Below are 461,373 nucleotides of genomic sequence, written 5' to 3' on the forward strand. Positions count from 1 at the left end.
GCAATGGCAAATGCACGTTATGCTGCTGAACAAACAAATGAGCGTTTTGATGATGCTGATTTGATTGTTACCGCCGCATACGTTGATGAAGGTCCTACGATGAAGCGCATTCAACCACGCGCTCAGGGCCGTGCGAACCGTATTTTGAAGCGAACAAGCCACATCACCGTTATCGTCGGTGACGAGAAGAAGGGAGCCTGATTGTGGGACAGAAAGTAAACCCGACCGGTTTCCGTCTCGGTATCACCACCGAACATCGGTCGAAGTGGTTCGCTGACTCCACCAAGGAAGGTCAGCGCTACCGCGATTACATTGAAGAAGACATCAAGATTCGTCGCAAGGTAGAAAACGATCTTGAACGCGCGGGTATTTCCCGTGTGAACATCGAGCGTCGTACTGAGCGCGTCGTCATTGACATTCACACTGCTCGTCCGGGCATTGTTATTGGTCGCCGTGGCGCCGAAGCTGATCGTCTTCGCCAGGACCTCGAGAAGCTGACTGGCAAGGCCGTTCAGCTCAACATTCTCGAAGTCAAGAACCCAGAAGCTGATGCACAGCTTGTCGCTCAGGGTATTGCTGAGCAGCTAGCAGCACGCGTCTCTTTCCGTCGCGCTATGCGTAAGGGCATTCAGTCCGCACAGCGTGCAGGCGCTAAGGGTATCCGTGTTCAGTGCTCAGGTCGTCTTGGCGGCGCCGAAATGTCGCGGGCAGAATTCTACCGTGAAGGTCGAGTTCCACTGCACACCTTGCGCGCCAACATCGACTACGGTTTCTACGAGGCACGCACCACCTTCGGTCGCATTGGCGTGAAGGTATGGATTTACCGCGGTGACGTCACCGACGCCGAATACTACCGTTCACTTGCTGAAGCCCCACGTGGTCGTGGTGGACGTGGTGGCGAACGTCGTGGTCGTCGTGGCGATCGTCCAAACCGTGGTGCACGTTCGAACCAGTCTGCTGAGCAGAAGGCTGCTCCAGCAACTGAAGCTCCGGCAACTGAGCCGGCAAAGACCCAGGAAACGGAGGCCTGAGTTTCATGCTCATTCCCCGCCGCACAAAGTACCGCAAGCAGCATCGTCCGACTCGCTCGGGCATGTCTAAGGGCGGAAACCAGATTGCATTCGGTGAATACGGTATCCAGGCACTGGAGCCGGCATATGTTACCAACCGTCAGATTGAAGCAGCTCGTATTGCTATGACACGTCATGTTAAGCGTGGTGGTAAGGTATGGATTAATATCTTCCCAGATCGCCCGCTTACCAAGAAGGCTCTCGGTCTTCGTATGGGTTCCGGTAAGGGCCCAGTCGAGACTTGGGTTGCTAATGTGAAGCCAGGGCGCATCATGTTCGAACTTGCTGGCGTGCCAGAGAACCTAGCTCGCGAAGCAATGGAGCGTGCAATGCACAAGCTCCCAATGAAGACCCGTTTTGTTACCCGTGAGGATGGTGAATGATGGCTAAGGGCATCAGCACTGAAGAGCTAGACAAGCTCACTGAAGTTGAGCTCGCCGAGCGTCTGAAGGAAGCGAAGGAAGAACTCTTTAATCTTCGTTTCTCAGCCGTGACCCACCGTCTGGAAGATTCCGGTCGTCTGAAGGAAGTGCGTCGCAATATTGCCCGCATTTACACAATTGCCCGCGAGCGTGAGCTCGGAATTCGCACCGCTCCGACGGCTAAGAAGTGAGGTCCCACATGAGCGAGCAAGAAAAGTTGACTGATACCACAGTGCGTAACCATCGCAAAGTGCGCCGTGGTTATGTAGTATCTGACAAGATGGACAAGACCGTTGTGGTCGAGGTCGAAGACCGTCGTAAGCATCCGCTTTACGGCAAAGTCATGACCCGTACCAAGCGCGTCAAGGCCCATGATGAATCTAACGAGGTCCAGGTTGGCGATCTCGTACGTATCATGGAAACCCGACCGTTGTCTGCGACCAAGCATTTCCGCGTGGTCGAGATTATCGAGAAGGCAAAGTGATGTATCCCGGGCGGCAACGCCCGGGAAAGCAAACCATCCGTTCGGCAAGGCTCGTTAAACGAGAACCGGCACGACGACAGGAGAAATGTAAATGATCCAGCAGGAGTCGCGGCTTAAGATCGCCGACAACACCGGTGCTAAGGAAATCCTCTGCATCCGCGTGCTTGGCGGTTCTGGCAAGCGCTACGCCGGAATTGGCGACACGATTGTCGCCACCGTCAAGGATGCTATTCCTGGCGGAAATGTAAAGAAGGGCGACGTCGTCAAGGCGGTCGTCGTCCGCGCAAAGAAGAGCACTCGTCGCGCTGACGGCTCATATATTCGTTTCGACGAAAATGCAGCTGTCATCCTGAAGAACGAGAACGAGCCACGTGGTACCCGTATCTTCGGCCCCGTTGCTCGTGAGCTTCGTGATAAGAAGTTCATGCGTATCGTTTCATTGGCACCGGAGGTGATCTGAGAAATGGCGAAGATCAAGAAGGGTGACCTAGTTCAAGTAATCGCCGGACGTGACAAGGGCATGCAGGGAACAGTTCTTTCTGTTATCCCAGCTGAAGACCGTGTCATCGTCGAAGGCGTTGCCAGGGTTAAGAAGCACACCAAGGTTGGTCGTACTGACCGCGGTGCTGCTACTGGTGGCATTGAAACCGTCGAAGCTCCTATTCACATCTCGAACGTGGCCCTCGTTGGTCCAGATAAGAAGCCAATTCGCGTTGGCTTCCGTGAGGTTGAAGTAGAGCGTGACGGTCGTAAGAAGATCATGCGTGAACGTATCGGACGTCGCGGTGGAAAGGAAATCGAACTGTGAGCGAGAAGATTACTCCGCGTTTGAAGACTAAGTACGCTGACGAAATTCGTTCTAAGATGAACGATGAGTTCAAGTATGCAAATATCCATCAAATTCCTGGACTCGAGAAGATCGTAGTCAATATGGGCGTTGGTGATGCGGCTCGTGACTCTAAGGTATTGGAAGGCGCTATCGCTGATATCACCGCTATTACCGGTCAGAAGCCACAGATCAACCGAGCTCGTAAGTCTATCGCTCAGTTCAAGCTTCGTGAAGGACAGGCAATTGGTTGTCATGTAACTATGCGTGGCGACCGTATGTGGGAGTTCTTAGATCGTCTTCTCGCAACCGCATTGCCACGTATCCGCGACTTCCGCGGCCTTTCGTCAAAGCAGTTTGATGGACATGGTAACTACACATTCGGTTTGACTGAACAGTCCGTATTCCACGAGATTGATCAGGATAAGATCGATCGCGTTCGTGGTATGGATATCACCGTTGTGACAACCGCAAAGACTGACGACGAGGGACGTGCATTGTTGCGTCACCTTGGATTCCCGTTCAAGGAGGACTGACAAGAATGGCAAAGACCTCATTAAAGGTAAAGGCTGCACGCAAGCCTAAGTTCGCCGTCCGCGCTTACACACGGTGTCAGCGTTGCGGCCGTCCACACTCGGTATACCGCAAGTTCGGCTTGTGCCGTATCTGCTTGCGCGAGATGGCTCACCGTGGTGAACTGCCCGGTGTTACGAAGTCCAGCTGGTAAGAATCTACGTCGCAGGTCTTAATAGGAAACCGCGACGAGAAAGGGCAAAAGCCCGATGTCTATGACAGACCCAATTGCAGATATGCTCACGCGTCTGCGCAACGCCAATTCGGCGTTCCATGAGTCGGTTTCGATGCCGTACTCGAAGATGAAGGCAAATATCGCTAACATCCTTCAGCGTGAGGGTTACATCGCCGACTATATTGTCGAAGATGCCAAGGTGGGCAAGACGCTCACTCTGAACTTGAAGTTCGGTCCAAACCGCGAGCGTTCGCTTGCTGGCTTGCGCCGTATTTCAAAGCCGGGTCTTCGCGTTTACGCGAAGTCCACCAATCTTCCTCAGGTTCTCGGCGGACTCGGCGTAGCGATTTTGTCTACGTCTTCAGGTCTGCTAACTGATCGTGAGGCCAAGGACAAGGGCGTAGGTGGGGAAGTCCTCGCCTACATCTGGTAAGGAAGGAGTTATACAATGTCTCGTATTGGTAAGCTCCCAATTGCTATCCCTGCTGGCGTCGAGGTCATGATCGACGGCGATGTTGTCACCGTAAAAGGCCCTAAGGGAGAATTGGTTCACAACGTTCCAGCTCCTATCACCGTTGAGATTGAGGAGAACGCTGTTGTCGTTCGTCGCCCAAATGACGAGCGAGTATCTCGTTCACTCCATGGTCTCACTCGGACGCTGATCGCTAACAACATCCTTGGTGTAACTGAAGGTTTTACTAAGGCTCTCGAAATCGTGGGTACTGGATACCGTGTTGTCGCTAAGGGCAAGGATCTCGAATTCTCGCTCGGTTACTCCCACACCATCTTTGTTGAGGCTCCAGAAGGTATCTCTTTTGCTGTCGAAGCTCCAACAAAGTTCTCGATTAGCGGTATCAACAAGCAACAAGTCGGCGAGATGGCAGCTCGCATTCGCAAGCTTCGCAAGCCTGAGCCTTACAAGGGTAAGGGTATTCGCTATGCTGGTGAACACGTTCGCCGTAAGGCCGGAAAGGCTGGTAAGTGATGGCTGTTACTCCAAAGGGCAAGGGCAAGTTCGTTTCACGTACTCGCCGTCATATCCGACTACGCAAGCGTATTACCGGTACTTCCGAACGTCCACGTTTGGTTGTTACTCGGTCAAATCGTCACATGGTTGCGCAGGTTATCGACGATACTGTGGGCAAGACACTCGTGTCTGCGTCCACTCTTGAAGTTGATTTGCGCGCCTCATCCGATTCCAAGGTTCACAAAGCACACGTCGTCGGCGAGCTCGTCGGCAAGCGTGCACTTGAGGCCGGCATCTCCGCCGTCGTGTTTGATCGCGGTGGTAACAAGTATCATGGTCGTGTCGCTGCAGTTGCAGAAGGCGCCCGTGAAGCTGGTTTGACCCTGTAAATTGGCAAAACGAGAGGAAATTCTTATGGCTGCACAGCAGCGAGGACGAGCCGCTGGCTCGGAGAACGACGGCTCGCGCAACGAGCGTAATAACCGTCGTGATGATCGCCGTGGCGATCGTCGAACCGATCGTCGCGCCGAAGATCGAAACGCTTACATTGAGCGCGTCGTGACGATTAACCGCGTCGCTAAGACCGTTAAAGGTGGACGTCGCATGTCCTTCACTGCACTTGTTGTGGTTGGAGACGGCAACGGCACTGTAGGTGTTGGCTACGGCAAGGCAAAGGAAGTACCTGCTGCAATTGCTAAGGGTACCGAGGAAGCAAAGAAGAACTTCTTCAAGGTTCCGCTCATTGGCACTACCATTCCACATTTGGTCCAAGCCCGTGACGCTGCTGGCGTCGTGTTGCTCCGTCCAGCATCTGCTGGTACTGGTGTTATCGCAGGCGGTCCAGTTCGTGCAATTATGGAGTGTGCCGGAATCCATGACGTTCTTTCAAAGTCGCTCGGATCATCCAATGCCATTAACATTGTGCGTGGAACTATCGCAGCATTGAAGCAACTCGAACAGCCTGAGGCTGTCGCGGCTCGCCGTGGCTTGCCACTTGATGATGTTGCTCCTAAGTCAATGTTACTCAAGCGCACAGAACATGAAGCCAAGGAACGCGAAGACGCTGAGCTCGAAGCACAACGTGCCGAGAACGAAGCTGCCGCTGCAGGAGTTGGTGCATGATGAAACTCAAGATTACTCAGACCAAAGGTCTCGTAGGAACTAAGCAGAATCAAAAAGATACGGTTCGGTCGCTTGGTTTGCACAAGATCCACCAGTCAGTTATTCGCGAAGATACCCCGGTTGTCCGCGGTATGATTCGTACGGTAGCTCACTTGGTTACTGTGGAGGAGGTTGCCTGATGGCTGACGTTCTAAAGATTCATGATCTTCGCCCAGCACCCGGCGCCAACAAAGCTCGCACTCGTGTGGGCCGTGGTGAAGGTTCAAAGGGTAAGACTGCTGGTCGTGGTACTAAAGGTACTAAGGCACGTTACCAGGTTAAAGCTGGTTTCGAAGGTGGACAGATGCCTATGCATATGCGTCTTCCTAAGCTCCGTGGTTTCAAGAACCCGGCTCGCATCGAATACCAAGTTGTTAACTTGAACAAGCTTGAGTCGCTTTTCCCAGAAGGCGGAACCGTTACCGTCGATGATCTCGTAGCTAAGGGCGCAGTTCGTGCTAACAAGCTCGTTAAGATTCTCGGTACTGGTGAAATTAACGTTAAAGTTAACGTTACTGTCGATGCTTGGTCTGCTTCTGCAAAAGAAAAGATCGAAGCTGCTGGTGGCTCACTAGAACAGCGATGAGCTAAACTCATTCATTAAAGACGGGTTCATAACTAATGAAGTGGTTATGGACCCGTCTTTTACATGTAAAATGTCTCAAACATTACTCATTTAAGGCTGTATTTGATTGCGTGTTTACAGGTATAGTTGTCACAGTACGTGTGTTTGGTACACATGCCACGCACAGTAGCTTTTGTTAGCTACACAATGACATAACGCCGACTCTGGTCGGCATCACGCGCCCGGCCCCGGCCGGTTCCAACATCGGAGGAACTTCCTTGCTACACGCACTGATCTCAGCCTTCCGTACCCCAGACTTGCGAGCTAAGCTCCTCTTCACTGTGATGATCATGGTGATTTACCGTCTCGGTACTTTTATTCCAGCACCTTTTGTTTCATATAAGAATGTGACCAAATGTCTTGACGAAGCTGGTAGCGAAGGATTACTTACATTAATCAATATGTTCTCGGGCGGAGCAATGCTCAAGCTTGCGGTATTTGCGCTCGGAATCATGCCCTACATTACGGCATCGATTATCGTTCAATTGATGAAAGTAGTGATTCCTCGGTTTGAAGAACTGTCGAAGGAAGGCCAAACTGGACAGGCTAAGCTGACTGAATATACTCGCTATCTCACGATCTTTTTGGCGATTCTGCAGTCTTCAGTTACAGTCTCCGTAGCCAATGGAGCACTGTTCCAGAACTGCACTGTCGATCCGATCCCAGAACCTTCTGCAGTTAAATTTATTATTGCAATTTTGGCAATGACGGCAGGAACCGGTTTGATCATGTGGATGGCTGAGCTGATTACCGAGCGTGGTGTTGGAAACGGTATGTCTTTGCTTATTTTCACCGGTATCGCGGCTAACTTCCCGGCAATGCTTGGCAATATTAGCCAATCTAACCATGGCTGGTTTGGTGTGCTTATCGTACTCGGTATGTTCTTAGCAATCACGGTGGTTGTTGTTTTCGTAGAACAGTCCCAGCGTCGTATCCCAGTTCAATACGCAAAGCGCGTGGTTGGCCGTCGTACCTATGGTGGTACATCGACGTACATCCCGCTTAAACTTAATATGGCGAATGTTATTCCAGTCATCTTTGCGTCATCGATTTTGTCGATGCCTACGATGTTTGCTCAGTTCTCAACAGCTCAGGAGGGTTGGGCTGCTTGGGTGCGTACCTACTTTGCGCCCCACTCGTTCTGGTACTTGGTTGTTTACTTCTTCCTAATCCTGTTCTTCGCGTTCTTCTACACGTCGATTACTTTTGATCCTGAAGAAGTCGCAGACAATATGAAACGTTACGGTGGATTTGTGCCTGGTATCCGTGCAGGCCAGCCAACTGCAGATTATCTGCGGTACGTCATCAACCGTATAACTTGGGTTGGTGCCCTGTATTTGGCCATTGTTGCGCTTATTCCACAGATCGTCTTTACCCAAATGGGTTTGACGACGTTCAGCTTTGGCGGAACGTCAATCATCATCCTCGTTGGTGTTGGACTACAGACTGTTAAAGACATTGATGCCCAACTCCAGCAACGTCACTATGAAGGATTCCTACGATGAGTTTTCGTTTGATTCTTACTGGAGCTCCGGGAGCAGGCAAAGGGACCCAGGCCGGTGCAGTTTCCGAAGCGCTCGGTATTCCAGCTATTTCGACTGGTGAAATCTTCCGTGCTGAAATCGCTAACAAATCAGATATTGGTCTGGAAGCACAGCGCTACATTAGTGCAGGAAATTTGGTTCCGGATACAGTTACCAATGAAATAGTTCGCCGACGCTTGGCGCAACCCGATACAGTTAATGGTTTCTTGTTGGACGGTTATCCACGTACTCTCGAGCAGATCGAAGCACTCGACTCTATGCTGGCAGAAAACGATCAGAGCATGGATGCAATGATTGTTATTGCTATTCCAGATGAAGAAGTCGAAGGCCGGTTGCTTAAGCGTGCGGAGATTGAGGGACGCGCTGATGATACGCCTGAGGTAATTGCACATCGTGTAGCCGTTTACCACGAAGCTACCGAACCGATTATTGAAGCATATCGCAAGCGTGGCAAACTGGTCACTATTGATGGTATAGGTACCATCGAAGAAGTACGTTCACGAATCGTCGCCGGTGTTAAGGAAAGTCTAGGCATCAACTGATTGTTCTAAGTAAACTGCTAGCTACATTGTGGCTAGCAGTTTACTTATATTTGCTTTACAAGATCGAAGGAAACTGCCGTGGAAAATAAAATCCAATATAAAACTAATGAACAAATTGTTAAGATGCGTACCGCGGGGCTGGTTGTTGCGCAAATTCACGCCGCATTGCGTGCAGCTGTTAAACCAGGGGTGACGACGGCGGACATGGACCGAGTTGCACTGAATGTTTTGATTAGAAACGGTGCGCGTTCTAACTTTTTTGGGTACTACGATTATCCGGGCCAAATTTGTACTTCTGTTAATGATGAAATCGTGCATGGTATTCCTGGTTCGCGAGTACTTGCGCCAGGAGACTTGGTTTCTTTCGATTGTGGTGCGGTTGTTGATGGTTGGCACGCGGATGCATGTATTAGTGTTGTGGTTCCGGGCGGCGATCCGCACGTCACTGCAGCACGTGAAGAATTAAGTGCTATCACTCGGGAATCCATGTGGGTCGGTATTGCCGCAATGGCAACAGGTAAACGAGTAGGTGATATCGGTGATGCTATCGATGATTATGTGGAGTCTCTAGATGGTGAACTTCGTCCGGATATTGTTCTTGACTATACTGGCCATGGAATAGGTGATGCCATGCATCAAGATCCTGAAGTTCTCAACTATTCTATTGATGGGCGTACCCCTAAGCTAAAGCCAGGAATGGTGCTGTGTATCGAGCCGATGCTCACCGCGGGCTATCAGGATAATCATACGCTTGCAGACGAGTGGACCGTTGTTACCGACGACGGAAAAGACGCTTGTCATTGGGAACATATGATTGCCCTTCATAAGGGCGGAATCTGGGTGTTGACAGAACCTGACGGGGGAGCGGCTGAACTAGAACGCTTCGGAATTAAGATCGCGCCGCTGGCCTAATTTTGCAATTTTGCCTGGTCTTTGGTTTCGGCGTGACGAGATGCACGTTAAAACACCTATCGCTTCGCTCTACAAATCACGTATTATAGAGCGTTGGTGCCTTGTATCTATCAGTTGGTGGATCAGACATCAAACTACGGTCGCAACCGCGATCGTAGAATCGAATCGAAGTTAGCGGGAGTAATGGCGAAAAAAGAAGGCGTCATTGAAATTGAAGGTGTTGTCGTTGAAGCACTGCCAAATGCAATGTTTCGCGTAGAACTAGATAACGGGCACGTAGTGCTCGGGCACATCTCAGGGAAGATGCGTCAGCACTACATCAAGATCCTTCCGGAGGACCGTGTGGTTGTTGAGCTTACGCCCTACGACTTAACACGTGGTCGTATCGTATATCGCCACAAGTAACCCCCGTTAATAACACGTAGCTTAAACGTTGCGTTAACCGACAAAGAAAGCTAGAGACTATGAAGGTCAAGCCAAGCGTTAAGCGCATTTGCGATAACTGCAAGGTTATTCGTCGGCACGGTCGAGTCATGGTTATCTGTGACAACCCACGCCATAAGCAGCGTCAGGGCTAAGTCCTACGCATTGAACAGGCATTGTCAGCGCACCGCGCATTCTTTTGGTCCGAAGGCCAAAACCCGATCGGGACGGCAATGCTCCACACCTTCGGAATGAACATATAGGAGCCACACACATGGCACGTCTATCTGGTGTCGATCTCCCTCGTGAGAAGCGAGTAGAGATTGCACTCACCTACATTTTCGGCATTGGTCACACCCGTGCGCTAGAGTCCCTCGCCGCTACTGGCGTTAATCCGGACACTCGTGTTAAGGATCTGACTGAAGATGATCTCGTCAAGCTGAAGAACCACATCGACGAAAACTACAAGGTCGAAGGTGATCTCCGTCGTGAGATTCAGGCTGACATTCGTCGCAAGATTGAGATTGGTTCTTACCAAGGTCTCCGTCACCGCCGAGGCCTTCCGGTTCACGGTCAGCGTACCAAGACAAACGCTCGTACTCGTAAGGGTCCAAAGCGTACCGTTGCAGGTAAGAAGAAGTAAGTAGTTCCACCTTCGGGTGTGAATCGACGATAATTTTCAGGAGATTTTAACAAATGCCACCAAAGACTCAGCGTCGTCCGCGCCGCACAATGCGAAAGAACGTATTAACTGGCCAGGCGCATATTAAGTCCACGTTTAACAACACGATCGTGTCGATCACCGACCCTAATGGCGAAGTTATTGCCCAGACATCCTCTGGCATGGTTGGCTTCAAGGGCTCGCGTAAATCTACTCCATACGCTGCACAGCTTGCTGCAGAAAATGCTGCACGTCGCGCAATGGAAGCAGGTATGAAGAAGGTTGATGTTTTCGTCAAGGGTCCAGGCTCTGGTCGTGAAACTGCTATTCGTTCCCTGACAGCTTCCGGTCTTGAAGTTACCTCAATTTCTGATGTAACTCCTCAAGCACACAACGGCTGCCGTCCTCCCAAGCGCCGTCGCGTTTGATCAGTAAGGGGGTTCGTCCCCTTTCCTCGGTGACATACTTACGCAAGTGTGTCACATGTAATCGCCGGCATATGCCGGCTGGTGGATGTCATATAGTGGGCATCCGGTGAAAGGAAACTATAGTGATCATTGAACAGCGTCCTACGCTAACCGAAGATAAGCTTTCGGATACCCGTTCGCGGTTCACGCTTAACCCGCTTGAGCCAGGTTTCGGCTACACACTCGGTAACTCGCTTCGTCGTACACTGCTATCGTCCATTCCAGGCGCTGCCGTGACGTCGATTCATATCGATGGTGTGCTTCATGAGTTTTCAACCATTGAGGGCGTTAAAGAAGATGTCGCCCAGATCATTTTGAACCTCAAAGATCTGGTTGTTACTTCGGAAAATGACGAGCCAGTGCAGATGTATCTGCGCAAGGCTGGTCCAGGGGAAGTAACTGCGGCAGATATTACGCCACCAGCTGGAGTTGAAATTCATAACCCAGAGCTGCTTATCGCAACGTTGAATGAAAAGGGCAAGCTCGAGATTGATCTGACTGTTGAACGTGGCCGTGGCTATGTTTCAGCACAGCAGAACAACTCGCCAGACTACGAAATTGGTCGTATCCCAGTTGACTCGATCTATTCACCAGTCGTGAAGGTTTCGTACAAGGTGGAAGCTACTCGTGTTGGTCAGCGTACCGACTTCGACAAACTGATCGTCGACGTCGAGACAAAGCCGTCCATGGCGCCTCGTGATGCTTTTGCTTCAGCAGGTAAGACTCTCGTTGAACTGTTTGGTTTGACAGCTGAGTTGAACCAGGAAGTCGAAGGCCTCGAGTTGAAGGAAGCTCCTGTTGTTGAACAGCAGTCTTCTGATTTGCAACGACCAATTACCATTCTTAACCTACCGGCACGTTCGCAGAATTGCTTGCAGCGTGAAGGTATCCATACAATCGGTGAGCTGGTGCTTCGTTCTGAGGCTGACCTGCTTGATATTCGTAACTTTGGTGCGAAGTCGATTGAAGACGTTAAGGATGAGCTGGCAAAGCTTGACTTGCGTCTAAAGGATTCACCGGCTGGTTTCATGTCCGGCTTCGGTGATGAAACGTACGGAATGCACTTCAGTGACGAAACGCAGGCCTGAAGGTCAGCGGAACAAGATAATTTTTAGGAGAAATCATGCCACGTCCCGCTAAGGGTCCACGCTTGGGTGGTAGCCCAGCGCACGAGCGTCTCATCATTGCAAACCTCTGCAAGTCGCTCATTCACAATGAATCGGTCGTAACAACCGAGGCTAAGGCCAAGCGTGTTCGTCCACATATCGAAAAGCTCATCACCAAGGCTAAGAAGGGCGATACTCACAATCGTCGTCTTGCACTGAAGGTTTTGGGCTCGCGCGAAACTGCATACATTCTTTTTGAAGAGCTTGCACCAAAGTTCGCGAACCGTGAGGGTGGATACACTCGCATTGTTAAGCTTCCAAACCGCAAGGGTGACAACGCCCCAATGGCCGAAATCTCGCTCGTTCTCGAGCCAGTTTCACCAAAGCAGGCTGTTGTTAAGGAAGCTGAGAAGGCTGCTGAAAAGGCTGCTGACGAAGCCCCAGTTGCTGAAGCTGAAGAAGTCGAAGCTGCTGAAGAAAAGTGATGACGTTGTTCTGGCTTTTGGGCTCGTGCTCAAAGTCGGAATAGCAGATTAACTGCTTATAGGTTGTGGCGGATTGAGTAATCAATCCGCCACAACCTATTATTTAGTTTTAGTGGCTGTGAAAGTTTAGGGAGTATAGCGAGGTAGTTACTAGCGTTGTTACGCTATTAGTCGCAAGCGCCGCGCGTGATATGCGGGACGTATTGCCAGGTTGCGCTACCGCCTCGTGCGCCTGCTTCATAATCTAAGAAAGTAGCCCCACGCTCGCTAAGAGATGCCCGCACCTGGTCAGTAAGTTTGAGCGCATTACCGCCACCGATGTAAAGCGTATCCCACCGGTACATAGGCCACAGAGCGTCAATTACTTGGCTGATGTGGTGTGACCATTGCGCTGAGTCGGTGTCTGGAAGGTTGATAGCGCCGACGACGTCGTCGAACGTTCCTCCAATCGGGCTTGGGGCGTGAGACACTTCTATGTGTTCCGTAAGTCTGCCATTAACAGCAAAGGCAATGCCTAAACCAGTACCTAAGGTAAGAATAAGCTCGCTACCATGTCCCTGAATTGTTGCTGCGGCCGCAACTATGGCGTCGTTGACAACGAGCGTAGGTAGATGGCAGGCGTTCTCAACAAGTTTCTGGATATCAGCGTTTTTCCACGCCTCTTGCAATTGTGGATCCACGTTCCCGCCCGGCCCAGCAGGACGAATGTAATGCGGGGTATGGATGACGATGCCGTCGCGCACGATTCCGGGCATGCCGATAGTAACTCGCTGGCATGTGACGGCATGGCGCTGTGCATGCTCAATCACGGTTTCTATCATCAATTGCGGGGTGAACGGGTAGTCGACAACATCAACAAAATATGTGCCGAGATGGTTGCCCTGGCGATCTAATACGGCAGATTTAACTCGTGAGCCACCAAAATCTAGACTCAGCGTGTCAAATCCCGAGTTGGGATCATGGGGCTGAATATGGGATCCTGCAGTCATGACTTCGACGCTATCGCAAAATGCGCGCTTACGCATAGATCTAAGCTACGACGGTAACCACTTTCACGGTTGGGCGGCACAACCAGGCCTAAGAACAGTACAAAACGAGCTGGAACAGGTCTTGTCGGTGATTTTTAGGCATCCGGTGATGGTAACAGTGGCCGGGCGTACAGACGCAGGGGTGCATGCCCGTCATCAGGTGGTTCACTGTGATGTTTCCCGAGCAGCTTGGGACACCCTTCCAGGGCGCTCCTCGCGGACCGCAGCAGAGTCATTAGTTATGCGTGCTAACTCGATGCTTTCACGTGCCGCTGCGTCCGTATTGCCATGGGCGCCACGCGGATATAGTGACGTCGTTATTCATAAGGCTGCCGAGGTGCCACCGGAATTTGATGCCCGGTTCTCGGCTCTGTGGCGTGAGTATTCGTACCGAATCGCAGATGGAGTTGCCGCGTGGGATCCACAACGCCGGGATGTTTTGTGGCTGACGGATCGGTTAGACATTGCGGCGATGAATCGGGCTGCAGTGGGGTTGCTTGGGGAACATGACTTTTTGTCATTCTGTAAGCCACGTGAAGGAGCTTCAACGGTGCGCACGTTGTTCGAGTTGGATTTCGAACGCCATGGCGATTTAGTTGTGGGGCGGGCGCGTGCTGATGCGTTTTGTCATTCGCAGGTGCGCACGTTGATGGGGACGCTGATTGAGGTTGGGCGGGGTGCTCGCGAAGAGCGTTGGCCACAAGTGCGGTTGGAGGAGCGGTCTCGGGATGGCAACGTGATCGTTGCACCGCCACACCCGTTAACGCTGGAATCTGTGGGATATCCAGTGCCTAGCGAGTATGGTCGCCAAGCTTCTTTGGCGCGCCGTTTTCGGGGATGAATGTCGACGACGGTGTGTGGCTGGACAAACTGTTGAGATGAATCGCACCACAGCACGAGCGTTTCCTTTGACCGGAGTAGAAAATCACAGTAGAGTTTCTTAATGCTGTGCATGTTGTATGAAGATGCAATCCCACTCGTCTCATAACAGTGCCAGCAACGTTAACTTGACCATTGGATAGGTTAGCTACTTTTCGGCATAAGCCATTGCCCAAGTAGTTAATAGAGCTATCCGCGATTAAAGAAACGAAGGCTACGCAAGTGCGCACGTATTCACCGAAGCCCGGAGACGTCGAGAAGAAGTGGTATGTCATTGACGCCACCGACGTCGTCCTTGGCCGTCTGGCATCTCAAGTTGCCATCCTGCTCCGTGGGAAGCACAAGCCCAACTTCGCTCCACATGCTGACACCGGCGATTTCGTCGTGATCATCAACGCTGAGAAGGTCGCTCTGACCGGTTCGAAGCGCGAGCAGAAGATTGCTTACCGTCACTCAGGTCAGCCGGGTGGCTTGACCGCTACGTCCTATACCGAACTCTTGGCTGAAAACCCAGAGAAGGCTGTCATGAAGGCTGTTGCCGGCATGTTGCCAAAGAACACATTGGGACGTCAGCAGCTTTCCAAGCTCAAGGTATACCGTGGGGCAGAGCACCCACATGCTGCTCAGCAGCCGGAAGCCTTTGAGCTTACGCAGGTTGCACAGTAACCCCTGTCCGGAAAAAATTTAAGGAGAACCGTGGCTGAGACCACTGAAACCGTAGAACTTGAGGAAACCCCGAGTTCATACACCTCTGAGACCGAGGCTCCCAAGACCGGCCAGGGTGCATCCCTGACCGCACCAGGCGCAGGCCTGGGTCGTCGTAAGGAAGCAGTTGCTCGTGTCCGTCTCGTCCCAGGTACCGGCACGTGGAAGATCAACGGCCGTACTCTAGAGGACTACTTCCCAAACAAGTTGCATCAGCAGCTTGTCAATTCACCATTCGTTCTACTTGATATCGAAGGTCGCTTCGATGTTATCGCCCGCATCAACGGTGGCGGAACCTCCGGGCAAGCCGGTGCGCTTCGTCTCGGTGTTGCCCGCGCATTGAACGAAATCGATCGTGATGCTAACCGTCCAGCTTTGAAGAAGGCTGGCTTCCTAGCCCGTGATGCTCGTGCAGTCGAGCGTAAGAAGGCTGGTTTGAAGAAGGCACGTAAGGCTTCGCAGTTCTCCAAGCGCTGATTCGTTCAGTATTGGAAAACCAGTATGGTCCTGCCACGTTTGTGGTGGGGCCATACTTGTATGTTGTCGCAATTTTCAGTAGTACAAGTTCTTTGTGTGATGTGACATGGCAGAAATACACTGGCTGATATCTCCCGTGTACTGAGGGCAATGTACTAGGCTTAAATAGTTGTCAGTGCAATTAGAGGAGAGATGATGGCACGTCTATTTGGAACCGACGGTGTTCGCGGGTTAGCTAATCGAGAGATCACCGCGCCGTTCGCGCTTCAACTTGGTGAGGCTGCGGCACGGGTGTTAGCACAAAATGTTTCGGGTCATCGGCCAAAAGCGATTGTGGGTCGCGATACGCGCCAGTCATCGGGAATGCTGAGCCACGCAGTGGCGGCTGGACTATCGTCCGCGGGCGTCGACGTCGAACACGTTCGTGAGATTCCGACTCCTGGTATCGCCTATTTGACTGCCGCTCGTGATTACGATTTGGGCGTCATGATTTCTGCTTCGCACAATGCGATGCCAGATAACGGTATTAAGTTTATTTCGGGCGATGGGTTCAAACTTGATGATGCTATCGAGGATGAAATCGAAGCTGTGCTCGGCCAGGAATGGGATCGTCCGATTGGCGCTGGCGTTGGTTATATGCGCGAGAATGCGATTGTTTCGGATCAGGTTTATATTGATCATTTGGTTCGTTGCGGTGCGGACCTATCTGGTTTGCGGATAATCTTAGACTGTGCAAACGGTGCGGCGTCGAATGTTGCGCCAGCGGCGTTGCAAGAATTGGGTGCGGACGTTTCGGTTATTAACGCCTCTCCAGATGGTAAGAATATCAACCGTAACGCGGGATCGACTCACCCGGAGCAGCTCCAAGCAATGGTTGTGGCTTCGGAAGCTGATTTCGGTTTTGCCTTCGACGGCGATGCGGATCGCTGTCTAGCGGTTAATGCGCAAGGAAAGATCGTCGACGGCGATCATATTATGGGTCTGCTTGCGGTTTCATTAAAGGCGCAGGGGCTACTGGCCGGTAACACGCTTGTTGCTACGGTTATGTCTAATCTGGGTTTGACCTTGGCGATGCGCGAAGCCGATATTAATTTGGTGGCAACCAAGGTGGGCGATCGCTACGTGCTTGAAGAGATGCTTGCCCACGGATACATGCTTGGTGGCGAACAATCAGGTCACGTCATTAACTTGCATCATGCGACTACTGGTGACGGCACGCTAACGGCTATCTTGGTTGCTTCGGAGATGGCTCGCCGTGGTGGAACTCTGGCTGACGCAGTTTCGTTCATTACTCGGTTGCCGCAGACTCTTATCAATGTGCCGAATGTTGATAAGACGCGTACCTCCGAAGTGATGGATGTGGTAGCAGTGGCAGAGAAGGAGCTCGGCGATACCGGACGGGTATTGTTGCGTGCTTCTGGAACAGAGCCGCTTGTGCGTGTGATGGTTGAAGCACCAACTCAGGAACAAGCTGATTCGGTTGCACAGCGTCTTGCTGACGTTGTTGCGCAGCGTCTGGCATTGTAAAAGCGTGAAAACGATGTGGGCCAGTACTCGCTGTACTGGCCCACTTGCTTATTACGATTCACGATTTTATCGCGGTTCACGTTAGAGTTTTCGAATCTGTATCTGTTCTATCGCATGGTCTGGTCCTTTTGTCAGAATGACCGTGGCGCGGTTCTTGGTGGGGGCAATATTGTGCCGGAGGTTAGGTAAGTTGATAGCTCCCCAGATTTGCCGGGCAGTTTCGCGAGCCTGCGTATCGGTCATGCTGGCATAGTTACGGAAGTAGGAGGCTTCGTTGGTGAATGCGGTTGATCGCAGTGACAAGAATCGGTCGATGTACCAGCGTTCGAGAGCTTCTTCCGGGGCATCAACGTATATGGTGAAGTCGAAGAAGTCGGAGACGGCTGAGAACTCGTGTGCAGCTATGCCTGAGGCGGGTTGGAGAACATTGAGGCCTTCAACGATAAGAATGTCTGGCTGATCGACGACGATACGCTCACCTGGGACGATATCGTAGGTAACATGGTCATACACGGGGGCGCTAACATTGCGCCGGCCAGATTTAACAGCAGCTAAAAATTCTAGCAGGGCCCGCCGGTCGTACGACTCTGGAAAACCTTTTCGGGTCAGGATACGCCGTTCATCTAGCACCGCGTTCGGGAGCAAAAAACCGTCAGTGGTTACAAGGTTAACTTTTGGGGTCTCGGGCGAACGACTGAGCAACTCGCGAAGTAGCCGCGCGACGGTCGATTTTCCAGCAGAAACAGATCCAGCGATTCCCACGATCCACGGAACACGCAAATCTTCGAAGCCTAAGAAGTTTTTCGATTCATGAAAAAGTCGTCCAGTATTACGCGCGTACATGTGCATGAGTGCTGTTAACGGACGGTAGATAGCATCGACTTCGTCAACCGTAATCGGATCACCTAATGCCGCGAGTTGGGCTAGGTCGCGTTGTGTTAATGGTAACTCGACGCTCTGGGCAAGTTTCGCCCAATCATGGCGATTAAATGTGACGAACGCGGAAAAATCGGTGTTGTGCATGGTTAAATTGTGGCAATAATAGGCCGATAACACCAACTTGACGCCAAGTTGTCTGACAGGTTGAGTGACTTTAGGGGGACATCACCTTGTATTGTTAATCAACATGTGTGGAATTGTTGGATATATTGGTGCCCATGCGTCATTCGCGTCGCAAGAAGTTGTCCTTAATGGTCTAGAGCGGTTGGAATATCGCGGATATGATTCGGCTGGTATTGCGGTCCCGTCGTCGGATCGCATCGCCGTGCGCAAACGTGCCGGTCGTGTAGCCCAGCTCCGAGCCGAATTAGCAGAGCGTCCGTTAGAGCCGGGAACAGCGGCAATCGGGCACACCCGGTGGGCGACCCATGGCGTGCCCTCAGACCGTAACTCTCATCCGCACGTATCAGCTGATAGCCAGGTTGCGATAGTTCACAACGGGATTATCGAAAATGCGCCGCAGCTGCGTGAAGAACTGCACGCTGCCGGTATCGAATTTCGTTCCGACACCGATTCGGAGACTATTGCGCACTTGCTAGGTCAAGCAGTAAGCCGGCACGGTGATTTAACCCGCGCGATGCGTGAGGTCGTCGCTCGACTAGAAGGATCGTTCGCCGTCGTAGCAACGTATGCTGGACAGCCGGACCGGTTGGTTGGTGCGCGCCGTAATTCGCCTCTCGTTGTTGGTTTAGGGCAGGACGAAAACTTTTTTGGATCCGACGTCGTTGCTTTCGTCGGTCATACGCGCCGTGCGTTAGCCGTGGGGCAGGACCAGATCGTGACGCTCACTGCGCACAGCGCTGAGATCACCGATTTTGCGGGCGCTCCAGTAGCGGCGGACAGTTTCGAGGTTGATTGGAACCTTGACATGGCACTACATGACGGATACCCCACGTTTATGGACAAGGAGATTCACGAACAGCCAGCTGCCGTTGCGGAAACACTTCGTGGACGTACGACTCCTAATGGAAATTTACAGCTCGATGAGTTGCGGATTGAAGAATATGAGCTTCGCGCAATCGATAAAATTATTGTGGTTGCGTGCGGTACAGCGGCTTACGCCGGACATGTAGCAAAATATGCGATCGAGCATTGGTGCCGTATCCCGGTCGAAGTTGAGCTAGCCCACGAGTTCCGCTATCGAGACCCGATCGTCACGTCAAAGACGTTGATTGTGGCTATCTCACAGTCAGGCGAAACGATGGATACCTTGATGGCTATCCGCCATGCGTCGGAGCAGGGTGCTCGTGTCCTGTCGATCGTTAATACCTATGGCTCGACGATTGCCCGTGAATCTGACGCCGTGCTTTACACCCATGCCGGTCCGGAAATCGCCGTCGCCTCAACGAAGGCCTTCACCGCGCAGATTACGGCAGCATATTTGCTGGGACTGTATTTGGCTCAGCTACGTGGAAACAAATTTACCGATGAGGTAGCTGGCTATCTAGCTGAGTTGGCGTTGATGCCACAGCGAATGGAATTTGTGTTGGCGCAAGAAGATAAGATCCGGCAATTGGCCCGTACCATGGCCGACGTCGAATCGGTTTTGTTCCTAGGACGGCACGTTGGCTTCCCGATTGCGCTTGAAGGCGCGTTGAAGCTCAAAGAGTTGGCGTATATTCACGCCGAAGGTTTTGCTGCTGGGGAGCTTAAGCACGGGCCGATCGCTCTGGTTGAGGAAGACTTGCCGGTTTTTGTTATTGCGCCGACGCCGCGTCGTCCATTGCTGCACTCGAAAGTTATTTCGAATCTGCATGAGGTTATCGCCCGGGGCGCCCGAACGATTGTGATCGCCGAAGAAAACGATACTGCAGTTGACGATCATGCCCTCGCGGTTATCAGAGTTCCGCATTCGACGCCAACGTTGATGATGCCACTAGTAACGATTATCCCGTTGCAAATCTTTGCTTGCGAGCTGGCCACCGTGAAGGGGCACGACGTCGACAAGCCACGCAACCTCGCTAAGTCAGTAACCGTTGAGTAACATGTGAGTTATGGAAACACACTCGGTAACGGACCGCGATATTCACGCTTGGTGGCCGATTCCTGCCCCGGCTGGACATAAATATACCCGTGGCGTTTTAGGCGTGGTTACTGGTTCACGTCAGTATCCTGGATCGGCTTTGCTGGGTGTAGGCGCGGCCTTGGCATGCGGGCCGGGAATGGTGCGCTATTTGGGCGATAGCCCGCTTGTTGTGCCGCGTTACCCAGAGGTAGTTACGGCGCCAGGGCAGGTTCAGGCTTGGCTAGCTGGCTCAGGTATGGTTCCGGACTCGAGTGATTTTTCACTGGTCCATCACGCATTGGCATCCGGTTTACCTGTTGTTCTCGACGCCGGAGCCCTCACGTTGGCTTATCAAGGCCAGGTATCGCCGGTGACAGTTTTGACACCGCATCCAGGGGAGCTGGCGCAGTTGTTGCGCGCTCGCGGGCCCGACGTGACGCGCACCGTCGTCGAACGTCATCTTGTTGATTATGCGCATCTTGCTGCTCAAGAAACTGGAGCGGTCGTGGCAGCTACGGCTGCTATAGATGTGATAGCACAGCCGGATGGGTATGTGTATATTCAAGAAGGTGCGACCCCGTGGCGCGGGACTGCCGGTGCTGGTGATGTCTATGCCGGAATCGTTGGCGCGCTTTTGGCTTTGTGGGAAGCAACTGGACGTAGCAGTGTGAGTGCGGGTTGGATCGCGGCAGCAGCTGCGCATCTTCACGGGCGTGCCGCAAATCTCGCTGCCCGAGCTCACGATGGAGTTGGCTACCCGATTAAGGCGAGTAACATTAGTGATGCGCTAGGTGAAATAATCTGGCAGGTATTGAATTCGTAAGGTGAAACTATGACGAACAAGGCTCCGGCACGTGCCTTAATATCGCGTCGCGCATTTGAACAAAACGTTGCGGTAGTTCGGCATCATACGACGTCAAAGCTGATGGCTATCGTGAAAGCTAACGGCTACGGTCATGGTGTTGAACTGATTGCACAGTGGGCGTGGGAAGCCGGAATTGATTGGCTTGGGTTGGCACAGCTGAATGAAGCGTTAGCGTTGCGCCAGACTCATACCCATGGCCATATTTTGGCGTGGATTTTTGCTCCCGGTTCTGATTTTCAACGGGCTATTGAACAAAATATTGATCTCTCTGTGGGGGCGACGTGGGCCATTGATGAAATAGCCGCAGCAGCACGTGCCTGTGGTCGGCCAGCACGAATTCATATTAAGGTCGATACTGGTATGACCCGCGGTGGGTTTGACCTTGATCAGTTGCCTTCAGTATTTGCTCGGGTAAAGGCGTTAGCTGCTGAGGGCATTGTTGACATTATTGGTTTGTGGTCCCACTTGGCATGCGCCGATGATCCACGTTCGGATGCGGCTACCACCGAACAAGTTGAATGTTTCGAAGCAGCCCGTGAATATGCCCGTCAAGCGGGTGTGACGATCCCGTTGTGTCATTTAGCTGCTTCATCTGGGATTTTGTGGCATCCCCAAACCCACTACGATATGGTTCGGCCGGGAATTGTCCTTTACGGGTTGAGTCCTAATCCACAATGCGCTACGGCAAGCGATCTGGGCCTCGAACCGTTGATGACGTTGGAAGCTGACGTCATTTTGACGAGGGAAGTTCCAAGTGGGGTCGGAGTCTCGTATGGGCATACGCATATTACGGACCAGCCTACACGATTGGCAGTTGTTCCGGTGGGATACGCAGATGGTATTTCTCGGCATGCGTCGAACACACTTTCAGTTACGCTAAATGGTGATCAGGCTCCTATTCGCGGAGTGGTGTGTATGGACCAATTCGTCGTCGAAGCTCCAACTGCTCAAGCAGGAGATACCGCAGTTCTTTTTGGTCCGCATAAGCATGGATATTTGACTGCAGACGACTGGGCTGAAAAGACCGATACAATTAACTACGAAATCTTTTGTAACCTGGGTCCGCGTATCCCACGGATCCCAGTGGACTAACGTATATCTGACTAACACCTGAATTGAATGAGAGAACACGGTTATGATTCTGTCGATGAACGCCCCAACGGTTGCCGATATTCAGCGCATCGGTGCGGTGATTGCACAGCAGGCACAACCTGGAGATCTAGTTATGCTCACTGGTCCATTAGGGGCAGGTAAAACGACGATGACGCAGGGCATCGCGCGCGGTCTTGGCATTACTGAAGCAGTTTCCTCGCCAACTTTCGCGATTGCTCAGGTCTATCATGGGCAACGGTTAGATCTGGTTCATGTTGATGCTTATCGATTGAACTCTATTGAAGAAGTAGACGCATTGGACCTTGATTCTTCGCTCGAAGAATCGTTGACTGTAGTTGAATGGGGAACAGGCAAAGCAGAGGTACTTTCTGACGAACGTATCGAAGTGTTTATCCAGCGGCCGCAAGGATCAGACGCCGGATTAGAACCAGAAGATCTGTTCGCGGACGCGCCACGTGTTCTCAAAATCCAAGCATATGGAGAGCGCGGTGTTTCACTGCAACAGCGTCTGGCTGATGAAATTCCAGAGGCTTCGTGGGAAAACACGGCCGAGTAATGAGAACCTATCGTACCCTTGGCTCATGGGTGGTTGCTTTTGTTTTCGTCGTCGGAATCATATGCGGACTGCCCAGCATGGCGTCTGCAACGTCAGATCGTAGCTCGCCAATAGTACCCAGCGAGCCAACTGCGGAAGAACAAGAGTGGTTTACGACTATCGGTACCGACCTCATGCGAGCCAAAGCCAGCGAAACGTTCGGTGAAGATCTCGGTGCTGATCCGGAACTACTGAGCTTAGGCACTGCACATCATGTCTTTGAACTCAGGCAAGATAGAGAATCGATCCGTAAACCCGAGACTGCGTTTGAAGAATCAACCATGTGGTTGGCGCCGGTCTATAAAGACACTAATGCTGTGGGAGCGCTTATTACGGAAGGTAACGGGGTTGCGCGACGTGCAAACACGAAAGTCGTGGCGGATCCTCGGTTAGCTACTGAAGCTGCTGCATGGCCCAATGATACGGCGAGTATTCTAGTATATGACGCGCAGCTCAAGGCTTGGTTTGTTTTCCGCGACGGCATGATTGAGCCTGGCGATAGCGTCGGATCTGGTTATGTTCTTGGAAGTATCGCGTTCGATATGTTCATGGAGCATCGCAAGGATTTTATTAATGCCGATGTCACAGCCACGGAAATTCCAGCAAAAAGCTTAAGTCCAAGCGTAGAAAATACACAGATGACTCTCGCCAAGATCATCATCGTTTCCGCAATACTTAGTGGCTTGGCGATATTTTCGGTTGCATGGTTGCGCTGGGATCAAAATCGAAAACAACAGGGGAGCAGGGAGCCGGAATCTGCGACCGAGCAGGTACATACGCCGAGTAAGAATAGGTGGGATCCATTCGCTAAAGCACGGCTTCTCATTCATCCCCAAAAACAATCTGCAGACAATATTTACGAAGGACAAAAATGACGACATATCTCACGATTGATACGAGTGCTACTGTCAATGTTGGTGTTGCTGATTGGCAGCTGGGAGTAGCAAGCCGGGTGGCATTTGAATCGTCTTCGGAAAAGCGCCATCATGCAGAATTGCTAGCGCCCATGGTGAAGTCGGTTTTGGCTACCGCACAGATTGACCGGCCGGACGCCATCATTGTTGGTACCGGTCCGGGAGCGTTTACTGGTTTGCGTGCTGGTTTAGTCACTGCTCGAGTGCTTGCACGAACATGGGATGTGCCGATGTACGGATTGTCTTCGTTAGATATTATGGCATTAGCAGCCGTGGATCAGGGAGCGCAAGAAATTTTGTCCATGATTGATGCGCGTCGTAAAGAAGTATTTGTTGCGACTTTTAGAGCGATGGGTGGCGACGACGTCGACGTACTTACTGCACCAGATATTCGCAAGCCGGATGAGCTAGTAGATGAACTAGGGAAGACTCCAGCTGTGGTGGCAGTCGCCGAGTCTGAGTTGTACGCCCATATCGGAGGTAAACGCGTCAATGTTAGTTTTGAGCCAACGGTGATGGTTCGCTTACTGCATTCGCGAATGGCACGAATTGAAGCTGGGGAATCCCTCTCATTGAATACTGAGCCGCAGTATTTGCGCCGGCCAGACGTGCATGGTGGGGCACACGCCCAGCCGGCGGCCAAGGGCAATCCCTATAGTGCAAACTGATTATGCGTGACTGATTAATGAATTCTTGTTTTCAGCCCAATGACGCATTCCCATCAACAATTGCTGGGTTTGATTTGCGTCGTGCGCCAGTTTCTTGGGCGGGACGAATAGCAGATTTTGATCACCAGACTTTTGCACGTGATGCCTGGCCAAGTAAGGTTTGGGAAGACGAATTATCCGCTAGCTATCGAACGTATCTGGTGCTATCTGAGCCTCCCGGTCCGCTACAGTCGCTGGGGTCGATTGTTGGCGTTGGGGGAGTGGCGTATGTTGATGATGCAGAGATCCTCACTATTGCTGTTTCTCCTCGCTATCAGCGGCGAGGCATCGGAAGTCGGTTGCTAGAAATCTTGCTAGATATCGCAGCTTGCCACGGCGCCCGGCGGGTGTTTCTCGAAGTGCGAAGCAAAGACGAAGGCGTGCAGAAAATGTATGCGAAAGCCGGCTTCCAAGAGATGAGCAGGCGCAAGCACTACTACTCGGATGATGATGCAGTAGTTATGCTTCGCGAAACGTAATTTCGTGCTTAAAGAGTTGCATATATATTTACGTCACTTTTTGGTTGTGTGTCGATAGTCCTTTGTGTTGGTATCTCGCGGAAAATTCGATGCCAGTAGGAGATAGTATGCGTAGCTGGTATCCTCATCTGGGATTTTTGCTACTTAAGACCCGACTTTTGACGGATTGTTTTGCTATCTTCGAGACGTGGCTAAATCAACATCTGTAGAAATTAGAGGTCGCAAGACCACAGTGGCACTTAAAGTGCTCATGGCTGTGACCGGCTTGTTTATTGTTCTCTTCCTACTCTTCCATGCATTCGGAAACTTTAAGATGTTCCTGGGCGCAGAAGAGTACAACCATTACGCAGACTGGCTCAAGCATGGTCTGCTCTACCCGATCCTGCCAAAGTTATGGGCATTGTGGATCTTCCGGTTAACTTTGCTGTTCTGCATTGTGGCTCATATGTACGCGGCTATTAAGCTGTGGAAGCGTGGTACGCAAGCTCGTGGACGCGAAAAGTACAAGGTGAATTCCGGTTCTAAGGTTGGCGTAAAGTACTCCTACACTGCTGCTACCATGCGTTTTGGTGGAGTCATTATTGCCCTGTTCGTTATCTTCCATATCTTGCAGTACACCGTTCTTGCTCTCCAGCCTGGCGGTGAATACTCAGCGCACGATCCGTATCACAACATGATTTATGGATTCTCGGTCTGGTGGGTATGGCTAATTTACTTCATCGCTCTCGGTTCGATTGCCCTCCATGTCTCGCACGGCGTGTGGTCAGCTCTCGCAACATTGGGTCTGAATACTCGTCGTCGTGAGCATGCTTTCAAAATCATCGCCATCATTGTAGGTTTGGCTATTTTGGTTGGTTTCATGACGCCACCAACTGCCATTCTGCTTGGCTTCATCGCTGCTTAAGGGGTATGAGATCATGACTGAAACTTTGATCGAAGGCCTGTACCGCGCAGGCGAACCAATCGCGGATACCAAAGCGCCAACTGGCCCAATTGGGGATAAGTGGGAACAACGCAAGTTTAATGCACGGCTTGTGAACCCAGCTAACCGTCGCAAGCTGAACGTCATTGTCGTCGGCACCGGTCTTGCCGGTGGTGCTGGCGCTGCTTCGCTCGGTGAAATGGGATATAACGTCAAGGCGTTCTTCTACCAGGATTCAGCTCGTCGAGCACACTCGATTGCTGCTCAGGGCGGAATTAACGCGGCGAAGAACTATAAGAACGATAACGATTCGACCTATCGTTTGTTCTACGACACCATCAAGGGCGGCGACTACCGCTCCCGTGAGACCAACGTGTATCGACTGGCTGAAGTCTCGGCTAACATTATCGATCAGTGTGTGGCTCAAGGCGTTCCGTTTGCTCGTGAATACGGTGGTTTACTTGATAACCGCTCGTTCGGAGGCGTTCAGGTTTCACGTACGTTCTACGCGCGTGGCCAAACAGGTCAGCAGCTGTTGATTGGTGCGTACCAAGCGTTGATGCGCCAGGTCAAGGCAGGTACCGTTGAGGCCTTCCCGCGCCATGAAATGGTTGAATTGATCGTCATTGACGGTCGTGCTCGCGGTATTGTCGCTCGTGACATGGTCACTGGCGAAATCGAAACCCACTTGGCTGATGCTGTTGTGCTGGGTACTGGCGGTTATGGAAACGTCTTCTTCTTGTCCACTAACGCGATGGGATGTAACGCAACTGCTATTTGGCGTGCACACCGCAAGGGTGCCTACTTCGGCAATCCGTGCTTCACCCAGATTCACCCAACCTGTATTCCGCAGCATGGTTCTTCGCAGTCTAAGCTCACCTTGATGTCTGAGTCGTTGCGTAACGATGGCCGTATTTGGGTACCGAAGAAGGCTGAGGATTGCAAGAAGGATCCACGCGATATTCCAGAAGAAGATCGCGATTACTACCTCGAGCGTATCTACCCAGCGTTCGGAAACCTTGTTCCTCGAGACATTGCTTCGCGTCAGGCAAAGAATATGTGTGACGAAGGCCGTGGCGTTGGTCCAGAAATCGACGGCGTGGCACGTGGTGTTTACCTCGACTTCTCGGATGCTATTAACCGTATGGGCAAGGATGTTGTTTCTGCTAAGTACGGCAACTTGTTTGATATGTACAAGCAGATTACTGGTGACGATCCATACGAAGTACCAATGCGCATTTATCCTGCAGTCCACTACACTATGGGTGGTTTGTGGGTAGATTACGATCTGCAGTCATCGATCCCAGGTCTGTTTGTTACGGGCGAGGCTAACTTCTCTGACCACGGTGCAAACCGGTTGGGCGCGTCCGCGCTCATGCAGGGTCTTGCTGACGGTTACTTTGTACTCCCGAACACTATTAACGATTACTTGGCTGATGGTCCGTTTGAGAAGATCAGCGAAGATCATCCAGAGGTAGTTAAGGTACGTCAAGAAGTCGAAAAGCAGATCGAATTCTTTGTTAACAACAAGGGCACCCGATCAGTTGATTCCTTCCATAAAGAACTTGGCCATATCATGTGGGAATACTGTGGTATGGAGCGTAGCGAGGAAGGCCTAAAGAAAGCTATCGGTATGATTCGAGAGCTACGTAAGGACTTCTGGCAGAACGTTCGCGTTCCAGGCGATCCAGATGAGTTGAACCAGTCTTTGGAGAAGGCCGGCCGTGTCGCTGACTTCTTCGAACTAGGTGAGCTTATGTGTATCGATGCTCTCCATCGTCGGGAATCCTGTGGTGGTCATTTCCGCGCTGAATCCCAGACCGAGGAAGGCGAAGCACTTCGTGATGACGTTAACTTCGCTTATGTCGCCGCCTGGGAGTGGGGTGGAGAAGACGGAGCACCAATTCTCCACAAAGAAGATCTGAAGTACGAATTCGTCGAGATGAAGCAGCGGAGCTACAAGTGAAAATCAATCTTGAATTTTGGCGGCAAGACGGCCGTGGCGATCAGGGTCATTTCGATACCCATACCCTCGCCGATGTCGATGAGACAGCATCTTTCTTGGAGATGCTTGATCAACTAAACGAAGAACTCTTTGCCAAGGGCGAAGAGCCAGTTGCATTCGATTCTGACTGCCGTGAAGGTATCTGTGGACAATGTGGCATCGTTATTAACGGCGACCCGCACGGCCCATTGGTGACAACCACCTGTCAGCTTCATATGCGTTCCTTCAAGGACGGTGACACCATCACTATTGAGCCTTGGCGTTCTACTGCGTTCCCGGTCCTCAAGGATTTGGTTGTAGATCGTTCTGCGTTGGATCGCATTGTGCAAGCTGGTGGATACATCTCCGTTAACACCGGTGCGGCCCCAGATGCACACGCAGTACCAGTTCCTAAAGACCATGCAGATCGTGCTTTCGAAGCCGCTGCTTGTATCGGATGTGGTGCGTGTGTAGCAGCCTGCCCGAACGGTTCCGCAATGCTATTTACCTCGGCAAAGGTTATGCACCTTGGTCTGCTTCCACAGGGACAGCCAGAGCGTCTCGATCGTGTTGTGAAGATGTTGGCTCAGCACGATTCTGAAGGCTTTGGTGGATGCACCAACGTTGGCGCATGTGCAGCTGCCTGCCCGAAAGAAGTGCCGCTTGAGCTTATTTCGATGCTCAACCGTGACTTGATGAAGTCAATGGCACACGGTCGCTGATAGTTAGCTATGACGGGAGGGTCGCAACGCTAGTTGCGCCCCTCCCGTCGTCGTCGGCACAACATGTCCCGAATGTAACAAAGCTCGCCTGAACAACCGTTACCGAATCAACTAAACTAGACGTTGTGAATGAACTGATTTTAGGTATTGAAACATCGTGTGATGAGACCGGAATTGCGCTCGTGCGTGATGGGGAGCTCCTGGCAGACGTAACGGCAACCTCAATGGATGAATATGCGCGTTACGGCGGCATCATCCCCGAAATTGCTTCCCGGGCCCATCTGGAACAATTTGTGCCTACTTTGGATGCGGCACTTGAGAAAGCCGGAGTAGCTTTAGAGGACGTCGATGCTATCGCGGCGACTGCTGGTCCAGGCCTTGTCGGTTCTTTAACGGTCGGTGTTTCAGCTGCAAAATCGCTTGCTTTAGCTTTAGGCAAACCGTTCTACGGGGTGAACCATATTATCGGGCATATCGCTGTTGATCAGCTTGTTCATGGTCCGTTCCCAGAGCGCTTCATTGGTTTAGCTGTTTCTGGTGGACATTCGCATCTTCTTGATATTCGTAATATTGCCACCGACGTCGTCGAACTAGGTGGAACACTTGACGACGCTGCCGGTGAAGCATTTGACAAAGTGGGTCGTCTGTTGGGATTGCCGTACCCCGGTGGTCCGCACATCGATCGGTTGTCCAAGCAAGGTGATCGGAACGCCATCCGGTTCCCGCGTGGTCTGAGCCGGGTCAAGGATAAGGATGTGCACGCCTACGATTATTCGTTCTCTGGCTTAAAGACTGCGGTCGCTCGGCATATCGAGGGCTTGGAAGCGCGTGGTGAGGAAGTGCCGAAGGCAGATATCGCCGCTGGTTTTTCCGAAGCAGTCACTGATGTTCTTTCGCGCAAAGCGTTCGAAGCATGTAAACGCAACAACTGTGACACGCTCGTTATTGGTGGCGGTTTTTCGGCGAACTCGCGTCTGCGCGAACTAGCGCAGGAACGAGCCGAAGAATACGGCGTCACAGTGCGAATCCCACCGATCCGTTACTGTACTGACAACGGCGCAATGATCGCTGCCTTGGGATGGGAGATGGTCCGTAACGGTGTAGAACCGTCACCACTCAATATCACGGTAGACAGCGGTCTAGCCCGCGAAACGACGATTATTCACTGATCGACGTCGAGCTGTTGCTCGTTACTTTCCAGACGCTGGTCGGTGCGTTCAGTGACGATAACTCGGTGCTGTCCGGCGACTGGGGTAGCGATAAGTGTTGCTTGCCCGCTGTGAAGCGGATTTAGTTTCAATTTCTTACGCCATGTGCTCGGATCTAGCTCCGTCCCGCGTTTTTTGATTTCTACGATTCCGATCTCGTGAGCGGCAAGGTAGGCTCGGACTTTCTTGGTATCCAACGGTAACACGTCGCGGATAGCAAATGTTGTGACCAGTGGTGACTCGATAAGGTCGGCGCCGGTAAGGTATGCGATGTTGTGCGAAACTGGTGCAATATTGCGGTCTTCACACAGCCGAGCAATGCCACCAGAGCGAATAACTGCGGGATCTGGCTCATAGATATAGTCGCCAAGAGTCACTGGCGGGACGGTTGGTGATTCCGACGACGTCGTCTCGCTACCAGAATCAAAAACTACGGTGTGACTGCCACGGATGATGCGAGCGCTACGCCCTGGCTGTAGTGCGGCTGAACCGAGCCAGATCACTGCTTCGAGCAGATCGCCGTCGACGCTCGTCCATTCCACGCAGGCGTTGTCGGGTAGCGCGGCATAATCAATGCCGGGAGCAACTTTAATGCCAGCTGCCGGGAACTGTTCGGCAAGACGAAGCGCGGTAGACAATGGGGGAGCCCACTGTTCTGGGTCTGCGATACGTTTACCATTGCTACGACGTGCCGGATCGAGCCACAGCGCATCGGCACTGAAACTTTGTAGGTCCAGTTCACGTCCATCTGCATGAATGACGCGGGCTTCGGGGAATGCGGAAAGATTGAATGTCGCTGCTTGTGCGGCGTCAGCATCGTTTTCCACGGACGTTACCTGTAATCCGAGCCCAGCGAATGCCATCGAATCAGCTCCAATGCCACATCCCAGATCGATGATGTGGTGGATGTGGGCGTTGCGGAAATGTTGGGCATGATGCGCTGCCACTGGAAGCCGAGTGGCTTGCTCCACGCCGTCGCTGGTGAAAATCATTGTTTGTGCAAACGAACCGAATTTTGCGGTGGCTTTTGCGCGTAGCCGGTTTTGGGTGAGGGCGGCCGCAACAAGGTCTGCATGATAGCCGCTTTTGCGTAATTGAGAGGTGAGAGCGAAAACGTCTTGGACTTCGTAAGGTGGAAGCTCGGCGAGAAGACGTTGTCCATCTGGGGTTAGAAGTAGTGGAATCATGCTCATGCCTCTATCGTCTCATGGACAACCGCATTCGCGCATAGCGATTTACTGGCACTCCTTTTGACCGAGTGCTAGTGTGCGCTTTACTCTTGTTAATGGACGTGGAAATCCACGTAGTGCTCGGTTTCGTACACCGCGACGGCGAAACCAGGCAGAAAGCTAGTATTTTCGAGCAAAAGAAGGGGGAGTCGGATGTCCGTCTCCATCAAACCGCTGGACGATCGTATCGTCATCAAGCAGGTTGAAGCAGAAGAAACAACCGCTTCTGGTCTGGTCTTGGTAGATTCTGCCAAGGAAAAGCCACAAGAGGGCGAAGTTATTGCAGTAGGTCCAGGTCGCGTTGACGACAATGGCAACCGGGTTGCCATGGAAGTCAAGGTTGGCGATCTTGTCATTTACTCCAAGTACGGTGGTACCGAAGTCAAGTATGGTGCTGAAGAGTTCTTGATTCTTTCGCAGCGTGACGTCTTAGCAGTTGTCACCCACTGATTAAGATACTGAAAATGTCCCGCGGGCGTGATGCTCGCGGGACATTTTTAATGCCCGTTGTATCAGAACTAGGCTACGTTTCTAGGTAGTTCGGCCGTAGTTTTTAGGCGGTACGGCCGTGGCGCTTGGCGGAAATAATTCGGTTGCGTTCTTCTTCCGAAAGCCCGCCCCATACGCCGTATGGTTCGTGATTTACTAATGCGTATTCACGGCATTCGTCAATGACTGGGCAGGTTTGGCAGATTCGCTTGGCGCGTTCGATACGACGACGGCGTGGACCGCCACGTTCTCCTTCGGGGTGGAAGAAGAATTCGGGGTCCATGTTGTTACAGCTACCGAGTGCTTGCCAGTCCCAGAAGTCTACGAGAGCTCCAGATACATCCTTGATTCGGGCGACCACTAATGTCACGTCCTGTTCATTCTTGCAATTTTCAACTTTATCTACGTTACCAATGAGGCTGGATGTAAAACAAGGGGTTTTATGCGATTTAGTGCCGGGTATAGTGTGGCGTTGATTGCATTGACATGAGAATAGAGTGCTGTCATTGAGTGAATCAGTAAATAGTGATGTGTCGCAATGCGGTCGGGGTTTTCGTGCAGTAGGCAGAACGCGTAAACTTAGAGAATGGTTGACAATCCTTTCGCCTTAATGGGCTTAACGTATGATGATGTTCTTCTTCTCCCTGAGGAAACGGATGTAGTTCCGTCTGAGGTTGACACTACTTCCTATGTGACTCGGGATATTAAACTGAGAGTTCCACTTATCTCAGCAGCTATGGATACAGTGACTGGTTCGCGCATGGCGATTGCTATGGCGCGACTCGGCGGTCTCGGTATTCTTCATCGCAATTCATCTATTGAGGATCAAGCTGCTCAGGTGGCAGAGGTTAAGGCTACCCCAGTTATGCTTGACTGGGATGAAGATACGTCAAAAGCAACAATTGATGAACAGGGCCGGCTTCGGGTCGGTGCTGCGATTGGATATTGGGGTGACGCGTGGGAGCGTGCGGTGGCACTCGCACAAGCAGGCGTGGATATTTTGGTTGTCGATACTGCCAATGGTGCCGCAAAACTTGCATTGGAACAGATCCGCCGAATTAAAGCAGATCCGCAATTTGCTCATGTTCAAATAATCGGCGGAAACATTGCTACTACTGAAGGCGCTCAAGCATTGATTGATGCTGGTGTGGACGCAGTCAAAGTTGGTGTTGGTCCAGGTTCGATTTGTACCACTCGTATTGTTGCTGGTGTTGGCGTACCACAGCTTACTGCCGTGCAACTAGCGGCGCAGGCGTGTGGACCCGCTGGCATTCCGTTGATCGCTGATGGCGGTCTGCAGTATTCCGGTGATGTTGGTAAGGCGATTGTTGCGGGTGCATCTACCGTGATGCTCGGATCGCTGTTTGCTGGAACGGATGAATCGCCAGGCGAGGTAGTCCAGGTTGATGGTCGTCGGTTCAAGGCGTATCGCGGAATGGGATCACTAGGTGCAATGAGCTCGCGTGGTCGTATTTCTTATTCTAAGGATCGCTACTTCCAGGCCGATGTGAAATCTGATGAGAAAATTGTCCCAGAGGGCATCGAAGGCTCAGTACCGGCCAAAGGCCCCGTTGCTTCTGTGGCTTATCAGCTCATCGGTGGCCTCCATCAAACAATGTTCTATATTGGAGCTCACAACATTTCAGAAATGCGACGCGGTCGTTTTGTTCAGATCACTGCTGCTGGTTTACACGAGTCACATCCACACGATGTGCAGAATATTGCTGCAGCACCGAACTATAGTGTGAAATAACTATCGTGAGAGTGGGGCGGTTGTCAGTGAATGGCAGCCGCCCCACTTTTTAGTTGACTAATAAATGATTTTGTCAATACTGTTTGGTGTGATTAAGCCGGGAGTGTATTCTCTAGTTTTGCCTTGAATCAGGGACTATAGTCTTAAGTGCTGTTTTGTATAACTTAACCTTTAAGAAAGAGGGAAACGATGTCTTTGATTAATACTCAGGCTGCCGAATGGGCTGGTTCCGCATACCACAATGGTAGCTTCGTTGAGCTGTCAAGCGAGGACCACAAGGGTCAGTGGGCAATCCTATTCTTCTACCCAGCTGACTTCACTTTTGTGTGCCCAACTGAGCTTGAAGATATGGCTGAGCACTATGCTCAGTTCCAAGAAATGGGCGTGAAGGTTTACTCCTTCTCGACCGATAAGCACTTCTCGCACAAGGCGTGGCATGAGTCTTCAGAGCGTATCGGCAAGATTGAGTTCCCAATGGTCGGTGACCCAACCTGCGAAATCGCTGAGGCATTCGATACGCTTCGTCCGGGCCAGGGCGCAGCTGACCGTTCCACCATCGTTATCGATCCAGATGGTGTCATCCAGTATGTCGAAACTACCTCTGAGGGCGTTGGCCGTAATGCAGAAGAGCTTCTTCGCAAGGTCAAGGCTGCTCAGTATGTCTACAACCACCCAGGTGAGGTTTGCCCAGCAAAGTGGGAAGAAGGCGAAGAAACGCTAGCTCCATCGTTTGATCTTGCAGGAAAGCTCTGATGTTTCTCGATTCTAATACGATCGCTCAGCTTAACGGGCTGGTAACAAACATCAAGGTCCCGATCCGGTTTGAAGCGTCACTTGATGATTCAAAGCGCTCGGGGCAGATGCGGGAAATGCTCAATCAGGTTGCCGAGTTATCGCCCTTGATTGAGTTTGTTGAGGTGGCGAACGAGCGCACGCCGTCGTTCGCTATCGCACGAGTTGATTCGGATGTGTCAGTTCGTATCGCGGGTCTGCCTATGGGCGAGGAGTTCTCAAGCTTTGTGCTTGCTCTAGTCCAGGTTGGCGGACACCCTGTTCGCGAAGATGAAGACCTGATTCAGTCGATTAAAGAGTTGACTGAACCACACGAGTTCGTAACCTACATGTCGTTAACGTGCCAGAACTGTCCAGCAGTTGTCCAAGCGCTCAACGCTATGGCGGTTATTAATCCACTGATTAAGCACACGGCTGTTGAAGGCGGTGCTTTCCAGGATGAAATCAACGAGCGTGGCATCAAGGCCGTTCCGGCAGTGTACATGGATGGCGAGCCTTTTGGTCAAGGCCGGATGAGCTTGGCAGAAATTGTTGCCAAACTTGATTCTAATTCTGGTACCAAGCGGGCTGAGAAGCTCAACGCGGTTGATCCGTTCGACATGTTGATCGTCGGTGGCGGACCTGCAGGTGCTTCGGCAGCTGTCTATGCGGCGCGTAAGGGATTGCGCGTTGGCGTAGCTACGGCAAATGTTGGCGGTCAAGTTTTGGATACCGCGTCAATTGAGAACTTGACTGTTCTCAACAAGATTGGCGGTACCGAGCTTGGCAGTGAACTCAACCAGTCGATGGCTCATTACGGGGTAGAGATCATGTCTGGTCTCAACGCGGTAGCGTTGCATGACAAAGACGAGAATTCTTTGTTTGCCGTTGATTTCGACGGCGATGTGACTCTCCGTGCTAAGTCTATTGTGCTAGCAACTGGTGCGCGGTACCGCACTACCGGTGTCCCGGGCGAAGCTGAATACCGCAATAACGGTGTGAGCTTCTGTCCGCATTGCGACGGTCCGTTATTCAAGGACAAGCCAGTAGCGGTTATTGGCGGTGGAAACTCTGCTATTGAAGCTGCTATTGATCTTGCCGGGATTTGTACCCATGTAACGGTGATCGAAATGATGCCAGAGCTTAAGGCAGATGAAGTTCTGTTGGATAAGCTAGCTTCATTGTCTAATACCACGGTTGTTACTTCAGCAGCACTGCAGTCTGTTGAGGGCGACGGGACGGATATGACTGGTGTGACTTACCGTGATTCGGCTGGGGAAACCCATGCAGTTGAAGCAAACGGTATGTTTGTTCAGATCGGACTGATCCCGAACGCAGAATGGTTGGATGGAACGCTCGATCTTAACCGTGGCGCAGTAGTCATTGACGGCAAGAATGCCACGTCGATGCCTGGTGTGTATGCTGCGGGAGACGTTACCGATATTCCATACAAGCAAGTCTTGATTGCATTAGGTGCAGGAGCGAATGCGTCGTTGGGTGCGTTTGATTATCTGATTCGCCATTGATATTCAGACTAGATTGCTTCCTATGGCAGGCTAGTGAGGCTCGGCTACAATGTGTAGCCGAGCCTCACTGCATTCCGTATGAAGCCGTCTCACGTTATTTGGTAACTGGCCAGGGAAGTGGGCCAGCGATGTGTTGCCCATGACGGCTGGCCATGTATTGCTGGAATTCGGTATATGTTTGCTGTTGTAGAGTCATCAGGTGCGCGAGGGAATCCTCGGCTAGTTCCGGGTAGCGGCGTAACATTGCGCCGAGAACACGTAACGTTGCTAAGACATCAGCTTCAGCGTTGTGGAAGGAATCATCCGCAGCAACACCGTAATGGTTAGCTAAGTTCTCGAGCCGGCGTTTTCCGCGACGGTAGCGATCGACTGTGCGATCTAGAATGTACGGATCTATTACTGGGCCAACTTCGTGTCCCAATCGCTCTGCCATAGTTGTTAGACCATGACGCTCAAGTTCGCATTCCATCAGCGTCAGATCATAAGCAGCATTAAACGCCACAATAGGATGCCCAGCAGTCATATGGTTGCACAGAAGATCCGCTACATCATTAAGAACTTTTGCCACCGGTTCACCTTCCCGGCGTGCTTGTTCAGTAGAGATACCATGAACATTTTGAGCCTGCAAAGGAATCTCTACTCCCGGATCAGCTAGCCAATAATGCCGAGTGACCCCTGCTGAGTCAACAATGACCACTGAGGCAGTGACTAACCGTTCGGCAGTAGGATCCACACCAGTTGTTTCGGTATCAAACCCAACCATTGGTTGCGATGTCCACATTGTATTCTCCAAATCATATGTTTCAGTTGTTACTGCCCATCATACTGAGTAGGTCCGACATACTTTTAAGTCAGCTAGTAATCATCTCCATCAGCACGGATGCTGGTAGTCTTAGATACGTGGCAGAAATTGAGATTGGCCGCGGAAAACGCGCCCGAGTAGGTTATTCATTCGACGATATTTCCATTGTTCCTTCGCGGCGAACTCGCGATGCGAATGATGTATCGGTTTCTTGGCAACTAGATGCCAATCTTTTAGACATCCCCGTTATGAGTGCTCCAATGGATTCGGTAACGTCTCCTCAAACTGCAATTGCACTTGGAAAACTAGGCGGGGTAGGGGTTCTTGACCTTGAAGGTTTATGGACTCGCTATGAAGATCCGCAACCGCATTTCGATGCGATCGCAAATGCTGAACCGAATTACGTTACTAAACTGATGCAACGTATTTATCGCGAGCCAGTTAAGCCAGAGCTGATCCGCGCACGCCTTGATGAGATCCGCAGTGCCGGCGTCGTCGTCGCGGGAGCACTCTCCCCACAACGTACCCAAGAGCACTGGCGTACCGTCGTCGACGCTGGGGTAGATCTGTTCATTATTCGCGGAACCGTGGTTTCCGCAGAACACGTTTCCTCGAATCGGGAACCATTGAACCTGAAACGTTTCATCTACGAACTCGACGTTCCAGTGATCGTCGGTGGAGTCGCGTCTTATACCGCAGCTTTGCACCTGATGCGCACCGGAGCAGCCGGAGTTTTGGCCGGGTTTGGCGGCGGCGCAACCAGCGCGAACGTTCGAACCGCAGGAACGACAGTCCCGATGGCATCAACAGTTGCCGACGTCGCAGCCGCTCGTCGCGAATATATGGACGAAACTGGTGGACGCTATGTTCACGTCATCGCCGATGGTCAGGTTTCGCATTCTGGCGACTTGGTGAAAGCCATTGCGTGTGGTGCCGACGGCGTTATGCTCGGTACCGCACTTGCTCGCGCGGACGAAGCCCCTGGACAAGGATTCCACTGGGGCGGGGAAGCCTACCATGCTCGGTTACCGCGTGGTGAACGAGTCCACGTCGGTACCGCCGGCCCACTCGAGAAACTGTTATTCGGTCCGGCTACGGATGCCAAAGGTACCACTAATCTTATTGGTGCACTGCGTCACTCAATGGCTATGACTGGATACTCGGATGTTAAAGAATTCCAACGAGTAGAAATCACTGCTCGCGCGTAAGAAAACCAACGGTGGACGAATGCCCTACATAGGGCAATAGTTCCCGCGTTAAAATGTCAAATGTCGCGCCAACAAGGGCGCTAAACAAGGAGGTTGACATGACCGAATACCGCATCGAACACGACACAATGGGTGAAGTGCGAGTGCCGGTTGATGCTTTGTACCGTGCGCAGACACAGCGTGCAGTTGAGAACTTCCCAATTTCGGGTAAGACTCTCACACCAGCACACGTACATGCATTAGCAGAAATTAAGCGTGCCGCAGCTCTAGCTAACCTGGAGCTTGGCACACTCGACGAACAGCGTTCTGCCGCTATCGTTGCTGCAGCTGACGAAGTCATTGCAGGAAAGCATGATGATCAGTACCCAATTGACGTGTTCCAGACCGGTTCGGGTACGTCGTCGAACATGAACACCAATGAAGTGTTGTCTACTATCGCAACGAAGGCTTCGGGTATCGAAGTTCATCCAAACGATCACGTCAACTGCTCGCAGTCTTCTAACGACGTATTCCCATCGTCAATCCACATTGCTGCAGTTCAGGCAATCAATACCCACCTGTTGCCAAAGCTCGATGTACTTGCTACCTCGCTGGAAGGCAAGGCAGTAGAGTTCAAGAAGATCGTGAAGTCGGGACGCACCCACTTGATGGATGCCACCCCAATCACCTTGGGCCAAGAATTCTCCGGCTACGCTGCACAAGTTCGTCTTGGCATCGAACGCGTCAAGGACGCCTTGCCGCGTCTAGCCGAGCTTCCACTTGGTGGTACCGCTGTTGGTACTGGTATCAATACGCCTGCTGGTTTCTCGGCCCGCGTGATTGAGCTTATTGCCGAGCACACCGGTCAGCCATTCGTTGAGGCAGCTAACCACTTCGAAGCACAGGCTGCACAGGATTCTCTCGTAGAGACGTCCGGTGCATTGCGTACCATCGCAGTTTCCTTCGTTAAGATTGCCAACGATCTGCGCTGGATGAGCTCTGGTCCGCGTACTGGTCTGGGCGAAATCCACCTCCCAGATCTCCAACCAGGCTCGTCAATCATGCCAGGTAAGGTTAACCCAGTTGTTCCAGAAGCAACAGTCCAGGTAGCTGCCCAGGTTATTGGTAACGATGCAACCATTGCATTTGCTGGTGCACAAGGCAACTTCGATCTGCTCGTGATGCTTCCAGTTATGGCTCAGAACTTGCTCGAGTCCATCGAAATTTTGGGCAACGTCGCAGAAACTTTGGCTAAGCGTACGGTTGACGGCATCATTGCCAACGAAGACCGTTGCTTGCAACTAGCTGAGTCTTCGCCGTCGATTGTGACCCCGTTGAACCGTCACATTGGGTACGAGCACGCTGCAAAGATTGCAAAGCATTCGGTAAAGAACAACATGACAATCAAGGAAGCTGTTCTTGACCTCGGCTTCGTTGAGCGTGGTGAAATTGATGAAGAGACACTTAATAAGGCTCTCGACGTCACCACAATGGTGGGCGAATTCTAAGACTAGAATTTCGCAAGCTAAAACTGGGGTGCTCCAAGTATGGAGTGCCCCAGTTTTTTGCATATATTGCAGAATTAGTCAGAAAAATAAGTAAATATTACACGATTTTGCAGGTTTGAGTTCATTGCCGTGAAAATCGAACTACAAGATTTGTTTAATGAAATAATGACAGCTGTAGGAACGCATAATTGTTGTTTTACAAGAGATATGCGTTGATACTTGCACATCAATGGCGATGTGTGAAGCACTATTAAACGCAAGGGAGCGTGACATATGAAACACCGTTCGTCGTGGAGTTCTGCCTGTGCACTACTTACAGCAGCGTTTGTTTCTGCCGGTACTCTGACTCCGGCATTCGGTGAAGAACGAGTGGCGTATGACTATACGCCACTAAACCAAACTCAAATGAAAGCGGTAACAACCGATTCAGTGGCTACTAATGAAGGTAGTAACGGGCCGATAAATCTCGTCCTGGATAATAATAAAGACACTTATTGGCATACAGCATACGGTAACGGAAGAGTAGACCCATTGCCGCATTCTTTTGTCATAGATCTCGGACAAGATGTTCTGAATCTTGGCCAGGTGACGCTGACTCCACGCCAGTCCTCAAATGGCTCAGGGCGGGTAGGTAAATATAGTATTGAAACATCTGTTGATCCTAGGTGTAGTGCTGAGGCGACTGTTGCGAGCGCTGAGTTCCAGGAGGCTACGAGTGGTCAGCAGGAAGCTGGTCAGGCATATGATCCGGCAAACCTTGTTAATCTGGTTGTCAATTTTGATCCGCGTCCGGCCCGGTGTGTTCGAGTAATTTACAATTCGTCATGGGGCGGGAATAGTCAACCGGAAAACGTTGCTACGTTGGCTGAATTCAATGCTGCGACGGCTGTAAAGAGTTCCGAACAGCCGGCACCTGAACCACCTACTCCTACGCCGGAAGATAAACCTGAAAAGCCTGGAATTGTCACAGTCGATTCATATGATACGCAGACGTGGCGTAACCCTTCAGACACCCCAGCGTGGCCATTCCTAGATAAAGACGGGCAATTCCGCTATTTACATGCGGCTGCATTGTATGGAGAAAAGCAGGCGCGCCACTGGCAGTTTTTTACTGGGCCGAATATGGATCGTATGAACGCTGATAGTGAACTTAACTCTGCTGGAACCAATGCAGATACTACGCTTTTGTGTAACACCAGCCCAACTGGTCGAGAATCGTCATTTGCGCCTTCGCGCAATCATTATTCTCAACGAAACTTTTGCGATTTGATTAATGTATGGGTTGATCCGGATACTGGTGATTGGTACGGCTTAATCCATAACGAGTTCACTCCGCAGCCTTTTGCCGATGGCCTCCATTTTGATTCGATTGACTATGCGGTCTCTCATGATCAGGGAAAGCATTGGGCAATACCGGGTCATGCTATAACCTCTCCATATAGTACTGTTCGTGGAGATGACCAAGCTTTCCCGGAGCAAACGTACTATTACGGTGACGGCGATCCGCGTTTGTATGTAGATTACAGCTCTGGCTACTTCTATGTTTTTTATGGTTCGCGTGTTGTCAATAAGCGAGGGTCTTGGGTGACATTCCATGAGCATGTTGCGCGCGCCCCGATTTCTGGGAAGATGAAGACTGGTACATGGCAAAAATGGTACAACGGCACGTGGAAGGAGCCTGGAGTAGGTGGTAAAGAATCGAACATGGTTCCCGTTTCTGATGGAAACCCGAACGGTTACACTCCAGTAGAAAAAGAATATAATCCAAATAACCGGGGCACTGCGCAACAGCAAGTCGCCACGGGACTTATGCCGGATACTTCTCCGTTGTTTGTTATGGACGTTACCTACAACGCCTATTTAGGTCTATACATTGCCCAACCTCAGCATAAAGACCAATCTGGAAGAGCTTCGCAAGAGTACTATGCGACAGACAATCTTGCTACCCAGAAATGGGTGAAGATAGGTGACACTGGTAAAGCTTATTACAGTGCTTCTTGGTATCGCTGGTTCCTTGATTCGGCAAATAAAACGAATAGTTCTATAGTCGGAAAGAACTTCCGTGCATACTGTTCATTCGGATGTAAAGATAATCGGGTTGCGGACCTGATCAACCTGTCTGTCGAAGTGGAAAAACCATATAAGCCGATCGACACCTCTAAGGTTTACACTATTGCCAATGGCAGTGGCCAAATGCTCAAGGTATCGTCAGATAACGCGTCTTTAACTACCGGATCTAAAGCAGAAGAGAACAATGGTACTTGGGTGTTTAAGGATCTCGACGACGGATCGTACATGATTCTTTCCGCATCTGGGAAGGCAATTGGAGTGGACTCGTCCAGCAATGATGGGCGGGCGTGGGATGCGCCAATAAAACTGAGTACCGCTGACCCTAAAGATGTTGGACAGCAGTGGTTTGCTATCCCGTTAGTTGATCAAATTAGTGGTGAAAAAACTGCGACATTACGGCTTGTTAATCGTTACAGCGGTTTGACGCTGGCGATGGGAGATAGCTCGGTAGCAACGGCTCCGCAACGCTCATGGGACCAAGATACAGGTGGCGTTACCCGTTACATGAAAGTTAACGATCAAGCCTTGACTTTAAGCGAATTTATTAAGGAAGAGCCGGAGCCTGCGCCTCAGCCGGAGCCGGAGCCTGCGCCTCAGCCGGAGCCTGAGCCTGCGCCTCAGCCGGAGCCTGCTCCTCAGCCGGAGCCGGAGCCTGCTCCTCAGCCGGAGCCTGAGCCTGCGCCTCAGCCGGAGCCGGAGCCTGCTCCTCAGCCGGAGCCGGAGCCTGCTCCTCAGTTAACGCTGGATAATGTGAATGTAAAGCAAGGAGAGAAGCTGACACTAAGAATAGAGGGCCTAAAGGCTGATGAAATTGTTAATATCGCAGTTCATTCTGATCTGATGCAATTAGGTACTCTCAAGGCTGAGAAAGATGGTACTGCTACATTTACATGGAGTGTTCCGAAAAACTTTAAGCCGGGTACACATCATTTCGAAGTTAAGCGTGCAGAAGACGTAGAATCTCTCTCGATAGCGTTTATAGTCCGAGACCGTGGTACTTTGATCCCTACCGTGCCTCAGCCAATTGCTCAGCGCCAAGAGGAAAAGACAGCTGATGGCCGGAACGGCTTAGCACATACTGGCATTTCGATTGCTGGACTGCTAGCTGTCAGTGTCGGCCTAACAGGCGCAGGGATAGCGATAGGACGCAAGAAAGAATCATACGCCTGATTAGAATGGAGCTCGTTAAATAAGCTGTGGGGGTCACGTTTGTGAACGTGACCCCCACGGATCTTTTTGTGTTTTGTGGCTAGTTAGCGTGACGACGGCGTGCGATCGTTGCGCCTGTGAGTGTTGAGATGAGTGCTAATCCTGCTAGGCCAGTAAGGCTGATACCGGTTTTTGCTAGGCCGGTTGATGGTGTTTCTACTGGCTTTGGTGTTTGTGGCTTAGCGTTTGGTTGTGCTGGTGTGAGCTCGAGGGCTGGAATAGTGTGTTTTCCAGGCTTGAGCGGTGTTAACGGGTAGGTTGTTTCTGGATCAGCTTCGATTACCTTGATCTTCACTGCAACTTTTTCGGTCTTACCATCGAGGTGAGTAACTACTACATGGAAAACATAGTCTTTAAGTTCAACATACTCAGATGGTTTGACTGTGATGGTACCGGTCTTTTCGTCAACCATAACCCAGCTTGGCATGTCTGCACCCTTAGCGAAGGTGACTGCGCGTGGTAGGGCGCGTTCCTTGCCGAACAAGGTAGCAGTAAGGTCAACGCTGGCTGACTTTAGTTGCTGGACTGTTGTATCAGCATACGACAGCTTCCACAACTGAGACTTTAGTTCTGGGGCGTTGTCTGCCTTGGTGATAGTGATCTTGACTGGGACGGTTGTGACTTCGCCGTCGAGGTGGGTGACAGCAACTGTGAATTCGTAGTCTTGTGCTGCAACGTATTCGTCTGGGTTGGCGGTTACTTCACCGGTCTTTGGATCTACTGTGATCCAGCTTGGCATGTCTGCACCCTTAGCGAAGGTGACTGCGCGTGGTAGGGCGCGTTCCTTGCCGAACAAGGTAGCAGTAAGGTCAACGCTGGCTGACTTTAGTTGCTGGACTGTTGTATCAGCATACGACAGCTTCCACAACTGAGACTTTAGTTCTGGGGCGTTGTCTGCCTTGGTGATAGTGATCTTGACTGGGACGGTTGTGACTTCGCCGTCGAGGTGGGTGACAGCAACTGTGAATTCGTAGTCTTGTGCTGCAACGTATTCGTCTGGGTTGGCGGTTACTTCACCGGTCTTTGGATCTACTGTGATCCAGCTTGGCATGTCTGCACCCTTAGCGAAGGTGACTGCGCGTGGTAGGGCGCGTTCCTTACCGAACAAGGTAGCAGTAAGGTCAACGCTGGCTGACTTTAGTTGCTGGACTGTTGTATCAGCATACGACAGCTTCCACAACTGAGACTTTAGTTCTGGGGCGTTGTCTGCCTTGGTGATAGTGATGTTAACTGGGTATAGTCCGGTTGAACCATCAAGGTGGGTAATGAGGATTTGGAATGTGTAGTTTCGTGGTTCGGTATACTCGTCAGGGGTGATTGTGAGTGTTCCGGTGTTTTTGTTGATCTTTACCCAGCTAGGTACGTCTTCGCTTGGTGCGAAGGTTACTGCACGTGGTAGGGCGCGTTCCTTGCCGAATAGTGTCGCTTTTACTGAGAGATCGATGTGTTCGCGTTGTTCTAATGTGAGGTCTGGATACGAAATATCCCACAACTGAGACTCAAGCTCTGGAGTAAGCTTTTCCGTAACTATGAAAGAAGCTGTTGCAGACTCTTTACTTCCGTCAGCATAAGTGATTTCAACATTGATATTGTGCTTTCCGAGTTGAGCATCAATGTCAATTGGTCCGAGACGGAGATATCCAGGATTTATCACCTCAGCACCGAATGGGGTTGTTTTTAAGCTTAATGAGAAATCTCCACTGGGCACTTTGATTAGCGGAACACCGTTTTTAGGCTTAAACATTACACGCGGAAGAACGAGCTCAGAAGCTCCTTGCTCTATTGAAGAGAATGAATCAGGAGTGTTTGGTTCTTCTAGAAATAGTGGCTCGTACAAGGACGCATCAGTTGGTATTTCAGGTAATGAATCCTTACTATCCATCAAATTGGCGAAGGATAGTTCAAGAGAACGCCCTACATGTACATTAGATAGCTCCGCAGTTTTAGCTTTTTTACCAGAGAAACTATATAGGTCCCGGTCGGAAATTTCAGGGCCGTAACCTTGATCTTTTCCGACATAGACATAGAAATTAATAGTTTTATCATCGCCAAGTGGCGTAAGGGAAATAGTTTTTGTGTCTTTGGAAATTGCCTGGTCTTTTTTAGTCTTCTTATCAACTGACCATTGATAAACGCGCACCATGTCTTTAAATGTTGGTCGGTTTGATGGTAGTGAATCGAAATCGAAGGTAACTTCGAGAGAAGCTTTTTGTTTAGCTGTCTCCTCTGCGTGGGCTGATATGGGCTGGCTGAAGACGAAACTCAATCCAACGAATGCTAGGGAGAAAGCTAGTAAAGCTGCTCCTCCGCGCTTCAAGGTAGTTCTTGTCATTAATGCTCCTAAATGGAATGCGATAAATTAAACGAATGCGGAAAGATGTTTGGATAGAACGATCTTTCTTATTTAAGAATATCGAAGAACGTAGTGCAGATTGAAATATGTGACTTATATCTTTGCCATAGGTTGTGGGGGTCACGTTCTTAAACGTGACCCCCACGGATCTTTTTGTGTTTTGTGGCTAGTTAGCGTGACGACGGCGTGCGATCGTTGCGCCTGTGAGTGTTGAGATGAGTGCTAATCCTGCTAGGCCAGTAAGGCTGATACCGGTTTTTGCTAGGCCAGTTGATGGTGTTTCTACTGGCTTTGGTGCTTGTGGCTTAGCGTTTGGTTGTGCTGGTGTGAGCTCGAGGGCTGGAATAGTGTGTTTTCCAGGCTTGAGCGGTGTTAACGGGTAGGTTGTTTCTGGATCCGCTTCGATTACCTTGATCTTCACTGCAACTTTTTCGGTCTTACCATCGAGGTGAGTAACTACTACATGGAAAACATAGTCTTTAAGCTCAACATACTCAGATGGTTTGACTGTGATGGTACCGGTCTTTTCGTCAACCATAACCCAGCTTGGCATGTCTGCACCCTTAGCGAAGGTGACTGCGCGTGGTAGGGCGCGTTCCTTGCCGAACAAGGTAGCAGTAAGGTCAACGCTGGCTGACTTTAGTTGCTGGACTGTTGTATCAGCATACGACAGCTTCCACAACTGAGACTTTAGTTCTGGGGCGTTGTCTGCCTTGGTGATAGTGATCTTAACTGGGACGGTCGTAACTTCGCCGTCGAGGTGGGTAACAACAACTGTGAATTCGTAGTCTTGTGCTGCAACGTATTCGTCTGGGTTGGCGGTTACTTCACCGGTCTTTGGATCTACTGTGATCCAGCTTGGCATGTCTGCACCCTTAGCGAAGGTGACTGCGCGTGGTAGGGCGCGTTCCTTGCCGAACAAGGTAGCAGTAAGGTCAACGCTGGCTGACTTTAGTTGCTGGACTGTTGTGTCAGCATACGACAGCTTCCACAACTGAGACTTTAGTTCTGGGGCGTTGTCTGCCTTGGTGATAGTGATCTTAACTGGGACGGTCGTGACTTCGCCGTTGAGGTGGGTGACAGCAACTGTGAAAGTGTGGTCTTGTGCTGCAACGTATTCGTCTGGGGTGGCGGTTACTTTACCGGTCTTTGGATCTACTGTGATCCAGCTTGGCATGTCGGTACCGGGGGTGAAAGTAATGCCAGCTGGCAGTGAGCTTTTCTTGCCGAACAAGCTAGCAGTTACATTAACGCTCTGGCTTTCGTTCTGAGCAACAGTGAGTTTATTGTATGAGAACTTCCAGGCAGTTGTATCGAGATCGCCAGCTGGTGCCTTAGTGACAGTGATCGTCACTGGGGCTAAAGTAACTGTATCGTCGAGGTGAGTAACAACCATTTTGAAAGTGTAGTCTTGTGCGGCTACAAATTCGTCTGGCTTGGCTGTTACAGTACCGGTCTTAGAATCTACTGTGACCCATTTGTGTGTGTTCTCGCCTGTGGAGAAGGTGATGTCGTGGGGTAGTGAGGTTTTCTTACCGAATAGGCTAGCAGTTACATCAACGCTCTGGGTTTCGTTTTGAGTAACAGTGAGCTTGTCGTAAGAGAACCTCCAGGCAGCTGAGGGAGAAGCAGAGCTTTCTTCTTGAGGGGTAATAATGACAATGGCATCGCCTTGGGCGATGAGATTGCCTTTGTAGGTTGCCTTGACATGAAGCTTGTATGTTCCGGTCTGAGCATCAATAGCTGGCGCAACAGTTATCTCTCCGGTGGTCGGATTAATTTTAATGGCTGAATGAGGTGCTGACGTGAGAGAGAACATACTTCCTTGTGGCATATTGACAAGAAGATTCTCGAGCTTAGCGTTAGCAGTAACGGTTACTGTTTTTCCTTGCTCCACTGAGATGGGGTGAGGACCATAGATGAGCTCCATAATCTTAGCGGCTACGATGGGAAAATTAATGCCAACAGTGTCAAAAGTTCCGTCTTTATAAGTCACTTTGATAGAAACGGTATGAGTTCCTTGCGTAATCGTGTAGTCAGGATGAATGGTAACTATGCCATTGGTGTCAATAGTAGCATTTAAACCATTTGTATTGGAAATAATCTCAAATTTTGCTACTCCGTTTGCTGGAGAAGTAAGCTCAACGCCGTTCAAGGAAACGAATTTTGGAGCGGGAAGAGAGAATGTTTGTCCTTGTTCAACTTCGCTAGGGACGTCAAAAGTAGGCGTATAAATAGCATTATCGGCCAATGGTCGTGGAAGATGTTGTGCATCTTTGTGTAGATTATCGTATGTAACGTTGTAAGAACTGCCGGGGGTGGCGTTTATGTCGTCGGTTTGCGCTAGCTCTCCATTGCTGAAACGGTTCCAGACGTCGATGTTAGAGCCTTTAAAATTACCAATATATACTATGAAGTTTACAGTGGTTTCTGCCCCGAGAGGCTTGATAGTCACGTATTTTTTATCTTTTGAGATACGCTGAGCTGAGGTTGTAAAATTTCCCGAATTTTCCCACTGGTAAACCCAGACGTGATCGGCAAAGTTGCCTTTGCCTGCTAGTGAATCAAAATCAAAATTGACGGTCACGCTTTGAGCTTGGGCATTTTCTTCTGCGTGAGCGAAGCGCGTGGTGAGCAAACCACCACTTAATGCTACAAGCATAAGAACAAGAGCTAAAACAAAAGCCCATACTTGCTGAAGTTTCTTAGTGATCATACGCATTTCCTATGTGTACTTACCAGAACCTATGCAAAATATTTCAGGCTCTGGATAGCTGATATATCAGAATTAGTATAAACGGAAGTGGAAAGTAGTTCCAGAAAAATGAAAAGACTTTCAGTGGGTTAGAGCACATAAGTGGGTTAATTGTCGAAAAAACATAGTCTAGTGGTAATTAAAAGAAGTCTAATAAAAAGTGAGCGGTTCTCTATCAGAGGAAGAACCGCTCACTTTGTCATTAATTGCACGCTTATCGGGTATTTGTCACCCGATACACGTTGGTTTCGCGTAGCTCAAAACCGGCTCGTTGATACAACCGGTTAGCTGCCTCGCGCGATGGGCGAGAGGTCAGATCAACCGTCTTTGCACCTCGTTTCTTCGCCAACTCAATAGCGGTAGTAACTAGTGACGCGCCAACGCCCTTGCCGCGGGCTGCCTCATCAACAACCACGTCTTCCACCCAGGCGCGCCACCCGGTTGGAATCTCGAATGTGACAAGCGTCAGCATACCGAGAATCGGTGCTTCGCCAGCTTCGCCAGCGCCGTCGTCGCCCCGGAAAACCAGCAAATCAACGCAGTCCTGTGCCAAAAAGCCCTCGATTTGTTCGCCGTTCATTGGCTTAGCCGAACGCGAAAGCTGACCAATCAACCGGCCGAATGCGGCTTCTAGCTCTGGGGTGACGTCAGTGACGAGATCTACTGCCATTTTCAGATCACTTCCATAGCTTGCTGAGCAATCGAGAGCTCTTCGTTGGTTGGAACAACAAGCACGGTAACTGCCGAATCTGGAGTCGAAATTACGCGCGGTTCCTTCGAGCGAACCATGTTCTTATCGGCGTCGTACTTGACGCCGAATGGTGCCAACCGATCGAGCAGCATCTTGCGGGTCTCCCACGAATTTTCGCCCACGCCAGCGGTGAAGGTGAGCACATCCAAGCCACCCATCACTGCGGTGTAAGAGCCAACGTACTTCAGTAACCGGTGAATGTAGACTTCGAGTGCTTCGATTGCGTTCTCGTTGCCCTCATGAGCCATCTCCCAAACCGAGCGCATATCGTTCGAACCGGTCAGGCCCTTCAAGCCTGACTGCTTGTTGAACAGGGTGTCGAGTTCGTCGATGGACATACCAGCCTGACGAGCAAGATGGAATACCGCTGCTGGATCAATGTCACCAGTACGAGTACCCATGACTAGACCTTCGAGTGGGGTCAAGCCCATCGAGGTGTCTACAGCTTCACCGTTTACTACGGCCGAAACTGAGGCACCGTTACCCAAGTGCAAAACGATCTGCTTGAGATCGTCGCGGCCCAGCATCTCCGTCACTTTACGAGAGATAAACTGGTGGGAGGTGCCGTGTGCGCCATAACGGCGAATTTGATACTTTTCGGCAACTTCACGGTCAATAGCGTAGGTGGCGGCTTCGGCTGGCAAGTGCTGGAAGAACGCAGTATCGAAAACGGCGACGTTTGGCACGTCGAATAGTTCACGCGCAACCTTGATACCCTTCAAGTGGGCTGGGTTGTGGAGTGGTCCAAGCGGAATGAGCTCTTCGATCAAACCTTCCACGCGATCATCAATGACGGCAGCCTTATCGAAGTGCTTTCCGCCTTGAACGACGCGGTGGCCAACTGCCTTGATTCCGGCTTCGTCAAGGTTCGGGCCAACTTCGTTGAACAACCGGATAACTTCACGCAAGCCAACACCGTGGTCTGGCACTGGCTCGTTGATGTCAGTTGTGGTGCCGTTGTAGTTGTGCTCGATGTGACCTTCTGGTTCGCCAATACGCTCAACAAGGCCAGAAGCGATGGATTCGCCGGTTTCTGGATTCACGAGCTGATATTTAATTGACGAGGAACCAGAGTTGATAACAAGAACTGTCATTGTTCGTTTCTTACTTTCTATGACGGAGTTTGATGAATGCCGACGGCGGTGTGCGCGTCAGTTCTGAGCTTGGATTGCGGTGATAGCAACAGTGTTGACGATGTCTTCAACAAGTGCACCGCGGGACAAATCGTTGACCGGCTTATTCAGACCCTGCAAAACTGGGCCCACGGCAACTGCGCCGGCCGAACGCTGGACAGCCTTGTAACCGATGTTGCCGGCGTTGAGCGTTGGGAAGACGAACACGTTCGCCTTACCGGCAACCGGGGAGTCAGGCAGCTTGGTTTGTGCAACGTGAGCGTCAACCGCAGCGTCATACTGGATGGGGCCCTCGAGTGCCAGCTCTGGAGCCATTTCACGTGCGATAGCAGTTGCTTCGACGACGGCGTCCACGTCTGGACCCTTGCCAGAAGTGCCGGTGGAGTAGGAGAGCATAGCAACGCGCGGATCGACGCCGAATGCCTTCGCGGTTTCCGCAGAGGAGACCGCAATACCGGCGAGCTCTTGTGGGCTCGGGTTAGTGTTGACTGCACAATCGCCGTAAACATAGACGCGGTCTTCCATGAGCATCAGGAAGCAGGACGAAACGAGCGCCGCACCTGGCTTAGTCTTAATGATTTGGAAGGACGGAACGATGGTGTGAGCGGTGGTGTGGATCGCGCCGGAAACCATGCCATCGGCGTCGTTCATGTGAACCATCATGGTGCCGAAGTAGGACAGATCCTTAACCTTCTCGCGAGCCTGCTCGATCGTCACGCCCTTCTTGGCGCGCAGGCGAGCAAATTCTTGGGCGTACTTTTCGTTCAGTTCTGGATCGTCAACTGAAACAATGCGTGCCTTGGATACGTCAACGCCGAGTTCGGCAGCGTGTGCGTGGATCTGATCGGCGTCGCCAATCAAAATAATGTCAGCAACTTCGCGAGCTAGGAGTTCATCAGCGGCACGCAAAATGCGTGGGTCGGTAGCTTCGGGGAGCACGATTCGCTTGCGGTCGGCGCGGGCGCGGGAAATCAGCCATGACTGGAAGGATAGTGGGGTGACGACGTCGGAACCCTGCTCCATCGCAGCGATCAAAGCGTTACGGCCAGCTTCGGATAGTTCGATTGCTTCGCCGTCGGCAAAAACGATCGCGTTGTCGATACCAGCTTCAGCTACGATGTCCGAATCAGCGTTGGTGACAACGATGCCCGAAATTGGGGCGTGCTCGTGGGTGAATTCGTTGGCAGACAGCGAGACGATTGTGGCAAGCTGATCAGCCGAACGCAGCGCGCCCGAAACTGCGAACATAATGGTGGTGGACAAGTTTGCTGCTGCGCGACCAATGCGGGCAAGCACACCCGGGTTGAGCGGATCGCCGTCGAGCAAACCAAGAATAAGAACAGCATCGAATTGTTGTGCGTAATCGGTGTAGCGCTTGACGACGTCGGTCATTGCGGCTTCTTCGTCATCCACGTATGCTTGGCGGGTAGCACCCCAGGCAAGCTGAAGGTCATCCTCGCGGCCAAGAAGGCTCAAGGCTTCTTGGAACTGAATGTCTTGTTCGACCGGGCCGTTAGTAAAAGCACGGAATACTCCTACTGACGAGTATGTTTTTTGTAGCTCAGCAACGAGCGTACGAACGAGTGCTTGAGTTCCAACATTTCCTTCGGCTGCGGTGAAGTACAGACTGTGAGTCACGTCGGGTCCTTTCAACGTCTTTGGTGTAACGTCTTTATTTTGTCACGGTTTTAGGACTTTCGGGTAAAGGAGAACATAGTTGCGTACCCCTCGTTCTGTTCGACGCGCGCGCCATCGGGTAGCAGTGCGCCCAGCTTTGCGGGGCGGAATCAACGCTACGCCGGTCACCTTAGAGCCCGGTTCGTGGCGAACTATCGGCGAATGGATAGTGACGCGCTTCGGTGACCTTGGGCTGGTGTTGCTTGATGCGGGGGACGTTTTGGCCGACGGGGGACGTGAGATATCTCGCGCCGAACCTTATGTTTCGGGGATGCGGGTATGGATTTTTCGTCCCGTTCCAGACGAGCCAGATTCACCGATTGAGTTGAGTGTGGTTGCTGACGAAGAGCGGTTCATTGTGGTGGATAAACCTCACGGTATGGCGACGATTCCGCGCGGTTCCCATGTGGCGCACACGGTTACGGTGGCAGCCCGCCGGCAGTTTAACGACGACGATCTGGTATGTGCTCACCGGTTGGATGCCGAAACTGCCGGGTTGGTGTTGCTCACTCGCGAACCCCGGTGGCGCAAACCGTACCAGACCTTGTTTGAACGCCGGGTTGTAGGGAAGACGTATTGTGCGATCACCCGCGATATTCCCGGGTTCGATACCTGGGAAACCGTGGAACTGCGGTTAGAGCGCGGATATCGGCCGCTGGCCACCGACGTCGTTCCTGGTGAACCGAACTCGGTGACGCAGATGCGAATCGTGGCGCGCGCCGACGGGCTAGCTCAATGGGAGCTTATTCCGCACACCGGGAAAACTCATCAGTTGCGGGTCACATTAGAACATGTGGGTGCGCCGATTTTAGGCGATCCGCTTTATCCGCGGCTGTTCACGAAAGAAGAGGAAGCCGCGCGGGCATATCCACTGCAACTTCACGCCCGGGAACTGAGTTTCGTGGACCCAGTGGACGGAGTGGAACGAGTGTTTACTAGTTCGGCACGGTTGGCGCAGGCGATTGTTTGATGGGTTTTAAGTTGTTCGGGAATGTCGAACAACTGCCATCGACGGCAAACAATGTTCTGTATGTTCACTAATCTGTTTTGTGGATCGAGTATTTGACTCCGAGACCAATCGTCAAGAGCAAGATTCCGATAATGGGATTGGTGAATGCTTGAAATTGGGTGCCGAGGAATTGCATTATCGCACCGATAAACATTCCGGATTGATCTGCCTCTAAGCCCCACAAAAAGAGATAAGGACCCAGTATCGAAAAGAGAAGGTAAGCAATCAGGAAAGCGAGGCCTGCTCGCACAAGGTATTGGCCAAACCGTTGAGCATTAAAAGTGTTATTCATGGTTCCTCCCTTTTCTTATATCTTAATCATGTTTGACGGGGGGCAAGCAGTTTATCCCAACGTTCGACCAACACCGCTCCGCCGCTGATCTATGGCTGCCAACCGCCAGCCGTATCACCAAGAGAGATATCACAGGCTCGATATGTGGGAGAACATAGCGTGGGTGGGTGCTCATTCGCTAGTCTAGAGGGTATGAATACAACTGATCTTCGCCCAGTGATCGTCGTTGATAACGGCGCCCAATACGCTCAACTTATCGCTCGCCGTGTGCGCGAAGCCGGATACTTCTCCCAGCTCGTCCCACACTCCATGTCTACCGCCGACCTGCTAGCTAAGCAGCCTACAGCTATCGTGCTTTCTGGTGGACCATCGAGCGTCTACGAGCCAGGCTCGCCAAACCTCGATCCAGCAATCTTGGAAGCTGGCGTACCAGTGTTCGGTATCTGCTACGGCTTCCAGCAGATGGCTCAAGCATTGGGCGGAAAAGTTGATAAAACTGGCTTGCGTGAATACGGCGCAACGCAGGCGACCGTCGTCGATAGTGGCGTTATTCTTGGCGAAAACGCAACCGAAAACGTGTGGATGAGCCACGGGGATGCAGTTACGCAAGCCCCGGCAGGTTTCGTTGTGACCGCGACGACGCCGGGTGCACCAGTTGCCGCGTTTGAAAACCCCGAGGCGAAGATGTTCGGCGTGCAGTGGCATCCAGAAGTCAAGCATTCTGAGCACGGCCAAGACATGCTCGTGCGCTTCTTGCGTGACGGCGCTGGTCTCGAGCCAAACTGGGATTCGGGATCGATTATTGAAGATCAGATCGAGAAGATTCGTGCCCAGGTTGGCGATAAGCATGCGATTTGTGCGCTCTCTGGCGGCGTGGATTCTTCGGTTGCGGCAGCTCTCGTGCACCGCGCAATCGGCGACCAGCTCACCTGCGTGTTCGTCGATCACGGTTTGCTACGTAAGGGCGAAGCCGAGCAGGTTATTGAAGATTACGCTGAAGCTCGCGGTATGAAGATCGTGGCTGTGGATGAATCTGAGCGATTCTTGAACGCGCTCGCGGGTGTGCGCGATCCAGAAGAAAAGCGCAAGATTATTGGCCGGGAGTTTATTCGGTCTTTTGAGGCTGCGCAGCAGAAGCTGTTAGCTGAGGCGCCTGAAGGCGTGGAGTTCGCGTTCTTAGTTCAGGGAACCTTGTATCCAGACGTTGTTGAGTCTGGTGGGGGAGACGGTACTGCGAATATTAAGTCCCACCACAATGTCGGCGGTCTGCCAGAAGACATCGAGTTCGAGCTGATTGAGCCGTTGCGTGACTTGTTTAAGGACGAGGTGCGCGCGATTGGTTTGGAGCTGGGCTTGTCTGAGAAGCTGGTGTGGCGTCAGCCGTTCCCAGGGCCAGGCCTTGGTATCCGTATCGTTGGCGATGTGACTTTCGAGCGTTTAGAGACCTTGCGTGCAGCGGATGCGATTGTGCGTGAAGAGCTCAGCGCGGCCGGTATGGATCGTGAGATCTGGCAGTGCCCAGTGGTATTGCTAGCTGACGTTCGTTCCGTTGGTGTGCAGGGCGACGGCCGTACCTACGGTCACCCGATCGTGCTGCGCCCAGTTTCGTCTGAAGATGCGATGACGGCGGACTGGACCCGCGTGCCATACGACGTGCTGGCTAAGATCTCCAACCGCATCACCAACGAGGTTGCTGATGTTAACCGCGTGATGCTCGACTGCACCTCGAAGCCGCCGGCCACGATTGAGTGGGAGTAGGCAACTTCTAGTTTTAGCAAGGCCCCGCAGAATTTTTCTGCGGGGCCTCACTAATTCATGGGTTAAAGGCTAAAAGGATGAAATAAAGTTTGGTCAGCTCCAAAGGTAGCTGGACCTAAATTCTCAGTATCTCGGACAGAACTAATTAGTTTTAAATTTAAAACCGATCTGTTCGCCTTTAACTTTGAGATTCGCTATTATCACCTGTTCAATTAGTTGAGGGTTAAAACCGTCAAAATGCCCACTTCCAGTGATGGATACCCCAAATAGCTCAAAACGGCGGAAATGCGGATTTTTTTCATCTATACCTGCAATATATCTAATGTAAAAGTGGCTTTTAAAATCACAGTGATTAATTTTCAAGCTATCACCGATCTGAAGCGAATCAAGGTGAGCTTCTTTCTTGTCTAACACTGTGCACTTATGGAGTTCAAGGGCTCTCCCATACGATGAGGCATTAAATGAGATATCGCCATGGAAGTTGCAACCACTAAAGATCGCACTATCGCAAAAAGTAGCATTATCAAACAACACTTTCCCACTAAACTCCGTTTCATTAAACAGTGGAGTCCAAAACCACTTACTGCGTCGAAAATCTACTGAACCTTTGAAACGTGTTGTCCCCGGATAGTTATCCACTTCGTCGCTTGCAACGAACCCCCAATTTATCGATTTAGAGGTACTTTCCCCGACCTCGTTCCCAAAGTGCGCACCTCTGAAGTTAGCTTTTTTGGCAAAATTAACGTTGCCTTCAAAACTAGGATTACTGAAATGAGCATGCTCAAAAATTGCTCGATCTTCAAAGCTGGCGCCGTTAAGGTTAATGATATTAAACTGCGCATGACTTGCGTATACTGAATGACGAAATTTAGCTCGAAACAATGTAAGTTCATTTTTAAATTCACATTTTTCTATATTGACGCTGCAATGAAAGATAGTGTCTTGCATCGAGAATCGGAGGTTTCTCCAATCAGCCAGTTTTTCATTTCCTTGAGTTCGTTCCGCAATCAGTGTGATGACGCGTTCCTGAGCGATACCAAGAGCTCTTTCTGGAAAATCAGTAGAATGTCCATCATTAATCCCGTCGTCAGAAGGGAGATGTAAGCCTGCTCCTAGCAGTCCTGCTAGTCTTAGGAAGGTCGTTAACATGTCGACTATGCGCTGGTTTAATACCTCAACCTCACTCTCAGTCAAGGTTCCATTTTCCCTTTCTCGCTTAAATTCATCTACGAATTCATCAGAAAGTGCAGCGAGTGCATTTAATCCTGCAATTTTATGATCAATTGAATCCTCACCAAGTAAATCAAGACTTTTATTGATACGCTCTTCTCTGCGCCGTTGCCGCACGTAGCGATCCTGTTGCAAAGCGAGAATCTCTGATCGATTTTCTTCTCGGAGTTTTCTTTCCGTTTCTGCTTTATTAGTCACAATTCCGACAGTGGCAGATAGTATAGTTCCGACACCTAACGATAATACAACTCCGGAATTAAGGGACTCGGCTCCTTTTCGAATCTTCCAATCAAGCGGACTGGAAAAATCAATATAGTTAAAGAGCCAGCCAAGCAATAAGAAAGTGGCCATTATCATTATGGTGACAAATCCAAGCCATCTAAAAATTTTCGTTCCTATAGTCAGTTTATTCTTCCATTCCGTATTCACCTTACGCACCTGCTTCCTGTAGACGTGAATGCGCAAATATGCTGACCTAACTATCACATACCGCTAAAGTAGATATATTTTAACATTACCGGAACTGTTGGCGAGTGGGGTAAAAGCTCAATAGCTCACTGCGTGTCAAAGCACGTCGGCGAGGCTAATGAAGAGTATTTTCCTGTTGATTGTTAGGTTTGGTATGTTAGAGTGACAACAGAAATTGTTGTGAATATGAGCTGATTTGGGTATACAGATCGTACGCGAATTAATATCTCAATTCGCTCTAAATAAAGCATCCTGCATCTTGTTCCGATTCTCTATAGTAAAAGGGTAAGTTTATCTCTTTTGTCAAGCCTAGGTGGCTAGTTTGACGGGTCGGGTTTTGTGGAAAGTCTCGTCTCGGATCATGGTGAAGATGACTGCTATAGGTTTGTGTGCGAGTGCGATGATGGCTTGGTTGTGGCGTTGTCCAGCCAGGCATTTCTTGTCGTAGTAGCGTCGTGAGGTCGGATTTGATCGCAGGGAGGCAAAAGCGGAGAGGAACAGGGCTCGTTTGAGGCGTTTGTTGTCCGTGTGGGACATGGTTTCAGATTTCATTGATGTTCCTGATTGACGAGTTGCGGGTGTTAGTCATGGCATATGAGGCAAGGTGTGTGGCAGAAGCAAATTCTTTACCTGCTAGTTCGTCCGGTGATGACAGTACTGGTCCTGATCCCAACTCCTGGCATGGAGGTGAGGACCGAGTAAAGAGGGTGGTCACTCACCAGTGCCTCGATCTGGGTTTTTGATGGTGGCTCGTTGGCGGTAGAGTTTATTGAGCGTTGTTGCAAGGTGTGGGATAACAATAGTGGTTGCGTTCGTACCGGTCACGGTCACTGTTTGTGTGGCTAGAGCGTCACGGGTTTCGTCTGCCCAAGCTTGCCGATACCGAGCTGGGTATTTCTTTAGTATTGCTACTAATACGAGCATGGCCAGCTTTCTTGAATTGGTCTGGCACTGGCCAGGTTTGTAGCATGGCTAGCAGTTGCTTGATGGTCTAGGCGTGGTCCGATTACGCGTTGCATACCGGGGGTGAATCTGAGTAAACAAGCCCCGGATACGGTTCCTGGTCTGGGGGATGTGTTGGGCGAGATCACCTTATCCGGTGAGCATCCCTAGCTCGGCTTCATCTTCATCAACCGTACGAAGAGCGCGCAGTGTGTGGGGCATCGCGTGAGTTGCTTGAGCGATGATGAACGCATCGCTCTGGTTGGTTTTAGCGTTTCCTGGGTATAGATCCGCGATCGGTCGCATCGTCAAACCAGGTAAGTACGCGACCTGTATCCCCAATTGCTTGGGCCACTGCCACAGCCAGCGCGCCGAATTGTTGCTGGCTGATCGACAACAATAAGTATTGGGCCAAAGCTGGCAAGCTCATCATAAATCTGTCGTAGTTATTTCTTCATCATTGGGGAAGCGAATGTGAATAGACCAGATTGCCACTGCCGTTAACGGCGGTTGTCCAGTGATCAGTCTTGCCCTGCGTCGATGCCAAGCCAGATATCGAAATTCTCCGGTGTCGCTGCCTGTCTGGCTTTCAAGAATAAAACCAGTTAACTAGTTTTTAGCTTTCGCGGGTAAACACATCCGTCTTACACCCACGCCTGCGACAGGCATCATATTCCAGTGCCACGCCCCTGATGAGCAATCACCAGTGCGTCTGTCCGATCCCGGTGACACCCTGGATCGTTGAAATTGACAGGGGCAGACAATCATGCTGGGATCGTCCAGCCAACAACCCCATCATCGCGCAACTGCCAGCTTCAGGGCTTATCAAAACAGTAACGGGGAATGGGTCGATGGTGAAAAAGTTTAGTAGCCACACTCGAGAACGCATTGTTCGTAAGCTTGATAAGGCTTGAGAACTTAAAGAAGACGGGGCGAGTACGGCTCGGGTTCTGACCTTACTTGGAATTAGTGAAGGCTCACTACACTGGTGGTAAGCTACTTACGGTTCGATGAGTAAGAGTGAGGCTAAAGAGTTAAAGTGTTTGAGTGAAGAGACCTCACGTTTCAAGTGTCTTTTAGGTCAGGCAGAGCTGGAAAAAGCGGCGGGGGAGGAATTGTCGTAAGGTAACTTTCCCCCAGCTCGCTACCCCGATGTGGTATGGTATCTGGTCGAGCTGGGCTAGTGCTAATGATTGGTTTGCCTGATTGTTGGGCTCTCACGCAGCGCTTACCAGCGTGCCAGAGCAGGTGATGACAAGCCTGATAGGTACGTGTTTTTTAGCGAGTGGATGTATGAGTTTGCTAAGGATCACCGCCGGTGGGGACATCGGCGCACTTGGGTTACAGCGCTAGCACAAGGGTATGGGGCGTGGCGGGAAACATTTCGTCGCTTATAGCGCGAGGAAGGCCTACGTGTGTTACCAAGGAAGAAACGTCAGAGTTTAACAGGTAAAGATCATCGCGAGGTGCTACCTGGTCAATACCCCAAAGCTGTGTGGGCTCTGGACTTCCAGTTCGATTCAGGCCCGGCATGGGAAGATGATCAAGATTTGCAACATCATCGATGAATATACCCGTGAACATGTTGCCTTTAGCGTCGATCACAAGTTTGATACTGTCTCAGCTATTGAGCTACTTGGCCTAGCATCACTCGAACATGGTGGCAGACCTCGGGCGATCCTGATGGATAACGGACCTGAATTCATCTCTCAAGCCTTACATGAATGGGCTGGTGAGGATGAAACGATTCAAGCGTTTATTCCAGCCGGTCAGCCTTGGCATAACGAGTTTGTTGAATCGTTTCATAACCGGATGCGAGATGAATTACTTGAAGGTAACAGCATCGAGAACCTAGAACACGCTCACACGTTGGTGGTTCACTGGTTACGACACCACAATAACTTCTATCCACATTCCACGCTGGGCTACCTCAGCCCACGACAATACGCGGAACAATGGAAACAAGAAAACACGGTCAACACTTAAACCAACTGGACCAAAAAACTAGGCCACGCCATTCTCCATAAATCTTTTCTAGTTTTCGAAGAGTTCTTTCCTGTCTTCAAATGGCATATCATTTAAATCTGGAACATTGGAGCCAATAACTTTTATTGGTCCTGAGCTAGACATCACATATCCAGGATCTCCCTTTAACTCGATAAGTTTAAATTTACTCTCACAAGATTTACAATAGAGGTCAGATAAATTATGTGGAGGATTCCAGTGATTAATTCTACCGCACATACAAGGTAATTCTATGGTTTGTTTAGATTTTATCAACCCTTCCTTTATGACGAAAGCGTACTTGTTATTTCTCGTCTTCACATGTTCAATAAGTTCTTTAACGTAGTTTTCTATTGTAGCAGTCATTCTTTTGCTACTCTTAACGCAGAAAATTTGTTCTAACATTTTTGAAATAGCACTCATATATATTTTGGCGAAAAATATTACCAGCGTTTCAATAATCTCATATTTCAACTCATTAAAATTTTCTGTGCTTAATAAGTATGGCCCTAAAACACTTCCAAAAACGATGTCTAGTTGCTCTGAGCTTGAAAATAATGTTGAAATATAGCCAATATGTGTAAATTCTGAAGAAAACTTAAATAAATTCTTCAAGTCTTTTATAAAATCTTGTTCTGATGATAATCCAAGTTCATCAAAGATAAAATCTAACTTTTGACCAAATGTATTTTTGGAGCATTTTGTAATATCTGATTCATGTCCTTTCACTCTCTGCTTATAATTCAATTTATCAAATTCGGCTAAAGCTTGGGTAATTTCCTCATTAAATAGTGACTGGCGGATTGATTTAGTTGCGTACAATTCAAAACTTTTTAATGATGTTAACACATGGAAATTTAATTCTTTTACATCTAATAGGATCATTTGATAGGCATCAGATACCAAGCTATCAAGAGTTTGTCTGGTAACTGTAACTAATTCGTTGTAATCAATAAATTGTTTTTTCAACAAATGAACATTATTGTTTTCGATTTCAGCCATATCGTCAACTTTTGAAATTTCAGAGAATTTCTTTAATATCTCAATATCATTTAGCAAAATTCTGGGTATTATGTCTAGAAAATAAAATTTTGAATTGTGCTGGTTTTTAAATTCATCGCTTACATTATCCGCACTCTCTATCTCTTTTTCTATTTCTTTTTCCAAAATGACTATCTTATTTACAAAGATATCTAGAAGTTTGCTAACATATTTAATGTTATTGTATAATACCTCGTAATTATTTAAAGCAGCTGAATTTCTTTTTTCAGATAAATTAGTTGAAATACTCTTTATTATATCTTTCTCGCTCATGAAATTATTTTATCCTTTCCAAATAGACTATAATTTGATTATATTTTATAGTAATAAAATTTGAATTATAAGATTACAATCATTCGTTGCTAGGTGTTGCTTTTTGGTCCAGTTGGTTTAAGTGTTGACCGTGTTTTCTTGTTTCCATTGTTCCGCGTATTGTCGTGGGCTGAGGTAGCCCAGCGTGGAATGTGGATAGAAGTTATTGTGGTGTCGTAACCAGTGAACCACCAACGTGTGAGCGTGTTCTAGGTTCTCGATGCTGTTACCTTCAAGTAATTCATCTCGCATCCGGTTATGAAACGATTCAACAAACTCGTTATGCCAAGGCTGACCGGCTGGAATAAACGCTTGAATCGTTTCATCCTCACCAGCCCATTCATGTAAGGCTTGAGAGATGAATTCAGGTCCGTTATCCATCAGGATCGCCCGAGGTCTGCCACCATGTTCGAGTGATGCTAGGCCAAGTAGCTCAATAGCTGAGACAGTATCAAACTTGTGATCGACGCTAAAGGCAACATGTTCACGGGTATATTCATCGATGATGTTGCAAATCTTGATCATCTTCCCATGCCGGGCCTGAATCGAACTGGAAGTCCAGAGCCCACACAGCTTTGGGGTATTGACCAGGTAGCACCTCGCGATGATCTTTACCTGTTAAACTCTGACGTTTCTTCCTTGGTAACACACGTAGGCCTTCCTCGCGCTATAAGCGACGAAATGTTTCCCGCCACGCCCCATACCCTTGTGCTAGCGCTGTAACCCAAGTGCGCCGATGTCCCCACCGGCGGTGATCCTTAGCAAACTCATACATCCACTCGCTAAAAAACACGTACCTATCAGGCTTGTCATCACCTGCTCTGGCATGCTGGTAAGCGCTGCGTGAGAGCCCAACAATCAGGCAAACCAATCATTAGCACTAGCCCAGCTCGACCAGATACCATACCACATCGGGGTAGCGAGCTGGGGGAAAGTTACCTTACGACAATTCCTCCCCCGCCGCTTTTTCCAGCTCTGCCTGACCTAAAAGACACTTGAAACGTGAGGTCTCTTCACTCAAACACTTTAACTCTTTAGCCTCACTCTTACTCATCGAACCGTAAGTAGCTTACCACCAGTGTAGTGAGCCTTCACTAATTCCAAGTAAGGTCAGAACCCGAGCCGTACTCGCCCCGTCTTCTTTAAGTTCTCAAGCCTTATCAAGCTTACGAACAATGCGTTCTCGAGTGTGGCTACTAAACTTTTTCACCATCGACCCATTCCCCCTATCTACAGGAAAGGTATCAACAAACAACACTCGAGTCATCTGGACCTAAAAACTTAGGGCACTCCATGCTCAACTAAGCGTGTGTAAATCTCCCACTACAACATAAGCAGACCTTTTGCATACTATATAAAGCTGTTGGAAGTTTCCCGATGTGCCGTGCATCTCTCGCAGGGCTAGCTAAACTCCGTGACAATACGCGAAAAAATGAGAAGAGAAAACGCGGTTAACACTTACGCAACGGGTTCAAAATCCTAAGCAACTCCAACATTATACCGATGGTCTAAAGCCCTTAGCAAACACGAGCTCAACTTTTCGCACATCATATATTAATTCCATAATATAAATAATCCAAGCGAAATTTTCTACACAGAGCTTCGCGAAATCCATCAGAGAAATCTTCTCCACACGCGTTTTACCTTTATGTTTATCATAAAAAGAAATTATTTGATCAACATAATCTATTTCATCACTACAATGCTGAATCGCATTCCTAACTCTATTATTTATATTATTTAACGGTTTGCTAAAAGGTTCATCATCGGATATGAAAATATCTATCTTTCGATATTTACTATTAATCGTCTGTAAATCGCTATCGAAGTCTTTACTCTTTAAACATTTCGAGTAATCTTTTCTCTTAACAATATTATTTAGTGCAATAACCAGATCTAGAGCGTCTAATAACCACTCATAACTGCTAACGTACAGTTGTTTTAAATCACGATAAAAGGCTGTAGATATGCCATATTTATCTTGATCTATCTCTCTATATTTATTAGTTTTCATTAATAGAACTACAGGGGATAGTTGAGAAAGAGCTTCAATGAAATCTCTTACTAGTGAATATGATCGATTTTCAAGTTCATTTAATGTTGATTCATATTTGGAATAATAGTTTAAAAGCTGTTTTTTATCCAAAGAACTATTGATTCTTTCAGATATCTTAATATATTCTCTTAAGGCGTTATTTTCTAGTAGAATCGTAATTCCTGAAGAAATAAAATTTTGATGAAGAACCATAACTCCATCCAGTAAATTATCAACCTTTCGAATTGGAGTATAGTTTGAAATATTTTGAAGTAGTTTTTGAGTTTCGTTCAAGAAATACTTCTTATTGCCGTTTCGTAGAAGTTTATTAATCCGTATAAAATCGTCAAAAAGACCGTTTTGTGCACTCTCCTTTAATCTCGTAATCTGGTTGGATACGGTCAGAAATTCATCTTTCCCAAGTTTCATTACAGTGTTTATGAAGGGGTCAAATCCATGGGGAGGGATGATTGAATCTCTTAGGTACATTTTCCTGACAGGTAGGCCTGCTGATAACTCAACACACCACAAAGGGAGGTCTGGAGCATCTCCAAGATTTGAGGCGTTCTTCACTATAAGATCTTTATTTTTAGACGGATTGAATTCCAGATATATTTCAGTTGAACACTCAGGACAGTTAACTATAAAAGAGATTGCATTTTCCTCTACTTGTATTCGTATATTTATTTTTTCATTACATGTTCGACAACTGATATATGCATTATGGAGCATAAAACCCTCCCTAAAGTGAAATCTTTTATGTTATTGTATTTTATGTAGGTCGCTTATTGTAGCGGTCTGGGGTAAATATGTAAGATGAAATGGTCTGGGGTTGCTTCCTAGGCGTTTACTCTGTTTTCTATTGTTGTTGCCAGTATTTGTTCTTGATCTCGACTGGTGTGTGATAGTTGAGTGCTTGGTGTAGGCGTTTAGTATTCCATCAATTCACCCACCCAAAGGTAGCGATCTCAACCTCGAGAACATCAGCTCACCGGCGAGTATGAATGATTTCATTCTTATATGAACCATTAACGTTTTGGGCTAAAGCATTATCGTAACTATCACCCATGCTTCTGTGTAGATTCCATAATTCCCGCATCTACTAAATTCTGATGATCGGCCAGTGGCACATAGTGCGAACCGTGATCTCAGTGGTGAACCAGCCCAGCAGTTGATTTTGCATTTCAGATTGCGTGCTTGAGTGCCTGTAACGGCAAAGCTTTACGCACGCATAGAATCTGCTAACACTCAACCAGCAATACGACGAGAAAACACGTCGGTAACAAACGCCGTATAAACAACGCCCCTACTAGTTCGCACATAAGTAATATTAGCAACCCATAGCTGGTTCGGGGCAGTAGCATTAAAGTGGCTCTTCGCGTTTTAGCGGGGTGAAACGTTGTTACTCGGTGGGTTTACAGGCCTAGTATCAAGTGAAGTGTCCCGGGTTTTGTTCCTAGGCATGTGCCTTGATTTCTATTATTTCACGGTCCGTGTTGCCGGTCCAAAATTCCTCCTCAGTCTCGACCGGCGTACGGTAGCTCAGGCTCTGGTCAAGCCGTGACTCGTTTGACCACGAGACCCATTCAAACGCCGTTATTTCAACACCCAGCCACGCTCCGCCCACGACCACCTATGAATCAGCTCATTCTCATAAGAACCGTTAACGTTCTCAGCCAAAGCATTGTCATAGGAATCGCCAACCGTCCCTGTAGACGCAGTAATTCCATGCTCAGCAAGACGCTCATTGTAAACAATGGCCACATCTTGTGAGCCATGGTCTGAATGATGAATCAGCCCCGTTGTTTTCTTCGCGCGTACAATCGCCTGATTGCGTGCCTGCAACGGTAACGCTTTACGTTCGCATCGAATCAGATAACGCCCATCCAACAATCCGTTGGGAGAACACATCGGTCACAAAAGCGGTGTAGACAAACCCCTTACGAGTACGGACAAAGGTAATGTCACCCCACCCACAACCGATTCGGCCCTGGAGCTCGAAATTCACGTCGCACTAAGTCCAGGCGAGTATCTCACCCCTGAGACTTGCAAGTTGTCACAGGGGATCGCCCCTTACCTTTGCCACTGACTCCAGCAAGACGCATTAAACGAGCGGTTTGCTCACGACCAATATCAATCCCCTCACGACGCAACGCATGCCACATCTTACGAATTCCGTAGACACTGTAGTTACCTTCATGAACCTCAACGATGTGCTCTATCAAAGCAGCGTCGCGAAGGCTACGGACACTTATGCCACGGGATTGTGATTGACGGTATCCACGAGAAGTGATGAAACCACCAACACGGTCGGCGTTTAACGTCTTGCAAATGAAACACGACAGGCAAACGATTCCCATACCCATCAATGAACCGAATCAGTTCCGATGTTTCGGGTCGAGTTCTGCCGCGATAAAAAGACGACGCAGATTATCTGGACTCGTTAGTGTAGCGAAGCTCTAGGTTTTCATGGCGTAGCCGTGCATTTTCGACTTCCAAGTCTTCTGGCATGCGTTCAAGAACGCACCCATTCACGGCGAGCTATCTGCGTCCATTGCCGAGCAGTGTGCCACGAAACACCTAGTTTCGGTGCCACAATCTTACATGCTTCTTGCATCGAAACATTCTCCGCCAAAATACGGTCTTTTACCAAGCAAACGACGCGATCCCTCGCATCCTGATCAAATTTCTTTGGTATAGTACAGACTATGCCCATCTGCTCAAACAGAACAAAACCCAGTATGCTTCAGTTATCGAATGTCTCGTTAGATATCTAAATACTTTGCCGGGTTATTTAAAAGGTCATGGAAAGCTAGGTAGGCTCCACCTGTGACAGCTGCTAGGCGTCCTTCTTTAGATTTTTCTATGACGGGTAATGACCAACGCGCTGAGAGTAATCGATTCTTGATCTCATCCAATGCGTAGTGCCGTAAATCATCGATTAACTCCGCCAGTGTTCCTCCCACGATGACGTGATCCACATCAGTGATGTTTATGATGGTTGTCAGGGCTTTGCCAAGGGCACGCCCGGCAGTTTCGATTGCGGCACGGGCTGTAGGATCAGTAGCACTAGCTTCACGTATAGTCTGCATCGTGACTGTTTGAGAAAAACCTGCGAGTCGAGAAAGTGCACCCCGTCCTAAGTATTGTTCGAGGCATCCAGTTGATCCGCATGGGCATTTTGGCCCAGCGGGGTCCACACACACGTGACCGAATTCTCCGGCCCAGCCATGTAATCCAGATATCTGCTTGTGGTCGAGCATTAAAGCGCCACCTACGCCAAATTCGCCGGAGATGTAGAGAAAGTTCTTGTTTTCAGAAGGTTTTCCAGGGCGAGAATAGGTACTGGCTACTGCGGCGGTGTTGGCTTCATTGAGTATCTGGAAATTATCCATTCCTTGGCAGAATTCCATCTGGTTACAAAGTGATATTTCCGCCCAATTAAGGTTAGGTGCGCGCAGAATCAGCTTACGGTTCGTATCGACCAAACCAGGAACTGCAATCGTGGCTCCTACCAGTTGAGTGTGTGCGTTGCAGTAGCTATCGGTAAGTTGAATAAGTCGCTGGTCTAGTTTCTTTAGAACCGTTTGCGGATCGATACCTGCTAGATTCTTTTCTTCGATGATTTCCGTTAACGTTTCACCATTGAGATCTACCATGCGAATGGCTATGTACCTCACGTTGATTTCGATTCCGATCCCTACGAACCGGCGCGCTACCAAACGCAGTGGCACAGCAGGGCGACCTGGAGTTGAGGCTGTCGAGGCCGGCATTTCTTCGATAACACGGCCAGAAATTAATTGATCCACGAGTTTTGAGGCAGTCGAACGTGTACAGCCCACGGACGTGGCGACTTCAGCTCGGGATAGTGGCTTTGGAGATTGCAAAATAGCGAGTAATGCTGAGTGTAGATTGGATTCTCGAGCACTGCGGGGACCAGCTGCTAGCGGTGGCTGTGAAGAATTGATGTATGGGGACAACTCCAATCTGGTGAACCTCCTGACTCAATTTTGCCATATTAAATGATTTACTATAGCAGACATTTGTTGACAACATAGCACATTAGTGGTTGACAACATAGTGTTGCTGATTTAGTTTATCTTCTAAACTAACAGTTTATTAAGGAGTAAGTCGCCATGAATTTTCCATATGTTGCTGGAGTTGATTCCTCCACGCAGTCGTGCAAGGTAATAGTGTGGGATCCACAAACGCAATCCGTTATTCGGCAGGGTTCAGCGCCACATCCCCAAGGGACTGAAGTTGACCCGGAAGCCTGGTGGCAGGCGTTTTTGCAAGCGTCAAAAGAGGCCGGTGGCTTGTCAGATGTTGCCGCATTGTCAGTTGGTGCTCAGCAGCACGGTATGATCACTTTAGATGCTTCGGGTGGGGTAATTCGCCCTGCGTTGTTGTGGAACGATACTCGCAGTGCATCTGCAGCTAAACAGTTGATCGATGAGCTTGGCAAAAAGCGCTGGATCGAATCGACTGGGTCAATGCCGGTAGCGTCGTTAACTGTAACGAAATTGCGTTGGTTAGCTGATGAAGAGCCGGAAGCGGTGAAAAAACTGGCTGCAGTTTGCTTACCCCATGATTATCTGAGTTGGCGTATTATGGGCAGTCGCGATATTGCAGATATTTATACAGACCGCTCAGATGCTTCGGGCACTGGATATTTCGATCTTCATGATGGCGGTTATTGCCGTGACCTGTTAGCTCACGCGCTTAGGGTAGAAAATGAGCGCGTGCAAGGCTTAGTTTTGCCCAAAGTGATTGCGCCGTTCGAAGCTGCTGCGACGGTAAAGCGAGATATTCCTGAGATCGGTTTCCGCGCGGGGACTCTTCTTGGTCCAGGTTGTGGTGATAATGCTGGTGCAGCTTTAGGGATTGGTTTAGGGCCTCGAGAAGCAGCGTTGTCCATCGGGACTTCAGGAGTCGTTTCTGTCGTAAGTGATCATCCGGTAGTTGACCTGGAAGGTGGCGTAAACGGTTTTATGGATGCGAGTGGAAATTGGTTATCTCTTGTCTCTACATTAAATGGAGCTCGGATTTTATCATCAACTGCTGAACTACTGGGAGTAGATTTTGCTGATTTTGATGCACTCGCATTATCGGTGACTGATTCACTAGGGTTAGCAATGACTCCCTATTTTGAAGGCGAACGCACTCCAAATTTACCAGAGGCTAAAGCGTGTTTGACCTCCATGACTTTGGACAACTGGAAGCCGCAATACTTAGCTCGGGCGGCGGTTGAAAGTTTGTGCCTACTAATGGCTAACGCCTTAGCGACGATAACGCGTTGTGGGATCGGAGTTGACCGTATTTATCTCATCGGTGGCGGAGCTAAGTCGAAAGCGGTTCGAGAAATTATAGGCGAGTACATGGATGTGAAAGTGGCGGTTCCCAAGCCGGCTGAATACGTTGCCCTGGGTGCTGCGCGTCAAGCAAGTGCAATCTTGTAACTTTTAAAATTCGCTTGACAGAGATTTATAAACATATTAGTTTAGAGTCTAAACAAAAGTTTCTCAAAGGGGAGGAATGATTTTTATGCGACAGCCAACTAAAGAAGATAAGTTTTCATTTGGATTATGGACAGTGGGTTGGACAGCAGTCGATCCGTTTGGTTCAGCTACACGACCTGCCCTAGATCCTTGGGAGTATGCGAGTAAACTTGCTGAACTCGGGGCGTGGGGGATTACTTTCCATGACAACGACGTATTTGACTTTGAAGCTAGCCAAGTAGAGCGTGCCAAACGAGTCCAAAATCTTAAAGCAGCCGCAGATGAGTCTGATCTGGTCATTGAAATGGTCACCACGAACACTTTCACTCATCCCGTTTTTAAAGACGGGGCACTGACGAACAATGATCGTGATATTCGCCGGTTCGGACTGCGCAAGATCCTGCGCAACGTGGATTTAGCAGCTCAAATGGGTGCAAGTACTTTCGTTATGTGGGGAGGGCGTGAAGGCGCAGAATATGACTCATCTAAGGATTTATATTCAGCACTCGAACGGTACAAAGAGGGTATAGACACTATTGCTGAATACATAAAGCAACAAGGATATGACCTGAAAATCGGTTTGGAACCGAAGCCAAATGAGCCGCGAGGCGACATTTTCCTACCTACAATAGGTCACGCTTTAGCGCTGATTGCTCAGTTAGACAACGGCGAAATAGTGGGTCTGAACCCTGAAACCGGACATGAGCAGATGGCCAACCTGAATTACACGCATGGTTTAGCGCAAGCTTTACATGCCAACAAACTTTTCCATATTGACCTCAATGGGCAGTCGGGAATCAAATATGACCAAGATAAAGCCTTTGGGCACGGAGATTTAGCTTCGGCATTCTTCACAGTAGACCTCCTGGTAAACGGTTTCCCCAATGGTGGTCCGCGTTATGAGGGTGCACGACATTTCGATTATAAACCCTCGCGAACTGAAGGGATGGAAGGAGTATGGGAAAGCGCTCGTGCCAATATGGAAATGTTTTTGATGTTAGAAGAAAAAGCCAAAGCATTTCGTGCCGATCCTAAAGTTCAGGAATTACTCAAAGCTGCCTCGATCGACCAGCTTGGCGAGCCAACTAGAGCGCCAGGAGAGACCATAGCTGATCTATTGGCGGAACCAGATCGGGATCTCAATGAACTAGCTGGCCGTGAATACCATTTTGTTGAACTATATCAGCAGGCTATGCGGCACTTAGTTGGATAACCAGATTTGAGAGAAGGCAAGCCATGAAATTCACTGATGGATATTGGCGTAAACTACCTGGCCTAGAGGTTCACCACCCACGCGAAATTCAAAGCATAGTCGCAATTCCTGATGGATTTAGAGCCTATGCTCCAACGCGTCACCTAAACTTTACCGGGGCAGAACTAGATCTAGTAATGCTTACCGTAAGTGTGCGCGGAGTTAGTGAAGGAATTATCAAAGTCACTCTCGAATACCATCAAGGTGACAAAGAGCAAAATCCAAACTTCAACTATATACCTAACAAAGCAAAGACGGACGTAACCATTGGAGAATGTAATGCTGAGCTGAAAATAGGTTCTCTGAGCGCCCGAATCCAGGGTAAAGATACTTATAAATTATCGTTTTTACACGATGGAGAAGAAATAACATCAGCTATTGTAAAATCCACGGGTATCGTATTTGCTCCAGATGAGAAAAGGTACATCCATGAACAGCTAACGCTGCAACCTGGGGAAACAATCTATGGATTAGGTGAACGATTCGGGGCATTTGTTAAAAATGGCCAAAAAGTAGAAATGTGGAATGAAGATGGAGGTACGGCTAGCGAACTTGCATACAAGAATATCCCGTTCTATCTTTCCTCTGCCGGATATGGAGTAATCGTTAATCATCCGGAAAAAGTATCGTATGAGATCGCATCCGAAGTCAATTCACGAGTGCAATTCTCGGTTCCCGGAAATAAATTAGAGTATTTCATTATTGCTGGGCCTACGCCCAAGGAAGCCTTGAGCCGTTATACGCACTTTGTTGGGTTGCCACCGCGAGTTCCGCAGTGGTCATACGGGTTGTGGATGTCGACGTCGTTCAAAACCGATTATTCTGAGACGTCGGTGAATCAACTTCTGGACGAATTCGAAGAAAATGATATTCCAGTTTCAGTTTTACACTTCGATTGCTATTGGATGCGTCCTTCGCATTGGTGTGACTTCATTTGGGATCCGGAAAAATTCCCGGATCCTGCACGAATGCTTGAGAGACTACATCAGCGCGGCATAAAAGTTTGTGTTTGGATAAATCCCTATATCGCGCAACAATCCTATCTATTTGCTGAAGGGAAAGAAAAAGGTTATTTACTAAAGGACCTTCATGGAAATGTGCGGCAATGGGACCATTGGCAATCTGGTATGGCGTGGGTAGATTTCACCAATCCACAAGCGTGCGATTGGTGGAAATCTAAACTTCGAGACTTATTAAAGCAGGGCGTAGATGCTTTCAAAACTGACTTTGGAGAGCGCGTCCCCACCGACGTCGTCTGGCATGATGGATCCGATCCGGAAAAGATGCATAACTACTATGCAAAACTTTATAACCAAAATGTCTATGAGGTAATTGCCGAAGAAAAAAGTGAAGAAGAAGCTCTAGTGTTTGCGCGCTCTGCTACTTTGGGATCGCAGAGCTATCCCGTGCATTGGGGAGGCGATAGCGAGCCAACATTTGTGTCTATGGCTGAAACTCTGCGGGGTGGACTTTCACTTGCTATGAGTGGTTTCGGGTATTGGAGTCACGATATGGGAGGTTTCGAGGGCCGGCCAGATAGCGATGTTTTCACCCGTTGGTATCCCTTTGGAATGTTTTCGAGCCACTCCCGCCTCCACGGCTCTGACTCATATCGCACTCCGTGGCTCTATGGAGAAACCGCTACTAAAGTCGCTCGACGGTTTACGCATCTAAAGAACCGGCTTTTACCCTACATACTCAATACGCAACAACAAGTTGTGGAAAACGGTATACCTTTTATGCGACCTATGCTTTTAGAGTACCCCGAAGATATGGGCTCACGATACGTTGATACCCAATACTTCTTTGGCGACAAGATTTTGGTAGCTCCGGTATTTTCACGAAAAGGTGAAGTTCATGTTTATTTACCTGTTGGAGGGTGGACGAACATACTCGATGGTCAACGGATTCCACAAGCTGGCTGGGTGAAGCAGATTCACTCCGAGGAGAGCTTACCTCTGTTGGTAAAAGATGGCAGCGTAATCCCTCTTGGAAAAACCTCACGGACTATTAACTACGATCCCACTGACAATCCTATTTTACTGGTCGTAGGAGCATCACAGAGCGAGGATCAGCAGTATTCGGTTTCTATAGCTGGTGAAGAAAAAGTTTCATTTGATATTGAACTTGATTCCGGATCAGTGTCCATAAAAAATCGCGGGGAGAAGGTTCCATTTCGGGTTTTAATTATGGATAAGCAGCCAATTCTACGTATTTCACAAGGAAGTGTCATCGACGAGACCTGGGTCCCTGAGTTAGGAGCCGCTGTTGCAGTATTGCCAGATAAAGACGCACAAAAGATAGAGATTTATTTTGATCGGCTGTCTTCACTTTGATAACAGAACTAACAACATCTTTAGGAGAAAAATTATGAGAGCGAAAAAGTTTCTCAACAGAAGTATAGCTATTGCTACGCTGGGTGCATTACCACTACTAGGATTAAGCTCTTGCTCAGCTGATACCGCTAGCGAAAATAGCAGTGATACGGCAGGTGAGCAGACAATTTTACTGTGGGACTATCTAGGGCAAGATACTCCCAATGACGCTATGACGGCAGCTATCGAAAAATTCGAACAAACTCATGCCGGGGTTAAAGTCGAACGTAAGTCTTTCGCCTATGGAGATCTGTCGAAGTCTATTGTGCAGGCTGGTATTAGTGGGGAAGTCCCTGATATTGCAATTTTTGACAATGTTGATACCCAAAACTTCGCGTCCTTAGGTTTGCTGGAAGATATTACTGAAGAAACAAAGGATATGAAAGCGGACTTTTTTGAAGGGCCGTGGTCTTCTGGGCAGCAAGAGGGAAAGACGTATTCCCTGCCACTGAACTCCAATAATCTAGCGCTCTTCTACAATAAAGATCTGCTCGATAAAGCTGGAGTATCAGTTCCAACTACTTGGGAAGAACTCGCGGATAGTGCCCGCGCAACTGCAACCGATGGCAACTTCGGCCTCGCTATTTCCGCAGTGAAAAATGAACAGGGCACATTCCAAGTCCTACCGTTTGTGTGGCAAACTGGCGGTGACTTGGATAATTATGCCCAATCTGGAGCCGAAGCGTTAGGCTATCTCGCTGATCTAATTGATACCGGGGCAATGTCAGCAGCAGTAGCTAATTACTCACAAGAAGATGCACGTACCCAGTTCATTACAGGCAAGACTGCCATGATGTTTAACGGCCCGTGGGAGATTCCCAACGTGAGTAAAGATGCTGATTTTAACTGGGGAATCGCTCCACTACCGGCAGGAAAAGTTGCTGCTACTGGTTTAGGTGGCGAAAATATTGGTGTATTTGCAGGAGCTAAAAATAAGTCTGGCGCAACAGAACTATTGAAGTTCCTCTCCGGTTCGGAAGGCTCAAAGATATATTGCGATATATCCGGGCAGCTCTCTTCTCGGAAAGATTTGGCTGGCAAACTTCAATTGTCTTCTGATGAGAAAATGCAAGTGTTCGAAAAGCAATTAGAAGTGGCGAAAGCTCGAGCTTATGGCGGTAAATATAACGAAATTTCTACTGCTGTTCAGCTCTCTATTCAAGAAGCTCTCACAGGTGCTAAGACACCGGAACAAGCCGCTAAAACAGCTGCCGATACTCTAGCCCCACTCTTGCCAAAGAAGTGATAACCCATGGCAGATACCACGAGTATAGCTGCTAGAAAACTAAGCTCCCAGCGCCGAGTGTATTCGCGAGAGCGGGCGACTCGGCGCTTGGGGCTAGCAATGGCGGCACCGGCGATAACATACATTCTCGTTTTCTTGGCTTTTCCGCTACTTTATAATGTGTTTTTGAGTCTGGTGGATGCCAATGGAGCGAAGCTAGTATCGGGTGATCTGAGTTTTAATTCCTTTGCAAACTACTCATACACGTTGTCTGATCCAGGTTTTTGGAACAGTCTAATTTTGTCACTGATTTTCACGAGTGTTTGCCTTGTCCTGCAATACATTGCAGGATTTGCGCTCGCGTTATATTTTCAACGACCTTTTCCTGGAAACGGAATTATCCGCGCGATTTTGTTAGTGGGATGGATTCTTCCCCCAGTTGTTACTGGAACAATTTTTAAGTGGTTATTCGATTCTGATTATGGTCTACTCAACTATATTTTGGAGTCCCTACATCTCATTTCAGAACCAGTGCAGTGGCTAACTACCGGGCCGACAGCCATGGCTGCAGTTATTATTGCTAACCTCTGGGTCGGGATTCCCTTCAACATGCTTTTGCTTCTCTCGGGACTACATACAATTGACCAAACCCTCTATGAAGCAGCTCAAGTTGATGGTGCTAATTCCTGGCAACAATTTTGGAAAATAACTTTTCCAATAATGAAACCAGTGACTATATCTGTCCTGCTCCTTGGAGTTATCAACACCTATAAAGTTTTCGATTTGATCTACACCATGACTAAAGGTGGGCCGGTGGACTCCACTACGACCTTGCCGGTCTACACGTATTTGAAAACATTCCAAGTATTCCAATTTGGTTATGGTGCGGCGGCTTCGGTTTTGACTTTGCTCTTGCCATTGGGATTGTCATGGTTCTACGTGCGAAGTCTTCGGAAGGAACAATAAAGATGCCTGGTATGACGAAAAGTAAGAATACAAATAGCCTCACTCAACGCCGTCAGCGGCGGCTCTATGTGAAATCGGTGGTTGCTTGGATAATTGCTATTGTCTATCTATTTCCCGTCTACTGGATGATCAATACTTCCTTAAAGACGTCGAAAGACATGTTTAGTGATCCTCCGCAGCTTATCCCGAGTAATCTGTATACAGGATCCTATACGGCAATGTTTACTGATAGCTTTGGTATTTTCCAAGCGTTGCTCAATTCGTTATTCATCGCATTGTCGGTGCTAGTGCTGACGTTGTTTATTGCGATTCCTGCTTCGTACGCGGTTGCACGTATGCGCGATAAAGTCACTACCACGATGATGGTTATGCTCACCGTGGTTCAATTACTCCCAGCGATCGCAATATCGGTACCCATGTTCGTGATGTTCCGCCAAGTGTCCTTAACAAATACTTTCATTTCCATCATTTTGGCAGATATCGCAGTCACTTTACCTTTTGCAGTTATTTTATTGCGTCCGTACTTCGCGCAATTTCCTTATGATGTCGAAGAAGCTGCGAAACTTGACGGATTATCAACCCTGCAAACTATTGTGCGGATTGTGATTCCAACAATACGCCCGGGTGTCATTATGATTGGTTCGTTTGCTTTCCTCATGGCATGGGGAGAATTCACGTTTGCCCTGACGTTACTGACAGACCAAAACATCCAACCTCTTACGGTGGCATTGAATAGGTTGATTGGACAGTATGGAACGAATTGGAATGACCTTATGGCGGTGGCGACTTTGATTGCATTGCCAGTTTTACTGGTATTCATAGCCCTGCAGCGCTACATAGTGGGAGGTCTGGCTGGAGGAGCCACCAAAGGCTGAGCGTTAAGAATTAATATCTGGCTGACTTCTGTTCTGTTTCTGGAGCTATTTGTTCGTAGCGTTTAGGGCCGGCTTGTCACGCTTTACTTCCCAACTGAGAGTAGCGACATCTACTGCGTGTTAATGGTTGTAGTTTTGCCTGGCAGTAAAGACGGCGGTTTCCATGAAATATTGGTGGAAAATGCTTATGTTGGTCAATTGTTTATAGAGTTTCTTCAGTTGCATTGACATCGGTAGAGCTATCCTCGTGGGATTGCAGCAATTGATTGATTCGCATTTCTTTCTCGACTATAAACCTTTTATTGTAAAAGACGTCTGCGAACTCTAAAACAGTATTCATTTGAGCGGTGTCGTACAAAGAACCAAACACGCTGCCAATGACAGGGATAGATTTTCCGATTGTTTTTTGCGTAAGGCTCCTGCCGATTTGTTCGAATACGCCTTTGAATAAGCTATTTTCTAAACCCTTTTTACCAGCATTTTCTAAGGCTTTTTTAGCTGCCGTATTGGCCAATGCGCGCATTTGCGTGGCTAGTAGACTAGCTCCACCTCGTGCTGCCATTTCTGTCCAGGTCTTTTTCGCTGTTTGTTTCACGGCTGATAATTCTGCGAAAACCATGAACTTGCTAATTGTGCTCGTCAGCCCATCTGTCCCTTGTTGGTTAGGGTTGAGTGCATTCATAAATACTTCACTGGCGATGACGAGTTCTGTTGCGTCATTTTTAACGTCATAGCCATAATGCATGGCAATCGATTGGACGCCGCGATAATAAATGAAGGTGCTTAGTACAAGGTTGAATGGTAATCCAGCGAAGCCGAAATAGCCTGTTACACCACCTTCGATGAGAGCTAATGCTAAACCGCTAGTTTTATATGAAGAAACTACTTCTGCTATATCGTAAGAGCGTGCTAGGCAGATTGCCTTCAGATCTGTTATTTCATTATCTGCTATTTTTTCGTTGACGTTATTGATAATACTGGTTTCACTTATGGAGTATTTTGCAACTGTTTTTGTGACAACATCGAAGCCGTTCGTTATTACTTCGAGAGCAGAAGCGAAAAGATCTTGCTCGGAGATGGTCGCTTTTACGGAGGATCCGAAATCCAATAGTTGCTGCGGTGTGTATTCGTAAATTAGGTCGCCGAGCTGATTTAACGTGGAGGGCGCAACTAGCTTTTCGTAGCGCTCAGATAGTAGTTCTAGTGAACGTGTTTCCTTCGCATCAATTATTAGAGTAGGAACTTTATACGCCATATTGCCCAAAGCTTTCTCCTTATTCACCTACGTTGTTGGAATCTGTGGAAATGATACCAACCATATTCTCTAGTGTGGGTTGTTGTTAGTGTTTCCCTGATGTTTCCATATGTAAACATCAGGACGGGCGGTAGTTGCGTGGGGTGGATAGTGCAGCTCTGATCGTGAGTTAAAAGCGAAGATTTAGCAGCGAGAGTGCGCAGGGATATTATTTGCTATACTGGCTTCGTTTACAACACGTAAACGAAACCAGTATTAGGTGGTGTGTGTGATAGAGCTTGAAAATCTAGCAATGTCGCAGTGGGGTATGTTCACTACCGCACAAGCTCAACAATTGGGAGTTCGGCGTAACCAAATTTCTCGACTGCGTGATGCGGGGCGTATAGAAGGGCTATCGTATGGCGTCTACCAGTACGCGTCTGGTAACCAAACCTCGCATGCTGATGTTAAAGCTGCGTGGCTCTCCGTCTTTCCGAAGGAGTCAGCCTATGAGCGACTGGAGAAGCCATCCTTTGATGCGGTTATTTCTGGAAGAACTGCAGCCTATATGCATGGTATTGGGGATTTTCATGCTTCTCCGTATACGTTCACGCTGTCCGTGCGCAAACAAACCACACGTGATGATATCCGTTATTTTCGTCAGGAGATTGATTCGAAAGATATTATTCTGGTCGAGCACGTGCCAGTGACCACTCTGGAACGAACTATTTATGATCTTATCCGGCTCGGTGAAGATCCTGACCTGATCGCAAACATGATTGCTGATGCTGCTCGCAATGATTATAGATTCGATCACGAACGCCTCGCTTACCTGCTGAAACCGCTGGCAAAGAAGCATGGATATGCAACAGGTGATGGGGAAGCCTTTGCGCGCGACTTGTTCGCGCGCAACGCTGCTGAACCGCAGTTTGATCAAGGAATATCAAATCTTCTGCGTTCGATGAAAGTGATCGCAGAAGCTGGAAAAGCCGTGCAACTCAACTCGGAAAGTCTACATTCTTTGATGCAAAGTGTCATCATCTTTTCGGCAGCTATAGAAGCGGCTCAGAAAAGCTATGCGCCAACGAAAGAGCAAATGAGAGTAATAGGGGATTGTTTGATCCAGGTAGCCGACGCTGTTCGCCTGTACCAAATGAAACTGACGGGGGAGACAAGAAAGAAGGACGACGATGACTGAACGTCGTTATCGCACTGCTCGTGCGCTTGAGCTCGCTGTTAAAGAGAGCGCGAAAAAATCTTCCCAGAATACGAACCACGCCCTAGAAGGATACTATACGGGGAGGTTTCTAGAAAGAATCTTTAGTGAAGACCCGCCAGCGTTTATTCTCAAAGGTGGACGAGGGATGCTTGCTCGTACGATTGACGCGAGATATACGCGCGATACCGACGTCGTCTATAGCGGGCAGGATCTCGAGGAAGCTCTTAGTGAGCTAGAACGGATCGCAAGAATTGACCTTGACGATTATCTCGAATATATCGTTGAGCCCGCAAAGCCGATTGCCAGTAATCAAGAATATCGTGACGGTTATCGAGTAAAAATTTCTGTACTTCTTGGTAAAACAAAGAGACTCAATGCGTTGTCAATTGATCTCGTAGTTGATCGTATCCCGGTTGAAGAAACAGATGCTATTGAACCGGCAAATCGATTGCACATAGAAGGAATTCCAGTTTTTAAGTATCGCGTTTATCCAGTAGTGCATGCTGTAGCAGATAAAGTGTGCGCAACGATGCAACGCTATGAGGGTGGCCGAGTCTCTAGTCGGGTTAGAGATCTTGTAGATCTTATTATTTATCTGCGGAATGAAAAAATTGATGGAGATGCGCTTGCAAGACGGATAGCATCAGAAGCTCGGATTCGGCGACTTGGAACTCTTGAATCTTTTCATGTTCCTGAGCTTTGGTTCAACGAGTACTCGGGAAACTTCCGAAAGATTGCCAAAGAAGTAAAGATTCCGGCTCAGCTGCAAGATATTGCGACCGCTGAAGAGCTAGTAAAAACCTGTATTGATCCGGCTCTGGCAGGAGAAACAGTTGGTTTAGTGTGGGACCCTACGGCATTGCAGTGGGTGGAAAAGGGTAGCGATTCTGAAAATAGTCCTTCTTTGGATTTAGGACGAGGCTTCTGATCTCTAATAGAGAAGGAATTAAATGGGCTTACCGAAGTTTAGCTGGACGCGAGTATTCTCAACGACAGGTGTGTCCTTCCTTGTGTTTGTGTTCGTTGTCCTCACCATAAAATAAAGGTAATTCTTTAGGAACACGACAACAGAGTAAACTGTTTGTCTTAACGCGAGAAGAACTGATGTTACTCTAGCTTGACGTCCTCATCTCCTAGCAACTTTACAAGTCTCTCATAGATTGCGTTGCATCCGCTGATGTTCCGTTGAAAGTCGCTGATTGCTTCGGCGGTTGCAGACGACCTTTTTTGATTTTTGCGGTGTATTCCGGATTGTTTTCGTGGTTGTTCCGTATACTAAGCCATTGTATATGACCGGGGTCTAATGGGCGCGATCCATGCGGCAAACAATAGTTGCTGATATATTTCTTGAGCTCGTTCTTCGCCAAAGAACTCTTCTAAGAAGCCCAGCAGTTTTGCGTAGTTGAATTCTGGAAACTTATGTGAAGCGTCCCGTAGTGCATCTGCGATCAGCGAAAGATCTTCGTCGTCAGCTACAAGATCGGAAACAGTACGTTCAGGTCGCGTTACTAGTAGGCCGTGAATAAACATAACTTCATCGCGCTGAATAATTCGGCGAGCGAAACTGGCACTCGGGTTTCGTGAGTTAATTCGTCGAGGTGCATAGACCCGATACGGTGACAGGTGAAAATCTCTAATCTCTAGCAGAGACGAGCCGGTAGCCCCGCCTGCAGTAACACCATCCCAGTTGCTAGGTTGTATGCGTTCATGAGTAAATTTTTCTGGGGCGGTAAGTTTCCACAATGCCACCAGCTCATCTGTATAGGAAGCGCCAGAGCATCTGTAAAAGTGTCTCCCGATTCTGCCAGATACGCTATCGATTCGACGTGGTTATTTCTTTTTACGTTTCAATTGCAAGGTAGGAACCTACAATTGGGCACCTTTAGCTATCGTGCTACCATGATTGAATGAAAAAGGCTTCATCGTGGCAATACGTTAGTTTCCGGCGCTTGCTTGGATCGACGCTGGCGAATGATGTTGCTCAGTCGATAGCGTATATTGTTGTCCCGCTAACGGTGTTGGCGAATGGGGCAAGTGCGTCAACCGCAGGTCTTGTTACAGCCATTGTGGCGGCAACCGGAATCCTGAGTCAGATCTTTAGCGGAGTTATCGCAGACCGGTTTAACTCGGGCAAACTCATCCGGGTTAGCTCCTTAATCCAAATGAGTTGCTGGGTGAGCGTGGCTCTGTTATAGAGCACAGGGCATAATACTTCTGTTGCGACCGCTGGTTTAGCTTCTGTTGCGGCGGCTTTTGCTTCGATAACTGTGCCATCTGAGCACTCCATTATTCAAAAAATTCTGCCTCAGGGACTCTATACTCAAGCTAATGGGGTGACTCAAGGGCGAGAGGCTGTCGCTAATCTACTTGGTGGTCCTTTTGCTGGTCTGGTTTTCGCTGGCAGTCATGTGGCTACATATATTGTTCAGTCTGTATGTCACTTGTTCGCTGCTGTGATAGTCCCGCCGGTTAAGTTGCGACCAGCTGAAGGTAGTACTAGTGCTAACACAATGTTCGATGAGCTAAAAAGTGGTTTCCGCTTTGTTTGGAATGACTCATCTTTGCGTGCTATTGTCACGACCGCTTCGATTATCAATCTCCCATTAGCAATGATGCCAATCATTATGATTAGTTATTTTGAGAAAAGTAGCTATTCGTCAACGCTTATTGGTTTCTATATGAGCACGATGGGGTTGGGGATTTTTCTCGGCTCTTTTGTGGCGGGAAAAATTTTGGATAGGCTCAAGCGATTGTCGTTGGCGCAGCAACGATAATCGCTTTAACTTTGAGTATGTTTGCGACAGCTTGTGTGTATGGGAATTTTGTTTTTAGTTGCGTAGTGTTTTTTGCTGGCGGGCTTCTGCTTCCGGCATTTAATTCCTTAATTGCGTCATACACGATGACGGTTACGCCAGAACATCTGATTGGGCGAGTGGTAGCAGCATCGGGTGTTCCTGGAATGATACTTATGCCCTTGGGAAGCTATTTGGGCGGACTTATGCTAGATAGTTTCGGAATTTTCATCGCGTTATCGTGTGCCTCGTTAATTGCGGGAATATCAGTGGTTCCGCTCTTTTCGTCGCCCGAGTTTGTCCGAATGCGGCATATTGTTGAGCCGTCAGGTGACACATAGCTAGACCCCGCCGCCACCAAAAACATACCCTAATGATATGACTACCTCGCAAACCGCCCTGCAACAGATCGATTCGCGCCCGCTTACGCGCCATCAAAAGTCGTTGATTGCCTTGGTGGTTGCCGGCAACATTTCGGAGTTTTTCGACATGTTCCTCATAGGTTTCGTCGTCGCTGTCCTCACTAGACCGTGGCATTTGACCGGTTTCGAGGCGGGCACGATCCTGGCTTGTTCCGGGCTAGGTACCGTGATCGGCGCGGTCATGTGGGGCCGGTTGGCAGACAAAATCGGCCGCAAACGTGCCTTTTTCTGGTGCGTTCTCATGTTTACGATGTTCACGCTGGCCTCGGTTTTTACTCCCGAGCGCGGCTGGATCATGCTCGCTGTGCTGCGCGTATTGGTGGGCATGGGCGTGGGCGGTCTCAACATCGTCTCGATCTCGTACCTGCAGGAGTTCGTTCCGGCAAAACAGCGCGGTTTGCTGGCTGGCCTGGCGTCGGTCTTTATCCCGGCAGGACTGTTTTTAGGCGCTTTAGCACAACAGATTTTTCACGACCACTGGCGTGCCCTCATCGCCTTAGGCGCGCTACCGATTTTTCTCCTTTTCTGGTTACGCAAGGTCCCAGAATCTCCGCGTTATCTGCTCTCCCAGGGGAGAACCGCTGAAGCCTCCCAGGCGTTGGCGTGGGCGCTGGAACTTCCAGCTTCCCACGTGGGTACGCTACCGCCGTCGTCGAAACCTCACCGCGCATCCTACGCCCAAGTTTTCCGCCGGCATCGGCGCTCGCTCACAATCGTAGCGCTCGGAACCTTCAGTTTCATTCTCGGTTCGGCGACGATTCAGTCGTGGGGCCAAACGTTGCTTCATGACGGATACGGATTATCGACGACGACGGTGGCCTCGCTCTTCATGCTGGTATCCTTCGCCGACTTGCTCGGGCGGTTGGCGGCTGCCTGGGTCGCAGACCGAATCGGGCGGCGCTGGACGCTACTAGCCTGTGGAACTGTGGGTGCGATCGGCTCATTAATCGTGGCCTGGTCAGCCTTTGCTGGCACTGCCGGTTCGTGGATCTTGTTCTTCAGTGGAGTCATCATCGCAATGGGGTTCGGCGACGGCGCTTTCGGAATCTTGAACGCGTTTGGGGCAGAACAGTTCCCGAACGAAGTACGTGCCACTGGCCTAGGCCTTGGCTACGGTATCGGCGCCTCGGCCAAAATAATCGGTCCGATGTTGATGGGATTGCTGATTGGCGGGAGCGCCGTGCGGCCAACGGTCACGCTCAACGCAGTTGTTCCAGCTTTTATCGTGTTCGCAATTTTGCTCCTTGCTGGCGGAGTTATCTACATGTTTGCGGAAGAAACGAACGGTCGGTCGTTGGATGCTCTGTGAGAATCTGGAAGCAGTTCCGGGTAGTCAGTACACTTTGCGAAACGCGACGGTGGGTTGCAATAGTAGGTTTAAGGGAATACCGGAATATTGAAAATATCCTCTAATTGTAGTTCTTTGCCATAGTGCTGTGACCGTTTTGTGGTCAAGTAGACGCATTTTGAAGAAAGTCTTGTGGGGGTCGGGGAAACTCTATACTATTAATAACTAAGGTTAGCCTAACCTTAGTTATATTTTCTAAAAACTTCACTAAAAGGAGTTAACAATGCTATTAAGGCTACGCAAGTCGAGCCGAACCGTGATGCGTTCTGGCTTAGCTATAGCTACGGCCGGTGTGTTGCTATTCGGCACCAGTATTTCTTCAGCGTATGCTTCCGATATCAGTGCGGAGAGAAATGCTAAGAATGTGGTGACGGCGTCATCCGTAGACCATCTGCAAGCTGCCAAAAATGTTCGCATTACTGTCGATGGCAAAAAGATCAATGTCACCTGGGAACGCCCCGACGCTTTTCGCGGCGAATTCAAAGTTTCTTTAATGAAGGGAGAAAAAACCCTCATCGTTAGGAATACCCTTAGTACCCAGGTTGAATTCGGGCCAGATTATCTGGAAGTAGGGCAAAGCTATCATGTGACTATCGCATCTCTTGATCAGTTTAATGTCGATGCTATACCTGGCACTGACGTGGATTCAGGCGTTATCAAGATAGAAAATGACAATACAACGGAGCCGATTGAGCCACCAAACGATGGCGGTACGACTCCTGGTGATGACAATCCTGGTTCAGGCAACCCGCCAGTCGTAAGTGTGCCGAGTGCTCCCATTAATTTAAGTGCGCGGTTAGTTAAAGGCGATACTACCGCCATCGAGGCGTTCTGGTTTGAACCTTCTGAAGGTAAGCCTTTCACTAATTATGAGCTGACGTTAGTCGGTACTGATGGAACTGAAAAAACAGCTCAAGTAGACATGACAGGTTCATTCAACGAATACTATAAGTTCCCAGATTTAACTCCCGGAATTAGCTATCAGGTCAAAGTGCGAGCAGAAAATGCCGCTGGCTGGGGTCCATGGACAGAGCTCTCTAAGCCAGTTGTCGTTCCAGCTGACCAAGAAGCGTTTAAGATGCAGGTCGATAAAGATGGCTTTGGTGTATTCGTGCATCCAAATGGGCATGTAGCGACTGTAAGCTGGGCACCAACAGGTAACGAACCGGAACACGCGGCATACCTAGTTCGCATTGAGTGTGCTAAGCCAAAAGCTTGTGGTGCACACTTCAAGAGTCGCGTTAAGCAGTTTGGTGTACACAAAGGCGATAGTCATTGGAAGCTCGCTGACCTTCCAGAGGGCGTTTTTGTGGCTCAGCTTCAGCTTATTAATGGTGATAAATCCTCTGAAATTATAACCTCAGACGCTTTCACGGTTGGTACTCCACTAGATGTTCCGTTGCCGAAGCTTAACGTCACTCCTGTTAAGGATATTGACCCAGCAAAGTCTAATAAATTCACTGTTTCTGGTACCGGATATTTAGGCGACGGAGCTGCGCAAGGCGTCTATGTTGTTATCACTGAGTTGCCAGTATGGACTCCTGGTACTGCCCCCGACCCGAACCGTGTGAAAGACTTCGTCCATGCAAGTTGGATAAGGCCCAATGAAATGATGGCCGGTAGGTTTACTACCTCGTTCGAGATTCCAGCTAATGTTTTCGAACCTGGCAAACACTACTTTGTTGGTACGATGGCTGCGCACGCACTCTCGCTTACTGATCGTTCCTTGGATCAGTATGTCAATATAACTCTAAAGGATCAGGTAGATCCTGCTCCGCAGCCTGATCCTGATCCTCAGCCGCAACCTGATCCTGCTCCTCAGCCTCAGCCTCAGCCGCAACCTGATCCTGCTCCTCAGCCTCAGCCTCAGCCGCAACCTGATCCTGCTCCTCAGCCGCAACCTCAGCCGCAACCTGATCCTGCTCCTCAGCCTCAGCCTCAGCCGCAACCTGATCCTGCTCCTCAGCCTCAACCGCAACCGCGGCCTCAGCCTCAGCCTCAGCCGCAACCTCAGCCGCAACCTGATCCTGCTCCTCAGCCTCAGCCTCAGCCGCAACCTGATCCTGCTCCTCAGCCTCAGCCTCAGCCTCAGCCGCAACCGCAACCGCAACCGCGGCCTCAGCCGAGCCCAGACAATATCCATCAGGGTAATCAACTCGCAAAAACTGGTGCTGACGTTATAGTCATGGCCATGTTGAGTATGACTATGTTGACAGCCGGTGTTGCTACACGCCGATACCGCAAGATTCATAACTGAATCTGCAGTTAAAATGAGACTGTATCAGTAGCGTGAAGTGGCTAGGAATTTAGACGTTCCTAGCCACTTCTGTCTGTTTTAGTTAGGCATAGGGCGCGCAGGGGATTCTGATGAGAATAGGCTCGGATGCTATCCCTGATTCAGCAAGTTGCTCAAACCCAGAATACGGTAGCGCCCTTGGTGTGCATACAGTTTGCATTTTTGGCCGAAAATGAGCGACCCATCGGCTAAATGCGCGAATATGCAAACTCTATGCACAGATAGCATCTTATTCACCCGCTCACAAAGCGACTTTCAGTGGAATTAGTCCACTTTCATCGGAATTAGTCAAATATTGCGCTCGCACGAAGTTGTGCCGGTGAGAGCCCATTGACCCACAGGTTATCAAGGACAGTACTTATATTTTGCTCTATGCCAAGGGAATTAAAACCTGTGTGTACTGTCTCTGGATGCGCTCGTGTGTAAGAAAGTGCTTTATCTCGCCATTGATCTATCTGCGGTGAGCTAGCAGGAACATTCGCTAAATCAACAAATTCTCGGGCTAACGTGATTATCTCGTCGTCAATATTGGTGACTTCTTTCCTTCCTAAGCGGAGGATCGCCTGCCATTGTTCTGGCGCCAAGGTAATTTCTAAGAATTGTAAGATCCGGCCACTACGATAGGCCATTTCTGCTGGGTAGCCCTGCTCGATGAGTGTATTGAGCATATCGCTGATATCGGGTGAATAGAGTGGCAGATCTGCGTCATGGGTACGCATGTTTTTCAGCTGTTGTAAGACGGCCAATTTTTCTTGGGCCTCGGCAATACGCGCCTTGAGGCGTTGTTCGGCGAGGTCCCATGGTTGCGATGTTTGGCTATCGGCTAAGACGGCAGCAATGTCATCCAAGGTCAGTCCAGATTCTTGCAGGAATTTGATGGTTGCTACTCGCAGGAGGTGTTCTGCGGTATAGATTCGCCAGCCGTTGGTGTCGCGGCCGATTGCGGTGAGCAGTCCACGATCTTCATAGAGTCGCAAGGCTTTGCGGGAGGCGCCGGTTAATTTAGTCAGTTGCTGGGAGTAGAGGATCATCTTGAGCTACTTAGGGTGGTCTAGGATGTTGGCTGGGAAGTGTTGTGGGCGATATTGAGTGCATGACTTTGTTTAGACATGAGCGCCCACGCGGTAGTGACGGCGAATCCGCCGGCTAGCACTAGTCTAACTGTCGTTAGTCCGCTATAGGTGTAGAGCACTGTGGCCAGTGCGAATCCGAGTGGGTAAACCGCAAGGATAAGAGTGAGGATAATTCCCATGACTGATCCGCGTTTTCCTTCGGGGAGGGATTCCATAATGGCGATTGTGGCACTGGCGTTGATGATCGCGAAGGCAATGCCGAGGAAAAATGCGCCATTTATAACTGCTGACAAGTCCCATAAACTCAGCATCATTAGTGCGCCGATGAAACTGAGGAAAGTAGCACTCAGAAATAGGGTGGAGTGGGTGATTTTTTTGGCTAGCAGCCCGTAGACGATTCCGCCGACCATCATGCCTCCTCCCATGGCTGTGAGAATCCAGGCGATGTACTGTCGCTGATTAAGCAGTGTGAAATGTGTGGGCAGGACGAAGCTTTGGGTGACCGTGTAGAGGACGTTGATTCCAATCGCAAACGTGATGGCGAAACGCAAGAGCGGAGTTTTGCGGATTAAGGTGATGGAAGTTGTTATGTGGCCGATGAAGTTATGTGTTTGTGTTGTGCTTTCGTATTCGCCGATATCGTAGGGGATAAGTGCAGTAGTGAAAGCGGCTAGGAGGGAACAGATTCCAGTGGCTAGGAGCGCCCAGGATGGGTTGGGCATTATGAGGAATACTCCAGCGAGTGCCGGGCCGATGATGAGCGCGCCTCCTTGTAACGTTTGGAAGTATCCGGTGATAGTTTCATATTTTATCGACGACGACGTGGCCACCTGCGGGCCGAGAGCTTGCCGAGCGGTTTGTCCGGGGACGTCGGCGAATGCTCCGAGGATTCCGAGGGTGATGAACCATAGTGCACTGGTTAGTCCGATCCAGTCGATAACGAAGAGGGTAAAGACGGAGAGTGTGGATAGGAGATCGGCGGTGAGGCTGAGAGTTCGGCGGTTGATTCGGTCTGCTAGTGCTCCGCCTAGAAATCCGGCACATACTTGTGCGCTGGTGGTGGCTACGGCGATGATTCCTGCCCAGGTCGGTGAACCGAGCCGGATGATGATAAGTACGGGCAAGATTACTGTGATGAGGGAGTTGCCGAGGATAGATAGTGCGTTTGAGGCGAGGTAGGCGACGGCATACCAGGTTCGTTGAGGGAGTGCGGAGTTGTGTTGCTCGAGCGAATATTGTTTCGTCATATTCTCACCCTAAAATATGGTCCTAGGGGACAGGGCAACTCTTGGCACAGTGGTCACCCAATTTATTGTGTTTGTCTGCTATCGAGCTATCCTCGTATAATCGATTAATCGCACCCACATTGTCCTAGTTGAAGGCGTACTTAATGCGACGATTTTGGGGGTTCTGAGTTGCGGTCAGTGACCGGATATCGTCCTTGGCTAACCTACACAGTTGTGGAAGCCTATACTGGCGCGATAACCTCTTTCGCTGTTACGCTCTTCGCTTATGAACTATCTGGATCAGTAACGGCTGCTGGCGGCTTGGGAACCCTGAGCTCGGCCATAAGCTATGGATTAGCGATGTTTGGTGGAGTTTTTGTTGATTCGTATGATCGACGCCGACTGATGGCTATCCGTGTCAGTTTAAGCCTGCTTATATGGGGGACAATGAGTGTGCTGGCGATAACCGGTGTGCTCAGCTTTCTCATATTTAGTGTTTTAGTGTGTTCGGCAACAGTTGTTAGTGGGCTACTGGGATTATCTGGTGAATCTGCGTTGTGGTCTTTAGTGAGCGGAGAAAATTATGTAACGGCAGCAGGATTTCGCTGGATATTAAAGTCGCGGCAAATGACAGCGCTTACCGCGTTAGCGGTGGTCGTTAACGTGGGCATATTTTTATTGATGTCTTCTGTTACGTTAATGCTCTTAGCGAATGGGACTGATACTACAGTGATCGGTTTTGTTGTTACGGCACAGGCCGCTGGTGTGGTGCTTGGGTCCCCAATAGCTGCGCACTTGACGAAGACGATCCCTGCTGGGCGCTTATTGCTGGTCACCTCGCATCAGTGTTGTTTTTGTTGCCCATTGTCTTTAGCCAGAACCTCGTGTTAATCGGGGTGTGCTATTTCTTGTGGGGCTTGTGTGTACCGGTGGCTTTGACGTCCGTGATTGCCGGTAGCAAGGTTGATGCTGGTTGGGGAGTGTGGGCGATCGCCAGCGGAGTTGTGTGCGCTATGCTGGGTTTATCCATCCTGTTCATTGAACGTTCCCTCTTAGCTATCCCGCGGCCTGCTGACTGGCCTAGTGAAGTTCCGAACTAAAGTATTCGTCAGCCGCGCTGATCAACGCGAAAATGTGCTGATTTTGCCCACAGATCTGGGGTAGTTCCGTGTGTACAGCAAAATGTGTGGGAGGTGTCCTTTAGGCTGGAAGTGTTATGAGTACTAATGATGCGTTTGTTTCAGCAATGGATCGGTTAAAGTCGAAGATCGCTACGGCTCAGGAGTCGCCGGCGGTTGGTTCGGTTGCGCCTAGGTTATCTCGGATGGATGACGACGGCGCTCGTGGGCGCGATGATGCGCGCGTGAAAGAACTGTTAGCAGGTCTTAATCCCCAGCAACATCAGGCAGTTGTCCATACTGGTGGGCATTTGCTGGTGGTCGCTGGGGCCGGTTCTGGTAAAACCCGGGTGTTGACTACCCGTATTGCCTATCTCATTGCTACTGGTCGGGTGCGTCCACACGAAATTTTGGCGATTACCTTTACGAATAAGGCCGCTAAAGAAATGCGCGAACGGCTAGAATCGTTGCTTGGATCTACCGCGCAACGCATGTGGATTTCTACGTTCCATTCGGCATGTGTACGCATTTTGCGTACGGAACATCAGGCTTTGGGGATGCGGTCATCGTTTACGATTTATGATGCGGCAGATTCTGCCCGGCTGATGAAGATTGTAGCGCAAGAGGAAAACATTGATATCAAGGCTTTCCCGCCGAAAACACTGAGTCGGAAAATCTCTGATCTGAAAAATGCGATGGTTACGGTTGGGCAGGCGAAAGAACAAGCTGCAGATCGTGACGATCAGATGATTGCTGATGCCTACGCTGGATATCAGCGCCGGTTACGGGCCGCTAACGCGGTAGATTTCGATGATTTGATTATGCTGACGGTGGGTTTGCTGCGTGATAATCCAGCGATCGCAGAACATTATCGGCGGCGTTTCCGGCACGTATTAGTAGACGAATACCAGGATACGAATACAGCTCAGTATCAGTTGGTGCGTGAACTCGTTGGTGAAGAAACTGATCAGCCACATGGTGAATTAACTGTTGTTGGCGATGCGGACCAGTCTATATACGCTTTCCGTGGTGCAACGATTCGCAATATCGAAGATTTCGAGCAAGATTTTCCGAACGCTACAACGGTTGTACTGGAACAGAACTATCGCTCCACCCAAAATATTTTGACGGCCGCTAATTCACTCATTGCTAATAATAAAGGGCGGCGGCCAAAGAAATTATGGACTGCTGAAGGCGACGGCCCGAAGCTTGTTGGTTATGTAGCGGATGCAGAATCGGACGAGTCAGCTTTCGTCGTCGAAGAAATCGATCAAGTACGCACCAAGCACGGCTATAAATATGGTGATATCGCTGTGTTCTACCGGGCTAACGCGCAATCACGTGCCATTGAAGAAATGTTTGTGCGCTCGGGTATTCCGTATAAGGTTGTTGGCGGTACTCGGTTCTATGAGCGTAAAGAGATTAAGGATGCGTTAGCGTATTTGCATGCGGTAGCGAATCCGGATGATACAGTGTCGATTCGCCGAATCTTGAACGAACCGAAACGTGGTTTGGGGGCAAAAGCCGAATCGGCTGTCGCCATGCATGCCGAAAAATACCGGATATCGTTTGGGCAGGCGCTCCACGATGTGGCCTATCCAGAACAAGCTGTTGAAGCTGGACGCAGTGCAGTGGAAGGCTTGCAGGCACGTGCCCGTAACGCCATGAGCGCATTTGTTAGCATGTTGGAAACCGCGCGGGCCCAAGCTGATGCCGGTGAGGCTCCAGCTGACATCTTAGATACATTAATGGACGCCTCTGGATATTTGGATACTCTTCAAAAATCGAAGGATCCGCAAGATGAAGTACGGGTAGAAAACCTTGCTGAACTCCACGCGGTAGCGTCTGATTTCCGTGTACGGAATGAAGAGGGCTCCCTTGCTGATTTCTTGGATCAGATCTCGTTAGTGGCCGATTCGGATCAAATTCCAGATGAGGATAGCGAAAACGAAGGCGAAGTCGTCCTCATGACGATCCACACCGCGAAAGGGCTAGAATTCCCAGTAGTTTTTGCAACTGGATTTGAAGATGGAACATTCCCGCATATTCGTGCTTTGGCATCTGCAACGGAACTAGCTGAAGAACGCCGGTTAGCTTATGTGGCGTTAACTCGTGCTCGGCAGCGCCTATATATCACGCGGGCTGCCACCCGTTCCCAGTGGGGTGCTCCGCAAGAACTACCGCCTTCACGATTCTTAGATGAGATTCCGGATGAGGTGATCGACTGGCGGCGTGTGGCGTCTGCAATGGACACAGTTCGCAGTTCTTCTTGGGGGAGTGCGCGCGATAGTTGGGGTGCGAAGCGTAACAACTGGAGCAGCGTGAATGATGATGATTTCGCTCCTGTTATTGGGAGCGGAAGCGGGAAGTTCACCCCCGGGAAAATTCTTGAAACTGAGCCAGAACCCGTTCAGCCTTCCAATCCAGATCCTGACATTAGCGGAGGGATCAACGTTGGTGATAAAGTTCGTCACGCAAAATTTGGTACTGGCAAAGTGATCTCGTTTGAAGGAAGCGGAAAATCCACAGTAGCCAAAGTTCGGTTCGATAGTGGGGCAGTCAAGCGCCTCATGCTTCGTTTTGCACCGTTAGAAAAGATCTGAAACTATGACTGATTCACCTTATTCGTTACGCTCACAACGTCCAGTCCGCACTACGGCTTCTGCAAAGCATCCCGGGCGGCGTGAAACTTTCCGTTCGCGTTCCCGCGGTCAGCAGGCGTTCAATGATCAGGGCGGATATATCGCTGGACTAGATGGCCTGCGTGCTTTTGCTGTGCTATCAGTCATTCTTTACCATGTGTTTCCGGGAGTTGTGCAAGGTGGATTCCTGGGAGTAGACGTATTCTTCGTTATCTCCGGTTTTTTGATCACCACGCTTCTGCTACGTGAAGACCGTGCAAACAACTACATCAATCTGCGGAACTTTTGGGTGCGGCGAGCTCGTCGTCTTATCCCAGCGTTAATTACGTTAATCATTACAGTCGTACCAACTGCCTGGGCCATCAATTCAGATCTGTTAGTCGGCATTGGGCGGCAAATATTAGGTGCGCTAACTTTTTCTACCAATTGGCTCGAAATCGTTCATGGATCGAGCTACTTTGATGCGACCGCGCCATTGCTTTTTAAGAACTTCTGGTCATTAGCTATCGAAGAACAATTCTATTTACTGTGGCCAATTATTATGCTCGCCATTTTGGCCTTGGTGAGCAGGCTACGTACCCGAATCGCGATATCCGGTTCGGTGATGCTTTTTTCTGCGTTCCTCATGATGTTCCTCTACACGGGGGACAACTACACGCGTCTCTATTACGGCACTGATACGCATATTTTTGGGCTTTGCGCTGGTATTACGCTTGCATTTCTATGGGCAGATCGCGATCAGCGTATTTTTGAGTCGAAACACTGGCAATCCTTCCACGCTCTCTTGGGATGGGGTGGCCTAGCAATACTGAGTGTTTGTGTTTTTGTTATGCCGGAAACTGGCCCATGGGCCTATCGAGGCGGCATGCTTTTCGCTTCGCTAGCTACCACACTAGTAATCGCTGAGATGCTTTACCCGCGCTCCCTTCTCGCACGAATCGGCGAGCTACCGGTACTACGATGGTTTGGTACGCGGTCTTATGGCTTGTATTTGTGGCACTGGCCTATTTTAGTACTCGTTGCAGCTGCTTACCCGGTAGCGATAGGGAGTTCAGCTCGTCTAGCGCGATCCGCAGTAGCTATCGCGATCACTATGCTTATCGTTGAAACCTCATATCGTTTCATTGAAACACCAGTTCGTCGTCGTGGCTACCGTCAGATCATTGCATTTTTACGAACCAAGCTACCTCACAACCGCGTCTACACAGCGCTAGCTTTCATTGTCTTGCTACTAACCGGCACGACTATTGCGGCAACATTCTTTGCGCCAGAAAAAACCAGCACCCAGATTATGATTGAACAGGGTAGCCAAGAATCAGGTGCTGAATTAGCAGAAACCGGTGGCTCGCATTCTGACGCTCAAGCAGGTGACAACGGGCCGCGTCCTAACCGTCCCACTGAGCTTTCAAAAGATCTTGATACCACGATTCCGAACACCTACGAAGTTACGGTCATTGGTGACTCGATGGTGTCGGCCTCCCGTACCGGTCTTCTGCACGCTATGCCGGGCGTTAACGCACTTGGTGAGCCCTCAACGCAGTGGTCCGGTGCAAGCAAGATGATCCAAGCAGCAGAAGATAACAGCCAGCTCGGCCGCGTCGTCGTTCTCGATTTCGGGACAAATGGTGGCGTAAGCCAGCCAGACCTCGTTCGAGACGCGATAGAACAACTCGGCGAAAAGCGAATGGTCTTCTTGGTTAACATTTATTCCCCATCAACATTCGTAGCGGAATCAAATAAGACCCTAGCGAAAATTGCAGATGAATACCCAAATGTTCAGCTAATAGATTGGCACGGATTAGCGTCAAAAGAGCCAGACCTATTACAGGTAGATGACACCCACACGTCAATCGACGGCGCTAATGCATATGGCAGACTCATCAAGGATGCCATTACTGCTGGAGCTACTGAGTTCTCGGATAAACAAGGAATAGAACCAGGTGCCGGCTGGGCTACTGAACCGCCAGCTGAGCCATCAGCGCAATCCGAAGATACCGAGAAATAAATAACGGTTAGTAGTTTCCACAATGAGGCGAAAACAGGTAGGCTGAATAACAAGTCTCGATGTTGAGACACCGGTGTAACAGGACGACCACAACGGAAGGATACTCCGTGGATCTATACGAATACCAAGCTCGCGAACTCTTCGCCAAGCATGACGTTCCAGTGCTACCTGGAATCGTGATATCTGCCCCTGAAGAAGCACCACAAGCTGCACATACCTTGCTGGAACAAACTGACCTTCTTGTTGTCAAAGCGCAGGTGAAAACTGGCGGGCGCGGCAAAGCCGGGGGAGTGAAGCTAGCTCGCACACCACAAGAAGCTGAAGAAAAAGCCCGAGCTATTTTAGGTATGGATATTAAAGGTCATACAGTTCATCAGGTCTTCATCGCCGCTGGTTCTGATATTGCTGAAGAATACTATTTCTCGATATTGCTTGACCGCTCCGAACGCCGATATCTTGCTATGTGTTCCAAAGAAGGCGGAATGGATATTGAACAACTCGCCGTGGAACGCCCAGAAGCACTTGCTAAAATACCGGTAGACCCCAATGAGGGTATAACCGTGGAAAAAGCACGTGAAATTGTTGCCGCTGCGGGATTTACACCAGCTGAACACGATGTGTTGATACCAGTGATCTTGAAACTTTGGGAGACCTTCACCCAGGAAGACGCAACATTGGTTGAAGTCAACCCGCTTGTCAAAACCCCACAAGGGAAGATTATCGCTCTTGACGGCAAAGTTTCGTTAGACGACAACGCCCGGATCCGTCACCCCGAACATGCCGGCTATATTGACAAGAAAACTGAAAACCCGCTCGAAGCTAAAGCTAAAGCTCTCGGATTAAACTACGTTAAGTTAGACGGCGGTCAGGTTGGTGTTATTGGCAATGGTGCTGGCCTAGTCATGTCCACTCTTGATGTGGTTGCCTACGCTGGAGAACAATACGGAGTAGGCCCAGCTAACTTCCTTGATATTGGTGGAGGAGCAAATGCGGAAGTCATGGCTCATGGTCTGGACGTCATTCTTAACGATCCTGATGTCCGTTCCGTATTTGTCAACGTCTTTGGCGGAATCACCGCGTGTGACGAAGTCGCAAACGGCATTGTGCGCGCACTTGAAACACTCGGTGACGCCGCGAATAAACCAATCGTTGTTCGCTTAGACGGAAATAAAGTAGCTGAAGGTCGCCAGATTCTATCCCAGGCAAACCACCGGCTTGTTACCCTCGAAGAAACAATGGACGGAGCTGCAGCCAAGGCCGCTCAGCTCGCTGGAAAGTGAGAACTTATTATGGCTATCTTCCTCAATAAAGAATCCACCGTTATCGTCCAGGGCATGACCGGCTCAGAGGGACAAAAACACACTCGCCGGATGCTTAGCGCTGCCACCAAAATTGTGGCTGGAACCAATCCTCGTAAAGCCGGAACCAGCGTGGAATTTGACGTCAAACCAATCGGCATCGATGCAGACAAGCGTCAAGCTGGTACCGTATCGATTCCAGTTTACGGCACTGTAGCAGAAGCTAAAGAAGCAACAGGAGCAAACACCTCGGTTATCTTCGTGCCCCCGGCCTTCACCAAAGCGGCAGTTATTGAAGCTGTCGATGCTGGATTGGACCTCGTCGTCGTCATCACTGAAGGTGTGCCGGTCAAAGACAGTGCTGAATTTGTACAGTATGCCCTAGACAAGGGCGTTCGCCTCATCGGACCAAACTGCCCTGGTATCATCACCCCAGGTCAATCAAATGTTGGCATTACACCACCAGATATCACTGGCCCAGGCAAAATCGGTCTGGTGTCAAAATCTGGAACCTTAACCTACCAGTTAATGTTTGAACTAGCGGACATCGGATTTACCACCTGCCTAGGTATCGGCGGAGACCCGGTCATCGGCACCACTCACATTGATGCTCTTAAAGCCTTTGAAGCTGACCCGGAAACCGAGCTGATCGTCATGATTGGTGAAATCGGTGGCGACGCAGAAGAGCGTGCAGCTGCCTACATCAAAGACAACGTGACCAAGCCGGTTGTTGGATATGTAGCTGGCTTTACTGCGCCCGAAGGTAAAACAATGGGCCATGCCGGAGCTATCGTTTCCGGTTCGGCAGGAACTGCGATGGCAAAGAAAGAAGCCCTTGAAGCTGTAGGTGTCAAGGTAGGCAAAACCCCAACTGAAACAGCGAAGATAGCCCGAGCTATCTTGAATAACTAACTGGACGCTTACAGTTTTACTTGAGTTTGTTGTCTGCGACTAAATCGTAAGCAACACACCATGTCAATACCGTGCTTTCAAGACCATTACGCGTAACGATGGGAACTAATGAATACTCACATTGATCTTTCGCGCTACTGGTACATTTTCCGTGGTGGTATTGCTGCGCCATTTTTCTCGTGGTTCGGTGTTTTCCTTGTCGTCATGGTGTTCTATACGCTCAATGCGTCTGCCCAGATGATGGGAGACATCGTCTGGCAAAGTGCGGCATTTTTTGCCACTGGCTGGTGGACCACGATCTTCGGTGGGGCTGTTTCAGTTGGTGGCGCATCGCTAACGCTCATGCCGTTGCTCCTGACCGGCGTGGTTATGTATGCCTCGTATCAGAGCTGGCGCGGTCGAGATCTGGAAACATGGTTTGATGTGCTCGCTGCCGCGTTGAGCTGGCCGGCTGTAATTGCGGTGCTGTCACTTGCTGGCCGCGCGCCGGGGGACTGGTGGTTTGCGCTAATCGGCTCCTTTATCTTAGCTGGACTAACGGCGATGTGGAGCGCCCGCGAAACACTCCTGTATTGCCTTCCATGGTGGTCGTATGTGGATCGCGCATGGAAATATGCTAGGTGGTTAAGCTTCTTCATGCTGGGAGCTGCATGTGGCGTCACCCTATTGTTTATCCTGATAAGAATTGGAACTATCAGCGAGATCCACGGTTATTATTTGACCGGAGTTACCGGCACTATTGGACTGATACTACTTCAGCTGGTGTATTTTCCGGCACTCGTGGTGTGGTTCTTTTCTTGGCTAGTTGGAGCGGGATTCGCAGTAGGCACGGGAACAAACTTTTCGATATTCGGCGTCGAATCGGGTCCGTTGCCAGCCATCCCTGTTTTTGGGGCGTTACCTGCACCAGGCGAGAAAATGCTGTGGCTATTCATCGTCTTAGTCGTTCTCGCATGTCTATCCGGGGTAGTCGTGGCTCGTAAGTTGGTTCCGACGACGACGCTATCTACTCAACTGGTTGATGCAACGTTAGCGGTTGTACTGAGCGCTTTGGTTGTTTCGATTATGTCTTTTATGGCTCTGGGAGCTATCGGCCCGGGACGGATGGCAGAAACTGGCCCTGTTCCGGCGTTGACGGCTGCCTTCACGCTCATGTCGATTGGTTTGCCGTTCCTTTTGGGTGTTGGTCTTTCTCATCCGACAACGCTAGGCTTTGTTAAGGAACATGTTCGTCGGGATACTACAAAGCCGGTGTTGCCTGATGAAGCCGCTGAATCATCGGCAGAAAAAGGGGAGGTGTCGCATGACTGAGCATCGTGTACCCTCGGTGTTTTTCTTCGTGCTCCTAGCATTATGGATCGTGGCAGTCATCATATTGTCATACGTCTGGGGTGTTCAACCTGCAATGTACACCTTCGCTGGAAGCTTAGCGGTGCTGGCGTTTGCACGGCTTGTTTTGCCTGCAGGCATGATCCCGCAGGTACGTTCGCGTTGGTTCGACGTCGTCACGCTTCTCACGCTGGCACTGGTGCTCGCATATCTCGCCAATTGGGGAGATACCCCGGCAGTGGTGTAGCTAGTTTGCTGGCTACGGATCCGTGGTCAGATACGAAATCGGTGCTCCGCAGAGCACCGATTTCGTTAGTAAACAGCGTTATTGAATAATCGCTAGATCTTCGAGCGGTCCATCGTAAGTCGGATCCGAAACTACGTAAACAACGTGCTTGAGTGGCAACCACCACGGATCAAGCTGGGTTCGTGATTCGAGATCGATTAAATCTCCAATATGGGATAGTGGCATTGCTTGGATAACTCCGCCAACCATACCAATATGGAACGAACGTGCGTTCTTAGCGTGCGTACGCAACTCGTCGTCGAGAATATTGATCGCCGTATTGACGATACGAGCGGCCATCGTCCGGTCAAACGGGGACGGATTTCCACCCTGCTGTGCGTGTCCAATAACTGAAGTACGCACATCAAACAGGTTGTGACCTTCTTCTTCAAAAATCCGGCTCAAGAAATCTGTGGTGTAATACTGCGAGGCGTCTTCATTACGTACGACCAAATACAAGTGACGACCCTGCTCAAACGCATAAACCATGCGCTGAGTATCTTGGGCGAGTTGTGGCAACGTGATGCCAGTTTCTGCCAGATAGACTTGCTCCGCACCTGAAGAAATTGCGGAGAACAACGCCAAATATCCGGTGTTGCGTCCCATCGTCTCGGCAACGAAACAGCGCTGCGAGGCCGATGCAGAGGTTCGAATTTTGTCGAGTATCTCCACATTCGTGTTCAATGCGGTGTCGGCACCGATCGAGTGTTCCGAACCGGGCAGATTGTTGTCGATCGATGCTGGCACACACACGATCGGAATGTTGAAGCCAGGATACCGGTCTTTCTCTTGTCCCATATCGAAAGCCATCTTGTATCCGGCGAAGCCACCGATAACGATCAGCGCATCGAGCTCCGCGTTTTCGATAGCCCGGGAGAGTGCATAGTACTGGTCCACACCGGGGATCGTGCGGCGGGTGCCCAATCCGGCGCCTCCGTCTTCAGCCCAGCCTTCGACGTCGCCCCATTCGAGCTTCCGGATATGGCCTTCGAGCAAACCTGGGAAGCCGCCCTCGATGCCAATCATCGTGTATCCGCGGTCAATTCCAAGTTTGACAGCAGCGCGAGCAGCCGGGTTCATTCCTGGCGCAAGTCCGCCGGCGTGAATAATACCAACGCGCGGTGATTTGGCAGAGTTATTGCAGGTTTTGCATGTGGGGGAGGACATGGCTTCAAAAATGTCGATCATTTCGCGGAATCCAGACCCGCGTGAGTCAATAGCGGCCTCCCAGTTCCCTTCTTTAAGGTAGGCCTTCACCTTTCGAGTGTTCGCAACGGCTTCCATCATCGGCATGCGCACAATTCGGTTACGCTTGGTGCCAATAATCGTTGGCTCGGTATCTGGACCAGCATTGACCATGTCGAGTGCTGCTGTATAGCCGAGCAGGGTAGGCATCCAGCGGTCATACGCGGATGGTTGGCCGCCGCGCTGGACGTGCCCCAGGGATGTAATGCGAGCATCTTCGCCAAGACGATCTTTGATGACGGATGCGACTTGTGTAGCGGTGATCGGGTTACCGGCGCGATCGAGAGCTCCTTCAGCGAGGATAATGAGCGAGTCACGCCGACCGCGTTCACGCCCCGTACGGAGCTTGGTGGTCATTTCTTCTTCCCAGCCGTCTTCTGGTGGAAGTTCTGGAATGAAGACGTAGTCGCAACCGCCAGCAATAGCGGACATGAGGGCCAAATATCCGCAGGCTCGTCCCATCACTTCAATGATGAAGGTACGCTGGTGGGAGGCTGCTGTAGCTGCGATGGCGTCGATCGCTTCAATAATGCGGTGTAATGCAGAATCGGTGCCGATTGTCATGTCGGTACCAACTAGGTCGTTGTCAATCGAGCCAACGACTCCGGCGATACGTAAGTGTCGGTGTTCTTCGCCGGCTTCGGGGCTCACCTCGCCTTCGGTGACGAGTTCGTTGAGGAGTTCGGGCCAAAATTCGCGTAGTTCATCGGCTCCGGATAGAGTTCCATCACCGCCGACGACGACGAGACGGTCGATTCCGCGCTGTACTAAATTACGAACGACTTTCTTTAGTCCGGAGCGCTCGCGGAATTCGTCTGAGCGAGCGGTGCCGATCGCTGTTCCGCCTTTGGAAAGAATGTTCGATACCGATGACCATGACAGCTCTTGGATGAAGTCGCCGCCCTCAATGGCTCCTTTCCATCCTTCGTGGAGTGCGAACGGGATAGCGCCAGCATGGAGGGCTGTTCGTACGACGGCACGTACGACGGCGTTCATGCCTTGTGCGTCACCTCCAGAGGTCAAGATTCCAATTTTTGGGCGCTGTGCGCGTTCTTCATCGCTGAGCATCGTTGCAGGTTCCAGCATAATTTTCTCCTTAACGCAGGAAGAATGTGTTGTCCATATCCCATCTTGCCACATTTAGGTTAAGAATCTTCCACACTTTGGGATGTATTCGGTTTTATGTGGGAGGTACGTTCTACAATAGTAGGTACGAGGCTTGGAGGAAAGTGTGTTTCGACGTCGTGGTGTAGCGGTTGCAGTCAGTGCTTTGCTGGCGCTTGTAGGAGTTGGTATTTCGGGATGTTCCAACGGTCAGCCGGAAGGCTATACCCATTATGACGCTGGCTCCCATAAAATCCGGATTAACGGCGTAGAGTATCCCCTTGAGCTACCGGGTCGGGCGGATCTGAAAGTCGAAGGTTCGTCAGTCATTCCTTCGGACCTTGGAGTTGACGCAGCAGTTCGTGGGTCGGATGCTTCTCGTGAAGGTATATTTCGAGCCCATGATGGTAATGAACAATTTTATTTCTTGTTAACTGACCGATTCGCTAATGGAGATTCCTCTAATGATGATGGCGGGTTAGGCGATGATCGTCTAGTTTCTGGATATGATCCCACGAATGAGGGTTTTTACCTTGGTGGTGATCTACGCGGTATCATCGATCATCTGGATTACATTCAGGGGCTTGGGACCACAGCTATCTGGATCTCGCCACCGATGAAGAATAAGCCCGTTCAAGGTAAACCAGGTGAAGAATCAGCTGGATATCACGGATACTGGGTAACAGATTTTACTGCGATCGATCCGCACTTTGGTACCATGAAAGACTTTACTGAGCTGATTGATAAAGCCCATGATCGTGGGCTGAAAGTCTATATGGACATTATTACCAACCACACTGCGGATGTTATTTCGTATAAGGAAGATTCCCAGAAATACGTCCCTACCACTGTTAAGCCGTATCTTAACAAGGCAGGGAAACCGGTCAATCTTTTTGAGGTTGCTGGCAAAGAAGATTTTCCTGCGATTGATCCGAAGTCATTTCCCTATACTCCGGTAGCAGGTAAGGAAAAGAAGGTTCCTAGCTGGTTAAATAACGTCAATCTTTACCATAACCGTGGGGATTCAACTTTTACTGGCGAATCCATAACCATGGGGGATTTTTTTGGCCTCGATGATTTGATGACTGAGAATCCGGAAGTTGTGCGCGGTATGGAAGATATCTATCAAAAATGGTTAGCCACCGGTGTTGACGGGTTCCGTATTGACACGGTTAAGCACGTGAACATGGATTTTTGGAAGGAATGGACTCAGGCTATTAAGCGTAAGACTGATGAAAATTTCTTCATGTTCGGCGAAGTCTATGACACTGATGTGCCAACGTTATCCCAGTACGTACGAGAAACCGATATGGACGCTGTTCTCGACTTCCCATTTCAAAAAGCGATAGTTGGTTATGTTAATGGTGGTAAAGCGCAAGGCTTGGCAGACATGTTTGCACAAGATTCGCGATATGTCACTGAGCGCGCAACTGCGTTAGATTTGCCGACCTTTCTGGGAAACCATGACATGGGACGGATCGGGTCAATGGTGCAGGGTGATAAAGTAGCTTCCTCTGTTTTTGCGCACGGACTGATGTTTACCATGCGTGGTCAACCAGTTGTTTATTATGGTGATGAACAAGAATTCGCCGGTAAGGACGGCGACAAAGCTGCGCGTCAGCCGTTGTTTGCTACTGAAGTGCCGGGCTATCAAGAACAACCGTTGCTCGATGGTAGTGAGTTCGGTAAAAATGCTCATATGGATAAGGATAACCCGCTTTATAAGGCGATCGCGAAGCTTTCGAAATATCGCAAGGAGTATCCGGGGCTATCGAATGGCGCTCAAATTGAGCTACTTAACGATGGCAATACCTACGCATTTTCACGTATTGATCCGGATGAAGGTGTCGAATACGTGGTTGTAGCAAACTCTGCTTCGCAGCCAGTTCAAGCGAAAATTCCAGTTTTAACAACAACTTCGGACTGGTCTCTTGTGATGGAGGTGGCAGACGGGACGGTTTCGGCGCCAGCAAATACGCCAACTCCAACTGCTTCTAGTTCTGGTGGTACTACTGAACTGACAGTGGACGTGCCGAGCCAGGGGATTAAGGTCTTTAAAGCAGGAAAGAAACTTGAACGGGGAAGTGGAATTACGCGATTGACTGGCGTGAAAACGGCAGATTCAGCTATCGAACTAACTGCCCATACGCAAGAACATCGGTACGCTAACACAACTTTTTTCTATCGCATTGTTGGTAGCGGAAAATGGTTCCCATTGGGATCTGTTGCCGGACCGAACCCAAAGATTTATCACAATCTTCAGGGGATGAAAGATGGAACTTTGCTGGAGTATCGTGCCATCACTGACGGTGGTCGCGGTGAATCTTTCACCTACCTAGTGGGTGGTCCGGATCCTACTTCCGGAAAATGAGCTGTAAATCGGATTCAAAGAATATACGAAGAAAAGCTAGACTAAGAATTTGTTGATTGTTGTGTTGCTCCATCGGCAGCACACATGTAATGGAGGAGAAACCATGCCAAGCCCAATAGATGCAACCCAAACCCCTGCGTGGCATAAGCTCACGGATATTCATAACAATCTTACCGTGGACTTCCGCGCATGGTTCGAACAGGATGCGGAGCGCACTGAAAAGTTTAGTCTCAGCGCTGGAGATCTATTTGTTGATCTTTCGAAGTCGGTTATGACTGATGAGATGAAAACCGCGTTGGAAGAACTAGCGGCGGAAGTTAACCTGGCTGAACGCCGGGATGCAATGTTTAGCGGTGAGCGCATCAACATTACGGAAAATCGCTCGGTTCTTCACTCTGCCTTGCGTCGGCCGAAGACGGATTCGCTCACTGTCGAGGGCCAAGATGTAGTTGGTGATGTCCATAGCGTCCTTGAGCGGGTTTATGCATTCGCTAACAAGGTTCGTTCTGGTCAGTGGAAGGGAATCACCGGTAAGACCATCAAGACTGTAGTTAATATCGGTATTGGTGGATCCGATCTCGGTCCTGTCATGGCATACGAAGCTCTCAAGCCGTTTAAAGCAGAAAACATCGAGTGCCGTTTTATCTCTAACATCGATCCTACCGATGCTGGCGAAAAGCTATCCGGACTTGACCCAGAAACAACACTATTTATTGTTGCTTCTAAGACCTTCACAACTTTGGAGACGTTGACCAATGCGCGTATCGCACGTGCTTGGTTGCTACGGTCGCTTGAAGAACAAGGAGCACCAACAGATGGGGCAGTGGCAAAGCACTTCGTAGCAGTCTCTACCGCACTTGATAAGGTTGCTGAATTTGGTATCGATCCAGAAAACGCATTCGGTTTCTGGAACTGGGTAGGTGGACGCTACTCAGTGGATTCCGCTGTTGGAACATCTTTAGCTATCGCGATCGGTCCAGATAACTTTGCTGATTTCTTAGCTGGTTTCAACAAGATGGATGAGCATTTCCAAAACACGCCATTCTCGCGTAACGTTCCAGTCCTCATGGGAATGTTGAATGTTTTCTATGTCAACTTTATGAATGCTGCTACTCACGCAGTTCTCCCATATTCACAGTTCTTGCATCGCTTCCCGGCATACTTGCAGCAGCTCACCATGGAATCGAATGGTAAACGCGTGCGTTGGGATGGTACCCCTGTTACCTCTAAGACCGGTGAAGTCTTCTGGGGCGAACCAGGAACGAACGGTCAGCATGCCTTCTACCAGTTGATTCACCAAGGCACACAGCTTATCCCGGCTGATTTTATTGCCTTTGCAAACCCAACATATGCATTCAAGGATGGCGATGCTGATCAGCACGAACTATTCCTTGGTAACTTCTTTGGTCAAACGAAGGCACTTGCTTTCGGCAAGACTGCTGATGAAGTTCGCGCAGAAGGAACCCCAGAAGAAATCGTATCTGCACGCGTGTTCGAAGGAAACAAGCCGACTGCTTCAATTATGGCTCCAGAGCTGACCCCGTCCGTCCTCGGGCAACTCATTGCATTATACGAGCACATCACCTTTGTTCAAGGAATCGTCTGGGGAATTGACTCCTTTGACCAGTGGGGCGTTGAGCTCGGCAAGCAGATGGCCAAGGCGCTCACGAATGCAGTTAGTGGGGACAAGGCCGCGCTTGCTGCTGAAGATCAATCTACTCGCGCACTCATCGAATACTATCGTGCACATCGCACTAAGTAACTAGAGCAATAGCTTATATAAGTGATGGGTGAGCCACTGGCTCACCCATCACTTATATAATTCGCGACCGCAATTGCTTAGCTATTTGGCTCAATCTTCCATAGAACTCGTGCATAACTGCGACTTGCCCAATAAATAATGATTCCGCAACCAACAATGCAAGCTAGCAGGGTACCAAAGAACCAGCCTGGCGTCTGCCATGCCATAGTTTGACTTGGCATGATAATAACCAGCAGTGGCACAAAAGTAGACGCCATAACCACAGCGTTGAGCATTTCTGCTCGAAAATCATCCTCCCACCGTGCAGTAGCATCATCTCTAGCAGAAATCGGGATAGATGCATAGCGAGCAGCCAGGTATATTCCTGCTGGAATAGCCATATTGGTTACAGCAAGGAGAATAATGAAGAGGGTTTTTGCTGCTAACGCTGGCCAAACATAGATGAGCCCCACGGTTTGAGAAATTAGTGAGAACGTGATGTATCCGATCAATGCCCATACCGGGACGTAATCGAGCAAACGTGGCTGCACATTGCATGAAAGATGCCGTAAGACGGTAGCGTCAGTGTCTGGATATGGTCTTCCAGTAAAATCAGCCATATCTGCATGGAACCGAAGCCAAAGCACGATTGTGTAGCCTGCAATTAGGCTAAGCATGAATGATAAAGGAGAGAAAACGTTCGTCAAACCTAAAAATGCTAGTTGGACAATAGATACAAAAATCATCGCTATTTTCAGCTGAGGCCGGATCCTTTTCTCTCTGCGATTGATCCGTGCAATGAACTCGGAGGTTGGCGCTGGTAGCGGAATAGCTCCGCGTGGAGTGAATGAGCTACGCCGGGTTTCCATGCGGTCAGTCATTTTGGGAAAAGTTATAACAGCGTAAGCCAGTGCACATCCTGTAATAATCCACAGAAAGTCAATTATATGTAGCCCCCCCAATCTGCATGACGCTCCTCAATTGCTCCAGCTTCGTCCTAAATTACGTTGATTTTATCACTAAAAACTGGCCAATTTATGAGTAAAAAATTTGCCAGATATATCAATATATTCGCCACATTTAATAAGTGCGGGACTAAAAGCCACCCAGAATAACTCGTTGGCAAGGTACTCTTAGAGGTGGTGTGAGAATTCATCTCGCTCAATGACAACCTGGCGTCATGTTCCGGGAAAAGGGACAGCGCCTCAGAATATAGGAGTTGACTACATGGCTGAGCTTCGTACTCCGGTTACCGTCACCGTTACTGGCGCTGCAGGAAATATCGGATATGCACTACTGTTCCGTATTGCATCAGGTGCACTACTTGGACCTAACGTTCCAGTTCGCTTGAACCTCCTCGAGATTCCACAGGGCCTCAAGGCGGCAGAAGGAACCGCAATGGAATTGAACGATTCCGCATTCCCATTGCTCGAGTCCGTGAACATCTTCGACGATGCCAACAAGGCTTTCGAAGGTACCAACGTCGGTCTCCTCGTTGGTGCACGTCCACGTACCAAGGGTATGGAGCGCGCTGACCTCCTTGCTGCAAACGGTGGTATCTTCGGCCCACAGGGCAAGGCAATCAACGACCACGCAGCTGACGATGTTCGCATCCTCGTCGTTGGAAACCCAGCAAACACCAACGCACTCATCGCTGCTCACAACGCACCAGATGTACCAAACGAGCGCTTCACCGCTATGATGCGCCTAGATCACAACCGTGCAATCTCCCAGCTTGCAGAGAAGACCGGCGCAAAGGTCTCCGACATCAAGAAGATGACCGTGTGGGGTAACCACTCCGCAGATCAGCACCCAGATGTCTCTTGGGCAACCGTTGCTGGTAAGCCAGCAACCGAGCTCGTTGACGAAGCATGGTTGGCTGACTACTTCGTGCCAACCGTTGCTAAGCGCGGTGCAGCTATCATCGAAGCTCGCGGTGCTTCCTCAGCAGCTTCGGCAGCTTCGGCAGCAATTGACCACGTTTACAACTGGGTCAACGGCACCCCTGAAGGTGACTGGGTTACCCCAGGTATCTGGTCCGATGGCTCCCACTATGGTGTTCCAGAAGGTCTTATCTTCGGCTTCCCAGCAGTCTCCGAAGGTGGCGAATGGAAGGTTGTCGAAGGCCTCGAGCTTTCCGAGACCACCAAGGCTGGCATCGAGCGCAACGTTAAGGCTCTCCAAGAAGAAGCTGACGCAGTGCGCGAACTCGGCTTAATCTGAGTCTAGTTTTTAGCTAAAGGCGGGGGCTACGGCCCCCGCCTTTTGTGTTACCATCCGAAAGATGTCGGCTAAACTCGGCAATAGCGCAAATCTCGGCCGTATAACGCTAGGTTTGCGCTATTGCCGAGTTTTGCGCACGCCCCGAATAGGAGAAACTATGAAATGCCCATGTGATTCTGGCAAGACCTATGCTGATTGCTGTGAACCCCTCCATGACGGTGTGCGCTTGGCGGGTTGCCCAGAAGAATTGATGCGTGCCCGGTATAGTGCGTACGCTCTTGGCCGGGACGATTTTGTTTTTACCTCATGGCATCCAAAAACCCGCCCACCGGATGTTTCCACTGATGGAATCCGATGGACGGGCTTGGACGTTATTGAAGCAATAAACGACCAGGTTGAATTTATTGCATCGTATGTTGATGAGACATCAGGAGAGCAAGGCACTCTTCACGAACGATCAGTTTTCGTTGTTCGGGTCGGTAGGTGGCTCTACCTCGAGCCACTCAGTCTGACTAGCTGAAGGTGAGGTTTCGAAATTTTGCGCAGCCCGGTAATCCTCGGTAGTGCCGGAATAATGGGTGCCTTCACCGCTCTGCACGGTGTGCGCAGACATATCGGTTGCTTCAGCCGATCGCCGAGCCGGGACCAGCGCAGCAATAGTACAAGCGCCGGCAAATATAAGAAGCAAAACGACGATCAGTGTGGATGTATCTATTTGCGCGCTAGTTCCTTGCAAGATAGCAATAATGCCGCAAAGTGATGTAACGATTCCCCACAAGAATGTTCCGATTTTCATTGAAGTCTCCTAGTTCTCTGATTGGGCAGGGGCTATTTCTAATGCAGGCGTATCAGAATTGATGGGGATTCCACGCTGGCGTGCAATAAACGTCACCGCATCTTGGCCATTGAGCGTTTCAGACAGGCGTACATCACCAACTGCATAGGTAATAGTGATACGTCGGGCAGATTTGGGGTCTTGTTGAGCTGCCGGGCTCGTAATTGTTATATGAGACTTTGGTGTGGAAGAACGGTTGATCACCGTCTCGTTGGGAATGACGTACCATTCGTCGGGCTCAATCGGGGTGTCGGGTTGTGGATCTCCAAATCTGTCACCATTGCGCTCTGAGTGGATTTCTGGTGTTGGCGTGATATAAGTTTCTCCGTTGTGATCGTGTACTTTCCATCCTCCCATGTCGTCCATTGTGATAGTTCCGGTCAGAGTGATGTCAAGAATGACTGGATCGTTGCGATCTAAGACGTATTTCGAGTCAGTGAACACTGCACTGATGCTACTTTTATCGGTCAAGTGAGTGGTGCTGTGCTTGTGGTGATCTATAACTCCGGCGGAACCAGTTCGATCTGTTTCAGCGAAGAACTTGAGCTTGTCATTGTCCATGATGGCTTGGGGAATAAGGAAGGATATGGGGATAAGTGTAACGACTGGAAAAACCAGGAGCGTTGCGATGAAGCTGAGCCAGGTGCTTCTCTTTCCACGGACTCCTGCCAAAATAATGCTGACTCCGAGGATTGTGAGAGGTATGCCCAGGGCGAGTAAAACTGACGAGATTGTTCGGGGAGTGACGAGCAGGGTGACAGCTGCGGCGCTGGCGCTTAACGCGAGGGTAATGAGAATAAATGCTCCAGAGACTGCGGGAGTGCGGGGGCGTAGTTGAGGGCGTGGTTGTGGCTCTGTTTTTTGTTCGAACGACGACGGCGTAGCGATCGATGCGTCAGCAGCCTGGTCATGTGCGGCGAAAGAATGTGCTGGGACAGTAGCTGGATGGGTGTCGTGCTTCTTCCGCAAAATGATGACAACCGTCATCATAATGACTGCCACGATAAGTAGAGATCCAGTGAACCGAGAATAGAACAGCCAGTGCTGATGGGCCAGCTCTTCGAAGAAGACCCATATTCCTATGACGAGCATAGCGAGGCTCGCAGCGAATCCTCCGGAGAGCCGACCCTCGACGACTTCTTCGAGCTCGATGCGGTTGTCTGGATCGTGTGGCAAAAGCAACCAGGCAAGGCCATAAGCGATAATACCAATGCCAGCGAAAAATGCCAGAATGATTGCTGCTAGTCGAAGCAAGATAGGAGAGATATCCCAGCGGTGAGATAGTCCGGCGCAGATACCACCGAGGTATCCGTCGTCCGTCCGCCGTATCGGTTGGGCGGTTAACCGTTCGAAAATGTTCATATTTTCATCGTGACAGATGAAACGTTCATCGGCTATCAGGTGGCACCCTGATTTGCCCCTGATTTTAGACGTCAGGGTAAAAATGCGGTGGAGGCGTGTGGAATGATAGATGCTATGACGATGAACAAAAACTATTCACACCTACGGGCACCAGGGGTGATCGAGCGTCCGCCACTAGTCCGTCGCTCGCCGCGTGTTGTTGCCGGAGTTGCGCGTGGACTAAGTGTTCATTTGGGCGGATCTGTCGTTGCATGGCGGTGGACATTTGTTTTGGCTATCCCATTCTTTGGCGCAGGTCTCTTTGCGTACATGATCCTGGCAGTGCTGATGCCAAAAGACCCTGGTTTATCCGGGTATCAACGCCGGCTTGCGCCAAAATTGGAGTTAGAACAGAAGATAGATAACCCGGCGCGTAAGCCACTGATTCTCACTGCTCTCATTTTGTTAGCAAGCGCAATTGGTATCGTGCTTGTCAGTAGCGGGTATGGTAGTAATCTCATTCCGTTTTTGATCGTTTTGGCCGGCGCGGGCATTGCATGGTCACACCCGATAAGTAGCGATTCCGCTCCGATTGGATGGACAATTACCGGTGCGCTTATTGCAGTGAGTGGAGCTTTGACGCTCACCAGTACGCAGTACGGTTTTTATCAAACTGTGGCGAGTCTCGGTGTGGGGCTAGCTGTTCTTATTGCTCTGGCCGTGGTGATAGTTCCAGTTTTGTTGCATAACCGAACTCAGCTGCAAGATATTTATGTACAGCGAATTCGGGAAGCTGAACGCGCAGATATCGCTGCGCATTTGCACGATTCAGTGCTTCAAACGCTGGCATTGATTCGTTCTCGAGCGGATTCGCCAGATGAGGTTGCGAGTCTGGCGCGAGCACAGGAGCGAGATTTACGTCGCTACTTGTATTCTGATCGGGCTGATGCCGGAACGTCTGTTGCCGACGACATCTCGCGCATCGCGGCAGACATAGATCAGCGGTTCCATACCGAGATAGATGTGGTTATTACCGGAGATGCGGTACCTAGTGCCCGCACGCATGCGTTGCTCGGTGCCAGCAGAGAAGCTTTGACTAATGCTGCCAAACATGCGCCAGGAAAAATATCGCTATTTGCTCAGCTCGGCGAAGAGGTATGCGAGGTGTTTGTGCGTGATCGCGGTCCAGGATTCGATGTGGATTCTATTCCAGCGGATCGCGCAGGCATCAGAGACTCGATTCGGGGACGCATTGCTAAGGTGAATGGAGAAGTTGAGATCCGTTCACCGTTACCCAGTGGAGGTTCAGAAATAAGAATGCGGGTTGTCAAAGAGGATAAGTCATGAGTCTGTCTGTTTTTATTGTTGATGATCACAGCCTAGTTCGTGCCGGAGTGCGAGCACAACTGGAACAGTTTTCCCAAATCGAATATGTCGGTGAAGCAGATTCGGTTGATAGTGCCGTAACATTATTAGCTGGTATGGCAGGTGAGTCCGTTCCCGACGTCGTGTTGTTGGACGTTCATCTGCCCGGCGGGCATGGTGGTGGTGGAGCTGAGGTCGCTCGGCGCGTTTTGCAAGCTGGGGTAGCTACTCGGTTTCTGGCGTTGTCGGTTTCTGACGCGGCGGAGGACGTTGTGGCTGTTATTCGTGCTGGCGCTCGCGGCTACGTGACGAAGGCCGTCAGTGCAGAAGAACTCGTGGAAGCAATAACGCGGGTAGCGGCTGGCGATGCTGCATTCTCCCCGCGGCTAGCAGGTTTCGTTCTCGATGCCTTTGGCGCGCAAGCAGCAGATGTAGCCGAACGTAACGAAGAATTAGATCGACTTTCACAACGTGAGCAAGAAGTCATGCGGTTAATCGCTCGTGGCTATACCTATCGGGAGACCGCCGCCGAATTATTCATCTCTATCAAAACCGTGGAAACTCACGTCTCGGCAGTGCTACGCAAACTTCAGCTGTCAAACCGTTATGAACTATCTCGATGGGCGGCGGCTCGGGGGATCGACTAATAGTTTCACTCTAGGAGTGTTTATAATGGTACTTTGGTACTGAAATGTGTTGAAAGCAACATTCTAGATCCACGATTTCCTTATTAAGCCTATTTATTATTTTATATAGAAATAGTCGCGAAAGTGTAGAGGTGATGTTATGGAAAGCTCAGTAAAAGATGGGGAAGTCACGTCAAAAAGCGTAGGGTATTTTGATCTAACTAGGAAAAAGAATGCGAAACGCGAGAAAGGGGCTGCTTCTGAAAAAGAACAACCATGGTGGCGGTACCTTCTTATCGATTTTGGGTTTGCAGCTATCTCTTCTTTCTCTTTTCTGCTGCCACTGCTGTTAGCGTATTTCAATTTTATTCCTAAAACTGGAGTAGCTTCTCCTGCTAAATTATTACACAATATTAATACTTACTTCTTAGATGAAGGGAACTGTGGTTCCTTCAGTACAAATATTCCCTTATTTTTCAATGTTTTAGCGGCGGTGGGGGTTGCGGCAACAGTTGCATTGTCGAACGCTAGTGAGAGAATAGAACTGATCGTAAATAACAATAGTATTCAGAAATCCAGTAGCGAAAGTGATGTAAAAGGTAAAATTTCTAATCTAAAATATTACCAAGCCCTGCAACTATTCTTATTCTTATTTCGTGTTATTATTCTATTCTCGCTAGCTGTTCTTTGTATTCGAGGACAATACGCTCTTATAATCGGGGTTTCATTATTTTATGCTTTTATCTTTATTCAGTCCCGAATGGTTGGCCGATATATTGTTAGTTTACCAAGGCCCTTGTATGAAGCTAAAGTTTGGGAACGTGCGCAGAAGAGCGTGGCTCTTGCCTGTGGTAACAATACAGAAAGCCGAAAAGCTAGAAGAAAATATGAAATCTTGCGGTGGATTCAGCGCTCTTTAACTATTTTATTTTCGATTCTTATACCGGTCTTATTGTGGAAGGGTGGAGGAGGGACTCTTGCAGTATCAGTAGGAGTTGGGTTTCTATTGATCGATTTCTTTCTGCACTATTTCAGACGTGACTCGATTCCTGCGATGGGAAATAGAGCCGATAGTTTGATGACTATTATTCTGTTTAGTAGTGCTGCTAATATTAGTATAGTACTTGTCTCCTTGAGCGCGATACGGTATATTTCCTTAAGTACTTTTCTTAGTATATTGCTATATATAATTATGATTGTGTGTCCAGTTTCGATTGCAGCCATTGATATCACGTTGGCATGGCAGGCTGAACGTGGTAAGAATTATTCTTACTATCTTGGAAAAGCTCTAATCGAAGTGCACAAGGCGCAGGTTGAGCGGAGAAACACACGACAAAACTCAGAACGACGGGGATGGTACAAAAGGTTAAGCTCTCCCCGACCGACGGTGTATAAGATTGATAATCCAGAGGGATATTTTCCGTTAGAAGAATCTATAGACAAGAAGACAAAGAAAACGTCTTATACTCTCCCCGTTATGAAAACTTATGAATCTAAACAGTTTCCCGGCTACTTTGTTCTAAATGTATGGGATTATTTTTGGACTGAGGGGAAAAAGGGAATATGCGAAGAGCTTTGTCATAGAGCTAGTTTGAAACTCAGTTGGCTACGACGAAAAATCAACTGTCTTACAAGAAACGAGAACTCATCGCAGTCTCTTGTAGACTAAAACAATGACACGCGACGAAGAACTGTACCAGCGTATGCTTAACGGTGAACTGTACAAGCCAGAGGGTACACAATTTCAAGAGATCCACAGTCATGCGATGGTCTGCCAAGACGAGTTTAATGCGTTGCCGTCGGCCGATTGGGATGCACACTATGCAGTGCTCACGCGGTGGCTTGGCCGTGTCGGTGACGGTGTTATTGTGCGGGCGCCGTTGCGTGTTGACTATGGAAAACACGTGACGATTGGTGATGGCACGTTCGTCAATTATGACTGTATTTTTCTCGACGTCGCCCCGATTGCTATTGGCAAGAACTGCCAGATCGCGCCACGCGTTCAGCTGCTAACTGCGTGGCACCCACTTGAACCTACCTTGCGTAGTGAAGGCTGGGAGGGTGGTAGCCCTATCGTCGTCGGAAACAATGTTTGGCTGGGTGCTGGAGTGATGGTTCTTCCCGGCGTCAGTATCGGAGATAATAGTGTCATCGGTGCCGGATCGGTTGTCACTAGGGATATTCCGGCCAACACAGTAGCGGTTGGTAGCCCCGCCCACGTAGTGAAAGAACTACCAACCGACGTCAGTGCAAGAGACGTGATTCCGTCACATCTGCTCGATTAACAGCCATAACGCGTTATCCAAATACGACTGTGCGTAGCCCCTGATGAAGCACGCGATGTTCGGCATGCCAGCGTACTGCTCGGGACAGAACCTGACGTTCCACTTCGGCTCCCATAGCCTGCAATTCATGAACATCGTGGGCATGCGAAACACGCACCACATCCTGCTCAATAATTGGGCCTTCGTCAAGGTCTGCCGTTACATAGTGCGCGGTAGCGCCGATGAGCTTAACGCCACGTGCGTGTGCCTGGGCATATGGCCGAGCGCCTTTAAAAGAAGGCAAGAACGAATGATGGATATTAATGATCCGGCCAGATAAGGTGCGGCAGATATCATCGGATAAAATTTGCATGTATCGTGCCAGTACAACAAGTTCGGCGTCGTAATCGTCAACCAGTTTGAGCAACTCAGCTTCTGCCTGTGCTTTTGTATCTTTGGTAACAGGAATGTGTATGAATGGAACGCCATAAAATTCAGCGAGAGGACGTAATGTCTCGTGATTGGAGACGACGGCGGCGACGTCGATCGGGATCCGGCCTTCTCGTTGTTTGGCGAGCAAATCACTCAAACAGTGTGGATCTTTAGAACACATAATGATGGTTCGCATGGGGCTTGCGTCAGATATGGTGTAGTCCATATCAAAACGGGCTGCTAATGCGGCGAATGCGGCGTCGATTGTGGAACGACCACCGGGAACATCTGCTTGAAGACGGATATAAAAACGGTTTTGGCTTGCGTCTCGATATTGCTGTGACTGTGTGACATTCGCGCCGACTTGAGTCAATAGACCAGTTACTGCATAAACGATGCCTGGTTGATCTGGGCATGACAATGTGAATACGAGTGAATGAGACGTAAGTGTTGAATTTTCCATAAGAACATTTTAATCGTTTTGGTCACGAGGTGGGAATGGGCGTCCTAGAATGCAGACGATTTCAAAAAGTGTGGGAGGGTGAGCGTAGAATGAAATCGTATTGTTTTTGAAAGTCCCCAAGGAGGCTGGAAGTGACAGATTCTTTCAATCTTTCGCTTGCTGAATTAGATCCTGAGATTGCTCAGGTTTTAGATGATGAGCTGGGTCGCCAACGTGCTACGTTGGAAATGATTGCATCGGAGAATTTTGTGCCGCGGGCTATACTTCAAGCCCAAGGCTCAGTTTTGACGAATAAGTATGCGGAAGGCTATCCCGGTCGTCGCTATTACGGCGGTTGTGAGTTTGTCGACGTCGCGGAAAATCTGGCGATTGAGCGGGCTAAGTCCTTGTTCGGCGCGGCTTACGCCAACGTTCAACCCCATGCCGGAGCGCAGGCCAACGCAGCTATTTATCATGCGTTGTTGAACCATGGCGACACCATTATGGGATTGTCATTGGCACACGGGGGTCACTTGACTCATGGTATGAAGATTAACTTTTCTGGGAAGAACTTCAACGTTGTCTCTTATGGTGTAGATCCAGAAACATACCTGATTGATATGGATGAGGTTCGTCGGCTCGCCCGTGAACACAAGCCGAAGATGATTATTGCTGGTTGGTCGGCTTACTCACGCCATGTAGATTTTGCTGCATTCCGCGAGATTGCCGATGAGGTTGGCGCATACCTGTGGGTAGATATGGCGCATTTCGCCGGTTTGGTTGCGGCTGGATTGCATCCAAGCCCAGTTCCGTATGCTGACGTGGTGACGACGACGATCCACAAGACCATTGGTGGGCCGCGCTCAGGTATGATTCTTTCCCGTGATGAATCACTAGGCAAGAAACTTAATTCGGCGGTATTCCCTGGGCAACAGGGTGGTCCGCTGATGCACGTGATCGCCGCAAAGGCGATTGCGCTGAAGATTGCAGCAACTGCAGAGTTCAAGGACCGGCAAGAGCGTACATTGCGTGGTGCAAAGATTCTGGCGCAACGGCTCATCCAGCCAGATGTTACTGCTAAGGGAGTATCAGTTTTAACAGGTGGTACTGATGTCCATTTGGTGCTGGTAGACCTGCGTAACCATGAGCTCAACGGGCAAGAAGCTGAGGATTTGTTGCATGAGATTGGTATTACGGTCAACCGTAATGCTATTCCATTCGATCCACGTCCACCGGCTGTCACATCTGGTTTACGAATTGGTACGCCGGCGTTGGCTACCCGCGGTTTTGGCGATGAAGAGTTTGCTGAAGTCGCTGATATTATTGCTGTTGCCTTGCGCGATGGGCGCAACGCAGACGTCGCTAATTTGCGAGATCGGGTCAGTGCTTTGACCGATCGCTTCCCGTTGTATCCAGACTTGGATCAGACTCACTGAGAGGAACACGCACATGACAATTCCGGTAAAAATGGATGGTCGAGCGACACTTGCACAGATCAAGACGGAGCTGAAAGAAAAGATTGCACACCTGGATCGCGCTCCTGGATTAGCGACTGTTTTGGTCGGTCAGGATCCAGGATCGATGATGTATGTGAACATGAAGCATCGTGACTGCGCTGAAGTGGGTATCGAATCAATCCGTATTGATATGCCGGAAGAGTCAACTACTGCGGAAGTTTTGGCACAGGTGCGGAAGTTGAATGAGGATCCAGCATGTAGCGGATTTATTGTTCAGCTTCCGTTGCCGCGCCATATTGATACCCAAGCTGTATTGGAGGCAATCGAGCCGACTAAGGACATTGACGGATTACACCCAGTCAATATTGGGCGACTAGCAAACGGAATTCCCGCGCCTATCGCGTGTACCCCAATGGGAATCGTGGAATTAGGCCGCCGGTACGGTGTTGAGTGGTCCGGTGCCAATGTCTGTATTGTTGGACGTGGCACAACGGTGGGTAAGCCACTGGCTATTTTGCTCACGTCACGCAGTATCAACGCGACTGTAGACGCTTGCCACTCGGCTACCAAAGATCTGGCAGAGCATACTCGGCGTGCTGACGTAATCATTGCAGCAGCTGGAGTAGCGCATATGATCACCCCAGAGATGGTTCGTCCAGGTGCGGCGGTGTTCGACGTCGGTGTATCGCGGGTGACGGATCCAGAAACTGGAAAGTCGCGGATGATGGGGGACGTCGATCCAGCAGTTTTCGAGCATGCCGGCTGGTATTCGCCTAATCCGGGCGGTGTTGGTCCGATGACTCGCGCTATGCTCTTGTCGAACGTTGTGAAAGCAGGCGCGAAAAATTCCTGACTTTCCCCGTAAAATTAATCATGACTGATTAATTGGAAGGGGAGTCATGCTCATAGCAACCTGTAACGTCAACGGTATTCGTGCCGCGGTGCGCAAAGGAATACAAGAGTGGATCACAACAACTGCGCCTGATGTGTTGTTGTTACAGGAGGTTCGAGCTCCCGAAGAACTTGTTCCGAGCCTCGTTGGCGAAAACTATCGCGTGTACCAACAGGCGTGCGATATTAAAGGACGCGCTGGGGTAGCAGTTGCTGTTAAAAATGGCTATGCGGTTAGCCGGGTGAGTATTGGTTTGGGTGCTGACCTGCCAGAGTCAGACCCGGGAGCTGACGCGCGTACATTCTGGGATCGCCCGGCAGAACCTGGAGTAGATACTGGCCGTTGGGTCGAGGTCGATATTCCACAACTGGGCACCACATTCGTGTCTGCCTATTTGCATTCTGGCACCGCAACAGACGAAGCCAAGATGGCGGCTAAATACTCCCATTTAGATCGGGTTTCTACACGACTTGTTCAGCTTCAACAGAACCGTCCCGCAGATGTTCCCCACGTCTTAGTAACAGGTGATTTCAACATTGTTCATACCGAACTAGATATTACGAATTGGCGGTCGAATCATAATAAAACGTCGGGCGTACTCGACCCAGAAATCGCTTATTTGGATAAGTGGATGAATGAGTTCGGCTATGTTGATGTGCAGCGTTCTCTTATCGGTGATGAGCAGGCCGAATATACCTGGTGGTCGCAGCGTGGCAAAGCGTTTGATAATAATGTCGGCTGGCGTATTGATTACCATTTGGCGTCTGCGCAGTTAGCATCTGTTGCACAATCTGTACGGATTGACCGTGCGTCGTCGTATGATCAGCGTTGGTCTGATCATGCGCCGTTGCTCATCGACTACGAGGTGAATAACGCATGAGCTCTCTCGAAGTTAGCCCAAAGCCAGGTCTTATGGATCGACTTAATAAAGTTATTGAATGGGTATTTGAGCTGCGACTAGTCCGCGCCTACGGTCGCTATAGTTGGGCCCGCGGATACTTGTTGTCAGGCGGGATTGCCTATGCGGCTTTATTCGCCATTGCCGGTGCTTTGACCATTGCGTTTACCGTATTCTTTTATACGCTGGGTGGTAATGAGCAACTCCAACAGACCCTTTTTGATACGGTAAATGCGTCGCTTCCTGGAATTTTGGATGTGGATGGGAGCGGATCAGGTCTGTTAGATCCGGAAGATCTCATCATTGATAATCCGGTTAATTGGGCTTCAGCTATTTCGCTACTTGTGCTGTTATGGTCAGCAGCTTCGTTAATGACTGCATTGCGGATCGCTATTTTAGGAATGTTTGGGATTACCTACTTGCCGCGTCCCTTTGTGAAAGCAAAACTGCTTGATCTGTCAGGTTTTTTGATGATCGGGATCGGCGCGCTTGCAACAGTTGCATTGGTTACGGTATCTACTCAGTTCTCTACTACTGTGCTCGACTGGCTTGGAATACCAGGATCGGTTGGTTCATACCTTATCCAAGGTGGAACGTTTGTTATTGCGTTGCTTGTTGACACAGTAATTTTCATGTTTTTGTTCAGCGTGATGTCGGGTGCTCATCCGCCGTTGAAAGATCTTATTAAAGGATCGTTAGTGGCTGGGCTTGCGTCGTCAATATTGCGCTTATTGGGAACGACGGTGGTCTCGTCAGTTTCCGAGAATGCATTGCTCGCGCCGTTCGCGGCTATCGTAACGCTCCTCGTCTGGGTTAATTTATTGGCTCAGGTGACGTTGGTGGCAGCTGCTTTTGTAGCTAATCCGCCCGCTCCTGGTGAACCAACTAAGTCGCAACTTGAGCATGCTGAGGAGTACCCAAATTATGTGACACAAACCGTCGAGAAAACTTTGGACTGGAATTACGATCCGATGACGGGCGTGATTGCGCCGCGTCCGGTCGATGAAACAGATGAACAGGTTGCGCCACCGTGGACTGGTATGCGAGCGGCATGGATGAAACGACGTATTGCCCGTGCCGAGGAAAAAGTTGTGACTGCACAGGTACACTTGGATGAAGAACGTGAAGCTTATGTGAAGGCGGCATGGCGCTCATATAAGAAGCAGTCAGTTCCGACGACTTCAGCCGAGCATGCGCGAGCCGATCCGCATGACGTTGGGCAGCGACTGGCGCAGCGCATAGATGAAGACTAAGACGTGGTGAGAAGATGAATGAGTTACATGCGATTATTCCTGCTGGTGGCGCTGGAACCCGACTCTGGCCGATTTCGCGAGCACGTTCGCCAAAGTTTTTGAAAGATTTAACTGGGAGTGGAAAAAGTCTGCTTCAACAGACTGTAGCCAGGTTATCGCCGTTGGCGAATAGCAACATCATGATTGTCACTGGCGGAGCCCATATGCCGGCGGTGGTACGGCAACTGCCAGAATTAGCTGACGAGCAGTTTATTGCAGAACCTTCGCCCCGGGATTCGATGGCGGCTATTGGTCTCGCGGCAGCGATTATTCGGCAACGGCATGGAAATGTGATCGTGGGTTCGTTTGCTGCTGACCATCTGATTGCTGAACCGGAGGCATTCGAAACAGCTGTTTGGACAGCTATGGATGCGGCGACGCGCGGTTACGTTGTAACAATTGGGATTACCCCTGATTCCCCGGCAACAGGTTTTGGGTATATTCGCGCTGCCAATCCGGTTACCGATGTTCGTGGGGCGTTTGACGTTAGTGAGTTCTTAGAAAAACCGGATGTGGACACAGCGCAGGCGTATGTTGCTAGTGGGCAGTATTTTTGGAATGCGGGTATGTTCGTTGCCCAAGCGGATGTGTTGCTCGGTGCCTTAGCTACGTATCAGCCGGAGCTACATGCCGGTATCGAAGCGATAGCGCAAGCATGGGATACTGGTAATCGTAGCCAGGTGCTAGATCACGTGTGGCCATCGCTTACTAAGATTGCTATCGACCATGCCATTGCGGAACCACTAGCAGCCGACGGGGGAGTAGCGGTTGTTCCAGCTCAGATGGGTTGGACTGACGTGGGTGATTTTGCTGCTGTCAGTGAGGTTTTACGACGGCGAGCGGACGATGCGTCGTCGTCGATAGTAATCCCCGGTAGCGGTGAGCAAGTCCAGCCTGTGTTCACCGTTAAAGCATCACGTGCAACAATTTTTACCCATGACCGTCCGATAGCCGTGATTGGTGTTGATGACGTCGTTGTGGTTGACACTGCAGATGCTGTTCTTGTCGTGTCGGCGCACGGAGCTCAGGATGTGAAGAACGTTGTTGATCAGATTCGCGCCGAGGGGGTCACTAGTCTTCTTTGATTCTGCCGATATCGGTTTGACAGGTAAGATTGATCGTCTCATAAAATGATATGGAATATTGTCATTTAGTTCATACTGTGGAATTCATGTGCTGTAATGATGCGATATAAAAGGTTTTATGTAACGATTTGATTACGAAATTATCGAAAAGTGACTTGGAACATCTTTATGGGTGGCATATATATCTTTTCGAGCCTATTCTTAGTAGATGAACAGTTTTGGTCAATAGATGGACCCTTACTGAAAACTAGATCAGGAGAAACTAGTGAAGAAATTCAAGTCTTTTATTGCAGTTGCCGCCGCATCTGCATTGGCGCTTTCAGCATGTTCCGGCACTGAAGGTAAGCAGTCTGCAGATAACGGCAGTAGTTTTAAGGCGTGCTTGGTGTCCGATGCTGGTGGTTGGGACGATAAGTCCTTCAATGAGTCCGCATATGACGGTTTGAAAGAAGCAGAAAAAGAATTTGGCGTTTCGGTCAACACAGCAGAATCCAAGGGTGACTCCGACTTCGGTCCAAACACCCAGACCATGATTGACGATGGTTGTTCCCTCGTTATTGGCGTCGGCTTCATGCTTGCTCCAGCCATTATGAAGGCTGCCGAAGAAAACCCAGATCTCCACTTCGGCCTTATTGATTCCGGCTTCGCTGATGCTGATGGTAACCCAGTCGAATTGGCAAATGGACGTGCACTTCTCTTCAACACTCAAGAAGCTGCATATCTAGCTGGTTACGTTGCCGCAGGTGCTACCAAGTCGGGCACTGTTGCTACCTTCGGTGGTCTCCAGATTCCTTCCGTAACAATCTTTATGGATGGTTTTGTTGATGGTGTTAAGGCATACAACGAAGCTAAGGGTACCTCGGTCAAGGTTCTTGGCTGGGACAAGGACGCCCAGAACGGCTCCTTCACTAACTCCTTCGATGATCAGTCACTCGGTAAGTCCCAGGCGCAGCAGTTCATCGAGCAGGGTGCGGACATCATCATGCCGGTTGCTGGTCCAGTTGGTCTTGGCGCTGCTGCAGCCGCAAAGGAAGCTGGCAACATCCGCATTATCGGTGTTGACTCCGATTGGTACGTTTCCACACCTGACTACAAGGAGATCGTTATCACCTCGGTCATGAAGGGCATCGGTGAATCTGTTAAGGCTGCTATTGACGGTGCAAAGGATGGAAAGTTTGAAACCACACCTTACGTAGGTACCTTGAAGAACAAGGGTGTTTCCCTAGCTCCGTTCCACGAGTTTGATTCTCAGCTCTCGGACGAATTGAAGTCCGAAGTTAAGGATCTCGAAGCTAAGATTTCTTCTGGCGAACTTAAGATTGAGTCGCCAGCGGCTAACTGATTCTTAGTAATTTAGCTGGTATGACGAACTAAAGATAGAGAGTGGGTCCTTATTCTTTTATAGAGTAAGGTCCCACTTTCTATTTAATGAGATGAATATAGTTCAATTTCCTTGCGTCAGTAAAAGTACTGACAACAGGGTATGATTATTGATACACAAAACTCAGAATTACTAGATACTGAGGAACGAAAGGGGTTCAGCGTGAAGCTGGAGCTAAGGGGCATTACAAAGAGGTTTGGCCCTCTTGTAGCGAATGATCATATTGATCTCGTAGTCGAAGAAGGACACATCCACGCTCTTCTTGGTGAAAATGGAGCAGGTAAATCAACACTAATGAACGTGTTGTATGGCTTATATGATCCAGACGAGGGCGATATTCTGCTCGACGGTAAACAAGTCAAGTTTAATGGTCCAGGTGATGCAGTTGCTGCGGGAATCGGTATGGTGCATCAGCACTTCATGTTGATTCCAGTATTCACTGTAGCTGAATCCGTTGCGTTAGGTTATGAGCCAGCTGGTGCTGGTGGCATCATTGATATTAAGAAAGCACGCCAAACAGTTATTGATGTTTCGAAACGCTTCGGTTTCGATTTGGACCCGGATGCTTATATTGAGGATTTGCCCGTAGGTGCACAGCAACGAGTCGAGATTGTTAAGGCACTGTCGCGCGATGCTAAGATCTTGATTCTCGATGAGCCAACTGCGGTCCTTACTCCGCAAGAAACTGACGAATTGATGACTATTATGAAGCAGCTAGCTGCCGCCGGGACATCGATCGTCTTCATTACGCACAAACTCCGCGAAGTGCGAGCAGTAGCGGATGATATTACCGTTATTCGACGGGGCGCTGTGGTAGGAACTGCCAGTCCGACGTCGTCAGAGGCTGAACTGGCAACGAAGATGGTTGGTCGTCCAGTTATGCTACAGCTTGAAAAAGAAGCACCAAAGTTAGGCGAAGTGGGACTAGAGTTCAAAGATGTTTCGCTACTCAATGACGCCGGTGCTCATGTACTCGACCACGTGTCATTCGACGTGCGCCGCGGAGAAGTATTAGCAGTAGCTGGTGTTCAAGGAAATGGACAGACAGAACTAGCCGAGGCGGTTCTGGGGCTGCAAGAGCCAGCGCAAGGAACCATTACGCTAGATGGCAACGAAATTCAAGGACACAGCGTCCGGGCAAATATCGATGCGGGTATTGGATTCATTCCTGAAGACCGCTCTAAAGACGGAATGATTGCGTCGTTCTCAATCGCTGAAAATCTCATTCTCGATCAGTATCTCAATAAACCGTATGCAAGCGGTGTTGCACTACATCCGAACGTAGTAGCCACAAATGCTAATGAAAAGGTTGAAGAATTCGATATTCGTATCACCCGAATTAGCGATCCAATTTCTACACTGTCCGGTGGTAACGCCCAAAAGGTAGTTGTTGCTCGAGAACTCTCACGAGACCTTCGACTCCTAGTTGCAAGCCAACCAACTCGTGGAGTCGACGTTGGATCAATCGAATTTATTCATCGCCGAATCATTGAAGCGCGTGACGCAAGCACGCCGGTTCTCCTTATCTCATCAGAACTTGATGAGGTAGTTGCACTGGCAGATCGCATTGCAGTGATGTATCGCGGAAAAATTATCGGTATTGTGCCAGCTGATACACCGCGTGATGCTCTCGGCTTGATGATGGCGGGTGTCCCACAGGAGGAAGCTTTGGCTTCAGCTGCTAAAGCATCTGTAACGAAAGGTGCGAAATAATGAGTAATAAAAAAACTACCTCAATTACTGGTGATAAATGGATAGCAGCTTTCTTCCATACAGCGCCTCGGTCTGGATGGCTTGTTGGAATTATTGCAGTGCTTATTGCATTCGCACTCGGAGCTCTCCTTATTCTCATCACTGGCGCCTCAGTGTTTGACGCTTATGTAGCGATGTTCAAAGGGTCAATCTTTAATGCTTCAGCCCTTAACCGTGGCCTGTCCTATGCATTGCGCCCGGCGATGGATTCGTTGTTCTTCGCAACACCACTCATTTTGGCTGGACTTGGCTTGGGCTTCGGTTTCCGCGCTGGTTTGTTCAACATCGGTGGTGCTGGACAAATTGTGTTCGGTGCGCTTGCCGCAATTTGGGTGTCCTTTAGCCTCAACCTGCCATACGGTCTCCATCTCCTTGTCGCTTTGATCGCGGCTGCGATCGCCGGCGGTCTTTATGCTGGTATCGCAGGATTTTTAAAGGCTAAAACTGGTGCAAATGAAGTCATCGTGACGATCATGTTGAACTCTATTGCCGGGCTTGCGTTAACATATGTGTTGTCGTTGGATTCGTGGCACCAACCCGGGCAAAATAACCCGGTAACCCCGGTTGCATCCCATACTGCTGCATTGCCGGGATTACTGCCTTCCCCTTCGAAGATCCACCTAGGATTGATTATCGCCATTGTTGCGGTGTTCGTATATTGGTGGTTGCTTGAGCGCTCAACATTTGGTTTTGAAGTACGCGCAGTTGGTGCTAATCCACACGCAGCTCGCACTGCGGGTATGTCGATTGCTAAAGTCACTACGCTAACAATGGTGACATCAGGAATCTTTACCGGGTTAGCTGGTGCAAATGAAGCTCTAGGAACCATGTACCAAGCAAATCAAGGTGTTACCTCTGGAATTGCCGGAACAGTTGGTTTCGATGCTATTACAGTTGCTTTGCTGGGGCGTAACAAGCCGATGGGGATATTTTTCTCTGGTCTCTTGTTTGGTGCTTTTAAAGCGGGTGGCTATTCAATGCAGGCACAGGGTGTGCCGATTGATATGGTACTGATTCTTGAATCAGTCATTGTTTTGTTTATTGCAGCACCGGCACTTATCCGTTGGATGTTCCGTTTACCAAAGCCAGATGGAAAAGGTATGCGCGAGTATGCTGCTTCGTTGAGTAGCCCAGAACCGACGCGTAAGGCTGTTGCTATCAATGTTTCGGCGTCGGAGAATTCTGCTTCAGATGACTCGCCTACTAATGGAAAGGAGGCGCAAGAATAATGGAAAACCGTGGTTCTCAACAGTTATCAGCTCCACAAGTAGAAATCCCAGAGGCGCTCAATAACGAAGTCATTGGTAAAATCTCGTGGAAGTTCCCTATTACATATGGGCTTGCAACTCTACTTGCACTCTTTTTTGCATTGAACGCTAGCGGTAATGCCCGGCTTCGTCTAAATGACCGTGCATCTTCCGTTGATATCCCAGATATTATGGTGCCGGCAGTTGTAACGCTATGGGTCTTCTTAATACTCATCACAGTTGCTACGATATGGTCAGTAGTGTCGACTCTCAGCCACGGAAAGTACGGCAAAACCGGACGAATTCTTGACGTTATTTCAACTATTGTTGTCGCTGTTTTAACAGTGTTTGGCTTCCTCGTCTTTGCTGGCGCTGGCTCGGCTGGAGCGATTACACTCACGTCAACGCTGGGCATTACTGTCGCTATCTCCACTCCGCTCATCTTCGGTGCCCTATCTGGTGTAGTGTGCGAACATGTAGGAGTTGTCAATATTGCGATTGAAGGACAGCTGTTGGTTGGTGCATTCGTTGGCGTCATGGCAGCATCATTCTTCAAAACTCCATATGTAGGTCTACTAGCTGCGCCGCTTGCAGGTGCCCTTGTTGGTTCCTTACTAGCTTTGTTCTCAGTTAAGTATGGTGTAGACCAAATCATTGTCGGCGTTGTCCTCAACGTATTGTGCCTTGGCTTGACCACGTTCTTCTATGGAACGCTCATGTCAGATAATGCGGAAGTTCTCAACACAAACCAATATTCATTGCCAACAATCCGTATCCCACTCTTAGCAGAGATTCCAATTGTCGGTCCGATGCTCTTTGATCAGACAATTTTGGTCTACATTATGTATATTGCAGTTGCGATGCTAACTGTCTTCCTTTACCGGTCACGTTGGGGATTGCGGATGCGCGCATGTGGTGAGCATCCACGCGCTGCCGATACCGTCGGCATTAACGTCAATCGCACGCGTATTCGGAATACGATCTTCGGATCAGCAATTGCCGGCCTAGGTGGAGCGTTCTTCACGATCGGCCAGGGACTGGCATTCACAGATAACATGTCGGCCGGAAACGGATATATTGCGTTAGCCGCGATGATCCTCGGAAAGTGGCACCCTGTTGGGGCGCTCGGAGCTGCAGGAATGTTCGGCTTCGCAAAGGCTGTTGCACTGTTGATGCCGAATTTGCACGGTGGAATTCCGTCGCAGCTAGTCAATATGATTCCTTACATCATTACCGTTATTGCCGTGGCTGGCTTCGTCGGCAAGTCACGACCGCCAGCAGCAGAAAACATTCCTTACATTAAGTAAACAATTTGTGGATCGGTGGGCCGGCTTTGCCGGCTCACCGCTCGTTTCAGATGAAAGAAGTCGAAATGCCAGAAATCAACTGGGAAGAACTAAAAGAGCTTGCCATCGAAGCTATGAAGACCGCGTACGCGCCATACTCGGGCTATCCAGTCGGCGCAGCAGCTTTGGTAGATGATGGTCGTCTTGTATCAGGTTGCAACGTCGAAAACGCATCAACCGGGCTTGGTACATGTGCAGAAAACGGTCTAGTCTCGATGCTTCACCGCACCGGTGGTGGACGTCTGGTGGCATTTTACTGCGTCAACGGTAACGAAGACGTTATCGTGCCGTGTGGGCGCTGCCGCCAGTTGCTGTACGAACATGGCGGGCCAAATTTGCTTGTCACAATGCCAACCGGAATTATGCGGATGGACGAGGTGCTACCGCAAGGCTTCACACCGGCGGATCTTGCCCAAGTAGAGTCGAGCCTAATCAAGATTGATACCCCGTACGCGTTACGCGAATCCGAAGATACGAAATAGATACAGGAGCAGTTATGGCTGAAAAATTTGATGTAGTTGATATCATTCGCGCGAAGCGGGATAAGTCGAAGCTATCGAAAGAAGAAATCGATTGGACCATCGATGCCTACACTCGTGGCGTCATAGGCGATGAACAGATGGCAGCATTGGCCATGGCAATCTTCCTTAACGGTATGGATCGGGAAGAAATTGCCCAATGGACACACGCCATGATTGAGTCGGGCGAACGGATGGACTTCTCTGGTCTCGGACGTATCACCGCTGACAAGCACTCAACTGGAGGCGTAGGCGACAAGATCACGTTGCCACTTGCTCCATTAGTAGCTGTTTATGGAGTTGCAGTTCCGCAGCTGTCAGGACGCGGTCTAGGACACACTGGTGGCACTCTCGATAAACTCGAAGCAATTCCTGGGTGGCGAGCTGCTCTGTCCAATGAAGAAATCATGCACCAACTCGGACTTGAGGGCCCGGGCGCTGTGATTTGCGCGGCTGGATCCGGACTAGCACCAGCTGATAAGAAGCTGTATGCACTGCGTGACATTACCTCAACAGTTGATTGTATTCCGCTCATCGCCTCATCGATTATGTCGAAGAAGATTGCCGAAGGAACACATTCCCTAGTCCTTGATGTCAAGGTTGGCTCTGGCGCATTCATGAAGGATCTTGCCAAGGCTCAAGAACTAGCCCGGACTATGGTTGATCTGGGAACCGATGCGGGAGTGAAGACCACTGCCTTGCTGACAGATATGTCGACACCACTTGGTATGAAGATTGGTAACGGTCTTGAAGTCGAAGAATCTGTTGAAGTTCTTGCAGGCGGTGGCCCATCCGACGTCGTCGAACTGACCCTAGCGTTGGCTCGCGAAATGTTGACTGCAGCAGGCCAGCCTGATGCAGATATCGAAGCTGCGCTTAAGGATGGTCGTGCAATGGATGTATGGCGCAAGATGATCCGAGCACAAGGCGGAGATCCTGATGCGGCGATGCCGGTCGCTAAGCATACGCAGGACGTCGTGGCAGAAGCGGACGGTGTGCTTTCTACTCTCGATGCGCTCTCTGTTGGCGTAGCATCGTGGCGTCTTGGCGCAGGACGTGCATTTAAGGAAGAACCAGTTCAATTGGCAGCTGGAATTGAACTATTCGCCAAGCCAGGCGACATGGTGAAGAAGGGCCAAAAGCTCATGACTCTCCACACTGATGATGAGTCGCGAATTGAGCGTGCGCTGGCTTCTCTCGACGGCGGAATCGTTATCGGTGGCGAATATCAGCCACAAGAATCTGTCGTTTTAGACCGTATTTCATAGCTAAAAATAGAAGATCAAGGGCAATAGCCTTTGCAGAGAAAAGGAGAAATCGTGGCAACACGTGAAGAAGTAGCAGGCATCGTAGATCATACTTTGCTGAAGCCAGAAGCAACCATGGATGACGTTAAGAAGCTTATCGATGATGCAAAGAAACTGGGCACATACTCAGTTTGCGTCTCGCCTTCGATGCTTCCACTTCCAGAAGAAATCGAGATGGGTGACGTTAAACTTGCCGTCGTCTGCGGTTTCCCATCTGGCGCAGTCGCCTCTGAAATCAAAGCCGCTGAAGCTGCTCGTGCAGTAGCAGCAGGCGCAGACGAAGTCGATATGGTTATCAACGTTGGCTTAGCAAAGGAAGGCGCTTGGGAAGAGCTCGAATACGACATCGCCGTCGTTCGTGACGCTATCCCATATGCGGTACTCAAGGTCATTATCGAATCGGCTGCATTGACGGATGAAGAAATCGAAAAGACCTGTGAAGCTGCAATGAACGCTGGTGCAGATTTCGTGAAGACGTCCACCGGCTTCCACCCAGCTGGCGGAGCTTCAGTCCATGCCATTGAGATCATGAAGAAGACCGTGGGCGACGAACTAGAGATTAAGGCGTCTGGCGGTATTCATGATGGTGCATTCGCATTGGAGCTTATGAAGGCTGGCGCAACTCGACTCGGTCTATCAGGTACCCAGAAGGTTCTCGATACTCTCCCAGAGTGAGAAAGAGTAGCCTCATAGTATAGCAGAAATAGCGCAAAGTCAGGCGGAAGTCTGGATTTGCGCTATTTCTACATTTGTTGTGATTACCGGTGTTATATAACTGTGCGGGCTAACCAGAGTTTCTTCTGACTAGCCCGCACCCAGTTATCCGAAACAATCAGTCAAGTTTGAGAACGTCGCCCATTTCAGCCTTGAATCGGGTGAGTCGCTCCGAAGCGAGAGTGCGCACCTCGTTAATATCGCGGCCTTCGAGTGGCACGATAACTTCGAGGTAGCACTTAACCTTTGGCTCGGTACCTGATGGACGCACAATCGCCCGATCACCGTCTTCAGTGCGTAGAACCATCGCATTCGTGGGTGGCAACTGATCGGTGCCGTTGGATAGGTCGACGACGGAGGACACAGCAGATCCCAGCAATACCTTTGGCGGGTTGCTGCGAACCTTGTCCATGGTAGCTGGGATAATCGACAAATCATCGACACGAATGGTCACTGGGGCAGTGAGGTATAGTGCACCAATATTGGTAGCAATTCGGTCGAGTTCGTCACGCAAACCCTTGTTTTGGGTTTTGAGTGTGGCGGCGGTTTGTGCAATAAGTAGACCGGCAGACAGGCCATCCTTATCCTTAACGTGTTCTGGATCAACACAGAAACCAATAGCTTCTTCGTAACCGAAGCTGATGTTGTGTGCTCGTGAAATCCACTTAAATCCGGTCAACGTTGCTTCATAATCGAGTCCATGATGATGCGCAATCTGTTCGAGCAGTTGTGAAGATACGATCGAGTTAGCGAGGGTACCGTTGCCACCTTCTGCTTCGATGCGGGCAGCTACCTGTTCTCCTAGGAGAGAGCCGATTTCATCGCCGGAAAGCTGGGTCCACTCACCGTTGATCGGCACAGCTGCCGAAGCACGGTCAGCATCTGGGTCAGAGGCGATAACTAGATCTGCATTCTCTTTCTTGGCGAGTGCGATAGCTAGGTCAAGCGCACCAGGTTCTTCTGGGTTCGGGAAAGAAACTGTGGGGAAGTCTGGATCTGGAGTATTTTGTTCGGCTACTTCGACGACGTCCTTGAATCCGGCGTCTGTTAGGACACGACGCATAACTTCCGCGCCTACACCATGCATTGCGGTGTAGACGATCTTGACATCGCGTGGGGTGTCAGGGGAGATCGTTGCAACGGTTGTAGAAACGTAGGTATCGATAAACTCTTCATCAATGACACCCCAGCCTGATTCGGCTAGCTTGATTTCATCCGCAGCCGGAGCAGACTTAATATATGCAGCAATTTCTGAATCAACCGGCGGCACAATTTGAGAACCGCGACCGTTTTCGTCGATTGCGCGTCCGCCGGTGTAGACTTTGTAGCCGTTATCTTGTGCTGGGTTGTGCGATGCGGTGACCATAACGCCGGCGTCAGCATCGAAGTGACGCACTGCGAATGCGAGAACCGGAGTGGGAAGTGCTCGTGGCATAATCTTTGCGCGCATGCCTGCAGCCGTCACGATTGCTGCGGTATCAGCAGCGAAGTCTGCAGAGTTGTAGCGGGCATCGTATCCGATGACGACGAGAGCGTCATCGCCGACCTTTTCTTTCAACCATGCGGTTAATCCGTAAGCGGCACGGCGTACGACGGCGCGGTTCATGCGGTGTGGTCCACCCGCCATGCAGCCACGCAAACCAGCTGTGCCGAACTCCAAGAATCCTTGGAAACGATCAGTAAGCTCAGCCTCGGCTACTTTATCGCCGCCTTGAGCTTTGCTCAGTAACTCAGCAACTTCAGCGGCAGTGTTTTTATCAGGATCGTGAGCAATCCATTCTTCTACTTCGGTAACGTTATACGACATGTTTCTCCTTCAATCAGTGTTCATCAATCGTGCGTCAGAGCACGGTTGTAGAAATGCGTTCAATAATGTCAGCTAGTAATTGCGAAATACGTGGACCAGCTGCAGCGCCAGCTTCAAGCACTTCTTTGTGGTTAAGTTTGGTTGGTGCAAATCCGGCAGCGTGATTGGTGACTAACGAAATGCCAAGAACTTCGATGTCGGCTTCAGCTGCTGCGATAGCTTCAAGCGCGGTAGACATTCCGACGAGATCTCCGCCAAGAATCCGCGCCATCTTGACTTCAGCTGGAGTTTCGTAATGTGGTCCAGGAAATTGAGTATAGACACCTTCTGGCAAGCTCGGATCAACTTCGTGTGCAATAGTGCGCAGTCGCTGTGAATAGGCATCTGTTAAATCAACGAAGTGTGCCCCTTCAATTGGGGAAGTGCCAGTAAGATTGATGTGATCCTTGATCAACACCGCAGTTCCGGCTCCCCATTCGGAGACTGTTGAGCCACAGCCGTTAGTTAAGATACAAACTTTAACTCCAGCGGCGGCAGCGGTACGCACACCATGTGCAACTGCGCGGACGCCTTTTCCTTCGTAATAGTGAGTACGGGCCCCTAGCACAAGGGCATGATGACCTGACTTGAGTTTGATTGACGTGATCTTTCCGCCATGTCCCGCAACTGCAGCGGCGTGGAAGCCAGGAATATCTTGAGCATCAATCTCAGCAACGACATCTCCAATGAGTTGGGCTGCGCCGCCCCACCCAGAGCCGAGAGTTAATGCAATATCATGGTGTGATACGCCGGTCTTTTCCGCAATGACTTTTGCTGCTTTATTGGCTAGGTCTTGCGGTGAAATTTCAGTATTTTCCATAAGTAAATACTACCAAAAACCAGCAGTCATTAGGGTAGTAACCATCGCCGTCGTCACATAAAATGGGAAGCTGTGATGTTACGATTGTGACCAAAAGGATATATCTCTTATGACTGTTAACCACTCAGAACTCTGCGACAAAGAAGTGGGTAGATCAGATATGATTCAAAAAATCCTCGCTGATTTTGACTCAAGTGAAACTGTATTCGAAAATTCAGATCGGGAAGTGGCAGTGTTCGGATCAGCCCGGTTATCTTCGGAAAGCCCCTACTATCAGGTTGCGCGAGAGCTCGGACGGAACTTAGCTCAGCATGACATTTCTGTTGTGACAGGTGGTGGACCTGGAATTATGGAGGCAGCAAATCGCGGTGCTCACGAAGCAAACGGAACCTCTATCGGGCTAGGAATTGAAATACCTTACGAAGTAACTTTGAATGACTATGTTGATCGGGGAATGACGTTCCATTATTTTTTCACCCGGAAAGTGATGTGCACCAAAAACGTAACTGGATTCGCTGTTTTTCCAGGAGGGTTTGGCACTCTTGATGAGATGTTTGAGATTCTAACGCTTGAACAAAACCGCAAGTTACCGAATTACCCCATCGTTTTAGTGGGCGTATCGTATTGGGCCGGACTCATCGAATGGCTACGAGGTTCGATGTTTAGTGAGGGGCTAATTTCTCCGGATTGTTTGAAATTGTTGAGGATAGTGGATACTGCTGACGATGCAGTGAAGGTCTTTACTCCTTGACAGTATTGATGGACCATTTTTGCTAGAAAAAAGGAAAAATAGACTAGACTGTTAGGTAACAGCCGATCTGGCTTACGAGAGGAGTTCTCATGGCTGCGATGAAACCCCGAACAGGTGATGGTCCTTTAGAAACAGAGCGTTCAAATCACGGAACGATTTTACGGATACCACTTGAGGGCGGTGGACGCATGGTACTTGAGCTTCATGATGAAGAACTACATGAGCTTTACGCCGTCGTCCAACAGGCAGTAGCGGAACGCGACTAACATGAGTGTTTTGTGGGGGCACCAAGATTTGTTCTTAGCGCCCCCACTTTTAGAGTTAGGTTTATGATACCTAAAAGATAAATACTAGCGTTTAACCGCTACCAGCAAGCCGTCTCCGATGGGGACGAGGGAGCTGGTCAGCTCAGCAGACTCCTGGATAGTCTTGCCAAGGTTACGCATTGCTACTGTCTGTTCATCGCGTCGTGCAGGATCGGCAACCCGGTCGTGGTAGAGCGCATGGGCGACGACGAGGATGCCGCCCACACGTAGCATTCGTAGCGCTTCGCTCACATCGCCTTCCGCTTCTAAGATATCGCCATCGACTAGAACGAGATCATAGGAGTTTGGGGCTAGACGTGGAAGAATGTCTGCGCTTCGGCCATTGATCAGACGATAACGCCCAGATCTGATTCCAGTATGCGCAAAGCTCTGCCGTGCTAGATTCTGAGCCTCTGAATCAGTATCAATACTGGTTAATTGCGAGTCTTGTGAACTGGCCAAGAAATATAAACCGCTCACGCCGGTTCCGGTACCAATGTCTGCAATTGTTTTGACACCATTGACGGATACTAGCATGGACAAAAACTGACCAGTCGCTGGGCTTATTGGATCAATGCCTAGTTCCGCAGATTGATGACGTGCTTGGATAATAAAATCATCATCGGTCGCAAACGATTCGGCATACAACCAGGATTGGGCTTTTTCGATGCTCATTTATCTGCTTTCTTCCTATGCGGGGGATACGCCGAGGGATTTTCCAGACAGACCACGAGCACGATGACCAAGAGTTGATGCGATAGCATCGATGGCGTCACGAGCAGGTGAAACCTTATCTTGAGCTGTTAGTGGTACTCCGGCATCGCCACCTTCACGCAGTGTTTGCTCGAGTGGAATCTGGCCCAACAGTGGAACTTTGTAACCGAGAATATACGACAGCTCATCCGCTACTTTTTGGCCACCGCCAGAGCCGAAGATATCCATCTTGCTACCATCAGGCATCGCGAGGAAAGACATGTTTTCGATGACGCCGACTACTCGCTGTTCCGTCTGCTTTGCCATCATGCCAGCGCGTTCTGCAACGTCAGCCGCAGCAATTTGAGGCGTTGTAACAAGAACGATTTCAGCTTGTGGAATCAACTGTGCTACCGACAGGGCGATATCGCCTGTCCCCGGCGGCAGATCGATGAGAAGTACATCGAGATCGCCCCAGTAAACATCGGAGAAGAACTGCTCTAGTGCCCGGTGAAGCATCGGTCCGCGCCACACAACTGGAATATTTTCTTCCATGAACATACCGATTGAGATGGTCTTTACATCATGCGCAACCGGTGGAATGATCATCTTGTCCACCACCTGTGGCGGTGAATCAACGCCCATCATCTGTGGAATAGAAAAACCGTAAATATCTGCATCAACGACGCCAACCTTCAAACCTTGACGTTGCATAGCAGTTGCCAAGTTAACCGTCATTGAGGATTTGCCTACGCCGCCTTTGCCAGAAGAAATGGCGTACACGCGAGTGAGGCATCCTGGTTCGCTGAATGGGTTGTGGCGCTCGGGTGCGCCACCGCGCAGCGTCTTCTGTAGTTGAGCTTTTTGTTCATCAGTCATAACGCCCATTGTTACGCTGACGCTGGTCACGCCTTCAACACGAGAAACTGCTTCAGTCACATCGATTGTGAGCTTATCGCGCAGGGGGCATCCAGCCGTCGTAAGATTAATTCCAACAGTTACCTGACCGTCGTCGGTAATGTCCACCGATCCGACCATCCCTATCTCTGTGATAGGACGACGGATTTCGGGATCATACACTGTTGCCAGTGCTTTATCGATTAAGTCTCGAGAAATAGTCATAGGTTCTAGTCTACCTTCTTTTGCGAGGATTCATCAGCTGCCAAAAATACTGCAAGTTGAGCTTCAAGCTGGGCAATTCTGGTATTTTTTTCTTGTAATTCGGCTTGTAACTCATCGTTGGATTCACGATAAATTTCAAGTTGATCACGGATTTCCGAACGCACGAAGTCGCGGGTGGCGATGTCATTCATTGCCAACCTAAGCGAGGCAATTTCGCGAGTAATGTACTCCGTGTCTGCCAGATTTCGTTCCGCGGTAAACCGATCTTGTTGCGCTGTGACGCGGTCACGATCATCCTGGCGGTTTTGTGCCAACAAAATGAGGGGAGCCGCGTAGGACGCCTGTAACGAGAGCATCAGCGTCAGAGCAGTAAATCCAAGTTCGGCCGAATCGAAGCGTAATGAATCAGGCCCCCAGGTATTCCAGATAAGCCAAATAGCAACGAATATTGTGAGGTAGACAAGGAACTGCGGAGTTCCCGAAAAGCGGGCGATACGTTCCGAGACAACTCCTACCGCATCTGAATCCCAGCGCGCTTTCTTAATTCGGCGTGAGCGCTTATCTGATGGTTCATCAAAATTTGCCATTAGTCTACCTCCTCTTCTTCGTCATGGTTGTGTTGAGCATCAACAGCCTCATCCAGTTCGGCTTCATCTGCTTCTCGCCAATCATCTGGGAGCAGATGATCGAGCACGTCGTCGACGGAAACTGCGCCAACGAGCATATCGTCGACGACGACGGGCAGTGCTGTCAGGTTGTATGTTGCTAATAGACGCGTGATTGTTCCAATACCGTCCTCGGGGGACAGCGTCTCTATATGATCGATAATGCCACCGATCATATTCGATGGCGGTTCGCGTAACGCCCGTTGTAAATGAACAACACCCAAATATCGCCCGGTGGGTGATTCGTGAGGTGGACGGGTCACAAACATGACTGAGGCGAGGGCCGGTGCTAATTCAGGTCGACGGGCCTGAGCAAGGGCCATCGCCACCGAGGCGTCTGGTGGCAAAATAATCGGATCGGTAGTCATCAAACCACCAGCGGATCGTTCAGAATAACTCATCAGGCGACGCACATCGCGAGCTTCTTCTGGCTCCATACGCTCGAGGAGCGCCTCGGCTTGTGCGACCGGAAGTTCGTTAACCAAGTCGGCGGCGTCGTCGGGCTGCATAACCTCAAGAACGTCAGCAGCACGATCGACGTCGAGAGATTCCATAATCGCAACGCGATCGTCGTCACCTAATTCTTCCAATACATCAGCAAGACGTTCGTCCGGTAATTCGCGTGCCACTGCCAGCAAGCGATCTTCTGGCAAGTCGCGCAAAATATCGGCAACATCTGGTGCTTTGAGCCCAGAAATCTGTGCCAGCAGGGCAGTGGCGCCTTGGCTAGAAACTCTGCTAGCTAAACCACGAACGGCAGAAGTTGGGATAAGCAGGGTGTTACCGGCGTCTTTCGCACCACGTCCCATACGAATGTAGAGAGTGGTCACGCGCCATTCACGAGCGCGAGTTTGCTCGATGGCAAGATCTTCAATTTCTGCTGGTTCACCAGATTCGATCACGGTGACTTGCCGATCGAGTAGTTCACCAACAGCCATCGTTTCAACCGGGCGCTGTGTGAAACGTCGCATATTCACTAGACCGGTAGTAATGACCTGTCCGTTTTCCATTGATGTCACTCGGGTAAGTGGCACGAATACTCGGCGTTTTCCAGCAACATCAACAGTTAGCCCCACTGCGAGCGGGGCGCCCCGTAATCGGAAAACCACGACGACGTCACTAACCTTACCTACTCGATCACCGATGGGATCGAAAACGTCAGCTCCAGCGAGGCGTCCCACAAAAACGCGGGATGGACCATGAGTGCCCATTTTTCACTCTCCTTTATTCGTCGTGGCGGGCGCACCCGCTCTAATGATCAAATGCTAGCTTTGATTAGTTACTTTGTTAGCCGAGCCATCCATGCTTCGACGTCCTCAATAGTGCGTGGAATACGCTCAGAAAGGCGGATTGCTCCGTTAGCAGTGATGACGACGTCGTCTTCAATACGAACTCCGATGCCACGGAATTCTTCTGGCACCTTGAGATCGTCTTCGCGGAAGTACAAGCCTGGTTCGATTGTGAAAACCATGCCCTCTTCAAGAACTGCGTCTTGGTAAAGCTCGCGTTTTGCTTGTGCGCAATCATGAACATCAAGGCCAAGATGATGAGATGTTCCGTGCGGCATCCAGCGGCGATGATGCTGGTTTTCTGGTTTGAGTGATTCCTCAGCAGACACTGGAAGAATACCCCATTCTTCTAAGTGACGAGCAATGACGCTCATAGCAGCGGTATGTACATCACGGAATCGAACGCCAGGTTGCGAAGCTACTTCAAGGGCATAGTTGCACGCTTCAAGCACAGCTTCGTACACCTTTCGCTGCGTCGGCGAGAACTTTCCAGAAACTGGGAGGGTTCGAGTGATATCTGCTGTGTAGAGAGAATCAACTTCGGCTCCGGCATCGATGAGCATAAGCGTGCCGTCAACAAGTGGGCCATCGTTCTTGATCCAGTGCAGGGTATTCGCGTGATTAGCGGCTGCGGCAATTGTGTCGTATCCAAGGCCGTTTCCTTCTTCGCGTGCCTTAGCGAAGAATGCGCCTTCAACCACGCGCTCACCGCGCCAATGTGTGCGAGCCCGCGGGAACGATGCAACGATGTTATCGAAGCCAGAATGAGTGACATCGATAGCCTTTTGGATCTCGCTGATTTCGAATTCATCCTTAATAAGGCGTAGTTCCGAAGCGGTTTCTGCTAGTTGCTCATTCATTTCGGTCGCATCAGAAAGGAGCCCGTTCTCCTGCCGTAACTGTTCAACCAGCGACTCAATGCTGACATCTGATCTTGGCATCACTCGGATGCTAATCTCGCCAAGGTCTTTTGCCAGGGCGTCGCGCAATGAGTCGATATGCGCCACTCGTAAACCGGTTAGCGTGGACATCTCTTCAGCAGACAGACGTGCCCCAACCCAAAACTCGCCATGACGCGAATCAGCATAAAATTCTTCTGATGAGCGTGATGCGCGGGGATGGAAATACAAAGTCGCATCGTGGGTAGCTTCATCCGTGCAGTTTTCTGCTGCGCGAGGTTCCAGAACGAGAACTGCTCCTGGCTCGTCTTCGCCACCCAAACCAGTTAAGTGTGCGAAAGCAGAATGAGCTCGGAAACGATAGTCAGTATCGTTGGAGCGTACTTGCAGATCTCCGGCGGGGAAGACTAGACGTTCACCGATAAAGTGAGAGCCGAGCTTGTAATGACGCGCTGGCAGATAATCGGCGGCAGCTGCACGCTGCGGACCTGCCGGGCGAGCACCCCAGTCCTCACCGATAAACGAACGGAACGCGTCACTTTTTGGACGTTGCGTGCGGTTATGCGCACGCTCTTCTAAAGATTGTTTTTCTTCACTCATGTAACCCATTATCCCACTTAATGGCAGGGGATTCTAACCCCTAGTTGGAGGTGTGAGTATATCGCGGTGGAGCCCATGAGTAATATGGAATGCATGAAGATAGATCTGCACGCCCACTCCACTGCATCTGATGGAACTGATTCGCCTAGTCAACTGGTACTGCAAGCATACGCGGCCGGACTCGCCGTCGTCGGAATCACCGATCACGATACTGTTGACGGATGGAACAGTGCTGCGGCAGCAGCTACCGAAACCGGCGTCCGGCTAGTCCGCGGTATGGAGCTGACGGCAACGTGCCATGGAGCACGAGTGCATATTCTCGGCTACTTATTCGATCCGGAAAACGAAGCTGTGCGAAACCATATTTATACCGTGCAAGCCTCACGTGAAAATCGAGCCCGAGAAATAACTGAACGGTTGGCAGTAGACTTTCCAATCACATTTGATGACGTTCTTGCTCAAGCAGCCCCAGATGCTGTTCTTGGCCGGCCACACATTGCCGATGCACTGGTAAAACTTGGCATCATTGCCAATCGGTCAGAAGCGTTTGAACAGATTCTGAGTTCTTCTTCGCCCTACTATGTTAGTCAGTATGCTCCAGAAGCAGTTGACGTTGTCCAATTTATCCAGCAGGCAGGTGGAAAAACGGTGTGGGCGCACCCATGGGCACGAGCACGCGGGAAGGTTGCCCCAGATTCTGCTTTTGCAGAATTAGCTGAAGCAGGCCTGTTCGGAGTTGAAGTAGATCACCGTGACAATCCTGCCGATACACGGCCGGCGTTGGCTGATATTGTTAAGAGGTGTGGGCTTGCACGGTTCGGATCATCGGATTATCACGGTACTGGAAAACCAAACAAGCTCGGGGAAAATACTACATCTGAAGATGTGTACTATCAGCTTATCGACGGGACTTTTGCGGAGGTTATCTAGTGTCATTCGATACGTCGTTGTTTGTCTCGGCATTCGCAACACTCATTGTGATTATTGATCCTCCAGGTAACTTGCCGATTTTTTTGGCTTTAACGTCCAAAGCGTCAGAGCGTAACCGTCGTCGGATCGCATTCCAGTCTAATTTTATCGCTGGAATTTTGTTGCTGCTCTTCGGTTTCTTTGGTTTTGCGATGTTTAATGCGCTGGGTATTTCCGCGCCGGCATTGCAACTATCAGGTGGGCTATTGTTGCTTCTTATTGCGCTTCAACTTCTGACGGGACAAGAAGAGGACCCCGGCGAGTCCGACGGCGATCTTCACGTGGCGATGGTTCCTTTAGGTATGCCGTTGTTGGCAGGTCCCGGGTCTATTGTTGCATTCATGCTGCTTATTGATGACGCTGGGCATGACTGGGCTCGTATCATTACCACAGTTCTTGGCTTAGTGACTGTTTTGGGTATCTCGTGGCTGACAATGCGCTTTGCTAACCCAATTCTTAAATTGTTGGGTGAATCCGGAATTATGTTGCTCACCCGTTTGTCTGGCATGCTTTTGGCTGCTATCGCTGCGCAGCTGATGATTAACGGCATCGTGGCAATTGTCAATACGCATTTTTTGAGTTGAACTAAGCGCGTTTATGAAAGAAGCCGGCGAGAGAGTTTCTCGCCGGCTTTTCTATGCATTTTTTGGTATGTCACGTGCTCAGTCTGTAGATTTGCGGATACGACGACGCTGGCGTGGCTTGCGCTCGCGTGTTTCATGAGAATCAGAAGAGCGCTTCGAATGTTGACGGCTGTGTGATCCGTGCTTGTCATGGTGGTCACGCGAATCGTTATGGCGTCGTCCACGACCGGCGTTCTTGCCCGTTTCGCCGAGGTCTTCGAGCTTTTCAGCCGCTAGACCTTCCCGGACGCGTTGCTCTTTTGGCAACCGACCAGTGACTTCGGTAGGAATGTCAAGATCGGTATAAAGATGGTCTGACGTGTGGTAGGTTTCTACTGGTTCTGGCATTCCTAAGGAGAGCATCTTATTGATGACTGACCACTTTGGGGTATCTTCCCAGTCTACGAATGTGATTGCAGTGCCCGAATGGCCTGCTCGACCCGTCCGTCCGATCCGGTGGATATACGTTTTTTCGTCTTCCGGAGTCTGGTAGTTGATCACGTGGGTAACGTTATCGACGTCGATACCGCGTGCTGCGACATCGGTGGCAACAAGAACATCAATCTTGCCATGACGGAAGGCGCGCAACGCTTGTTCACGAGCTCCTTGTCCGAGATCGCCGTGCATTGCCCCGGTAGCAAAACCTCGAGCAGCGAGATCTTCGGTTACTCGTGAGGCAGCCCGCTTAGTCCGGGTGAAAATAATGGTCAAACCGCGTCCGCGTGCCTGCAGGATTCGGGAAAGAACCTCAATCTTATTCATTGCATGGGTGCGGTAGACGACTTGGCGTACAGATTTAACGGTAGTGGAATCGTCGTCGTGGGCTTGCGCGCGGACGTGAGTAGCATGCGTCATATACCGACGTGCCATCGCTACCACTGGTCCTGGCATCGTTGCAGAGAAGAGCATCGTGTGCCGGTTGGGTGGTGTTGCGCTTAAAATATTTTCAACATCTTCAAGGAACCCTAAATCGAGCATTTCGTCTGCTTCGTCGAGAACGACGGTGCGGACGGCGTGGAGGTTGAGGGTCTTGTGCTTCATCAAATCGATTAATCGTCCCGGAGTTCCGACGACGATCTCGGCACCCTTTTCAAGCTCTTTAACTTGCGGTTCATATGCGCGACCACCGTAGACTTCAACAACTCGTATCGCTCGTTTTGCGGCGGCTGCACGCAGATCTTGTGCCACCTGTTTAGCCAACTCGCGAGTAGGAACGACGACGAGACCTTGTGGTGCCCCAGGATGTTCGAGTGAGTCGAACCCTTCTTCGCTAGGGCCTACACAGCGTTGGATCATTGGGATGCCGAAGCCGAGTGTCTTGCCAGTTCCGGTTTTCGCTTGGCCGATAATATCGGATCCCTTAAGCGCTACTGGCAGAGTGAGGGCTTGGATAGGGAAGGGATGAGTAATGCCTTTTTCCGCGAGAGCTTCAGCGATTGGAGCAGATACTCCGTAATCGGCAAAAGTCTTTTGATCAAGGTTAAGATCTTTTCCAGCTGCTTCGATATCTGCTGCTGGTTCTGTATTAGTTGGAACGGATGCTTTTGATGTATCCGCGATTCCTGACGTTTGAGTCATACCTATGCTTTCTATATTCGGCTTCTGTTTGATTTTTACGCAAACCCGAAGCCGACGCGCCGTTGTGGCGCTCCTGATACCTGGACGTAACCTAAGGCATCTGCTGGTACGAACACAGTTTCATTATCTGAGCTTGTCAGTACAAGTGGCTTGTGGTTTGTTAACACATCAGTCACGAGTGCATTGAGCTCTTCAGTGGCCATATCTACACTAATGTTCACCGCAGCGGTAACGTCGCGGATTCCGATTGTAATATCCAAGGTTTGTCCTTTCTTTCCACATGACATCCTACCTTTCCTGTCAAGGACTTTCACCTAAGTCGGGAAGAGAATCGCGTAGGGCGTAGTTTTGCTGCGTTAACGACCCTAATTAACTCTCTAAGATACGGAAGTCTTGACGGACTTATTGCGGTGTACCCCAAAATATGTGGGAGGCGAAAGATAACATTAGAGAAGGTCGAATTCTTGATATTCCAGTAGAGAAGGTTACTTATGCAAAGCTTAGTAGTTGATTCTTCGCATGATGCGGTAATTAACGCGTGCCGAGATGCTTGTAACTCTCATCATGCCGGGCGAGCATTCTCTGTTTTAGGTGCTCCGGGAACCGGGAAAACAACGGTTCTGCAGCGCTGTGTAAGAGCGGTCTTGGACACAAAGCCTGATGCTCGAATAGCAGTTCTTTCACCTGATCGGCGTGCCGCAGGAGAACTACGCAACGATATCGTGAAGCAATTTTCGGCCTTAACTGAAAACGTCAGAGTGCGTTCGGTAACTGCTTTTGCTTTTTCTATTGTTTCGGAATACGCCCAAGCGATTGGCCGCAAAGAGCCTGAGCTACTATCGGGACCGGATCAAGACGCCGTCATTCGAGACGTCATTGACATAGCCACTCGTTATTACGCGGATGATGGAGCCTTAGGAACCGTGCAGCCCGAGATCGCAAAGCTCGAAGCTTTTCGCCGTGAATATAGAGATCTGCTGACGCGTTCTGCAGAACTAGGCATAACAGCACAACGCCTGCGCCAGCTTAGCCAAGAAAACGATAATATCTCCTGGGCTATCGGAGCAGACTTGATGGATGAGTATGAAAAAGCGCTAGCTGTCCAAGCTGGTAGTGGCCGCGGGAATCCAGATCGTACTGATCACGCCCGGATAGTCACGCAAGCAGCAGCACTACTGCAACAATGGGATATAGACCCAGACGGAATAATACAGCGCAAGCGCCCGGTATGGGACTGGGTGATTATTGACGATATCTCGAACTGTACCCTAGCACTTCGTCACCTACTAAGGGTTTTACAAGAATATGGAACACGAATCTTGGTGTTTGGCGATCCAGATGTTGGAGTACAGGGATACAGAGGCGGTATTCCAGCCCTCCAGACTCTACTCGAGCGGTCCTCTGCGCAGCGCGGTTTAGGTGCGCAGCGGTTCGTATTAGAGCACCATTATCGTGGCGGTGGTGATACTACACTGATAACTAAAAAGCTGACTGGGGCTATTCACGTCTCTGGTTCCGGAGTGCAACGTAAAGCGGATTATGAGGGGGCTACTCCGTGTCAGATAACTGGTCACATTCTTCTCAGTGAACATGACGAGATTGCTTATCTTGCAACCAAAATACGACACTTGCATGTCGATCAAGGAGTGCCGTATTCGCATATGGCTGTTATTACGCGCTCGCGGTCTAGCCATAGCAGTTTGCGGCAGGCATTTTTAGATTACGGTGTTCCTGTTCAACCGCTACCAACAACTACACCGTTGCGTTTTAATCCCGTTGTAGCTGACTTGCTTTTGCTCATTGAACAGGTGATTGATGCGAGCAGTACTGATCTCTCGGTAGAAGGCATTCGGCGGCTACTAACCGGTCCACTTTTTGGGCTGACTTCTGTTGAGCTTTCTTCCATCCTTGGACAAATGCATGGCTGGGAGATAGCAGCTGGCGGTCATCGCACGGGCGATCGACTGCTGCTATCAGTGTATGATTCTGATCCGATTTCTCCAGCCGCGCGTATCCCCGAATTGGATCCAGCGCGCTCAGCTATCGCCAAAATTCGTGAAGCACTACGTCATACATATACGGCAGAAGAAATCTTGTGGGTTGCATGGGAAAGCATCGGCAAAGCCGAATACTGGCGTGATCTTGTTTTGAACGGTTCCGAAGGAGCTGACCAAGCAAATCGTTATCTTGATGCAGTGATTCAGCTCTTTCGGATAGCACAACGATTAGCTGATCGAGATCCTGCTAACGCTGGGATTACAGATCTATTGCGGGTGTTACAAGAACAAGAAGTGCCGGAAGACTCAATTGCACGGACATCTTCGTATGAAGGCATTATGCTGACAACTCCGAATGCAACTATAGGGCGGACGTGGAATCATGTTTTTATTTCACAACTCAACGATGGAGTATGGCCTAATCTTCGGTTACGAAACCCATTGACGCGAGTACCGGAGCTTGTTTCAGCAATCGTTGGTAGCGAGCTTGCGGGGCGCTCTGTACCTGCAAAACAACGGGTAGAAGATGTCGTCGACGACGAGTTGCGGATGCTTTTGTATGCAGTGTCGCGTGCAACTGACGGGATCGAAATAACCTGTGTGAATGGTGAGGATACGTTACCGTCTCGGTTTATGTCTTGGCTTTTCCCGGATAACTCGCCGTTGTTGATGCGACATGAGAAAGCTACTATTGCGCTAGACAAAGCGACTTTTGTTGGACAACTCCGCCAGGCTGTTCGGCGTGATAACTCAGAGTTAGCGGATCAAGCTCACGAATACTTGGATCGCTTAAGTGACCTATTCGGCCACCATACGACGAACCGAATTTGGGTTGACGAAATCGAATACAGTTCCCTCGAATCCAGCGACACTACAGTACGAATTTCCCCGTCAGCAGTAGAAAATATTCTGTCATGTCCACTCCGTGGTGTATTGGATTCGGCTCACGGGCAAAATCTCGCCAACTCGGTATTAGCTCAAGTCGGAACGCTTATTCATCAAATCGCTGAAGAAACCGTGACGCCAGATAAAGATAGCATGACTGAACGGTTCGAAGAAATGTGGGAATCACAAGACTTTGGAACAGAGTTAGAAGCCCAACAACTCCATACACGGGCCTTAACTATGGTGGATAAACTCTATGCTTATTTGGTGCAACACCCGAGCAAAGCCTTGCGCGAATTATATGCCAGAGTGGAGCGTGATGATTTAGTCGTATCGGGCAAGATCGATAGGTTGGAGTTCCTTGATGCCGACGGGCAAGAAGTTCGAGTGGTTGATTTCAAGACTGGTAAAGCTAAACCTCCGAAAGATGAAAGTGACAAAGTTCCGCAGTTACTTATATATCAGTGGCTGGTAGAACAAGGTGGTCTAGTAATGCCTGAGGGATTAGCTACTCCAACAATAAGCCGTGGTGCCCAGCTAGTTCATATTGGTACACCAACTAAGAATTATGGACTGACAGAACAAAATGAATTAGATGATGAACAGCGCAACGCTATTGAACAAATGATTGAACAAGTAGCCCAGACACAACGATCACAGTCTCTTGCTGCTCTCCCAAGCCAAGAGTGCCGTATATGTACTTATAAAACGATGTGCCCGGCGCAGGAGGGGAAACGTATTTTTTCATGACTAGTTACGAACAATTTATTGAAACGGATCAGTTCCCACCAACTGAAGAACAAAAGGCAGTTATTACTTCAACTCATCGGGCGACTTTGGTGATTGCAGGAGCCGGATCAGGCAAAACGGCAACTATGGCGAATCGAATTGCTTGGCTGCTAGCCTCCGGTCAAGCTCAGCCGCAAGACATTCTTGGACTTACTTTTACACGGAAAGCTGCTGGTGAATTAGCTGACCGTGTAAATCGGAAGATTGCTGAAATATCGGCGCGAGGGTTGTTCAAGCATGAGCCAACAGAAAACGACGTTGCTAGTGAAGTTGTGGGCCCAGATGCTGAATCTCGCGTGAGGGAGACAATCAACCGTGAAGCTTCGCGCACGCACGCCTACTTCGAACGCCCAACAATCAGCACGTATAATGCATTTGCCTCAAATATTGCGACTTCTTATGCGATGCTTATTGGTGAAGACCCAGGTGCCCGATTGATGAACGAAGCTGAGCGTTATCAGCTGATGTTTGACATTGTTGCACACAGCGCCATAGATGATGCGCTTGCGGACAAATCTATTGATAGCCTAACCGATGCAGCTTTGAGTTTGGCTGCTGGACTTATCGATAATGATGTCACTGTTGACGAGGCCCATCGGTTCCTTGAAGAAGAAGCGCAAGCAGTCGACGAAGTTCTCTCGCCGCGGCTATCGCCTAAGTCGGCTCCCGATAAGGGGTCTATGGAGCGTGTCCAATACGATCGAGCAAAAACTGCCTTCACTCGTAAATCAATAGTAAAAAGTCTGGAAGCTCGGGTACATCTTCTAGAATGTGTGCGGCTTTATCAAGAACAAAAAAAGAGCCTAGGGCTGATTGAATTTGCAGATCAGGTTTCGTGGGCTACTCGTATTTTGGAAAATGTTCCGGAAGTAAGGACAACACTTGCCACGAAGTTTTCCGTCGTATTGTTAGACGAGTACCAAGACACGTCGGTCAATCAGGCGCGCTTCTTGCACGCTGCTTTCGGACAAGCGCAGTCGGTTACTGCAGTGGGAGATCCTAACCAAGCAATTTACGGATGGCGTGGGGCATCTGCAAATGCCTTTTCCGATTTCATCCGTGATTATGAAGTCCCGCAATCAGCTCGCTTATCCTTATCGCAAGCTTTTCGTAATGCCACCACAATTCTGGATGCAGCCAATCGTATAACTCAAGGAAAGCTTTCTTATGAAGGGCTTTCTATAAAGAGTTTACGGCCACGTTCCGGAGCTCCAGCAGGTGAAGTAACGCGGATACATCGGCATTACGCTCGTGATACCTACAAGGCGCTAGCGCAACGTTTATCCGTTGAACTAAAGAAAAAACATGATGGACGTTTTCCAACCGCAGCGGTGCTGGTACGGAACCACAGCTTTGAAAATGACGTTATTGCCGCGCTCGAAGAATATGATGTCCCGTTCGAGGTTATCGGAGGACAGTCAAGCATTGTTCGGCCAGAAATTCGTGCCGTTCGTGCCTTGCTGACCGTTGCAGAGGATTCTCAACGGAATGATCAGCTCATGTATTTGTTCAATTTCTTTGGTATAGGAATAGCTGATATACGAGTCTTTTCTGATTATGCTGTAGAGCATACGCGTCAAGAACAAGATTTCCTGCTGAACCATATTTCGGCCAAGTCCAGTACAGATATCGATACCCGCTCACTGCGTGAACAACTAGGTAGACCGAACGTGAGCTTAGTGTCTGAGCTTCTTGCGGGTAATGAAATCAGCAATATGAGCGCTGAAGCTCAGCAACGAATCGAGCATATCCGCTCTTTAGTTGTTTCTATACAACAAGAACGTCAGCGCGGTATAGAACATCTAGTGTCAAGTGCCATTAAAAAATTAGACCTACCAATTTATGCTGCTACGCGAGTAAAAGGTTCGGCGAGCATACAAGCAGCACTAGCGAGTTTCGTGAAGCTAGCTGGAACTTACGCCAATAATAATCCGTTGGCTCGTATTGGTGGCTTCTTGTCGTGGATCGATGCGATAGAAAGCCATGAACACAGTGGAGAACTGTCGACTGCTGCTGATGCGTCAGTTGGATATGAGATTGAGCCTAGCGCCGGCGTCGTCCAAATCCTCACGGTTAATGCTGCTAAAGGTTTAGAGTGGGATATTGTTGCTATTCCGGAACTGGTAAACAAGCGATTTGATTACCAGAAGAATCGGTATCCTTTCTGGCATAAACAGCTCGGTATGTTTCCTTTTCCGCTACGTGCCGATAAGGAGCATATTCCACATTTTAGTGTCCAAGATTATTTGGATATTGATGATGCACAAATGCGCAAGTGCCAAGCTTTAGTAGATTACGGCTTCTATGATAAAAGTATTCGTTCCTACGCTGGCGATGAAGAACGTCGTCTCGCCTACGTTGCTGTCACACGACCCCGTACGATTTTGATGTTGTTAACCTATGATTTCAAAGATCCAGCAGACGCGCTCAAACAATACCAGTCTGTCATGAAAGATACTGAGGACAGCACTGACACAAGTATCGAGCCAGGTAATCAATCAGATAGTGAACCGATATTTTTCGTCAATACATTCATTTCAGATTTGGAAGGTAGCACTCAGCAGGACGAACACTATCAAGAACCGTTTGTGTCGCTTGAAGAAGTAAGTCACTGGGGACAAACTCAGGGATTCTCTATCGAAGATAGTGACGCATTATCGCATGGAGAAGAATCAGCAGAATTCATATGGCCTGATAGCGTGGACCGATCCGTCGAGGCACGATCAGGAGGATATCCATTTGCTGACATAGATATCGAGCCCATCTTAGAAATGTGGAAAGCTACGTATGAACGACTTCGTCAGGAATATATGCAGGATGGTCTAGGTAACCGCGTGGAAAGAAACTATCTCACTGCCTCTGACGTCGTGTCTCTGATGAACAATGCGGATCAATTCTATCGTGATCAGCGCCGGCCAATTCCGCAACCTTCAACCCGTGCTAGCAGGACAGGTACCAGTGTTCATGCTGCCATCGCAGCACATTTCAACGCCCCATTAACGCTAGATATTGACTCTGTATTAGACGTCAGTCAGATGCCAATTGATATAGATACAGATCTGTCAGAGATAGATGTCGAATTGTTCCGTACGCGTTTCGAGAAATCGCGTTTTGCAAGTCTGCCGCCGCTAGCTATCGAGCAAGCACTCGAAGTTTATGTGGCTGGTTTTCCAGTGCGGTGTGTAATAGACGCAGTTTTTGACACCTCTGATGATCCGCATTCCAAACCAGTCACTATCGTTGACTGGAAAACTGGCAAACGTCCAGCACTGGAACAGCTTCATTCGCGTGAGCTACAGCTAGGTCTCTACCGACTTGCTTGGGCAAAGTCGCACAACATTGACTTAGCTAATATTGATGCGTGTTTCTATTACCTAGGAGAAAAAGATCCTTCTCGCAGAGAGGTCCATGCTGGTGAACTGAGCGAAAAAGATATCGAGCAGGCGATTGCGCAAGCACTCATAGCGGGGCAGGGTGCTATAGAATAGCTGCGCTTTCGTCGTCGTCCCCAGTATGGAAACCAGCTTCAGAGGCATCCTCGATAGGTAGATCAGTATCTACGCTGTCCACTTCCCATACTGGGCCAGGCGCGAGATCAGGATCGGCGGATATCTCTTCTGCTAGTTCATTCATCATTTCTTTAGCTTCGTGAATGATGGAGTGATCAGAATTCCGGACACCAAACATAAGCCAACGGGCGAGTGCAATCTCACTCAACAGTACTGTCCGAGTGAAGAAATGTTCGTCGAGATCATCCGCAAGGGAATTACGGTAAGATTCTACGATTGCATCAAACAACGATTCGTCGATGCCAGACATGAGTAATGCAAAGTCATAGGCCGGATCGCCCACGTGTGCTTCTCCGAAACCGAGAACACAACTGACATGATCCTCGGACCATAAGATGTTGTCTGGCGCAATATCGCCGTGAACAACGCGGGGAGTGAAAGACCATAACTCAGTATTTTCTACGGCGTTTTCCCAACGACGGTTCAATATCGCAGGAACAGATCCGGTAGCATTTGCATCGGTCAGTTCAGTGAGTAGCCGCTTCCGAACAGTTTCAGAATCGTATGCCGGCATCCCAGCATCAGTAATGGTTGCGGGGTCTAGCTGATGAATTGTCGCTAAAGTTCGCCCTAACTCATGTGCCTGGTCGATTGTTAGGCTATCAAAATCGAATGTTTTCCCCAACGGCTGGGGATAAACAATTGCTCTGCCGTTAGTGAGGGGCGCGAATCCAGCCGGGCGCATAACATCAAACGGTAATTGGCCCTGGCGTAAGCGGTCCACTAACACAGGAGACAGTCCAGCCTCAGCTTCAATCACGGTGGAAGCGTGAGAATTTCGAGGAACCTTCACAACCCAATGTTTGCCGCGTGAATCTAGAACTCCTCCGAAGATGAAATCTGGAGAAGATGAGTATGGTCCACGAATAGATACAGCATTCAACCCGTCTACTGCGACGACGGCGAGGGCAGCTAAATGATAAGGCGACATTTTCATACTTCCACGGTATCTATTTTTCTTGTACTATTCCCAACCCACACGCCTCTTACCACAAAAGTCACGAGTAGCGTTTCAGTTATCCACACCTGTGGATAACGAGCAAAAGCGATAAAAACATTTAGGTAGATTAGTAATAGGAAAACCGCGATAGGGGAAAGTATGGACGATTCGTTACGGCCTCAGAGATGGCTTGATGAACGCGTGCGTGAGCTTGTCCGATCAACCGGTATCGACCCGCAGGAAGATTTGGGAGGGTTGGACAAGCTTATTGAACAAGCCTGCAGTGAATATGAGGCACTTGCTATCGAGGGGATAGTGCCACCACTTACCCAATCTCGGCGTGTTATTCAACAATTGCGTGATGACATTGGGGGATTCGGTCCTATCCAGCGGTTAATTGACGATCGTGACGTTGAAGAAATTTGGATTAATGAACCCGGTAAAGTGTTTGCAGCGCGTGGCGGGCGCAGTGAGTTAACAACTATTGTGCTTACTGATCAGCAGGTTCGCGACTTGGTCGAACGAATGCTACGAGCCTCAGGTAGACGGTTGGACTTGTCGAGCCCATTTGTAGATGCCGCATTGCATACTGGAGAACGACTTCATGTAGTTATCCCGGATATTACTCGTGCCCATTGGTCAGTAAATATTCGCAAGTATGTGATTAGGCCGAGAAGATTACATGAACTGGTGAGCTTGGGCGTTTTAACAGCTTCGGCAGCGCAGTTTCTCGATGCGGCAGTTGATATCGGCCTAAACGTTTTGGTTTCAGGCGCAACTCAAGCTGGCAAGACGACGTTTCTTGGGGCTCTTTTAGGTGGAATTAACGCGAATGAACGGATAGTTACTGCCGAAGAAGTCTTTGAACTTAATCTTTCGCATCGTGATGTTGTGGCGATGCAGACCCGACCGCCTAATATAGAAGATCGGGGTGAAATCACGTTGCGGAGGCTCGTCAAGGAAGCTCTTCGTATGCGTCCAGAGCGTATTGTCATTGGTGAAGTGCGCCAAGCGGAAGCATTTGATTTGCTTATTGCGCTGAATTCCGGCATTCCGGGAGCGTGCACGCTTCATGCCAATTCCGCACGCGAAGCAGTGTCAAAAATGTGTGCGTTACCATTACTGGCGGGCGATAATGTTACAAGCAATTTTGTTGTGCCAACAGTCGCGCGGTCGATTGATCTAGTTGTCCATTTACATCGCGACCGACGTGGTGTCCGTAAAGTCCGTGAAATTCTTGGTGTCACTGGGCGGGTAGAAGGCGCAACCGTAGAAACTTCCCATATTTTTATTGATGAGGGGTCAGGGCTTAGGTACACCAATGGCGATATCCCGGGGCTGGACCGTTTTGCGGCAGCCAACTATGATGTGATGGAGCTGCTAGGAGTCCGCTCATGGGATTTATAGTTGGCGCGGTGATAGGCCTTGGCTTTTGTATTGTTGTTCAGTCATGGCGCAATCCGCATCCGCTCGTTCTTTCACGGTCGATCGTGATGGCATGTGGTGGGGCGGCCCTAGGGAGCATTGTCGGAATCGCCGTTTTCCCAGTCATTCCTATTGTTGTTTGCTGCGCGTTAATCGGCGCTGTGGCTCCGTATCTAGTAAAACAGGCACGGATCAAACGGCGTGATACGCTCCGCCGTGAGTCATGGCCCGATGTTCTTGACGACGTCGTTTCTTCTCTCCGAGCGGGTCTATCTATTTCGCAGTCGTTAGCCGTGGTAGGACAACGTGGGCCAGAGCTTATGCGCGAGCCGTTCGTTCGATGCGCTCGTCACTTGAGAGCGCACGGCCGGATAGGCGGAGCATTGGACGAATTAAAAGAGGAGTTTCAAGATCCGATGGCCGATCGAGTTATCGAAGCTATGAGGCTGTCGCACGAACTGGGCGGCAGGGATCTGGCCGCGTTGCTGAGCCAACTGGCAAGTACCGTGCGTGAGGATAATAGGGCTCGCGGTGAATTACTGGCACGCCAATCGTGGACCGTCAATGGTGCTCGATTAGCAGCTGTGGCACCGTGGCTTCTCTTGGCCATCTTTGCCACACGTCCGGGAACTATAGAATCCTTCAGTTCTCCAGCTGGGATAGCAGTGCTGTGCGTGGGCGTGATTGCAACGGTTGTAGCGTACGTTTTGATGCTCAAGCTCGGCGAGTTGTCTCCGGATGTAAGGATTTTCATTTCTTCACATCTCAAAGAGGAGTCGGTAGCATGATTGGATACGGAATATTGGGAATGGTGATCGGTGCCGGCTGTTTCAGTATTGTGATCGGACTCTTTACCCCGCGCAGGTCTCTTGCTTCACGAATCATGAATCACGTTGCTACTCGAGACCAATACCGTAAACGAGTATCTTTAACAGCTCAGATTGTGCCGTTGCTCGTTCGCAGCGTGGAATCGTTAGGATCTTCGCGGGCGTCTGTAGCCCGCAGGTTAGCAATTATCGGGGAACAAAAAGTTGCTGATTTCCGACTTGTTCAAGCTCAGTGGGCAGGGGGTGGGTTAGTGCTCGGAGCATTGCTTGGAGCGTTGAGTATAAGCCGAGGATTCTCTCCGTTGATGGTTATAGCTTTAGCGATTTTTGGAGCAGTTTGTGGCGCTTTATGGGCTGATTCTCGGTTAACAGCGACGGCGCAAGCAACTTCCCGCATGCTCACTCGCCAACTTCCTGACGTTATCGAGCTCATTGCACTTGCCGTGTCTGCTGGAGAAGCTGTTAGACCAGCTTTGGAACGAGTCGTTAGATTAGGGCAAGGACCATTAATCGAGCATTTACATATCACGTTATCCCAGGTTCATGCCGGTTCGCCGCTGTCTCAGTCATTAACTGATCTAGCGATCCGAACCAATAATCGTAATGTTTCTCGTTTCGCTGATTCGTTGATTAGTGCGATGGAACAAGGTGGCGGACTCGCACAGACATTGCATAATCAAGCTCGTGATGCTCGTGATGCCTCGCGTCGCGAGTTACTTGAAGAAGGTGGAAAAGCCGAAATATCGATGATGATACCGGTAGTTTTCCTTATTTTGCCGATCACTGTTCTCTTTACGATTTTCCCTGCACTGCAGCACCTGAATTTTGGATAACACGATAAGAAAGGACTAATAAATGTTCATCTCAAGATTGAAGATTCGAGAACATATTGTTTTCGCCGGTACGAAGTGGCATGCGAGAGAACGTGGCGATGTTCCCGGTTGGGTAATGATAACGCTCATGACGGCGGCGCTGGTGGTTTTACTATGGTCAGTAGTAGGACCGGCTTTGACCTCGCTTTTTGAAAACGCTATTAGCCGAATCACCGAAATATCGTGACCGTGCGGCGAGTGGAATCCGGTAACGCCGTCGTCGGCTTTGCTGCAACTGTTGGTCTACTGATGCTTGTCACAGTAACTGTGATGAGCCTAGGGTTGACGTGGTATGCGCGTGAAGTAATGAACGATTCTGTTGCTATCGGCGCTCGAATTGCAGGGCTGAATGGTGCTACAGAAACCGTTGCGCGTGACCGTACGGCAGAACTAATAACGACGACGTTGCCGGATTCCTTTGCTGACGACATTTCAGTTAGGTATGGCTCTCGATGGGTCGAGGTTACTGCGCGTGCTCCGGCTCCAGTTTTAGGTTTAATACTGCCAGTATCTATCGAGGTGAAGGCGCGTGCTCCGATTGAGTAGAAATCGATATCAAACGCTTGGCGGGGACGACCTCAAGAAAGAAAGTGGTAATGTCCTTGTTGAATTCGTTGGCATCATCATTGTGATAATCGGTCCGGCGCTTATTCTCTTGATGGGACTAGGAACCGTTATGGGGGCACAATTTGGTGTTGAAGCTGCCGCGCGTGACTCAGTGCGGGAACTTGTGCGTTGCTCAGGCAGCGACTGCCAGGAACAGGCGCAACTCCAGGCACGCGCTATTTGGGAAAGTCGTGGACACAGTGAAAATATAGATGTGATTGTTTCATGTTCGGCGTTCCCTTGCCACTTGCCAGGAACAACCATTAGCGTCACCGTTGCTACTCGAATAGAGATACCTAGCATGGGTTACGAGGTACCAGTTAGTGCTAGCTATTCAATGACAGTAGACTCTTTTCGGAGTTTCCATGGATAACCGCGAAGAAGGCAATCTTCTTGTTCTCGGATTGGGAATATGGATGTTCGTCATGATGCTTGTCCTTATTATTGGGGCAAGTGTGCATCTGCACAATGAACGTAAAGATCTTCTGGCTCATGCAGATGCGAGCGCGCTGGCACTTGTGAATGAGATATCAAATAATCAGTACTATACCGGACAAGCTATTTCATACGATGAGCAAGAAATAGTCACGCAAGCACGTGCGCGCGTTGCGTCGACGGCTGATAAAGTGTCTCATCCAACGGGAGTTGTCGGCGACAACGTCGTCATTACCTTGTGTCGTACCGTGGAAGTACCATTCGTGCCACGGATCCTGTCTATGTTCCAGAGTGTGGAAATGTGTGCAACTTCGTCTGCTCGGCTGCGAATAGAAGTGGAATAATAGCGTAGACTTAACTCGTGGCAATTGATTATCAAGCTGAAATTGAAGAACTCCGCCGATCCTTTTCGCAAATCGAGGCGGTGACGGATGTGAGCGCCTTGAAGGCGCAGATCGCAGATTTGACTGAGAAATCGGGTGCTCCAGATTTGTGGGATGATCCGGAACAGGCGCAAGCAGTGACATCGAAACTTTCTCACGCGCAATCTGAACTTGACCGAGTAGCGAGAATGAGAGAACGGATTGCAGATCTCGGAACTCTCTACGAGATGGCCCTTGAAGAATCTGAAACAGATCCGGACATGGGTGCTGAGCTGCTGAGTGAAGTTGACAGCGAGCTCGAACGAGTGCGTTCTGATTTATCTGAGCTAGAAATCAAAACATTGCTATCAGGTGAATATGATGAGCGTGATGCAGTGGTAACAATACGTTCTGGCGCCGGTGGCGTGGATGCGGCTGATTGGGCACAGATGCTCCAGCGAATGTACTTGCGCTGGGCAGAACGCCATGGTTACGCAACAAAAGTCCTTGATACTTCCTATGCTGAAGAGGCTGGAATCAAATCGACGACGTTCGAAGTTTCCGCACCTTATGCTTTTGGTACGCTCACTGTGGAAGCTGGTACGCATCGTTTAGTGCGCATTTCGCCATTTGATAATCAGGGCCGTCGCCAAACGTCATTCGCGGCCGTAGAAGTTATTCCGCTAATTGAGACAACTGACCATATCGATATTCCAGAAAGCGAACTAAAGATTGACGTTTTCCGGTCTTCCGGGCCAGGTGGACAGTCGGTGAATACTACTGATTCTGCAGTCCGAATGACTCACATCCCAACAGGAATTGTTGTGTCGATGCAGGATGAGAAATCCCAGATCCAAAATCGTGCAGCTGCGTTGCGTGTGTTGCAATCTCGATTGCTTGCTCGCCGTCACGAAGAAGAAGCTGCCATCAAGAAGGAACTTGCTGGCGATGTGAAAGGCGCGTGGGGAGACCAAATGCGCTCGTATGTTCTTCACCCTTATCAAATGGTTAAGGATCTACGAACGGGCCATGAGGTTGGAAATACTGAAGCAGTTTTCGATGGCGATATTGATGGTTTTATCGACGCCGGTATTCGTTGGCGTCACGGACAAATGTTCCCGACCGGATAAGAATCGCTTGTTTTTGATGTAAACGACAGTGTTTTCTTTCAAATTCGGCGCGTCATATATGTGACGCGCCGAAATCATTATTAGGGTAGTGTCAGTATGTACCCGAAGTAGATTGTGCTTAGTTCATGATTACGTTTGAAAACGTTACGAAAATTTACGCTCGTGGGGCGGCTCCAGCATTGGACCAAGTCAGCCTTAATATCGAGCGCGGCGATTTTGTCTTTCTTGTTGGAGCCTCGGGTTCCGGCAAATCAACCATGCTCAGTCTGATTTTGGCTGAGGAACGCCCAACATCAGGCAGAATTCATGTGCTAGGTAAAGACTTGTCTGGTGTCTCTTCTCGTAGGGTGCCGTTGCTGCGTCGAAAAATTGGCACGGTCTTCCAGGATTTCCGGTTACTTACCGATAAAAATGTGTTTGATAACGTCGCTTTGGCAATGAAAGTTATTGGGCGTCCTCGCCATGCCATCATGAAAGAAGTTCCACAGGTTCTTGAACTTGTGGGTCTTGATGGAAAAGAAAAACGTGGAATGCATGAACTGTCTGGCGGTGAAAAACAGCGGGTAGCGATTGCTCGTGCGATGGTCAATCGGCCAGAAATTTTGTTAGCTGACGAACCAACCGGAAATCTCGATCACAATACTGCGCTGGGAATTATGCGATTGTTGGATCGGATTAACCGACAGGGGACAACCGTTGTGATGGCAACCCACGATCAAGAGATCGTTAATCAGTTGCGCAAACGTGTTGTGGAATTAGTTGATGGACAGCTGACGCGTGATCAAGAGCGCGGCCAATATGGAGGTGCTCGCTGATGCGGATCGGATTTATTTTTTCCCAAGTCTGGAAGGGCTTGCGTAAAAACACCTCGATGATGGCTTCGGTTATTTTGGTAACGTTCGTTTCGTTGCTCTTTGTGGGGGCAGCGATTTTGTTCCAAACCCAAATAGAGTCGGCAAAAAATGACTGGTATGACAAAGTTGAAGTGTCTGTCTTTATGTGTCCACCACAGTCAACAAGTGCTGCGTGCGCCGGCGGCGAAGCTAGCCAATCGCAAATCGACGAGTTGCGCGATTACTTGGAGAATGGGGAAGTTGCTAAGCACATTGAACAAATTTACTTCGAAACTAAAGAAGACGCTTATAAGGCATTCAAAGAACAACTCAAGGGTACGACGTGGGCAGATACGATTGATGCTGAATTGATGCAGTCTTCATTCCGGTTAAAGCTATCAAATCCAAATGAAGATGATATTGCCGTGGTTTCCGAAATGCTTTCTGGACGTTCGGGTGTTGAATCTGTCATTGATCAACGTCAACAGCTCAAGCCGCTGTTCAATATGCTTAATCGTTTCACTCTTATCTCAACGATTCTTGCGGTTATTATGATAATCGTATCGGTGCTTCTGATTCCGGCGACGATACGCCTTTCTGCAATGTTCCGGCGCAATGAAACTGAGATTATGCGTTATGTGGGAGCATCGAATGCGTTTATTCAGGCTCCATTCATAATCGAAGGTATTATTTCTTCTCTTATCGGTGCGATTCTTGCAGTTGGCGGGCTGTATGTTGCCGTCCAATTCTTCGTCCAGCAGTGGTTCGCAGATTCTTGGCTCAAAGTGGTCTCCGGTTATGATGTCCTGATGCTGGCACCGTGGTTGTTGCTCGCTGCAATAGCAATATCCTCGATTGCTTCGTTCTTTGCCCTACGTCGTTACACCAAGGTGTGATCATGAATTTTAAACGTCGGTCTATCGCAGTTATTTCTGCGCTAAGCATTTCTCTCGCCGCTGTATCGTTGCCTGCGTGGGCAGATGAGCGACAGGATTTGGTCAATCAGCAAGAGCAAAATTCTGGCAAGATGAAAGAGATACGTTCATCGCTAGAAGGAATTGACGTTGACCTTCAAGATGCTTTTTTGGCACTAGAAAAAACACGCGCGGAGTTGCCTGATGCTGAGGCTGAGTTGGCTTCAGCACAGCGAGAGCTAGCAGTTGCCGAGCGTCAGGCGCAAGCGAATGCTGCCTTACTTTCGTCTGCTCAAAATGAGCTGACTGGAATTACCGGAGAGCTATCCGACTCTTCCGATGAAGCCAGCAAAACTAGACAGACACTAGCCGAGATAGCCCGAGCAACATATCGTGGTGAAACAATGCCGAGTGCGATTGACCTCGTCGTCGGTTCTACATCGGCAGAAGAATTTACCAATGCCTATCGCGTTAATGCGGCTGTAACTCGTACTCAGAGTGCAGCCTTGACTGAGCTCTCGCAGTCGGTGGCTCAGTCAAAGAATCGGCAATCGCGCCAACAAGCGGTGGAAAAGCGGGTAACAGAGCTAAAAGCGGAATCCGATGCCATCGTCGTGACTCGAGACAAAGCTCGTGGCGAAGCTGAAAGCCGCAAGACAGATCTAGTCAAACTAGAATCATCGATTACTGCGCAGACACAAGATCTTGAGAAAAGAAAACAAGATTTCGAATCTTCGTTAGCTGAAATCGAGAGTCAACAGCAAGCTACTTCGGTGCGGATTGCCGCAATTGATGAGGAAAATCGCAGGGCCGAAGAAGAACGTCGACGGCAACAAGCCGCGGCAGCTGCTGCCAATACACCAGCACCTGCACCAGCATCAACTGGATCTGGTTGGTTGAACCCGCCAATCCCGCATCCGCTTATCGTTACTTCGCCGTGGGGAATGCGTGTGTATCCGTTAGGGAATTATACTGCGATGCATTATGGTGTAGATTTGGCGTCGGCATGTGGTAACCCGCAGTATGCCGCAGCAGACGGTACGATTACTAATATTGTGTACCATCCGCTTGGTGGCAATATGATTTATGTGAATCATGGCTATCGTGATGGTGCTTCCTGGGTTACGCGACATTTACACATGTCAGTGGTTAGTGTTTCCGTTGGACAACATGTTTCCCAAGGTCAGGTTGTAGGCTTAACGGGTGCGACTGGTCGTGTCACAGGATGTCACGCACACTTTGAAGTATGGAAGAATGGCGTCACCCTTAACCCGATGACGTTGCCAGGTTTTTAAGACAAAGGAGAATAATGATGGCGAAGAAAACTAGCGCTACGAAAAACTCCGGCAAGTCTAGCCAGGCGGAAAAAGCGAAGGCCGTAGCGGACGCAAAACAGGTTATTGCCCGGAACAAGAAAGCACGTCACGATTATTTCATCGATGATGTTTTCGAAGCAGGACTTGTGTTGTCGGGGACTGAAGTGAAGGCACTGCGCCTTGGACGAGCATCGTTATCCGAAGCATGGATTGAGATTGACCGTAGCGGCGAAGCTTGGGTTGTCGGTATGAATATCCCGGTCTATGCGATGGGATCTTGGACTAACCATCAACCAACCGCTAAGCGCAAGCTTCTTCTCCACTCACACGAGTTGCGGGAGCTGGGCGTTAAAGTCAAAGCCAAGGGGACAACGATTGTTCCGCTCGAGCTGTACTTTTTACGAGGTCGTGCCAAGCTAGAAATCGCTCTGGCTCATGGTAAGCAAGAATGGGATAAGCGTGAGACATTGCGCCGGCGGCAAGATGAACGAGATGCACAGCGCGCGATGAGTGAGGCGCGCCGTAAGCAACGTCGATAAGAAGTCAAGCGTGCATACAGTGTGCAAAATGATGCTCATGTCATCTGTTTTTTAGTATTAGGGTTCGTTTTTGCAAACTCTGTGCACACAGTTAGCCGTGCACTGGCTAGTTTCTGTTCTTTCATAAGCGAAACTTGTATCTTCGGCTGTCTAAATATGGTAAGTGTTGGTATATGAAGTCATGGTTAATTGATATGGACGGCGTGCTCGTGCACGAAGGTAAAGCGTTGCCGGGTGCGGCTGAGTTTTTGGGACGTTTGCAGGAAAAAGAAATCCCGCATTTGATCTTGACGAATAACTCAATTTTCACCGAACGTGATTTGGCAGAGCGGTTGAAAACCTCTGGGCTGGATGTCCCAGAAGACCATATTTGGACCTCTGCCTTGGCTACGGCTGGGTTCTTGGCGAAGCAGTCGGATTCGCGTCGGGCCTACGTGGTGGGCGAAGCTGGTTTGACTACTGCTTTGTATGAGCAGGGTTTTATTATGACCGATTCGAAGCCGGAGTTCGTGGTGTTGGGTGAGACGCGTACCTATTCGTTCGATGCGATCACGAAGGCGATTCGTCTTATCCAAGATGGCGCACGGTTTATTGCGACTAACCCCGATAGCACTGGCCCGTCAGCTGATGGAGATATTCCGGCAACTGGGGCAGTAGCTGCGTTGATTGAAAAAGCGACGGGTCGTTCGCCATTCTTCGTCGGCAAGCCCAATCCGGTGATGTTGCGTAATGGTTTGAATAAGATCGGTGCACATTCGGAGTCGACTGCTATTGTGGGTGACCGTATGGACACGGATGTGTTGGCTGGTGTTGAAACCGGTTTGCAGACACACTTGGTGCTGACTGGATCGACGAAAAAGTCCGACATTGAGAAGTTCCCGTTCCGGCCGGATTTTGTTCACGATTCCATCGCGAACGTAGTAGAACTAGTGTGACGGGCAGTTAGCGGTTTGATGTGGGTCAGCTCCCGCTGGACGACGTCGGTTGCGTGCGCTACACTGACAAGACAGTATGTTTCGTAGCTAGGTTGTATGAAGACTTGCATCGTAGCTGCGAAGTGACAACTGAATAGGGGATGATCGGTTTCGACGGTAGTGATTACCGAAGGGAAGCGGGTAGAGGATGCACAGTTATCTCTTTAACGATCTGTGCGAAAAAATAACTGCCAACAAGCAGAAGTCTGATTTCGCCCTCGCCGCCTGAGCGAGCGCATTAACTAAGAAATCCGTCAGACTCACGTTGCTTTCGCGTGAGAACTCTGGCGTCGCTTTTGAAAGCCACTGGCACTAACGGTTCGCTATTAGCTGTTAGGCGACTCCCAAGTAGCTAGGTTCGTCAGCAACATGTCTGTTAGAGTGCTGGAGCCAAAAATAACGATGAACAGACTGCACCCGGAGAAGCCTTGGGTTCCTCATTATCGGACGGGAGTTCAATTCTCCCCATCTCCACCATTAAGACGCTCATTTTAATACAGAAATTTGGGCACGGGATAAACCCCTTGAGGGTCGTGTTTTCTTTGGAAATACGCGGCTTTCAAGGGGTTTTCTTTTCCTGCGGTATGGCATTACTCGGGGTAGCTAATGGCTGATAGGCCGTGAAAACTGAAATCAGGGGAGTTCTTGATCCAAACTAACGTTAGTCGCTAAAAAGAATGTAATAATTGAGTCGAATTTTCCGGGGGGGGGGACTTTACTCATTAACCCAGGTCTTACTAGTTAGGAGTCTTTATTGTGCTCATAACTATTTTAGTTCTTAAAGGAAAAATCCATAGGCACGGTTGATCTTGACTAGCTCCGCAAAATAACCATCACCTAAAATGAGATCAGTGAGGAAACTTATGTTTCCATACTTAGCCAAAGCTATCAGTGCTGAACTTTTTGTCAAATTAGTAGAGATAATTTTTATGCGGATGATCAGGCAAGTGAAGTGATAAGGAGTTTAAAAGAGGCAACTGTGGAACTCATCGGCTATGCCATTGAAGACGAAAGATCCAAGTTATCACCAGTGAGGATGGTGCAAAGCTTATTTACAATCCCTTTCATGCCCGCCATTTGAACAGTAAGTGCATGCAGTTTTAGTTGTACTGTGTCCAAGTTTTTCCTGGCAGTTACCAGCCTCAATTGGTGGAGTCGTAAGGTCTAAAAGAATGATCTGAACCTGTGGAAAGTAGAAGTCACTGAAGACGTTACCGATATTAAGAGTATAACGATTATCACTTGGTGCACGAAAGTCTATGAACCTACTACCGTCAAGGGGTAAGCGGGAAGATGGGAAACTAACCCATGACCGTTAATATTGCTGAAGAAAATTCCCTTTGGGAGGCATATCGTAACTGTTACCATTGTCAGATACGAGTACATGTTGTTTTGTTTACTAGCGTGGCTCACAAGAATGCAATCCATTGTGACGGACTGGAGCAGCGGATGAAAATTTTCTTACTGGTGGAGATACGAACCAGATGTCTATACAGGGTATCTGGATCGTTATTTTGCTGAACAACTAAGGTGTCTGGTTTTATGTTCATCCAGAGAACAAGCTAGGGGTGCTTATGGAGGATCTGCTCAAGCTCTCCTCCTGTCTGACGGACTTGGCGCATGATCACTTCGTCGTAAGATCATTTTAGAAGAGCTGGGGCTGGGTTGGGAAAGAGATTGAGTAACAGTCCCTGCTGAGTCTACATATGCCCGCCTACTCTACGGGATATCTTCCCTAGGGTTTTGGCAGTCGAGGATCTAGCTCGCCTTACTTGGCCTCATCGAACGCCACCATTAAATGAATGGAATTGGCGCCCCAGAAGTAAAATATTTATTCGTTATATGATCCCTTATAAGTAATAGTTTCTTTAGCAAATACGCCTGGTGAAACCCTAATTGAGTAGAATTCTATAAGCTCCACGATTTTCTCCGCAAGAAGTTCCCATGTCAAGATGTTTCTAATCTTGGCAGATCGCGTGTTAGGTCGTTTGTGCTCTCGGAGTAGCTGTAAACTATCGTCCATGGCTTGACGAATTAAAGCCGGATCGACGCCCAAGGCATCCGCAAGCCAAATCAGGGCGGCAGGATTATTTAAGTTACCGTAAGTTCTTTTTGCAGAGAGTTCCGGTTTGTCTACTGTATAGCCACCTTTATACATCCCGCCTTTGCATGTACGGGAAAAGAACCATTCTATCAAGTGTTCTCTTTGTGATTCCCACCAGTGGTCATCTGGCTGTGGATCTCGGGCCTCATATTCGTCAGACAAAGGTAAATGGGCAGGCAGACGAAACATTAGCGTTGCCATAGCTAGATTGGAAATTTCTGGAAGTTCTATTTTACTCATAGCAACATCATATCGCTTAGAATGCTTCCTGAAAGTTAGATACCTCTTTGATGTTTTATGACGATGCATCTTTGATTTTAACCGTTAATGTATTCTATGAGATACAACCATCGGAAGCAGCATGTAGAGTATATGCAGCCAAGGATGCATTGGGGAATTTTCTATTCTGGGAGAAGTACGTGGACAGGGAAGAAATCGAAGATATTTTTACCGCTGTAAAAATTGAAGGAATTCAATTCGCAGATCTGTTAAACGCTGAAATAACAGATAGAATTATGGTTAGTAAAGCGGGTGGTTACCTGGGGCAGTCGCTAGAGACTATTTTGCGCACTAAAATTTACGATCTGAAAAATAATACACAGGAGATCCTAGGCGCTTCCGGTGTTGACCATAAGAAACCTTTATGCTTTTGGGCGTTTCGAAAAAACGGCAAAAACAGCGTAGAACAAATCCGCAAGCACTTTGAGTCGTCGTCGGCAAAATCCAAAACGAGATGGGTAATTTTACCTATTACGAATTCAAGCGGAAAAGAAAGGGAATTAGATTTAGATCTCGAAGTGCGACTGGGGGATGATCTCGAGGCGAGATGTGCTGAGATAAAAGAATTGAAAGATGAGTTAGTAAATAATAAGGAAAAATCGCAGGGTGATAAGAATTGCCCACTTATTGCTCAAAAGGTTCAAGGAAAGCCATATCCTGAAAAGATGTTCCCAGAACTAAGTGATGGCGACGGTTATGCATTTGTTGTATCTGGGCTATGGAAGACCAATGAAAGTTTCAAAAAAGTGAAAGTACATAAAGACAGTTGGAAACAAGGTTATTTTCAGTATGTTTTCCGGCTTTGGAAAGAGTATGAGTCGGTCACCAAAAGTGGGGAAAGTACGCCTGGAGAATATTCTGTAGTAGGTAATAATACTAATGTTTTACTTCAGCGAAAGTGCGAGAAATCCAGTAATAATGTAAAAAAGAAATCCTGTATTGATGTAAAAGATATTTTTGATTATGCGCACGATAGTGATGGAGTGCCATGTTTGGTTGCGCAGATTGAATATCCATATGTCGTTGAACTGACAGTTTAGTTAACCAACGTCCCTCATATCGAACCCCTTAAAGGGTAGGGCGTGAGGGGCTTTTTCTTTGCTCGTCAACAACCGTTCCCACGTCATCTGATCGCCGTTCTCATAAAACCACGACGCAATCGTGACGCCATCGGATCCTAGCCAGATGCTGTCGATGAAGTATTCGAGCAACATGTCGCGCGTTTCGGGGTCGCGGTACTTGCTATTGCAGGTATCGGTACAGCAGTAGGTATCACTGCCTACAACGCTAATACCAAGAAGATGATTGCTGATGCAGCCACGTCGTACGCTCAAGCATACAAGCAGTTAGCTAAAGCCCAGGCTGAAGCAACTGACGCTATCGATGCAGCGCAGGCTGATGACCCAGCTCTTGCTGATTTCCTGACCCCAGCAGATGCGCAGGAGGGCACAGAGTCAACCATCGGCGACGGTGCTGTTGAGGCAGTGGAGATAGCTCAAGAAGCTAACCCGTTGCCTGCTGACAAGACGGTAAGTCCAACTGATCGAGCAAGCCCTCAGAAGGCTCAAACCAAGGCTGACGACATGACAGACGGCGCCAAGGTAATCGTTGATAACACCACTGTTCTCAACGATGCAATGGCTGTGTATAAAGCACAGAAAGCTCTAACTGACACAGTAACTGCTCGTGACACAGCGCTCAAGGCTGCTGATGATGCAGTGACAGCCGCTCAGAACAACGAGGGCTACACTGAGGGCTTTGCCGCTAGTGAGCAAGGACAGTCGCTTATCACCGCAGTAACCGATGCTAAGACAGCACTGACCGACCTTGATAGTAAAGATACGCTCACGCTTGGTAAGTCCGTGGCTGATGATGCTAAGCCTGTTGCAGAAAAGGTCAGCAAGCTGACCGAAGCAACGGCAAAGCTAAACGATGCTACCAACGCTCTCAACGACGCTCGTACAGCTCACGAAGCGGCCAAGCAGGCAGAAGCCGAAGCCGCTGCTGCCAATAGTTACAGCCCGCCGGCACGTTCTTACTCACGTGGTGGATCGAGTTACACATCTCTTGCACCTGCTCCGGCACCTGCTCCATCAGCACCAGCCGGTAACGGTGGTACCATGACATTACAAGAAATGTTTAATGCAATTGGTGATCCAGACGGCTACAACAATTTCCTTAAGTGTGAAGCAGACCCCAACTCATGTAGTTAAAACTAGCAATCACTCGTAACTACCCTCATCGCGCAACAACGATGAGGGTAGTTGCTTTCTTCATGCACCAAGAAAAACAACCACATGAAGAAGAAAGACAGCACCCATGCCAACCACAACGCAAACAACGAAGAGCATCTGGGTTAACGGTGTAGAATACACCTACGTCAACATGGAAGACGTACAACGCGTCGCCCAGAGCTACGAGTACATCGCTTTCGATGGCTGCCATAAGATCTACATCTTCAATGACGACGTTGCATCATACTTTAATAACAACGGCTACACAATCGACATTCTCACCCCACTGAAGTGCCCCGGGTTTTGTTCCTAGGCACGTGCCTTGATTTCTATTATTTCATGGCCGGTGTTGCCGTTCCAAAACTCCTGTTCAACCTCAGCCGGTGTACGGTAGCCCAAGCTCTGGTCAAGCCGTGACTCGTTCGGCCACGAAACCCATTCAAACGCCCGCGATTTCAACATCCAACCACGCCCCGCCCACGACCGCCTATGAATCAGCTCATTCTTGAAATGAACCGTTGACGTTCTCAGCCAAAGCATTGTCATAGGAATCGCCAACCGTCCCTGTCGAGGTAAGTAATCCCATGCTCGGCAAGACACTCATTGTAAACAATGGACACATACTGCGAGCCGCGGGTCGCAATGATGAATCAGCCCAGTTGTTTTCTTCGCACATACGATCGCCTGATTGAGCGCCTGCAACGGCAACACTTTACGTTCGCATTGAACCGACCAGCGCCCACCTGACAAATCCGTCCGGAGTGAACACATCGGTTATAAGAGCGGTGTAGACAAACCCCTTACGGGTACGGACATAGGAAATGTCACCCCACCCACAACCGATTCGGCCTCGAAGCTCGAAATTCACGTTTCACCAAGTCCGGGCGAGTATCTAGCCCCCGAGGTTTGCGAGTTGTCACAGGCAAGCGGCCCTTACCTTTACCACTAACTCCAGCAAGGCGCATCAAACGAGCGGTTTGCTCACGACCAATATCGATCCCCTCACGGCGCAACGCGTGCCACATCTTACGAATCCCGTAGACATTGTAGTTACTTTCATGAACCTCAACGATATGCTCTATCAGAGCAGCATCACGCAGGCTACGAGCACTCACACCACGGGATTTTGATTGACGATAGCCACGAGAAGTGATGAAACCACCAACACGGTGAGTGTTTAACGTCTTGCAGATGAACTGAGTAGAGAAACGATTGCGATACTCATCAATGAACCGAATCATTTACCAATGTTTCGGGGTCGAGTTCCGACGCGAAAAAAGCCGACGCTGCTTTCAACAACTCATTAGTATCGCGAAGCTCCTGATTTTCACGGCGTAGCCTCGCATTTTCGACTTCCAAGTCCTCCGGCAAGCGTTCAAGAACGCGTCCTTCACGACGAGCTACCTGAGTCCATTGCCGAGCAGTGTGCCAAGAAACACCTAGTTTCGGTGCCACAATCTTGCACGCTTCTTGCAAGGAAACATTCTCCGCCACAATACGGTCTTCTACCAAGCGGACGACGCGATCCTTCGCATCCTGATCAAATTTCTTTGGCATAGTCCAGATTATCCCATCTACTCAAACGGAACAAAACCTGGGGCACTTCATACGCTAGTTTAATCGACCTATATATGCTTATTCCCGTTGTTGTATTCGTGCTGATTGTATCCAGAACAATAGCTATTACTGTGCGGACACATAAATTAGATGTAGATCGATCCGTGAAGATTGAAACCCATCCAATTCTCGCGAAGCTCAACAGCTATTTTGCACGAGCGAGAACCTAGCCCGTATTGGGGTTCTTGATAGCCTTACCCGTGATGGGAGTAGTTTATGCGATATTGCTGTTGCTCGGACAAGGACCGCATGCACTTATCAGGGCTTTTACGGACACTAGTGAATGGACTTTATCGCAACAAATTTCGTCACCGAATGTATTCTATGATGAGCACTATCTTTGTACAGTGGCAGCTGGTGGTCACAAGAAACTTGTAAAACCAATGCGGGGAGGAATCCGGCACGGACACCCAGTAATAGTGAATCGGCAATTGCTCGTAGCCAATGCTTTTGAACAAGTAATCTCTGACCGGCTACCTCGCACGCATCGAGCGATTCGCCATTTTTATGACCGGTATGGCTTTGATCTAGCTAAGCGCATAAGAACAAAATGGGTGGCAGATATTGTTTGGGTATTGATGAAGCCCTTGGAATGGGGTTTTCTATCTGTTATTTACCTGTGCGTTCGCCACCCCGAAGACCTCATTGCCATGCAATACACGGGCATTCACTACCATGAGCTCTCTGATTTAGATGGTTAATTAATGCATTTCAATGTTGGAATGAGCTGCACAAATGCGTTGACGCTCTTGATGGTTACCGGCAGATACGAGGTACATGAGGAGCAGAGCTTTATTGTCGGTCAGTCCGGCATCTACTTGTTATAGTGTAGACATGGGTGTAAAAAATAGAAGGTGGCCGACCTTTGTAATATTTGGGATCTATGTCGGCCTACTAACGTGGCTTATTCTGTTTAAATTCGCTACTAGTCTTGACGAAATTCCCCAGATGCGCAACCTGAATTTGGTCCCGTTCAGTGAATCGATGGTGGTTAACGGCAACATCAGTTTTGACGAGATTATCTACAATCTTCTGGTGTTTATCCCGTTCGGAATGTACATGCGTATTTTCCTTACACGTCACCACTGGATCATTCAAGTCCTGCCGGCGCTTATCCTCAGCTTTACGTATGAAATGCTCCAGTATGTGTTTGCAATTGGTGGTAGTGATATTACTGATGTTATTACTAATACTGCTGGCGGATTCATCGGAGTTGGTTTGTGCGCAGCGCTGATGAAATGGAAACCAGCAAGTTACGGCAAAATTCTTGACTGGACTGGTTTTGCCTTAGAAGTTATCTTCCTTGCGCTTCTAGGCTTGCTTCTCATAGCAAACGCCTAAGACGGTTACTGGGGTTAATTTTGCGCTACTATATTAGATCCTAACGGCTGGTAACAAGCGTCTTTCATGCGGTTGTCATGAATGTTCAGGCCATAGTAGTGAGGTTGATTGATATTAAGGTAAATTCTGCTGAAAGCTACTTTAGTCAACTATGGGACTTTAATACGAGTGTAAGAAGCTATAATGACTGGTAATAATTCGTAACAGTTATTCGATGGAGAAGAATATTATGGCGTCATCACTTACCCTTTCTTCCTGGCCGGAACTTCGGATTGATGAATGGGAAGATACCCGCGATACCTTGCACATGTGGACGCAGATTATTGGCAAGATTCGTATGCAGTATGCGCCACTCGTTAATCATTGGTGGCAGGTCACGTTGTATGTATCGCCGGTTGGTTTGACGACGTCGTCGATCCCTTTTCGCGGCGACGTGTTCGATATCGAGTTCGATTTTATTAGCCATGAAATTCGTTTCCGTCGTAGCAACGGACTGCAAGCGAAGTTTGCGTTGGAAGCGATGACGGTAGCTGACTTTTACACAAAGGTGCAACAGTCCATGGCAGACATTGACGTTCCTATGGACATTAGTGTTATCCCTAATGAGGTTGATCCAGCAATTCCATTTCCGGAGGATACTGTTCATAAGAGTTATGACAAGGACGCTGTTCACCGTTTCTGGTTGCAGCTATCAAAGGTCCATATTGCGTTGGATAGTTTCCGTGCAGGGTTCTTGGGTAAGGTAAGCCCGGTGCATTTCTTCTGGGGATCATTCGATATGGCGTGTACTCGTTTCGTGGATGAGCCTGCTCCGCAGCATCCGGGTGGTGTTCCAAACTGTGCTGACTGGGTGATGGTGGAAGGCTATTCGCATCATCTAACGAGCGCTGGTTTCTGGCCTGGAGGGGAGGGCGAAGGCATGTTCTATTCCTACGCATATCCTGCTCCAGATGGCTACGCTCGCCAAAAGATTGAACCTGCTGAAGCTTATTACAGTGAAGAATTGTATGAGTATGTTCTGCCTTATGAGGCGGTCCGTAAGTCGGACAATCCGGAAGAGATGGTTCGCCAGTTCTTGGAGAGCACATACGCTTTGGCTGCTGACCTGGACGGTTGGGATCGAGAAAAGTTGGACGCTGACCCAGACCGCCTAGCCACCTATATGAATGAGTAGTTTTCGCAGACAATTTAAGCCTATGTCGCTATCGGCATTCGGCACTAGATAGAATACAAAAAGTTTATACAGTATTGGAGTGCTTCCATGATTTCAGTAACCACACCCTCGATCGAGGGACACAGCATTATTCGCTACCATGGCATCGTCTTTGGTGAAGTCATCCAAGGCGTTAACGCGATAAAGGATATCAGCGCCGGGTTGACAAACTTCTTTGGTGGCCGGTCCGGTTCATATGAAGAAGAAATCCTACGCAGCCGAGAAGCCGCAATCCAAGAAATGGAAAACCGTGCCGCTGCACTTGGTGCAAACGCGGTCGTCGGTGTAGATATTGACTACGAAGTACTTGGAGCCGGAAACAACATGCTGATGGTTACTGCTTCTGGTACCGCCGTCTACATCGACTAACGTTGGCAAAACGATCACAACCACTAATAGCATTTGATGCTGGTACACCAGCACCAAGTATTATCAGTACTAGATCTCAGTCAGGTCTACGTCAGCAAACGGGTCGCCGGGATCCTGCATTCCGTTGACCATGAACTGGACACGCTGGGCAACTGAGACAGCATGATCTCCGAATCGTTCTAAATATCGGCCCAACAGAATAATGTCGATAATTTCTTGTCGCGTTAGATCGAGTTCGTCATCGAGCACATACTCGAACGTCTTCTCGTGCAGATCATCGAGATAGTCATCTTCTTCTTCAATCGCATTGGCAAACTGCAAATCGCGTGTTTCGAGGAGACGCACCATGTTTTCGCTCATAGCACCAGCGTGTTCCGTCATCTGCACCAGTACGCCAAGTGCCGTATCTGGTAGTACAACATGTGGATAGCGACTGCGCGCAACATAAGCAATATGCCGAGCTAGGTCTCCCATTTGCTCTAAAATTGCTGATAGTCGCAGCGCGGAAACTACCACGCGCAAGTCTGAGGCAACCGGAGCTTGGCGTGCCAGGATAGACACACCCATCTCATCAATCGATCGCTCTAACAAATCTATCTTCCGATCGGCGTCGATAACTTTTTCGGCTTTGGCAAGATTGGCATCACGCATTGCGATACTTGCGCGATTCATAGCCTTCGCTACGGCTTTTGCTTCAAGCACAATCGTGTCATTGAGACGGTTCATTTGTTGATGGAAGAGTTCGCGCACCTGGGCTCCTTGGAAGTCGTTTAGGCAGAATACAGCCGTAAACAAGGATGATCTTGTTTCGTCTGCCGTTACGCTCAGTAAAGCACAGTCATGTTAATTCTGAGCGTCGCAAAGGTTAACAACAGGTGACAAAACATCGCTTGGTTCGAACTTCGTGTTCTCTTACCATTAGGGTGGAGATATGCACGAGGCTTTATCGTTCGGGCTCGGACTCGTTCTAGGTGCTGTCATCATTGGCGGTATCTGGTTGACCGAGCGTCGTATTCGCCGCCATCGCGATGACAAAGAGTTGCAGTCTGCCAAGCTGGCGATGCACGAGCAGGTCAGACTTATTCTCGACACGTTACCGCAGTCCTATATTGTGGTCGATCGTAACCATAGAGTTGTGCGTTCGTCTGCGTTAGCTACTGCTTTTGGATTGGTTCACGGGCTAGTTCTGCGTCCGGAACTCGATGCCATAGTTGGTGATGTTTTTGCTAGCGGTCAGACCCGCGATACTGAATTTGATATGGCTAACCGGCGCTCACGGCATGCGGTTGCGCGACGGATCTGGGTGCGAGTAGCTCGCGCGTCAGTTGACAAAGTCGTTGTCCTTTTTGAAGATCAGACCGAAAAAATTCGGCTAGAAAACACCCGGAGAGATTTCGTTGCGAATGTTTCGCATGAACTAAAAACTCCGATTGGCGGTATCAAGTTGCTCGCCGAAACGATTAGTAACGTCAGTGACGACGTCGAACAAGTGCGGCGGTTTGCGCAAGCGTTAGAAACCGAATCCGATCGACTATCACAACTTGTGCAAGAGATTATTCAGCTCTCGCGGTTGCAAGAATCCGATGCGCTGATCGATCCGCAGATTGTCAGTATCGACGCCGTCGTCGCCGAAGCTCTCAAGCGAACCCAACTAGAAGCTGACGCACGACAGATTGACCTGGTATCCGGCGAAGAATCAGGGCTCACTGTTGTAGGGGATTTCCTTCTCCTCGTCACCGCGGTACGAAACTTACTCGATAACGCGGTGCGCTATTCCAACCCGCATTCCCGCGTATCAGTTGTTGTTTCGGGGACAAACACTGAGGTGCACATTGCGGTTATCGACGCCGGAGTGGGAATCTCAGACGAAGCAAAAACACGGGTGTTTGAGCGTTTTTACCGCGGCGATGAGGCGCGCTCGCGCGAAACCGGGGGAACTGGTTTGGGGCTGAGCATTGTGAAACACGTAGTGAATGATCACGGGGGACAGGTGAAACTCTGGAGCGAATTAGGGCATGGTTCAACGTTCACGCTCGTGTTGCCGCGGGCAGATGCGAGCGCGGCTGGCATGACCATACCGGGAGGAGAAAACCGATGACAACAATTCTGGTTGTTGATGATGAACATACGTTACGCGAAACATTGGCGTTCAATCTGCGACGCGAAGAGTTCGACGTCGTTGAAGCTGCTGATGGTCAACAAGCGTTAGATATCTTCGCTACTCATGCCATCGATCTGGTGTTGCTTGACGTCATGTTGCCGCAGATGAACGGAACTGAGGTGTGCCGAAAGATCCGCAAGACCTCATCGGTTCCGATTATTATGGTCAGCGCCAAGGACTCCGAAATAGATAAAGTCGTTGGGCTGGAAATCGGCGCCGATGATTACATCACGAAGCCGTATTCTTATCGAGAATTATTGGCTCGGGTACGTGCTTTGCTCCGGCGCGTGGTACCAGCGATTGACGACGATGGCGCAGCCCACGTCCTCACCGTCGGTCCAGTGACGTTAGATTCGCATTCCCACGTGGTCAGTGTCAACGGATCCGAAGTAGCAATGCCGCTGCGTGAATTCGAACTGCTGGAATTCCTGATGGAAAATGCAGGGCGAGTATTAACCCGGAGCCAGATTTTTGACCGAATTTGGGGTGCCGGCTATATCGGGGATTCAAAGACGCTTGACGTACATATTAAACGGTTACGATCCAAGATCGAGCAGGTCCCAGCTGAGCCGCAATTGCTTGTGACCGTGCGCGGTTTGGGCTACAAATTTGTGGCTAAATAATACTCACTAAGTGTTCACCAAGTGTTAACCCAATAGCGGTTGGGTGGTTACATTCGCCCACTACATTGAATTGTAGATGAGGGATCAGTCCTCATAAGACAATCAAAGGACACATACCGTGAACACATCTCAACGATTGAAGTTAGTCGCCGCCGTATGCGCTGGAGTGCTTAGCTTAGCGGCTTGTACAACTACTGATACCAGCTCGACGACGGGCAATGATTCGCCGTCGTCTACCACGATTAATGGTTCGGGCGCATCGTCACAAGTTAACGCGCAACAAGCCTGGCGTGATCATTTCACAACCACATCGGGAACAGTGGTGAACTACGATCCAACCGGATCAGGAACCGGCCGGAAACAGTTCATTGCCGGCCAGGTTGCATATGCGGGAACCGATTCGATTCTTGATGCAGAAGAAGTCGAGAAGGCAACTGCGCGTTGCGGTAGCGAACCACTGGAATTGCCACTGTATATTTCCCCGATTGCGGTGGCTTTTAACCTCGATGGCGTTGAGTCACTCAATCTGACAGCGAGTACTATTGCCCAGATTTTCGACGGGAAAATCTCTAGCTGGAATGACTCGCGCATCGCCCGGTTAAATCCCGGAGTCTCGCTTCCAGACCTAGCTATTATTCCGGTTAATCGTGCCGATGATTCGGGAACAACGGAAAACTTCCAACATTATTTGATCGAATCTGCCGGTGGGGACTGGCCGTACGAAGCATCGGATACTTGGCCACGTACTGGCACCCAATCGGCGGAAAAGACGTCCGGCGTCGTCAATCTTGTAACCTCAACACCGGGTGCTATTACCTATGCAGATGCGTCTCAAATTGGTGATCTTGGGACGGCAAATGTTGATGTTGCCGGTGAATTCTTACCTTATTCACCGCAAGCTGCAGCGAAAATTGTTGACGGGTCCGCGCCAACAGCTGATGCGTCGGAACGGCGTATAACTGTTGATCTTAAGCGCGATGGCTCCATTGCTGGCGCTTATCCAATCGTGATGGTTTCATACCTGCTGGCATGTACTGATTATGAGCAGGCTCAAACCGGCCATGACGTCAAAGATTTCTTGACCTATGTTGCTTCAGCAGAAGGACAGGATACTGCCGCAGCCTCGAATGGCGGAAACGCTCCTATCTCGGATGAGTTGAGAGAAAAAGTCATGGCAGCTATCGGGCTTATTAACGACTAAATCGGTCTGCCAATGCCAGCTGGTGTTACGTAAAAAGAACGGAACCTGAGTGGAAAACAAACTGATAACTCGTTCGACGATTCCGGACCAGTATGATCGCCGTCCACATGCCGTGTGGTCTCCGGTCGCTCGCGGTTCTCGGGTAGATACAGTCTTTCGATGGATGTCTAGCGGTGCCGGCGCAATGATTCTTGTGCTGCTTGCTGCAGTAGCGATCTTTTTGCTACTCTCATCGAAAAACGCGCTGTTTGCTTCGGCCGAAACAATTATCGACAACGTCGAATTTACCCGCGGGAAAAATTTCTGGCAGTTTGCCGCGGGTGCTCTGTTTGGCACGTTGCTGGCTTCGATTATTGCGCTAATCATTGCCGTTCCATTCGCGGTGTGCATTGCGCTTTTCATCTCGCACTACGCGCCCCGAAAACTGGCGGTGCTGTTCGGATCAGTTATCGACTTGCTGGCTGCGATCCCATCTGTCGTATTCGGCTTGTGGGGGATGTGGACGCTAGAGCCATTGCTTCGCCCGGTTTTTACCTCAATAGCGACGGCGTTGACACCGGTTTTGGAGTTCATCTCCGGTAGGAAAGAAACAATCGATGGCGAAACTGTGTGGCAAGGTGGACTGCCGGGGTTTTCTGCGCTTGCACAGAATTTTGACTGGTGGCCCCTACAGCCTGATGCGCTCGTTTTTGTTCCGCCCGCACGAAACATCATGATGGGCGGGGTTATTTTGGCAGTGATGATTTTGCCAATTATTACCTCGCTGTGCCGAGAGGTTTTCCTACAATCCCCACGGTTACTCGAAGAGGCATCCTTGGCCTTGGGTGCCACCCGCTACGAGATGATCAAAATGGTGGTGTTGCCACACGGGCGTTCCGGTATCGTTTCTGCCACGATGCTTGGTTTCGGCAGAGCATTGGGTGAAACCATGGCGCTATTGATGGTGTTGTCTCCTGGGTTGATGATCAATTTCAAAATTTTCCAGCCCGGCCAACACTCGACGATCGCTTCGCAGATTGCGTTGCGGTTCCCGGAATCTTCGGGACTGTCCTCGGACTTCCTAGTAGCGTTGGGTTTTATCCTCTTCGTCATCACATTCGTGGTGAACTTCGTTGCCCGAGCCATCGTCAACCGTTATGCCGACTTCTCTGGAGCTAACGCATGAGCCAAATGTTATCTACGCCGACGTCGTCGTCCTTCATCTCGCGCCCCCAACGATACCTCCCGCACTGGTTTAACTATCTAGCTGGTGGGGTAGCAGTAGCCGCTGGGCTATTGATATTCGTCGTTGGCCAAAAAGAACCGAACATCGTTGCAGGTGGGTTGCTATCCGCTCTCATCTTCTTGATTATTTCAGGGATATGCGGGTTTGCCGTCGAAGGCGTCCGGTATGGGAAGAACCGGTTGGCAAGCAATGTGATCGTGGGTGCGTTCGTCATGGCTGTCATTCCGCTGATTTCGCTACTTTACACCGTAATCATTCGCGGCTGGAGCCGGATGGTTCAAGCCGGGTTTTTCACCCAGACGACGTTTGGATCTTCTCAAGCTGATGCGGTGGTTGGGGCAGGGCACGCAATAGTTGGTACGTTATTCATCACGGCCACTGCCGCAGCGATTTCGGTACCCTTTGGTGTGCTCACCGCTATCTATTTGGTGGAATACGGCCGGGGTGTATTTGCCAAGATCATTACGTTCTTGGTGGATGTCATGACCGGGATTCCGTCGATCGTCGCCGGTCTTTTTGCTGCTGCACTGATTCCGCTAGTCAATCTGCAGGTGTTTGGGCATGTCGAATTTAAATCAGGTTTCATGGGGGCAATCGCGCTTGTTGTGCTGATGACGCCGTTAGTAGTCCGCAATACCCAAGAAATGCTGCAACTAGTTCCCAACGAGCTACGCGAAGCGTCGTATGCGCTGGGTGTTTCGAAAGCAGCAACTATTCTTCGCGTGGTCCTGCGAACAGGAGTATCCGGTATCGTATCCGGAATCGTCATTGCCACTGCCCGGATCATTGGAGAATCGGCTCCGCTGTTGATTACTGCTGGAACCACTGATTCCTACAACCTCAATATGTTCACTGGTCAGATGCTGACGTTGCCGGTCTACGTTTACAACGAATACACCAAAGGTCACCACGTGACGGCGTGGGCAGGAGCATTGATCTTGATCGGAATCGTGCTCATTTTAAATCTTTTTGCTCGCTGGATAGCGCGGCGTTTTGCGCCCGCAGGAAACAGATGAAGGGACACATCATGAATGATGGAATCAAAGTAACTGACCTCAATATTTTTTATGGTGATTTTCTTGCTGTCGAAAACGTCAACGTGGAGATAGAGGCGCGTTCGATAACCGCCTTGATTGGCCCGTCTGGATGCGGCAAATCAACGTTTTTGCGGTCCCTGAATCGGATGCATGAAGTGATTCCTGGAGCACACACGAACGGATCTGTCATAATCGACGGGGCAGATATTTATGCGCCCGGGGTAGATCCGGTACGCGTGCGTGAGCACGTAGGTATGGTTTTTCAGCGTCCTAACCCGTTCCCAACGATGTCTATCCAAGATAACGTGCTTGCCGGTTTGCGGTTGAATAACCGTCGTATGGCGAAAAGCGAGGCTGCCGAGATTGTTGAAACCTCGCTACGCGGCGCAAATCTCTGGGAAGAAGTAAAGGATCGCCTGGAACGTCCTGGGTCCTCACTGTCAGGCGGACAGCAGCAACGGTTGTGTATCGCACGCGCTATTGCGGTCAAGCCTAAAGTGTTGTTAATGGATGAACCGTGTTCTGCGCTTGACCCGATTTCTACGCTGGCTATCGAAGATCTCATGCAAGAGCTCCAAAAGGACTACACGATCGTGATTGTGACGCACAATATGCAGCAAGCTGCCCGAGTTTCTCAAAAGACCGGATTTTTCAATATTGAGGGGACGGGAAAACCGGGGCATCTGGTGGAATATGACGATACTGAACGTATTTTTGCCAACCCGGCTAACAAACAGACCGAAGATTACGTCTCTGGCCGCTTTGGGTGAGGAACAGTTAGGAGTGGCGGTGATGGGCGACGACAGCAACTAGGCTTGATGAAGCACACAGTGTCCAAGTAAAGCACAAGAATATCAGTGCGCTTGTGCCGATGGTTCCTGCGATTGATGATAGGACTGAACCTTGCAAGATAGGGAGCTCGGAGAGCGTTGTCTCGCCCAGTGACATAGTGCCGACTGGGAAGGTCAGTGCCCACCAGCCGGGTGAGAACGGAATAGTGTTCCGTACTGCTCGCCAGGTTTGATGGATAGCAAATGCGAGCATTGGTACGCCGAGGATCATCATGATAATCGCATAGATAATTGCGGTTGTTGTGGCATATGGGTGAATACTGATTCTGAGGAATAGACCGGATGAACCTGAAATGGCTACTGCGGCAGCAGTTGACTGTCCAACAATACCCAATGGAATCCACGCACTTATTGCATCTTTAAGTGGTAGTGATTGGAAGCGCTTAACTGACCCGTATGCGAGTGCGAAGATGATCAACCCATGGACGAGAGCAATGATAAAACACAAAAATGAGAGCGTTAGCATGAAGAACTGCAGTCCAACTGATTCGTACTCTCGTAAGAGTATTGCTCCAGTAGTTGCAGAAACCATCGGACCGACTACGGCTAATCCCCAAATCGGGGTTGGTTGGCCTAAGTGGCGGAAAAGTGCGTGAGCTAGGAATGAAAAGTTTGTGACGAGCCCAATAAATGTGCCGATCCACCATAAAAAGGTATCACCGATAATTGCGAATGTGCTCAATCCCCAGCGGGGGCCAATTGCCAACAGGGCCGCGCCGATAGCTAGGTAGCCCATCGAGACGCTTCCCCAAGCAGGGTCTACCACTGGTAGCAGACGGATGTGGGTATTTCCGTGGAATGTTTTCCATACCCATCGAGTAATGTACGTCGCAGTGAACATGACCAGCAAAATAGCGCCGATTAATAGCAAGCCAGTAGCGAGAGGGAGGAACCAAGGATGATCGTCGGCTTTTCGGCCGATGAGATTTGCGAGGATTGCGGTTCCCATTACTGATGAAAACCATGCTGGCCCCATGGGAGGAATAATAAGTTCGCGTTGAGAATTCACTGTTGTAATTTTCCGCTCCTCGGCTTCGAAATTCCACTAAGGGATTATCGGATAGGTCATAGCTGTTCCTGATTGGGAAGAAGGAACATAAGTGGTATTGGCGTAGCAGGGTAACCGATTGAATAATAAAGAATAGTATTCACTGTTAGGGTGTGCTAACCTAATTCCGAACGTCATTCAGTATGAAAGGTTTGTTATGTCTAACCAAGAATTGCCAGAACTACGCACTCGTTCCACATCAGGCACAAATGCTCAAAAAATTGTTTACACCGGCGTGTTCACAGCTATCTATTTCGTTGTTTTCTTCGCCATCGGCATGCTGGGGTTCTTTGGCCCACAATTCATGTTCGTGAGCGCACCATTAGCACTTCTAATCGAAGGTACAGTGATCGTTTTGATGTTGAATAAAATCCGGTCATTTGGCGCTTTAACTATTTTGGGCATCATCATTGGCTTATTAATGATGCTCACTGGCCATGCGTGGACAACCTTAGCATTCACTGTTGTTGCATCTTTCCTTGCGGATCTTGTTGCCAAGTCAGGCAATTACACCGATGAAAAGAAGAACATCTTTGCTTATACGGTTCTCCAGCAGTGGTATATCGGTGCCTGGTTGCCGATTTTCTACGCTGCAGATGCCTATTTTGCTGACATCGCTGTCCAAATGGGGCAAGAATATGCCGATCATATGCAGGCAATTTTCACTCCAAATATCATCATTATCTTCACCATCGTGAACTTCTTCGTCGCCCTTATCGGCGGCTGGGTAGGAACAAAAATTCTGCGGAAAAATTTCGCCAAAGCTGGCATCGCCTAAAAAGTGAGATGACGTTGAACGCTGTGAACGTACCGGATCAGATGTGTACCTCGTGGAAACCGATTCGCTATTTTAAAAATGATCCGCGCACAACTCTGCTAGTCGTTTTAGCCATAAACATCACCGTCATTGGTGGAGCTAGCGCTCCTGTTTTACTCATGGCAACTGCCATAGTCGGAATTCTTTTTGCTTCGGTTGGGACGCTTAAAGGTGTTATCAGGTTCGTGGCTTTAGAGAGTGGATTTCTTCTGTTCACCTACTACGGTGCGTCGTTAGGAACTAACGGATTTGTTGCCTTCTTGATAGGTATCAGCTTTTGGATGTCTCGTTTTATCTTGACTGCAACGATAGGTATTTATGCTATCTACTCCATCAGCACGTCTGAACTGGGGGCGGCACTGCGTGCACTATATTTGCCGGCAAGCTTTGTTTCGGCGATCCTCGTGATGCTACGTTTCATTCCAACAATACTTGCCGAGTTCAAAGCCATCCAAGAAGCAATGAAACTGCGTGGAATAAACCTTGTAGGTGCAGACGTCATTCGTCACCCAACACAAACGGTGCAATATTTAATTGTTCCGTTGCTGGCAGGAGTCGTCCGAATCGCAGACGATCTCACTGCCTCGGCAGTGATCCGAGGCCTAGGGTCTAACGAGCGGCCACTGCCGTTATACGCAACTCGATTTCGGCCAGCAGATGCACTTATTTTATTCGTCACTATGAGCTATGTTCTGATGCGGTTTTGGAATCCAACTGGTGAAGAACTACTCGGTTTTGCCCATATTCCAGGATTGATACGATGACTAAGCACGCTAACGGGGAAGTTAATTTTGATGACGTTTGCTTTGCCTACCCGGCTCCGCAAGGGCAGCAACCGTCGTTCGTCTTCCAACATGTGAACCTCCATATACCAGCGGGAAGTTGCACTCTATTTTGCGGACCGTCAGGAAGCGGAAAATCCACTGCGTTGAAAATGATCAACGGCCTCATCCCGCAGCTCCAGCCAGGGCATATGGGTGGAAGCGTGACGGTTAGTGGACATAAAGTGGACGACGTCGATCTGACAGATATCGGAAAAACAAGCGCCACTGTGTTCCAAAATCCCCGGACACAGTTTTTTACCGGACACGTTCTGGCTGAAATTGCATATGCAGGTGAAAACTACCGTGTGCCGTCGGAACAACTGTGGGATAGATGCATCGATGCTGCACAAGAAACTGGCACCTATCATTTGTTGGAACGAAGCTTGCATACGTTGTCTGGCGGGCAGCTTCAGTCTGTAGCCCAAGCGAGCGGTTTAGCCGCCATGGTTCCGGTTTTGCTTTTTGACGAACCGACGTCGAACCTAAGCCCGGAAGCGATTGATAATTTTTCGACTGTGCTCCGCCGTCAAAAAGCGGCTGGAAAAACCATTATTATTGCTGAACACCGGTTATATTTTCTGCGCGATCTCGTGGACCAAGTGGTCTATTTTAACCCTGGTTCTGATCCGGAAATTATTGATGGACCAACGTTTTTTGCTTTCGACGACGCCGAACGCCGTCGTCGTGGATTGCGTGTTTTGGATCTGCCTCAAAGTACTGGGATTCCATATATCGAAGCTGTCAGCCAGCGAGTTAACCAACCGCCGATCACCGCTGGGGTATCGTTGCGCAATCTCAACTTTTCTTACCCGGGCCATGAGGTTTTGCATGATTTTAGTGTTGATCTTCCCGCCGGCAAAATAACGGCGTTAACTGGCGCTAACGGTGCCGGAAAAACAACGTTAGCGCGGTTGCTGTGTGGGCTACTTAAACCGCAATCTGGCACAATCTATGTCGATGGGAAAGCGCGTTCGCCTCGGGCGTTGTCGTCACTTAGCTCCATTGTTATGCAAGATGTCCATCGGCAGCTCTTTGCCGATAGTGTCATGAGAGAAGTGACGTTAGGGACTGATGCCGACGTCGAAGTGGAGAACTTACTAGAACAACTGGGGTTGCTATCGTCCCAACACCGTCACCCTTTAAGTCTATCTGGTGGTCAAAAACAGCGTCTTGTTATTGCGGCTGCGCTAGCAACTAAACGGCGTCTTGTCATTTTCGATGAGCCAACATCGGGTGTTGACTACCGTCAGCTCCAAGCAATTAGTTCACTTTTTCGTCAGCTTGCTGATTGCGGGCACATCATTGTGGTTATTACCCATGACAAAGAACTTCTAGCCTCGTGCGCCGATCGGATCCTTCATCTGGCCCCTTTCACGCACCCCACTACGTCAAAACTCAACCTTACGGAAGAATGTTATGAACGATAATCCCGAAATTACCAATAAAGAAAAAGATAAAGCAGGACGGGTAGCTTTTAAAGATCTCCTGAAACCGATATCTGGACGCATCCTGCTGGCCCGGATACTTGCCGTGACCTCAGCGCTACTTTCGGTTGGCCCATACATTGTTTTGGTACAGCTCTCTGGCATACTTTTAGAAGCATGGCAGCGCAGCACTAGCCCGGATCCAGAAAAAGTAAGAAACGCCTTGATGCTCCTCATCTGGCTTTTCCTAACAAGACTCTTCCTATATGTCTTGGCATTAGCCGTCACACATTTTGCTGATATGCATCTGCGCCGAATCTTACAAGATCAGATTGCCGAACGTATCGCGCGCGCACCATTATCGTGGTTTACCAAAACTAACTCTGGTTTAGTGCGTAAAGCTATCCAAGACGATACTGCCGATGTTCACACCGTGGTTGCACACGCTCCAGTTGATAACACTGTGGCTATTATTAGTCCTATTGCGCTGTTGGCTTACGCGTTCTATCTTAACTGGTTATTGGGCTTTATCGCCATTGCCACGATCCCGTTCTACTTTGGTGCGATGGCATACATGATGCGAGATATGGGCGAAAAAACTGCTGAGATGGATACTCGGCTAGGCTATGTTTCGGCAACGATGGTTGAGTTTATTACCGGCATTGCGGTAGTAAAGGCTTTTGGACGTACCGGCAAAGCCCATGAGCGTTACCGGTGTGCTACCGAAGAGTTCCATCGTTTTTATTTGGCTTGGTGCGGTCCGTTACTACGGATGTCGGCATTAGCATATTCGGCGATTTCAACTTCTGTTTTGCTTCTAACGAATCTCGGATTGGGGGCGTTGGCTGTTTATTATGGCTATGCTCGGGCTACCGACGTCATCCCCACAGCGATTATTGCATTGATGATTCCGCAGTCCATCGAAGTTTTAGCTAATATGACGTGGTCAATTCAGATGGCTGGCGCGGCTGCGTTGCGTATTCAAAATATATTAAATATCCCGCAGATCTCCCAATCGTCTGATCTCCAAGGGGTCGATCGTGACACAACCGTGCCAGAAGAAGTCGTTTTCGACCATGTATCGTTTAGCTATGGTGATAATCTCGCCGTTGACGATGTCTCATTGACGCTCAAGCCAGGAAGCGTCACCGCACTTATTGGTCCGTCAGGTGGCGGAAAGTCGACGTTGGCAACTCTGTTAGCTCGGTTCTCTGACCCGGACAGCGGAGCAATTTCGATTGGTGGGACAGATATTAGGCAATGGCCAGATACGCAACTGTACCGATACGTCAGTTTTGTTTTGCAAGATCCGCAAATACTTCGGCTGTCGATTCGCGATAATGTGCGGTTGGGATGCCCGCAGGCGGACGATGAAGCAATCTGGCAGGCCCTGCAAGATGCTCAGATTGCTGATGAGATTGCCGCTTTGCCTCGTGGCTTGGACACTGTTTACGGAGTTGACACCTATCTGTCCGGCGGGCAATGTCAACGATTATCTATCGCCCGTGCCTTGTTGATTGATGCCCCAATTCTTATTTTGGATGAAGCAACTGCATTTACTGATCCGGAATCTGAAGCACTTATTCAAACAGCTTTAACTCGCCTTATCAAAGCTCGGAAAGGTGGAAGAACAGTTCTTGCAATTGCCCATCGTCCGGCATCGGTACAGGGAGTGGATCAAGTAGCGATTTTAGAACAAGGACGGTTGAGCGCAGTGGGCACGCCAGATGAAGTGAATGAACATCCTCTCTATGCAGCTCTGTGGGAAGGAACGAACGCATGAAAACGGTATCACGAGGGATTACCCAACAGATATTTCGATTGTTAAGCTCTCAAGGTCAAAAACAGCTTCGATCCGTATTTATCCTTGCTGCTATTTCTGGCGTCATTCGTGGTCTGGCTCTGTCTGCTTTCTTACCTGCAGCCACTGCGCTGGTAAAGAATGAGAATGTGTGGGGCTTGTCTATCGTCGGTTGGCTCTGTGTTTTGCTCTGTTTGGGAATAACATCGGCAATCTTAGAGTATGTACTTGCGATGGCAAACTATTCGGTAGCTTTGGATTCCATGGTGAGTTTGCATAAGCAAATAGGTGATCAAGTGGCTCGGCTGCCACTTGGCTATTTCACCTCCGAGACTGCCGGCAAGTTTTCCCGGTTGGTTTCGAAACAGATGCTGATGCTCGGTGAGTCGTTCGCCCACTTTTTAGCTCCGATGATCATGAACACGTTTACTATGCTTGTGCTTCTAGTCGGATGCTGGATCTGGTCGCCGTCGATGGGCATGCTTTTAACGATAAGCGTCCCGGTCATGTTATTAGCAGTTTGGGCATCCCAACGGTGTAAAGAACATGATGACAAGTTAACCACCCCGCCGTCGCAAGAGCTATCGGCACGGCTGGTGGAATTTGCTCAAAACCAACCAATTTTGCGAGCTTGTGGGCAGGCGAGTTCGTTCGAGCCGCTCATTTCAGCAACAAAGGCGACCGAAAAGGCGGGCATTCGTGGCCTGTGGTGGGGTGTGTTAGGAAATGTCATTGTTGGTACTGCAACGCAGTTCGTTGCAGTGTTCGCGATGATCATTGCCGTCAGCGTTACTTTTGGCTTTAGCGATCCGATTGCAACCATTGTGTTTATTGGAATTATGCTTCGCTTCACTACCATGTTGTCTGAGATTGGTTCGTTAGGGATGGCACTAGAAGGATCGAGGCCGCTGTTATCACAGATTGACGAGCTACTTGATGAGCCGGTTTTAACTGACCCAATTTCGCCAAAGTCAGTTGAACGTCCAGGGGCAGTAGAGCTACAAGACGTGCATTTTGGCTATACTCCGGAGGCATCCGTACTCAATGGTGTCAGCATCCAGTTTGCACCTCAATCGTTCACTGCTATCGTAGGCCCTTCTGGTTGTGGAAAAACAACAGTAGCGCGTCTTATTGCGCGATTCTATGAAGTTGAACAAGGCTCAGTTCTCGTTGGCGGCGTTCCAGTGAAAGAACAACGTGTAGCGGATCTCATGGAGCAAATCGCTTGGGTATTCCAAGATGTTTACCTCTACGATGACACTCTTGAAGCAAATATTAGAGTTGGCAATCCGAACGCCACTGAGGAACAGATTCGCCATGCAGCGGACCTGGCCGGGGTAACAGAGATCGTTAAACGGCTGCCTGATGGCTGGAACACAAAAGTTGGTGAAGGCGGACGTGCATTGTCTGGTGGTGAGCGCCAGCGGGTATCGATTGCTCGGGCTATCGTCAAAGACGCACCGATTGTTTTGTTTGACGAGGCGACTAGTGCTTTAGATCCGGCAAATGAGAATCATGTTGTTCAGTCGCTGAATTATTTGCGTGAGCGGGCTACACTTATCGTTATTGCACATAAGTTATCTACAATCCAAACAGCAGATCAGATTGTAGTCTTAGATTCTCGCGGACGAGTTGCTCAACAAGGTACGCACCAAGAACTTCTTGAAAAAGACGGAACGTATCGGGAGTTTTGGGAGCTTCGTCAAGCAGCTAAAGGATGGTCGTTGACATAATGCGTATGCGCCTGGGGCATAAAACTGGTCCAAAACCGAAGTTCACCGCAGAACAAGTGATCGATGCAGTGCTACGAATTGGTTTAGACAAGTTCACTATGTCCCAGGTGGCACACGAAGTTGGGGTAGGCGCTCCTAGCCTGTATCGCCTCTATAATTCTCGTGACGATCTGGTCGCGGCTTGTTTAGAGGAGATTGCTCGACGTCGCCCTTGGGTAGCCCCGCAATCAAGTTGCCCAGACATGTTTCGGGCGTGGGCGCGATACTGCTGGGACTTGTGCGAAGCGTTTCCAGGATTTGCTCTCACGCTTTACACATATCCATTTCCACAAGTGAATTTTATGAAATCAGTGCCGTCAATAGTTGAGGATTTTACCGCTGCTGGACTGTCTAAAGACATAGTTCTATTCGCACTAGATTTCATTGGTGACACTGCTATCACAATTCATTTGGGAGTAAGTGCCTATCGGGTTGATCCTCAAGACACCGAGCGGCAAGCGCTTGTTCGACGTAACCTTGAGTTATCCAATCAACAATTGGGGACCGATCTGTCAGCACTGCTTTATAGTGCCGACACATACCGGGACTTGGTTGAGCCAAAAATTGAATTTATCATCGCGGCTTTGCAAGCCGGAATACGGCCTCCTGCGCATGGCTTTGGTCAGTTAACATAGGGCCGTAATTAACTAGTAGAGATAAAACCATGTTGAAAAGTGAATTACGTATACTTCTATTTACCGTCTTATTGGCTTTCATGGGGCAAATGATTCTTAACCCCATACTTGCTCCGTTAGCGCGAAAACTTGGATTAGCCGAATGGCATATCGGGGCAGCTATCTCTACAGCAGCAATCATGTTCGCGCTTTTTGCTGGAGTCTGGGGAAGGGCCTCACTGCGGTGGGGGACTCGCCGAGTACTACTTTTGTCGATGCTTCTTGGTTTTATAGCTCTAGCATTGTTTGCATATGTATCTCATATTGGGCTCTCTGGTTACAGAACCACAGGTGTGCTGGTGATACTTATTTTACTTACCCGAGGTGTACTTTATGGTAGCGCAATAGCTGCTGTAGCTCCATCGTCACAAACATATATTGTCACGCATACGGTTACTGAATCTGAACGAATCAAAGGTGTTGGCGCGTTAGGTGCCTCGCAGGGGATCGCATCGATTCTCGGAGCAATAATTGGCGGAGCTTTAGCTGCCTACGGCGGTATTATGCTGCCTTTAGTAGTTATGCCGGTGATGATGGTTGCAGGGATTTGTGTTTTATTGCTATTTTTTCATCCCTCTAGCGAATCTTATCGGGTGGATAAACCTGCAGCTGTCCATTACCGGGACCCGCGGGTTTTTCCGTTCCTTAGCGTTGGGCTGTTAAATTACATTTCGTTTGCTAGCGTGGGGACGATCTTCGGATTTCTCCTTCAAGATGGTCTCCAACTCCAGCCGAGTTATTCAGCTGGGCTGATTGCGCTCTGCATGGCGGTGATGGGAGTCGCGATGATTCTCGGACAGGCCGTGGTAGCTCCGCTGTCTAAATGGAAGCCGGCAGTGTTGTTACGTCGCGGTACGCTGATGCTGTGTTTGGGTGTCGCATGTTTAATGCTCCCGGCACATTTAGGATCGTATTTGGTGGCGTGCACTGGTGTGGGAGTCGGAATGGGGCTGGCGTTGACTGGATATAATGCTGGTCCCACTGCGTTGGTGGAGCATCATGAGCAAGGTGGATTAGCAGGTATTCTTAATGCTAATGGGGGAATCGCTTATGCGGTGGCTCCGATTGGATCTACCGCCTTGTACAGTTGGAACCATACTAGTCCGCTTATTGTGTGTATCGGGATATGTGCTATCTCGACATTGTGGTGTTATTTTCACCCGGCTTTACGACGGGCAGCTGTAGATTCAATCTGAAACCTGTAACGCACAGCCTTCGTTGCCTGTTGACTATCTATCGTTGTGCGTCGTCTAATTCGGCTGGTGAACGATAGGAAGCAAGCCCATATCAATAGTAAAGTTAGCCGATGTTTAATCCGAGAAAAACGGCAAACTAGCATAACAGCTACATGGCGTCCCTTAACAAGATAGGATGCCAGTAATAGAAGATTTCTATGTGAGTATAAAGTGCAGTTGAGTGGTTGTGAATACATTTCAAAAGACAACTGGCCAAATTGCGAAGAAAACTTGGGGAGTCTTCGTTGTGGCCGTCAGTATTATTTTCAGTCTCCTCATCTCGATTGTGGGGACAGCACAGGCCACTCAACGGCCCTTTCCACAATATGACCTATCTTTCGAATGGATCCATGGCAAGGCTGATCCGCAGTGGAAACCGGGTGATCCGGGGGATGGGTGTTTGCGTGAAGCTAATCCGCAAGTCACCCATATATCAACGTTTGGCTTCCGCACGGTTATTAATCCGTGCGATGGTGTGCGAACCACCATGCGCTGGTATTACACCGGGGATCAAACAGTTGGCGAAAATACCGCGCCTACTAAACAGTTTCGTCTTGGAGTGACTTGGCAGTATACGCGTCGCGACTCGAACGATCCATATTTTTGGAAGCCAGTGGAGAATATGTTGCTCGACGGCAAGCCAATCGATACCGCGCTTTATGATCCAGCTGATCAAGAATCCGTCGTCGTAAAGAAAGCTGACGGCACGTGGAGTCATATCCCGGATCGTCCAACCGGATTCTTCGAACCAAAGCACATTGTTTTTGACGATGTGTTTGAGTTCGACGAAGAACACACATTTGTGTGGGATGCCTACCTACCAGTTTTTGGTGACTATGGGGCATGACAATTGGGACCGGTTCAACCGGAGATACTGAGGGAGGCTCTATTGGTGCGAAAGCTAATGGTCTTCACGTGTCAATCCCTGCCTACGCTGATTTCCGATATGTTCTCGATTCTGAGTATCGCCAAGCATTAGGTATTACCGATACTGAATCAGATGGGCAACCGATTAAGCTGCCGCATCGCCCGTTAGCTAGTTGGTCTGGCGAATTAGCGGGGTCAACATACACAACAATTGCGTGTTTGGAAGATTCGTCCCAGTTCCTTTCGCCGGTGCTTGCTTCCTAGAAAACAGCCGAAATATATCCTGAACTGCCTAAGAAGTATCCAAATATTGCAGCAAGTACTGATGAAGTACAGGTAGCAGACGGCTCTGGTAGCTATGGGTTGGGTCGCTGGCCGTACGAATTTTCGTTACGCCAGCCAGGCACCTGGGCTTCGGCGTCGGGCCTGCGTCCGATGAATTACGATAGCGCTGCTGGACAGTTCCTGGATTATGGGGATAAGAATCTTCCATACAAGCCAACGTTTGAATCGGTGAAGAAGGAGATTCCGGGATACACTTACGTGGATAACGATCTCCCAGTAGAAGAAAAAGGCGTTTTTGATTCCATGGGGTCTGGCGGTATTCCGCTCTTCAAGCCTGCGCCGAACATCAAATTGTCTTACCACAAGCAGGTTGGATATGAAACGCAACATCTTTATTTCACGTATAAAAAGAATCCCGGTACGTTCCGAGTTGAGAAGACTAATCCTGACGGTGTGCCGATTGCGGGCGCGAAATTCGCGTTATATAAGGTTGTCGATAATACGCCAAGTGCATGTGGGGTAGTAACTGAGGTCCCAACTGACGTCGAAGACATCAAAGTCTGTGACGCAACTGATCCGCAAGCCTGTGCAGAACTCACAGCACAACAGGTAGTTTTGGACGATTTCGAGACTAGTGACGGGACGTTCGTGACTGGCGTTGACGGCACGTACATGCCAGCTGGTGAGCCGTCATTGGAGCCAGGACGATACGTTGTTAAAGAACTCAGCATGCCCGAGCCCTACCTTATTTCGCGCCAATACACAGTATTCGAGATACCTATCCAAGCGGGAAAGAACGACGCCGGAGAACTTGTTTCGATGACTGTGCCTGGTGTAGCGAAGGCGGTCAACCATCCAGATTACGTTAATGTTCTCGTGACGAAAGTTTGGGATGACGGCGATGACGTAGACGGTTTACGTCCGTTGAAGATTAGTGTGGAATTGTTGGCTGATGGTATGCCGACTGGGAAGCATGTTGAGCTCAATGCGGACAATAACTGGTCTGCTCAATTTACGGATCTACCACGGACGAAAGATGGCCGGGCGATCGTTTACTCGGTTGCTGAGGAAGTAGTTGAAGGCTATCAGGTAACAGTTAGTGGCGATGCGCAGACTGGATTTGTGCTAACTAACAGCCATAAACCGGTTGTGCCTCCGACTCCGCCGGTTGTGCCTGGGCCCGGGGGCGATTTAGCAAGAACGGGTATTAGTCTTCCTGCTGGTATGGTCTTCATGGCATTGGCTAGTGGCGTAGTAGGAGCATTCCTCACGTACCGAAGAACGATCTCCAAATAGAAACAGTGGGGAGTACATCATGGTAATGTACTCCCCACTGCTATTTCTAATGAGGATTATGAGTGCTGCTTATACCTGAATAAGCCTCCCACTGTAATGAACAATAAGGCGAAACCTACAAGAATCAATCCAGTAAAACCTGTTTTTGCCAAGCTTGCTGATTGAGCAGGAAGTGCAATCGGTGCGTGTGGCTTCTCTTTCTGATCGTGATGGGTCTGATCTTGATGCTGCTGTTGTCCTTGTTGGTCCTGCTCTTGAGGCTTCTGCTCCGGTGTGTGATCTGTTTGCGGTAAGGCAGGAGTAAGCTTTAGAGCTGGAGTAACCTTTTTAGCTGGTTTGAGTGGGAATAGTGGGAAGGTGGTTTGGGGATCAGCTTCGATTACTGTGATCCTAACCGGGATATTTTTGTGTGTACCATCTGTGTACACAGCAGTCACAGTAAAGCTATAGTCACGTAACTCGACATACTCATCCGGATGGACGGTAATTGTTCCAGATCGTGGATCGACGTCAAGCCAACTCGGCATCTGTGCTCCAGCGTTGAATATAATATCCTTTGGCATACCGCGGTTCTTGCCAAATAATGTTGCAATAACATCGAGTTTTTGAGTTTCTCGCTGTTTGAGTGTTAAGTCTGGATAAGATAGCGTCCAAGCAGAAGAATCAGGCTGGGAGCTATTTGTTGGAAGAACAGTAATATGCACTGGCAATTTAGTTGCTATACGCATCCGGATGCGTCGCGATCACCGTGAAAGTGTATTTTTGTACAGCGGTGTATTCGTTGGGGGCAGCCGTGATCGTTCCAGTTGTCGGATCGATTTGTACCCAATCTGGTGTGCTGGGATCAGTAGCATACGTGATGCCGCGGGGCACTCCACGATCTTTGCCGAATAAAGTTGCCGTCAATGTACCCTTGAAAGTTTCTCGCTGTTTGACTTCCATGTCTGGATACAATAACTCCCAGGCATGTGTCTCAGTCTGTGCTGTAGGTGGTATCCCATTGTGCCCATGCCTCATTATCTTTGAGATAGAAGTAGGCAGAATAGTTGCCGCGTAATGCTAAAGGAGTGGCCGCTATTACGGTATAGCGTCCATCGCTTAGCCCACTGGGCAGCGAGATGACGGTATCTAGGGAACCATCGTTAGTGGTTGTTGCAGGGGTGCTCATGACTACTGATCCTGACGGATCGAGAACTTTTATCGTGATGGTACTGTTCTTAGTAAAAGCATTGTCACTGGATAGTTCATCGTTGCGATATGAAGAGACGCGAATGTTTCGAACTGTTGCGTCGGCTTTAGATACTTTAATGCCGTATGCTGGCTTTGATGTGAGAAGCGAACGGTAGTCAAGTTGGTATTTATTCGTTGTTCCGACTGCAAAAATAGTAAAACTCGTGGCTTTTTCGTTGAGCGGGATCCAGATAGTGGTATCTACGTGACCGCTGTTGTTAGCTGTGATATGTCCAATGCTGGTTCTTTCTGAAGAATCATCGAAGGTAACAAAAAGTTCGACGTCTTCACCTGGAGCAAAAGGTTCAGCTTTGGTGCCGTCGGTGAGAAGCAACTGCTGATGCGATGGATATGATGAGATACGCACACGATCGCCAGGCCGTGGAATGAGGTAGTTTAATGGCTCCCCTGCAAAAGTGACGGGCAAGTTGGCACGGGTCAAGGTGATATCGCGTGATTGCGTGCTGTAGACCTTGTGGCCGTCAAGTGATCGGCACTGCGCTTCGATTGTGTAGACGCCAGTTGGCCACTGGGAAGCATTCACACTTTCAGTGCGTGAAGAACGTCGAAGTTGCGCCTTATTGCCATTGAATAGTATGGAAACATTGACTGTTTTGCGGTTCGTTACAGAGCAACCAGAAACGTTCCAAGATAAGGTGCGTCCAGTTAGCGACTCAGTGAACTCAGCTACGTCGATTGCCATTTCATTATCTGGTGTAGATTCTGGTTCTGGTGTTGGCTGATCTGGTTGCGAAGCTGATACGACGATAGATTTAGTAAGAGTAGTTGGCACAAGCCATTCAGGGGAACATGTAGCGCGTATTGTGTATGTTCCAGCTGGCTGATCTTTAAGAGTTAACTCGCTGAGGCTATCTATATTTATTGGAGTATTATCACGCGTGAGCGTGAGCGTCGCTGGAGAAGGAGCGCGGCATCCTGTTGTGTGCCATGCTAGTTTTGCATCAACGCCCTCGCCAACTTTATCGAAATAAAGTGTGAACGGTTCATCGTCTTGTGGTTTATTTTCCGGGGGTTTGGGGCTTTGCGGTAGTGGGCTGACCTTCAGCTCCATAGATTTTTTAACCGGTGCCAACCACTGGCTGTAGTTGCATACCGCGTCAAGGTGGTAAGTACCGGCATCGTTAGTCTCTAATTGCAATCGAGTTTGACCATTGAGGGGAATGTTAGCGCCATCTTTAGTCATTGTGTATGTGACGGTTGCAGTTTCACCGGTAACTGGGATGCAGTTGGTGTGCGACCATTGTAGATGGCGTTGCGAGCCGTCTGTGATTTCTTCAAAAGAAATATTGAATCCTTCTTGCTGACCGGCTGCTGATGAGGGGATTGCAGTTGCTGGAATGATAAGTGCGCTCAGGCAAAGACTGCCTATTGCTAGCGCGGTAACGAGTTTAAAAAGTTTCATAAACGTCCTATCGAACTAATAAAAGTATCGCGTAATTTAGGGTACCCTAATAATTTTTCTGTTGCGCTAGCTCAAAGTCCTAAGAGGGGAGGGTATATATGCATCTCGCGTTGTGGGACGGGTCTATTTCACGATATGAGAACTTGTGTTGAATTCTGGATTTTTGGTTCGCAACATCGATAGAGTTTCTTAGTGAAATTCTTAAACAATACTGTGCCCACTTTTGATCTCACTTACGACGATGTCTTCATGGTTCCGTCCCGTTCCTCGGTCGGATCCCGGAGCAACGTCAATCTAGCAACCAGCGATGGGTCGGGAACCACAATCCCGCTCGTGGTTGCAAATATGACGGCTATTGCAGGCAAGCGCATGGCGGAAACAGTCGCCCGTCGGGGCGGTCTGGTCATTATTCCGCAAGATATCCCAACCAATATTGTTATTGACACAATTGCAGCTGTTAAGTCTCGTCATCTGGTTTATGACACCCCCGTCGTTGTCAAACCACACCACACTTGCGGATATGCGCTGGGATTAATTCCGAAGCGTGCGCACGGAGCTGCCGTCGTCGTCGATCCTGAAACCAACGTACCGGTTGGCTTAGTCGTAGAAAAAGACTTAACCGGCGTTGATCGGTTCACCCAAGTTCGTGACGTCATGTCCACTGAACTTTTCACCCTGCCAGCTGGTATCGATCCACGCGAAGCATACGAGATTCTCAAGTCCCATCATCATCAACTAGCGCCAGTTGTTGACGACGACGGCGCTTTACTCGGCGTTCTAACCCGCGCCGGAGCAGTGCGTGCCACCATCTATAAGCCAGCAGTTGACGCCCACGGCCACCTGCGTATCGGTGCTGCTATTGGAATGAACGGCGATCCAGTTGGTAAAGCACAACAGCTTGTGGCGGGTGGGGTAGACCTCCTCGTTGTTGATACTGCCCACGGGTACCAAGACAAAATGCTCGAAACCGTGCGTGCGGTCCGGGCCATTTTGCCTGCCGGATTCCCGCTTGTTGCCGGAAACGTGGTAGCCGCAGACGGTGTTCGGGACTTGGTTGAGGCCGGGGCATCTATTGTGAAAGTGGGTGTGGGGCCAGGTGCGATGTGCACCACCCGTATGCAGACCGGCGTTGGACGGCCGCAGTTCTCTGCAGTTCTCGAATGTGCTGCAGAAGCGAAGAAACTCGGTGCACATGTGTGGGCCGACGGCGGAGTCCGCCACCCGCGCGACGTTGCCCTCGCACTCGCGGCCGGTGCATCCAACGTCATGGTGGGTTCCTGGTTTGCCGGAACATACGAATCGCCTGGTGACGTCAACTACGATGCCAATGGTCGAGCTTACAAAGAATCCTTCGGCATGGCATCTAAGCGCGCGGTGCGCAACCGCACTGCCCGTGAATCAGCTTTCGATCGAGCACGCAAGGCGCTGTTCGAAGAAGGTATTTCGGTTGCTCGCATGTTCATCGATCCAGAACGTCCCGGAGTAGAAGACCTGATTGACCAGATCATCTCTGGTGTTCGTTCCTCCTTCACCTACGCTGGTTCGCAAAATATTGCGGAGTTTGCCCAGCGCGCAATCGTTGGTATTCAGTCATCGTCGGGCTATCGCGAAGGCGCGCCAGTACCGACGTCGTGGTAACAATCTGTGGTCTGAGAGAAAGAATTATTATGTTCAAGAAAGAAAATTCTGGTTCGTGTGCGGCTATCGTCGGAGCTAACTGGGGAGACGAAGGCAAAGGCCGAATGGTTGACCTGTTGGCTGCCGATTACGACGTCGTTGTGCGTTACCAAGGTGGCGGAAACGCTGGACACACCGTCGTCAACGATTACGGAACGTTCGCATTGCACCTGTTGCCGTCAGGTATCTTTAACGACGGCGTGCTCAACATCCTCGGTAACGGAGTGGCTCTGAACGCAGAACAGCTGTTTACCGAAATCGATACGATTGCCCAGCAAGGTGTATCGGTGAGCCCAGAAAACTTGGTGGTTTCGGAACGCGCATCGCTACTTTTACCGTGGCATTGGGAACTAGACACGCTAGAGGAAATGCGACTAGCTGATAAGCAGTACGGTTCTACTCGCCAAGGCATTGCACCATTCTACTCCGATAAATTCCAAAAGAAGACGATTCTAGCCGGTGAATTGCGTGATCCAGAACGGCTCCGCCAACATGTCGCGGACCTTCTTGAATGGAAGAACCTCACGCTTACCAAGGTTTACGGGGCGCCAGAGGCGAAACTGGACGACGTCATGGAATGGATCGACACCTGGGCGATGCGTCTCGTGCCATACTTGGCCGACACCGCTGACGTGCTATCGCAGGCAAAGAAGGACGGCAAGCGTATCTTGTTCGAAGCTCAGCTTGGCGCCTTACGCGATATCGATTTTGGTATTCACCCATTTACGACGTCGTCAAACACCATTGCGGCATACGCTCCAGTTGGTGCCGGACTGCCGAGTTTGCAACTCGATCGAGTGACGGCTGTGGTCAAGGCGTATTCCACGTGTGTTGGAGCCGGTCCATTCACGTGTGAATGGTTCGGTGAAAAGGCTGATAAATTGCGGGATGCTGGTGGTGAGTATGGCGCCACCACCGGACGGCCGCGCCGGGTTGGTCCACTCGATCTGGTTGCCACCCGCTACGGAATCCAGATGCAAGGAGCCACTGAGATCGCGCTGACGAAAATGGATGTTCTCTCTGACATGGATGAAATTCCAGTTTGTATCGCATACGACACTCCAAGCGGAAAGACTGAAAGCTTCCCGTTCCCAGCCGAGCTCGACGCTGCTAAGCCAGTGGAAATCAAGCTACCAGGTTGGAAGAGCGACATCAGTGGCTGCCGCACGTGGGATGAGCTTCCAGAACAGGCACGTGCCTACGTGGAGTTCATTGAAGAGAGTATTGGATGCCATATTCGGTATGTGAGTGTGGGCGCGCAGCGCGAAGCCTATATTGTTCGATAGATAACCTTCGGCTGGCTGTGGCAGCCGTGGAGCTTCCACGGCCAGATCTATAATTATTTCTAGTTGCACTACTTATCCCAGAAAAGAGCAGTCCTCGTGGATCATTCAGCCAAGAATCGCTATGTCAATCCGCTAACGACCCGCTACGCGTCAGATTTCATGGTCGAGCAGTTCTCTCAACGAACTCGTATCGAAACCTGGCGAAAGCTGTGGGTGTCGTTAGCTCGTGCACAGCACGAACTGGGGTTGCCGATTTCGAGCGAACAGGTTGCTCAACTCCGCGATCACGTTGCGGATATCGATTGGGATGTGGTGGCCGCTCGCGAAGCACAGGTCCGCCACGACGTGATGGCGCACGTCTTCGCTTTTGGCCAGGTTGCACCAGATGCCGCCGGTATTATCCATCTGGGGGCTACCAGCTGCTACGTGACTGATAACGGGGATCTAGTCATATATCGTGATGCATTGTTACATGTGCGACGTTCTTTGTGTACTGTCATTGCTAATTTGGCGCAGTTTGCCCAACAGTATCGAGCTATGCCAACGCTGGGATACACGCATTATCAGCCTGCCCAGCTGGTGACGGTTGGCAAACGCGCTACCTTGTGGATGCAGGATTTCATGGCAGATCTTGAAGAGCTCGACTTCGTGATTTCGTCTGTTCGTTTCCTTGGTTGTCGGGGAACCACCGGAACGGAAGCAAGCTTCATGGAGCTGTTCGACGGCGATGAGGAACGTATCGATCAGATGAACTCGCGGATTGCGAAAGATTTCGGATTCGATCGACTTTTCGATGTTGCTGGACAAACCTATCCGCGTAAATTCGATTCGCGGATCATGAATTGCTTGTCGTCGATCGCGCAAAGCGCATACCGTATGGCGCAAGATATTCGCTTGCTACAACACGATCGCCAAGTTGAAGAACCGTTCGAGGCTCAGCAAATCGGTTCGAGTGCGATGCCGTACAAGCGCAATCCGATGCGTACCGAGCGCATTTGTTCCTTGGCACGTTACGTGATGTCTGACGTTGCCAACCCCACGATGACGGCGGCCACTCAGTGGTTTGAACGAACCCTTGATGATTCAGCAAACCGTCGCATCTCGATGCCGGAAGGCTTCTTGGCGACCGACGCAATTTTGCGCCTGTGTATGAATGTGACGTTTAATCTGCATGTGAACGACCAGATCATTGCAAAGTCGGTGCGTGACTATTTGCCATTTATTGCTACCGAAAATATTTTGATGGAAGCAGTTAAGCGTGGCGGTGATCGGCAAGAATTACACGAATTGATTCGCGAAGAATCCCATCGCGCGACCGCCTTGATGAAGGCTGGCGAACCGTTTGATCTTCTGGGTGCGCTTGCCACGCATGCCGAGTTCAATATGACCGAAGAGGAACTGAACGCAGTGCTCGATCCGGCTGCGTTTATTGGACGCTGTCCACAGCAGGTTGATAACTATTTGGTTAGTGTGCGTCAAGCGATTGGGGAGTGCCAGCCAAGCGATCAGCTGCTAGCGGTTTAGTCTGATGGTAGAGGTAGCTCTACTAAAAAAGTAGAAGCCGGGCTATTTCAACTCGAGTGTGAATGCATCATAATCGAGTTATGAATAAAAAGTCGAGGATACAACAATGGCTAAGGATTCCTGCATTACTGTTAGCTACAGTGTTGTTATGTTCAGGATGCTCAACGTTTGAGGCGCTCACTCGCTACTATGCACGGGACAAAATCCACTGTCAGCTGACATATCCCGATATTCAGCATTTTTCGTGTGGTGATATAACCTATGCCATCACCGCCCAGCGAGCAGAAGACGAGCAAGTCGGGGACTGGATCGGATATATCCGTCAACTCGTTGTTGTCGATAAAACTGGCAAGGTAGTGGCCTACCAAGATGCAACCACCATGTACGACTCAGATCTTGCGGTAGATGGCGAGCAAAAGCAGCCAGGTAACCATACAGTACAATTTTTCAACGTCTACCGGGACCACGGCGAATCCACGGCACTACTCGTCGATATTGGAAATCAACGTTACCGCGCAGTTGACGAACGTCAGCTTGATCCAGGGAGTGAACTCTATACTCCGCAACCTCTTGCGCAAGATGCGTCCAGTGATAGCCACGAGGCATCCCTCCGCCTCGATCCGGAAAATGCTTACGTATTCTATGCTTACGGGCAACGTTATGCGGTCACGAATGAAAAACTCGGCGACCGCCAACTGGGAGAACTGATCGGTGGAATAGACGATATCGTTGTGTTCGACGTCGAGACTGCCCGTCCACTATCTAAAAAGCAGCTTGCTGAAATTGACTGGCTGGGAGCACAATCGGACAAAGAGCGTGATGTGTGGAATTACGGAGAAGTGTCTCGCATACAGGGCAGCGATCCAGATCAAGAGTTAGCGGTTGAAATCAACGGTAGTTACCGACTAGCACGGCGCATAGAATGAGACATCGTTTTTAGATGAAATGAGTGTGTAAGTGTAGAGTCTCAGCGATGATTCGGGCGATCTTTTCGTTGGAAATTTCGGGGTTTGACCGGATGAGTGCAGCCAAGCCAGTGAGCAGAATGTAGAGAGTTTCATTGATATGGGAAATACTGATAGAGTGCCGCTTCTCGTAGTCTTGGACTGTTGTTTCGCTAATATAGAGTGCAATTCTGCGGGCCGCTCGGTCAATGAAGACAAGATACAACTGAGCATTTGCGTCATGCGCTAGGCTCGTGGCAAAAGGACCGTCCTCATGGAGAATTTTACGCATCAGCACGGTGGCTTCGTCTAAGGCTTTCTCAATATTTCCTGGCTCGCGAGCGTTGTTCCATTCCTCGAGTTCTTCGAGGAATTCATCAATCACGTAGTCAAGAAGCGCTTCTACCACTTCTTCCTTAGTTGCGAAATAATGGTAAAAAAGCGACCGAGTGATATCAGCCTCGGCGGTGATAGCCGACACGGTGATCTTTGAGGCACCATCTCGAATAATGACTCGATGCGTGGCATCGAGAATCGACTTGCGGGTTTGCATACTGCGTGCTTGCTTGACCATTTTTATCACTCTCCTTAGCCAGAATAGGAATTATATGGAATAAAAGTCAACATCAGACTATCAGTTTACAAATCAATTAAACATTTTTAACAGATCTCTATTGTTCACAACGCTGTCAAATTGTTAGTCTGGAACTGTTTGCTTTGAGATCTAATCGATGGAGATATGATATGCGTAAACATTTATCCCGCCCGTTGTGTGGTGCAGGCTTAGCGGTAGCGTTAGTTCTTGCGCCGACGTCAGCTTGGGCAGATGAGGCAACGAATACTACTAGTGTAGATAACAGTGAAGTTGTCACCCTAGACCTTTACAACTTAACCGATATCCACGGACATATTGAAAAGGTCGCCAAAACTGATAAAAAGACTAAGCGGGAAAAAGTCAGTGAATCTGGTATTGCGGCAGTGCAATGCTATTTGCGAGATGCTTATAAAACCAATCCGAAGTCTACTTTGACGCTCTTAGGGGATAATATCGGTGCATCACCGTATACCTCCGGGTCGCAAAAAGATAATCCAACGATTGCAGCTCTCAACGAACTGCCGGTTATTGGGTCAACTATTGGTAACCACGAATTGGACCTTGGTCAACCAGTTTTCAAACAACGAGTGGATGGAAGTAATACAAAAGAATTTGTTCAGGTTGGTTTCCCGTATTTGGGCGCCAATGTGAAGGGAATGGGATCTTACAAAGTCGACGGAAAAGATACCCCGTATTTGAAAGATTATGCTGTGACTGAGCTCGACGGAGTGAAAGTCGCGTTCATCGGTGCGATTGCACAAGATGTGCCTTTTAAACTCAGCCCAGATACTACTAAAGGATTAACCTTCGAAGACCCTATTGCTGAGCTGGGAGATCTGGCTAAGGAACTTAAAGACGGCGGCAAGGCTCAGATTGTCGTTGCAATGCTTGACGACGATGTCAAGAACAACTACCCGAAGATGCCTGCCGAAATTGACGTATTGATGGGTGGAGATACCCACGTCCCGTATGAATTCGATAAGGTTGACTCCGTAGTTAAACTCGATTCGGTTAATCCGCTACTTGCTGGAATCTCTTCCGGATCATATACCGATAACCTCGGATTGGTACGGGTAGAGTTTGACAAAAAAGCCAACAAAGTAGTTAAAGCAGATTCAATCTTGATTCCAGCTCAGGACGTTGTGGACAAGAGTGATCCTGATTGCCTCGAAAATGCATCAGCAGCAAAAGTCGTTAAAGCTGCCCAAGACGCAGCTAAAGAAGCTGGCAAAGTTGAGATCGTTTCGGGCGTAAAAACACAGTGGAATCGTGGCGTGTTCTTAGAGCCCGGAAAAGAACAGCCTGAGCCAGGGTCGAACCGCGGTGTCGAGTCGACTCTGGGGAACCTCGTAGCTGATTCGATTCTTGACCAAGTAACGATCGATGGGACAACTCCGGTTGATTTTGGCGTCGTCAATGCTGGTGGATTGCGGGCCGATCTTGTTCCAACCAACGGTGTGCTCACATACGCCGATACATATAAGGCGCTGCCATTCTCCAACGAACTAGGTTATGCGCCTATGACGGGTAAGCAGTTCAAGCAGGCACTTGAAAATCAGTGGAAAACTAATTTGAATTCACAAAACTCCCGTCCGATGCTGCGGTTGGGAACGTCGTCGAACCTCACGTACACCTACGATGCAACAAAGCCTGCCGGCGAGCGGATTACGTCGATTTTGCTGAACGGACAGCCAATGGACATGGACAAGACCTATAACGTTGGCTCTATGACATTTGTTTTGCAAGGTGGCGACGGCTATTTTGAGAAGGGCTTGCCGGTAAAGACATTCGGCGAACTCGATCGCGACGGTTTCAACAAGTATTTGAAGAAGATCACCGGACCGAAGCTCACCGCCGCCACACTTAAGCGTGGAGTTGGTATTACACTGCCAACAGAAGTTATTCCTGAAGGTGTTGATATCACCATTCCGCTGCGGGGACTATCATTCACTGAAGGTAATGGAATGACCAAACAGGCAACTGTTACTGTTGGGGCGGCATCACAAACAATCGCCGTCGATAACACGCTTCTTGAGCCGAATGCTGAAAAAGAAACATCAGTAATCACCACTGACGGTGCCGGACAAGCTTCCGTCACATTGTCTACTGCAGGTATCTGTCAGGCAACTACCGGAGTTGTAGACATGCCAGTTGCAGTAGCTACTGACTTTGGAACTGTTGTGACTAAAGAAGCTGGTTTAACAGTCAAAGTTGATTGCGGTAAGAATGCACAATCAGACACGGCAGGAAAGACTCCGCAGGATCCAAAGGGTGGAAAGAAGCCCGGATCAGATACGTCGAAGACTTCTAAGCTGGCAAAGACTGGTTTTGCAGGTGCGCAGATAGCCGGACTGGCAGCACTGATGTTGCTTGCTGGTGGCGTTCTTATCGGTGCGAAACATCGCCGGTCAATGAACTGACAGCAAGCTCAATTTAAGAGCCAAGCCGCACCGAATAAACCTTCGGTGCGGCTTGGTTCATTTTAATAGTTATAACCGTAACAATTTACGCAACGATTACTGTGCGTAAATCGAGTAGAGTAGTGCATTGATTGGAATATCTAAGTAGGGGAGAAAGAGTGTCTCAACATCGAGTAGTTGTTATCGGATCAGGATTCGGCGGCTTATTTGCAACCAAAGCCTTACGCAAGGCTCATGTGGACGTCACGATGATATCTCGTACGACTCACCACTTGTTCCAACCCTTGCTGTATCAAGTAGCAACCGGTATTTTGTCACCAGGTGAAATCGCTCCAACTACTCGTGAAATCCTCTCCAAACAACGTAATGCGCAGGTGCTTTTGGGCCTCGTTGAAGACATAGACGTTGATGCTCAAGAAGTTGTATGGCGTTACCACAACCGTGAAGTGCGCACCGGTTACGATTCGCTCATTGTAGCTGCTGGGGCCGATCAGTCTTATTTTGGCAATGACCAGTTTTCTCGCTATGCTCCAGGCCTGAAAACGATTGACGATGCACTAGAAATTCGCGCCCGTATCCTAGGCGCTTTCGAAATAGCAGAGCTAGAAGATGATCCGCAAAAGCGCCAGGATATTCTGACGTTCGTCGTCGTCGGCGCAGGACCAACCGGCGTTGAAGTTGCCGGACAGATTCGCGAACTCGCCTCCAAGACCCTTAAAAAAGAATTCCGTAACTTTGATCCACGTGATGCTCGCGTGATCCTTGTTGATGGAGCAGATCATCCATTGCCGCCATTCGGCGAAAGTCTTGGTAAGCGCACACGTAAAGCACTCGAAAAGCTTGGCATTGACGTTCTGATGGGACAGATGGTTGTCGGAATGACTGACCGTACTGTGACATTGCGTGATCGAGAAGGTAACGAACAAACAATCAATTCGATCTGCAAGGTGTGGTCAGCTGGCGTCCAAGGATCACCGTTGGGTAAGAAGCTACAAGAACGCACCGGAGTTGAGCTTGATCGTGCCGGGCGCGTGCGGGTCAATCCAGACTTGACGATTCCGGGCCATCCTGAGATTTTTGTTGTCGGTGACATGATGTCACTCGATGGCGTTCCTGGGGTAGCCCAAGGTGCAATCCAGCCAGGGCGCTTTGCTGCTCAAGCAATTATCGACCGGCTTGCTGGAAAGCCTACTGCAGAGAAATTCGAATACAACGACAAAGGGTCCATGGCCACAATCGCCAAATCCAAAGCAGTCGTCAAAATTGGCAAACTAGAATTCGATGGTTTTATTGCCTGGCTAGCCTGGTGCGTCCTCCATATTTTGACGCTCTCCGGATTCAAGACACGTTTTTCGACGTTGATGCGGTGGGCGATTAGCTATTTGTCCAATGCTCGTTCCGCGCGTTCGACGACGAACCAACAACTCGTTGGGCGGCTCGCGCTAAAGGCACTCGGAGACCATGCTTCTGGACATCTGATTTTGGGTGACGTCGATCCAGAACCGTTAGCTAAGATTGCTGAGAAAGCATCCCGTCAGCAGCTTGACGATAACAACGCCAATAGCTAAGCGAAAATATTGGGAGAGCTCCTGAGACTTCGATAGTTCTCCCGAACATTATGCGGACATTACTTGGAACAATAGATTCCGGGTGATGTCCGTTTTCGTTATTTGATGAAGACGTATTAGATGCGTCGTCTAAAAAGATAACTGAAAAGCGGTTTTTAGGTGAACGAGCGCACACATCGGGGGTACATTATGATTGTAATAAATCCGAAAGTGAGCCAACATGAATGAATCAATCTACAAAGCCGTAGATAAACTCATCGATTATTCACGCAAACACCTAGCGTTAGATCCTCGAAATGAAGATTATGTTCGTAACCTTATTTTTGCGATCTTTAGCCTTGATGGTTACCGTCCTACCGGGGAAACATGTACCGATGATAAGCCTGACAAAGTGATCGCAGATTTTACACACGCATGCGTGGAAGCAGGATTAATCTCCGAACAAGACGAAAATGCCTTAGCAGACCGCGTTATGGGAATCCTGTCCTTGCGTCCCGCTGAAATAGATGACCGCTACCAAGCCATGGCAGCGGAACACGGCGGAATGACGGCGATGCGCTGGTTCTATGACTACTGCGTGGCAAACCATTACGTCAAACGCGCAGTTTTAGATAGGAATCCACGCTTTGACATCGGGAAACTCACTATCACCATCAATTTAGCGAAACCTGAATTTCGAGATCCGAAGAAAGCGGCAACTGGTAACTCGGTAGCCGGTGGCTATCCGCAATGTGTTATCTGCCATGAGAATGAAGGATTTGTGGGGCGGCAAAAGGCAACTTTACGTACCGTTCCACTGCACTTAGACGGGCAAGAATGGTTCTGGCAGTTCTCTCCCTATGGGTATTTTGATCAGCACGGAATTGCAGTGAATACTGAGCACACCCCGATGCATATCGATCACCGAACTTTTTATCGCCTGATGGATTTTGTGGATCAATTCCCGCAGTACTTTATTGGTTGTAACGCCACGTTGCCGCGCATCGGGGGCTCTGTTCTGGGACACGACCACTACCAGGGAGGTGGGGAAGTACTACCGATGCAAAAGGCATCAGCAACTGCTACGTTCACGCTAGCGGATGAGCCCGACGTCGTCGTTGAAATCGTCGATTGGTTCTCAACGGTTGTGCGCGTTGTGGGCCGTGACCGAGATGCAGTGGCGCGTGTTAGCGCACGGATATCTGATGCTTGGGAGAGCTTTTCGGAACCGGAAATCGGTATCATTCCGCGCGATCAAGACGGTATCCATTCTGGCGTGTCCCCAACGTGTAGTGTGACTGACCGTGGCTATGAGATGAGCATTATTTTCCGGTCGAACATCACCAGTGAAGAATTCCCGGCAGGCGTGTTCCATGCGCATCCAGAATTCTTCGCTATTAAACAGGAATCTATTGGGCTTATCGAAGCTCAAGGCCTCTTTATCCTGCCTGCTCGATTACAGCGACAGCTTGGCATCTTGGCAGACGCGATTGAAAATGGGCATGAGCTTCCAGCGGAGATAGCAGAGTTCTCGCTTGTTGATTCGGAAGTTCGTGCTACGTTGCAAGGTAGCCAAGAACGCTCAGCTATCGATGCTGCGATTCGCGAAGAGCTGGGCAGTATCTGTGAACGCATCTTGACCAACACGGCTGTATTCAAAGAAGAGCAGAGACTTGTATCGTTCCTAGAAAACCTCGGTATGGTCAAGCTATAAATGGGCAGAATAACAATTTTAAGGAGCTAATATGACAACGGTTTTGGTTGCCGGCGGAGCTGGTTTCATTGGAACTCACACCACAGTTGAACTCTTGAATAAAGGGTACGATGTGGTGTGCGTGGATAATTTTTCAAATTCTTCGCCAGAAGCGATTAAGCGAGTTCAAGCGATAACGGGTAAGAGCCTGCGGTTCTATGATGCTGACGTTCGCGATGCGAATGCGCTCAACGAAGTGTTTACCGAAAACAAGATTGATTGGGTCATTCATTTTGCTGGGTTCAAGGCAGTCGGCGAATCAGTTGAAAAACCGCTCGAATACTATGACAACAACATCGGCGGTGCGTTGTGCTTGCTACAGACCATGCGCGAACACGGAGTGAAGAAGTTCGTCTTTTCGAGTTCCGCAACCGTCTATGGCGAGACAACTGATTTGCCATTGACGGAAGAATCTCCGGCAGGTCTTGCCACTAACCCATACGGATACACTAAGGTATTCGAAGAGCAGATTTTGCGCGATCTATACAAGTCTGATCCGTCATGGACAGTTGTTATTTTGCGCTACTTCAACCCGGTGGGCGCTCATGAAAGTGGTTTGATAGGTGAAGACCCCAAGGGTATTCCAGCGAACTTAACGCCATACGTAGCGAAGGTAGCAGTTGGAGAATTGGACCGGGTACGAGTATTTGGTGACGATTACGATACCCCAGACGGCACGGGCGTTCGCGACTACATCCACGTTGTTGATCTTGCACGCGGTCACGTTGCCGCTACTGACAATATTTCTGAGCCAGGCGTTTACGTCTATAATTTGGGCACGGGACATGGCTATTCGGTGCTCGATGTTATTAAGGCATACGAGCGTGCTGCAGGTAAGGAAATCCCATATGAAGTAGTGCCACGACGTGCTGGTGACGTCGCTGCAAATTATGCAGATCCATCAAAGGCCCGCAGAGAATTGCACTGGGAAGCCACTCATACCATTGAAGATATGGCAGAATCCTCGATGCGTTGGCAGACGGCTAATCCGCAAGGTTACCGCTGAGTCTAATAAAACTGCCGCACCAGATAATCGGTGCGGCAGTTTTATACGGTTGTGCTCATTTTGAGTTGTTGCACTAAAGGCGGCTAGCTCCTGAGCTGGCATTCGCAATAAGGAATGCTGGTTCGGGGAATCCTCGAGCAATGCTGGTTTCGCGGATGCCTTCGATCGCTTGTGCCATATTGGCCGAGTCGATGAGTGCGATAGCTGATCCACCAAAACCGCCACCGGTCATGCGAGCACCGAGCGCTCCATATTCCAGAGCAGTATCGACGACGCAGTCGAGCTCGGGGCACGACACGTTGAAATCGTCGCGTAGCGACCGGTGCGATTCGTAGAAAAGCTGGCCAAGCTTCACGTAGTCACGCTCAGCAAGGGCAGCAACGGCTTGGGTGACTCGCTCGTTCTCGCTGACAACATGGCGTGCCCGTTGTTGTAGTAGTGGCGGTAATGATTCAAGCTGATCGAGTCGGGCTTCTCGTAGGGAGTTCAATCCGAGAAGGTCTGCAGCCTGATCACATTCTAGGCGTCGGTTGCCATATTGGCCGTCAGCTAAAGAGTGTTTTGCTCGGGTATCAATAACGAGGATGTGGAGATCATCGTCATTGAACGTTGCATCGATTAGTGTCTTCGTATTGGCATCGAAATCGATAAGAACAGCTTTGCCGTCCGCACCGAAGACAGACACAGTCTGATCCATTCCGCCCGTTGGTGCTTGAGCAACTTCATTTTCCGCCTGAATGCAGGCCTGCACGATACTGTCTTTGTCAGTTTCGGAAAGAGCAAATGCGCTCGCGCATTCGATTGCTGCGGAGGACGATAAGCCGGCACCCAGCGGAACACATGAAGCAAAAGCGGCATCGAATCCATGATCTATTCCTAGTGCCCATGCCGGACCAGCCGCATAGTTTACCCATGAGTTAGGCATTCCTGGCTTGATATCGGCTAGGTTTCCCTCCCAGAGTGCCCCTTGATCTGAAATGAGGCGTACCTGCGAATTATTGCGCGGGGTTAACGCAATGAAAGTGCGGTGTGGCAACGCAATAGGCAGGCATAGACCATTGTTGTAATCAGTGTGCTCGCCGATGAGATTGACCCGACCAGGAGCGCTAGCGAAAACAGTTGGCTCAGTATCGAACGTAGCATGAAAGAGTTGGCGAACTCTGGCAGTCCCGTCATCTGTGGACCATGCTGTGTTGAGTTGTGTTGACATCGTTGTCTCCATCATACGAATGTGTACGCTTCTGAACACGCAACGAATAGTACGAGCGCGCAGTGCATTGTTAATCTAATTCAGCCCGGGTCACTTCGTCAACTGCGTTAACACCCTCGAGACTGGCTAACCGTTCGTGAAGAGTGTGACGGGGATAGGGGCCGTCGAATTTCATGACGGCTCGCATACCAGTGCCATTTTCAGTTTCGATCACCGATGTTGAATTCACCATGACTTTGTATCCTAAGCTGGTGGCGACTACGAGGATACGGCGCATGACTCCTAGACCAGCCTCATATTCGACGACGGTGCGGTCTAAGTGGTGGGTGCTGGGAATTTTGTTAGCTAGTGGGCCAATAGCGAAGATAAGCAGGTAGTGGATAATGAGCGTAGCAACGGCTAGAAGTGACATGCCAGCACCACAGGCGACGCCAATTGCTGCCGAGATCCAGATCGTTGCAGCGGTGGTGAGCCCTTTAACCGTATCGTTATTGACAAAAATAACGCCTGCGCCAAGGAAGCCAACTCCGGAAACGATTTGAGCAGCTAGACGAGAAGGATCAAGTGGGACAGTTGTAGAAGAAAATCCGTGAATTGATACGAGGGTAAAGAGACAGGCACCCATGCCAACGAGCACATGTGTTTTCACGCCGGCATCTTTATTGTGATAGTAGCGTTCAACGCCAAGAAGGAAACACAAAACAGTGGTGATTAGCAGACTTACTGCGCCGGTCATAAAATCTTCTACACTTAGTACGTTCCACATATTTTTAGCTTTCCTCGGAGCGGTTACTTCCTATCTACACATTATAGTGTGCCTTTAATGTAGGTTAGGAAGATTAGAGTCACTGAGCTAACATGATCCGGTTGATCAAGTCTGCTACCCGGCCGGCAATATCATCTCGAATGATTCGGACTTGATCCAATGATTGATTAGCAGGGTCTGATACGTCCCAGTCTTCGTAATGTTTTCCCGGATAGATTGGGCAAGTTTCACCGCACCCCATGGTAATCACCCAATCGGCCTGTTCTAGGACATCATTAGATAGCAGTGCCGGTTTTTGATGAACACTCAGACCGATTTCTGCAAGCGCCGTGACCGTTTGTGGATGAACTTCATCAGCTGGGGTAGTTCCTGCTGAGAGCACAGTTACGCGTGGGTCTTGACTCGCTATTGCGGCAGCCATTTGCGAACGTCCAGCATTTTGTTTGCATGCGAATAGAATGGCGGGGCGGGACATGGATTCTTCTTCCTGGCTAGACATAAACAATATTAAACAAGTAACCGATTGCCATGATTCCAATCATGACGGTGACAAAGTAGAGAACAAGAAGGCATGGTTTCATCACCCGTCGAAGCATTATTGCTTCGGGAACCGATAATGCTATTGCTCCCATCATAAAAGACATGACGGTTCCCAGTGGGATGCCCTTTGTCCACAGTGCTTGACCGATTGGGACGACTGCACCACCGTTGGCATACAGCGGGGTACCCAAGATAGTTGCTAGAGGAACTGCAAAGAGATTATCTGCCGTAACATAATCAGCAAAGTAATGAGCTGGCACCCAGCCATGGATGACAGAGCCGAGGGCGACGCCAAAAATAATCCAGGGCCAGACTTTGCCAACTATGCTTTTTACTTCACCCCATGCTGCCGTGCGCCGTTGCGCTAGTGAAGGAGTTTGCGTTGCCATTCGCAACAGTCCCACCGGCGTCGTCAAAACGAAATCTTCCACCCATTTTTCTAGTGGCAAGAATGACGCGACCCAGCCAAGAAACATAGATAAAAGAACCGCAGTTAATACGTAGGCTAACGCGACGTCCCACCCAAACTCGATACCAATAAGCACCGCTGCTGTTTCGCTAATAAGGGGTGAAGAAACCAAGAAGGTTAAGGCAATTGGTATGGGGACGCGAGCAGAGATGAAACCGACGAACAACGGGATTGAAGAGCATGAACAGAACGGGGTAACGGCGCCTAAGACAGCGGCGAGGAAAAGGCCAAGGAAAAGTCCACGAGCTGCTAGGAAGTCACGGATTTTGTCCATGTTGGTGCTTGCGCGCAGGAAGCTGAGCGCAAAAATGATTGCTATGAGAAGGGCAAAAATTTTGATGGTGTCGACAAGGAAGAAAGTAAGGACGTCGTAGATAGGTGAATTCATGCGCTTTGGTCAGTGGTCGGAGCAGACATGGGCAGACAGTTGTGGAGACGATCGAGGATGCCAGGAGCTAGCTGGTAAAAGACACGGCGCCCCCGGCGTTCACTGACAACAAGTCCGGCATCTCGCAAAATGCGAAGATGATAGGACAAGAGGTTGTCTGGGATAGGAGGGGCGGTTTGGAGGTTGCATACGCATTTGCCACCAGCACTTAAACGATGGAAAATATCGAGCCGAATCGGATCGGCAAGGGCTCCAAATAATGCGCTTCCTTCGGCAATTTCGGTTGCAGTTTTGTTAGCATCCATCAATACCTCAAATTATTTTGAATCAATACTTCTTGAAATGGTAATGCATTAGAAGCAAGTTGTCTAATAATCGACAACTACCAATGAATGAACCGCAGAAGACTGGATGTGACTCAGAGCAATGTGAATGTCTCACAATGTGAACGATATGTCACGAAGACGGGTGCCAAGTTGGGCATCTTTTAGTCAGATCCCTATTCTTAAAGTTATTGAGCCATATCTGGAACATAGTTTGGAGACGAGAGGGGGCGCGATGACAGCGAACAAGCGCACTGTATTGATCGCGAGCTTAGCTTTATTCGCCATGTTTTTCGGCGCTGGAAACCTTATCGTCCCGGTGATGATAGGTGCACATGCCGGTGTTAACTCATGGAGCGCAGCCCTCGGATTCGTCTCAACCGGAGTTCTGTTACCCGTGTTGTCAATGGTGGCGATGTCAACCAAGCGTTCACATGAAAAGCGCTTAGCTGATCGACTCGGCGCTCGGCTTGGTCTAGTCATTACTACCTTGATTTTCCTTTTCACCGGCATGGTGTACGCGATTCCGCGTGTGGGTGCGGTCAGCTACGAGATGGCTATCGGTCCCTTCATGCCGACGGCGAACCCGTGGGCCAGCACAATAGCTTTATTTGTCTATTCAGCGTTGTTCTTTGCCGTTGCATCCCTTTTAGTGCTACGGCCTGCCATGGTTATGAAAGGGGTGGGAGCCTGGCTGACCCCAGCTCTTCTTATCCTCCTATTCATAGTGATCGCCGGGGCTTGGACACTTCCAGTGGTAGATATAAAACCAGATCCGAACTATGCTCATGCGCCTATAACAGAAGGCTTTATCCAGGGCTATTTCACGATGGATGCGCTCGCGGCATTAATGTTCGGTGGCGTAGTGATCGGTAGCTTGAAAGCTGCAGGTTTGTCAAAACAGCAGGTTCATCGCGGAACTGCGGTAGCCGGACTGCTAGCCGGCATATTTCTCACCATTGTTTATGTTGGTTTAGTGCGAGTTGGCCAGGTAGGAACAGGCGAGAACGGAGCTACACTTACCGCGCATGTTACTCGGGAATTGTTTGGTCCAGTTGGCCAAGGGGTGTTCGGGCTAATCGTTATTTTGGCTTGTTTTACTACTGCTATCGGTTTGTTGGACGCATCAGTTGAGTATTTCCACGATCTGATCCCTGCAATTACGCGCTCTCAGTGGCTACTCATTGCTGCCGTGGTCTCCTTTTCTCTCACCAATTTAGGGCTGACGCGCATTCTTGCTATTGTGGCACCTGCGAATCAGTTCCTATATCCACTCGTCATGGTTCTGGTGATCGTGTCACTGGTGGATTTGCTGGTATCTGCACAGCTGTATTTCGCTTATCGCATTCCAGCGTGGACTACTGCTGTTTTAGCTCTGTTAGAAGCTTTATACACAACGGAGGTCAAGTTTTTTGCGCCGTTACGCTATCTGCTCGACTCGTTCCCTGCCGGGCATCTGCAAATGGCATGGGTGGTTCCGGCGGCGGCTACATTACTTATCGGAATTGGCCTAGACTGGCAACGACTTACCAAGGGGCGTTAAGCCCCCGCCTCCGTTAGCTAGATATTTTTATCTGGCGTCGTCGTTATTGCGTCAATTGTTAGGTCTTTATTATGTTTTCTCACTCAACTAAATCAATCATATTTGCTGGTTTTGCACTATTTGCAATGTTCTTTGGGGCTGGAAATCTGATCCTTCCGGCAATGATCGGGGTAGAAGCAGGTGGCTACGCCTACCCAGCTGTCTTTGGCTTTGTACTGACCGGTGCAGTGCTAACTGTAGCCGGAATGATAGCTGCCGGTTCGCTTAATCCTGGAGAAACCCGTCTAGCTGACCGAGTAGGTCCGCGTTTTGGCCTTATCTTTACCACAGTATTGTTCGTTGCCACTGCGATGCTCTACCCAACTCCGCGAGTAGCCGCAGTCAGCTTTGAAATGGCGGCAGTGCCGATAGTGGGTTCCGGTCATCTCCAGCTGTTTTTCTATACTGTGGTTTTCTTCGGAATCTGCTATGTCTTGGTTCGCCAGCCAGCAAAAATTATTGAGCGCATCGGTGGATTCTTAACTCCGGTTCTCATCGTATTGTTGATTGTGCTCGTTGTAGCTTCCTATACCTTGCCAGATTTAAACCACGAACCGATCGAGCGTTATGTGCATGCTCCCATCGCAAATGGACTTATCGAAGGCTATTTCACGATGGATTCCTTAGCGACGCTCATGTATGGACCGGTGATCGTAGGAGCTTTAGCTGCGGCTGGTTTTTCGGGAGCTAAACTTCGCCGAGGAATGGCCGGGGCATCGATCCTCGCAGGATCATTATTGGCAGCTTGCTACATCGGGTTAGTTCACTTGGGAGCGGTTGGCAATGGTGCCAACGGTGCCGTTGTTGTTACGTCGGTTTCCCATGAACTGTTCGGGCGTACTGGGCAGCTTGTTTTCGGACTGATTATCTTCCTTGCATGTTTGACGACGGCGTTGGGCTTGCTGGCATCGTCGTCGGACTACTTCCACAAGCTGTTCCCGAAGATCTCGCAACATACTTGGTTATTAATTCACTTGGCGGTTGTTTTTCCGCTGTCTAATCTTGGCCTGGAAACAATTTTGTCGCTGGTTGCACCACTGAACCAACTTCTGTACCCAATCACGATTTCCATCATCGTGGTTGCCTTGCTTGACATGGCCCTGCCGAAGTCTCGTACATTGGTGTGGTCATACCGGCTAGGAACATACACCGCCGTGGTGCTGGCAATTCCCGAAGCTCTCAACTCAACTGGGATACGTGCTTTTGCACCGCTTCGTACCGTACTAGACCTATTCCCGATGGGGCACCTGCAGATGGCGTGGGTTGTTCCCACATTATTAGCAATTATTATTGGCTTGCTTTACGATCTTGCAGGTGATCGGGCGCGCCGCACAGTGGAGGCATAATGACGCCGAATCGGCTAATCCTCGTCACTAGTTTGGCATTATTTGCCATGTTCTTCGGCGCCGGAAATCTTATCATTCCGGTGATGATTGGAGTTGACGCGGGACATCTTTCGTGGATAGCTGCGATCGGTTTCATCTGTTCTGGGGTCCTGCTTCCGGCGATGTCCATGGTGGCGTTAGCATCCAAACGCAAGGAAGAGAAACGGTTAGCTGATCGGCTCGGAGCGCCGATAGGCCTGGTGTTAACAACTGCGATTTTCTTATCCTGCGGAATGATCTACGGTATTCCACGAGTAGGCGCCGTCAGCTTCGAATTTGCGGTGGCTCCATTGGTGAATGATTCACAGTGGGCGTTAGCGATTTATCTCTTTGTCTTTTTCGCCGTCGCTTATACGTTGGCTCGGCGGCCAGCGAAAATGGTTCGTCACATCGGGATGGTGCTGACCCCGACCTTGCTCGTTTTGCTAGCGGCCCTAGTGATTGCATCATTTACCGTGCCGGTGATCAACACAGAAGCCTCACCGCAGTTTTCATCATCGCCAGTTGCCGGTGGTTTTATCCAGGGCTATTTCACGATGGATGCATTAGCTGCACTTGTTTTCGGCGGAGTTATTGTGGCATCGTTTGCAGCCGCAGGACACGCCGATCGGCAGTTGCAAAAATCTACAGCACTAGCCGGGGTTACTGCGGGGTTACTGCTATCTGTGGTCTATCTTGGGTTGATTCGCGTTGGACTAGTAGGCTCTGGATCTAACGGTGCTGAAGTGATTTCCGGTGTTGCTCATCAAATTTTTGGACGCTCGGGCCAAATGCTTTTTGGCGCCATTGTTGTGCTGGCGTGTTTGACGACGACGTTGGGTCTCATCGCGGCTTTTGTGCATTACTTCCATGAGTTGGTGCCGAATGTGTCGGCGCACGCTTGGCTAGTCATATGCGTCTCGGTCTCATTCGCATTGGCGAATTTGGGATTGGAACGGATTTTAGCGGTAGTCGCGCCACTTAATCAGTTGTTGTATCCCATGGTCATTTGTCTGATCGTGGTGTCTCTAGTTGATCTTGTTGTGCCGATCCGATTGTTGTGGAGTTACCGTGCACCGGCCTGGATTGCGGGAGTACTCGCAGTAGTTGAAGCTCTCTATACAACAGGGATTTCGCTGTTTATGCCAGTGCGTGAGTGGCTTAATCTTCTCCCTATGGGACAATTACACATGGCGTGGGTAGTGCCAGCACTTGTTGGTTTGTTTGTCGGGGTTGGCATGGACTATGCCAACCGTAATGGGCACAGTAATCGTGCCAACCCCGGCGATAAATTTGTTACAGCGTAGCGGCGACGTTGAGAGCTGCCTGACGGGCATCACCAATAATATCTATGACTGGTTTGACGCCAAGTTTCGTGATGGTGTTGAGCATTGGTGCTCCCATATGTCCAGTGATTACGACGTCGACATTGTGTTCTCGCATAAAGCGCACGATTCGACCGTGATGGGTTCCTTCTGGCCCTTGACCGTGAAGCGCATCCCAGCCAACTTCGTACTCGTCCCAGGAAACGATAGTGTTGTCAGTAATCGTAGCAACTGCCATGGTATGAGCTTTGCCCAGTCCGCTTCCTACGTGTGTTCCGTTGATGTTAATTGCAATATGAAGGTCTGTTGTACGTATCATGGCTCTCATTATAGGCGTGAGTGTTGACAGAAGCGCGCCAATCATTTGAAAATTAAAACATGCAGATTTCCAGGTTCTCTATAACAAACGCCAGCTCGTGGGCGCAAACCTGTATGTTTTCTGTCATTTGTTGTGGCTAATTAATAACCGCATTCTATTTTCTTCATCTGTTTTAAGTGTTCACGTTGTCCCCGTGTTAAGAAAGAGATCTATGTCTATCACCAAACGAGCTAGTTCCCTTATCGTTGCTGCCTTAGCACTTGTTGCATGTTCTACATCGGCATCAGCTCCTTCTGGGAAACTGTTGGACGAAACGCGGCAGGCGCGAACCATTATGGTTGGCACTGAAGGCACATACCGTCCGTATTCGTATACTGATGAGAAGGGGAATCTCACTGGTATCGAAATTGATATCATGAAACTTCTTGCCCACGATCTTGGGGCGGAAGTTAATTTTACGGTGGCTCCGTGGGATGGATTGATCGCCGGGGTTGACGCAGGAAAGTATCCGGTTGTCATTAATAATCTGGCGGTATCATCGGAACGTCAGGCAAAATATGATTTCTCCCAACCTTATACTCGTGATGTGGGGCGTTTTGCGGTTCGGCAGGATTCCCCATTAGTATCGATCACTGACCTCGCTCATCACAAAGCGGCGCAAAGTACCACCTCGAACCTAGGAATGCTGGCGCGGGATAAGTTCAACTTGGACATTCTTCCTGTTGATGGTTTTGCCCAGGCAATAGACCTCGTTGCTGCTGGCCGTGCTGACACAACGCTCAATTCGTTAGTGACATTTAAGCTCTACCAAGAGAGTAATCCGGATGCTTCGATCCGTCTGTTAGATGGTGAAGTTGAAACCCCAGGATGCTGCTCGATCTTGGTTAAGAAGGGTGAGGATGCATTTGTGACTGCCTTGAATGATGCTATCGAGAAGCGTCTTGAAGACGGCTCGATTGCTGAGATTACCAAGAAATACGTCGGTGAGGATATTTCAGCACGCCCCCAGGTGAAGGCAAAATGAGCAACGCTATCGATTTATGGATTCAATCATTCCCGACGCTATTTGCAGCTACAGTGACGGTCACTATCCCGCTGGCTGTTATATCATTTATTATTGCTCTCATGCTCGGAGCGATGGTAGCAGTTGTACGTTTTGAACGCGTGGTCGTGCTAGCCCAATTAGGGGCCATTTATGTGTGGATTTTCCGTGGCACACCGTTGCTCGTTCAACTTTTTATTGTCTTTTACGGATTACCACGTGCTGGAATTGTCCTCGATGCGTGGCCGGTCGCCATCATGACGCTAGGCCTGAACGCTGGCGCATATACTGCTGAGGCGTTGCGGTCCGGTCTAAAATCTGTTCCGCATGGACAGTGGGAAGCTGGGCAGTCGTTAAATCTGTCGCATCGTCAAATCTTGTGGTCGATTGTGGCACCGCAGGCGTTCCGAATTGCTATTCCGCCGCTTTCTTCAGATTTCATTGACTTGGTGAAGGGAACATCTCTGGTTTCTTCGATTACCCTTGTCGATGTTTTCTTACGAAGCCAACAATTGGCTGCGGTAACGTTTGAGCCGTTACTGTTGTATGTGGAAGTGGCATTTATTTATCTTGTCATTAATTCTGCGCTTACTGCGGGTCAGCATTGGCTTGAGCGGCGCACATCTAAGTACGTGGAGGCACGCTGATGATGCGAGTCGATTCGTTAACAAAACGTTTCGTATCAAAAGATGGGGACGACGTCGTTGCGCTCAACGCAGTGAGTGTCGATTTTGATCCGCAACAGACAACCGTTATCTTAGGCCCCTCTGGTTCTGGTAAATCGACGTTGTTACGTACCTTGAACGTGCTAGAAACGCCAGATGCTGGAACACTGACGGTGAGTGACCGCACTGTTGATTTTTCGGGGGCAGTGACGGCGGAAGACAAGCGTGCGATTCGTCGTCATTCCGCAATGGTATTCCAAGACTTTCAGCTGTTTTCTCATTTGCGGGTTATCGATAATGTTGCGCTAGGACCAATAAAAGCGCTGGGCTTAGACAAGTCTCAGGCCCATGACCGGGCACGAAAACTATTAGCGCAGGTAGGCCTTGCTGGCCGTGAGGATTCGTATCCCTACCAGCTTTCTGGCGGACAAAAACAGCGAGTGGCCATTGCACGTGCATTGGCTATGGAACCGGAGTTCTTATTGTGTGATGAGCCAACATCGGCACTCGATCCGGAGTTGGCTGCGGAAGTCCGCCGGGTACTTGCCGAGGTTGCTCGCGGCAATACTGCCTTAATTATGGTGACTCATGATTTGGCGTTCGCTCGCAATATTGCTGACCGAATTATTTTCCTAGCAGATGGAGCAATTGAATTTGACGGCTCAGCGGACGAGTTTTTTGTAACTACGCAAGAACGGATCGTCCAGTTCCGGCACGTGTTCGATTCCTAATCGTGGAATTTAGCTATATGTATGGGAGGTAGTGAATGCGCTACCTCCCATACTGCTATCTATCGTAGCGAAAGGTGGTTGTGTAGCGATCGGATACCGAGCCAAGCAGCAAGAGCTGCGAGGGCGGTAGAAGAGAAGATGATTCCCATCCCAATGATCGATGGTTGGCTTCCCGCGTTAACTGCATCGATAAAATCGGTGAGCATTATCTGCCAGGTAAATGTTCCATCTGATAATTTGATACTCCCTGGAATGAGTAGCATGGCAGGCAAGCTTGTTACTTGATAGAGGATGTAGTAGACGACTAAGCCAATTGCTGGCGCAGTAAAACCGTGCCGGATGTATTTATCTTGTGCGCAGTAGCTTATTGTTCCAGCTACGCCGATGATGACGTTGATACAGTTCAGCAACATTGCAATAAGCCCGATGATTATCAACGCCGAAGGCGTTGCAGAAATAAGATCGTATGCTGAGTTCAGAGAATCTCTGAGAGACATCTTGATCTGCCAACCATTTGCGATGACATAGATCAATATGCTGATTGCGCTCACAATCAAGGAGACGATTAGTGTACATAAAGCATAGAGAACTTTTGCCCAAAACAGCTGTGCGGCTGTGGCTGGTATTTGGTGCGTAAAGTACCCGGTATCGGTGTACATTGATGTCCAGTAATGTACTGCAACCATAAGTAAAGTCAGCGTCGGAGCTGCGATGGCACCAATAAAAATGACGAGTTGAGCAACTGTGCTGATGGCTGGTATTCCGGTAGCGGTGATACCTAGTGAAACGAGGGCACTGAGCAGGACGATTCCTAGTAAAGACACAATCTTCCGGCTTTGATCTAGATGCTCTTGATAGAAAAGTTTGGACATCATAGTAAGGTTCCTTTCCGGCAGATCTGATCAAGTGACATGTTGTATTGTTCGCGAAGGTCGTCGATCAGGTCGTAACAGACAAGCTTTCCGTTGTTGAGGATCACGACGTCGTCGAGAATCGGTTCGACGTCGGCAACGAGATGTGTTGAGATGAAGAGGAGAGCGTCGTCGTCAAAGTTGCGCAAAATTCCTTCCAGAATAGTGGCGCGAGTGGCTGGATCAACTCCAGAGATGGGCTCGTCGAGTAAATATACGTGAGCTTTACGGGCCATAACCAGCGATATCTGGACTTTTTCTCCCATGCCTTTAGACATTTCTTTCAATGTTCGATTGAACGGTAGCTGAAAGAACTCCATCATGTCGTGAGCTTTGTGCGCATCGAAATCAGCGAAGAACCGCTGATAGAGATCGATGGCTTGGGGGATTGTCAGTGTCTGGTTGAGAAAGCCTGTTGCTGGGAGAAAAGCAACGTGAGGCTTTGTGTGTATTCCGGGTTTGTGTCCGTTGATTGTTACGCTTCCGTCCCAGTCAGAAAGGACGCCTGCCAGTATTTTAAAAAGAGTTGTTTTTCCAGAACCATTGTTTCCAATCAGGCCGGTTATTTTGCCTCCAGTCAGATCTAACGATAGATCGTTGATTGCGCGGTTACGGCCAAATTTTTTGGTCACGTGGGATATCTGGATCAGCGGATTGCTATGCTCCATAGTGTCCTCCTGTTACGACGACGAGCTAGCCCAGCGCTCACGTATCAATGCCACTGTTTCGTCAAGTGACAAGCCCAGTGCGCTAACGGCATCGATATGGGCGTCTGTTGCTTGAGACGCTAGATCCTGCTGGGTGTCATTGATAAGTGCTCGGTCGGTGGTAACGAATCGGCCTTGGGTGCGTTCGGCAACCGTGAGACCAGATGCGTCAAGCTGACTGAGTGCTCGTTGGATGGTATTCGGGTTGACCCCGGTAGTGAGCGCAAGTTCGCGCACGCTAGGGATTTTGGATCCAGCAGTCCATTCACCAGTCACAATATTGCGACTGAATGTCTCAACAAGCTGGATCCAGATGGGGCGGGAGTCGTCGACTGACATAGCCACCTCTCTGTATTGCTGTATTAATACAGTAATACACTCTCATGTATCGGGAGCTGTGTCAACCTCTTAGTGCACTAAAGCTCTAGCCCAGAAAGTGTGGGCATTCTGGGCTAGAGCTTTATGGAGCGGAATGGAGTACGTTACTAAGCCCGACGTTTCCTGACGATAAGTGTTCCGGCGCTGACTAGAGCTGCTGCTAGCCCGGTAACTACTAATAGATTAAATGGGATACCGGTTTTAGCTAGTTGTTGTGGAGAACGCTTACTCACAGCCTGTTTATCTTGCTTATCGCTCGATAATAGCTCATGGCGTGAATGTGATTGCGGCTTGTTGTTTGATTGCTGCTGATTTGGCTGTTGTTGTGGTTGTGCAGCAGGTGGTGCTGTTGGAAAACGCAGCTGAGCCCAAACGAGCCGATGATCACTGGTAGGGAATGGGTAAAGGCCGGTTAGTCGGAACAACGCATCATCTCGTTTTGGCCAAAAAACATGCGCTTCTTCGACGGTTGTTCCCGCATTTGGCAGAACATAATCTACGCGCAAATTTCCTGGATGACCGTTATCGTTAAAATCTGCCGTGTCATATTTTGGATCGCTCCTGTGGGATATGTTCACTCCAGCCTGGAGAGCTGACTCAGTTGCGCCGCCATCAGAAGTTGGTTGGGTGTCGACAATTCGTGGGTTATCGAGAAGCTGTGCGATAGCTCCCGGCCACGAATTTCCATCATATGGATCGGAGTTGTGGTCCCCAAGAATAACAAAGTTGGCATCTAAATCAAGGCCTCCATGCACGCCGTTATCGTCGTACAGGTAATCTGCTTTTCCAGAAACATAGTCTGCCCACATGCGAATCTCATCAAAATTGCGACGAGAGTTACGGCGCTCGGGGCCTTTCCCATCTATCGGTGGAGTAGGGTGATCGGCCAAAACGTGAATTGTTGTTCCATCAACATCAACTGGGATATCAGCGTGCGTTTTTGACGATAAGGGGAACTTCGATAAAACCTCATCGCTGTACCACGATGTCCCGTCCTCATTTTCTGGAAGAAGTGCGTGTGGCATGTCTTTCCACAAAAAGTGCTGGAATGTTCTAACTTGTTCGGTCTTGATAGGGTACTTTGAGTACACAACTAGACCGTATTGCCCAGGAAACTTTCCATATCCCCAACCATCGTCAGGATCGTCAGTCTTGCCGTTGTTGTTGAGATCGTAACCGCTTGACACGCCGGTATTGACTGGACCAGTCCATGCATATGGATACTGTACCGGGATAGATCCATTTATCGAAACTTCTAAGTAGTTCTCTCTAAAAAGATTCACTGCGCGATGATCAGCGTCATAGTCAAATTCATTAATTAAAATGATGTCCGGGTTAACGTGTTGTATAGTTTCGGCAGCATTATTGGCTTGCTGATTACCTGGTGTAGCGAGGTCTTGCAGTAGTTCTCCTGCGCTATCGCGGTTCAAACTTGCATTGAACGTCGCAATTTTTAGGCTGTGCGTCGCATCTTCGGCAGCACTAGCTGGGGACGCTGAAAGAGACAAGGCTAATGCACTGACGGATGCGGTTATCAGGCGATGTTTTTTCATCTTTATCCTTTATTTAGGTGGTATTAATGAGTAGGTTTGGTGACCCACGCATGCACTTTCTCGTCAGAAATAGTGACAAGGACTAGTACTACGAGTGCAATCATTGCAAGTCTGCCACCTTCTATTCTTGGGGAAGTAGTGGCAACAAAGAGTAAAGAAAAGCTGAGTGTCGCCGAGTATCCCATAAGGATCAGCCACGCCCATCGTTTGCGTCGGAATGTGCACAAGAGAACGGGAATTAAAGCGCATGCAATGGCTATCTCGCTCCATGAGATTGAGTTGTTGTCGTAGGCCATTAGTGCCGCGTTTGTGAATAATAGTGTGACAAGCACTGTAGAGAACCAGAGCGGGGTCGGCGGAATGGAATGTGAATGCGGTAGTTGCGGGGCTGGGGTATATCGGGCGCGTTGCGCAGCTCCCGAGACATCGACTATCGGTAGGTGGCCGTCTGTTTCTACAAGATCGCCGCCACCGTTCCATGATTGGTAGGCAGCGGAAAAATTCTCGACGACGTCGACAGTGTTTTCCGGATCTGTAAAGCGTAGCGTGTTAATGACGTAGTCTCGCTCAGCGTCTATGTCGGCATCTATTTTGTGTGTTACTTGCAGGGTGAAAACATTTATTCCAACTGCTCGGTCATAGGTTGCTGCAGCAACCCACGACACCTTCTGCCCGCCAGGTAGCTGCCAACCCTCTGGAACGTGCCAGAAGCGGATGTGATGGCGTTTGGTAGCGTTGCCACCAACTTCTTGTTGGAAAGCGAAAGTCTGCTTTCTGCCAAATAGTCTCAGGTCTGAGACGGGAGCAGAAGGATATGGCTGGCGCCGAAGAGTGGAGATAATCATGCGAATTCCAGACCTAATCTTGAGGGGATCGGCTTCAACCCAACCAGCTTGAGATAGCGCAGATTTGAGGTCATCTACATCGCCGTTAAAAGCCAAGTTAATAGGATCTCCCAAAACGCCGTCGTTCGTACGGGTGCGGCCGATGAAGTAATCCGGAACGTACAGGTATGTAAATATTTGGTGAAGGCGCGGCAGAACCAAGTAAGTAAGTCCTGCCCAAAAAACAATGAGGTTAATCAACCATGAACCTTGACGGATGCGAAATGCGATGAGGATGATGAGCCAAGCTGCACATAAAAGTGCGAAAACAAAGAATACGCCACCAAGTATTTGGCTAACGGACCGCTGTGTACTGGTAGCTGATTGAATATCGCGTGACGAATAGACCGGGGCTGTAGTGGGTATCGGGTAGCGGTGCGGTGAATTCATCGGCGTGTCCTCTCGTAACAAGTGGTCTCCATATTAATCCGTATTTGTTATCTACGTGATGAGGTGTACAGAAAGTTTGAGGGAGCGAACTTGTAAGGTTCGACTAACCGAAACTAAAATAATGGGTATGACAATTAAGAAGTTCACGCGCATTATTCCAGCACTCGTGGCGAGTTGCGCGCTCGCACTAGCCGGGTGTTCATCCTCCGAAAAGCCAGCGACTGAAGACAAGTCAACGGCTTCATCAGCTGAAGAGTCAACATCCGATAAGCCGGTTGTTTTGACCACGTTCACTGTTATTGCGGATATGGCAAGCCAAGTTGTCGGTGACAAAATGACCGTTCTGTCTATCACTGAACCAGATGCTGAGATTCATGATTACCAGCCAACGCCTGCTGATATTAAGAAGGCAGAAGGTGCTGACGTTATTTTGAACAACGGTCTTGGTCTTGAGCGTTGGTTCGAACGGTTCGTTGCTGATGTTAAGGCACCACACTTCGATCTCTCGGAAGGTGTCGAACCAATCGCCATTGAAGAAGGCGAATACGAAGGCAAGCCAAATCCACACGCATGGATGTCTCCAGACGCTGGTCAGATTTACGTAGATAATATCGTCAAAGCTGTGTCCTCGATCGATAAAGAAAATGCGGATTTCTACAAAGCTAATGGTGAAAAGTACAAGAAAGAAATCGCTGGCGTGAAGGAAAAGATGGAATCCGAACTCAAGTCGATTCCAACCGAACATCGTGCGCTCGTGACCTGTGAAGGTGCTTTCTCTTACCTTGCTCGCGATATGAAACTGACCGAAAAGTACCTGTGGGGTGTTAACGCAGAAGGTGCACTAACCCCGCAGCGTATGAGCGATGTCGAAAACTTTGTGAAGGATTCCAAGGTTCCAGCTATTTTCTGTGAATCAACTGTTGACAATAAGATGAAGCCAGTTGTGGAAGCAACCGGTACACCATTTGGTGGAGTTCTCTATGTTGATTCCCTTTCTGAAGCAGATGGCGACGTTCCAACCTACCTCGATTTGCTTCGCTATGACGCTGAAACAATCACCAAGGGCCTCACTGGCAAGGTGAAGTGAGGCGTAGCGCTTAAGCCACATTTCAGTGGCCGGAACGTGAGTGCCAGATCTCGCGTTTCGGCCACTGATTTTTGTTGATGATTCTAGGCAAACTCAACAAACTTCGGCATGGCAAAGTGTTCGGCTTTGCCACAAGGAATCCTAAACCTTGAGTGCGCTAAACTTGGAAGCGTTGTCGGCAAGAAGTCGAGGAGGGAATTGGTTATGAAGACAAAATTAGATCCGCAATCATCGGTGCTCGATGTCCGTGATCTGCACGTGTCATATGGGGACGTACATGCGCTTACTGGAGTTGATTTCGCTATCGGTAGTGGAAAAATTTGCGCGATTGTAGGGATGAATGGTTCTGGAAAGTCCACGTTTTTCAAATCAATTATGGGTCTGGTGAATTATCAACAGGGCACTATCACTATCGCTCATTCCTCCTCGCTTATTGCACGTAAAGCCGGCAAAGTTGGATACGTTCCGCAAAATGAAGAGATTGATACTCGCTTTCCCCTCTCTGTCTATGATGTTGTTATGATGGGTCGCTACGGGCTTATGGGGCCGCGACGCAAGCCTCTAGACGCAGATAAGACGGCGGTCGCAAACGCCCTTGACGTTGTTGGCCTTACCGGACTGGAGAATCGCCCTATCGGTGCGTTATCGGGTGGACAGCGGAAACGTGTATTTGTTGCTCGAGCTGTGGCTCAAGGCGCCGAACTGATGCTTCTCGATGAACCATTTGCTGGTGTCGATTTCACATCTGCAGCGGTTATCACTGAATTACTTCAACGGTTAGCAGATCGCGGTACTACGTTGCTTGTCTCTACCCATGATCTGTCAACAATTCCGGACTTTGCTGACGAAGTTGCGCTTCTTAATCGGCAAATAGTGGGCCGTGGGGATCCACAAGAAACGTTGCGTACCGATAATCTTCGTCGTGCGTTCACTGCGCCGGCGGGCTACTACACCGAGAAGGAGGCAACGAAATGAATTGGCTATGGTTTTATAACACCTTCATCGAAATGTGGACCCACACATTCATGGTTCGTGGATTTGCGGTGACGCTCCTAGCTGCTTCTGTGTGTGCGTTACTCTCGTGTTGGCTAGTCCTAGTGGGATGGTCGTTGATGGGCGATGCACTTTCGCACGCAGTCGTTCCCGGAATCGTCTTGGCATACATTCTGGGCGCCCCTTTTTCCATTGGAGCATTCATTGCTGCCCTCATCTGCGTGGCATTAATTGCGGTAATTCGCAACGGCTCAGGTCTAAAAGAAGATACGGTGATGGGCGTTGTATTTACGACGATGCTTGCCCTCGGCCTTGTTCTCATTTCCGTATTCCCCAGCCACATTAACCTCCAGCACGTCATTTTTGGCGATTTGCTTGGAATAACACACGCTGACTTGCTCCAAGTGGTTGTGCTTGCACCGCTGGCAGCAGCGATCGTGATTATCAAGCGCAAAGATCTAACGCTATTCGCATTCGACCCAGTGCACGCAAGTGCTATCGGACTATCAACCAAACGGCTCTCCGCCTTGTTGTTGACGTGTCTTGCCATGACAGTTGTGGTGGCTATGCAGGCAGTAGGCGCTATTTTGATTGTGGCTTTGTTGATTATCCCCGGAGCAATTGCCTTCCTTATGACTGAGTCTTTCAATCGAATGTTATGGATCGCGCCATTAATGTCTGCATTGAGTGTGACAGTAGGGATTTACGCCTCATACTGGTACAACATGGCTTCAGGAGCAACAGTTGTGCTGGTTCATGGAATTGTTTTTGCTATTGTTTATATTTTCTCATCGCGCGGTTTAGATATTACGCGGCGTGTGGGCAATCTTAGGGCTTCCCGTTCCATTCAGAAATAAAATCGACGACGAACGAGCGCATGCGTTCGTTTCGTAGCTCACCGATGCGTTGAGCCACTGGAGTGTTAAGAGAGTCAGTGAGCCGGAAGAGCTTTTCGTAAAAGTGATTGATAACAGTGTTGTGCACACGATACTGAGTCTCGTCATTGAGATCTCGCGGTGGACGCGCTGGATCGTAGAGCGGATCGCCGAATTTTCCGCCATAATAGAACGCGCGGGCGATTCCTATTGCACCGATAGCATCGAGACGATCTGCGTCTTGGACAATCTGGCCATTGATATTTAATGGTTGGTGAGCAGTCAGATTTTTAGCGAATGACATGTGGTCGATAATCTCGAAGATCTCGGCTATTTGGCTATCGCTCAGCTGTTGACTATGTAGAAAATCGGTGAGGTCCTGACGTGCACGCGCCGGATCAGAAACGACTTTCGGATCGATCATGTCATGAACGTATGCACTCATCAGAATAACATCGGTATCAACCGGCTCGTCGGTATCAGCGATAATGCGCTGGCACAGGCTGACAACACGGTCAATGTGATCCATGCCGTGACCGGAGCTGTCTTGTTGATAGACGCGAGCAACACTGGAACGAACAGTGTCCCAGTTAATGTTAGACATAATCTTCCTTAATCGTGTAGTAAATCAAACGAACGGGTTCCAGAATCTGCCGCCGTTAACCCGGTTCAGCCATATCGTGAGTAGCACAAGTGCAACGCTTCCTATAACGATGAGCCAGTCTTCTGATTTCATCTGCCGGCGTGCCCACCATGTTCGCCCTTTTCTGCTGCCAAACCCGCGCAGTTCCATTGCTGCTGAGGTGGTTTCGATTCGGTCGAGCGACCCAAAGAGCAGCGGCATAAGAACTGCAAGCAGGTTCTTTGCGCGTACCCGCATCGGAGCCTTGTGTGAGACATCTAAACCGCGGGCCTGCTGGGCGGTAGATATTGTTTCATAGTCACGTTGTACATCTGGAATATAGCGCAAGGCGAGTGAAATAGAATAAGCGAACCGGTAAGGAATACCGAGTGCGTTGAGTGAAGCGGCACATTCTGGCGGTGGAGTAGTGGTGATGAACAAGAGAACGCCGGGCAACACTGCAAAGTACTTCAAGGTCACAAGGCTTTGATAATAGAGTTGCTCCCAGGTCAAAACCCATCGCCCAGAACCCGTCAGAATAATATGTTCAGTGCCAAACAGCGATACGCCATATCGAGGCGCGAACACAAAAATCAGGAGATTATTGAGCACCATAAAAGTGCCAATAATAATGAGGACAACTTTCAGATCACGTAACCGGATCCGCGATACTGTCCACAGCACGATGGACATGAGTGATAGCCCGATGAGGAGCCGGGCATCAAAGGTCAACATAGCTGAAACCACCAGCGCAATAACGAGCACAAGTTTTGCGGTCCCGGTGAGTCGGTGTAGCCAGCTAGGGCGGTCAATGTATCCGAGAACTGCTTTAGCCACGCGCTGTGCCTCCTGTTTCTGCCGTGTCATGGGGATGCGGCATACGCCGGCGAGCTATCCGGTCAACGTTGACAAATGCTTGTGCCAGCGCGCTAGCATCGTCATATCCAACTAGCTGTGATAGCCCGTAAAGACCGGTGGTAACAATATCTGCTTTCCTAGCGATATCAGAATCAGTGAGGACATGAGCAGGTGCGTCGTCGGCGATGATTTTACCGTCAGCCATTGCAACAACGCGTGAGGTGTATTCCAACGCTACGTGCATATCGTGGGTAATAAGAATAACAGTTGTACCACGGGTATTGAGGTCACTCAAGAAGTCCATGAATTCGGTGTAGTGGGCGAAGTCTTGTCCAGCAGTAGGTTCGTCAAGTATTAGGACGTCGGGCTTTATCACTAAAATGGCAGCAATGGTGACACGCTTCTTTTGACCATGGCTTAGAGCCGAAATAGGCCAGTTGCGGTATGGCCACAACCCACAAATCTTTAAGACGTCGTTGCGGCGTTGTTCGCATTCGCTGTCAATTATTCCGGCAGCGCGTAAGCCAAGTTCCACTTCTTCAATAATCGTTGGCCGGGACAGCATATGGCCAGGTTCTTGCAGGACGAAGCCAACATGCCGGCCACGTTCTGCGATCGTCCAGCTGGTGCTATCTGCACCGGCTATCATAACTCGCCCCGAATCAACTGGTAAGAATCCGCAGATGGCTTTGGCTAGAGTGGATTTTCCAGCTCCGTTAGAGCCAACAATTGCCATCATCGATCCGCGCTGGATCTGAGTTGAGATATGCGACAGCACCTGGTTAGGGGAGTCATCTCCCGGGTAGGACACCGATACGTCTGTTACCGCGAGTGCCGGTGTTTCGTCCCAGACCGGCTGAGGCGCGGCAGTTGAGTTGCGGGTGGCCCATTCTCGGATGGCGTGGACGTCGTCGTCGCTCAGCTTAAGTGTCCCTAACGACGCCGGATGCATGTCTGGACGGACCTGCACCCCAGCATATTTCAATGCCGAAATATGTAAAGGCGGCCGTATCCCGTGTTCTTCTAACAACGACGTAGAAAGAAGCTCATCTGGAGTAGCGATGGTGACGATTCGGCCTCCATCCATTAAAACAATCCGATCAACTGGCCGATGCAGAACATCTTCGAGGCGATGTTCCACAATCACAATCGTCTTGCCATGCATCGTGTTGAGATCGTTGATTAAATCGATACTGGAGCGGCCCGAAGCCGGGTCAAGCATGGCTAATGGTTCATCGAACAACAGAATATCGACGTCGTCAACTAGAACGCCAGCCATCGCCACACGCTGTTTTTGGCCACCAGACAATTCGTGCGGTGCATGGTCGAGGAAATCTTCCATCCCCACAATCCGAGCGGTTTCTAGGACGCGATCGGGCATCTGATGGGTCGGAATTTCTTGGTTTTCAAGGGAGAAGGCGATATCGTCGGCAACCGTCAAGCCAACGAACTGACCGGTGGTATCTTGTAAAACAGTACCGACTCGTTGCGAAATTTTTACCAGCGGTACCGTGCGCGGGTCTAGCCCAGCAACGGAAATATCGCCAGTGACGGTGCCGGAAAAATAATGCGGGATGAGCCCGTTCATCAACCGTAAAAGAGTAGACTTTCCTGACCCAGATGCTCCCACGATCGCGATCTTTTCGCCTGGGAAAAGATCGAGCGATATATCAGCTAACGTGGGCTCTTTTTGTGCGCGGTATTGAAACGATACATTGCGCAACGAAATAAGCGGCTGGATCAGGAAAGTCATTATCCGTCTTTTCTTATGCTTCGGTGCTCAAAGAACCAGTCTGAGTGCGGGTCTTTGAATAAGCGATCAAGATGAGCGTACCGATAACACAGGTGGTAATCGAGTTGGAGACAAACGCAGTTGCACCCTGCAAGAACACCTTGTTAGCTGGCTCAGCATAAATGAGAATATCGCCTAGTGGAGCAACCAATGCCCAGGCTAGTACATTGGCAATAACTGCGCCGATATTGAAGCGAACAATTGTTTTGGTAGGGAATAAGCCTTCGTAGACGGTGTTGCCGAGCATGATAGCTCCGATAATTAGTCCGACGACGGCGGAGGAAATTTCCCACGATGCCCAGATGCCATAGCCGGTAGCGTCGATCAGCACATGGCCGATGCCGCCGATGAGTGCGCCGGCGACCGGGCCAAACAAGACCGCGAAAACAGCGAGAACTGCGTACTGCAACGCGATAGCAACGTTAGGAATAGGGGTTGGGATCGCCGCGAAGCGGCCCAGAACGAAGAACAGAGCTGCACCGATACCGATAGCAACAACCTGCACCACAGGTGACATTTTCTTAGACATACTTATCCTTTCGTGTCCCTTATATATCATAAGGGGCTAGTGATACCTGCCAGGATGTACCGGTACCGATATTGAATGCGTGAGCATAGGACCCACGGTTGATGGCAATGGCCATTCGATCGAGCGAGTTGACGTAGAGGAGAGAGTCGCCAACTTCTACCGAGGCGAACGATGGCACGTACACCATGTGGTTGGAGTGAACCTGACGACCTTGGTTAAAGACGCGCAACTTAAAACGTTGGTTGAAACCGTCTGCCATTTCTAGGAATAATGTGCGTGGAATGGATGTCCACAGTGAGCCGTAACGGACATCATGAGCTTCGATGATTCCGCGGATCTCGCCGTCGGCAAACACGGGCTCTTCGTAATCCAGGGCGACGAGAGCATCGAGGGGAACCCGTGGTCCGACGTCGTCAAACGAAATAATCCCGGCTGCTAAACGCGCGCCGGTAAAAGCATAAATATCGCGACCATGGAACGTATAAGAGGCCTCGGAACCGGCGCGGCGGTTTACTGTCTCGTCAATCGTACGAATCTCAGTGATCCCGAAAATTGCGTTGACGTGGGTAAGGGTTCCGTTGTTCGGTGTCACAATATAGTGGCCGGTTTTGGTTTTGGCGACGACGGAGAGTCGGTCCGAACCGACGCCCGGATCAACCACAGAAACGAACACGGTGTCCGCCGGCCAGTAGTCGATAGTTTGGGCTAAGCGATATGAGCCTTCCCAAATATCGTATGGTGGAATATTGTGGGTGAGGTTATAGATGTGAAGGTTTGGGCTGGTAGCGACGGCCACGCCATACATGGCACTGACTGCGCCGTCGTCAAGACCGAAATCTGACTGCAAAACAAGGTTGTCCATACAAACAATTATCGCTGTAAACCACTGAAACTGCAGGCGGTCTTAGCATACGAAATATGGCGTCTCACTCATCGCTAAGCTCAGAGCGCGACAACTATTCGTAACCAGCCTGCGCTCGCGTATAGTATGTGTTGAATAGTTGCGGTTACAGGCCGTCCTAGCACAAATGTTGAAGGTAACACAATGACTGAGAACTCTCGCTTTGAATTGAATAAACAGCTCGCACAGATGCTTAAAGGTGGCGTTATTATGGACGTTACGAATGCTGAGCAGGCCCGGATTGCGGAAGAAGCAGGCGCTAGTGCGGTGATGGCTCTCGAACGCATCCCAGCAGATATTCGTGCAGCTGGTGGTGTTTCTCGAATGAGTGATCCGCGGTTGATTAAAGAAATTCAGAATGCGGTCTCGATTCCAGTCATGGCAAAGGTCCGTATTGGACATTTCGTTGAGGCCCAGATTTTGCAGGCGCTGGAGATCGATTATATCGATGAGTCTGAAGTTCTTTCGCCGGCAGATAACGTCTTCCACATTAACAAGACTGATTTTGATGTGCCGTTCGTGTGTGGTGCGAAGGATTTGGGTGAAGCGCTACGCCGTATTGCTGAGGGCGCGTCGATGATTCGTACCAAGGGTGAGCCAGGAACTGGTGATGTGGTACAGGCGGTTACCCATATGCGCCTGATTCAGTCCCAGATGCGTAAGGTCCAGAGCTTGCGCGCCGATGAACTGTTTGAAGAGGCTAAGCAACTGGCAGTCCCGGTAGAGCTTTTGCGTTACGTGCATGAGAATGGCAAGTTGCCGGTCGTGAATTTTGCTGCTGGCGGTGTAGCGACGCCGGCTGATGCGGCATTGATGATGCAGCTCGGCGCTGAAGGCGTGTTCGTCGGTTCGGGTATCTTCAAGTCGGGCGATCCGGCTAAGCGCGCGCAGGCGATTGTTAAGTCAGTGACCAATTTCGAAGATGCCAAGCTGATTGCTGAACTTTCCGAAGATCTCGGTGAGGCCATGGTTGGCATCAACGAGTCGGAAATCGATCTGCTCATGGCTGAGCGCGGCAAGTGACATTGAAGGAATCCAGAAAATAATGGCAAAAACTGTTGGTGTACTAGCTGTCCAAGGTGCATTTATTGAGCATCGCCGGCGTTTAGAGCAGCTTGGAATAACGGCTGTGGAATTGCGCAATGGGGAGGACGCTCGCCGCGATCTTGACGGTCTTGTATTGCCAGGTGGCGAGAGCACAGTACAAAGTAAACTTTTGCGCGAGCTTGATATGTTCGATCCGCTTATGCAGAAGTTGGCCGATGGTTTGCCAGTGTTTGGTACCTGTGCTGGGCTAATTCTTTTAGCCCAGCAGGTTGCCAATGGTCCAGTTGCTGGGGCAGAGCATGCGGCACCGACGTCGTCCCACGTTGCGGTAGCTGGGTTTTCTACTATGCCAGTAACCGTTGTTCGCAATGCGTATGGACGCCAGCTCGGCAGTTTCCATATCGCTGACGGGCAGTTCTTCGAGGGAGAACCTAGTGTTGCCGGCGAGGATCCGGCCCAGATCCCGATGACGTTCATTCGAGCCCCACATATTGCTGAGCTGGGTGACGGTGTTGACGTACTGGCGGCATTGCCAGATGGTGCTCCGGTGGCAGTTACCTATCGCAACCAAATTGGTGCGACCTTCCATCCGGAGCTCGACGACGATATGAGTATCTACAATACGTTTGCGCGGATGCTCTAAGGAGCTATTGCATTTTAGTTTGAATAGATTGAATCGCATCGGCCTATCGAAAAGATTTCAATTGTAATCGTTGTGTCTTCAACGAATGCCAATATGCGGTACGAGCCGACGCGATAGCGCCATTCTCCAGATCTATTAGCTGTCAGCCCTTTGCCGAAAGCACGTGGATCGCTACATCCTTCAAGGTGGTTCTTTATCCATGTTGCGAGTATTTTTGCATCGAAGCGATCCATCTTTTTAAGCTGTTTACGTGCTCGTGTAGTGAGAAATACTCGATACGTATGTGGCGAGGTACTCATCTCCAGGAAAGTTCTTCTAAAACCTCGTCGATAGTAAAGCGCTCGCCAGTGTCATGAGCAAGAGCATGATGTAATTCGTCGAGATCATAGGAATCTTCAATTTTTTCCAGAATTGCTTGGCGGGCAAAATCGGATATTGTTAATCCTTCAAATTTGGCAAATTTCCGGATCAGTTCGGCATCGCTGTCATTCATACGTAGCGTCATTGTGGGCATAGGTACTCCTCAGATCCTTATGATGAATACAATGTATTCATCATAAGGATCTGAGGCAAACAAGCCAAAAGAATTAGCCTATGACTCAGGGGAAAAGATGTCCTCAATCCTTTGATTGAATACACGAGCAATATCGAAAGCAAGTGGAAGTGATGGGTCGAAGTGTCCTTTTTCGATAGAGATAATCGTTTGACGGCTCACGCTTAGTTGTTGTGCGAGATATTCCTGAGACCAGCCGTTTTCTTTGCGTAGCTTCGGGAGCGAATTCTTCATTGTAGTGTTCGCTTGCGGTTGATGACATAACTGATTACGTAGGCGCACACGCCAAGGATAAAGAAGATGACAAAGCAGATGCTAATAGCGTTTTGGTGGTAAAAAGCGGCGATTGCTGAGCCCCAGCTACTACCAATGAGCATAGTGAAGAATCCAGCTGATACGGCCCTAGCATGCCAGGTGTTTTCAATGCTCGCTTCTGGTTTTGCGATGGCGCCAGCAATGGTTGTGCGATCGACGATGAGAACCCAGATAAGCCCAGTAAACAGAAAGCCGGTCATTGCCGAGAATATGGCGGCATACAGCCATACATGGTCCGTGTCGGAACGTAAATAGGCCGAGATTATCCCAACAACTGTTCCCACTAACAGGCCTAGCGGCAGAGCAATGACCAGTGCAGGCAGTCGCTTACGTTTGGTGTATCCCCATATAGATATGTGAGGTTGTGACATAGTTGATTCCTTTCCCTTATGTAAAGCAGACTTTACATGCGAGAGGAAATAGTGTCAAGTATGTTTGACATATGGTGGAAGCATTCTCTTGTCACTATCGTTGCGGTAATAATTGTTTTTGCTGATGCGTTCCTTTTTCGCAAGCATGAAGAGGGGCGATGAAAATAAAGTTTGGGCAAACTTTGACGGACGGCATAAAGAGGTGAGCTACGGCTAAAATGAGCTGATTAGCTTGGTCTTTCCCGCTCACAGATCGGCACACGTGCGGTAGTGATTTATCCCTGACTTAACCAGTTCCGGCAGTTAATTATCAAAGTTCATTTACTTTTTGTAACCGAATAATCACGTACAAGGAGGTAGAGGAAGCAAAGAGCGATAAGTCCCGCTCTTGATGTGGAATCATTTCTGATAATTAGGATTCCCAATGAACTTGTAATATAAACGACCGCGTAAATGATAGCTATGGGTTGATGGCCAATTTGTTTTTTGATGATATATGCACCAAGCCATATGAGTATCAAGGTTTCGGCAATAATCGGAAATGAAAATATATCCGTGAACGTCAAGTTATATGCAAAGAACACTAGCATATGCGTCCAGAATAATTCCGGAAATCCTTCTTTTAAAAAGGTAATGAGATTGCTGAGCAAAAGTTATCGTCCTTCGATCTCTACACGCAGTGGAGGGATTCCCCATTGGGAATAGAAAGTAATTCCTTTCCCTTGGTGGATCGCCCCAACTACCCTAAGCGCGACATTGGTAAAGAATGACCCTCCAAGGACAGCTGTAGCAATTCCAGCTACCGTTCCAAGAGGACCTGCAATTGAAGTAACTAGTGGCCAAACGGTAGCCACTGCTGCTGGTCCACCTTCTGCAGCTGTAGCAAGGAAAGCGAAGGTGCCTGTCTTGAGGTCATAATTTGAAATATGGAACAGTCTCGCTCGATTAGCAGTAGCCGTTTCATTTCTTTGTGTGATGTTAACAGATCGCACGGCTCCATCTGCGAACGAGTGAAGAAGTTGAATCTCAGATGGGGTAAACCCATACTTTTCAATCAGCACCTTATCCGGAACCACAATCTTGAATTTTCCGCCAGCAACGATGGATTTTTGAATGCTGAGCTTGAGTTAGCGATCTTTTGAGCGAGTTCCAACGCGTCTTTTTCAGTCAGCGAAATACCATTAGGGTTTGGCTCATTAACTTTAACAATTGGCGATGTTGCAACCGGAAATTCATTATTGAATTGTCCAGCAATCCCTACACTCCCTAGTGCAAGAGATCCACTGACGATCATAGCCAAAAACGTTTTATTCATCTATGTAAACTCTCCCGTCTACACTATTGATCTGAATAATATAACTCTAGTCCTGCAATAGTATCGCTGTAAATGGCAATTTCCATTTTTATTTAGGATTATTTTTAGGAGTTTGGATTTGAAGTGTCTTGAGTTCTTAGCTCTAGGTGACTTGAGTACTGTCTATTGATACCCTGTGTGTGGCTAGGGAGAATGGATAAATGGTGCAAACGTTTAGTAAGCCCCTCCAGCGTCCTAAAATATTTCGTAGCCCACTCAAATTCCGCGAATTCGGGTCATGTTTGCATGCCACAATTTTTCCAAGTAATTCGCAAATCCAGTCGGCACACTGGATTGTTTGATGTAAATGGCTGTCAAACTTCATTGGAGATTCTTACAGATATGATGCGTCCTGATCTGAAAACATAAAAGAGGTAGCTCTCGGATAGACTTCTATATTGGGTTGAAAATTATCGCATATTGTTTGCGGGAATTATAAACCCATCTAAACCAAAAACAGGATGGGTTTTATAACGGGAATGAGATCGGCTCGCATAGGAGCCATTATGGCCAAATTCAACAAAATAGCCGATGTGCACAATAGATACCATCCTATAAAACACGAAAGTGTTGTTAGCGTCATCCCAGTCGTTCGTTAAGAGTCAACGAAATTAACTGAGATGCTTGTTCGCTGTTCGCATCTTCGATATGCTTACGTTATGGAAAAAATGGAGAATTTGGAAAACAACACTAACGCCCTGGAAATGCAGTCACGGAAAGACGGTCGCGTGAGTAATCTGTGGCTCTTCCTTGGCATGGGGGTCGGCGCGATCCTCGGGCTAGCAGCTTATGTTCAGCACTGGATTAGCTAGATATCAGTAGCCGATTTCCATACAAAAGACAGATAAGCAAAGCATGGGTCATGCTCAATGATGAGTCTTACCCAGGCTTCACTATGTATTCTTCAGATTGTTGAGCTTGGCTGTGTACTCGCTCGATCGGCCGGATCATCAGGAATACTAATCTTCCACGTGATAATCGGTTTTCCAGTTGGCTGCGCTGATCCGTCGGCTGGTTCAATCGTAACGAAGACGTCGTCGCCATCTTCTGGCATGGCATCAATAAACGAGAATGGGCCAGTTTTGTTCGGTTCGTACATTCCAGCTTTGCGGATGTTACCAGCGTGGCGTACCCACACCGCTAAGCTCTGACCTGCGGGAGCTTGTAATTCTACCGGCATCGTTACCGCGGCCATCTCCATATCGTGTGACCAGGTCAAAGTCACCACGTGACCATCTGGCATCGTGTCAGCAACCCGTACCACATCTTGGGCTTGATTGAGTTGCGCATAATGACTGGTGTATTCCATCGAATCCATGACGCTCCAACGGCCGACACCAACTCCGGCAGCTACCAGTACCACGGCCGCCGCCATCTGGGAAACTGCACGCACAACTCGCAGTTTTCGTGGCTTGAGTTCGACGACGTTACCATCGGTCGTTGTTGACTCCGGTGATCGTGATTCTTGTGGCAGGTGGGCAATCGTCTCCAACAAATGCTCGCGCACGGCAGGAGAAGGGGCAACAGGTGTCAAACTCGTGCCTAGTGTCCCCGCAATATCGTCGGGGAAGGTGAGATCGTCGTCGCTCATCGTTCCTGCTCCATAAATCTTTTCATTTTAGCTAATCCGTCTCTGATCCGAGTTTTTACTGTTCCAAGTGGAACACGTTGATGGTTGGCAATTTCACGGTGTGTTAATCCGGTGAAAAACGCAAGTTTGATAGTGGAAGAATGCGGTTCACCTACGAAGTCAAGCATCCGGCGAACCTGTTCCGATTCGAGGCGTTGTTCCACGCTTTCAAGCGTGTGATCGTAGTCGATATCGGTTGCCACATAGGCAGTGTCGCGCTCGCGGCTGGCCTGAGAAGACCGCACTCGATCTATCGCCCGCCGGCGCGCAAGTGTTACCAGCCACCCGCGGGCTGTGCCGCGGGCGCTGGCGAACTGTGGCGCTTTTTGCCACACTTCTAAAAACACTTCCTGTAACACTTCTTCCGATTGGGAGTGGTCACGCAAAATCTGGCGGATCAGCGCCAAAACCTTGCCACTCCAACGATCGTAGAAAGTCGCGAAAGCTTGGCGGTCGCCGTCAGCGATGCGTCCGAGCAGGACATCGTCAAGATCTGATGGTTCAGGTATCACGGCTTTATCGTACGGGGTTTGAGCCAAGATTGTCACTGCGTCTCACCCGAAAGTGAACGAGTACAATTCCACACCTGGTGAGACAGTGAGTTCTACTATTCCTGAAGACCCCGGGGTAGTGCTGACAATTTCTTGAGCGTTAGGCACGCCAGAGATCTTCATGGTTGATTCTTTCCCATCGTTATTCCACGTGATAGTTCCTTCGCCAGAAGCTACCAAGTAGACGTGTGCGCCACGCCAAGAAAGACGCAACTTACCGTCAGCACTAACTGGAGTAATCGATTGCGGGCTAACCTTCCAGGTTCCGTTCAGCGCAAAGGTATCTGGCTTGAGTGACTCTGGAAAAGAGGCGTCGATGGTGCCGTTCGATAATGATCCGCCAGCGTAGCGTTCGGCACGCGCAGAACCGAGATATGTTTCGGGAGTACGCGGAGCGCGAGCCGAAGCGTCGTCATCGGCATCAGAGAAAATTGGCTCGGGAAGGGTGACGTTCGGGTTGGCTTCACGCAAGAGGTCACGGATATGACGTTCGGTGGTTGCCTCGCCGCCTTCGCCATATTTGATTGCGCGTAGCTGGCCGGTTGCGTCAGCAAGGTAATGGGCTGGCCAGTAGTGGTTGTCAAAGTTTTGCCAGGTTACAAGATTTGAATCGACAGCAATCGGGTAAGTGATACCAAGTTTATCTCCACCAGCTTTAACATTCTCTGGAACTTTTTCGAAGGCGTACTCTGGTGAATGAACACCAATGACCTGCAGACCGGAATCCTTATAAGTTTCGTAGAGTTTTTCGATTCCAGGAATTGAACGCTGGCAGTTGATGCACGAGTAGGCCCAAAAATCGACGAGGGTAACTTTCTTCGCGCGGTCTGCTTCGGTCAGTGGCTGATTATCGGGAGTGTTGTACCAGGCGACTGCGCCACTGATTTCGGGGAGTTGACCACAGTTGGCGAGTTCCGTTGCACCGTCGACGCAAGGACCCGACTGCTGGGTGGGGTAAAGCGACTCAGTGCTCTTTTGTAACGATGACGTCCAGTCCGGTAGTGCGCGTTGAATCTTAGCCGGAACATCGAAAACAATGCCTAGGGCTAGACCGATCATGGCAATACCGGCGATGCTACGGATAAGTTGTTGCCGAGTGCGGAAGGTGCTAATACGTTCGGTGAGTTTTTGTCCTGAGAGGGCAAAGAAGAGGAGCGGAATTGCGGTTCCGATACCGAAGGACACTGCGAGAGCAACGGTGTCAGCACCGATCTTTCCGGTTGTTCCGGCGACTGAGACAGCAGCTAGCACTGGTCCAGCACATGGAACGTAGGCGGCTCCAAGGACAACCCCGAGCCAGAAACCATTTGACGATGTAGAGTTTCCGGTTTTAGCGAAACGTGAGAATGGCTTTTCGAGCAGTTCCATGAGCCGGGGCACGAGCATCGCGATACCAATAAGCAGGAGCATAACAACGCCGGCCCAGCGGATAAAATCTTGCGGAAGATTTAAGAGCGTGAGCAGAGCTGAGCCAAACAGGGTAAAGGTGGTAAAACTGAGTACCAATCCACCGACGACGGCGTAGGGACGCCATTTGGAGACTGGCTTCATAGCCTTAGCAGTTACGCTTGAAGTAGCTGAAGCACTATTGAGGGAAATAAGATTTCCGGACAATAATCCGGGAGCTGTGCTCGACTTGGTTGTTTGTGCTCCTTGAGCGCCGGATAGGAATATGACGGGGAGTACCGGCAAAATACAGGGTGATATTCCGGTGATAAATCCGCCAAGGAGACCGATTAATACTAGAGACATAATGTGAAGTCCTTTCATCAAGTTCTATGAGTAGTTCGCAGCGGTAGCGATTTTGGATTGTTTTCGTTGCAGATTTACTATGTGGGTCAGGTCACCTAAACTAATCCAATCCGTATGGTCACTGGCGTCGAACTAGTTATGAAAGATCACTGAGGCATCCGCCTCGCAATATAAGGAGAACTTTATGAATATTCGTCGAATCACCGCTGGTGCTGTTGTTGGTTTACTGTCTGTCGCCGGTCTTGCCGCTTGCAATTCTGATGCTGATAATAAAATGGATGACGGCAAGATGGATGATAAGCAGATGTCAGAAACCAAGATGGAAAACGACAAGATGTCGGATGACAAAATGAGTGACGACAAGATGAGCGATGACAAGATGTCTGATGGCGAGAAGATGTCGGATGACAAAATGAGTGACGACAAGATGAGCGATGACAAGATGTCTGATGGTGAGAAGATGTCGGATGACAAAATGAGTGACGACAAAATGTCAGACGATAAGATGAGCGACGATAAGAAGTAAGTCGCTACGTAACGCTGTCATACATAAGGCGAGAGCCTCCAGTTCGGAGAGGCTCTCGCCTTATTTTGTAGTCAATTGCTATCGAGAAGTGTTAAGGATTTCGCGCCCACGTGCCACGAGAGGAGCGATGGCTGTTCGATCGGTATGGTCGTACCCCTCGGCGATATGATCGGCGACTGCAACCGCCCACTCGCCACGGCTACGATACTTTTGGATACGTTTAGCAAAGGTCTTTAGTAGCCCTTTTTCGATTGGGTTTAAGCCTTCGTATCGTACCCCACCTTCTAGATAGAAGTAGGCATAGTCGCCGCGGGCAAGCTCAACTCGGTTAAACGTCCGTGACGCAGATCGATAATCGCGATCTGGGTGTTGCGGTGTTCCACCATTTGCCCACACGATTGTTTTCTTCGATGTCGCTATTCCAGCTTGTTTAATGAGTTTACGGAACTTACTGAATTTACGAATGACTCCCATCCGGACACCAGCTCCGTAAACAATAAGATCATAGCTAGCTAGTTTTATTTGGCCCTGCTTGATAAGCGGAATGAGTTCTTCGATTTGGTAAAGGTCTGCATCTAAATCCTCAGCAATCCACTGGGCGTAGGTGCGGGCGAATCCGGTAACAGTGGAGTAGATGACTATCGTTCGTTTCATTTTTGCGACACTTTCACGTTTGGTGTTTGCTTTTTATGGCGATTAGCTTATGTTGACGTAGCTAATCGTAGTTGAAACTTAGCGACAGTTGGAAGTTAGGAGGGGCTTGGTAGCTATCGCGTAAAATGCGCCGTGATAGTTCCGGCCTGCGGATCTAAGGTAACTTCACCCCCGTATGGCAGAACAGCTTGCGGGCGCGTATGCCCAAAAGGGGCACCAATAACTACGAGTAAATCCTCACGATATGCTCCCACATGTGACAGTACATATTCCAGATAAGTTAAGCGTCGCGACTCTCGCACCTCATACGGTGCTGGAGCATCGCGGTCATCAACAACGGGCTGGGCAAACATTAATCCGGCAGCTGCACTTAAATATCCGCGTTCGCCAAAAGCCCGGATCCAGCGGCCAACATAATCTGGTGGCGGCATAATCTCCGATGTTTCTAGCAACAGGATTTTACCTTCTAGCTCATCCGCAGCAGGCAACCGTCCAGCCATAGCCAGTTGATCGAGTACCTCAAAGCAACCGCCCCACGTCGCCCCGCGGACTATTTGTTCACTGCCGATAAACTCCACTGGCATCGCGGGCTCGCGGATAACTCCATCGGTGAGTGCTCGCGGATCAGACCAGTCCACCCCATAATCTTCAGACTCGGTGACTGCCGGTAGAACGACGTCGTCGCCAAACAAGGCTCCACGCAACGTCATGAGGTGTATCGGATCGATGCCAGGCCCAGAGCCAAGATGTACTTGAGTGGCGCCGCCGTGGAAACTAGCCACCCCATTTCGCCATAGCCAATTCAAGATATTTGTATTATCGGAATAGCCGAAAAATGGTTTCGGATCGCGGCGAATAACCTCGGAGTTAAGAAGTGAGGTTAACTGAATCTGATCATCCCCGCCGACGGTCGTAAAAATCGCTCGAATATCTGGATCTGCAAAAGCGGTGTTAACGTCAGCTGCGCGCTCGGCAAGAGAAGCGCCCATAACGGTAGTAGTAGGAAAATCAACAGGAACTAGTTCGAGTTCAGTCTCTATCCGGCGCTTTGCTTGCTCGTGGATTTCGGGAAAATACGCGGGAGCTGCCCACGCGGGCGAAAGCAGCGCGACCTTATCGCCGGGATGAACAAGTGAAGGAACATGGAACGTTGATAGTTGAGTCATGTTTTTAGTCTAGCCCGTGAAGAAAGTGGCTTGTAAGATATGACTATGAATGATTTTTCTGCTCTGATCCAAGCTCGTCATACCGTCCGCGATTTCACTGATGCTCAGTTATCAGAGGAGACTGTGGCGCAGATCCTCGAAGATACGAGGTATGCGCCAAGCTGGTCAAACACTCGGGGGTATCGTATCGCGCTGGCAACCGGCGAGACGCGAGAAAAACTAGTTGCGGCTTATCTGCGCGAGTTTGATGCAATGGCTGTAGCGCAGAAGTCAAAAACTGCTCCCGATTGCGATGGGGATTACGATATCTTTGCCCGTTATCCAGATGAACTGCGTGCTCGCCAAGTTGAGGTAGGAATAGGGCTCTATCAGCATTTGGGGATTACTCGTGAGGATCGAGCTGGGCGAAACGCTCAGATGCGGAGAAACTTCGAAGCTTTCGGTGCGCCGGTGGTCGGGCTGGTGTTCATTCACCGTGATTTCTTGCCCTATTCGGCACTTGATGCCGGGCTCATGTTGCAAACGTTGTTTTTATCTGCCAGTGCCCATGGAATCGATTCGTGTCCGCTGGGAGTTCTAGCCGGGTGGCGCCGGCCAGCGAACGAGGTTTTCAACGTGCCAGCTGATTACGCGTTGGTGACCGGTTTCGCCCTAGGATATGGGACGGATGCGCCGATTAATGGTTTCCGTGCGGCGCACCCATCCGTGACTCTTATCGAGCCTAAGTAAATTACTTCTGAATACCGTATTCCGGTTCTGCTCGCTTAACCAGACGCATCACAGCCATTGTGATGGGGGAGAAGATGAGCTCAACGGCAGTCTTGTAGGTGAAGCCGACGAAGAGGTAGTTCAGGAACGTTGAAACGTCTGGAATTTCTAAGACTTGCGCGGCGATAGAGCAGAAGACGAGTGTATCGACGAATTCGCCGACGACGGTCGAAGCAGCCATTCGGCCAAACAGTAGCTTTTCGCCGGAGCGTTTCTTCATCTGAACCATTGTGAATGCGTTGGAAAGCTGACCGGCGAGGAAGCCAAGAAGAGAAGCAACAACGATTTGCCACACCGGTCCAAGGGTGCGAACCAATGCTTCTTGGCCGTCGTAGAAGTCAGCTCCTGGTAGCGCAATCATGATCCAGTAGCACAGAGCAGCAAAGATGGAGAGCGAGAAGGTAATGATGACGGCGCGTCGGGATGCTTTCCAGCCATAAACTTCGGAAACGACGTCGCCAATGATGTAGGCAAATGGGAACAGGAAGAATCCGCCGTCGGTAAGAATAGGGCCAAAGATAACCGGCTTAGAAGCTCCAATGTTAGACAGTATGAGAACAACAGCCATGATGGCAACAAAGATTGGGTAGAGTCCGGTTCCAGTTGGAGCGAATTTTGCTTTCTGGGCAGTCATGAATATTCCTATACGCTAAAAATGATACGGAAAATGAAGTACATCGACGCTCTCACTACCTCTACGGCGCGTACTCGCTTGCTGCCCCAAGCGGTGTACCGTGAAGTATTTTGCCAGAACCGTGCTGAGTGTGCACCAATTTGTTGTGCTATGTGCTGAAAATTATGCTTCAGTGCCGCTTAATCGGGCTAATTCAGCGATGGCGTCATTCTCGGTAAAGCCAAAGGCATGCAGTTCAACTAGGTAGCGTTGGGTTAGACGGGTGAGGTGATGGGCGAGCTCGTCGTCGTTACTTTTCCTTCCATTAACGACGGTTCCTTTACTTCGTGCGGTGGTGATATATCCTGCGTCAGATAGGGAAGTGTAGGTACGCATAACAGTGCCCGGGGCAATCCCGAGATCGCGGGCGAGCGCGCGTACAGTAGGTAATTGGCTACCCGGGGAGAGTTTTCCAGAGAGTATCGCGCCGGTAATTTGGTTCGTTAGTTGCTCGTGCGCCGGGATAGAGAGTGTTGGGTCAATGGTTAGCTCTACGCTCATCGATCAACGCCGATCCCCGGATTGAACTGACGTGCCAAGGCAATAACAAAAATAACGATATTAGCGATTGTTGCGACGCTGTGAATAGCAGCCAAAATAATCAATAGTGCTGAACTGGGTAGCGCACTGGTGTTTATAAAGACAGTAGGGCGCAGGAATAATGCGGCAAACATATAATGAGCTCCACGTACTGATAAACCAAGCGCCGAGGCTGACGCAGCTGCGGTTAATCCGAAAATGAGTTCATTAATTGAACGACGGCGGACAATGTTATCGAGGCTAACCAGCTCGGCATCCGATGAATTGCGTGGACGTAAAATAACAACCCACATAATAGCTGCGGTGAGTAAAGTCGCTAATAACAATGCGACGACGACGCCGAGAGCGGGCGCTACCGGCGCGTAGTACACGGTTCCTTGATTATCGGGCACTACTGGAACAAAAGGGTAAAGTACAGTGAGCATAAGTAATATGAGTGGAGCGCTCACGAGCAGTATTTTAGGAAGATGGCCCGTGTATTGGGTAAGAGTACGGCGCTCGAGACCGCTATGTCCAGGTACGTGAGCGGCTCTGAAAGTAAATCCGTGGATGATGAGCGTGAGTATGGAAATACAAGCGTAGACAATGAACGGCGCTGCATAGTACAGATATGCATTTCTCATGTTGAGTAGCAGTATGAGGGTTGCTGGAATGCCCACGACTAGACCTGCGATGCGTCCGATAGTAAGTCCGCGGATTGTTACCTGTAGCTTGGGGGCATAGGGAAGACGGTTGAGAAAAAGCTTGCGATGTGGAGTATGAATGTACCATGCTCCAAGGGTGATGAGCGGAATAGCTATCAGGCAGACTTGCACAATTGCGCCTAACAGCAGCAGAGATACGGCCGATCCAGTGTGTGGAACATTCATAGTGGCAGCACTTCCTTGTTATATGTGATTGATACAAGAATTGTATGTTCATCACTCATCTTGTGTCAATCATTTGCCACAAGGTGGGTAGCGTAAAATTTATGCGACATGTAGATGGTTGCGTGTATTCTCACGTCTTGAAAAGATAGCTGTGTCAATAAACGTGCGCGTAAGAGATAGAGACGCTATTGTTAGTTTTATGAATCGTGGATGTCTCATCGTCACTCTTGGAACGCCGGCTTCGCCGAATCCAGAAGATATTAAAGAGTTTTTACGCCGATTCTTATCTGATCCATCAGTAGTTGATATGCCACGATGGCTGTGGAAGCCAATCTTGAACAATATTGTGTTGCGGGTACGTCCGAGGAAAATCGAGCCAGTTTACCGCAGTGTATGGATGCCACAGGGCTCACCCCTCATTGTACATACTCAAGCCCAGGCTCGTCATACTGTGCAACAGCTACCACACATCAAAGTGGGGTATGCGACCACTTATATGACACCAGATATTGAAACCGCAATTCGGACGCTCGCAGTTGATGAACTCGTCGTTATACCCCTATACCCGCAATATGCTCCGTCAACAGTTGCCGAAATATGGCGCCAACTTGACCGCATCGAACATCAAGACTGGGCGCCTCGTATTCTTCGGGCTGATCCGTGGAATCTCAATACTGAATATATTCGCTGGTACGCACACCAAATCCAGCATCATATCCAGCACTCGCATCAGTCGTTCGATAAGATTATCTTTTCCTATCACGGCGTACCACAACGCGTTGTTCACGAGCCAGATCAATACCGCCAGCAGTGCGAACAAACCACCGCAGCGATCATGAATCACATAGCCGGGGTGGATTGGGAAATAACCTATCAGTCGAAATTCGGTCCAGGCGCCTGGCTACAACCAGCAACTATTGATCGTATGGCACAGTTGCCGAGTGAAGGGATACATCGCATTCTTGTTGTTACTCCTGGATTTTTTGCTTCCTGTATTGAAACTTTGGACGAAATTGACGTGCTTAATCGGCAAACCTATATCGATGCTGGCGGCACGGAATTCACTCTGATCCCGCCGCCAAATTCTGATAAGGCTGGCGGAAAAATATTAGCTAGCGTCTACCACGCTACGGTCGAGCAAAATCTCCTACACTGAAACCTATGAACATCCCGCGGCTGACGATCGTCCTTGCACTCGCATTGCTTCTTGCACTCGCGACCATAACGTTATTAGCTATCAGCTGGCGCCGATGCAAACAGGTAAATGCTCAGCTCCGCGCTGATATCGCTTCGCGCAAAGAACGTCCCGCAATTATTTCTCATGAAATTCGCACGCCGCTGGCACTGATTAACGGAGCGGCAGAGCTGCTAGCTGAAGGCCTAGCTGGCCCATTGACTGATCAGCAGCGAACGTTCGTCACCACAATTACCGAAAATACAACCCAAGTTATCAACATTTCGGAAAACTTCCTCATCGATGCTCGGCTCAACTCTGCACTGCCACTAGAACGCGAAAACGTAGACGTGCGCGCAATAGTCGCACAGACAGCGCGTCACATGCGGCGAATCACCAACGTTCCGATCCATGTGGATGCCGCTGGCGGGCTTCTTCCGATATGGGCAGATCCCGGGCTCATTCGGCAACTCGTGTGGAATCTAGTCAATAATGCCACCCGTCATGCCGGGCCGAATGCTACCGTTACCGTTCGGGTCCGAAACGCCGAGGGCGGCGGAGCGTTACTGATTGTTTCTGACGACGGCGAGGGAATCTCAGTGGAAGATCAAGAACATATGTTTGACGCTTTCCGCACCGGGTCTTCTCGCCGTCCTGGTACTGGAATCGGTATGATGGTAGCTCAACATATCGTTCAGGCTCATGGTGGAACGATCTTAGTGGATTCGCTATCGATGCATGGCACTGCTATACATGTCATACTGCCATCGGGGTTTAAGGAGGAACAATGAAACCATGTGCGCTCGTCGTCGACGATGAAACGCAAATGGTTTCAATCGTAACGTTTGCGCTAGAAACGCAGGATTTTGTTTGTGACAGCGCGACGACGCCGGTTGTGGCTTGGGAGCTATTGCAACACAATCACTATGATCTAGTCGTACTTGATGTACTGATGCCTCGAGGATCCGGAATCGATATTACCCGGCGAATGCGCGCCGCTGGAATGATGACTCCGATCATTTTACTGACTGCACTCGGACAAGAATCTGACCGTATTGCCGGCTTAGAAGCAGGTGCAGACGACTACGTCACGAAACCTTTCAGCCCTCGCGAACTGGCTTTGCGTGCGCAAGCCATCGTCCGCCGGCTGGCACAACATAGTGACAAAGATGAACAACTATATGGGCCAGTTCGTGTTGACAATCGCACGAATCGTGCGTGGTTTAACGGTATTTTGGTAACGGAGAGTCAAGCTGAAGTTGCGCTTTTAGGGGCGTTGGCGAAACATGCGAACGACGTCGTTACCACCCGGGATTTAGTCACAGCAGCGTGGGGTCCGAACACTGGGGCAGGGGGGCCGGGAAATGGTGAAAACAACTATTTACCGGCTTCGTAAACACCTCGAGGCAGTGGGGATCGATCCCGGCTGCATCCGTAGTCATCGTGGGCTAGGATATTCGCTCACAATCTGATTGGTAACAGCGTGTTACCAAGTGTGACCCTAGTGACCATCGGTGTTACTTCGTTGTCTCTACGATGGGCTTATCAGAGTCATCAATGAAGATCCTCGGAGGTCAACCATGTCCATGCAATCGGGACCGCTTAGCTTTTTAGCAGCGCCACCTAAAGCAAAACCTCTCCCACCGGAAAAAATTAAATCTGTTTATACCCGGATGCGGCTACAAGTATTCATGGGTATTTTCCTGGGTTACGCCGGTTTTTACCTTATCCGAAACAACGTCTCACTAGTAGCTGCGATTCTGCAAGAAAACGATCTGATGAACACCGTTGGCATCGGAATTGTTTCTAACGCAGTGCTCTTCTCCTATGGACTATCGAAATTCTTTATGGCGATGCTATCGGACCGGTCGAACGCGAAATACTTCCTTCCACTCGGTCTAGCATTGTCCGCAGTCATGAATCTCTTGATTGCTTTCGTACCAGTTCTATCCGCTTCAGTCACCCTGTTTGCGACAGTTATGTTTATTAACGGCTGGTTCCAAGGTATGGGCTGGCCTCCATCAGGTCGCGTTCTCGTGCACTGGTTCTCCACCAAAGAGCGTGGCTGGAAGACCTCGATCTGGAACTGTGCGCACAACGTCGGTGGCGCTGGCGTAGGTCTCATCGCAGCGTGGGCACTTGGGCACTTCGCATCGTCCAAGGCTGACTGGACACCTGCATTCTGGGCACCAGCAATTGTTGCTCTAGTCATTGCAGCAATCGCGTTCGTACTGATTTATGACCGTCCAGAAGCAGTTGGCTTGCCAACTATTGAAGAATACCGCGACGATCCGGCCAAGGTTGAAATCGTTGACACCGAAGGTCTGACCTGGAAAGACATGCTCTTCAAGCATGTTCTCACCAACCGTGTTATTGTTCTGCTTGCGATTACAAACGTGTTTGTCTACACCCTGCGTTATGGCGTATTGAACTGGATTCCAGTTTACTTAACCCAAGAAATTCACGGCGTTAATATCAAAGAAGGCATCATTGGATTTGCTATCTACGAAGGCGCCGGCATCATTGGAACTGTTTTGTGCGGTTGGGTTTCGGACAAGGTGTTTAAGGGCTGGCGCGCCGGAGCAGGCTTATTGTTCTTAGGCGGCGTTGGCATTGCTATTGCTCTTTACTGGTTGATTCCAAACACTGCTCCGCTATGGATCTTCTACATCCTTATTGGTGTTATCGGTGGCTTGATCTATGGACCGGTTATGCTTATTGGTCTGCAAGCAATTGACCTCTCGCCACGTAATGTTGCTGGAACTGCCGCCGGATTTACTGGGCTTTTTGGTTACCTCCTCGGTGCAACACTTGCCTCGTCTGGTGTTGGTATCCTCATCCACTACTTCGGTTGGGATGTCACCTTCGCGGTACTCCTCGGTGTGGTCGTTTTGTCCTTGATTCTCATGTGGATCGTCGGTAAAGACGAGCGTCGTTTGATGGCAGAACATCAAGCTCGTGAAGACGCACGAAATAACTGATCACTTTTCTCTCAGTAACTAGGGGTCTGCCATTCGCGCAGGCCCCTAGTTTCTTATACTAATTACTATGAGATCGTTATGGATGAGAAGAATGACGCCACGGATCATTGCTGGGGTCATTGTTTTTGTGATGGGTATCATCGGCATAACTCTTATTCATAATTTTGATCCGCACGTGATGGTACTGTGCTCGAATAATGAAAGAACCTGCGAAAATCTGGTTAACGACTACGTTAAGTACAGCGGATTAGACGCTCAAATGGTTCGTATGCCAACGTCTGAGGCACTGGCATACGTTCGCTCGGGAGGTCAAAAGTCAGAATTTGATGTGTGGATAGGTGGCCCTGCGGAAGCTTATATTTTGGCTGATCGTGACGGCTTGCTTGAACCTCATCAGCTTGATACCTATGCGATCCCGTCAACGATGTTAACCGATACTTGGGTGGGAACGTATGGGGGAGTTCTCGCGTTTTGTGCGCGGGCGAATGTTGCTGCTCCGCACACGTGGGATGAACTCGCGCACTACTCGGGTCGTATCGCTTTGCCGTTGCCGTTTTCGTCTGGCACAGCAGCCACTATGCTCAGTGTTCAAGAAGGTCGTGGGGCAGATAGCACCTATTTGTCTCAGTTGCATTCGAAGACGACGACGTACACTGCTTCCGGAACCGTTCCGGCACACCTTGTCGGTATCGGACGTGCTGATGTCGCGGTAACATTTGAAGCCTACTGTCCTGCAGACCCAGGGAATCCGCACGCTCCACAACTGATTATTCCGGCAGATGGCACTGGATATGAGGTAGGAGCTGGAGCTGTGCTGGCAAACGGACGCACCACAGCCGGACGGGATTTTCTTCGCTACATAATTTCGGCTCGTGGGCAGGAAGTTTTAGTAGATTCTGAGCAGCAAAATCCGATCTCTACTGAGCTGGATAATAACCTTTATACCCGATTAGCAAAACTCGATGTGCCAGTGTTTACTACAGAGCTAGAGCACAGCGCTAATATCAGACACTCACTAGTGAGTAGTTTTGCTGAAAACGTTATGTACCCCCATGGCGTTGCTGGTCCGCTTATCAGATCCACATGGATTAGCCTCATTAGTTCAGTGTGTGCCGCACTAGTAGGAGCATTGCTTGCCTTGTTGTATCGCATAAGTAGCCGATACCGGTTAGCAGTTATTTCCGGTGCGAGCATACCTATTTTGTTTCCGTCGCTTGCGATTGCATCTGCATTAACTGTTGGTCCGATCCCGATTGCCCCATACGGATCGCTCGTTCTGATACTGACATTTGCTTTGTATGCGACGCCGGTAGCATTTCTTGTGTGTGTTGTTTTTACCTCAGATCTTGGAACTGAGCATGTGATGGCCGCAGCTAATGCAGGTGCTGATCCTCGTTCTGCTCTCCGCTCACTTTATCTGCCGCGGTTAGTTACAAGCGGTTGCATCAGCGTTGTGGCGACTTCTTTGTGGCTCATATCAGATAATTCTGCTGGTGCAGTATATGGAGGACGCGATCACCTCTTTATCGACATGGTACTTGGTGCAGTGAGCTCAAACATTTATGTTTATACGACCTTGGCAGTATGCCTTCTCATTGCTATCAGTGGTGGCATCGTAGCTTGGTATGTGGGTAAGCGGAATCAATCTGTAGCGCGTGAACAAATTGAGAGTGAATATTCAGCGCGGGCTGGTGCATTTATCGATCGTTATTTCAGACGTCAGCGCCGCTGGCTATATGTGGTAGGTGCCGGTTGGCTTGCCATCGTGTGCTACATCGTGATTGTTATGTTGTTATCGTCAGATTTTGCCACTGTGCCAGGAGACGTTTTGTCTCGTATTGGGATGAAACTATGGCTGAGTTTTACTGTGACTCTTGTTGCCGTGTTAATTGGGGTAGCATTAGCTATCCACGAATGGAAAAATTTACCGTTAGTTCGTGGCTCGCTAGTATGCCTCTTGCTGAGCGCGCCGATAGCCATCGGACTCCTCCTCACTCTGCTATTCCGGCGCTCTTTCCACATTGATGGAGTTATGGTATTCCCGGCGTTGGTGGGAGGGTATTCGTTAGGTAACGGAACCATCGCAGTGATGATTGCGTATCTGGCACTCGCGGTTCCACTAGCGTATTTCTTCGCTGTGATGATGACAAAACGCATGACTTCGATCGCGCGTATCGCTCGTGACATTGGAGCCGTGCGGTTGCGGATATTGTCGTTAGTTCTATGGCAGATGAAGGGGCGCCTGGTAGCTTTGGTTGTTATTGTGTTCGGCCTGACGCTGACGCAAACTGCAACGCTAGCGTTTGTTCAGCCAGCTTATTTAGTTGTGTCATCAACAAATCTAGTTAATTTGGCTGAGCGGGGAGAGCTCGGCGAAGTGTTTGCAACATCGTTAGTGACCGGTGGTATCGGAGCACTACTTATCATAAGTGGTGGCTGGGTACTGGCTGTGTCTCGTCGTCGAGAAATGAGGAAAAGCAATGAGCTTAGACATTGATTGTTTAACTGTTCCGGGAGCCTTAGACCGGGTGTCTTTCTCAGTTGCCGACGGCGAAATTGTCGCTATTATTGGCCCGTCTGGTTCTGGGAAAACAACTTTGCTCCACACGATTGCAGGTTTTGTTTCTAGCAGTGGTGGAACTATGCACATTGACGACGACGACATCACATCTCGTCCGGTTCAACAACGCTCTACTGGCGTCATGTTTGAGCGGCCAACATTGTTTGACATGACGGTTGAACAAAATATTGAGTTTGCGCTCGATGATGCACGCCAGAGCGAGAAACAACGCCACGATTTGGTGTCTATTGTGATGTCATCTTTGAATATTTCTGGACTGGCGCAGCGGCATCCCGCCACGCTATCTGGTGGGCAAGCTCAGCGGGTAGCTCTGGCTCGTACGTTGGTACGCCGACCACGAGTCTTGCTTCTCGATGAGCCACTAGCTCATATTGAATCTGCTATTAGGGAAGATATTCATCGCGAGCTTATAAGCCAAGTTCATCGCTTAGGGTTATCGCTTCTGTATGTCACCCATGATATTACCGATGCCTGTTTGGTCGCGGATCGGATTATAGTGCTGGATGAAGGCCGGGTAGTTCAACAAGGCACTCCGGGAGAGTTGTTCTTGCGTCCGCAAACCCGTGAGGTAGCACGGCTTATGGGAGTAGCCAATATTTTGTCTGCGCACCAAACCGGCGCATTAATACCAGCGGATGTTATTGCCGGACAAGGTGATTTTGTTGCTGTCGTACCAACGCAGATTGCTCTCAACGGCACCGATGATAAGAACGTGGTGAACTCAGCCGGGCAAATTATTGGGTGTGTATTTGCACGTTCGCACTATGTGGTGCAAGTCGAGACTGAGATTGGCACGTTGGTAGTGTGGACACAGCAAGCTTGGCGTATTGGTGAGCACTGCAGCGTCGTCGTCACATATGCGTGGGCGTTCGCTGATACTGAACGAAATACTAAAAAATTAAAATAAAATGATAAAACGTGGCACAATGGCGTCATGCCACAAACATATGATCCAAGCGCCGATGGTGTCGCAGTAGAAATAATCACTTCGCGAGAGGTCCCGTTAGGCGGACTACGTGCCATGACGGTTTATCGGACACTGCCACAACGCCAACGATCGTTGATAGGGGCATGGTGTTTCATCGATCAGTATGGGCCAGATAATGTTACCAATACTGGCGGTATGGATGTTGCACCACATCCCCATACCGGGTTGCAAACAGTCTCATGGCTATTTGAAGGGGCTATCACCCATCATGACTCGGGTGGTAATCATGCCGTTGTTCTGCCTGGTGAAGCGAACTTTATGACCGCCGGTTACGGTATCTGTCACTCGGAAGTTTCCACCCAAGACACCACTGTTTTGCATGGCGTCCAGTTATGGGTGGCGCTACCAGAAGAAGCACGTCACGGTGAACGCAGATTTGATCATTATGTGCCACCGGTAGTCAAACTCTATGGCGGGCAAGTCCGCGTTTTTGTGGGAACACTTGCGGGCTCTGATTCACCGGTTCCAACGTTTACGCCGCTTGTCGGGGCAGAGGTTGTAGTAGAGCCTCATGCAACTCTCACTCTTGATGTTAATCCAGCTTTCGAACACGGTTTGCTGGTTGATAGCGGAGATATTGATTTGGACGGAACTGCAGTGGCACGCACTGAACTCGCTTACACCGGAATCGGTAATTCTCGCTTACATATCCGAAACTCTGCAGATACACCGGGACGACTGCTACTCATTGGCGGGGAGCCATTCACGGAGCAGGTAGTCATGTGGTGGAATTTTTTGGCACGAGATTCAGCTGAGCTAGGCGAAATGCGACAAGCCTGGGAAAACGAAAGTGAACGTTTCGGGAAAACGCTGGGCTATATCGGCCATGATCCAACCGGGTTAGTACGTATACCGGCACCGGTGTTACCGGATGTCGTGATCCGCCCACGCCTCAATCCGGAACCATATGCGCGTCCAAGCACAAGAATTTAAGCTAACGCAACGACGGCTAAAAGAACACTACAGGAAGGAACTTCCATGGCTGAACAACGAACTGATAAAAACGGAACTCCGGTACAGATCTTAGCGGGAAATAATCTTTACGCAATCCGTTATGACGAATCTGAGGTAGCGGGTTTTACCCAATATGTTGATAACGGCGATGAGCGCATCTTCTTCCATACCGAAGTACGGCCAGAACTTGAAGGGCGCGGTTTGGCTGGGAACCTGGTTGATGTTGCGCTTCACGAAACAGATGCGGCTGGTAAAACGATTGTGGCGATGTGCCCGATGGTACGTCATTGGGTCGCAAAGCACGGTGATGGCCTAAAGTGGCGCGGTGCCACAGTGGATGATCAACAAGTTGTTATGAAAACCTTCTGAGAATTATTCATGCAGTGATAAGGATGTGGCCCCGGAAAACCGGGGCCACATCCTTACTCGGGTTTAATCTGGACGATTAGCGAGCAGAGTACTTGCGACGGTACGTTACTGCGCCGATGCCACCCAGAACGAGCATGAGTGAAATCAACGAGACTGGCAGTGTACCTTCAGCACCCGTTGCTGCGAGGCCGGCTGCTGCCAAATCGTTTGCGTCCGGAGTACATGGCTTGCCATTGGCATCGAGCCACACTGTTTTCGAACCAGCAGCACCAATGGTTGGGCCGAGGTCAAAGTGTCCATCAGTAATGCCTGAGCCGGAGCCAACATTGATATTCAGCGTAGTATTACCGGTAAACGTTTGCCCACTTGCGGTAGTTGAGGTCATGGTTAAACCAACCGTGTAGTGTCCTGGCTGAGTGAATACCCAATTTGGATGAACGTGAGTACCAGTGTTCAGTGTTACTGTCCCATGTCCGCTACCACCTTGAGCTGAGAACCACTTTTGACCGAGTGCGCCAAAGTTGCCAGAAGTGAAAACTTCCATGGCACCAGGACCGGAGAACGAAGAGAGTGAGAAGGTTGTCTTCGTTACTTTATTCGAGGAGAGCGAAGGATGCTGGGTATTAAGACCAAGCCACGGAACCCCGTGGATCTGAGAGGAAGAAATCATCCACACAGAGCTTCCGGCTGGCACATTACCAACTTGCACTGGAATAGTTGACTTTCCAGCGTTACCAATTGCAAATTGGACTGTCGTCGGATCTAGCCAAGTGCCTGGGGCTGTGCGGTCATCTTTAACACGTGGCAATACTGTTTTAGCTCCATTACCACCGATTTCCTTCGGGAAACATTTGGCGACAGGCGGGGCCTTAACAGCTCCGCGGTTTGCCGCAGGATCTTGAAGTGTATTGATACCGCCATTAGTGGAACTGTCGCCAGTATTGGAGCTATCTTCAGACTTTTTCGACTCGGCGTTATCAGGAGTTTCTTGTTTTTTCTCTTCCGTTCCGACGATCCACGTGTAGGTTGCAGTATTCGAAACAACCTTTTCGCCACCAGCTTCTGGCGTGCCAGAAGCCCGCACTGTCATGGTGTACTTGCCAGGCTTTTCAAATAACCAGTTAGCGTGTGTGTGTGCAGGGAATGGTTGATGAATCATGGATCCGGCAGTCAACTTGAGTTCGTTTGAGGTGAGTGCTGGTCGTATACCGCCACCCAATTCTCCATTGCGGAATAAGAAAACATTTCCGGGACCTTGCACGTCAACAAATTCGATATCGATATCTTTAAATGCTGGTGCGACACCCATCGTATCCCAACCGGGGAAGAGAACATTACTTTGGTTTTCGCCACTTTCAGCTAAGAAGTAGCCGCTCTTGGGAAGTGATTTTTGGAGTTTCGCAGGAATGTCCATGAGTGTTTGATCCTGTACACGCAGGATGAAGCTCTCTGCCTTACGCAAAATTCCAGACCCGGTGATGTCTTCTTTAGCTTCTAGTACTAATGCTCCCTCTTTATTTGAAACATTGAAAAGATCAATGTGGCCGTGGTCTAAGGCCACTAAACCATCTTCAGAAGGAGCGGGCTCGTTTGGAACATCTGGTGAAGTCTCGTCAGTAGATTCTGAATTGTTGTCGGGAGCTGGTGTAGGATTTCCTTTTGGCTGGTCGTTTTCGTCGAGTTGCGCGTACCAAGTATAAGTAGCAACATGTGACTCAAATGGCTTGCCATCCTTTTTGCCCACAACCTTTACTGTCATTTTGTACTGGCCGGGTTCGGTGAATAACCAAGTGAAGTGCTTATGTCCGAGTGGTTCTATAGCGATTTCAGAACCAGAATCTAAAATGAACGAGCCATCTTTAAGATCAGGTTCCGCGATTCCTTCAGCTAGGCTCGAATGGAAAGCTGCAACTTTACCATTAGTTGGAGCTTGTATGTCTGTGAAGTGTAAAACTAGATCAGAGTATCCAGCCTTGGTGTAGTCGTTGCTAGCCCACCCTGGGTATAGCATGCTACGTGCCTTATGGTTTGGTGAAACATATCCATGCTTAAGATCGTTTGGTAAATTGGTCCACTTGAGGTTTTCTGTGAACCAATCGCGTCCCATCACTAAAATCGCAGAATCTGCTGGTCGCAGGACGGAGCGGCCAGTGATATCTTCTTTCATTTGAAGATTAAGCGATCCATCTTTATTCGTATTCACATAGAACACGTCAAGGTGTCCACCTCGAAAAAGAAGAGCACCATTATTTTGATTATCGCTATCTGAATTATTTTGATCAGGCTTAGATTCAGGCTCCTGTTCTTTCGGTGCTGGGTCATCGGTACGTAAGGTGATGGTGAAAGGCTCGATGGCTGTATTATTATCATCTTCCCCGTTAATATATCCAGTGACCTTGATTTTGTATGTTCCAGGCTTAGTGGTTAGCCAGATTGTGTCTGACAGATCCTCAAACGTAAAACCATAAGAGTCATCTAGGGTGAATCGAGTTTCGTTATTTGGGTTTTTCAGCGCCGGGAGGTATTTACTGTCGTCATTAAGTTCATCAAGAGTTAAAGCGACCTTGCCTTCACCTGATTCTTGCTTAAAAAACAGTGTGGCTGTGGATGAGTCAGTTTCCGGTTTAGTTTTGTCGGCAACAGACCAGCCTAATTCGGAAGACTTCCAGATATCGGTCCGCTCTATTGGTTCGCCAAGTTCTTGGGAAATGATCTCGCTGGGAACTCGAGTGTCCTCTTGGTGTGTTGTTTTTTCAATGAATATTTCAGACTGATTTGGAATTGCTGTTATGTTAGATGCTCGAAGCTCAGCTTTTACCCCGTTTTCTGCGGTATTTGTAAGAGCTAAAGTTGCGTATTTTTGAAACGTGGTAATTGTATCGTCTGCATGAGCTATGGGTGCCATGGTAGTCAATGCCAAGGCGCTAACGACAGCTGTCGTTAGCATCTTTAATTTTTTGAGTTTCATTCATAACTTTCTGGTCGAATGCTTACATGCATTTTTTATGGAAGAGAGTCCAACCGTAAATCTGCACTATCAAACCCAACTCTATTGGGAATGATAACTATTCTCAAGTAGTTAAGACGTGTTATCGTGTATTGCACAATGCACGGTAGACTGGCAGTTATGTCTACAGAATTACAGCGCACAATTATCACGTCTTTGGGAGTCAAACCCACGATCGACCCTACTGAGGAAGTCCGAACTCGAGTCGATTTTCTTTGTGACTATGTTCGAGCTACACATACAAGTGGATTCGTTTTGGGGATTTCTGGCGGCGTGGACTCTACTTTGGGTGGGCGACTCGCTCAACTAGCCGCCGAGAAGCTCCGCAGTGAAGGCTATGAGGCTCGATTCATCGCGGTACGTTTGCCATACGGAGTACAGGCTGATGAAAAAGATGCAACGGGCGCAGTGGAATGGATCAATCCAGACCAAGCCGTCACGATTAATATACAAACGGCTACCGATGCGATGGTAGCCGCCTATAGCGATGGAATGGCTGCAACAATTACCGACTTTAATAAAGGCAATGTTAAAGCACGGATGCGGATGATCGCGCAATTCGCTATCGCTGGCGACGAACGCTTATTGGTTATTGGCACTGATCACGCGGCTGAGAATATCACTGGATTCTTCACAAAATTCGGTGATGGTGCAGCCGATATTCTGCCACTTGCTGGTTTGAACAAACGGCAAGTTCGCTCACTTGCTCAGTATCTGGGAGCGCCAGAGTACCTATGGCGTAAAACTCCAACAGCAGATCTACTTGACGGTAATCCTGGACGCACCGATGAAGATGAACTTGGTATGAGTTACGAGCATATTGACGACTATCTCGAAGGTAAAGAGATACCGACGCCGATCGCTAACAAGCTTGAACAACGCTGGGTGCGAGCGCAGCACAAACGAGTTATGCCGGTGCAACCAAGTGATACATGGTGGCGAGAGAACTAAATTCTCTCTTTTGACTATTGCTCAGACATTGCGTGCTCCAATTGTGGAGTGCGCAATGTCTTATAAACTGACCAAATAATCGCGATCAACGGAATTGCAATAACTGCGCCCATAAGCCCGCCAGCAAATCCGCCCGCTGCCACGCCGATAGCTACGCCAACAGGGTGTACAGAGACCTTCTTTCCCATAATAAGAGGCTGCAAAAGGTGACCTTCAATTTGGCCAATAGCAGCGATACCAACACCGACAATGATGAACATTGTTAAACCGTCAGTAGCTAAGCCAACAAACATTGCTACCAGCATCGCGGTAGGTGCTCCGACGAGTGGAATAAAGGTTCCAAGCATGACAAGTACTGCCAACGGAGCAGCAAGCGGAAGATCCAAAATCCATAAGAAAATGAAAGAGAGACCGCCGTTAGTGACGGCGATAATCACTGTTCCGGCGGCATATCCAGAGAACGCTGACCAGCCGGCAAGGGCACCTTTATTGACGCGTTCGCGTTTGTGCTGTGGCACTAAATCTAGGAACCACTGCCACATGGATTCTCCTGATGCCAGCAGAAATACCGTAATAAAAATTGCTAGCGCGATCACTGTGACAATAATTGCTAGCTGACTAGCATTAGACAAAACAGTTTGGGCGATCGAACCAGCGTGATCTTGCGCGTAACGCGTGCCTTGTTGAAGCGCATCAGAGACGACGTCGAGCAGTTGCGATCGATGAACCTTGAATGGTAGCGATCCATCGGTGAGCATGGTGACGATATTATCGACGCCATTTGTGAACTGCCGGGCGAGGGCGTTCCACTGATTGATGACTGAAAAAACAATATATGTTACTAGACCACCAATTACTGCGAATCCGCTAATGACCGCAACTGCAGTTGCCAGTGCACGCGGTATGAATTTTTCCAACCAATTAACGATTGGGAGTAATACGGCGGTTAAAACGCAAGCAAGAAAGACACCGAGGAAGACTTGATAGACCATTCCCAATAAATACACTACTGCCGCAATAACGAGCCCAATTCCGATCAGTGACCAGGCACCAAGGCCGTATTTAACCAATGAATGTGGAATACCGGAGGAGCGGGGAGCGGGCTGACCAACGATGGTACTCCACGTTTGCTTTTCTACCGGCAGTTGAGGTTGAGAATGCGCTTCTGTCCGTTTCCTCATTAGCTACTCCTAAATACTGAGCTGACCTACGAACGCTCATCTAATAAAACTATAGCGAATGTCTGAATGAAACTTTAGGCCATGCTACAGGTACTTGCTCTTCGCCTCATAGTAGAGGAGAATGAAAGGGAAATCACAAAATCAGCAATGAAGCAGGTGCTCATGAAAAAGTTGATCAATGACCCGAGGAACGTCGTCACAGATGCCTTGCGAGGAATGTCAGTCGCGCACACACAGCTACGGATAGATCAGGATAAGCGCATCATATTTCGTGCTAGCGCGTCGCAGAAGAAAGTCGCGCTAGTATCTGGCGGTGGTTCTGGACACGAACCATTGCATGGCGGATTTGTTGGGACGGGGATGTTAGACGCTGCTGTAGCGGGAGAGATTTTTACATCTCCCACCCCAGACCAAGTTAGTGCTGCTATTGCGGGCGTCGATGGTGGTCAAGGCGTCCTGCTTATTATCAAAAACTATACTGGTGATGTTTTAAACTTTGAAATGGCTGCCGAACTTGCCCAAGCTGAAGGCGTGCAGGTGGAGAGCGTCGTCGTCAACGATGACGTTGCGGTAGAAGATTCTTCCTTTACTGCAGGACGGCGCGGCGTTGGACTGACCGTTTTACTCGAAAAGATCGCGGGAGCTGCGGCAGAAGAAGGACAAGGTCTGCAACAGGTTACCCAGATAGCACAGCAGGTGATTGAGAATGGTCGCTCAATGGGAGTTGCACTATCATCCGTCACACTACCCGCCGTAGGAAAACCATCCTTTGATCTGCCCGATGACGAAATCGAAATGGGAGTGGGCATCCATGGCGAACCTGGACGCCATCGCATCGGAATGAAAGACGCCCATGGGATCGCATCCGATCTAGTAGAGGCAATCCTCGCGGACCTTGATTTTACGGATTCGCCAGTGATAGCCATGCTCAATGGCATGGGCGCTACTCCGCTGATCGAACTCTATGTTATGTACGGGGAAGTAGAACGGTTGCTGGCCGAACGCGGGGTACGGGTGGTTCGCAACCTCGTCGGCAATTACATCACGTCACTGGACATGGCTGGATGCTCGTTAACTTTGCTTCGCGCCGACGACGAACTGCTCCGCCTCTGGGACGCCCCCGTGGCGACTCCGGCTTTGACACGAGGAGAAGCTACTGCTGCAACGTCGTCGTTTGAACGTCCTAAGACTCCGGCAACGATGAAGGGTAAGCCGGAAGTGTTCATGAAGGATGAGGCTCGTCAAGCCGAGCATGCATCTGGCAACGGCATTAGTATTGGGATGATGAAACGCTGGATTGGTATCGCAGCCGAGATTATCAATGACAACCAAGAGCAGCTCACCGAACTTGATGCGACCATTGGTGATGCGGACCATGGCACAAATATTTCGCGCGGAATGACGCAAGCATATGCGACACTTGAAAAATCTCAGCCTGACTCTTTTACAGAGATTGGTAAGACAGTTGGGATGTCATTGGTCTCGAGCGTGGGCGGAGCTTCTGGTCCACTTTATGGCACATTCTTCCTCCGTTTCGGGCAAGAAACTGCAGGTATAGAAGAACTCGATGTGCCCACGTTAGCAGCTGCATTCCGAGCCGGTGTTGACGGGGTTCGCGCTCGCGGAAAAGCCGAGGCCGGCGAGAAAACTATGCTCGATGTTCTTATGCCAGTAGCAGACGTCCTCGAAGCATATTCGGACGCTCAGTTGCACGATGCGATTAGTGCTGCTCGGCAGGCGGCATTCACTGGCAGAGACGAAACTGTGGATATGGTAGCGAAGAAAGGGCGAGCATCTTACCTAGGCGAACGATCGATAGGGCATATGGATCCGGGTGCAGCCTCAGCAGCACTGATCGTTGATGCCCTTGCCTCGGCAGTAGAGGAGCACCGATGAGCGTAGGCATAGTTCTGGTTTCGCACTCGGTTCAACTGGCGCAAGCGACCGTTGAGCTGATTGGTCAAATGCAGTCAGATAAGCCTGCAACCGTGGCTATTGCTGCCGGTAGCGCTGACGGCGGATTCGGCACGGATACCATGGCTATTATGAACGCCATCGAAGAAGCACAATCGGGTAATGGCGTTGTTGTGTTAACTGATCTGGGATCCGCAATTTTGTCCACAGATATGGCGTTGGAATTCCTTGGCTATCCAGATGACGTTGTGATGGTAGGCGCGCCGTTTGTAGAAGGCGCACTTGCTGCAACAATAACGGCGTCTAATGGTGGTGCTTTAGCTGACGTTGCTCAACAAGCACGAACAGCGTTAGACGCTAAACGACGTCATATCGACGGCGAACCTGCCAGTGGAATCGGCGTCGTTCCCCAACAGCCTTCCGCCGATACTATTTTCCATCAGCTTCGGGTTGTCAATGCGGCTGGCTTACACGCCCGTCCAGCTGCTCGCGTCGCACACCTTGCGAGCCAATATGATGCAGAGATAACTGTTATTTATCAAGGTGAACACGCTGCAGCCACATCTGCGATGGCATTAGCTGGATTAGGAACACAAGCAGGAGATCTTATTGAACTTCAAGCTAGTGGTCGCCAAGCATCGGAGGCACTAGTTGCGCTCACCGCGCTGATCGAATCTGGTTTTGGTGAAGACTAGATAAATGGGGGGGGCGACGGCGCTAACGACTAGCGTCGTCGTCCTTATTACTCTCCCTCGGCAAGCCTCCTTGCTTGACGGCTATCTCAAAGGTTTGCTGGAATCCCCTGCGCCACGTACCATACCCGTGATTACCAGGAATGATACGTGAGTCAACGTCCATCCCAGCTTTTTTGGCGAGACCAGATAGTAGACGCTGGGCAGTGCGTGCCCGAACGTCGGCATCGCCGCTTAAAAAGACAGCAGTAATCCCGGAAAATCGTGAGTCGTTGTCTGCGATAGCACGCTCAAAAATATCCTTAGGGTTGATCTTTTGGAAGGCGTCTTCATCGCCATGAAAAAGGGTGTTGACAGTTTCTTCATGCGTGGTGAGCATAGGCTCTTCGTAGCCGGAGAGGTTAATGAATGCTCCATATGATGTAGGCGCATTGGTCACGACTTGGAGCGAACACGTACCGCCGTAGCTGAGGCCAGCAAGAGTCCAATGCGATTGATCTGGATCTACTCGCAGTCGCTCTTTTATGAGTTGCGGGACATCGTGGCCCAGATATGTCTGCATTTTGATTTCGGGCCCATCAACACAGGCTGGATCCCCTGACCATGACCCGGTGGCATCAACAGAAACAAGAATAGGTGAAATGCCGTCGTGATCGCGTTGATAATGATCGGCGGGAATAGCTGCGTCTCCAACCGCGAACCAGCGTTGTGGCGAGCCCGGATTTCCATGGAGGAGGACGACGACGGGAAGGTCTAGCTCTGGATGTGTCCAGTAGGCTGGGGGAATATACGCCCATGCGTCACGGGCGTTAAGCCCTGAATCTGTTCCTTTTAATGGAATAGTGACTAGCGCTCCAACATCTCGAAAGCGATTTTGTGGTGGTTTGGTGCGGGATAGGAAGTCGTTATACGACATTTCTACGGTGATGTTACGCGGAAAAAACGACCCTATTGAGGCGTATTCTTCGTAGGTTAAGTTAGCGACGAGGTACGTGTTGGCGCTGGCAAAGACAGTAATAATAGCTAAAAGGAAACGGCGTCCGTGTACCGTGAACATGCCGATCAACGCCGTGACCGCAGCGAAAAGAGCAATAAATATTTCCCACGGTACCAGCCCTGGGAACGGAGCAGGCCAAACGATAAAGTAAAACCAACTTGCGCTAGCTATGACTAGACCCGCGACAAGTGCCACTAATCCACCTAAACGTGAGCCATTGCTCGTCTTTTTTAGCGTGAGAAGGCACACGGCAATAATAAATAAAACTGTCACAACGTAAATGATTATTGCTGGAACCATGCCAACGAGCACCAGGCGATCAAGAAAGTCCATAGTCGAATCATCTCAAAGTTTATTGATAAAATTGAATAGTACCACGCAAAAATTACTGTGGCGCTTAGCGCTTTTTGAAAGGTCCAGCTGTGACTGCTCTGTTGCTTGAATCCCCATTATTAACCATTTTTGTTGTTGTTGCCTTAGGCACGATAGTTGGGGCTATACCGTTTGGTCCGTTACGCCTCGGTGCAGCCGGTGCGCTTTTCGTCGGACTGGCGATTGGAAATGCCGTGCCGGACATCGCTGATTCAATGGGGATGATTCAGAGTCTCGGACTGGCGCTTTTTGTCTACACGGTAGGTTTGAGCGCAGGACAAACGTTCTTCGCTGATCTTGTGCGGCAGTCTAAGTTGATGATCGCGTCGATCGGAGTGCTTCTCGTGGGGGCTGCTGTGACGGTGGCTGGGGGAATACTCCTGGGCTTTGACTCGGATTTCTCGGTCGGTATTTTCGCTGGTGCGACGACGAATACTCCTGCTCTTGCTGCGGCTTCAGCAGCTACTGGTACTGAAGCGCCAGCAGTTGGATATTCATTGGCATATCCGATGGGCGTTATTTTCGGAATTGTTTTTGTTGCTTTAATCGTTGGACGGAACTGGACCGGTAAAAACGACACTGAATCGTTAGCAGGAAAACATTTGTCAGCTGTTACTGCCAACGTTGAACAGAAACTGGAAATTCGTCGAGTTCCGGGTTGGCAAGAAGAGCGTATCCGGATGTCTTACTTGCGTCGTGGTGACGATCAGCGAGTGGTTAGTCCGGGCGAAGTTTTATTGCCAGGGGATCGTGTGGTCGTCGTTGGTTTGCCTGACGACGTCGAATGCGCAGTTGGTGTTATCGGCTCTGTAGTTGATGAACATTTGGCTGATGACCGCTCTATTGTTGGATTCCGTAGTTTCGTTGTCTCGCATAAGGCGCTTGCTGGTCGATCAATTGCTTCGCTGAATTTGCCTGCTCAGTTTGGGGCAATGATCACCCGAGTGCACCGCGGCGATGTTGAATTGCTAGCTTCGGATGATCTGCGGTTAGAACTTGGTGATCGTATAGCTGTTGTTTATCCGCGTTCGGAAGAAAAGGCTATCGAAAAGTATTTTGGTAATTCTCAACGTAAGATTTCCGAGGTTGACGCTATCGGAATGGGACTTGGTCTCGCTGTTGGTTTGCTGGTTGGAATGGTTGCCATTTCATTGCCGGGCGGAACAACGTTCAGCTTGGGTGCAGCCGCTGGTCCATTGTTGGTCGGTATGGTCTTGGGTAATTTGCAACGGACGGGCCCGTTGGTGTGGCAGTTGCCGTTGTCAGCTAATCTAACGATACGTCAGCTCGGTTTGCTACTTTTCTTAGCAGCAGTAGGAATCGCATCAGGTCCGGCATTTGCGGATACAGCATTTACGGCTCAAGGTGTTAAAGCTGGTTTGCTTGGTGCTGGTATCGCCATATTAGTGGTGGGGATGACAGCGATTGCGGGTCGATTGCTGGGACTGTCAGCTCCCCGTACTGCCGGTGCTATGGCCGGTATCCTCGGGCAGCCTGCTATCTTGGCGTTCGCGTCGTCGAAGGTGCATGACGAACGAATCGAAAGTGGCTATGCGGCGATTTTTGCACTGGGAATGATTGCGAAGATTATTTTTGTTTCGCTTATTCTCTTATTCTGACTGCGTCCTGAAGGCAAAGATGTGGCGTTACAGATGTGACAGATGTGATATTTGGAGTCAAAAGTTAGTGACTTAATCTATGTTTTTAGCGAAACACGCCTAGAAATTCGAGTTTTTAGCTGATTTTCCGCTAGATTTCTAGGTAGCGGCTAAAAAGCCCGTTCGAACAACTTCGATTTGGAGGAAGAACTATGTCCCTCAACCGTACAGAGCTTATTGCCAAGATTGCTGAAGAAGCTGGCATCACCAAGACTGACGCTGATAAGGCTATGTCTGCACTACAGTCCGTTCTCGTTGATTCCCTTGCCAAGGGCGAAGCAGTGAAGATTACCGGTCTCATGTCCGTTGAGCGTACCGAGCGTGCAGAGCGCAAGGGCCGCAACCCACGTACCGGCGAAGAAATCAAGATCCCAGCCGGTTACGGCGTCAAGATCTCTGCTGGTTCAACCTTGAAGAAGGCTGTTGCTAAGTGATCTAGTCGTTCTAGACGTAAAATCAGGGCAGCATCACATTGATACTGCCCTGATTTTATGCTCGGCGTATGACGTCACATGCTAGGCCAATAACGTTACCCGATGCCTACGTTAAACTAGATGTATGTCTATTTCAGATCCGAATGCTCGTCCTTCTGAGCCTGGTCAGCCACAAGCACCAAGCCTGAATCCATCGTCAACTACTGCTGTTCTTGAACATACCGAAGAACAAAAAGCACCGGGCGATGATGAACGGTTCGCTCATTACGTTCGCAAAGATCGTATTGTGCAATCAGCTGTTGAAGGTGGCCCAGTGGTGGCCTTGTGTGGGAAAGTGTGGACACCTGTGCGTAACCCAGATAAGTACCCGCTGTGTCCTACATGCAAAGCAATCTATGAGCAGATGGGGAATATGGGCAATAGTTGGCCGTTCGGTCCCAATGTTCCAGGTAAGGGAGGATCAGGCAACGGCGCTGGGGGCGAACAATGAGTTCTGAGCTGAAAGGCTCAGCACACACGCCACAAACTGCGTCTGTTTCGGCAGCTGAAAATCTTCCTCCGGTATTCCCGCGTCGTGCGGCGTGGGGTACTGCGGGGTCTTTGCGTGCCTGGCAGGCGGCAGCGCTAGAGCAGTTTATGGCAACTATGCCACAGGATTTTCTGGCCGTGGCTACTCCAGGTGCTGGAAAAACGACCTTCGCTCTTCGCGTTGCCACGGAGCTGATGGCCCGCCGCGAGGTCAATGAAATCGTTGTGGTCGCACCAACTGAGCATTTGAAATACCAGTGGGCGGAAGCTGGCGCCCGAGTAGGCTTACAGCTAGACCCGGATTTTTCGAACTCGAATATCGGTTTAGGTTCGTCGTTTAACGGTGCCTGCGTGACGTACGCACAGGTGGCCCGTGCGCCGATGTTCCATCGCCAGCGTATTGCCTCGCGAAAAACGCTAGTTATTTTGGACGAGGTGCACCACGGTGGCGATAATCTTTCATGGGGTGACGCTATCCGGGTGGCATTTTCGGTAGCGAAGCATCGGCTAAGCCTTACTGGAACACCGTTCCGTTCGGATACGTCGGCTATCCCATTCGTGACCTATGAGCCTGATGGTGACGGCGTTTATCGCTCAAAGGCAGACTACACCTATGGTTATGCCGAAGCCTTACGTGATTTCGTGGTCCGTCCAGTCATGTTTATGTCTTATACCGGCAATATGCAGTGGCAAACCAAGCATGGCGAAGTGATGGAAGCAACGCTTGGCGAACCCCTCACAAAAGATCTGATCGCGCAAGCTTGGCGCACGGCTCTGGACCCGAGCGGTGAATGGATTCAAGCTGTGCTTAAAGCAGCCGATGAACGGTTAAACGTCGTTCGGCGAAGCGTTCCCGACGCTGGTGGCCTAGTAATCGCGACCGATCACAAAACCGCGAAAGCATACGCTGGACTTCTAGATAAAATCACTGGCGAAAAAACTACTGTGGTGCTCTCGGATGACAACACTGCCTCAGATAAAATCGCCCAGTTTTCTGCCGGTACCAGCCGATGGATGGTGGCGGTACGCATGGTATCTGAGGGAGTGGACGTTCCACGCTTGTGCGTAGGAGTATATGCAACGTCTGCTTCGACGCCACTCTTTTTCGCCCAGGCAATTGGCCGTTTCGTGCGTTCTCGCAAGCGTGGCGAGACAGCGTCGGTATTTTTACCATCGGTGCCTCGGCTACTGGGGCTCGCCGGGGAGCTGGAAGCCCAACGAGACCATGCGCTGAATAAACCGTCATCTGACGAAGAGCAACAAGGCTGGGATGACGAATCCTTGGCAGAAGCTAACCGTGAAGAGAAAGCTTCTGATGATTTGGAAGGCCCCGGGTATCGGGCACTTTCGGCGGCAGCTACCTTCGATAAGGTCGTCTTTGACGGCGACGATTTCGGCTCGTGGGCAGAAGTCGGCTCGGATGAGGAAGCTGATTTCTTGGGCATTCCGGGGTTGCTGGAGCCCGACGACGTTGCCACCTTGTTGCGCCAACATCAGCATGATCAACAAAGTAAAGCCGCTAAGCGTCCCGCATCTGGTACGGCTCCGGTGATGAATTCGCGTCGTCGTCGGGAAAAACGGCAAGAATTATCAAAAATCGTGTCAGCATATTCGGCGAAAACTGGGAGAGCACACGCTCTTATCCACACTGATCTGCGCAATGCGTGTGGTGGGCCAGAAGTAGCTCGTGCCTCGCTGGAACAGATCGAGGCACGTATCGCTCAGTTGCAGCGCTGGTTTGTTGGGCGTAAATAAATAATTGGGTGGGTAGCTGATACTACCCACCCAATTATTTGGTATGTGTAAATTATCGAATATCGACGAATTCGGTCCGAATACCAGGCTCACCTTCGGACAGACGCCATGCGTTGTATGGCAGTGCAGCGCGAGAAGAACGATGACGTTCGGCGGCTCGGCCCAACGCAGTAGCGTTCATATATTCATCTTGAATATCGCCACCAGACACCAAGATAACTTGAAGTGGGCGAGCACCTTGTTCCTTAAGGTAAGCAATTCCGTCTTCGAAATCATCGACAGTGACGATTAATTCTGCAGTGGCTCGGCCGGTGACATCGTACTTGCGGCCAGCAACCTTTAGTCCACCACGAGAGGTCTTAGACTCAGACCGCTTACTGACTCCAATCCAGGTATCTGTTTCTTCGTCCTTGCGCGCCACTAACTTATACACGAGCTGCGCTGTAGGATGACCAGACCCCGTCACAAGCTTTGTGCCGACGCCGTAGGCGTCCACCGGAGCAGCGTTCAATGCCGCAATAGCGTACTCGTCCAAGTCTGAGGTGACGGTGATCTTCGTCGTCGTTGCACCTAATTCGTCTAGTTGAGCACGAACTTGGAACGCTTGGGCAACCAAATCACCAGAATCGATACGAACCGCGCCGAGCTCGCCGCCAGCTGCGCGTGCTGCCGCAACTGCCTTCTCTACGCCGTCGTGAATGTTGTAGGTGTCCACAAGCAATGTAGTGTTCGGACCAAGAGTGCGGATCTGAGCCGCAAACGCCTCATCTTCGGAATCATGAAGCAAAGTAAACGAGTGCGCTGCCGTGCCAATCGTCGAAATGCCGTACCGGCGTCCAGCTTCCAGATCAGAAGTTCCCACGAAACCCCCAATAACCGCTGCACGGGCTGCCGCAACTGCGCTGTATTCATGGGTGCGGCGTGCCCCCATCTCTAAGCATGGGCGATCGTGTGCCGCAATCGTCACTCGCGAGGCCGCCGTCGCCACCGCTGAATCATAATTCAAGATCGACAAAACGAGAGTTTCCAGTACAACACACTCTGCAAAAGTGCCGACTACCGTAAGTAACGGCGAGTACGGGAAGTAACATTCACCTTCGGCATACCCATAAATATCTCCAGTAAAACGCCAGTTCTTCAAAAACTCCAAGGTGCGCTCGCCAACAACATGGGCATCACGCAAGTAGGCAATTTCGTCGTCGTCAAACGTGAAATCTTGCAGAGCTTCTAAAATACGTCCCGTGCCCGCGACTACACCGTAACGCCGTGAACCGGGGAGACGGCGGCCAAATACTTCGAAGACGCACGGTAATTCAGCGCGCCCAGTTTCGAAAGCTGACTCGATCATTGTCAGCTCATACATATCCGTTAGCAGAGCGGTACTCAAAGAATGTTTCATAGTTTAACCGTAGGCGGGAATGGACAAAAAATCTACCAAACAAGCTGTGTTTTCGCCCTCTGGACTAATCGCGTAGACTAGAAACGTGACTAATTCTGTTCCTGAAACTCACAGTGCACCCGCTGAGCATGGTTTGCCTGAAGCTCAGTGGCGCACTGTTGTCCATAATGATCCCGTTAACCTGATGACCTATGTCCAGTGGGTTTTCGAAACTTATTTTGGGATGACACCAACCGTAGCGCGTGCTCGGATGCTAACGGTTCATCGAGAGGGACGGGCAGTGGTTGCTAGTGGCGGGCGTGAATCGATGGAACGCCATGTTCAGGCGCTCCACGGATATGGCCTGCGAGCAACCTTAGAACAGGAGGACTGATGCGCGCATTTTTGGCGGTACGCGGGGGATATGAGGCCCAACTAGATGACGAAGAGCGGGCCATGATGATGGGGCTGGCATCGGACGTTGTGGTGATTCTTGGGTCGCACGTTGATCGCGAACTGGATCGCCGGCAACGAATTGCCGAGGATCCATTTGCGGCTTTCGAAGATCAGTTCACAGCTATCGAAAAACGGGTAGAAGACGACGGCGATGAAAACCTGTTTACGGTTCCTGATTTGCCGATGGATGATGCGTTAGAACGGCTACTGCCGGATATGAGTGAAGACCCCGAACTAGCCGCTGAGCTTCGGGCTATTACCGAAGAGAGCGTGGCTGCAACGAAGATCGATCATCTAGTGTCAATGTATGAGACGTTGTCTGCTATCCCAGAAGGCATTATGGATGTCACGATTACGAATGATGCGGCACCTGCGTGGTTGGCGGCAATGAACGATATTCGGTTGGTGTTGTCGATGCGGCTAGAGATCGCTGACGACGACGATGCGGCACGTATCTATGAGCGGGCTGGGGTTTTCACCGGGACGAGTTCGCGTGACACATCTGGCTTACCGCCGATAGAAACTCAAGAAGATATGATGGCTGTGCTTTATGCCATGGTGACCTGGTGGCAAGAGTCACTGATAAGCGCAGTTCGCCATAAGTCGCTTCGCGGGTAAAATTGACAGTATGAATAGTGCACGCAATGACGCCCCGATTGGGGTCTTCGATTCCGGGGTCGGGGGCCTGACTGTTGCGCGCGCCATTATTGATCAGCTCCCGAACGAATCAGTGACCTATATTGGTGATACAGCTAATTGCCCGTATGGCCCGCGCCCGATTGCGCAAGTGCGTGAACTAGCGTTGAATGTGATGGATCATCTGGTTGCAACCGGCGTAAAAATGCTGGTGATTGCATGTAATACTGCATCGTCAGCAGTTTTGCATGACGCTCGGGAGCGGTACACCGTTCAACAGGGAATCCCGGTTGTTGAAGTGATCCGTCCCGCGGCGCGAGCAGCAGTCCGCGCCACTCGTAATGGAAAAGTTGGCGTGATTGCTACCCAAGCGACGATCCGATCTGGGGCTTATGAGGATGCGTTTGCGGCTGTTCCTGATCTGCAGATAACCTCCGCTGTGGCCCCACGATTCGTAGAATTTGCAGAAGCAGGTATAACTACCGGTGCTGATCTGATGAATACCGCCAGAGACTATTTAGCACCAATCAAAGTAGCCGGCGTGGACACATTGGTTCTTGGATGTACGCACTATCCGTTCCTTTCTGGTGCTATTGGTTACGTGATGGGCGAGGATGTTCTGCTGGTTTCATCTGCTGATGAGACTGCGAAAGATGTCTATCGGGGACTGACTGAATCAGATCTGTTACGTGCCCCAAGTTCAGAAAAGCCGATTTATCAGTTTAATGTGACCGGCGCTGATGATTCATTCCGGGTCTTGGCTCGCCGGTTCTTAGGCCCAAAGGTATCTCATGTTTCGCATGTTGACATTCCATCTGCTCACCCTAATCCCGCCTCTTGAGGAGACGCTTTAAGTGAAACTCACAATTATTGGTTGCTCTGGTTCGATGTCTGGCAAAGATTCGCCGGCGTCGTCGTATTTACTCCAAGCCGAAGGCAAAGATGAGTCAGGACTGCAACGAACGTTCTCGATCGTGCTTGATTTTGGGCCAGGAGCGATGGGACGGTTGTTGCGCTATGTTGATCCCGCGATGATAGATGCAATGTTCTTTTCGCATCTTCATGCTGATCATTGTGCAGACATGGTAGGTATGCAGGTATACCGACGCTGGTATCCCGAGGGTGCATTGCCACAGATACCGGTATATTCTCCTGGCGATGGGGCCGCGCGAGTTCGGGGACTGTCAGCTGATGATCCGGCTGAAACCTATGAAACTGAATTCGATTTTCACGCCGTTGGGCCGGGAAATATTGTTCATGTTGGTCCGTTCAGCGTTGAATTCTTCGCCGCCTATCACACGGTACCAGCCTTATCGTTACGGATTACCGGACCTTCTGAAGACCCGGACCTGGGCCGACCGGCCGTTCTCACCTTTACTGGAGACACCGATACCTGCGACAGCGTTATCGACGCCGAACGCGACGCCGATCTTGTTCTTTCTGAAGCAGCGTTCGAAGAAGGGCGTGATACGGTTCGCGGAGTGCACCTAACGGGTGTGCGAGCTGGACAGATGGCAGCTGAAGCCGGTGCGAAGCGTTTGGTACTCACGCATCTGCAACCATGGACGAATCCTAGGAAGAATGCGGCAGACGCGCGCAGTGTTTTCGACGGCGATGTTCACGTGGCTAGTGCTGGGGATGTCTACACCCTCTAGCCCAAGGTAAGCCAAGTAGTTGAGTAGCTAGTGAGGCCTGGCCAGTAAAGCTAGGCCTCACTAGTGTCAGAGCCGTATGTCGGGTGTTTGAGTAGTTTTATGTCCATGAGTGAGAGATGCATGTGACAAGATCTGCGGACTTGATTCCGGTTGCAAGTCCAACACAAAATACACATCCTCCACCAAATGTGGCGGCGCATGCTGCACCGCATACAAAAGCGATCGTGCCAGCTACCCAGCTGTTGATGTGTAGTCTACCCAAACAGTCGTTCAGCTTATTCCAATCAAGGCCAGCTAAAGTGATCTCAGTTGTATTTTGAGCTTCAGTTTCGGATGGTAATTCGATATTTTTATTGTGGATTAGTTCGTTGTCAGCCCAAGATTTTACATTGGCATTATGTGCGTCCTTGATTGTTGTATATATTTCAGTAGTGTGGATCTCATCTTGTTCGAAATAAAAAACTACACGATTAACTGCGAGAAGATCTTCTGGTCCGCTTAACGGAACTGAGATCAGTCGAGTGTTTTTGTAGCTAAAAGCATCCGCTCTATCCCAGTCTAGTGATTCTAGGGAGTTTGGCATGTAGTTTAACATTTTTGCTTGGACTGTGAGGGAGGATGATTCGTCTTCTGGAAGTCTGCGGAGGTCAGATGCTATCGACATTGCTTCATGTCCTGCGGATATAGAAGAAAGTGGACTGTCGAGATTCACCATTGGTAACGTTTCGATGAGCTTAGAGCTCTCAACATTAGTATTAGTTTTAGCTGTTACTGCACTGGTACCTATACTTGAAATTCCTTCTTGAATGTTTGCCGTGGAACTGCGCGTTTGAGCTTGTACTGGACGATCAGATTCTAGATAGGGGGGGGGAGACAAGAAAGGACGCTAAGATACCGGCTAAGACGGCCGCGGCGACAATAATATATAGTTTAGTGCGGGACATAATATGAGATATTTTCGCTACAGCGTAGGTGAGGGCAAGTGTCATAAAGACTAGTGCGATAATGCTGAAGGAAGCTGCATATCTATGGAATTTTTCCATCGTAGCGAGATATGAGGCGACTGTACTCAAACCTAGGAGAGTAATTACAACAATTTTACTGCGGACAATGCTTGATTTTTCGTGATGTATAGACTTCATTTTTCCTCCTATAAAGTTAACTGGGTCACATTAAATATATCATATTTCCTCAAAGCTAACTAGGTAATATTGCCGGATTTATGGAATTGGGTGTGAAATACTTTTGATATGCGACAGCGGGTTTGGCTGATAATCCTGAATAATCAGCACTTCGAACTCCGGCAGACATTCGAGCTATTTATGGTGTGGTAACTGAAGAGGAAGACGATAAAGCAGATGTTCCAGATGGGAAGCTATTCCGTACCCGACCAGTGCAAGTGATCACCACATCTCAGAAAGTCATACATACGGGTTTTCGGCCGGAACAGAAAATAATGGCGGGTCTAGAATCAATGTTGCAGAAATTAGCGCGCTTGTCTGAGTCGTATGTTATCTCCCATATTGATCAAAAAGACCCCGTACTGCAAACAGTTCATCGAGGTGGATAATGATTGTTCGACGATTTTATGGGTTCTTGCCCAAGCAGAATTGTTTTCCGGTGGGACTGCGATGGAACGTCGAGAATTAGAACACCACGTAAAGAAATCGACTCCTACGATCAGCCGTCACATTAAGCATCTTGCAGAAGAAGGATGGGTAGAAGTGGTGTCTCAACGTCCCGTCACTATGAGGCTGTCCGACGAGGGTATGTCTCGGCTCGGCCTGCGGTAGTCTGCGGACCGATACGTACCCGGGTAGACTAATTCCATGACTACTTTTTCTCGCGCCGACGGTCGCTCAACCGATGAACTTCGCCCAGTAAAAATTACCCGTAATTTCCTTGATGCTGGCGAAGGCTCTGTCCTTGTCGAATTTGGTAACACCAAAGTGCTGTGTGTTGCGTCCTTTACTGAAGGTGTTCCGCGGTGGCGCAAAGATTCTGGGGAAGGCTGGGTAACTGGAGAATATGCCATGTTGCCACGTGCAACCTCCACCCGTAACCAGCGCGAGTCAGTCAAAGGAAAAGTCTCGGGCCGTACTCAAGAAATTTCCCGCCTAGTCGGACGTGCCTTGCGTGCCGTCGTTGATATGAGTGCCCTGGGAGAGAACACAATTGTGCTTGACTGTGACGTTTTGCAGGCCGACGGCGGAACCCGTACCGCATCTATTACTGGCGCTTACGTTGCACTGGCAGACGCAGTTGCGTGGGGGATCGCACAGGGACACATTAAGCCGCGTGCCGGTAAGCCGGTGCTGAAGGACTCGGTGGCAGCAATTTCAGTCGGCATTATCGACGGCGTGCCATGTCTTGATCTGCCCTACGAGGAAGACGTACGTGCAGAGACAGATATGAACGTTGTGATGACTGGTTCTGGAAAATTCGTTGAAGTCCAAGGTACTGCCGAGGGTGAACCATTTGATCGCACTGAACTGGGAGTCTTGCTTGATTTAGCAACAAAGGGTTGTCAGGAGCTCACTGCCAAGCAAACTGCGGTTCTAACGGAGAAATAACGACGATGGGAACTCAACCGCGTCTTATTCTTGCTACCCGAAACGCCCATAAAGTTGGTGAATTGCGGGATATTCTGGCTTCTTTTTTGCCCGGGATCGATTTAACTACAATCCATTCGGCTGCTGATCTCGATGTGCCCGAACCGGTAGAAGATGCTGTAACATTTGCTGGCAATGCGCTGATTAAAGCTCGGCAAATTGCCCAAGCAACCGGCATCCCGGCAGTCGCCGACGATTCCGGAATCTGCGTGGACGTTCTCGGCGGTGCGCCAGGAGTTTTCTCGGCACGCTGGAGCGGTCAACACGGTAACGATCAGGCCAACTTGGATTTGTTACTCGCTCAGTTAAGCGATGTGTTGCCCGAATATCGGTCTGCTCATTTTGCGTGTGCTGCTGCGCTGGTAATGCCAGACGGTCAAGAATTTGTTCGCGAGGGTCGCATGGCCGGAACGCTACGCTATGAAGCTGTAGGTGCAGGCGGTTTTGGATACGATCCGATCTTCCAGCCAGACGGTTACGACGTCACTGCAGCTGAACTAACGCCCGCGCAAAAGAACAGTATCTCGCATCGCGGCCGGGCATTCGCAGAGCTTGGTCCGATCATCGCACGCCACGTTTTTCAGTGAGCCTATTCGATTCCAAGATGGGCGAGTGCTCGCTTAATCAGTGGTAGATGAGTGGAAACGATTTCTGACTGTAACGATGTAGTGAGGAGATCGCGTGGTGGAAACCAAGTGATCTCCAACGCATCGGCACTGGCAGAACAATCTCCAGCCACCGGAATAATATACGCAAGTGAAACTGCGTGTTGACGTGGATCGTGCCAACCTTCGCCTGGAGTAGGGAAGTACTCGCCAATAGTGAACGGCGTCAAACATGCCGGAAGCTGTGGCAATGCCATAAGTCCAAGATCTTTGTCAATATGACGAATAATGGCGTCCCGGATAGATTCGTGGAACAACACCCGGCCGGAGATAATCGATCGAGTGATACCAACGTCTTTGGCAGATAAGAGTAGACCGATTGCTTCGATACGTCCGGCGTCATCGATGCGTACTGGAATAATGTCTACGTAAAGCATCGGCACTTTGTTTCGGACAAACTCGAGTTCTTCCGGCGAAAGCCATGGTCCCATATCATCAGAAGCAATTTCACTCATACTTTGATTGTGCCAGTTTGAAGACGGGCTGTGGCCGATGTTGTGCCGCTGGTGAACACGGTAGGATAAAGAAGAGAAATTATTCGACGACGGCGAACGTGCGTCGTTGGCGTACTGTGGAGGTAAATATGCGTGCGTTTGAACGTCCCATGATGATTGTGTCTTTAGTCTTTATCGGAGTTATGGTTGTGCTTGGGTGGTACACGATCATTGCTGCTCACGGCAACACCACTGGTCTTCTTATCGGAGCTTTAGCCTCGATTATGGTTGGAGTGGGAGCTTGGGGGTGGCGTCGCGATTCGATGAACTTGTGTGCAACCGCAGCGTTAGGTGCTGGTTTACTTTTTCCTACGCCCTTTGGCCTCATTCCAATGATCTTCGGCTTCATCCTTTTTACGCTCATAGTCTCACTGGACCTGCTTGCTACGTTCTCGGGCGAGTAGGGTAGAAGTGAAGCTAGGAACGTTTTAAGGAGAACATCATGGCACGTTTAGAAGTAGGACAGAAGGCTCCAGATTTTACTCTCGATACACTCGGCGGTGGAAAAGTATCACTGTCGGAAGAGCTATCCAAGGCAGATAAAGGCGTGATCGTCTACTTCTATCCGCGGGCTATGACACCCGGTTGTACCACCCAAGCATGTGACTTCCGAGATTCAGAGAACTCGTTGAAGAGCGCAGGCTATTCGGTGATCGGGGTGTCGCCAGACAAAGTTGAGTCGCTAGAAAAGTTCACAACTAAGAAGAATTTGAATTTTCCGTTAGCTTCGGATCCATCGAAGGAAGTTCTCGAAGCTTGGGGAGCCTATGGTGAAAAGAAAAACTATGGCCGTATTCTTCGTGGTGTGATTCGCTCTACTGTTGTGGTTGCCAAAGATGGTACAGTTTCACACGCTTTTTACAACGTGAAGGCAACGGGACATGTTGCACGTGTCCGCCGGGAACTGGGAATCGACGAGTGACGTCAGAAACCTGTGATGTGATCTACGTCAGCATTACTGATACGATTTTGAGTCCAGCAGATCAGTTATGTATGCTAGACCGGTAACGATCTTTATGGTTACATCACGCGCGAGTGGCGGAATTGGCAGACGCGCCAGATTTAGGTTCTGGTGCCTTCGGGTGTGAGGGTTCAAGTCCCTCCTCGCGCACTTTTAAAACGTTGATGTATCAACGATATGCTATTGATTTCCAAAAACTAGGACACGGTCCAGTGCGTATCGTGGTCTTATACCGCTTGCACTTCAACCATGACAGCGTTGTTCGGGAAAATATGCTTGGACCGTATTCCCCAGGCTGCTAAGACTTGTCCGGGAACTAGCGTGCCCTCGTCGTTCCACCATTGTGGTGCTGGCCGGCCGGCGACGTCGGAATCCCCGTATCTTTTCGCACCACCAAATGGTCGAACACGGTATATTAAATCCGAACGCAAACCAGGTAACGATACTGGGCGAATAGGGTAGTCTGCTGAGCTTGCAAGCTGGCAGATAGTAAATAAGCCATAGGTTTTGTCTTGAGATACCACGCCGTCAACGCGGACGGCTGGATCGATTGTGTCGCCGTGGACACTCTGCATCGGCTCAGTAATCGCTTTCTTATGTAGCGTAACCCATTCGCCACTAAGCCATCGATCTAGGTCACTTAATTGAGTTAGATCTAGTTCAAAGCCAAAGCCGTAGGGGAACGCAACAGCAGTGCGGGTAGTCAACGTTGTTGTTCGGCCGGTTTGGTGCGATGGCGAAGCCGAAATGTGAGCACCCAGCATCTCGGGTGGCAGGAGCAACGAGGTGTAACGTTGAATGTCGGCGCGTTCGATTGGATCTGTGCAATCGGATGTCCACACCGAATGCGTGAGTTCACTAATCTGCAAGTCAACGCGACCACCGCCAGAAGCACAATTTTCGATTGCTAGCTCAGGGAACTTTTCATGTAGCTGGCGAACCAGTTGGTAGTACGCCAAAGTTTGATCATGGACGGCTGGACGTCCAGTATAAGGCGAGATGGCCTCAGTAATGAAACGATTGTGATCCCATTTGATGTAGTCGATACCCACCTGCTCAATGAGCGCGGAAATATGATCAAGAATGTAGGCGAAGGCTTGCGGATTCGCCAAATCGAGAACGTATTCGTGGCGTCCGGGCAACGGTAGACGATCGTTGCTTGGCCGGAGAATCCAATCGGCATGTGCACGAGCTAGATCAGAATTGAGGGATATCATCTCTGGTTCGAACCAAAGACCGAATTCCATTCCGTTAGCATGGACGTGATCCGCTAGCGGAGCAAGACCATCTGGCCACACGCCATAGTCGACTTCCCAATCGCCGAGCGCAGCGAAGTCATCGTGGCGGCCTCTAAACCAGCCGTCGTCAACGACAAAGCGTTCTATCCCCATATCCGCTGCCATGCTGGCAAGACTGGTCAACGTCTGTGGCTTTTGCCGAAAATAGACTGCTTCCCAAGTGTTTAGTGTGATTGGCCGTCGAGTGCCAGTTCGGAAATTTGCATGAGCGAGGCGCAGATGGTGGTGGAATCGTGATGATAGCTCAGTTAAGCCCTCTCCCCAGGAACCAATGAGTCGGGGAGAGGTGTAGCTTTCGCCGGGGTTAAGCTCGATCTCTCCCGGATAAAGTAGCTCTTCGCCACCGAGTATCCCATGCGTATAAGCGGTTCGTTCGGCAAAGTGTCCGGTATTGCCGCTCCATGCGGTATGCACGCCGTAAACAGTGCCGTGGGTGAAGTCGAATCCGGGAATCCCGGCGCAGAAAAGGAAGCCGGAGGAGAAGCCGGGCCGGCCGATCCAGGATTCTTGTGAGAAAAAGCCTTGCTCGAAGTTGTGCCGTTGCGGAGCACGCTCACGTAGATGATGTCCGGTAAAAGTTAATAGTTCGCGTGCTGTGGACGGAACTGGGAATGCCAGCCGCAGGCGGTTGACTCCGAGCATACTGTTTCCTACGTTGGTGATTGTCGCTTGTTGAACCAGTAGGCCACTGCTATCAATACTTAGCGTGACGCTTAGTTCGACGTCGTCGCCCTCTGCGGTAAAAGTGTATGAGGAGTCCGTGGACTCATGGTTTGTTACTCGAAAGTCAGGAAAGAGGACTTTGCCGTCTCGGGTGAGGGTAAGCATGGGGGTGCCGGACCAGCCTTGGGACTGCAATGGCATCAGCGATGCATATTCTGCTTGATCGATGCCGGCGTTAATCAGTTGGGCGGCTTGCGAGAAGAAAAGGGATGAATGCACTTGTGCATCGAAGTCGCGTCCCCAGTATGTGATTGTGGGCAACGTGGGAGTTTGGGATATGACGACGGCGGTGCGAGGTGCCTCGATAGGCGCTTCGGTTCCGGTTGGCAGTGGCTGGTGTAGCACAATGTCATTACTAGTGGCATTCATCGTCATCACTCCAAGTAGCTATTGTCATGTTTCCAGCGGTTAATAGGGGAGTATCTAAGCATACTCAACCGCAGGACTATCAGTTACATATGGCAGATATGAAAAGGCTACCACTATTTTTACTGATGGATAACCAGAGAAGAATAAAAGTGTTGATTTAACGGGGATTTTATTAAAACCTCTTGCTATGGAACCGATACCATGTATCATATTTCTATGGACGCGAAATCTTCGTACCGTTCCATAAGGTTTAAGATCATACCCTTCAAGGAGGAAGGCATGAATCGCAAGAAGATGTGGAAAAGTACCACAGTAGTGGCTATGGTTGCGGCGTTGTCTCTCGCAGGTTGCGCAAATAATCCAACAGCAACTAGTTCTGATGTGGCTGATACAACCGCTACCGATTACTGGCCGGCAGCAACGAATAAGCTCGATGGAACAGAACTTACTATCTGGGCTGCTCAGACATCGAACAAGATTCCGGCTAAAGTAGCCGAAGAATTTGAAAAGGCCACTGGTGCCAAAGTCAAGATTGAAACTATCCCAGATAATTACGAGTCCAATGTCCAGACGAAAGTAACAACAGGGGACACCCCGGATCTGTTGCTCTGGCAGCCAACATCGTCAGCTTTGGCTGGTTTTGTTGCGCAAGATAAATTGCAGGTACTCGACAATGCGCCTTTCCTTTCTAACTATAATAAAGGAATTTCGGAAGCTGGCGGGGAAATCGATGGAAAGCGGTATGCTGTTCTCATCTCTTCGCCGGACGTAGAAGGTATCTACTACAACAAGGAAGTCTTTGAAAAGGCTGGCATCACTGAGATGCCACAGAACTGGAAAGAATTCATTGCTGATGCGGAAAAGATTCGCGATGCTAACATTCCAGGAGTCGAGTCACCATTGTTTGAGATGGCTGGTGACCAGTGGGGCACTCAGTGGGCGGTAAACGTCCAACTTGCTGATGCTGCTAAGGACGGTCTATGGGATCGGATCAATGAGAACAAGGATTCGTTCGAAGGCCCTGACATTCTCGGAGCTATCAAGGAATATCAACGCATGTTTGACGATGGCTTGTACAACAAGGATGCTGGATCGGCAAAGTTTGACGAGCAGACATCGGCTTTGTGGGAAGGCAAGACCGCCATGATCATCCAAGCTAACGGTGCTTTTGGAGCAATCCAAGCCCTTGCAGGTAATGATAAGCAGGCTCTAGATCAGAAGATCGGTTTCTTCCCGATTTCCAAACAAAGCACCATGGGTACTTCCATTCCGCAACAAACTGGTGGCGTGGTTGCATTCAAGACTGGAGATGACAAGCGCGAAGCCGCAGCTCGTCAATTCCTCAATTTCTGGATGTCAGATGGATATGAGGCTTTTGTTAAGGATCAAAACATTGTCTCAGTACTTTCCACGGTAGAGACTCCAGATTCGGTCCCACAGGCTTTGATCGATTCGGCAAAGTCCCTTGAGAATGCTCAAGGATCGATGCAGTCGCTGGCAGTTGCAAATCCGGATCTGTACCTCAACTTGGCCAACATGGTCAATGGAACTGTAACAGCCGAGGAAGCAGCTAAAGCAACTCAGGATCAGTTTGCTCAGTTAGCTAAGGCTCAAGGAGTTAAGGGCTTCTAATAAATAATTCTCCTCTCCATTGGAAACCCATGTGCGGGGACAGTGCCCTAGCGCTGTCCCCGCACATAAATTAAAGACACTTATATTGATCGCATCGAGGTTGCTATGAATCGGCACAAACGCAGTTACCCGCTGTATTATCTGGTTCCTGCCGGAATCATCCTGACTATGTTTTTTATCGTGCCAACGATAATGAATTTTGCATACGCATTCACTAATTGGTCAGCTTTTAACAAGACAATTGAATTCAACGGCCTTGATAATATTTACGAGCTTTTTGCATCAGGTACCCTGCTTGCCGATATACGCGTAACGATTGTTTACGCGGTTCTTGTTGCGATTTTCCAAAATATTTTTGGCCTTGGACTGGCAGTATTATTCGAAGACGATACCCGGCTCAACCGCTTCGGCCGCACCCTATTCTTCATTCCAGTGATTATGTCTGCGCTAGCTGCCGGCTACATCTGGCAGGCGCTATTGAAAACAGATGGCGTGTTTAACCAGATTTTGTCGTTCTTCCTCGGACACGACGTCGCAATTCAGTGGCTAGGATCTCCGCGTTGGACAATCGTTTTAGTTGCTGCTGTTCATGCGTGGAAATGGATGGGCTTTTCGATGCTCACCTACTTAGCCGGATTGAAAACCATTGATTCTCAAGTTATTGAGGCCGCTACTATCGACGGCGCCTCGCGCACCCAAATTTTCTGGAAAATTAAGTTCCCGTTACTTGCTCCGGCCTTAACTTTCAATATTGCTACAGCTCTTCTTGGATCAATGAACTCGTTCGATATTGTTCAGGCAATGACTGCCGGTGGGCCCGGTGGCTCTACCGAAGTCCTCAACCTGTTTATCTGGCGAACATTCGGAAAAGGTCTCTATGCACAGTCAACTACGATGAGTTTTGTTTTGTTCGTCCTTGTTACTGTGATTGCTATTCCAGTTATTACATACTTGCGTAAACGAGAGGATAAGGTACTGTGAACACGTCGTCAATCATTCATAAGCGAAGCTGGGCACAACGTATCCGACATGCTGTCCTTGTTTTCGTCGTCATCGCCGTTCTCTTAGCGATCCCATTTTGGGTTGCCTTCGTAACTGCAGGAAAAAGCCAGGCAGAGGCAGTTACTCCGAATTTATCTTTACCATCTAGTTGGCAGTTATTCGAAAATTTCGTAGCTGTTATGACTGAAGGAAAGATGCTCAAAGCTTTCCTCGGATCCGTTATCGTTACGGTTCCATCAGTTGTCATCGCATTATTATTTGGGTCGATGGCCGCCTGGATTTTTGCTCGTAAAACTTCACGCGCAAACGCTATCTTGTACACGATATTCATTTCGGGTCTGATATTGCCGCCATCGGTAGTGACAATGATGCTACTGCTTAAAATCTTAGGCTTGGCAGGTACTGCGATCGGTATGATCGGGGTCTATACCGGAATCTATCTATCCATCGTGATTTTCTTTATCACTGGTTTTGTCCGCACTATCCCCTACTCGCTGGAGGAAGCCGCTCGAATCGACGGGGCTGGACCAACGCAGATCTTCTTTAAAGTTATCTTCCCATTGCTCATGCCTACGTTAGCATCAGCAACAATCCTGGTTGTGCTCTACATCTGGAACGATGTGTTCTACGCTCTTTTCATTCTGTCCGGCAAGCTCGATACCTTGCCCCTTAACCTGTACAACGTTGCGAGCGCAGGTTTGTACTTGAATAACTGGCATTACATATTTGCCTACATTATCCTTATGTCCATTCCATTGTTGGTCATCTTCGTTGTTGGTCAACGTAAGATTATTTCCGGTATTACCGGAGGCGCGGTTAAGTAATTGAAGGAGGTAGGTGTGGCTGGCAAAAATTCTCATCCTGTTATCAAAGATGTTGCTGCTTGCGCAGGAGTGTCGGTCTCGACCGTCTCCCGTTTTCTCAACAATTCGCCACGGCTGAGTGAAGAGAGCAAGGAGAAGATCGCGCGCGCAATAGAATTGTTGGGATACCGACCCAGCAGTATCGCGCGGGGGTTGGTTAATTCACGGATAAAAACGATTGCGATTTTATCGACGAACACAACGTTGCTTGGCTCTGCAGTGGCAATTGAAGGTATTGAAGACGAAGCACGTTCTCAAGACTATTCTGTGATGATCACGCGTCTCGACGGCGATACCCCGGAAGATTTGAAACGTTCTGTAGACTTGGTTCTAGACCTCAACCCGAGCGGAATTGTTCTGCTCAAGTATGACGATAGAGCGGAAATTGCCCGTCGCCTTATTCCAGAAAATGTTCCGCTTGTTGTTATCGGTGGCACACCAGAAACGATGATCGATCAAGTCTCATTAAACGAATATGAAGGTGGTCGAGAAATCACTGAATATTTGCTAGGCCTGGGCCATCCCACAGTCCATCATTTACGTATTCCGATTCGTTCCGAAGGTAATAGTCGTACTGATGGTTGGGAAGCAGCGCTCAAAGCACGCGGAGTTCCTGTTCCACAGATGCTAGAAACGACGTGGCGTCCACAAGATGCAAGAGCTATCGGGGAAAAATTGGCGGCAGACAAGTCTGTTTCTGCTATTTTTGCGGGTAACGATGAAATTGCCATGGGGGTTATCCGGGGACTTACTGATCATGGTGTTCGCGTGCCAGAAGACGTGTCAGTTGTTGGCTTCGATGACCATATGCTTGCCCAAATCTGGAAGCCTGGAATCACCACGATGCGCCAGAATTTTGCGCAAGCCGGACGGGAAGCTGTTAAAGCTCTGTTGGATCGGTTGCAAAAGCCAGACGTTCCGAGCCGCACGATTTCAGTGCCAGGTACGTTAGTGCGCCGGGAATCAGTCACACCGTATCAACCTCGGTGACAGCTATTGCTCGGCTGATAATAGGCATATCTTTCTTTTCTCCCTAGATGCTGGCATGTGACCTCGATGGCAACGGGGGATGAATCTTATAGGCGTCCACCACCTCCTATTTGCATAGTGTCACATATGGTGTCATAATGGCACTATGAACGACACCAAAGAATCCCGGTTGGCGGCACTGCATACACAAGCATGTGCCACATTAGAGGCGCAATTGCGTGCCACAACCACACTAGCTTCGTCTGAAGTTCAGCACGCAGTCCCGCTACTAGTTCGTGCGCTTGGCCCAGCTATGGCAACAATCCAGCACGATCTGGTGCTTGAGATGATCGAAGAACTCAATGGTTCTGGAATTACTTCGGGCTTATATGTGAAAACAACGAGTGATGGACAAGAGCTGGCGGTTGAACATCCGTCTGTACTTATGCCAGATGCCGATGATGGCACAAACGTTCGTATCACCTTACGGCTACCAGGAAACATTCGAGATGCAATAAATGCCGAAATCGCCGATTCGGCAACCTCGCTGAACTCATGGCTGGTGGCAGCCGCCCGTGAAAAGCTTGCTCGCCAGCAAACAGATCATCGCTCAAAACATAAAGTTACCGGTTGGTCCATATCCTAAAAGGAGAAGAAAATGCCTACATCCACCGATATTGATATCAAGCTTTATACCTACAGCCTATCCATTAAACATGACCCGCAACTGGTTGAACCGACCATCGAGATGTCTGAGGCCATGACAGATGTCGCATACGATATCAGCGCAAACCGGATTTACATCAGTCAAGCTCAGCCACCGTCAAAGATATTTGGAATTCGCGCTTTTGACCGTTCCTTATCAGGCACGATTACGTTAACCTTGCCTGCCACAACAGCACACGGGAAAATCAAACTTGGATCTGGTGGGCTTGTCAGTGAGATAGATTTTTCCGATATTAGTGTGAAACTAGGTGCCGGAAATATTCAGTTGCCTTCCCTCACCAATGCCGAAATTAAAACAGGTGCAGGCGATATCCACATCGCCCAAGGAGAACATATTGCCGTAAAAACTGGCTGTGGAAACATAACAGTTGACCAGCTACATTCGCAACAGTCCTCCGACTGTAAAACCGGCGTGGGAAGAATTAACGTCGGTCACCTTCACGGTTCGCTCAATGCTTCGTCTATTGAACTAAAAAGTGGGTCCGGAAATATTTTGGTAGGAATCGTTCCAGAAACTGCCATCTATCTCGATCTGCAATCCGGACTGGGTGAAGTCAATAGTGATCTAAGTGAAGCCTCGCAACCTTTAGAAACAAGTCAACGCGTCAAACTCGAAGTAAAAACTGGAATCGGGAGGATTGACGTGCAACGCTCACAAGGATAATAGATCGAGGGCTTTTTCTAGCCGCTCGAGTTTTCCAGTTAGTTCGCCCGAGTATGCTGGCCGAATATCTGCTTTGATAACCAGCGAAACTCGTGAACCGAACGGCATGACTGCTACAGTTGCTCGTTTGACGACGTCGAATACCTCATCCCATTCACCCTCGATCTCAGTAAACATACTTGAGGTGTGATTGGGCAAACCCGAATCACGGACAACTTTAACCGCAGCGGCTACTGCGTCGTGCACTGAGCCATCTGAGCGACCAGTGCCAGATGGAGCAACTGAAAATGCAACAATCATGACAAAGAATCCCTAAAACCGATCAAAATATCAAACTAGCAATGTAAACTTTTAGCATAATCGCCTTTAACAGGGCGTATTATTCCCCCAGAGCATAATATGGCTGTCATTTGAGGAGTCTCATGATTTTTCCACGTTTTATAAGCAAACATAAGTTTGTTTCTGCGGTGGCTGCTTTGGCTATCATCGGGGGAGCGAGCACGTTAGTGGATGATCCAAAATCTGGACAAGAACAAGGCAGTAGTGAACCGGTCACGGCTGAGGTCGTAAAGGTTATGAGCAGCGACAGTGTCTTAGTTTCTCTCGGTTCGGGTGTAGAACAAACTATTCGCTTAGCCGGCATACGAGTCCCCAATGATACTCCTGATGCATATGAGTGTTTAGGCGATGAAGCTAGGCAGCTCCTCGAAAAACTAGCACCAGTTGGAACACCTATTGCGGTAAAAAAGAACGCTAGCCAACCGGATGAATCAAAATATTGGTTAGCAGATATCGTTGTAAATAATGAATTAGTCAGCGAACAGATTGTTCGTTCGGGTCTTGCAGTATTGTCTCTATCTGACGAAGATGAAGCATATCGTAAACAGCTAGAAAACGCAGTGGAAGATGCGAAAAGTTCTCATGTAGGTGTTTACGATCCAACTGTGCAATGCCTACCACAGATTGTACTGGCAGATAATGAGACTATGTTTGGCCAAGTTGACTCACTTTTAAATGGCTCATATACGATCGCAGATCTTGATTCCATGATAGAGCAAATCCAACAACGCGATGAAAAATCGAACCAATATATCGGTTTGATTCAACGTAGCGAAACATTCTCGTATGTAGCCTTTCATGATGAGTATTTTGATCGCCTTCAGAAATCGCAGAAGAAATTAGAGGACTATCAACAGCGACTAGCTCAGTTACGCGAAGAAGAAAAGGCAAAAGAACAGCAAGCTGAGGAAGTCCGACAGGCTCAGGAGGCTCGGCAAGCTGAGGAAGCTCGTCTGCAACAAGAGAAGCAAAACCAGCAACAAAGTAGTCCTTCTGCTCCAGTCAATCAGCCGTCGAGTGGCCCATATTTTGGTAGTTGTAAGGAAGCAAAAGCTGCTGGGGCAGCACCGCTGTACTTAGGTTCTCCTGGTTATAGGTCCGATCTTGACCGCGATGGTGATGGCGTAGCATGTGAACGTTAAGCGAGGTTTCATTGCTGGAAACTAGCATTTAGCGAGCTAAGAATCGCTAACAATTCTTGGCGTAGTGGCCGTGCCTTCGTTGCCAATTCGCGTTGGCGTTCTATATATTCAGCCTTGCCATTGGCCGTTTCTATCGGAATTGCTGTTAGACCTAAAGATGAACAGTCATATGGCGAGGCGGCCATATCGATGGTGCGAGCTTCCATAGCTAGATCGAACGCTTGGATCGTCAATTCACCCGGAATAATCGGTCCGAGCTGGATGCATGTGCGCAGAAGATCCATGGACACATGGATACAGCCTGGTTGCTCGTTTTCAAACACCGTCTCATAAGTAGGCTGGACTCGATTGAAGCCAACTGCAGCCGGCATAAAGAATCTAAACGCATCGAAATGCGTGCATCGAATATGCGCTTGCTCGACCAGATGATTTGTTTGTTCCACGCCAAGACGCAAGGGGAGAGGATGTCGAGTTTCGTCAGCTTGGTAGACCATTGCCCATTCGTGCCAGCCTAGGCATCCGAAGGTTGCTTCGCGGGTGAGTAGGATTTTGTGGAGTCGGGTGAGGTGTCTGATTCCGTGGGCTCGGTGGTCGAGAAATTCGTTGCTGACGACGACGATATCGCCCTCGTCAGTCTGCTTCACCTCGTGCCAGGGTAAGGATGCGTGGTGGAGCCACCAGGCCAATGGGTCCTCAAGCCTGGTACTGGCCGGGTTCCACGGTTTTGGTTCGCTGGTTCCTAGTGAAACTGGCGGTTTGAGTAACGCGTAGGGTTCGCCGTCGCCGGCAAAGCCGGGATGCCACACTGCTAACCGTCCCGGTCGCATCGGATAATACTCCCAGAGGAAATCTTCTAACGGATTTTTCTCACCAAGTTGGCGGCGCCGAACACGTCCCTGAGAACGCTTCTGAGCGGCATAAAAGTGATCTAGCGCACGGGGCCACCAAATGTCTGAAGAAAGAACATGCATAGATCTATTTTGGCATAGTCTTAAGGTATGAAAATTGCACGTTTATCAATGTCACAAGGCCCACGTTTCGCCGTCGTCGATGAAGAAACCGGCAACTATCAAATTATTGCAGGTGACCCGATGTACTCGGGCATCGAGCCAACCGGGGAAATCGTTGCTGCGGAAGAGGCAAATCTCGTTTCGCCAATTATCCCACGATCGAAAGTCGTCGGTTTGGGTGCTACCTACTATCAAGAAGGCCAGCCAGAACCAGATATTACGAAGGCCCCGGTAACATTCTTGAAGCCCAATACCGCCGTCGTCGGACCAAATGTGCCTATTGCAGAACCGAGCTTTGCGACAGACCTTCACCACGAGGCAGAACTGGCCATCATTATTTCGCGCTTGTGTAAAGATGTCCCAGAAGATCGCGTCGCTGAAGTTATCTTTGGTTACACCGTTGCTAACGATGTGACTGATGTTTCTACCGCGAAAACTGATCCACAGTGGGCCCGTGCGAAAGGCTTTGATACCTCGTGTCCAATCGGACCGGTCATCGTGACCGACCTCGACACCTCTGATTTAACTATTCGCCTGACGATCAACGGCGAAGTTGTTCAAGAAGGATCGACGTCGGCGATGGCCTACACAATCCCACAAATCGTTTCTTACGTCTCATCTTGCTTCACGTTGCTACCGGGCGACATCATCCTCACTGGCGCAGTAGCTCCCGGAATCCCCGGCGGGCCAGGAGCCGAGGTCGAGGCGTATGTTGAGGGCATTGGCACACTACGCAACCCGGTTGTGGCAGACTAACGCGAAACGGCGGTAAACTTTACTTATCATGACTACATCAATTCCAGCGGATAAGATCCGCGTACGTTTTTGTCCTTCACCCACCGGCACCCCGCACGTTGGAATGGTGCGTACCTGCCTATTTAACTGGGCATATGCACGCCATGTTGGTGGCACATTCGTTTTCCGTATCGAAGATACGGATGCGGCACGTGACTCGGAAGAGTCGTATCAGCAGATTCTTGATTCTCTTAACTGGCTCGGTTTGGACTGGGATGAGGGAATCGAAGTTGGTGGCCCGCACCCGCCATATCGTCAGTCTCAGCGTATGGATATTTACGCCGATGTGGCCAAGAAGTTGCTCGAAGGCGGCTACGCATACGAGTCGTTCTCGACGCCAGATGAAGTTGAGGAGCGTCACAAGGCTAAGGGTGAAGATCCTAAGCTCGGCTATGACGGTTTCGATCGTGATCTGAGTGAAGAGCAGAAGGCTGCTTATCGAGCCGAGGGCCGGCAGCCAGTATTGCGTATGCGGATGCCTGATGAAGACATCACGTTTACCGACTTGGTGCGCGGTGAGATCACGTTCAAGTCTGGAGCAGTGCCAGACTATGTGATTATGCGTGGAAACGGTCAGCCACTGTACACCTTGACGAACCCGGTTGACGATGCCCTGATGGAGATTACCCACGTGCTCCGAGGTGAGGATTTGCTGTCCTCGACTCCGCGTCAGATTATTTTGTACCGCGCACTTGTTGAGCTCGGTATCGCGAAGTACACTCCGCATTTTGGTCACTTGCCATACGTGATGGGTGAGGGTAATAAGAAGCTATCGAAACGTGACCCTGAGTCGAACCTTTTGCTTCACCGTGAACGTGGCATGATTCCGGAAGGTTTGTTGAACTATCTCGGTCTACTCGGCTGGTCGATTGCGCCAGACAACGATTTATTTACTAAGGACGAATTGGTTAAAGCCTTCGATATCGAGGATGTCAATCCAAACCCGGCACGTTTTGATGATAAGAAGTGTGTGGCGATTAATGCTGAGCACATTCGTCGCCTTGACCCAGCTGATTTGCGTAACCGGTTGGTTCCTTACCTGCATAAGGCTGGGGTTTTGGGTGTGGAACGATTTGAGGATGCCGACGCTGAAACTCAGCGCCTCCTCGATGGGGCAGCTCCACTAGCTCAGACCCGTATCCAGTTGCTGGGTGAAGCGGCTGCGTTGATGGGCTTCTTGTTCCGTGGTGCCGATGAGATCGAGTACAACGAAAAAGCTGTAGGTAAGCTGCGTGATACTGCACCAGCAGTTCTTGAAGCGGCTATTGAGGCGTTTAGTGCAATTGATGCTGACGCATTTACTGTTGAGGGCGTAAAAGCTGCTGTAGATGAGAAGATCGTGGCAGGTATGGAGATTAAGCCACGCTTCGCGTTCGCTCCGCTGTTCGTTGCTATGACAGGAACGAATGTCTCATTGCCCGTTGTCGATTCGATTGTGCTGTTGGGCAAGGAAGAGACACTCAAGCGTCTGAGGCGGTTCCGGTCCACGCTCTCATAGAGTCATTGTTGTCCTTTTAAAATATAACAAGCCAGGGTGGAATAGTCATGTTCCTCCCTGGCTTGTTCCACACATGCTCGCATGCGAGCGTGATAACGCTCACGGGCCAGTGATTTGCGTATCGGTGCATCGATGCGTAAACTAAATATTCGTTGCAGACCGAAAGGTTGCACACCAAACTTTGGGGTATGGTGTAATTGGCAGCACGAGTGATTCTGGTTCATTTAGTCTAGGTTCGAGTCCTGGTACCCCAGCGAAACATCAAGAAATTGATGTGTCCTTGCCCCGTTCGTCTAGCGGCCTAGGACGTCGCCCTCTCACGGCGGTAACACCGGTTCAAATCCGGTACGGGGTACCATAACTTACGTACAACTGATATTCGTCAGTGGTGCTGTGGGTTAGCAGCGTCTGATGAAAACATCAGGTAGGCCCCGTTCGTCTAGCGGCCTAGGACGTCGCCCTCTCACGGCGGTAACACCGGTTCAAATCCGGTACGGGGTACGGATAAGTCCGAGCAATATTTGCTCGGACTTTTTGCGTAAGTAGGGTAATAACGTACCGAATCCTGAGATTTTGCGCCAAAAAGAAGTTTTCAGGCTCTTCGGATTTTGGTGGGGTTAGGGGTAGATTGTGTTGAGGAGTCGCTAGTTGGGTTTGCCTGCGTAGAGGAGGCATCTGGTGTGGTAGTTGGTGAAGTTGGTAAATCCGTAGCCGGTTCTTTTGATGCGTTTGATGAGGTTGTTCATGGCTTCGGTGATCGAGTTCGATGGGCGGGCGTGGTGGTAGGCCAGGATCTGGTTATACCAGTTTTTGAGTGTTCGGCTAAGTTGTTGGATTTCTTGGGGCATGAAGTCTTGGCTAGTGTGGTTGATGAGTTCATCAAGCATGGTTTGAGTGGTGGTGATGTCGGGTGTAGAAATTTCGTAGGCGTGTCTTTGACACGGTAAGCGATAGCGACTTCACCATAGGGGTCTCCTAGGCGTAAGAGTGATTCGATCCGATGTTGTGTTTTATCGGTGAGTTTTTCTTGTCCGTAGACAAGTTGGCGTCTTATACGGTAAAGCGGGTCGGTTTTTCGTCCGCGGTGTCCAAGTGTTTGTTGTTGAACACGCCGGCGTACACGATCAAGGGCTCGGTTAGCTAATGTGATGACGTGGAAGTGGTCAGCAACTTGGGTAGCGTGTGGTGTGATCACGTTGAAAACAGCCCGGTAGGTCGGGCTCATATCGAGTGTGGCATAGCTGATTTTTTGTTTCCAATAGGTAGGGAAGCGGTGAAGGAAACGGGCAACCTCAACATAGCTACGGCTTGGAATAATATCAATGGTCTGGTGGTTGGCTACATCGCATAGCGTGGTCACATATTGGGTAGGGCGTTTGTTCAGACGAACGAAACTTGTCTCGTCAAGACCCAATCGCACTAGTTTGAAATAAACGTTTACGATCAGCATCAAGTAAGGCCTGCCCGTAGATAGTCACGGAGTGGTTAATCGTGTGCCAATCACAGCCCAGATCGCCAGCGACTTCACTTATTGTTCGTCCCATTCCTACTTGCCTGGTCGCCCATTTAGCTGCCCTGGTCGTTAACCGACAATGTCTACTAGCAATGCGTTTGTCATGGCTAGTCCATGAACCCATAGCACAATCATTGCTAGGACAATACCAGCGGTGTTTACGCCAGATCAGACCCATGGGGCGTCCATAAACGGGCAGATCGATATAAGGAACTCGTGGTCTATCCTTGACTCGTGCCCGTACCTTGCATCGCAGACATAGCACGGTATCAAGATCTTGCTCGATCTCGATTGATTGGTGTGGTCCGTGACGATGATAAGCCACAGGCACAACATCTTTTAAAATCAGCAAACGAGCCACGATTACGTTAGGAACAGAACTGGTGAAGATAGTTTCAGGTTTTTGCTCACGCTCTAAGCATGAACTATCTTCACCACTTTCACATCCTCACACCCCGCCAAAATCCGAAGAGCCAGTTTTCACTTGACTCGCGGGGGGGGGGTGCTACTCTCATCTTGGAATGCAGAGTATCATACTTAGAAGGATGGATAATATGTCGGGAAATATTCAAAATGCGACTGATTTTCAATTGGCTCCTGGAGAACAAGCTGTATATGGAGATAAGTTTTTGACTTCCCTCTTCACTCCCTATATGCCGACTCAACTAATGTGTTCGACCACACGTTTCGTTTATAAGGCTCCCAATGCGATCTTGGGTCTTATCCCGCTTGGTGGGGATCAATCTATTATGCCAATTGCTAATATCGCTGCAGTAAATACTTCACAAAAGCTATATATCGGTCGCGCATTCGCAGGGGGATTAGCTTTTATCATTGGACTTGCTAGTCTATCGGCACCAGCTTTTGGTGCGCTACTGATGTTATTCGGGGCAACGTTGCTTCTTACCTGCTTCCCTGCAGTACTCCAAGTTCAAAATCCTGCAGGCGGAAAAGTTGAAATTGCTGTTTCGTTTGTCGATCAAGCGAAACTCAAAAAGTTTGCCACAGAGCTTCAAAACCGAGTATTTGCGGATCAAGCTCAGGTGCGTCATGATCAAGCTCAGGACATGCGCGCTCAGCAAGCAATGCTTGCTCAACTGACATTACAACAGCAGATGATGGCTAACCAAAACGCACAAAATCTCGCACAGCAAAATCAGCAGAATCCGCCAGCGCCGCAGATGTGATCTGAAAGTTTGAAACGCCCTTAGTTAGGCAACCTTTGTAGCCGTAACTAAGTGGCTCTTCGGATTTTGGCGGGGTGTGAGGATGTGAAAGTGGTGAAGATAGTTCATGCTTAGAGCGTGAGCAAAAACCTGAAACTATCTTCACCAGTTCTGTTCCTAACGTAATCGTGGCTCGTTTGCTGATTTTAAAAGATGTTGTGCCTGTGGCTTATCATCGTCACGGACCACACCAATCAATCGAGATCGAGCAAGATCTTGATACCGTGCTATGTCTGCGATGCAAGGTACGGGCACGAGTCAAGGATAGACCACGAGTTCCTTATATCGATCTGCCCGTTTATGGACGCCCCATGGGTCTGATCTGGCGTAAACACCGCTGGTATTGTCCTAGCAATGATTGTGCTATGGGTTCATGGACTAGCCATGACAAACGCATTGCTAGTAGACATTGTCGGTTAACGACCAGGGCAGCTAAATGGGCGACCAGGCAAGTAGGAATGGGACGAACAATAAGTGAAGTCGCTGGCGATCTGGGCTGTGATTGGCACACGATTAACCACTCCGTGACTATCTACGGGCAGGCCTTACTTGATGCTGATCGTAAACGTTTATTTCAAACTAGTGCGATTGGGTCTTGACGAGACAAGTTTCGTTCGTCTGAACAAACGCCCTACCCAATATGTGACCACGCTATGCGATGTAGCCAACCACCAGACCATTGATATTATTCCAAGCCGTAGCTATGTTGAGGTTGCCCGTTTCCTTCACCGCTTCCCTACCTATTGGAAACAAAAAATCAGCTATGCCACACTCGATATGAGCCCGACCTACCGGGCTGTTTTCAACGTGATCACACCACACGCTACCCAAGTTGCTGACCACTTCCACGTCATCACATTAGCTAACCGAGCCCTTGATCGTGTACGCCGGCGTGTTCAACAACAAACACTTGGACACCGCGGACGAAAAACCGACCCGCTTTACCGTATAAGACGCCAACTTGTCTACGGACAAGAAAAACTCACCGATAAAACACAACATCGGATCGAATCACTCTTACGCCTAGGAGACCCCTATGGTGAAGTCGCTATCGCTTACCGTGTCAAAGACACGCCTACGAAATTTCTACACCCGACATCACCACCACTCAAACCATGCTTGATGAACTCATCAACCACACTAGCCAAGACTTCATGCCCCAAGAAATCCAACAACTTAGCCGAACACTCAAAAACTGGTATAACCAGATCCTGGCCTACCACCACGCCCGCCCATCGAACTCGATCACCGAAGCCATGAACAACCTCATCAAACGCATCAAAAGAACCGGCTACGGATTTACCAACTTCACCAACTACCACACCAGATGCCTCCTCTACGCAGGCAAACCCAACTAGCGACTCCTCAACACAATCTACCCCTAACCCCACCAAAATCCGAAGAGCCGTTTTTGCAACGATTCCGTGTGCGCCGGTGCGTTAACTTTGTCAACTGCACGTTGTTATATGAAACTTGTCCGATATTCAGTGTTCGTTTAATGATCTATGATACGATTAAGTTGATATGTACGAATAATAGCATCTAAAGGACTATATTAGCTGTCAAACCTTAAAGGATGCTGAATATTTTCAACTTTATTTATGTTGACACTTTGGCTTGTGCTGTCAATGTTTTAGGGTCATTATTAAGTCATGGCACGAGTCATAGATTCTGAGGGGGATCGAAGAATTAGTGATTCGCCCAAAAATACATAAGTATATAGATGCACTTGAGACCTGCGCTTTCGTGTATCTCTAAGTAGGAAAGATAGAGCAATGAAAAAGACAATTATTGCATTCTTAGTTCTTCTTCTCAGCGTTGCTGTACCAGCAAGTAGTGCGACTGCAGCAACTAACGCGCAAGATACACCTCCGGCTAATAGTCGAGCTATTTACGCTATTGCACATCGAGTTTTAACTACGCAAAGTGTAGATGATGCAATTGCTGTTGGAGCCAACGCTATGGAAATCGATTTCACCGCGTGGCGGCGAGGCTGGTGGGCCGATCATGACGGGCTACCAACAAGTGCCGGTGACCGTGCAGAAACTATTTTGAAGCACATCGCTGATAAGCGCAAAGAAGGTGCGAATATTTCATTCGTCTGGTTCGATATCAAGAATCCAGATCATTGCCCAAATCAAAGTAGCGTCTGCTCAATTACCGCATTACGGGACTTGTCGCGGAAGTACCTTGAACCTGCGGGTGTGCGCGCTCTTTATGGATTCTACAAGACTGTAGGCGGTGTAGGCTGGAACACAATCATCAACGACTTGCACGATAGTGAAGCTGTTGCGTTGTCCGGTCCAACGGACAACGTTCTGAGTGACTTCTCCAAAGCCGGAGACAAGATCCTTACTAAGCAAAAGATTGCGGATTACGGATACTACAATATCAACCAAGGATTTGGCACGTGCGAATCTTACGCCAATACAACATGTGATCAGCTTCGGAAATCAAGCGAAGCCCGCGCTCGTGGCGCACTAGGTAAGACATTTGGTTGGACAATTGCTACTGGACAAGACTGGAACGTTGATGCTCTTCTGGGTAAGGCTCACGTAGATGGTATGATATTCGGCTTCAAGGCAACGTACTTCTATCGTCACCCGAATACCATTAACGCCTTTAACTCCATCAAGAACTGGGTAGATAAGCACTCTGCTACTCATCACATGGCAACTAATGCAGACCGTCCGTGGTAGGCATTAATTGAAATTAAATGAGGGCTCCGGCAGATTTTCTGCCGGAGCCCTCATGATGTTTACTCAGCTAAGCCACGCCGTTCCAGGAGAGCTTCCGGACGCGGCTCACGTCCACGGATGTCCTTAAAGGACTCCATAGGCGGACGAGAAGAACCACGCGATAAGAGTTTTTCACGTAACTCCATCCCAGCTTCACGAGTGAAGCCGCCATTGGTCTTTTCCCGGAACCATTGCTCGATATCTGCAACTAAAACCTCGGCCCACATATACGAGTAATAGCCGGCATCATATCCACCACCAAAGGTATGTGTGAAATAGGTTGATCGATACCGCGGAGGAACTAACGGACAAGAAATGCCAAACTTTTCTAACGCGGATTCTTCAAACGCTGCCACATCACTTGGAATCTCATCAACACCGAGTAAATGCCAAGCCTGATCCACCAGTGCCGCCTTTGTGAACTCAGTAGTTGCAAAAGCTTGACCAAACGTCTTGGAAGCGGACAAGGCCTCCACGAGTTCGGACGGCATGATTTCCCCGGTCTTATAGTGGCGTGCATAGTTAGCCAAGACCTCTGGGTGGTAAGCCCACATTTCGTTCAATTGCGAAGGGAACTCAACAAAATCGCGCGGCACATTCGTCCCTGCTGAGGACCGATACCGGGTCTGCGTGAGTAATCCATGAAGAGCGTGGCCAAATTCGTGGAAAACAGTTTCAACGTTGTCCCAGGTTAATAAACATAACTCGCCGTCGGCAGGTTCTGGGAAATTGCAGTTGTTGAGAATGACGGGTTTGGTCCCATCAATCTCGCATCCGGCAATCACCGAATGCATCCATGCGCCGCCCTTTTTGCCAGGGCGACGGAAAAAGTCCGCTTGGAAAAGACCAAGTGTGGTGCCGTCCTCATCTTTTACTTCCCAAGTTTTCATTGACGGAACGTAACCAGCAAGGTCTGGCCGAGGCTCAAATGAGATACCGTAGAGTCGGTTTGCGGCGAAGAATATGCCGTTTTCAACCACATTCGTTAGCTCAAGATACGGCATAATTTTGGCTTCCTCAACGCCTTGCTGAGCGCGTAACTGCTCCGCATAGAAAGTCCAGTCACCGGCTTCAATGCCATCAGCATCTGGATCTTTTTCAGCCAACTCAACCAAGTTTTCGTAGTCACGGTCAACCGCTGCGACAGCCTTATGTGCAACGGATGTTAACAGATTGAGAACCGCATCTGAATCTCCAGCCATTTCGCGCGCTGCAACAACCTGGGCATGGCTTTCGTAGCCAAGCAAAGCAGCCCGTTCTGCGCGAAGTTTGGCAATCTTTAACACGAGCTCACGAGTATCCGATTCTGCATGCTCTCCGAAACCGCGGGTCAGCGACGCGGCGAGGATATCGCGACGAGTCTGGGGAACACGTATCTCAGTTTGAATCGGCTGATTTGAAAAATTCGCTAGCTCAATACGATAAGAGCCATCGTCAGTGCGCAAGCCAGCTAACTTATCGTCATCTAGCCCAGCTAATTGATCCGGATCATCTGTTATATAAGCCGCGTCAGACATCGCGCGTGTAGCACGCTTGACATATTCGATCTGTAGCCCAGAAAGCTCCGCATCAATAGCGCGCAACCGGTCGGCGTCGTCGTCGGAAAGTTCGATTCCGCTCGAACGGAATGTCTTCAACTCTTTTTCAACCCAATATTGGGTTTCGACATCAGCATCGGATACATCAAGCGCTTGAATACGCTGATAAATCCGCTTATCGAGTGAGTAAGCGTTCTCATGTTCGGAAAGCTTTGGGCCGATCTGTGCCTCAATATCATTGAGCTCATCCGTCCCCAGCGAAGAGAATAAGGTAAAGGCGACGGACAAAACACGATCAAATTCTTCGCCTGCATGCTCGATGGCTTCAACCGTGTTTTCGACCGTTGGTGGGTTTGGATCGGTAGCGATCTTTTCCCACGCCGCACGTTGGCGTGCCATAACCTGTTCGACGGCGGGCATGATGTGCTCCGGCTTAATATCAGCCCAGCGTGGCAATTGATATGGTAATAATGATTTTTCGAGTAATGGGTTTTCTGTCATAGTTGTAGTTTACCGTGCTTGCGTTAAAGAGTGCGTTCTCTTTCGCGGTAAACCACGGTCTTTAGCTGAGCAGACTAATCAGTGGCTTCGCAACGTCGCTCCACCGCCACTTGTGATCGACCCAGTCTCTACCCGCATCACCCATCCGGCGCGCTTCGTCGGGGTTCTCAAGGAAATAGCTAACAGCCGAAACAACTGCATTGACAGAACTACCGTTGACTACCAGGCCGGTCTCTTTATCTATTACTGCCTCGGGCGCGCCGCCGGAATCTCCGGCAACTACCGGTAGCCCAGCAGCATATGCTTCGAGATAGACGATCCCGAGTCCTTCGATATCTAAGCCGCCGCCGCGGGTACGGCATGGCATGGCAAAAATATCTCCCAGTGAATAATGAGCGGGAAGTTCTTCGTATGGTACTTCACCAGTGAAAATGATGTCAGTTTGTGCAGGCGATTGACTGGCAAGTTGCCGTAACTTTTTCTCGTAAGGTCCTTTACCGACGATCACAAGCTTTGTTCCCGGGAATCGGCTTGTCACCTGATGCCATCCTTTTATGAGAATGTCTTGTCCTTTTCGTGGCACGAGTCGAGAAATACATACGACGACGGGGGCGTGCTGACCGATTCCATAGCGGCGTCGCAAATCTGCCCGGGCTTGCCGGTCAAAGGCAAACATCTCCGGATCGATAGCCCCATGAAGTTGCATAATATCGGTGTCCCCGATGAATGGAGCTAGCCGGTGTAGCGTTGCATTAGTCAGGTAGGTGACGACGTCGGCATCTGTAAAAACTTTCCGAAGCATTTGACGAGAGCCCGGAAGCATAGACCAGCCGATCTCATGCCCATGGGTAGTGGCAATAACCTTATCAGCTCCAGCTGCATGTGCTGCATTAGCAAGCAATCCGAGCGGAGCGGCTGCGCCAAACCAAACATTTTTAACGTCCTGCTGGTGGATAAGACTAGTCATGGTACGGCTAACGTCCGGCGAAGGAAGCATAGTCGTCCCAGGATAGCGCACGACTGCGTACGGCTGTTGCTCGTCGTAGTCCAGCGCGGACTGCATCCCTGTTGGCGGAGTGGAGGCGTAAACCACGAGTTGAGTCGGGTCAAGTTGCGAGACGAAACCTTCAAGGAACGTTTGAATACCACCAGCTCGTGGTGGGAAATCGTTGGTAACAAGAAGTGTTTTGCGCATCGTATCACCCTAGGTTGTTGGTTCAGAGCGTTTGATAAGGTCGGTTAGTCGATTAGCGGCAGCGACGACGGCGGCTGCATAGTGGCGTCCCGGCTGGCGCCCCATTCGTTCGACTGGTCCAGAAATAGAAATTGCAGCGATAACTTGTCCATTGGCACCTCGCACTGGAGCCGAAATTGAGGCGACGCCGGGTTCATGTTCGCCCAATGATTGGGCCCAGCCACGACGTCGGACAGCTGATAACACGGTAGCGGTGAATTGTGCACCGTATAGTCCACGGTGTAACCGGTCCGGCTCGTCCCAGGCTAGAAGGACTTGGGCAACAGATCCTGCTTGCATAGAGAATGCTGAACCTACTGGAATGGAATCACGAAGGCCAGTAGTACGTTCTGCTGAAGCAACGCACACGTTTTGATCACCTTGGCGGCGATAGAGTTGAGCTGATTCGCCAGTGTGGTCGCGTAAGGCAATTAATATCGGATTCGCGGCAGTTAACAGGCGATCGTCGCCAGCGCGCGAGGACAATTCAGCTAGTCGCGGTCCTAAAATAAACCGACCCTGAGTATCTCGACTTGCGAGACGATGAAATTCGAGAGCGACTGCGAGCCGGTGCGCAGTAGGGCGCGCTAAATGTGTAGCTGAGACAAGTTGTGCTAATGTTAGTGGGCCTTGCTCGAGCGCTTGAAGAACTAATGCGGCTTTGTCGAGTACTCCGACCCCGCTACCTTGGGAATTGTCCATAAGTCCATCTTGCCATTCCATATTGTGAGACGCAACCCGTTTGGGGTTCTTGGTCTACGAAGAAAGACATCTTATGCGGTGCGTCGTATGCCTAGTCGAATAGAATGACAATTCGGGGTATTCTTGTTTCGTGGATTGGACGGAACAATGAATAGACTTCACTCCACATTACCGAACTCGTACAACACGTCCGGAGAAGAGAACACATGTCAGGCGTTTTGAAAGTCACTGGTGGACAGCCACTTCACGGTACTATCGCAGTACGCGGAGCAAAAAACTTTGTCTCCAAAGCAATGGTGGCGGCTCTACTTACTGAAGAGACATCTGTTCTGCGCAACGTTCCATTGATCCGTGACGTTGATGTTGTTTCTGATCTTCTTCGGTTACACGGTGCCGATGTTGATTACGATCAAGACGCTGGGATAGTCACCATTACTCCGGGCAAGATCCACTTGCCAGATGACCCGGCGCAGATGGACCTTCTAGCTGGCTCATCGCGCATCCCCATTCTTTTCTGTGGACCGTTATTACATTCACTTGGTGAAGCATTCATTCCAGACCTCGGCGGCTGTCATATTGGAGACCGACCAGTTGATTTTCACCTACAAGTATTAGAAGACTTCGGTGCAATTCGTGACGAACAGGAGTTTGGTCTCCACTTAACAGCTCCTCGTGGACTTAAAGCCCGCAAAGTGACATTGCCGTATCCGTCAGTCGGAGCTACTGAACAAACGTTGTTAGCGGCCGTGCGAGCCGAAGGAATCACCGAGTTGCGTGGTGCTGCCGTAGAACCAGAAATCATGGACTTGATTTCCGTATTGCAAAAGATGGGTGCGCTCATCACAGTATCTACCGATCGTACGATCGTTGTTGAAGGAGTACGCCAGCTCCACGGATACAACCATTTTGCAATCGCAGATCGAATCGAAGCGGGATCTTGGGCCTGTGCTGCGCTAGCTACCGGCGGGGATATCATGATTAACGGGGCGCAACAAGAACCGATGATGAGCTTCCTCAACGTATACCGTAAAGTTGGAGGACAATTTGACGTGACTGATGAGGGCATTCGTTTTTGGCACCCTGGCGGGGAACTGAACTCGATTCCTATTGAAACAGATGTCCACCCAGGTTTTATGACTGACTGGCAACAGCCTCTCGTCGTCGCTCTTACACAAGCTAACGGAGTCTCGATCGTTCACGAAACAGTGTACGAAAATCGATTCGGCTTTGTGAAAGCACTAAACAAGATGGGTGCTCATATCCAAGTTTATCGAGAGTGTCTGGGCGGAAAACAGTGCCGGTTCGGTACTGAAAATTATTATCACTCCGCTGTGATCATGGGACCAACTCCGTTGACTGCTGCGGACATCGCCGTTCCTGATTTGCGCGGTGGGTTCTCCCATCTTATTGCAGCTTTAGCGGCTGAAGGAACCTCGCACGTTCAAGGGATTGACCTAATTAATCGAGGCTACGAACACTTCATGACCAAGTTGCGTACTCTGCACGCAAACGTTGAACGAGTTTCGTAAAGCATATAGGCAAAACCACCGTGAAAGTTCCCGAAGCACAACCGTTCTTGCGCTTTATCGCTCCTATCATCATCAAGTTAAATAACGTCGTGCAGAATCTGACGATCACTGGACTGCACCATATTCCGCACGATGGTCCCGCGATAGTGATTGCAAATCATACAGTCCATGCAGACTCGCTTATTCTCGGTGAAGCAATCATTAAATCAGGTAGAGCACCGCATTTCGTTGCTGGATCAGATTTTTTCGCAGTTCCTGGAGTGGCTTTCATACTTCGCGGAGTCAACGCAATTAAGGTGACACGAGGAACTTCTGCTGCTAAAGATTCGCTTGATGGAATCCGCGATATTCTCGACGCCGGTGGAATCGTTCTGCTCTTTCCAGAAGGCGGTCTCACTCACGATCCGCAGCTGTGGCCAATGCGCGGAAAAACGGGACTTGCGAGGTTAATGGCAACGCATCCAGACGTTCCAATTATTCCTTGTGCGCATTGGGGAAATGAACGCCTATTGAACCCGTGGAATTATGCCATCGATTGGAAACATATGGGACGGCATACGCGTACCCACGTCGTTTTTGGTCCCGCACTAAACCTATCGGTCAGCGAGGATCCCGATTACGCTGAACTTACGGCAGTTACTGGAAAAATAATTGATCATTTGGAGCACATGCTGGTGCCATTGCGCCAAGCAAACCCGTTAGATTTCACAGTACAGCAACGCGAACGACGCTGGGATTGCCGGCTTGATGGTGACCCATTGAACGATGACTATGAACTTAATCGGGCCTTGCGCCAGGCACGGAAAAATCGTCGTCGGCGTAGGTGGAGAAAGATAACGGCACGCTGACAACAACTCCTATCTGAGCAAAGCCCTGAGGTAACATTATTCTCATGTCGAATTCAAAGATCCGCGTCGCAATTATCTATGGTGGCGCATCAGGTGAGCATTCCATTTCTATTGCTACTGCAGGCGCTGTCATGCGAGCCTTAGATCCGGAACGTTATGAGGTTGTACCGATAGCTATTACCCGCGATGGTACGTGGGTTCCAGGGGCGACTGATCCATCGAAGCTGACGCTTGATGCGGGCCTTCTTGAAGTTGAGAAAGCTCCAGAAGCTGTCACGATTCCTGCCGGAGACGGGAAACAATCGCTAGTTGCCTATAATCGTGAACACGCCAGCAACCTCGAACTTCTCGGCAACGTGGATGTTGTCTTTCCGCTACTGCACGGGCCCTTTGGAGAAGACGGAACAATTCAGGGGCTCCTTGAACTAGCTGGTATTCCATATGTTGGATGTGGCGTGTTCGCATCTGCAGCCGGAATGGACAAGCACTACATGAAGGTAGTCTTGGAGGCGGCCGGACTGCCGGTAGCACCTTACGTTGTTGCCACAGCTCGTCAGTGGCGCGATGAGCGTGAGGCAGTTCTTGCCAAGGTTGCTCAATTACAGTTCCCGGTCTATGTCAAGCCTGCACGAGCTGGATCTTCGCTCGGTATTACGCGTGTTAGCACGCTTGAGGATGTCTCGGAAGCTGTGGCGCAGGCTCAAATACATGATCCTAAGGTACTGATTGAGCAGGGCGTTGACGGACGTGAGATCGAATGTGCCGTCCTAGGCGGACGTAATGATTCGACCCCGCGCGCTTCCGTTGTTGGTGAAGTCCTTGTAGACCTTCCTGACGATGGCTTCTACGACTTTGAGCATAAATACTTGGAGACAGCCAATTTGAGACTATCTATCCCGGCTCAAGTCCCGCCAGAGATTTCAGATAAAATCCGTGATCAGGCGGTTAAAACTTTCGATGCGTTTGGTTGCGAAGGAATGTCTCGCGTCGATTTCTTCTTGACGCCTGAAGGTAAAACCTACGTCATCGAAATCAACACGATTCCAGGTTTCACACCGTTCTCAATGTATCCAGTTCTATGGGAGCACACTGGGCTCCCATATTCTCAGTTGCTTGATGAATTGATTGGTTTAGCATTGGAACGCCCAACAGGGCTTCGTTAAGGCAAGCGTGCTCGTTAAAGATCTCAACGAAAAAGAACTGCTTGCTCGGTTCGTTCCGCTATTGCCGCAGGCTACTTGCGTTGTAGTAGGCAACGGTGATGATTCTGCGGTGTTGCATATCGGCGGGGATACAACTGTCTCCACCGATATGCTCGTAGAAAATAGACATTTTCGGTGTGATTGGTCCACCGGATTTGATGTAGGTTATCGGGCGGCACAACAAAATATCGCCGATGCTCTTGCAATGGGAGCCACGCCAGTATCACTTGTTGTTGGGCTCGGGCTACCACCTACTACTGAGGTGACCTGGGTCGAAGACCTCGCTCGTGGTTTTGCTCAAGCCTGCCAGCCTTGGGAAGTAGGTGTTGACGGTGGTGACCTTGTTTCGGCGTCGGAGATAACTATCGGAGTCACCGTTATTGGTGATCTCCAAGGACGCAAGCCACTGCGCAGGGATAATGCGTTACCTGGTCAGAAAGTTATCTTTACCGGGAATCTTGGCCATGCTGCAGCTGGATATGAGTTACTCAAACACGGGTACACGCGCACAGACTCAGATGACTATTTGGCATCCTTAATCGATGATTTTTTACGGCCGAAGCCGCCGATCGGGGCAGTGATGTCAGCGGTTAATGCTCACACCCTATACGCTGGGATAGATGTTTCAGATGGGCTAGTAAAAGACATCGGACGAGTGGCACAGTCTAGTCGGGTTTGGATCAATCTTGATGGTGTACAGCTTAATAAGCTTCTTGGACGACTAGGACGGGCGGCCGGACGCCTGGAGACTGACCGACGCTTGTGGGCGTTGGCCGGAGGAGAAGATCATGGCTTTGTTGCTACTATTGACTCAGCCACCGTTATTCCGGATGGATTTAGTGTTATTGGGCAGGTTATGGGACCTGATGAGTATGGCCGAGTTACGCTTGACCAGCTTCCGCTTGATCCTGATCAGATCGGTTGGGACCATTTCCGGTCTGCATAGTTTAATGGCCGTTGTCCTTGACGATATGTGGTTTATGATATAAAAATATCCCTCGATGAATCGAGGGATATTTAAGCTTGGTTCGATCACACGTTACGAGTGACCTTGCCGGCCTTCAGGCACGAGGTGCACACGTTCAGACGCTTAGGGGCACCCTTAACGAGAGCACGAACACGCTGAATGTTCGGGTTCCAACGGCGGGAAGTACGCACGTGGGAGTGCGAAACACTCTTACCGAAGCTCGGGCCCTTGCCGCAGACTTCACATACAGACGCCACGGTTCTCTCCTTCATTAAAAGACGAATAGACGCTTTCGCGCCTCTACCAAAATTGGCAACTTCAAAAGTGTATCTAATTATCGGCGCAGAATCCAAGTTGTAAACACGGAGTTAAGCGTGCTGTTCGCCACGCTTTGTGCTGTAACTGAACCCTGTTGACCGCAGATTCACTTAGTGTCACTAATTCTACTAAACTTTTCAGTAGTAGTACAAGATATCGAGATCGGAGAAGATGGTGAAACGTGGACTCCATGCCACAGTCGCATTGTGAATCTCCCCAGGCGGTTGCACTAGCTGCTGACGCTTGGACAGCTTTATCGCGCCCTTTGGACCGCATCGTCGGTGCGCGCAGTGCGCATGCGTTAGAAAAGCTTGGTCTTGAAACGGTTGAAGACCTCGTGAACTATGTGCCTTTTCGTGTGGCTAAACGCGGTGAGCTTTTGCCGATTGAGCAAGTTTCAGAAGATGAATCGGTTACGGTTGTTGCCCGAGTAACTGAGGTTTCCGAGCGGCCAATGAATAACCGCCATGGTTTTATTCTCAACGTCACTATTTCCGATGGCGAACATGACCTCGATTTGGCGTTCTTTGCAAAGAGCAAGCGCCCATTGGCTTTTCATAAGTCCCGGTTGTTGCCGGGAACGCTAGCAACGTTTTCCGGAACTATCTCGTCCTATCGCGGGCGGTTACAATTGGCGCATCCTGAGTATGAAATAGTCGATGACGAAGAAGGCGTTGACGAAAAGCGAGTGGCACGCCCAATCCCGATTTATCATGCGGCCGCAAAAATTCCTTCTTGGCAGATCGAACGCGCCGTTAACACGATCTTCGGAACCTTGTCTGAGCAAGATATTCCTGATCCGTTACCTCGTCAATATCGGGACCAGCATAAGTTATCTTCGCGTTATGCCGCATTGAAAGCCATTCACCAACCGGGTTCCGTTGACGAATGGCTGGAAGCAAAGCGCAGACTAGCGCATGAAGAAGCATTTGTTTTGCAGGCTGCCTTGGCACAGCACGCTACAGAAGTTGGCAAGACATCTGCTCCAGTATGCGTATGGCGTGACGACGGCGTGGCAGCTGCGTTCGATACTCGGCTCCCGTTTTCGCTTACTGATTCACAGGTTGATGTTGGTCATGAAATCAGTCAAGCGTTGGGATCTGCACTCCCGATGCGCAGGCTTCTTCAGGGCGATGTTGGTTCTGGGAAAACAATTGTGGCGTTGCGAGCGATGCTTCAGGTAGTTGACGCGGGCTATCAGGCAGTGCTGATTGCGCCTACGGAGGTGCTGGCTCAGCAACATTGGGATACGATCACGTCCATGCTGGGAGACCTAGGCACTGCGGGCCAATTAGGAGCTGCAGAAAATGCTATTGCTGTAGATATTTTGACTGGATCGTTAAGCAGTGCGCAACGACGTCGGACTCTTGCTCGATTAGCTTCTGGTCAGCCCGGAGTGATTGTAGGGACGCATGCATTACTAAGTGAGAGCGTGCAAATACCCCGCCGTGGTTTAGTAGTTGTTGATGAGCAGCATCGTTTTGGGGTAGATCAGCGCGATAGATTAGCGCGTGGGGCACACCTGCTGGTCATGACCGCCACACCTATTCCGCGAACTATCGCGATGACGGTTTTTGGTGACCTTGATGTCATGGTGTTAGCCAATCGGGAACGCAATGCGGTTACTACTAATGTTGTTCCGGCGTATAACGACCGCTGGATGGCACGCGTGTGGCAACGCGCTGGTGAAGAAGTCGCGACAGGCGGCCGAGTTTTCGTGGTTTGTCCGCGTATTTCACCGAGCGAATCAGAAGAAGACTCTGACCTTGTTGATCAACAGCTCGACATGATGGAACGGCCACCGATGTCTGATGTTGAAACTTTGAGTGCACGGCTTCGGGCTTTGCCTACGCTACGTGAAGTCAGCATCGGTGTGTTACATGGTCAGCTGACGCCAGCAGAGAAAACAGCTGCTATGGATGACTTTATTGCGGGACGAATTCAATTGCTGGTTTCGACAACTGTTATCGAAGTTGGCGTTGATGTTGCCGATGCGACGCTAATGATTATTATGGATGCCGATCGTTTTGGTCTATCTCAGCTTCATCAGCTCAGAGGCCGGGTAGGGCGTGGTGATAAACCCGGATTGTGTTTGGCAGTTACTGGTGCTGCGGACGGCTCTCTTGCCGCATCGCGGGTTGAAGCCTTTGCTTCGACGACGGATGGGTTCGAGCTGGCTGAGGCTGATGTTGCGTTGCGCTCAGTTGGAGATGTGCTAGGTGCGAGCCAGTCGGGCTCACGTAGCTCGCTTCGTTTTGTGTCGGTGGTCAAGGATAAACTGATTATCGAACAAGCAAGGCAAGGTGCGCGTGACGTGATAAGTAATGATTCAACTTTGGCAGAACATCGCGCACTAGCAGTAGCAATCTCTGATATCAATGCACGAAGCAGAGAATACTTGGAAAAAAGTTAAGGGAGAAGAAACGTGAGCAAAATTGTTGCCGGCAGTGCCGGTGGGCGTGCCCTTAAAGTGCCGAAGTCTGGCACTAGGCCTACGTCATCATTAGTTCGTGAAGCATTATTTTCCCATCTCGAGCATCGTGATTTCATCGACGAGTGCGATGTGCTTGACTTGTTCGCAGGTTCTGGGGCTTTGGCATTAGAAGCGCTCTCTCGTGGTGCTTGCCGGGCGCTGGGAGTCGATAACTCAGAAGAAGCGATCCGGATAATGAACACTAATGCGCGAAATACTGGACTGCCATTGCAAGCCATTAAAGCCAATGTGCTCACGTATGTCAGCCAGCCAGGAACAGACGGTCCATTCGATGTTATTTTCCTTGATCCGCCGTATGCTTTTTCAGACGAACAGTTAGCTGCTGTCATTAAAGAACTGCCGCGGCATCTGAAACCGGACGGTCTCGTCGTCGTCGAACGCGCGAAACGTAACAATGAGCCGGTCTGGCCCTCCCAGTTGCACGCTGAGCGCGAACGAACATGGGGCGATACCCGAGTATGGACGGCACAAATGGGTGTTGAGGACGTAGAGTAGCATCATGAGTTGTGCAATTTGCCCAGGATCATTTGACCCAATTACTCGGGGACATGTTGATGTCATCGAAAGAGCTCATCGCATGTTTGATGAGGTTGTGGTAGTAGTTGCCCGAAATTCGGCTAAATCGTACCTATTTTCTGACGAGGAACGCCTAGACCTTGCTCAAGAAGCGGTCAAGCACATACCACATGTTCGCGTTGAACTAGTTGACGGTCTGATCGCTGACTATGCGAAAAAGATCCATGCAAACGCAATAGTTAAAGGAGTTCGTGGGTCAGCAGATTACGATTCAGAACTTCCAATGTCCCTACTAAATCGGCATTTATCCGGCGTTGAAACAGTTTTTGTTATGGGGGAGCCGAGTCTTGCACATATTGCGTCCTCGTTCGTGAAAGAATTAGCACGGTATGGTGGACCATATGAAGATTTGGTACCGGCCAATGTTGCTCAAGCATTAAAAGAAAAGGTGGAATCATGAGTGATCAGGGAGAGTCCTTACTCGAAATTTTAGACGAGCTTTACGATATCGTCGTCAACGCAAAGAATATGCCACTCTCTGCTTCAGTTCTTATTAATCGTGCCGAGGCTATTGATCTTCTCGATACTGCGCGTGATATTGTGCCGGATCAGATTAAGCAGGCAGATTCGGTGCTGTCTCAAGCCGGTCGGGTTTCTGACCAAGCCCGAGAAGATGCGGATATTGTGTTGCGTCACGCACAAGAAGAAGCCGATTCTATTTTGGCAGAGGCGCGGGAACAAGCATCCCGTTTAGTCGCCCAGGATCAGATCACCATCGCGGCTAAATCTCAAGCTACCCGTATAGTTGATGAGGCTCATCAAAAGGCAAGCCAACTCATCCAAGGTGCTAATGAGTACTCCGAACAGACATTAGGCGAGCTAGCAAATCAGCTTGCCCATTTACAAAACCAGATTGCGGCGGGGCAGGGCGTTTTAGCCCAGCGTCGAGCTCAAGAACAGTAGGCGTTAATACGTGAAAAAGAAAGAAAATTCGATAGATTTACGGTCTCCATACGTGGTTTCAGTGTCCGATGTGGTTTCCGGATCACCTAAACAACTAGATCTACGCTTGCCGGTGCCGGAAGAATGTGGCGTCGGGCTTATCGGAATACCATCAGGCTCAGATATCGACGTCACAGTGTCTATGCAGTCTGTTTCGGAGGGCATTTTCGTTCAAGGACAGATTTCTGCTACTGCAGTCGGTAACTGCGCGCGTTGTGCTACCGAATTCACCAAGCATATGAATGAGCCAATGGCTGAACTCGTTTTTTGGCCAGAACGGCGCGAAGCGCTCGCCAGTGAAGGCGATGACGAAATCGAAGATATGCCAATAATCGAAGATATGCATATTGATCTAGAGCCAATAATCAGGGACGCCATTGTTCTTGCGCTCCCATTCACGCCGCTATGCGCTCCCGATTGCGAGGGTCTGTGCCAAGAGTGTGGCGAACCATGGAAGGACCTGCCAGCAGATCACCGTCACGAATTCCTGAACCCGGCATTTTCTGCCCTTGATGCGTTAGCAGAGCAGATGAGGAATAACTGATGCATGAACACGATCGCAGTCGCCTGATAGAGTCGTGGGGCGCATCGATTCCCTCAGATCTGTTGACCTTGGCTTTAACACATCGGTCTTGGGCATATGAGCATGATAGTGGCCATAACGAACGGCTAGAGTTTCTTGGCGATTCTATTTTGGGTGCCGTCGTTTCGGAACAGATTTTCCATGACTATCCAGATAAGTCCGAAGGAGAGCTGTCTAAAATTAAATCAGCCGCTGTTTCTGAACGTGCGCTCGCGGATATAGCTCGAGAGCTGAACATCGGGGCTTATATTCGGCTCGGCAAAGGCGAAGAACAATCCGGCGGACGCAACAAGGATTCAATTCTTTCTGACACGGTGGAAGCTCTGATCGCTGCTACATACGAAGCGTGCGGACTAGACGTTGTAATTCCGGTAGTTCGGCAACACCTAAAAGAAAAAATTTTGCAGGCTACTCGCATGGGCCCGGCATTGGACTGGCGTACTGCGATGGAAGAAAAAGCCCGGGAACTGGGATTCGTAGGTGATCTTTCCTATCAGATCACAGGAGAAGGGCCTGACCATGCAAAGGTCTATACTGCGAGAGCCTATATTGCTGATACTGAATGGGGGCGCGGCCAAGCAACATCCCGAAAGGCTGCCAAACTCGTTGCGTGTGAAGATGCCTACCACCGTCTGGTTGCTAACACTGCATATTAGGTGAGACATGCCAGAGCTACCAGAGGTCGAGACAATAAGGCAAGGGCTATTGCCTTACGTGCTTGATAAAACGGTGAAGTCAGTTCATGTTTTGCACCCGCGAGTGGCACGGATGTCTCCGGTTGGTCTAGATCCGTTAGTAGGGCAAACATTCGTGTCTGTTGCCAGACGCGGCAAGTACCTATGGCTTAATACTGAGGTTGGCGCACTGGTTGCGCACTTAGGAATGTCAGGTCAGTTCCGGATCAATAGTCCATCTCCGCACGTGCGGGCAACTCTTGATTTTACTGATGGGTCAAGTATTGATTTTGTTGATCAACGTACGTTCGGGCACCTGTATCCAGATACATTACTACCTACACCTGATGGCGGTCCCGGCGGGCACGGCAGTAAGCTGGCGATGATTCCCGCAAGTGTAGCTCATATTGGCCGAGATCTTTTGGATCCCTTATGCGATCTGACGGCTGTTGCTAAGCGCGTTAAATCTGGACGAACTGAAATCAAACGTGCGCTCCTGAACCAAAGCATTGCCTCGGGTATCGGGAATATTTATGCCGATGAAGCCCTATGGGAAGCAAAAACACATCCGCAGAAGAAAACGTCGGCGATGACGCAACGAAATATCGAATACGTTTATGCTCAGGCCCGCGAAGTTATGGAACGTGCGCTAGCCGTTGGTGGAACATCGTTTGATGCGCTTTATGTCAATGTGAATGGCGAATCAGGATATTTCGATCGTTCGTTGAATGCGTATGGAAAAACAGGGTTGCCGTGCCGGCGGTGCGGAACGAGTATTCAACGTATCGTTTTTATGAACCGTTCTTCGCATTTATGCCCGGCATGTCAGCGTCGTTCAAGGTAAACTAGATACCGTGAGTGAAGAAAATACCCCAGTTAGTGTCATGATTATCGACGATCACGAAGTGGTGCGTCGTGGTATTGCCGAAGTTGTGGATCGGGCAAACGGTCTACAGGTTATTGCTGAGGCGGGTTCCGTAGCGGAAGCTATCCGCCGTGCTGAACTTATGATTCCACAGGTGGCGTTGGTTGATTTGCGTCTGCCAGACGGTACCGGGATAGATATTATCCGCGAATTGCGTGAGCGTGTGCCGCAAGTTAAATGCGTTGTTTTAACGTCGTTTGATGACGACGACGCTCTTGCTGAAGCCCTCGATGCAGGTGCCAAAGCATATTTGCTTAAGTCGGTGCGTGGAGCTGAAATTACCGATGTTATTAAAGCAGTTGCTGATGGTCGTGTGCTACTAGATGAACGTACCGTGACTCGGCGACGTGCCGATCACGATGACCCAACTGCAGATCTGACCCCGTCAGAGCGTAAGGTCCTTCAATTAATCGGAGATGGCCTATCGAACCGGGAAATTGGTGAAAAACTTGGTGTCGCTGAAAAGACTGTCAAGAACCACATCACATCACTGCTATCGAAGATGGGAATGCAACGTCGTACTCAGGTAGCTGCGTGGGTTGCCGGGCAACGAGCAGCCGGGTGGCGCAACGCAAGTAACTGACCAAAATTTGTTTGAGTGGGCTAGTACAAGCTATCTGTGCTAGCCCACTCAAGTCTTAGACGAGGGGAGCTTCCCAAGCAACATGAGTGCCAGGAGCACTCTCACGATTAGAAATTGTAAAGGTGCCGTGATGGCGTCGAGCTCGGGCAGCAAGGTTGGATAAACCAGAGCGTCGGCCCAAGGATTGGGTGACACCACGCCCGTCGTCAATTACTTCGATTCGGACCTGTTGTGGAGTGACCGACAGCTGCACTGTTACGGACGATGCGTGCGCATGGCGTGCAGCATTAGATAAGCCTTCGCGTACAACGGCGACGACGTCATCGGCAATATCTGAACCTACCGCATCGTCAATCAACGTAAACGTGTGCTCGTCAGATGTCGCCTCACCATTCCAACTGATAATAAGAGAAGGCGCGAAATCAAGAGTCTGAAGGGCAGCCTTCGTTTCCTGCTGAAGCCGCTCCACTAAAGCTACTGAGGCGGAATCATCACGCAAAGATTGAACGATAACACGTATCTGCCGAACGGATTCGTCAATAGAGGAGATTGCCTGATCTAGCGCGGTGCTTACTTCGTCGGCGTACCCTTTACTGATGAGGTCTTCTTTTACTGCGGTTATATGCATTCCGGATGCAAAAAGTTGCTGAATGGCAAGATCGTGGAGATCACGACCAATCCGGGAGCGTTCGTCAAGCTCTGAGGCAAGTTCTTCATTGAGGCGTGCTTCGGCGAGTTCCAGTGCAATAGCAGCCTGTTTGGCAGCATTTTCTGCCATAGCCAGATCATGAAGATTGAACTCCACTCCGCCAACTGAGCGTAGCAGAAGAATAACTCCAGTTCCGGCGGATTTTGAGGCAAGCGGAGCATATAACGCAGGACCGTAGTTACGCAATTGTGAAACACGAACCGTCCGCAGGCGCTGCATCGAATCAACGACAAGTCCAGCCTGCTCATTAACAACGGTCATAGCCCGGCCTGCCGGCGGGAAAGCGATGCCGAGGAGTTCTTCTGCCCCGTCTCCATCAACAATTTCGGATACCCAGGTGTCCTGGATTGATGGCAGAACCATGATAGCCGCATCAGCCTGAGCAGCTATTCGCATCTCATGCACGATGACCTGCAAAGCTTCATCTTCGCCAGATCCTTCAAGCAGAGAAGCCACAATATTTTGCGATGCAGTAAGCCAACGTGCCCGATTTTGAGATCGAGCAAACATCTGAGAATTTTGTGCTGCGATCGCAGCGGCTTGTGCCAAAATCTCCATTTGCGCACCGTCATCGTCGGTAAAACCGCCGGGCTTGTCAGCCAAATAGAGCCGTCCCCATACCTGTTCTTTCACCGAAACAGCGACTCCCAGATAGTTTTTCATTACCGGATGTCCTTTTGGATATCCGTAGCGATGCAAATAAGATGCCAGATCGTTAACAATCAGCCATCCTTTGACAGGGGTTTCGGCAAAAACGCCATGACCGCGCGGTGGCCGACCAACCTGCTGGGCAGCTTGCGGATCCATTCCAGATTGGATAAATTCCATGGTTTCGCCATGCGAGTCCAACACAGCTAAGGCAGCATAGTGGGCTCCAGTTAACTGACGCGCTGAGTCAACGAAGTGTTGATAAGCTGCCTCGCGCTCTAATTGACCAGTTAACTGTAAAGCATGGGAGACAACAGCAGTGAGACGATTTGAATCCATCGTTTACCCTTCTTGGCTAACTGACCACGCATATCGCGGGTTTCGATCAAGTAATTCGGCGTGTGTTCCCTCATCAACGATGGTTGCCCGCCCAGCACCGTCGTCGTCCAACATGATTATGTGGTCGGCAGCGTCCAAGGGGGACAGGCGATGGGTGACCAAAACGATAGTCTTTTCGTCATCTGCCGTGGAAAGGATATCTCGAATTAATGCGTCTGCTGTGGCCGGATCTAGGTGTTCTCCAGGCTCGTCGAGCAACAGAATTGATGCCGGTGAAGCTAACGCACGCGCCAATAACAGACGCCGGCGTTCACCGCCAGAAATGGTTGTCGCGTTAGCACCGAGCTCAGTATCTACTCCATCAGGTAGGTCCTGTAGCCATGAACTTAGACCCGCACGTTTCAGGAGCTTCAGCGCCTCATCTGAGGAAACATCAGCTCGAGACACACGTAGATTTTCCACAATACTTGTATCAAAAATGTGGGCGTCTTCGGCTGTAAAGCTAATGTGCTGAGATAAACTCGTGCGCGCAATATCGGACACTGCGTAGGAATCTAAGGTGACACTTCCGCTATGCGGGGCAATAAGGCCTGCCAGCGAAGACAACAAAGTTGATTTGCCAATACCGGATGGCCCAACGATTGCCAGCTTTTTTCCAGGAGAAATGCTCAGCGATATCGGTGTGGTTACATCTGGTCCGCCAGGCCAGCCAGCAACCAAGTCAGTCGCGATTAGCGGTGCTTGTGCAGATAACTCTGGCGTGAGCGTTGCTGCTGGAGACTCATCAGCTTGATCAATGATCGTCATGATTCGTTCAGCTGCTGCACCCGATCGCGTAAGTTGAATGAACGCACGCGGCAGTCGTGCAGTTGTCTCAAAAGCGGAGAGCGGAGTGAGAACACAAACCACGGCATTCACCTCGCTCAAGGTACCATTGCTGATTTGTGTTCCGCCAACGAGCAATGCGCCAAGAATCGCCACTGCCAAAGCCAGCATATCTATGACAGAGGCAAAGGCTGTAAAGCGAGCCGCCGAATCGCGGTTGCGCCACATGGTTTCTTCGATGCTTTGCTGACTAGCCGCAGTAGCGTTGAGCATGCCAGATACGCGCAATGTCGAAGCGTTTTCCAGCAAGAAAAGAGCTTGTTCGTTGAGCTTAGCACGAGTGTCAATATTAGCTTGTTCAGCTATTTTGGCGCCTATCATTGCACACAGTGGACCAACGAAGCCGCTGAAAAATAGTGCGATCGCAACGATCAATGCGATCAGGGGGGAGAGGAAACCCAGAATCCCCAGCGTTAATAGTGAGATGAGGCCAGCAACTGCAACAGGGAGCAACGATTGCACAACGACTAAGCCCACTTCATCGACGTCAGCATTGGTTCGGGTGAGTAGATCGCCGCGGTTGAGCGAGGTGACAACATCAGTGGAGGAGTTAGCGAGTTGACGGTAAATATGGGTACGTAGTTTCGCCATGCCATGCAAAGCTACCCAGTGGGAGGCGATACGTTCCAAATAGCGGAAAATCGCTTTGCCGATTCCGAATGCGCGCACACCTACCGAAGCGACGCTCAAATCTAAAACCGGGGGTAGCTGTGCGGCGCGGGCAATCATCCAGGCGGCGGTAGCACCCAAACCAACGGATGAGCCGATCGCGCCAGAGCCTGCTAAAACGGACCAGGTGAAGCGTTTCTTGTCAACGTCAAGTAGCGCTATTGCACGTTTGAGAGCTTGACGTTCATGGCGTGGAAAAGGATGAATCACAATGCCTCCCGAGTGATCTGGCTACGTGAGGTGACGTCGATCAGATTGTCTGCTAACTCGCTCATAGCAGCACGATGAGCAATAACAATGACGGTATGACCACGCCCGCGAAGCTCGTGAATAACAGCAGAAACATTCTCTTCCGAGATAGCATCCAAATGAGCCGACGGCTCATCGAGAATAACTATCTGGGATGCTGATATCAGAGCCTTGGTTAGTGCTAGTCGTTGGCGTTGTCCGACGGATAAACCGGTCCCGCCTTGGCCGATATGAGTGTTCCAGCCTGCGGGAAGAGCGTTGACGACGTCGAGAAATCCGGTCATGCTTGCCGCATATTGCACTGCTGGTAGCTGGGGGTCTGCTCCCAAGTTATCGGCGATTGTCCCAGGGACTAAGGCTGGCCGTTGTGGAACCCAGGTAATGTGTGACCACCATTGTTGCCGATCAATATCAGACAGCGGAATATCACCTAAGAGGACGCGGCCAGATGAGGGAGGAATAAGGCCAAGGAGAACGTTGATCGTCGTCGTCTTTCCAGATCCGGACGCTCCTCGAATAACGGTGACTGTCCCCGGCTCGATAGTAGCCGTTAACGACGACGGCGCAACGGTTGCGCGTTTAGGAGCAAGGACGGAAACGTCGTCGAAACGAATCGGAGTAGTGGACATAGGCGGTACTGGCTGTCGCCCAGAGTGAGTATAAGGTTCATTTTCAAGGATTTTAAAAGCTCGTTCCGCTGCTGCTACGCCGTTAGCAGAGGCGTGGAATTGAGTGCCAACTTCGCGTAACGGACGCAGGACTTCTGGAGTGAGCATAATGACGAGGAGGCCTTCGAACAACAACACATTCCCAGTGACCATGCGTAATCCAACCGAGACGGCAACAAGCGCAGTCGTAAGTGTTGTGATGAATTCGAGTGCGGCTCCGGATAAAAATGCAACATACAAGGTATTCATTGTGCGCTGGGCAAAAGATAACCCGAGATCGTCGACTCGCTTAGTAGGACCTTGTTCCCGGCCCACGCCTTTTAAGGTAGCTAAGCCACCCAGTAGATCGAGAAGCTGACTGCCTAGGCGTTCCATCGATCGGAGTCGTTTAGCCGAGTACGATGCTGTCATCTTGCCGATGAGGATCATGAATAGCGGAATGAGAGGCAGGCATAGCACGATCATCAGTGCGCTGAGGAAATCCACGTAAGCAACGACGACGAGTAGTAGCGGGGTGGCAGTGGCGGTTAGAAAAAGTTCTGGGAGGAAATGTACAAAATAATCTTCTAAGTCGTCTAAACCGCGTGTTGTCAGCGTGACGACTTCGTTAGTATTTCCTCGGGCAAGCCAACGGTCACCAAGATCTCCTGCGTGGCGTAAAACTCGTAACCGCAGCTGGCTAATAACACGTACTGCGGAACGATGACCGATAGCTCCCTGGACGTAAACAACGATTGCTCGGGCTATAAAAACCGTGGCAAGAAGTATCACTAGCTTGGATAATTCAGGAAGGTCTGCCTGATGGTAAAAAAGTGGCGAGATGATAGCTGCAATCAGGTATGTTTGAGCACCAATGAGAAGGGTCATACCAAGACCGAGGGCTACGAGTAGCACAAGATAGCTACGAGTTGCCTGGGCGTAGCGCATAAGGCGGGGATCAAAAGGTTTCACAATATCCTAATCCTACGAGAATAACCTATGACTTTAGTCTACCGTGCTAAAGCTCGGATATGTTCGCTGAGTGTGTTTAGTGCTCATAATTCATGTATTGTGGAATAGGTCATAACAACGATGTGTGACTCTTGCTTATAAGGAGAGATTTATGCAAACGAAGAAGTTATTTGCATTAGTTACAGTTGGAGCTTTGCTTGTTACGAGTTTGGCAAGTTGTTCATCAAGCAGTGATGACGCGGATGCAAAGGGCTCTGTGTACTTCTTAAATTGGAAGCCGGAAGCGGAGCAGACATACCAAAAGATTGCCAAAGAGTATGAGAAGGAAACCGGTGTGAAGGTCAAGGTTGCAACCTCGGCTTCTGGCGGTTACGAGCAGACCTTAAAGACTGAGATTACCAAGTCTGATGCGCCAACGCTGTTCCAAGTTAATGGTCCAGTTGGCCTTAAGACGTGGTCGAAATACGCCGAGGATATTTCGGATGCTCCATTCACTAAGATGCTCAAGGACGAAAACCTTGCACTCAAAGGCGATGACGGCAAGACGTATGGAGTTCCGCTAGCCATCGAAGGTTACGGCATCATCTACAACCAGGAAATCATGGATAAGTATTTCGCATTGAGTGATTCGAAAGCCATGAACATGGATGAAATTAAGAATTTTGCTGTTCTTAAGGACGTCGTAGAAGACATGCAAGCGCGCCGCGGTGAACTAGGTATTGATGGTGTCTTCGCATCTACGTCTCTTGCACAGGGCGAAGATTGGCGCTGGCAAACGCATTTGTCAAACATCCCGATGTTCTACGAGTACCAGAAAGATAAGACAACCGATACCGACGCTGCTAAATTCACTTTCAACAAGGAATTTAAGAACATCTTCGACCTATACCTTAACAACTCAACTGTGAACAAGGAACTAACTCCTACTAAGACTGTCACAGACTCCATGGCTGAGTTCGCTGAGGGTAAAGCTGCCATGGTTCAAAACGGCAACTGGGCTTGGAGCCAGATCAAGGACGTAGCAGGCAACACGGTAAAGGAAGAAAATATTAAGTTCCTGCCTATCTACACCGGTCATGAAGGTGAAGACAAGCAAGGACTTGCTGTTGGTACTGAGGCATTTATGGCAATTAATGCGAAGGCATCTGAGGCAGACAAGAAAGCAACAATTGATTTCGTTAACTGGCTGTTCACATCGCAGACCGGAAAGAAATTCGTTGTTGAAGATCTCGGATTCAATGCTCCATTCACATCATTTACCGAGACTGAAGTTCCAAATGATCCGCTAGCGAAGCAGATCGCACAGTACACCGCTAATGAAGATCTGTACGCAGTGCCATGGGTATTCACCACTTACCCATCGCAGAAGTTCAAGGATGATTTCGGTCAGGCATTGGCTCAATACGCAACAGGTAATCAAAGCTGGGATGACGTAGTTAAGACCTTTACTGAGGGCTGGAAGGCAGAGAAGAAGTAATAGCTGACTGATCTATGCGCTTGTGGGAGGAGCTTTGGTTCCTCCCACAAGAAAGAGAGGATATGATGCGTTCACTTAAAAAGTATTTTCCAATATTTGTTCTTCCAACCTTAATCGCCTTTTCGATCGCTTTCTTTGTTCCCTTTATCCTTGGATTCGGCTTGTCGTTCACTGATTTCACGACGCTGACTGATTGGGAATTTAACGGAATACAGAACTATATAGAAGTTTTTGACGAGCGAAGTGGTTTCACGTCAGCCTTTATATTCACTACCATGGTTGCGGCGGTGTCTATCTTGACGGTCAATGTCATAGCCTTCTGGGTAGCATGGCTTCTGACACGTAAGCTACGCGGAACCAATTTTTTCCGAACAATATTTTTTATGCCTAATCTGATAGGCGGTATTGTTCTCGGATACACCTGGCAGGTACTAATTAACTCTATTCTGGCTAAATACGGTACAACAATTGTCACGAATTGGACGTACGGCTACTGGGGTCTCATCATTTTGCTCAACTGGCAGCTCATCGGATACATGATGATCATCTATATTGCTGGTTTACAAAATGTTCCGCCAGAACTCATCGAATCAGCAGAGCTTGATGGAGCAGGGCGTTGGGCTACGTTGCGTCATGTCACTATTCCTATGGTGATGCCTGCGATCACTATCTGCTTGTTCTTGACCCTAGCTAATACATTCAAAATGTATGACCAAAACTTGGCATTAACTGCAGGTGCTCCACAAAGCAAAACTGAAATGGTCGCGCTCAACATCGTTAATTCGATGTTCTACCGCGTCGGAGAAGAAGGCGTCGCTCAAGCTAAAGCAGTCATTTTTGTTGTAGTTGTTGTCGTACTTGCTATGGCACAACTCCGGACAACTCGTCGGCGGGAGGTAGAGGCATGAGAAGCTCACTTTTGGGGAAAATCCTCATATATGCTGTATTGATTTTTTTGACGATTGTCTTCATCGGTCCATTGCTCTTCATCGTCATTAACTCGTTTAAGGCAAAGTTTGCCATTTCTGGAGATCCATTCTCCATTCCTACTGGAGCTGACTTTGTCGGCTTGGCCAACTATTCAACTGGTCTTGCATTGTCTGGCACAGCCTCGGCGATACTATGGTCCTTTATTATCACTATTTCGTCAGTAGCAGTAATCGTGTTCTTCTCCTCGATGACTGCTTACTACATTGTTCGAGTTAAAGCATGGTGGACCACCGCGCTGTATTTCATCTTTGTTTTTTCAATGGTGATTCCCTTTCAGATGGTCATGTTTCCGACGGTAAAAATTGCTGATTCGCTATCGTTAGCTAATCCGGCAGGAATGGTTGTCCTGTACTTAGGATTTGGTGCTGGGCTGAGTGTATTCATGTTCGTTGGCTTTATTAAAGCAATACCAATGGAGATAGAGGAGGCTGCATCGATTGATGGCTGTAACCCTCTGCAGGTCTACTTCAAGATTGTGCTTCCCATGTTAAAGCCGACCTCCATCACAGTTGCAATTCTCAATGCTATGTGGGTATGGAATGACTTCCTTTTACCTTCCTTAGTTCTAGGCCCGTCCAGTGAATACCGGACTATTCCGATTGTCGTTCAGTTCCTTGTTGGGTCTAATGGCAATCGAGATATGGGCGCATTGATGGCTATGCTTGTTCTGGCTATCGTCCCTATCGTTATATTCTATGTTTTCGCACAGAAATACATCATTGAGGGCGTCGCTGCTGGAGCTGTAAAAGGCTAACCAGACACTCCTAAACGGCACTGGGTACACTGGTATCTAGTGCCGTTTATATATAAGGGAAGAAAGACGTGAACCCTAATTCTGCTATCTACCGTGTACTGGATGCGCTGGCAAATTTGATTATCATTAATCTTTTGATCATTATCTGCAGTTTGCCTTTAATCACCGTTGGGTTTGCGTTACGTGCAGGTTATCAGGGCATAGCTGACATCAGTAATGACAGTGATGCTCGGATCGTACGTACTTTTATTGCTCGGCTCCGTCGTCGTTGGGATGCTACGACGACCTGGGGCATCATTTTGGTGATTGCCATCGTTCTATCCGTGTTCGAATGGTTCGTACTAGGGCAAGGCGTTGTATTGCAATCTGATCAGCTTTCGGTAGCTGTATTATTCATAATGAAAGCAGGGATTTTATGCGGGGTTCTTATTTTATGTTCGTTAACGTTGAGTATATATTCGCTCCCATTGCCAGCTAATGAAAAAATTGGGCTAATCGATATGCTGACGCAGGCTTTGATTAAGATTGCTCACTGCCCAGCTAGGAGTATCGTTGCTGTTGCGATTGCATGGGCACCTGTGCTTTTACTTTTTGCTGTGCCAACACAGTGGGGCGCAGTCGTCGGCTATTACCTATTAGTAGGCTTCGCTCTGCCGGGCTATGTTTTTGTGTTACCAGTGTCTCAGGAGTAACTGGTATAAGTTGTGTCAAGCATAGAGTTGCGGGGAACGACATTAATGCCGTTCCCCGCAACTAGCTAAGAGGTGCGATCGTTACATCGCAGAATCAAATTCACGAATCTTCGTTGGGTGTAGACCTGCTGGCTCATCTGAAATCGAATCGACGCTCAGCCGGCGTGAGAACGAAATATATGACCAGATGGTATAGACGGCAACAATCGGAACGAAAATGGCTGCTGCGATAGTCATAACTGTGTGGGTAGCTGATGTGGCAGAAGCCTGAACCAGTGTCAATCCATAAGCATCGTCAATATAAGATTTGAGTGCGAATGGAACAGTCGTCGTAAAGATAAATACAACCGCACATGCGACTCCAGCCATGTTGGCAAAGAATCCAGCTTTTTCTTGACCCTTAAGAGTAAAGAATGTGGAAGCCAACAAACCGATAGCAGCGAGTGCTAGTGGGATAATTGCGTATCCGGTAGTAGAGTACGCAAAGAACGCCCACAATGCCCACACTGCGGTAAGACCGGTAGAAACAAGCGAGGTCTTCTTTGCCAACGCCTTCGCACGATTAGAGAAATCACCTGAAGTCTTGAGTGCTAACCAGAGTGCACCATGCGTCAAGAACAATGAGACGACCACGAGGCCAGCTGCAATTGTAAATGGTGTGAATAGCGAGAAGAAGCCACCAGTCAAGAAGTGCTGGTTGCCTTGAGCTAGGGCAGCATCAATTTGGGTTGGATCTGCTGGTACGAAAGTGGAGGGGTCACCAGCAACTCCATAGGTACCAACCTGAATTGCCATACCTTGGACTAGGTTACCGAAAGCGACTCCCCAGACAAGTGCGACTAGCCATGCTGAGCCAAAGTGGATGTAATCCCATGCGGTGCGCCATGCGTCAGAGTTGATCTTTCCGCGCCATTCAATAGCTGAAATACGCAGGATAAGAAGTACCAAGACCAAAACGAGGGCAATGTACATACCGGAGAACATGGTTGCATACCATTCCGGGAACGCCGCAAAGGTAGCTCCGCCTGCAGTGAGCAGGAATACCTCGTTACCGTCCCAGTGTGGGCCAATAGTATTGAGCTGAAGACGTCGTTCCTTTTCGTTGCGTGGCAAGATCCGAAGTAACATACCAGTTCCGAAGCCGAAGCCTTCGAGAGTAACGTAGCCGATCCACAAGACGATGATGAGGATGAACCACAGAATTTGTAGGAATGAAAGATCCATGAGTATGTGTCCTTTCCTCAGTAGCCGAAGCTGAGCTTGGTTTCCGAATTAGTGTGGTCGAATTGTTGTGCGATGTTCTTAGTTGTATTGATACCTTCACGAACGTAGCGCTTGATCAATACGTACCAAACAACACCAAGAGCAGCATAGAGCAAAGTGAAGATGGTTAGTGAGATAAGGACCTCAGCTGGTACGACACTTTGAGAAACGCCGAAGTTAGTGAGCTGCTTGACCATTTCGCTTGGTGCTAGTTGATCTGCGAGCTGCATGTTTGGATAAACAACCCATGGCTGACGCCCCATTTCAGTAAGGATCCATCCGAAGATAGAAGCAAGATATGGGAATGGAATCGTCCAGAGGAAGAGCTTTGCTGCACCACCTGAACGGATAATCCGATCGCCACGCAACATCCACAGGCCAATAATAGCCAGTAGGATAGAAGCGAAGCCAAGTGACATCATGATTCGGAACGAATAAAAAGCAATAAATGGGTTTGGAAGATAGTTCACGTCGGTGCCGAATTCGCTACCAAATCTTTGGGTGAACTGCTCTTGGATTTCTTTTGCGCCAGTCAATTGGGATTCTGGGCCGGAGAAGTGGTTAGTGACCATGAAGGACTCGAGACCCGGAATAGGGAGGGTAACGATGTTATCTGCTTTAAGCTCAGTGCCGGTCATTAGCAAGGCTAATGGTGCGTTTTGCTCATTCTCAGCGATGCCCATAGCGGCGATCATCTTAGTGGGTTGCGCTTCGTAAATGTGCTGTCCCATAAAGTGGCCAGTCGTTACTGCGAGTATCCCTGCAATAGCAAGGACTTTCAGGCCGAATCGTGCAGCTGGCTTCCACAGTTCGATAGCTTCTTGCTCATTCTTGTTCTTAACGTTACGAACCATCCACCAGATGGAAACGCCGGTCACCAAAGCACCTGCAACCATCAAAGATGCGCTGATGGTGTGAGCAAACGCGTAGAGAGTAGTAGTTGAGAAGACGACTTCAAGGAATCCGCCGATGCCGTCAAGTTCAGCGCGACCGCTCTGCGGATTGACAACTGCGCCAACTGGATTCTGCATGAACGAATTTGCTGCCAAGATGAAGAGTGCAGAAATGTTCGTTCCCAAAGCAACAAGCCAAATCGAGACAGTGTGGGCCTTCGGGGAAACTCGTCCGCGTCCAAAGATCCATACTCCGAGGAATACCGACTCAAGAAAGAACGCTAAGAGCGCTTCGAATGCTAGTGGGGCACCGAAGATATCGCCAACATATCGAGAGTACTCAGACCACGTCATTCCGAACTGGAACTCTTGAACGATACCAGTAGCGACACCTAGTGCGAAGTTAATTAGAAGTATTTTTCCAAAGAATTCGGACAGCTTGAGCCATTTAGTGTCTCCTGACCGAAGCCATTTAGTTTGTAAGTATGCGACTAGTGGAGATAGGCCGATCGTCAACGGGACCAGTATGAAGTGATATACCGTTGTAATGCCGAACTGCCACCGCGCAAGGTCGAGGACATCCACCTTTTTCACCTTCCGTGCGACCTAGATTTTGATAATTTCCGGATAGGCCTTTAAGCCTAATCTGATATGTCTATACGTGCTGTAGTTGACAGCAATGTGATAGAGACACATCAGTTCCTTAATGTAATCATGTCTCATTTGGCGACAATATGCCAGTTCATTTGAGAAAATCAGTAGAGTAATTTTAGGAATTCTGTCCTAATGCGCATATGCGCAAGTTTATTGAAGTTTCCGGCAGGAATGGGTAATAGGGCCCCTACTTAAACGACGTCCGGATTATCGGGGGTGTTTCTATGAGAGGAAACGTGTAGACTATACCTAGGTTGTTGTGCATCTAGCAGCCGAAGTTATTCAAGTGCGCCGCTTAAGCGTTGCTGCCGGGATGGCTGACCACAGAGACTTGCACAGGTGAAGCTGTGATTAATGCTAAGCATGCTCGAGATGCACGAGCGTGAAATAGGGGGTATCCGATGGCCGATGAAGCCATGGATGTTGTTGTACCTGAGGGTAAAAAGAATCAGCGCACGCGTGTGCGCAAAACATCTGTAAAAAAGACTCATGCTAAGGAAGAGGTTAACGAGTCAGTTGCGCAGTCGCTTGCAGAACTGTCGCAAAAACCGCGGAAAAAAGTGGTTAAAGCAACGGATCCGACGTCAATAATTTTCTCGGCAGGAACGTCCGAACCAGCGTCAGTGGTTCCCGATATTGTTGTTTCGACGCCGATGACGTCACTTCTGTTTCAAGAGCCAGATGTGACTCGAGCTGTGCGCGCTCGTCGCAAGCTCAAAGAGGAACAAGCAGAGACCTCTGATGCTGATGTAGAAGCAGTGGACAAGGCACATGCTTCTGCAGATGAGAGCATCCCGAATGAATCGACACGCAAACGCCGTCGTGGCACTCGAGGTGGTCGACGTTCCACCGATGGTGAAGAAGAGCGTCAAAATCCGGTTTCCGAAGCAGATGAAAATGTATCTGGCTCTGAGACCACTGGGCAACGGAATAGTAAAAAGAACAAGCCAGCATTAGAGCCTGAAGATGACGCAACTGTATTGGATGAGCCAGCTGTTCGACGTCGTCGGCGTCGCCGTTCTACCGAATCAGTAGCCGATGAGGTTACTGCTCCAAAAGGCTCGACACGCTTAGAAGCGAAACGTCAGCGTCGTAAAGAAGGTCGTGATGGCGGACGCCGTCGACCAACAATCACTGAATCCGAGTATCTAGCTCGCAGAGAATCCGTCGATCGAGAAATGCTCATTCGTGAACGTGATGGGCTCAACCAAATTGCAGTTATTGAAGATGGTGTTTTAGTTGAACACTATGTTGCTCGCCACACCCAGTCGTCAATGGTTGGAAATGTGTATCTTGGCCGTGTTCAAAACGTTTTGCCATCGATGGAAGCTGCTTTCGTCGATATTGGGAAAGGCCGCAATGCGGTGCTTTATGCTGGCGAAGTTAATTGGGACGCTACCGGGCTTGAAGGTAAGCCACGTAAAATTGAGCAGGCGCTGAAATCTGGTGATCCGGTACTCGTCCAGGTCACTAAGGATCCAATCGGACATAAGGGTGCTCGCTTGACTGCACAGATCACGTTAGCTGGTCGCCATCTAGTTTTGGTTCCTGGTGGAGCGATGACTGGTATCTCGAGAAAGTTGCCAGATCGGGAACGGACACGACTTAAGAAGATTCTTCGGGAAGTTGTGTCGGAAGAGCACGGCGTCATTGTGCGTACTGCCGCCGAAGGTGCGACAGAAGAGCAGCTCAAGCAAGATGTTGAACGTCTGATGAAATCATGGGCGGATATCGAAGCTAAGTCAAAGTCATCAAAGAATGCCCCAACCCTGCTGAAAGGCGAACCAGAACTCGCTGTCCGGGTTGTGCGAGATATTTTCAATGAAGATTTCCGATCCCTGCGGATTTCTGGTGACAACGCATGGGAGACTATCTCCCATTATGTGCAAGAGTTATCGCCAGAGCTGGTTGAGCGTCTGGATAAGTGGGAGTCTGATCGGGATATATTCCAAGAAAATCGCGTTGATGAGCAGCTGCAGAAAGCATTTGACCGCAAAGTATTTTTACCTTCGGGTGGTTCGCTCGTTATTGATCGTACCGAAGCAATGACGGTTATTGACGTTAACACCGGTAAGTTTACTGGAACTGGTGGCTCGTTGGAAGAAACGGTTACGCGCAACAATTTAGAGGCTGCCGAAGAAATAGTTCGCCAATTGCGCCTGCGTGACATCGGCGGCATCATCGTGGTCGATTTTATTGATATGGTTTTGGAAGCAAATCGAGACCTTGTGCTACGCCGTTTAATTGAGTGTCTCGGACGGGATCGTACGCGCCATCAGGTCGCTGAAGTAACCTCTTTAGGGCTCGTGCAGATGACTCGTAAGCGTGTTGGGCAGGGCCTAGTTGAGGCGTTCTCTACTACTTGCGAATGCTGTGAGGGGCGTGGATATATCAGCCATGATCATCCGGTTGAAAAAGATGAAGAAATTCATATTTCGCAACGTTCTGGAAAGAAGGAAACGAAGAACGACGTCGCTGCGCCAGTTGAAGCCGATCCAAAGCATGAAGAGGTGAAAGCGGCCCTTGCAACAATTGCCGCTGCCGCAACGACAAAGCATGAAGATGGCGGAACCGATAACAGTGAGAGCGATTCGGAGCAGTCGCCAGTGAAGCGGGGACGTCCGCGTAAGAACGCTGATGCCAAGAAGTCCAAAAAATCTACCTCGGGTAATCGGAGTAAGAAAAAAGCCGATATAGTGAAAGTCGGAAATGTTGACGTGAATACGGTTGAGCAACGCAGTGAGTCTAAAGCTGATACAAAAGTTGACGTGAAAAAGGCGAAAAAGCGTGTGACGTCATCAGGTACGATAACGCCAAATAGTAGCAGATCGTCTGCTATCATGAGTTTCCCAGTGAAGAAATGAGCTGGGGGAAACTGCAATTGTGGTCTGAATCGCTCGAGTTGAACTTGTGTCTAATCGCGTGTTTCAGTATTGTTAATTGCTGGCGCACTTTATTGCGCTAAAATTTTCAGGGCATCCGATCCCGGATGCATCAGTTTCGACAGAGATGAGCAGAACGTGGTTTACGCGATTGTCAAGGTAGGCGGCCGCCAGGAAAAGGTGTCTGTCGGTTCCGTCGTCGTTGTGGACAAGATTGCAGGCGAAGCTGGCGACAAGGTCGAGCTTGAGCCGATCATGCTCGTCGACGGTGACAAGATCACCTCAGCAGCGGATGGCATCAAGGCCAAGGTCAGCGCCGAAATTGTTCGCGATGAGAAGGGTCCGAAGATCTCAATCATCAAGTACAAGAACAAGACAGGTTACCGGAAGCGTCAAGGCCATCGCCAAAAGCTTACCCGTGTTAAGATCACCGATATTAAGTGATTGATTAACTTACCGTCCAACGAGCTGTTATAAAGAAGAAGGTCTAGACATGGCACATAAGAAGGGCGCTAGCTCTACTAGTAACGGTCGCGACTCTAACGCAAAGCGCCTCGGCGTTAAGCGTTTCGGTGGCGAGTTTGTTAACGCAGGCGAGATCCTCGTGCGTCAGCGCGGCACTCACTTCCACCCGGGTGCCAACGTTGGCCGCGGTAAGGATGACACGCTGTTCGCACTTGAGACTGGTCACGTTGAGTTTGGCACTCGTCGTGATCGCAAGGTCGTGAACATCGTCGCGGCTCAGGCCTGATTGGCACGAGTCCTATACGACATACTCGAGAGGGTGGAGGGCGTAAGCTCTCCACCCTCTCGTGCATTATTTCAATTATTTTAAGGAAACCACATGGCAAGCTTTATTGATCGAGTCGTCCTCCATCTGGAAGCCGGTAAAGGCGGCAACGGTGCGGCATCTGTACGCCGTGAAAAATTCAAGCCTCTTGGCGGGCCAGACGGAGCGAACGGCGGCCATGGTGGTGACATTATTTTTAAAGTTGATCCACAAGAGACCACTCTGTTAGCTCTTCACCACACCCCGCACCTGAAGGCAACCAATGGAAAGCCTGGTGCTGGAGATCTTCGGCATGGTAAGCGGGGAGATGACCTTGTTATCCTCGTTCCAAACGGCACAGTCGTTAAGGATTTTGATGGCAACATTTTAGCTGATATGACTGGCACTGATGTCGAGGTTATCATCGCAGAAGGTGGACAAGGTGGGCTCGGAAATGCGGCACTTGCGTCTCCGAAACGTAAAGCTCCTGGTTTTGCGCTCCTCGGCGAAGACGGTGAAGCGCGAGACGTTGTCCTTGAGTTAAAATCGGTTGCGGATGTAGCGTTGGTCGGTTTTCCGTCAGCTGGTAAATCTTCATTGATCGCAGCAATGTCGGCTGCACGGCCAAAAATCGCAGATTACCCCTTCACTACACTTGTTCCTAATCTGGGAGTAGTTGAGGCTGGCGATATACGTTTCACTATGGCAGATGTTCCTGGCCTGATTCCAGGGGCGTCTGAAGGTAAGGGCTTGGGGCACGAATTTTTGCGCCATATTGAACGGTGTGCTGCTATCGTGCATGTTGTAGATTGCGCAACTCTTGAGCCTGGCCGTGATCCAATCAGCGACTTGGAAACAATCGAAGCTGAACTTTCTGCATATGCCGATTCTATTCCGCCTATTGAAGGGCGCGTCCCATTGATGGAACGTCCTCGTATCGTCGTCTTAAACAAAATCGATGTACCAGATGCTCATGAGCTTGCAGATTTCGTAACTGAAGAGCTCAAGAGCAGAGGTTTTGCGGTATTCGCAGTTTCTGCAGCCACTCGTTTAGGACTGCGTGAACTAGGGTTTGCTCTGGGCGCGATTGTCGAGCATTTGCGGTCGCAAGAGTCGGCAGTGGAGGATACTCGACCAGTTATTCGTCCGTTGGACAAGAAAGAAGACTCGACGTTTACGATCACTCCTCGGAAACGCGGAGATCAGGTCTTCTATCAGATTCGCGGTAACAAACCTGAACGTTGGGTTCGTCAGACTGATTTCTCTAACGACGAAGCTGTTGGATACCTTGCCGACCGGTTAAATAACCTTGGTGTTGAAAAGCAACTAATGAAAGAGGGTGCCCGGGCTGGTGATATGGTCGTTATTGGTTCGGAAGAAGACGGAATGATCTTTGATTGGGAGCCAACAATGGCTACTGGAGCTGAATTGCTTAGTCCGCGCGGTACGGATATTCGTCTTGACGAGACGGCACGTCCAACTCGCCGAGAACGTAAGAGTCAGTACCACGAGATGATGGATGCAAAGGAAGCCGCACGTCGTGAGTTGTGGATGGAGCGTCAGGCTGGGGTGTGGACTGATCCAGACAGTGCAGCAGTTGCTGACGAATAAAGAACAATTTTGTAAGCGACTTGGCTAAACAAGGCACCTCATGCGCTATGTGTGTCAATTCACGCGGTGGTGTAGCTTGTTGGTTTTTAGGCGTAATATCAGTGTTTAGTATCTTAGAGGCTAACAAGGATCTATCGGAATTGAATGGTAATCGTCATAGCACCTTGCTTAGATAGTCAATAAAGGGTAAATTCCTAATCAATATCCGAGGGAACACCATACGTTCGCTTGATTGTGATACAAGTAGCTCTGCTGGGCTGCGTGAATTTTACTAGGACTTGCCATGACAATCGATATAAACGTGAGCCAACAAGCTATTCAGCACGTGTCTGCCCGAAGTTCCGATGTAGTATATGGTAAGCATATGACCTCTGCTTGGCTGGGTATTGATCTGTCTATGCTAGGTGCACAGAGCTTTATTCATCCACTTGTGCCTGAGAAAGAACCTTTCCACTATCCGAAAATGATGGCAGCCACTCGTGCTGCTGCTAATGGGGGTCTTGATTTCGTGGCTCTTTCGGCGGAGTTTTGTGCAGATGGCATGAGACCGCATGCAACATTGGATGCAGTGAATGTAGCGGCCCAATTGCGGGGAGTCGATGGAGCTGGGATTATTGCTGAAGTATTGGCCGAGCCCACTCTCATTCGTCAAGCTATCGATACTTTTGCTGTTGATGGAGCGGGCTGGGTCTCGCTTGCAGTGCGCATTCCACCAGTAATTGATTCAGAGCAATTAATAGCGGCATTTCGGGAGATTGAGCTAGCCGGCATCGGGCTAGTTGTTAATGTTAAGTCGACTGATTTAACATCAGACATTGTTCGAGTGGTTGCAAAGTATGCGAACATGGTGCGTCTTCAAGTGCCAGATCCGCATGTAGCGCGTGGTTTGCGGTACAAGATTCGCGCGATGGCTAACAGTATTGGCAGAGATGTTCCCATAGTTGTGGATCTGGGGGTAGTAATATCGGCGACCTCGAGCGCAGCAAATGAACGAGCACTCTTAGTCTCAGCTATTAACGGTGAAGAACTATTTAGTGATATTCCCAAGGTATGTGGGACTGTCTACGATGTAGCTGACGCAATTGAACGATGGGTGGGGCTAGGCGCAGCTGATGGTGTGGTAGTCCATCCGGCATCGTTGCCTACTGACTTAGCTTCGCTTATTCGAGGAGTAGTTCCGTTATTGAGTGGCCGTGCAGGAGTGAAAGTGAAACAACAGTCTTTGGTGTAATAGTGAAAGGCCTATAGCTAAGCGGACACGAAAGATCAAACTTTGTGTCCGCTTAGCTATGCCATGCGAAATTTACTGAGCTTCTTCAGACGTTGCCTCGTTAATCTTCGCACGAACTTCGTCCATGTCAAGCTCTCCGGCTTGCTTGAGAAGTGCTTGAAGCTGATCGCGCGACAGAGCACCAGCGCCCTCATATAGGCGGATACCATCGCGGAAAACCATCACGGTTGGAATAGACATAACCTGGAAAGCTTGAGCAAGCTCAGTTTGTTCCTCGGTATTGACCTTTCCAAATGTGATCTCAGGATGTTGCTCAGAAACAGCTTCGAAGGTCGGTCCGAACATGCGACATGGTCCACACCACTCTGCCCAGAAATCAAGTACGGTAATTCCACTATTCACATGGTCTTTAAAGTTGTCTGCAGTAATTTCAACGGTAGCCATCTAGAGGCCTTTCTCTTCGGTTTATCTAACCTGATTGTTTGACACCAAGAATAACGCATATAGCTTCCAGTTATTCCATGGCATGAGTCTTTTCGTTTTCAGCTGATTTGTCTCATGGTGACGTTGCTCTAGTGGATATCTCAGAAGAACAATCTCCGATAAAATGATTGGCATGACGAGAACTGATACCCAGATGAGGAACGGCCAGAGCGGTCAAGCATCGTACCAACCTCGCCGGATTGGCATTATGGGTGGAACGTTTGATCCCATTCATCATGGTCACTTGGTTGCTGCCTCAGAAGCTCAACATGTTTTTGATCTTGACGAGGTGGTATTTGTCCCGGCGGCAGATAATCCATTCAAAACAGATCGGCATATTTCGCTGGGAGAACATCGGTACCTAATGACGGTGATTGCCACGGCGTCTAACCCTCGGTTTTCGGTTTCTCGTGTCGATATTGATCGCGGCGGGAAAACATACACAATTGATACGTTGCGTGACATCCGTCTGGCATATCCTCACGATGAGCTCTTTTTCATTACTGGGGCAGATGTGCTGCCACAAATTTTGCAGTGGAAAGATTCTGATGAGCTATGGAAACTGGCCCATTTTGTAGGAGTTAGTCGACCAGGACATCAGTTGGATATGTCTGGTCTGCCGGAAGATGGAGTCTCGTTGCTTGAAATTCCTGCTATGGCAATATCGTCAACTGACATCAGAAATCGTGTAAAAGCCGGCATACCGGCGTGGTATTTGGTTCCCGATGGGGTAGTTCAGTACATCTACAAGTATCATTTATATAGACCAGAAGAAGCGCAGACAATTTCCATTGCTTCGATTGCAGGGGATTGCCAAGATGGATCAGGGGCTCGAAGCTACTGTAGGGAAGGAGCGGATAGGCATGAGTGATACTCCGCGCATGAGTCGCCGGCAAATGAGAGAGCAGGGTAAGTTAGCCGTTCGCCCTGCTGACGGAATTGACGTCAGTGAAACGACTGAGCTCCGTCTACGTCGACCTTCCCGCAAAGAGCTTCGTGAAGCTCGAAAAGGTGAGACGGGGACGCTCCCAGCAGTTTCTGATGCTGAGGAAAAGAATTCTCAACCAGAGCGTCTATCGGTTTTTGATAGGTTCGAAGTCGCTCAGCAAGATGAGGCTGAATCTACTACGAACGTAGTTCGTGACGAGACAGTCGAACCTGAAGAAAAGCGGGAAGTATCGCTAGAGGAAGTTGCGCCTGAGGATCTAGAATCTGATACTGATGATTCGATCGAGGACTCAGATGAAACTACGATGCGCGAACGTTTATTGTCGATGACTCGTCGTAACCACACGGAGGAGAATCAAGAAGTCGTAAATGGCGATATTTCGAGAACTTCTGTGATGCCTGAAGGGGCGGACCTGGACGACGACGAACTCAGTCAGCTTGTTGCTCCGGAAAAAGTCGACGATGAGTCTTTGGAAAAGAATAGCTCAGATTTGGTTTCAGATTCTGATGAAGCTATGTCTTATTATGAGGACGATGACGATAGTGTTAGTCCAAGAAGAACCATTCTTAATTACATCCTTCTTATATTGATTGCAACTTTAGTTGGAATTCTTGTAGGACTAGTCATAAATTCGTTCTTCTTCAGTGCTTCTCCAGCTTTCGAGCAAGAGGCTACCCTTCTACAGCAGTTCTTGTTGTAATTTATTTCGTTCAAACAATTTATAAAGGATTTTCGTGACCGCAACACAAGAAGCAATTGACCTAACGATCGTAGCCGCTCGAGCTGCTGCTGATGTTAAGGCGACTTCCATTACTGCTATTGACGTAGCTGATCGTCTCGCACTTACAGATACTTTTTTAGTAGTGTCTGGGTCAACAGAACGCCAGGTGCGTGCTATTGTTGATTCTGTAGAAGAAGCTCTGCATAAAGCTGGATGTAAGCGCCAACGCCGAGAGGGTATGGAAGGTGAAGCTCACTGGGTCTTACTGGACTTCGGCATTATTATGGTCCATGTTCAGCAAGATGAAGACCGTGAGTTCTATGCGCTTGAAAAACTCTGGGCAGACTGCCCGGCCGTCGAATTGCCAAATGATATTCAAGCTTCTGAAGCAGCGCAAGAATCTACACTCGCTGCTTATTTCTCTGGCGGTATTGAAAACGCCACTGGAGTGAATGCTACGTCGTCGGAATCTGACTGATAGTTGAATTCATGCCAGTCAAACGAATCATTCTTCTGCGGCACGGACAGACTAATAATAATTCTGAGGCTCGCATACAAGGTACTCAAAACACGCCATTGAATTCTGTTGGGCGTGCGCAAGCAGTGGCTGTTGCACAGCAGTTGTCAGAACTTGGCATCACGCGCATCATCGCTTCTGATCTTGAGCGCGCCTATGACACTGCGTTGGCAGTGGGTAAGCGTATAGGTTTGCCTGTCCAAGTCGATAGCCGTTTGCGCGAACGTGGGTATGGTGATTGGGAAGGGAGAACTTCCGCAGAAATACAAGCTAGTTATCCGGTTGACTGGAAACGCTGGCGTGCTGGTCAAGAGCCCGGTGTTGCTGGCGTCCAAACTCGGCGCGATAACGGTGAACAAGTGGCGCAGGCAATTAACGATCACATTGTGGCATTGGCTGACGATCCGAATGAGCACACGTTGCTTTTTACTAGCCACGGATCTGCGTTGGTCAACGGCGTTATGGTACTTATGGGGCAAGATCCATCTATTTGGAATATGCTTCAAGGTTTAGATAACTGCCATTGGGCAGAGTTACTACCAAGACATGGTGCCACTCCGCCTTGGCGGGTAAAGTCTTGGAATCGATTCCTTGTTGAAACCAGCACATAACCGAGTGGAGTGAGTTGTTTCACTAGGTTTTGAGGCTTTGTTATTTTGCTTTTCCATCTTCAAATATGTAATATTAATGAGGTCTTACGGGGCATTGGCGCAGTTGGTAGCGCGCTTCCATGGCATGGAAGAGGTCAGGGGTTCGAATCCCCTATGCTCCACCATCAACCGGTCGGGAGTTCTCGGCCGGTTTTTATGTGGTCTGGAACGCACCTATGCGTTACCGTAAATTTCACATATCGGGCATTTATTTTTGCGATAAAAAATGTTGCTAACTTGTGATGTTTGAAAGCTTTATGTCATTTACTATCCGTCCAGTGCGTAACATGTGTAGTGCGCTTTTAGTCCGGATGTTCGAAAATGTGTGTGATAAAAGTGACGTAAAGATAGATAATGTCTAATTTTCATTGTTATTAAATTGTTTTCTAAGAAGGCGACATCGTTATTTTGACCTGTCTCACACTGCCATTTTGGCACTAGTCGATTTTTTGTCAACTAATCATTGGGTGCACAATCTTCTTGTGGCCAGCAAATGTGGGTCACGTCATAAAGTAATAGATCAATGAAGACAGGGGCAAGACCATGACACGGAGAATTCTTGCAACAGTGGCAGGCACGGCAATACTTGCGGGTACGCTTATGCCAATCTCAGCTTTTGGGCTAGAAAATCCAGCGACGCCGGAGTCGCTGAAAACACCAGTCGTCGCAAATCTGACTGTAGATGACGCGAAACCGTCGTCGTCGGTGAATAACGAAAAAGATGCACCAGCGCCAGTAGCTACAGACGCAACTGGAGAAAAAGCAAAGCAGGAAACACCGTTAAAGAAGTCAGCGGCTACGCAGACTGACGGTGCGACTACTCAGACTTCTAACACGCGTGAGATCGATAAGTATGTTCGTTCGCTGCAGTATGATCCCGTCGGAGTGCTTGCCGTTCAAGGGGAGCATGTAGAAAATGTCCCGGTGACGAGCGAATCGTACAAGAATGGAACGTACACAGTTTTCAAGCATGAAAAGAAGTCGTTCAATAATCTTCGTGGCGACTTGTCCGTCATTGAAGCAAACAATGCCGCGATTTACCCGGGTGCGTTGGTTAAAGCCAACGAGAATCTGTCTAAGGGAAGTCCAACCGCCGTCGGCATCGAACGAGCACCACAGGTCATCAGCGTCGATCTTCCGGGCTTAGTTGACGGAAAGAACCGAAAGACAATCGACCAGCCAAACAAAAGTACTGTTGAACAAGGAGTTAATGAATTACTGCAGGGATGGACAAACCTACATGCTACCTATCCAAATCATGCAGCTAAGATCTCTTACGACGAATCCATGGTGAACTCGAAAGAGCAACTGGAAGCAAAGTTTGGTCTAGGATTCGAAAAGGTAGCGAATAAGCTCGATGTCAATTTTGAAGCAATTCATAAGCATGAACATCAAGCAGCTATCGCTTCGTTCAAGCAGATCTTCTTTACTGTTTCCACCGATACGCCCAATAATCCGCACGATTTATTCGGTAAAGATGTGACAAAGCAGGACCTTATTGATCGGAACATCGATGATAAGAACCCACTCGGCTACGTATCGAATGTCAGCTACGGCCGGCAGATTTTCGTCAAGCTGGAAACCGACTCGACCGATAATGAAGTCAAGGCAGCGTTCAACGCAGTGTTCAAGGGAAGCTTCGGCAACGGCAAAGCTGATGCCGAAGCAAAGTACAAGAAGATATTGAATCAGACTCGAGCAACGGTTTACATCCTTGGTGGTAGCGCCAAGAGCGGGGTGGAAGTCGCAACTGGAAACATCGATGATTTGAAGCGAATCATCAAGGAAGAAAGCACCTACTCCACAGGCGTTCCGGCCGTTCCAGTTTCTTACACGGTGAACTTCCTTAAGGACAACCAGCGCGCAGTGGTGAAGAATACGGGGGACTACATCGAAACCACCGCTACCACCTACAACTCTGGCTTCATTACCTTGCGTCACAAGGGAGGCTATGTCGCGAAAGTTGACCTGACCTGGGATGAGATCAGCTACGACGATAAGGGCGTAGAGCATGTCAAGCCATTCAAGTGGCATGGGACTTGGAAGGCACGCACTCGTGGATTCCGCGAGCGCATCCAAATTCCACCGAACGCCCGCAACGTCCACCTCATTGCTGGTGAAGCAACTGGCTTAGCGTGGGATCCGTGGTGGACCATCATCGACGAGAAGAATATTCCGATCGTCAAGGATAGAGAGATTGTTCTTCGTGGCACGACATTGAACCCATGGTTCAAGAATATTGTTCATGAGTAAACCCCGAACTCTATGGCGATAGCTGCTGAGGCCCTTCTGGATGAGATGTTCAGAAGGGCCTCAGTGTGCGGTAGACACTGGATAGCACTGGCTGAGTACCCGTTGCATAGTGCGGTATTCCTGTGGTGTCACAGAAAGATGCCAGTTAACTTTTACTCGTAGCTGTTGCTGGATGTAGGAGCAGTGAAAGCTGGCATCGGCGGGCAGCCACTGTGCTGCGTTTGCGGCGCCCTTGTCTTGATTTTGTTGCCCGTCTACTGCTAGGAGATTCGTAGGATCGTTGGCGAAGAGTTCCCGCTGGTGTGGTGGCCAGGTCCAGGCTCCAGATCGCCACGCATCGCCGAGCGCGACGACGTGATCTATTTGAACCAGTGCTGACGTTTCTTTTCCGCGGATAAAATATATCGTTTGTCCGGTATATGGTTCATCGAGTTTTCCTTCGACGACGACGCAGTTGTGGGTGCCTGATTTAAAAACGGGATCTGTGATGTCGCGGGCTAGAATGTCGTTTCGAGTATCGCAACCGTTATGGTCAATATCTGCCCACGGCTGGCCAAATTCGCTCCGGCGGTACGTGGGAGTTGAAGCATGTTCATTTCGAATGGTTAAGGAAGATAGGAGCTGCTGATTTTCAGGGTTCGGTATGAGGTACGACGGCGGAGTGGACAGTGGGCCGCGCCAATCGTCTGGTCCTATCTTCCAGCCGAACCGCTGTTCTAAGCCTGCTATGTCTGGTCCCAGACCAGGTAGTGCCAGCCAAGCACAGAGGAAGGCGGATAGAGCGTAGAGGATTCTATCAAGGCGGTGGCGGTTCATATTTTTATGATTGCATAGTAGACGATAGCTGATTTTTTCTTATCCACAAGGGACTGGTTTTCCACAACGGTAGTGATTCTCGACGTCGTCTGCTCACTAAGCGAGTAACTCGCTGACCAACGGAACGAGAAGTGTCCATGAACGCTGGAGTTGGGCCAAACGTTCCTCTCCGGTCGTGGTGAGGTGATAGACCTTACGGTTAGTACTCTCGTGGGCAAGGGAGGATCTATATCAAGCATTTAGCAATTGCGCTATCAACATAGCATAGGGCACTGCGCACAGTTAAGCAGTGTCAAGGGAGGGACGCGCGGATAGGCCCTAGATCGTTATTTTCGCAAAGTTGGCTGAACATATGCGTAGATTACAATAATTACAACGATAGAGATCGAAATAATAAAAGGTATGAGTGGATTCCAACCGTAGAGTGCGGTGGAAGCTGCTGGGGCAATCGCATAAGCGATCCCATTATTTGCATTAATGAGTCCCGCAACAGCACCTTGCTCGCTTGTGCTTGTCTGCAAAGTTGGGCCGGTATTATATCCGGGCATCGCGAATCCCATTCCTAGGCCGACCAAGACGCAAGCTATCCCCAATAATAGGTGTGAGCTGGTAGGCCACATGCATGCAACTCCAAGTAGTAGTACTATCAATCCCGTTCGAAATAGTTTGGCGGCACCCCATCGTGTTTTTGGTGCGATGACAGCCTGGGTAATGATCATTGTTACGCCCATAATTGTTAGGTAGACAGCGGTAACTGCTGCGGTGGCATCGGATGCAAGCAGGAACCTATCTTGAACGGTGAACCCGAAGATTGTTGCTATTGAGGAAAATACAATGAATAATAGTAGCCCGCTAATGAGCCATGGGCGTACCCGAGGGTCGCGAAATTGAATATGTTTGGGTTTTTCGATGAGTTTTGCCGCAACTTGCGGTTTGAATTTAACAATCAATACGATGACGGAGCTCAGCATAACTACCGGCATGACAACTAATGGGAGCATGAGGCCACCAATTGCCGCTAACAGGCCGCCCATGATACCGCCAACGATAGAAGCCATGCCGTATGCTGCTCCAATCATTCCAGTTGCTTTTACTCGGCCCGCTTCCGAGGCAGTATGCGTGACAAGATGAGTTTGGGCGGTAGGGGACACGGCAGAAATTCCAGCGCCGTATATTAAGCCACGCGTTACCATGACGCCGATAACAAGGCCAGGCCCTGCAAGAATTTTGTTCATGCCTAGATAAGAGAGTATTCCGAAGACTGTCAATGAAGTGATAGCGATCAACATTCCGGTCACGATGACTCGTTTGACACCTAGGCGTTGAGAGGTGCGGCCCCAATAAGAACTCATGACGGCTAAAACTATGGCTGCAAATGAGATAGTGAGGCCAATGTGCCATTCTTGTAAGCCCATTTCGCGCGACAGTGGTGCAATGATGGGATTGAGTAACATCTGTCCCAAAAATGCCAAGAATACTGTTGTTGTTACCAGTTTGGCTTGTGCAGAGGAAGGAATAGTCTCGGTTTTATTACGGGATTTGCTTGGGGTTTTCATATTTCTCACTTCCATCTAGAACACTGTTCTACATTGGCAAGTTTAATGACGGGCTGTAACGCTGTCAATAGTGAGGTACGGTGTAGATATGGGGAAAACAACCGCGCGCAGAGTAGGTCTAAACAAGGAAATCATCCTTGAGAAAGCTATTGATTTATCACAATCCAAAGGCATTGAAGGCTGGTCAATACGCGATATTGCTAGAGAGTTAGATGTGGTGCCCTCGGTTATCTACCATTACTATCCACATAAGGAAGCGCTATGTGATTCGGTTGTGGATCGGGTGTGCGCCGATATTGAACTTCCCGCCGAGGATCTTGATTGGAAGGCGTGGTTTAAAGCAGTTGCCCAAGTTATTCGCCCCGTGCTGTTGCGTTACTATGGCATTACTGATCGGTTTGCGCGCGGAAAGTTCACGACACAGTTCTTACCTGTCATAGACATCGCATACGAAAAGCTCATTGAGGCTGGTTTTGGAGATAAAGCCGAGTTGGCGTATGTGATCATTACAAACTCAGTTATCCACACAATTGGGGCTCGCAACCTGCGTTCTGTGCACCAGACGGGGGAGCGCCATGACCTGGATGCAATGTTGGAACGTTTTAAACCGATGATGAAAGATTCTGTGGGGCTGAGCATGGTGGTAGCTAACTATCTCGGTCCACTTTCGGATCCGGAGCGCGAAGAGGAACTCTCACAGAAATACTATGATTTGACAATCGCTAGTGTCCTCGAAGGTGTGGAAAGCGTCCTGTTGCCGCAAGCGAGTAATAGCAGTGATGCGCAGTCTTAGCCGCTATGGGTAAGTGTGGATCGTTCCGGCGACGTCGTGCGGTGGTCCTGACGTGATAGGGGATACACCCGTTCATCGGAGTAGCGATTAGCAGTTATCGGCGAAAAACTGCTACGATATTTGGAGCGGGGCATTGGCGCAGTTGGTAGCGCGTTTCGTTCGCAATGAAAAGGTCAGGGGTTCGAATCCCCTATGCTCCACCATTAGTACTCAACTTTTGATACATGGAATTGAGTACGGACAGAACCCTTTGGGCTACGCGTTTTGCCTAGTAATTCGCGGGATTCGAGGGGTTTTGTTTGTCTGTTGGTACTGTGTGGGCAGGTGCAGTTGATGGTTGCGCGGGCCGAAAATCAAAATCAGGGGAATTCTTGGGCCGGAAGCGAGAGCATGCATCAAATAGTAGGGGCATGCGTCAAAGGGTATAACGTAAGCGTCGAATAGTATATGCGGGTAGGTATGCAGATACCGATTTTTGAAGTGCCCCGGGTTTTGTTCCTAGGCACGTGCCTTGATTTCTATTATTTTCTTGGGCCGGTGTTGCCGTTCCAAAATTCTTGTTCAACCTCAGCCGGTGTACGGTAGCCCAAGCTCTGGTCAAGCCGTGACTCGTTCCACCACGAAACCCATTCAAACGCCCGCGATTTCTACATCAACCACGTCCCATCCATGACCGCCTATGAATCAGCTCATTCTTGAAATGAACCGTTGACGTTCTCAGCCAAAGCATTGTCATAGGAATCGCCAACCGTCCCTGTCGAGGTAAGTAATCCCATGCTCGGCAAGACGCTCATTGTAAACAATGGACACATATTGTGAGCCGCGGGTTGCAATGGTGAATCAGCCCAGTTGTTTTCTTCGCACATACGATCGCCTGATTGAGCGCCTGCAACAGCAACGCTTTACGTTCGCATTGAACCGACCAGCGCCCACCCGATAAATCCGTCCGGAGTGAACACATCGGTTATAAGAGCGGTGTAGAGAATACCCCTTACGGGTACGGACATAGGAAATGTCACCCCACCCACAATTGATTCGGTCCGAGGGCTCGACATTCACGTTTCACCAAGTCTAGGCGAGTATCTAGCCCTTGAGGTTTGCGAGTTGTCACAGGCAAGCGGCCCTTACCTTTACCACTAACTCCCTCCAAGGCGCATCAAACGAGCGGTTTGCTCACGACCAATATCTTTTCTCCTCACGGCGCAACGCGTGCCACATCTTAACCAGTCCCGTAGACATTGTAGTTACTTTCATGAACCTCAACGATATGCTCTATCAGAGCAGCATCACGCAGGCTACGAGCACTCACACCACGGGATTTTGATTGACGATAGCCACGAGAAGTGATGAAACCACCAACACGGTGAGTGTTTAACGTCTTGCAGATGAACTCGACAGAGAAACGATTTCGATACTCATCAATGAACCGAATCATTTCCGACGTTTCGGGTCGAGTTCCGACGCGAAAAAAGCCGACGCTGCTTATCTGAACTCATTAGTATCGCGAAGCTCCTGATTTTCACGGCGTAGCCTCGCATTTTCGACTTCCAAGTCCTGTGGGCAAGCGTTCAAGAACGCGTCCTTCACGACGAGCTACCTGAGTCCATTGCCGAGCAGTGTGCCAAGAAACACCTAGTTTCGGTGCCACAATCTTGCACGCTTCTTGCAAGGAAACATTCTCCGCCACAATACGGTCTTCTACCAAGCGGACGACGCGATCCTTCGCATCCTGATCAAATTTCTTTGGCATAGTCCAGATTATCCCATCTACTCAAACGGAACAAAACCCGGGGCACTTCACTAGTTAGTGTTAATTGTATCTGGGCATTTAAGGTATGCGAGTGTTATTTTCCTTCGGGGCAGGGGAAGTTTCGCTAGTGTTGAGTAAGCTGAATATATCTTTCGTTTATGGCAGCGCGACAGGGTTTAACGATGACGAGTTTGTGGGCGCGTGACATGTGTTCCATGGCAGAATAGTGCGTTAGCAGTAGGTTGCAATCGCCTTCTTCGCATCGGTCGACACCCAGCTCGACTCGAATAAATCTGATACCAAGTAGTTAACTCCACTGCATGATGTAAGTGGGCGTTCCAAGCTCGTCAGCGGCGTGATACTGAAATTGTAGACAGGCATACCTGCTTCGTCGGCCAAGGGAGGCGGTATCCTATGGGGGTCTTTAAGTTTTTCCTGAACGTTGATATTGAGTGAACTCTACCGTATGAGAATTTTGGAATTACGTTACTTTGCTTTAAGAGTTAGGGTTGCGTCCATTAAAAGTTGACTATATTGTGACTATATAAATCATGAAAGTTGGAAGAAAAATGAAATAAGAACCTATATTCAGGATCGCGTTCGACTCGCCAGAGCGGATTCGTGCGAGAGATGTCCAAATGGCCGCTGTTGCTTTCTTGGAAACTCGAACTGTGTTTATTGCGGGCGCGCTTGAAACTTCGGATCGCGCGGTAATGGTTACCTATGATTTACCGTCAGAAGGTCGCTGGACCATGATTAAGACGGAAACGAATCTGTCAGACCAAGTCTGGAAGTCGTGGATTATGAGTGTGGATCAAGATGGCCGGTTTATTGATGAGCCGAGCCGCCCCAATCGGTCGATGCAGTTTTCTCAGGTTGCGATGAGTCATGATAGTAAGAGACTGGGTTTCTTTGATGGTGAGGTTCGCCCAGGTGAATCGATCCTGAAACAATTCACCATTGAAAGTCCATCACGACGTTTCTATATGTCTCATGGAAAACGTGCTAATCCAAATGCGTTGCCGAGTGAAGCGGAAATTTTGAACGAAATTGAATATGGATACGATCTGGACCCTGCTTATGAAATCTTCGTACCTGTCGAAATTCGATTCTGAATGCGGTAGCTCGCATCAATATCACTTTACACCACCTTCTGACCTTCTTGATAGTGAAGTGGGTCGTTTTTATAAGGATGTTGATTGGGAAAATGTACATTCTCAAAGGGCTGTTGATCTGAGTAAGGATGATGTTGAATGTGTGATAATAGGGGGTGGTTTGTCTGCGATCACTCTTGCGGCGTATATGTTCCACAGCAACATCCAATTTTTGCTGGTTGATCCGCATGCGACATTAGCCGAAAGGTTTCGTAAGCAGGTTGAATCGACGTCACAGCGTGTGATACGTTCGCCTTATGAGCACTACGTTGGATGTCAGAAAGTCTACGATTATTCCCTCCTGGACTTCGCGAAATTGCATTATTCAAGACTCTCAAAACGTGAAAAGGAGCAGGTTCTATTGGCGACAGCAGGGCATAGAAGTGTGGTTCCTGTTGACTTGTTTCTTGCGCACGTTCTAATGCAAATTAAGACACATAAGCTTAACGAGTGTCATGTGAGAGATCGAGTGGTTAACTACCGACGAAATGAAGAGGGTTTCGACGTGGAGCTCGAGTCGGGGAAAGTGTTGAGTTGCTCTTATGTTGTTAATGCTGTAGGAGAAGAGATCAGAAGAATTCAATGTCAAGACCCTCGGATTGTTGAATGGGACTCTGGCAGGATAGCAGGAATTTCTTCTCGAAACGTGCTGGTAGTCGGAGCGGGCCAGACTGCCGCGACTGTCACCGAAGCTTTGGTGGGCAATGGTTGCGCAGTCGACATTGCGTTTCCAGATAGTCGATTTTTCTTTCGATGTGTGGACTCCACTCCTCATTTTTTCCGACCCGCGGGGAGGGTTGAGGCAATGAAAGACTGGAATAATATCTTATTCCCACCCAGTGCAATGGTGGAATATGAGGAGCGCTTTGCGAATTATGAGCGGTCAGGGTTGATTAATCTTATTCCAAACGCCTTTTTGAGTGTTAATGATCAACTTCATCCGCATATTTCTGTGGATGGAGAAAGTCTGGATTTAAGTAAATATGATTTCATTGTTCCTTGTCTTGGGCTTCAAATGAATGAGGATGTGCCGCTTGGGGCACTGCGAGGTATAGATTCATCCATCGGTGAGCGAGAATATGTCATTGGTGCAAATGCAAAAGGCGCTATTGGTCCGGTTGCGAGAAACATTGACGGTCATCGTGTTATTGCGGAGCGTATCACTCGATCAATTTTAAGCTGGAAATGTGGCTTGGGTTATGAATAAAGATTTGCGGTACGAGAACCTTGTTAAAGATCTTTGGACTCCGCTTAATTTGCCTTTCGAAGAGCGAGTACTTTTAAGTACTAGCCGTTTTAAAATCGCCTTGGCACTCAAACACGGGGAAGGGTGTCGAGAAGATGCAATTTCCCACCTTGGTGTCCACCTTTTGGTGGCGGAAATTGATGAGCATGACTCCAGGAAAATAAATCTCAACGAGCTTATTGAATTTGAACAACATATTTATGGCGAAACGCTACGGAAGCTAAAGAACTGGCCGCCACGAGGGCGGTACCATTATGATATCTATAGGTTGGTTTGTGAAGAACTTTCCGTTTCTATGCCTGTTTCATGCGGTCTTTGCTTGCGTGCCGCTGCTCTAATGATGCCTTTGAGGTGAAAGTATTGAATCCGGAGAACGTGCTTTATCGTAAGTTATACACTACGATGCTCATTAATTTGATCGGCGATGCTATTGCCCAGCTCGCGCTTCCGTTAGCTTTTCTTTACGCTACTGGTTCGATCGTATTGGCATCAACTCTTGCTACTGCTACTTTAACGACACAGTTATTCCTCACTTTACCGCTGGCAGCGATCGCTGATCGGTTACCGCGCAGGAAGATTGTTTTTGCAGGCTATCTCGTTGAAGGTGCGTGTTTGACAGCGCTGGGATGGCTATTGTTGGGCGGTGTTGTGAATCTTGCGATCATAGTGCTTATAGGTGTTATTCGTGGCGCGGTAAGTGAATTAGGCTCAGCTGCAAGTGCGGGCTATGTTCCTCAGGTTTTGGGACGCGAGTCCATGCTGAAATTTAACTCTCGAGTCGAGACGATAGAGGGAGTTGCCGCAATCGGCGGACCATCGATTTCAGGTGGTTTGGTAGGGATTCTTGGCGGAGCATATGCGATGTTTGTGCCTGCCATATTGTCATTCCTCAATGGTGCTATTTATTCGCGGCTTCCAGATAAACCAACGCTGCGTAAAGATGGGAACGAAAAGAAATTCTCGCTTCGTGTTATCGCTCATGATGTGTGTGAAGGTATTGGCTATGTGGTCAAGAGTCGTACACTTGCCGCAATGATGGCGGTACAGTTCGCATTGGGAGCAACAACTGCGGGCTATGCGTATGGTGTTGTGGTTCATCTCGATGTCAATTTGGATCTCACCCCGTGGCAGGTTGGTTTCACGATGGCTGCTTCTGGTGTCGGGGGAATTATTGCTTCTCTAGTTCTCGAGCGTTTTGTTCCGTTGAAGAATTATCGTTCTGTTCTTCTGCTTTCTCTCATGGGTGTCGGGGTTATTCTTGGCACGTACTGGCTTGTTAACTCGGTAGCGTTAGCGTCGGCCGGTTTATTTTTCCTAGATTTCTGCTGGGTTGGCTTGTTTATTTATTCGGGTACATTGAGTCAGTATGTGACCGATGACGAGCATCTTTCGCGTGTGGATTCCATCGGTGGCCTGGTCTTTTTAGGTGCCTCATCTATTTCTGCTCTGCTCGCGGGTTTACTGATCGTCGATGGCCATGTTGCGACGTATCTTGTTGTTTTGTCCCTGACTGTTATTCCGGCGCTCGTGTCTTTAGTGTTCGTCAAACATGACCAGTAACTGATTCAGATTCGTTAGGGGATGGACAGGGCATCTGTTTAAAACAGCCAGCTTTGTAGCACATAGGGTGTTCTCTAGTGCTTGCGTTGTCTACAGGCTCTTAGAATCGTGTAAGCATTATTGTTTTATGTGACGACGACGGAGATACAACTAGCATTCGCCACCGGCCGGAAAATAGGCATCGTTCACAAAAATTTCTTCGGTGACCCAAATTGTCTGTAGTAGCGTATTGCTAACCTAAAACATGTCCATCGAGGCGTATACTCCGAAGGCTTCTCGATATCGATCAAGTAGGCTCGGTGCTCGACCACCGCATCAATAAGGGGATCGTAATGGCCAGGGCATAGGTGAGTACGGCGGCCCCCATTGTTCCCTCGGATGACACGACATAAACGTCAACCGTGCTGGTGAGATAGTTATGTTATCTATTTTATACCGGGACAATGATGAGAGGAGCTGGAGTTATTCTGTGAATGAAATTTAGTAATTCTCGGAAAATAGTAATGCAGTCGAGCTCATATCTGCTAAGATGGATGCGTGCATCACGGCATATCGTTTCAAATGCGCACTTTACCCATATTCGATTAGTGTTAGCTCTTCCGAAGAAGGAAGTGAGACTAAAATGAAGCGATCTATATCTACAGGCTTGGCCACGATCGTAATGGTGATGGGAGCCGCATTGACTGCATCTGCACTTAGCTACGCCGGATCGAAATATGGTCAGTACACCTACACCTCCGGATCATTTATCTCGATCAGGGACAACGCTGGAGATCGAAAGTTTCCCGCTGTTAACTACAAGTATGACGGAGGAACGAAGCAGGACGGTTTAGCAAATAAAAGTGGTTACGGCACAACAGTAACTAAGTATGCTCCTAGTAAAATTACTGCTATTCAGCCATGCCTGTCTCGCTCTGCGCCTTTTCCGATGGGCTGTGGCGACTGGATTTACTAGTAATCGGAGTGTGAATGTCGTATCAACACCTTATTCAGCGGTTCAATGCAGGGCTCACGGCATTCTTCGTCGTCATGTGTATTTTCGCCCTAGTGGCGATTCCTGCTGAGCTTTGCTTATCGAGTGGATAATACTTTTATTGATTCTCGTCTTGTAGGGGTGTTGGAGCTTGAACCTCTGAGTGATGATGCTGAATTGCCTGCTGGGCTAACGCAATGGCTCGAGCCGGGTCATATCGCGGTGTCTCGGGCTGCGGAGCAGTATTCGGATATTTTGGAGAGCCAGTTTGGACCAATTCAGAGTGTCATTGACGACGCGGTGATTCTGGACGGTGAAGTTGTCGTCTATTATCGGCCGAGCAATGGAAAAGCTTTTATCGATTTAGCCAGGGACGAAGATGGAGTGTACTTCTCCTCAGGCTTCGCCAAAAACGCTCATGAAGGTGCACTCTTTGGGGATGTGAACTACGAGCAATGGTCACAGTACCTGTTACCGGTGACTTTTTTAGTTTTTGCCGTACATCTTGTGTTGTTCACAGTTTTATTGGTGATTTTGGGGCTACATGCAACCCTTGCGGTGCTGTGTAGCCTCATGACGAATCTCGTGGTGAAAAGACGAAGTATAGATCTGCGAACCAGTGTATTTTTTCGCTGGGTGATCAATCATCCCTATGAAGCTTCACGGACGGGTGCTTTCGCAGGAAGTTTCGTCGCTATTGGAGTGATTCTCGTGGCCCTGTTTGGAATTATTGCTGGAGCTCAAATTCCCCCGCCTAGACCTCCGGACGGATTCCAGATTGTCAAGACATCACTGAATTGCTCTGGAGACTACGCAACCTGTTTAGATGACGCAGCATCGACTATTGCATCGCAGGATCCTGCACTAGCCGTTTACGTGGCGGCTTATGGTCAAGGTGTTGCAGAAATAAGTGCAGGGCAGGTGGATTCAACCACTCTCCACGACTACGTTCAACACACATTAATTCCTGGATATGGTACGCAAGTCGATAAAATCTCTTTAGAATCTCGATGGGCGTGGATTTACACGATTTCTGAGCAAGATGAAGATCTGCTATCACAGATCCAAGGAATCGATTTCGATACCGCCATTATTCCTCTATCCATTGTTGATGGAGAGAGCGGCCGTGCGATCGCACAGATATATAGACAGCAAGCAACATGGTTAACACTTTTTACCACGCTTGGTTTTGTTTACGCGATGACATCAGTATGGATGCAGTACGCGCGGGAAACGAGTACCCATGCAAAGGAGTTCGCATCCATCGCATCTTTGACTGGCAAATCTAACGTGATTGCACGAACTGTCACGATGCGTCACGCAACAGTAAATATTGTGACGGGAATAGCCTCACTTGGCATAGGAATCTTCCTCGCGAGCCAGTTCTTTTTCACATTTGGCGGATTCTTCCCATGGGGATTCATAGTTAGTATGGGAGTCATCTACCTACTTTTTATCCTTACCCAAACAATTCTCATGTACGTCCTCATTAAGAAGGAAGCCACTAGCTGGCTACCAGGAAAGAGCTGAAAATGAGCATCCTACAATGTCACAACCTGTCATGTGGTTACACGACTCCCTTGTTTACCTCGTTCAACCTTGAGATCGACGCCGGTGAGACGGTAGCGATCATGGGTCGTTCGGGCGTCGGAAAAACCACCCTCTTGACGACAATCCTAGGCATGAACCGACCACTGGAAGGTAGCGTCCTCGTTGACGGAACGAATGTTCACCGACTCAAATTCGATCAACTGGCACGTCTCCGTTCCACAACAATTGGTACCGTCTTTCAAAACGGTGAACTTATGAGCGGCTACACCGCACTTGATAATGTTATGTTGCCGCGTCTGCTCTGGGACAAAAACGATCCAACCGCTCGCGACGAAGCGGCGTGGCTATTGCGAGAATTGGATGTCGAAGAAACCCGAATGGCAGAGCAGCTATCTGGAGGGGAACGCCAACGTACTGCGCTGGCACGCGCCCTCATCAATAATCCACAGCTGATACTGGCAGATGAACCCACTGGCGCACTCGACACTGAGTTACGCGAAGAAGCCATGGACTTGCTACTAAGCCAGATATACCAACGCAAGTGTGGACTTATGCTCGTCACACATGATCCCACCGTCGCCGCAAAAGTGGATCGGACCGTTACCTTAGTCCGCTAGCAGAGATAGGTTTTCACATTTGTGGGCTTCAAAGAGGTATTTCCGAGTGGTCAAGACCGTCTATCATTCGATTTGCGTGTAAGGTGCTCAAGTTAGTTTTGGTCTTTCTTGAAGTGTCGATCCGGAGTCGCGCTAACCCGGCGCTGATGAAATGGATGTACCTGACTGATGCCGACAAGCAGGGGGCTTTGAATTCCTATCGGTCACGCAAACTCTACTGTATTCAGCGTTTGCAAAGCCTTGATGATATGTTTTGGCTTGCTGATTATTTTGGTACCAGGGTGAACGACGCCGTCGACAATATCATTTAGCGTCAAGAAATCCGATATAAGACGATTTCGCAGACCAGATTGATAATTGATAATACTCCCACGCGATACCGCTGGATATTGCACGGCCAACGGTTTATCCATCGTGGAGTGGTGGCAATAGCGAGGGAATCCCGTAAGCTAAACTGGTTTGCTCTGCCTAGGGGCAGTCTGGTTATGTCAGAGAAGTGTGGAGAGAGTGGAAATACTGCGCGCTAGGCAGTTAGATATGTTTCGTCGTCATCTGTCATCAGCGATTAACTTGTTGGTCAACGGAACGAGAAGCTTCCATGAGTGACGAAGTTCTGCTAATCGTTCTTCACCAGATGTAGTGAGATGGTAGACCTTACGTCCAGGTCCGCCGTCACCTTCTGTCCAGACAGGTGTACAGTATCCGTCGGATTCTAGCCGAGCTAAGACAGGGTAGAGGTGGGCACCTTTAACTCGATCAAATCCGCGTTCTGCTAAGCGTAACGACAAGCTGTACCCATGCCCAGGCTCGTGGTGTAGTTCAGCTAGTAAAAGCATTGGTAGTAGGCCGCGTTGGAAATCGGCGAATTGAGTCACGATAATCTCCATTGTTTACGGGCAGCTTGCCAATCGTGCCAGCATGAAAAGGTGGATATGGAGAACAATACGCTACCGCAAATTCCAACCAGCAGGATAAACCAGTGGCCTGCAAAACTTTCACCAATTATCCTCGCGATTACCCAACTAAACAGAGCTAAGAGGGAAACCGCAAGAAGCGCTAGTTGTCCCAGTATCTCATTGCGTTTTGCATGGATGACAGCACGATGATTATTACATGCTAATTCGTAGGCGAACTGGTGTGCGGCCCCGAATTCTTCCTCGGCCAAGACTGGTTCGGAGGATGTGCTTTTTATAGAAAGATGGTATCCCAGTTCCGGTAGCGTGGTGTTAATGAGTGATGAATTGTATTGATAGCTCATACGCAGTATCCCTTCGAGTTCGCTCAACCAGATGCGGTTCAGTTCGTTAGTGTGATCGCCTTGGTGAAGTTCCCACATTCTGAGCGCGCCTTGATGTGCCCGCCGAGCATCTTGCTTTTTGCTAAAGACGTTGACGGCAATGCCGAGTGTGACACCTAGTGTCGCAGCCAACAGGGTAGGTATCGAGCCGTAAGAACTATCTAATGTTTGTCTGTCCCAAATATGAAGTGGTAGGCCTAAGGCTAGGGCCACCGAGGCGAGCAGCGGAGTGGCGGCTAGTAAAGACCGAAGAAGACCACGGCGATAATAGGTTATCCGGAACACGACGAAAGTTGCTACTGTCAGCGAGACGTAAGTGAGAAATATTAGTGTGTTCGCTGAGAGACTGATCTGCCAGCTGAAGTCACCTTGTATCCACTCGGAAATGGGAATCCCTATTGAGAATCCTGTGATCAGGGTGCCAACAAAGCTCAGAGTGTTCCACACAGTCACTTCTTGTGCTTGTGGAGCTTTTTGGAAAGGATATTTGGCTAGGTACTGGGCCACTGCTTCGTCGATAGTTATCCAGTCATCAGAATGCTGAGGATCGAGACTCAGTTGCTGGAGTAATTCTAGCTGGCGATCTGCCTCTGCTTGTGCTGTATCGAGGCTAACGCTATGGTCTGCCAACGCTCGTCGGTATTCATCTGTCCACTGCCTTTGGTATTCGGAAAGTGCATCGGTGTTGCTCATAGTTGCCCGCCTCCATAATTAGATGCTGTCAAAAATAGAGTAGCAGGTATTTGCGTCTAGTGTAAATATATACTAGTGAACTGTCATGAGGTGAGAATTATATAGCCGTAGACGATTTCGTATCCGCCCGCGATAATACGCCCATGCTGGTGCGAACAAGCCGAAATACGTCCATCGAGACGCATTCGCCACCGGCCACTCAACTACCGATCTCACAGCTCAGCTGATCCTACCGATAGGGTTCTATCCATTGCGATTTCGTGGGGCAGAGGTTTTTTATCCGATGATGTATTAGGGTGTATATAGGTGAAATTTGAATAAACTTTGAAAGTGCGGTCAGTGTCGTGGGTGAGGTTCTCCAACTTTTATGGACTAGGCAGTCCTTCTTCTTCGATCTAATTCTCCAACACCTGCTGATTTGCTCCATCTCTATTGTGATGGCGTGCATCATTGGAATCAGCTTCGGTGTTGGTGCAGCGGAGCGTAAACAAGCCAGCGGAATAGTGATGGGCACAGCGAATTTCGTTTACACCATCCCGTCGATTTCGATGCTCGGCTTCCTTATACCATTGTCTGGAATTGGTAATACCACCGCCATTATTGCATTGACTATTTACGGTCTACTTCCAATGGTTCGAGCAACCTACACCGGTCTAACGAACGTAGATCCATTGCTTGTCGAAGCCGCCCGTGGAATGGGTTCGACTCCTCGGCAGTTGCTATGGAAAATTAAAATGCCGTTAGCTCTGCCCGTGATCATTTCAGGATTGAGGAATATGGTTGTTATGACCATAGCGCTCGCGGGTATCGCCTCATTTGTTGGAGCTGGTGGTCTTGGTGTGGCGATCTACCGTGGAATTACCCTCAATAATACTGCGATGACGGTGGCGGGCAGTTTACTTATCGCTATCTTAGCCCTCGCCTCAGACGCTTTAATTGGTGTGTTTGCGAAACTTCTCGCGCCAGGTGCTAAGCGCAACCGCTTTGCCGTCGGTGCTCTGGGCACCACGTTCGTAGCTGCTCTTCTTGTGCCGCTCGTTGTCGTAGCTTTTCAAGCAAGTGGGACTACTATTCACATCGCAACTAAGCCGATGACTGAGCAGTACATCATGGGCGAGATCATGAAACAAAAGATTGAGGCTGAGACTGACCTGAAGGTGCAAGTCACCCAGGGTGTTGGCGGTGGAACCTCCAATATCCAACCCGGTATGGAAAAGGGAGATTTTGATATCTATCCCGAATACACCGGAACTGGATGGGCTGCAGTGTTAAAGAACGATGGAAACTATTCTCAAACTGATTTCTCGCAGCTAAACCAGCAGTACCAAAGCGATTATGACATGGAGTGGATCACTTCATATGGGTTCCAAAATACCTACGGAATAGCTGTTCCCGATGAACTCGCCAAGCAGTACAACCTGAAAACTATTGCCGATCTTGCACCGATCGCCGACCAGTTAGTGTTCGGGGCAGAACCTGATTTCTTTGAGCGGCTCGACGGATACAAAGGCTTGACCTCGGCATACCGAATCGAATTCGCTAGTACAAAAGATATCGATGTTGGTTTGAAGTACGATGCTATGAAGAGCCGGCAGATTCAGGCGATGCCAATTTTCACCACCGACGGTCAATTGGCTGGTTCTGGTCTCACCGTATTGCACGATAATCTCGGTTACTACCCAGCCTATGATTGCATGAACGTTGTTCGCAGCGAGATCTTGCGTCAGTATCCGCAAGTGCGTGAGATTCTCGAGAGCCTCGATGGGACGATCGACGAAGAAACCATGATTTCCATGAACTCACGGGTTGAGAACGAAGGCGCTACCCCTGCTGAGGTAGCAGCCGACTTCCTCGCCCAGTTAGAGCAGACGAAAGGTGCCGCAAAATGACAGCGCAGCCATCCAATGAAGGCAACGAAATCATCATTAGCTTCGACGATGTAAAAAAATCATACGGCGATAAAACCATCATCGAATCGCTGTCCCTTACTGTGAAGCGAGGGGAGTTCTTAACGATTCTAGGTGAATCGGGCAGTGGCAAATCTACGCTTTTGAAAATGATTAACGGGCTTGTCACCCCTGATAGTGGCACTATCATGGTGGCTGGTACCAAGGTTGCAACTCCGGCTCCAGATACTACTGAACTGGTTAAATTGCGTCGCCGTATCGGATACGCAGTCCAAGGTTCGATACTTTTCCCGCACCTGAGCGTAGCTCAGAATATCGGTTATGTTCCAAAGATTTCCGGCGCATCAAAAGAAGAAATCAAAGCTGACATCGAGCGTGCCTCGAAGATTGCCGGTCTCGATGCAGAGTTATTGGATCGCATGCCTGATCAGCTTTCTGGTGGACAAGCGCAGCGAGTCGGGATTGCTCGATCAATTGCAGGGCGTCCGGAGCTTTTGCTTATGGACGAGCCGTTCGGAGCAGTCGATGAGATCACCCGCCGAGCTTTACAAGACGAGATTGTGGACATTGTTCAACGTGAAGGCCTGACTTGCTTGTTCGTCACCCACGATACGACAGAAGCGCTCAAGCTGGGTTCGAAGGTGTTGGTATTGAAAGACGGTGACATCGAACAGTACGACACTCCGGACCAGATCGCTAACCATGGAGCAACTGAGTACGTGCGCACGCTGATTAACCATCAGCCTGCCTGAATCAGTTTTCCTTCCGGTCCTGGCGGCGGGTACGCTGAATCCGGCTCGGACGTAACCCTTCTGGATGCTTCATCAACCAGCGAGATCCGAACGACGATTCGTTTTCGATAGTAGACAGCGCAGCACGCTGTTGCTTATGGATCAGGCGTACTAGGTCGCGTTGGGTTACCCAGCCTGCGATTGTTTCGTCGTCGTTGACGACGACGACGGCGGAGGCGTTGTTGTCGATCAGTGACGAAAGGACCTGGGTCGGGAGCATCTCGGGCGTGATATGGGTATGGTCCAGATCGATGGCGGACAGCGGCGTATCTGGCGAGATTCCCTCGGTCGATACGTGCGCCCAGATCAACGCGGTGAAACAACCAACGTATTTTCCGTCGTCGTCAGTAACTGGTATCCGTGTTCCGCGTGTGCGGACTAAGACGTGGTTTGCTTCGCGAATCGTTGCCGAAGTAGTGACCGTAGCAGGTACCGGCGTCATGAGCTTTGCGGCTGGGACGCGCCCAACCAATGTGTGGTCAACAGGATCGTCGAGAATGTCGCCGCGCCGAATAAGTTTGGTTGTGTAAATCGTCTTACGTGTTAAGAACCGGCTGATGGCGGTAGCAACCACCACAGCTAGCATCATCGGCATGATCAATGAATACTGGCCGGTCATTTCGATAATGATGAGAACGCCAGTCATGGGGGCGCGGGCAGCGCCAGCAAATGCCGCTCCCATTCCGATGACACCGAAAACTGAGGCGGAAGTGCTAGTCAGTGGAGCAATTGCTTGGCCGAATGCAGAACCTACCATCGCACCAATGAAAAGAGTTGGGGCGAAAACACCGCCAGAACCACCAATGCCGATGGTGGTTGCGGTGAAAATTGCGCGCATGAGTGCCAAAAGGAGTAAGAATCCGATAGCGTATTTACCTTCGAGCGCATCGAGCTGAATCGGATATCCTGAGCCATACATTTCTGGCAAGAAATAGAGCATGACGCCGATTGCGATACCGCCAATTCCGGGGCGAGCCCACTCTGGCAGGTGGTAGACGGCGTCGATTAAGTCTTCTACCGCATAGAGAATCTTCGAAAAACCTAGCCCAGCTAGTGCCGCAATGAATCCAACCAGAATAATCAAGATAAAGTCGATGCTATTTCCTACCCGCAAAACGTAGGGGATTGCTACTACTGGTACGTCTTCTAAGAAAATGTGCCCGACCAGCGAGGAAGCAACAGCTGAGATCACGCACATACCGAATGTCTCGGCAGTGAAGTTAATGAGAATGAGTTCCAAGGCAAAAACTGCGCCGGCTAGGGGAGCATTGAATGTTGCCGCGATACCAGCGGCTGACCCGCAACCAACAAAGAGGATAACCTGACGGGTGGTCAGATGTAACTTATTGGCGATTGAGGATCCCAACGCAGCCCCAACTTGGACGATTGGGCCTTCACGGCCAACTGAGCCACCGCCGCCTAAAGTTAATGCCGACGCAATAATTTTTACTACGGCAACAGCGCCCGGAATTTTTCCGCCCTTCCGTTTCACCGCGAGCATGACCTCTGGAATGCCATGACCGCGTGCTGAAGGAGCCCATTTCGTGATCATCGGACCATATATGAATCCGGAGATAACGGGAGCGAGGATAACGAACCATGTACCCCAACCTAAATAGCCGTGGCCAGCACCCGCATGTGCGGAATAGTCTGAGTAGCCGGTCATGAGATAGGTCCAGCCCTCGATACAGTAGTGGAATACTACCGAGGCTAAGCCGACGACGGCGCCGATTACCGCCGCGATGATAGCGAGCGTTGAACGATGGGAGCCCAGGATTTTCGTAAAAGACTTCATGCTGTCAGGTAAGCTTTCCGGTGCTGTTAAAAGACGGGGTTTAATCATGTTTAGGATACACCGAGTTACCGCATTCTTCCGGCTTGGAACTACGCAGGAGATTACCAGAAAGCTGTTGAGAGCAAAGGGTTTTCCGCAACAGCGTGCGGGATATAGATCTCGTGCGCATTATTAGGCATGAGCGACGGAACACAAAACGTAACTAAAGTCCGTTGGGCACTGATAAACGGACGACGACGGACCAAAGCTCCTAACGTATCAGAACGAGGGGTACAGCTGGGTGTTTAGACGACTTGGAACACTAGTTGCGCTATCTCTTAGGTAACGACAGGGGTTTGGTTTGCAGTTATTGCAGAGATTTTTATATGTGCGGATTTTCTTAATAGCCCACTCATAGTGAGAGCTTGTAGCAGACACTGTGTAAGAGCCCAAAGACGTGGTGCCGGTAAAAGAAAAATACTTTTTGTTAAATAATTCCTCGTTGCTCAAGGTGTGTACTCTTGCCAGAACGTCGTCATGTGTGGTTTTCAAAAGTGCGAGTGCCTCACGGTAGGTAGTATTTTGGTGTTTTTCCTTGAACTCTTCGTTCAATCCGGCATAATTATTCCAGGTGTATGGGGAGGGGAGGAACGTGTGTTTTTCTCCAGCCATGTTAGCGTCTACCCACTCCAACCATAATCGCTGCCATTCGTAGAGATGAACGATGATGTCTTTGCAATTCTTGTCACGTTGCCAGTGGGCTTCTGATCCGTTATCTGCGAAGACGAGCGGAAAATCAGTTACACAACATGTGGGTGGTATTGATTCCAAGATTCCTAGCAACTTTTCGAATTGTATGTTGTTAGCGGTAATCAGTTCGTTTTGAGTTTGAGGTCTAGCCATAGCGACAATTTTAAGTGAGGGATGGAAGGTTAGTCCGGCATTCGCTAAAAACAGGGGCGGGTAGTCGATGCAGAGTACATGCGGTCATGATTGCATGGCATGGTTATGTGATAAATGATTGACACATAAAATTCTGTGTCATATATTTGTTACATAATTATTGGTTGTCCAATTCACCTTAGAGCGAGGTCAAAATGGCTATTGGTATCCTTTGTTCATTGATAGCGCTTTCTTTATTAATAGCGTTTATCTCATCAGCGTTTATTCACCATGGGAATGTGATGCAGGAAGCTGCGCTAAGACGATCTTATCAATGGTTGCAGAAGTTAGAGTTTGGGCTTGCGATCGGTTTAGGAATTTTAGTTGCGCTAGCGTTTCCTTCACTCCAGTTCGTAGCATCTTTTGACACGGCCAGAAACGGGGTAGTCATGATGCTGGCTCCGTTAACGGGAGTGATCGTTTCGCTATTGGTTCTAGCAATTTTCGAGTTGGTCCTTGCTTATTATGCGCCACGGAATCCTAACTTGGTTACTGCTTCGTTAGTGGTGCGTTCTACCCATAAGCAAGTACCTGGTCAAATTAAAAGATTGCTGTTAGTTTGGTTAATCCTGACCGCGTTGTTGAGTGTAGCCGGTTTATTGCTGGGCGGTGCTGATGGGCAAACACTTGCTCGTGACTTCCCAGATGGGACCGCAGTTGCACGCGGACCATTCCCTGGCTGGAAATATGTAGTTCCTGCAGTGATTGGCATTTTCTTAGTTGTAGTTTTTTACTATGGCGTTATTTATTTGATCGCTCATCGTCCGCGACTAGCCGAGCTAACTCCAGAAGAAGATGTGTTGTACCGTAATAAGTTAGCTAGGCGCATGGCGGCATTGGTGCAACTTGTACTAGCTCTAACTCCGGCAGGCTTTCTTGTGTTTGGCGGGTTTGCGATAGGCGGCGTTTACCGTGAAAATGGTTTAATCGGCTGGGGCTTAGTTGGCTTAGGTGTAGTGATTGGGTTAGTAGCCTTTATGGTTCCGGTAGTAGTGGAGCTTAAAAGTTCTACGGTTAAGGGGAGGTAGCCATGGAATCTGAACCTCACATAATTGTGATTGACAACAGTCAAAATGCTTTACCGCCTTATAAACAGATTCGCTCGCAGGTAGCATCGATGATTGTGGCAGGGCATCTGTCTTCAGGGCATGTGCTACCAACTATTCGCGATTTGGCTCGTGACTTACGATTAGCTCCAGGAACTATCACGCGTGCTTATAAAGAGCTGGAAGCTGAAGGATTGGTCGTGATGGCTGGTCGACGTGGCACGATGGTAGCTGAAACAATCCCTGAAAATATAAGAGTGCCAGACGAAATAGACCAGAAAGCGCGCGATATTATAGAGGTTGCAAAAGAGCTGGATTTTCCTATTGAGCGGTTAGCTGCACACTTGCGGTTGTTGGCTAGACAAACGTAAGTTAACTTTTGAGCTCTAGATGAGTAGTTGTTCGCGTTGGGACTCAGCATTTCGAGTTGGGGAATTGTGTGTCTTTGACCGTCGATGGAGTTAACAAAGGAACAGGGCATTAACCACGGTTGATTTTCGTTGCCAATCGATGTCATTGCAAGGATAGAACCAGCTAGGCCACGAAGCATTGACCCGGTAATATAAAACACGACATTAGGGGAGGCAAGAGCGCTAGTAAAAGCTCCAATGATGACGAATACGGTTGCGCCCATTAAAGCTTTGAGCATGAAGATCCTTAGCCATAATAGGCAAAATCAGCTGATTCAAGTAAGCCTGCATCCCGCCAATCGGTCCAAGAATAATGACGGCTAATGCAAATAGTCCAGAGGTATTTCTTTTCATAACCAGGCTTCTAGCAATGCGGAAGAGGGCTGAGATTGAACTTCTCAGAGTCGTTGCCTTGTTCCTGAGCAATGTGCTGTGCGATAAGCTCGCGTGCAGCGTTCGTCGCGTCGTCGATCGAGTCAAACAAATAGCCTGGAGACGCGAGCGAAGCAATCACACCCACATTTTGTGCAGCCCGGACGTGCTCAGGGCGTAAGCCCTTGATCATCGTTGTGATACCGCGTTCGTTAAGTTCGATAAGTACTTCGGCAAGGTGCTTAGCGCCAGAAGCATCCAAAATACCAACGTGAGACATAGATAAGATAACCACCTCAACTGATTGAGGAACCTTAGATAACTCAGTAACAATGCGCTCGGCGGCGCCAAAGAACATCGAACCATCAAGACGGAAATAGACGATTCGTTCGTCGTTCTTCATTTTCTCACCTGGTAACGTCAATTGAACAACGCCAGATAACCGCGATAGCTGGTACATCGCCCACAGAATAGCGATAACGACGCCGAACGCGATAGCCGCAACGAGATCGAAAACTATAGTGACGAATGCCGTTGCCCAGAAGACAAGCCGATCTCCTCGAGTTGAGCCGGTAACTTGGCGAATCGTTGCGAAAGATACCATGCGCACTGCGGTAACAAACAAGACCCCAGCTAAGGCAGATAAAGGGATATGGCTAACTAAACCAGCTGCGAAGTAAACAATACCGGTGAGGAGAATTGAGTGAGTAATCGCAGATAACCGGCTAGTTGCTCCAGATTTCACATTAACAGCGGTACGTGCGATAGCTCCGGTTGCTGGCATACCCCCAAACATTCCAGACCCGATAGATGCCAATCCTTGGCCCACCAGTTCGCGGTCAGGAGCATAAGAACCTTGACCTGGCATTCCAGCAGCCACACGCGCCGAAAGTAATGATTCGATGGCAGCCAAAAGGGCAACTGCGCACGCGGCTGGTGCAAGCTCTATGAGCAGATCCAAACGAACCAGTGGCAGTCGGGGCGCAGGTAGCGAATCTGGTAGGGTGCCGATCGTCGGTACGTTAAAGTCTCCGATGTAGGCGATCAGAGAGACGACGATGACTGCTACTAAAGAAGCGGGGAACGTCGGAGAGATCCGCGAAGAACCGATAATGATAAGCATCGTCATCCCAACAATTCCGAGAGTAAACAATGATACTGCCCAGTCGGCGTCAACGACGGCGAGAAAAGCGCCGCGAAGTGATTTGACACCGGCTGGAATTTTTGTGCCCATCGCCAGAGGTACTTGTTGTAAGGCGATGAGCGTAGCGATGCCTAAAGTGAAACCTTCGACCACGGACCAGGGAATAAGCGAAATAGCGCGGCCGAGCCCTAACAGACCCAGAGCTAAAACTATGCCGCCAGCCATCAGGGAAAGAAGCATGATGGAATTTGCGCCATGTTCGGCAACAATCGGAGCCAAAATGACAACCATGGCACCGGTTGGCCCAGAAACTTGAACATGTGATCCACCGAAGATCGCAGCAATCAGCCCAGCTACGATTGCGGTGACAAGTCCGGCAGCTGCTCCCACTCCAGAGGAAACTCCGAATGCGAGGGCGAGGGGTAGTGCGACAATACCAACGGTTATTCCGGCGATAATATCTTGTTTGATACTCGGGTGGAGGTAGTCATCTTTCGTAGGTAGCAGAGAATGTAAATGTCGAATGACGGTAGAAAAACGCAACGAAAGATCACGACCTTTGGGAGTGAATGACACGGGTGTTTCAAGGCGCGACGAAGCTACATAAAATAATGTGGAAACACTGAGAAAGATACGACCACTGCGTACGCCTTTAATCACTTTCATTATCCAAAAAAATATTGAAAAACTCAATTAGCAAGATAGTGATATTGACACTGTAAATCTGTTTGTGCACGGCGGATATCGTGAAAATTCTTTAGTTAGTCATTCCAATGGGGAGACTGAGAAACGCCCGGATAATGGTATCGGTCCTTTTTGAGAAAAACCAACAAACTACTTTCGGCAGAGTATCTTGTGCTTATGCCATGTGCTGGTTTGTTCTTTTGGTCGTGGTTCTCACCAATGAACACGTATTAGTGTTCTCTTTTCTGACGATTGCCGATGCACCTGACGAAGGCAATACATCGGTTAGTCAATAACCGCATCCTGCGACTACTTCTTCTTTGTGGGTAAAATTCCGCCGCCCCACAATGCCATACCGATTAATGCTGGTTGGAAGAACAACCGTGCTAACCGCTTGCCGTCAGTATCTAGCCCGAATGCGTCGATACCTTCGACGTACTGACCAATATTTCCCGGGAAAATTGCTGCATAAAATGCTGCTAACGCAACTCCGGTAACTTGCCGATGCTTAGGTAAGAGAAGGAGCGACAACCCGAGTCCGATTTCTGCGACGCCTGAGCCTAGAACGACGAGATCGTCGTCGACGGGAACCCAAGACGGTACTTGAGCTTGAAATTCCTCCCGCGCAAAAGTCATGTGAGAGATTCCAGCGAAGGACATGAACGAGCCAAGGACAATGCGCGTTGCAGTTTGCGATCTTCTCACCCATGGGCTGTTATGCTGAGTGGCTGGACCTGATAGTAGTGTTGATAGTTTCATGATGTCGTTCCCTTCTGATAGGCGGCTCACCTCAACCCTATCGGAAAAGACCATGAGGCCGTGGACAAGTTACGCCGCGGGCGAGTTATGCTGTGGGTGAGCTACACCGTCGTCGAATTACTATCGTCAACCGGGTGGAAATACACGAATTTGTATCCGCCAATGGAGCCCCAGGTGATAAACGTTAAGGCCGTGAAGATCGGCCACGTCGTCGAAACCATTCGCGGATGTTCGAGCATAGCTCGATAACGCTGGCCACCAAACTCAACCAGTGGTTCCATACCGCCACTGAGGATAAACAAATCTGGTTGTTCGCGTTGCTTATAGGCAATGAGCTCATTCGTGAAATCCGTCGCCGACATAATCGGATGGTTCGGTTCGAAAAACAGTAGCGTACGCGGAAGCGAGAACAACGTACTCAGACGAGTGTTAGCTCGCGATACCTTTAGGTTCATCACCATGAGATACCCGATCCACGCCAATACGTAGGCAGAAGCGAGCAGAACCAGAAAACCGAGCACAGCAGACCATGTTGTCCACCAGTGCAAAATCCATCCAACGATAGCGCCAGCAGCCATCATCACCAGCGCATGCACCGTGGTAACACGTAGCAAGGACCATGGCCGATTAGCTACTGCCAGATAGCCAGCAACCCCGATAGCGCCCAATCCGGCATACCCGAATCGTTCTACGAGCAGCGCCGTAACGTCGTCGTCAAATTGTTGTAAAAAGCTAGAAACTCCAGGGGTATAAGGCTGGCCAAAGACCAACGCGAACCCAAGCTCACCTAGTGCGCCGATTCCTATCGCGCAAAGGCTACCGATCAATACATGTGCCACCTGATTTTTGACGGACATTTTCACATACCTATCTTTCGTTTGAAAGCGGATAACTGCCGGCGCGAAACATATAAACGCGTACCATCTTTCAACACAACGCTCAGCGTGCCGTTCAATGAAAGATCGAGTTTAGCGATGGCTGAAATATTGACGATCTCAGAGTGAGAGATGCGAGCAAACTCAGTTGTTGGCAGGGTATTCTCCAGTTCATATAAACGCATCTTCACCACGAAATCAGAGGTGAGAGTATGCACCCACACCGCCTTATTTTGGGTGTAGAACGCCAAACAATCAGAAGTATCGAGCAAGTGCACCTCATTGTTCTCCCACGCCAAGATATGGCGCCCCTGCGCAACTGAACTCGCTGCCAAGTGCTCAATGGCTCGTACTGTATCGTCAATAACTGGGGTTGTGACATCAACACAGCCTTCGTCTAGACTCCGATCAATAGTGAGGGAAAACTTCATGACCTCTCGTTTCCTGCAGTTATACAGTGCTTTCGTCTAGCACCATTAAAACTCAAGGTCAGCTGACGAAGATACTTGGCGTAAGTATTTGGTCATTTTTTGATGCTAAGTGGTACGGCTAGTGCCATGGGCATAACTGGCAACTGTATGCCTGTAGCAATAGACTCAGCAATATGGACCACTCACCGTTTTTGTTATCTGGAACGCAAGATGCGAGCCAGCGTCCGTACATTCGTTTTATTCTCAGCAGAGGGGCTGGGAAGGGTAATGCGCATGCTTTGGCTCAAGCAATTCGTTCCTGCTACCCGCACGCAACTCACTCCGAACTGGGTGGGGATCGGCGCCAAGCTGGCAGGGTAACAATCTCGTTGACCCGCGGGCCGGACCATGTCCAAAAACTTGCTGCTGAATGGAACGAGTTTTGGGGCGACAAAGGAGTTTGCTACGTAGCCGGTGGCGACGGATCCGTGAACGAAGTTGTTCAGGCGCTGGCCGGTAAAGATTGCGCGTTCGGTGTGATCCCGATGGGGACCGGTAACGATTTTGCTCGTAGTTTGTACGGCGAAGATGTTGGTTATCGTGACGCATTGTCTCTTATTTCGGCAACGAAGAACGTGGAGTTTTCCCCGATCGACGTGTTGCAGGTCAATGACCTGTACTGTGCAAACGTGTTTTCGCTCGGATATGATACCGAAGTTCTTCGTGAGGCGATGCGTGTGCAGCGGCGTTTCCGGGCTTTAGGGAGCTCAGCTTATGGGCTTGGCGTAGCGCGTACGTTGTGGCGCGAAAAGTCAGTGCCATTGGCGTTTTCGTACCATGATATAGCTGGTGAACACCATCAAATCGAACAAGCATGTACCGTTTTTGTGGTAGGTAACGGGCGCATGTATGGGGGTGGTTATCAGCCGTTGCCAGATGCACTTTTAGACGATGCACACGCTGATTTCTTGTATTCCGACAGTTTGTCATTACTTGGAATTGGGCGTCTTTTAGCTAAATATCGGGATGGATCGCATACCGAGAGCCCGGTTGCACATATGGATGAGATTGTCGATCTACATGTGGAGCGGATCGACGGTGAGTCCCTGCTATGGAACATTGATGGGCTTATTTATGAAAGCGACGCCGTGGATATTAAGAACATTCCTAGTGCCGTGACGCTTGCTCGATTAGTGCCAGGGGTGCAAGAATGACCGCTGTTCGTACCTCGGCTTTAGTCTTCTGCGGCGGTTTGGCTGGGGTGTTCTTGCGCTGGTCTCTTATTCAGGTTTTTCCGATGTCAGGATCGTGGGCTGTCTATCTGATTAACGCCTTTGGTAGTTTTTTGCTTGGTTGCCTTTACGGATACAGTGAGCGGTACACCGGGGCGTGGTTGACGACGGCGGAGGGCCGGCTTTTCTTTGGAACTGGCCTGCTAGGTGGGTTTACGACGTATTCTACATTTGCGGTAGACGTTGTCCAGATAGGCGAAACGGCCCCGATAGCTGGCCTTATTTTTGCTAGTAGCCAGTTAATCCTAGGCGCCGGCTTAGCGCTATGTGGGCTGTGGCTGGGAAACCGGAGGCGGCACGTATGATTGCTCTAATTGCTATTGCCGGTGGATTGGGTGCAGTGGCACGTTACTGGACAGATACCTGGCTCAAGCGACTGGGGTTTAGCGGGTTGTGGTCAACTGCAGTGATCAATGTTATTGGCGCGGTTTTCCTTGGCGCGATTATTTCTGGTGGCTTTGGAGCGCTGATATCAGCCGTCCTTGGTGCTGGATTTTGCGGTGGATTTACAACTTTTAGTACCGCGAGTGTGGAAACAGGGCGGTTGCTGCTTGCTAGGCGAGCAGGATACGCGGTCGGTTACATGGTAGCCATGTGTGTCTTAAGTGTTTGCAGTGTATTTTTAGGAACACTTTTAGGGGATCTGTTCCGTTAATTTTGCACTCCAATGCAATTATGTACTAGAGTGCAGTTATGAGTGAATGTACCCGACGAGAATCAAAACGCCAAGAAACCGCAGACAGCATCGTTCGATCTGCCATTGCTTTGGTGACTAAAGCTGAATCCATTGATTCGGTTTCTATTGACGATATCGCGCAAGAAGCAGGCATATCGCGACGTACATTCTTCAATCATTTCCCTACAAAAATTACAGTGCTGCTCGAGCCTTTATTCGTCTACCGCTCGCGCTATATTGCTCATGTCCTCAATGCGTCGATGAGTATTACTGCATGGCGAGCAGTTGCTCAAGCAGTAGCTAAGACAATTGCGGACTGTGATGATCTTGATTTGGTAGCGCGCTCCGAATGGATTCTTACCCGATTGGTCCACTCTTCATCGGCTCCGGCGGATATTCCGCATCGGTCTGCCTATGAAGCCCATAACAATGCCTTGCGGATAAATCTTCAACAACGGCTTAACCAAGACGATCCAATTGCAGTGGAATTGCTTAGCGGAATCGGTGACCAAGTACTTCGGCTTGCTCTGGTAGCTGTGCGAGAAAACGACAATAAGGACCCACGCCAAGCCGCCCAAGAAGCGGTTACTCACTCATTTGAGCTTTTGGCAACAAATAATTTTGGCCTCTGAAGGAGACATGACACCGTGGATAAAACACATAAACTCATCCTCGCCATTCTTATCTTTGGTGTCTCACTTATAGTTTTAGACGGTACGATTGTTGCCGTTTCACTGCCGGTTATTATTGCAGATCTGGGACTGTCCTTGACGCAGGCGCAATGGGTGTCATCGTTGTACACAGTTGTTTTTGCCGCGCTTCTACTGCCATCTGGTGTATTGGGTGATCGTTACAGTCATCGGCGTATGTTCATTTCCGGCTTAGTAATCTTCGGTGCTGCCTCCGCCATTGCATCATTCGCTACCGGGGCACCGGTGCTGCTTATGGCACGCGCTCTACAAGGACTTGGCGGCGCATTCGTTCTGCCAGCAACCTTGTCTATCATTAATGAAACATTCCGAAAGAATAATAGAGTAGCGGCCTTCGGAATTTGGGGAGCTGCCATGGCGACAATGGCTGCCCTCGGGCCTCTTGTGGGCGGCTGGATTACCTCTGAATTTTCATGGCCCTGGGTTTTCTTGGTGAATGTGCCTCTTGTCCTATGCGCAGTGCCAATTGCGTTACGTATATTACCCCGCGCCGATAAGCCTTCTCGGCAACGCCTACCACTACTTTCTACCGTCATGTCCGCGCTTTCATTTGCGGCGATTGTTTTTGGTCTAATTGAGGGAACTGCCTACGGTTGGTGGACTCCAAAGCAAGGACTTTCACTAGGAAGCTGGGAATTGAATCCACCCATTTCTGTTTCCGCTCTTGTCTTGATCTTTGGCATGCTGCTCCTTATTACCTTCGTTGGGCGTGAACTTTACAAGGTGCGAAACTCTCGAGATGTTCTTGTAGATCCGCAGTTATTTACCATCCCGTCGTTTGCGTTAGGGAATATCACTGCGGCTGCAGTAGCTGCCGGTGAATTCGGCGTGCTATTTGGGCTACCTCTGTTCTTAGTAAACGTTTGTGGACTCTCAACGATGGAAACGGGATGGGTACTTGCTGCGCTGGCCTGTGGTGGAATTATTTCTGGTGGTCTAGCACGTTTTATTTCGCAACGTATTGGCCCAGAGCGAACCGTTATCGTAGGTTTAGTCCTCGAAGTGTTAGGGATCATCGGCGTCGTCGTTTTGCTTGACCCGGCAATACATATGTGGATGCTAGTAGCTTTGCTAGCTATGTACGGTTGCGGCATGGGCTTAGCGTCTGCGCAACTTACATCTGTTGTTCTCGCACACATTCCAGTGAAAATTTCTGGCATGGGATCAGCTATTCAATCGACATTCCGCCAGGTTGGTTCAGCAACGGGAGTGGCCCTAGCGGGCTCCGCTCTGGCAGTCGCTATCAACCGTGATATGCCGACCCGGCTTGTCGATGCAGGTCTGCCGCATGATCTAGCAGTAAAGTTCTCCGATGCAACAGCTTCATCAGTCGGTGGCGCCATGAGTGGTTTGTCTGATGGGAACCCGCAGCTACTATCTGTGCTTCACGATGGGTACACCGTTGGTCAGGCAGTAGCCATGGGCTCATGCGGAGTATTCCTCGTTATCGGACTATTCTGTTCCATTGCGTTGTATCAAATTGCTCGGCGATAGTGGTTTCGATGCATGAAGCAATGGAGCAGGTTCGCCGGCGAAAATCGGAAATACGTGAGGAACTTGCATTACCGAAAACCACGCTTGAAGAAATACGATACGGTTACCTTCGAAAACGTTTGTGGTGGAACGACGGCGGACCGCACGTTTCGCGGATATCCATAGACGTTGGGCCAGATAATGTAGACGTCAGTTTGTATGGAGCTAACTATTCGTCAACTCAAGCCATTGTGTATGCGCATGGCGGTGGCTGGATAGTCGGCCATAGTCAAAGTCACGATCGTCTCTTACGCGCCCTGAGCCACGAATGTCGCTGTCCGATATATTCAGTGAATTACTCCCTCGCGCCAGAATCAAAATATCCAGTGCAAATACAAGAAACCGCAGCGGTCATAAACCATGTAGCAATGTGTATGCCACATATTTTCCTGATGGGGGACAGCTGTGGAGCAACACTAATGATGCAGACATGTCATGCGCTCAGCGGCGACGTCGTCGTCGATAATCTCGAACCGAACCTCACAAGCAGGTCTAAAATAGCTGGACTAGCCCTATTTTATGGTGCCTACGGACTAACGGATTCTGCTTCTTTGCGCCAGTTTTCGAGCATGGAAGGGATGTCTCGTGCGGATTTGCGTAGCTATGAACAGGCGATACTTTCTGAAGATGGCAATCGAAACGTTCTGAACCTAGTGGATATTCCAGCACAAAGCTATCCACCGAGCTATCTTGTGGCGGCAGAATTTGATCCGTTGCGTGACGATTCGCGTGCTCTGGCTGACAAGATTGATAGGACTTCCGGCAACGTCGTTTACGACGAAATTCTGGGAGTAGAACACGAATTTATGCAGTACGGACGAATACTTCCCCAGGTAGATGAGGTTATAAAAAATGTGGCGCACTGGCTTAATGCCAATACGCCACAAAACAAGTAAAAGCTACTTGCGCCCGTAACGGCGGTTGAACTTCTCAACCTGACCCGCGGTGTCAAGAATACGACGTTGACCGGTGTAGAACGGATGTGAAGCATTGGAAACTTCGATATCGATCACTGGGTACGTATTGCCGTCTTCCCACTCAATTGTATTTTCTGACGTCAGCGTAGAACGTGTAAGAAACGTATAGTTAGCAGAACGATCGCGGAATACTACCGGGTGATAATCGGGGTGAATGCCCTTCTTCATGAAATCCTCCTTAAAGATTGTAACGATGACACTTTACCCTTATCGATAACCTTTCTCAATTATAAGTGTCTCATTTAATGGAATGTGATAGGTGTTATTAACACAGAACTCTAGTACTGTGATGTAATCAAAACTTAGCGTTAGTTAAAACTTGACCACGAAAGGAGACGTCCATGATTGAGGTATATCCATTTTTAACCTTAGTTCCGCCACTTATTGCGATTGTACTGGTGATCTGGACGAAGAAGGTTATCCTCTCGTTGCTAGCTGGAATCATCACGGCAGCGTTCTTTGCATCAGACGGTATGCCATTTGCCACTGTCCAACTATTGTGGTCAACTTTTTTGGGTCTTTTTTGGAATGCCGATCAAGGTGAACTAAACTCCTACTACATCTTGATCCTCCTTTTCCTCGTTGTCTTGGGGATCATTACGTCTCTGGTTTTAATGGCTGGCGGTACATACGCATTTTCTACCTGGACGGCGCAACGAATCCGGACTGGGCGAGGCGCTCAAACTCTCGCTGCTGGATTGGGAACCGCGATATTTGTTGATGATTATTTCAACGCGTTGGCAGTTGGGCAAGTTGCTCGTCCAGTTACCGATCAACATCGAATTTCGCGTGCCAAGCTAGCCTACTTAATTGATTCGTCCTCAGCACCGGTTGCAGTCTTAGCGCCTTTTTCTTCCTGGGGAGCATCCATTATCGGAATCATGGCGCCGATCGTTGCCACTGTGGGTATCAATGTGTCGGATGCGGGAGCCTTTATCCGTTCTGCTGGAATGAACTATTATGCAATCGCGGCGATAGTACTGTTGTGGTTGGCCGTCGGTTTAGACCTCAACATTGGATCCATGCGAAAAGAGGAACGTCGTGCACGGAGTACTGGCGAAGTGTACGATCCGGCTTCTCCAGTTCCTGGGCAGCTAGCTGATAATCTTCCGCAGTGCGAGCCTGGCGCACGTAGAGCTCTTATAGTTCCATTTGTTTTTCTCGTTATGGGTGTGCTTGGAGGCATCGGCTACACCGGATATCTGGCAGGTGGCTCGTGGGGATTGCTCAGTATCTTGGCCAATACAAACGTAGCTTTATCCCTCAATGTCGGCGGTCTTAGCGGCCTAGTAGCTGCGATCTATTATTATTTCCGTTACACTCATCGCAACGCACATTTTACTGGACGCACTTTTGTCACCGGAATTGTTGAAGGCGTAAAGTCTATGCTTCCAGCTATTGAAATACTGCTCTGTGCTTGGGTACTCGGTGGTCTTATCTCAGTATTGGGCACTGGAGAATACTTGGGATCTATAGTCGTCTCTGCCCATCTACCAGCATTATGGCTAGCCCCAATTATTTTCATTGTAGCTGGCGCAATGGCATTCGCTACTGGGACATCATGGGGATCATTCGGTATTCTCCTACCGATTGCCGGTGATATTTTGAATTCAGTTCCAGGCGGTTCTGGAGCACTATTAGCAGCTTTCGGCGCGGTACTTGCTGGTGCAGTATGGGGGGATCACTGTTCACCGATTTCAGATACGACGATCCTATCGTCCACCGGTGCTGGTTGTAACCATATTGTGCATGTAACTACACAGCTACCATACGCATTGCTTGGGGCGATATCTGCTTTCCTCGGCTACATTGGATTGGCTATTACTGGTTCGGGTATTATCGGTTTGATCGTCACATTGCTCATACTTTCGGCATGTGTAACCTGTATTCGCCTTTATTTACCACTTGATAGTGAGAAAACAACCGTTTAGTCCGCATGCTAGGTAACAATTGCCGGTATAGTGAAAGTTGCTTACTAGGTGTTAACGAGAATAGGAAGAGTTCTAATGTCAGAGAACAATGAGAATCTTAACCCAACCGAGCCGGATCGGCCGGCAGTCCCGCAAGAGCCGCAACAGCCGGAGGCTCCGCAGGCTCCAGCTGTTCCGCAGCAGGGATATGTTCCGCCGCAGCCGGAGGCTCCGCAGGCTCCAGCTGTTCCACAGCAGGGATACGTTCCACCGCAGCCGAACATGGGACAGCCAGCTGTTCCACAGCAGGGATATGTTCCGCCGCAGGCTTATCCGCAAGGCTATGCACAACAGCCAGCCCAGCCAAGCCCAGTTATTCTTGCACTCAAAGATATTCCTCGGGTCTTTGGACACATCTGGCACGGCCGGACTAGCGATACATTCGCAACTATTTTCCAGCAGCGCTTATTCGCTCTAGTGACCTTCGGCATTTATATTCTTACTGCTGGAATCTTGGGCGCTACTTCGCTGGCAAGATCCAATTTTGGACCGTTCGCTGAAGGCGATTACTACGGGATAATGATGGGGATCTTGGATCATCACTACAGCTACTTTTCGCTCAATTTCGGTCAGTGGTTCTATGCATTGATCTTGTTCTTAGTAACTAGTGTCTTGGCTATTTCCATGCGCGCCCTTGCTATTATGCTGACACTGAAAGTACGCGGATTGACTGTCCAGTTTATGCGTGCACTAACGCTCTACACAGTCGCATGCATTCCAGCGTTGATGTTCCTGCCAATCGTGTTCATTATTGTTCTTCTGCCGGCATCTGGCTTTACTGCATTCTTAACCCTGGTTGTCGCGATCATGATTATCATCGCTTCTATCGTTGGCGAACTGTTGCTTTACGTTGGCATCAACCGTGAAGGCCGGATGGCTAAATCGCCGGCAGTTCCATATGCCAGCCTGACAACCGCTGCGTTGATCATCTCGTTTATTTTGAATGTGCTTATTATGCGGAGCTTCTAAGCGCTCTCATTCAGATGTGTGCCCGGTACCAGCCACCGGGCACACATCTTTTAATCTCACATTGTGGTGTATTGAGCACCACAGTGTGGGAATGAGTTTTGCTCTGCGGATGTCTGCTTGCTACAGTTACCTCAGCCCAAAAAGAAAAACCACTGGAAGGAGAAGAAGTGGCAGCACGCAATACCCGCCTACGTCGCTCTTTCTGTTGGTTATGTGATTCTTCGTGGATCCCAACTTCTTCGTGGAAACCGGGAATTATTTTTCCCGTTATTCGTTATTTATTGCTATTGAAGCCTTGGTTTTTTACCAAGGCTTTTTTATTACCCTAGGGAACTAGTGAAAGGCATAGTTATGGCAAACATTGCCGCAACGCTCACTCAATTTGAGCGGTATGCACGTGATAATAATTGTCCCGAGTTGCTTAGCCTCGTTGACACAATTCATCGAGCACAAGATAGCGGCGAAATTTCCGCCAATGTCGCAGTGTTCCCAGGTTTCTGCGATGTTCATGTCCATCTGCGAGAGCCCGGCCAAAGCTATAAAGAAACAATTGCTACCGGAACTAGGGCATCGGCACGTGGCGGCTTTACTACCGTTGGTGCTATGCCAAACCTTGATCCGGTGCCAGATAGCTTGACGACCTTAGCACGTGAGCAGGAGCTCATTAACCGTGACGCCGTTATTGAAACTCTTCCCTATGCGTCAGTCACAAAGGGAGAAGCTGGCACTGAGTTAGCCGACATAAGTGATCTTGCACCACACGTAATTGGGTTTTCCGACGACGGTCATGGTGTCGACAATTCAGATCTTATGAAAGATGCGTTGCGCTTGTTAGCACAAGCGGGCAGCATCGTTGCTGTTCATGCTGAAGATGGCGAACTTCGGCCAGCGAATTCCTGTATCAACGACGGCCCATACGCTGCGGAGCATAATCTGATCGGCATTCCTAAAACAGCGGAATATCTGCAAATTGCACGAGATATTCAGATGTTACGCGAGCTAAAAGAAGAAGGCTACTTACCGGCTTATCATGTCTGCCATATTTCGTGCGGCGAATCAGCGGATGTGATCCGCCAAGCTAAAGCAGAAGGCCTGAATGTCACCTGCGAAACTGCCATGCACTATCTGCTGGCTGACGAATCAATGCTGATCGACGATGGCCGATTCAAGATGAATCCGCCGTTGCGTCAGCCAGCTGATCGAGCTGCGTTAATCGAGGCATTGACCGATGGCACAGTTGATCTGATTGCAACCGATCATGCTCCGCATTCGGCTGAAGAGAAAGGCCGTGGTTTGGCGCATTCAGCATTTGGGGTTGTCGGGATTGAGATTTCATTCCCGCTTTTTTATAGCTACTTTGTTAAAACTGGCCACGTGACCTTGGAACGGGCTATCGAACTATTCACTACGGCTGGCCGGGAGCGCTTCAATGTTGCTCAGCGCTCCAGCGATTTCACCATCTGGGATTTGGATGCAACCTACACCATTGACCCACACGACTTTATTTCGCTCGGCAAGGCCACGCCGTTTACCGGCTGGGAAGTTTCGGGACGTTGCCTAGCGACTATCTATGACAACGCGATTGTCTACACCACCCACGAGCTGTAAAACGATTAACGACGACGACCACGGAGAACAACAATGCCAAAGAACAACACCGTCAAAACTGTACTTATTATTGGATCTGGCCCGATTGTGATCGGTCAGGCTGCCGAATTTGATTATGCTGGAACCCAAGCCTGCTTAGCTTTGAAAGAAGAAGGCTACCGAGTTATTCTGGTCAATTCTAATCCAGCAACAATCATGACTGATTCGGAAATCGCGGATCGTGTGTACATGGAACCGTTAACTCTCGAATACGTTGCCAAGATTATTCGCAAGGAACGCCCAGATGCTATTGTTCCAGGAATCGGTGGCCAGACTGGTTTGAACCTTGCCATGCAGTTGGAAAAGAAGGGGATTCTAGCGGAATGCGGAGTTCAGCTTTTGGGAACTCCATCTCAGTCAATCGAACGTGCCGAAGACCGTGAGCAGTTTAAAGAGCTGTGTGAATCCATCGGCGAGCCTGTGATTGCTTCCGAGATCGCTTATTCAATCGACGAAGCGAAGGCTGCAGCTAAACGCATCGGTTACCCGGTCGTTTTGCGCCCCGCATTTACCCTTGGTGGTACGGGTGGCGGTTTTGCCCATAATGAGCCTGAACTCATCGATATGATGCAGAATGCGCTCCAGCTTTCCCCGGTCCGTCAGGTCTTGATCGAGAAGTCTATTCTGGGCTATAAGGAAATCGAATTTGAAGTGATGCGTGACTGTGCGGATAACACAATCTGCATCTGCTCGATGGAAAATATTGATCCGGTGGGCGTGCATACCGGGGATTCCGTCGTCGTCGCACCGGCACTCTCACTAAGCGACGCCGATTTAACGATGCTGAAAGAATCCGCATTCAAACTGATTCGTGCTTTGAAAATCGAAGGTGGCTGCAACGTCCAATTCGCAGTCAATCCGACCTCGAGCGAATACTTCCTCATTGAAGTTAATCCACGAGTGTCACGGTCGTCTGCCTTGGCATCCAAGGCTTCGGGGTATCCGATTGCGCGAGTGACAGCGAAAGTCGCACTCGGTCTGACTCTTGACGAGATTCCGGTGGCTGGAACATTTGCTAGCAAAGATCCAGTCCTCGATTATTTAGTGGCAAAGTTCCCGCGCTTCCCGTTCGATAAGTTCACTGATGCACCTAACCTCTTAGGCACGCAGATGAAAGCTACTGGCGAGGTGATGGGAATTGGTTCGAACCTAGAAGAATGTTTGCTTAAGTCGGTACGGTCTTTAGAGATCGGCGTCGACCATTTCTTTATGCCAATGTTTGCCCAGATGTCCGACGACGACTTGTGGGCCTACGTGACGCAGTTCCGTTCCGATACGATGTTTGCGATCGTTGAATTACTGCGCCGTGGCGCAAGTATTGACGAGCTTCATCGGGCCACGATGGTCACCCCGCTGTTCCTCGAATCATTCGCATCGATCGTTGCGATGGAAAACAGGTTACGGGAGAATATTTCTGACGACGACGTTTTGCGCGAAGCAAAACAGATGGGATTTGCGGACACAGTGATTGCTCGGCTGTGGGACACCACCGAGCATGAGGTGAGCTCGCGCCGGCATGATGCGGGAATTGTTCCGGCATTCCGCATGGTTGATACGCTGAAGTCTGGCGCGTATGTGCCATACTTCTACTCATCTTTCTCAGGCCACAACGAATCGCAACTAACCGATCGTAAAAAGGTTATTGTGCTGGGAGCTGGACCAATCCGAATCGGTCAAGGAGTGGAATTTGACTATTCCTCGGTACATGCGATTAAGACGATTCGAGAAGCCGGATACGAAGCGATCATCATCAACGACAATCCCGAAACCGTCTCTACCGATTACACGACGGCCGATAAGCTCTACTTTGAGCCGCTAACGCCAGAAGACGTGATGAACATTGTGGAATTTGAACAGCCTATCGGTGTGATCACGTCATTAGGTGGACAGACCGCGATTAACCTTGCTGGACCGCTGGCCGAGCGCGGAGTGAACTTGTTGGGTACGTCCTTGGCTGCGATTAACCGGGCCGAGGATCGCGATGAGTTTGAACGATTACTTTCGGAACTAAACATCCCGCAGGCACCCGGCAAAGCTGTGACCAACGTTGAAGACGGTCTTGCAGTGGCTCATCAGGTTGGCTACCCAGTGTTGGTTCGTCCGTCGTTCGTCCTGGGTGGGCGCGCGATGCGGATTGTTGGCTCGGACCAGCAATTGCGTCACTACCTGTCACAAGGATTGAATATCGACGTCGATCGACCGGTACTGGTTGATAAATATATCTCTGGAAAAGAACTCGAAGTTGACGCGATTTGTGATGGGCGTGATGTGTTTGTTGCCGGAATCATGGAGCTGGTGGAGCACACCGGTGTCCACTCTGGGGATTCAATCTCGGTCTACCCAACGTTCTCGGTCTCCGGTAAGGTCAAAGGACAGATCTTAAAGTATACGAAGGCACTGGGATTGGCGATTGGGATCACCGGATTGTTCAACGTCCAATTCATCGTGGACGAGAACGACAAGGTCTATATTATTGAGGTTAATCCACGGTCCTCGCGTACTGTCCCGTTCTTGTCGAAAGTCACGGGGTTTGCACTGCCAGCTATCGCTACTCGAGCGATTATGGGCGAGTCACTTAAAGAACAAGGAATCTTCGACCTCTATCCGGAAGAACGCGATCGCTTCTTCGTCAAGGCTCCAGTTTTCTCGTTTAACAAGATCAAAGGCTTGGATGCCTACCTTTCCCCAGAAATGAAGTCGACCGGTGAAGCGATCGGGTACGACGACGATCTGAACCGTGCTCTCTATAAGGCCTTGCAAGCTGCTGGAATGAATCTTCTCAACTACGGAACTGTGCTGGCGACTATTGACGATAAAGATAAGGAGCGTGCGCTCGGTCTTATCCGCAGGTTCTATAATCTTGGTTTCAATATTGCGGCTACTGCGGGTACCGCCCGATACTTGAAAGAAAACGGTATTCGTACCCATGCGATGAGTAAGATCTCAGAAGGCTCAACTGAGATCATCGATGCGATCGAAGCGCAACATCTGTCCTACATTATTAATACGCAAGGCGTTGAAGAATCATCCCAAAAGTCCGATGGGGCACAGATCCGAGCGAAGGCATCAGAGTTTTCGGTTACCTTATTGACCTCACTCGACACAGTGAACGTGTTGCTTGATGTGCTCGAAGAAATTACCTTGAACGTTTCGACGATCGATGCGCCGCGCCGCCAAGGAGCCTGATTAATGACAAACATCAAGGTTCACGCATGCGTAATTGAGAATACTGCGCTGACAGAAACAATTTATCGGTTGCGGCTACGATGCGAATCGTTTGCACCTGCGCAGCCGGGGCAATTCGTAAATGTCACAATTCCGGGATTCTTCTTGCGCCGGCCGTTAGCCATTGCTGACGTGGTATATGAGCACGACGGCGGCGCCACCTTAACACTGATAGTTGCCCAGGTAGGCGCTGGAACTCAGGCACTTGCCAGTGTCACACCCGGCACAATGATCGACGTTCTCGGCCCGCTCGGACACGGTTTTGACGTGGACGGGGCGGGATCAAACCCGGTTCTTGTTGGTGGCGGATCAGGGATTCCGCCGCTCTATTTCGCCGCGAAGTACGCAGTTGCACGTGGATACAGGCCGCACGTTCTGCTGGGGTTTCGCACGGCACATGACGTGTATGCCGAACAAGATTTCCGCGAACTTGGCTGTGACGTTTCGGTAGCTACCGAAGACGGGTCATACGGGGTAGCTGGTTTTGTGACTGCCGCTATGCCCGATGATGCGTCGCACGTCTTAGCCTGCGGACCAGAGGGGATGTTACGTTCCGTCGTCGCGCGCTCGCGCGGGCGTGTTCAGGTCAGTCTGGAAGCACATATGGGATGCGGCTTTGGTGCCTGCTTAGGCTGCACTGTACAGACTGTCCGCGGCTTGGAACGCGTATGCGTGGAAGGCCCAGTCTTTGACAGTACGGATGTGATTTTTGATGGGGAGGTAGCACGATGACGAATCGACTCGCGGTTGATTTATGTGGAATCACTATCGACAACCCCATCATTGGTGCTTCGGGCACGTTCGGATTCGGTTCCGAGTTTGCTCGCCTGTGGGACATTAATCAGTTGGGGACGTTCTCGTTTAAGGGGACGACGGCGCAGCCACGCTCGGGAAACGCTCAACCGCGGGTGGCGGAAGCACCAGGCGGGATGCTCAACGCTATCGGGCTAGCAAATCCTGGCGTGGACGCAGTTATTTCCCATGAACTGCCGCAGATGCGCACGTATTTCCATAAACCAGTGATGGCAAACGTCGCTGGATTTTCGCTCGCGGAATACGAGCAGGTCACAGCGGCGCTGGATGCACAAGAAAACGTTGGCTGGTTAGAAGTCAATATTTCCTGCCCTAACGTTCACGACGGCGGCAAGACATTTGCCGACTCGCCCGAATCGGCGGCTCAAGTGTGTCAAGCAATCAAAGAGGTAACAACAAAACCTGTCATCATGAAGCTATCGCCAAATAGCGGGGCAGTAGTGCATATTGCTCAAGCCTGCCAGGATGCCGGTGCTGATGCGCTCAGCTTGATTAACACCTTCGTCGGGATGCGGCTGAACCTACGCACTGGACAGCCTATTCTTGCTAACCGCACCGGCGGGGTATCAGGCCCGGGAGTATTCCCGATGGCTTTAAGAATGGTGTGGGATGTAACCCACGCCGTCGATATCCCCGTGATTGGAATCGGTGGAATTACCAGCGCTCGCGATGTCATCGAAATGATGCATGCTGGTGCCACTGCCGTCCAAGTAGGCACCGCTAACCTCGTCAATCCCTACGCCTGCTTAGAAATAATTCAGCAGTTACCAGTTGAAATGGACCGATACGGGATACAAACCCTAGCCTCACTCACTCACCACCGAAAGGACTCATAACATGACACGAGACGTTATCGTCGCTTGTGACTTCGATTCCGCCCACACTCTCACCACGTTCTTGGACTTGTTTGAAGATGACAAACCATTCGTCAAAATTGGCATGGAGATGTTCTATGCCGGTGGACCACAGATCGTCCGGGAAGTGAAAAACCGCGGACATAAAATATTCCTCGACCTCAAACTCCACGACATTCCGCAAACAGTTCGTAAAACAATGCGGGTGCTGTCTCAGCTCGACGTCGATATGACAAACCTCCATTGCGCTGGCGGAAGCACCATGATGAAAGCCGCCATTGAGGGCCTCACCCGCTCAGATGGAACCCGGCCACTCCTGATCGGCGTAACTCAACTAACATCGACCAGCCAAGAGATGCTTGAAGATGAACTCCTCATCTCGCAACCTATGCCTGACGTTGTTGCTAGCTACGCAGCCAACGCACAACACAGTGGTCTCGACGGCGTCGTATGTTCACCATTAGAAGCCCAGCCAGTACACGAGAAACTGGGGAAGTCGTTCCTCACAGTCACCCCGGGTATTCGGTTTGTGGACAGTGCCGCGGATGATCAACGGCGAATCACTACCCCACACCAAGCCTATGAACTAGGAGCCGACATGATTGTTGTTGGCCGCCCAATCACCCAAGCTACTGACCCAGTGGCTGCATATACCCGTTGTGTTAAGGAGTTTACTCGATGAATACCGCCCAAACCGTCGCTCAGGCGTTGCTTGACATTCAAGCAGTCTTCTTGCGTCCAGATGATCCATTCACTTGGGCCTCCGGAATTAAAAGTCCTATCTATACCGATAACCGATTGATTCTTACCGCTCCACAACAACGAAACATCGTCGAAGATGCGCTCGCACAACGAATCCGCGAAGCATTCCCCGATGCCGAAGTCCTCATGGGCACAGCAACCGCCGGTATCGCGCATGCTGCGCTCGCGGCAGATCGGCTAGGTATTCCGATGGGGTACGTGCGTTCTTCGGCAAAAGACCATGGACGCACTAACCGGATTGAAGGACGATTAGAACCGGGGGCCAACGTCGTCGTCGTTGAAGATCTGATCTCAACCGGCGGTTCCGTGATCGAAACGGTTCGTGCGTTGCAAGACGCTGGTGCGAATGTGCTCGGGATCGTCGCCATCTTTAGCTATGGAATGCAGGCAGCACAAACAGCGATGCAGGAAGCCAATATCGAGCTGACCACCTTGACGAACTTCGACAGTGCGATTGAATTAGCCGAAAAAATCGGCCTAATTTCCAGTGCAGATCTGCCGCGCTTGCGAGCTTTCCGAGATAATCCACGTGATGAGTCGTGGCTGACGAAGGCGGAATAAATCATGCAAAGCGTTATCGACATAAATGACCTGACGGTTTCTGAGATCGACGAGCTACTTGCCACTGCCCATGACATGATCGAACATCCCCAAACATACGCTCATGCGGCAGCAGGAAAGATCCTTGCAACACTGTTTTATGAGCCGTCAACGCGCACCCGGCTCAGCTTCGAAGCCGCGATGTATGGTTTGGGAGGACAAGTGCTCTCTGTTCCCTCCGCCAGCCATTCCTCAGCATCCAAGGGTGAAACAATCTCAGATACCTTATCTGTGATATCGAATTATGCAGATATCGTTGCGATGCGTCATCCGCATGACGGAGCCGCTCTAGTAGCATCGAACGCGGCGAGCAGGCCGGTCATCAATGCTGGCGACGGTGGTCATTTCCATCCCACGCAAACATTAGCTGACCTGTTAACTATCGAACGTTCCTTTGGCCGATTGGAAGGGCTAACTATCGTAGCAGTTGGGGACTTGCTCTACGGCCGTACGGTTCATTCGTTGCTCCATGCCATGATGCGTTATCCAAACAACACGTTTATTATGGTTAGCCCGCATGAGCTAAAACTTCCTGCTGACTTCCTTGCTCATGTGCGTAGCCAAGGAGTGGATATCCGGGAAACAACATCGTTGGCTGATGCATTGCCGCAGGCCGACGTTGTCTACATGACGCGCGTCCAACAAGAACGCTTCGCCAACCGAGATGACTATGAGCGTCTCAAGGGAGCTTACGTTTTAACTGCTGGCATGATGGAGAATGCGTCGCCGGATTGTATCGTTATGCATCCATTGCCGCGAGTCGGTGAAATCTCGTCCGAAGTTGATAGCGATCCGAGAGCAAGATATTTTGAGCAAACGTACAATGGAAAAATGATGCGGATGGCACTCATCCACCATCTGCTTCAAGCGGCTGACACTAACCAAGAACGCGAGCAACGGGAAGAGTTTGTACACTCGATTCCGGCGGAAACTGCAGTATGTCCAAACTCGCGGTGTATTACCCATTTTGAGCGTGACATAGTCCCGCGGTTGTATCCAGATACGCAGCAATGTGTTTACTGTGACTATATCGCACCTAATCTGTAATAGTTTCAGCCATGATTCTCGTTTAAAATTGAGATCATGGCTGAAACTTATCGCATTCCGCGTTCTTCACTAATTCTTATCACAACTCAGGTCAGCGCCTTGTGGCTGGTAGCTGGTCTCGTTTTGCGCTATATAGTGCCAGGGTTTGTGCGGTTTGTTGATTACGCGTTCTCCTTCGTCGCATTGCCTGGTTATCCAAGTCTTTTTATTACCTTGCTGATGGTTATTTTGACTTCAGGGATGCTTCGTGGGCAACGCGCGGCTTTGGTGTTCTACCTTGTTGTCGTCCAGTTACCAAACCTCATTGGCGGTATCGAAGAATATCTCTTCTTCTCGGATGAGCTTTTTTCGTTATCGCCAGCTGCAATAGTAGCAGTAACAACTAATATGCTTTTTGCATTGCTATATATATGCATAGGTATCTGGTCAATCAAAGAATTCCCAATGCGAGTTCGCGGGCGATGGGCACTTTCGCTCCTCATTCTTGTTACTGGACTTGCACTATCCACATTAATAGCCTGGGCTATGTTGACCTATCAGCATGTTCCAACCGCAGAGGGCCCACTTTCTACTGCAGTTGACATTGCTTTCGGTATATCACCAAATGATCCTGCAGAACTAGCGCATTATCGTATCCCGCATGCGATCCGAATTGTCTCTGGTGTCATCTCGGCAATGGGTCTATTTATTGGGCTCATGGTGCTCTTGAAATCAGCGAAAGTCCCATCTGTTAGTGCAACAGAGCATATGACGATTCGGCGACTGCTACTTGACCCACCATCAACTGACTCGTTGGGTTATTTCGCTACCCGCTATGATCGGAATATGGTACTCTCGCCTGACGGGCGAGCAGCCGTAACCTACCGTGTAGTAAACGGTGTGTGTTTGGCCGCCGGCGACCCTATCGGTGATCCACAATCATGGAAAGCAGCAGTCACAACTTGGCGTGACTATGCCCGCAAACATTCGTGGGTTGTGGCTGCAGTTTCTGTGTCTGAAGCCGGTGCTAAAGCGTATAAAGTAGCCAGTTTAAACGCTTTCCCGTTGGGCGACGAAACCATTATTGATGTGGCAGATTTCCATCTCAAAGATCTTCCTGATGTGCGCCGGGCGTTGAGCGCACCGCGCCGTGCCGGGTACTCAGTTAAAGTTCGTCGTCAGCACACAATCCCGGCTGAGGAGCTGACTCAGCTTGCCTTGCTCGCTGACAAGTGGCGGGTTGGCGATGAACGCGGATTTACAATGGCATCGGAGCGAGTCGGTGATCCACGCGACTGGCGCAATGTTATCGTCAGCGCTCATGATAGCAGCGGAAACCCGATTGGTTTGTTGACATTTGCTCCATGGGGTTTGCACGGTTTATCGCTCGATGTTATGCGCAGATCTCCAGATGCTGTTTCCGGAGTAACTGAGTTTATGGTGGCCTCGTTGGCCCAGGAATCAGCGAACATGGGGATCGAACAGATTTCGCTGAATTTCGTTGTCATGCGCGAGACAATTGAGCGAGGAGCCAAGGTAGGCGCTAGTATACGTCAACGCTTCGCCATGAAATTCTTGATGTTCACGTCTCGCTGGTGGCAGATCTATTCGTTGTATCGCTCAAATGTCAAGTATCGGCCACGCTGGCAGACTAGATATTTATGCATAGACAATGCTTTTTTCACCGCGCGTACTTTGCTAGCGTATGCGACCGCGGAAGGCTTCTTGCCCTCACTATCACGATATTTCCCACCGGTTGGAGAGCCCAACGACATAATCGAGCTGGAAAAGTCGCTCATCAATCGGCCAGTCCCAGAACCACGGGTTTCCGAGCAACGCGGTGTACGACGTCGGAAACTTGCACAGTTTGAAGCCGCTGGCGGCGTCGGATACCCGGTTGGAGTTCCGCGGACCCACTCAGTTAAAGACGTCGTTGAGGCTGGCAAGAGCCCTGAGGGGGCGATATCTCTAACTGGTCGCATCTGTCATATCCGCGATTTTGGGGGAGTGGTTTTTGCTGACCTTGTAGAAGAACATGCTACTATCCAAATCCTATTTGAACGTACTGCCGGAGCTAGCTGGCGAGATTTTAGATCTTTCGTCAATCGTGGTGATTTGATTTCGGTGACCGGTGTTCTTGGTACATCTCGAAACGGTACTGCATCCTTACTGGCCCAGTCGTGGACAATGGCGGCTAAATCTCTGGTGCCACTACCGCAGACCCCACTAGTAAACCCTCATTTGCGCGCTAAAATGCGGCATATTGATTATGCTCTTAATGCTCGTTCCTACCAGCTGTTTGAAGCCCGATCTAAAGTAGTCGCGTTCGTGCGCCAATCTCTCTATTCTCAAGGATACTTAGAAGCTGAGACGCCGATTCTTCAGGCAATTCACGGTGGCGCAAACGCCCGTCCGTTCCATACCCACATCCGTGCTTATGATCAGCATCTGACACTTCGTATTGCGCCAGAACTCTACCTCAAGCGGCTCGTTATCGCAGGTATGCCAAAGGTCTTTGAAATAGGAAGAAACTTCCGCAACGAAGGAGTCGATGCTACGCATAATCCCGAATTTACCTCGCTGGAAGCCTATGAAGCCTACGGTGATTGGGATTCTATGCGAGTATTAACCGAAAACTTGTTTAGAGGCGCTGCAGAAGCAATTTACGGTAAAGCAGAAATAACTTCCCAAGATGGCACCGTTCTGGATCTGAGTAAACCATGGCCGGTCATTTCCGTATTCGATGCGGTTTCACAGGCTGTTGGCTGCACCATCATTCCTGGAAGTGATATCAGTGACTATGCGGAGCTAGCGCAACGCTACGAAGTCGACGCTGAGACAGTCGGCCAACTCGTAACAGAACTATATGATGAACTTATCGAGCCGACGACGGTTTTCCCGACCTTTTATACTGGTTTTCCAGTAGAAACTTCACCATTGACGATGGCGGATCCAAACAATCCGCATATAGCTCAGCGTTGGGATTTGGTTGGACTGGGTATGGAACTCGGAACAGCATATACCGAGTTGTCTCATCCACTAGAACAACGCTCCCGGTTTGTGCAGCAATCATTGCTTGCCGCAGGTGGAGATCCCGAGGCCATGGAAGTAGATGAACCTTTCTTAGAGGCCTTAGAGTTTGGGATGCCACCTACCGGAGGACTTGGGATCGGTGTAGATCGAATGGTTATGTTCCTGACGGGTACAAGTATCCGCGAGATTTTGGCTTTCCCTTTCGTCAAACCTGAGAAATGAAAGGTAATACGAGCTCTGGGTTGGTGAGTGGAAAAAGATGGTTTTCGCCCCACAACATAACCAATTTTGCGTCTAACATTGACGCGAGCGTGCGCTGCTCCATCAAGAACCGGGTTTGCCTTCCATTCCCTGCGCCAACTATCACATGAGTGCGAATATGGGGTGCCACTGTGCTTGCTGTCAGTAATTGGGAAACTCGCGTTTCTAATGTGCTCGCGTAGTTCCACTGGTGAGCTAAGAATTGTCTGTTCTGTTTTCCTCGATATCGCCGGTTTAATATTGAGTTGTCAAAAAAGGGCGCTAAGGAGAGAGGTAATAAACGGGTAGCAATATTTGCCAGTGGGTTGTTAATTGTGTACTCGGCGTTATCTCGAGGAAAGGTGGGATCTAGAAGTACTAGACGGCAGACGTTTTGTGGAAAGAGCAAAGCCCATTCTAACGCCATCAGTCCGCCTAGGGAGTGTCCAATAAGAGTGATGGGTTCGCCGTCGTAATAAAAATTATTCGCGTCGCTACATGAAGAAATCCAAGGAAAGCACCAAGTATCGACCACACGGGCAATCGGGAATCGAGCTTCGTAAAACTCAGGAGCTAAGGCTAACCCGGGAACGATGATATTCATAAGGTCTCAGTATAATACCTGCAGTCGCCAGAATAAGACAAGCGAAGAATACTTGGAATCGTTGTAAGTAGCCAATTGGCACGACAGTAAAATCTAGCACGGCGATAAGAAGTGTTAAGCAGATGTAGATAATCGAGATAGCTATTAAAACTAGACGGTAGCGAGGAGCTATTCTTTTAGTGATAGCCAAGACTGTAGCGATTGCGGCAATAAGTAGGAGACTACCACTGACAATTGAGGATGCTACTAGGTGTGCCGTAAGGCCTGTCTTTTCACAAAAATCCAGTGATTCTGCACATTTGAGTGGAAAAATAACATCAAAAAAGGTTGCTATTGCAAATACGCTGTAACAAGTTGCTACAAAGGTTTGTGTCCGTGACCATGAACGTTTGAAATCTGCTAAGCATATGAGGCCGGCTAAAGCTAAAGTTGCCGTCAGTAGGTCTGATGTTGCAAAGATAAGACGGTAAGGGCTATCGAGCGCAAAATATTCAGACAAATAACTCAACCGCGGATCAAGTGGAAAACCAAAGATGGCTTCCAAAATAAAAGATGCATACATGATCCCGCTAATCACGCATAACCATATGCCAAGTTTGAATACTCGTGATGAAGGAGAGATAGCAACCACCCGCAATCGGTTATTTCGTTAATCATGGACTGATTAAGCTTATCAGGTTAGCAATCTATTATGGCTAAAGATACCAATTACTACCACTCGTCGTATATCTTTATGAACTTTTTACGATTTTTAGTGAGATATAGGGAACACGGTGTTCACATAATGGGAACGGTAAGAAAATCATAAAGAAATGGAGTAATTATTTAGTTGATCTTAAATATCTAAGGAGATGTGATGGGAAGGTTTTTACAATCTAGTGCATTTGCCGCGTCGCTGGCTCTCAGTCTGGGTCTTGCACCGTTGGCAGTTGCCAGTCCAGCACCCGATAGCAACCATACGGGTGGCATGTCACTGACTGAAATGGATCGGCTGATTAAGAAGCGTGGCGAGCGTTCCTCGCAACAAGTACGTGTACTTGTTATGCTCAAAAATCAGCCTACGTCTTTTTCTGACTCGAGTGAACAGCACAATAAAGGGCAACAGAGCGAACTTATTGAAAAGTGGACTAATAAGTATCATCTCGAAGTAGGACGTCAGCTCGGCTTCCTTGTCAATGGATTTGCGGCGACAATGCCAGCAAATAAAATACCAGCGTTGCAGCAAGAGCCCGAAGTAGCATCTGTGAAACGCGAACGAACATTTGAAAAGCTAGAGCATAACGCTCGGAAAATGCAAGGCGTCGTCACCGCTCACGAGAGGCACGGTCTCGATGGAGCTGGAACAGTGGTGTCGATTATCGATTCCGGTATCGATCCGCGGCATAAGGATTTGCAATTAAGCGAGGATGAATGCAAAAACGCTAAATTATCGCCAGATACAACGCATAATGGGCTCTTCACATGCAAAGTTCCAGCTGGTTACAATTTCGCTGATGATAACTATGAAATTATTGATACGAACGAAAGCGAACACGGACAGCACGTTTCAGGAATCGTAGCAGCTAACGGATCTGCCCGAGATGACGTCAAGACTCCCGACGTCGTCGCAAATAACTCTTTCGATGGTGTAGCTCCCAAAGCGCAGCTGCTGGCCATGAAGGTATTTCCAAATAACCCGAAGGCACGCGCAAATGATTCCGATATTATTGCCGCGATCGAAGCATCGGTGAAGCTCAAAGCTGACATTATCAATATGTCATTGGGATCACCTAACGGAAACCGTAATGCTTCCGACGGCGTTTACCGAGCTATCGAAAAAGCGCGAGAAGCTGGGACTCTGGTGGTTGTAGCTGCCGGAAACGAAGGGAAGAACTTCTCGCCAAACGGCGAAACTGACAACGTTTTGCACCAACTCGATGATGCTACCCTTGGCTCGCCTGCAGCTGATACCGGGGCTTTCGCAGTCGCTTCTATCGATAACCAAGTCCAGGTAGTTCCGGTTGCTACGTGGAAAGCTGGTGAAAGTGGAACAGAAACAGACTTACCGCACAAGAGCGCTACCGGAAAACCTGATGGGCGGCTCTATGAGCTAGTTGACCTTGGTTACGGTCAAGATTCTGACTTCACGGCGGAGAAAAAATCTGCGCTCGAAGGCAAGTTTGCGTTGATTCAGCGTGGTAAAGAGCGATTCTCAGACATGTTTCGACGCTCATTCGATGCCAAAGCAAAAGGCGTTTTGGTCTACAACGATAAGGCGCGTGGAGATGAGTTTATCGGTATGGGTGGCGTTGAAACGTATACGCAGTTCTCCGCATCTACGTACCATTCAGTAGGGGCTGAGCTCGCTGAAAAACTTCGTAACGGGAAAGTCTTCGTGAAATTTACTGACGATCGCAAACTGACGGATTTTGCGGGCAAGAAGGCATTGCGTCCGTCGTCGTTCACGTCGTGGGGCCCAACACCAACGTTAGATTTTGCACCGCATATTTCTGGTGTTGGTGGCGAAGTTTACTCTACCCAGAACGATAATCGATATGTATCAATGTCTGGTACTTCGATGGCAGCACCGAACGTAGCTGGGCTATCGGCACTCATGTGGCAATACTATGGAAAGAATTTCCCGGAGTTAACTGGAACTGAGCGAATAGATCGTATTCGTGCCTCACTTATGAATACTGCTGAGATTCCAACCAATGAGGAAAAAATTCCGTACGCTCCACGCCAAGTGGGTGCTGGTCTGGCTCGCGTTGACCAAGCTACCGAAAGTCCGGTGATTGCAACTGTTAACGGCCAGCCATATGTCTCGCTCAAACAGGTTCATGGTGCTACGTCATTCACCGTAACCTTGCATAATTATGGTGACAAAGCTGCAACCTACTCAGTGCCTGAACAGCAAGTTATCAATGAAGTCGAAGGCGAAAAGGGCGCAGCCAAAACTGTAGTATCGCAGGAGAAGTTGACCTCGAAGACGACGACGGTGACGGTTCCAGCCGGTAGCGAAGCGAACGTAACTTTTACTCTGGTTCCAGAGCAAGGAAAATCACACTACATTGAAGGATGGGCACAGCTGAATGGAACTCATGTTCCAAATATTGCTATTCCATATCTTGGGTTCGTCGGCGATTGGAATGCTGAGAAAATTATCGAAGAACCTGACACCGAATGGGGAGAGCCAGTCGAGCGCAATATCTACACGGGACTAGCAACTCTACGTGAAGATCTCATTACGCCTATTGGTCTTCTTAACGATATTTCGCAGGAATCTGAGGATGAGCGGGATTTGACACTCTGGATGTCTCCGAATGGCGACCAAATGCAAGACGTCATATTCCCGCAGTTACTTGTTCGCCGTAACGCATCAGATGTTGAATACGAGATTGTGTCAGAAGATGGAAAAATACATCAAACAACGGGTAAACAACAGGATTTGCGTCGTTTGACGCTCAAGAATTTCATGGATCCGCAATTGTCGGATGATGATGTTGTTGAAAACGCCAGTGCTTATGCATTTGATGGCAAGATTTACGATGCACAAAATGTTAAGTACACGAATGTGCCTGACGGAAAATACGTTTTCCAAGTTAAGGCTCGAGTCTCTCCGGAATATGATTGGCAAGTGACGAAGATGCCATTTGGTATCGATACAACGTCACCAACCATTACATTTAAGAAGTACGACGAGGCTGACGGATTTGTATACTTCACTGTGAAGGATACTGGCTCAGGCGTTCAAGTTGCTCCGGTTGTAGACACAGATTCAGAGACTAATCTGGTTGCCGAACGGGTGAACGATTCAGATACGGAATTCCGTATTAAAGTTTCACCGGGGACAACACACGTATTAGTGACTGCAGGCGATATGGCTGCTAATATCACCAGCGCCTCATACATTTTGGATCCGGTAGCAAAGCTTAGTGTATCGTTTGCTCGTGACATGAATGCTCATCCAGTTGGGCCGATCAAACCTTACGTTACGATGCTAGGCGAACCAGAAGGTGCAAAGCTCATTGTTGACGGATACGTGTCTGACGACGTCGATCACGTTACGATCAACGGACAACCAGCTGAGCTAGAAGATCGCAATTTTTATGAATACGTGCCACTGACTCCTGGGAAAAATAACATCACTGTGGTGGCATACAATGCTACCGGATTGGAGGTTAGCAAACTAGATTTGACTCCGTTCTACGATAATGAGCCACCGAAATTGGTAGTTAATAGGCCTGCGCCGATTGAAGGCAATATCGTAACTGTGCGTGGCACTATTACCGATAGTAATAAGGATGCTCAGTTGTCGGTGCTGGTCAATGGAGAGTTGGCGGATTTGAAAGCCGATGGCACGTTTGAATCTGAGATTGAGGTATCAGACGAGCTTCAAACAGTTGCTGTTGTCGGTAGTGACGGTGCACAGCGTGTTTCACAAGTAGTGCCGATTAAAGGACGCAGTGCTGATGTGCCTCCGGCACCGCCATTGCCAGGTGGTCCAGCTATTCCGCCGCCGCCACCATTGCCAGGCGATGGATTTATCTCCAGCGCAGCGCTGCCAACTATTAGCAACGCGCAGTGTGCTCCAGAGTTAGCAATCTGTGCTGTCCCAACGGACACCAAAGATTATGACCGGGAAAACAAGGTATTCACTGTGCGCGGCACCCTTAACGCCAGCACGATTGCCAAGTTCCAGCTGGTACCAACAGGACGAGCTGGAGATAACAAGGTGATAGAACCTAAGCCTTTGGAAGCTGAGATCAATGCTGAAACAGGCGAGTTTAGTCTCCAGGTGCCAGCGTCAACTGGCCAAAGCGATTTCCGGCTGGAACTCTATGTTCCTGGTGAAAAAGCAGATAATCCAGTACTGACTAAGAGCCAATCATTTAAGTTATTGATCGATGTTAATGTTCCGGAAATCCATATTGATCAACCAATAACACTGGGCGGATCAATTTTCACTCAGCATGATGAAGTTGTGTTTACCGGAAACGTGTCCGACGACGGTTGGGGATATAAGTTCCTGATTAATAAGGACACCGTCGAACAACGCGAAAATAACTCTGGACTTGGAGCGGAATCCAATGAACGAGAGTTCACCTATCCAGTTAAGGTGAAGGACGGCGATAAGATTCTCGTTACGGTGATTGATAGCTTCGGTAACCAGATCCTGGGTGTTTATCCAGTTGTCGTTGATAAAGACAAGCCAACTGTTGATGCAACGTATGCTGACAATAAGCTTATGGAGAGCACAGTTGTTGGCGATGATACACCGATAAATGTCACAGCTAACGACACCCACCTCCGGAGTCTGAAAGTCAAGCTCGATAGTATTGATGGAACTGAGGTACTGAACGAAGAAGCTCATGCAGATATTGATGTAACTGAGCGAAACGTTGAGGATCTTATGGCCGATGTACGTGAGATTCGTGAGACCGCACTCGAACGTCTGGAAGCTGCAGGAATTAGCAAACGCGTTGATGCTAACTCAGATAGTGATGTGGCTGACGCGGACACTGCGCAAAAACAACCAACTGTTGAAAATCAGGTATTTGTCAGTGGCAGCCAGACAACGGTGAAAACCCGAGATCTCGCTATTCCGATCGACACTGAAAAACTGTCTGCAGGTCTGTATACCATGACGATTTTGGCCGATGACCTTGCTGGGAACCAAACTGCGCAAGCAGTGACTTTCGCAGTGGATAGGTTGCCACAAATTGTCGGACCAGATGCTGTTGATGTGGAGCTAACCAAGGAACAGCTACGCGATAATGACAGCGCTGCTAAGGTTATCTTTGCTAATTTCAGCATCACTGATGACGGTTCTGCTGATTTTGCAGGTGACGGTTCCGGAGTTGGAGAAGCTCATCTTCTCATCGACCCGGCTACTGTTCTTATGCCCGGAAAAAATACAGTTTTGGTTCGTGCAGTCCAGCCTAATGGCCTTGAATCTCACAAACTTATTACTGTTAATATCTCGGTAAAAGAAGATTCACAACCTGAGCAGAAGCCTCAACCCGATACCCAAGAGGGCAGCGGTAGTAATGGCGGCACTACTCCGCAAGATCCGATGGTCGTGCCTGGTACCGGGTCTGGCCCAGTGTTTGGCACATTGGCCGCTGGTAGCCATACGCCATCGCATAGCGTTGGACTGGCAGCAACAGGCTCTTATGCGGGAACCCTGGCGCTACTTGCTAGTTTGACTATTGCTGGTGGTATGGTCCTCAACCGTAGAGCACGTATGAGCTGATACTAAAGGCTGATACTACGAAGCAGTGCGGAAGAACTCGACGTTCTTCCGCACTGCTTCTAGCTATAGTGCGCTCGCGCCGATAACATATTGAGTATGCGTATTTTGTTGACTGGTTTTGAGCCGTTTGGTGACGATAGTGAAAATGCGAGTTGGGAAGCTGTTAAGCGCTTGCCCATGTTGCTAAACGATGACGACAGTAAAATTGAGATCATAACTCGCAAACTGCCAGTTGTTTTTGCCACTGCTCCGGTTCAGTTACGCCAGTTCATTGCGGATGTTAATCCTGACATTCTCATTGCAGTCGGGGAGGCCGGACTACGAGACCTTATTTCAGTAGAAATGATTGCAAAGAACTGTGCCGATGCTCGAATCCCTGATAATGACGGTTACCAGCCGCATGGCGAACCGCTTGATGATGGGGAAGCAGAATGGCGAACTAGGCTACCAGCTAAAGAGATTGTGACGGCACTGTGTCAAGCTGGATTACCAGCAGTGGAATCGTACGATGCTGGGCTGTATTTGTGTAATGCAGTATTCCGCGCAGCGTTGCGACTTTTTGACGGTCCAGCGGGTTTTATTCACGTTCCCGCGGTACGGCAGGCTGGGCAAGCCAGCGTCGGGTCTGAAACAGATTCTTATCGTTCCCAAACGACTACGCTGGACACACACGTATGGACTGTTCCGCAGCTTACTGATGCCCTGAGCGTGGTCTGCCAGATCGCAGCGGCTGATTCAGCCCGCGCTTAGCGGGTACTGCGAGGCGTATAGCGATCAGTCGACGTCGTAGCATCGACGGTCTGTAACGCCTCTGTCCGATCGTCCCAGTTCTTCACTAGCTGTTTGGTAGCCTCAAATTCAGCAGTAATAGTTGGGTTCTCGGTATACGTCAGTGCAGAAACGATGACTGCGAAGATTAAGTTTGCTAGGAATCCTGGCACGATTTCGTAGAGGTCGAAGATACCGCCGGATAGGTTGCTCCAAAGCACGACGACGACGGATCCAACAACCATACCGCTGAGCGCTCCTGAGGTAGTGAGCTTACGCCAGAAGAGAGAAAGTAAGACGACTGGCCCGAAAGCGCCGCCGAACCCAGCCCACGCAAAAGCTACCAGTTCCAAGATAGTATCTGACGGCGAAATAGCGAGTAGTGCTGCGATGATAGAGATTAGAATGACGCCTGCACGGGACAGCATCACGCCGTGTTTTTCGGATAGTTTTTGGTGAACAAATACCGAATAGATATCTTCCACGAGGGCCGAAGAAGACACAAGTAACTGGGAGGAAATCGTGGACATGATGGCTGCTAAAATAGCAGCGAGCATAAACCCGGCAATGAGTGGATGAAACAAGATCTGGCCCATATAGATAAAGACTTGTTCCGGATTATCCAGGAGGCCTTCGCCAGATTGTTGTGCATAAGCAACGCCTACTAGAGCAGTGCCCATAGCTCCTAGGATTGACAAAACCATCCACCCGATTCCAATTCGTCGTGCAGCTTTGGCCTCAGCGGGCTTCCGTAATGCCATGAAGCGAACAATAATATGCGGTTGCCCGAAGTATCCAAGACCCCATGCTAGCGCAGAGAATATTCCAATAATTCCGGCGAAGGTAACTGTTGTGTCACCGATTAATGATTGCCAGTTAGAGTTAAGTAGTTGCGCCGACTCGATAGCGGCGGATGGTCCGTCAACGACGACTAGACCCATGATTGGAACGAAGACGAGGGCAAGAAGCATCATGACCCCTTGAACAAGATCGGTCCATGAAACCGCCAGGAATCCGCCTAATATCGTGTAAATAATTGTTACGGTTGCAACAAGTAACATTCCGCTGAGGTAGGAGGTCCCGAATGCAGCATGAAAAAATACGCCACCAGCAACCATGCCGGAAGAAACATAGAAGGTGAAGAAAAAGAGGATGACTAGGCCTGAAACGATGCGTAATGAATGGGTAGAATCTCGTAGTCGTGAATCCAAGAATGATGGAACTGTGATCGAGTTATTTGATACTTCGGTGTATGAACGTAACCGAGGCGCAACGAATTTCCAATTTAGCCAAGCGCCTACAGTAAGCCCGATAGCTATCCATGATTCGACCAGGCCGTTTGCGTAGAGCGCTCCGGGCAACCCCATAAGTAGCCAGCCAGACATATCTGATGCGCCGGCCGACAGTGCGGCTACTGCTGGGTTTAGTTGGCGTCCACCAAGCATGTAGTCATCTACCGAATCATTCTTACGGTATGCCCACAGGCCAATTCCAATCATTGCTAGCAGGTATAGAGCCATTGATATGGTTTGGAAAACTTGATCAGTCATAATTCACGTCCAAAGATTGCTTGTCCTCTTAACAGTACAGGAGCGAGCTTGTTGTTGTAAGTGACGTTTCAAACTCTCGTCATGAAGATATGTCACACGGTATGATGTCACATAACACGAGTACCGTTTTGTGTACCGATAGTGAAGGGGCCCGCTATGAAACCAGAAATCAACGGCGAGATTAGCCTTGCCAATGTTGCGAACCAAGCTATTATTCAGGCGCGCAGGTGGGCAGATCGCGCTGCTAGTTTGCCCACTGATCGTGCTGGAAAACTGTTATCTGACGTGCTGGCTTCAAATGATGGTTTAGACTTCACCATTGATTTTGTTGACAAGGTTATCCGACCTGAAGACAAACGTGTAGCAGCTAGAAATCTCCAGAAGCTTTCGGCACAAAAGATTGATTTCTTACCTGCATACTTATCGTTACCGGCAAGTGCTGGTGGTAAGCTTGCCACTATTGCTCCGCACGTCGTTGTTGGTGCTGCATTTCGTATTTTTCGTTTGCTCGTTGGTGACTTAGTTCTCGATACTAGCCCGAAAAAGCTTGGGTCGGCGATCAAGGCTATGCGAAAAGATGGCTCCCGGCTCAATCTCAATTTGCTTGGCGAAGCCGTTCTGGGGAAGAACGAAGCTAGCCGTCGGCTTAACGCGGTGATGGACTTATTGGATCACGACGACGTTGATTACGTCTCGATCAAGGTTTCGGCAGTCTTGGGCGTACACAATCCGTGGGGCTATGACGTAGCTGTGCACGAGGCGGTGCACGGGCTTTATCCGCTTTATGAAAAAGCGTTAAGGCTAAAGAAATTCATTAATTTGGATATGGAAGAGTATCACGATCTTCACTTAACGATCGATGTATTCAAAAATCTTCTTGAACTTCCAGAATTTCAGCGTCTCGAAGCAGGGATTGTGCTCCAGGCCTATTTGCCCGATGCGTTACCAGCTATGGTAGATCTCCAACAGTGGGCTGCCAACCGAGTGTCCCAGGGCGGTGCGCCAATTAAAGTACGGTTGGTTAAAGGCGCGAATCTGCCGATGGAACGAGTCGATGCGATTATGCATGGCTGGGAGCTAGCTACGCAGCCTTCTAAAGAAGCAGCTGACGCGAACTACTTGCGGATGCTCGAATATGCCTTGCGTCCCGAGCATGTGGCGAACGTAAAAATAGGAATTGCCGGGCATAATATGTTTTCTCTTGGGTTTGCCTATGCACTGATAGAAGCACGCGGGATAAGCTCCGGTTACGAAGTGGAAATGCTTCGCGGGATGGCTCCGAACCAGGCTGCCGCAGTTCGGGAGGATATCGGACATATTTTGTTCTATGTGCCGGTTGTTGACCCTTCCGAATTCGACGTCGCTATCTCCTATCTAGTGCGTCGTCTTGAAGAATCGGCTGCTCCCGAAAACTTCATGTCAAGCGTTTTTGAATTCCCGCATAGCGATGTGGTGTTTAATCGTGAACGGGATCGTTATATTACTGCACTGTATGGTGCTTTTCCAGAACTATCGCAACAATTTGCGCAGGCATCGCTGATAGCATCTCGTGATGTGCCGCAGTTGTCATATGGGCCCAACCGTATCCAAGATAGAAGGAACGACGACGTCGTCGTCCAAAACTCGTTTACAAATAGCGCAGATTCGGACCCCTCGTTACCAGCAAACGTGGAATGGGCGGATCAGATTTTCGCCAACATTTCAACAACCGCTCTGGGACAAGAACTAGCTAATTCGGCACAGGTACATACCACGGATGAGGTACGTGAACGTATTTGCCAAGCCCGAGCATCGGCATCGTACTGGGCAGGATTGCCTGCCCTTGAGCGCGCTAAAATTTTGCGCAACGCAGCAGTTATTCTCGGTCAGCGGCGTGGCGAATTGATGACGGTGGCAGCAGCCGAATGCGGCAAAGTACTGGGCGAAGGCGACGTTGAAGTATCAGAAGCAATAGACTTTTGTAACTATTATGCCCAGTTAGCCGAGGAATTGGATCAATTGGCCGGAGTAGACGTAGTACCGGCACAAGTCACGGCCGCTATTCCGCCGTGGAATTTTCCGATTGCTATCGCAACAGGCTCAGTCGTGGCTCCACTTGCAACTGGTTCCGCCGTCGTCTTTAAACCGGCAGAACAAGCCCGTCGGACCGGGGCTTATGTTGCGCAAGCATTGTGGGATGCTGGAGTGCCACGAGACGTCCTGCAACTTGTCGATATTGACCCGAGTGATTTGCCAGAAGCTGGACGTGCTTTAGTAACGGAAACTGATCAGACAGTATTCACTGGATCGTCACAAACCGCCCAGCTCTTCCGCTCCTGGCAGGCAGATCTGCGTCTATTCGGTGAAACATCAGGGAAGAACGCCATTATTGTGACTGAGCAGGCTGATATCGACTTAGCGGCTAAGGACATCGTCACGTCAGCGTTTGGCCATGCGGGACAAAAATGTTCGGCATGTTCACTTGTCATACTGGTTGGTACGATGGCCGAATCCAAACGTCTCCTGACTCAGATTGTCGATGCCGCTCGGTCATTGGTTGTGGCTTATCCGCAAATGCCAGCCGCTCAAATGGGGCCTGTTATTGAGCCAGTATGCGGGAAACTTGAGCAAGGATTGACAAAATTAGGGCATGGTGAGCACTGGATTTTGGCGCCACGCCAACTCGATGATACACGCAAATTATGGAGCCCCGGAATTAGAATCGGTGTACAACGCGGTTCAGAATTCCATCAGACCGAGTACTTCGGTCCGGTATTGGGAATTATGTTTGCCGAAAATCTTGATGAAGCGATCGATATTCAAAACGATGTGGAATATGGGCTAACCGGCGGAATCCACACCCTAGACAGTGACGAGATTGCACACTGGTTAAACCGTGTTGAAGTCGGTAACGCTTACATTAATCGGGGAATTACTGGCGCAATTGTTCGTCGGCAACCGTTCGGGGGTTGGAAACGATCCTCAGTTGGTACTGGATCAAAAGCTGGCGGACCTAATCATCTACTCGGTTTAGTTCGAGCAGAACGAAATAATCGAGCTTTGATGGAAAATAGTCGCGATCTTCCGGCAGTAGAAGGTAACGATCTGTTGATCCGTCTTCACGAGTTACAATCTGCTATCGAACCGCATCGGCATAAGATCTTCCGTGCGGCGATTCAGAGTACGAACGAGGCGTTATCATCTTTCTACTTGCCTGCTCACGATGTTTCTGGGCTGGGCGTGGAAAAGAACATTCTGCGGCATAAGCCTACGTGTGTAGACGTGCGCCTTGAGGATCGAGAGAACTGGGATCTGGCGATCGTAAATATCGTTGGGGCAGTAAGTGCTGGGGCAGACGTGACTGTGTCTGTTGCCGGAGAGCTTCCTGGCTCTTTTGCAGTACTCCTATATCAGCATGGTGTTGACGTTACTGTAGAATCCCATGCCGCTTGGCTTTCCCGAATTTCGGACGCACCTGCTTTCCCGTCTCGCATCCGTTATATCGGTGACGCACCCGAAGAGGTCGCTCAAGCTGTTGGCGGCTCAATTGATGTCGCTATTTTTGCCGACCCGATAACAGGGCAGGGCCGTGTTGATCTGCGTCCGTTCTTCTTAGAACAAGCTATCGCAGCAACTAACCATAGATTCGGCGACAAAACGAAGATCCTTGACGGTGTCTTGTAAAAGGTGTGGTGGCAGAAATGGATTCTGCCACCACAACTAGATAGAAAACAGTGTTCTCTGCCTTCAGTTAGAACGCTGGGACGATCTCTCCGTTTGGATATGACTCGCGGATGAAATCTGCAACCTTTGGATCGTGAAGGAGCTTTTCAAGTTTAGCGATTGCTTCTGCTTTCGCGGAGTCCTTCTTCCACGCAAGGATATTTGCATACGGGTTATCTTCGCCCGATTCGATTGCGATGGCATCGGTTGCCGGGTTTAACCCATGATCTAGTGCGAAGTTACCGTTAATTACAGCAATGTCAACATCAGGTAGCTGCACTGGAATAATGGCCGGATCTGCTTCGATGAGTGTGTAGTTGTGCGGATTCTTGGCAAGGTCGTGAATCGTAGGGTTGTCTCTGTTCTTGAGCTCGAAAAGCCCAAGTTTCTCGAGGAGTTTCAGTGCTCGTGCTTGGTTAGACGGATCATTGTTAACCAAGATTGTTGCTTTGTCTGCTAGCTCTTTGAGATCAGTAATCTTTTCCGAAAAAACAGCATAAGGTTCGATCTGGATGCCTTTGCCGTGCTCAAATGCGTAACCCTTTTCGCTGACTTCGGTGTCAAAGTACGGTAGATGCTGGAAGAAGTTGGCATCGAGTTCGTCCTCATCCAGAGCAACATTTGGCTGGATGTAGTCGGTGTACTCCTTGATGTCGATTTCGATCCCTTCAGCTGATGCTAGATTCTCGTTGACGAATTTTAGGATGTCAGCATGTGGTACTGGTGAAGCTCCAACTTTGACAACAGTTTTGCCGTTATCGTCCGAAGAACTCGATTGATTGTCCGATCCGGTAGCACATGACGTTAAGGCAAGAAGCGTTGCACAGGTAAGACTGACGATTTTAAGAAGTTTCATTGTTTTTCCTTTGGCTTTTAGGCATGGATTTTAGTAACCCATGGCCGACTAATCGTTGGGTGCCAAGGCTAGGTTTCCCGGCTGGTTGCGCCTTAGCGGTGATCAACCAACCGGCTCAACATATCACCCACCCACTGCACGATTTGAACCATAATAAGGATGACGACGACGGCGATGATGACGACGTCGAAATGATGCCGGGTATATCCGTGGTTGATAGCGAGTGCGCCAAGACCGCCGCCACCGACGATGGAGGACATCGCCGAATATCCGATAACGGTAATAGTCAAAATCGTAATTGACTGAATAATTGCAGGCAGAGCTTCGCGTACTAAGACGCCAGACATAATGCCAACTGGTGACGCGCCAGCCATTTGTGCTGCTTCAACTTTTCCTTGTGAAACTGCAAGAACGTTGGATTCGACTAAACGAGCGAAATACGGAACAGCAGATACGATGAGAGCGACTGTGAACGCGGGCCATCCCACTGTTGAGAGCCAAGGAACATCGATCAAACGAATTGCGTATAGTACGATAACAGCCAAAATAATGAACGGTATTGCTCGGCCGATATTCACGCTAGCACCTAATAGCTTATGAGTATAGCGATGTGGTATCAGCCCATCTTTACGGGTTTCAGCCAGTATTACGCCCAATGGCAGGCCAAGTAGCACGGTTACGATTGTGCCGACGCCGACCATGTAGAGTGTTTCGACAATAGCAGGTAATAGCTGCTCTTGCACCACTGGTCGGTTGAACCATGTGCCTTCTTCGTGCCGTGAAGCGGTAGTTATGACAGTGATAAGGGTAGCTAAGTTCAACATCATGCCTCACGCACCTGTGCGAATACTGTTGTTTTGTTGAATTTGGTAGCGCATACGTCGCCGGTGCCGATAGGAACTGTTAACGCTAAGCGACCAACCTGAACATCTCCGACTGATTCGAATGTCCCTGCGGCAATATCTGCCCCTAGTTCGGCTACTTTGCTTAATACTTGCGATCCAGTTGGTTTACCTGGCTGAGAAGTGAAATAGAGGTCAATAACGTCATTGAGTTCGCTAATGTCATGATCGAGCTCCGGTAGTGGAATGAGCTTCTTGGCCAGAACTGACATTGGATCTTGCAGAATTTCTCGAATGTGGCCACTTTCTTGGATTTTGCCAGCATCAAGAAGGGTAACGGAGTCACAAATTTTCCGTACGACAGACATTTCGTGGGTAATAACGACGACGGTTACTCCCGTTTGGTCCCGAACATTTTTCAACAACTCTAAAATCGAATCAGTAGTTTCTGCATCAAGTGCTGACGTCGGTTCATCAGCTAGGAGAACAGCTGGTTTATCAGCTAGCGCACGAGCGATTCCAACGCGCTGACGTTGACCACCAGATAGCTGAGAAGGATAGGACGACGCACGATCTTGCAAGTTAACTAGGCGTAGTAGCTCGGTGACCCGGGCATCAATGTCTTTAGTTGGCATCTTTGCAATACGCAGGGGATAAGCGATGTTCTCGTAGGTGGTGCGCGATTCAAATAAGTTAGCGCCTTGGAACACCATTCCGATGCGCCGGCGTGCAGCGCGCAATTCGTGCGAACGTAGCTGAGTGAGGTCTTGTCCATCAACCAAAATAGATCCAGCCGTTGGACGTTCGAGAGCGGTCAGGCACCGGATAAGGGTGGATTTTCCAGCGCCTGATTCGCCGACGATTCCATGAATGGTGTTGTCAGCAATGGTTAATGACAGATCTTGTAATGCATGAACAACTGAGCTACCTTTACGTGGGTATATTTTTGACACGTTTTGAAGTTCGATCATACATTCCTCCATCGCTCTCGGCAGTAGCACCCACCTGATTTGGGTTGCTGCAGCTTCGTCGAGCCGAGTCTCTTAGCTGCTCTTGATGAACAGTTTAAGGCTTCCACGTTCGCAATGGAAAAGCAACCTATTCCAACATATGAGAATAGTGTGAATAAGCGACCGATGCGACTGCGAAAGTATGTGGGAGGCAGATGTCACTATAAAACTATGAATCAGATATATCAGCCGGCAATCCGTCGAAGTAAACATCAGTGGGTAATGGTGTTCCCGTTGCCACAATCAGTTAACGAGAATCCTCAAGAAAATGAGGCAGAAAAAGTATTGCCTCCAACGCAGCGCGAAGGAGGCAATACCCATGAAATAGATTGAAGTCTCAGCAGTGAGCGGCAGCGATCGCTAACGAAAGTGCCTTCTGGAAGTTGTTCTCGCGTTCTTCTGCAGTCATGTCCGTTCCAGGAACTGTGATGTGATCAGAGATGGTCAAAACAGCGAGTGCCTGACGGTCATATTGAGCGGCGAGACCGTAAAGCGCACCGGCTTCCATCTCGGCGCCTAAACAGCCGATCTTTCCTAGAGCTTCGTTATCGGCTGGGTCTACGCCGTAGAAACGGTCGCGTGACACGATTGGGCCGACGACGACGTGCTCATCATCTCCGGCGGCGTCAGCAGCAGCTCGTACAAGCTCATATGATGCGACGGCCGAGAAATGGGTGTTAGGTGTCAGGAATGTATTCATAACGCCTTCATAGTGAGCGCCGTTTGCAATAACAACGTCGCCTACCTTGACCTTGGGGGACAAGCCGCCGGCGGTGCCAACTCGGATAATGCGCTGGACATCGTAATGCATGAATAGCTCATTGACATAGATAGACAATGATGGCTGTCCCATTCCAGATGCCATGATTGAGAGTGGTTTACCGTTTACTTCGCCAGTAAAGCCAACGATTCCGCGTACATCTGTCACGAGTTTTGCGTCGGGCATAAGCATCTGTGCCATACGGGTTGCACGTTTTGGATCTCCTGGCATGAGAACTGCTGGTGCAAAGTCACCTTTTTCTGCACCAATATGTGGGGTTGCCATGAAATGTCCCTTCTGTAAGTAGATAAAAGAGCTGTGTGCTCGTTATACCTCTATAATCTCATATTTAGCGTCATGAAAGTATCTTAGTTTTTAACACCAGGTAGAAGTTGGCGCACTCGTGCATACAAATATTCACGTTTTTGCGCCCGGCGCTCGTGTGGCGATTGATGCTGGGCGATGGCCACGTCGAACTCTTTCCAATGCTTCTCGCGTAATTCTAGGAAGTCTTGTGGTGCACCGCCAGGACGGTCCTCCATAGTTGCGAGGTAAGGATAAAGATCGTGTCCACGCAGATATAAAACGATGGCGTTTATTGCTGCCACAAGCGGCACACTGAAAAGGGCACCAACGATTCCGGCTACCGACGACCCACCAGCCACAATGAGAACAATTGCAAGTGGATGTATGTTCAAGGCATTACCCTGCAAAATTGGTTGCAGTAGATTACCTTCAATCTGCTGGACAGCCAAAATGCCAATCATCATCAACATTGCCATAAAGAGCGACTGGGTATTGACAAGAACAATAAGTACCGCGACAAATCCCGATAAGAACGCGCCAACCACCGGGATAAAGGCCGCTAGAAAGACGATTACACCAATCGGGAATGCTAAGCCCAGTGGGGTATCGAGGATTATGGCAATAACAGAAATACCGATAGCGTCGACGAGAGCTACCGTGGCTTGGGTGCGCGTGTAATTGCCGATCATCACCCATGCTCTGATGCCAGCTTCATTTGCCGGATTTTGGTAATGCAACGGGAGGAGACGAACCATCCAATGCCATAGCCGTCGGCCGTCTTTCAAGAAGAAGAACAAAGTGAATAGAACGAGGATAAATCCAGTTAGGAGAGAGGAAACCGTTGAACCAACAGCTACGACCCCTCCGAGGATCTGGCTGGAATTATTTGTAATTGTGCTTTGTAACGAGTTCCATGCGTCATTAATCTGGTCACCAATATCGGGTAAAGCAGTTGACACTTGTTCTATGAGGGTATTAATTCCGGCATATATCTGATCGGAGACTTCGGAGAAGCCGGATATGATTCCAATGCTCGAGCCCCAGATGAGCAATCCGACGAAGGCTACGAGTAGAAGTAACGTCGTCGTCGCGGCCAGAGCTGACGGAAACTTTAGACGCTTGGTGAGCCCGGAGGACACCGGCTCTAAAATAACAGCCAGCAGCAACGCAACCATTGTCGAAATAATAATCGTGTAAAAATGTAGCCCCAGCCATCCAAGTGCGGCTAGAACGACAGCTACCACGATGAGCCGCCACGACCAAGCGGCGGCAGTAACTAATGGTTGAGGTACAGAATATGCCGGTTTATCGTCCACCTGGCGTGCTTGCATAAAAGACTCCTTACATGCGTAGAATATCTTTAGCCTACCAACTGCAGTCACTGAGACGGCTAGGCGTTACGGAAAATATGCTCTGGAGAAATATGACACACTACGCGCTGTTGGCTTTTGATCTTGACGATACATTAGCGCCTTCGAAGTCGCCGTTGCCCAAACCGATGGCCTGTGCGCTGAAACGCCTATTGGATGTCAGTGAGGTGTGTGTGATTTCAGGTGGCCAATTTGAACAGTTCTCATCGCAACTTTTAGCGAATCTTGATGCTAATAATGAGCAATTAGCAAAACTGCATCTGATGCCAACCTGCGGAACTCGCTATTTACGTTTTTCTGAAGGACAGTGGTCTTCTGTGTATGCACGTGATCTGACCGACGACGAACGAGCACGAGCACTGGCATCGCTTGAACGGCGTGCGAAAGAGCTCGGGCTGTGGGAGGAAAAGACGTGGGGACCAATTCTCGAAGACCGCGGTTCTCAGATCACCTTCTCAGCGTTAGGGCAACAAGCTCCGGTTGATGCCAAAAAGGCATGGGATCCGGATCGCACTAAGAAAGAATTATTGCGGGCCGCAGTGGCTAAAGACCTTCCAGATCTAGAGGTTCGCTCCGGCGGGTCTACATCCGTTGATATTACTCGGTCGGGGGTAGACAAAGCATACGGCATTGCCGAGTTATCGAAGCAAACAGGAATCTCAATTAACGATATGCTGTTTATCGGAGATCGCCTTGATGAAGGCGGCAACGATTTCCCAGTTCTTCGATTGGGGATTGATACCCATCCAGTTGGTGGCTGGGAAGATACAGTTGAGTTTGTTAATGACTACGTTGACGCGCATGCAAGGGGATAGCTGTGAAGAACCAAATATCTGAGATCAGTGAACACGATATTGATGAACGAATAGCTAAGTTTGTATGCTATCCGTCGGAACGGCAGGTCGCCGGCGGCGCAGAACGCGGTTTCGCTTGGTTGATGACGGTCTGTGGCGCTATCGGCATGTGGGCGTCGATGTCCCTGATCATTGCTGAGAAACAAAAGCTCATGCATCCCGAAGGAGTGCTGCCGTGCGATATTAATCCGCTTGTCGGTTGCGGAAAATGGGTAGGCATGTGGCAGAACGAAGTGTTTTTTGGTGTCACTAACTCGGTATTTGGCCTCGCATTTTTTGCAGGTATTACTGCTCTAGGCTTTGTGTTAGTGGCCGACGGGCGATTTGCTCGATGGCTGTGGCAAGCACTTTCAGCAGCATTGGCTCTTGGTATTGTCTGGGTAGTGTGGTTCATGTACCAGAGTTTGGTAGTAGAGAACTCGATGTGCCCATACTGCGTGGTAACTTGGTTTACCACTATTATGCTTTTCGTCCACGTCACTGCGCGTAGTGCACAAGCCGGCCATTTCGGGGACAAGTTTGCCGACGCCGGGCGAGCATACGCTCGCAATAGATGGATCGGCGTCGGCCTGAGCTACGGACTCGTCATTGTTCTAGTGGTTGTTTTCTTCTGGGATCAATTGCCACTATTCTTTGTCTGAATATGGATTACAGCGAATCCATATATTCGGGTACGTGATCGCCGTAGCCTAGATCGACGAGGCTGTTGCGAAGCGTCATCATTGCCTCAGTAATTTCAGATGCAGGTGCTGGGCCTACCTCGTGTAGGTTAGCTGCACTTTCCGCGTCTGCTGGGATGACATGGATGTGAGTATGAGGGACTTCAAATCCTAAAATAGTTACCACAGAGCGTTCCACGTCAAAAGCGCGCTCTTGAGCTGTAGCGATAATTTGTGCAACATTCATTGCGTGCGCGAACACACGGGGTTCGACGTCGTTAAATTTTGCTACTTCTTCGCGCGGAACCACCATAACGTGGCCTGGGCGTGCAGGCTCGATAGTCGCCATAACAACGACATCCTCATCAGCCCAAACAAATTTTCCCGGAATCTCACCAGCGATAATTTTTGTAAAAACACTACTCATGCTTCTAGTTTACATCCATAAGACGTTTGGTGGATCACACGAACGTCATATAAAGAATAGTGGTTGCCTGCGTTACCATTGGTATTACTAGTTTTGGGTAACATACTAAGGAGAATCATGTCGGCACCAGATAGCTTTCCATACCGCTACACTGCCGAACTTGCCAACACGATCGAAGCGTCGTGGCAAGACCGGTGGGAAAGTGACGAAACATTTAATGCGCCAAATCCAGTTGGCGAGCTTGCGGGAGCTGGAAAGCTAGCTGACGAAACGTATTTCTTGCTTGATATGTTCCCGTACCCATCTGGCAAAGGACTCCACGTCGGGCACCCACTTGGCTTTATCGCAACCGATTGTTTAGCGCGTTATCACCGTATGCAGGGCAAGAATGTGCTCTACACGATGGGATTTGATGCGTTTGGTTTGCCAGCAGAGCAATATGCAGTCCAGACCGGACAGCATCCGCGCATTACCACCGAGCAAAACATTGACAATATGCGTTCACAGTTACGGCGTTTGGGAATGTCGCACGAAAAGCGTCGGTCAGTTGCAACCACTGACACGATCTTTGTGGGATGGACGCAATGGATCTTCTCTCAGATCTTTAATTCATGGTATGACGAACAAGTTCCTGGTCGTGAGCCTGGGACAACAGGACGGGCGCGGCCAATCGCCGAACTCATCGCTGGTTATAAAGATGGTTCGATCCCAACTCCGGATGGCGCTCCATGGGCAGACATGACTGCGGAACAACGCCGTAACGCTGTTGACAGCCGACGCTTGGCGTACATCGATTATGCGCCGGTCAACTGGGCACCAGGATTGGGAACCGTGTTAGCGAATGAAGAAGTAACGGCAGACGGCCGGTCTGAGCGTGGCAACTATCCAGTTTTCAAGCGCAAGCTTCGGCAGTGGATGATGCGAATTACCGCCTATTCTGATCGTTTAGCTGCGGACCTAGATAAAGTTGATTGGCCAGAAAAAGTCCGGTCAATGCAACGTAACTGGATCGGAAAATCTCACGGTGCGCACGTAGACTTCACTGCGCATGGCGCCGACGGCGATCATACGCTCACAGTGTTCACTACCCGTCCAGATACCTTGTTTGGTGCGACATTTATGGTAGTTTCGCCGGAACACCCGATGCTGAACGCGGAAGCAATCCCAGGGCAATGGCCAGCTGAGACCCGCACCGAATGGACTGGCGGTGCTGCGGATCCAATGACTGCGGTGAAAGACTATCAGCGTGCTGCTTCGCGAAAGTCTGATAAGGAGCGCGCCGACGTCGAAAAAACCAAAACCGGTGTGTTTACAGGTATTTTTGCTACCAACCCAGTTAATGGTGATCTTATCCCGGTATTCACTGCAGATTACGTGATGATGGGATACGGTACGGGCGCTATTATGGCGGTCCCATCAGGAGATCAGCGTGACTTTGATTTTGCGCGTACCTACAATGTTTCGATTATCCCAACGATTGAAACACCAGCTGATTTTGATGGTGAATCAGCGTGGACTGAAGACGGGCCAATTATTAACTCTGCTAATGATGAAATCTCGCTGAACGGCTTAGACAAAGACGCAGGTAAAGCGAAGATGACAGCATGGCTAGAGGAAAAAGGAGTAGGCAAGGCCGCTATTACCTACCGTCTACGCGATTGGTTATTCTCCCGGCAGCGTTACTGGGGCGAACCATTCCCGATCGTTTATGATGAAGAGGGTAACGCACACTCCCTGCCAGATTCGATGCTCCCAGTTGAACTGCCAGACACGCCAGACTATTCGCCTCGGTCGTTTGATCCAGAGGATGCTGATTCAGAACCAGAACCGCCGTTGGGCCGCTTGACCGATTGGGTCAATGTTGAGCTCGACCTGGGTGATGGCTTGAAGAAGTACACCCGTGAAACAAACACTATGCCGAATTGGGCTGGTTCATGCTGGTACGAACTGCGCTATATTGACCCGCTCAACACTCAGCAATTCATTGCGCCGGAAAATGAAGCGTACTGGATGGGACCGCAGGAAGGAAAGCCTGCCGGTGGTACCGATCTGTATATCGGTGGTGTTGAGCACGCGGTTTTGCACCTGCTCTATGCCCGGTTCTGGCACAAGGTTCTGTTTGATCTCGGATATTTGAGCTCAAGCGAGCCATTCCACAAGCTCTTCAACCAAGGCTATGTACAGGCATATGCGTACACCGATTCACGTGGACAGTATGTTCCAGCTGATGAAGTCGTTGAAGTTCCAGCTAGCGATGGATCTGGTGAAGTAACGTTCGAATGGAACGGACAGCCAGTAAACCGCGAATACGGCAAGATGGGCAAGTCGCTAAAGAATATTGTCACTCCAGATGATATGGCAGAGCAGTATGGTGCCGATACATTCCGTGTCTACGAGATGTCCATGGGGCCGCTTGATGCTGATCGGCCATGGGAAACTCGTGCCGTCGTCGGCGCACAACGATTCTTGCAACGGTTGTGGCGAAATATCGTTGATGAACAAACCGGCGAGTTGGTTATTGTCGATGAACCGACGGACCATGAAACTGCGAAAGTCATGGCTCGAACAATTAATGACGTACGGGCAGAATTTGAAGCGATGCGAATTAACACTGCTATTGCGCGAATCATCGTTTTGAACAACCATGTTACTGGTAAGCCTGTTACTCGAGAGGTGGCAGAGACACTTACATTGCTGGTTTCTCCAGTTGCGCCACACATTGCGGAGGAACTGTGGAAGCGGTTGGGACACGCAGATTCGATCGCTTATGCTCCGTTCCCGCAGGTTACTGATGAATCTTTGCTGGTTGACGACACCGTGACATGCGTCGTGCAAGTTAAAGGTAAAGTCCGTGATCGGCTTGAGGTCCCGACCAATATCTCCGATGCGGATCTAGAGGCATTGGCATTGGCATCAGATAAGATAAGCCAGTATCTTGACGGCGCACCGCGCAAAGTTATTATCCGGGCTCCGAAATTAGTCAACATCGTTCCGTGAGCAAAAACGTGGTAGAGGCCAATCCCTCTACCACGTTTTTCTCTGTGTAAACAGAGGGCTTGATTGGAAAATGACGTCACTTCCAAGCAAAATGCAGAGAATAACGAATAGGGTTATCTTTTTATACTGAAAAGATAGTAAACTATTACGAAAACCAATACCCGTAATGGTGCGGATATATAATTACTAGTGGAAAGCGAGTGGCTGTGGTGTCAATGGCTGGTACAACGATCGAAGCAACCGATTTTGATGGGTTGCCGGCGTGGAGACTCACGTCCGCTACTGGAGCAACAGCAGTGGTTGCTGAGCGGGGCGCAACGCTATTATCGTGGGAGCCTCGTCCGGGGTTTAACATTGTTGATGGATATGAAACCCGTGCGGAAATGGAAGACGGACGCGATGCTCGTTCAAAAGTTATGGCACCTTGGCCAGGGCGACTAACTGGTTCTTCGTACGTTTTCGACGGCGAAACATACACTGTTAATGAGCTACCGGAAGGCGCTGCACATGGCTTGGTAGGAGAAGCGGATTTTACCGCAACCAACACTGAGGGCGCTCTGACATTAACCTATACGTTCCCGGGTTCTGCTGGATATCCGTGGACGTTCGAGCTTTCTGTTATTTTTTCGCTCGATGCAGGCGCCGATGGTGAAGAACACTTGACTGTATCATTTGATGCTCGCCACGACTATCCACATGGCATCCCATTCGCAATCGGTTGGCATCCCTACCTGCATTTCCCAGGCTCACGGGCCTCAAATATGTCCCTGACGATTCCAGCGCGGACCCGCATTGTATTCGACTCGCATCTTGTGCCACGCCCTGGCGAGGCCGCTTATGCCGGGATTAAGGCGCCATATCAACTTGATTTCCTCGGCTCCACGGTACTTGACACCTCTTTCCGTGGTCTCATCCCAGATGAAAATGGCGTCGTGACAACAGTTCTTCGTGATCCATCAACCAATTCTCGCATCGATATCGTGCAGGAACCTGCCGAGGCACCGCTTGTCCATATCTACACCGCAGATGGCGCATTGCGTAATGTTCGTGGCTCGATAGCTGTTGAACCACTCTCGCATGTAGCAGACGCTTTCAACCGTCCTGATGCGGCAGGTTCGATCGTTCTCGCTCCTGGAACGTCGCGTACATTAACTGTCACACTGACGTATCACAAGTAAGTCAATACCATTCGTATACTGTTGCGGGGCACTCCATGTAAGGAGTGCCCCGCAATGCTGTATAACTTGGCTCTTAGAAAATCAGCGACGCCGATTGCCGAATAATCCGCGAGTGATCTCTTTTGCTAACGTCCGGCCAGCAGATTTTACGATGGAATCAAGCATAGACTCTTGGCGCTTTCGTTGTCGTAGGATTTCTTTCTGTGCTTGTCTCAATTCATAGTCGCGCTGTTTTTGCGCAGCTTTTTCTTCTGCAGCTACTTGCTTCGCTAGCTCCCGCACAAGTTTTTCCTGTTCTTTCTTCGCTTCTTCTTGAGTACGCAGATTAATCTCAGCAGCCTGTTCAGCTGCAATACGTGCTTGGAGGAGCTCGTAGGCTGATTCTGGATCCACTGGAGTTTGATATTTTCCCCGTGTTGTTGATTGTTCGATAGTCTGTGTGAAAGTCTTATCAGAAGCAACGCCCATTGACGCAGCTGGTGCCCAAATTCTAGTAGGAGTAACGGGAGTTGGCCGTCCGTGATCATCTAGCAATGTAACAATTGCTTCTCCGGTGCCTAAACTCGGTAGTACGGTTTCAAGGTCAATAGGGGACACCGGAAAAGTCTTCACGGTTTCCCGCAACTTCTTCATATCATTCGGGGTGTGGGCGCGCAGTGCGTGTTGTATCTTGGCGCCAAGCTGTCCGAGTACGTCGTCTGGTAAATCCTTTGGTGTTTGAGTAACGAAGAAAATTCCTACTCCCTTCGATCGAATGAGCCGCACCGTTTGCACAACGAGGTCTACGAATTGTGCCGAAGCATCGTTAAATAGCAAGTGTGCTTCGTCGAAGAAGAAGACGAGTTTAGGTAGATCTGCGTCACCGCGTTCGGGTAATGTCTCGAATAATTCGGCCAGCAGCCACATAACAAACGTTGAAAATAGCGCTGGCCGAGACTGCACATCCGGCAGTTCGAGAGCAGAGATTATGCCGTATCCTTCTGGCGTATGCCGGATTAGATCCGCAACATCAAAAGCGGGTTCACCAAAGAATTCCTCTGCGCCTTGGGCTTGGAGCTCGCTAACTTTTCGGAGAATAACCCCGGCTGTGGCACGGGCAATTCCACCAATATCAAGGAGCTCGTCCTTGCCTTCATCGCTTGTTAGGTATGAGACCACTGCACGTAAATCTTGAAGATCGATTAACGCTAAGCGTTCTTGATCAGCCCAATGGAAGATTAAGGAGAGAGCAGATTCTTGAGTATCGTTCAGGCCGAGTACTTTCGCGAAAAGAAGCGGGCCGAAATCTGAAACCGTCGTACGAATGGGAATACCTTTCCCATGACCGCCAAGACTGTAGAACTCGGTAGGAAAACTTTGTGCTTCCCAGGGTTGTCCTTGTTCTGCGATCCGGGCATCTAGTTTTTCAGTATTTGTGCCAAGTTCCGCGAGGCCACTCAAATCTCCTTTGATGTCCGTCAGGAAAACAGGAACACCTGCACGCGAGAGACCTTCGGCAATAAGCTGTAGCGTCCGGGTCTTTCCTGTTCCCGTTGCGCCTGTTATAAGACCATGCCGGTTAAGCATTCCAATAGGGATATTGACAGTCACGCCCGGCATAGGATGATTTCCAGAAAGGTATGCGCCAAGCGTAAAAGAACTGGATTCGAAACTATATCCGGTTTTCACAGTGTTCTGATAGCTGAGAGATTCTGCTTGGGCAGCTTCTAATGCTGCTTGTGCGGCGGCTGCCTGGGCTGCTTTTGCTTGTGCTTGGGCAGCTAATGCTTGTGCTTTCAAACGCGCGAGTTCTGCTTGAGTGGTCATAGAGCCTATGTTACTTCACGCCTCCCAAAGATCAGCTATGTCAGTGTTTAATCCACAGTGTTGTGTACTTTGATTGTTTTCCACCACTTTTTGTGTCTGAATATTTACGACGGCGATCGGTACGATACTCATGAATATGAAAACACCACCGCCCAAACGTCGTCATGGATCCCAAACAGGTAGCTTACGCCGTAGCCCGCACACCAGAATTGGATATGCCAACATACAACGTGAAAGCGCCGGAACTACTCGCGCTACTAGTGAGCGTCTAGAACAGCTAACTGCGGCAGCATTGTCAATGGGAGCTGGTCGTGATATCGCCGCCATGGGCGATACTGGAAAAAACATAAGAATGAAGTGGAGTTCAGATGCGGCACGGATCGTTGCCATCGTCGTCGTCCTAATAACACTAGTAGTTGTCACAACTACTCTTATCCAGTCCTCAGAAAAGGGACACGCAGAGGTGCCTCGCCCAATACCTCAAGAATCTTCACAGCCAACAGAAACCGCTGAACCGGAAAAACAACCAGCTAGCAACGAGAAAGACCAAAATATTGTTGTGTACGTTTCTGGTGCCGTAAACAAACCAGGCATTGTTTCTCTTGGAGCTCAGGCTCGAGTGAACGAGGCTGTTGAAGCAGCTGGGGGAGCTCTAGAGAACGCAGATCTAACTAGAATTAATCTTGCCGCTACCGTTACAGATGCAGAACACATTCATGTCCCGAAAGTGGGAGAGGAAGCAAGGGAACAAGAGGCAACTGTATCAGAACAACAAAACAGAGATCCGAAAGTCGATATCAACACGGCAGATAGCACAACTTTACAATCAGTGCCCGGAATAGGACCTGCTACGGCCCAGGCAATTGTGAAATGGCGGCAAGAACATGGGAAATTCGCGCACCTCGAACAACTAACTGAAGTGCCTGGAATCGGTCTGAAAACTCTCGAGCGCCTCCAAGAGTATATCCGCATAGGATAACTGATGAGAGCCCATGATTGTCGCTTGTTAATTCCGGCGCTCTCTATGTGGATCGCCGCTACTATTCCAATAGAAGGCCAACCATATGTACTTGGTATAGCACTTGTTACCTTACTGGTGTCACTGGTGCTAAGTAAATATCCATCGAGTATCGTCCCGTCTATGGTGATAGCAAGTGTGTGCACTCTGTGCACCTGCGCAACAACATATTCTTACGCACTTGCGCCATCGCATCAGCTAATCGATAAGGCTATATCAGGTAATATGACAATCCGCGTATCCGGCATTATCAAATCTTATCCCATTAGCAAAAATGGTGGTTGTGACTTCATCCTAACTACTTCTTCAGTAGTCGTATCTGGGACGACATACCAGTACCGATACCGTCTACACGCACACGTTGCCACGTCTTCGTGCCCGAATAGATTTGACGCTATCCAAACTCGCGGACACCTTCAACAAAACAACTATGCCGAACGCAGTGACGCCCAGCTACAAGCGCATGCCATAACTGTGACCTACCCGGCCAACGGCTGGAATCACTATGTTAATCGGGTACATGATGCCCTGATGGATTATGCCCATTCCACCGTTAACCATCATGATTCTCTGATACCAGGTATTGCCGTCGGAGATGATTCTCGATTGCCGTCAGATATGAAAAGAGACATGCGCAATCTCGGACTATCTCATTTGACGGCGGTATCTGGTTCACATATTTCATTAATGATCGGGCTGGTTTTGCTCGTAATAGGAAAACGTCAACCACTACTTACCGGCACTACGGCCGCGCTCGCGGTATATCTACTAACTACGCTAGTATCGCCAGAGCCGTCTGTCAGCAGAGCTGTAATAATGGGAATGCTCTTCTGCTTAGGACTTGGGCAAAGATATACGGCCAGCGCAATGCCTTTATTGTCAATTACGGTAATGGCAGTATCACTCTTACAACCAAGCCTTGTTAGAAGTCTCGGATTTCAGCTTTCCGTTGTGGCAGTAGCAGCAATCGTGATTGGAAGCGGATACATTCATTCAATTTTAAGTGCTTTAATCCCGCCGTTCCTTGCTGACGCGATCGGAATCCCATTTTTAGCCGGTGTGGCTACTGCACCGTTGCTCGTAACTATTCAAGATTCTCTATCAGTCTGGACGATACTTGCTAACGCTCTTATCGCGCCTGTGGTTGCACCACTGACAATTTTAGGTCTAGCAGGTGGCCTATTAGCGCCAATAATGCCGATAGTTGGCACTGTCCTTTTCTCCTGTGCTGGAATATGCACTTGGTGGATGAACATTGTTGTTCACATGTTTCCAAGCGTAGAATATTCGCCTATAGTCACAGTAGTAATAAACGCTGTCGCTCTGGGTATTATTATTTTTCTATTACTCAGATATCGGCCAAGCGATCAACGCAGTTTAGGCAGGGGATAACGCATGACATGGGATCAGATACGACTGGCGCCAGTGCTTCTCATACAGTCTGCCGAACCGGTATATGCCGATCGTGCGGTAGCACTTATCAAGCGGCAAGCGCGAGAAATTGACCTAAACACTGATGTGATTGAAATTGACGCAAATTCATACAGCGGAGGCTACCTCAGTGCAGTCGCTTCACCCTCCTTATTTGGCGAGCGGCGGTTAATTTTGATCCGGCAATTAGAAACTCTAACGAATGCACTGCAAGAAGACTTACTGACATATCTGCAGTTCCCGGAACCTGACGTAGTTCTCGTACTGCAGCATAATGGTGGAGCGCGTGGTAAAAAAATACTTCAAACATTAGCTAAAAACAACGTGCCAACAACTAAAATTGCGGCTGTGAAGACCCAGCGGGATAAAGTTCAGGCAGTCACTGCAGATATCCGGGCAGCTGGCCGAAAGATGACTCCAGAGGCCATCGGTGCGCTGATCGAAGCAGTCGGATCTGATGTACGGGAATTGTTAGCTGCTGTTCAACAACTGCTAGCTGATGTCGATGGTCTAATTACTGAAGAAAATATCCACACGTATTTCTCTGGACGTATCGAAGCTAAAGGATTCACCGTGGCGGACGCATTGATCGCTGGGAACGTAGGAGAAGCTGTGAAGTTAGCTCGGCACGCCCTAGCTACTGGTGCTACCCACACTGCGATATTGGGCGCTATTTCTGCAAAGTTGCGCACAATGGCACATATTCTAGGGCAACGCTCAGGAACAATTGACACCAAAGTATCTATCGTTCCATGGATGGCAGACCGAGCAAAACGAGACTTGCGTGGGTGGACGGCACCCGGTCTAGCCGCAGCAATTTCAGCGATAGCCCGGGCTGACGCAGATGTTAAAGGTGGCTCACGAGATCCTGGTTACGCACTTGAACGCGGAATTTTGGATGTGGGACGTGCACGTAAGATTCGCGCGTGAAATAAGCTGATATACATATAAACGGTGGCTGGACAAAATATGTCCAGCCACCGCTATTTCCTTGCGTTAGAACGCGAAGATACTACTTGCCGAGTTTAGCTACCTGAACGGCGAGCTTCGACTTACGGTTAGCAGCCTGGTTCTTGTGGATAATACCCTTAGAAACAGCCTTATCCAGCTTGCGGCTGGTGACCTTGAGGGCGTCGGTTGCAACTTCCACATCGCCAGTGGCGATAGCTTCGCGAGTCTTACGAACGAGCGTCTTAAGCTCGGACTTGTAAGCCTGGTTACGGACACGGCGCTTCTCGTTGGTCTTGATGCGCTTCTTTTGGGACTTGATGTTTGCCACGTGAATCTCTTTCATTTCTCGTGAATGCTGGCTGGCAGACACGAAAGGAATACGGTCGGTGAGGGATTGCCTGATCCGGACTGTAAGGCGTGGGGACACCCGTGGTTATGAATCGAGGCCGGACTCATTACCCGACCAGGTAAATAAAGTCCAAGCGTTAGTCTATCAGGTCAAGTGTTGTTCGACGACGACGATAGCGTGTAACCCATCACTTATGAGTGCAGATACTTCTTAATTTCAGCGATGACGCGGACAAAAATACGGCGCTCCAACTGGCCGCCAGTGCGGCGTACCTGATTGATATGAACGATCATAAGCCGGTTGAGTCTGACCTCTGACGGACGACGACGAGCATCCCAATTCCCGGAACCGATATCCATCCAGTATCGGCCCCAACGGGCCTCGTCTTGGGCATCACGGTCGTGATCCTTTGATGTTGTTTGGGCAAATACCACATGATCACTGCCGTGCGCGGCTACGACCAGAACCGGACGGTCTTTACCTCGCCCATCATTCTCCTCGTATGGAACCCATGTCCACACTACTTCGCCTGGATCAGGAATAGCATCCTTGACTGGATGATAAGAAAAATCTGGTTCTCCTAGAGTTGTGACGTCATAGACGATAGCTTGATCGCGCGGGCCAGGAAGCCCTAACGAAGGCGTGCTGGTCTGATCTGTTACAACACGTTTGCCAACATCAAGAAGTATCTTCGCTATCGTTCGCCACATCTTCACGATTGATCAGTCCTCTGCGTCGGCGTCGTCGTCAGCAAATAGAAGCTCAGTGAGCTCGACGTGAACGCGATTGATTGATGGAACATCTTGGAGAGTTAGCGGCTCACTTGCGGAGGTTTCCAAAATCAATGTTCCAGCGCCAACGAGACGATCTAGGATGCCCTGGTCGTAGGCAACATTTGAGATCCGGGAGAGCGGAATATCGTGGCCGGACTTCGAAAAAATTCCAGACCGGGTAATAATTCGACGATTCGTGATGGTGTAGGTAGCTGTAGACCACCGCAACCACGGAACAACCCACACAACGATAGCTGCAAAACCAGCGAATCCGATGACAACCCATGTCGACCATGGACGCAACGACGCTGGTAAAAAGTAGATCAATAACATCGCGATGATAGCGATGAATACTAGCCCGCATCCGTGCCAGAACAATGTTTTAGGATGCTCACGCATATGACGGACGACGTGTTCATCGCGTCCGAGTAATCTTTCCGGAAAAGCCATACTAGTGATTCTGCCATATCTTACGAGTATCTCTAATAATCACAGCCAGATAATGAGAGAAACAACGAACGTAAAAATTCCAACTGGAATAGCTACGATACTGAGAATCGCGCTCAGTAGAATGATACGTACGTCGTATTTTAAATAAGGGGCATTCTCAACGCCACCAGCCCCGGCAATGGCGGCTCGCTGAGCAGCTTCGATTCGCGGGAAGAAAACATTTCGTTTATGTGCAGCGGCGGCTTGGGCGTCACGTCGGCGTTGGCTAGCGCGAACGCGCGCTACTTCGTCGTCGAAGGTGTGTGTATTAGCATCAACGTAGGTCCCGTCCGGATTAATGATTGTCACGTCATCGGAACCAGCGAGCGACTGCGTCATTTTATCTATCGACGAATCAACCGCTTGCGCTAATCGAAATCGCAGTACGCCAAAAGTGGCGACCGCAACGGCAAAAATAACCGATATGATAAACGGCCACCACGAGACAACTGACTCAGCTGTGCGACCAGCAGCCCAACCCATGGCTAGCGCAAGAGCCGTGACGATGCCCGAGGCAACAACCACGATTTTGCCAGGGAAACGAACGATGCGTTCGATAATCGGAAGTAGATACTGTAACGAACCTGCGGTGATACTCATAACCTAAGTGTGCCACTTAGAGCGCAAGGTTGCTGACCGCTGGTATCGTTAAATCGACTATATGAAAAGGAGAACACGTGCCTGTATCAACTGCCGCTGAGCTCAAAGCTATCGAGCCCGCCGCCACTGATCCATCGCGGATCCGAAATTTTTGCATCATTGCGCATATCGACCATGGGAAATCGACCTTGGCTGACCGGATGTTGCAATTAACAGGTGTGGTAGCCGAACGCGATATGCGTGCGCAATACCTCGATCGCATGGATATTGAGCGCGAACGCGGTATTACGATTAAATCTCAGGCAGTGCGTATGCCATGGTCGGTTGATAAGAGTGCTTACGCGCTGAATATGATCGATACGCCGGGACACGTTGACTTTTCGTATGAGGTTTCCCGATCCCTTGCCGCATGTGAGGGTGCGATTTTGCTTGTCGACGCAGCACAAGGCATCGAGGCGCAGACGCTCGCTAACCTCTACATGGCGATGGAAAACGATCTGGTTATTATTCCAGTGTTGAACAAGATCGACTTGCCAGCTGCAAATCCAGATAAGTATGCAGCCGAGATCGGTGCACTCCTTGGCGTCGATCCGGACAGTGTGATTCGGGTATCTGGAAAAACTGGTCAAGGCGTCGATGAACTCCTCGATCGGATTGTCCTAGAAGTGCCATCGCCGGTTGGTAACCCGGATGCGCCTACGCGTGCCATGATTTTTGATTCGGTCTACGATTCATACCGTGGCGTGGTGACCTACGTTCGCGTTGTTGATGGACAACTCGAGCCGCGTCAGCGGGTATCGATGATGGCCACGAATACTACGCACGAGTTACTTGAGATTGGCGTCATATCGCCAGAGCCGATGCCATCTAAGGGCCTGGGCGTGGGTGAGGTCGGCTACCTCATCACTGGTGTGAAAGACGTTCGCCAGTCGCGTGTGGGTGATACCGTTACAGACTTGCGCAAGCCCGCCGATGAAGCATTGGCCGGATATCGCGATCCGAAACCGATGGTGTTCTCTGGTATTTACCCTATTGATGGTTCGGATTATCCAGCATTGCGTGACGCGCTAGAAAAGCTTAAGCTCAACGACGCCGCATTGACGTATGAACCAGAAAACTCGGTGGCCCTCGGTTTTGGTTTCCGATGTGGCTTCTTGGGACTGTTACATTTGGAAATTGTCCGGGAACGACTCGAACGCGAGTTTGATCTTGATCTTATTGCTACCGCGCCATCAGTTATCTACCGAGTAGTGACGGATGCTGGCGAAGAGCATATAGTGGCTAACCCGTCGGAGTTTCCTGACGGCAAGATTAAGGCGATTTATGAACCGTTGGTAGAAGCCACGATTTTGACGCCGAAGGACTATGTTGGTTCAGTCATGGAATTGTGTCAGCAACGCCGTGGAATTATGGGCGGGATGGATTACCTGTCCGAAGACCGCGTCGAGTTACACTACAAGTTGCCGTTAGCTGAGATCGTGACTGATTTCTTCGATCAGCTCAAGTCCCGGACTAAGGGTTATGCGTCCCTTGACTACAAGGAAGAGGGGGAGCAGACTGCTGATTTGGTTAAGGTCAATATCTTGCTCAACGGCGAGACAGTGGATGCTTTTTCCGCTATTGTTCACCGCGATGCCGCCTACCATTACGGTGTTGAGATGACCGCTAAGCTCAAGGCGCTGATTCCGCGTCAGCAGTTCGAAATTCCGGTGCAGGCTGCGATTGGTACGCGTGTTATTGCGCGTGAAACGATTAAGGCGTTGCGCAAGGATATGTTGGCGAAGTGCTATGGCGGTGACGTTACTCGTAAGCGTAAGTTGCTTGAGAAGCAGAAGGCCGGTAAGAAGCGAATGAAGTCGATTGGCCGAGTTGACGTTCCACAAGAAGCGTTTGTGGCAGCGTTGGCTTCAGACATGCCGGAGGCGAAGAAAAAGTGACGACGACGAACGAGCCCACTGAACGTAACAAGAACTACGGACGCATTATCTCCTTTACCCGGCGTGGATCGCGGTTAGGGGATAAGTTTGAAAAAGTTATGGCCGAATATGGCCCGCATTATGTGATTGACTATCCGGCCGGTGAAGCCCAGACGACGATTGCTGACGATGCGTTTATTGATCTGGTAGACGCCTTTGGTCGAGTTGCGCCGCTTGTGGTGGAGATCGGACCAGGCTCTGGCGAACAGCTTATTTCTCAGGCGAAGGCGCATCCGGAGCGGAATTTTCTTGCATTAGAAGCATGGGCACCTGGTGTGGCACGGTGTGTGAACGCTGCCATGCGCGAAGGTGTGGAGAACGTTCGCGTGATGGAAGCTGATGCTGCTCAGACATTGCCGATTATTTTCCGCACCGACGTTGAGGTTCCTAATCCGCGGGCTGTGGAAGTGTGGACGTTCTTTCCCGATCCGTGGCGTAAGACCCGCCATCACAAGCGCCGGATTGTTAATGATGCGTTTACTCGTACCATTGCTGGCGTGTTGGCTGACGACGGTATCTGGCGTATGGCCACCGATTGGGATAACTACGCCTGGCAGATGCGTGACGTTATTGAGCGCAGTGAATGCCTGACGAATCTGCATCCAGGGGAGAATCCTGATCCGAACGACGAAGGCGATTTCGTTGGCGGATTTGCGCCACGGTGGACCGGGCGAATCATGACCCGCTTCGAACAGCGCGGTATTGATGCCGGCCGCACAATTCATGATGTGTGTGCTACGCCGTCGTCGGAAGCACAGACTATAACATTGCCGTGATCGGGGTATCACCTAAACCAGCCCGCACACTATCGTTGTCTAACGCAGACGTTAGTGAGGGGTTTGGCGCATACGTTCATATCCCGTTTTGCCGGGTGCGTTGCGGGTACTGCGATTTCAATACCTATACCAATACTGATTTTGGTGCGGGGGCTTCGGTTAGCGATTACCATGAGTCTTTGGTTCGAGAAATCAAAAGCTCGGCACAGTACCTGACTGGCCATGAAGAAAGACCCGCATTGACGTCCATCTTTTTTGGTGGTGGTACACCAACCATGCTCAATGCGAGCCAACTCGTTGCAGTGCTAGATAAGCTGCGTGAGCAGTTCGGCGTCGTCGATGGCGCTGAAATCACAACCGAAGCTAACCCGGAAACGGTGGATCGTCAGGCCCTACAAATCTTAAAAGATGGTGGATTCACCCGCGTATCTTTCGGTATGCAAAGTGCCGTTCCGCATGTGCTGGCCACGTTAGAACGACAGCACACCCCGGGACAAGTAACCAAGGTGACGCACTGGGCACGTGAGGTCGGGTTAGAGTTTTCCGTGGACTTGATCTACGGTGCGCCAGGGGAGAGCCGAGCAGATTGGCAGGCGTCTCTTGATACCGCGATTGCACTAGAGCCTGGGCATATTTCAGCCTACGGACTAACGATTGAACCAGGTACTGCGATGGGCCGGCAGGTGCGGCGCGGTGAATTGCCAGATACTGATCCAGATGAGCAGGCGGCAAAATATGAAATGGCTGCGGCGACGTTGAGCGCAGCAGGCTATTCCTGGTATGAGGTATCGAACTGGGCTAAGCCTGGGAAGCACTCTCGGCATAATTTGGCGTATTGGCGTAATACTAACTGGTGGGGTTACGGCCCGGGTGCGCATAGCCATATCAACGGTACGCGGTTTTGGAATGTGAAACATCCAGGAGCATATGCGCAACATCTTCTGGCAGGAAATTTGCCGGTTGCTGATGTGGAGCATCTCACGGATACTGAACGGCGTGAAGAAACAATTATGCTGGGCGTGCGGCTGTCTGAAGGGATTGCTGTTCCTGAAGGGACGCAACCACGTGTGATTGCCGGCCTTATTGCTGATGAGCTTATAGACCCGGCTACTGCGCTGGGTGGGCGGATTGTATTGACTTTACGCGGGCGATTACTGGCGGATACTGTTATTCGCGCCTTGTGGTGAACTATTGCTACCATCCTTTTGTCTGACACCGCTGCAGTAAATTGTTACGGAATTCGGTACTATAAATGTAACCAAAATGGTACTATAAATGTAACCAAGAAAAGTTTGGGGATCGTCTAGTACTGAAGTGTGAGGTGAGAATGCCTGAACCGATCATAAAAAACCGGATCGCAGAGTTTCGAAAACAACAAGGACTTTCACAGCATCGGTTGGCTAAAGCAGTCGGATTAAAACGGCGCTCCATTATGGCCTACGAAAATAACACGATCAGCCCGACGCTGGAAACTGCCTACAAAATATCTGCTGTGCTCGAACAAAAATTTACTGACGTCTTTTTAGTTGAATAGGAAGCAAAAATGGGATTATTTACTACCAATAGCCGGGATATCGCGCGACAAGTCAAGGAAAGCTTTGGTGATACAGATTCATATCTAGTTGTGCTCAAACATAACTCGGTTCCTAAAGGTCTACTCAAACTTCTGTTATCCGTCATGTATTTCGTCGTGGATTCTTCGCGAGAATTCATCCTATATTTTGATGAAAAAGGTGTCCATGAAAAAGAATTTGGATTCAGCGATGGTACCCAGTTCCTGTTAATCCCGTGGCATGAAATCGACGAATTTTCTGTCGAAGAACACCGGAATAAATCAATTATTCGCCTTACTCATCTAGGTAAGGAATATAGCTACGAGGTGCACTATTCAGGGAATGTCACGATGGGCAATCAGGAGCGCTTACAAAAACTTGTTGCCAAGAGCTGGCATAAGATCAAGTAGAGTTTTGGCGGCTTCTTTACCGCGCGGTTCGATAGAACAACGAGTCACAGATTCATCGAACCTTCATTTGCACAACAGCAACGTGTTGCTATTTTGCGAATAGAAAGTCACGGGTAGCTGTTGAGGATTATGAAACGGTGTTGATGATATGCCCGTTTTCTAGATAGATTATTGCATCCACATCGGTGAGTGTTTGCGGGCGGTGGGTAATGATGATGACTGTGGTGCCTGCAGGGCGCTGGCGTAGCACGTCTTCGTAAATCGCAGCCTCGGCATTTGCGTCTACTGCAGCCGTTGGCTCATCGAGAATCCACACCGGTGCGCCCGATAGAAAGGTTCGCGCTAAGGCAAGGCGTTGCCATTGCCCGCCAGAAAGCCCACTTCCATCCCATTGCGGTCCTAATTGTGCGTTGATTCCATCTGGCAATTGCTGAATAAAATCCCAGGCACGGGCACGTATTAACGCGTCTTGGATGGCGTCATCGCTTTCCTTGCCTGCCGGATCAACAAAATCCCGCACCGTTAATTCCAGCTTGGTGAAATCTTGGAAAACCATAGATGTAGAGGCTTGTCGATCAGAGGTTGCACTCGATTGCGCATGTGGGCCATGCACGGTAACGGTGCCGGTATCTGGTTCGAGCAATCCGGCAAGCAGCTTAACCAAGGTCGTTTTTCCACAGCCATTTTCACCAAGAAATGCCACGACGCTTCCGGGCTCAATGCTCAAGTTAATGTCCTGCAAAGCTGTGGTAGTTCCAGTTGGATACGTAAAAGACCCATGCGAAACTTCGATACCTACTGGGCCAGCAATAACTTGGCCAGCTCGAGGTTTCGTCAGTAACTCAGTGAGATCTTTGTATGCCTTTATCAGCGGAACAGAAGCCATGAGCTCACCAAAAGCCGAACCAACACTGCGAGTTACCGATAGGCCAGAGAGCATTCCGAGCATTGCTGCAACGACATCGTTCACCGTCGAATCTGATCGCAGAACAATGAAAAGTGCGCTAAACATCAACGCAAACACAGCTATATTTGCCACAAACGATAGCCGTATCGATGCCTGCGGCACCCGATTCCATAACTTCGCATACTGACCATGCTGGCTATTGAGCTCTGCAGGGATACCGAAGGAGCCCGGATTTGCCGCCATCTCCGTGGACGACGGCGTGAAATCTTGGAGTTGCTCAAGGTAATCAATGCGCCGAGTGACCGGGCCAGCCTCTTGCTAAACATCGTTTTCCACATGAGCTAACTTCGAGTAAATCAGCAGGTCAGGGAGTAAAGCAGCAATAACAAGTAGTGCGGCCCACGGATTGATCGACCATAACGATGCACCCAGAAGAATCATCGCGATAATCGAACTCACAACCGTGATCGTCGAGGTGGCCTGCCAAGCCACATTGAAAGGGGTGGCCTCACGGGTAGCGCGAACCTTGCTCATGAACGCATTGTCGATGGTTTGAGCAGGGGTGAGATGCTCTACCGAGGCAGAAAATTCCGCGCCATAATGTGCACGCAAATCCATCTGCAAAATCCGGTTAATACTACTCGACAAGCTCGACGCTAACCCGAGAAGGGTGGCAGATGCTGCAATAACGAGACAAATGAAAAGCTGTGAACGCTGATTATCGAGAGCGATCTGGTCACCAGCCCAGCGTACCGACCACACCTGGAGCGAGGGGATAGCCATCATGACTAAGCATGCGAACCATGCACCAGCTGTCAGGGCAGGGAAAACTCGAAACGCATCGCGCGTAGCCCACCAGCTACTTTGAATAGCGTCGCGTAATGGGTTAATTTTCTGATCCATAAGTTATTCGATTCCTCGGCGGCACATATGCCTTAATAATGTCAACTGACAGAATTATATCGATCGATAATCATTTGTCATCGTGTTCTGACGAGAATGCCGATGTCATACGGCAGAAAGTCATCTGAGTATTTCTGCTGAAATTTACAGAAAGCCTTTTCATAATCGATTTTTTTACGTAGGATTAACTTCAACATCAGTATGAGCGATCACCGCCGATTGCTTTTCTGGACGGAAAACTGCAGGATAACGAGCTTGCGGTTACAAGGAGTTTTCAATGAAGCAAACTAAATCTCGGATGTCAAAGTCGATCGTGGCTGTTCTATCAACGGCTGTTCTCTTCTGCGCCACACTAGTTGCGATACCTGCGTATGCTGCACCAGTATCAGTTATTGTCACCGGGAATTTTTTATCTCAAAAAACAAACTGTGATAATTGGGCAAAAGAGTGTCCCGATACTGAAATGGAAAACAGTGTCGAACAACCCGAAGTCTATCAGAAGACGCTCACTGTCCCCGCAGGATCATGGGAATACAAAATCAAAGCCGATGAAAACTGGTATTCCAATGTGGGCAACAGTAATATGGCTATCTCTGTTGAAACAGATACCGAAGTCACCTTTCAGCTCGATACCCGGACCGGGCACGTTGGGTTGAAACTAGATCGCCCAGAAAAACCCTACTCATCTGACGACGATGCGCTGATTCAGACGCCTGTTCGTAACGGAACAGGTGAAAACTTCTATTTCGTGCTTACTGATCGTTTTAATAACGGAAATATCGAAAACGACAAGGCCGGCTTGGGCGATGACCGAATGAAATCCGGCTTCGATCCAACTGATAAGGCCTTCTATCACGGCGGTGACATTGCAGGGTTACGTGCAAAACTCGATTACATTCAAGATATGGGGATGACTTCTCTGTGGTTAACTCCGTCGTTCAAAAATCAGCCAGTACAAGGTACTGGTAAAGATGCAAGCGCGGGATACCACGGCTACTGGATTACGGACTTCACCCAAATTGATCCTCACCTTGGTACAAATGATGAGCTCAAAGCGCTTATTGATGACGCGCATGCCCGAGGTATCAAGGTGTATTTCGACATTATCGTCAACCATACCGCTGATCTGGTCCAATTCGAGGGATTCGAAAACAATGGAAATGTTCCATACAAGTCCATCGCGCAATTCCCATATAAAGATGCTCAAGGAAATGTTTTCGATATTACTGAACATGCTGGAAAATCAACTTTCCCGCAGTTAGATGCACATACTTCCTTCCCTTACATCCCTAAACGAGTAGGAAATATCGTTCCAGACGAACTTAGTGATGTGACGCTGTACCATAATCGTGGAAACGGGACATGGGAAAGCGGTGGAGAAGACTTCACTTTTGGAGACTTCTACACGCTCGATGACCTCATGACTGAAAATCCCAAAGTCGTTACTGCGATGACGGATATATATTCAACATGGGCCAATTTTGGTGTTGATGGATTCCGTATTGATACGGCTAAGCACGTCAATTTCCCATTCTGGAAGCAATGGACGAAGAGCATTAAAGACAATGCTACGAACGAGAAATTCTTCATGTTCGGCGAAGTCTATAACTTTGACGCGCAAGACTTAGCGCCTTACGCACGTAATACCGATATGGATGCAACCCTTGACTTTGGATGGCAAAATTCGGCATTAGACTACCTCAAAGGCGGAAGCGCACAAAGGTTAAGTGGAATATATGCGGCTGACGATCTCTACACCACACCTCATTCGGCGGCTGAAGATATGCCAACCTTCCTTGGTAATCACGATATGGGACGTATTGGTTTCCTACTCCGAGGAAAAGATAATGTTCTACAGCGCGAAATTCTTGGCCATGAGCTTATGTTCCTTACTCGTGGACAACCTGTTGTGTACTACGGAGACGAACAAGGATTTGTTGGCAGTGGGGCAGATAAAGATGCCCGTCAATCGTTATTTGCTACGAAAGTGACGGAATACCAGAATCAACAACTTGTTGATGGAACAATGCTCGGGCAGGGCGATCACTATAATCAATCAGCTCCGGTGTACACAAAAATCAAAAATGTTGCCAAGCTTCGCAAAGACTATCCTGCATTAAATGGTGGTGCGCAAGTGGAGCTGTACGCAGATCAAGGTCCGGGCATATATGCATTTGCTCGGGTAGATCGCACCGAGAAAATTGAGCATATAGTTGCGGTAAATAACACCAACGAAAACAAGACGGCTTCTTTCCCAACACTGACTAGCAACGCTCACTACGAAGCTCTTTATGGGACGCAAACCCCGGTGGATTCTTCCGATAAAGTTGAAATCACGGTTCCCGCCTTTGGCGCAGTTGTTTATCGCGCCAATAAAACAATCGATGGCGTCGATAATTCTGATATGACTCTGACACCAGAAAAACTGCAATCAGTGCAGGCAAAACCTCGCGCACTGGATGGACAGCCAACAGTGACATCTGCACTAGCTGAAGTTAAAGCAAATGTGGCTGCTCACCGTTGGACGGAAACTTCTTTCGCATGGCGTGTGATTGGTGAAGACCAATGGCATAATTTGGGAGTCGCAACGGGTGATAAACCACGTGTCTTCCATGATGTTGATGGTATCAAGCCAGGTACCCTCGTCGAATATCGCGCGGTGAGCGTTGATGCGACTGGAGAAAAAGTAGCTACTAGTTCGTATGCTTCTGTCAATTTAGATCAGAGTGAGATCGGGGCAGTAGAAGACAACCCGCTTGCTAACCGGGTCTTTATCCCAGGAACTCACAATGTCGCAATGGGTTGTTCTGGTATCTGGAAGCAGGACTGCCCACAAGCCGAACTCAAGCTTGACCCAGCATCAGGCTGGTACACGGCATCATACAATTTACCTGCGGGTGAATATGACTATAAAGTCTCGTTAAATGGTAAATGGGACGAATCGTATGGAGAAAAGGGCGGTGTACGCGGTGTTTCCTCAGTAGAAGGCGGACAAAACTCTCATTATAGTCTTGGCTCTGATCAAAAGGTGACGTTCTTCTACAACCCAGATACACACGAGTTCTATAACACCGCCCAGCGTTCTAGCTGGACATTGCCCGGTTCGTTTAACAAAGCATTAGGATGTACCGGTGGTGTTAACGGCGGCGACTGGGATCCGGCCTGTCTCGTCACTTTGATGGCAGATCCGGAAAATGACGGTGTTTTCATCTATGAAACACTCGCCATACCGGCAGGTGACTATGAGGTTAAAGCAGTTGAAAACTTCAACTGGAATAATACCAATATTGGATGCCCTGGACATCAGAACGATAACTGTCCGTTCACTGCGCAAGAAAACAAAATGACTCGTTTTACGTTGGATACGAAGAATAAGACGCTGACTATCTCTGCGGTGGATCCAACGAAATATATCGAGTACCAAACCCACTGGTTAAGCCCCGACACTTTTGCCTGGCCAACCCAACTCGGCAATGACGGTACCTGGGAGTTGTACTGGGCATCTAACGGCGGCATCAAGTTCGATGATGGTATATCCGGTTTTGAAGGGCATGTTGCTCTTACTAAAGACACGCGTGGTTTGTCCACAGAGCTGAAGAAGATGGATCCGCAGCTTCGCGATTACACTGCGTTGCATCCGGAGAAACCCATCGAGAATATCGAAAAAGTGTTAACTGGTCAGCTCGTAGTTGTTTACAAGAATCCTCGCGGGGTTCCGCTTTACGCCGGTGGCGTCCAAATACCGCGAGTTCTGGATGCACTTTATGCTGACAGTGCAGCCAAACGCTCGCAAGGAGTTTCTTTTGACGACGGCGTTCCGTCGCTCGCCCTTTGGGCGCCAACTGCGAAGACAGTAAAGTTACGGCTCTTTGACGAACCAGGGAAGAACGGCGTCGTCGAAGATAAGTTCACCGAACACACGATGACTCGTCAGGATGACGGAACGTGGACTATCACAGGCAAAGCTGAGTGGAAGAACCGTCCTTATCAGTATGACGTCGAAGTCTATGTTCCCGAAATCGCGACTGTATCAAGTCAGCCCGATCAAAAGGCCAAGGCAGAAACAATTCAGCACAACATCGTCACCGATCCTAACTCAGTGGCCTTAGCTGTCAACTCTACCCACTCGGTGATCGCTGATTTAACGGACAAGGCATTTGTACCCGAGGGCTGGCCAGGTCAGGCACCAAAGCTCGATAATTTTGCTCAGCATGCGATTTATGAATTAAATGTTCGAGATTTTTCGATTGCTGATCAGACCGTTCCTGCAGAAAAGCGCGGAACTTATGCTGCATTCGCTGAACAAAATTCAGATGGAATGAAACACCTCAAACAGCTTTCTGCAGCTGGCATGAACACGATCCATCTGTTGCCAACTAATGACATTGGTTCTATTCCAGAGTTGCGCGCTGATCAAAAAGTGCCTTCTGTGCCGGAAACGGGAGCAGACCATGCCGAACAGCAAGCAGCCGTGATGAAGGTTGCCGAAGAAGATGGCTTCAACTGGGGCTATGACCCGTATCATTACGCAGCACCTGAAGGATCATATGCCACGGCAGAAAATCAATACGGTGGCAAACGGACCATGGAGTACCGGCAGATGGTAGCCGGGCTACACCAAGCTGGCTATCAAGTAATCCTGGATCAGGTATACAACCACACGTATTCATCGGCACAGTACGATAAATCGACGTTTGATCGCGTCGTTCCAGGCTATTACTACCGTTTAGATATGAAGGGGACGACGCTGAATACGCCGTGTTGTTCCGAGGTCGCTACCGAACACAAGATGGCCGAAGACCATATGATTGACTCGATTGTTACCTGGGCGAAAGCCTATAAGGTTGACGGTTTCCGCTTCGATCTGATGGGTTTCCATTCTCGCGACACTATGGAAAAGGTTCGCAGTGCTTTGGACGAACTCACTGTTGAAAAGGACGGCATCGACGGCAAGAAGATGTACCTGTATGGTGAGGGCTGGAACTTTGGTTCGGTTGCCAATGATGCTCGCTTCAAGCAGGCCCGCCAGGGCAATCTCGATGGCACAGGAATCGGGTCATTTAATGATCGGTTGCGTGATGGCGTCCACGGCCATGGTGATAACAAGTTCGAACAAGGCTTCGGAAATGGATTAGCAACTGCGCCGAACTCGCATAGTACTGGTGATCAAGCTGCCTACGACAAACTCAAGCAAAAGACGGATCTGATCCGGCTTGGTTTGGCAGGTAACTTGCGAGACTATGAGTTCTACACGTCCGATGGAAAGTGGACGCGTGGCGACCATATCGATTACGCTGGACAGCCGGCAGGTTTTGCGTCTGAACCGTATGAATCTGTGAACTATGTCGATGCGCACGATAATGAGACGTTGTATGACTTAAACGTCTTTGGCCTTCCACAAGATACCTCGATGTCAGATCGAGTACGGATGAATACACTGTCATTGGCGACGGTGGCTTTGGGCCAGTCGCCAATGTTCTGGCACGGCGGAACTGACATTTTGCGCTCTAAATCGTTGGATCGTAATTCCTATAATTCTGGTGACTACTTCAACCAGATTGATTGGAGTTTGCAGACCAACAACTTTGGTATCGGATTGCCGCCAGAACGCGACAATAAAACACAGTGGGACAATATGGCACCATTGCTTCGGAAAACATCGCTGAAACCTGACAAAGCGGCAATGCAATCAGCGAGTGTACAAGCACAAGAACTGCTGAAGCTACGCTCCTCATCGCCATTGTTTACGTTGGGATCTGCTGATTTAATCAAAGAACGCGTGACATTCCCGGATGCTGGATCTTGGGCTGAACCGGGGATGATTATGATGCGAATTAGTGATCCACTGCCAGCAAAAGAACCTGCTCCTATTACAGCAATACGGCATCTAGTTCGGGCTGCAGGAGTAGTAAATATCCCATCTGCTATAGATATTGATCCAGAAATTTCAGATGTCCTCGTGGTCTTCAATGCCACACCAGAAACAAAGGAAAAGTTAATCAATGAATTGAAAGGAATCGATTATCAGCTCTCGGATGTGCAAGCTAATGGCGCTGATGATGTTGTTAAAGCAACGACCTGGAATAAGACCGAAGGTAAAATCTCGATTCCTGCCCGCTCGGTTGTTGTATTAGTGGATAAGCAAGAAAAGATCGCTGACACAGTTGCACCAATTGTTAGCGTCGATCCGGTCAATGTCAGTTTGAATGTTGGTGCAGCTGCTCCGTCACTTTTGGACGGTATTTCTGCCACTGACGACGTTGATGGCGTTCTTGACCCAAGCGTTATCGTGACGAAGGTGGAGAAGGTTGATAACGACGTCGTCACACTGGTTGACAAGATATCTACGGACACTCCAGCCAAATACAAAGTAACATACACGGTCCGTGATCAAGCGGGGAACGAATCACAACCAGTAACTCGTACCTATACAGTTGTCAGCCAATTACAGACAGAAGATACCGAATCTCCGGTTCTTAGTGTGCAGCCAGCTGACGTGAATCTGACCGTAGGGGATGCGCTTCCCTCCAAGGAACAGTTACTAGACGGAGTTAGTGCAACCGATAACATTGACGACGATCTAACGATCGATGCGCAGTTGCAAGCCGGTGCCACAACGGATAAACCCGGTAAGTTTACTGTGACCTACACCGTGACTGATAAGGCCGGCAATACCGTAACTGCGCAGCGTGTTTACCACGTTGTGGATCATGCGGTGGATCCCGAGCCGCAGCCAGATCCGCAACCCGATCCGCAACCCGAGCCGCAGCCAGATCCGCAACCCGATCCGCAACCCGAGCCGCAGCCGGATCCGCAGCCGCAGCCAGATCCGCAGCCCGATGCGCAACCAGGAGACCAAACTGACAACCAACCGCAGCTTCAGCCATCAGATCCAATAGTTATGCAGCATCAAGCAAGCGAACTATCACGGACTGGTGTTCAAGCTATCTGGCTAGGTCTTGTAGCTCTAGCACTACTTGGTGTGGGTATGCCAATGGCGTGGAACCGTCGAAACCGAGCCTAAGTAGGCGACTCATAACTCTGTCGAGACGGACCTAGTAAGTAGCAAATGATGTTACTGCTGGGTTCGTCTCGATTAGTAATTTCGGCGTCGTATATTCACCAATGGCATGAGACATTGAGAAAGCGAAAATTAATGGGCTATTGTGAAAGCAGCTAACTTGTTAATAGGTAGAAAGTTGTTCACATGGGCGCGTATGTAATGCCAGGAATTACTATTTTATTTTTTGCTCTTATTGTTGGTGGGATCGCTTATGTTATCTCCGGGTCTCGGCATCAAGGCGCATGGGATGATGAAGCGAAAGTCACCGCTACGATGAAGAAAAATGGTTGGAAGGTTCGCCCACAAGTCGATGATGCTACTGCTTTTTTGCTTGGTTCAGATACGCCAGGGGAGATGTGGCCAGTTGAATCGGGTGAAAACGGTGTGCAAGGCATATCTCATGGCAGTTGGAAAGCGGTAACTATCCAATCTCCTAGTGGCGATCAGCTCTATATTTCGTACGCTCTAGCTCAACGTTCTGATGGCACGGTTGCGGATTTGGCCGAAGCAATTGTTGAAAGACAGAATGGTCTTTTCGAGGTCCAGACGTCAATTGGGCGTGCGCCAGAATATCTCACTGAATCAGTACGGTCAGCGATTAACGAATGGGAATCGCCCGATAGTGTTTACTTTAACGGTGAGCACCTTGTGGCTGTTTTCCCAACGACCCACGGCCAAGCAGACATCCTCGAGCGGGTAGTGGCGTACGTGAACAAACTAGAGGCAGTGATTCAGGCACTGCCTCGGAGTGCCTGGCAGTAACCTTATTCGCACAAAATCTCGCCATACAGCACGGTAACCCCATATACGAGCACACCGTTGCGTGTGGCGAGATTTTTTACGTCAATCTACTTTCCGGCAGTAACAAAATCGATCAGTTCTTCCATTCTGCCCAAAAGAGCTGGCTCGAGATCCGTGTAGGTGTTCACCGAATCAAGGATACGCTTCCAGCCTAGTCCGATGTCTTCCGCGGTATCATGGGCCCACCCCAGCCTGGCAAGCGTTCCGATTTTAATGTCTTCACCACGCGGAACAACTGGCCACGCTTTTATCCCAATAGCGCGAGGTTTTACTGCTTGCCATACATCAACATATGGATGTCCCAAAACGAGAACGCCAGGTTTACGCATTGCAGCTTCGGCAATCCGCGATTCTTTTGATCCAGGAACAAGGTGGTCGAGAAGTACGCCGGCACGGATCTCATCCGACGGATTAAAAACATTGAGTACATCAAGCAAGTGATCGGCTCCAAAAAGTTCTTCAATCATGATGCCTTCGTAAGCCAAGTCTTCACCCCAGATTTTTGATACCAGCTCAGCATCATGTTTGCCTTCAACCCAGATACGCGAAGGCCGAGCAACTCGAGCTTTATGAGCCACATGTAAGGAGCCCGAAGCAGTTAGTGTCTTTCCGGCAACTGTACGCACATCGTCGGCGCGTCCGGCAACGAGCTTGGCTACAGGAGGTTTCAGGTCAACGGCTACGCCTTCAAACCAAAAGCCCTTTCCTAATTCAAACGAACGGCGATTTCCTCGGCGATCTTCTAGCTCCATCTGCCATTGACCGGTAATTTTCCCAACCCGGACGACTTCACCTACGTATCCGGTGGTCACATCTTCGAGGACCATCCCGACCTCCACTGGGAGCGGCCGGGCAGCTTTGCGTGTGTGCATACCAGAAGCTAAAACATCAGAGCCATAACGATCAAAAGTCATGCAAGTAGATTAAAACGTCGATAGCAAAATCAACGATCCGCCACGCCAACGAATGCAAAATGTGAATCACACAAGATCTTTAGGCTGACTATAAGGAGTTATCTGCGAATCCACGAAGCGTTTTATCAGTGTCTGAATTTCTGGCCAGATATGTGACTCGGGCGCAGACAGAGTAGCGTGCACGGTTCCTGGATAAAAGTGGAGTTCGGCTTCCGTACCAACATCTACGAGTCCAGTGGCGAGCGCAATTCCTTCGTCGCGGAGCGGATCAACTGGGTTCACGACGACGACGGTCGGCGGATATGGAGCCGAGGGCTTAGGAAAAGGTAAAGCTGCGACGCCATCGCCCACGGTAGCAGCCCACGCATGGGTCGCTGCTCGTCGGGTCCAAAATGGGCCGTGTTCATGAGTGATGAATGATTCGTAAGACATTGATGGGTCAATGCACGGTTCAAACAGAATAACTCCAGCTACTAGTGAGCGAAGTGTACAACCAACGGCATATGCGAGCCCGCCACCAGCAGAATCTCCATGAACAAAAATTGGCGCATCATATTTCTTGATAGCCCATTGCGTCACAGCTATGCAGTCATCCCAAGCTGCTGGCAGCGGATATTCAGGTGCAAGTCGGTATTCGGGAGCAATGACGATAGCTTGCAAGAGCTCACAGAGCTGAGCATTTTTCGTGTCGTCCTGTTGTGCTTTTCCAGCAACATAGCCACCGCCATGGATACTTACCATAACAAGTCGAGGTGGCGTATTTGCGGGCAAAGAGCGTGGTGTAAATATGCGAACTTCCACTCCGTTTGCGTTGGCAACTGTTGGTGGGGGCGTCACCGTCGGTAACGGTCGCGCCGACCGCAATGTCGGAAGATCCCAAGTCGTTTGTTCCGGTAAATAATCCAAGTGGGACAGTACATCGTGGCGAATGAAAAAATGCATATGTTGATGGTAGCACCGCTGAAACGTTCTCCTATCGTGAAATCGGCGACCCGCCACGCCTATCGTTGTGAAAGTGCACCACAAGCCACGTAGAATTAGCACTCGGAATAGATGAGTGCAAAAGCTCGTTCACTGTTCACCGGTACAGGAAAATATGAGGAGGTGGCATATGTCAGATGAACGCCGGAAAATTGTATTAAATGCAATTGTGCGTGACTATGTTGCCACTCGGGAACCAGTTGGCTCCAAGGGTATAGTGGAGCGGCATAAGCTCAGCGTTTCTCCAGCAACTGTGCGTCACGATATGTCTCATCTAGAAGAAGCTGGTCTTATTGTCCAGCCGCACACGTCCGCCGGGCGTGTGCCGACTGATGCAGGATATCGCGAGTTCGTTGATTCAATCCACGAGATTAAGCCGCTTACGATAGCCGAACGCCGCGCAATCGAAAAAGTTCTCACTTCTGCTCAGGACCTCGATGAAATTCTGGCGCGGGCAACGCGGGCTTTGGCAAAGATTACTGGCCAAGTTGCGGTTATCCAGTATCCATCATTGCGACGTACTGCCTTGCGGCACATCGAGCTCATTTTGCTCGGGCAAGCTCATGTTTTGCTTGTTATTATCACTGACGAAGGTCGGGTAGAAGAACGAACACTGGTTGCTGATCGTGCGTTAGACGCGGATGACGTTGCCAGCGTGCGTAATTGCATCAACGCGCAGTGCGCTGGAAAACAGCTAAGCGAGCTTGATGATGCGATGGCGAAAGTTGCCGACGACGTTCCGGTAGCTCTTGCCGAGCTTGCGCAAACAGTGGGACACGCAGTTATGCACACGCTGGCAGCAGATTCGGAAGAGCATGTTGTTGTGGCCGGGCGGAAAAACCTGGCGCAGTATGATGCTGATTTCAATGGAACTATGTCTGATATGCTTGACGTTCTTGAAGAACAAGTTGTGTTGATGCGAATGCTGACGCACATGGACGATGGCATGGCCGTACATATTGGAAAAGAGAATACTGAGGTTGAATTGGATAATGCTTCTGTTGTCTCAACGTCATATTCTGGAACTAACCAGTCTTCGGTGGCTCGCCTAGGTATTATTGGGCCGACACGAATGGACTACCACCGTACTATGTCGGGTGTGCAGGCCGTAGCCTCATATCTATCTCATATACTCAGCGGGACACATGAATCTCGATAAGATAAGTTTGCAATCTGACACTAACGAAGAAGGAACACGTGGCTGATTATTACAACACTTTAGGGGTGGACCGTAACGCGACTCCCGAGGAAATCAAGAAAGCTTACCGTAAGCTTGCCCGCAAGCTCCATCCAGATGTTGCTGGTCCGGAGGGCGCAGAAAAGTTTAAAGAAGTCTCTGAAGCCTACGATGTGTTGTCGAACAAAGAAAAGCGCCAAATGTATGATCTTGGTGGTGCTGACGCAGTGCGTAACGGCGGCGGATTTGGCGGTGGCGGTGGAGGCTTCGGCTTCGGCGGCGGACTAGATGATATTTTTAGTACGTTCTTCGGTGGTGGCGCAGCCGAACGTGGGCCGGCGTCGCGTGTCCGCCGTGGCGCAGACTCGTTGGTCGGCCTCAGCCTGTCGTTGAAAGAAGTCGTGTTTGGCGCGGAGAAGAAAATTAGCATCGATGCGTTGACCGAGTGTTCAACCTGCCATGGGCAGATGACTGCGCCTGGTACGGATCCTGTAACGTGTTCGCAATGCCATGGTTCTGGATCGGTACAACGGGTATCGAATTCTATTTTGGGTCAGATGGTGTCGGTTGTTGCCTGTCCACAGTGTCAAGGCTACGGCACGATTATTTCGACGCCTTGTCCAGAGTGTGCTGGCGAAGGACGAGTACGGTCTCATCGTTCTGTAACGGTGAATATCCCAGCCGGTGTGGAAAACGGGATGCGGATCCGGATGCAGGGGCGTGGTGACGCAGGAATTGCGGGTGGCCCAGCAGGCGATCTGTTCTTAGAAGTTGATATTGCCGAGGATCCGAATTTCATGCGTGACGGTGATAATTTGGTTGGCTTTATCGACGTGCCAATGACCTCCGCGGCGTTGGGAACAACGTTCGACGTCGAAACATTTGATGGCCCACACACCGTCAAGATTGAACCAGGTATGCAGGCGGGAGATATTTTAACATTGTCTGGTTTGGGTGTTGGGCGGCTCAATCGCGGAACACGTGGTGATTTGAAGCTACATATTTCGGTAACTACCCCAACACATCTCGACGACGAACAACGTGCGTTGCTCGAACAGCTTGCGTCGCTGCGTGGTGAAGAACGTCAAGCCAAGCCAGTTACTGCGGGAGAGTCGGTCTTTTCTAAGATACGCGACAAGTTTACTGGTCGTTCCTCATGACTCGGCCGGTATATGTAGACCCAGATATTAAGGATGCTGCGGAGGACAGCACTGTCATTCTGAGTGGCGATGAAGCGCGGCACGCAGTGACCGTGCGACGCACAAAAGTGGGCGAGCAGATCGACGTCGTTAACGGTTGTGGATACCGGGCAACTATCTCGGTGACGGCAACATCGAAAACCCAGTTGTCTGGAACTGTTGAACACAGTGCACAAGAACCGGCCCATAAACCTCATATCACGTTAGTGCAGGCGCTAGCTAAAGGCGGTCGGGATGAACAGGCGATAGAAACCGCAACCGAATATGGTGCCGATAGTTTCATTCCGTGGCAAGCAGATCGCAGCATTGTCTCATGGTCGCAAGATACTAAAGCGGCTAAGGGACAGGCTCGTTGGCAGGCAACTGCCAAGGCGGCGGCCAAACAATCCCGGCGGTCGTGGATTCCGAAAGTCGGAAACGTCGTATCAAGTAAACAGCTGGTATCGCACATCGTAGCGGAAGTTGAACGGGGAACTGCGGTATATGTGTGTCATGAATCTGCAACTGAGCCGCTTCGCAATCAACGTTTTGATAGCGAGCGCGTCATGTTCATCGTTGGGCCAGAAGGCGGAATTACGGATGATGAGCTTAACCAATTCGTAAATGCTGGTGCGATGAGCGTTTTATTAGGCGAACATGTGTTACGTTCCGCAACTGCGGGACCATGGGCGATCGCTGTTATCCGTGCAAACGCGTAGAATGGAAGAGATGATTACTTCACACACTGTCACTGTTCCAGACCGTATTCCGATGATCAACATTCTCGGCCAACGTGATGAGGTACTTCGGGTCCTTGAACGTGGTTTAGCTCCTGCACAGCTGTATGTGCGCGGTCAAGAAATTCGGATCTCGGGTTCAGAATCAGCAGTTGATATCGCGCGTAATCTCATTAGCGAATTGGTCTCTGTTGCCGCGTCGGGACAGCATCTGACCACGGAATCAGTTGAGCGTGCGTTGAAGCTGATGACGGACGGGTTGAACCGGCCGATCGATATGATGACCACTGATATTTTGACCAATCGTGGGAAAACTATTCGGCCGAAAACGCTCGGACAAAAAGCGTATGTTGATGCGATTGATGAGAATACGGTTGTTTTCGGTATTGGCCCAGCTGGTACGGGAAAAACCTATCTAGCTATGGCAAAAGCTGTGGTTGCACTGCAAAAGAACCAAGTTAAGCGGATTATTATGACTCGTCCGGTGGTTGAAGCTGGCGAATCACTAGGTTACTTACCAGGTTCTCTCAATGACAAAATCGATCCGTACATGCGACCGCTGTATGACGCGCTTTATGACATGATCGATCCGGAAGCGATTCCGAAACTGTTGGCAGCCGGAACTATTGAAGTAGCGCCGCTGGCTTATATGCGTGGGCGCACGCTCAATGATGCTTTCGTTATTTTGGATGAGGCGCAAAATACGACTCCAGAACAGATGAAAATGTTTTTAACCCGGCTTGGTTTTAATTCGAAGATCGTTGTTACCGGTGATCTTACCCAAGTGGATCTGCCGCGTAATGCCAAGTCAGGTCTTGGTTTAGTTCGTCGTATTTTACGCGATGTGGAGCATATCAAATTTATTGAACTTGGTGCTGGCGACGTAGTTCGACACCGGTTAGTGGCCGATATTATCGACGCCTATGCACGCTATGCAGGGGAGGATATCCATGATTGAGGTCAATGACGAATCCGGCTTTGAGCCAGCTCCAGATTTAGAAGAGATTTCTGAGCTAGCCACATGGGTTCTTGACGATCTGCGGGTCCATCCGCAAGCCGATCTGTCGATCGTGATGATTGCTGAAGAAGCAATGTCGGCATTGCACGTTGAGTGGATGGACCTTGAAGGCCCGACTGATGTGATGTCGTTCCCGATGGACGAGTTGCGACCAACGCCGCTCGGCGAAGAGCCACGCCCAGGCATGCTCGGGGATATTGCAATCTGTCCGCAGGTGGCCGCCCGGCAAGCGTTAGCTGCCGGCCACAACACCATGGAAGAGATTCTTTTGCTAACGACGCACGGGATCCTACATCTACTGGGTTATGACCACGCGGAGCCAGAAAAAAAGAAAGAGATGTTTGATCTGCAACGTCGGCTATTACTAACATTTTTAGCTCGTCGTCCGCGTGATCCGCGTGATCCGAATGCCACGATCGATGATATTGCTCCGACGGTGGACTGATACCTGTGTCTGAAATTTCTGCTGTCCCGTTGCCGATCCTTATCGGTATCGCAATCACGTGTGCGCTATTGGCCGCTGGTGGGGCATTAATGTTGTCTGCGCTATCGCGAATTACCCATGCACAGGTGGAAGATGCGGAGCAAGAAGGCTATTCTGGTCCGTTCGTATCGCGAATTGTAACGCATAGGCTTGCTGCTATAACAGCGGTTACGGCGGTACGTTCAGGTATTCTGGTGCTTCTTGGTGCAACCTTGATGGTGCTTGTAGGCCTGGTTGTCCATAATTTGGTGCTGAATCTAGTTGGCGTCGTCGTAGCGATGATGCTGACCTTAGGGCTGACCAACATCATCATTCCGCCTACTCTCGGATTTAAATACCCGGTCCGCTCAGTACGATTCGGCGGTCATCTTTTATGGTGGTTAACAAAAGTCGGTAGCCTTTTTGTTACGCGCCGCGAAACCGATGATGAGGCAAAGGATTCTGAAGACGATCAGCGAAACTATATGGTGGAACGGGTATCGGAGTCAGAAGCATTAGAAGACGAAGAACGAGAAATCGTGCGTTCGGTTTTCGAACTATCGGAAACACTTGTGCGCGAAGTGATGGTTCCGCGTCCTGACATGGTGACGATCGGTTCTCTCGAATCTCTTGACAATGCTATTTCGCTCTTTAATCGTTCTGGATACTCGCGGGTGCCAGTCATTTCTGAGTCCAATGAAGACGTCGTCGGTGTCCTATATCTTAAGGATGTGGTTCGCCGCGTCCATCGTAAATTATCACGAGATGATCTGAATGTTGCGGACGTCATGCGTGAGCCGGTTTTTATTCCCGAAACGAAAATGGCAGACGATTTATTACGTGAGATGCGTAGCGAAGCAAAACATATTGCTTTAGCCGTTGACGAATACGGTGGAATCGCTGGTCTGGTGACGATCGAAGATCTCTTAGAAGAAATCGTCGGTGACATGGTTGACGAACATGACCATGCAGAACCTGAAGTTGAGCAAATTTCTGCTGGGGTTTACCGTGTTCCAGCCCGTCTTCCAGCAGATGAGCTAGGGGAGCTTTTCACTATTCGTATTGACGACGACGACGTCGAAACTGCTGGTGGGCTGTTAACAAAAGCGTTAGGGCGAATACCGATCGTAGGCTCTGAAGCCCACGCTTATGGAATTATTATGAAAGCTGATAGATTTGAAGGCCGACGAAAGCGGTTGCAGACCATTATCGCTTATCGCGAGACAACAGAAGAGGATGGAACCCATGAATGATCAGATGATTCACGACTGGCCAGAAGATTATCGTGCTGGATTTATTTCCATCGTCGGGCGGCCTAATGCGGGCAAATCTACGCTGACTAATGCGTTGGTAGGAACAAAAATTGTTATTACTGCAAACCAGCCGGAGACGACTCGCCGCGTTGTACGGGGAATCGTCCAGCGTGACAACGGACAGCTAATTTTGGTGGATACACCTGGCTTGCACCGGCCGCGAACGCTTTTAGGTGAGCGTCTCAACGATATGGTTCGAGATTCGCTAGAAGGCGTCGATGCTGCATTGATGTGTTTACCAGCTGATGAAAAAGTTGGTCCAGGGGATCGCTATCTTCTCCGGGAACTAGCTAAAGCGCAGGTTCCTATTTTTGCTGCTGTAACCAAAGTAGATAAAGTTTCGCGGGAAGATCTCGCTCATAAGCTTATTGAGGTTAGCCAACTACACGACTTTGCCGAAATCGTTCCGGTTAGTGCCGTGGCCGGGGAACAAGTAGATCTGGTAGGTGATGTGTTGTTATCGCACATGCCAGTGTCACCACCGTTATATCCGCGAGATGCTATTACCGACGAATCCGATGAGGCAATGATCGCGGAATTCATTCGGGAAGCTGCGCTTACCGATGTGCGTGATGAATTGCCACATTCTATCGCCGTCGTCGTCGAAGAAATGATTGAACGCGAGCCGCGACCGGGGGTTAAAAAGCAACCGCTGCTAGACATTCACGCACATATTTTTGTTGAACGACCTTCCCAAAAAGGAATTATTATCGGGCGTGGTGGACAGCGGTTACGAAAAGTTGGTCAAGAAGCACGAGCCAACATTGAACGCCTGCTAGGCCGGCGTGTTTTCTTGGACCTTCATGTTAAAGTCGCCAAAGACTGGCAACGAGATCCAAAACAGCTAGGTCGCTTAGGATTCTGATTCGCCGTGAAAACGTATCGCGATGATGCCATCGTTTTGCGTACCCACGATATCGGTGAGGCCGACCGAGTTATTACGATGCTCTCGCGCAATCATGGGAAAATCCGTGCTGTAGCAAAAGGAGTACGAAAAACCGGTTCCCGGTTTGGTGCCAGAGTGGAACCCTTTTCCCACATTGACGTACAAATATATCGAGGGAAAACGCTTGATACTATTTCTCAGGTTGATTCGATTGCACAGTATGGGCGTACTATCGGGCGTAATTATGATGCCTACACGGCAGCATCGGCTTTGGTGGAATTGGCAGATTATATTAACGACGACGATGTGCCGGATACTCGGCTTTTTGTTTTGCTTTTTGGTGCATTGCACGCGGTTGCGTCGAATATGCATCCACCCGAGCTCGTTGTGTACTCGTTTATCTTGCGGGCTATGACGATTGCTGGCTGGGGATTTTCGATTAATGAATGTGCCACGTGCGGAACTATGGGGCCCCATTCAGCGTTAAATATTGCGGCTGGCGGTGCGGTGTGTGATAACTGCCGACCAGTCGGATCAGCAACACCATCAGTCGAAACCTGGCAACTATTATTTGCTCTGGTTGTGGGAGATTGGGCGGTGGCCGATACGTCGTCGTCATCTGCTCGAAAAGCAACTGGAGCAATAGTCGCAGCCTACGCACAATGGCATTTAGAAAAACACATGAAGTCGTTACGTCTTCTTACCGTACACTAGGACATTATGGAACGTATCAATCCTATGCCACATGAGCCACTTGCCCCGCCCGCTGGAAAAGTACAACCACCAGTGTTACCTGCTGATGCTATTCCACGTCACATCGCCATTGTCATGGATGGCAATGGTAGATGGGCGAATGCGCGTAATCTGCCGCGCACTGACGGCCACAAAGCTGGCGAAGTGGCACTCATGGATGTTCTAGCCGGGGCGATAGAAATAGGCGTTGAGGTCGTATCGGTTTATGCTTTTTCGACCGAGAATTGGCGCCGATCACCCAGCGAAATCGCATTCTTGATGAAGTATTCTCGCGACGTGATCCACCGCCGTCGTCACGAGCTCGATGATTGGGGAGTGAAAATCGTATGGTCGGGCCGGCTTCCACGGCTATGGAGCTCTGTGATTCGTGAGCTCCAAGAGGCACAGCGATTAACGCGTTATAACTCAACCTTGACCTTAAACTTTTGCTGTAACTACGGTGGGCGCGCGGAGATTACTGATGCCGTAGTTGAGATTGCACGAGCTGCGGCCGCCGGTGATCTAAACCCACGTAAGATCACAGAAGCCACAATTGCGAATTCGCTGTATCAGCCAGCACTACCAGATGTGGATCTGTTTATCCGCTCGGGAGGTGAGCAGCGCACCTCGAACTTCATGTTATGGCAGGCGTCTTACGCAGAGATGATGTTTATTGATGAGCCATGGCCGGAATTCGATCGGAGTGCACTGTGGCGGTGCATTTCGGATTATGCACATCGCCAACGTAGATTCGGTGGGGCAGTTGACCAGATCGCGCCGGAAAACTAGCAAGTTAGAAGAATGCGACTAGCAATCCGATTCCGTATGTGCCCCACATTGCTAGGTTGCCCCAAACAATATTTCGCATAGTTGCTTGCTTTATCGGTGCACCGCCTAACCAAGCTGAAACTGCGCCAGTGATCGCTAGTGCAACGCTTACCGATATTACTGTCAGACCGATTGCCCAGCCACTGGGAGAAAAGATCATCGCGATAAAGGGGATGAGCGCACCAAGCACAAACGAGATCATGGATGCCCAGGCCGCATGCCAAGGGTTCGTCAGATCGTTAGCATCGATACCGTATTCGTATTGAGTCAACGCATGGACCGGATCTTTTTTCGTTAGTTCCTCAGACATTTTCCATGCCAGTGGTTTTGATATGCCTCGACCCGCGATTAGGCTTGCTAGCCGTTGCTGTGCACCGTATGGATCCCGGCGAAAGAAATTCCGTTGGGCCAAGACAGCAGCTTTTTCGGTATCACGTTGAGTGGACACCGAGACGTATTCGCCGGCGGCCATCGACAGTGCACCTGCGACCATGCCAGCAACACCCGCAGCAAAGAGGGCGTGGCTGTCTACCGCAGCTCCGGATACACCCATAACTATGCCAGCGGTGGAGACAATACCATCGTTAGCGCCAAGGACTCCGGCGCGAAGCCAGTTGAGCTTGGAATTCAAAACAGTTGTTGTTTGAGCTGCGGGAGTGAACGAAAGATTCGCGGGTGCGTTCGTCTTAATGTCGCAGTTGCAGGAATGATGATCAAAAGTTAGAGTCATTTTCTGCTCCCTTCGTCTCTAACATTCGTATATCCATACTCTATCTAACGCAAAAGCATTGGTATAGCAAGGTTAGGCGGGCCTTGGGACGGTAGTCCTAACCTTTTGTGTCGGTGAGGTATCACGTCTAGACTTAGACGCATCGAGATTCCCTACTAGAAGGTTGGACGCTTGTGAACTCTGCACGCCGCTACCTGATCCTGACAACTTTTCAGCATCCTGGACCTGTTGCTGGAGTACTTAAACTTCGAGGCATCTCGGCTACAGTGGTCCCCACGGATTCAGGGGCTGCGATTGTTCGTGATATTCCGGTGAAAAGCTTTGATGACTGGGACATTAGTGAGCTTCTAGGGTCGAGCGATGATACTGCAGCTGTGTCGGATTCCGCGGATATTTCAGATCAGCCTAGCGAGGTGGCGGCTGCTTTGTCGCAGCTGTCCGAATATGGTGTTATTTTGTTGACTGCGGATTTAGGAGACGACGTCGGCACGGAAGTTGGCACATCTGGGCTAGTGTCTGCAGTACGTTATCTATCCGGGCAACGAGACGAAGAAATTCCAGGTGGACTCATTCTTAATGTGTTAGATCCCTTGATTGAATCCCTATTGTTGGGGCAAAAAGATCCTGCGGACGTTCCTGGCGCGATTAGTGAGATGACGTCCGAAGAGGTAGAACAGATTTTCCGCGAGATTAACGGTGACGAGGAGAGCGATCGTGCCTGATATCGCCTCGTTACTTGCGCCGAATCCGTTTTCTAACGACGACGGGTCGGTTCCACCTGAACTTGCCAAAGCTTTTACTTTGTCAGTGGCTGATGGACGAGCAGAAGCTGTTGTCGCATCGTTAACGCGCGTGTTGCTACCGGTGGTTCCACATGAGCATCCGGGGCTCGATGAGTCTGGTCGCGTAAAAGAACATCAGTCTTATTCAGCGCAACCGTTGGCGGGTGATGGTTCTCTGGTTACTGCCGAGCTAGCTGGACAACGGCCAGCGGTGGTTGTTTTCTCAGGCATCGATGCGCTTAGACAATGGCACAAGGGAGCGCGCCCGGTACCGGCAACTGTTGAGTCAGTTGCTATTGCCAGTCTAAAACAGCAAACGGGTCTGATGGTTCTGGATCCTGGTTCGACCACCGAAACTTGGCTGGGACGTACGGCGGTTATAGCGTTAGCCAGCGGCGGACGCTGGTTGGCGCCCTGGAATGATGAAAGAATTAACGACTGTGTCGCGACGGTTGCTCGAGAGGTTGCCTCTGGCATTGTTCATATGAGTATCGAGCCCGGACCAGCTGGTTTTTGTATTGTGGATATTGGTTTCCCTGCTGATTCGCAGATGTCTGATGTTATGCGGGTGGCAACATACGTAAGTGAAGCGTTAGAAAGTGATCCTTATGTGCGTGCTCGGCTCGATGTTGTTGAGATAAGACCTCGCATATGTTGAAACGTGCGCAAGATCACCACATAATTTGACTGTAGAGGTGAATGTTTTTGGGATCTGGTGCCGAAAGCTGGTAGTATTAGGGAATGACCGACCGGCATATGCCGGAACGCAAGCGGAGAATATCCCACCTGGGTCCCGTTAGGGGCCGGGTCACGAGAATACGGCAAAGTACCGTATGCCCTCTGGACTCCGTGCGCGTCGCACGTCGAAGTTAAGTTAAGAGGAGCAATTATCAACGAGCCAAGAATCAACGATCGAATCAATGTCGCCGAAGTACGTCTAGTAGGCCCAGCCGGAGAGCAGGTCGGTGTAGTACGTGTTGAGGATGCACTGCGACTCGCTCAGGAAGCGAACCTCGATCTTGTTGAAGTGGCAGCTAACGCGAACCCGCCCGTGGCCAAACTTATGGACTACGGAAAGTTCAAGTATGAAGCCGCACAGAAGGCACGCGAGTCACGTCGCAATCAAGCCAATACGCAATTAAAAGAAATGCGCCTCGGTCTTAAGATCGATCAGCATGACTATGAGACCAAGTTGAAGCGAATTATTAAGTTCCTCAACGGGGGAGACAAAGTCAAGATCCAATTGCGCTTCCGGGGGCGTGAGCAATCCCGTCCAGAAGTAGGCATGAGACTCATGGAACGTCTAGCCGCAGATACTGCAGAAGACGCAGTCGTTGAGTCAGCGCCGCGTATTGATGGTCGCTCCATGGTGATGGTGCTTGCACCAACACGCCGTAAGTCAGAGGCTAAGTCGGACCAGCGTCGTCGTCGTGAAGCTGAACGTGAGAACCGTCGTGCTGAAGAAGCTCGGCGCGCTCAAAAGAATGCTGAACGAGTTGCTTCGAAAAACGAAGCTCCTGCTGAAGACTGATTGACTTAATTTAAGACAAGCTGACACGAACCGCTTCTGTAAAAAGAAGCCAGAACAGAACGCTGCCATAGGCAGCATTGAGGGAAGTAAAATGCCAAAAATGAAAACGCACTCCGGTGCAAAGAAGCGTTTCCGTAAGACGGGATCTGGCAAGTTGATGCGTGAGCAGGCTGGTAAGCGCCACCTTCTCGAGCACAAGTCGTCTCGTCGTACTCGCCGTCTATCCTCGGATCAGCCGGTAGCACGGGCAGACGTCAAGCAGGTCAAATCATTGCTCGGCATCTGAGCTAGCTCGCACTAAAGGAGATATAAGAACATGGCACGTGTAAAGAACGCCGTTAATTCCAAGAAGAAGCGTCGCACTGTACTTGAGCGGGCTTCTGGCTACCGTGGTCAGCGCTCCCGCTTGTACCGTAAGGCTAAGGAACAAGTCACTCACTCATTCGTATACAACTACCGTGACCGTAAGGTCCGGAAGAATGAGTTCCGTAAGCTGTGGATCGCTCGTATCAACGCTGGTGCTCGCGCCAATGGTATGACGTACAACCGTTTCATGCAGGGTCTCAAGCTCGCTGGTATTGAGCTTGATCGCCGTATGCTTGCTGAAATGGCAGTTAATGATCCAGCTGCATTCGCATCCGTTGTTGAAGCTGCTCGTAAAGCACTTCCTGCCGATGTTAATGCTCCAGTTGCCTGATTTTAGGTAAATTTAGCTCTGATGACGCTCCCGCTCGGTTAGTTGAGTGGGAGCGTCATCGTATTAGTAAAATATTAGGAGTATTCATGCCGCGAACACCGATGATGACACTTTCTGGTCAGCTTAAGAAAGCGCTTGGTTTATCTCGGCGTAAAGCGCGTATCGAGTACGAGCAAGCGCTCGTTGAAGGTCCGCAGGCTGTTCGCGAAGCATTGGCAGAGATGCCAAATCAAGTTCGCGACGTCTATGTCACTGAACCTGCCCTGGAACGTTATCCAGATATTGACGAGTTACTCATACACGTTGACCCGTATACTCACGTGCTTCCATGCGAGCTAAGTGAACAGCATGCTCCAAATGCACAAGGAATTTTTGCAGTAATTTCAATTCCTGATGAGGAAGAACTTGATGTTGTGTTCGCCCGTAGCCAGTTATTGGTATGCATGGTGGAGGGATCTGATCCAGGAAACGTTGGGACTATCATTCGATCCGCTGATGCAGCCGGCGCTGGCGGCGTTATTCTTGGGAGTGGTTCTGTGGACGCTACAAATCCTAAAGTGTTGCGCTCTACCGCTGGTTCTTATTTCCATCTCCCTATCATCGAAGATGAGGACGTTTCTCAGGTAGTTGATCGAGCTAAGCTAGCAGATTTCCAAGTCCTTATTGCAGATGGTGATGGGGAATATGACTTAGCAACGCTGTCAGATCAGGCTTTACTTTCTTCTCAAGAACATAATCCGCTAGCGGATATCGATTTACGTAGACCTACCTTGTGGTTAGTTGGAAACGAAGCACGCGGGTTTACTCCCCAGCAATTGGCATGGGCAGACGCGCGGGTTCGTATACCTATGTGGGGGAAGTCAGAATCACTTAACGTAGCTATGGCCACGGGACTTTGTCTGTATGCTTCAGCGCAAGCACAAAATCGAAATACTGCTTGTTGAACCTGAAGGAACTGTCGCGTTATAAGCTTTTCCGATCCTGATTCCTGTTACGATGAAGACACCTGCATAGCAACAGGGGAAGTCCGGTTCTCGTCGGGATGCCAGCGCGAAATGTTATCAGATCGTTATCTAAAAAGGTCGGTCTGTGTTGCATGATATGTGATAAACATCTACGATAAATTTGTCGGACAACATACGAGCTTCCAGGTGACGGTTGCTCTTATGCTCAATGGAGAGGAAAGTATATGTCTGTCAAGAAGACGCGTATCGTGGCAACGCTTGCCGCAACAGCTTTGGTACTTAGTGCCTGTGGTGGCAACACTGAAGCAAAGAGCACCGATGATGGTGCACAGTCCAAAGGTCCATCTGGTGTTCTCAACGCTGGTGTAGCCTACGAAACAACGAACTGGAGCCCAATCCACGCTGGATCGGCCCTTGCTAATGGAGTTAACTGGCATATTCTCGAAGGTCTCTATGACTTCAATATGGCTGACTATTCCACACACGAAGCACTCGCTGCAGGGGAGCCAAAGGAAGTTGGCGAACTTACATACGAGATCTCGTTACGCGACGGTGCAAAGTTCTCTGATGGAACCGACGTCAAAGCAGATGACGTCGTCAAGTCATATGAGCGCAACTCAAATGAAGGTGGACTTTACACCCCATTCTTCAGCGCAATTAAGAGCGTAACCGCCAAGGACGATTCCACCATTACCATTGAACTGAACTACCCATTTGCAAAGCTCAAGGAACGCTTGGCCTTAGTCAAGGTCGTTCCAGCTAGCATGAGCGATGACGATCTCAAGACAATGCCAATTGGTACTGGCCCATACAAGTTTGAGTCGGCACCAAAGGAAGGTACTCCTATTACTGCGGTAGTGAATGAGCACTACAACGGCAAGAATCCAGCCAAGCTCGAGAAGATCGTCTGGAACCCACAAAAGGACGACAGTCAGCGTCTATCGGCTGCCTTGGGCGGTACCACCGACGTTATGGAAGCTGTTCCAGCTGCCACGATCGATCAGCTCCAAGCTGCAGGGTGGGAAGTCAAGGAAGTTGAAGGGTACAACAACCCATTCTTGATGTTCAATACCACTAAAGCCCCATTCGATAAGCCAGAGGTTCGCCAAGCAATTCACCGTGCGATTGACATTCAGCGACTCATTGATTCCTCACTTGACGGCAAAGCTGTAGCAGCTACCTCCTTCTTGCCAGAAGTGAACCCATCATATAAGAAGCCAGCAACCGACCTCAGCTATTCTATCGAAGATGCAAAGAAGCTTTTGGCTGACGCCGGTGTTTCTGATCTCGAGATGACCTTGCTGACCACTGATCACCCATGGGTTGCTAACTTGGCTCCTCAGATTAAGGAAGATCTTGAAAAGGTTGGAATTAAGGTCAACATTGAGTCCAAGGCTTCTGCTGCGCTCTACGCTGATAATGCTGATGTGGAGAACCCAACCTACGACGTCATCTTGGCTCCAGGAGATCCGTCCGTATTCGGTAACGATCCAGCTATTTTCTTCTCATGGTGGTACGGCGACAATGCATGGATGCACAAGCGTTCTAACTTCGCTAACTCGGATAAGGAAACTTACGACAAGATCCAATCTTTGATGGCCGAAGCCGATTCGCTTGATGGTGCTGAAGCTAAAGCAAAGTGGGGAGAAATCCAGGATATTGTTGCTGAAAAAGCGCCAATCTTCCCATTGTTCCACCGTTCGATGATTACTGCCTACAACCCTGCTGCACTTGATGGTGTTGACTCCATTGCAACAACCGGTTTGTATCTCCTCGGTGCATCCCATAAGTAAGTCAGACAGCTGAATTAAACGATTGAGGGGCGGATGCGAACACCCGCATCCGCCCCTTCCATCACTCAACGTAGTCATAAGGAATAGATCGAATGAATAATCTACTTAGACTCATCGGGCGCCGTCTGATTGCCTTGCCAGTAATGGTTATAGGCGTGACAGTCCTAGTCTTTCTCATTATGGCACTTTCGCCTATTGATCCGGCGTACAGCACGCTGGGCGAAAATGCTACCCCTTCCGAACTTGAAGCTTTCCGCGAGCAACAGGGGCTGAACGAACCGCTCCTCGTTCGCCTAGGCCTATACATATTTAACCTTTTCCAAGGAGATCTGGGCGTCTATGGTGTTGGCGTATCCAACACTGTTTCATCCCTCATTGGACAAGCATTGCCAGTCACTTTGCAACTAACGTTCTTCGGTCTGATTCTGGCTGTGATCTTCTCATTCCCGCTTGGCGTTCTCGCAGCAATCTATCGAGACCGTTGGCCAGATCAACTTATTCGCGTTCTATCCGTTATCTGCATTGGAACGCCATCCTTCTGGCTCGCTGTTCTGCTCGTTCTTGCATTTATCGGTAAACTTCCAGTTTCTGGTGCGTTACCACCAATGTTTGAGGACTTTGGCGGGTGGTTCTTACGAATGCTACTACCAGCGGTAGCACTGGCTATTCCAGTTATCGGCCAAATGACTCGCGTAGTTCGAACCTCGATGGTAGAAGAACTTGACCGAGATTATGTACGTACCGCGTTGGGTGCTGGCATTCCAAAGTCAGTTGTTATTGGCCGCAATGTTCTACGCAATGCATTGATTACGCCAGTTACTGTTCTTGGTTTGCGAGTCGGCTATCTGATGGGTGGCGCCGTCGTCATCGAAATCATTTTTGCGATCAATGGTATGGGACAAGTCCTGATCAAGGGCATCCAGAACAACTGGGTTAACCTCGTTCAAGGTGGTGCTCTGGTCGTAGCAATTGCATTCATTATTGTCAATATCATCGTGGATATGCTTTATTTGCTGATTAACCCACGTATTAGGTCGGTGTGATCATGGGAAAGAAAGAAAAGCTAACTAAAGTTACTCAGCCAGGGGCACGTTTCTCCCGTATCCGAAACATGAGTGTTGGTGCGCGGATTGCTCTCGGCGTTCTCTTCCTCATTGCGGTTATTTCTCTTCTCGCACCACTACTAGCGCCATATTCGCCAGAAGCTATCTACGATAAATGGGCAGCACCGAGTGCAGATCACTTGTTTGGCACCGACCACGTCGGCCGTGATATTCTCAGCCGGCTCCTATATGGCGGTCGTTTCTCACTGATTATTGGTTTGTGTTCCACCGCTATTGCACTGTTCTTTGGGGCAATTATTGGCTCGATCGCTGCAGTTGTGCGTAAGTCAATCTCCGAAGTCATTATGCGTATCTTGGACATCATTATGGCAGTGCCAGGTATCGCAATGGCAGCGGTAACTGTCCTTGTGTTCTCGGCGCGTTTCAGCTCGGATAACCTCGTTGGAATTCTACTCGTTATTATCTGTTCGATTGCATTCGTTTACACGCCACAGTTGGCACGTATCGTTCGCGCAAATGTGATGAGCGCATACGGCGAAGACTACGTTCGCGCAGTTATCGTCTCTGGTGCTCGTGCACCGTGGATCTTGGTTAAGCACGTGATGCGTAATACCGCTGCTCCAGTACTCGTTTTCGCTACGGTGCTAGTTGCAGACGCAATCATTCTAGAAGCGTCATTGACCTTCATCGGTTCGGGGCTACAATCAGCTATGGTCCCAACATGGGGCAATGTGCTATCTGACGCTTCAGCAAATATTTCGGTCATGCTAGGTAAATGGTGGACAGCGTTCTTCCCAGGCGTTTTGATCATGATCACTGTGCTGTGTCTTAATATTTTGTCTGAAGGTATTACGGATGCGATGGTAGCTGCACCAAAGGGCGTTTCCGTTGCACAGGTCGATGCTTCGTCTAAGCGTGAAGCAGATAAGCTCCTTCTCGACCCACGCAAGGCGTATGCTGAGCAAGCAGCTTCCTTGCAGGCCCGCATCGATGCTCTCCAAGAAGTCGAGTCGAAGCGACATGATCGGTTCGTTTCTGATCCTTCGATCACCCCGCTGCTAGAAGTTAAGAACTTCTCGATTAAGTTCCCGCGACATGGAGATGTTAACGTCGTCGATAATGTTTCGTTTACTGTATCGCCAGGCGAAACAATGGGGCTTGTTGGAGAATCTGGTTGCGGTAAGTCGATTACTGCTCTATCAATTATGGGTTTGATTGATCCCCGCGCTGAGCTATCCGGTGAGCTTTTGTACAAAGGCGAGAACTTGCTAAAGATGGGCGCCAAGGAACGGCAGCAACTTCTAGGTCATGAAATGGCAATGATCTATCAAGATGCACTGAGCTCACTTAATCCGGCGATGTTGATTAAGTCTCAGATGAAGCAGCTAACTTCGCGCGGCGGTACCCGCAGTGCTGAAGAGCTCCTTGAGCTCGTTGGCCTCGATCCGAAGCGTACCTTGGAGTCGTATCCTCATGAGCTTTCGGGAGGACAACGCCAGCGTGTTTTGATCGCAATGGCATTGACTCGTGACCCGAAGCTCGTGATTGCCGACGAACCAACTACAGCTCTTGACGTGACTGTTCAAAAGCAAGTAATTGCGTTGTTGAATGATCTGCGTGAGAAGCTCGGTTTCGCTATGATCTTCGTATCACACGATTTAGCGTTGGTTGCTGAAGTTGCTCACTCCATTACAGTGATGTACGCGGGTCAGGTTATTGAGCAGGCTCCTACCTCAGAACTGTTGCTTCACCCGACGCACGAATATACACGTGGATTGCTGGGCGCTGTGCTCTCCATCGAATCTGGATCAGGACGTTTGCACCAGGTTCCGGGTACAGTCCCGTCACCAAAGGACTTCCCAACTGGAGATCGCTTTGCACCTCGTTCTTCTCATCCAGATTATGGTTTGGATATCCGCCCTGTCTTGACAGAAGTCGGACCGAGACATTACTACGCAGCACTGCCGCCGCGTCCGGAACAAACCAACGACAATTCGAAGGTAGGTGAACAGCTGTGACTTCTCAAGATACGCCAATTATCGAACTCAAGGATGTTAAAGTTACGTTCTCAACGCGAACTGGCTCACTTTTTAAGCCAAACAAAATTCAAGCTGTACGCGGCGTGAACATGAAAGTAATGCCTGGTCAGACGCTTGGAATTGTTGGTGAATCTGGTTGTGGCAAGTCTACGACTGCAAACGTTATGTGTGGTTTACAGAAAGCTTCTGCAGGGCACGTATTCTTTAACGGCGAGGAAGTGACGAAGCGTACAGCTGATGCACGACGTCGAATCGGTGAAGTGGTGTCGGTTGTCTTCCAAGACCCTGCCACCGCATTGAATCCTCGTATGGTTATCCATGATCAGCTTGCGGATCCAATGCGCGTCCACAAGATGGGGACGGAAGCTGAACGAGAGAAGCGCGTGAGCGATTTGATTTCCATGGTTGGACTGCCTGAATCTGCGCTAGATGCGCTCCCAGGTCAGCTTTCTGGTGGTCAACGGCAGCGTGTTGCTATTGCCCGTGCGCTAGCTCTGAAACCAAAAGCAATTATTGCGGACGAGCCTACTTCGGCACTCGATGTTTCAGTTCGTGCTCAGATTCTGAATCTACTTACTGATCTGAAGCGAGATTTAAACCTAGCAATGGTGTTTATTTCTCATGACATTCAAACTGTGCGATACGTGTCAGACCGCATCGCAGTCATGAATAAAGGCTTGGTTGTTGAAGAAGGGCCAGCAGCTGAACTTTTGGCCGATCCTAAAGACCCATATACTCGGAAACTTTTGGGCGCAGCTCCGTCATTGCTACACCCAACTATTTAAGGAAAAGATGATGACAGAATTTCGTGGAGTTATTCCTCCGGTAGTTGTTGCAGAACACGAAGATGGTTCGTTCGATGCTGAGTCTTATCAGCGTGGACTGGACCGAATGATCCAAGCGGGTGTTCACGGTATCTTCGCGCTTGGTTCTTCCGGTGAAGGAGCGTTTGCAACTCCTGCGCGTCGTGAAGAAATTTTACGGGCTACCAATGAGGTAGTAGCTGGGCGAGTTCCAGTGTTGGCCGGCGTGATTGATACCCAAACTGATCGAGTAATCGAGCACATCAAGCAGGCAGAAGCAATCGGCGTTGATGGAATTGTTGCCACTGCTCCATTCTATGCTCTTGGTGGAATGCCACAGATTGAGCGCCATTTCCGGCAGCTTCATGATGCTACTGAGCTTCCGATCTTCGCGTACGATATTCCAGTATGCGTTCACGTGAAGCTCCCACCAGCATTACTTATGAAGCTCGGACAAGATGGTGTAATTACTGGCGTGAAGGATTCGTCAGGGGACGATGTCTCTTTCCGTTTCTTACTCCAAGATAATGAGCGAGCAGGACATCCGTTGTCACTACTGACAGGACACGAGGTTGTTGTCGATGGCGCATACCTCGGTGGCGCAGATGGTTCGGTTCCAGGCCTCGCTAACGTTGATCCTACTGGCTATGTCCGGCAGTGGAACGCATACGTAGCAGGGGATTGGGAAACAGTTCGTAAGGAACAAGACCGACTTGCAGATTTGATGCGCATCGTCATGGTTCCGTCCTCAACTACTGGTTTTGGAGCTGGCGTTGGGTCTTTCAAGACCGCTTTGAAAGTTCTCGGTATCTTCGAGTCAAACCAGATGCCAGAGCCTGTTTCTAAGCTGCTTCCAGCGGAAGAAGAAGGTATTGCGCAAGTCCTGCGTCAAGTTGGACTGCTAGATTGAGTTTGAGTTTAATCATAGCTTTCTGAATAGTTGTGGCTGGGAACTTTCGTTCTCAGCCACAACTCATAGGTCTGTTATCGATTACTGTGCGTCATCAAGACGGTCGCTAGCTTCTTCAACCTTGTCGCTAACCCGGTTAGCGACATTTCCAAGTTTATCTGAAGCTGTTTCGCTAGCTTGTTCAACTTTGCGGTCAGCTTTTTCAGCCAATGAGTCATCTTTTCCAAGCGCGTCTTGGACCTTGTGTTTAGTATTGCGAACGACGTCGGTGACGTTCTCGCCAGCATCGCGCATGCCATCAACAACACTGCTCTTGACATCTGTCAATTTAGCTTTTGCTTCGGATGAAGACACCGATTCTTTCGCAGTGTCTAGAAATTCCTTTGCTGAATCGGTTGCTTTTTCGAATAGATTCTTTTCCTCAGCCATGGCGGCCTCCTAGAGTTGACGTCGTATATTATGTCCTAGTCTAGTAAGTTCCGTGCTACGTTGCGTTTTTTAGGTCTATTTTAAGCTCATGGCGAGGATTTCGTGACGAATAATATGTGTTCTGTCTTAAGAAGTTGTGTGATTGACGCTCTACAATAGTAGGTGTCACAGGTTTACGATGAAAGGCCATTATGGAACCGCTGAGTCCGATGGATGAAGCTGGGATTGCTGCAGCTATTGCCGCTGCGAAGGAAGCATTCTCACTTGCGGAATCTCTCGAAGAACTAAAGGAAGCTAGAATCGCTCATAGTGGCGATAATGCTCCACTAACAACCGCAAATATGCAGATTAAGTCGCTCGATAAGTCTGACCGTCCAGTCGCTGGAAAGCTTATGGGAGCTGCTCGTAAAGAAGTTCAGACAGCTTTGGCGCAAGCTACAGAGCGTATTGAAGCTGCTGTAGAAGCTCGAATGCTTGTTGAGGAGACTGTCGATGTTACCGTGCCGGTTAGGCGTGCTCCTAGCGGTGCCCGTCATCCTTTGCCTGCACTGATGGAAGATATATCTGATCTTTTCCTTGGAATGGGATGGCAGATTGTTGAAGGCCCAGAGTTGGAGCATGAGTGGTTTAATTTTGATGCGTTAAACTTTGGTCCAGATCATCCCGCACGGCAGATGCAAGATACATTCTATGTTAAAGGCAGTGCATATGCAGGCGTCGATGCTGATGTAGCAGAGCAGCCAGGTCTTGTCCTTCGCACGCACACTTCGCCGGTTCAATCGCATGCCATGTTAGAGCGCGGAGTGCCGCTGTACATTGTTTGCCCAGGAAAGGTGTTCCGTACTGATGCGCTTGATGCTACACATACGCCTGTATTCCATCAGATAGAAGGATTGGCAGTTGACAAGGGCTTGACGATGGAGCATTTAAAGGGAACGTTGGATCACTTTGCTCGTAATCTATTCGGTCCTGAAGCAAAAACTCGGTTGCGCCCATCGTACTTCCCGTTTACAGAGCCGTCTGCTGAAATGGATCTATGGTTCCCACAGAAAAAGGGCGGAGCCGGATGGATTGAATGGGGTGGTTGCGGCATGGTCAATCCGGAAGTGCTCCGTAACGCAGGTATTGATCCTGATGAATACACCGGTTTCGCATTTGGAATGGGTATTGAGCGTACGCTGATGCTCCGTAACGCAATTGCAGATATGCGCGACATGGTTGAGGGCGATGTACGTTTTTCGCAGCAATTCGGCACAACTGGAAGGGGAAACTGATGCCACTTATTCCTATTGATTGGCTCGCCAGTCACGTCGAAGTTCCTTCCGATCTTACTGCAGCTCAGCTGGCTGCTGACCTAGTTAAGGTCGGGTTGGAAGAGGAAGAAATTCATAAGCCAGACGTTTCCGGCCCTATTGTCGTTGGAAAGGTTCTTACGCTTGTTAAGGAGCCCCAGAAGAACGGCAAACTTATTAACTATTGTCGAGTCGATGTTGGTCAGCATAACGATGCCCCAGGTGAAGGGAAAGAGCCAGTAGATTTCCCATCTCGTGGAATCATTTGTGGCGCACACAATTTCGTCGAGGGTGACTATGTTGTTGTCTCTTTACCTGGCGCAGTATTGCCTGGTGACTTTGCAATCGCATCGCGTAAAACATATGGACATATTTCGGACGGCATGATTTGTTCTTCTCCCGAACTCGGTTTAGGTGAAGACCAAGGCGGAATTATCGTGCTAGCGCATTCCGCTGAAGAAGCGACTAAGGCTGGTTTACCCAAGATTGGTGAAGATATCCTTCCATTCTTGGGCTTAGCGAATGAAACCTTGGAAATTAATGTCACGCCGGATCGCGGCTATTGTTTCTCTATGCGCGGAGTCGCACGCGAGTACGCGCACTCTACCGGTGCCAAATTCACAGATCCAGGATTAGCTCAGAACCTTGCTACGGACCCACTTGCAGTGAATAACAATGGGTTTGACGTAGTTGTTGATGACCGAAATCCAATCCATGGTAAGCCAGGTGCTGATCGGTTTGTTACTCGAATTGTCCGTGGCGTCAATCCGAATGCTGAATCGCCAAAATGGATGAAGGATCGATTGACTGCCGCTGGCATGCGACCGATATCGTTACCAGTTGATGCTACTAACTACGTGATGTTGGATTTGGGGCAGCCGTTACATGCATATGATGCAGCGAAAGTTGTTGCACCATTGGTGGTACGACGTGCTGAGAATGGCGAAAAGCTGATCACTCTTGATGGTGTCGAACGTGCATTAGACCCTGAGGACCTCGTAATCGCAGATTCAACTGGTGGAGTTGGTGCACGCGTGGTTGGTCTGGCAGGAACAATGGGAGGCCTTGAAACTGAAGTCAGTAAGGAAACGTCTGATATCTTAATCGAAGCAGCTCATTTCGATCCGATTTCAGTTGCTCGCATGGCTCGTCGTCATCGTTTGCCATCTGAAGCTTCGAAGCGTTTCGAGCGGGGTGTAGACCCAACGATTGCTGCGATTGCTGTCCAGATGGTAGCAGAGATCCTCGTAGATTTCGGTGGTGGCGTTATCGATGACGACGGATTTGACCTTAACAATGTTCCTTCCGTTGATTCGATTCCATTTGCGGTTTCCGAAGTGAAACGATTAACTGGCCTGGATGTTCCTCGTGATGAAATTATCCGGATTCTTACTGAGATTGGATGCGAAGTCGATAGCGATTCGGAAGAGCTTTTAGTTACTCCTGCTCCGTGGCGACCCGATTTAGTTGGGCCGGCTCACTTTGTCGAAGAAATTGCTCGACTGATTGGCTATGATGAGATTGCTTCTGTTCTGCCAACGCCTACTGGTGGCTCCGGTCTAACGCACAAGCAACGTCAACAGCGCGATATTATTCGTGCTTTAGCTGAGCAAGGCTGGACGCAGGTTTTGTCGTATCCGTTTGTCTCGGCGGCAACTTTTGATAAGCAACTATTTGCAGCAGATGATTCACGTCGTGAAGCAATTGTCTTGGCAAATCCGCTTCAGGATGAGGCACCGTATATGCGTACTTCGGTCCTTGACTCTTTGCTTGAAACTGCGAAATTGAATGTAGCACGGTCAAATCCGGCAGTTGCAATTTTCGAGTCATCCATTGTGACACGTCCGCATGATCTTGTTCCTGCAGAAAATCCGGGAACAGGACAGCGTCCAACTAAGGATCAGTTAGCAGCGTTGTCGCAGGCTATGCCAAGCCAACCACACCATATCGGCGGCGTAGCTACTCCAGTTGCTACCCAAGCGACTGCAGGTTTCCCTGCGGTTGTGTGGGACTGGCGAGATGCATTGAACGCTGTTGAGGTGATTGTACGTACGCTCGGTGCGCACGTAGCCTTCGCGCAAGTTGAGCAGGCCCCGCTTCATCCTGGACGTGGTGCACAAGCTAGCGTTGACGGAACAGTTATTGGTTACGCTGGCGAACTGGCACCAAAGGTTTGTCAGGCCTTTGATCTGCCAAAGCGGTCAATAGCATTCGAAGTAGATGTAGACGCTCTTCTTCATGCTGTTGATATGAAGCCTCTAGCAATCAAGCCCGTAAGTTCTTTCCCAGCCGCCAAGGAAGACATTGCTTTGGTAGTTGATCAAGATCTTCCAGCAGCTGAGGTAGAAGAAGTTGTTCGCGCTGCCGCTGGAGAGATTCTCGAAGAAGTTCGTCTCTTTGATGTCTACACTGGTGACCAGCTCCCTGAAGGGAAGAAGTCATTAGCATTTGCGTTGCGTCTGCGCGGCACGGATCATACTTTGACCGCTGAAGATGCAGCCGGCGTACGTAACCGCATTCTCAAGAAGACAGGGAAGAAGTTCGGCGCCCAGCTACGAGGGTAAAACCTCAAAGCGCGACTTATTTCCAGTTCTTGCTAGCGTGTGGAGAGTCTGTCTTTGACTCCCCACACGCTAGACTGCTTCTATGGAAGTTGCAACAACTGTTTTAATTACCGGAGCATCACGCGGAATTGGCTCATACATCGCTCGTGGTCTAGCTCGTTCAGGGCGGACCCTATTACTCACTGCTCGGACCCATGAAGCGCTATATGATACTGCGAAAGCATGTAACGCGCGTGGTGCAGATGTTGTTGCTTTGGGAGCTGATCTAGGTGCTCCTAGTGATATAGACCGCGTATTGTCAACAATTCTCAATTATCCAGTGGATTTACTTATCAACAATGCTGGCGTCATGGAAGAGGAAGCTCTGCCGTGGGACACAGATCCACAGGTATGGTGGAATACCTTGGAGGTCAATCTGCGCGCGCCTTATTTGCTTGCGCACGCGTTGATTCCGCCGATGCTCTCTCGTGGTGGCGGACGGATTATCGATTTGTCTTCTGGGGCTGCAGTGCAGGATTCGGCAATGGCGTCGGCGTATTACGTGTCGAAAACAGCATTGCTCAGATTTGCTGGTTCGCTCCACGAGGCGGGTTATTCTCAGGGATTACGGGTTTTCTCGGTTGCCCCTGGCGTAGTGCGGACTGACATGACAGTTAACCGTGCAATGCATGAGGGCCGGACACAATGGAACGATCCACGTGAGGTGGTTGAAATAATCACGGCTATTGCAGACGGGGAACTAGATGGAATATCCGGAACACAGGTGCGTGCTGGAACTGATTCAATAGCTGAGCTAAGGATGCGGAGCAAACTAGGGGCCGGGGCTTCCGAGCGAAAATTGCGCTTAACTCCATGGGAAATTTAGTGACGTTACCCTAAATAACCATATTTTTCTTACGGGCGAGATTCAGCGGTTTGTATAATTATACGGTAAAGCGAATTTAAGCAAGGTGTGTTATGTCTGGACTCTTACCACGTTACGATCAGAGCATGATGGCAGCGTACGGCTTACCGCCGTTAGTTCTTACTCGTGGTGACGGTGTCACTGTGTGGGACTCAGAGGGGCGAAGCTATCTTGACCTTGATTCGGGTGGTGGCGTGACGTCGCTGGGGCACAATCATCCGCAATTGCGAGCTGTGCTGGCTGACCAAGCTGAAAAGATTCTGCATGTGTCTAACGCTTACGCCACCGAACCACAAGTCGCGTTAGCGGAGCGTTTGCAACAGTGTTTGTCTGATGAGGGCTATCTTGGCCCAACTGCGCGTGTTTTCTTTTCGAACTCCGGCTCGGAAGCTATGGAATCTGCGCTGAAGCTAGCGCGGTTACACAAACCTGGCGGACGTATCTTAACGCTCAATCGTTCATATCACGGCCGTACTATGGGGGCCCTATCGCTCGCCGATGAAGCCTACCGGGCTCCGTTTGAGCCATTACTTTCTGGCGTCTACGTCGCTGACGATGCAACTGATTTAGAACAAGCCTTCGACGACGACGTCGCAGCGTGCGTCATTGATGTACATCATGGGCGGTCCATCGAAAGACTTAATGACGCTGAACTGGGTCGTGTCCGTGATTTATGCGATCGCTATGGCGCGTTGCTTATCCTTGATGAATCTTTGTCCGGTGTGGGACGCACTGGACGGTGGTTCGCACATACTCCGCGAGTTGTGGCTGACGTGATTACGCTCGCGCGAGGACTAGGTGGGGGCGTTCCTATCGGCGTTACAATCGGATTCCAAACCGCTGGAAGGTTGGTCCAACGTGGGTTAGAAGCTTCTGCTACTGGCGGAAGCCCGTTGGCGACTGCAGCTGGTTTAGCAGTTTTGAATCTTATTGAGCCGTTAATGCCACAGGTCACACTAACCGGAGCATGGCTTAAGACTAAGCTAACAGAGCAAGGTTATGACGTTCAGGGCGAAGGCCTCATGCTTGCAGTTAATGTGCCGGATGCGGAAAACTGTGAACACTATTTAAGAGCGCAGGGTTTCCTCGTTACTGCAACGAACAGTGAACAAATTCGGCTGCTGCCACCTTTAATCATTACCCGTGACGATCTTGTACCTTTTGTTGAGGCCATGGGAGAAATGAAAGGGAAACTGTGAAGCCATCTATTCCAACTACACGTGCGGCACGTCAAGCGATGATTGTTGCCGTCGTTGAACATTCCGCGATATCGTCGCAAGGAGAGCTACAACAAATTCTTAAAGACAAGGGTATTGCTGTCACACAAGCGACGCTCTCTCGCGACCTTGAAGAGTTGCGCGCTTTCAAGGAACACAACTCAGCTGGGCAGCGAGTGTACCGTATTCCCGGTGTAACCGACCTTGCTGAGTCAGATAATGGTGTGCGTGCACAGCTGAAACGGTGGGCACGCGAATTACTTGTCAGCGCGCAAGAAGCCGAAAACCAGATTGTGTTACGTACTCCTCCGGGCGCAGCTCAGCTTCTGGCTTCGTCATTGGACCGCGCTGTAATCGATGGCGTTCTCGGATGTATCGCGGGAGATGATACGGTTCTCGTGATCACGTCGTCGGTTGACCGTGCCGCTATTTTGAAAAATGAACTCTTGGAATTAGCACATTCACGACCCGGAGTAGAAAACGCCTGATGGATAACACTATTGAGACACAACTTAGCCACCGTTCGATCCGCGAATTCACGGATCGGGAAGTCGCCGCAGATACTTTGGCTACGCTATTCGAGGTCGCTATGCGAACTTCGACCTCTCGTGGATTCCAGCATGCTGGGCTTATCCGTATCCGCGACAGCAAGATTAAAGAGGCCCTGGCTTGCATTGGGAATCAGCCATATATTGCGCGTGCTCCAGAATTGATTGTCGCCGTTGCTGATACACGACGAAGCGTACGTATTTTAGAAGAAAAAGGTGCCGACCCAACACCTGCTAAATCAATGGATGCTTTCCGTGAGGGATTTACCGACGCAGTATTGATGTTGCAAAATATGTCAGTTGCAGCAGAATCCATGGGCCTTGGTGCTACGCTGTTAGGGTCGATTCTCAACAACATTCCGGAGCTGATTAAGACGTTAAAACTTCCGCAGTTTACGTTTCCAGTCTTGGGTATTATGCTCGGTTATCCGGCGCAAGAGCCGCAGCTTAAGCCGCGTATTCCAGCCCGACTTCGAGTAATGGAGGACGTTTATCAAGAGCCCGATTCTTGGATTGATACGTTGACTGGGTACGACAAGCAGATGACCACCTATTACGATACTCGTGACATGAATCAGCGCTCAGATACGTTCACCGATCAAGTCGTCCGGAAACTGCAAACAACGCCAGTCAAAGATGCTTTTTTCGAGTACGTAATTGCTCAAGGATTTGGTTCACGTCTGAAATAGACCAAGGAACTTATAATTCTTGTGGAGACCAAGCGCAATCTTCGTGCTCTGCTTCCAACTCAAGAACTCGTGTCTCGGTAGGGTCAATTTGATCTGTTGGCTTTTCTTCCCACTGTTGAGAAATCGTATCCCATGCCGGTTCGACGTCGGCTTCGTCGTCGTCTTCAATTTCGGCAACGACTTCGGCAGAAACTTCACGATGCTGTTCAAGTGAGTCCACGTTTGATTCTTCTAAAGCGGCGATTAACGCGTTTTGATGCTTGCGTGTAAATACCCGGGTAACATCCCACTTAACCCGTAACAAACGTCGAATTCGAGCACGAAGTTTGTCTTCGTGACGGATGTCTTCGCGTCGAGTGAACCATGCATATACCAAGATGGACATCATAATGATGCCGAAGTATCCAACGATAGGATAGAGCGTCGCAACAAGGGTTTGGAAACCGACGAACGATAGCCCGAACCCCATGATTGCCAATACAGTGATGGCTGGCAAGAAAAGGCTGGGGCGCGATGCTGTTACTCGTTTGGCTAGTGCGTAGTATAGACCGATTGCAGTATTGAAAATCATCCCATAGATAATCACGGCCATTGCGATTCCTGCGACTGGATGAATTTGGTTTACGAGTTCCAGCATGGGCATTGGAGCTTCTTTGACCTTATCTATCTGAGAGAATATCGCCAGTACCGCAATAACTAAAATGACCCCAAAAATACCTCCGCCGAGTAGCCCACCATAGCCAGCGGCACGGGTATTGAGTAGGTTGCCTCCCATCACAAGAGCCATTGAAATGGCAAGGGCCATAGACATGCTGACGTAGCTAAGAGTAGAAATCGTAATCGATGGGACGGCAGGCGTAAGAGTAGTAGCAACTGGCTCTAGAGCATTAATAGATAAAGTCGCGCCGGTGAATGCATGAATTGATGCCATAATGATGAATATCAAGATAAATGGCGTAATTAGGCCAATAACTTGTGTTACTCTATCGACGTCGAGCATCCCGGCACAGATGACTAAACCCACCATAACTAAGGATCCAACCCACGGAGGGAGTCCATATTGTTGTTGAAAGTTAGCGCCAGCTCCCGCAATCATGACGAAGCCCATTGTGAATAGTGTTAAAACTGTGAAAACATCAAGCGCCCTAGAGACTATAGGATGGGACACCTCGTCGAAAACTGCTGAATGCTCTTTTGCTCGAAAATACGAGCCTAATTGCAACACTATGTATCCAGATATGGCGAACAATACTGCGGCAACCAATGCGCTCCATACACCGGGTAGTCCAAATGCAATAAAGAACTGGAGTAGCTCTTGGCCAGAAGCAAATCCGGCCCCGATGATTAATCCGATAAAGGCCATTGCCATAACTATTGTTTGTCTTAACACGCCATTCACTCTTCGCCTTCAATTATCAATTATTCAACAATTTATTTTACCCGTTTGCTGAGGTTCATGGGTGGAGCCGATAGCGATGGGAGCTGTTACACATTCCGTAGCCCACACATTGGGAGTCAGAGTTGGAGAGATGATGTTGCTTAGGGCAAAATAGCCTCATAAGTGTGTATACACCTTAGAACGATCGAAAGGAAAATCCTTGGCTGACATCCTTGATGAACTCCAGTGGCGTGGGCTTATTGCCCAGCATTCGGATATTGATGAGCTTCGCAAAGCTCTGAACGAAGGATCGATTTCGTTCTATTGTGGTTTTGATCCAACTGCAGCTTCGCTTCACCATGGACACCTCGTAGCAGTAAAAATGATGCGTCATTTGCAGATGGCAGGCCATCGGCCGATTGTTTTAGTTGGTGGCGCCACCGGCCTGATTGGCGATCCACGCCCAAAGGGTGAGCGCTCGTTAAATACTCGCGAAACTGTTGCACAATGGACCCAAGCCTTACGAGACCAACTTGAGTCACTCCTCGATTTCGAGGGGCCAAATGCTGCGATTACGGTCAATAATCTTGACTGGACGCAGGGGATGAACACGATTGATTTCTTGCGTGACCTCGGCAAGCATTTCCGGATGGGGACGATGCTCTCGAAAGACATTGTTGCCCGTCGTTTACAGTCTGATGAAGGTATCTCATTTACCGAGTTCTCTTACCAGATTTTGCAAGCAAATGATTATCTCGAACTTTACCGTCGTTACGGATGCACACTCGAACTTGGAGGAAACGACCAGTGGGGTAACATCGTCGGCGGAATGGACCTCATCCGTAAGGTCGAAGGTACCAACGTTCATGTGCTGACTAATCAGCTGATTACAAAGTCTGATGGGACGAAGTTTGGAAAGACTGAAGGGGGAGCGGTCTGGCTCAATCCTCAGATGCTTAGCCCCTACAAGTTCTACCAGTTCTGGCTCAACACGGCAGATGCCGATGTTATCCGCATGTTGAAAGTCTTTACTTTCCTTTCGCGCGAAGAAATCGAAAAATTGGAAGTCGAAGTTGCTGAGCGGCCACATGCCCGTCAAGCACAGCGTGTTTTGGCTGATGAAGTGACAACGTGGGTTCACGGGGCGGAGGCTACTGCTCGTGTCAAGGACGCTTCTTCGGTCCTATTCGGAAAGAAGGACCCACAAGAGGTGGATGCGGATACGTTACGCGATGCAGTCGCTGAGCTTCCGTCAGTCGAGGCGTCTCTGGGAACGAGTGTACAAGACGTTTTAGTGAGCCTTGGCTTTGAGAAGGGTCGCGGGGCCGCCCGTCGAACTATCGCTTCAGGTGGCGTAGCTATCAACAATGTCAAAATTACTGATGAAGAGCGCGCTCTTGAAGCAAGCGATGTCCTTGGAAGCAGCCTGATTCTGGTTCGTAAGGGACGGAAGAATATGGCAGTGATTCGCCTTATCTGACACACTCTAAGTTAGCTTGGATGGACTAATTTAGGCGTTCTAGCGGTATGTGAGTTACTCGAATGTGAGAGAAGTTGTGGGAGGTACTCCTGTTGAGTACCTCCCACAACTATGTCTGAACTATAGACAACTAGGACGAGTGCACGAATGCCACAGCAACTATCGCCGTCGTGTTTGCAGATTTACATCCCATTGTGGATCGCTCTTAACACCTTTAGCATCGAGCAGTGGATCGACTGCCACCGGAGTTCGCAGCTTTGGATAACGTTTATCGTTCTTACCCCACCACGGTAAATGCGTGATAAACCCAGTTGTTGCAGGTGGCAGTAATGAATCAGGTTCAAATCCGAGCTCTTGCGGGGTCTCCTTGATAAGGTCGCACATCCAGTATTTATCTTCTTCGCTACAGTGCTCTTTGACGATTGTGCGGTAAGCACCAAAGTCTTGGAATAGGCCTGTTGTGTATGGCTGACGGCGTTTGACGATAACAACGTATACGCAGTAAACAAAGAGCGCGATATTAGCGATAAGGGCAAGTAATGAGCAGACAATATTTGCTGTTGGATTCATGGTAGCGAAGTTGTTTTGCGCCGGAGAAATGAGTAACTCCGGAATAACGTTATTCATTGCGATCCAGAACATGAGTGTATAGCACCTAAACCACAGCCATTGCCCTTTCGCCCACAAAAATGCTGGGACAGTTGCTGCCAGAAGGAGAGCGAATGTGCAATACCAGGTGTAATCGGCGAGCGCATTGTAGAGAAATGCGTGATTCCACAGATCGTAGGCGATAACCCATGGCCAAATCATATCTGCCCAAATCAGCCCTTTGACTTTTTGCTCTTTACGCGTAGAGACAGTTATTTTTGCCCAACCTGTCATCGTTATGATGTTGAGTAAGCCTGCAGCTGCCGAAGCGAGGTTCCACCAGCCTCCGATAGTGCGGAATCCGGTTTCTGGATCGATTCCAACGTTTGTATCGGCAAAGTTCTGTGCTACTTCCTGATACCATTCATCAGAATGTAGCGCAGCTGTGGTGTTGCGGGTTTCTGGTAAGCCTTCGATCATATCTAGGGCATGGGAATCGTTGACTTCCTTGAGACATTGCCAGTCAGCGGCGCAAGAATTATAGGATTCGGTATTAAAGTAGATCGCCACATCGCGAATATTAGCTTCCATAATGTTAGTTGCTACGCCTAGCCATGAAACGAAACCGATAAGCATAATATTGCGATGGAATTTATGCGGATTGTTGCGTCCGAGCCATACGAGATAGCCATTGAGGATAGAAACACTGACCATGATCATATATTTGCCCACTGGGAACCAGCCAACAAGTGGGACGGCATGGTAAGCGACGTATGGAATCAGTAGTACACCTCCAACCATCCACATAGCAAAACATGTCCATAGCCATCGTCGGTTAATCTCGGCTACTGCAACTTGTGCAATAAATACGACGATGAGCATTATCCATAACCGGGGAGTGCCTAGTTCCCACAGACCAAGGAATGTCGTCATTGAGCATTCTCCTCAGAGTGATTGTGCCTTTAGTAAAATAGCATAGACCTCAATCTCCTCCTGAGAGTGGGATTTAAGTCACATTGTAATGGGTTTTGATACAATATAGTTAAGTTATCGTGGCACAAAGAAGTGTCCAACCGAAACTGACAAAGGCGTGAGTAATGAAAAAGAGTTCTCCACTGAAATTTTGTAAGAAAGCTATGAAGGTTGGAGGAGTGCTAGGCGTTGGTACGTTCGGTTTTCTCTATGCCTACAGCCAGATGCACGGCAAGGCAACACAAGAAGAACAAGAATTTCGTTATCCTGCAGACGACTTAATCGATGCGAACTACGATAACGGCTATTCGTCAACGTATGCAATCGACATCGATGCCCCGGCATACGCGGTATATCGCTACCTTAAGCAACTCGGGTGTAACCGAACTGGTTCCTTCTCCTCGGAATTCCTTGAGCGCACCTTTGCCCGCCTACCTTTCTTTAACTCTTATGAGATCCAGGAAGAATTCCAAGTTGAGGATGCGATTGCGCCTGGTGATGTCGCAGCCTTCGATTATCACGGTATGACGATGGAGTGGACTGATATTGTACCAGGTAAATATTTGGTGTCATGGACTGATACCAAAATGCCGCCGGTTGCGCCTGGATCGTATGCGTTCCGCTTCCCAGGAATGAAACATTTCGCTGCAGCATGGTGCTTCTATCTTGTCCCGCTCAAAGGTGAGCGATGTCGCTTAATCAATCATTGGCGCATTGGGTATGAAGACGACAATTTGTTTAACAAAATTGTTAACTGGCTCAATATCGAACTTGTTGGCGGATGTATGACGAACATGCAAAACGCTTACCTCAAACGTGTTGCAGAGTTCCGGAAGAAGCCCCAGCTCAGTGGTCGGATTATGCGTGGTCTTCTTGGTGGTCGGTTCTTCGGTTCGCAAACTCCGGCTGGTCGGTGGGATGGAACACCATTGTTCGAAGAAACAGAGACTCAGTGGATGCGGTTTGGCCGTCGTAACCCGGCAGTTGCTGAGATCAGACCTCCGGTGACCGATAATCCACACTGGCCACCGTCGGGCCCGGGAACACCGTGGGATGGTCGCCTAGACGAAGACTACTACGTCGACTGGGAAGAGCCCGAGTTCTCATGGGATGAGCAGATTCGTCAGAAGAACGAGAAAACATATCTGCATGGATGGGGAAAGAAGCATTGAGCACAATGACGGTAGGTGGTTAACCGCCACCTACCGTCATCTGTTCAATACTAGAGAAAGGATTCGTTTCTATGTCTAGTTTATTTACGATTGTGCCTCCGGATTACCCGACCCTATTTTTCTTCGAAGTTGGCGAGTGGTACGACTATCTTGCGCTTATTGTGACAACGGTTGCACTGGCAGTAGGAGCCTGGCTGATTATCCGTTATAAGTGGGCAATTGTGTTGTTCTTTATTATTTTGCCAATTACACTTGGAATCTTCTGGTGGCCATATTCAACCGCAGGGACGACGACGGCGGGCTGGTTCCCCGTCGTTAAGCATTATTCGGCCTTACTGGGTTCGCTTTCACTTGTCGGAATTCAACTTGTGCCACGTCTGCGTAATAACCGTTGGTATCTTTTATTCCCGCCAATTTTGCTTGCCGGAAATATTTTAGAGGCCGTTGTACGCGACATCCAAGGATATTGGGTTCAAGGAATTGACCCCTATCAAGGTGGAATGGTCAACTGGGGCGGATCGTGGAATATTATGAACGCGATCGCAGGTGTTCTCAACCTGCTAGCAATTTCCGGCTGGCTCGGAATCTTTGTATCGAAGAACCGTGATAGGACGGTCATTTGGGGTGACCTCACAATTTGGTGGATCATCGGTTACGATCTATGGAATTTTGCGTTCGTTTACAACTGTATCTCTGACCATGCATGGTATTCAGCTGTCGCACTATTGGCTTCATGTACCGTACCAGCATTTATGAAGATGGGACGCGGGGCATGGATTCAATATCGTTCATACACATTGACTTTGTGGACCGGGTTCGTTCTTACCGTTCCGACGTTCACCAATGCCTCTATATTTGAACATCAGTCTTCCCACAACGGAACTGCACTGTTCCTTGTGTCGTTAGCTGCACTCGTATGCAATGCAGGTGTTTTCCTCTATCATATTTATTTCTGTGTCTCTCGTCGTCGTAATCCGGCACGCCAAGAGGTCTATTTTGACACTGCAGAGTACCAGAAACTGATAGCAACCCATGCCACTGTAGAAACTCAAGCCCAGATCCAGGACCGGGTTTTTAGAACAACGGGCAAACGTCAACTCTAAAGCTGATGTTGAATTAGTTAGGCACAATTGTTACGGGGGTGAAAAGTGTTCGCCCCCGTAACAATTGCGCGCGAAACGCGGCCAGTTGTTATACCAGGGCGAATCGCCTAGTATAAGTTATTTTACTCTAAGTTAAAAGTTAAGGCTCCCAACTGCAGCACCGTTCGTACGTAGCGTAGCGATGATGGAATAAATCTGATCGGTACCAAAATGCTACGTCTACTGGATTTCCCCGGCAGGGGGTTCAGATCGTGCTTGTGTATGAAAGATCAACGAAAAGCTGCTGACCATGTGAAAAATTTCGCGGGAGTTAAAAGTTTACTTAACTCGATTGAGCGCTCATCATTGGGCAAGTATGACCTCCACCCGCAAGGTCTTAAGGGCTTAAAAACCAGGGAAAACGACTGATCTTTTGATACTGAACTACGTTCCAGATGGAGGCCGCTGACAATTTGCTTGTGTGCTGGTTTCTATCACGGCGATTCCGCTGGGTATAAAATCATAGTCTGACTCCCAGATAGGCGATCGACAGCCTCCGATAGACTGGCAAGAGTTTTCCGACTGAATTTGAATCGGTATGTCAATGGGTGCAGAGTAACGATGCTCTCAGGATGAAAACAACGCGGTGAATACACCAGTTCTTATCGTGTTTTTGCACCTAGTGGAATACTTCTTGGTGGGGTGATGGCGGTTGTATTCTCCGGAGCTGCGCTATGAGCCGAAATATCGCCCTTGCTTTCTGAAGATTTGGTTATTTCGTGATGGAAGAAAAGGACCTGTCCGAACCCAAGGCTAGTTCGCAACTTTATCCAGATGAGTTTTTAACCGTTGCCGATTTTGACGAACATCGCGCTGAGCCGTGTATATCACCGGTAACGCTAAGGATCTGTGTACACTACCGTCGGCAATGACAAGCGTGTTTTGCAAAGCCTAAATCGGTTGGGGCATCCGTTGACTGGAATGAGCTGAACAATATCGGTCCTCTTCACGAATCTTAATCAAGAGGCAGGAAGATTAAATTAATGATGAATATCAGGTTCGCTCGGGTTTTGAAACATGTCAAAGCGGTGTTGATAGTATCTCCAACACAGAAAATCGGCACGTTTGACTTTATCTTTCGAACGTGAAACTTTAACTGTTGATCTGCGGCTTTAATACTGCTGCAGTTTCTTTATAGGTTGATACTTGACCTCGGGAGCGTATCTCTCTACTTAAGTTTTGACCACCGGAGTGTTCAAAACTTCGGATAAGGAGAATACGATTGAGGCGAGGAGAATTATGCGTGGTTACTTGACTCAAGAGGGGAAAACGTAAACAGAAATCTCGCTCCAAATTGCTATTTAATGACATGATGCGGGCGGGAAGGGCGTGGCCGTCTACCGAATTCAAAAAGCTACTTTCATTAAATGAAATCATTTACAGTTGATTCGATTTCACACACTGAACACTGAGAGATCGCTTCGTAGCCTATGGCTTCTCTAAACAACAATGAAGCGATCAGAGTTGATCGAGGGGCTGTCGAACTAATTGTCTGTGCCAGCGTTGCGAACAGGTGAAACCAGCGTGAGTGGGGCTCCTCTTGAGTAGCCAAAACGGAAATAGTATGACACGTGGCACAATTTAATTTTTACGGCGCTTGTAGAAAGCGTGTTAAAGCCGATAACCGTCTTCGCAGTGAAAAGTTCAAATCGGACCCCGAGGGACTTAAGTCTCCCAAATATTTCGTCCTGTAGATCACCGGATGTCGAAGTGTAGTTTCAAAGTGTCGACGCTATCGCGCGTCAGATAACGCGGTCTCGCATCAAGTGGTGTATCGATCGCCATTCTATGTAAGTTAAGATTATAGGAGGGAAGTATGCTGTCCTGGCTAGCTACTCCGCCTGCGGCGCCACGGCTGCTTCGGGAAGAGATTGCCCGGAAATATCCACGCTATCGTTTTCAAGTGTTCATGGGAATTTTTCTTGGATATGCAGGTTCTTATCTGATTCGGAATAATATTTCCACAATCGCTCCGCTCTTACTCGATGAAGGTTGATAGATCGATAAGCCGGCTATCGGAATCATTGCGAATGCTGTGCTCATTAGTTACGGATTATCAAAGTTTTTTAGCGCCATGGTTTCTGATCGGTCTAATGCTCGTTATTTCTTGCCTTTAGGCCTATCGCTTTCGGCGGTCATGAACTTAGTAGTAGCAACAGTGCCGTGGGTATCGGCAAGTGTTGGCGTGTTTGCCACCGTTATGTTCATCAACGGCTGGTTCCAAGGGATGGGCTATCCGCCTTGTGGTCGAGTTGTTGTCCAGTGGTTTAGTGCGAATGAACGGGGTTGGAAGGGATCGTTATGGAACACCTCGCATAATCTAGGGGCAGGTGCACTTCCGTTCCTCGTCGCCTTAGGGCTCTATTTAACGGAAAACAATTGGCGTGCAGCGTTCTGGGTGCCTGCAGTTGTTGCATTAGTTGTTGCTATTATTGCATTTGTGTTGATTCGTGACAATCCTACAGCGGTCGGACTTCCGCCCATCGATGAATATCGGAACGACCCGCCGAAGGTGACAGTCGACTCGCGCTCCGGACAAGCTGTGTCAACCAAAGCCCTTGTGTTTAAGCATATTTTGACGAATAAAATTATCCTTTTGCTTGCTATAGGAAATGTTTTCGTCTATGCATTGCGTTACGGGGTGCTGAATTGGGTGACAACCTACCTATCGGAAGTTCATAATATGTCAATTACGAGTGGACTGATTAGTTTTGGTGCATTCGAGATTGCTGGATTCATTGGAACTATTCTCTGTGGCTGGACGTCTGATAAAATCTTTAACGGCAATCGTAGTGCCTCGATTATACTTTTCACTATTGGAGCCGGACTTTCTATTGCGAGATATTGGCTCATGCCGGTCGGTACACCGTTCGCAATAATGGTGACCTTGGTTGCGCTGATCGGTGGTTTCATCTATGGTCCAGTCGGACTAATTGGACTGCAGGCGCTTGATCTTTCTCCTGCAAATATTGCTGGAACTGCTGCCGGATTTACCGGATTATTTGGCTATCTTCTAGGTGCCACACTCGCATCTACAGGTGTAGGTTATCTCATCCATTTTGCTGGATGGAATGTCACGTTTATCGTGTTTCGTGCCTTTGCAATTCTCATTGTCCTCATTTTCCTTATTGTCAAGAGGGATGAAAATGCAATGTTGGAGCGGCGCCGTCAACAATGATATTTCGCGAGTTAGTTGACCGGTATTCAAAATAATCCGGGAAAGCTAAACGCTTCCAGTGCTTCACAATTACTCATGGGGCTGTATCAGTAGTCTTTTAGGAGTGGTCGGGAATTTCTTTGGATGTTCCCGACCACTTTTGTTTACGTTGCGGGTGGCTAGGCGGTGGTATGGGCTGGATGTGTGGGCTAGTTGTTGGTGTTTTCTTTTTCTTGTTCTGCTTTGGTGTTGTGGTGGTGGACTTTTCTGAGGTTGTGTCCTGGGGTGATCCACCGGAATTCTGTGGTGACTTTTCGTTTACCTCGTAGTGTGAACCTTGTGAAGTGATAGTTATGTTTAATGTCGCCAAAAACGGTCTCAACATCGACAGCTCGTTGTTTACGAAGACGTTTACCGCTATTGGTGCGTAGATCTGTGGTGGCTTTGTCTTTGTAGGCTTTCTTGGTGGGATTGACAGCGATGATTTTACAGAATCCGGGTTGTTTTGAGTTTGTGCATCTGATTTGACGGGGCTTTCTTGACACGACAGGCACTGGTATATTCGAGTGCTTGTCGTATATCCAAGGTCGCTTGTTTCATGTTGAGTGCGTTGATATGTCAGTGTCTGGTGGTTAGGGCATTGATATGTGTCGGTGTTGTGATCATAGGGCCAGTTCGCGCTCCGGAATGAGGCATCGCGCCATTTCTTAATTTTTCATTAGCCGGTAGAACTCGGCGTGTTTAACTAATGCCCGTACGTTGTGCTGGTCAAGGTAAGCATAGTTTTGTTCTGAACCGTATCCAGTATTAGCAATAATCGTTGTGGGCAAGGCACCAAGCTGGGATTTCAGGTGCTCGAAATGTTCAATAGCGCAGGGTAGTATCGCTAGGACGTTGATGGATCGTGGCGTCGATAATATATTGCCCGGAGGTACCAACTTCGATGTTGTAGGCAGCTTTGAGCTGACCATTTCCCATGTGGTCATCTTTCATTGGCATGAACGTGGCATCGGTATTTGTTTTTGGATACGATCCGCGCGGGCCAGCGATGCGTTCTTTAGTCTCGTATTCGCTAAGTTTTAGGCCCCATTGTTTTTCCACAAGACGTTTTGTCTTTTTCAGGGCCCGATCTTTTGGGTGAGTAGTCAAATGCTCATTAATACGAGCTACTGCTTGGTCCATCACCACCGAGTCGATCTCAGTTGGTGTTGGTAGAAATCCTCATCAGCGTTAAGCTCATCGATCGCGGCTAGGTGAGCATGGATTTTTCTTGGAGCTTGCTCTTATACCGTGCTATAGATTTCGACCATACGAAGGAGTACTTATTAGCGTTGGCTTCGATCTTTGTTCCGTCAAGGAAATAGGTCGATAAGTCAATATATCCACGTTGAGCTAAAACCATGATTGTTTGGGTGAAAATTTTCTTCAAACACTGGCTCGATACGCGAAGAACGGAAACCGGTTAATCGTGTTATGCGAAATCGGTGCCAGCCCAGTGAGCCACATGGCGTGTAAATCTTGCCTAGTGGCCTTAGCGATGTCTGGGGAAGAGTAGATGCCACTGGCATAGCTGTATAAGACGACCTTGAGCATCATCACCAGGTCTCATATGCAGGCGCTGCGCCTTGCGGGATGCAACCGATCCAGTAAATCACGATCGACGTGATCGACTAGCTGATCAATGACTCGGACAAGACCATCAGGGGCGATCAAGTCACAAACATCTGGGGGTAGCAACAATGATTGATGCTACATCACGGGCTTAAAACGATGGTCCACATTAACCTCCTCCACTACCCTAATTTCACCTTAAAACCCCGAAATATCAACGAAAACAACGGTAGGAAACATGCCCATAAACAACAAAAAGACGAGGGACGAATCCCGGAAAATCCGAAATCCATCCCTCGTCAATCACAAGACTTTTGATACAGCCCCATTTCCGGATACATCTTATTTCGCCAGGTTTAAATATAAGCCACTTCAGTAGAAAGACTTGAATTCGCTTAAGTAGCTAGATCGGTGAAGGCGATGTCTTTGAATCACAGCATGAGATAGCGACTGAAAAACTAGTAGCAACAGTGGCGTTTGCACGATGGCGGTCAAGGCTTTTGCTGTTTCCGCGTCTAATTGTGTTAAGAAGTGTGTAGGAAGTCTAGGACAGGTGAAGTTGTAAAGGATTGATGATAGTCGCTATAGACCTGGGTCTTGCTGGCAGTTAAAGTTTGGTAAGTTATCGGGGCTATGACTGTTAACAACCAAAATCCTCAAAAAGATATATCAACAATTTGGCTAGGCTGACTGTTTGATGAACGCTTCTTCGGAGGCGACTGTAAAACAATACATGTGCCCGGGTCGCATAGTTAGAGTTCGTAGATAAAGTTGACCAATTTTGTGTATGCCTCAAAGTTAAAGGATGATTGAGCTGCAATGGTCTGCCTCGAAAACTAGTTAAGATGCCGGAATTCGTACATCAAATAGACCGTCGTTACGGACGTAGCCCGTCGTCGTCTTTACAGTGGATTTGGTTCGGTCCGCTATAGTCTCGGTTAAAGTAAATGTGCAACTGTGTCAATTGATTGATGTTGTTGTTACTGAGCGATTTGGGAAATCGAGTTCGTCTGCAGCGTCTTTGAACACAATTATCGAAATGTTGCGCTAGAAATTTTCGCTAACTTCCTGACGTTGATCCCACAGGGCTCATGTGGAAACAACATAGAAAATCATGGAAAGAACGAATTCGAGTGTACCGTCGGACCATCACGCAAGACTCTAATCGACGATGGCCCATATGGGACGACGTCTAGGAGCTCTCTTATCCAATTTGATTCTTAGCTTTCTCCGAAAAGTCTTTCAAGGCGTGTATCTGGGATGAGCCAGATGAGAGCAATAGCGGCATAGATGATATAAGACACGGCAGGTATGAAAACTGCGGTGGTTGTAGCAATCAAATAGGCAATAATTGAAATTCTCCCTTTTAGATCACGATCCCATTCCAGCGATCCTGAATCGTCATGACTCAAACGTCGAACGATGTCGCGTTGGAGGAAATGGTACGTCACCGAGCACATGAATAGAATGACGCCATAGAACATGGCCGGCATGGGCGCAAAAGGATGAGTTCCTACCCATTCTGTGACCACCGGGATGAGTGTTATCCAAAAAAGCCAGTGTAAATTCTTTAACAAAGTGGATCCAGAAATAGTTTTTGAAACACCAGCTAAGTGGTGATGGTTGGCCCAGTATATTCCGACGTATATGTAGCTGAGAGCATACGCCAGCAATGTGGGAGCGGTTAAATATAAGCTTGATATATCGAGGTCGACTGGTAACTCAAGTTTGAGGACCATGATGGTAATGACGATGGCGAGGACACCATCACTAAAGGCTTCCATTCGTTGACTGGTCACTGGGTCCCCCATCTCTGTCGAAACGTGTTTCCATAATAATAATAGCCGCATTGAAGAGAGATAGGTTAATGCTTTTATATATACGCTTCTAAGGTCAGATCATTGTTTCGAGCTATGTGATAGGGGTTACGTTGGTTTGGTTTGACGTGGGGGTGGTTGGTGGGTAAAGTATTTATCTGTTGCGAGGCGCTGGTCTGGTTTTCTGGTCTGGTTGTTTTCGCTGGTTTTCCTTCTTGCTTGATTCATTGTTGTGGTGTGTCTTGTGGGTGTGGGTGTGTTGTTTGATATCTCAATAGTGTGTCAGCTTTTTATTTTGATCATATTTTTTGATGGCAGATGGTGGGCTGGTCTTTTGGGCTGGTTTGTTGTTTGTTGTTGTTTTTATTTTGGATGAGCTAGTTTTGGTTTGTCTGTTTTTAGAGTCTGTTTTTCGGGCTTTTCGAACGTGTATTGATTGGATGCCCTTTTTGTGGGGTGTTTGGTTTTTGTTTGGAGAGTTTGATCCTGGCTCAGGACGAACGCTGGCGGCGTGCTTAACACATGCAAGTCGAACGATGAAGCCCTAGCTTGCTGGGGTGGATTAGTGGCGAACGGGTGAGTAATACGTGAGTAACCTGCCCCCTTCTTCGGGATAAGCCTTGGAAACGGGGTCTAATACTGGATATTCTGCTTCTGCCGCATGGTGGGGGGTTGGAAAGGTTTTTCTGGTGGGGGATGGGCTCACGGCCTATCAGCTTGTTGGTGGGGTGATGGCCTACCAAGGCGTCGACGGGTAGCCGGCCTGAGAGGGTGACCGGCCACATTGGGACTGAGATACGGCCCAGACTCCTACGGGAGGCAGCAGTGGGGAATATTGCACAATGGACGAAAGTCTGATGCAGCGACGCCGCGTGGGGGATGAAGGCTTTCGGGTTGTAAACTCCTTTTAGCACTGAACAAGGCGAAAGTTGAGGGTAGGTGTTGAATAAGCGCCGGCTAACTACGTGCCAGCAGCCGCGGTAATACGTAGGGCGCGAGCGTTGTCCGGAATTATTGGGCGTAAAGAGCTCGTAGGCGGTTTGTCGCGTCTGCTGTGAAAGACCGGGGCTTAACTCCGGGGCTGCAGTGGGTACGGGCAGACTAGAGTGCGGTAGGGGTAACTGGAATTCCTGGTGTAGCGGTGGAATGCGCAGATATCAGGAGGAACACCGATGGCGAAGGCAGGTTACTGGGCCGTTACTGACGCTGAGGAGCGAAAGCATGGGGAGCGAACAGGATTAGATACCCTGGTAGTCCATGCCGTAAACGTTGGGCACTAGGTGTGGGGCCTATTTCCATGGGTTCTGTACCGTAGCTAACGCATTAAGTGCCCCGCCTGGGGAGTACGGCCGCAAGGCTAAAACTCAAAGGAATTGACGGGGGCCCGCACAAGCGGCGGAGCATGCGGATTAATTCGATGCAACGCGAAGAACCTTACCAAGGCTTGACATACACTGCGACATGCTAGAGATAGTGTGGCCTTCGGGGTGGTGTACAGGTGGTGCATGGTTGTCGTCAGCTCGTGTCGTGAGATGTTGGGTTAAGTCCCGCAACGAGCGCAACCCTTGTCTTGTGTTGCCAGCACGTTATGGTGGGGACTCACGAGAGACTGCCGGGGTTAACTCGGAGGAAGGTGGGGATGACGTCAAATCATCATGCCCCTTATGTCTTGGGCTTCACGCATGCTACAATGGCTGGTACAGAGGGTTGCGAGCCTGTGAGGGTGAGCGAATCCCTTAAAGCCAGTCTCAGTTCGGATTGGGGTCTGCAACTCGACCCCATGAAGTCGGAGTCGCTAGTAATCGCAGATCAGCAACGCTGCGGTGAATACGTTCCCGGGCCTTGTACACACCGCCCGTCACGTCACGAAAGTTGGTAACACCCGAAGCCCGTGGCCTAACCTTTTTGGGGGGAGCGGTCGAAGGTGGGATTGGCGATTGGGACGAAGTCGTAACAAGGTAGCCGTACCGGAAGGTGCGGCTGGATCACCTCCTTTCTAAGGAGCTGCCTACATGCCCGTGTTTAATGTTTTGTTTTTTGT

430 protein-coding genes, 6 tRNA genes, 1 rRNA gene, 1 other RNA gene, 6 pseudogenes and 1 riboswitch (1 of these 445 cut by a window edge) are annotated in these 461,373 nt (G+C 49.5%); of the genes and pseudogenes, 305 read left to right on the forward strand and 139 right to left on the reverse strand.

Translation table 11 applies throughout. The features are described 5' to 3' along the window. The 24 genes from rplV to rplQ all read left to right on the forward strand — a co-directional run. Positions 1-201: the 3' portion of a 50S ribosomal protein L22 gene (gene rplV / locus BLT51_RS04235; RefSeq protein WP_091280260.1), read on the forward strand. 159 nt of this gene lie to the left of the window's left edge; the window shows 201 of its 360 coding nt (coding positions 160-360); the start codon falls outside the window, past its left edge; its stop codon occupies positions 199-201. Between the two features lie 2 nt (positions 202-203). After that, a complete protein-coding gene (rpsC, locus tag BLT51_RS04240) occupies positions 204-1,031 on the forward strand; it encodes a 30S ribosomal protein S3 (RefSeq protein WP_091280263.1) in 828 nt (275 codons plus the stop codon). 5 nt (positions 1,032-1,036) lie between these two features. Further along, complete coding sequence (gene rplP / locus BLT51_RS04245; RefSeq protein ID WP_091280264.1) at positions 1,037-1,453, forward strand: 50S ribosomal protein L16; 417 nt, start codon at positions 1,037-1,039, stop codon at positions 1,451-1,453. Further along, on the forward strand, positions 1,450-1,683 hold the full coding sequence (gene rpmC, locus BLT51_RS04250; protein WP_091280267.1) for a 50S ribosomal protein L29: 234 nt from the start codon (positions 1,450-1,452) through the stop codon (positions 1,681-1,683). Before rplP ends, rpmC begins: the two co-directional genes overlap by 4 nt. A gap of 8 nt (positions 1,684-1,691) precedes the next feature. Beyond that, complete coding sequence (gene rpsQ / locus BLT51_RS04255) at positions 1,692-1,976, forward strand: 30S ribosomal protein S17 (protein ID WP_091280268.1); 285 nt, start codon at positions 1,692-1,694, stop codon at positions 1,974-1,976. 91 nt (positions 1,977-2,067) lie between these two features. Next, positions 2,068-2,436 (forward strand): 50S ribosomal protein L14, encoded by a 369-nt coding sequence (gene rplN / locus BLT51_RS04260; RefSeq protein ID WP_013170571.1) that lies wholly within the window; start codon positions 2,068-2,070, stop codon positions 2,434-2,436. Positions 2,437-2,439: 3 nt separating this feature from the next. Then, positions 2,440-2,784, forward strand: coding sequence for a 50S ribosomal protein L24 (rplX, locus tag BLT51_RS04265; RefSeq protein WP_091280270.1), 345 nt, complete (start codon positions 2,440-2,442; stop codon positions 2,782-2,784). 8 nt (positions 2,785-2,792) lie between these two features. Beyond that, complete coding sequence (gene rplE / locus BLT51_RS04270) at positions 2,793-3,338, forward strand: 50S ribosomal protein L5 (RefSeq protein WP_091282563.1); 546 nt, start codon at positions 2,793-2,795, stop codon at positions 3,336-3,338. 5 nt (positions 3,339-3,343) lie between these two features. Next, entirely contained in the window at positions 3,344-3,529 is a 186-nt protein-coding gene (locus BLT51_RS04275; RefSeq protein WP_091280272.1) for a type Z 30S ribosomal protein S14, read from the forward strand. Between the two features lie 55 nt (positions 3,530-3,584). Beyond that, entirely contained in the window at positions 3,585-3,983 is a 399-nt protein-coding gene (rpsH, locus tag BLT51_RS04280; RefSeq protein ID WP_091280273.1) for a 30S ribosomal protein S8, read from the forward strand. A 15-nt stretch (positions 3,984-3,998) separates the two neighbouring features. After that, entirely contained in the window at positions 3,999-4,535 is a 537-nt protein-coding gene (gene rplF, locus BLT51_RS04285; RefSeq protein WP_091280276.1) for a 50S ribosomal protein L6, read from the forward strand. Then, positions 4,535-4,906 carry a 50S ribosomal protein L18 gene (gene rplR / locus BLT51_RS04290; protein ID WP_091280279.1) on the forward strand — a complete coding sequence of 124 codons (372 nt, stop codon included), beginning with the start codon at positions 4,535-4,537 and terminating at the stop codon, positions 4,904-4,906. The genes rplF and rplR overlap by 1 nt, the downstream gene beginning before the upstream one ends. A gap of 25 nt (positions 4,907-4,931) precedes the next feature. Beyond that, entirely contained in the window at positions 4,932-5,639 is a 708-nt protein-coding gene (rpsE, locus tag BLT51_RS04295; protein ID WP_091280281.1) for a 30S ribosomal protein S5, read from the forward strand. Beyond that, entirely contained in the window at positions 5,636-5,818 is a 183-nt protein-coding gene (gene rpmD / locus BLT51_RS04300; protein WP_091280283.1) for a 50S ribosomal protein L30, read from the forward strand. Before rpsE ends, rpmD begins: the two co-directional genes overlap by 4 nt. After that, positions 5,818-6,264 (forward strand): 50S ribosomal protein L15, encoded by a 447-nt coding sequence (gene rplO / locus BLT51_RS04305; RefSeq protein WP_091280285.1) that lies wholly within the window; start codon positions 5,818-5,820, stop codon positions 6,262-6,264. The genes rpmD and rplO overlap by 1 nt, the downstream gene beginning before the upstream one ends. 257 nt (positions 6,265-6,521) lie before the next feature. After that, positions 6,522-7,808, forward strand: a complete 1,287-nt coding sequence (gene secY, locus BLT51_RS04310) for a preprotein translocase subunit SecY (RefSeq protein WP_091280288.1) — start codon at positions 6,522-6,524, stop codon at positions 7,806-7,808. After that, positions 7,805-8,389, forward strand: coding sequence for an adenylate kinase (locus BLT51_RS04315; protein ID WP_091280290.1), 585 nt, complete (start codon positions 7,805-7,807; stop codon positions 8,387-8,389). The genes secY and BLT51_RS04315 overlap by 4 nt, the downstream gene beginning before the upstream one ends. A gap of 78 nt (positions 8,390-8,467) precedes the next feature. After that, entirely contained in the window at positions 8,468-9,301 is an 834-nt protein-coding gene (gene map, locus BLT51_RS04320; protein ID WP_091280293.1) for a type I methionyl aminopeptidase, read from the forward strand. Between the two features lie 183 nt (positions 9,302-9,484). Beyond that, positions 9,485-9,706 carry a translation initiation factor IF-1 gene (gene infA / locus BLT51_RS04325; protein WP_013170545.1) on the forward strand — a complete coding sequence of 74 codons (222 nt, stop codon included), beginning with the start codon at positions 9,485-9,487 and terminating at the stop codon, positions 9,704-9,706. Between the two features lie 59 nt (positions 9,707-9,765). Beyond that, complete coding sequence (gene rpmJ, locus BLT51_RS04330; RefSeq protein WP_013170544.1) at positions 9,766-9,879, forward strand: 50S ribosomal protein L36; 114 nt, start codon at positions 9,766-9,768, stop codon at positions 9,877-9,879. A 119-nt stretch (positions 9,880-9,998) separates the two neighbouring features. Continuing rightward, entirely contained in the window at positions 9,999-10,367 is a 369-nt protein-coding gene (gene rpsM / locus BLT51_RS04335) for a 30S ribosomal protein S13 (RefSeq protein ID WP_091280295.1), read from the forward strand. A gap of 53 nt (positions 10,368-10,420) precedes the next feature. Beyond that, entirely contained in the window at positions 10,421-10,813 is a 393-nt protein-coding gene (gene rpsK, locus BLT51_RS04340) for a 30S ribosomal protein S11 (RefSeq protein ID WP_091280297.1), read from the forward strand. Positions 10,814-10,935: 122 nt separating this feature from the next. After that, complete coding sequence (locus BLT51_RS04345; protein WP_091280300.1) at positions 10,936-11,940, forward strand: DNA-directed RNA polymerase subunit alpha; 1,005 nt, start codon at positions 10,936-10,938, stop codon at positions 11,938-11,940. Positions 11,941-11,975: 35 nt separating this feature from the next. After that, positions 11,976-12,443 (forward strand): 50S ribosomal protein L17, encoded by a 468-nt coding sequence (rplQ, locus tag BLT51_RS04350; RefSeq protein WP_091280304.1) that lies wholly within the window; start codon positions 11,976-11,978, stop codon positions 12,441-12,443. A gap of 167 nt (positions 12,444-12,610) precedes the next feature. Here the strand turns inward: rplQ and BLT51_RS04355 are convergent, their stop codons facing one another. After that, positions 12,611-13,468 carry an ROK family protein gene (locus BLT51_RS04355; protein WP_091282565.1) on the reverse strand — a complete coding sequence of 286 codons (858 nt, stop codon included), beginning with the start codon at positions 13,466-13,468 and terminating at the stop codon, positions 12,611-12,613. On the opposite strand from BLT51_RS04355, the gene truA reads away from it, so the two are divergent. The 4 genes from truA to glmM all read left to right on the forward strand — a co-directional run bounded on the left by truA (position 13,431) and on the right by glmM (position 17,059). Next, on the forward strand, positions 13,431-14,312 hold the full coding sequence (gene truA / locus BLT51_RS04360) for a tRNA pseudouridine(38-40) synthase TruA (protein WP_091280307.1): 882 nt from the start codon (positions 13,431-13,433) through the stop codon (positions 14,310-14,312). The genes BLT51_RS04355 and truA overlap by 38 nt on opposite strands. A 260-nt stretch (positions 14,313-14,572) precedes the next feature. Beyond that, complete coding sequence (gene rplM / locus BLT51_RS04365; protein WP_091280310.1) at positions 14,573-15,016, forward strand: 50S ribosomal protein L13; 444 nt, start codon at positions 14,573-14,575, stop codon at positions 15,014-15,016. A 30-nt stretch (positions 15,017-15,046) separates the two neighbouring features. Continuing rightward, positions 15,047-15,532, forward strand: a complete 486-nt coding sequence (gene rpsI / locus BLT51_RS04370; RefSeq protein WP_091280313.1) for a 30S ribosomal protein S9 — start codon at positions 15,047-15,049, stop codon at positions 15,530-15,532. Between the two features lie 195 nt (positions 15,533-15,727). Then, positions 15,728-17,059 (forward strand): phosphoglucosamine mutase, encoded by a 1,332-nt coding sequence (glmM, locus tag BLT51_RS04375; protein ID WP_091280316.1) that lies wholly within the window; start codon positions 15,728-15,730, stop codon positions 17,057-17,059. Between the two features lie 81 nt (positions 17,060-17,140). Here the strand turns inward: glmM and coaA are convergent, their stop codons facing one another. Then, a complete protein-coding gene (gene coaA, locus BLT51_RS04380; RefSeq protein WP_091280318.1) occupies positions 17,141-18,082 on the reverse strand; it encodes a type I pantothenate kinase in 942 nt (313 codons plus the stop codon). Positions 18,083-18,185: 103 nt separating this feature from the next. Here coaA and glmS point away from each other — a divergent pair, with 103 nt between their 5' ends. The 11 genes from glmS to tsaD all read left to right on the forward strand — a co-directional run bounded on the left by glmS (position 18,186) and on the right by tsaD (position 29,533). Beyond that, positions 18,186-20,042 (forward strand): glutamine--fructose-6-phosphate transaminase (isomerizing), encoded by a 1,857-nt coding sequence (gene glmS, locus BLT51_RS04385; protein ID WP_091280320.1) that lies wholly within the window; start codon positions 18,186-18,188, stop codon positions 20,040-20,042. Positions 20,043-20,052: 10 nt separating this feature from the next. After that, positions 20,053-20,886, forward strand: coding sequence for an ADP-dependent NAD(P)H-hydrate dehydratase (locus tag BLT51_RS04390; protein WP_091280323.1), 834 nt, complete (start codon positions 20,053-20,055; stop codon positions 20,884-20,886). 9 nt (positions 20,887-20,895) lie between these two features. Then, on the forward strand, positions 20,896-22,020 hold the full coding sequence (gene alr / locus BLT51_RS04395) for an alanine racemase (RefSeq protein ID WP_091280325.1): 1,125 nt from the start codon (positions 20,896-20,898) through the stop codon (positions 22,018-22,020). 55 nt (positions 22,021-22,075) lie between these two features. Further along, on the forward strand, positions 22,076-22,597 hold the full coding sequence (gene tsaE, locus BLT51_RS04400; RefSeq protein ID WP_231943898.1) for a tRNA (adenosine(37)-N6)-threonylcarbamoyltransferase complex ATPase subunit type 1 TsaE: 522 nt from the start codon (positions 22,076-22,078) through the stop codon (positions 22,595-22,597). After that, positions 22,597-23,511 carry a hypothetical protein gene (locus BLT51_RS04405; RefSeq protein WP_091280330.1) on the forward strand — a complete coding sequence of 305 codons (915 nt, stop codon included), beginning with the start codon at positions 22,597-22,599 and terminating at the stop codon, positions 23,509-23,511. Before tsaE ends, BLT51_RS04405 begins: the two co-directional genes overlap by 1 nt. Continuing rightward, complete coding sequence (gene tsaB / locus BLT51_RS04410) at positions 23,508-24,218, forward strand: tRNA (adenosine(37)-N6)-threonylcarbamoyltransferase complex dimerization subunit type 1 TsaB (protein WP_091280332.1); 711 nt, start codon at positions 23,508-23,510, stop codon at positions 24,216-24,218. Before BLT51_RS04405 ends, tsaB begins: the two co-directional genes overlap by 4 nt. 17 nt (positions 24,219-24,235) lie before the next feature. Continuing rightward, positions 24,236-24,736, forward strand: a complete 501-nt coding sequence (gene rimI / locus BLT51_RS04415) for a ribosomal protein S18-alanine N-acetyltransferase (RefSeq protein ID WP_091280335.1) — start codon at positions 24,236-24,238, stop codon at positions 24,734-24,736. A gap of 187 nt (positions 24,737-24,923) precedes the next feature. After that, a complete protein-coding gene (locus BLT51_RS04420) occupies positions 24,924-25,640 on the forward strand; it encodes a succinate dehydrogenase cytochrome b subunit (RefSeq protein WP_157672895.1) in 717 nt (238 codons plus the stop codon). 13 nt (positions 25,641-25,653) lie between these two features. Then, on the forward strand, positions 25,654-27,624 hold the full coding sequence (locus BLT51_RS04425; RefSeq protein ID WP_091280339.1) for a fumarate reductase/succinate dehydrogenase flavoprotein subunit: 1,971 nt from the start codon (positions 25,654-25,656) through the stop codon (positions 27,622-27,624). Continuing rightward, on the forward strand, positions 27,621-28,364 hold the full coding sequence (locus tag BLT51_RS04430; protein ID WP_091280342.1) for a succinate dehydrogenase/fumarate reductase iron-sulfur subunit: 744 nt from the start codon (positions 27,621-27,623) through the stop codon (positions 28,362-28,364). The genes BLT51_RS04425 and BLT51_RS04430 overlap by 4 nt, the downstream gene beginning before the upstream one ends. Before the next feature lie 125 nt (positions 28,365-28,489). Beyond that, complete coding sequence (gene tsaD / locus BLT51_RS04435; RefSeq protein WP_091280343.1) at positions 28,490-29,533, forward strand: tRNA (adenosine(37)-N6)-threonylcarbamoyltransferase complex transferase subunit TsaD; 1,044 nt, start codon at positions 28,490-28,492, stop codon at positions 29,531-29,533. Here the strand turns inward: tsaD and BLT51_RS04440 are convergent. After that, positions 29,527-30,759, reverse strand: a complete 1,233-nt coding sequence (locus BLT51_RS04440; RefSeq protein ID WP_231943899.1) for a class I SAM-dependent methyltransferase — start codon at positions 30,757-30,759, stop codon at positions 29,527-29,529. The genes tsaD and BLT51_RS04440 overlap by 7 nt on opposite strands. A 195-nt stretch (positions 30,760-30,954) precedes the next feature. On the opposite strand from BLT51_RS04440, the gene groES reads away from it, so the two are divergent. Further along, entirely contained in the window at positions 30,955-31,251 is a 297-nt protein-coding gene (gene groES, locus BLT51_RS04445; protein ID WP_091280346.1) for a co-chaperone GroES, read from the forward strand. A gap of 103 nt (positions 31,252-31,354) precedes the next feature. Here the strand turns inward: groES and BLT51_RS04450 are convergent, their stop codons facing one another. Then, positions 31,355-31,651, reverse strand: a complete 297-nt coding sequence (locus BLT51_RS04450) for a WhiB family transcriptional regulator (RefSeq protein ID WP_091282568.1) — start codon at positions 31,649-31,651, stop codon at positions 31,355-31,357. Between the two features lie 225 nt (positions 31,652-31,876). On the opposite strand from BLT51_RS04450, the gene guaB reads away from it, so the two are divergent. The 3 genes from guaB (at position 31,877) to ahpF (ending at position 35,340) form a co-directional block, all read left to right on the forward strand. Beyond that, on the forward strand, positions 31,877-33,043 hold the full coding sequence (gene guaB / locus BLT51_RS04455; protein ID WP_091280347.1) for an IMP dehydrogenase: 1,167 nt from the start codon (positions 31,877-31,879) through the stop codon (positions 33,041-33,043). A 189-nt stretch (positions 33,044-33,232) separates the two neighbouring features. Further along, the gene (gene ahpC / locus BLT51_RS04460; protein WP_091280350.1) at positions 33,233-33,796 is read left to right on the forward strand and encodes an alkyl hydroperoxide reductase subunit C; all 564 of its coding nucleotides are present in this window, start codon (positions 33,233-33,235) and stop codon (positions 33,794-33,796) included. Then, positions 33,796-35,340 carry an alkyl hydroperoxide reductase subunit F gene (gene ahpF, locus BLT51_RS04465; RefSeq protein ID WP_091280353.1) on the forward strand — a complete coding sequence of 515 codons (1,545 nt, stop codon included), beginning with the start codon at positions 33,796-33,798 and terminating at the stop codon, positions 35,338-35,340. The genes ahpC and ahpF overlap by 1 nt, the downstream gene beginning before the upstream one ends. A gap of 94 nt (positions 35,341-35,434) precedes the next feature. On the opposite strand, the gene BLT51_RS04470 is transcribed toward ahpF, so the two are convergent. Then, entirely contained in the window at positions 35,435-36,121 is a 687-nt protein-coding gene (locus BLT51_RS04470; RefSeq protein ID WP_091280356.1) for an exonuclease domain-containing protein, read from the reverse strand. A 119-nt stretch (positions 36,122-36,240) separates the two neighbouring features. Here BLT51_RS04470 and BLT51_RS04475 point away from each other — a divergent pair, with 119 nt between their 5' ends. From BLT51_RS04475 to BLT51_RS04485, 3 genes are all read left to right on the forward strand, one after another. After that, a complete protein-coding gene (locus BLT51_RS04475) occupies positions 36,241-37,350 on the forward strand; it encodes a GuaB3 family IMP dehydrogenase-related protein (RefSeq protein WP_091280359.1) in 1,110 nt (369 codons plus the stop codon). 98 nt (positions 37,351-37,448) lie between these two features. Next, on the forward strand, positions 37,449-38,837 hold the full coding sequence (locus BLT51_RS04480; RefSeq protein WP_091280361.1) for a class II fumarate hydratase: 1,389 nt from the start codon (positions 37,449-37,451) through the stop codon (positions 38,835-38,837). Positions 38,838-39,110: 273 nt separating this feature from the next. Then, positions 39,111-42,077 carry a discoidin domain-containing protein gene (locus tag BLT51_RS04485; RefSeq protein ID WP_091280364.1) on the forward strand — a complete coding sequence of 989 codons (2,967 nt, stop codon included), beginning with the start codon at positions 39,111-39,113 and terminating at the stop codon, positions 42,075-42,077. A 79-nt stretch (positions 42,078-42,156) separates the two neighbouring features. On the opposite strand, the gene BLT51_RS04490 is transcribed toward BLT51_RS04485, so the two are convergent. The 5 genes from BLT51_RS04490 to pta form a co-directional block, all read right to left on the reverse strand. Then, the gene (locus tag BLT51_RS04490; RefSeq protein WP_091280366.1) at positions 42,157-44,448 is read right to left on the reverse strand and encodes a Rib/alpha-like domain-containing protein; all 2,292 of its coding nucleotides are present in this window, start codon (positions 44,446-44,448) and stop codon (positions 42,157-42,159) included. 187 nt (positions 44,449-44,635) lie between these two features. Continuing rightward, positions 44,636-47,185, reverse strand: coding sequence for a Rib/alpha-like domain-containing protein (locus BLT51_RS04495; RefSeq protein ID WP_091280369.1), 2,550 nt, complete (start codon positions 47,183-47,185; stop codon positions 44,636-44,638). Positions 47,186-47,438: 253 nt separating this feature from the next. Then, positions 47,439-47,894 carry a GNAT family N-acetyltransferase gene (locus tag BLT51_RS04500; RefSeq protein ID WP_091280370.1) on the reverse strand — a complete coding sequence of 152 codons (456 nt, stop codon included), beginning with the start codon at positions 47,892-47,894 and terminating at the stop codon, positions 47,439-47,441. Between the two features lie 2 nt (positions 47,895-47,896). Further along, positions 47,897-49,069: an acetate/propionate family kinase gene (locus BLT51_RS04505; protein ID WP_091280372.1), complete on the reverse strand. Its 1,173-nt coding sequence runs from the start codon at positions 49,067-49,069 to the stop codon at positions 47,897-47,899. A gap of 57 nt (positions 49,070-49,126) precedes the next feature. Then, entirely contained in the window at positions 49,127-50,746 is a 1,620-nt protein-coding gene (gene pta / locus BLT51_RS04510; protein WP_091280374.1) for a phosphate acetyltransferase, read from the reverse strand. 79 nt (positions 50,747-50,825) lie between these two features. On the opposite strand from pta, the gene BLT51_RS04515 reads away from it, so the two are divergent. Next, positions 50,826-51,755, forward strand: a complete 930-nt coding sequence (locus tag BLT51_RS04515) for a pseudouridine synthase (RefSeq protein WP_091280376.1) — start codon at positions 50,826-50,828, stop codon at positions 51,753-51,755. Positions 51,756-51,822: 67 nt separating this feature from the next. Here the strand turns inward: BLT51_RS04515 and BLT51_RS04520 are convergent, their stop codons facing one another. Continuing rightward, a complete protein-coding gene (locus tag BLT51_RS04520; protein ID WP_091280379.1) occupies positions 51,823-52,086 on the reverse strand; it encodes a hypothetical protein in 264 nt (87 codons plus the stop codon). Between the two features lie 192 nt (positions 52,087-52,278). Here BLT51_RS04520 and guaA point away from each other — a divergent pair, with 192 nt between their 5' ends. Next, positions 52,279-53,844, forward strand: coding sequence for a glutamine-hydrolyzing GMP synthase (gene guaA / locus BLT51_RS04525; RefSeq protein ID WP_091280381.1), 1,566 nt, complete (start codon positions 52,279-52,281; stop codon positions 53,842-53,844). A 141-nt stretch (positions 53,845-53,985) separates the two neighbouring features. Here guaA and BLT51_RS04530 read toward each other — a convergent pair whose 3' ends face one another. Both BLT51_RS04530 and BLT51_RS04535 read right to left on the reverse strand, forming a co-directional pair. Further along, positions 53,986-55,503, reverse strand: coding sequence for a pentapeptide repeat-containing protein (locus tag BLT51_RS04530; RefSeq protein ID WP_172801319.1), 1,518 nt, complete (start codon positions 55,501-55,503; stop codon positions 53,986-53,988). A gap of 348 nt (positions 55,504-55,851) precedes the next feature. Continuing rightward, positions 55,852-57,077 (reverse strand): annotated as a pseudogene (locus BLT51_RS04535) (IS110 family RNA-guided transposase). A 946-nt stretch (positions 57,078-58,023) separates the two neighbouring features. Here BLT51_RS04535 and BLT51_RS04540 point away from each other — a divergent pair. Next, positions 58,024-58,470: an integrase core domain-containing protein gene (locus BLT51_RS04540; protein ID WP_091280386.1), complete on the forward strand. Its 447-nt coding sequence runs from the start codon at positions 58,024-58,026 to the stop codon at positions 58,468-58,470. 48 nt (positions 58,471-58,518) lie between these two features. On the opposite strand, the gene BLT51_RS04545 is transcribed toward BLT51_RS04540, so the two are convergent. The 5 genes and pseudogenes from BLT51_RS04545 to BLT51_RS04575 all read right to left on the reverse strand — a co-directional run bounded on the left by BLT51_RS04545 (position 58,519) and on the right by BLT51_RS04575 (position 65,862). Then, on the reverse strand, positions 58,519-59,802 hold the full coding sequence (locus BLT51_RS04545; RefSeq protein WP_091280388.1) for a hypothetical protein: 1,284 nt from the start codon (positions 59,800-59,802) through the stop codon (positions 58,519-58,521). 117 nt (positions 59,803-59,919) lie between these two features. Next, complete coding sequence (locus BLT51_RS04550) at positions 59,920-60,366, reverse strand: integrase core domain-containing protein (protein WP_091280386.1); 447 nt, start codon at positions 60,364-60,366, stop codon at positions 59,920-59,922. A 970-nt stretch (positions 60,367-61,336) separates the two neighbouring features. Then, positions 61,337-62,608 carry a hypothetical protein gene (locus BLT51_RS04555; RefSeq protein WP_091280391.1) on the reverse strand — a complete coding sequence of 424 codons (1,272 nt, stop codon included), beginning with the start codon at positions 62,606-62,608 and terminating at the stop codon, positions 61,337-61,339. Positions 62,609-63,332: 724 nt separating this feature from the next. Then, positions 63,333-64,574: pseudogene (locus BLT51_RS09485) on the reverse strand (IS3 family transposase). 67 nt (positions 64,575-64,641) lie between these two features. Continuing rightward, positions 64,642-65,862, reverse strand: coding sequence for an ROK family protein (locus BLT51_RS04575; RefSeq protein WP_091280402.1), 1,221 nt, complete (start codon positions 65,860-65,862; stop codon positions 64,642-64,644). A 150-nt stretch (positions 65,863-66,012) separates the two neighbouring features. Here BLT51_RS04575 and xylB point away from each other — a divergent pair, with 150 nt between their 5' ends. The 6 genes from xylB (at position 66,013) to BLT51_RS04605 (ending at position 74,067) form a co-directional block, all read left to right on the forward strand. Then, positions 66,013-67,335: a xylulokinase gene (gene xylB / locus BLT51_RS04580; RefSeq protein ID WP_091280404.1), complete on the forward strand. Its 1,323-nt coding sequence runs from the start codon at positions 66,013-66,015 to the stop codon at positions 67,333-67,335. An 85-nt stretch (positions 67,336-67,420) separates the two neighbouring features. Continuing rightward, on the forward strand, positions 67,421-68,587 hold the full coding sequence (gene xylA, locus BLT51_RS04585) for a xylose isomerase (RefSeq protein WP_091282570.1): 1,167 nt from the start codon (positions 67,421-67,423) through the stop codon (positions 68,585-68,587). A gap of 23 nt (positions 68,588-68,610) precedes the next feature. Next, the gene (gene yicI / locus BLT51_RS04590; protein ID WP_091280407.1) at positions 68,611-70,962 is read left to right on the forward strand and encodes an alpha-xylosidase; all 2,352 of its coding nucleotides are present in this window, start codon (positions 68,611-68,613) and stop codon (positions 70,960-70,962) included. Between the two features lie 34 nt (positions 70,963-70,996). Further along, positions 70,997-72,247, forward strand: coding sequence for a sugar ABC transporter substrate-binding protein (locus BLT51_RS04595; protein ID WP_091280409.1), 1,251 nt, complete (start codon positions 70,997-70,999; stop codon positions 72,245-72,247). Positions 72,248-72,253: 6 nt separating this feature from the next. After that, positions 72,254-73,192, forward strand: a complete 939-nt coding sequence (locus BLT51_RS04600) for a carbohydrate ABC transporter permease (RefSeq protein ID WP_091280411.1) — start codon at positions 72,254-72,256, stop codon at positions 73,190-73,192. 11 nt (positions 73,193-73,203) lie between these two features. Beyond that, complete coding sequence (locus BLT51_RS04605) at positions 73,204-74,067, forward strand: carbohydrate ABC transporter permease (RefSeq protein ID WP_091282572.1); 864 nt, start codon at positions 73,204-73,206, stop codon at positions 74,065-74,067. Positions 74,068-74,269: 202 nt separating this feature from the next. Here the strand turns inward: BLT51_RS04605 and BLT51_RS04610 are convergent, their stop codons facing one another. Continuing rightward, entirely contained in the window at positions 74,270-75,349 is a 1,080-nt protein-coding gene (locus tag BLT51_RS04610; RefSeq protein ID WP_172801320.1) for an EcsC family protein, read from the reverse strand. 241 nt (positions 75,350-75,590) lie between these two features. Between BLT51_RS04610 and BLT51_RS04615 the strand changes: the two genes are divergently transcribed. Beyond that, positions 75,591-76,499, forward strand: a complete 909-nt coding sequence (locus tag BLT51_RS04615; protein WP_091280416.1) for a type IV toxin-antitoxin system AbiEi family antitoxin domain-containing protein — start codon at positions 75,591-75,593, stop codon at positions 76,497-76,499. Continuing rightward, complete coding sequence (locus tag BLT51_RS04620) at positions 76,492-77,448, forward strand: nucleotidyl transferase AbiEii/AbiGii toxin family protein (RefSeq protein WP_091280419.1); 957 nt, start codon at positions 76,492-76,494, stop codon at positions 77,446-77,448. Before BLT51_RS04615 ends, BLT51_RS04620 begins: the two co-directional genes overlap by 8 nt. 347 nt (positions 77,449-77,795) lie before the next feature. Here the strand turns inward: BLT51_RS04620 and BLT51_RS04625 are convergent, their stop codons facing one another. Beyond that, positions 77,796-78,269 carry a hypothetical protein gene (locus tag BLT51_RS04625; RefSeq protein WP_197672567.1) on the reverse strand — a complete coding sequence of 158 codons (474 nt, stop codon included), beginning with the start codon at positions 78,267-78,269 and terminating at the stop codon, positions 77,796-77,798. Between the two features lie 158 nt (positions 78,270-78,427). Here BLT51_RS04625 and BLT51_RS04630 point away from each other — a divergent pair, with 158 nt between their 5' ends. From BLT51_RS04630 to BLT51_RS04650, 5 genes and pseudogenes are all read left to right on the forward strand, one after another. After that, positions 78,428-78,715 carry an MFS transporter gene (locus BLT51_RS04630; RefSeq protein WP_091280424.1) on the forward strand — a complete coding sequence of 96 codons (288 nt, stop codon included), beginning with the start codon at positions 78,428-78,430 and terminating at the stop codon, positions 78,713-78,715. A 36-nt stretch (positions 78,716-78,751) separates the two neighbouring features. Then, positions 78,752-79,294: pseudogene (locus tag BLT51_RS04635) on the forward strand (MFS transporter); the annotation flags it as partial. Positions 79,295-79,359: 65 nt separating this feature from the next. After that, positions 79,360-79,653 (forward strand): MFS transporter, encoded by a 294-nt coding sequence (locus BLT51_RS04640; protein ID WP_091280428.1) that lies wholly within the window; start codon positions 79,360-79,362, stop codon positions 79,651-79,653. Positions 79,654-79,690: 37 nt separating this feature from the next. After that, a complete protein-coding gene (locus tag BLT51_RS04645) occupies positions 79,691-81,043 on the forward strand; it encodes an MFS transporter (protein WP_091280429.1) in 1,353 nt (450 codons plus the stop codon). A 262-nt stretch (positions 81,044-81,305) separates the two neighbouring features. After that, positions 81,306-83,339, forward strand: coding sequence for a fibronectin type III domain-containing protein (locus BLT51_RS04650; protein ID WP_091280432.1), 2,034 nt, complete (start codon positions 81,306-81,308; stop codon positions 83,337-83,339). 323 nt (positions 83,340-83,662) lie between these two features. Here the strand turns inward: BLT51_RS04650 and BLT51_RS04655 are convergent, their stop codons facing one another. Together BLT51_RS04655 and BLT51_RS04660 are read right to left on the reverse strand one after the other, a co-directional pair. Then, on the reverse strand, positions 83,663-84,409 hold the full coding sequence (locus tag BLT51_RS04655; protein ID WP_091280434.1) for a MerR family transcriptional regulator: 747 nt from the start codon (positions 84,407-84,409) through the stop codon (positions 83,663-83,665). A gap of 20 nt (positions 84,410-84,429) precedes the next feature. Then, positions 84,430-85,698 carry an MFS transporter gene (locus BLT51_RS04660; RefSeq protein ID WP_091280436.1) on the reverse strand — a complete coding sequence of 423 codons (1,269 nt, stop codon included), beginning with the start codon at positions 85,696-85,698 and terminating at the stop codon, positions 84,430-84,432. A gap of 213 nt (positions 85,699-85,911) precedes the next feature. Between BLT51_RS04660 and BLT51_RS04665 the strand changes: the two genes are divergently transcribed. The 8 genes from BLT51_RS04665 (at position 85,912) to BLT51_RS04695 (ending at position 95,228) form a co-directional block, all read left to right on the forward strand. Next, positions 85,912-86,568, forward strand: coding sequence for an MFS transporter (locus BLT51_RS04665; protein WP_157672902.1), 657 nt, complete (start codon positions 85,912-85,914; stop codon positions 86,566-86,568). Then, positions 86,562-86,777, forward strand: coding sequence for a hypothetical protein (locus BLT51_RS09070; protein WP_157672903.1), 216 nt, complete (start codon positions 86,562-86,564; stop codon positions 86,775-86,777). The genes BLT51_RS04665 and BLT51_RS09070 overlap by 7 nt, the downstream gene beginning before the upstream one ends. Before the next feature lie 116 nt (positions 86,778-86,893). Beyond that, the gene (gene pcrA, locus BLT51_RS04670; RefSeq protein ID WP_091280441.1) at positions 86,894-89,398 is read left to right on the forward strand and encodes a DNA helicase PcrA; all 2,505 of its coding nucleotides are present in this window, start codon (positions 86,894-86,896) and stop codon (positions 89,396-89,398) included. Between the two features lie 4 nt (positions 89,399-89,402). Then, the gene (locus BLT51_RS04675; protein WP_091280443.1) at positions 89,403-91,442 is read left to right on the forward strand and encodes an acyltransferase family protein; all 2,040 of its coding nucleotides are present in this window, start codon (positions 89,403-89,405) and stop codon (positions 91,440-91,442) included. 107 nt (positions 91,443-91,549) lie between these two features. Beyond that, entirely contained in the window at positions 91,550-92,722 is a 1,173-nt protein-coding gene (sucC, locus tag BLT51_RS04680; RefSeq protein ID WP_091280446.1) for an ADP-forming succinate--CoA ligase subunit beta, read from the forward strand. Positions 92,723-92,731: 9 nt separating this feature from the next. Beyond that, on the forward strand, positions 92,732-93,652 hold the full coding sequence (gene sucD / locus BLT51_RS04685) for a succinate--CoA ligase subunit alpha (RefSeq protein ID WP_091280450.1): 921 nt from the start codon (positions 92,732-92,734) through the stop codon (positions 93,650-93,652). Between the two features lie 108 nt (positions 93,653-93,760). After that, complete coding sequence (locus BLT51_RS04690) at positions 93,761-94,963, forward strand: cell division protein PerM (protein ID WP_091280453.1); 1,203 nt, start codon at positions 93,761-93,763, stop codon at positions 94,961-94,963. Continuing rightward, positions 94,956-95,228 carry a DUF3017 domain-containing protein gene (locus tag BLT51_RS04695; protein WP_157672904.1) on the forward strand — a complete coding sequence of 91 codons (273 nt, stop codon included), beginning with the start codon at positions 94,956-94,958 and terminating at the stop codon, positions 95,226-95,228. The genes BLT51_RS04690 and BLT51_RS04695 overlap by 8 nt, the downstream gene beginning before the upstream one ends. 78 nt (positions 95,229-95,306) lie before the next feature. On the opposite strand, the gene BLT51_RS04700 is transcribed toward BLT51_RS04695, so the two are convergent. Beyond that, complete coding sequence (locus BLT51_RS04700) at positions 95,307-97,598, reverse strand: 6-phosphofructokinase (protein ID WP_091280459.1); 2,292 nt, start codon at positions 97,596-97,598, stop codon at positions 95,307-95,309. Positions 97,599-97,743: 145 nt separating this feature from the next. On the opposite strand from BLT51_RS04700, the gene BLT51_RS04705 reads away from it, so the two are divergent. Together BLT51_RS04705 and pgi are read left to right on the forward strand one after the other, a co-directional pair. Next, a complete protein-coding gene (locus tag BLT51_RS04705; protein ID WP_157672905.1) occupies positions 97,744-99,987 on the forward strand; it encodes an alpha-amylase family glycosyl hydrolase in 2,244 nt (747 codons plus the stop codon). Positions 99,988-100,090: 103 nt separating this feature from the next. Further along, the gene (gene pgi / locus BLT51_RS04710; protein ID WP_091280466.1) at positions 100,091-101,749 is read left to right on the forward strand and encodes a glucose-6-phosphate isomerase; all 1,659 of its coding nucleotides are present in this window, start codon (positions 100,091-100,093) and stop codon (positions 101,747-101,749) included. Positions 101,750-101,826: 77 nt separating this feature from the next. On the opposite strand, the gene BLT51_RS04715 is transcribed toward pgi, so the two are convergent. Next, on the reverse strand, positions 101,827-102,609 hold the full coding sequence (locus tag BLT51_RS04715) for a hypothetical protein (RefSeq protein ID WP_157672906.1): 783 nt from the start codon (positions 102,607-102,609) through the stop codon (positions 101,827-101,829). 346 nt (positions 102,610-102,955) lie between these two features. Here BLT51_RS04715 and BLT51_RS04720 point away from each other — a divergent pair, with 346 nt between their 5' ends. Further along, a complete protein-coding gene (locus BLT51_RS04720) occupies positions 102,956-103,951 on the forward strand; it encodes a malate dehydrogenase (RefSeq protein WP_091280476.1) in 996 nt (331 codons plus the stop codon). Positions 103,952-104,108: 157 nt separating this feature from the next. Then, positions 104,109-104,471, forward strand: coding sequence for a YchJ family protein (locus tag BLT51_RS04725; RefSeq protein ID WP_091280479.1), 363 nt, complete (start codon positions 104,109-104,111; stop codon positions 104,469-104,471). On the opposite strand, the gene BLT51_RS09075 is transcribed toward BLT51_RS04725, so the two are convergent. Next, positions 104,409-104,747 carry a hypothetical protein gene (locus tag BLT51_RS09075; protein WP_157672907.1) on the reverse strand — a complete coding sequence of 113 codons (339 nt, stop codon included), beginning with the start codon at positions 104,745-104,747 and terminating at the stop codon, positions 104,409-104,411. The two genes, BLT51_RS04725 and BLT51_RS09075, sit on opposite strands and share 63 nt — an antisense overlap. Before the next feature lie 9 nt (positions 104,748-104,756). Beyond that, a complete protein-coding gene (locus BLT51_RS04730; RefSeq protein WP_091280482.1) occupies positions 104,757-106,148 on the reverse strand; it encodes a PspC domain-containing protein in 1,392 nt (463 codons plus the stop codon). Between the two features lie 114 nt (positions 106,149-106,262). Here BLT51_RS04730 and BLT51_RS04735 point away from each other — a divergent pair, with 114 nt between their 5' ends. From BLT51_RS04735 to BLT51_RS04750, 4 genes are all read left to right on the forward strand, one after another. After that, positions 106,263-107,474 carry an ATP-binding protein gene (locus tag BLT51_RS04735; protein WP_157672908.1) on the forward strand — a complete coding sequence of 404 codons (1,212 nt, stop codon included), beginning with the start codon at positions 106,263-106,265 and terminating at the stop codon, positions 107,472-107,474. After that, positions 107,471-108,139: a response regulator gene (locus tag BLT51_RS04740; protein WP_091280489.1), complete on the forward strand. Its 669-nt coding sequence runs from the start codon at positions 107,471-107,473 to the stop codon at positions 108,137-108,139. The genes BLT51_RS04735 and BLT51_RS04740 overlap by 4 nt, the downstream gene beginning before the upstream one ends. A 139-nt stretch (positions 108,140-108,278) precedes the next feature. Further along, positions 108,279-109,787, forward strand: coding sequence for a hypothetical protein (locus BLT51_RS04745; RefSeq protein WP_091280492.1), 1,509 nt, complete (start codon positions 108,279-108,281; stop codon positions 109,785-109,787). Between the two features lie 4 nt (positions 109,788-109,791). Then, positions 109,792-110,403, forward strand: coding sequence for a sugar O-acetyltransferase (locus BLT51_RS04750; protein WP_172801321.1), 612 nt, complete (start codon positions 109,792-109,794; stop codon positions 110,401-110,403). Between the two features lie 13 nt (positions 110,404-110,416). Here BLT51_RS04750 and purU read toward each other — a convergent pair whose 3' ends face one another. Further along, positions 110,417-111,277, reverse strand: a complete 861-nt coding sequence (gene purU / locus BLT51_RS04755; protein ID WP_091280495.1) for a formyltetrahydrofolate deformylase — start codon at positions 111,275-111,277, stop codon at positions 110,417-110,419. A 131-nt stretch (positions 111,278-111,408) separates the two neighbouring features. On the opposite strand from purU, the gene glyA reads away from it, so the two are divergent. The 12 genes from glyA (at position 111,409) to deoC (ending at position 125,106) form a co-directional block, all read left to right on the forward strand. Then, on the forward strand, positions 111,409-112,692 hold the full coding sequence (glyA, locus tag BLT51_RS04760) for a serine hydroxymethyltransferase (protein WP_091280498.1): 1,284 nt from the start codon (positions 111,409-111,411) through the stop codon (positions 112,690-112,692). A 13-nt stretch (positions 112,693-112,705) separates the two neighbouring features. Beyond that, complete coding sequence (locus BLT51_RS04765) at positions 112,706-113,566, forward strand: bifunctional methylenetetrahydrofolate dehydrogenase/methenyltetrahydrofolate cyclohydrolase (protein ID WP_091280500.1); 861 nt, start codon at positions 112,706-112,708, stop codon at positions 113,564-113,566. A gap of 46 nt (positions 113,567-113,612) precedes the next feature. Next, the gene (locus BLT51_RS04770) at positions 113,613-114,485 is read left to right on the forward strand and encodes an exodeoxyribonuclease III (protein ID WP_091280503.1); all 873 of its coding nucleotides are present in this window, start codon (positions 113,613-113,615) and stop codon (positions 114,483-114,485) included. Further along, on the forward strand, positions 114,482-115,756 hold the full coding sequence (locus BLT51_RS04775; RefSeq protein ID WP_091280505.1) for a YihY/virulence factor BrkB family protein: 1,275 nt from the start codon (positions 114,482-114,484) through the stop codon (positions 115,754-115,756). Before BLT51_RS04770 ends, BLT51_RS04775 begins: the two co-directional genes overlap by 4 nt. Before the next feature lie 14 nt (positions 115,757-115,770). After that, on the forward strand, positions 115,771-116,880 hold the full coding sequence (locus tag BLT51_RS04780; RefSeq protein ID WP_091280507.1) for a mannose-1-phosphate guanylyltransferase: 1,110 nt from the start codon (positions 115,771-115,773) through the stop codon (positions 116,878-116,880). 265 nt (positions 116,881-117,145) lie between these two features. Continuing rightward, positions 117,146-118,222: a BMP family lipoprotein gene (locus BLT51_RS04785; protein WP_091280509.1), complete on the forward strand. Its 1,077-nt coding sequence runs from the start codon at positions 117,146-117,148 to the stop codon at positions 118,220-118,222. A 201-nt stretch (positions 118,223-118,423) separates the two neighbouring features. Continuing rightward, positions 118,424-119,974, forward strand: a complete 1,551-nt coding sequence (locus BLT51_RS04790; RefSeq protein ID WP_091280510.1) for an ABC transporter ATP-binding protein — start codon at positions 118,424-118,426, stop codon at positions 119,972-119,974. Beyond that, complete coding sequence (locus BLT51_RS04795; RefSeq protein ID WP_091280513.1) at positions 119,974-121,242, forward strand: ABC transporter permease; 1,269 nt, start codon at positions 119,974-119,976, stop codon at positions 121,240-121,242. Before BLT51_RS04790 ends, BLT51_RS04795 begins: the two co-directional genes overlap by 1 nt. Further along, on the forward strand, positions 121,239-122,567 hold the full coding sequence (locus BLT51_RS04800) for an ABC transporter permease (RefSeq protein WP_407922105.1): 1,329 nt from the start codon (positions 121,239-121,241) through the stop codon (positions 122,565-122,567). The genes BLT51_RS04795 and BLT51_RS04800 overlap by 4 nt, the downstream gene beginning before the upstream one ends. A 50-nt stretch (positions 122,568-122,617) precedes the next feature. Next, the gene (locus BLT51_RS04805; protein ID WP_091282578.1) at positions 122,618-123,088 is read left to right on the forward strand and encodes a cytidine deaminase; all 471 of its coding nucleotides are present in this window, start codon (positions 122,618-122,620) and stop codon (positions 123,086-123,088) included. 14 nt (positions 123,089-123,102) lie between these two features. Next, complete coding sequence (locus tag BLT51_RS04810; protein WP_091280517.1) at positions 123,103-124,392, forward strand: thymidine phosphorylase; 1,290 nt, start codon at positions 123,103-123,105, stop codon at positions 124,390-124,392. Positions 124,393-124,443: 51 nt separating this feature from the next. Then, a complete protein-coding gene (deoC, locus tag BLT51_RS04815) occupies positions 124,444-125,106 on the forward strand; it encodes a deoxyribose-phosphate aldolase (protein WP_091280519.1) in 663 nt (220 codons plus the stop codon). Positions 125,107-125,263: 157 nt separating this feature from the next. Here the strand turns inward: deoC and BLT51_RS04820 are convergent, their stop codons facing one another. Next, positions 125,264-126,952: a phospho-sugar mutase gene (locus BLT51_RS04820; RefSeq protein ID WP_091280521.1), complete on the reverse strand. Its 1,689-nt coding sequence runs from the start codon at positions 126,950-126,952 to the stop codon at positions 125,264-125,266. Between the two features lie 34 nt (positions 126,953-126,986). Beyond that, positions 126,987-127,811, reverse strand: coding sequence for a purine-nucleoside phosphorylase (locus tag BLT51_RS04825; RefSeq protein WP_091280525.1), 825 nt, complete (start codon positions 127,809-127,811; stop codon positions 126,987-126,989). A gap of 160 nt (positions 127,812-127,971) precedes the next feature. Between BLT51_RS04825 and BLT51_RS04830 the strand changes: the two genes are divergently transcribed. Together BLT51_RS04830 and BLT51_RS04835 are read left to right on the forward strand one after the other, a co-directional pair. Further along, positions 127,972-128,562: an LOG family protein gene (locus BLT51_RS04830; RefSeq protein ID WP_157672909.1), complete on the forward strand. Its 591-nt coding sequence runs from the start codon at positions 127,972-127,974 to the stop codon at positions 128,560-128,562. A gap of 89 nt (positions 128,563-128,651) precedes the next feature. Continuing rightward, positions 128,652-128,828: a DUF3117 domain-containing protein gene (locus BLT51_RS04835; RefSeq protein WP_091280529.1), complete on the forward strand. Its 177-nt coding sequence runs from the start codon at positions 128,652-128,654 to the stop codon at positions 128,826-128,828. 84 nt (positions 128,829-128,912) lie between these two features. Here the strand turns inward: BLT51_RS04835 and BLT51_RS04840 are convergent, their stop codons facing one another. The 5 genes from BLT51_RS04840 to BLT51_RS04860 form a co-directional block, all read right to left on the reverse strand. Beyond that, positions 128,913-129,542, reverse strand: a complete 630-nt coding sequence (locus BLT51_RS04840) for an O-methyltransferase (protein ID WP_091280531.1) — start codon at positions 129,540-129,542, stop codon at positions 128,913-128,915. 15 nt (positions 129,543-129,557) lie between these two features. Next, entirely contained in the window at positions 129,558-130,682 is a 1,125-nt protein-coding gene (locus BLT51_RS04845; RefSeq protein ID WP_091280534.1) for an Mrp/NBP35 family ATP-binding protein, read from the reverse strand. Between the two features lie 5 nt (positions 130,683-130,687). Then, complete coding sequence (locus tag BLT51_RS04850; protein WP_091280537.1) at positions 130,688-131,269, reverse strand: DUF1003 domain-containing protein; 582 nt, start codon at positions 131,267-131,269, stop codon at positions 130,688-130,690. Beyond that, entirely contained in the window at positions 131,269-132,558 is a 1,290-nt protein-coding gene (locus tag BLT51_RS04855; RefSeq protein ID WP_091280540.1) for a magnesium transporter MgtE N-terminal domain-containing protein, read from the reverse strand. The genes BLT51_RS04850 and BLT51_RS04855 overlap by 1 nt, the downstream gene beginning before the upstream one ends. 68 nt (positions 132,559-132,626) lie before the next feature. Next, positions 132,627-134,135: an aminopeptidase P family protein gene (locus BLT51_RS04860; RefSeq protein ID WP_091282581.1), complete on the reverse strand. Its 1,509-nt coding sequence runs from the start codon at positions 134,133-134,135 to the stop codon at positions 132,627-132,629. Positions 134,136-134,228: 93 nt separating this feature from the next. Here BLT51_RS04860 and BLT51_RS04865 point away from each other — a divergent pair, with 93 nt between their 5' ends. Then, entirely contained in the window at positions 134,229-135,065 is an 837-nt protein-coding gene (locus BLT51_RS04865) for a PHP domain-containing protein (protein ID WP_091280542.1), read from the forward strand. Next, positions 135,065-135,688, forward strand: a complete 624-nt coding sequence (locus BLT51_RS04870; RefSeq protein WP_091280543.1) for a MarC family protein — start codon at positions 135,065-135,067, stop codon at positions 135,686-135,688. Before BLT51_RS04865 ends, BLT51_RS04870 begins: the two co-directional genes overlap by 1 nt. A 78-nt stretch (positions 135,689-135,766) precedes the next feature. Here the strand turns inward: BLT51_RS04870 and BLT51_RS04875 are convergent, their stop codons facing one another. After that, the gene (locus BLT51_RS04875) at positions 135,767-137,305 is read right to left on the reverse strand and encodes a DEAD/DEAH box helicase (protein ID WP_091280546.1); all 1,539 of its coding nucleotides are present in this window, start codon (positions 137,303-137,305) and stop codon (positions 135,767-135,769) included. Between the two features lie 35 nt (positions 137,306-137,340). Then, positions 137,341-137,592, reverse strand: coding sequence for a DUF3107 domain-containing protein (locus BLT51_RS04880; RefSeq protein ID WP_231700116.1), 252 nt, complete (start codon positions 137,590-137,592; stop codon positions 137,341-137,343). Between the two features lie 204 nt (positions 137,593-137,796). Here BLT51_RS04880 and BLT51_RS04885 point away from each other — a divergent pair, with 204 nt between their 5' ends. Beyond that, on the forward strand, positions 137,797-140,937 hold the full coding sequence (locus BLT51_RS04885; RefSeq protein WP_091280549.1) for a UrvD/REP family ATP-dependent DNA helicase: 3,141 nt from the start codon (positions 137,797-137,799) through the stop codon (positions 140,935-140,937). Beyond that, positions 140,934-144,464: an ATP-dependent DNA helicase gene (locus BLT51_RS04890; protein WP_091280550.1), complete on the forward strand. Its 3,531-nt coding sequence runs from the start codon at positions 140,934-140,936 to the stop codon at positions 144,462-144,464. Before BLT51_RS04885 ends, BLT51_RS04890 begins: the two co-directional genes overlap by 4 nt. Here the strand turns inward: BLT51_RS04890 and BLT51_RS04895 are convergent. Next, positions 144,454-145,482 carry a phosphotransferase gene (locus tag BLT51_RS04895; protein ID WP_091280553.1) on the reverse strand — a complete coding sequence of 343 codons (1,029 nt, stop codon included), beginning with the start codon at positions 145,480-145,482 and terminating at the stop codon, positions 144,454-144,456. The genes BLT51_RS04890 and BLT51_RS04895 overlap by 11 nt on opposite strands. A gap of 162 nt (positions 145,483-145,644) precedes the next feature. On the opposite strand from BLT51_RS04895, the gene BLT51_RS04900 reads away from it, so the two are divergent. The 14 genes from BLT51_RS04900 (at position 145,645) to ssrA (ending at position 156,195) form a co-directional block, all read left to right on the forward strand. Next, a complete protein-coding gene (locus BLT51_RS04900; RefSeq protein WP_091280555.1) occupies positions 145,645-146,892 on the forward strand; it encodes a CpaF family protein in 1,248 nt (415 codons plus the stop codon). After that, positions 146,880-147,698 (forward strand): type II secretion system F family protein, encoded by an 819-nt coding sequence (locus BLT51_RS04905; protein WP_091280557.1) that lies wholly within the window; start codon positions 146,880-146,882, stop codon positions 147,696-147,698. The genes BLT51_RS04900 and BLT51_RS04905 overlap by 13 nt, the downstream gene beginning before the upstream one ends. Beyond that, positions 147,695-148,570 carry a type II secretion system F family protein gene (locus BLT51_RS04910; RefSeq protein ID WP_091280558.1) on the forward strand — a complete coding sequence of 292 codons (876 nt, stop codon included), beginning with the start codon at positions 147,695-147,697 and terminating at the stop codon, positions 148,568-148,570. The genes BLT51_RS04905 and BLT51_RS04910 overlap by 4 nt, the downstream gene beginning before the upstream one ends. A gap of 22 nt (positions 148,571-148,592) precedes the next feature. After that, entirely contained in the window at positions 148,593-148,796 is a 204-nt protein-coding gene (locus tag BLT51_RS04915; RefSeq protein WP_091280561.1) for a hypothetical protein, read from the forward strand. A 2-nt stretch (positions 148,797-148,798) separates the two neighbouring features. Beyond that, positions 148,799-149,155, forward strand: coding sequence for a pilus assembly protein (locus BLT51_RS04920; RefSeq protein WP_157672910.1), 357 nt, complete (start codon positions 148,799-148,801; stop codon positions 149,153-149,155). Continuing rightward, complete coding sequence (locus BLT51_RS04925; RefSeq protein ID WP_091280565.1) at positions 149,148-149,588, forward strand: hypothetical protein; 441 nt, start codon at positions 149,148-149,150, stop codon at positions 149,586-149,588. The genes BLT51_RS04920 and BLT51_RS04925 overlap by 8 nt, the downstream gene beginning before the upstream one ends. Further along, a complete protein-coding gene (locus BLT51_RS04930) occupies positions 149,581-149,994 on the forward strand; it encodes a hypothetical protein (RefSeq protein WP_091280567.1) in 414 nt (137 codons plus the stop codon). Before BLT51_RS04925 ends, BLT51_RS04930 begins: the two co-directional genes overlap by 8 nt. A 17-nt stretch (positions 149,995-150,011) precedes the next feature. Further along, positions 150,012-151,142 (forward strand): peptide chain release factor 2, encoded by a 1,131-nt coding sequence (gene prfB, locus BLT51_RS04935; RefSeq protein WP_091280570.1) that lies wholly within the window; start codon positions 150,012-150,014, stop codon positions 151,140-151,142. A 125-nt stretch (positions 151,143-151,267) separates the two neighbouring features. Next, on the forward strand, positions 151,268-151,957 hold the full coding sequence (gene ftsE, locus BLT51_RS04940) for a cell division ATP-binding protein FtsE (protein ID WP_091280574.1): 690 nt from the start codon (positions 151,268-151,270) through the stop codon (positions 151,955-151,957). Beyond that, positions 151,957-152,871: a permease-like cell division protein FtsX gene (gene ftsX / locus BLT51_RS04945; protein ID WP_091280576.1), complete on the forward strand. Its 915-nt coding sequence runs from the start codon at positions 151,957-151,959 to the stop codon at positions 152,869-152,871. The genes ftsE and ftsX overlap by 1 nt, the downstream gene beginning before the upstream one ends. Positions 152,872-152,873: 2 nt before the next feature. After that, positions 152,874-154,184, forward strand: coding sequence for a M23 family metallopeptidase (locus BLT51_RS04950; RefSeq protein ID WP_091280578.1), 1,311 nt, complete (start codon positions 152,874-152,876; stop codon positions 154,182-154,184). 17 nt (positions 154,185-154,201) lie between these two features. Next, positions 154,202-154,744 carry an SsrA-binding protein SmpB gene (gene smpB, locus BLT51_RS04955; protein ID WP_091280581.1) on the forward strand — a complete coding sequence of 181 codons (543 nt, stop codon included), beginning with the start codon at positions 154,202-154,204 and terminating at the stop codon, positions 154,742-154,744. A 173-nt stretch (positions 154,745-154,917) separates the two neighbouring features. Next, positions 154,918-155,679 (forward strand): HAD-IIA family hydrolase, encoded by a 762-nt coding sequence (locus BLT51_RS04960; protein ID WP_091280583.1) that lies wholly within the window; start codon positions 154,918-154,920, stop codon positions 155,677-155,679. A gap of 136 nt (positions 155,680-155,815) precedes the next feature. Beyond that, positions 155,816-156,195, forward strand: a transfer-messenger RNA (tmRNA) gene (gene ssrA / locus BLT51_RS04965). Positions 156,196-157,549: 1,354 nt separating this feature from the next. Here ssrA and BLT51_RS04970 read toward each other — a convergent pair. Then, entirely contained in the window at positions 157,550-158,062 is a 513-nt protein-coding gene (locus BLT51_RS04970; RefSeq protein ID WP_091280586.1) for a hypothetical protein, read from the reverse strand. Positions 158,063-158,112: 50 nt separating this feature from the next. Here BLT51_RS04970 and BLT51_RS04975 point away from each other — a divergent pair, with 50 nt between their 5' ends. Continuing rightward, positions 158,113-159,141, forward strand: a complete 1,029-nt coding sequence (locus BLT51_RS04975) for a hypothetical protein (protein ID WP_091280588.1) — start codon at positions 158,113-158,115, stop codon at positions 159,139-159,141. Here the strand turns inward: BLT51_RS04975 and BLT51_RS09080 are convergent, their stop codons facing one another. Continuing rightward, positions 159,142-159,315, reverse strand: a complete 174-nt coding sequence (locus BLT51_RS09080) for a hypothetical protein (protein ID WP_157672911.1) — start codon at positions 159,313-159,315, stop codon at positions 159,142-159,144. A gap of 87 nt (positions 159,316-159,402) precedes the next feature. Between BLT51_RS09080 and BLT51_RS04980 the strand changes: the two genes are divergently transcribed. Together BLT51_RS04980 and BLT51_RS04985 are read left to right on the forward strand one after the other, a co-directional pair. Then, positions 159,403-160,314 (forward strand): hypothetical protein, encoded by a 912-nt coding sequence (locus BLT51_RS04980; RefSeq protein WP_091280592.1) that lies wholly within the window; start codon positions 159,403-159,405, stop codon positions 160,312-160,314. A 106-nt stretch (positions 160,315-160,420) separates the two neighbouring features. Beyond that, complete coding sequence (locus BLT51_RS04985; protein WP_091280596.1) at positions 160,421-160,648, forward strand: hypothetical protein; 228 nt, start codon at positions 160,421-160,423, stop codon at positions 160,646-160,648. On the opposite strand, the pseudogene BLT51_RS09490 reads toward BLT51_RS04985, so the two are convergent. After that, positions 160,645-161,892: pseudogene (locus tag BLT51_RS09490) on the reverse strand (IS3 family transposase). The gene BLT51_RS04985 and the pseudogene BLT51_RS09490 overlap by 4 nt on opposite strands. 236 nt (positions 161,893-162,128) lie before the next feature. Here BLT51_RS09490 and BLT51_RS05005 point away from each other — a divergent pair. The 4 genes from BLT51_RS05005 (at position 162,129) to BLT51_RS05020 (ending at position 164,875) form a co-directional block, all read left to right on the forward strand. Then, positions 162,129-162,653, forward strand: coding sequence for a DUF6688 domain-containing protein (locus BLT51_RS05005; RefSeq protein ID WP_331711997.1), 525 nt, complete (start codon positions 162,129-162,131; stop codon positions 162,651-162,653). Positions 162,654-162,786: 133 nt separating this feature from the next. Continuing rightward, positions 162,787-163,293, forward strand: a complete 507-nt coding sequence (locus tag BLT51_RS05010; protein WP_091280610.1) for a VanZ family protein — start codon at positions 162,787-162,789, stop codon at positions 163,291-163,293. A gap of 214 nt (positions 163,294-163,507) precedes the next feature. Next, positions 163,508-164,467 carry a DUF5996 family protein gene (locus BLT51_RS05015; RefSeq protein ID WP_231943901.1) on the forward strand — a complete coding sequence of 320 codons (960 nt, stop codon included), beginning with the start codon at positions 163,508-163,510 and terminating at the stop codon, positions 164,465-164,467. An 87-nt stretch (positions 164,468-164,554) separates the two neighbouring features. Further along, positions 164,555-164,875: a putative heavy metal-binding protein gene (locus tag BLT51_RS05020; protein ID WP_091280616.1), complete on the forward strand. Its 321-nt coding sequence runs from the start codon at positions 164,555-164,557 to the stop codon at positions 164,873-164,875. Positions 164,876-164,944: 69 nt separating this feature from the next. Here BLT51_RS05020 and phoU read toward each other — a convergent pair whose 3' ends face one another. Then, positions 164,945-165,625, reverse strand: coding sequence for a phosphate signaling complex protein PhoU (phoU, locus tag BLT51_RS05025; protein WP_091280619.1), 681 nt, complete (start codon positions 165,623-165,625; stop codon positions 164,945-164,947). 181 nt (positions 165,626-165,806) lie between these two features. On the opposite strand from phoU, the gene BLT51_RS05030 reads away from it, so the two are divergent. From BLT51_RS05030 to pstB, 6 genes are all read left to right on the forward strand, one after another. Then, on the forward strand, positions 165,807-166,973 hold the full coding sequence (locus BLT51_RS05030; RefSeq protein ID WP_091280622.1) for a sensor histidine kinase: 1,167 nt from the start codon (positions 165,807-165,809) through the stop codon (positions 166,971-166,973). Beyond that, the gene (locus BLT51_RS05035) at positions 166,970-167,659 is read left to right on the forward strand and encodes a response regulator transcription factor (RefSeq protein WP_091280624.1); all 690 of its coding nucleotides are present in this window, start codon (positions 166,970-166,972) and stop codon (positions 167,657-167,659) included. The genes BLT51_RS05030 and BLT51_RS05035 overlap by 4 nt, the downstream gene beginning before the upstream one ends. Positions 167,660-167,777: 118 nt before the next feature. Beyond that, positions 167,778-168,860 (forward strand): phosphate ABC transporter substrate-binding protein PstS, encoded by a 1,083-nt coding sequence (gene pstS / locus BLT51_RS05040; protein WP_091280627.1) that lies wholly within the window; start codon positions 167,778-167,780, stop codon positions 168,858-168,860. A gap of 49 nt (positions 168,861-168,909) precedes the next feature. Then, positions 168,910-170,025 carry a PstC family ABC transporter permease gene (locus BLT51_RS05045; RefSeq protein ID WP_231943902.1) on the forward strand — a complete coding sequence of 372 codons (1,116 nt, stop codon included), beginning with the start codon at positions 168,910-168,912 and terminating at the stop codon, positions 170,023-170,025. Continuing rightward, entirely contained in the window at positions 170,022-171,101 is a 1,080-nt protein-coding gene (gene pstA, locus BLT51_RS05050) for a phosphate ABC transporter permease PstA (RefSeq protein ID WP_231943903.1), read from the forward strand. Before BLT51_RS05045 ends, pstA begins: the two co-directional genes overlap by 4 nt. Before the next feature lie 11 nt (positions 171,102-171,112). Next, a complete protein-coding gene (gene pstB, locus BLT51_RS05055; RefSeq protein WP_091282592.1) occupies positions 171,113-171,892 on the forward strand; it encodes a phosphate ABC transporter ATP-binding protein PstB in 780 nt (259 codons plus the stop codon). A 7-nt stretch (positions 171,893-171,899) separates the two neighbouring features. Here pstB and BLT51_RS05060 read toward each other — a convergent pair whose 3' ends face one another. Continuing rightward, a complete protein-coding gene (locus tag BLT51_RS05060; protein WP_091280630.1) occupies positions 171,900-172,982 on the reverse strand; it encodes a TDT family transporter in 1,083 nt (360 codons plus the stop codon). A 196-nt stretch (positions 172,983-173,178) separates the two neighbouring features. Between BLT51_RS05060 and BLT51_RS05065 the strand changes: the two genes are divergently transcribed. The 10 genes from BLT51_RS05065 to BLT51_RS05110 all read left to right on the forward strand — a co-directional run bounded on the left by BLT51_RS05065 (position 173,179) and on the right by BLT51_RS05110 (position 184,016). Further along, entirely contained in the window at positions 173,179-173,799 is a 621-nt protein-coding gene (locus BLT51_RS05065) for an MptD family putative ECF transporter S component (protein WP_091280633.1), read from the forward strand. An 8-nt stretch (positions 173,800-173,807) separates the two neighbouring features. Continuing rightward, a complete protein-coding gene (locus tag BLT51_RS05070; protein WP_091280637.1) occupies positions 173,808-174,602 on the forward strand; it encodes an energy-coupling factor transporter transmembrane component T family protein in 795 nt (264 codons plus the stop codon). Beyond that, on the forward strand, positions 174,599-176,089 hold the full coding sequence (locus tag BLT51_RS05075; protein WP_091280639.1) for an ABC transporter ATP-binding protein: 1,491 nt from the start codon (positions 174,599-174,601) through the stop codon (positions 176,087-176,089). The genes BLT51_RS05070 and BLT51_RS05075 overlap by 4 nt, the downstream gene beginning before the upstream one ends. Beyond that, positions 176,079-177,869, forward strand: a complete 1,791-nt coding sequence (locus BLT51_RS05080; RefSeq protein WP_091280642.1) for an ABC transporter ATP-binding protein — start codon at positions 176,079-176,081, stop codon at positions 177,867-177,869. Before BLT51_RS05075 ends, BLT51_RS05080 begins: the two co-directional genes overlap by 11 nt. Next, the gene (locus BLT51_RS05085; protein WP_091280643.1) at positions 177,866-179,620 is read left to right on the forward strand and encodes an ABC transporter ATP-binding protein; all 1,755 of its coding nucleotides are present in this window, start codon (positions 177,866-177,868) and stop codon (positions 179,618-179,620) included. Before BLT51_RS05080 ends, BLT51_RS05085 begins: the two co-directional genes overlap by 4 nt. Continuing rightward, positions 179,620-180,294 (forward strand): TetR/AcrR family transcriptional regulator, encoded by a 675-nt coding sequence (locus BLT51_RS05090; RefSeq protein ID WP_157672914.1) that lies wholly within the window; start codon positions 179,620-179,622, stop codon positions 180,292-180,294. Before BLT51_RS05085 ends, BLT51_RS05090 begins: the two co-directional genes overlap by 1 nt. A 29-nt stretch (positions 180,295-180,323) precedes the next feature. Next, complete coding sequence (locus BLT51_RS05095) at positions 180,324-181,529, forward strand: MFS transporter (protein ID WP_091280646.1); 1,206 nt, start codon at positions 180,324-180,326, stop codon at positions 181,527-181,529. Between the two features lie 226 nt (positions 181,530-181,755). Beyond that, entirely contained in the window at positions 181,756-182,415 is a 660-nt protein-coding gene (locus BLT51_RS05100) for a hypothetical protein (protein WP_157672915.1), read from the forward strand. Further along, a complete protein-coding gene (locus tag BLT51_RS05105) occupies positions 182,412-182,699 on the forward strand; it encodes a hypothetical protein (protein ID WP_091280652.1) in 288 nt (95 codons plus the stop codon). The genes BLT51_RS05100 and BLT51_RS05105 overlap by 4 nt, the downstream gene beginning before the upstream one ends. Positions 182,700-182,870: 171 nt before the next feature. After that, entirely contained in the window at positions 182,871-184,016 is a 1,146-nt protein-coding gene (locus BLT51_RS05110) for a Cna B-type domain-containing protein (protein WP_157672916.1), read from the forward strand. Between the two features lie 56 nt (positions 184,017-184,072). On the opposite strand, the gene BLT51_RS05115 is transcribed toward BLT51_RS05110, so the two are convergent. Genes BLT51_RS05115 through BLT51_RS05125 form a run of 3 tightly spaced genes read right to left on the reverse strand, consistent with a single transcriptional unit; the run spans position 184,073 to position 186,669 of the window. Continuing rightward, entirely contained in the window at positions 184,073-184,744 is a 672-nt protein-coding gene (locus BLT51_RS05115; RefSeq protein WP_091280657.1) for a Rib/alpha-like domain-containing protein, read from the reverse strand. Next, positions 184,728-184,958 carry a Rib/alpha-like domain-containing protein gene (locus BLT51_RS05120; RefSeq protein ID WP_157672918.1) on the reverse strand — a complete coding sequence of 77 codons (231 nt, stop codon included), beginning with the start codon at positions 184,956-184,958 and terminating at the stop codon, positions 184,728-184,730. Before BLT51_RS05120 ends, BLT51_RS05115 begins: the two co-directional genes overlap by 17 nt. A 31-nt stretch (positions 184,959-184,989) precedes the next feature. Then, positions 184,990-186,669 (reverse strand): hypothetical protein, encoded by a 1,680-nt coding sequence (locus BLT51_RS05125; protein WP_091280661.1) that lies wholly within the window; start codon positions 186,667-186,669, stop codon positions 184,990-184,992. A 192-nt stretch (positions 186,670-186,861) separates the two neighbouring features. On the opposite strand from BLT51_RS05125, the gene BLT51_RS05130 reads away from it, so the two are divergent. The 4 genes from BLT51_RS05130 to BLT51_RS05145 all read left to right on the forward strand — a co-directional run bounded on the left by BLT51_RS05130 (position 186,862) and on the right by BLT51_RS05145 (position 192,082). Next, a complete protein-coding gene (locus BLT51_RS05130; protein WP_091280664.1) occupies positions 186,862-188,307 on the forward strand; it encodes a GuaB1 family IMP dehydrogenase-related protein in 1,446 nt (481 codons plus the stop codon). A gap of 29 nt (positions 188,308-188,336) precedes the next feature. After that, complete coding sequence (locus BLT51_RS05135; protein ID WP_091280665.1) at positions 188,337-189,632, forward strand: adenylosuccinate synthase; 1,296 nt, start codon at positions 188,337-188,339, stop codon at positions 189,630-189,632. Between the two features lie 96 nt (positions 189,633-189,728). After that, the gene (gene purB, locus BLT51_RS05140) at positions 189,729-191,156 is read left to right on the forward strand and encodes an adenylosuccinate lyase (protein WP_091280667.1); all 1,428 of its coding nucleotides are present in this window, start codon (positions 189,729-189,731) and stop codon (positions 191,154-191,156) included. 80 nt (positions 191,157-191,236) lie between these two features. Then, a complete protein-coding gene (locus BLT51_RS05145; protein WP_172801322.1) occupies positions 191,237-192,082 on the forward strand; it encodes a NisI/SpaI family lantibiotic immunity lipoprotein in 846 nt (281 codons plus the stop codon). Between the two features lie 10 nt (positions 192,083-192,092). On the opposite strand, the gene BLT51_RS05150 is transcribed toward BLT51_RS05145, so the two are convergent. Next, positions 192,093-192,674 carry a TetR/AcrR family transcriptional regulator gene (locus tag BLT51_RS05150; protein WP_231943905.1) on the reverse strand — a complete coding sequence of 194 codons (582 nt, stop codon included), beginning with the start codon at positions 192,672-192,674 and terminating at the stop codon, positions 192,093-192,095. A 170-nt stretch (positions 192,675-192,844) separates the two neighbouring features. On the opposite strand from BLT51_RS05150, the gene BLT51_RS05155 reads away from it, so the two are divergent. The 4 genes from BLT51_RS05155 to galE all read left to right on the forward strand — a co-directional run bounded on the left by BLT51_RS05155 (position 192,845) and on the right by galE (position 199,421). Next, complete coding sequence (locus BLT51_RS05155; protein WP_091280672.1) at positions 192,845-195,115, forward strand: bifunctional metallophosphatase/5'-nucleotidase; 2,271 nt, start codon at positions 192,845-192,847, stop codon at positions 195,113-195,115. A 158-nt stretch (positions 195,116-195,273) separates the two neighbouring features. Beyond that, on the forward strand, positions 195,274-196,683 hold the full coding sequence (locus BLT51_RS05160) for an NAD(P)/FAD-dependent oxidoreductase (protein ID WP_091280674.1): 1,410 nt from the start codon (positions 195,274-195,276) through the stop codon (positions 196,681-196,683). 220 nt (positions 196,684-196,903) lie between these two features. Further along, positions 196,904-198,376: a galactose-1-phosphate uridylyltransferase gene (locus BLT51_RS05165; RefSeq protein WP_091280676.1), complete on the forward strand. Its 1,473-nt coding sequence runs from the start codon at positions 196,904-196,906 to the stop codon at positions 198,374-198,376. Positions 198,377-198,407: 31 nt separating this feature from the next. Next, positions 198,408-199,421 (forward strand): UDP-glucose 4-epimerase GalE, encoded by a 1,014-nt coding sequence (gene galE / locus BLT51_RS05170; RefSeq protein WP_091280678.1) that lies wholly within the window; start codon positions 198,408-198,410, stop codon positions 199,419-199,421. Positions 199,422-199,494: 73 nt separating this feature from the next. Here galE and galK read toward each other — a convergent pair whose 3' ends face one another. From galK to BLT51_RS05195, 5 genes are all read right to left on the reverse strand, one after another. Then, positions 199,495-200,631 (reverse strand): galactokinase, encoded by a 1,137-nt coding sequence (gene galK, locus BLT51_RS05175; RefSeq protein ID WP_091280680.1) that lies wholly within the window; start codon positions 200,629-200,631, stop codon positions 199,495-199,497. Positions 200,632-200,701: 70 nt separating this feature from the next. After that, positions 200,702-201,397 carry an MgtC/SapB family protein gene (locus BLT51_RS05180; RefSeq protein WP_091280682.1) on the reverse strand — a complete coding sequence of 232 codons (696 nt, stop codon included), beginning with the start codon at positions 201,395-201,397 and terminating at the stop codon, positions 200,702-200,704. A gap of 79 nt (positions 201,398-201,476) precedes the next feature. After that, positions 201,477-201,896 carry an arsenate-mycothiol transferase ArsC gene (locus tag BLT51_RS05185; protein WP_231943906.1) on the reverse strand — a complete coding sequence of 140 codons (420 nt, stop codon included), beginning with the start codon at positions 201,894-201,896 and terminating at the stop codon, positions 201,477-201,479. Continuing rightward, complete coding sequence (locus tag BLT51_RS05190) at positions 201,889-202,794, reverse strand: permease (RefSeq protein WP_091280686.1); 906 nt, start codon at positions 202,792-202,794, stop codon at positions 201,889-201,891. The genes BLT51_RS05185 and BLT51_RS05190 overlap by 8 nt, the downstream gene beginning before the upstream one ends. Continuing rightward, a complete protein-coding gene (locus BLT51_RS05195; protein ID WP_091280688.1) occupies positions 202,791-203,099 on the reverse strand; it encodes an ArsR/SmtB family transcription factor in 309 nt (102 codons plus the stop codon). The genes BLT51_RS05190 and BLT51_RS05195 overlap by 4 nt, the downstream gene beginning before the upstream one ends. Positions 203,100-203,352: 253 nt before the next feature. Here BLT51_RS05195 and brnQ (BLT51_RS05200) point away from each other — a divergent pair, with 253 nt between their 5' ends. From brnQ (BLT51_RS05200) to brnQ (BLT51_RS05210), 3 genes are all read left to right on the forward strand, one after another. Beyond that, on the forward strand, positions 203,353-204,660 hold the full coding sequence (gene brnQ, locus BLT51_RS05200) for a branched-chain amino acid transport system II carrier protein (RefSeq protein WP_091280690.1): 1,308 nt from the start codon (positions 203,353-203,355) through the stop codon (positions 204,658-204,660). A 71-nt stretch (positions 204,661-204,731) separates the two neighbouring features. Next, positions 204,732-206,045: a branched-chain amino acid transport system II carrier protein gene (gene brnQ / locus BLT51_RS05205; RefSeq protein ID WP_091280693.1), complete on the forward strand. Its 1,314-nt coding sequence runs from the start codon at positions 204,732-204,734 to the stop codon at positions 206,043-206,045. Next, positions 206,045-207,370 carry a branched-chain amino acid transport system II carrier protein gene (gene brnQ / locus BLT51_RS05210; RefSeq protein WP_091280695.1) on the forward strand — a complete coding sequence of 442 codons (1,326 nt, stop codon included), beginning with the start codon at positions 206,045-206,047 and terminating at the stop codon, positions 207,368-207,370. The genes brnQ (BLT51_RS05205) and brnQ (BLT51_RS05210) overlap by 1 nt, the downstream gene beginning before the upstream one ends. Here the strand turns inward: brnQ (BLT51_RS05210) and BLT51_RS05215 are convergent. Further along, on the reverse strand, positions 207,360-207,707 hold the full coding sequence (locus BLT51_RS05215) for a NifB/NifX family molybdenum-iron cluster-binding protein (RefSeq protein ID WP_231943907.1): 348 nt from the start codon (positions 207,705-207,707) through the stop codon (positions 207,360-207,362). The two genes, brnQ (BLT51_RS05210) and BLT51_RS05215, sit on opposite strands and share 11 nt — an antisense overlap. A 211-nt stretch (positions 207,708-207,918) precedes the next feature. On the opposite strand from BLT51_RS05215, the gene BLT51_RS05220 reads away from it, so the two are divergent. The 3 genes from BLT51_RS05220 to BLT51_RS05230 are packed head-to-tail and all read left to right on the forward strand — an operon-like array spanning position 207,919 to position 210,145. Further along, entirely contained in the window at positions 207,919-208,731 is an 813-nt protein-coding gene (locus tag BLT51_RS05220; protein WP_091280697.1) for a transporter substrate-binding domain-containing protein, read from the forward strand. Further along, a complete protein-coding gene (locus BLT51_RS05225; protein WP_091280699.1) occupies positions 208,728-209,396 on the forward strand; it encodes an amino acid ABC transporter permease in 669 nt (222 codons plus the stop codon). Before BLT51_RS05220 ends, BLT51_RS05225 begins: the two co-directional genes overlap by 4 nt. Then, on the forward strand, positions 209,396-210,145 hold the full coding sequence (locus tag BLT51_RS05230) for an amino acid ABC transporter ATP-binding protein (RefSeq protein ID WP_091280702.1): 750 nt from the start codon (positions 209,396-209,398) through the stop codon (positions 210,143-210,145). Before BLT51_RS05225 ends, BLT51_RS05230 begins: the two co-directional genes overlap by 1 nt. Before the next feature lie 59 nt (positions 210,146-210,204). On the opposite strand, the gene BLT51_RS05235 is transcribed toward BLT51_RS05230, so the two are convergent. The 5 genes from BLT51_RS05235 to BLT51_RS05255 all read right to left on the reverse strand — a co-directional run bounded on the left by BLT51_RS05235 (position 210,205) and on the right by BLT51_RS05255 (position 214,968). Beyond that, complete coding sequence (locus BLT51_RS05235; protein WP_091280705.1) at positions 210,205-211,020, reverse strand: hypothetical protein; 816 nt, start codon at positions 211,018-211,020, stop codon at positions 210,205-210,207. After that, positions 211,017-211,724 carry an ABC transporter ATP-binding protein gene (locus tag BLT51_RS05240; RefSeq protein WP_091280707.1) on the reverse strand — a complete coding sequence of 236 codons (708 nt, stop codon included), beginning with the start codon at positions 211,722-211,724 and terminating at the stop codon, positions 211,017-211,019. The genes BLT51_RS05235 and BLT51_RS05240 overlap by 4 nt, the downstream gene beginning before the upstream one ends. Positions 211,725-211,736: 12 nt before the next feature. Next, positions 211,737-212,102: a GntR family transcriptional regulator gene (locus BLT51_RS05245; protein ID WP_091280709.1), complete on the reverse strand. Its 366-nt coding sequence runs from the start codon at positions 212,100-212,102 to the stop codon at positions 211,737-211,739. 146 nt (positions 212,103-212,248) lie between these two features. Then, the gene (locus BLT51_RS05250; RefSeq protein ID WP_091280711.1) at positions 212,249-213,694 is read right to left on the reverse strand and encodes an endonuclease/exonuclease/phosphatase family protein; all 1,446 of its coding nucleotides are present in this window, start codon (positions 213,692-213,694) and stop codon (positions 212,249-212,251) included. A 23-nt stretch (positions 213,695-213,717) separates the two neighbouring features. Continuing rightward, complete coding sequence (locus tag BLT51_RS05255) at positions 213,718-214,968, reverse strand: LssY C-terminal domain-containing protein (RefSeq protein WP_091280713.1); 1,251 nt, start codon at positions 214,966-214,968, stop codon at positions 213,718-213,720. A 121-nt stretch (positions 214,969-215,089) separates the two neighbouring features. On the opposite strand from BLT51_RS05255, the gene BLT51_RS05260 reads away from it, so the two are divergent. The 3 genes from BLT51_RS05260 to BLT51_RS05270 all read left to right on the forward strand — a co-directional run bounded on the left by BLT51_RS05260 (position 215,090) and on the right by BLT51_RS05270 (position 217,905). Next, complete coding sequence (locus tag BLT51_RS05260; protein WP_091280715.1) at positions 215,090-216,055, forward strand: metal ABC transporter substrate-binding protein; 966 nt, start codon at positions 215,090-215,092, stop codon at positions 216,053-216,055. Between the two features lie 204 nt (positions 216,056-216,259). Beyond that, positions 216,260-217,030, forward strand: coding sequence for a metal ABC transporter ATP-binding protein (locus BLT51_RS05265; protein WP_091280718.1), 771 nt, complete (start codon positions 216,260-216,262; stop codon positions 217,028-217,030). Continuing rightward, the gene (locus BLT51_RS05270) at positions 217,027-217,905 is read left to right on the forward strand and encodes a metal ABC transporter permease (protein ID WP_091280719.1); all 879 of its coding nucleotides are present in this window, start codon (positions 217,027-217,029) and stop codon (positions 217,903-217,905) included. Before BLT51_RS05265 ends, BLT51_RS05270 begins: the two co-directional genes overlap by 4 nt. Here the strand turns inward: BLT51_RS05270 and BLT51_RS05275 are convergent. From BLT51_RS05275 to BLT51_RS05295, 5 genes are read right to left on the reverse strand one after another with little or no spacing between them, the layout of a single operon-like run. After that, complete coding sequence (locus tag BLT51_RS05275) at positions 217,877-218,527, reverse strand: HD domain-containing protein (protein WP_091280722.1); 651 nt, start codon at positions 218,525-218,527, stop codon at positions 217,877-217,879. The two genes, BLT51_RS05270 and BLT51_RS05275, sit on opposite strands and share 29 nt — an antisense overlap. 24 nt (positions 218,528-218,551) lie before the next feature. Further along, entirely contained in the window at positions 218,552-219,382 is an 831-nt protein-coding gene (locus BLT51_RS05280; RefSeq protein WP_091280724.1) for an energy-coupling factor transporter transmembrane component T family protein, read from the reverse strand. Further along, positions 219,375-221,156, reverse strand: a complete 1,782-nt coding sequence (locus BLT51_RS05285) for an ABC transporter ATP-binding protein (RefSeq protein WP_091280727.1) — start codon at positions 221,154-221,156, stop codon at positions 219,375-219,377. The genes BLT51_RS05280 and BLT51_RS05285 overlap by 8 nt, the downstream gene beginning before the upstream one ends. 13 nt (positions 221,157-221,169) lie before the next feature. Continuing rightward, positions 221,170-221,724, reverse strand: coding sequence for an ECF-type riboflavin transporter substrate-binding protein (locus tag BLT51_RS05290; RefSeq protein ID WP_091280732.1), 555 nt, complete (start codon positions 221,722-221,724; stop codon positions 221,170-221,172). Positions 221,725-221,743: 19 nt separating this feature from the next. Beyond that, the gene (locus BLT51_RS05295; RefSeq protein WP_091280735.1) at positions 221,744-222,586 is read right to left on the reverse strand and encodes an SAM hydrolase/SAM-dependent halogenase family protein; all 843 of its coding nucleotides are present in this window, start codon (positions 222,584-222,586) and stop codon (positions 221,744-221,746) included. Positions 222,587-222,769: 183 nt separating this feature from the next. Here BLT51_RS05295 and pdxS point away from each other — a divergent pair, with 183 nt between their 5' ends. Both pdxS and pdxT read left to right on the forward strand, forming a co-directional pair. Continuing rightward, positions 222,770-223,648, forward strand: coding sequence for a pyridoxal 5'-phosphate synthase lyase subunit PdxS (gene pdxS / locus BLT51_RS05300; protein WP_091280738.1), 879 nt, complete (start codon positions 222,770-222,772; stop codon positions 223,646-223,648). 22 nt (positions 223,649-223,670) lie between these two features. Beyond that, positions 223,671-224,315, forward strand: a complete 645-nt coding sequence (pdxT, locus tag BLT51_RS05305) for a pyridoxal 5'-phosphate synthase glutaminase subunit PdxT (RefSeq protein ID WP_091280741.1) — start codon at positions 223,671-223,673, stop codon at positions 224,313-224,315. Between the two features lie 14 nt (positions 224,316-224,329). Here the strand turns inward: pdxT and BLT51_RS05310 are convergent, their stop codons facing one another. From BLT51_RS05310 to BLT51_RS05340, 6 genes are all read right to left on the reverse strand, one after another. Next, the gene (locus BLT51_RS05310) at positions 224,330-224,614 is read right to left on the reverse strand and encodes a type II toxin-antitoxin system RelE family toxin (protein WP_091280746.1); all 285 of its coding nucleotides are present in this window, start codon (positions 224,612-224,614) and stop codon (positions 224,330-224,332) included. Then, complete coding sequence (gene relB, locus BLT51_RS05315; protein WP_091280750.1) at positions 224,611-224,829, reverse strand: type II toxin-antitoxin system RelB family antitoxin; 219 nt, start codon at positions 224,827-224,829, stop codon at positions 224,611-224,613. Before relB ends, BLT51_RS05310 begins: the two co-directional genes overlap by 4 nt. 78 nt (positions 224,830-224,907) lie before the next feature. Next, positions 224,908-225,102: a helix-turn-helix transcriptional regulator gene (locus BLT51_RS05320; RefSeq protein ID WP_091280754.1), complete on the reverse strand. Its 195-nt coding sequence runs from the start codon at positions 225,100-225,102 to the stop codon at positions 224,908-224,910. Beyond that, positions 225,099-225,554, reverse strand: a complete 456-nt coding sequence (locus tag BLT51_RS05325; protein WP_091280757.1) for a hypothetical protein — start codon at positions 225,552-225,554, stop codon at positions 225,099-225,101. The genes BLT51_RS05320 and BLT51_RS05325 overlap by 4 nt, the downstream gene beginning before the upstream one ends. Before the next feature lie 653 nt (positions 225,555-226,207). Continuing rightward, the gene (locus BLT51_RS05335) at positions 226,208-226,630 is read right to left on the reverse strand and encodes a hypothetical protein (RefSeq protein ID WP_091280762.1); all 423 of its coding nucleotides are present in this window, start codon (positions 226,628-226,630) and stop codon (positions 226,208-226,210) included. Then, a complete protein-coding gene (locus BLT51_RS05340) occupies positions 226,609-226,869 on the reverse strand; it encodes a hypothetical protein (RefSeq protein ID WP_091280763.1) in 261 nt (86 codons plus the stop codon). Before BLT51_RS05340 ends, BLT51_RS05335 begins: the two co-directional genes overlap by 22 nt. A gap of 698 nt (positions 226,870-227,567) precedes the next feature. Between BLT51_RS05340 and BLT51_RS09095 the strand changes: the two genes are divergently transcribed. After that, complete coding sequence (locus BLT51_RS09095; RefSeq protein WP_157672921.1) at positions 227,568-227,720, forward strand: hypothetical protein; 153 nt, start codon at positions 227,568-227,570, stop codon at positions 227,718-227,720. 92 nt (positions 227,721-227,812) lie between these two features. On the opposite strand, the gene BLT51_RS05345 is transcribed toward BLT51_RS09095, so the two are convergent. Genes BLT51_RS05345 through BLT51_RS05355 form a run of 3 tightly spaced genes read right to left on the reverse strand, consistent with a single transcriptional unit; the run spans position 227,813 to position 230,841 of the window. Beyond that, positions 227,813-228,499: an anti-sigma factor gene (locus BLT51_RS05345; protein ID WP_091280766.1), complete on the reverse strand. Its 687-nt coding sequence runs from the start codon at positions 228,497-228,499 to the stop codon at positions 227,813-227,815. Beyond that, positions 228,496-229,047, reverse strand: coding sequence for a sigma-70 family RNA polymerase sigma factor (locus BLT51_RS05350; protein WP_407922106.1), 552 nt, complete (start codon positions 229,045-229,047; stop codon positions 228,496-228,498). The genes BLT51_RS05345 and BLT51_RS05350 overlap by 4 nt, the downstream gene beginning before the upstream one ends. A gap of 45 nt (positions 229,048-229,092) precedes the next feature. Then, positions 229,093-230,841 (reverse strand): cytochrome c biogenesis protein CcdA, encoded by a 1,749-nt coding sequence (locus BLT51_RS05355; protein ID WP_231943908.1) that lies wholly within the window; start codon positions 230,839-230,841, stop codon positions 229,093-229,095. Positions 230,842-231,025: 184 nt separating this feature from the next. On the opposite strand from BLT51_RS05355, the gene BLT51_RS05360 reads away from it, so the two are divergent. Continuing rightward, the gene (locus BLT51_RS05360) at positions 231,026-231,367 is read left to right on the forward strand and encodes a hypothetical protein (protein ID WP_091280769.1); all 342 of its coding nucleotides are present in this window, start codon (positions 231,026-231,028) and stop codon (positions 231,365-231,367) included. Between the two features lie 78 nt (positions 231,368-231,445). Here the strand turns inward: BLT51_RS05360 and BLT51_RS05365 are convergent, their stop codons facing one another. Together BLT51_RS05365 and BLT51_RS05370 are read right to left on the reverse strand one after the other, a co-directional pair. Next, positions 231,446-232,021: a flavodoxin domain-containing protein gene (locus tag BLT51_RS05365; protein ID WP_091280771.1), complete on the reverse strand. Its 576-nt coding sequence runs from the start codon at positions 232,019-232,021 to the stop codon at positions 231,446-231,448. A gap of 113 nt (positions 232,022-232,134) precedes the next feature. Continuing rightward, positions 232,135-233,187, reverse strand: a complete 1,053-nt coding sequence (locus BLT51_RS05370; protein WP_091280774.1) for a S66 family peptidase — start codon at positions 233,185-233,187, stop codon at positions 232,135-232,137. A gap of 39 nt (positions 233,188-233,226) precedes the next feature. Between BLT51_RS05370 and BLT51_RS05375 the strand changes: the two genes are divergently transcribed. Further along, positions 233,227-233,916, forward strand: a complete 690-nt coding sequence (locus BLT51_RS05375; protein WP_091280777.1) for a nitroreductase family protein — start codon at positions 233,227-233,229, stop codon at positions 233,914-233,916. Between the two features lies 1 nt (position 233,917). On the opposite strand, the gene BLT51_RS05380 is transcribed toward BLT51_RS05375, so the two are convergent. The 3 genes from BLT51_RS05380 to BLT51_RS05390 form a co-directional block, all read right to left on the reverse strand. Further along, entirely contained in the window at positions 233,918-234,589 is a 672-nt protein-coding gene (locus BLT51_RS05380) for a queuosine precursor transporter (protein WP_091280780.1), read from the reverse strand. A gap of 162 nt (positions 234,590-234,751) precedes the next feature. Beyond that, complete coding sequence (locus tag BLT51_RS05385) at positions 234,752-235,129, reverse strand: GntR family transcriptional regulator (protein WP_091280783.1); 378 nt, start codon at positions 235,127-235,129, stop codon at positions 234,752-234,754. Continuing rightward, positions 235,126-236,037: a hypothetical protein gene (locus BLT51_RS05390; protein ID WP_091280785.1), complete on the reverse strand. Its 912-nt coding sequence runs from the start codon at positions 236,035-236,037 to the stop codon at positions 235,126-235,128. Before BLT51_RS05390 ends, BLT51_RS05385 begins: the two co-directional genes overlap by 4 nt. 199 nt (positions 236,038-236,236) lie before the next feature. Here BLT51_RS05390 and hemH point away from each other — a divergent pair, with 199 nt between their 5' ends. The 9 genes from hemH (at position 236,237) to BLT51_RS05430 (ending at position 245,084) form a co-directional block, all read left to right on the forward strand. Then, positions 236,237-237,193 (forward strand): ferrochelatase, encoded by a 957-nt coding sequence (hemH, locus tag BLT51_RS05395; protein WP_091280788.1) that lies wholly within the window; start codon positions 236,237-236,239, stop codon positions 237,191-237,193. A gap of 5 nt (positions 237,194-237,198) precedes the next feature. Beyond that, a complete protein-coding gene (locus tag BLT51_RS05400) occupies positions 237,199-238,002 on the forward strand; it encodes a sensor histidine kinase (protein WP_091280793.1) in 804 nt (267 codons plus the stop codon). Continuing rightward, positions 237,999-238,607 (forward strand): response regulator transcription factor, encoded by a 609-nt coding sequence (locus BLT51_RS05405; RefSeq protein ID WP_231943909.1) that lies wholly within the window; start codon positions 237,999-238,001, stop codon positions 238,605-238,607. The genes BLT51_RS05400 and BLT51_RS05405 overlap by 4 nt, the downstream gene beginning before the upstream one ends. Beyond that, a complete protein-coding gene (locus tag BLT51_RS09295; protein WP_231943910.1) occupies positions 238,576-238,683 on the forward strand; it encodes a helix-turn-helix domain-containing protein in 108 nt (35 codons plus the stop codon). Before BLT51_RS05405 ends, BLT51_RS09295 begins: the two co-directional genes overlap by 32 nt. Positions 238,684-238,791: 108 nt before the next feature. Then, complete coding sequence (locus BLT51_RS05410; protein ID WP_091280795.1) at positions 238,792-240,192, forward strand: MFS transporter; 1,401 nt, start codon at positions 238,792-238,794, stop codon at positions 240,190-240,192. Positions 240,193-240,283: 91 nt separating this feature from the next. Then, entirely contained in the window at positions 240,284-242,689 is a 2,406-nt protein-coding gene (locus BLT51_RS05415) for a substrate-binding domain-containing protein (RefSeq protein WP_157672922.1), read from the forward strand. Further along, the gene (locus tag BLT51_RS05420) at positions 242,673-243,680 is read left to right on the forward strand and encodes an ABC transporter ATP-binding protein (protein ID WP_091280801.1); all 1,008 of its coding nucleotides are present in this window, start codon (positions 242,673-242,675) and stop codon (positions 243,678-243,680) included. The genes BLT51_RS05415 and BLT51_RS05420 overlap by 17 nt, the downstream gene beginning before the upstream one ends. A 27-nt stretch (positions 243,681-243,707) precedes the next feature. Continuing rightward, on the forward strand, positions 243,708-244,694 hold the full coding sequence (locus BLT51_RS05425) for a pirin family protein (protein ID WP_091280803.1): 987 nt from the start codon (positions 243,708-243,710) through the stop codon (positions 244,692-244,694). Between the two features lie 45 nt (positions 244,695-244,739). After that, positions 244,740-245,084, forward strand: a complete 345-nt coding sequence (locus BLT51_RS05430; protein WP_091280805.1) for a GNAT family N-acetyltransferase — start codon at positions 244,740-244,742, stop codon at positions 245,082-245,084. Between the two features lie 76 nt (positions 245,085-245,160). Here BLT51_RS05430 and BLT51_RS05435 read toward each other — a convergent pair whose 3' ends face one another. Then, positions 245,161-248,052: a choice-of-anchor M domain-containing protein gene (locus BLT51_RS05435; RefSeq protein WP_091280806.1), complete on the reverse strand. Its 2,892-nt coding sequence runs from the start codon at positions 248,050-248,052 to the stop codon at positions 245,161-245,163. 159 nt (positions 248,053-248,211) lie between these two features. Here BLT51_RS05435 and nadE point away from each other — a divergent pair, with 159 nt between their 5' ends. Continuing rightward, a complete protein-coding gene (gene nadE / locus BLT51_RS05440) occupies positions 248,212-249,042 on the forward strand; it encodes an ammonia-dependent NAD(+) synthetase (RefSeq protein WP_091282612.1) in 831 nt (276 codons plus the stop codon). Between the two features lie 14 nt (positions 249,043-249,056). Here the strand turns inward: nadE and BLT51_RS05445 are convergent, their stop codons facing one another. After that, positions 249,057-250,223, reverse strand: a complete 1,167-nt coding sequence (locus BLT51_RS05445) for an AI-2E family transporter (protein ID WP_091280809.1) — start codon at positions 250,221-250,223, stop codon at positions 249,057-249,059. 162 nt (positions 250,224-250,385) lie between these two features. On the opposite strand from BLT51_RS05445, the gene dhaK reads away from it, so the two are divergent. Further along, positions 250,386-252,119 (forward strand): dihydroxyacetone kinase subunit DhaK, encoded by a 1,734-nt coding sequence (gene dhaK / locus BLT51_RS05450; protein ID WP_091282614.1) that lies wholly within the window; start codon positions 250,386-250,388, stop codon positions 252,117-252,119. After that, a complete protein-coding gene (dhaM, locus tag BLT51_RS05455) occupies positions 252,116-252,832 on the forward strand; it encodes a dihydroxyacetone kinase phosphoryl donor subunit DhaM (protein ID WP_091280810.1) in 717 nt (238 codons plus the stop codon). The genes dhaK and dhaM overlap by 4 nt, the downstream gene beginning before the upstream one ends. Before the next feature lie 22 nt (positions 252,833-252,854). Here the strand turns inward: dhaM and BLT51_RS05460 are convergent, their stop codons facing one another. Then, positions 252,855-254,159 (reverse strand): alpha/beta hydrolase, encoded by a 1,305-nt coding sequence (locus BLT51_RS05460; protein ID WP_091280813.1) that lies wholly within the window; start codon positions 254,157-254,159, stop codon positions 252,855-252,857. An 89-nt stretch (positions 254,160-254,248) separates the two neighbouring features. On the opposite strand from BLT51_RS05460, the gene BLT51_RS05465 reads away from it, so the two are divergent. The 4 genes from BLT51_RS05465 to BLT51_RS05480 all read left to right on the forward strand — a co-directional run bounded on the left by BLT51_RS05465 (position 254,249) and on the right by BLT51_RS05480 (position 258,573). Further along, entirely contained in the window at positions 254,249-255,817 is a 1,569-nt protein-coding gene (locus BLT51_RS05465) for an aspartate:alanine exchanger family transporter (protein ID WP_091280814.1), read from the forward strand. A gap of 191 nt (positions 255,818-256,008) precedes the next feature. Then, the gene (locus tag BLT51_RS05470) at positions 256,009-256,290 is read left to right on the forward strand and encodes an HU family DNA-binding protein (protein ID WP_091280817.1); all 282 of its coding nucleotides are present in this window, start codon (positions 256,009-256,011) and stop codon (positions 256,288-256,290) included. A 124-nt stretch (positions 256,291-256,414) separates the two neighbouring features. Next, complete coding sequence (locus BLT51_RS05475; protein ID WP_091280818.1) at positions 256,415-256,780, forward strand: DUF3039 domain-containing protein; 366 nt, start codon at positions 256,415-256,417, stop codon at positions 256,778-256,780. Further along, positions 256,777-258,573, forward strand: coding sequence for a DEAD/DEAH box helicase (locus tag BLT51_RS05480; RefSeq protein WP_091280821.1), 1,797 nt, complete (start codon positions 256,777-256,779; stop codon positions 258,571-258,573). The genes BLT51_RS05475 and BLT51_RS05480 overlap by 4 nt, the downstream gene beginning before the upstream one ends. 52 nt (positions 258,574-258,625) lie before the next feature. Here BLT51_RS05480 and BLT51_RS05485 read toward each other — a convergent pair whose 3' ends face one another. Next, positions 258,626-259,972, reverse strand: coding sequence for a nicotinate phosphoribosyltransferase (locus BLT51_RS05485; protein ID WP_091280822.1), 1,347 nt, complete (start codon positions 259,970-259,972; stop codon positions 258,626-258,628). Between the two features lie 85 nt (positions 259,973-260,057). Between BLT51_RS05485 and clpS the strand changes: the two genes are divergently transcribed. From clpS to BLT51_RS05505, 4 genes are read left to right on the forward strand one after another with little or no spacing between them, the layout of a single operon-like run. Then, entirely contained in the window at positions 260,058-260,345 is a 288-nt protein-coding gene (gene clpS, locus BLT51_RS05490) for an ATP-dependent Clp protease adapter ClpS (RefSeq protein ID WP_091280825.1), read from the forward strand. After that, positions 260,345-261,025 (forward strand): DUF2017 family protein, encoded by a 681-nt coding sequence (locus BLT51_RS05495; protein ID WP_091280826.1) that lies wholly within the window; start codon positions 260,345-260,347, stop codon positions 261,023-261,025. The genes clpS and BLT51_RS05495 overlap by 1 nt, the downstream gene beginning before the upstream one ends. Before the next feature lie 10 nt (positions 261,026-261,035). After that, positions 261,036-261,884, forward strand: a complete 849-nt coding sequence (gene murI / locus BLT51_RS05500) for a glutamate racemase (protein ID WP_091280828.1) — start codon at positions 261,036-261,038, stop codon at positions 261,882-261,884. Positions 261,885-261,897: 13 nt separating this feature from the next. Further along, positions 261,898-262,698, forward strand: a complete 801-nt coding sequence (locus tag BLT51_RS05505) for an MBL fold metallo-hydrolase (RefSeq protein WP_091280830.1) — start codon at positions 261,898-261,900, stop codon at positions 262,696-262,698. Between the two features lie 97 nt (positions 262,699-262,795). On the opposite strand, the gene BLT51_RS05510 is transcribed toward BLT51_RS05505, so the two are convergent. Then, the gene (locus tag BLT51_RS05510; protein ID WP_172801324.1) at positions 262,796-263,575 is read right to left on the reverse strand and encodes a hypothetical protein; all 780 of its coding nucleotides are present in this window, start codon (positions 263,573-263,575) and stop codon (positions 262,796-262,798) included. A 450-nt stretch (positions 263,576-264,025) separates the two neighbouring features. On the opposite strand from BLT51_RS05510, the gene BLT51_RS05520 reads away from it, so the two are divergent. From BLT51_RS05520 to rdgB, 4 genes are read left to right on the forward strand one after another with little or no spacing between them, the layout of a single operon-like run. Beyond that, positions 264,026-264,268 (forward strand): cupredoxin domain-containing protein, encoded by a 243-nt coding sequence (locus BLT51_RS05520; RefSeq protein ID WP_091280836.1) that lies wholly within the window; start codon positions 264,026-264,028, stop codon positions 264,266-264,268. Beyond that, entirely contained in the window at positions 264,261-264,491 is a 231-nt protein-coding gene (locus BLT51_RS09100; protein WP_157672924.1) for an ArsR family transcriptional regulator, read from the forward strand. The genes BLT51_RS05520 and BLT51_RS09100 overlap by 8 nt, the downstream gene beginning before the upstream one ends. Positions 264,492-264,527: 36 nt before the next feature. Further along, on the forward strand, positions 264,528-265,271 hold the full coding sequence (gene rph / locus BLT51_RS05525) for a ribonuclease PH (protein ID WP_091280839.1): 744 nt from the start codon (positions 264,528-264,530) through the stop codon (positions 265,269-265,271). Between the two features lie 5 nt (positions 265,272-265,276). Next, positions 265,277-265,897, forward strand: coding sequence for an RdgB/HAM1 family non-canonical purine NTP pyrophosphatase (gene rdgB / locus BLT51_RS05530; RefSeq protein WP_091280841.1), 621 nt, complete (start codon positions 265,277-265,279; stop codon positions 265,895-265,897). 2 nt (positions 265,898-265,899) lie between these two features. Here the strand turns inward: rdgB and BLT51_RS05535 are convergent, their stop codons facing one another. Next, positions 265,900-266,430, reverse strand: coding sequence for an NUDIX hydrolase family protein (locus BLT51_RS05535; RefSeq protein WP_091280844.1), 531 nt, complete (start codon positions 266,428-266,430; stop codon positions 265,900-265,902). Between the two features lie 128 nt (positions 266,431-266,558). Between BLT51_RS05535 and BLT51_RS05540 the strand changes: the two genes are divergently transcribed. The 3 genes from BLT51_RS05540 to BLT51_RS05550 all read left to right on the forward strand — a co-directional run bounded on the left by BLT51_RS05540 (position 266,559) and on the right by BLT51_RS05550 (position 267,580). Next, entirely contained in the window at positions 266,559-266,873 is a 315-nt protein-coding gene (locus BLT51_RS05540; protein WP_091280847.1) for a hypothetical protein, read from the forward strand. A gap of 38 nt (positions 266,874-266,911) precedes the next feature. Then, positions 266,912-267,391, forward strand: a complete 480-nt coding sequence (gene bcp, locus BLT51_RS05545) for a thioredoxin-dependent thiol peroxidase (RefSeq protein ID WP_091280848.1) — start codon at positions 266,912-266,914, stop codon at positions 267,389-267,391. A 107-nt stretch (positions 267,392-267,498) separates the two neighbouring features. Then, positions 267,499-267,580 (forward strand) — tRNA-Leu (locus tag BLT51_RS05550). Positions 267,581-267,657: 77 nt separating this feature from the next. Here BLT51_RS05550 and BLT51_RS05555 read toward each other — a convergent pair. After that, complete coding sequence (locus tag BLT51_RS05555) at positions 267,658-269,820, reverse strand: alpha-galactosidase (RefSeq protein WP_172801325.1); 2,163 nt, start codon at positions 269,818-269,820, stop codon at positions 267,658-267,660. Positions 269,821-270,099: 279 nt separating this feature from the next. On the opposite strand from BLT51_RS05555, the gene BLT51_RS05560 reads away from it, so the two are divergent. The 6 genes from BLT51_RS05560 to BLT51_RS05585 all read left to right on the forward strand — a co-directional run bounded on the left by BLT51_RS05560 (position 270,100) and on the right by BLT51_RS05585 (position 275,676). Next, positions 270,100-271,452, forward strand: a complete 1,353-nt coding sequence (locus BLT51_RS05560; RefSeq protein WP_197672568.1) for an ABC transporter substrate-binding protein — start codon at positions 270,100-270,102, stop codon at positions 271,450-271,452. Positions 271,453-271,557: 105 nt separating this feature from the next. Then, positions 271,558-272,433 carry a carbohydrate ABC transporter permease gene (locus tag BLT51_RS05565; protein ID WP_091280853.1) on the forward strand — a complete coding sequence of 292 codons (876 nt, stop codon included), beginning with the start codon at positions 271,558-271,560 and terminating at the stop codon, positions 272,431-272,433. Next, positions 272,430-273,278 (forward strand): carbohydrate ABC transporter permease, encoded by an 849-nt coding sequence (locus BLT51_RS05570; protein ID WP_091280855.1) that lies wholly within the window; start codon positions 272,430-272,432, stop codon positions 273,276-273,278. Before BLT51_RS05565 ends, BLT51_RS05570 begins: the two co-directional genes overlap by 4 nt. 15 nt (positions 273,279-273,293) lie before the next feature. Further along, positions 273,294-274,307 (forward strand): LacI family DNA-binding transcriptional regulator, encoded by a 1,014-nt coding sequence (locus tag BLT51_RS05575; protein WP_172801326.1) that lies wholly within the window; start codon positions 273,294-273,296, stop codon positions 274,305-274,307. A gap of 145 nt (positions 274,308-274,452) precedes the next feature. Continuing rightward, the gene (locus BLT51_RS05580; protein WP_091280860.1) at positions 274,453-274,932 is read left to right on the forward strand and encodes a hypothetical protein; all 480 of its coding nucleotides are present in this window, start codon (positions 274,453-274,455) and stop codon (positions 274,930-274,932) included. A 12-nt stretch (positions 274,933-274,944) separates the two neighbouring features. Continuing rightward, positions 274,945-275,676, forward strand: coding sequence for a DUF4097 family beta strand repeat-containing protein (locus BLT51_RS05585; protein WP_091280861.1), 732 nt, complete (start codon positions 274,945-274,947; stop codon positions 275,674-275,676). Here BLT51_RS05585 and BLT51_RS05590 read toward each other — a convergent pair. Beyond that, entirely contained in the window at positions 275,665-275,976 is a 312-nt protein-coding gene (locus BLT51_RS05590) for a thiamine-binding protein (protein WP_091280864.1), read from the reverse strand. The two genes, BLT51_RS05585 and BLT51_RS05590, sit on opposite strands and share 12 nt — an antisense overlap. 122 nt (positions 275,977-276,098) lie before the next feature. Between BLT51_RS05590 and BLT51_RS05595 the strand changes: the two genes are divergently transcribed. Further along, positions 276,099-277,157, forward strand: a complete 1,059-nt coding sequence (locus BLT51_RS05595; protein WP_091280866.1) for a thermonuclease family protein — start codon at positions 276,099-276,101, stop codon at positions 277,155-277,157. An 8-nt stretch (positions 277,158-277,165) separates the two neighbouring features. On the opposite strand, the gene BLT51_RS05600 is transcribed toward BLT51_RS05595, so the two are convergent. After that, positions 277,166-278,128 (reverse strand): hypothetical protein, encoded by a 963-nt coding sequence (locus BLT51_RS05600; protein ID WP_091280869.1) that lies wholly within the window; start codon positions 278,126-278,128, stop codon positions 277,166-277,168. 27 nt (positions 278,129-278,155) lie between these two features. Here BLT51_RS05600 and BLT51_RS05605 point away from each other — a divergent pair, with 27 nt between their 5' ends. From BLT51_RS05605 to BLT51_RS05625, 5 genes are all read left to right on the forward strand, one after another. Then, complete coding sequence (locus tag BLT51_RS05605) at positions 278,156-278,923, forward strand: fumarylacetoacetate hydrolase family protein (protein WP_091280872.1); 768 nt, start codon at positions 278,156-278,158, stop codon at positions 278,921-278,923. Between the two features lie 28 nt (positions 278,924-278,951). Further along, complete coding sequence (gltX, locus tag BLT51_RS05610; RefSeq protein ID WP_091280875.1) at positions 278,952-280,460, forward strand: glutamate--tRNA ligase; 1,509 nt, start codon at positions 278,952-278,954, stop codon at positions 280,458-280,460. Between the two features lie 182 nt (positions 280,461-280,642). After that, positions 280,643-280,714, forward strand: a tRNA-Gln gene (locus BLT51_RS05615). Between the two features lie 28 nt (positions 280,715-280,742). After that, positions 280,743-280,818 (forward strand) — tRNA-Glu (locus tag BLT51_RS05620). 70 nt (positions 280,819-280,888) lie between these two features. Further along, positions 280,889-280,961 (forward strand) — tRNA-Glu (locus tag BLT51_RS05625). Between the two features lie 143 nt (positions 280,962-281,104). Here the strand turns inward: BLT51_RS05625 and BLT51_RS09495 are convergent. Next, positions 281,105-281,910, reverse strand: a pseudogene (locus BLT51_RS09495) (ISL3 family transposase). After that, positions 281,864-282,151: a helix-turn-helix domain-containing protein gene (locus tag BLT51_RS09400; RefSeq protein WP_091280885.1), complete on the reverse strand. Its 288-nt coding sequence runs from the start codon at positions 282,149-282,151 to the stop codon at positions 281,864-281,866. Before BLT51_RS09400 ends, BLT51_RS09495 begins: the two are co-directional and overlap by 47 nt. Positions 282,152-282,518: 367 nt before the next feature. Between BLT51_RS09400 and BLT51_RS05645 the strand changes: the two genes are divergently transcribed. The 4 genes and pseudogenes from BLT51_RS05645 (at position 282,519) to BLT51_RS05665 (ending at position 285,898) form a co-directional block, all read left to right on the forward strand. Continuing rightward, positions 282,519-283,160, forward strand: a complete 642-nt coding sequence (locus BLT51_RS05645; RefSeq protein WP_172801328.1) for a hypothetical protein — start codon at positions 282,519-282,521, stop codon at positions 283,158-283,160. A 404-nt stretch (positions 283,161-283,564) separates the two neighbouring features. Then, on the forward strand, positions 283,565-283,798 hold the full coding sequence (locus BLT51_RS09405; RefSeq protein ID WP_269456649.1) for a helix-turn-helix domain-containing protein: 234 nt from the start codon (positions 283,565-283,567) through the stop codon (positions 283,796-283,798). Continuing rightward, a pseudogene (locus BLT51_RS09500) lies at positions 283,752-284,557 on the forward strand (ISL3 family transposase). Before BLT51_RS09405 ends, BLT51_RS09500 begins: the two are co-directional and overlap by 47 nt. A gap of 417 nt (positions 284,558-284,974) precedes the next feature. Then, a complete protein-coding gene (locus tag BLT51_RS05665) occupies positions 284,975-285,898 on the forward strand; it encodes a PI-PLC domain-containing protein (protein WP_091280890.1) in 924 nt (307 codons plus the stop codon). Between the two features lie 59 nt (positions 285,899-285,957). Here BLT51_RS05665 and BLT51_RS05670 read toward each other — a convergent pair whose 3' ends face one another. From BLT51_RS05670 to BLT51_RS05680, 3 genes are all read right to left on the reverse strand, one after another. Next, positions 285,958-287,976, reverse strand: coding sequence for a M3 family metallopeptidase (locus BLT51_RS05670; protein ID WP_091280894.1), 2,019 nt, complete (start codon positions 287,974-287,976; stop codon positions 285,958-285,960). A 61-nt stretch (positions 287,977-288,037) separates the two neighbouring features. Continuing rightward, positions 288,038-289,171 carry a glycosyltransferase family 4 protein gene (locus BLT51_RS05675; protein ID WP_091280897.1) on the reverse strand — a complete coding sequence of 378 codons (1,134 nt, stop codon included), beginning with the start codon at positions 289,169-289,171 and terminating at the stop codon, positions 288,038-288,040. A gap of 9 nt (positions 289,172-289,180) precedes the next feature. Then, positions 289,181-289,912, reverse strand: a complete 732-nt coding sequence (locus tag BLT51_RS05680; protein ID WP_091280900.1) for an IclR family transcriptional regulator — start codon at positions 289,910-289,912, stop codon at positions 289,181-289,183. A gap of 206 nt (positions 289,913-290,118) precedes the next feature. Here BLT51_RS05680 and murA point away from each other — a divergent pair, with 206 nt between their 5' ends. From murA to thiL, 4 genes are read left to right on the forward strand one after another with little or no spacing between them, the layout of a single operon-like run. Then, complete coding sequence (gene murA, locus BLT51_RS05685) at positions 290,119-291,441, forward strand: UDP-N-acetylglucosamine 1-carboxyvinyltransferase (RefSeq protein ID WP_091280902.1); 1,323 nt, start codon at positions 290,119-290,121, stop codon at positions 291,439-291,441. Between the two features lie 20 nt (positions 291,442-291,461). Next, positions 291,462-292,289, forward strand: coding sequence for a lysophospholipid acyltransferase family protein (locus BLT51_RS05690; protein WP_157672927.1), 828 nt, complete (start codon positions 291,462-291,464; stop codon positions 292,287-292,289). A gap of 44 nt (positions 292,290-292,333) precedes the next feature. Next, positions 292,334-293,452, forward strand: coding sequence for a D-alanine--D-alanine ligase family protein (locus BLT51_RS05695; protein WP_091280909.1), 1,119 nt, complete (start codon positions 292,334-292,336; stop codon positions 293,450-293,452). Between the two features lie 7 nt (positions 293,453-293,459). After that, positions 293,460-294,437, forward strand: a complete 978-nt coding sequence (gene thiL, locus BLT51_RS05700) for a thiamine-phosphate kinase (RefSeq protein WP_091280913.1) — start codon at positions 293,460-293,462, stop codon at positions 294,435-294,437. 86 nt (positions 294,438-294,523) lie between these two features. Here thiL and rpmB read toward each other — a convergent pair whose 3' ends face one another. After that, entirely contained in the window at positions 294,524-294,715 is a 192-nt protein-coding gene (gene rpmB, locus BLT51_RS05705) for a 50S ribosomal protein L28 (RefSeq protein ID WP_091280916.1), read from the reverse strand. Positions 294,716-294,966: 251 nt separating this feature from the next. Here rpmB and BLT51_RS05710 point away from each other — a divergent pair, with 251 nt between their 5' ends. Genes BLT51_RS05710 through BLT51_RS05745 form a run of 8 tightly spaced genes read left to right on the forward strand, consistent with a single transcriptional unit; the run spans position 294,967 to position 301,553 of the window. Next, positions 294,967-297,189: an ATP-dependent DNA helicase RecG gene (locus tag BLT51_RS05710; RefSeq protein ID WP_091280918.1), complete on the forward strand. Its 2,223-nt coding sequence runs from the start codon at positions 294,967-294,969 to the stop codon at positions 297,187-297,189. A gap of 12 nt (positions 297,190-297,201) precedes the next feature. After that, on the forward strand, positions 297,202-297,765 hold the full coding sequence (gene rsmD / locus BLT51_RS05715) for a 16S rRNA (guanine(966)-N(2))-methyltransferase RsmD (RefSeq protein WP_091280921.1): 564 nt from the start codon (positions 297,202-297,204) through the stop codon (positions 297,763-297,765). 4 nt (positions 297,766-297,769) lie between these two features. Further along, positions 297,770-298,246: a pantetheine-phosphate adenylyltransferase gene (gene coaD / locus BLT51_RS05720; protein ID WP_091280924.1), complete on the forward strand. Its 477-nt coding sequence runs from the start codon at positions 297,770-297,772 to the stop codon at positions 298,244-298,246. After that, positions 298,243-298,749, forward strand: a complete 507-nt coding sequence (locus tag BLT51_RS05725; protein ID WP_091280928.1) for an ATP synthase subunit B family protein — start codon at positions 298,243-298,245, stop codon at positions 298,747-298,749. Before coaD ends, BLT51_RS05725 begins: the two co-directional genes overlap by 4 nt. A gap of 10 nt (positions 298,750-298,759) precedes the next feature. After that, on the forward strand, positions 298,760-299,332 hold the full coding sequence (locus BLT51_RS05730; protein WP_091280931.1) for a YceD family protein: 573 nt from the start codon (positions 298,760-298,762) through the stop codon (positions 299,330-299,332). Further along, on the forward strand, positions 299,332-300,027 hold the full coding sequence (rnc, locus tag BLT51_RS05735) for a ribonuclease III (RefSeq protein ID WP_091280933.1): 696 nt from the start codon (positions 299,332-299,334) through the stop codon (positions 300,025-300,027). Before BLT51_RS05730 ends, rnc begins: the two co-directional genes overlap by 1 nt. Positions 300,028-300,034: 7 nt before the next feature. Further along, positions 300,035-300,889, forward strand: a complete 855-nt coding sequence (mutM, locus tag BLT51_RS05740) for a bifunctional DNA-formamidopyrimidine glycosylase/DNA-(apurinic or apyrimidinic site) lyase (protein WP_091280936.1) — start codon at positions 300,035-300,037, stop codon at positions 300,887-300,889. A 40-nt stretch (positions 300,890-300,929) separates the two neighbouring features. Further along, on the forward strand, positions 300,930-301,553 hold the full coding sequence (locus tag BLT51_RS05745) for a response regulator (RefSeq protein ID WP_091282621.1): 624 nt from the start codon (positions 300,930-300,932) through the stop codon (positions 301,551-301,553). Positions 301,554-301,608: 55 nt separating this feature from the next. Here BLT51_RS05745 and BLT51_RS05750 read toward each other — a convergent pair whose 3' ends face one another. The 3 genes from BLT51_RS05750 to cydD are packed head-to-tail and all read right to left on the reverse strand — an operon-like array spanning position 301,609 to position 306,671. After that, entirely contained in the window at positions 301,609-303,249 is a 1,641-nt protein-coding gene (locus tag BLT51_RS05750; RefSeq protein WP_091280939.1) for a GAF domain-containing sensor histidine kinase, read from the reverse strand. 3 nt (positions 303,250-303,252) lie between these two features. Next, positions 303,253-305,013: a thiol reductant ABC exporter subunit CydC gene (gene cydC / locus BLT51_RS05755; protein ID WP_091280942.1), complete on the reverse strand. Its 1,761-nt coding sequence runs from the start codon at positions 305,011-305,013 to the stop codon at positions 303,253-303,255. After that, the gene (gene cydD / locus BLT51_RS05760) at positions 305,010-306,671 is read right to left on the reverse strand and encodes a thiol reductant ABC exporter subunit CydD (RefSeq protein ID WP_091280944.1); all 1,662 of its coding nucleotides are present in this window, start codon (positions 306,669-306,671) and stop codon (positions 305,010-305,012) included. The genes cydC and cydD overlap by 4 nt, the downstream gene beginning before the upstream one ends. A gap of 151 nt (positions 306,672-306,822) precedes the next feature. Here cydD and BLT51_RS05765 point away from each other — a divergent pair, with 151 nt between their 5' ends. From BLT51_RS05765 to BLT51_RS05780, 4 genes are all read left to right on the forward strand, one after another. Then, the gene (locus BLT51_RS05765; protein WP_091280947.1) at positions 306,823-308,148 is read left to right on the forward strand and encodes an ABC transporter substrate-binding protein; all 1,326 of its coding nucleotides are present in this window, start codon (positions 306,823-306,825) and stop codon (positions 308,146-308,148) included. A 62-nt stretch (positions 308,149-308,210) separates the two neighbouring features. Further along, complete coding sequence (locus BLT51_RS05770) at positions 308,211-309,056, forward strand: carbohydrate ABC transporter permease (RefSeq protein ID WP_091280950.1); 846 nt, start codon at positions 308,211-308,213, stop codon at positions 309,054-309,056. Then, on the forward strand, positions 309,053-309,892 hold the full coding sequence (locus BLT51_RS05775) for a carbohydrate ABC transporter permease (RefSeq protein ID WP_091280953.1): 840 nt from the start codon (positions 309,053-309,055) through the stop codon (positions 309,890-309,892). Before BLT51_RS05770 ends, BLT51_RS05775 begins: the two co-directional genes overlap by 4 nt. A 68-nt stretch (positions 309,893-309,960) precedes the next feature. Continuing rightward, positions 309,961-310,584, forward strand: coding sequence for a DUF624 domain-containing protein (locus tag BLT51_RS05780; RefSeq protein ID WP_091280957.1), 624 nt, complete (start codon positions 309,961-309,963; stop codon positions 310,582-310,584). A gap of 81 nt (positions 310,585-310,665) precedes the next feature. Here BLT51_RS05780 and cydB read toward each other — a convergent pair whose 3' ends face one another. Further along, complete coding sequence (gene cydB / locus BLT51_RS05785; RefSeq protein WP_091280959.1) at positions 310,666-311,808, reverse strand: cytochrome d ubiquinol oxidase subunit II; 1,143 nt, start codon at positions 311,806-311,808, stop codon at positions 310,666-310,668. 17 nt (positions 311,809-311,825) lie between these two features. Further along, entirely contained in the window at positions 311,826-313,325 is a 1,500-nt protein-coding gene (locus tag BLT51_RS05790) for a cytochrome ubiquinol oxidase subunit I (RefSeq protein ID WP_091280962.1), read from the reverse strand. 470 nt (positions 313,326-313,795) lie between these two features. Here BLT51_RS05790 and BLT51_RS05795 point away from each other — a divergent pair, with 470 nt between their 5' ends. The 5 genes from BLT51_RS05795 to BLT51_RS05815 all read left to right on the forward strand — a co-directional run bounded on the left by BLT51_RS05795 (position 313,796) and on the right by BLT51_RS05815 (position 319,887). Then, positions 313,796-316,258, forward strand: a complete 2,463-nt coding sequence (locus tag BLT51_RS05795) for an Rne/Rng family ribonuclease (RefSeq protein ID WP_231943913.1) — start codon at positions 313,796-313,798, stop codon at positions 316,256-316,258. 156 nt (positions 316,259-316,414) lie between these two features. Beyond that, complete coding sequence (gene rplU, locus BLT51_RS05800) at positions 316,415-316,720, forward strand: 50S ribosomal protein L21 (RefSeq protein WP_013170279.1); 306 nt, start codon at positions 316,415-316,417, stop codon at positions 316,718-316,720. Positions 316,721-316,769: 49 nt separating this feature from the next. Next, complete coding sequence (gene rpmA, locus BLT51_RS05805; RefSeq protein WP_013170278.1) at positions 316,770-317,027, forward strand: 50S ribosomal protein L27; 258 nt, start codon at positions 316,770-316,772, stop codon at positions 317,025-317,027. Positions 317,028-317,120: 93 nt separating this feature from the next. Next, positions 317,121-318,656, forward strand: a complete 1,536-nt coding sequence (gene obgE / locus BLT51_RS05810) for a GTPase ObgE (RefSeq protein ID WP_091280964.1) — start codon at positions 317,121-317,123, stop codon at positions 318,654-318,656. A gap of 283 nt (positions 318,657-318,939) precedes the next feature. After that, the gene (locus BLT51_RS05815) at positions 318,940-319,887 is read left to right on the forward strand and encodes an LLM class oxidoreductase (protein WP_091280966.1); all 948 of its coding nucleotides are present in this window, start codon (positions 318,940-318,942) and stop codon (positions 319,885-319,887) included. Positions 319,888-319,959: 72 nt separating this feature from the next. On the opposite strand, the gene trxA is transcribed toward BLT51_RS05815, so the two are convergent. Beyond that, positions 319,960-320,331 (reverse strand): thioredoxin, encoded by a 372-nt coding sequence (gene trxA / locus BLT51_RS05820; RefSeq protein ID WP_091280969.1) that lies wholly within the window; start codon positions 320,329-320,331, stop codon positions 319,960-319,962. A 172-nt stretch (positions 320,332-320,503) separates the two neighbouring features. Between trxA and nadD the strand changes: the two genes are divergently transcribed. The 6 genes from nadD (at position 320,504) to BLT51_RS05850 (ending at position 325,460) form a co-directional block, all read left to right on the forward strand. After that, positions 320,504-321,241, forward strand: coding sequence for a nicotinate-nucleotide adenylyltransferase (gene nadD, locus BLT51_RS05825; protein ID WP_231943914.1), 738 nt, complete (start codon positions 320,504-320,506; stop codon positions 321,239-321,241). Further along, positions 321,234-322,019, forward strand: coding sequence for a hypothetical protein (locus BLT51_RS05830; RefSeq protein ID WP_091280972.1), 786 nt, complete (start codon positions 321,234-321,236; stop codon positions 322,017-322,019). The genes nadD and BLT51_RS05830 overlap by 8 nt, the downstream gene beginning before the upstream one ends. 34 nt (positions 322,020-322,053) lie before the next feature. After that, complete coding sequence (gene rsfS, locus BLT51_RS05835; protein WP_091280975.1) at positions 322,054-322,518, forward strand: ribosome silencing factor; 465 nt, start codon at positions 322,054-322,056, stop codon at positions 322,516-322,518. A gap of 11 nt (positions 322,519-322,529) precedes the next feature. Continuing rightward, positions 322,530-323,168 carry a histidine phosphatase family protein gene (locus BLT51_RS05840; protein ID WP_091280978.1) on the forward strand — a complete coding sequence of 213 codons (639 nt, stop codon included), beginning with the start codon at positions 322,530-322,532 and terminating at the stop codon, positions 323,166-323,168. 88 nt (positions 323,169-323,256) lie between these two features. Beyond that, positions 323,257-323,332 (forward strand) — tRNA-Ala (locus BLT51_RS05845). 418 nt (positions 323,333-323,750) lie between these two features. Then, entirely contained in the window at positions 323,751-325,460 is a 1,710-nt protein-coding gene (locus BLT51_RS05850) for a thiol-activated cytolysin family protein (RefSeq protein WP_091280979.1), read from the forward strand. Positions 325,461-325,520: 60 nt separating this feature from the next. Here BLT51_RS05850 and BLT51_RS05855 read toward each other — a convergent pair whose 3' ends face one another. Next, the gene (locus tag BLT51_RS05855) at positions 325,521-326,276 is read right to left on the reverse strand and encodes an HNH endonuclease family protein (protein WP_091280982.1); all 756 of its coding nucleotides are present in this window, start codon (positions 326,274-326,276) and stop codon (positions 325,521-325,523) included. Positions 326,277-326,602: 326 nt separating this feature from the next. Next, positions 326,603-327,832, reverse strand: coding sequence for an MFS transporter (locus BLT51_RS05860; protein ID WP_091280983.1), 1,230 nt, complete (start codon positions 327,830-327,832; stop codon positions 326,603-326,605). An 88-nt stretch (positions 327,833-327,920) separates the two neighbouring features. Here BLT51_RS05860 and BLT51_RS05865 point away from each other — a divergent pair, with 88 nt between their 5' ends. Both BLT51_RS05865 and BLT51_RS05870 read left to right on the forward strand, forming a co-directional pair. Beyond that, positions 327,921-328,625, forward strand: a complete 705-nt coding sequence (locus BLT51_RS05865) for a TetR/AcrR family transcriptional regulator (RefSeq protein ID WP_091280985.1) — start codon at positions 327,921-327,923, stop codon at positions 328,623-328,625. Positions 328,626-328,752: 127 nt separating this feature from the next. Then, a tRNA-Ala gene (locus BLT51_RS05870) sits at positions 328,753-328,828 on the forward strand. A gap of 486 nt (positions 328,829-329,314) precedes the next feature. Here BLT51_RS05870 and BLT51_RS09105 read toward each other — a convergent pair. From BLT51_RS09105 to BLT51_RS05880, 3 genes are all read right to left on the reverse strand, one after another. Further along, positions 329,315-329,491, reverse strand: a complete 177-nt coding sequence (locus BLT51_RS09105) for a hypothetical protein (RefSeq protein ID WP_157672928.1) — start codon at positions 329,489-329,491, stop codon at positions 329,315-329,317. Positions 329,492-329,844: 353 nt separating this feature from the next. Continuing rightward, positions 329,845-330,060: a hypothetical protein gene (locus BLT51_RS05875; protein WP_091280988.1), complete on the reverse strand. Its 216-nt coding sequence runs from the start codon at positions 330,058-330,060 to the stop codon at positions 329,845-329,847. An 84-nt stretch (positions 330,061-330,144) separates the two neighbouring features. Then, positions 330,145-330,375, reverse strand: coding sequence for a transposase (locus BLT51_RS05880; RefSeq protein ID WP_091280990.1), 231 nt, complete (start codon positions 330,373-330,375; stop codon positions 330,145-330,147). 638 nt (positions 330,376-331,013) lie between these two features. On the opposite strand from BLT51_RS05880, the gene BLT51_RS05885 reads away from it, so the two are divergent. From BLT51_RS05885 to BLT51_RS05915, 8 genes are all read left to right on the forward strand, one after another. Then, on the forward strand, positions 331,014-331,490 hold the full coding sequence (locus BLT51_RS05885; protein WP_091280992.1) for a DUF6423 family protein: 477 nt from the start codon (positions 331,014-331,016) through the stop codon (positions 331,488-331,490). Continuing rightward, complete coding sequence (locus BLT51_RS05890; RefSeq protein ID WP_157672929.1) at positions 331,456-332,736, forward strand: NAD(P)/FAD-dependent oxidoreductase; 1,281 nt, start codon at positions 331,456-331,458, stop codon at positions 332,734-332,736. Before BLT51_RS05885 ends, BLT51_RS05890 begins: the two co-directional genes overlap by 35 nt. Next, the gene (locus BLT51_RS09110) at positions 332,729-333,130 is read left to right on the forward strand and encodes a hypothetical protein (RefSeq protein WP_157672930.1); all 402 of its coding nucleotides are present in this window, start codon (positions 332,729-332,731) and stop codon (positions 333,128-333,130) included. The genes BLT51_RS05890 and BLT51_RS09110 overlap by 8 nt, the downstream gene beginning before the upstream one ends. Beyond that, positions 333,082-334,335 (forward strand): MFS transporter, encoded by a 1,254-nt coding sequence (locus BLT51_RS05895; RefSeq protein WP_091280998.1) that lies wholly within the window; start codon positions 333,082-333,084, stop codon positions 334,333-334,335. The genes BLT51_RS09110 and BLT51_RS05895 overlap by 49 nt, the downstream gene beginning before the upstream one ends. Positions 334,336-334,957: 622 nt before the next feature. Continuing rightward, positions 334,958-335,290 (forward strand): hypothetical protein, encoded by a 333-nt coding sequence (locus BLT51_RS05900; protein WP_091281001.1) that lies wholly within the window; start codon positions 334,958-334,960, stop codon positions 335,288-335,290. 123 nt (positions 335,291-335,413) lie between these two features. Continuing rightward, entirely contained in the window at positions 335,414-336,838 is a 1,425-nt protein-coding gene (locus BLT51_RS05905) for a hypothetical protein (RefSeq protein ID WP_091281004.1), read from the forward strand. Positions 336,839-336,840: 2 nt separating this feature from the next. Beyond that, positions 336,841-337,476, forward strand: a complete 636-nt coding sequence (locus BLT51_RS05910; protein WP_091281007.1) for an ABC transporter ATP-binding protein — start codon at positions 336,841-336,843, stop codon at positions 337,474-337,476. Between the two features lie 146 nt (positions 337,477-337,622). After that, positions 337,623-337,787: a hypothetical protein gene (locus BLT51_RS05915; protein WP_157672932.1), complete on the forward strand. Its 165-nt coding sequence runs from the start codon at positions 337,623-337,625 to the stop codon at positions 337,785-337,787. Between the two features lie 237 nt (positions 337,788-338,024). On the opposite strand, the gene BLT51_RS05920 is transcribed toward BLT51_RS05915, so the two are convergent. Continuing rightward, complete coding sequence (locus BLT51_RS05920) at positions 338,025-338,351, reverse strand: PadR family transcriptional regulator (protein ID WP_197672569.1); 327 nt, start codon at positions 338,349-338,351, stop codon at positions 338,025-338,027. Then, positions 338,348-339,466: a hypothetical protein gene (locus BLT51_RS05925; protein WP_091281016.1), complete on the reverse strand. Its 1,119-nt coding sequence runs from the start codon at positions 339,464-339,466 to the stop codon at positions 338,348-338,350. Before BLT51_RS05925 ends, BLT51_RS05920 begins: the two co-directional genes overlap by 4 nt. A 437-nt stretch (positions 339,467-339,903) precedes the next feature. Here BLT51_RS05925 and BLT51_RS05930 point away from each other — a divergent pair, with 437 nt between their 5' ends. Both BLT51_RS05930 and BLT51_RS05935 read left to right on the forward strand, forming a co-directional pair. Continuing rightward, positions 339,904-341,355 (forward strand): ABC transporter permease/substrate-binding protein, encoded by a 1,452-nt coding sequence (locus tag BLT51_RS05930; protein ID WP_197672570.1) that lies wholly within the window; start codon positions 339,904-339,906, stop codon positions 341,353-341,355. After that, positions 341,352-342,125 (forward strand): ATP-binding cassette domain-containing protein, encoded by a 774-nt coding sequence (locus tag BLT51_RS05935; RefSeq protein WP_091281022.1) that lies wholly within the window; start codon positions 341,352-341,354, stop codon positions 342,123-342,125. The genes BLT51_RS05930 and BLT51_RS05935 overlap by 4 nt, the downstream gene beginning before the upstream one ends. Position 342,126: 1 nt before the next feature. Here BLT51_RS05935 and BLT51_RS05940 read toward each other — a convergent pair whose 3' ends face one another. Further along, on the reverse strand, positions 342,127-343,959 hold the full coding sequence (locus BLT51_RS05940; protein ID WP_091282629.1) for a chloride channel protein: 1,833 nt from the start codon (positions 343,957-343,959) through the stop codon (positions 342,127-342,129). Positions 343,960-344,217: 258 nt separating this feature from the next. Beyond that, positions 344,218-344,841, reverse strand: a complete 624-nt coding sequence (locus BLT51_RS05945) for a ClbS/DfsB family four-helix bundle protein (protein ID WP_091281025.1) — start codon at positions 344,839-344,841, stop codon at positions 344,218-344,220. Positions 344,842-345,035: 194 nt separating this feature from the next. Here BLT51_RS05945 and BLT51_RS05950 point away from each other — a divergent pair, with 194 nt between their 5' ends. Both BLT51_RS05950 and BLT51_RS05955 read left to right on the forward strand, forming a co-directional pair. After that, entirely contained in the window at positions 345,036-345,908 is an 873-nt protein-coding gene (locus BLT51_RS05950) for a hypothetical protein (protein ID WP_157672933.1), read from the forward strand. 2 nt (positions 345,909-345,910) lie between these two features. Beyond that, positions 345,911-346,297, forward strand: coding sequence for a GntR family transcriptional regulator (locus BLT51_RS05955; RefSeq protein WP_091281031.1), 387 nt, complete (start codon positions 345,911-345,913; stop codon positions 346,295-346,297). Between the two features lie 222 nt (positions 346,298-346,519). On the opposite strand, the gene BLT51_RS09115 is transcribed toward BLT51_RS05955, so the two are convergent. The 5 genes from BLT51_RS09115 to BLT51_RS05975 all read right to left on the reverse strand — a co-directional run bounded on the left by BLT51_RS09115 (position 346,520) and on the right by BLT51_RS05975 (position 350,601). Beyond that, the gene (locus tag BLT51_RS09115; RefSeq protein ID WP_157672934.1) at positions 346,520-346,690 is read right to left on the reverse strand and encodes a hypothetical protein; all 171 of its coding nucleotides are present in this window, start codon (positions 346,688-346,690) and stop codon (positions 346,520-346,522) included. Between the two features lie 10 nt (positions 346,691-346,700). Then, complete coding sequence (locus BLT51_RS05960) at positions 346,701-348,428, reverse strand: SulP family inorganic anion transporter (protein WP_231943915.1); 1,728 nt, start codon at positions 348,426-348,428, stop codon at positions 346,701-346,703. 417 nt (positions 348,429-348,845) lie between these two features. Then, positions 348,846-349,295 (reverse strand): DoxX family protein, encoded by a 450-nt coding sequence (locus tag BLT51_RS05965; RefSeq protein ID WP_197672571.1) that lies wholly within the window; start codon positions 349,293-349,295, stop codon positions 348,846-348,848. 101 nt (positions 349,296-349,396) lie between these two features. Next, the gene (locus BLT51_RS05970; RefSeq protein WP_091281034.1) at positions 349,397-350,152 is read right to left on the reverse strand and encodes a DUF3021 family protein; all 756 of its coding nucleotides are present in this window, start codon (positions 350,150-350,152) and stop codon (positions 349,397-349,399) included. Positions 350,153-350,154: 2 nt separating this feature from the next. After that, entirely contained in the window at positions 350,155-350,601 is a 447-nt protein-coding gene (locus tag BLT51_RS05975) for a LytTR family DNA-binding domain-containing protein (RefSeq protein WP_091281037.1), read from the reverse strand. A gap of 173 nt (positions 350,602-350,774) precedes the next feature. On the opposite strand from BLT51_RS05975, the gene BLT51_RS05980 reads away from it, so the two are divergent. From BLT51_RS05980 to BLT51_RS06005, 6 genes are read left to right on the forward strand one after another with little or no spacing between them, the layout of a single operon-like run. Next, the gene (locus BLT51_RS05980) at positions 350,775-351,794 is read left to right on the forward strand and encodes a diacylglycerol/lipid kinase family protein (RefSeq protein WP_091281040.1); all 1,020 of its coding nucleotides are present in this window, start codon (positions 350,775-350,777) and stop codon (positions 351,792-351,794) included. Beyond that, complete coding sequence (locus BLT51_RS05985) at positions 351,791-352,177, forward strand: fluoride efflux transporter FluC (protein WP_091281043.1); 387 nt, start codon at positions 351,791-351,793, stop codon at positions 352,175-352,177. The genes BLT51_RS05980 and BLT51_RS05985 overlap by 4 nt, the downstream gene beginning before the upstream one ends. Then, on the forward strand, positions 352,174-352,527 hold the full coding sequence (locus tag BLT51_RS05990) for a fluoride efflux transporter FluC (protein WP_091281045.1): 354 nt from the start codon (positions 352,174-352,176) through the stop codon (positions 352,525-352,527). The genes BLT51_RS05985 and BLT51_RS05990 overlap by 4 nt, the downstream gene beginning before the upstream one ends. A gap of 38 nt (positions 352,528-352,565) precedes the next feature. Then, positions 352,566-353,180: a TetR/AcrR family transcriptional regulator gene (locus BLT51_RS05995; RefSeq protein ID WP_091281048.1), complete on the forward strand. Its 615-nt coding sequence runs from the start codon at positions 352,566-352,568 to the stop codon at positions 353,178-353,180. Positions 353,181-353,195: 15 nt separating this feature from the next. Further along, complete coding sequence (locus BLT51_RS06000) at positions 353,196-354,752, forward strand: MFS transporter (protein ID WP_091281051.1); 1,557 nt, start codon at positions 353,196-353,198, stop codon at positions 354,750-354,752. Between the two features lie 8 nt (positions 354,753-354,760). After that, on the forward strand, positions 354,761-355,687 hold the full coding sequence (locus tag BLT51_RS06005) for an alpha/beta hydrolase fold domain-containing protein (RefSeq protein WP_157672935.1): 927 nt from the start codon (positions 354,761-354,763) through the stop codon (positions 355,685-355,687). 3 nt (positions 355,688-355,690) lie between these two features. Here the strand turns inward: BLT51_RS06005 and BLT51_RS06010 are convergent, their stop codons facing one another. Further along, positions 355,691-355,936, reverse strand: a complete 246-nt coding sequence (locus BLT51_RS06010; RefSeq protein WP_091281056.1) for a type B 50S ribosomal protein L31 — start codon at positions 355,934-355,936, stop codon at positions 355,691-355,693. Between the two features lie 173 nt (positions 355,937-356,109). Here BLT51_RS06010 and BLT51_RS06015 point away from each other — a divergent pair, with 173 nt between their 5' ends. From BLT51_RS06015 to lysX, 10 genes are all read left to right on the forward strand, one after another. Further along, positions 356,110-357,699: a Na+/H+ antiporter NhaC family protein gene (locus BLT51_RS06015; protein WP_091281058.1), complete on the forward strand. Its 1,590-nt coding sequence runs from the start codon at positions 356,110-356,112 to the stop codon at positions 357,697-357,699. Between the two features lie 75 nt (positions 357,700-357,774). Further along, positions 357,775-358,707, forward strand: a complete 933-nt coding sequence (locus BLT51_RS06020) for a hypothetical protein (RefSeq protein ID WP_091281062.1) — start codon at positions 357,775-357,777, stop codon at positions 358,705-358,707. Between the two features lie 351 nt (positions 358,708-359,058). Beyond that, positions 359,059-360,315 carry a dihydroorotase gene (locus tag BLT51_RS06025; protein WP_091281065.1) on the forward strand — a complete coding sequence of 419 codons (1,257 nt, stop codon included), beginning with the start codon at positions 359,059-359,061 and terminating at the stop codon, positions 360,313-360,315. A 33-nt stretch (positions 360,316-360,348) separates the two neighbouring features. Then, on the forward strand, positions 360,349-363,540 hold the full coding sequence (gene carB / locus BLT51_RS06030; protein WP_091281068.1) for a carbamoyl-phosphate synthase large subunit: 3,192 nt from the start codon (positions 360,349-360,351) through the stop codon (positions 363,538-363,540). Positions 363,541-363,543: 3 nt separating this feature from the next. Next, positions 363,544-364,311 (forward strand): dihydroorotate dehydrogenase electron transfer subunit, encoded by a 768-nt coding sequence (locus BLT51_RS06035; protein ID WP_091281070.1) that lies wholly within the window; start codon positions 363,544-363,546, stop codon positions 364,309-364,311. Then, the gene (locus tag BLT51_RS06040; RefSeq protein ID WP_091281073.1) at positions 364,308-365,228 is read left to right on the forward strand and encodes a dihydroorotate dehydrogenase; all 921 of its coding nucleotides are present in this window, start codon (positions 364,308-364,310) and stop codon (positions 365,226-365,228) included. The genes BLT51_RS06035 and BLT51_RS06040 overlap by 4 nt, the downstream gene beginning before the upstream one ends. A gap of 1 nt (position 365,229) precedes the next feature. Further along, on the forward strand, positions 365,230-365,928 hold the full coding sequence (gene pyrF, locus BLT51_RS06045) for an orotidine-5'-phosphate decarboxylase (RefSeq protein ID WP_091281075.1): 699 nt from the start codon (positions 365,230-365,232) through the stop codon (positions 365,926-365,928). Then, complete coding sequence (gene pyrE / locus BLT51_RS06050) at positions 365,925-366,569, forward strand: orotate phosphoribosyltransferase (RefSeq protein ID WP_091281077.1); 645 nt, start codon at positions 365,925-365,927, stop codon at positions 366,567-366,569. The genes pyrF and pyrE overlap by 4 nt, the downstream gene beginning before the upstream one ends. Before the next feature lie 3 nt (positions 366,570-366,572). Next, the gene (gene pyrB / locus BLT51_RS06055) at positions 366,573-367,655 is read left to right on the forward strand and encodes an aspartate carbamoyltransferase (RefSeq protein ID WP_091281080.1); all 1,083 of its coding nucleotides are present in this window, start codon (positions 366,573-366,575) and stop codon (positions 367,653-367,655) included. 36 nt (positions 367,656-367,691) lie between these two features. Then, entirely contained in the window at positions 367,692-370,889 is a 3,198-nt protein-coding gene (lysX, locus tag BLT51_RS06060; protein ID WP_091281083.1) for a bifunctional lysylphosphatidylglycerol synthetase/lysine--tRNA ligase LysX, read from the forward strand. On the opposite strand, the gene BLT51_RS06065 is transcribed toward lysX, so the two are convergent. Beyond that, complete coding sequence (locus tag BLT51_RS06065; protein ID WP_091281085.1) at positions 370,873-371,511, reverse strand: alpha/beta hydrolase; 639 nt, start codon at positions 371,509-371,511, stop codon at positions 370,873-370,875. The genes lysX and BLT51_RS06065 overlap by 17 nt on opposite strands. Beyond that, positions 371,474-372,142, reverse strand: coding sequence for a DUF998 domain-containing protein (locus BLT51_RS06070; RefSeq protein ID WP_157672936.1), 669 nt, complete (start codon positions 372,140-372,142; stop codon positions 371,474-371,476). The genes BLT51_RS06065 and BLT51_RS06070 overlap by 38 nt, the downstream gene beginning before the upstream one ends. Positions 372,143-372,367: 225 nt before the next feature. Here BLT51_RS06070 and BLT51_RS06075 point away from each other — a divergent pair, with 225 nt between their 5' ends. Both BLT51_RS06075 and BLT51_RS06080 read left to right on the forward strand, forming a co-directional pair. Further along, a complete protein-coding gene (locus BLT51_RS06075) occupies positions 372,368-377,746 on the forward strand; it encodes a S8 family serine peptidase (RefSeq protein ID WP_091281090.1) in 5,379 nt (1,792 codons plus the stop codon). Positions 377,747-377,842: 96 nt separating this feature from the next. Beyond that, positions 377,843-378,496, forward strand: a complete 654-nt coding sequence (locus BLT51_RS06080; RefSeq protein ID WP_091281091.1) for a pyroglutamyl-peptidase I family protein — start codon at positions 377,843-377,845, stop codon at positions 378,494-378,496. Here the strand turns inward: BLT51_RS06080 and putP are convergent. After that, entirely contained in the window at positions 378,493-380,064 is a 1,572-nt protein-coding gene (gene putP / locus BLT51_RS06085) for a sodium/proline symporter PutP (protein WP_091281094.1), read from the reverse strand. The two genes, BLT51_RS06080 and putP, sit on opposite strands and share 4 nt — an antisense overlap. A 156-nt stretch (positions 380,065-380,220) precedes the next feature. Here putP and BLT51_RS06090 point away from each other — a divergent pair, with 156 nt between their 5' ends. Next, positions 380,221-383,727, forward strand: a complete 3,507-nt coding sequence (locus BLT51_RS06090; RefSeq protein ID WP_091281095.1) for a proline dehydrogenase family protein — start codon at positions 380,221-380,223, stop codon at positions 383,725-383,727. A 67-nt stretch (positions 383,728-383,794) separates the two neighbouring features. Here the strand turns inward: BLT51_RS06090 and BLT51_RS06095 are convergent, their stop codons facing one another. The 3 genes from BLT51_RS06095 to BLT51_RS06105 form a co-directional block, all read right to left on the reverse strand. Beyond that, the gene (locus tag BLT51_RS06095) at positions 383,795-384,622 is read right to left on the reverse strand and encodes a MetQ/NlpA family ABC transporter substrate-binding protein (protein ID WP_091281098.1); all 828 of its coding nucleotides are present in this window, start codon (positions 384,620-384,622) and stop codon (positions 383,795-383,797) included. Positions 384,623-384,714: 92 nt separating this feature from the next. After that, positions 384,715-385,449 (reverse strand): methionine ABC transporter permease, encoded by a 735-nt coding sequence (locus BLT51_RS06100; protein WP_091281100.1) that lies wholly within the window; start codon positions 385,447-385,449, stop codon positions 384,715-384,717. Then, entirely contained in the window at positions 385,446-386,435 is a 990-nt protein-coding gene (locus BLT51_RS06105; protein ID WP_091281102.1) for a methionine ABC transporter ATP-binding protein, read from the reverse strand. The genes BLT51_RS06100 and BLT51_RS06105 overlap by 4 nt, the downstream gene beginning before the upstream one ends. 5 nt (positions 386,436-386,440) lie before the next feature. Beyond that, positions 386,441-386,527: riboswitch (SAM riboswitch) on the reverse strand. Positions 386,528-386,645: 118 nt separating this feature from the next. On the opposite strand from BLT51_RS06105, the gene BLT51_RS09120 reads away from it, so the two are divergent. Beyond that, the gene (locus tag BLT51_RS09120) at positions 386,646-386,807 is read left to right on the forward strand and encodes a hypothetical protein (RefSeq protein WP_157672937.1); all 162 of its coding nucleotides are present in this window, start codon (positions 386,646-386,648) and stop codon (positions 386,805-386,807) included. Positions 386,808-386,811: 4 nt separating this feature from the next. Here BLT51_RS09120 and BLT51_RS06110 read toward each other — a convergent pair whose 3' ends face one another. Together BLT51_RS06110 and BLT51_RS06115 are read right to left on the reverse strand one after the other, a co-directional pair. Beyond that, positions 386,812-387,519, reverse strand: a complete 708-nt coding sequence (locus tag BLT51_RS06110; RefSeq protein ID WP_091281104.1) for a purine-nucleoside phosphorylase — start codon at positions 387,517-387,519, stop codon at positions 386,812-386,814. Positions 387,520-387,602: 83 nt separating this feature from the next. Further along, positions 387,603-388,871, reverse strand: coding sequence for an AI-2E family transporter (locus BLT51_RS06115; RefSeq protein ID WP_091281107.1), 1,269 nt, complete (start codon positions 388,869-388,871; stop codon positions 387,603-387,605). 92 nt (positions 388,872-388,963) lie between these two features. Between BLT51_RS06115 and BLT51_RS06120 the strand changes: the two genes are divergently transcribed. Then, positions 388,964-389,725 carry an HAD-IIB family hydrolase gene (locus BLT51_RS06120; protein WP_091281109.1) on the forward strand — a complete coding sequence of 254 codons (762 nt, stop codon included), beginning with the start codon at positions 388,964-388,966 and terminating at the stop codon, positions 389,723-389,725. A gap of 2 nt (positions 389,726-389,727) precedes the next feature. After that, positions 389,728-390,405, forward strand: a complete 678-nt coding sequence (locus BLT51_RS06125) for a vitamin K epoxide reductase family protein (protein ID WP_091281111.1) — start codon at positions 389,728-389,730, stop codon at positions 390,403-390,405. Between the two features lie 7 nt (positions 390,406-390,412). Here BLT51_RS06125 and BLT51_RS06130 read toward each other — a convergent pair whose 3' ends face one another. Further along, the gene (locus tag BLT51_RS06130) at positions 390,413-390,850 is read right to left on the reverse strand and encodes an HIT family protein (RefSeq protein WP_091281114.1); all 438 of its coding nucleotides are present in this window, start codon (positions 390,848-390,850) and stop codon (positions 390,413-390,415) included. 117 nt (positions 390,851-390,967) lie between these two features. Here BLT51_RS06130 and leuS point away from each other — a divergent pair, with 117 nt between their 5' ends. Together leuS and BLT51_RS06140 are read left to right on the forward strand one after the other, a co-directional pair. Beyond that, positions 390,968-393,847 carry a leucine--tRNA ligase gene (gene leuS / locus BLT51_RS06135; RefSeq protein ID WP_091281115.1) on the forward strand — a complete coding sequence of 960 codons (2,880 nt, stop codon included), beginning with the start codon at positions 390,968-390,970 and terminating at the stop codon, positions 393,845-393,847. A gap of 215 nt (positions 393,848-394,062) precedes the next feature. Beyond that, the gene (locus BLT51_RS06140; RefSeq protein WP_231943916.1) at positions 394,063-395,025 is read left to right on the forward strand and encodes an aldose 1-epimerase; all 963 of its coding nucleotides are present in this window, start codon (positions 394,063-394,065) and stop codon (positions 395,023-395,025) included. A gap of 81 nt (positions 395,026-395,106) precedes the next feature. Here the strand turns inward: BLT51_RS06140 and BLT51_RS06145 are convergent, their stop codons facing one another. Beyond that, on the reverse strand, positions 395,107-396,831 hold the full coding sequence (locus tag BLT51_RS06145) for a helicase HerA-like domain-containing protein (RefSeq protein WP_091281118.1): 1,725 nt from the start codon (positions 396,829-396,831) through the stop codon (positions 395,107-395,109). A gap of 136 nt (positions 396,832-396,967) precedes the next feature. Here BLT51_RS06145 and BLT51_RS06150 point away from each other — a divergent pair, with 136 nt between their 5' ends. The 3 genes from BLT51_RS06150 to holA all read left to right on the forward strand — a co-directional run bounded on the left by BLT51_RS06150 (position 396,968) and on the right by holA (position 400,210). Then, on the forward strand, positions 396,968-397,810 hold the full coding sequence (locus BLT51_RS06150; protein WP_172801330.1) for a ComEA family DNA-binding protein: 843 nt from the start codon (positions 396,968-396,970) through the stop codon (positions 397,808-397,810). A gap of 264 nt (positions 397,811-398,074) precedes the next feature. Beyond that, positions 398,075-399,241 carry a ComEC/Rec2 family competence protein gene (locus BLT51_RS06155; RefSeq protein WP_157672938.1) on the forward strand — a complete coding sequence of 389 codons (1,167 nt, stop codon included), beginning with the start codon at positions 398,075-398,077 and terminating at the stop codon, positions 399,239-399,241. A gap of 3 nt (positions 399,242-399,244) precedes the next feature. Further along, on the forward strand, positions 399,245-400,210 hold the full coding sequence (gene holA / locus BLT51_RS06160; RefSeq protein WP_091281125.1) for a DNA polymerase III subunit delta: 966 nt from the start codon (positions 399,245-399,247) through the stop codon (positions 400,208-400,210). An 82-nt stretch (positions 400,211-400,292) separates the two neighbouring features. Here the strand turns inward: holA and rpsT are convergent, their stop codons facing one another. The 4 genes from rpsT to BLT51_RS06180 form a co-directional block, all read right to left on the reverse strand. Then, positions 400,293-400,559: a 30S ribosomal protein S20 gene (rpsT, locus tag BLT51_RS06165; protein ID WP_091281128.1), complete on the reverse strand. Its 267-nt coding sequence runs from the start codon at positions 400,557-400,559 to the stop codon at positions 400,293-400,295. A gap of 212 nt (positions 400,560-400,771) precedes the next feature. Further along, the gene (locus BLT51_RS06170; RefSeq protein ID WP_091282639.1) at positions 400,772-401,290 is read right to left on the reverse strand and encodes a type II toxin-antitoxin system PemK/MazF family toxin; all 519 of its coding nucleotides are present in this window, start codon (positions 401,288-401,290) and stop codon (positions 400,772-400,774) included. A gap of 12 nt (positions 401,291-401,302) precedes the next feature. Beyond that, complete coding sequence (locus tag BLT51_RS06175; RefSeq protein ID WP_091281131.1) at positions 401,303-401,803, reverse strand: PH domain-containing protein; 501 nt, start codon at positions 401,801-401,803, stop codon at positions 401,303-401,305. Between the two features lie 39 nt (positions 401,804-401,842). After that, the gene (locus tag BLT51_RS06180) at positions 401,843-402,442 is read right to left on the reverse strand and encodes a hypothetical protein (RefSeq protein ID WP_091281134.1); all 600 of its coding nucleotides are present in this window, start codon (positions 402,440-402,442) and stop codon (positions 401,843-401,845) included. A gap of 77 nt (positions 402,443-402,519) precedes the next feature. On the opposite strand from BLT51_RS06180, the gene lepA reads away from it, so the two are divergent. The 5 genes from lepA to BLT51_RS06205 all read left to right on the forward strand — a co-directional run bounded on the left by lepA (position 402,520) and on the right by BLT51_RS06205 (position 407,157). Next, complete coding sequence (gene lepA / locus BLT51_RS06185; RefSeq protein WP_091281136.1) at positions 402,520-404,379, forward strand: translation elongation factor 4; 1,860 nt, start codon at positions 402,520-402,522, stop codon at positions 404,377-404,379. Beyond that, positions 404,376-405,194, forward strand: a complete 819-nt coding sequence (trmB, locus tag BLT51_RS06190) for a tRNA (guanosine(46)-N7)-methyltransferase TrmB (protein WP_091281138.1) — start codon at positions 404,376-404,378, stop codon at positions 405,192-405,194. Before lepA ends, trmB begins: the two co-directional genes overlap by 4 nt. Further along, on the forward strand, positions 405,191-406,381 hold the full coding sequence (gene hemW / locus BLT51_RS06195; RefSeq protein ID WP_091281140.1) for a radical SAM family heme chaperone HemW: 1,191 nt from the start codon (positions 405,191-405,193) through the stop codon (positions 406,379-406,381). Before trmB ends, hemW begins: the two co-directional genes overlap by 4 nt. Positions 406,382-406,521: 140 nt before the next feature. Beyond that, the gene (locus tag BLT51_RS06200) at positions 406,522-406,728 is read left to right on the forward strand and encodes a helix-turn-helix transcriptional regulator (protein ID WP_091281143.1); all 207 of its coding nucleotides are present in this window, start codon (positions 406,522-406,524) and stop codon (positions 406,726-406,728) included. 9 nt (positions 406,729-406,737) lie between these two features. After that, complete coding sequence (locus BLT51_RS06205) at positions 406,738-407,157, forward strand: hypothetical protein (RefSeq protein ID WP_091281145.1); 420 nt, start codon at positions 406,738-406,740, stop codon at positions 407,155-407,157. Positions 407,158-407,284: 127 nt separating this feature from the next. On the opposite strand, the gene BLT51_RS06210 is transcribed toward BLT51_RS06205, so the two are convergent. Both BLT51_RS06210 and BLT51_RS06215 read right to left on the reverse strand, forming a co-directional pair. Further along, a complete protein-coding gene (locus BLT51_RS06210) occupies positions 407,285-408,307 on the reverse strand; it encodes an ATP-binding cassette domain-containing protein (protein WP_091281147.1) in 1,023 nt (340 codons plus the stop codon). 75 nt (positions 408,308-408,382) lie between these two features. Continuing rightward, positions 408,383-408,967, reverse strand: a complete 585-nt coding sequence (locus BLT51_RS06215; RefSeq protein ID WP_091281149.1) for a hypothetical protein — start codon at positions 408,965-408,967, stop codon at positions 408,383-408,385. Between the two features lie 277 nt (positions 408,968-409,244). Here BLT51_RS06215 and pulA point away from each other — a divergent pair, with 277 nt between their 5' ends. Continuing rightward, complete coding sequence (gene pulA, locus BLT51_RS06220) at positions 409,245-415,991, forward strand: pullulanase-type alpha-1,6-glucosidase (protein WP_197672572.1); 6,747 nt, start codon at positions 409,245-409,247, stop codon at positions 415,989-415,991. Positions 415,992-416,174: 183 nt separating this feature from the next. Continuing rightward, entirely contained in the window at positions 416,175-416,792 is a 618-nt protein-coding gene (locus BLT51_RS06225; RefSeq protein WP_091281152.1) for a hypothetical protein, read from the forward strand. 86 nt (positions 416,793-416,878) lie between these two features. Here the strand turns inward: BLT51_RS06225 and BLT51_RS06230 are convergent, their stop codons facing one another. Both BLT51_RS06230 and BLT51_RS06235 read right to left on the reverse strand, forming a co-directional pair. Then, positions 416,879-417,745, reverse strand: a complete 867-nt coding sequence (locus BLT51_RS06230; protein ID WP_091281155.1) for a DUF3097 family protein — start codon at positions 417,743-417,745, stop codon at positions 416,879-416,881. 66 nt (positions 417,746-417,811) lie between these two features. Further along, on the reverse strand, positions 417,812-418,687 hold the full coding sequence (locus tag BLT51_RS06235) for an alpha/beta hydrolase fold domain-containing protein (protein ID WP_091281159.1): 876 nt from the start codon (positions 418,685-418,687) through the stop codon (positions 417,812-417,814). 169 nt (positions 418,688-418,856) lie between these two features. Between BLT51_RS06235 and hrcA the strand changes: the two genes are divergently transcribed. Genes hrcA through BLT51_RS06280 form a run of 9 tightly spaced genes read left to right on the forward strand, consistent with a single transcriptional unit; the run spans position 418,857 to position 427,019 of the window. Further along, on the forward strand, positions 418,857-419,885 hold the full coding sequence (gene hrcA, locus BLT51_RS06240) for a heat-inducible transcriptional repressor HrcA (RefSeq protein WP_091281162.1): 1,029 nt from the start codon (positions 418,857-418,859) through the stop codon (positions 419,883-419,885). A gap of 38 nt (positions 419,886-419,923) precedes the next feature. Next, complete coding sequence (gene dnaJ / locus BLT51_RS06245) at positions 419,924-421,063, forward strand: molecular chaperone DnaJ (RefSeq protein WP_091281165.1); 1,140 nt, start codon at positions 419,924-419,926, stop codon at positions 421,061-421,063. After that, on the forward strand, positions 421,060-421,800 hold the full coding sequence (locus BLT51_RS06250) for a 16S rRNA (uracil(1498)-N(3))-methyltransferase (RefSeq protein WP_091281169.1): 741 nt from the start codon (positions 421,060-421,062) through the stop codon (positions 421,798-421,800). The genes dnaJ and BLT51_RS06250 overlap by 4 nt, the downstream gene beginning before the upstream one ends. 10 nt (positions 421,801-421,810) lie before the next feature. Then, positions 421,811-422,776 (forward strand): PhoH family protein, encoded by a 966-nt coding sequence (locus BLT51_RS06255; protein ID WP_091282642.1) that lies wholly within the window; start codon positions 421,811-421,813, stop codon positions 422,774-422,776. After that, positions 422,769-423,281, forward strand: a complete 513-nt coding sequence (gene ybeY, locus BLT51_RS06260; RefSeq protein ID WP_091281173.1) for an rRNA maturation RNase YbeY — start codon at positions 422,769-422,771, stop codon at positions 423,279-423,281. Before BLT51_RS06255 ends, ybeY begins: the two co-directional genes overlap by 8 nt. A 5-nt stretch (positions 423,282-423,286) precedes the next feature. Beyond that, positions 423,287-424,552, forward strand: a complete 1,266-nt coding sequence (locus tag BLT51_RS06265) for a hemolysin family protein (protein ID WP_231943917.1) — start codon at positions 423,287-423,289, stop codon at positions 424,550-424,552. Continuing rightward, the gene (gene era / locus BLT51_RS06270) at positions 424,545-425,477 is read left to right on the forward strand and encodes a GTPase Era (protein ID WP_091281175.1); all 933 of its coding nucleotides are present in this window, start codon (positions 424,545-424,547) and stop codon (positions 425,475-425,477) included. Before BLT51_RS06265 ends, era begins: the two co-directional genes overlap by 8 nt. 6 nt (positions 425,478-425,483) lie before the next feature. After that, positions 425,484-426,212, forward strand: a complete 729-nt coding sequence (recO, locus tag BLT51_RS06275; RefSeq protein WP_091281179.1) for a DNA repair protein RecO — start codon at positions 425,484-425,486, stop codon at positions 426,210-426,212. Positions 426,213-426,218: 6 nt separating this feature from the next. Beyond that, entirely contained in the window at positions 426,219-427,019 is an 801-nt protein-coding gene (locus BLT51_RS06280; RefSeq protein ID WP_091281181.1) for an isoprenyl transferase, read from the forward strand. Between the two features lie 4 nt (positions 427,020-427,023). On the opposite strand, the gene BLT51_RS06285 is transcribed toward BLT51_RS06280, so the two are convergent. After that, positions 427,024-427,788, reverse strand: coding sequence for a VIT1/CCC1 transporter family protein (locus tag BLT51_RS06285; protein WP_091281184.1), 765 nt, complete (start codon positions 427,786-427,788; stop codon positions 427,024-427,026). Positions 427,789-427,961: 173 nt separating this feature from the next. Here BLT51_RS06285 and BLT51_RS06290 point away from each other — a divergent pair, with 173 nt between their 5' ends. The 11 genes from BLT51_RS06290 (at position 427,962) to BLT51_RS06340 (ending at position 438,372) form a co-directional block, all read left to right on the forward strand. Continuing rightward, complete coding sequence (locus BLT51_RS06290) at positions 427,962-428,510, forward strand: hypothetical protein (protein ID WP_091281187.1); 549 nt, start codon at positions 427,962-427,964, stop codon at positions 428,508-428,510. Beyond that, a complete protein-coding gene (locus tag BLT51_RS06295; RefSeq protein WP_157672939.1) occupies positions 428,503-429,228 on the forward strand; it encodes an SseB family protein in 726 nt (241 codons plus the stop codon). Before BLT51_RS06290 ends, BLT51_RS06295 begins: the two co-directional genes overlap by 8 nt. Positions 429,229-429,474: 246 nt before the next feature. Beyond that, positions 429,475-430,101: a translation initiation factor IF-3 gene (infC, locus tag BLT51_RS06300; RefSeq protein ID WP_269456650.1), complete on the forward strand. Its 627-nt coding sequence runs from the start codon at positions 429,475-429,477 to the stop codon at positions 430,099-430,101. A gap of 91 nt (positions 430,102-430,192) precedes the next feature. After that, entirely contained in the window at positions 430,193-430,387 is a 195-nt protein-coding gene (gene rpmI / locus BLT51_RS06305) for a 50S ribosomal protein L35 (RefSeq protein WP_013170184.1), read from the forward strand. A gap of 30 nt (positions 430,388-430,417) precedes the next feature. Next, complete coding sequence (gene rplT, locus BLT51_RS06310; protein WP_091281196.1) at positions 430,418-430,798, forward strand: 50S ribosomal protein L20; 381 nt, start codon at positions 430,418-430,420, stop codon at positions 430,796-430,798. Positions 430,799-430,884: 86 nt separating this feature from the next. After that, entirely contained in the window at positions 430,885-431,742 is an 858-nt protein-coding gene (locus tag BLT51_RS06315) for a TrmH family RNA methyltransferase (protein WP_091281199.1), read from the forward strand. A 245-nt stretch (positions 431,743-431,987) separates the two neighbouring features. Beyond that, complete coding sequence (locus BLT51_RS06320) at positions 431,988-433,556, forward strand: ABC transporter substrate-binding protein (RefSeq protein ID WP_091281203.1); 1,569 nt, start codon at positions 431,988-431,990, stop codon at positions 433,554-433,556. A gap of 92 nt (positions 433,557-433,648) precedes the next feature. Beyond that, positions 433,649-434,599, forward strand: coding sequence for an ABC transporter permease (locus tag BLT51_RS06325; protein WP_091281204.1), 951 nt, complete (start codon positions 433,649-433,651; stop codon positions 434,597-434,599). A gap of 2 nt (positions 434,600-434,601) precedes the next feature. Next, the gene (locus BLT51_RS06330; RefSeq protein ID WP_091281207.1) at positions 434,602-436,638 is read left to right on the forward strand and encodes a dipeptide/oligopeptide/nickel ABC transporter permease/ATP-binding protein; all 2,037 of its coding nucleotides are present in this window, start codon (positions 434,602-434,604) and stop codon (positions 436,636-436,638) included. Further along, positions 436,635-437,444, forward strand: a complete 810-nt coding sequence (locus BLT51_RS06335) for an ABC transporter ATP-binding protein (RefSeq protein ID WP_091281210.1) — start codon at positions 436,635-436,637, stop codon at positions 437,442-437,444. The genes BLT51_RS06330 and BLT51_RS06335 overlap by 4 nt, the downstream gene beginning before the upstream one ends. 7 nt (positions 437,445-437,451) lie before the next feature. Then, entirely contained in the window at positions 437,452-438,372 is a 921-nt protein-coding gene (locus BLT51_RS06340) for a dihydrodipicolinate synthase family protein (protein WP_172801331.1), read from the forward strand. An 81-nt stretch (positions 438,373-438,453) separates the two neighbouring features. Here the strand turns inward: BLT51_RS06340 and BLT51_RS09245 are convergent, their stop codons facing one another. Then, the gene (locus tag BLT51_RS09245; protein WP_091281215.1) at positions 438,454-438,801 is read right to left on the reverse strand and encodes a hypothetical protein; all 348 of its coding nucleotides are present in this window, start codon (positions 438,799-438,801) and stop codon (positions 438,454-438,456) included. Between the two features lie 191 nt (positions 438,802-438,992). Here BLT51_RS09245 and pheS point away from each other — a divergent pair, with 191 nt between their 5' ends. From pheS to BLT51_RS06375, 6 genes are all read left to right on the forward strand, one after another. After that, positions 438,993-440,075, forward strand: coding sequence for a phenylalanine--tRNA ligase subunit alpha (gene pheS, locus BLT51_RS06350; protein ID WP_091281218.1), 1,083 nt, complete (start codon positions 438,993-438,995; stop codon positions 440,073-440,075). After that, entirely contained in the window at positions 440,075-442,657 is a 2,583-nt protein-coding gene (gene pheT / locus BLT51_RS06355) for a phenylalanine--tRNA ligase subunit beta (RefSeq protein WP_091281220.1), read from the forward strand. The genes pheS and pheT overlap by 1 nt, the downstream gene beginning before the upstream one ends. An 82-nt stretch (positions 442,658-442,739) precedes the next feature. Further along, positions 442,740-443,522, forward strand: a complete 783-nt coding sequence (locus BLT51_RS06360) for an SDR family NAD(P)-dependent oxidoreductase (RefSeq protein WP_091281225.1) — start codon at positions 442,740-442,742, stop codon at positions 443,520-443,522. A 92-nt stretch (positions 443,523-443,614) separates the two neighbouring features. After that, positions 443,615-444,760, forward strand: a complete 1,146-nt coding sequence (locus tag BLT51_RS06365; RefSeq protein ID WP_091281227.1) for an aspartate aminotransferase family protein — start codon at positions 443,615-443,617, stop codon at positions 444,758-444,760. Beyond that, positions 444,757-445,266: an arginine repressor gene (gene argR / locus BLT51_RS06370; RefSeq protein WP_091281230.1), complete on the forward strand. Its 510-nt coding sequence runs from the start codon at positions 444,757-444,759 to the stop codon at positions 445,264-445,266. The genes BLT51_RS06365 and argR overlap by 4 nt, the downstream gene beginning before the upstream one ends. Next, on the forward strand, positions 445,266-446,015 hold the full coding sequence (locus tag BLT51_RS06375; RefSeq protein ID WP_091281232.1) for an NADPH-dependent oxidoreductase: 750 nt from the start codon (positions 445,266-445,268) through the stop codon (positions 446,013-446,015). Before argR ends, BLT51_RS06375 begins: the two co-directional genes overlap by 1 nt. Positions 446,016-446,025: 10 nt before the next feature. Here BLT51_RS06375 and BLT51_RS06380 read toward each other — a convergent pair whose 3' ends face one another. Further along, entirely contained in the window at positions 446,026-447,384 is a 1,359-nt protein-coding gene (locus tag BLT51_RS06380; protein WP_231943918.1) for a YkvI family membrane protein, read from the reverse strand. Positions 447,385-447,613: 229 nt separating this feature from the next. On the opposite strand from BLT51_RS06380, the gene tyrS reads away from it, so the two are divergent. Then, positions 447,614-448,873 (forward strand): tyrosine--tRNA ligase, encoded by a 1,260-nt coding sequence (gene tyrS, locus BLT51_RS06385; RefSeq protein ID WP_091281234.1) that lies wholly within the window; start codon positions 447,614-447,616, stop codon positions 448,871-448,873. Between the two features lie 159 nt (positions 448,874-449,032). Here tyrS and BLT51_RS06390 read toward each other — a convergent pair whose 3' ends face one another. Further along, positions 449,033-450,394 (reverse strand): DUF5692 family protein, encoded by a 1,362-nt coding sequence (locus BLT51_RS06390; RefSeq protein WP_091281236.1) that lies wholly within the window; start codon positions 450,392-450,394, stop codon positions 449,033-449,035. Positions 450,395-450,597: 203 nt separating this feature from the next. Between BLT51_RS06390 and BLT51_RS06395 the strand changes: the two genes are divergently transcribed. The 4 genes from BLT51_RS06395 to BLT51_RS06410 all read left to right on the forward strand — a co-directional run bounded on the left by BLT51_RS06395 (position 450,598) and on the right by BLT51_RS06410 (position 455,925). Beyond that, entirely contained in the window at positions 450,598-451,605 is a 1,008-nt protein-coding gene (locus BLT51_RS06395; protein ID WP_091282651.1) for a hypothetical protein, read from the forward strand. Positions 451,606-451,676: 71 nt separating this feature from the next. Continuing rightward, positions 451,677-452,708: a DUF5692 family protein gene (locus tag BLT51_RS06400; protein ID WP_091281237.1), complete on the forward strand. Its 1,032-nt coding sequence runs from the start codon at positions 451,677-451,679 to the stop codon at positions 452,706-452,708. Between the two features lie 1,855 nt (positions 452,709-454,563). Continuing rightward, complete coding sequence (locus BLT51_RS09320) at positions 454,564-454,743, forward strand: hypothetical protein (RefSeq protein ID WP_231943919.1); 180 nt, start codon at positions 454,564-454,566, stop codon at positions 454,741-454,743. A gap of 18 nt (positions 454,744-454,761) precedes the next feature. Then, positions 454,762-455,925 (forward strand): MFS transporter, encoded by a 1,164-nt coding sequence (locus tag BLT51_RS06410; protein ID WP_331712007.1) that lies wholly within the window; start codon positions 454,762-454,764, stop codon positions 455,923-455,925. A 188-nt stretch (positions 455,926-456,113) separates the two neighbouring features. On the opposite strand, the gene BLT51_RS09505 is transcribed toward BLT51_RS06410, so the two are convergent. The 5 genes from BLT51_RS09505 to BLT51_RS06430 form a co-directional block, all read right to left on the reverse strand. Continuing rightward, complete coding sequence (locus BLT51_RS09505; RefSeq protein ID WP_157672940.1) at positions 456,114-456,458, reverse strand: transposase; 345 nt, start codon at positions 456,456-456,458, stop codon at positions 456,114-456,116. Between the two features lie 310 nt (positions 456,459-456,768). Continuing rightward, the gene (locus BLT51_RS06420; RefSeq protein ID WP_172801333.1) at positions 456,769-457,086 is read right to left on the reverse strand and encodes a hypothetical protein; all 318 of its coding nucleotides are present in this window, start codon (positions 457,084-457,086) and stop codon (positions 456,769-456,771) included. A gap of 67 nt (positions 457,087-457,153) precedes the next feature. Further along, positions 457,154-457,333, reverse strand: coding sequence for a hypothetical protein (locus BLT51_RS09130; protein WP_157672942.1), 180 nt, complete (start codon positions 457,331-457,333; stop codon positions 457,154-457,156). Next, a complete protein-coding gene (locus BLT51_RS06425) occupies positions 457,330-457,500 on the reverse strand; it encodes a transposase (protein WP_091281246.1) in 171 nt (56 codons plus the stop codon). The genes BLT51_RS09130 and BLT51_RS06425 overlap by 4 nt, the downstream gene beginning before the upstream one ends. A 1,235-nt stretch (positions 457,501-458,735) precedes the next feature. Further along, positions 458,736-459,314: a TMEM175 family protein gene (locus BLT51_RS06430; protein WP_091282654.1), complete on the reverse strand. Its 579-nt coding sequence runs from the start codon at positions 459,312-459,314 to the stop codon at positions 458,736-458,738. Positions 459,315-459,800: 486 nt separating this feature from the next. Here BLT51_RS06430 and BLT51_RS06435 point away from each other — a divergent pair. After that, positions 459,801-461,328: ribosomal RNA gene (locus BLT51_RS06435) — 16S ribosomal RNA — on the forward strand. Positions 461,329-461,373: the final 45 nt, after the last annotated feature.

Source organism: Arcanobacterium phocae (genome assembly GCF_900105865.1).
Lineage (GTDB): Bacteria > Actinomycetota > Actinomycetes > Actinomycetales > Actinomycetaceae > Arcanobacterium > Arcanobacterium phocae.

Bases quoted from the DNA above. Each gene is read 5' to 3' on its own strand.
- BLT51_RS04630 (WP_091280424.1), top strand. From the start codon at position 78,428: ATGAAAAAGGCTTCATCGTGGCAATACGTTAGTTTCCGGCGCTTGCTT.
- rplT (WP_091281196.1), top strand. From the start codon at position 430,418: ATGGCACGTGTAAAGAACGCCGTTAATTCCAAGAAGAAGCGTCGCACT.
- yicI (WP_091280407.1), top strand. From the start codon at position 68,611: ATGAAATTCACTGATGGATATTGGCGTAAACTACCTGGCCTAGAGGTT.
- BLT51_RS05970 (WP_091281034.1), bottom strand. From the start codon at position 350,152: ATGTCCGTCAAAAATCAGGTGGCACATGTATTGATCGGTAGCCTTTGC.
- BLT51_RS05880 (WP_091280990.1), bottom strand. From the start codon at position 330,375: ATGCCAAAGAAATTTGATCAGGATGCGAAGGATCGCGTCGTCCGCTTG.
- BLT51_RS04875 (WP_091280546.1), bottom strand. From the start codon at position 137,305: ATGACTCAAACGTCAGGAATCGCGGATACATCAAAAGCATCCGTTCCA.
- coaD (WP_091280924.1), top strand. From the start codon at position 297,770: ATGAGTTGTGCAATTTGCCCAGGATCATTTGACCCAATTACTCGGGGA.
- galE (WP_091280678.1), top strand. From the start codon at position 198,408: ATGACAACGGTTTTGGTTGCCGGCGGAGCTGGTTTCATTGGAACTCAC.
- BLT51_RS09095 (WP_157672921.1), top strand. From the start codon at position 227,568: ATGGAAAAAATGGAGAATTTGGAAAACAACACTAACGCCCTGGAAATG.
- BLT51_RS04750 (WP_172801321.1), top strand. From the start codon at position 109,792: ATGACACGCGACGAAGAACTGTACCAGCGTATGCTTAACGGTGAACTG.
- hemH (WP_091280788.1), top strand. From the start codon at position 236,237: ATGAATCGTGGATGTCTCATCGTCACTCTTGGAACGCCGGCTTCGCCG.
- BLT51_RS05985 (WP_091281043.1), top strand. From the start codon at position 351,791: ATGACCGCTGTTCGTACCTCGGCTTTAGTCTTCTGCGGCGGTTTGGCT.
- BLT51_RS05230 (WP_091280702.1), top strand. From the start codon at position 209,396: ATGATGCGAGTCGATTCGTTAACAAAACGTTTCGTATCAAAAGATGGG.
- BLT51_RS04880 (WP_231700116.1), bottom strand. From the start codon at position 137,592: ATGTCATGTGGAAAGAAAGGACAAACCTTGGATATTACAATCGGAATC.
- BLT51_RS05770 (WP_091280950.1), top strand. From the start codon at position 308,211: ATGATGCGTTCACTTAAAAAGTATTTTCCAATATTTGTTCTTCCAACC.
- rplP (WP_091280264.1), top strand. From the start codon at position 1,037: ATGCTCATTCCCCGCCGCACAAAGTACCGCAAGCAGCATCGTCCGACT.
- BLT51_RS06035 (WP_091281070.1), top strand. From the start codon at position 363,544: ATGACAAACATCAAGGTTCACGCATGCGTAATTGAGAATACTGCGCTG.
- obgE (WP_091280964.1), top strand. From the start codon at position 317,121: ATGGCAAGCTTTATTGATCGAGTCGTCCTCCATCTGGAAGCCGGTAAA.
- BLT51_RS06365 (WP_091281227.1), top strand. From the start codon at position 443,615: ATGTCTGGACTCTTACCACGTTACGATCAGAGCATGATGGCAGCGTAC.
- BLT51_RS05745 (WP_091282621.1), top strand. From the start codon at position 300,930: ATGATTATCGACGATCACGAAGTGGTGCGTCGTGGTATTGCCGAAGTT.
- BLT51_RS05865 (WP_091280985.1), top strand. From the start codon at position 327,921: ATGGGGAAAACAACCGCGCGCAGAGTAGGTCTAAACAAGGAAATCATC.
- relB (WP_091280750.1), bottom strand. From the start codon at position 224,829: ATGCCCACAATGACGCTACGTATGAATGACAGCGATGCCGAACTGATC.
- pstB (WP_091282592.1), top strand. From the start codon at position 171,113: ATGAATGATGGAATCAAAGTAACTGACCTCAATATTTTTTATGGTGAT.
- BLT51_RS05195 (WP_091280688.1), bottom strand. From the start codon at position 203,099: ATGGATGCTAACAAAACTGCAACCGAAATTGCCGAAGGAAGCGCATTA.
- BLT51_RS05710 (WP_091280918.1), top strand. From the start codon at position 294,967: ATGCCACAGTCGCATTGTGAATCTCCCCAGGCGGTTGCACTAGCTGCT.
- smpB (WP_091280581.1), top strand. From the start codon at position 154,202: ATGGCGAAGAAAACTAGCGCTACGAAAAACTCCGGCAAGTCTAGCCAG.
- BLT51_RS04440 (WP_231943899.1), bottom strand. From the start codon at position 30,759: ATGATTCCACTACTTCTAACCCCAGATGGACAACGTCTTCTCGCCGAG.
- rplR (WP_091280279.1), top strand. From the start codon at position 4,535: ATGGCTGTTACTCCAAAGGGCAAGGGCAAGTTCGTTTCACGTACTCGC.
- BLT51_RS05225 (WP_091280699.1), top strand. From the start codon at position 208,728: ATGAGCAACGCTATCGATTTATGGATTCAATCATTCCCGACGCTATTT.
- BLT51_RS05435 (WP_091280806.1), bottom strand. From the start codon at position 248,052: ATGAAACTCAAAAAATTAAAGATGCTAACGACAGCTGTCGTTAGCGCC.
- BLT51_RS04595 (WP_091280409.1), top strand. From the start codon at position 70,997: ATGAGAGCGAAAAAGTTTCTCAACAGAAGTATAGCTATTGCTACGCTG.
- BLT51_RS04830 (WP_157672909.1), top strand. From the start codon at position 127,972: ATGATTCAAAAAATCCTCGCTGATTTTGACTCAAGTGAAACTGTATTC.
- BLT51_RS05385 (WP_091280783.1), bottom strand. From the start codon at position 235,129: ATGAGCGTAGAGCTAACCATTGACCCAACACTCTCTATCCCGGCGCAC.
- BLT51_RS05765 (WP_091280947.1), top strand. From the start codon at position 306,823: ATGCAAACGAAGAAGTTATTTGCATTAGTTACAGTTGGAGCTTTGCTT.
- BLT51_RS05190 (WP_091280686.1), bottom strand. From the start codon at position 202,794: ATGAATTCACCTATCTACGACGTCCTTACTTTCTTCCTTGTCGACACC.
- BLT51_RS04355 (WP_091282565.1), bottom strand. From the start codon at position 13,468: ATGCGTAAGCGCGCATTTTGCGATAGCGTCGAAGTCATGACTGCAGGA.
- BLT51_RS04950 (WP_091280578.1), top strand. From the start codon at position 152,874: ATGAATTTTAAACGTCGGTCTATCGCAGTTATTTCTGCGCTAAGCATT.
- ybeY (WP_091281173.1), top strand. From the start codon at position 422,769: ATGATTGAGGTCAATGACGAATCCGGCTTTGAGCCAGCTCCAGATTTA.
- BLT51_RS05155 (WP_091280672.1), top strand. From the start codon at position 192,845: ATGCGTAAACATTTATCCCGCCCGTTGTGTGGTGCAGGCTTAGCGGTA.
- rplX (WP_091280270.1), top strand. From the start codon at position 2,440: ATGGCGAAGATCAAGAAGGGTGACCTAGTTCAAGTAATCGCCGGACGT.
- lysX (WP_091281083.1), top strand. From the start codon at position 367,692: ATGGCTGAAACTTATCGCATTCCGCGTTCTTCACTAATTCTTATCACA.
- BLT51_RS05250 (WP_091280711.1), bottom strand. From the start codon at position 213,694: ATGAAAAAACATCGCCTGATAACCGCATCCGTCAGTGCATTAGCCTTG.
- BLT51_RS05365 (WP_091280771.1), bottom strand. From the start codon at position 232,021: ATGAAACGAACGATAGTCATCTACTCCACTGTTACCGGATTCGCCCGC.
- BLT51_RS06320 (WP_091281203.1), top strand. From the start codon at position 431,988: ATGTCTGTCAAGAAGACGCGTATCGTGGCAACGCTTGCCGCAACAGCT.
- BLT51_RS05080 (WP_091280642.1), top strand. From the start codon at position 176,079: ATGAACGATAATCCCGAAATTACCAATAAAGAAAAAGATAAAGCAGGA.
- BLT51_RS05145 (WP_172801322.1), top strand. From the start codon at position 191,237: ATGAATAAAAAGTCGAGGATACAACAATGGCTAAGGATTCCTGCATTA.
- BLT51_RS06090 (WP_091281095.1), top strand. From the start codon at position 380,221: ATGAAACCAGAAATCAACGGCGAGATTAGCCTTGCCAATGTTGCGAAC.
- BLT51_RS06100 (WP_091281100.1), bottom strand. From the start codon at position 385,449: ATGATGTTGAACTTAGCTACCCTTATCACTGTCATAACTACCGCTTCA.
- brnQ (WP_091280695.1), top strand. From the start codon at position 206,045: ATGACGCCGAATCGGCTAATCCTCGTCACTAGTTTGGCATTATTTGCC.
- BLT51_RS05815 (WP_091280966.1), top strand. From the start codon at position 318,940: ATGACAATCGATATAAACGTGAGCCAACAAGCTATTCAGCACGTGTCT.
- purU (WP_091280495.1), bottom strand. From the start codon at position 111,277: ATGGAAAATTCAACACTTACGTCTCATTCACTCGTATTCACATTGTCA.
- BLT51_RS05420 (WP_091280801.1), top strand. From the start codon at position 242,673: ATGAGCTTAGACATTGATTGTTTAACTGTTCCGGGAGCCTTAGACCGG.
- BLT51_RS05930 (WP_197672570.1), top strand. From the start codon at position 339,904: ATGGCGTGCATCATTGGAATCAGCTTCGGTGTTGGTGCAGCGGAGCGT.
- BLT51_RS05415 (WP_157672922.1), top strand. From the start codon at position 240,284: ATGACGCCACGGATCATTGCTGGGGTCATTGTTTTTGTGATGGGTATC.
- BLT51_RS04655 (WP_091280434.1), bottom strand. From the start codon at position 84,409: ATGATCCTCTACTCCCAGCAACTGACTAAATTAACCGGCGCCTCCCGC.
- BLT51_RS04645 (WP_091280429.1), top strand. From the start codon at position 79,691: ATGACTACCTCGCAAACCGCCCTGCAACAGATCGATTCGCGCCCGCTT.
- BLT51_RS04835 (WP_091280529.1), top strand. From the start codon at position 128,652: ATGGCTGCGATGAAACCCCGAACAGGTGATGGTCCTTTAGAAACAGAG.
- BLT51_RS04805 (WP_091282578.1), top strand. From the start codon at position 122,618: ATGAAAGAAGTCGAAATGCCAGAAATCAACTGGGAAGAACTAAAAGAG.
- BLT51_RS05075 (WP_091280639.1), top strand. From the start codon at position 174,599: ATGACTAAGCACGCTAACGGGGAAGTTAATTTTGATGACGTTTGCTTT.
- BLT51_RS04740 (WP_091280489.1), top strand. From the start codon at position 107,471: ATGAGTCTGTCTGTTTTTATTGTTGATGATCACAGCCTAGTTCGTGCC.
- BLT51_RS04405 (WP_091280330.1), top strand. From the start codon at position 22,597: ATGAGAACCTATCGTACCCTTGGCTCATGGGTGGTTGCTTTTGTTTTC.
- truA (WP_091280307.1), top strand. From the start codon at position 13,431: ATGACTTCGACGCTATCGCAAAATGCGCGCTTACGCATAGATCTAAGC.
- BLT51_RS06130 (WP_091281114.1), bottom strand. From the start codon at position 390,850: ATGAGTAGTGTTTTTACAAAAATTATCGCTGGTGAGATTCCGGGAAAA.
- BLT51_RS05430 (WP_091280805.1), top strand. From the start codon at position 244,740: ATGGCTGAACAACGAACTGATAAAAACGGAACTCCGGTACAGATCTTA.
- BLT51_RS06005 (WP_157672935.1), top strand. From the start codon at position 354,761: ATGCATGAAGCAATGGAGCAGGTTCGCCGGCGAAAATCGGAAATACGT.
- BLT51_RS04550 (WP_091280386.1), bottom strand. From the start codon at position 60,366: ATGATCAAGATTTGCAACATCATCGATGAATATACCCGTGAACATGTT.
- BLT51_RS04745 (WP_091280492.1), top strand. From the start codon at position 108,279: ATGGAAAGCTCAGTAAAAGATGGGGAAGTCACGTCAAAAAGCGTAGGG.
- BLT51_RS09245 (WP_091281215.1), bottom strand. From the start codon at position 438,801: ATGGCTGAGGAAAAGAATCTATTCGAAAAAGCAACCGATTCAGCAAAG.
- BLT51_RS05360 (WP_091280769.1), top strand. From the start codon at position 231,026: ATGAATATTCGTCGAATCACCGCTGGTGCTGTTGTTGGTTTACTGTCT.
- BLT51_RS05560 (WP_197672568.1), top strand. From the start codon at position 270,100: ATGAATCGCAAGAAGATGTGGAAAAGTACCACAGTAGTGGCTATGGTT.
- BLT51_RS05480 (WP_091280821.1), top strand. From the start codon at position 256,777: ATGAGTTCTGAGCTGAAAGGCTCAGCACACACGCCACAAACTGCGTCT.
- pyrE (WP_091281077.1), top strand. From the start codon at position 365,925: ATGAATACCGCCCAAACCGTCGCTCAGGCGTTGCTTGACATTCAAGCA.
- holA (WP_091281125.1), top strand. From the start codon at position 399,245: ATGACATGGGATCAGATACGACTGGCGCCAGTGCTTCTCATACAGTCT.
- leuS (WP_091281115.1), top strand. From the start codon at position 390,968: ATGTCGGCACCAGATAGCTTTCCATACCGCTACACTGCCGAACTTGCC.
- BLT51_RS05675 (WP_091280897.1), bottom strand. From the start codon at position 289,171: ATGCGCAAAACACTTCTTGTTACCAACGATTTCCCACCACGAGCTGGT.
- rplF (WP_091280276.1), top strand. From the start codon at position 3,999: ATGTCTCGTATTGGTAAGCTCCCAATTGCTATCCCTGCTGGCGTCGAG.
- BLT51_RS05255 (WP_091280713.1), bottom strand. From the start codon at position 214,968: ATGAATTCACCGCACCGCTACCCGATACCCACTACAGCCCCGGTCTAT.
- BLT51_RS05235 (WP_091280705.1), bottom strand. From the start codon at position 211,020: ATGATGTCCAAACTTTTCTATCAAGAGCATCTAGATCAAAGCCGGAAG.
- BLT51_RS06170 (WP_091282639.1), bottom strand. From the start codon at position 401,290: ATGTGGCGAACGATAGCGAAGATACTTCTTGATGTTGGCAAACGTGTT.
- ahpF (WP_091280353.1), top strand. From the start codon at position 33,796: ATGTTTCTCGATTCTAATACGATCGCTCAGCTTAACGGGCTGGTAACA.
- BLT51_RS06420 (WP_172801333.1), bottom strand. From the start codon at position 457,086: ATGGACCAAGCAGTAGCTCGTATTAATGAGCATTTGACTACTCACCCA.
- BLT51_RS05345 (WP_091280766.1), bottom strand. From the start codon at position 228,499: ATGAGCGACGACGATCTCACCTTCCCCGACGATATTGCGGGGACACTA.
- BLT51_RS04980 (WP_091280592.1), top strand. From the start codon at position 159,403: ATGATTGCTGATGCAGCCACGTCGTACGCTCAAGCATACAAGCAGTTA.
- BLT51_RS05965 (WP_197672571.1), bottom strand. From the start codon at position 349,295: ATGAAACTATCAACACTACTATCAGGTCCAGCCACTCAGCATAACAGC.
- BLT51_RS05020 (WP_091280616.1), top strand. From the start codon at position 164,555: ATGATTTCAGTAACCACACCCTCGATCGAGGGACACAGCATTATTCGC.
- sucD (WP_091280450.1), top strand. From the start codon at position 92,732: ATGGCTATCTTCCTCAATAAAGAATCCACCGTTATCGTCCAGGGCATG.
- rpsQ (WP_091280268.1), top strand. From the start codon at position 1,692: ATGAGCGAGCAAGAAAAGTTGACTGATACCACAGTGCGTAACCATCGC.
- BLT51_RS05320 (WP_091280754.1), bottom strand. From the start codon at position 225,102: ATGAAGAATTCGCTCCCGAAGCTACGCAAAGAAAACGGCTGGTCTCAG.
- BLT51_RS04735 (WP_157672908.1), top strand. From the start codon at position 106,263: ATGACGATGAACAAAAACTATTCACACCTACGGGCACCAGGGGTGATC.
- BLT51_RS06360 (WP_091281225.1), top strand. From the start codon at position 442,740: ATGGAAGTTGCAACAACTGTTTTAATTACCGGAGCATCACGCGGAATT.
- BLT51_RS06390 (WP_091281236.1), bottom strand. From the start codon at position 450,394: ATGACGACATTCCTTGGTCTGTGGGAACTAGGCACTCCCCGGTTATGG.
- BLT51_RS05215 (WP_231943907.1), bottom strand. From the start codon at position 207,707: ATGATACGTACAACAGACCTTCATATTGCAATTAACATCAACGGAACA.
- BLT51_RS04910 (WP_091280558.1), top strand. From the start codon at position 147,695: ATGATTGGATACGGAATATTGGGAATGGTGATCGGTGCCGGCTGTTTC.
- BLT51_RS05295 (WP_091280735.1), bottom strand. From the start codon at position 222,586: ATGGACAACCTTGTTTTGCAGTCAGATTTCGGTCTTGACGACGGCGCA.
- BLT51_RS04845 (WP_091280534.1), bottom strand. From the start codon at position 130,682: ATGACTATTTCTCGAGACTTAATCGATAAAGCACTGGCAACAGTGTAT.
- hrcA (WP_091281162.1), top strand. From the start codon at position 418,857: ATGTCAGATGAACGCCGGAAAATTGTATTAAATGCAATTGTGCGTGAC.
- nadD (WP_231943914.1), top strand. From the start codon at position 320,504: ATGACGAGAACTGATACCCAGATGAGGAACGGCCAGAGCGGTCAAGCA.
- BLT51_RS06215 (WP_091281149.1), bottom strand. From the start codon at position 408,967: ATGGATCAGAAAATTAACCCATTACGCGACGCTATTCAAAGTAGCTGG.
- BLT51_RS06115 (WP_091281107.1), bottom strand. From the start codon at position 388,871: ATGCAAGCACGCCAGGTGGACGATAAACCGGCATATTCTGTACCTCAA.
- BLT51_RS05665 (WP_091280890.1), top strand. From the start codon at position 284,975: ATGAAAAAGACAATTATTGCATTCTTAGTTCTTCTTCTCAGCGTTGCT.
- BLT51_RS06210 (WP_091281147.1), bottom strand. From the start codon at position 408,307: ATGGCGGCAAATCCGGGCTCCTTCGGTATCCCTGCAGAGCTCAATAGC.
- BLT51_RS05245 (WP_091280709.1), bottom strand. From the start codon at position 212,102: ATGTCAGTCGACGACTCCCGCCCCATCTGGATCCAGCTTGTTGAGACA.
- carB (WP_091281068.1), top strand. From the start codon at position 360,349: ATGCCAAAGAACAACACCGTCAAAACTGTACTTATTATTGGATCTGGC.
- BLT51_RS06105 (WP_091281102.1), bottom strand. From the start codon at position 386,435: ATGATCGAACTTCAAAACGTGTCAAAAATATACCCACGTAAAGGTAGC.
- BLT51_RS04850 (WP_091280537.1), bottom strand. From the start codon at position 131,269: ATGGCAAATTTTGATGAACCATCAGATAAGCGCTCACGCCGAATTAAG.
- brnQ (WP_091280690.1), top strand. From the start codon at position 203,353: ATGACAGCGAACAAGCGCACTGTATTGATCGCGAGCTTAGCTTTATTC.
- BLT51_RS04825 (WP_091280525.1), bottom strand. From the start codon at position 127,811: ATGGAAAATACTGAAATTTCACCGCAAGACCTAGCCAATAAAGCAGCA.
- gltX (WP_091280875.1), top strand. From the start codon at position 278,952: ATGACTACATCAATTCCAGCGGATAAGATCCGCGTACGTTTTTGTCCT.
- BLT51_RS05095 (WP_091280646.1), top strand. From the start codon at position 180,324: ATGTTGAAAAGTGAATTACGTATACTTCTATTTACCGTCTTATTGGCT.
- BLT51_RS05370 (WP_091280774.1), bottom strand. From the start codon at position 233,187: ATGACTCAACTATCAACGTTCCATGTTCCTTCACTTGTTCATCCCGGC.
- BLT51_RS04480 (WP_091280361.1), top strand. From the start codon at position 37,449: ATGACCGAATACCGCATCGAACACGACACAATGGGTGAAGTGCGAGTG.
- BLT51_RS06120 (WP_091281109.1), top strand. From the start codon at position 388,964: ATGACACACTACGCGCTGTTGGCTTTTGATCTTGACGATACATTAGCG.
- BLT51_RS06330 (WP_091281207.1), top strand. From the start codon at position 434,602: ATGGGAAAGAAAGAAAAGCTAACTAAAGTTACTCAGCCAGGGGCACGT.
- BLT51_RS06375 (WP_091281232.1), top strand. From the start codon at position 445,266: ATGGATAACACTATTGAGACACAACTTAGCCACCGTTCGATCCGCGAA.
- BLT51_RS06095 (WP_091281098.1), bottom strand. From the start codon at position 384,622: ATGAAACTTCTTAAAATCGTCAGTCTTACCTGTGCAACGCTTCTTGCC.
- BLT51_RS05990 (WP_091281045.1), top strand. From the start codon at position 352,174: ATGATTGCTCTAATTGCTATTGCCGGTGGATTGGGTGCAGTGGCACGT.
- BLT51_RS05065 (WP_091280633.1), top strand. From the start codon at position 173,179: ATGTCTAACCAAGAATTGCCAGAACTACGCACTCGTTCCACATCAGGC.
- BLT51_RS05695 (WP_091280909.1), top strand. From the start codon at position 292,334: ATGTCGAATTCAAAGATCCGCGTCGCAATTATCTATGGTGGCGCATCA.
- pheT (WP_091281220.1), top strand. From the start codon at position 440,075: ATGCCACTTATTCCTATTGATTGGCTCGCCAGTCACGTCGAAGTTCCT.
- rpsE (WP_091280281.1), top strand. From the start codon at position 4,932: ATGGCTGCACAGCAGCGAGGACGAGCCGCTGGCTCGGAGAACGACGGC.
- BLT51_RS04315 (WP_091280290.1), top strand. From the start codon at position 7,805: ATGAGTTTTCGTTTGATTCTTACTGGAGCTCCGGGAGCAGGCAAAGGG.
- BLT51_RS04840 (WP_091280531.1), bottom strand. From the start codon at position 129,542: ATGAGCATCGAAAAAGCCCAATCCTGGTTGTATGCCGAATCGTTTGCG.
- pcrA (WP_091280441.1), top strand. From the start codon at position 86,894: ATGAGTACTAATGATGCGTTTGTTTCAGCAATGGATCGGTTAAAGTCG.
- BLT51_RS05590 (WP_091280864.1), bottom strand. From the start codon at position 275,976: ATGATTGTTGCATTTTCAGTTGCTCCATCTGGCACTGGTCGCTCAGAT.
- BLT51_RS05070 (WP_091280637.1), top strand. From the start codon at position 173,808: ATGACGTTGAACGCTGTGAACGTACCGGATCAGATGTGTACCTCGTGG.
- BLT51_RS05995 (WP_091281048.1), top strand. From the start codon at position 352,566: ATGAGTGAATGTACCCGACGAGAATCAAAACGCCAAGAAACCGCAGAC.
- BLT51_RS05285 (WP_091280727.1), bottom strand. From the start codon at position 221,156: ATGACTTTCCTGATCCAGCCGCTTATTTCGTTGCGCAATGTATCGTTT.
- BLT51_RS05090 (WP_157672914.1), top strand. From the start codon at position 179,620: ATGCGTATGCGCCTGGGGCATAAAACTGGTCCAAAACCGAAGTTCACC.
- BLT51_RS05270 (WP_091280719.1), top strand. From the start codon at position 217,027: ATGAATTGGCTATGGTTTTATAACACCTTCATCGAAATGTGGACCCAC.
- BLT51_RS06150 (WP_172801330.1), top strand. From the start codon at position 396,968: ATGAAAACACCACCGCCCAAACGTCGTCATGGATCCCAAACAGGTAGC.
- rnc (WP_091280933.1), top strand. From the start codon at position 299,332: ATGCATGAACACGATCGCAGTCGCCTGATAGAGTCGTGGGGCGCATCG.
- rplN (WP_013170571.1), top strand. From the start codon at position 2,068: ATGATCCAGCAGGAGTCGCGGCTTAAGATCGCCGACAACACCGGTGCT.
- BLT51_RS04890 (WP_091280550.1), top strand. From the start codon at position 140,934: ATGACTAGTTACGAACAATTTATTGAAACGGATCAGTTCCCACCAACT.
- BLT51_RS06040 (WP_091281073.1), top strand. From the start codon at position 364,308: ATGACGAATCGACTCGCGGTTGATTTATGTGGAATCACTATCGACAAC.
- BLT51_RS05910 (WP_091281007.1), top strand. From the start codon at position 336,841: ATGAGCATCCTACAATGTCACAACCTGTCATGTGGTTACACGACTCCC.
- BLT51_RS04915 (WP_091280561.1), top strand. From the start codon at position 148,593: ATGTTCATCTCAAGATTGAAGATTCGAGAACATATTGTTTTCGCCGGT.
- BLT51_RS06110 (WP_091281104.1), bottom strand. From the start codon at position 387,519: ATGGCAACCCCACATATTGGTGCAGAAAAAGGTGACTTTGCACCAGCA.
- BLT51_RS09080 (WP_157672911.1), bottom strand. From the start codon at position 159,315: ATGTTGCTCGAATACTTCATCGACAGCATCTGGCTAGGATCCGATGGC.
- BLT51_RS06250 (WP_091281169.1), top strand. From the start codon at position 421,060: ATGACTCGGCCGGTATATGTAGACCCAGATATTAAGGATGCTGCGGAG.
- BLT51_RS05830 (WP_091280972.1), top strand. From the start codon at position 321,234: ATGAGTGATACTCCGCGCATGAGTCGCCGGCAAATGAGAGAGCAGGGT.
- BLT51_RS04485 (WP_091280364.1), top strand. From the start codon at position 39,111: ATGAAACACCGTTCGTCGTGGAGTTCTGCCTGTGCACTACTTACAGCA.
- BLT51_RS05600 (WP_091280869.1), bottom strand. From the start codon at position 278,128: ATGCATGTTCTTTCTTCAGACATTTGGTGGCCCCGTGCGCTAGATCAC.
- BLT51_RS06235 (WP_091281159.1), bottom strand. From the start codon at position 418,687: ATGCATTTTTTCATTCGCCACGATGTACTGTCCCACTTGGATTATTTA.
- rpmI (WP_013170184.1), top strand. From the start codon at position 430,193: ATGCCAAAAATGAAAACGCACTCCGGTGCAAAGAAGCGTTTCCGTAAG.
- BLT51_RS05185 (WP_231943906.1), bottom strand. From the start codon at position 201,896: ATGTCTAGCCAGGAAGAAGAATCCATGTCCCGCCCCGCCATTCTATTC.
- pdxT (WP_091280741.1), top strand. From the start codon at position 223,671: ATGGCAAAAACTGTTGGTGTACTAGCTGTCCAAGGTGCATTTATTGAG.
- BLT51_RS05460 (WP_091280813.1), bottom strand. From the start codon at position 254,159: ATGGACTTTCTTGATCGCCTGGTGCTCGTTGGCATGGTTCCAGCAATA.
- BLT51_RS05125 (WP_091280661.1), bottom strand. From the start codon at position 186,669: ATGAAACTTTTTAAACTCGTTACCGCGCTAGCAATAGGCAGTCTTTGC.
- BLT51_RS09320 (WP_231943919.1), top strand. From the start codon at position 454,564: ATGCTGTCCTGGCTAGCTACTCCGCCTGCGGCGCCACGGCTGCTTCGG.
- BLT51_RS05900 (WP_091281001.1), top strand. From the start codon at position 334,958: ATGAAGCGATCTATATCTACAGGCTTGGCCACGATCGTAATGGTGATG.
- BLT51_RS04700 (WP_091280459.1), bottom strand. From the start codon at position 97,598: ATGCTGGAACCTGCAACGATGCTCAGCGATGAAGAACGCGCACAGCGC.
- BLT51_RS04770 (WP_091280503.1), top strand. From the start codon at position 113,613: ATGCTCATAGCAACCTGTAACGTCAACGGTATTCGTGCCGCGGTGCGC.
- BLT51_RS05750 (WP_091280939.1), bottom strand. From the start codon at position 303,249: ATGGATTCAAATCGTCTCACTGCTGTTGTCTCCCATGCTTTACAGTTA.
- BLT51_RS09400 (WP_091280885.1), bottom strand. From the start codon at position 282,151: ATGGGTCTGATCTGGCGTAAACACCGCTGGTATTGTCCTAGCAATGAT.
- BLT51_RS04900 (WP_091280555.1), top strand. From the start codon at position 145,645: ATGGACGATTCGTTACGGCCTCAGAGATGGCTTGATGAACGCGTGCGT.
- glmS (WP_091280320.1), top strand. From the start codon at position 18,186: ATGTGTGGAATTGTTGGATATATTGGTGCCCATGCGTCATTCGCGTCG.
- BLT51_RS05565 (WP_091280853.1), top strand. From the start codon at position 271,558: ATGAATCGGCACAAACGCAGTTACCCGCTGTATTATCTGGTTCCTGCC.
- BLT51_RS04675 (WP_091280443.1), top strand. From the start codon at position 89,403: ATGACTGATTCACCTTATTCGTTACGCTCACAACGTCCAGTCCGCACT.
- BLT51_RS04860 (WP_091282581.1), bottom strand. From the start codon at position 134,135: ATGAGTGAAGAAAAACAATCTTTAGAAGAGCGTGCGCATAACCGCACG.
- BLT51_RS06340 (WP_172801331.1), top strand. From the start codon at position 437,452: ATGATGACAGAATTTCGTGGAGTTATTCCTCCGGTAGTTGTTGCAGAA.
- BLT51_RS05850 (WP_091280979.1), top strand. From the start codon at position 323,751: ATGACACGGAGAATTCTTGCAACAGTGGCAGGCACGGCAATACTTGCG.
- BLT51_RS06140 (WP_231943916.1), top strand. From the start codon at position 394,063: ATGGCTGGTACAACGATCGAAGCAACCGATTTTGATGGGTTGCCGGCG.
- BLT51_RS09105 (WP_157672928.1), bottom strand. From the start codon at position 329,491: ATGTGCGAAGAAAACAACTGGGCTGATTCACCATTGCAACCCGCGGCT.
- BLT51_RS05925 (WP_091281016.1), bottom strand. From the start codon at position 339,466: ATGAGCAACACCGATGCACTTTCCGAATACCAAAGGCAGTGGACAGAT.
- BLT51_RS06225 (WP_091281152.1), top strand. From the start codon at position 416,175: ATGGGCGCGTATGTAATGCCAGGAATTACTATTTTATTTTTTGCTCTT.
- BLT51_RS05890 (WP_157672929.1), top strand. From the start codon at position 331,456: ATGAAATCTTCGTACCTGTCGAAATTCGATTCTGAATGCGGTAGCTCG.
- BLT51_RS05390 (WP_091280785.1), bottom strand. From the start codon at position 236,037: ATGAATGTTCCACACACTGGATCGGCCGTATCTCTGCTGCTGTTAGGC.
- BLT51_RS04650 (WP_091280432.1), top strand. From the start codon at position 81,306: ATGCTATTAAGGCTACGCAAGTCGAGCCGAACCGTGATGCGTTCTGGC.
- BLT51_RS06230 (WP_091281155.1), bottom strand. From the start codon at position 417,745: ATGACTTTTGATCGTTATGGCTCTGATGTTTTAGCTTCTGGTATGCAC.
- BLT51_RS05975 (WP_091281037.1), bottom strand. From the start codon at position 350,601: ATGAAGTTTTCCCTCACTATTGATCGGAGTCTAGACGAAGGCTGTGTT.
- pheS (WP_091281218.1), top strand. From the start codon at position 438,993: ATGGAACCGCTGAGTCCGATGGATGAAGCTGGGATTGCTGCAGCTATT.
- BLT51_RS05165 (WP_091280676.1), top strand. From the start codon at position 196,904: ATGAATGAATCAATCTACAAAGCCGTAGATAAACTCATCGATTATTCA.
- BLT51_RS06080 (WP_091281091.1), top strand. From the start codon at position 377,843: ATGCGTATTTTGTTGACTGGTTTTGAGCCGTTTGGTGACGATAGTGAA.
- murA (WP_091280902.1), top strand. From the start codon at position 290,119: ATGTCAGGCGTTTTGAAAGTCACTGGTGGACAGCCACTTCACGGTACT.
- BLT51_RS06010 (WP_091281056.1), bottom strand. From the start codon at position 355,936: ATGAAGAAGGGCATTCACCCCGATTATCACCCGGTAGTATTCCGCGAT.
- BLT51_RS05340 (WP_091280763.1), bottom strand. From the start codon at position 226,869: ATGAATAAAACGTTTTTGGCTATGATCGTCAGTGGATCTCTTGCACTA.
- BLT51_RS04690 (WP_091280453.1), top strand. From the start codon at position 93,761: ATGAATACTCACATTGATCTTTCGCGCTACTGGTACATTTTCCGTGGT.
- BLT51_RS05180 (WP_091280682.1), bottom strand. From the start codon at position 201,397: ATGTGGAACGTACTAAGTGTAGAAGATTTTATGACCGGCGCAGTAAGT.
- BLT51_RS05260 (WP_091280715.1), top strand. From the start codon at position 215,090: ATGGGTATGACAATTAAGAAGTTCACGCGCATTATTCCAGCACTCGTG.
- rplO (WP_091280285.1), top strand. From the start codon at position 5,818: ATGGCTGACGTTCTAAAGATTCATGATCTTCGCCCAGCACCCGGCGCC.
- BLT51_RS05265 (WP_091280718.1), top strand. From the start codon at position 216,260: ATGAAGACAAAATTAGATCCGCAATCATCGGTGCTCGATGTCCGTGAT.
- BLT51_RS05540 (WP_091280847.1), top strand. From the start codon at position 266,559: ATGCGTGCGTTTGAACGTCCCATGATGATTGTGTCTTTAGTCTTTATC.
- BLT51_RS05595 (WP_091280866.1), top strand. From the start codon at position 276,099: ATGATTTTTCCACGTTTTATAAGCAAACATAAGTTTGTTTCTGCGGTG.
- BLT51_RS09115 (WP_157672934.1), bottom strand. From the start codon at position 346,690: ATGAAAAGAAATACCTCTGGACTATTTGCATTAGCCGTCATTATTCTT.
- BLT51_RS04905 (WP_091280557.1), top strand. From the start codon at position 146,880: ATGGGATTTATAGTTGGCGCGGTGATAGGCCTTGGCTTTTGTATTGTT.
- BLT51_RS04780 (WP_091280507.1), top strand. From the start codon at position 115,771: ATGAATGAGTTACATGCGATTATTCCTGCTGGTGGCGCTGGAACCCGA.
- rimI (WP_091280335.1), top strand. From the start codon at position 24,236: ATGAATTCTTGTTTTCAGCCCAATGACGCATTCCCATCAACAATTGCT.
- BLT51_RS06325 (WP_091281204.1), top strand. From the start codon at position 433,649: ATGAATAATCTACTTAGACTCATCGGGCGCCGTCTGATTGCCTTGCCA.
- BLT51_RS05015 (WP_231943901.1), top strand. From the start codon at position 163,508: ATGGAGAAGAATATTATGGCGTCATCACTTACCCTTTCTTCCTGGCCG.
- BLT51_RS05410 (WP_091280795.1), top strand. From the start codon at position 238,792: ATGTCCATGCAATCGGGACCGCTTAGCTTTTTAGCAGCGCCACCTAAA.
- BLT51_RS05110 (WP_157672916.1), top strand. From the start codon at position 182,871: ATGAATTACGATAGCGCTGCTGGACAGTTCCTGGATTATGGGGATAAG.
- rpmD (WP_091280283.1), top strand. From the start codon at position 5,636: ATGATGAAACTCAAGATTACTCAGACCAAAGGTCTCGTAGGAACTAAG.
- tsaB (WP_091280332.1), top strand. From the start codon at position 23,508: ATGACGACATATCTCACGATTGATACGAGTGCTACTGTCAATGTTGGT.
- BLT51_RS05375 (WP_091280777.1), top strand. From the start codon at position 233,227: ATGACTATGAATGATTTTTCTGCTCTGATCCAAGCTCGTCATACCGTC.
- BLT51_RS06280 (WP_091281181.1), top strand. From the start codon at position 426,219: ATGGAACGTATCAATCCTATGCCACATGAGCCACTTGCCCCGCCCGCT.
- BLT51_RS04505 (WP_091280372.1), bottom strand. From the start codon at position 49,069: ATGACAGTTCTTGTTATCAACTCTGGTTCCTCGTCAATTAAATATCAG.
- BLT51_RS04930 (WP_091280567.1), top strand. From the start codon at position 149,581: ATGGATAACCGCGAAGAAGGCAATCTTCTTGTTCTCGGATTGGGAATA.
- pdxS (WP_091280738.1), top strand. From the start codon at position 222,770: ATGACTGAGAACTCTCGCTTTGAATTGAATAAACAGCTCGCACAGATG.
- BLT51_RS05495 (WP_091280826.1), top strand. From the start codon at position 260,345: ATGCGCGCATTTTTGGCGGTACGCGGGGGATATGAGGCCCAACTAGAT.
- rpmC (WP_091280267.1), top strand. From the start codon at position 1,450: ATGATGGCTAAGGGCATCAGCACTGAAGAGCTAGACAAGCTCACTGAA.
- BLT51_RS04970 (WP_091280586.1), bottom strand. From the start codon at position 158,062: ATGAGTAAAATAGAACTTCCAGAAATTTCCAATCTAGCTATGGCAACG.
- BLT51_RS09405 (WP_269456649.1), top strand. From the start codon at position 283,565: ATGGGTTCATGGACTAGCCATGACAAACGCATTGCTAGTAGACATTGT.
- BLT51_RS05425 (WP_091280803.1), top strand. From the start codon at position 243,708: ATGCCACAAACATATGATCCAAGCGCCGATGGTGTCGCAGTAGAAATA.
- pstA (WP_231943903.1), top strand. From the start codon at position 170,022: ATGAGCCAAATGTTATCTACGCCGACGTCGTCGTCCTTCATCTCGCGC.
- BLT51_RS05935 (WP_091281022.1), top strand. From the start codon at position 341,352: ATGACAGCGCAGCCATCCAATGAAGGCAACGAAATCATCATTAGCTTC.
- BLT51_RS06015 (WP_091281058.1), top strand. From the start codon at position 356,110: ATGATTGAGGTATATCCATTTTTAACCTTAGTTCCGCCACTTATTGCG.
- guaA (WP_091280381.1), top strand. From the start codon at position 52,279: ATGAATACAACTGATCTTCGCCCAGTGATCGTCGTTGATAACGGCGCC.
- BLT51_RS05795 (WP_231943913.1), top strand. From the start codon at position 313,796: ATGGCCGATGAAGCCATGGATGTTGTTGTACCTGAGGGTAAAAAGAAT.
- BLT51_RS06200 (WP_091281143.1), top strand. From the start codon at position 406,522: ATGCCTGAACCGATCATAAAAAACCGGATCGCAGAGTTTCGAAAACAA.
- BLT51_RS04620 (WP_091280419.1), top strand. From the start codon at position 76,492: ATGACTGAACGTCGTTATCGCACTGCTCGTGCGCTTGAGCTCGCTGTT.
- BLT51_RS05580 (WP_091280860.1), top strand. From the start codon at position 274,453: ATGAACGACACCAAAGAATCCCGGTTGGCGGCACTGCATACACAAGCA.
- xylB (WP_091280404.1), top strand. From the start codon at position 66,013: ATGAATTTTCCATATGTTGCTGGAGTTGATTCCTCCACGCAGTCGTGC.
- BLT51_RS04855 (WP_091280540.1), bottom strand. From the start codon at position 132,558: ATGGGCACTCATGGTCCATCCCGCGTTTTTGTGGGACGCCTCGCTGGA.
- xylA (WP_091282570.1), top strand. From the start codon at position 67,421: ATGCGACAGCCAACTAAAGAAGATAAGTTTTCATTTGGATTATGGACA.
- BLT51_RS04865 (WP_091280542.1), top strand. From the start codon at position 134,229: ATGAAGATAGATCTGCACGCCCACTCCACTGCATCTGATGGAACTGAT.
- BLT51_RS04470 (WP_091280356.1), bottom strand. From the start codon at position 36,121: ATGTGGACATCGCAACCAATGGTTGGGTTTGATACCGAAACAACTGGT.
- BLT51_RS05670 (WP_091280894.1), bottom strand. From the start codon at position 287,976: ATGACAGAAAACCCATTACTCGAAAAATCATTATTACCATATCAATTG.
- galK (WP_091280680.1), bottom strand. From the start codon at position 200,631: ATGTCAACACAACTCAACACAGCATGGTCCACAGATGACGGGACTGCC.
- BLT51_RS06205 (WP_091281145.1), top strand. From the start codon at position 406,738: ATGGGATTATTTACTACCAATAGCCGGGATATCGCGCGACAAGTCAAG.
- BLT51_RS04495 (WP_091280369.1), bottom strand. From the start codon at position 47,185: ATGATCACTAAGAAACTTCAGCAAGTATGGGCTTTTGTTTTAGCTCTT.
- pyrF (WP_091281075.1), top strand. From the start codon at position 365,230: ATGACACGAGACGTTATCGTCGCTTGTGACTTCGATTCCGCCCACACT.
- BLT51_RS06285 (WP_091281184.1), bottom strand. From the start codon at position 427,788: ATGACTCTAACTTTTGATCATCATTCCTGCAACTGCGACATTAAGACG.
- rpmA (WP_013170278.1), top strand. From the start codon at position 316,770: ATGGCACATAAGAAGGGCGCTAGCTCTACTAGTAACGGTCGCGACTCT.
- BLT51_RS04820 (WP_091280521.1), bottom strand. From the start codon at position 126,952: ATGTCGTATAACGTTACCGAAGTAGAAGAATGGATTGCTCACGATCCT.
- BLT51_RS06075 (WP_091281090.1), top strand. From the start codon at position 372,368: ATGGGAAGGTTTTTACAATCTAGTGCATTTGCCGCGTCGCTGGCTCTC.
- BLT51_RS06380 (WP_231943918.1), bottom strand. From the start codon at position 447,384: ATGGCAATGGCCTTTATCGGATTAATCATCGGGGCCGGATTTGCTTCT.
- BLT51_RS06155 (WP_157672938.1), top strand. From the start codon at position 398,075: ATGACAATCCGCGTATCCGGCATTATCAAATCTTATCCCATTAGCAAA.
- ahpC (WP_091280350.1), top strand. From the start codon at position 33,233: ATGTCTTTGATTAATACTCAGGCTGCCGAATGGGCTGGTTCCGCATAC.
- BLT51_RS04540 (WP_091280386.1), top strand. From the start codon at position 58,024: ATGATCAAGATTTGCAACATCATCGATGAATATACCCGTGAACATGTT.
- BLT51_RS06145 (WP_091281118.1), bottom strand. From the start codon at position 396,831: ATGACCACTCAAGCAGAACTCGCGCGTTTGAAAGCACAAGCATTAGCT.
- BLT51_RS04500 (WP_091280370.1), bottom strand. From the start codon at position 47,894: ATGGCAGTAGATCTCGTCACTGACGTCACCCCAGAGCTAGAAGCCGCA.
- BLT51_RS05475 (WP_091280818.1), top strand. From the start codon at position 256,415: ATGTCTATTTCAGATCCGAATGCTCGTCCTTCTGAGCCTGGTCAGCCA.
- BLT51_RS05105 (WP_091280652.1), top strand. From the start codon at position 182,412: ATGACAATTGGGACCGGTTCAACCGGAGATACTGAGGGAGGCTCTATT.
- BLT51_RS05555 (WP_172801325.1), bottom strand. From the start codon at position 269,820: ATGAATGCCACTAGTAATGACATTGTGCTACACCAGCCACTGCCAACC.
- dhaM (WP_091280810.1), top strand. From the start codon at position 252,116: ATGAGCGTAGGCATAGTTCTGGTTTCGCACTCGGTTCAACTGGCGCAA.
- BLT51_RS06315 (WP_091281199.1), top strand. From the start codon at position 430,885: ATGCCGCGAACACCGATGATGACACTTTCTGGTCAGCTTAAGAAAGCG.
- BLT51_RS04490 (WP_091280366.1), bottom strand. From the start codon at position 44,448: ATGACAAGAACTACCTTGAAGCGCGGAGGAGCAGCTTTACTAGCTTTC.
- groES (WP_091280346.1), top strand. From the start codon at position 30,955: ATGTCCGTCTCCATCAAACCGCTGGACGATCGTATCGTCATCAAGCAG.
- alr (WP_091280325.1), top strand. From the start codon at position 20,896: ATGACGAACAAGGCTCCGGCACGTGCCTTAATATCGCGTCGCGCATTT.
- BLT51_RS04425 (WP_091280339.1), top strand. From the start codon at position 25,654: ATGACTGAAACTTTGATCGAAGGCCTGTACCGCGCAGGCGAACCAATC.
- pgi (WP_091280466.1), top strand. From the start codon at position 100,091: ATGCCAAGCCCAATAGATGCAACCCAAACCCCTGCGTGGCATAAGCTC.
- BLT51_RS04975 (WP_091280588.1), top strand. From the start codon at position 158,113: ATGTTTTATGACGATGCATCTTTGATTTTAACCGTTAATGTATTCTAT.
- BLT51_RS05535 (WP_091280844.1), bottom strand. From the start codon at position 266,430: ATGAGTGAAATTGCTTCTGATGATATGGGACCATGGCTTTCGCCGGAA.
- infA (WP_013170545.1), top strand. From the start codon at position 9,485: ATGGCGAAAAAAGAAGGCGTCATTGAAATTGAAGGTGTTGTCGTTGAA.
- rplQ (WP_091280304.1), top strand. From the start codon at position 11,976: ATGCCACGTCCCGCTAAGGGTCCACGCTTGGGTGGTAGCCCAGCGCAC.
- BLT51_RS04545 (WP_091280388.1), bottom strand. From the start codon at position 59,802: ATGAGCGAGAAAGATATAATAAAGAGTATTTCAACTAATTTATCTGAA.
- BLT51_RS05485 (WP_091280822.1), bottom strand. From the start codon at position 259,972: ATGAAACATTCTTTGAGTACCGCTCTGCTAACGGATATGTATGAGCTG.
- BLT51_RS05895 (WP_091280998.1), top strand. From the start codon at position 333,082: ATGCGGTCTTTGCTTGCGTGCCGCTGCTCTAATGATGCCTTTGAGGTG.
- putP (WP_091281094.1), bottom strand. From the start codon at position 380,064: ATGACTGATCAAGTTTTCCAAACCATATCAATGGCTCTATACCTGCTA.
- BLT51_RS05275 (WP_091280722.1), bottom strand. From the start codon at position 218,527: ATGTCTAACATTAACTGGGACACTGTTCGTTCCAGTGTTGCTCGCGTC.
- BLT51_RS05980 (WP_091281040.1), top strand. From the start codon at position 350,775: ATGGACCACTCACCGTTTTTGTTATCTGGAACGCAAGATGCGAGCCAG.
- rpsK (WP_091280297.1), top strand. From the start codon at position 10,421: ATGCCACCAAAGACTCAGCGTCGTCCGCGCCGCACAATGCGAAAGAAC.
- murI (WP_091280828.1), top strand. From the start codon at position 261,036: ATGAATAGTGCACGCAATGACGCCCCGATTGGGGTCTTCGATTCCGGG.
- BLT51_RS04885 (WP_091280549.1), top strand. From the start codon at position 137,797: ATGCAAAGCTTAGTAGTTGATTCTTCGCATGATGCGGTAATTAACGCG.
- BLT51_RS04555 (WP_091280391.1), bottom strand. From the start codon at position 62,608: ATGCTCCATAATGCATATATCAGTTGTCGAACATGTAATGAAAAAATA.
- BLT51_RS05240 (WP_091280707.1), bottom strand. From the start codon at position 211,724: ATGGAGCATAGCAATCCGCTGATCCAGATATCCCACGTGACCAAAAAA.
- BLT51_RS05775 (WP_091280953.1), top strand. From the start codon at position 309,053: ATGAGAAGCTCACTTTTGGGGAAAATCCTCATATATGCTGTATTGATT.
- tsaE (WP_231943898.1), top strand. From the start codon at position 22,076: ATGAACGCCCCAACGGTTGCCGATATTCAGCGCATCGGTGCGGTGATT.
- BLT51_RS06400 (WP_091281237.1), top strand. From the start codon at position 451,677: ATGTCTAGTTTATTTACGATTGTGCCTCCGGATTACCCGACCCTATTT.
- BLT51_RS05010 (WP_091280610.1), top strand. From the start codon at position 162,787: ATGGGTGTAAAAAATAGAAGGTGGCCGACCTTTGTAATATTTGGGATC.
- BLT51_RS04985 (WP_091280596.1), top strand. From the start codon at position 160,421: ATGCCAACCACAACGCAAACAACGAAGAGCATCTGGGTTAACGGTGTA.
- BLT51_RS05115 (WP_091280657.1), bottom strand. From the start codon at position 184,744: ATGCGTATAGCAACTAAATTGCCAGTGCATATTACTGTTCTTCCAACA.
- BLT51_RS05405 (WP_231943909.1), top strand. From the start codon at position 237,999: ATGAAACCATGTGCGCTCGTCGTCGACGATGAAACGCAAATGGTTTCA.
- BLT51_RS05875 (WP_091280988.1), bottom strand. From the start codon at position 330,060: ATGATTCGGTTCATTGATGAGTATCGAAATCGTTTCTCTGTCGAGTTC.
- ftsE (WP_091280574.1), top strand. From the start codon at position 151,268: ATGATTACGTTTGAAAACGTTACGAAAATTTACGCTCGTGGGGCGGCT.
- BLT51_RS05310 (WP_091280746.1), bottom strand. From the start codon at position 224,614: ATGAGTACCTCGCCACATACGTATCGAGTATTTCTCACTACACGAGCA.
- BLT51_RS04520 (WP_091280379.1), bottom strand. From the start codon at position 52,086: ATGAATAACACTTTTAATGCTCAACGGTTTGGCCAATACCTTGTGCGA.
- cydB (WP_091280959.1), bottom strand. From the start codon at position 311,808: ATGGATCTTTCATTCCTACAAATTCTGTGGTTCATCCTCATCATCGTC.
- trxA (WP_091280969.1), bottom strand. From the start codon at position 320,331: ATGGCTACCGTTGAAATTACTGCAGACAACTTTAAAGACCATGTGAAT.
- BLT51_RS05915 (WP_157672932.1), top strand. From the start codon at position 337,623: ATGAAATGGATGTACCTGACTGATGCCGACAAGCAGGGGGCTTTGAAT.
- BLT51_RS05855 (WP_091280982.1), bottom strand. From the start codon at position 326,276: ATGAACCGCCACCGCCTTGATAGAATCCTCTACGCTCTATCCGCCTTC.
- bcp (WP_091280848.1), top strand. From the start codon at position 266,912: ATGGCACGTTTAGAAGTAGGACAGAAGGCTCCAGATTTTACTCTCGAT.
- BLT51_RS04605 (WP_091282572.1), top strand. From the start codon at position 73,204: ATGACGAAAAGTAAGAATACAAATAGCCTCACTCAACGCCGTCAGCGG.
- BLT51_RS06175 (WP_091281131.1), bottom strand. From the start codon at position 401,803: ATGGCTTTTCCGGAAAGATTACTCGGACGCGATGAACACGTCGTCCGT.
- BLT51_RS05035 (WP_091280624.1), top strand. From the start codon at position 166,970: ATGACAACAATTCTGGTTGTTGATGATGAACATACGTTACGCGAAACA.
- BLT51_RS05085 (WP_091280643.1), top strand. From the start codon at position 177,866: ATGAAAACGGTATCACGAGGGATTACCCAACAGATATTTCGATTGTTA.
- BLT51_RS04390 (WP_091280323.1), top strand. From the start codon at position 20,053: ATGGAAACACACTCGGTAACGGACCGCGATATTCACGCTTGGTGGCCG.
- pulA (WP_197672572.1), top strand. From the start codon at position 409,245: ATGAAGCAAACTAAATCTCGGATGTCAAAGTCGATCGTGGCTGTTCTA.
- BLT51_RS09075 (WP_157672907.1), bottom strand. From the start codon at position 104,747: ATGAAAATCGGAACATTCTTGTGGGGAATCGTTACATCACTTTGCGGC.
- BLT51_RS06180 (WP_091281134.1), bottom strand. From the start codon at position 402,442: ATGAGTATCACCGCAGGTTCGTTACAGTATCTACTTCCGATTATCGAA.
- BLT51_RS05645 (WP_172801328.1), top strand. From the start codon at position 282,519: ATGGATAATATGTCGGGAAATATTCAAAATGCGACTGATTTTCAATTG.
- BLT51_RS04775 (WP_091280505.1), top strand. From the start codon at position 114,482: ATGAGCTCTCTCGAAGTTAGCCCAAAGCCAGGTCTTATGGATCGACTT.
- BLT51_RS04810 (WP_091280517.1), top strand. From the start codon at position 123,103: ATGGCTGAAAAATTTGATGTAGTTGATATCATTCGCGCGAAGCGGGAT.
- BLT51_RS04895 (WP_091280553.1), bottom strand. From the start codon at position 145,482: ATGAAAATGTCGCCTTATCATTTAGCTGCCCTCGCCGTCGTCGCAGTA.
- BLT51_RS04695 (WP_157672904.1), top strand. From the start codon at position 94,956: ATGACTGAGCATCGTGTACCCTCGGTGTTTTTCTTCGTGCTCCTAGCA.
- rpsH (WP_091280273.1), top strand. From the start codon at position 3,585: ATGTCTATGACAGACCCAATTGCAGATATGCTCACGCGTCTGCGCAAC.
- BLT51_RS05605 (WP_091280872.1), top strand. From the start codon at position 278,156: ATGAAAATTGCACGTTTATCAATGTCACAAGGCCCACGTTTCGCCGTC.
- coaA (WP_091280318.1), bottom strand. From the start codon at position 18,082: ATGCACAACACCGATTTTTCCGCGTTCGTCACATTTAATCGCCATGAT.
- BLT51_RS05840 (WP_091280978.1), top strand. From the start codon at position 322,530: ATGCCAGTCAAACGAATCATTCTTCTGCGGCACGGACAGACTAATAAT.
- BLT51_RS05470 (WP_091280817.1), top strand. From the start codon at position 256,009: ATGTCCCTCAACCGTACAGAGCTTATTGCCAAGATTGCTGAAGAAGCT.
- BLT51_RS05030 (WP_091280622.1), top strand. From the start codon at position 165,807: ATGCACGAGGCTTTATCGTTCGGGCTCGGACTCGTTCTAGGTGCTGTC.
- BLT51_RS06255 (WP_091282642.1), top strand. From the start codon at position 421,811: ATGATTACTTCACACACTGTCACTGTTCCAGACCGTATTCCGATGATC.
- BLT51_RS05220 (WP_091280697.1), top strand. From the start codon at position 207,919: ATGTCTATCACCAAACGAGCTAGTTCCCTTATCGTTGCTGCCTTAGCA.
- BLT51_RS04730 (WP_091280482.1), bottom strand. From the start codon at position 106,148: ATGAACATTTTCGAACGGTTAACCGCCCAACCGATACGGCGGACGGAC.
- pyrB (WP_091281080.1), top strand. From the start codon at position 366,573: ATGCAAAGCGTTATCGACATAAATGACCTGACGGTTTCTGAGATCGAC.
- brnQ (WP_091280693.1), top strand. From the start codon at position 204,732: ATGTTTTCTCACTCAACTAAATCAATCATATTTGCTGGTTTTGCACTA.
- BLT51_RS05940 (WP_091282629.1), bottom strand. From the start codon at position 343,959: ATGAAGTCTTTTACGAAAATCCTGGGCTCCCATCGTTCAACGCTCGCT.
- era (WP_091281175.1), top strand. From the start codon at position 424,545: ATGAATGATCAGATGATTCACGACTGGCCAGAAGATTATCGTGCTGGA.
- BLT51_RS04275 (WP_091280272.1), top strand. From the start codon at position 3,344: ATGGCAAAGACCTCATTAAAGGTAAAGGCTGCACGCAAGCCTAAGTTC.
- rph (WP_091280839.1), top strand. From the start codon at position 264,528: ATGACTACTTTTTCTCGCGCCGACGGTCGCTCAACCGATGAACTTCGC.
- BLT51_RS05585 (WP_091280861.1), top strand. From the start codon at position 274,945: ATGCCTACATCCACCGATATTGATATCAAGCTTTATACCTACAGCCTA.
- BLT51_RS04725 (WP_091280479.1), top strand. From the start codon at position 104,109: ATGAAATGCCCATGTGATTCTGGCAAGACCTATGCTGATTGCTGTGAA.
- BLT51_RS05860 (WP_091280983.1), bottom strand. From the start codon at position 327,832: ATGAAAACCCCAAGCAAATCCCGTAATAAAACCGAGACTATTCCTTCC.
- BLT51_RS05150 (WP_231943905.1), bottom strand. From the start codon at position 192,674: ATGGTCAAGCAAGCACGCAGTATGCAAACCCGCAAGTCGATTCTCGAT.
- rpsM (WP_091280295.1), top strand. From the start codon at position 9,999: ATGGCACGTCTATCTGGTGTCGATCTCCCTCGTGAGAAGCGAGTAGAG.
- BLT51_RS05120 (WP_157672918.1), bottom strand. From the start codon at position 184,958: ATGGAAGTCAAACAGCGAGAAACTTTCAAGGGTACATTGACGGCAACT.
- BLT51_RS06025 (WP_091281065.1), top strand. From the start codon at position 359,059: ATGGCAAACATTGCCGCAACGCTCACTCAATTTGAGCGGTATGCACGT.
- BLT51_RS04795 (WP_091280513.1), top strand. From the start codon at position 119,974: ATGAGTAATAAAAAAACTACCTCAATTACTGGTGATAAATGGATAGCA.
- mutM (WP_091280936.1), top strand. From the start codon at position 300,035: ATGCCAGAGCTACCAGAGGTCGAGACAATAAGGCAAGGGCTATTGCCT.
- BLT51_RS05680 (WP_091280900.1), bottom strand. From the start codon at position 289,912: ATGGACAATTCCCAAGGTAGCGGGGTCGGAGTACTCGACAAAGCCGCA.
- BLT51_RS05380 (WP_091280780.1), bottom strand. From the start codon at position 234,589: ATGACTGCCCAGAAAGCAAAATTCGCTCCAACTGGAACCGGACTCTAC.
- BLT51_RS05945 (WP_091281025.1), bottom strand. From the start codon at position 344,841: ATGGCTAGACCTCAAACTCAAAACGAACTGATTACCGCTAACAACATA.
- BLT51_RS06395 (WP_091282651.1), top strand. From the start codon at position 450,598: ATGAAGGTTGGAGGAGTGCTAGGCGTTGGTACGTTCGGTTTTCTCTAT.
- ftsX (WP_091280576.1), top strand. From the start codon at position 151,957: ATGCGGATCGGATTTATTTTTTCCCAAGTCTGGAAGGGCTTGCGTAAA.
- BLT51_RS05290 (WP_091280732.1), bottom strand. From the start codon at position 221,724: ATGTCTAAGAAAATGTCACCTGTGGTGCAGGTTGTTGCTATCGGTATC.
- guaB (WP_091280347.1), top strand. From the start codon at position 31,877: ATGGTTGACAATCCTTTCGCCTTAATGGGCTTAACGTATGATGATGTT.
- BLT51_RS06065 (WP_091281085.1), bottom strand. From the start codon at position 371,511: ATGAATATCATCGTTCCCGGGTTAGCCTTAGCTCCTGAGTTTTACGAA.
- dhaK (WP_091282614.1), top strand. From the start codon at position 250,386: ATGAAAAAGTTGATCAATGACCCGAGGAACGTCGTCACAGATGCCTTG.
- BLT51_RS05135 (WP_091280665.1), top strand. From the start codon at position 188,337: ATGTTCAAGAAAGAAAATTCTGGTTCGTGTGCGGCTATCGTCGGAGCT.
- BLT51_RS05400 (WP_091280793.1), top strand. From the start codon at position 237,199: ATGAACATCCCGCGGCTGACGATCGTCCTTGCACTCGCATTGCTTCTT.
- BLT51_RS06425 (WP_091281246.1), bottom strand. From the start codon at position 457,500: ATGATGCTCAAGGTCGTCTTATACAGCTATGCCAGTGGCATCTACTCT.
- rdgB (WP_091280841.1), top strand. From the start codon at position 265,277: ATGGGAACTCAACCGCGTCTTATTCTTGCTACCCGAAACGCCCATAAA.
- BLT51_RS05955 (WP_091281031.1), top strand. From the start codon at position 345,911: ATGGAATCTGAACCTCACATAATTGTGATTGACAACAGTCAAAATGCT.
- BLT51_RS06020 (WP_091281062.1), top strand. From the start codon at position 357,775: ATGTCAGAGAACAATGAGAATCTTAACCCAACCGAGCCGGATCGGCCG.
- glmM (WP_091280316.1), top strand. From the start codon at position 15,728: ATGGCACGTCTATTTGGAACCGACGGTGTTCGCGGGTTAGCTAATCGA.
- BLT51_RS09120 (WP_157672937.1), top strand. From the start codon at position 386,646: ATGAATCAGATATATCAGCCGGCAATCCGTCGAAGTAAACATCAGTGG.
- BLT51_RS04660 (WP_091280436.1), bottom strand. From the start codon at position 85,698: ATGACGAAACAATATTCGCTCGAGCAACACAACTCCGCACTCCCTCAA.
- BLT51_RS04960 (WP_091280583.1), top strand. From the start codon at position 154,918: ATGAAGTCATGGTTAATTGATATGGACGGCGTGCTCGTGCACGAAGGT.
- BLT51_RS04600 (WP_091280411.1), top strand. From the start codon at position 72,254: ATGGCAGATACCACGAGTATAGCTGCTAGAAAACTAAGCTCCCAGCGC.
- BLT51_RS04715 (WP_157672906.1), bottom strand. From the start codon at position 102,609: ATGACTGACCGCATGGAAACCCGGCGTAGCTCATTCACTCCACGCGGA.
- BLT51_RS05885 (WP_091280992.1), top strand. From the start codon at position 331,014: ATGGCCGCTGTTGCTTTCTTGGAAACTCGAACTGTGTTTATTGCGGGC.
- BLT51_RS04765 (WP_091280500.1), top strand. From the start codon at position 112,706: ATGACAATTCCGGTAAAAATGGATGGTCGAGCGACACTTGCACAGATC.
- BLT51_RS05950 (WP_157672933.1), top strand. From the start codon at position 345,036: ATGGCTATTGGTATCCTTTGTTCATTGATAGCGCTTTCTTTATTAATA.
- BLT51_RS05355 (WP_231943908.1), bottom strand. From the start codon at position 230,841: ATGTCTCTAGTATTAATCGGTCTCCTTGGCGGATTTATCACCGGAATA.
- BLT51_RS09295 (WP_231943910.1), top strand. From the start codon at position 238,576: ATGGTGAAAACAACTATTTACCGGCTTCGTAAACACCTCGAGGCAGTG.
- BLT51_RS09110 (WP_157672930.1), top strand. From the start codon at position 332,729: ATGAATAAAGATTTGCGGTACGAGAACCTTGTTAAAGATCTTTGGACT.
- nadE (WP_091282612.1), top strand. From the start codon at position 248,212: ATGTCTACAGAATTACAGCGCACAATTATCACGTCTTTGGGAGTCAAA.
- BLT51_RS05725 (WP_091280928.1), top strand. From the start codon at position 298,243: ATGAGTGATCAGGGAGAGTCCTTACTCGAAATTTTAGACGAGCTTTAC.
- BLT51_RS04720 (WP_091280476.1), top strand. From the start codon at position 102,956: ATGGCTGAGCTTCGTACTCCGGTTACCGTCACCGTTACTGGCGCTGCA.
- rpmJ (WP_013170544.1), top strand. From the start codon at position 9,766: ATGAAGGTCAAGCCAAGCGTTAAGCGCATTTGCGATAACTGCAAGGTT.
- BLT51_RS05445 (WP_091280809.1), bottom strand. From the start codon at position 250,223: ATGAGGAAACGGACAGAAGCGCATTCTCAACCTCAACTGCCGGTAGAA.
- BLT51_RS05325 (WP_091280757.1), bottom strand. From the start codon at position 225,554: ATGTCACAACCTCACATATCTATATGGGGATACACCAAACGTAAGCGA.